This window comes from Pseudomonas sp. AU11447 (assembly GCF_001672555.2).
GTDB classification, from domain to species: domain Bacteria; phylum Pseudomonadota; class Gammaproteobacteria; order Pseudomonadales; family Pseudomonadaceae; genus Pseudomonas; species Pseudomonas nitroreducens.
In genome coordinates this window covers 57672-512953 of sequence record NZ_LZDG02000017.1, presented here as the reverse complement: position 1 = coordinate 512953, position 455282 = coordinate 57672, and the positions used below count along the sequence as shown (strand labels likewise).

The 455282-nt window shown below is 65.4% G+C and carries 407 protein-coding genes, 3 tRNA genes, 3 pseudogenes and 2 riboswitches (1 of these 415 only partly in view); of the genes and pseudogenes, 186 read left to right on the top strand and 227 right to left on the bottom strand.

All coding sequences use genetic code 11. The annotated features are described in order from the left end of the window. Positions 1-16 precede the first annotated feature (16 nt). From A6723_RS03000 to A6723_RS02970, 7 genes are all read right to left on the bottom strand, one after another. Positions 17-5587 carry an FkbM family methyltransferase gene (locus A6723_RS03000; RefSeq protein WP_054909062.1) on the bottom strand — a complete coding sequence of 1857 codons (5571 nt, stop codon included), beginning with the start codon at positions 5585-5587 and terminating at the stop codon, positions 17-19. A 25-nt stretch (positions 5588-5612) separates the two neighbouring features. After that, positions 5613-6851, bottom strand: a complete 1239-nt coding sequence (gene wecC, locus A6723_RS02995; RefSeq protein WP_054909063.1) for a UDP-N-acetyl-D-mannosamine dehydrogenase — start codon at positions 6849-6851, stop codon at positions 5613-5615. After that, a complete protein-coding gene (gene wecB, locus A6723_RS02990) occupies positions 6848-8002 on the bottom strand; it encodes a non-hydrolyzing UDP-N-acetylglucosamine 2-epimerase (RefSeq protein WP_054909064.1) in 1155 nt (384 codons plus the stop codon). Before wecB ends, wecC begins: the two co-directional genes overlap by 4 nt. Before the next feature lie 581 nt (positions 8003-8583). After that, complete coding sequence (locus A6723_RS02985; RefSeq protein ID WP_054909065.1) at positions 8584-8886, bottom strand: hypothetical protein; 303 nt, start codon at positions 8884-8886, stop codon at positions 8584-8586. Positions 8887-8995: 109 nt separating this feature from the next. Beyond that, positions 8996-9667 carry a YceH family protein gene (locus tag A6723_RS02980; protein ID WP_054909066.1) on the bottom strand — a complete coding sequence of 224 codons (672 nt, stop codon included), beginning with the start codon at positions 9665-9667 and terminating at the stop codon, positions 8996-8998. Positions 9668-9728: 61 nt separating this feature from the next. Next, positions 9729-10484: a cache domain-containing protein gene (locus A6723_RS02975; RefSeq protein WP_054909067.1), complete on the bottom strand. Its 756-nt coding sequence runs from the start codon at positions 10482-10484 to the stop codon at positions 9729-9731. 119 nt (positions 10485-10603) lie between these two features. Next, positions 10604-11350 (bottom strand): FadR/GntR family transcriptional regulator, encoded by a 747-nt coding sequence (locus A6723_RS02970; protein WP_054909068.1) that lies wholly within the window; start codon positions 11348-11350, stop codon positions 10604-10606. A gap of 303 nt (positions 11351-11653) precedes the next feature. On the opposite strand from A6723_RS02970, the gene A6723_RS02965 reads away from it, so the two are divergent. Together A6723_RS02965 and A6723_RS02960 are read left to right on the top strand one after the other, a co-directional pair. Next, positions 11654-13147, top strand: a complete 1494-nt coding sequence (locus A6723_RS02965) for an aldehyde dehydrogenase (RefSeq protein ID WP_054909069.1) — start codon at positions 11654-11656, stop codon at positions 13145-13147. 131 nt (positions 13148-13278) lie between these two features. Beyond that, entirely contained in the window at positions 13279-14763 is a 1485-nt protein-coding gene (locus tag A6723_RS02960) for an APC family permease (protein WP_054909070.1), read from the top strand. Positions 14764-14913: 150 nt separating this feature from the next. Here A6723_RS02960 and A6723_RS02955 read toward each other — a convergent pair whose 3' ends face one another. The 7 genes from A6723_RS02955 to A6723_RS02925 form a co-directional block, all read right to left on the bottom strand. Further along, positions 14914-15585 (bottom strand): flavin reductase family protein, encoded by a 672-nt coding sequence (locus A6723_RS02955; protein ID WP_054909071.1) that lies wholly within the window; start codon positions 15583-15585, stop codon positions 14914-14916. Positions 15586-15596: 11 nt separating this feature from the next. Beyond that, positions 15597-17096 (bottom strand): amidohydrolase family protein, encoded by a 1500-nt coding sequence (locus A6723_RS02950; RefSeq protein ID WP_064979550.1) that lies wholly within the window; start codon positions 17094-17096, stop codon positions 15597-15599. Then, positions 17093-18292, bottom strand: coding sequence for an amidohydrolase family protein (locus A6723_RS02945; protein WP_054906522.1), 1200 nt, complete (start codon positions 18290-18292; stop codon positions 17093-17095). Before A6723_RS02945 ends, A6723_RS02950 begins: the two co-directional genes overlap by 4 nt. 201 nt (positions 18293-18493) lie before the next feature. Continuing rightward, positions 18494-19546, bottom strand: a complete 1053-nt coding sequence (locus A6723_RS02940) for an extracellular solute-binding protein (RefSeq protein ID WP_054906521.1) — start codon at positions 19544-19546, stop codon at positions 18494-18496. A 42-nt stretch (positions 19547-19588) separates the two neighbouring features. Beyond that, a complete protein-coding gene (locus tag A6723_RS02935) occupies positions 19589-20380 on the bottom strand; it encodes an ABC transporter permease (protein ID WP_045216633.1) in 792 nt (263 codons plus the stop codon). Then, positions 20377-21285: an ABC transporter permease gene (locus tag A6723_RS02930; RefSeq protein WP_054906520.1), complete on the bottom strand. Its 909-nt coding sequence runs from the start codon at positions 21283-21285 to the stop codon at positions 20377-20379. The genes A6723_RS02935 and A6723_RS02930 overlap by 4 nt, the downstream gene beginning before the upstream one ends. 1 nt (position 21286) lies before the next feature. Then, complete coding sequence (locus A6723_RS02925; protein ID WP_045216629.1) at positions 21287-22357, bottom strand: ABC transporter ATP-binding protein; 1071 nt, start codon at positions 22355-22357, stop codon at positions 21287-21289. Positions 22358-22497: 140 nt separating this feature from the next. Between A6723_RS02925 and A6723_RS02920 the strand changes: the two genes are divergently transcribed. Further along, positions 22498-23184 (top strand): GntR family transcriptional regulator, encoded by a 687-nt coding sequence (locus A6723_RS02920; protein ID WP_054906519.1) that lies wholly within the window; start codon positions 22498-22500, stop codon positions 23182-23184. 235 nt (positions 23185-23419) lie between these two features. On the opposite strand, the gene yjiA is transcribed toward A6723_RS02920, so the two are convergent. The 4 genes from yjiA to A6723_RS02900 all read right to left on the bottom strand — a co-directional run bounded on the left by yjiA (position 23420) and on the right by A6723_RS02900 (position 27595). Continuing rightward, complete coding sequence (gene yjiA / locus A6723_RS02915) at positions 23420-24418, bottom strand: GTPase (RefSeq protein WP_054906518.1); 999 nt, start codon at positions 24416-24418, stop codon at positions 23420-23422. 192 nt (positions 24419-24610) lie between these two features. Then, complete coding sequence (locus A6723_RS02910) at positions 24611-24814, bottom strand: YbdD/YjiX family protein (protein WP_015478970.1); 204 nt, start codon at positions 24812-24814, stop codon at positions 24611-24613. A gap of 12 nt (positions 24815-24826) precedes the next feature. Then, complete coding sequence (locus A6723_RS02905; RefSeq protein ID WP_054906517.1) at positions 24827-26893, bottom strand: carbon starvation CstA family protein; 2067 nt, start codon at positions 26891-26893, stop codon at positions 24827-24829. 189 nt (positions 26894-27082) lie between these two features. Continuing rightward, positions 27083-27595: a DUF3015 domain-containing protein gene (locus A6723_RS02900; RefSeq protein WP_054906516.1), complete on the bottom strand. Its 513-nt coding sequence runs from the start codon at positions 27593-27595 to the stop codon at positions 27083-27085. A 182-nt stretch (positions 27596-27777) separates the two neighbouring features. On the opposite strand from A6723_RS02900, the gene A6723_RS02895 reads away from it, so the two are divergent. Then, positions 27778-28146: a PilZ domain-containing protein gene (locus tag A6723_RS02895; protein ID WP_054906515.1), complete on the top strand. Its 369-nt coding sequence runs from the start codon at positions 27778-27780 to the stop codon at positions 28144-28146. Positions 28147-28239: 93 nt separating this feature from the next. On the opposite strand, the gene radA is transcribed toward A6723_RS02895, so the two are convergent. The 3 genes from radA to A6723_RS02880 all read right to left on the bottom strand — a co-directional run bounded on the left by radA (position 28240) and on the right by A6723_RS02880 (position 30235). Next, positions 28240-29619 (bottom strand): DNA repair protein RadA, encoded by a 1380-nt coding sequence (gene radA / locus A6723_RS02890; protein WP_024764781.1) that lies wholly within the window; start codon positions 29617-29619, stop codon positions 28240-28242. A gap of 54 nt (positions 29620-29673) precedes the next feature. Then, positions 29674-29916: a hypothetical protein gene (locus A6723_RS02885; protein WP_054906514.1), complete on the bottom strand. Its 243-nt coding sequence runs from the start codon at positions 29914-29916 to the stop codon at positions 29674-29676. A 76-nt stretch (positions 29917-29992) separates the two neighbouring features. Continuing rightward, a complete protein-coding gene (locus tag A6723_RS02880) occupies positions 29993-30235 on the bottom strand; it encodes a YdcH family protein (RefSeq protein WP_054906513.1) in 243 nt (80 codons plus the stop codon). Between the two features lie 182 nt (positions 30236-30417). On the opposite strand from A6723_RS02880, the gene mscL reads away from it, so the two are divergent. Next, positions 30418-30834 (top strand): large-conductance mechanosensitive channel protein MscL, encoded by a 417-nt coding sequence (mscL, locus tag A6723_RS02875; RefSeq protein ID WP_024764778.1) that lies wholly within the window; start codon positions 30418-30420, stop codon positions 30832-30834. A 24-nt stretch (positions 30835-30858) separates the two neighbouring features. Here the strand turns inward: mscL and A6723_RS02870 are convergent, their stop codons facing one another. The 3 genes from A6723_RS02870 to A6723_RS02860 form a co-directional block, all read right to left on the bottom strand. Beyond that, the gene (locus A6723_RS02870; RefSeq protein WP_054906512.1) at positions 30859-32409 is read right to left on the bottom strand and encodes a TerC family protein; all 1551 of its coding nucleotides are present in this window, start codon (positions 32407-32409) and stop codon (positions 30859-30861) included. Positions 32410-32639: 230 nt separating this feature from the next. Further along, entirely contained in the window at positions 32640-33416 is a 777-nt protein-coding gene (locus tag A6723_RS02865; RefSeq protein WP_054906511.1) for a ferredoxin--NADP reductase, read from the bottom strand. A gap of 120 nt (positions 33417-33536) precedes the next feature. Beyond that, positions 33537-34529: a TRAP transporter substrate-binding protein gene (locus A6723_RS02860; RefSeq protein ID WP_054906510.1), complete on the bottom strand. Its 993-nt coding sequence runs from the start codon at positions 34527-34529 to the stop codon at positions 33537-33539. Between the two features lie 343 nt (positions 34530-34872). On the opposite strand from A6723_RS02860, the gene A6723_RS02855 reads away from it, so the two are divergent. Together A6723_RS02855 and A6723_RS02850 are read left to right on the top strand one after the other, a co-directional pair. Then, on the top strand, positions 34873-35997 hold the full coding sequence (locus A6723_RS02855; RefSeq protein WP_054906509.1) for a class I SAM-dependent methyltransferase: 1125 nt from the start codon (positions 34873-34875) through the stop codon (positions 35995-35997). A 65-nt stretch (positions 35998-36062) separates the two neighbouring features. Further along, a complete protein-coding gene (locus A6723_RS02850) occupies positions 36063-36926 on the top strand; it encodes an alpha/beta fold hydrolase (RefSeq protein WP_054906508.1) in 864 nt (287 codons plus the stop codon). A gap of 174 nt (positions 36927-37100) precedes the next feature. Here A6723_RS02850 and A6723_RS02845 read toward each other — a convergent pair whose 3' ends face one another. From A6723_RS02845 to A6723_RS02825, 5 genes are read right to left on the bottom strand one after another with little or no spacing between them, the layout of a single operon-like run. Continuing rightward, positions 37101-37667: a nucleotidyltransferase family protein gene (locus tag A6723_RS02845; protein WP_054906507.1), complete on the bottom strand. Its 567-nt coding sequence runs from the start codon at positions 37665-37667 to the stop codon at positions 37101-37103. Next, positions 37664-38635, bottom strand: coding sequence for an XdhC family protein (locus A6723_RS02840; RefSeq protein WP_054906506.1), 972 nt, complete (start codon positions 38633-38635; stop codon positions 37664-37666). Before A6723_RS02840 ends, A6723_RS02845 begins: the two co-directional genes overlap by 4 nt. A gap of 3 nt (positions 38636-38638) precedes the next feature. Beyond that, complete coding sequence (locus A6723_RS02835; RefSeq protein WP_054906505.1) at positions 38639-39850, bottom strand: cytochrome c; 1212 nt, start codon at positions 39848-39850, stop codon at positions 38639-38641. A 2-nt stretch (positions 39851-39852) separates the two neighbouring features. Beyond that, a complete protein-coding gene (locus A6723_RS02830; protein WP_024764769.1) occupies positions 39853-40392 on the bottom strand; it encodes a (2Fe-2S)-binding protein in 540 nt (179 codons plus the stop codon). Then, positions 40385-43216, bottom strand: coding sequence for a xanthine dehydrogenase family protein molybdopterin-binding subunit (locus A6723_RS02825; protein WP_054906504.1), 2832 nt, complete (start codon positions 43214-43216; stop codon positions 40385-40387). Before A6723_RS02825 ends, A6723_RS02830 begins: the two co-directional genes overlap by 8 nt. A gap of 331 nt (positions 43217-43547) precedes the next feature. On the opposite strand from A6723_RS02825, the gene A6723_RS02820 reads away from it, so the two are divergent. Then, positions 43548-44759, top strand: a complete 1212-nt coding sequence (locus A6723_RS02820) for an MFS transporter (protein ID WP_054906503.1) — start codon at positions 43548-43550, stop codon at positions 44757-44759. A gap of 210 nt (positions 44760-44969) precedes the next feature. On the opposite strand, the gene A6723_RS02815 is transcribed toward A6723_RS02820, so the two are convergent. From A6723_RS02815 to A6723_RS02805, 3 genes are read right to left on the bottom strand one after another with little or no spacing between them, the layout of a single operon-like run. Beyond that, complete coding sequence (locus A6723_RS02815) at positions 44970-45119, bottom strand: DUF2474 domain-containing protein (protein WP_037007166.1); 150 nt, start codon at positions 45117-45119, stop codon at positions 44970-44972. An 11-nt stretch (positions 45120-45130) separates the two neighbouring features. After that, positions 45131-46138, bottom strand: coding sequence for a cytochrome d ubiquinol oxidase subunit II (gene cydB / locus A6723_RS02810; RefSeq protein WP_054906502.1), 1008 nt, complete (start codon positions 46136-46138; stop codon positions 45131-45133). Positions 46139-46140: 2 nt separating this feature from the next. Continuing rightward, positions 46141-47580, bottom strand: a complete 1440-nt coding sequence (locus A6723_RS02805) for a cytochrome ubiquinol oxidase subunit I (RefSeq protein ID WP_054906501.1) — start codon at positions 47578-47580, stop codon at positions 46141-46143. Positions 47581-48054: 474 nt separating this feature from the next. On the opposite strand from A6723_RS02805, the gene A6723_RS02800 reads away from it, so the two are divergent. The 3 genes from A6723_RS02800 to A6723_RS02790 all read left to right on the top strand — a co-directional run bounded on the left by A6723_RS02800 (position 48055) and on the right by A6723_RS02790 (position 51122). Continuing rightward, the gene (locus A6723_RS02800) at positions 48055-48834 is read left to right on the top strand and encodes a MetQ/NlpA family ABC transporter substrate-binding protein (protein WP_024764765.1); all 780 of its coding nucleotides are present in this window, start codon (positions 48055-48057) and stop codon (positions 48832-48834) included. A gap of 118 nt (positions 48835-48952) precedes the next feature. Continuing rightward, the gene (locus A6723_RS02795) at positions 48953-50143 is read left to right on the top strand and encodes a PLP-dependent aspartate aminotransferase family protein (protein WP_054906500.1); all 1191 of its coding nucleotides are present in this window, start codon (positions 48953-48955) and stop codon (positions 50141-50143) included. 19 nt (positions 50144-50162) lie between these two features. Then, a complete protein-coding gene (locus tag A6723_RS02790; RefSeq protein WP_054906499.1) occupies positions 50163-51122 on the top strand; it encodes a sigma 54-interacting transcriptional regulator in 960 nt (319 codons plus the stop codon). Between the two features lie 58 nt (positions 51123-51180). Here A6723_RS02790 and A6723_RS02785 read toward each other — a convergent pair whose 3' ends face one another. Next, a complete protein-coding gene (locus tag A6723_RS02785) occupies positions 51181-51516 on the bottom strand; it encodes a hypothetical protein (RefSeq protein ID WP_024764762.1) in 336 nt (111 codons plus the stop codon). Positions 51517-52285: 769 nt separating this feature from the next. Here A6723_RS02785 and betT point away from each other — a divergent pair. Continuing rightward, complete coding sequence (gene betT, locus A6723_RS02780) at positions 52286-54244, top strand: choline BCCT transporter BetT (RefSeq protein ID WP_139092886.1); 1959 nt, start codon at positions 52286-52288, stop codon at positions 54242-54244. A gap of 275 nt (positions 54245-54519) precedes the next feature. On the opposite strand, the gene A6723_RS02775 is transcribed toward betT, so the two are convergent. The 10 genes from A6723_RS02775 to A6723_RS02730 all read right to left on the bottom strand — a co-directional run bounded on the left by A6723_RS02775 (position 54520) and on the right by A6723_RS02730 (position 66101). After that, complete coding sequence (locus tag A6723_RS02775) at positions 54520-56559, bottom strand: OPT family oligopeptide transporter (RefSeq protein WP_054906497.1); 2040 nt, start codon at positions 56557-56559, stop codon at positions 54520-54522. 257 nt (positions 56560-56816) lie between these two features. Next, positions 56817-57653, bottom strand: a complete 837-nt coding sequence (gene tauD / locus A6723_RS02770) for a taurine dioxygenase (protein ID WP_054906496.1) — start codon at positions 57651-57653, stop codon at positions 56817-56819. Positions 57654-57738: 85 nt separating this feature from the next. Next, complete coding sequence (locus A6723_RS02765) at positions 57739-58557, bottom strand: ABC transporter permease subunit (protein WP_054906495.1); 819 nt, start codon at positions 58555-58557, stop codon at positions 57739-57741. After that, complete coding sequence (locus A6723_RS02760; RefSeq protein ID WP_054906494.1) at positions 58547-59338, bottom strand: taurine ABC transporter ATP-binding protein; 792 nt, start codon at positions 59336-59338, stop codon at positions 58547-58549. Before A6723_RS02760 ends, A6723_RS02765 begins: the two co-directional genes overlap by 11 nt. Before the next feature lie 131 nt (positions 59339-59469). After that, positions 59470-60480 (bottom strand): taurine ABC transporter substrate-binding protein, encoded by a 1011-nt coding sequence (tauA, locus tag A6723_RS02755; RefSeq protein ID WP_024764758.1) that lies wholly within the window; start codon positions 60478-60480, stop codon positions 59470-59472. Between the two features lie 80 nt (positions 60481-60560). Beyond that, entirely contained in the window at positions 60561-61532 is a 972-nt protein-coding gene (locus tag A6723_RS02750; RefSeq protein WP_054906493.1) for an aliphatic sulfonate ABC transporter substrate-binding protein, read from the bottom strand. A gap of 174 nt (positions 61533-61706) precedes the next feature. After that, complete coding sequence (locus tag A6723_RS02745) at positions 61707-62603, bottom strand: acyl-CoA dehydrogenase (RefSeq protein WP_139092878.1); 897 nt, start codon at positions 62601-62603, stop codon at positions 61707-61709. Positions 62604-62796: 193 nt separating this feature from the next. Beyond that, on the bottom strand, positions 62797-63741 hold the full coding sequence (locus A6723_RS02740; RefSeq protein ID WP_054906491.1) for an ABC transporter substrate-binding protein: 945 nt from the start codon (positions 63739-63741) through the stop codon (positions 62797-62799). Positions 63742-63752: 11 nt separating this feature from the next. Beyond that, positions 63753-64820 carry an LLM class flavin-dependent oxidoreductase gene (locus tag A6723_RS02735; RefSeq protein ID WP_082450416.1) on the bottom strand — a complete coding sequence of 356 codons (1068 nt, stop codon included), beginning with the start codon at positions 64818-64820 and terminating at the stop codon, positions 63753-63755. Between the two features lie 384 nt (positions 64821-65204). Next, positions 65205-66101: a LysR family transcriptional regulator gene (locus A6723_RS02730; protein ID WP_054906489.1), complete on the bottom strand. Its 897-nt coding sequence runs from the start codon at positions 66099-66101 to the stop codon at positions 65205-65207. Between the two features lie 113 nt (positions 66102-66214). On the opposite strand from A6723_RS02730, the gene A6723_RS02725 reads away from it, so the two are divergent. Then, positions 66215-66820, top strand: a complete 606-nt coding sequence (locus A6723_RS02725; protein ID WP_054906488.1) for a 3-mercaptopropionate dioxygenase — start codon at positions 66215-66217, stop codon at positions 66818-66820. Beyond that, positions 66817-68400, top strand: a complete 1584-nt coding sequence (locus A6723_RS02720; RefSeq protein WP_054906487.1) for a rhodanese-related sulfurtransferase — start codon at positions 66817-66819, stop codon at positions 68398-68400. The genes A6723_RS02725 and A6723_RS02720 overlap by 4 nt, the downstream gene beginning before the upstream one ends. 64 nt (positions 68401-68464) lie before the next feature. Here the strand turns inward: A6723_RS02720 and yedA are convergent, their stop codons facing one another. Then, positions 68465-69352 carry a drug/metabolite exporter YedA gene (gene yedA, locus A6723_RS02715; protein ID WP_054906525.1) on the bottom strand — a complete coding sequence of 296 codons (888 nt, stop codon included), beginning with the start codon at positions 69350-69352 and terminating at the stop codon, positions 68465-68467. Positions 69353-69530: 178 nt separating this feature from the next. Between yedA and A6723_RS02710 the strand changes: the two genes are divergently transcribed. Next, a complete protein-coding gene (locus A6723_RS02710) occupies positions 69531-69977 on the top strand; it encodes an Lrp/AsnC family transcriptional regulator (RefSeq protein WP_054906486.1) in 447 nt (148 codons plus the stop codon). A gap of 357 nt (positions 69978-70334) precedes the next feature. Here the strand turns inward: A6723_RS02710 and A6723_RS02705 are convergent, their stop codons facing one another. After that, positions 70335-71612: an acetyl-CoA C-acetyltransferase gene (locus A6723_RS02705; protein ID WP_054906485.1), complete on the bottom strand. Its 1278-nt coding sequence runs from the start codon at positions 71610-71612 to the stop codon at positions 70335-70337. A gap of 168 nt (positions 71613-71780) precedes the next feature. Between A6723_RS02705 and A6723_RS02700 the strand changes: the two genes are divergently transcribed. Next, complete coding sequence (locus tag A6723_RS02700; protein WP_054906484.1) at positions 71781-73136, top strand: 3-oxoacyl-ACP reductase; 1356 nt, start codon at positions 71781-71783, stop codon at positions 73134-73136. Between the two features lie 268 nt (positions 73137-73404). Here the strand turns inward: A6723_RS02700 and A6723_RS02695 are convergent, their stop codons facing one another. Further along, a complete protein-coding gene (locus A6723_RS02695; RefSeq protein WP_054906483.1) occupies positions 73405-73806 on the bottom strand; it encodes an EF-hand domain-containing protein in 402 nt (133 codons plus the stop codon). 63 nt (positions 73807-73869) lie between these two features. Further along, positions 73870-74877 (bottom strand): AraC family transcriptional regulator, encoded by a 1008-nt coding sequence (locus tag A6723_RS02690; RefSeq protein WP_054906482.1) that lies wholly within the window; start codon positions 74875-74877, stop codon positions 73870-73872. 204 nt (positions 74878-75081) lie between these two features. On the opposite strand from A6723_RS02690, the gene A6723_RS02685 reads away from it, so the two are divergent. The 4 genes from A6723_RS02685 to A6723_RS02670 are packed head-to-tail and all read left to right on the top strand — an operon-like array spanning position 75082 to position 77721. Then, positions 75082-75939 (top strand): MaoC family dehydratase, encoded by an 858-nt coding sequence (locus A6723_RS02685; RefSeq protein WP_054906481.1) that lies wholly within the window; start codon positions 75082-75084, stop codon positions 75937-75939. A gap of 47 nt (positions 75940-75986) precedes the next feature. Further along, on the top strand, positions 75987-76304 hold the full coding sequence (locus A6723_RS02680) for a nucleotide pyrophosphohydrolase (RefSeq protein ID WP_024766201.1): 318 nt from the start codon (positions 75987-75989) through the stop codon (positions 76302-76304). Further along, entirely contained in the window at positions 76301-77071 is a 771-nt protein-coding gene (locus A6723_RS02675) for a methyltransferase (protein WP_054906480.1), read from the top strand. The genes A6723_RS02680 and A6723_RS02675 overlap by 4 nt, the downstream gene beginning before the upstream one ends. 53 nt (positions 77072-77124) lie before the next feature. Then, positions 77125-77721 carry a DUF4136 domain-containing protein gene (locus tag A6723_RS02670; RefSeq protein WP_054906479.1) on the top strand — a complete coding sequence of 199 codons (597 nt, stop codon included), beginning with the start codon at positions 77125-77127 and terminating at the stop codon, positions 77719-77721. On the opposite strand, the gene A6723_RS02665 is transcribed toward A6723_RS02670, so the two are convergent. Next, positions 77706-78632 (bottom strand): glycerophosphodiester phosphodiesterase family protein, encoded by a 927-nt coding sequence (locus A6723_RS02665; RefSeq protein WP_054906478.1) that lies wholly within the window; start codon positions 78630-78632, stop codon positions 77706-77708. The genes A6723_RS02670 and A6723_RS02665 overlap by 16 nt on opposite strands. 132 nt (positions 78633-78764) lie before the next feature. Here A6723_RS02665 and A6723_RS02660 point away from each other — a divergent pair, with 132 nt between their 5' ends. The 10 genes from A6723_RS02660 to A6723_RS02615 all read left to right on the top strand — a co-directional run bounded on the left by A6723_RS02660 (position 78765) and on the right by A6723_RS02615 (position 83725). Next, a complete protein-coding gene (locus A6723_RS02660; protein ID WP_054906477.1) occupies positions 78765-79337 on the top strand; it encodes a DUF4136 domain-containing protein in 573 nt (190 codons plus the stop codon). Between the two features lie 11 nt (positions 79338-79348). Then, positions 79349-79843: a GNAT family N-acetyltransferase gene (locus A6723_RS02655; protein WP_054906476.1), complete on the top strand. Its 495-nt coding sequence runs from the start codon at positions 79349-79351 to the stop codon at positions 79841-79843. Beyond that, entirely contained in the window at positions 79836-80204 is a 369-nt protein-coding gene (locus tag A6723_RS02650; RefSeq protein ID WP_054906475.1) for a DsrE family protein, read from the top strand. Before A6723_RS02655 ends, A6723_RS02650 begins: the two co-directional genes overlap by 8 nt. Beyond that, positions 80201-80662, top strand: coding sequence for a glycine cleavage system protein H (locus A6723_RS02645; RefSeq protein WP_054906474.1), 462 nt, complete (start codon positions 80201-80203; stop codon positions 80660-80662). The genes A6723_RS02650 and A6723_RS02645 overlap by 4 nt, the downstream gene beginning before the upstream one ends. Next, on the top strand, positions 80659-81342 hold the full coding sequence (locus A6723_RS02640) for a M15 family metallopeptidase (RefSeq protein WP_054906473.1): 684 nt from the start codon (positions 80659-80661) through the stop codon (positions 81340-81342). Before A6723_RS02645 ends, A6723_RS02640 begins: the two co-directional genes overlap by 4 nt. A gap of 127 nt (positions 81343-81469) precedes the next feature. Beyond that, positions 81470-82096, top strand: a complete 627-nt coding sequence (locus A6723_RS02635) for a GrpB family protein (RefSeq protein ID WP_054906472.1) — start codon at positions 81470-81472, stop codon at positions 82094-82096. Between the two features lie 55 nt (positions 82097-82151). Then, positions 82152-82355: a hypothetical protein gene (locus A6723_RS02630; protein ID WP_024766191.1), complete on the top strand. Its 204-nt coding sequence runs from the start codon at positions 82152-82154 to the stop codon at positions 82353-82355. A gap of 83 nt (positions 82356-82438) precedes the next feature. Continuing rightward, positions 82439-82654: a DUF6434 domain-containing protein gene (locus A6723_RS02625; protein WP_054906471.1), complete on the top strand. Its 216-nt coding sequence runs from the start codon at positions 82439-82441 to the stop codon at positions 82652-82654. 502 nt (positions 82655-83156) lie between these two features. Further along, entirely contained in the window at positions 83157-83393 is a 237-nt protein-coding gene (locus tag A6723_RS02620; protein ID WP_015479019.1) for a type II toxin-antitoxin system ParD family antitoxin, read from the top strand. Beyond that, on the top strand, positions 83390-83725 hold the full coding sequence (locus tag A6723_RS02615) for a type II toxin-antitoxin system RelE/ParE family toxin (protein ID WP_054906470.1): 336 nt from the start codon (positions 83390-83392) through the stop codon (positions 83723-83725). Before A6723_RS02620 ends, A6723_RS02615 begins: the two co-directional genes overlap by 4 nt. An 81-nt stretch (positions 83726-83806) precedes the next feature. Here A6723_RS02615 and A6723_RS02610 read toward each other — a convergent pair. Next, positions 83807-83902 (bottom strand) — tRNA-Sec (locus tag A6723_RS02610). Between the two features lie 246 nt (positions 83903-84148). Here A6723_RS02610 and A6723_RS02605 point away from each other — a divergent pair. Beyond that, positions 84149-84619 (top strand): hypothetical protein, encoded by a 471-nt coding sequence (locus A6723_RS02605; RefSeq protein ID WP_054906469.1) that lies wholly within the window; start codon positions 84149-84151, stop codon positions 84617-84619. Positions 84620-84684: 65 nt separating this feature from the next. Beyond that, positions 84685-86139, top strand: coding sequence for a carboxylesterase (locus tag A6723_RS02600; RefSeq protein WP_054906468.1), 1455 nt, complete (start codon positions 84685-84687; stop codon positions 86137-86139). Between the two features lie 177 nt (positions 86140-86316). On the opposite strand, the gene A6723_RS02595 is transcribed toward A6723_RS02600, so the two are convergent. The 9 genes from A6723_RS02595 to A6723_RS31590 form a co-directional block, all read right to left on the bottom strand. Further along, a complete protein-coding gene (locus A6723_RS02595; RefSeq protein ID WP_054906467.1) occupies positions 86317-86619 on the bottom strand; it encodes a type II toxin-antitoxin system mRNA interferase toxin, RelE/StbE family in 303 nt (100 codons plus the stop codon). Then, positions 86616-86894 carry a hypothetical protein gene (locus tag A6723_RS02590; protein ID WP_024766185.1) on the bottom strand — a complete coding sequence of 93 codons (279 nt, stop codon included), beginning with the start codon at positions 86892-86894 and terminating at the stop codon, positions 86616-86618. Before A6723_RS02590 ends, A6723_RS02595 begins: the two co-directional genes overlap by 4 nt. Positions 86895-86993: 99 nt before the next feature. After that, entirely contained in the window at positions 86994-88916 is a 1923-nt protein-coding gene (gene selB, locus A6723_RS02585) for a selenocysteine-specific translation elongation factor (protein ID WP_054906466.1), read from the bottom strand. Further along, entirely contained in the window at positions 88913-90319 is a 1407-nt protein-coding gene (gene selA / locus A6723_RS02580) for an L-seryl-tRNA(Sec) selenium transferase (protein WP_054906465.1), read from the bottom strand. The genes selB and selA overlap by 4 nt, the downstream gene beginning before the upstream one ends. An 86-nt stretch (positions 90320-90405) precedes the next feature. Further along, positions 90406-91338, bottom strand: a complete 933-nt coding sequence (gene fdhE, locus A6723_RS02575; protein ID WP_054906464.1) for a formate dehydrogenase accessory protein FdhE — start codon at positions 91336-91338, stop codon at positions 90406-90408. 126 nt (positions 91339-91464) lie between these two features. Continuing rightward, the gene (locus A6723_RS02570; RefSeq protein WP_054906463.1) at positions 91465-92091 is read right to left on the bottom strand and encodes a formate dehydrogenase subunit gamma; all 627 of its coding nucleotides are present in this window, start codon (positions 92089-92091) and stop codon (positions 91465-91467) included. An 81-nt stretch (positions 92092-92172) separates the two neighbouring features. Next, positions 92173-93105 carry a formate dehydrogenase subunit beta gene (fdxH, locus tag A6723_RS02565; RefSeq protein WP_054906462.1) on the bottom strand — a complete coding sequence of 311 codons (933 nt, stop codon included), beginning with the start codon at positions 93103-93105 and terminating at the stop codon, positions 92173-92175. Between the two features lie 8 nt (positions 93106-93113). Further along, a complete protein-coding gene (gene fdnG, locus A6723_RS02560; RefSeq protein WP_139092877.1) occupies positions 93114-96191 on the bottom strand; it encodes a formate dehydrogenase-N subunit alpha in 3078 nt (1025 codons plus the stop codon). Between the two features lie 155 nt (positions 96192-96346). Further along, the gene (locus A6723_RS31590) at positions 96347-96535 is read right to left on the bottom strand and encodes a hypothetical protein (RefSeq protein ID WP_139092876.1); all 189 of its coding nucleotides are present in this window, start codon (positions 96533-96535) and stop codon (positions 96347-96349) included. Positions 96536-96714: 179 nt separating this feature from the next. Between A6723_RS31590 and A6723_RS02550 the strand changes: the two genes are divergently transcribed. Further along, complete coding sequence (locus tag A6723_RS02550; RefSeq protein ID WP_054906459.1) at positions 96715-98751, top strand: NADPH-dependent 2,4-dienoyl-CoA reductase; 2037 nt, start codon at positions 96715-96717, stop codon at positions 98749-98751. Positions 98752-98916: 165 nt separating this feature from the next. Here A6723_RS02550 and A6723_RS02545 read toward each other — a convergent pair whose 3' ends face one another. Then, positions 98917-99318: a hypothetical protein gene (locus A6723_RS02545; RefSeq protein WP_054906524.1), complete on the bottom strand. Its 402-nt coding sequence runs from the start codon at positions 99316-99318 to the stop codon at positions 98917-98919. A gap of 126 nt (positions 99319-99444) precedes the next feature. On the opposite strand from A6723_RS02545, the gene A6723_RS02540 reads away from it, so the two are divergent. The 7 genes from A6723_RS02540 to A6723_RS02510 all read left to right on the top strand — a co-directional run bounded on the left by A6723_RS02540 (position 99445) and on the right by A6723_RS02510 (position 104821). Continuing rightward, positions 99445-99894, top strand: coding sequence for a DMT family transporter (locus A6723_RS02540; RefSeq protein WP_024766173.1), 450 nt, complete (start codon positions 99445-99447; stop codon positions 99892-99894). A 65-nt stretch (positions 99895-99959) separates the two neighbouring features. Further along, on the top strand, positions 99960-100508 hold the full coding sequence (idi, locus tag A6723_RS02535) for an isopentenyl-diphosphate Delta-isomerase (protein WP_054906458.1): 549 nt from the start codon (positions 99960-99962) through the stop codon (positions 100506-100508). Between the two features lie 116 nt (positions 100509-100624). After that, positions 100625-101026: a YkgJ family cysteine cluster protein gene (locus A6723_RS02530; RefSeq protein WP_054906457.1), complete on the top strand. Its 402-nt coding sequence runs from the start codon at positions 100625-100627 to the stop codon at positions 101024-101026. 112 nt (positions 101027-101138) lie between these two features. After that, positions 101139-102488, top strand: coding sequence for an MATE family efflux transporter (locus tag A6723_RS02525; RefSeq protein WP_054906456.1), 1350 nt, complete (start codon positions 101139-101141; stop codon positions 102486-102488). A 17-nt stretch (positions 102489-102505) separates the two neighbouring features. Then, the gene (locus A6723_RS02520) at positions 102506-103549 is read left to right on the top strand and encodes a sensor domain-containing diguanylate cyclase (RefSeq protein WP_054906455.1); all 1044 of its coding nucleotides are present in this window, start codon (positions 102506-102508) and stop codon (positions 103547-103549) included. A 36-nt stretch (positions 103550-103585) separates the two neighbouring features. After that, the gene (locus tag A6723_RS02515) at positions 103586-104041 is read left to right on the top strand and encodes a DUF2214 family protein (RefSeq protein WP_054906454.1); all 456 of its coding nucleotides are present in this window, start codon (positions 103586-103588) and stop codon (positions 104039-104041) included. 120 nt (positions 104042-104161) lie between these two features. Further along, a complete protein-coding gene (locus A6723_RS02510) occupies positions 104162-104821 on the top strand; it encodes a hypothetical protein (RefSeq protein ID WP_139092875.1) in 660 nt (219 codons plus the stop codon). Positions 104822-104827: 6 nt separating this feature from the next. On the opposite strand, the gene A6723_RS02505 is transcribed toward A6723_RS02510, so the two are convergent. The 3 genes from A6723_RS02505 to A6723_RS02495 are packed head-to-tail and all read right to left on the bottom strand — an operon-like array spanning position 104828 to position 106927. Then, positions 104828-105673 (bottom strand): arylamine N-acetyltransferase, encoded by an 846-nt coding sequence (locus A6723_RS02505; protein WP_054906452.1) that lies wholly within the window; start codon positions 105671-105673, stop codon positions 104828-104830. Positions 105674-105695: 22 nt separating this feature from the next. Beyond that, on the bottom strand, positions 105696-106190 hold the full coding sequence (locus tag A6723_RS02500) for a cupin domain-containing protein (RefSeq protein ID WP_054906451.1): 495 nt from the start codon (positions 106188-106190) through the stop codon (positions 105696-105698). Beyond that, entirely contained in the window at positions 106187-106927 is a 741-nt protein-coding gene (locus A6723_RS02495) for an NAD(P)-dependent oxidoreductase (RefSeq protein ID WP_054906450.1), read from the bottom strand. The genes A6723_RS02500 and A6723_RS02495 overlap by 4 nt, the downstream gene beginning before the upstream one ends. A 183-nt stretch (positions 106928-107110) precedes the next feature. Here A6723_RS02495 and A6723_RS02485 point away from each other — a divergent pair, with 183 nt between their 5' ends. Continuing rightward, positions 107111-107671: an NADPH-dependent FMN reductase gene (locus A6723_RS02485; RefSeq protein WP_054906448.1), complete on the top strand. Its 561-nt coding sequence runs from the start codon at positions 107111-107113 to the stop codon at positions 107669-107671. A gap of 156 nt (positions 107672-107827) precedes the next feature. After that, positions 107828-108577, top strand: coding sequence for a hypothetical protein (locus tag A6723_RS02480; RefSeq protein WP_054906447.1), 750 nt, complete (start codon positions 107828-107830; stop codon positions 108575-108577). A 4-nt stretch (positions 108578-108581) separates the two neighbouring features. On the opposite strand, the gene A6723_RS02475 is transcribed toward A6723_RS02480, so the two are convergent. After that, entirely contained in the window at positions 108582-108884 is a 303-nt protein-coding gene (locus tag A6723_RS02475; RefSeq protein WP_045216441.1) for a chaperone modulator CbpM, read from the bottom strand. After that, positions 108881-109849, bottom strand: a complete 969-nt coding sequence (cbpA, locus tag A6723_RS02470) for a curved DNA-binding protein (protein ID WP_054906446.1) — start codon at positions 109847-109849, stop codon at positions 108881-108883. Before cbpA ends, A6723_RS02475 begins: the two co-directional genes overlap by 4 nt. Positions 109850-110112: 263 nt before the next feature. On the opposite strand from cbpA, the gene A6723_RS02465 reads away from it, so the two are divergent. From A6723_RS02465 to A6723_RS02450, 4 genes are all read left to right on the top strand, one after another. Next, on the top strand, positions 110113-111543 hold the full coding sequence (locus tag A6723_RS02465) for a PLP-dependent aminotransferase family protein (RefSeq protein ID WP_054906445.1): 1431 nt from the start codon (positions 110113-110115) through the stop codon (positions 111541-111543). A gap of 322 nt (positions 111544-111865) precedes the next feature. After that, positions 111866-113884: a ribonucleoside triphosphate reductase gene (locus A6723_RS02460; RefSeq protein WP_054906444.1), complete on the top strand. Its 2019-nt coding sequence runs from the start codon at positions 111866-111868 to the stop codon at positions 113882-113884. Between the two features lie 41 nt (positions 113885-113925). Next, the gene (gene nrdD, locus A6723_RS02455; protein WP_015479043.1) at positions 113926-114072 is read left to right on the top strand and encodes an anaerobic ribonucleoside-triphosphate reductase; all 147 of its coding nucleotides are present in this window, start codon (positions 113926-113928) and stop codon (positions 114070-114072) included. After that, positions 114069-114770, top strand: a complete 702-nt coding sequence (locus A6723_RS02450) for an anaerobic ribonucleoside-triphosphate reductase activating protein (protein ID WP_054906443.1) — start codon at positions 114069-114071, stop codon at positions 114768-114770. Before nrdD ends, A6723_RS02450 begins: the two co-directional genes overlap by 4 nt. Before the next feature lie 282 nt (positions 114771-115052). Here A6723_RS02450 and speA read toward each other — a convergent pair whose 3' ends face one another. From speA to A6723_RS02430, 4 genes are all read right to left on the bottom strand, one after another. Beyond that, complete coding sequence (gene speA / locus A6723_RS02445) at positions 115053-116966, bottom strand: arginine decarboxylase (RefSeq protein WP_054906442.1); 1914 nt, start codon at positions 116964-116966, stop codon at positions 115053-115055. A gap of 271 nt (positions 116967-117237) precedes the next feature. Beyond that, entirely contained in the window at positions 117238-117609 is a 372-nt protein-coding gene (locus tag A6723_RS02440) for a translation initiation factor Sui1 (protein WP_024766966.1), read from the bottom strand. A 309-nt stretch (positions 117610-117918) separates the two neighbouring features. Then, on the bottom strand, positions 117919-118458 hold the full coding sequence (locus A6723_RS02435; RefSeq protein ID WP_054906441.1) for an NUDIX hydrolase: 540 nt from the start codon (positions 118456-118458) through the stop codon (positions 117919-117921). A gap of 3 nt (positions 118459-118461) precedes the next feature. Then, positions 118462-119526, bottom strand: coding sequence for a DUF2333 family protein (locus A6723_RS02430; protein ID WP_024766968.1), 1065 nt, complete (start codon positions 119524-119526; stop codon positions 118462-118464). 288 nt (positions 119527-119814) lie between these two features. Between A6723_RS02430 and A6723_RS02425 the strand changes: the two genes are divergently transcribed. Together A6723_RS02425 and A6723_RS02420 are read left to right on the top strand one after the other, a co-directional pair. After that, positions 119815-121425, top strand: coding sequence for a PleD family two-component system response regulator (locus A6723_RS02425; protein WP_054906440.1), 1611 nt, complete (start codon positions 119815-119817; stop codon positions 121423-121425). A gap of 132 nt (positions 121426-121557) precedes the next feature. Further along, positions 121558-123525, top strand: coding sequence for a methyl-accepting chemotaxis protein (locus A6723_RS02420; RefSeq protein WP_054906439.1), 1968 nt, complete (start codon positions 121558-121560; stop codon positions 123523-123525). A 125-nt stretch (positions 123526-123650) separates the two neighbouring features. On the opposite strand, the gene speB is transcribed toward A6723_RS02420, so the two are convergent. Together speB and A6723_RS02410 are read right to left on the bottom strand one after the other, a co-directional pair. After that, complete coding sequence (speB, locus tag A6723_RS02415; protein WP_054906438.1) at positions 123651-124613, bottom strand: agmatinase; 963 nt, start codon at positions 124611-124613, stop codon at positions 123651-123653. Between the two features lie 148 nt (positions 124614-124761). Continuing rightward, the gene (locus A6723_RS02410; RefSeq protein ID WP_054906523.1) at positions 124762-125853 is read right to left on the bottom strand and encodes a polyamine ABC transporter substrate-binding protein; all 1092 of its coding nucleotides are present in this window, start codon (positions 125851-125853) and stop codon (positions 124762-124764) included. Between the two features lie 115 nt (positions 125854-125968). On the opposite strand from A6723_RS02410, the gene A6723_RS02405 reads away from it, so the two are divergent. From A6723_RS02405 to A6723_RS02265, 29 genes and pseudogenes are all read left to right on the top strand, one after another. Then, the gene (locus A6723_RS02405) at positions 125969-126877 is read left to right on the top strand and encodes a LysR family transcriptional regulator (RefSeq protein WP_054906437.1); all 909 of its coding nucleotides are present in this window, start codon (positions 125969-125971) and stop codon (positions 126875-126877) included. A gap of 146 nt (positions 126878-127023) precedes the next feature. Continuing rightward, positions 127024-128877, top strand: a complete 1854-nt coding sequence (locus A6723_RS02400; protein ID WP_054906436.1) for a protein-disulfide reductase DsbD — start codon at positions 127024-127026, stop codon at positions 128875-128877. A 150-nt stretch (positions 128878-129027) separates the two neighbouring features. Beyond that, complete coding sequence (gene aroQ / locus A6723_RS02395) at positions 129028-129471, top strand: type II 3-dehydroquinate dehydratase (RefSeq protein ID WP_015479055.1); 444 nt, start codon at positions 129028-129030, stop codon at positions 129469-129471. A gap of 24 nt (positions 129472-129495) precedes the next feature. Next, positions 129496-129960, top strand: a complete 465-nt coding sequence (gene accB / locus A6723_RS02390; protein ID WP_054906435.1) for an acetyl-CoA carboxylase biotin carboxyl carrier protein — start codon at positions 129496-129498, stop codon at positions 129958-129960. Between the two features lie 17 nt (positions 129961-129977). Then, positions 129978-131327 (top strand): acetyl-CoA carboxylase biotin carboxylase subunit, encoded by a 1350-nt coding sequence (accC, locus tag A6723_RS02385; protein ID WP_054906434.1) that lies wholly within the window; start codon positions 129978-129980, stop codon positions 131325-131327. 186 nt (positions 131328-131513) lie between these two features. Further along, positions 131514-132392 (top strand): 50S ribosomal protein L11 methyltransferase, encoded by an 879-nt coding sequence (prmA, locus tag A6723_RS02375; protein WP_054906432.1) that lies wholly within the window; start codon positions 131514-131516, stop codon positions 132390-132392. A gap of 60 nt (positions 132393-132452) precedes the next feature. Next, positions 132453-132524: pseudogene (locus A6723_RS32615) on the top strand (MJ0042-type zinc finger domain-containing protein); the annotation flags it as partial. Between the two features lie 318 nt (positions 132525-132842). After that, the gene (locus tag A6723_RS02370; protein WP_064979560.1) at positions 132843-134066 is read left to right on the top strand and encodes a DUF3426 domain-containing protein; all 1224 of its coding nucleotides are present in this window, start codon (positions 132843-132845) and stop codon (positions 134064-134066) included. 222 nt (positions 134067-134288) lie between these two features. Continuing rightward, entirely contained in the window at positions 134289-135296 is a 1008-nt protein-coding gene (dusB, locus tag A6723_RS02365) for a tRNA dihydrouridine synthase DusB (protein ID WP_037007535.1), read from the top strand. Next, complete coding sequence (gene fis, locus A6723_RS02360; protein ID WP_024766365.1) at positions 135293-135613, top strand: DNA-binding transcriptional regulator Fis; 321 nt, start codon at positions 135293-135295, stop codon at positions 135611-135613. The genes dusB and fis overlap by 4 nt, the downstream gene beginning before the upstream one ends. An 87-nt stretch (positions 135614-135700) precedes the next feature. After that, complete coding sequence (gene purH / locus A6723_RS02355) at positions 135701-137308, top strand: bifunctional phosphoribosylaminoimidazolecarboxamide formyltransferase/IMP cyclohydrolase (protein ID WP_054906430.1); 1608 nt, start codon at positions 135701-135703, stop codon at positions 137306-137308. A gap of 239 nt (positions 137309-137547) precedes the next feature. Beyond that, positions 137548-138837 (top strand): phosphoribosylamine--glycine ligase, encoded by a 1290-nt coding sequence (gene purD / locus A6723_RS02350; protein WP_064979549.1) that lies wholly within the window; start codon positions 137548-137550, stop codon positions 138835-138837. Positions 138838-138962: 125 nt separating this feature from the next. After that, positions 138963-141773 (top strand): hybrid sensor histidine kinase/response regulator, encoded by a 2811-nt coding sequence (locus A6723_RS02345; RefSeq protein WP_054906425.1) that lies wholly within the window; start codon positions 138963-138965, stop codon positions 141771-141773. A gap of 283 nt (positions 141774-142056) precedes the next feature. Continuing rightward, positions 142057-142650 carry a MarC family protein gene (locus A6723_RS02340; RefSeq protein WP_054906424.1) on the top strand — a complete coding sequence of 198 codons (594 nt, stop codon included), beginning with the start codon at positions 142057-142059 and terminating at the stop codon, positions 142648-142650. 238 nt (positions 142651-142888) lie between these two features. Further along, positions 142889-144157 (top strand): urea ABC transporter substrate-binding protein, encoded by a 1269-nt coding sequence (gene urtA / locus A6723_RS02335; protein WP_054906423.1) that lies wholly within the window; start codon positions 142889-142891, stop codon positions 144155-144157. Positions 144158-144340: 183 nt separating this feature from the next. Further along, complete coding sequence (gene urtB / locus A6723_RS02330) at positions 144341-145927, top strand: urea ABC transporter permease subunit UrtB (protein WP_054906422.1); 1587 nt, start codon at positions 144341-144343, stop codon at positions 145925-145927. A gap of 133 nt (positions 145928-146060) precedes the next feature. Beyond that, positions 146061-147140, top strand: coding sequence for an urea ABC transporter permease subunit UrtC (gene urtC, locus A6723_RS02325; protein WP_054906421.1), 1080 nt, complete (start codon positions 146061-146063; stop codon positions 147138-147140). After that, entirely contained in the window at positions 147137-147991 is an 855-nt protein-coding gene (gene urtD, locus A6723_RS02320; RefSeq protein WP_139092873.1) for an urea ABC transporter ATP-binding protein UrtD, read from the top strand. The genes urtC and urtD overlap by 4 nt, the downstream gene beginning before the upstream one ends. A gap of 109 nt (positions 147992-148100) precedes the next feature. After that, positions 148101-148799, top strand: a complete 699-nt coding sequence (gene urtE / locus A6723_RS02315) for an urea ABC transporter ATP-binding subunit UrtE (protein WP_054906419.1) — start codon at positions 148101-148103, stop codon at positions 148797-148799. Between the two features lie 232 nt (positions 148800-149031). Continuing rightward, on the top strand, positions 149032-149487 hold the full coding sequence (locus A6723_RS02310) for a GNAT family N-acetyltransferase (RefSeq protein ID WP_054906428.1): 456 nt from the start codon (positions 149032-149034) through the stop codon (positions 149485-149487). A 303-nt stretch (positions 149488-149790) separates the two neighbouring features. Beyond that, positions 149791-150624 (top strand): urease accessory protein UreD, encoded by an 834-nt coding sequence (locus tag A6723_RS02305; protein WP_054906418.1) that lies wholly within the window; start codon positions 149791-149793, stop codon positions 150622-150624. A 1-nt stretch (position 150625) separates the two neighbouring features. Beyond that, positions 150626-150928: an urease subunit gamma gene (locus A6723_RS02300; RefSeq protein WP_045216369.1), complete on the top strand. Its 303-nt coding sequence runs from the start codon at positions 150626-150628 to the stop codon at positions 150926-150928. An 84-nt stretch (positions 150929-151012) separates the two neighbouring features. Next, the gene (locus tag A6723_RS02295) at positions 151013-151519 is read left to right on the top strand and encodes a GNAT family N-acetyltransferase (RefSeq protein ID WP_054906417.1); all 507 of its coding nucleotides are present in this window, start codon (positions 151013-151015) and stop codon (positions 151517-151519) included. After that, positions 151516-151821, top strand: coding sequence for an urease subunit beta (locus A6723_RS02290; protein ID WP_054906416.1), 306 nt, complete (start codon positions 151516-151518; stop codon positions 151819-151821). Before A6723_RS02295 ends, A6723_RS02290 begins: the two co-directional genes overlap by 4 nt. 127 nt (positions 151822-151948) lie before the next feature. Continuing rightward, positions 151949-153649: an urease subunit alpha gene (gene ureC / locus A6723_RS02285; protein ID WP_054906415.1), complete on the top strand. Its 1701-nt coding sequence runs from the start codon at positions 151949-151951 to the stop codon at positions 153647-153649. 112 nt (positions 153650-153761) lie between these two features. Beyond that, positions 153762-154088, top strand: coding sequence for a hypothetical protein (locus A6723_RS02280; protein ID WP_054906414.1), 327 nt, complete (start codon positions 153762-153764; stop codon positions 154086-154088). A gap of 360 nt (positions 154089-154448) precedes the next feature. Next, positions 154449-157121, top strand: a complete 2673-nt coding sequence (locus A6723_RS02275; RefSeq protein ID WP_054906413.1) for an autotransporter outer membrane beta-barrel domain-containing protein — start codon at positions 154449-154451, stop codon at positions 157119-157121. Positions 157122-157292: 171 nt separating this feature from the next. Continuing rightward, entirely contained in the window at positions 157293-157898 is a 606-nt protein-coding gene (locus A6723_RS02270) for a biliverdin-producing heme oxygenase (protein WP_054906427.1), read from the top strand. Continuing rightward, positions 157895-160060, top strand: coding sequence for a GAF domain-containing protein (locus A6723_RS02265; protein ID WP_054906412.1), 2166 nt, complete (start codon positions 157895-157897; stop codon positions 160058-160060). Before A6723_RS02270 ends, A6723_RS02265 begins: the two co-directional genes overlap by 4 nt. A 69-nt stretch (positions 160061-160129) precedes the next feature. On the opposite strand, the gene A6723_RS02260 is transcribed toward A6723_RS02265, so the two are convergent. Further along, the gene (locus tag A6723_RS02260; protein WP_054906411.1) at positions 160130-160396 is read right to left on the bottom strand and encodes a DksA/TraR family C4-type zinc finger protein; all 267 of its coding nucleotides are present in this window, start codon (positions 160394-160396) and stop codon (positions 160130-160132) included. Positions 160397-160577: 181 nt separating this feature from the next. Between A6723_RS02260 and A6723_RS02255 the strand changes: the two genes are divergently transcribed. After that, positions 160578-161222 carry a hypothetical protein gene (locus tag A6723_RS02255; protein ID WP_054906410.1) on the top strand — a complete coding sequence of 215 codons (645 nt, stop codon included), beginning with the start codon at positions 160578-160580 and terminating at the stop codon, positions 161220-161222. 25 nt (positions 161223-161247) lie between these two features. Here the strand turns inward: A6723_RS02255 and A6723_RS02250 are convergent, their stop codons facing one another. Further along, positions 161248-162111 carry an oxaloacetate decarboxylase gene (locus A6723_RS02250; protein ID WP_054906409.1) on the bottom strand — a complete coding sequence of 288 codons (864 nt, stop codon included), beginning with the start codon at positions 162109-162111 and terminating at the stop codon, positions 161248-161250. A 209-nt stretch (positions 162112-162320) separates the two neighbouring features. Between A6723_RS02250 and A6723_RS02245 the strand changes: the two genes are divergently transcribed. The 4 genes from A6723_RS02245 (at position 162321) to A6723_RS02230 (ending at position 164906) form a co-directional block, all read left to right on the top strand. After that, entirely contained in the window at positions 162321-163586 is a 1266-nt protein-coding gene (locus tag A6723_RS02245; RefSeq protein ID WP_054906408.1) for an Hsp70 family protein, read from the top strand. Positions 163587-163659: 73 nt separating this feature from the next. Continuing rightward, on the top strand, positions 163660-163878 hold the full coding sequence (locus A6723_RS02240) for a hypothetical protein (RefSeq protein WP_064979548.1): 219 nt from the start codon (positions 163660-163662) through the stop codon (positions 163876-163878). An 86-nt stretch (positions 163879-163964) separates the two neighbouring features. Further along, the gene (osmE, locus tag A6723_RS02235; RefSeq protein ID WP_017518219.1) at positions 163965-164309 is read left to right on the top strand and encodes an osmotically-inducible lipoprotein OsmE; all 345 of its coding nucleotides are present in this window, start codon (positions 163965-163967) and stop codon (positions 164307-164309) included. Between the two features lie 141 nt (positions 164310-164450). Beyond that, positions 164451-164906 carry a GyrI-like domain-containing protein gene (locus tag A6723_RS02230; RefSeq protein ID WP_054906407.1) on the top strand — a complete coding sequence of 152 codons (456 nt, stop codon included), beginning with the start codon at positions 164451-164453 and terminating at the stop codon, positions 164904-164906. 121 nt (positions 164907-165027) lie between these two features. Here A6723_RS02230 and A6723_RS02225 read toward each other — a convergent pair whose 3' ends face one another. Then, the gene (locus A6723_RS02225) at positions 165028-167112 is read right to left on the bottom strand and encodes an AsmA family protein (protein WP_054906406.1); all 2085 of its coding nucleotides are present in this window, start codon (positions 167110-167112) and stop codon (positions 165028-165030) included. A gap of 283 nt (positions 167113-167395) precedes the next feature. Here A6723_RS02225 and A6723_RS02220 point away from each other — a divergent pair, with 283 nt between their 5' ends. From A6723_RS02220 to A6723_RS02210, 3 genes are all read left to right on the top strand, one after another. Then, positions 167396-167929 carry a bacterioferritin gene (locus A6723_RS02220; protein ID WP_024766344.1) on the top strand — a complete coding sequence of 178 codons (534 nt, stop codon included), beginning with the start codon at positions 167396-167398 and terminating at the stop codon, positions 167927-167929. 335 nt (positions 167930-168264) lie between these two features. Further along, complete coding sequence (locus A6723_RS02215; protein WP_064979547.1) at positions 168265-168870, top strand: hypothetical protein; 606 nt, start codon at positions 168265-168267, stop codon at positions 168868-168870. A gap of 330 nt (positions 168871-169200) precedes the next feature. Beyond that, positions 169201-169632: a hypothetical protein gene (locus A6723_RS02210; RefSeq protein ID WP_054906405.1), complete on the top strand. Its 432-nt coding sequence runs from the start codon at positions 169201-169203 to the stop codon at positions 169630-169632. Between the two features lie 86 nt (positions 169633-169718). Here A6723_RS02210 and A6723_RS02205 read toward each other — a convergent pair whose 3' ends face one another. Then, complete coding sequence (locus tag A6723_RS02205) at positions 169719-171029, bottom strand: MFS transporter (protein ID WP_054906404.1); 1311 nt, start codon at positions 171027-171029, stop codon at positions 169719-169721. 215 nt (positions 171030-171244) lie between these two features. Between A6723_RS02205 and A6723_RS02200 the strand changes: the two genes are divergently transcribed. Beyond that, the gene (locus A6723_RS02200) at positions 171245-171487 is read left to right on the top strand and encodes a DUF6868 family protein (RefSeq protein ID WP_064979546.1); all 243 of its coding nucleotides are present in this window, start codon (positions 171245-171247) and stop codon (positions 171485-171487) included. Positions 171488-171598: 111 nt separating this feature from the next. After that, positions 171599-171814 (top strand): hypothetical protein, encoded by a 216-nt coding sequence (locus A6723_RS02195; protein WP_054906403.1) that lies wholly within the window; start codon positions 171599-171601, stop codon positions 171812-171814. A 6-nt stretch (positions 171815-171820) separates the two neighbouring features. On the opposite strand, the gene A6723_RS02190 is transcribed toward A6723_RS02195, so the two are convergent. Both A6723_RS02190 and A6723_RS02185 read right to left on the bottom strand, forming a co-directional pair. Further along, the gene (locus A6723_RS02190) at positions 171821-172921 is read right to left on the bottom strand and encodes a fatty acid desaturase (RefSeq protein WP_371914038.1); all 1101 of its coding nucleotides are present in this window, start codon (positions 172919-172921) and stop codon (positions 171821-171823) included. Next, complete coding sequence (locus A6723_RS02185; protein ID WP_054906401.1) at positions 172914-174014, bottom strand: ferredoxin reductase; 1101 nt, start codon at positions 174012-174014, stop codon at positions 172914-172916. The genes A6723_RS02190 and A6723_RS02185 overlap by 8 nt, the downstream gene beginning before the upstream one ends. Before the next feature lie 148 nt (positions 174015-174162). Between A6723_RS02185 and A6723_RS02180 the strand changes: the two genes are divergently transcribed. The 5 genes from A6723_RS02180 (at position 174163) to A6723_RS02160 (ending at position 177602) form a co-directional block, all read left to right on the top strand. Continuing rightward, positions 174163-174798: a TetR family transcriptional regulator gene (locus A6723_RS02180; RefSeq protein ID WP_054906400.1), complete on the top strand. Its 636-nt coding sequence runs from the start codon at positions 174163-174165 to the stop codon at positions 174796-174798. Between the two features lie 281 nt (positions 174799-175079). Continuing rightward, complete coding sequence (gene ureE / locus A6723_RS02175) at positions 175080-175580, top strand: urease accessory protein UreE (protein ID WP_054906399.1); 501 nt, start codon at positions 175080-175082, stop codon at positions 175578-175580. Positions 175581-175667: 87 nt separating this feature from the next. After that, positions 175668-176345 carry an urease accessory protein UreF gene (locus A6723_RS02170; protein ID WP_054906398.1) on the top strand — a complete coding sequence of 226 codons (678 nt, stop codon included), beginning with the start codon at positions 175668-175670 and terminating at the stop codon, positions 176343-176345. 10 nt (positions 176346-176355) lie between these two features. Continuing rightward, positions 176356-176970: an urease accessory protein UreG gene (gene ureG, locus A6723_RS02165; protein ID WP_037012004.1), complete on the top strand. Its 615-nt coding sequence runs from the start codon at positions 176356-176358 to the stop codon at positions 176968-176970. Between the two features lie 59 nt (positions 176971-177029). Next, complete coding sequence (locus tag A6723_RS02160; protein WP_054906397.1) at positions 177030-177602, top strand: HupE/UreJ family protein; 573 nt, start codon at positions 177030-177032, stop codon at positions 177600-177602. Positions 177603-177814: 212 nt separating this feature from the next. Here A6723_RS02160 and A6723_RS02155 read toward each other — a convergent pair whose 3' ends face one another. From A6723_RS02155 to A6723_RS02115, 9 genes are all read right to left on the bottom strand, one after another. Further along, positions 177815-178579: an SDR family oxidoreductase gene (locus A6723_RS02155; RefSeq protein ID WP_054906396.1), complete on the bottom strand. Its 765-nt coding sequence runs from the start codon at positions 178577-178579 to the stop codon at positions 177815-177817. Between the two features lie 522 nt (positions 178580-179101). Next, positions 179102-180025 carry an ornithine cyclodeaminase family protein gene (locus A6723_RS02150; protein ID WP_054906395.1) on the bottom strand — a complete coding sequence of 308 codons (924 nt, stop codon included), beginning with the start codon at positions 180023-180025 and terminating at the stop codon, positions 179102-179104. A 115-nt stretch (positions 180026-180140) separates the two neighbouring features. Then, the gene (locus tag A6723_RS02145; protein WP_054906394.1) at positions 180141-180857 is read right to left on the bottom strand and encodes an ABC transporter ATP-binding protein; all 717 of its coding nucleotides are present in this window, start codon (positions 180855-180857) and stop codon (positions 180141-180143) included. Continuing rightward, entirely contained in the window at positions 180854-181729 is an 876-nt protein-coding gene (locus A6723_RS02140) for an ABC transporter ATP-binding protein (protein ID WP_024765989.1), read from the bottom strand. Before A6723_RS02140 ends, A6723_RS02145 begins: the two co-directional genes overlap by 4 nt. Continuing rightward, positions 181726-183030, bottom strand: coding sequence for a high-affinity branched-chain amino acid ABC transporter permease LivM (livM, locus tag A6723_RS02135; RefSeq protein ID WP_054906393.1), 1305 nt, complete (start codon positions 183028-183030; stop codon positions 181726-181728). The genes A6723_RS02140 and livM overlap by 4 nt, the downstream gene beginning before the upstream one ends. A gap of 2 nt (positions 183031-183032) precedes the next feature. Continuing rightward, entirely contained in the window at positions 183033-183947 is a 915-nt protein-coding gene (locus tag A6723_RS02130) for a branched-chain amino acid ABC transporter permease (RefSeq protein WP_054906392.1), read from the bottom strand. A gap of 135 nt (positions 183948-184082) precedes the next feature. Further along, positions 184083-185219 (bottom strand): branched-chain amino acid ABC transporter substrate-binding protein, encoded by a 1137-nt coding sequence (locus tag A6723_RS02125; protein WP_054906391.1) that lies wholly within the window; start codon positions 185217-185219, stop codon positions 184083-184085. Between the two features lie 413 nt (positions 185220-185632). Then, positions 185633-186916 carry an FAD-binding oxidoreductase gene (locus A6723_RS02120; protein ID WP_054906390.1) on the bottom strand — a complete coding sequence of 428 codons (1284 nt, stop codon included), beginning with the start codon at positions 186914-186916 and terminating at the stop codon, positions 185633-185635. A gap of 260 nt (positions 186917-187176) precedes the next feature. Continuing rightward, on the bottom strand, positions 187177-188667 hold the full coding sequence (locus A6723_RS02115; protein WP_054906389.1) for an aldehyde dehydrogenase family protein: 1491 nt from the start codon (positions 188665-188667) through the stop codon (positions 187177-187179). A gap of 119 nt (positions 188668-188786) precedes the next feature. On the opposite strand from A6723_RS02115, the gene A6723_RS02110 reads away from it, so the two are divergent. Further along, positions 188787-189680, top strand: coding sequence for a LysR family transcriptional regulator (locus A6723_RS02110; RefSeq protein WP_054906388.1), 894 nt, complete (start codon positions 188787-188789; stop codon positions 189678-189680). A gap of 171 nt (positions 189681-189851) precedes the next feature. On the opposite strand, the gene A6723_RS02105 is transcribed toward A6723_RS02110, so the two are convergent. Then, positions 189852-190544 carry an NUDIX domain-containing protein gene (locus A6723_RS02105; RefSeq protein ID WP_054906387.1) on the bottom strand — a complete coding sequence of 231 codons (693 nt, stop codon included), beginning with the start codon at positions 190542-190544 and terminating at the stop codon, positions 189852-189854. 169 nt (positions 190545-190713) lie between these two features. Between A6723_RS02105 and A6723_RS02100 the strand changes: the two genes are divergently transcribed. From A6723_RS02100 to nadE, 3 genes are read left to right on the top strand one after another with little or no spacing between them, the layout of a single operon-like run. Beyond that, positions 190714-191361: a nicotinamidase gene (locus A6723_RS02100; RefSeq protein ID WP_054906386.1), complete on the top strand. Its 648-nt coding sequence runs from the start codon at positions 190714-190716 to the stop codon at positions 191359-191361. Positions 191362-191363: 2 nt separating this feature from the next. Beyond that, the gene (gene pncB / locus A6723_RS02095) at positions 191364-192563 is read left to right on the top strand and encodes a nicotinate phosphoribosyltransferase (protein ID WP_054906385.1); all 1200 of its coding nucleotides are present in this window, start codon (positions 191364-191366) and stop codon (positions 192561-192563) included. A gap of 31 nt (positions 192564-192594) precedes the next feature. Then, positions 192595-193422, top strand: a complete 828-nt coding sequence (nadE, locus tag A6723_RS02090; RefSeq protein ID WP_054906384.1) for an ammonia-dependent NAD(+) synthetase — start codon at positions 192595-192597, stop codon at positions 193420-193422. Positions 193423-193467: 45 nt separating this feature from the next. On the opposite strand, the gene A6723_RS02085 is transcribed toward nadE, so the two are convergent. Together A6723_RS02085 and azu are read right to left on the bottom strand one after the other, a co-directional pair. Beyond that, positions 193468-194094, bottom strand: a complete 627-nt coding sequence (locus A6723_RS02085) for a hemolysin III family protein (RefSeq protein WP_024766000.1) — start codon at positions 194092-194094, stop codon at positions 193468-193470. Positions 194095-194219: 125 nt separating this feature from the next. Continuing rightward, positions 194220-194666, bottom strand: a complete 447-nt coding sequence (gene azu, locus A6723_RS02080) for an azurin (protein ID WP_054906383.1) — start codon at positions 194664-194666, stop codon at positions 194220-194222. 394 nt (positions 194667-195060) lie between these two features. Between azu and A6723_RS02075 the strand changes: the two genes are divergently transcribed. Further along, positions 195061-195648 carry a TIGR00730 family Rossman fold protein gene (locus tag A6723_RS02075; RefSeq protein WP_054906382.1) on the top strand — a complete coding sequence of 196 codons (588 nt, stop codon included), beginning with the start codon at positions 195061-195063 and terminating at the stop codon, positions 195646-195648. A 7-nt stretch (positions 195649-195655) separates the two neighbouring features. On the opposite strand, the gene A6723_RS02070 is transcribed toward A6723_RS02075, so the two are convergent. The 8 genes from A6723_RS02070 to A6723_RS02035 form a co-directional block, all read right to left on the bottom strand. Continuing rightward, positions 195656-196051, bottom strand: a complete 396-nt coding sequence (locus A6723_RS02070) for a type IV pilin protein (protein ID WP_054906381.1) — start codon at positions 196049-196051, stop codon at positions 195656-195658. Between the two features lies 1 nt (position 196052). Next, entirely contained in the window at positions 196053-199427 is a 3375-nt protein-coding gene (locus A6723_RS02065; RefSeq protein WP_139092872.1) for a pilus assembly protein, read from the bottom strand. A 20-nt stretch (positions 199428-199447) separates the two neighbouring features. Beyond that, entirely contained in the window at positions 199448-199888 is a 441-nt protein-coding gene (locus A6723_RS02060; protein WP_256546183.1) for a PilX N-terminal domain-containing pilus assembly protein, read from the bottom strand. A gap of 26 nt (positions 199889-199914) precedes the next feature. Beyond that, entirely contained in the window at positions 199915-200868 is a 954-nt protein-coding gene (locus A6723_RS02055; RefSeq protein WP_054906378.1) for a PilW family protein, read from the bottom strand. Position 200869: 1 nt separating this feature from the next. Next, positions 200870-201343, bottom strand: coding sequence for a type IV pilus modification protein PilV (gene pilV / locus A6723_RS02050; protein WP_054906377.1), 474 nt, complete (start codon positions 201341-201343; stop codon positions 200870-200872). A 259-nt stretch (positions 201344-201602) separates the two neighbouring features. Then, entirely contained in the window at positions 201603-202454 is an 852-nt protein-coding gene (locus tag A6723_RS02045) for a mechanosensitive ion channel family protein (protein ID WP_054906376.1), read from the bottom strand. A 110-nt stretch (positions 202455-202564) separates the two neighbouring features. Continuing rightward, entirely contained in the window at positions 202565-203701 is a 1137-nt protein-coding gene (locus A6723_RS02040) for an SO2930 family diheme c-type cytochrome (RefSeq protein ID WP_054906375.1), read from the bottom strand. Continuing rightward, entirely contained in the window at positions 203698-204945 is a 1248-nt protein-coding gene (locus A6723_RS02035) for a parallel beta-helix domain-containing protein (RefSeq protein WP_054906374.1), read from the bottom strand. The genes A6723_RS02040 and A6723_RS02035 overlap by 4 nt, the downstream gene beginning before the upstream one ends. 177 nt (positions 204946-205122) lie before the next feature. Between A6723_RS02035 and A6723_RS02030 the strand changes: the two genes are divergently transcribed. Continuing rightward, positions 205123-205533: a bacteriohemerythrin gene (locus A6723_RS02030; protein WP_054906373.1), complete on the top strand. Its 411-nt coding sequence runs from the start codon at positions 205123-205125 to the stop codon at positions 205531-205533. A 36-nt stretch (positions 205534-205569) separates the two neighbouring features. On the opposite strand, the gene A6723_RS02025 is transcribed toward A6723_RS02030, so the two are convergent. Then, the gene (locus tag A6723_RS02025) at positions 205570-207819 is read right to left on the bottom strand and encodes a YgiQ family radical SAM protein (RefSeq protein WP_064979545.1); all 2250 of its coding nucleotides are present in this window, start codon (positions 207817-207819) and stop codon (positions 205570-205572) included. Positions 207820-208028: 209 nt separating this feature from the next. Between A6723_RS02025 and A6723_RS02020 the strand changes: the two genes are divergently transcribed. Then, positions 208029-209906: a GGDEF domain-containing protein gene (locus A6723_RS02020; protein WP_054906369.1), complete on the top strand. Its 1878-nt coding sequence runs from the start codon at positions 208029-208031 to the stop codon at positions 209904-209906. On the opposite strand, the gene alr is transcribed toward A6723_RS02020, so the two are convergent. The 8 genes from alr to rnr form a co-directional block, all read right to left on the bottom strand. Next, entirely contained in the window at positions 209907-210983 is a 1077-nt protein-coding gene (alr, locus tag A6723_RS02015) for an alanine racemase (protein WP_054906368.1), read from the bottom strand. Positions 210984-211051: 68 nt separating this feature from the next. Further along, complete coding sequence (gene dnaB, locus A6723_RS02010; protein WP_038803348.1) at positions 211052-212446, bottom strand: replicative DNA helicase; 1395 nt, start codon at positions 212444-212446, stop codon at positions 211052-211054. Positions 212447-212573: 127 nt separating this feature from the next. Then, complete coding sequence (rplI, locus tag A6723_RS02005) at positions 212574-213020, bottom strand: 50S ribosomal protein L9 (RefSeq protein WP_015479134.1); 447 nt, start codon at positions 213018-213020, stop codon at positions 212574-212576. A gap of 21 nt (positions 213021-213041) precedes the next feature. Beyond that, complete coding sequence (locus tag A6723_RS02000; protein WP_037012089.1) at positions 213042-213911, bottom strand: hypothetical protein; 870 nt, start codon at positions 213909-213911, stop codon at positions 213042-213044. 34 nt (positions 213912-213945) lie between these two features. After that, positions 213946-214176 carry a 30S ribosomal protein S18 gene (gene rpsR / locus A6723_RS01995; RefSeq protein WP_003095634.1) on the bottom strand — a complete coding sequence of 77 codons (231 nt, stop codon included), beginning with the start codon at positions 214174-214176 and terminating at the stop codon, positions 213946-213948. A 29-nt stretch (positions 214177-214205) separates the two neighbouring features. Beyond that, positions 214206-214622: a 30S ribosomal protein S6 gene (gene rpsF / locus A6723_RS01990; protein ID WP_054906367.1), complete on the bottom strand. Its 417-nt coding sequence runs from the start codon at positions 214620-214622 to the stop codon at positions 214206-214208. A 203-nt stretch (positions 214623-214825) separates the two neighbouring features. Then, complete coding sequence (gene rlmB, locus A6723_RS01985; RefSeq protein WP_054906366.1) at positions 214826-215578, bottom strand: 23S rRNA (guanosine(2251)-2'-O)-methyltransferase RlmB; 753 nt, start codon at positions 215576-215578, stop codon at positions 214826-214828. Beyond that, positions 215575-218286: a ribonuclease R gene (gene rnr / locus A6723_RS01980; protein ID WP_054906365.1), complete on the bottom strand. Its 2712-nt coding sequence runs from the start codon at positions 218284-218286 to the stop codon at positions 215575-215577. The genes rlmB and rnr overlap by 4 nt, the downstream gene beginning before the upstream one ends. A 205-nt stretch (positions 218287-218491) precedes the next feature. Here rnr and A6723_RS01975 point away from each other — a divergent pair. After that, positions 218492-218578, top strand: a tRNA-Leu gene (locus tag A6723_RS01975). Between the two features lie 145 nt (positions 218579-218723). Beyond that, a tRNA-Leu gene (locus tag A6723_RS01970) sits at positions 218724-218810 on the top strand. 178 nt (positions 218811-218988) lie between these two features. Here A6723_RS01970 and A6723_RS32610 read toward each other — a convergent pair. The 14 genes and pseudogenes from A6723_RS32610 to A6723_RS01905 form a co-directional block, all read right to left on the bottom strand. After that, positions 218989-219873, bottom strand: a complete 885-nt coding sequence (locus A6723_RS32610) for a methyl-accepting chemotaxis protein (protein ID WP_371914037.1) — start codon at positions 219871-219873, stop codon at positions 218989-218991. Continuing rightward, positions 219847-220044: pseudogene (locus A6723_RS32605) on the bottom strand (HAMP domain-containing protein); the annotation flags it as partial. The gene A6723_RS32610 and the pseudogene A6723_RS32605, both read right to left, overlap by 27 nt. Positions 220045-221071: 1027 nt before the next feature. Further along, positions 221072-222367, bottom strand: a complete 1296-nt coding sequence (locus A6723_RS01960; protein ID WP_054906363.1) for an adenylosuccinate synthase — start codon at positions 222365-222367, stop codon at positions 221072-221074. A gap of 65 nt (positions 222368-222432) precedes the next feature. After that, positions 222433-223611 (bottom strand): ATP phosphoribosyltransferase regulatory subunit, encoded by a 1179-nt coding sequence (locus tag A6723_RS01955; protein ID WP_054906362.1) that lies wholly within the window; start codon positions 223609-223611, stop codon positions 222433-222435. A gap of 34 nt (positions 223612-223645) precedes the next feature. Further along, on the bottom strand, positions 223646-223831 hold the full coding sequence (locus A6723_RS01950) for a DUF2065 domain-containing protein (protein WP_037012084.1): 186 nt from the start codon (positions 223829-223831) through the stop codon (positions 223646-223648). Between the two features lie 107 nt (positions 223832-223938). Continuing rightward, positions 223939-224808, bottom strand: coding sequence for a protease modulator HflC (gene hflC / locus A6723_RS01945; protein WP_024764328.1), 870 nt, complete (start codon positions 224806-224808; stop codon positions 223939-223941). Next, on the bottom strand, positions 224808-225980 hold the full coding sequence (hflK, locus tag A6723_RS01940; protein WP_054906361.1) for an FtsH protease activity modulator HflK: 1173 nt from the start codon (positions 225978-225980) through the stop codon (positions 224808-224810). Before hflK ends, hflC begins: the two co-directional genes overlap by 1 nt. A 95-nt stretch (positions 225981-226075) precedes the next feature. Continuing rightward, positions 226076-227377, bottom strand: coding sequence for a ribosome rescue GTPase HflX (gene hflX, locus A6723_RS01935; protein WP_054906360.1), 1302 nt, complete (start codon positions 227375-227377; stop codon positions 226076-226078). Between the two features lie 12 nt (positions 227378-227389). Then, on the bottom strand, positions 227390-227638 hold the full coding sequence (gene hfq / locus A6723_RS01930; RefSeq protein WP_017520393.1) for an RNA chaperone Hfq: 249 nt from the start codon (positions 227636-227638) through the stop codon (positions 227390-227392). A gap of 106 nt (positions 227639-227744) precedes the next feature. Continuing rightward, positions 227745-228707 (bottom strand): tRNA (adenosine(37)-N6)-dimethylallyltransferase MiaA, encoded by a 963-nt coding sequence (gene miaA, locus A6723_RS01925; protein ID WP_054906359.1) that lies wholly within the window; start codon positions 228705-228707, stop codon positions 227745-227747. Between the two features lie 78 nt (positions 228708-228785). Continuing rightward, positions 228786-230687: a DNA mismatch repair endonuclease MutL gene (gene mutL / locus A6723_RS01920; RefSeq protein ID WP_054906358.1), complete on the bottom strand. Its 1902-nt coding sequence runs from the start codon at positions 230685-230687 to the stop codon at positions 228786-228788. Further along, positions 230684-232114, bottom strand: coding sequence for an N-acetylmuramoyl-L-alanine amidase AmiB (amiB, locus tag A6723_RS01915; protein ID WP_082450411.1), 1431 nt, complete (start codon positions 232112-232114; stop codon positions 230684-230686). Before amiB ends, mutL begins: the two co-directional genes overlap by 4 nt. A gap of 7 nt (positions 232115-232121) precedes the next feature. Then, a complete protein-coding gene (gene tsaE, locus A6723_RS01910; protein ID WP_054906357.1) occupies positions 232122-232589 on the bottom strand; it encodes a tRNA (adenosine(37)-N6)-threonylcarbamoyltransferase complex ATPase subunit type 1 TsaE in 468 nt (155 codons plus the stop codon). Then, a complete protein-coding gene (locus A6723_RS01905; protein ID WP_054906356.1) occupies positions 232577-234073 on the bottom strand; it encodes a bifunctional ADP-dependent NAD(P)H-hydrate dehydratase/NAD(P)H-hydrate epimerase in 1497 nt (498 codons plus the stop codon). Before A6723_RS01905 ends, tsaE begins: the two co-directional genes overlap by 13 nt. Positions 234074-234318: 245 nt before the next feature. Between A6723_RS01905 and queG the strand changes: the two genes are divergently transcribed. Beyond that, on the top strand, positions 234319-235380 hold the full coding sequence (queG, locus tag A6723_RS01900; protein WP_054906371.1) for a tRNA epoxyqueuosine(34) reductase QueG: 1062 nt from the start codon (positions 234319-234321) through the stop codon (positions 235378-235380). A 188-nt stretch (positions 235381-235568) separates the two neighbouring features. Here queG and orn read toward each other — a convergent pair whose 3' ends face one another. Further along, positions 235569-236111, bottom strand: a complete 543-nt coding sequence (gene orn / locus A6723_RS01895) for an oligoribonuclease (protein WP_054906355.1) — start codon at positions 236109-236111, stop codon at positions 235569-235571. 89 nt (positions 236112-236200) lie between these two features. Between orn and rsgA the strand changes: the two genes are divergently transcribed. Next, positions 236201-237232, top strand: coding sequence for a small ribosomal subunit biogenesis GTPase RsgA (gene rsgA, locus A6723_RS01890; RefSeq protein WP_054906354.1), 1032 nt, complete (start codon positions 236201-236203; stop codon positions 237230-237232). 184 nt (positions 237233-237416) lie between these two features. On the opposite strand, the gene motB is transcribed toward rsgA, so the two are convergent. Continuing rightward, a complete protein-coding gene (motB, locus tag A6723_RS01885) occupies positions 237417-238484 on the bottom strand; it encodes a flagellar motor protein MotB (RefSeq protein ID WP_054906353.1) in 1068 nt (355 codons plus the stop codon). A gap of 15 nt (positions 238485-238499) precedes the next feature. Next, positions 238500-239351: a flagellar motor stator protein MotA gene (gene motA / locus A6723_RS01880; RefSeq protein ID WP_054906352.1), complete on the bottom strand. Its 852-nt coding sequence runs from the start codon at positions 239349-239351 to the stop codon at positions 238500-238502. 120 nt (positions 239352-239471) lie between these two features. Here motA and A6723_RS01875 point away from each other — a divergent pair, with 120 nt between their 5' ends. The 6 genes from A6723_RS01875 (at position 239472) to A6723_RS01850 (ending at position 247936) form a co-directional block, all read left to right on the top strand. Then, positions 239472-240995, top strand: coding sequence for an HDOD domain-containing protein (locus A6723_RS01875; protein ID WP_054906351.1), 1524 nt, complete (start codon positions 239472-239474; stop codon positions 240993-240995). Positions 240996-241109: 114 nt separating this feature from the next. Next, positions 241110-241922 carry a thiosulfate sulfurtransferase gene (gene rhdA, locus A6723_RS01870; RefSeq protein WP_054906350.1) on the top strand — a complete coding sequence of 271 codons (813 nt, stop codon included), beginning with the start codon at positions 241110-241112 and terminating at the stop codon, positions 241920-241922. Positions 241923-241925: 3 nt separating this feature from the next. Continuing rightward, the gene (asd, locus tag A6723_RS01865) at positions 241926-242795 is read left to right on the top strand and encodes an archaetidylserine decarboxylase (protein WP_054906349.1); all 870 of its coding nucleotides are present in this window, start codon (positions 241926-241928) and stop codon (positions 242793-242795) included. Positions 242796-242871: 76 nt separating this feature from the next. Next, positions 242872-243849, top strand: coding sequence for an HPP family protein (locus A6723_RS01860; protein ID WP_054906348.1), 978 nt, complete (start codon positions 242872-242874; stop codon positions 243847-243849). A 128-nt stretch (positions 243850-243977) separates the two neighbouring features. Beyond that, positions 243978-245786, top strand: a complete 1809-nt coding sequence (locus tag A6723_RS01855; protein ID WP_054906347.1) for a hypothetical protein — start codon at positions 243978-243980, stop codon at positions 245784-245786. A gap of 65 nt (positions 245787-245851) precedes the next feature. Then, positions 245852-247936 carry an EAL domain-containing protein gene (locus A6723_RS01850; RefSeq protein WP_054906346.1) on the top strand — a complete coding sequence of 695 codons (2085 nt, stop codon included), beginning with the start codon at positions 245852-245854 and terminating at the stop codon, positions 247934-247936. A gap of 105 nt (positions 247937-248041) precedes the next feature. On the opposite strand, the gene serB is transcribed toward A6723_RS01850, so the two are convergent. After that, the gene (gene serB / locus A6723_RS01845; protein WP_024764311.1) at positions 248042-249262 is read right to left on the bottom strand and encodes a phosphoserine phosphatase SerB; all 1221 of its coding nucleotides are present in this window, start codon (positions 249260-249262) and stop codon (positions 248042-248044) included. 222 nt (positions 249263-249484) lie between these two features. On the opposite strand from serB, the gene A6723_RS01840 reads away from it, so the two are divergent. Both A6723_RS01840 and A6723_RS01835 read left to right on the top strand, forming a co-directional pair. Then, complete coding sequence (locus A6723_RS01840) at positions 249485-251053, top strand: AhpA/YtjB family protein (protein WP_054906345.1); 1569 nt, start codon at positions 249485-249487, stop codon at positions 251051-251053. A 50-nt stretch (positions 251054-251103) separates the two neighbouring features. Then, a complete protein-coding gene (locus tag A6723_RS01835; RefSeq protein WP_054906344.1) occupies positions 251104-251643 on the top strand; it encodes a metal-dependent hydrolase in 540 nt (179 codons plus the stop codon). Here A6723_RS01835 and A6723_RS01830 read toward each other — a convergent pair. From A6723_RS01830 to A6723_RS01780, 11 genes are all read right to left on the bottom strand, one after another. Further along, the gene (locus A6723_RS01830) at positions 251625-252863 is read right to left on the bottom strand and encodes a hypothetical protein (protein WP_054906343.1); all 1239 of its coding nucleotides are present in this window, start codon (positions 252861-252863) and stop codon (positions 251625-251627) included. The two genes, A6723_RS01835 and A6723_RS01830, sit on opposite strands and share 19 nt — an antisense overlap. Further along, entirely contained in the window at positions 252863-254419 is a 1557-nt protein-coding gene (locus A6723_RS01825) for a glycosyltransferase family 39 protein (RefSeq protein WP_054906342.1), read from the bottom strand. Before A6723_RS01825 ends, A6723_RS01830 begins: the two co-directional genes overlap by 1 nt. 245 nt (positions 254420-254664) lie before the next feature. Further along, positions 254665-255387 carry a membrane integrity-associated transporter subunit PqiC gene (locus A6723_RS01820; protein WP_054906370.1) on the bottom strand — a complete coding sequence of 241 codons (723 nt, stop codon included), beginning with the start codon at positions 255385-255387 and terminating at the stop codon, positions 254665-254667. A gap of 151 nt (positions 255388-255538) precedes the next feature. Further along, on the bottom strand, positions 255539-257803 hold the full coding sequence (gene parC / locus A6723_RS01815; RefSeq protein WP_054906341.1) for a DNA topoisomerase IV subunit A: 2265 nt from the start codon (positions 257801-257803) through the stop codon (positions 255539-255541). A gap of 7 nt (positions 257804-257810) precedes the next feature. Next, positions 257811-258335 (bottom strand): TIGR02281 family clan AA aspartic protease, encoded by a 525-nt coding sequence (locus A6723_RS01810; RefSeq protein WP_054906340.1) that lies wholly within the window; start codon positions 258333-258335, stop codon positions 257811-257813. After that, positions 258332-259384 carry an esterase-like activity of phytase family protein gene (locus A6723_RS01805; protein ID WP_054906339.1) on the bottom strand — a complete coding sequence of 351 codons (1053 nt, stop codon included), beginning with the start codon at positions 259382-259384 and terminating at the stop codon, positions 258332-258334. The genes A6723_RS01810 and A6723_RS01805 overlap by 4 nt, the downstream gene beginning before the upstream one ends. Continuing rightward, positions 259384-261279, bottom strand: a complete 1896-nt coding sequence (gene parE / locus A6723_RS01800; protein WP_054906338.1) for a DNA topoisomerase IV subunit B — start codon at positions 261277-261279, stop codon at positions 259384-259386. Before parE ends, A6723_RS01805 begins: the two co-directional genes overlap by 1 nt. Positions 261280-261290: 11 nt before the next feature. Beyond that, positions 261291-261920 (bottom strand): YqiA/YcfP family alpha/beta fold hydrolase, encoded by a 630-nt coding sequence (locus A6723_RS01795; protein ID WP_054906337.1) that lies wholly within the window; start codon positions 261918-261920, stop codon positions 261291-261293. Between the two features lie 75 nt (positions 261921-261995). Then, a complete protein-coding gene (gene cpdA / locus A6723_RS01790; RefSeq protein WP_054906336.1) occupies positions 261996-262805 on the bottom strand; it encodes a 3',5'-cyclic-AMP phosphodiesterase in 810 nt (269 codons plus the stop codon). A 159-nt stretch (positions 262806-262964) separates the two neighbouring features. Continuing rightward, positions 262965-263423: a DUF1249 domain-containing protein gene (locus A6723_RS01785; RefSeq protein ID WP_045216166.1), complete on the bottom strand. Its 459-nt coding sequence runs from the start codon at positions 263421-263423 to the stop codon at positions 262965-262967. Continuing rightward, the gene (locus A6723_RS01780) at positions 263414-264031 is read right to left on the bottom strand and encodes an NUDIX domain-containing protein (protein WP_054906335.1); all 618 of its coding nucleotides are present in this window, start codon (positions 264029-264031) and stop codon (positions 263414-263416) included. Before A6723_RS01780 ends, A6723_RS01785 begins: the two co-directional genes overlap by 10 nt. Before the next feature lie 229 nt (positions 264032-264260). Here A6723_RS01780 and A6723_RS01775 point away from each other — a divergent pair, with 229 nt between their 5' ends. Beyond that, the gene (locus tag A6723_RS01775) at positions 264261-265013 is read left to right on the top strand and encodes an RsiV family protein (protein ID WP_054906334.1); all 753 of its coding nucleotides are present in this window, start codon (positions 264261-264263) and stop codon (positions 265011-265013) included. Positions 265014-265102: 89 nt separating this feature from the next. Here the strand turns inward: A6723_RS01775 and cytX are convergent, their stop codons facing one another. Continuing rightward, positions 265103-266389, bottom strand: coding sequence for a putative hydroxymethylpyrimidine transporter CytX (gene cytX, locus A6723_RS01770; protein ID WP_054906333.1), 1287 nt, complete (start codon positions 266387-266389; stop codon positions 265103-265105). Positions 266390-266528: 139 nt separating this feature from the next. Continuing rightward, positions 266529-268409, bottom strand: a complete 1881-nt coding sequence (thiC, locus tag A6723_RS01765; protein ID WP_054906332.1) for a phosphomethylpyrimidine synthase ThiC — start codon at positions 268407-268409, stop codon at positions 266529-266531. A gap of 112 nt (positions 268410-268521) precedes the next feature. Then, positions 268522-268629: riboswitch (TPP riboswitch) on the bottom strand. 174 nt (positions 268630-268803) lie between these two features. On the opposite strand from thiC, the gene A6723_RS01760 reads away from it, so the two are divergent. After that, positions 268804-270258 (top strand): TolC family outer membrane protein, encoded by a 1455-nt coding sequence (locus A6723_RS01760; protein WP_054906328.1) that lies wholly within the window; start codon positions 268804-268806, stop codon positions 270256-270258. Positions 270259-270396: 138 nt separating this feature from the next. Here A6723_RS01760 and A6723_RS01755 read toward each other — a convergent pair whose 3' ends face one another. Then, positions 270397-271185, bottom strand: coding sequence for a class II aldolase/adducin family protein (locus tag A6723_RS01755; RefSeq protein ID WP_054906327.1), 789 nt, complete (start codon positions 271183-271185; stop codon positions 270397-270399). 66 nt (positions 271186-271251) lie between these two features. After that, on the bottom strand, positions 271252-272325 hold the full coding sequence (locus A6723_RS01750) for an ABC transporter substrate-binding protein (protein ID WP_054906326.1): 1074 nt from the start codon (positions 272323-272325) through the stop codon (positions 271252-271254). A 334-nt stretch (positions 272326-272659) separates the two neighbouring features. Between A6723_RS01750 and A6723_RS01745 the strand changes: the two genes are divergently transcribed. From A6723_RS01745 to A6723_RS01735, 3 genes are all read left to right on the top strand, one after another. Then, positions 272660-273010, top strand: a complete 351-nt coding sequence (locus tag A6723_RS01745; RefSeq protein WP_054906325.1) for a cupin domain-containing protein — start codon at positions 272660-272662, stop codon at positions 273008-273010. Between the two features lie 164 nt (positions 273011-273174). After that, positions 273175-275124, top strand: coding sequence for an FAD-dependent oxidoreductase (locus tag A6723_RS01740; protein WP_054906324.1), 1950 nt, complete (start codon positions 273175-273177; stop codon positions 275122-275124). Positions 275125-275311: 187 nt separating this feature from the next. Continuing rightward, a complete protein-coding gene (locus A6723_RS01735) occupies positions 275312-275905 on the top strand; it encodes a helix-turn-helix domain-containing protein (protein ID WP_024764293.1) in 594 nt (197 codons plus the stop codon). A 259-nt stretch (positions 275906-276164) separates the two neighbouring features. On the opposite strand, the gene waaA is transcribed toward A6723_RS01735, so the two are convergent. Both waaA and A6723_RS01725 read right to left on the bottom strand, forming a co-directional pair. Then, positions 276165-277436 carry a lipid IV(A) 3-deoxy-D-manno-octulosonic acid transferase gene (gene waaA / locus A6723_RS01730; protein ID WP_054906331.1) on the bottom strand — a complete coding sequence of 424 codons (1272 nt, stop codon included), beginning with the start codon at positions 277434-277436 and terminating at the stop codon, positions 276165-276167. Between the two features lie 154 nt (positions 277437-277590). Continuing rightward, positions 277591-278475, bottom strand: coding sequence for a LysR family transcriptional regulator (locus A6723_RS01725; protein ID WP_054906323.1), 885 nt, complete (start codon positions 278473-278475; stop codon positions 277591-277593). Positions 278476-278616: 141 nt separating this feature from the next. Between A6723_RS01725 and A6723_RS01720 the strand changes: the two genes are divergently transcribed. The 4 genes from A6723_RS01720 (at position 278617) to A6723_RS01705 (ending at position 282356) form a co-directional block, all read left to right on the top strand. Beyond that, positions 278617-278949 (top strand): multidrug efflux SMR transporter, encoded by a 333-nt coding sequence (locus A6723_RS01720; protein ID WP_054906322.1) that lies wholly within the window; start codon positions 278617-278619, stop codon positions 278947-278949. Positions 278950-279112: 163 nt separating this feature from the next. Further along, positions 279113-280288 carry an FAD-binding oxidoreductase gene (locus A6723_RS01715; RefSeq protein WP_054906321.1) on the top strand — a complete coding sequence of 392 codons (1176 nt, stop codon included), beginning with the start codon at positions 279113-279115 and terminating at the stop codon, positions 280286-280288. Then, a complete protein-coding gene (locus A6723_RS01710) occupies positions 280285-281088 on the top strand; it encodes an aldo/keto reductase (protein WP_054906320.1) in 804 nt (267 codons plus the stop codon). Before A6723_RS01715 ends, A6723_RS01710 begins: the two co-directional genes overlap by 4 nt. A gap of 356 nt (positions 281089-281444) precedes the next feature. Next, positions 281445-282356 carry a hypothetical protein gene (locus A6723_RS01705; RefSeq protein WP_054906319.1) on the top strand — a complete coding sequence of 304 codons (912 nt, stop codon included), beginning with the start codon at positions 281445-281447 and terminating at the stop codon, positions 282354-282356. A 141-nt stretch (positions 282357-282497) separates the two neighbouring features. On the opposite strand, the gene A6723_RS01700 is transcribed toward A6723_RS01705, so the two are convergent. The 6 genes from A6723_RS01700 to msbA all read right to left on the bottom strand — a co-directional run bounded on the left by A6723_RS01700 (position 282498) and on the right by msbA (position 291211). Beyond that, on the bottom strand, positions 282498-283703 hold the full coding sequence (locus tag A6723_RS01700) for an acyl-CoA dehydrogenase family protein (RefSeq protein ID WP_054906318.1): 1206 nt from the start codon (positions 283701-283703) through the stop codon (positions 282498-282500). Positions 283704-283851: 148 nt separating this feature from the next. Beyond that, complete coding sequence (locus A6723_RS01695; protein ID WP_054906317.1) at positions 283852-285135, bottom strand: acyl-CoA dehydrogenase family protein; 1284 nt, start codon at positions 285133-285135, stop codon at positions 283852-283854. A gap of 247 nt (positions 285136-285382) precedes the next feature. After that, entirely contained in the window at positions 285383-286807 is a 1425-nt protein-coding gene (gene hldE, locus A6723_RS01690) for a bifunctional D-glycero-beta-D-manno-heptose-7-phosphate kinase/D-glycero-beta-D-manno-heptose 1-phosphate adenylyltransferase HldE (protein WP_054906316.1), read from the bottom strand. Positions 286808-286871: 64 nt separating this feature from the next. Beyond that, positions 286872-288284 carry a PIG-L deacetylase family protein gene (locus A6723_RS01685; protein WP_054906315.1) on the bottom strand — a complete coding sequence of 471 codons (1413 nt, stop codon included), beginning with the start codon at positions 288282-288284 and terminating at the stop codon, positions 286872-286874. A gap of 175 nt (positions 288285-288459) precedes the next feature. Continuing rightward, the gene (locus tag A6723_RS01680; protein ID WP_054906314.1) at positions 288460-289356 is read right to left on the bottom strand and encodes a GNAT family N-acetyltransferase; all 897 of its coding nucleotides are present in this window, start codon (positions 289354-289356) and stop codon (positions 288460-288462) included. Positions 289357-289378: 22 nt separating this feature from the next. Continuing rightward, entirely contained in the window at positions 289379-291211 is a 1833-nt protein-coding gene (gene msbA / locus A6723_RS01675; RefSeq protein WP_054906313.1) for a lipid A export permease/ATP-binding protein MsbA, read from the bottom strand. Positions 291212-291311: 100 nt separating this feature from the next. On the opposite strand from msbA, the gene A6723_RS01670 reads away from it, so the two are divergent. Further along, positions 291312-291962: a lipopolysaccharide kinase InaA family protein gene (locus A6723_RS01670; protein WP_054906312.1), complete on the top strand. Its 651-nt coding sequence runs from the start codon at positions 291312-291314 to the stop codon at positions 291960-291962. Here A6723_RS01670 and A6723_RS01665 read toward each other — a convergent pair. From A6723_RS01665 to glnE, 17 genes are all read right to left on the bottom strand, one after another. Next, positions 291946-293166, bottom strand: coding sequence for an O-antigen ligase (locus A6723_RS01665; protein WP_256233586.1), 1221 nt, complete (start codon positions 293164-293166; stop codon positions 291946-291948). The two genes, A6723_RS01670 and A6723_RS01665, sit on opposite strands and share 17 nt — an antisense overlap. Before the next feature lie 11 nt (positions 293167-293177). Beyond that, positions 293178-294044, bottom strand: coding sequence for a glycosyltransferase family A protein (locus tag A6723_RS01660; protein WP_082450410.1), 867 nt, complete (start codon positions 294042-294044; stop codon positions 293178-293180). A 35-nt stretch (positions 294045-294079) separates the two neighbouring features. Next, positions 294080-295036 (bottom strand): glycosyltransferase, encoded by a 957-nt coding sequence (locus A6723_RS01655; protein ID WP_064979544.1) that lies wholly within the window; start codon positions 295034-295036, stop codon positions 294080-294082. After that, positions 295033-295926: a lipopolysaccharide core biosynthesis protein gene (locus A6723_RS01650; protein ID WP_256234481.1), complete on the bottom strand. Its 894-nt coding sequence runs from the start codon at positions 295924-295926 to the stop codon at positions 295033-295035. Before A6723_RS01650 ends, A6723_RS01655 begins: the two co-directional genes overlap by 4 nt. A 5-nt stretch (positions 295927-295931) precedes the next feature. Next, positions 295932-296603 (bottom strand): HAD family hydrolase, encoded by a 672-nt coding sequence (locus A6723_RS01645; RefSeq protein WP_054909983.1) that lies wholly within the window; start codon positions 296601-296603, stop codon positions 295932-295934. Then, positions 296603-297346 (bottom strand): 3-deoxy-manno-octulosonate cytidylyltransferase, encoded by a 744-nt coding sequence (locus A6723_RS01640; RefSeq protein ID WP_054909984.1) that lies wholly within the window; start codon positions 297344-297346, stop codon positions 296603-296605. The genes A6723_RS01645 and A6723_RS01640 overlap by 1 nt, the downstream gene beginning before the upstream one ends. An 8-nt stretch (positions 297347-297354) precedes the next feature. Beyond that, the gene (locus A6723_RS01635; RefSeq protein ID WP_054909985.1) at positions 297355-298953 is read right to left on the bottom strand and encodes an aldolase catalytic domain-containing protein; all 1599 of its coding nucleotides are present in this window, start codon (positions 298951-298953) and stop codon (positions 297355-297357) included. Positions 298954-298986: 33 nt separating this feature from the next. Beyond that, positions 298987-300117: a glycosyltransferase gene (locus A6723_RS01630; protein WP_054909986.1), complete on the bottom strand. Its 1131-nt coding sequence runs from the start codon at positions 300115-300117 to the stop codon at positions 298987-298989. Continuing rightward, positions 300101-301858, bottom strand: a complete 1758-nt coding sequence (locus A6723_RS01625; protein ID WP_054909987.1) for a carbamoyltransferase — start codon at positions 301856-301858, stop codon at positions 300101-300103. Before A6723_RS01625 ends, A6723_RS01630 begins: the two co-directional genes overlap by 17 nt. Before the next feature lie 5 nt (positions 301859-301863). Further along, positions 301864-303351, bottom strand: coding sequence for a lipopolysaccharide kinase InaA family protein (locus tag A6723_RS01620; protein WP_054909988.1), 1488 nt, complete (start codon positions 303349-303351; stop codon positions 301864-301866). After that, positions 303348-304103 (bottom strand): lipopolysaccharide kinase InaA family protein, encoded by a 756-nt coding sequence (locus tag A6723_RS01615; protein WP_054909989.1) that lies wholly within the window; start codon positions 304101-304103, stop codon positions 303348-303350. Before A6723_RS01615 ends, A6723_RS01620 begins: the two co-directional genes overlap by 4 nt. Beyond that, a complete protein-coding gene (locus A6723_RS01610; protein WP_054909990.1) occupies positions 304100-304834 on the bottom strand; it encodes a lipopolysaccharide kinase InaA family protein in 735 nt (244 codons plus the stop codon). Before A6723_RS01610 ends, A6723_RS01615 begins: the two co-directional genes overlap by 4 nt. After that, positions 304834-305640 (bottom strand): lipopolysaccharide core heptose(I) kinase RfaP, encoded by an 807-nt coding sequence (gene rfaP / locus A6723_RS01605; RefSeq protein ID WP_054909991.1) that lies wholly within the window; start codon positions 305638-305640, stop codon positions 304834-304836. The genes A6723_RS01610 and rfaP overlap by 1 nt, the downstream gene beginning before the upstream one ends. Before the next feature lie 105 nt (positions 305641-305745). Beyond that, positions 305746-306867: a glycosyltransferase family 4 protein gene (locus A6723_RS01600; protein ID WP_054909992.1), complete on the bottom strand. Its 1122-nt coding sequence runs from the start codon at positions 306865-306867 to the stop codon at positions 305746-305748. Beyond that, positions 306864-307937, bottom strand: coding sequence for a lipopolysaccharide heptosyltransferase I (gene waaC, locus A6723_RS01595; protein WP_054909993.1), 1074 nt, complete (start codon positions 307935-307937; stop codon positions 306864-306866). The genes A6723_RS01600 and waaC overlap by 4 nt, the downstream gene beginning before the upstream one ends. After that, entirely contained in the window at positions 307934-308977 is a 1044-nt protein-coding gene (gene waaF / locus A6723_RS01590; protein ID WP_054909994.1) for a lipopolysaccharide heptosyltransferase II, read from the bottom strand. The genes waaC and waaF overlap by 4 nt, the downstream gene beginning before the upstream one ends. A gap of 284 nt (positions 308978-309261) precedes the next feature. Continuing rightward, positions 309262-312207 carry a bifunctional [glutamate--ammonia ligase]-adenylyl-L-tyrosine phosphorylase/[glutamate--ammonia-ligase] adenylyltransferase gene (gene glnE / locus A6723_RS01585; protein WP_054909995.1) on the bottom strand — a complete coding sequence of 982 codons (2946 nt, stop codon included), beginning with the start codon at positions 312205-312207 and terminating at the stop codon, positions 309262-309264. Positions 312208-312451: 244 nt separating this feature from the next. Here glnE and aceE point away from each other — a divergent pair, with 244 nt between their 5' ends. From aceE to msrA, 4 genes are all read left to right on the top strand, one after another. Then, positions 312452-315100: a pyruvate dehydrogenase (acetyl-transferring), homodimeric type gene (gene aceE / locus A6723_RS01580; protein WP_045216080.1), complete on the top strand. Its 2649-nt coding sequence runs from the start codon at positions 312452-312454 to the stop codon at positions 315098-315100. A gap of 11 nt (positions 315101-315111) precedes the next feature. After that, on the top strand, positions 315112-316773 hold the full coding sequence (gene aceF, locus A6723_RS01575) for a dihydrolipoyllysine-residue acetyltransferase (protein ID WP_054909996.1): 1662 nt from the start codon (positions 315112-315114) through the stop codon (positions 316771-316773). Positions 316774-317046: 273 nt separating this feature from the next. Then, positions 317047-319746, top strand: a complete 2700-nt coding sequence (locus A6723_RS01570; protein WP_064979542.1) for a bifunctional diguanylate cyclase/phosphodiesterase — start codon at positions 317047-317049, stop codon at positions 319744-319746. 133 nt (positions 319747-319879) lie between these two features. Continuing rightward, positions 319880-320527, top strand: a complete 648-nt coding sequence (gene msrA, locus A6723_RS01565; protein WP_024764124.1) for a peptide-methionine (S)-S-oxide reductase MsrA — start codon at positions 319880-319882, stop codon at positions 320525-320527. A 208-nt stretch (positions 320528-320735) separates the two neighbouring features. Here msrA and A6723_RS01560 read toward each other — a convergent pair whose 3' ends face one another. After that, on the bottom strand, positions 320736-321572 hold the full coding sequence (locus A6723_RS01560; RefSeq protein ID WP_064979541.1) for a 23S rRNA (adenine(2030)-N(6))-methyltransferase RlmJ: 837 nt from the start codon (positions 321570-321572) through the stop codon (positions 320736-320738). 178 nt (positions 321573-321750) lie between these two features. Between A6723_RS01560 and A6723_RS01555 the strand changes: the two genes are divergently transcribed. Then, a complete protein-coding gene (locus A6723_RS01555; RefSeq protein WP_054909999.1) occupies positions 321751-323553 on the top strand; it encodes an acyl-CoA dehydrogenase in 1803 nt (600 codons plus the stop codon). Between the two features lie 44 nt (positions 323554-323597). Here A6723_RS01555 and A6723_RS01550 read toward each other — a convergent pair whose 3' ends face one another. Next, positions 323598-323777 (bottom strand): hypothetical protein, encoded by a 180-nt coding sequence (locus A6723_RS01550; protein WP_054910000.1) that lies wholly within the window; start codon positions 323775-323777, stop codon positions 323598-323600. Here A6723_RS01550 and A6723_RS01545 point away from each other — a divergent pair. The 9 genes from A6723_RS01545 to A6723_RS01505 all read left to right on the top strand — a co-directional run bounded on the left by A6723_RS01545 (position 323776) and on the right by A6723_RS01505 (position 336862). Continuing rightward, entirely contained in the window at positions 323776-324414 is a 639-nt protein-coding gene (locus A6723_RS01545; protein WP_054910001.1) for a hypothetical protein, read from the top strand. The two genes, A6723_RS01550 and A6723_RS01545, sit on opposite strands and share 2 nt — an antisense overlap. A gap of 100 nt (positions 324415-324514) precedes the next feature. Next, complete coding sequence (locus tag A6723_RS01540) at positions 324515-326257, top strand: potassium/proton antiporter (RefSeq protein ID WP_054910002.1); 1743 nt, start codon at positions 324515-324517, stop codon at positions 326255-326257. An 83-nt stretch (positions 326258-326340) separates the two neighbouring features. Continuing rightward, complete coding sequence (mscK, locus tag A6723_RS01535; protein ID WP_054910003.1) at positions 326341-329691, top strand: mechanosensitive channel MscK; 3351 nt, start codon at positions 326341-326343, stop codon at positions 329689-329691. Between the two features lie 58 nt (positions 329692-329749). After that, positions 329750-331210: a protein adenylyltransferase SelO gene (selO, locus tag A6723_RS01530; protein WP_054910004.1), complete on the top strand. Its 1461-nt coding sequence runs from the start codon at positions 329750-329752 to the stop codon at positions 331208-331210. Positions 331211-331332: 122 nt separating this feature from the next. Next, a complete protein-coding gene (locus A6723_RS01525) occupies positions 331333-332610 on the top strand; it encodes a bifunctional O-acetylhomoserine aminocarboxypropyltransferase/cysteine synthase (RefSeq protein WP_054910005.1) in 1278 nt (425 codons plus the stop codon). Between the two features lie 369 nt (positions 332611-332979). Continuing rightward, positions 332980-334899, top strand: coding sequence for a methyl-accepting chemotaxis protein (locus tag A6723_RS01520; protein ID WP_054910006.1), 1920 nt, complete (start codon positions 332980-332982; stop codon positions 334897-334899). A gap of 110 nt (positions 334900-335009) precedes the next feature. Next, positions 335010-335444 (top strand): thioredoxin TrxC, encoded by a 435-nt coding sequence (gene trxC, locus A6723_RS01515; RefSeq protein ID WP_054910007.1) that lies wholly within the window; start codon positions 335010-335012, stop codon positions 335442-335444. Between the two features lie 85 nt (positions 335445-335529). Continuing rightward, the gene (locus A6723_RS01510; protein ID WP_024764134.1) at positions 335530-335976 is read left to right on the top strand and encodes a YiiD C-terminal domain-containing protein; all 447 of its coding nucleotides are present in this window, start codon (positions 335530-335532) and stop codon (positions 335974-335976) included. A gap of 76 nt (positions 335977-336052) precedes the next feature. Continuing rightward, positions 336053-336862, top strand: a complete 810-nt coding sequence (locus tag A6723_RS01505; RefSeq protein ID WP_054910008.1) for a universal stress protein — start codon at positions 336053-336055, stop codon at positions 336860-336862. A gap of 4 nt (positions 336863-336866) precedes the next feature. Here the strand turns inward: A6723_RS01505 and A6723_RS01500 are convergent, their stop codons facing one another. Continuing rightward, positions 336867-337634: a ParA family protein gene (locus A6723_RS01500; protein ID WP_054910033.1), complete on the bottom strand. Its 768-nt coding sequence runs from the start codon at positions 337632-337634 to the stop codon at positions 336867-336869. A 294-nt stretch (positions 337635-337928) separates the two neighbouring features. Here A6723_RS01500 and A6723_RS01495 point away from each other — a divergent pair, with 294 nt between their 5' ends. The 23 genes from A6723_RS01495 to A6723_RS01385 all read left to right on the top strand — a co-directional run bounded on the left by A6723_RS01495 (position 337929) and on the right by A6723_RS01385 (position 357515). Next, positions 337929-338645: a beta-ketoacyl synthase chain length factor gene (locus tag A6723_RS01495; RefSeq protein ID WP_054910009.1), complete on the top strand. Its 717-nt coding sequence runs from the start codon at positions 337929-337931 to the stop codon at positions 338643-338645. Next, positions 338621-339433: a 1-acyl-sn-glycerol-3-phosphate acyltransferase gene (locus A6723_RS01490; RefSeq protein WP_054910010.1), complete on the top strand. Its 813-nt coding sequence runs from the start codon at positions 338621-338623 to the stop codon at positions 339431-339433. The genes A6723_RS01495 and A6723_RS01490 overlap by 25 nt, the downstream gene beginning before the upstream one ends. Next, positions 339408-339668, top strand: a complete 261-nt coding sequence (locus A6723_RS01485; protein ID WP_045216036.1) for a phosphopantetheine-binding protein — start codon at positions 339408-339410, stop codon at positions 339666-339668. The genes A6723_RS01490 and A6723_RS01485 overlap by 26 nt, the downstream gene beginning before the upstream one ends. 11 nt (positions 339669-339679) lie before the next feature. Then, complete coding sequence (locus tag A6723_RS01480; protein WP_045216034.1) at positions 339680-339928, top strand: acyl carrier protein; 249 nt, start codon at positions 339680-339682, stop codon at positions 339926-339928. Further along, on the top strand, positions 339925-340470 hold the full coding sequence (locus tag A6723_RS01475) for a hypothetical protein (protein ID WP_054910011.1): 546 nt from the start codon (positions 339925-339927) through the stop codon (positions 340468-340470). The genes A6723_RS01480 and A6723_RS01475 overlap by 4 nt, the downstream gene beginning before the upstream one ends. After that, the gene (locus A6723_RS01470) at positions 340467-342143 is read left to right on the top strand and encodes an AMP-binding protein (protein WP_054910012.1); all 1677 of its coding nucleotides are present in this window, start codon (positions 340467-340469) and stop codon (positions 342141-342143) included. The genes A6723_RS01475 and A6723_RS01470 overlap by 4 nt, the downstream gene beginning before the upstream one ends. Further along, positions 342140-342883 carry a glycosyltransferase family 2 protein gene (locus A6723_RS01465; RefSeq protein WP_054910013.1) on the top strand — a complete coding sequence of 248 codons (744 nt, stop codon included), beginning with the start codon at positions 342140-342142 and terminating at the stop codon, positions 342881-342883. The genes A6723_RS01470 and A6723_RS01465 overlap by 4 nt, the downstream gene beginning before the upstream one ends. Before the next feature lie 47 nt (positions 342884-342930). Next, complete coding sequence (locus A6723_RS01460) at positions 342931-343809, top strand: glycosyl transferase (protein WP_054910034.1); 879 nt, start codon at positions 342931-342933, stop codon at positions 343807-343809. Then, positions 343793-345334, top strand: a complete 1542-nt coding sequence (hutH, locus tag A6723_RS01455) for a histidine ammonia-lyase (protein WP_054910014.1) — start codon at positions 343793-343795, stop codon at positions 345332-345334. Before A6723_RS01460 ends, hutH (A6723_RS01455) begins: the two co-directional genes overlap by 17 nt. Beyond that, positions 345327-345764, top strand: a complete 438-nt coding sequence (locus A6723_RS01450) for a thioesterase family protein (protein ID WP_054910015.1) — start codon at positions 345327-345329, stop codon at positions 345762-345764. The genes hutH (A6723_RS01455) and A6723_RS01450 overlap by 8 nt, the downstream gene beginning before the upstream one ends. Beyond that, a complete protein-coding gene (locus A6723_RS01445) occupies positions 345758-346351 on the top strand; it encodes an outer membrane lipoprotein carrier protein LolA (protein WP_054910016.1) in 594 nt (197 codons plus the stop codon). Before A6723_RS01450 ends, A6723_RS01445 begins: the two co-directional genes overlap by 7 nt. Continuing rightward, positions 346323-348671 (top strand): MMPL family transporter, encoded by a 2349-nt coding sequence (locus tag A6723_RS01440; protein ID WP_082450801.1) that lies wholly within the window; start codon positions 346323-346325, stop codon positions 348669-348671. The genes A6723_RS01445 and A6723_RS01440 overlap by 29 nt, the downstream gene beginning before the upstream one ends. Next, on the top strand, positions 348665-349834 hold the full coding sequence (locus A6723_RS01435) for a hypothetical protein (RefSeq protein WP_054910018.1): 1170 nt from the start codon (positions 348665-348667) through the stop codon (positions 349832-349834). The genes A6723_RS01440 and A6723_RS01435 overlap by 7 nt, the downstream gene beginning before the upstream one ends. After that, positions 349821-351059: an NAD(P)/FAD-dependent oxidoreductase gene (locus A6723_RS01430; protein WP_054910019.1), complete on the top strand. Its 1239-nt coding sequence runs from the start codon at positions 349821-349823 to the stop codon at positions 351057-351059. The genes A6723_RS01435 and A6723_RS01430 overlap by 14 nt, the downstream gene beginning before the upstream one ends. A 14-nt stretch (positions 351060-351073) precedes the next feature. Next, complete coding sequence (locus A6723_RS01425; RefSeq protein WP_054910020.1) at positions 351074-351802, top strand: class I SAM-dependent methyltransferase; 729 nt, start codon at positions 351074-351076, stop codon at positions 351800-351802. Further along, complete coding sequence (locus tag A6723_RS01420; protein WP_054910021.1) at positions 351799-352290, top strand: hypothetical protein; 492 nt, start codon at positions 351799-351801, stop codon at positions 352288-352290. The genes A6723_RS01425 and A6723_RS01420 overlap by 4 nt, the downstream gene beginning before the upstream one ends. Beyond that, positions 352287-353495, top strand: coding sequence for a beta-ketoacyl-[acyl-carrier-protein] synthase family protein (locus A6723_RS01415; RefSeq protein WP_054910022.1), 1209 nt, complete (start codon positions 352287-352289; stop codon positions 353493-353495). Before A6723_RS01420 ends, A6723_RS01415 begins: the two co-directional genes overlap by 4 nt. Further along, positions 353492-353992, top strand: coding sequence for a hotdog family protein (locus A6723_RS01410; protein ID WP_054910023.1), 501 nt, complete (start codon positions 353492-353494; stop codon positions 353990-353992). Before A6723_RS01415 ends, A6723_RS01410 begins: the two co-directional genes overlap by 4 nt. Beyond that, positions 353985-354713 carry a 3-oxoacyl-ACP reductase FabG gene (gene fabG / locus A6723_RS01405; protein ID WP_054910024.1) on the top strand — a complete coding sequence of 243 codons (729 nt, stop codon included), beginning with the start codon at positions 353985-353987 and terminating at the stop codon, positions 354711-354713. The genes A6723_RS01410 and fabG overlap by 8 nt, the downstream gene beginning before the upstream one ends. Next, the gene (locus A6723_RS01400; RefSeq protein WP_054910025.1) at positions 354713-355939 is read left to right on the top strand and encodes a beta-ketoacyl-ACP synthase; all 1227 of its coding nucleotides are present in this window, start codon (positions 354713-354715) and stop codon (positions 355937-355939) included. Before fabG ends, A6723_RS01400 begins: the two co-directional genes overlap by 1 nt. Before the next feature lie 61 nt (positions 355940-356000). Further along, positions 356001-356399, top strand: coding sequence for a hypothetical protein (locus A6723_RS01395; RefSeq protein WP_054910026.1), 399 nt, complete (start codon positions 356001-356003; stop codon positions 356397-356399). A 27-nt stretch (positions 356400-356426) separates the two neighbouring features. Next, positions 356427-356867, top strand: coding sequence for a hypothetical protein (locus tag A6723_RS01390; protein ID WP_054910027.1), 441 nt, complete (start codon positions 356427-356429; stop codon positions 356865-356867). Positions 356868-356915: 48 nt separating this feature from the next. Next, the gene (locus A6723_RS01385) at positions 356916-357515 is read left to right on the top strand and encodes an Sbal_3080 family lipoprotein (RefSeq protein WP_054910028.1); all 600 of its coding nucleotides are present in this window, start codon (positions 356916-356918) and stop codon (positions 357513-357515) included. 4 nt (positions 357516-357519) lie between these two features. Here the strand turns inward: A6723_RS01385 and A6723_RS01380 are convergent, their stop codons facing one another. Then, positions 357520-358425, bottom strand: coding sequence for a LysR family transcriptional regulator (locus tag A6723_RS01380; RefSeq protein WP_045215991.1), 906 nt, complete (start codon positions 358423-358425; stop codon positions 357520-357522). 330 nt (positions 358426-358755) lie between these two features. Between A6723_RS01380 and A6723_RS01375 the strand changes: the two genes are divergently transcribed. After that, positions 358756-360099 (top strand): MFS transporter, encoded by a 1344-nt coding sequence (locus tag A6723_RS01375; protein ID WP_054910029.1) that lies wholly within the window; start codon positions 358756-358758, stop codon positions 360097-360099. 243 nt (positions 360100-360342) lie between these two features. Continuing rightward, positions 360343-361734: a GABA permease gene (gabP, locus tag A6723_RS01370; protein WP_054910030.1), complete on the top strand. Its 1392-nt coding sequence runs from the start codon at positions 360343-360345 to the stop codon at positions 361732-361734. 314 nt (positions 361735-362048) lie between these two features. On the opposite strand, the gene hemE is transcribed toward gabP, so the two are convergent. The 11 genes from hemE to A6723_RS01315 all read right to left on the bottom strand — a co-directional run bounded on the left by hemE (position 362049) and on the right by A6723_RS01315 (position 378088). Next, positions 362049-363113, bottom strand: a complete 1065-nt coding sequence (gene hemE / locus A6723_RS01365) for a uroporphyrinogen decarboxylase (RefSeq protein ID WP_054910031.1) — start codon at positions 363111-363113, stop codon at positions 362049-362051. Positions 363114-363341: 228 nt separating this feature from the next. After that, positions 363342-364760, bottom strand: a complete 1419-nt coding sequence (locus tag A6723_RS01360) for an FAD-dependent oxidoreductase (protein WP_054910032.1) — start codon at positions 364758-364760, stop codon at positions 363342-363344. 27 nt (positions 364761-364787) lie between these two features. Next, positions 364788-369233 (bottom strand): glutamate synthase large subunit, encoded by a 4446-nt coding sequence (gltB, locus tag A6723_RS01355; RefSeq protein ID WP_064979539.1) that lies wholly within the window; start codon positions 369231-369233, stop codon positions 364788-364790. A gap of 461 nt (positions 369234-369694) precedes the next feature. Beyond that, positions 369695-371383, bottom strand: a complete 1689-nt coding sequence (locus A6723_RS01350) for an AAA family ATPase (protein ID WP_054911092.1) — start codon at positions 371381-371383, stop codon at positions 369695-369697. Between the two features lie 6 nt (positions 371384-371389). Further along, positions 371390-372496, bottom strand: coding sequence for a 3-dehydroquinate synthase (aroB, locus tag A6723_RS01345; RefSeq protein WP_054911091.1), 1107 nt, complete (start codon positions 372494-372496; stop codon positions 371390-371392). A 50-nt stretch (positions 372497-372546) separates the two neighbouring features. Next, positions 372547-373065 carry a shikimate kinase AroK gene (gene aroK / locus A6723_RS01340; protein WP_024764144.1) on the bottom strand — a complete coding sequence of 173 codons (519 nt, stop codon included), beginning with the start codon at positions 373063-373065 and terminating at the stop codon, positions 372547-372549. A gap of 8 nt (positions 373066-373073) precedes the next feature. Next, positions 373074-375206, bottom strand: coding sequence for a type IV pilus secretin PilQ (gene pilQ / locus A6723_RS01335; RefSeq protein WP_054911090.1), 2133 nt, complete (start codon positions 375204-375206; stop codon positions 373074-373076). A gap of 53 nt (positions 375207-375259) precedes the next feature. Continuing rightward, positions 375260-375784, bottom strand: a complete 525-nt coding sequence (gene pilP, locus A6723_RS01330) for a type 4a pilus biogenesis lipoprotein PilP (protein WP_054911089.1) — start codon at positions 375782-375784, stop codon at positions 375260-375262. Beyond that, complete coding sequence (pilO, locus tag A6723_RS01325) at positions 375781-376434, bottom strand: type 4a pilus biogenesis protein PilO (RefSeq protein WP_054911088.1); 654 nt, start codon at positions 376432-376434, stop codon at positions 375781-375783. Before pilO ends, pilP begins: the two co-directional genes overlap by 4 nt. Then, positions 376431-377024, bottom strand: coding sequence for a type 4a pilus biogenesis protein PilN (gene pilN, locus A6723_RS01320; RefSeq protein ID WP_054911087.1), 594 nt, complete (start codon positions 377022-377024; stop codon positions 376431-376433). The genes pilO and pilN overlap by 4 nt, the downstream gene beginning before the upstream one ends. Next, positions 377024-378088 (bottom strand): pilus assembly protein PilM, encoded by a 1065-nt coding sequence (locus tag A6723_RS01315; protein ID WP_024764148.1) that lies wholly within the window; start codon positions 378086-378088, stop codon positions 377024-377026. The genes pilN and A6723_RS01315 overlap by 1 nt, the downstream gene beginning before the upstream one ends. 185 nt (positions 378089-378273) lie before the next feature. Between A6723_RS01315 and A6723_RS01310 the strand changes: the two genes are divergently transcribed. Both A6723_RS01310 and A6723_RS01305 read left to right on the top strand, forming a co-directional pair. After that, positions 378274-380703 (top strand): penicillin-binding protein 1A, encoded by a 2430-nt coding sequence (locus A6723_RS01310; RefSeq protein ID WP_054911086.1) that lies wholly within the window; start codon positions 378274-378276, stop codon positions 380701-380703. Between the two features lie 176 nt (positions 380704-380879). Then, entirely contained in the window at positions 380880-381347 is a 468-nt protein-coding gene (locus A6723_RS01305; protein WP_054911085.1) for a hypothetical protein, read from the top strand. Here the strand turns inward: A6723_RS01305 and A6723_RS01300 are convergent. From A6723_RS01300 to tkt, 8 genes are all read right to left on the bottom strand, one after another. Further along, the gene (locus A6723_RS01300; protein WP_054911084.1) at positions 381341-381835 is read right to left on the bottom strand and encodes a YgjP-like metallopeptidase domain-containing protein; all 495 of its coding nucleotides are present in this window, start codon (positions 381833-381835) and stop codon (positions 381341-381343) included. The genes A6723_RS01305 and A6723_RS01300 overlap by 7 nt on opposite strands. 49 nt (positions 381836-381884) lie before the next feature. Then, a complete protein-coding gene (locus A6723_RS01295) occupies positions 381885-382655 on the bottom strand; it encodes a class I SAM-dependent methyltransferase (protein ID WP_054911083.1) in 771 nt (256 codons plus the stop codon). 37 nt (positions 382656-382692) lie between these two features. Continuing rightward, positions 382693-383106 (bottom strand): hypothetical protein, encoded by a 414-nt coding sequence (locus A6723_RS01290; protein WP_054911082.1) that lies wholly within the window; start codon positions 383104-383106, stop codon positions 382693-382695. A gap of 109 nt (positions 383107-383215) precedes the next feature. Beyond that, a complete protein-coding gene (gene fba / locus A6723_RS01285; RefSeq protein ID WP_024764154.1) occupies positions 383216-384280 on the bottom strand; it encodes a class II fructose-bisphosphate aldolase in 1065 nt (354 codons plus the stop codon). A gap of 120 nt (positions 384281-384400) precedes the next feature. Beyond that, entirely contained in the window at positions 384401-384736 is a 336-nt protein-coding gene (locus A6723_RS01280; RefSeq protein ID WP_054911081.1) for an MliC family protein, read from the bottom strand. 424 nt (positions 384737-385160) lie between these two features. Then, positions 385161-386324, bottom strand: coding sequence for a phosphoglycerate kinase (locus A6723_RS01275; RefSeq protein WP_064979538.1), 1164 nt, complete (start codon positions 386322-386324; stop codon positions 385161-385163). A 28-nt stretch (positions 386325-386352) separates the two neighbouring features. Continuing rightward, positions 386353-387399, bottom strand: a complete 1047-nt coding sequence (gene epd, locus A6723_RS01270; protein WP_054911079.1) for an erythrose-4-phosphate dehydrogenase — start codon at positions 387397-387399, stop codon at positions 386353-386355. 93 nt (positions 387400-387492) lie between these two features. Further along, a complete protein-coding gene (tkt, locus tag A6723_RS01265; RefSeq protein WP_054911078.1) occupies positions 387493-389490 on the bottom strand; it encodes a transketolase in 1998 nt (665 codons plus the stop codon). Positions 389491-389715: 225 nt separating this feature from the next. Here tkt and A6723_RS01260 point away from each other — a divergent pair, with 225 nt between their 5' ends. The 3 genes from A6723_RS01260 to ligB all read left to right on the top strand — a co-directional run bounded on the left by A6723_RS01260 (position 389716) and on the right by ligB (position 393742). Next, positions 389716-390717: a metalloregulator ArsR/SmtB family transcription factor gene (locus A6723_RS01260; RefSeq protein ID WP_045215932.1), complete on the top strand. Its 1002-nt coding sequence runs from the start codon at positions 389716-389718 to the stop codon at positions 390715-390717. A gap of 17 nt (positions 390718-390734) precedes the next feature. Continuing rightward, complete coding sequence (gene metK / locus A6723_RS01255; protein WP_054911279.1) at positions 390735-391925, top strand: methionine adenosyltransferase; 1191 nt, start codon at positions 390735-390737, stop codon at positions 391923-391925. Between the two features lie 149 nt (positions 391926-392074). Further along, a complete protein-coding gene (gene ligB / locus A6723_RS01250; RefSeq protein ID WP_054911278.1) occupies positions 392075-393742 on the top strand; it encodes an NAD-dependent DNA ligase LigB in 1668 nt (555 codons plus the stop codon). Positions 393743-393747: 5 nt separating this feature from the next. On the opposite strand, the gene A6723_RS01245 is transcribed toward ligB, so the two are convergent. Next, positions 393748-395052 carry a ferric reductase-like transmembrane domain-containing protein gene (locus A6723_RS01245; RefSeq protein ID WP_054911277.1) on the bottom strand — a complete coding sequence of 435 codons (1305 nt, stop codon included), beginning with the start codon at positions 395050-395052 and terminating at the stop codon, positions 393748-393750. A 172-nt stretch (positions 395053-395224) separates the two neighbouring features. On the opposite strand from A6723_RS01245, the gene A6723_RS01240 reads away from it, so the two are divergent. Continuing rightward, positions 395225-395971, top strand: a complete 747-nt coding sequence (locus tag A6723_RS01240; RefSeq protein ID WP_054911281.1) for a metallophosphoesterase — start codon at positions 395225-395227, stop codon at positions 395969-395971. Here A6723_RS01240 and A6723_RS01235 read toward each other — a convergent pair. Next, entirely contained in the window at positions 395968-396966 is a 999-nt protein-coding gene (locus A6723_RS01235) for a PHB depolymerase family esterase (RefSeq protein WP_054911276.1), read from the bottom strand. The two genes, A6723_RS01240 and A6723_RS01235, sit on opposite strands and share 4 nt — an antisense overlap. 149 nt (positions 396967-397115) lie before the next feature. Between A6723_RS01235 and A6723_RS01230 the strand changes: the two genes are divergently transcribed. After that, positions 397116-397514, top strand: coding sequence for a DUF1090 domain-containing protein (locus A6723_RS01230; protein WP_054911275.1), 399 nt, complete (start codon positions 397116-397118; stop codon positions 397512-397514). Positions 397515-397573: 59 nt separating this feature from the next. Here the strand turns inward: A6723_RS01230 and A6723_RS01225 are convergent, their stop codons facing one another. The 3 genes from A6723_RS01225 to A6723_RS01215 form a co-directional block, all read right to left on the bottom strand. Then, positions 397574-398041, bottom strand: a complete 468-nt coding sequence (locus A6723_RS01225; protein WP_054911274.1) for a cytochrome c — start codon at positions 398039-398041, stop codon at positions 397574-397576. Between the two features lie 145 nt (positions 398042-398186). Next, entirely contained in the window at positions 398187-398573 is a 387-nt protein-coding gene (locus A6723_RS01220) for an MAPEG family protein (RefSeq protein ID WP_054911273.1), read from the bottom strand. Between the two features lie 100 nt (positions 398574-398673). Continuing rightward, the gene (locus A6723_RS01215) at positions 398674-399504 is read right to left on the bottom strand and encodes an EamA family transporter (protein WP_054911272.1); all 831 of its coding nucleotides are present in this window, start codon (positions 399502-399504) and stop codon (positions 398674-398676) included. A gap of 146 nt (positions 399505-399650) precedes the next feature. Between A6723_RS01215 and A6723_RS01210 the strand changes: the two genes are divergently transcribed. After that, a complete protein-coding gene (locus tag A6723_RS01210; protein WP_037011389.1) occupies positions 399651-400265 on the top strand; it encodes a LemA family protein in 615 nt (204 codons plus the stop codon). Beyond that, positions 400262-401245, top strand: coding sequence for a YgcG family protein (locus tag A6723_RS01205; protein ID WP_054911271.1), 984 nt, complete (start codon positions 400262-400264; stop codon positions 401243-401245). The genes A6723_RS01210 and A6723_RS01205 overlap by 4 nt, the downstream gene beginning before the upstream one ends. Before the next feature lie 10 nt (positions 401246-401255). Here the strand turns inward: A6723_RS01205 and A6723_RS01200 are convergent, their stop codons facing one another. From A6723_RS01200 to gcvA, 5 genes are all read right to left on the bottom strand, one after another. Then, entirely contained in the window at positions 401256-402032 is a 777-nt protein-coding gene (locus A6723_RS01200) for an ABC transporter ATP-binding protein (protein ID WP_054911270.1), read from the bottom strand. Further along, entirely contained in the window at positions 402032-402838 is an 807-nt protein-coding gene (locus A6723_RS01195; protein WP_024764172.1) for an ABC transporter permease, read from the bottom strand. Before A6723_RS01195 ends, A6723_RS01200 begins: the two co-directional genes overlap by 1 nt. Before the next feature lie 75 nt (positions 402839-402913). Then, on the bottom strand, positions 402914-403921 hold the full coding sequence (locus tag A6723_RS01190; protein WP_064979559.1) for an ABC transporter substrate-binding protein: 1008 nt from the start codon (positions 403919-403921) through the stop codon (positions 402914-402916). 193 nt (positions 403922-404114) lie between these two features. Beyond that, positions 404115-404522: an acyl-CoA thioesterase gene (locus A6723_RS01185; RefSeq protein ID WP_045215897.1), complete on the bottom strand. Its 408-nt coding sequence runs from the start codon at positions 404520-404522 to the stop codon at positions 404115-404117. 239 nt (positions 404523-404761) lie between these two features. Next, entirely contained in the window at positions 404762-405670 is a 909-nt protein-coding gene (gene gcvA / locus A6723_RS01180) for a LysR family transcriptional regulator (RefSeq protein WP_054910843.1), read from the bottom strand. A gap of 227 nt (positions 405671-405897) precedes the next feature. Here gcvA and A6723_RS01175 point away from each other — a divergent pair, with 227 nt between their 5' ends. The 6 genes from A6723_RS01175 (at position 405898) to A6723_RS01150 (ending at position 413909) form a co-directional block, all read left to right on the top strand. Next, positions 405898-407079 carry an acyl-CoA dehydrogenase gene (locus tag A6723_RS01175; RefSeq protein WP_038803335.1) on the top strand — a complete coding sequence of 394 codons (1182 nt, stop codon included), beginning with the start codon at positions 405898-405900 and terminating at the stop codon, positions 407077-407079. Positions 407080-407205: 126 nt separating this feature from the next. Further along, positions 407206-408429, top strand: a complete 1224-nt coding sequence (locus tag A6723_RS01170; protein WP_054910844.1) for a CaiB/BaiF CoA-transferase family protein — start codon at positions 407206-407208, stop codon at positions 408427-408429. Positions 408430-408644: 215 nt separating this feature from the next. Continuing rightward, a riboswitch (S-adenosyl-L-homocysteine riboswitch) is annotated at positions 408645-408757 on the top strand. Positions 408758-408779: 22 nt separating this feature from the next. Continuing rightward, complete coding sequence (gene ahcY / locus A6723_RS01165; RefSeq protein ID WP_045215888.1) at positions 408780-410186, top strand: adenosylhomocysteinase; 1407 nt, start codon at positions 408780-408782, stop codon at positions 410184-410186. 65 nt (positions 410187-410251) lie between these two features. Beyond that, positions 410252-410782, top strand: a complete 531-nt coding sequence (locus A6723_RS01160) for an HD domain-containing protein (protein WP_054910845.1) — start codon at positions 410252-410254, stop codon at positions 410780-410782. A gap of 54 nt (positions 410783-410836) precedes the next feature. Continuing rightward, positions 410837-411685, top strand: a complete 849-nt coding sequence (gene metF / locus A6723_RS01155; RefSeq protein ID WP_024764178.1) for a methylenetetrahydrofolate reductase [NAD(P)H] — start codon at positions 410837-410839, stop codon at positions 411683-411685. A gap of 154 nt (positions 411686-411839) precedes the next feature. Next, complete coding sequence (locus A6723_RS01150; RefSeq protein WP_054910846.1) at positions 411840-413909, top strand: DEAD/DEAH box helicase; 2070 nt, start codon at positions 411840-411842, stop codon at positions 413907-413909. A gap of 217 nt (positions 413910-414126) precedes the next feature. Here the strand turns inward: A6723_RS01150 and A6723_RS01145 are convergent, their stop codons facing one another. The 7 genes from A6723_RS01145 to pip all read right to left on the bottom strand — a co-directional run bounded on the left by A6723_RS01145 (position 414127) and on the right by pip (position 422652). Further along, positions 414127-414861, bottom strand: a complete 735-nt coding sequence (locus tag A6723_RS01145; protein WP_024764179.1) for an amino acid ABC transporter ATP-binding protein — start codon at positions 414859-414861, stop codon at positions 414127-414129. Then, positions 414854-415816 (bottom strand): amino acid ABC transporter permease, encoded by a 963-nt coding sequence (locus A6723_RS01140; RefSeq protein WP_054910847.1) that lies wholly within the window; start codon positions 415814-415816, stop codon positions 414854-414856. Before A6723_RS01140 ends, A6723_RS01145 begins: the two co-directional genes overlap by 8 nt. 73 nt (positions 415817-415889) lie before the next feature. Continuing rightward, on the bottom strand, positions 415890-416687 hold the full coding sequence (locus tag A6723_RS01135; protein ID WP_054910848.1) for a transporter substrate-binding domain-containing protein: 798 nt from the start codon (positions 416685-416687) through the stop codon (positions 415890-415892). A 223-nt stretch (positions 416688-416910) separates the two neighbouring features. Continuing rightward, the gene (gene mdoH / locus A6723_RS01130) at positions 416911-419484 is read right to left on the bottom strand and encodes a glucans biosynthesis glucosyltransferase MdoH (protein ID WP_054910849.1); all 2574 of its coding nucleotides are present in this window, start codon (positions 419482-419484) and stop codon (positions 416911-416913) included. Then, positions 419477-421045: a glucan biosynthesis protein G gene (locus tag A6723_RS01125; protein WP_082450897.1), complete on the bottom strand. Its 1569-nt coding sequence runs from the start codon at positions 421043-421045 to the stop codon at positions 419477-419479. Before A6723_RS01125 ends, mdoH begins: the two co-directional genes overlap by 8 nt. A 201-nt stretch (positions 421046-421246) precedes the next feature. Continuing rightward, positions 421247-421684 (bottom strand): D-aminoacyl-tRNA deacylase, encoded by a 438-nt coding sequence (gene dtd / locus A6723_RS01120; RefSeq protein WP_024764182.1) that lies wholly within the window; start codon positions 421682-421684, stop codon positions 421247-421249. Continuing rightward, positions 421681-422652: a prolyl aminopeptidase gene (gene pip, locus A6723_RS01115; RefSeq protein WP_054910850.1), complete on the bottom strand. Its 972-nt coding sequence runs from the start codon at positions 422650-422652 to the stop codon at positions 421681-421683. The genes dtd and pip overlap by 4 nt, the downstream gene beginning before the upstream one ends. A 179-nt stretch (positions 422653-422831) precedes the next feature. Between pip and A6723_RS01110 the strand changes: the two genes are divergently transcribed. Beyond that, positions 422832-423260 carry a hypothetical protein gene (locus tag A6723_RS01110; RefSeq protein ID WP_054910851.1) on the top strand — a complete coding sequence of 143 codons (429 nt, stop codon included), beginning with the start codon at positions 422832-422834 and terminating at the stop codon, positions 423258-423260. Next, positions 423257-423733 (top strand): NUDIX hydrolase, encoded by a 477-nt coding sequence (locus A6723_RS01105; RefSeq protein WP_054910852.1) that lies wholly within the window; start codon positions 423257-423259, stop codon positions 423731-423733. The genes A6723_RS01110 and A6723_RS01105 overlap by 4 nt, the downstream gene beginning before the upstream one ends. Before the next feature lie 2 nt (positions 423734-423735). Here the strand turns inward: A6723_RS01105 and A6723_RS01100 are convergent, their stop codons facing one another. From A6723_RS01100 to A6723_RS01090, 3 genes are read right to left on the bottom strand one after another with little or no spacing between them, the layout of a single operon-like run. Next, positions 423736-424635 (bottom strand): transporter substrate-binding domain-containing protein, encoded by a 900-nt coding sequence (locus tag A6723_RS01100; protein ID WP_054910853.1) that lies wholly within the window; start codon positions 424633-424635, stop codon positions 423736-423738. Positions 424636-424674: 39 nt separating this feature from the next. After that, positions 424675-425025, bottom strand: coding sequence for a RidA family protein (locus A6723_RS01095; protein ID WP_054910854.1), 351 nt, complete (start codon positions 425023-425025; stop codon positions 424675-424677). A gap of 24 nt (positions 425026-425049) precedes the next feature. After that, entirely contained in the window at positions 425050-426294 is a 1245-nt protein-coding gene (locus A6723_RS01090; RefSeq protein ID WP_054910855.1) for a D-amino acid dehydrogenase, read from the bottom strand. A 63-nt stretch (positions 426295-426357) separates the two neighbouring features. On the opposite strand from A6723_RS01090, the pseudogene A6723_RS01085 reads away from it, so the two are divergent. Then, a pseudogene (locus A6723_RS01085) lies at positions 426358-427336 on the top strand (LysR family transcriptional regulator). 98 nt (positions 427337-427434) lie between these two features. Here A6723_RS01085 and hutG read toward each other — a convergent pair. The 12 genes from hutG to A6723_RS01025 form a co-directional block, all read right to left on the bottom strand. Continuing rightward, positions 427435-428238 carry an N-formylglutamate deformylase gene (gene hutG, locus A6723_RS01080; RefSeq protein ID WP_054910857.1) on the bottom strand — a complete coding sequence of 268 codons (804 nt, stop codon included), beginning with the start codon at positions 428236-428238 and terminating at the stop codon, positions 427435-427437. 255 nt (positions 428239-428493) lie between these two features. Next, the gene (gene hutI, locus A6723_RS01075) at positions 428494-429690 is read right to left on the bottom strand and encodes an imidazolonepropionase (protein ID WP_054910858.1); all 1197 of its coding nucleotides are present in this window, start codon (positions 429688-429690) and stop codon (positions 428494-428496) included. Then, on the bottom strand, positions 429687-431219 hold the full coding sequence (gene hutH, locus A6723_RS01070; RefSeq protein ID WP_054910859.1) for a histidine ammonia-lyase: 1533 nt from the start codon (positions 431217-431219) through the stop codon (positions 429687-429689). Before hutH (A6723_RS01070) ends, hutI begins: the two co-directional genes overlap by 4 nt. Before the next feature lie 49 nt (positions 431220-431268). Further along, positions 431269-432084, bottom strand: coding sequence for a glycine betaine/L-proline ABC transporter ATP-binding protein (locus A6723_RS01065; protein ID WP_054910860.1), 816 nt, complete (start codon positions 432082-432084; stop codon positions 431269-431271). Beyond that, a complete protein-coding gene (locus A6723_RS01060; RefSeq protein ID WP_038803328.1) occupies positions 432081-432935 on the bottom strand; it encodes a proline/glycine betaine ABC transporter permease in 855 nt (284 codons plus the stop codon). Before A6723_RS01060 ends, A6723_RS01065 begins: the two co-directional genes overlap by 4 nt. A gap of 63 nt (positions 432936-432998) precedes the next feature. Further along, positions 432999-433970 (bottom strand): ABC transporter substrate-binding protein, encoded by a 972-nt coding sequence (locus A6723_RS01055; protein WP_054910861.1) that lies wholly within the window; start codon positions 433968-433970, stop codon positions 432999-433001. Between the two features lie 79 nt (positions 433971-434049). Then, a complete protein-coding gene (locus A6723_RS01050; RefSeq protein WP_054910862.1) occupies positions 434050-435462 on the bottom strand; it encodes a cytosine permease in 1413 nt (470 codons plus the stop codon). 225 nt (positions 435463-435687) lie between these two features. Then, complete coding sequence (gene hutU / locus A6723_RS01045; RefSeq protein ID WP_064979537.1) at positions 435688-437364, bottom strand: urocanate hydratase; 1677 nt, start codon at positions 437362-437364, stop codon at positions 435688-435690. Positions 437365-437762: 398 nt separating this feature from the next. Further along, positions 437763-438506 (bottom strand): histidine utilization repressor, encoded by a 744-nt coding sequence (gene hutC, locus A6723_RS01040; RefSeq protein ID WP_054908800.1) that lies wholly within the window; start codon positions 438504-438506, stop codon positions 437763-437765. A 213-nt stretch (positions 438507-438719) separates the two neighbouring features. Next, positions 438720-440435, bottom strand: a complete 1716-nt coding sequence (recJ, locus tag A6723_RS01035) for a single-stranded-DNA-specific exonuclease RecJ (RefSeq protein WP_054908801.1) — start codon at positions 440433-440435, stop codon at positions 438720-438722. 67 nt (positions 440436-440502) lie between these two features. Continuing rightward, entirely contained in the window at positions 440503-441042 is a 540-nt protein-coding gene (locus A6723_RS01030) for a YaeQ family protein (protein ID WP_054908802.1), read from the bottom strand. 61 nt (positions 441043-441103) lie between these two features. After that, positions 441104-442282, bottom strand: a complete 1179-nt coding sequence (locus A6723_RS01025; protein ID WP_054908803.1) for a diguanylate cyclase — start codon at positions 442280-442282, stop codon at positions 441104-441106. Between the two features lie 257 nt (positions 442283-442539). Here A6723_RS01025 and A6723_RS01020 point away from each other — a divergent pair, with 257 nt between their 5' ends. The 3 genes from A6723_RS01020 to vapC all read left to right on the top strand — a co-directional run bounded on the left by A6723_RS01020 (position 442540) and on the right by vapC (position 444582). Then, positions 442540-443739, top strand: coding sequence for a CaiB/BaiF CoA-transferase family protein (locus A6723_RS01020; RefSeq protein ID WP_054908804.1), 1200 nt, complete (start codon positions 442540-442542; stop codon positions 443737-443739). Positions 443740-443947: 208 nt separating this feature from the next. Next, positions 443948-444178 carry a type II toxin-antitoxin system VapB family antitoxin gene (vapB, locus tag A6723_RS01015; protein ID WP_054908805.1) on the top strand — a complete coding sequence of 77 codons (231 nt, stop codon included), beginning with the start codon at positions 443948-443950 and terminating at the stop codon, positions 444176-444178. Continuing rightward, entirely contained in the window at positions 444178-444582 is a 405-nt protein-coding gene (gene vapC / locus A6723_RS01010) for a tRNA(fMet)-specific endonuclease VapC (RefSeq protein ID WP_054908806.1), read from the top strand. Before vapB ends, vapC begins: the two co-directional genes overlap by 1 nt. Before the next feature lie 42 nt (positions 444583-444624). Here the strand turns inward: vapC and A6723_RS01005 are convergent, their stop codons facing one another. Both A6723_RS01005 and A6723_RS01000 read right to left on the bottom strand, forming a co-directional pair. Beyond that, a complete protein-coding gene (locus A6723_RS01005; RefSeq protein WP_054908807.1) occupies positions 444625-445311 on the bottom strand; it encodes a GntR family transcriptional regulator in 687 nt (228 codons plus the stop codon). 72 nt (positions 445312-445383) lie between these two features. Then, complete coding sequence (locus tag A6723_RS01000) at positions 445384-446118, bottom strand: SDR family NAD(P)-dependent oxidoreductase (RefSeq protein ID WP_024765199.1); 735 nt, start codon at positions 446116-446118, stop codon at positions 445384-445386. A 314-nt stretch (positions 446119-446432) separates the two neighbouring features. On the opposite strand from A6723_RS01000, the gene A6723_RS00995 reads away from it, so the two are divergent. The 3 genes from A6723_RS00995 (at position 446433) to A6723_RS00985 (ending at position 449955) form a co-directional block, all read left to right on the top strand. After that, on the top strand, positions 446433-447461 hold the full coding sequence (locus tag A6723_RS00995; protein WP_045209894.1) for an ABC transporter substrate-binding protein: 1029 nt from the start codon (positions 446433-446435) through the stop codon (positions 447459-447461). Positions 447462-447559: 98 nt separating this feature from the next. Further along, entirely contained in the window at positions 447560-448636 is a 1077-nt protein-coding gene (locus tag A6723_RS00990) for a phosphotransferase (RefSeq protein WP_054908808.1), read from the top strand. Then, positions 448633-449955 (top strand): aspartate aminotransferase family protein, encoded by a 1323-nt coding sequence (locus A6723_RS00985; RefSeq protein WP_054908809.1) that lies wholly within the window; start codon positions 448633-448635, stop codon positions 449953-449955. The genes A6723_RS00990 and A6723_RS00985 overlap by 4 nt, the downstream gene beginning before the upstream one ends. A gap of 76 nt (positions 449956-450031) precedes the next feature. Here the strand turns inward: A6723_RS00985 and A6723_RS00980 are convergent, their stop codons facing one another. The 3 genes from A6723_RS00980 to A6723_RS00970 form a co-directional block, all read right to left on the bottom strand. Next, positions 450032-450493, bottom strand: a complete 462-nt coding sequence (locus A6723_RS00980; RefSeq protein ID WP_054908810.1) for a hypothetical protein — start codon at positions 450491-450493, stop codon at positions 450032-450034. A gap of 15 nt (positions 450494-450508) precedes the next feature. After that, positions 450509-450970, bottom strand: coding sequence for a glycine zipper 2TM domain-containing protein (locus A6723_RS00975; RefSeq protein ID WP_054908811.1), 462 nt, complete (start codon positions 450968-450970; stop codon positions 450509-450511). A 123-nt stretch (positions 450971-451093) separates the two neighbouring features. Then, positions 451094-452023 (bottom strand): LysR family transcriptional regulator, encoded by a 930-nt coding sequence (locus A6723_RS00970; protein ID WP_054908812.1) that lies wholly within the window; start codon positions 452021-452023, stop codon positions 451094-451096. A gap of 97 nt (positions 452024-452120) precedes the next feature. Between A6723_RS00970 and A6723_RS00965 the strand changes: the two genes are divergently transcribed. Beyond that, complete coding sequence (locus tag A6723_RS00965; RefSeq protein WP_054908813.1) at positions 452121-452720, top strand: short chain dehydrogenase; 600 nt, start codon at positions 452121-452123, stop codon at positions 452718-452720. A gap of 233 nt (positions 452721-452953) precedes the next feature. Here A6723_RS00965 and A6723_RS00960 read toward each other — a convergent pair whose 3' ends face one another. After that, entirely contained in the window at positions 452954-453352 is a 399-nt protein-coding gene (locus tag A6723_RS00960; protein WP_054908814.1) for a DUF488 domain-containing protein, read from the bottom strand. An 87-nt stretch (positions 453353-453439) separates the two neighbouring features. Between A6723_RS00960 and A6723_RS00955 the strand changes: the two genes are divergently transcribed. Continuing rightward, positions 453440-454108 (top strand): COG3650 family protein, encoded by a 669-nt coding sequence (locus A6723_RS00955; RefSeq protein ID WP_054908815.1) that lies wholly within the window; start codon positions 453440-453442, stop codon positions 454106-454108. A 111-nt stretch (positions 454109-454219) separates the two neighbouring features. On the opposite strand, the gene A6723_RS00950 is transcribed toward A6723_RS00955, so the two are convergent. The 3 genes in view from A6723_RS00950 to A6723_RS00940 are tightly spaced (at most 17 nt apart) and all read right to left on the bottom strand, a layout consistent with a single transcriptional unit that may run on beyond the window. Continuing rightward, positions 454220-454471 carry a hypothetical protein gene (locus tag A6723_RS00950; protein WP_054908816.1) on the bottom strand — a complete coding sequence of 84 codons (252 nt, stop codon included), beginning with the start codon at positions 454469-454471 and terminating at the stop codon, positions 454220-454222. Positions 454472-454485: 14 nt separating this feature from the next. Continuing rightward, positions 454486-455175: an aspartate/glutamate racemase family protein gene (locus A6723_RS00945; protein WP_054908817.1), complete on the bottom strand. Its 690-nt coding sequence runs from the start codon at positions 455173-455175 to the stop codon at positions 454486-454488. A gap of 17 nt (positions 455176-455192) precedes the next feature. Further along, on the bottom strand, positions 455193-455282 hold the final stretch of the coding sequence (locus tag A6723_RS00940) for a PLP-dependent cysteine synthase family protein (protein WP_054908818.1). It continues 1011 nt past the right edge of the window; 90 of the gene's 1101 nt are visible here — the last part of the coding sequence; its start codon lies off the right edge, out of view; it ends in the stop codon at positions 455193-455195.

The window sequence follows — 455282 nt, the reverse complement described above, 5'->3', positions numbered from 1 at the left end:
CTTCCAGGCAACGGGCTCAATGCTCGCAGCCTGGATGGATGGCGAACTGTTCCAGTTCGAGGCGGACGATAGAGTCGCGCGACGTCTGGGCACGAACACGGTTCGCTGCCGCAAGCGACATCGAGCGGAATCTCGCCTCGTCGAAGTACAGTGCCTTGATTCCCTCTGCGAGCGCCCCGGCATCATCCAGGGGCGCCAGAATGGCGCAGTCGGTCGTGGCGAACTCGGTAACCGCAGCGACCTTGCTGGTCACCGGGACCATGCCCGAGGACATGGCCTCATCCCGCGATACGCCCTGACTGTCCCAGCGCGTAGGGCACAGGAACAAGCCATAGTCCTTGTGCAGGGCCGATATCTGGGCATGGGTGAGGAAGCCGCGATCAATCCTGACATTGGAGAGTTTCCGTAAAGGCTCCACGGTCTCCTCGAACAGCCGCCCATCCCCGACAATGCGGATATCCAGCTCGCCAAAGAACGGCTCTTTGCTCAGCAGCAAGATGGCCGCCACGCTCAAGTCATTGGCGTACTGCCTGGACGCGAAGGGCCTGATACTGAGTATCTTCCTGCGCTGCCCAGCGCTTTTTTCCACATAGTTGAACAACTGCGTATCGATCGGATTATGGATGATCCGATAGTTCGCCTCAGGCAGCTGGAAACCGATGTCTTCCATGACTTCCTGCGCGAAAGTCTTGGAGACAAAGACAAGCTTCAGGTTCTTCGGCATCGGGTCGAGCACTGAGCGCCAGAAGGCCATGCGCTGGTCGCTTTGCAGCCTCGCCAGTTGCTCCTGCTCGGGTGTTTCCAGATTGAACCGACGTCGATACCAGGGATGGATTTCCGCGCCGTGAACCCAGACGATCACGTTCATCCGATCAACGAATTGCGCCAGCACCTCCCACATGTCCGCATCAAGGAAATGTACGAGAACAGATTGGTAGCGCCCATTCTCCAGGGTCCTGCGCAAGACCTCCTGAGACCCGGAAGTGACATCGCAATTCTCGAACTCCGCATAGCTCACCGCTTCATGCTTGCGCAGACGGAAGACATCCACGCCCACGCCCTGCTCACGATAAGCCTTGACCCGGCTATGTACGAAGCCGTTGCGGTAAAGCTCGTCGTACCCCGGATAATTGTTGGTCAGCAGCAGATAGCGCGAGCGCTCAAGCATCATCGAAGGCTGAAGGTCCCGATGGCCGAGCACCAGTTCCTTCACTTCCGCGCTGCCACCAGCGAATACTCGCCACCCCAGCCGGATGAAAGCCGCTTCGGACGGAATTTCCGCTGTCACATTGCGGTTCGCCGGGACCATCACATGGCTGACTCTCTGCTTCTGCGCATCGAGCATCAGGAGCACCAACTGGAGGTTCAGCCCAGGCGCCACATCGAGGAACAGCTCGAGTTTCTCCCTCCCACCCAGTGCTTCTGGAGTGACCTCTCGGTTTGAGTAGAGGTACTCATGCTTGGCGTCCTCCAAACTGGAGTCCAGACGCCACTGCTCACCATCCAGGTCCAGACTCACCGACTTGCCTTGCAGCGCCCCGAACATCTGCGCAAGGGCACGACCACTCAACGAGGCCACATCCTGCTGGTGTGTTCGCGCCGGCTCGATCAACTCCGCCCGGGATTGCAACTCATCGATGTCCATGCCGACATTCAACGGCAGATCGCCGACCTGCTCAGCAACATCGGCCTCCGCGCCACTCTGGCAGTAGTTGAACGGATCGATCGCCAGTGCATCGGCGAACCGGTACTCGCGGATCTCAAGGTCTTTCAGGCAATCGAGAAGAGTCTCCTGGCTCAAACGCTCGCTCATGATTGCCGACGCCCTTGCCGGAAGAGCGTCTACCGATCGGTAGGCCTGCTCCAGCCTATGAGGTCTGGCGCACTTGTCATCCCAGGCAAAGTACGCGCCCTTGCCAATGACAGCGGCGCAGCTGTAGCGAGTTGCCAGAGCCATATCCAGCAGGTAGTTGTCACCGTAATAATCTTCGGCACTGAAGAACGCTGCCCAATCGCCACCCTGGACAAAGTGCCCCAGCGAGCGTTTCCTGAGCTGTTTTTCCGTGACCAGAACGATGTTCGCGCCTTCAACCCGAGACTTCTCCTTGAGCGAAGCGCTGACAAGGATATGAACGCTCGCCGGGCGATAAGACTGCCTGCCGATGCCCTCGAGCAGCCGCTTGAGCTGGGACGAATCAGCCGCTTTGGCGAACACGGCAAACTTCGGCCACTTCTGCTCATCGCTGCGTCCCAGTACCTTTTTTTGAAGATATCCCATGCGTTGTGCATAGGTGTGCTGCTGCATCACCTTGCGCAAAGCGGCCAACCGCAACTTACCACTGCTTGCCTCGCAGCCGGCCAACAGGTTCAGACGCCGCAGCATTTCCACGCCGTTATCGGTGGTGACCACCAGATCGCCGAACATCAAGCGCAAGCCGCGGGAGTAATTGCTGACCGTAACGGTATTGGAGCCTATGAGCTCGAAGACCCGGCGAGCGAACATCGACTGCGACTGTTTCACCGAGTTGAGATTGATGGCGTAGCGGTACCCCTTGTAGGCGGTATCAATCTGCTCGAACGGCAGAGTGCCAACGATATAGGGCTGGTACTCGACGGGGAACTGGTAGTTCGGATCGTCCTTGCCGAAGTTGCGGTCGTAGATTTCCAGTGGGCGGAACTTCGGCAACTCGGCGACGAAATTACCCAGATCGCGTGTGCGGTCCGGGTAGCGCACATAATACGCGCCGGCAAAGCAGAAGGCGTCCTTGCGCTGGTACAACTCGATCGGGTTGTGTACCAACGGCTGACAGGCGAAAGGCAACAGGTAGACGCGCTCGTGGCCCAGCCCCGCCTTATAGCGGTGGATGCAATCGATGTCGGTGGTGAAGACATGGTCGAACTGCTTCGCGGTGGTCAGGAAGGTCTCGAAGTGGACCGGGTCTTCCTTATTCCAGAAGGCGGTCGGCACGCCATTGGCCCGGCACCAGGCAAGAATTCCCTGTAGCTCCCGGCTGTTATGGCCGACCTTGCTGCCCCACAGGTCATCCTTGCCGCGCCAGGCCGACTCGATGAGCAGCATCTCAGGGCGGAACTCGCTCAGCTCGCGCTCCCAGTGGGAGGGAGTCAGCTGCAGCAGGTTGCACTCGTGGCGATACGAGCCATAGGAGAATTCGTCCATGATGCAGGCCACTCGGACCTGAGAATCGTCGGACGTCTGAGCGACCATCAAGGCACGTGACCTCGACTCGTCAGCCAGCAGGGCAGGACGTTGCGCGTCGCTGGCTTGGGCTGCGTGCTGCGGAGCGGGCAGCGCCTTGGGTGGCTCTTCGCGGCCAATGCTCGTCTGCCTCGCGACCTTACGTTGCTTGCTGGCTTTGCGATACAGACCGAGCAATGAGCCGGGCAAGCGCACGAATCCACCCAGCGAAGTGGCGCCGGACTTTAGCTGATAGCCCAGTTGGTAGGTCAGGCTTGCACGCGTTTTGACCAGGCGCTGTTCCGCCAAGTGACGCTTCGCGTTGGCACGTTGCAGATTCTCGGCCAGTTCCTCGATCTTCTTCTGCTGATCGATGGAGCGGTTGCGCATGGACTCCAGATGCGTCTTGAGCTGGGGAATCTGCTCACCGGTCGCCGCACGGTATTTCACATTGGCCGCATCCAACCAGGAGCGGGTCGCGGCCAGATCGTCTTCCAGTTGCTGGCGCAGTTGCTGCCACTGCAAAGCAGATGCCTTCAGGAGCTCTTCTGCGTCCAGGCGAGCAGCGCGCTCGATTGCAAGGTCCCCGGTCTGTTGCTGATGAATCTTTTCGCTTTCCAGTAGCCGAGCCTGCAGGCCACCAGCAGTCGCCTCCAGGTCCTCGCAGCGCAGTATCCGCTCGCTCAGCGACTGGCTCTGCTGCTCCAATGCAATACGAAGTTGCGCGTGTTGCCGGTGCTCTTCGTCGGCGGCCTGCCGGGCAGACTGTAACTGAGCCTCGAGTGCCTGCGAGAAAGCCTGCGCCTTGGCGACCTGATCCTCCAGCAGGGCGACCTGCCCCGCCTGGACGTCATAACGCTGTTCCTGTGCGTGAATCTGAGTCTGGGCCGCAGCCAGCTCTCCCTTCAGCGAGGCGATCTGCTCGCCTGCCTGCAGGTATTTACCGTTCGCTTCTTCCAGGCGTGCGCCCAGCGCTGTATTGGCCTCCACCAGAGGAGCCAGGGCCAATTGCTCGCGCTGCTGGGCCTGATACGAAGCAACGGCGGACGCAAGCTCGGCCTGCAGGTTGACAGCCTGCGCTTCTACGCCGATCAGTGCATCGCGAGCCTGCCCCAGCTGAACCGCCTGCGCATCGTTCTCCTGAAGCAACACCTCAATGCGCTGCTCAGCCTGCACCAGACTCCGGTCCGCCAGTCCCTTGCTTTCAGTGGCCACAGCCAGTTTCTGCTCGAGTGCAGTCAGTTGCTCGGCCGACGTCTGTTGCTGGGCCTTGGCGTGATCCAGCTGACCACGCACCGTTTCACTTTCAGCGGTCAATGCATCGACCTGCTGCCGCAGCTGCCCTACTGATGCCTCAACCGAAACACGGGCCTCCCTGTCGTCAGCCAACTGCGTTTTCAGCGTGGCGACCTGTTCGGTGACCTGGCGATACTTGCTGTTCGCTTCATCCAGGCGCGCCTTGACCTCGGACTTGCGCGCCGTGAGATCCGCCGTATCGGCCGCATACTGCTGCTTCTGCTCGGCCAGTTGCCCCTTGAGCCGGTCTATCTGCTCGTTAGCTGAGCGATATTTGCCGTTGGCCTCGTCCAACCGCACCTTTGCCAGTGTCAGTTGCTCACGGTTGCGATAGGAGTCAAGGACATCCTTGAACTGCAACCGCGAAAGACGACGCTCGATGTCGACCTGTTCATTGGGCACAAAGAGGTGGGTCGGCGTAGCGTTGAAGGTGTCCCAGTAGCTGTAGCCACGGCCATCGAGCCAGCCGGAAATCGCCCGAAATTCAGGTTCGCCCTGGCACTCGACGTAAAGCAAGGGACGATCGCGCTGCAGCAACGCCTCGGCCCCCTGCAGAACGGGGAGCTCCATTCCCTCAACGTCAATTTTCAGCAACTTCACGGCTCGGTCGAATCGCAGGTCATCCAGCGCCACGATCTGGATACTGCCTTCGCCAACGCAGATGCTTTGCGCCCCGAGATTGTCCGGCATGTCCTTGTCGAAATGCCCGCGACTCTTGGCCTTGCCTACCCCAACCGCCCGAACGCTAACACGCTCGGACAGGTCGTTCATTTCCACACTGGAAAGAATGGCTCCCGCCAGGGCCTGGTTCGGCTCGAAAGCCATCACTCGGCAGCCAGCTACAGCAGCTAGGTACAGCGTGTGGTTGCCGATGTTCGCCCCGATATCCAGCACGAGATCGTCGACAGCCACGCGTTGCTGGATATCTTCGAGCATCTGAAGCTCGTAAGGCTTCTGCTCGTCGACAATCTTTTTCTGGATGTAGTCAGTCGCGTGGTTCGGCAGATAAATGCTGTACCGCGACTCGCCAATCGTCAGTGTCGCGACGTTGCGCTCTGCATCCTTTTCGGTATAGGGGCGTACTTCAGCTTGCATTTCCATGTCCGCAATCAGAGGCCGTTCAGTTCAAAGCACCGCAGAAGTCCATGGGATTCATGGCGCGCAGCTCCTGCGACTCACGGAACTCCTTGTGCGGAACCAGGACCGCCGCCAGCGCTTGCGCGCCTTGGGTGAGGAAGTCTTCGAAGCTCACCAGCACACAACGCTCGCCGCGCAGCGAAGCAGGCAGCTCTTCGATATTCGGCTCGACCAGCTTGACCACGTAACCTTCCTCCAGCAGACGCTGAACGATGCTCAGTGCGGGGCTCTCGCGCAGGTCATCGATGTCCGCCTTGAAAGCAGCCCCCAGGCAATAGATTTCCTGGTTGTCGCGAGCCGCGGCGGCGACCTTGAGCTTGCTGATCACCACGTCCGGCTTGCCATCGTTGACCTCACGGGCGGAGCGGATCAGGCGCGCCTCTTCCGGGGTCTTGCTGACGATGAACCAGGGGTCGACCGCAATACAGTGGCCGCCCACGCCCGGACCAGGGCGCAGGATATTCACTCGTGGATGATGGTTGGCCAGGCGGATCAGTTCCCAGACATCGATGCCCAGCTTGTCGCAGATGACCGACAATTCGTTGGCAAAGGCGATGTTCACATCACGGAAACTGTTCTCGGTGAGTTTGCACATCTCCGCGGTGCGCGCGTCGGTGATGATGCACTCGCCCTCGACGAAGGTTTTGTACAAGCGCGCGGCAGCCGACGAGCACTTGGCGGTCAGGCCACCGATGATGCGGTCGTTCTCCACCAGCTCGCGCAGCACATGGCCCGGCAGGACGCGTTCGGGACAGTGGGCGATGCGGATGTCCGAGGCCTCGCCATGGGTCGCAGGGAAGGTCAGGTCCGGGCGGGCTTCCGTCAGCCAGGCGGCCATCTGTTCGGTGGCGCCGACGGGGGAGGTCGATTCGAGGATGACCAGGTCGCCGCTCTTGAGCACCGGAGCTATGGATCTGCTAGCCGACTCGATGTATGCCAAGTCCGGTTCATGATCACCCTTGAACGGGGTCGGTACGGCGATCAGGAAAGCGTCCGCCGGCTCGGGAGTAGTCGTAGCGCGCAGGTAACCTTCGGTCACCGCAGCGTGCACCACCATGTCGAGATCGGGTTCGATGATGTGGATTTCACCGCGATTGATGGTATCGACCGCGTGCTGGTTCACGTCGACGCCGATCACCTGCTTCTTGCGGGCAGCGAAGACCGCTGCAGTGGGCAAGCCGATGTAACCCAAACCAACTACCGAGATCCTTGCAAAACTCATACTGTTTCCTTCGACTTGTCGTTACGCATACCTGCCAGCGCCTCGAGAATCCGAGCACAGGCCTGGCCGTCACCATAGGGATTGTGGGCAAAGCTCATGGCGCGATAGGCGCCCGCATCGGTCAGCAAATGGCGCAGATTGCCTGCGATGCTTTCCACCTCAGTGCCGACCAGCTTGACTGTGCCGGCAGACACCGCTTCGGGGCGTTCGGTTGTATCGCGCATCACCAGCACCGGCTTGCCGAGCGATGGCGCTTCCTCCTGGATGCCACCGGAGTCGGTGAGGATCAGGTAGGCGCGGCTCATCAGGTAAACAAATGGCAGGTAGTCCAGCGGCTCGATCAGGTGGACGTTGCCGATCCCCTGGAGCAGGCGGTTCACCGGCTCGCGCACATTGGGGTTGAGATGGACCGGGTAGACGATCTCGACGTCGGGGAACGCCTTGGCTGTTTCGGCCAGCGCCATGCAGATGCGCTCGAAGCCGCCACCGAAATTCTCTCGACGATGCCCGGTCACCAGAACGATACGGCGACCTTCAGGCAGGAAAGCGAACTGTTCCTGGAAGCGAGCCTGCAGCGCCGAATCGCCGCCATCGAGCTTGCGCACGACATCCAGTAGCGCATCGATCACGGTATTTCCGGTGACATGGACGGTCGAAGGCAACACACCTTCGCGCAGAAGATTGTCGCGGGAGGTGGTGGTCGGCGCAAAGTGCATGGCAGCCAAAGTCCCGGTCAGGCGACGATTGCCTTCCTCCGGCCACGGCGAGTACAGGTTGTTGGTACGCAGCCCCGCCTCGACGTGAGCCACCGGGATCTGCTGATAGTAAGCTGCGAGGCTGGTGGCGAAGGTCGTTGCGGTATCGCCGTGCACCAGCACCACATCCGGCTTGAACGCTGCCAGAATCGGCTTCAGGCCTTGCAGAATGGCCGTGGTCACATCGGTCAGATCTTGACCGGCCTTCATGATCGAAAGGTCGTAATCCGGCACCAGTTCGAACAACTCGAGGACCTGGTCCAGCATCTGCCGGTGCTGCCCGGTGACGCAGACGCGTGAGTCGAATCGCGGGTCCGCAGCTAGAGCCAATGCCAATGGCGCCATCTTGATGGCTTCAGGGCGGGTGCCAAAAATACTGAGGGTCTTGAGTTGCATGGGCGCCTCTTCTGCTTCCTTTCGAAAAAACGGTGCCAACACCAGGTGCCCGGAAAGGCATGGCGTGAGGCGTGTTGGACTACGGGAGGCAGGAGGGACGGCCCCTGAGAGGGCCAAATATGATGCTTGGAGCAGGGGAGTGGTGCGTCAACACAGTCCCTTGCAATCGCAGGATGTTCCGTTGCGCGATTATCTGGATTCAGTCCCTATCCCGAATGATTGCTTGCCGATGAGGCGGAACCTTCAGAAAAGGCAGCCATCCAATATTTGTTTTTTGGCAAGAAAACGTCCGATGTCTGAATGATATCAAAGATTAAGGTTTCATTAACATTCCAACAGTCCTGACCGGTTCTTTGCTGCAAATTGGAATAAAAATCACCGAAAAATCGAAATAACTCGACCATCTACAGCGAAATCCAATGGAAACGGAATAAGAAAACAGTCACAGACGGGCATGCCACTCGTCGAGTGCAGCCGAAATTATCGTCTGCGGACCCGCAAGCAATCTGATGTGCCACGGGCGGGGCTAGGCAGCTAAAGGTGTCGAACGAGCCAACGAGGACGGGATCAAGTTTCGCCGATCAGAAGGTCAGCAGACCGCGGCGATAGGCACCCGCCTCAGCAAGCTCGTTAGACAGGAGTTCAGCACGAGGCTTGCGCAACCTCAACCGTTCGGCATTGCACAGCAGCGGGCCGTCGTCGTCTTCGGCACCGAAAGGGTCATCAATCAGCACACCCTTGATCAACCCCTGGCGAAACAGTTCACGAATGGCGAAGAGGTTGGCTTCGCGCGGCCCGCTCAGGTCGGTGATGGATTTGAAGTCGCTTTCCGTGAGCTGGCTGAGCACCGCATTCAGCTGGGCTTGGGAAGGTTTTTGACTCATGAGAAAGCTCCGGGTGCAGCAAGGGTCAAGCTTAACTATCGGCGGCAAATCTTAACGCTGAATTAGCGTCGCGCAGATTGACCTGGGTCCACCTGCGCGGCGCATTGCATCAGTCGCGCGAGACACCCAGCTCCAGCAGGGCGAGACGCTCTTCGAGAGCCGCAATGCGGCCTTCCAGCTCGACCAGTCGCCCTTCGTCATGACCGCCGCCGTCACTGCGCTCCCCTGAGGCACGGCTACCGCTGGCGGCGATGGCGGCCTCGCGGTCTTCCTCGGTGCCCAGTAAATGCATATAGCGGTCTTCGCGCTGGCCGCCCAGGCGTTCCAATTGCATTGCCATGCCGCGGCCGGCGAGGCGTTCGAGTTGGTGGCGGACTTCCTCGGTGTCGTCGAAGTCATGCATGCGCTGGCTGCGGGTGAGCAGTTCGTTGAGGGTCTGCGGGCCGCGCAGGAACAGCAGGCCGAGCAGGATAACCTGCGGCTTCACCAGCTCCAGCGCCTTGTCCAGACGCTGCTCCCAGCGGTCAGCGCGGCTACCCATGACTAGGCGGGTCATCTCGCGACCTTCGAGGTGGCGCAGGGATTGACCGACCTGGCCGGGAGTCAGGTTCATCACCGGGTCGCGGCTGGTCTTCTGGTTGCAGGCAGTGACCAGGGCATTGAGGGTGAGCGGGTAGGCTTCGGGCGTGGTGAGCTGCTTTTCGATCAGGCATCCGAGTACGCGAGCATCCACGGCGCTCAGCGGTTCGAAGTCGGGCAGTGTGTCGAGCGACTGGCTCATGGCGGTTTCCGTCAGGTTGGGAACCGCCCTAGCCTAGCCAATTGCGCGGCGTTTGGCAGCCTCAGGCCGCACCAGCCAGCCGACGGTTCAGCGGGCGCTCGATGACCGCCCAGTGCGAGAAGGACTCCGCCAGCTCCTGTTCGCGCCCCTGCGCGTCCCGTCCCAGCGTGCGCCGGGCAAGGTCGCCGGTGAACCAATTGGCGGTATTGGCAGCCACCACCCGCCCCTCTCCGTTGACCACCAGGGCCTCGTGCCCCATCTGCATCAGGCTGCCCAGCAGCACGCCTTCGAACTCATGCAGGGCAATATCCGCGGCGGCGACGCCGATGAAGCGGCCATCCACCTGGATCGGTACGGAGAAGGCGAGGATGTACAGATCGGTGCCGTAAAGGTCGACGAAGGGCCCGACGACCGAGGGCTGGCCGCTGGCGCGCGGCCGGGAGAACCACGGCATGTTGAGGTAGTTGTAGAAGCTTTCGCTGCGCCGGTTGAAGTTCAGGCTCATGGGTACGACCTTGTCGCCACGGCCGTGATACCACCATTCCAGGTACATGTCCTGGTCGGCCAGCTCGCCCGGCTCGATGACCACCCCGGTACCATGCAGGCGCGTACCGTCATCGGTGAGGTCATGCTGGATGCGCGGACGCAGTGCGCCGAGATCCTTCGACGACGGCCGCCTGCCCTCCTCGGCCAGCTCGCGCCAGATCGCCACGACCTCGCCGGCCAGCTCGTCGAGACGCTGGAAAACGTTACGGATGGAAGCGTCGATGCGCTGGGCGCAGCACTGGAGTTCATCCGTGTGTTGTTCGCTGGACATGACCGGTGGCCTCGCTGTTCTTGTTATCGCTCGGGCCAGGGCGGCCCGCTGTATCTGCTCGGTGAATCACTGCGCACGCTCGAATGCGCCTGCCGGGAAGGCAGCAAGCGCTGTGCCAGTCAGCCATCGTCGGCGAGCAGGCTCAGACGCAGGTTGATCAGCCGCTTGATGCCACGGGTGACATGGGCCTCCGCCAGCGCACCGGCGAGGTTCGAGTCACCGGCGCTGATGGCTTCGAGAATGGCGCGGTGTTCCTGCTCAATGGTCGCGGCCCCCGGGAAGCCTTCCACCGGCAACCAAAGCCATTCGCCGATTTCCGCCTGCAAGCGCGTTTCCGCATGGGTCAGGCGCACGGACTGGGCAGCGACGGCAATCTCAATGTGAAAGCGCGCATCGGCGCGGCGCTGTTCCTGACGCGTGGTGGCGCTGGCCAAGGCATCGAGGTACTGGGCGATGCGCGCCTGTTCGTCCGACGTGGAGCGCTGGGCAGCCAGCCGTGCGGCGGCACCGGCGATGGCGACGTGCTCGTCGCCCAGGTCGCGCAGCTCCAGCGCACTCATCTGGCGCAGCTGACCGAGCAGCGCCTCTTCCGAAGTGTGCTGCGGCGAGCAGACGAAGCTGCCACCGTTGCGCCCGCGACGGGTCTCGATCACGCCGCGCTCGCGCAGTTCCGCCAGCGCATCGCGCAGGGTCACGGTAGCGACGCCGAACTGCATGGCCAATTCGCTTTCGCTGGGCAGTTGCTCGCCCTCGGCGTAGAGGCCGAGATCGACCATCTCCACCAGACGGCGCGCGACTTCCTCGGTGCGCCCTTCCTGGCGCAGACGCATGAAGCTGGCGGGGCGGACTTTCCTGAATTCGTTCATAGGCGGCAGTGCGAGGGGCGCTCGTGGCGGACGCTTCCTGCGCGAAAAGTTCCTGTTCTGGCGGTGATGACGAAGTCTATCTGCAGGCTGGCAGCCGCTTCGTTCAAAACTATGTCTCCATATTTTTAAATCGCTTTCCGCACTTTCAGCAAGGTATTTCGCTACGAAAAGCGCTCTGAAACGCTCGTTTTTCGACCCGTATTGGCAACCGCAAAATCTTAAGATATGGTTTCAAATGTATTTGCCAGAGACGGCCAGCCAGCCGTCCCCCGCCAACAACAGCAAGAACGAGGAGCGATACGCATGAGCCAGCCAACCCGCGCCGAATGGGAAGCCCGCGCCAAGACCCTGAAGATCGAGGGGCGTGCCTTCATCCAGGGCGAGTACCTCGCCGCCGCCTCCGGCGACACCTTCGATTGCATCAGCCCGGTGGACGGCCGCCTGCTGGCCAAGGTTGCCAGCTGCGATGAAGCCGATGCCGAGCGCGCCGTGCAGAGCGCCCGCGCCACCTTCGACTCCGGCGTCTGGTCGCGGGAAGCACCAGCCACCCGCAAGGCCGTGATGATCCGCTTTGCCGCCCTGCTGGAAGAACATGCCGAGGAGCTGGCGCTGCTGGAAACCCTGGACATGGGCAAGCCCATCGGCGACTCGCTGAATGTCGACCTTCCGGGCGCCGCTGACTCCCTGCGCTGGAGCGGCGAGGCCATCGACAAGGTCTACGACGAAGTAGCCGCCACCTCCCACGACCAGCTCGGCCTGGTCACCCGCGAGCCGGTGGGCGTGGTCGCCGCCATCGTGCCGTGGAATTTCCCGCTGATGATGGCGGCCTGGAAGCTCGGCCCGGCGCTGGCCACTGGCAACTCGGTGATCCTCAAGCCGTCGGAGCGCTCGCCGCTCACCGCCATCCGCATCGCCCAGCTGGCCATCGACGCGGGCCTGCCCGCCGGCGTGCTGAATGTGCTGCCCGGCTACGGGCATACCGTCGGCAAAGCCCTGGCGCTGCACATGGACGTCGATACCGCGGTCTTCACCGGCTCCACCAAGATCGCCAAGCAACTGATGGTCTATGCCGGCGAGTCGAACATGAAGCGCGTCTGGCTGGAAGCCGGCGGCAAGAGCCCGAACATCGTCTTCGAGGATGCCCCGGACCTGCAGGCCGCCGCCGAAGCTGCCGCCGCCGCCATCGCCTTCAACCAGGGCGAAGTCTGCACCGCCGGCTCGCGCCTGCTGGTGCAGAGATCGATCAAAGCGAAATTCCTGCCGCTGGTGGTCGAGGCGCTCAAAGGTTGGAAAGCCGGCCATCCGCTGGACCCGGAAACCAACGTCGGCGCGCTGGTCGATGGTCGCCAGCTGGAGCAGGTGCTCGGCTATATCCAGGCAGGCCAGGACGAAGGCGCGAAGATCCTCACCGGCGGCAAACGCGTGCTGGAGGAAACCGGTGGCACCTACGTCGAGCCGACCCTGTTCGACGGCGTGAGCAACGCGATGAAGATCGCCCGCGAGGAAATCTTCGGCCCGGTGCTCTCGGTCATCGAATTCGAGGACGCCGAAGAGGCCATCCGCATCGCCAACGACACCCAATACGGGCTGGCGGCGGCAGTGTGGACCCGCGACATCTCCAAGGCCCACCTCACCGCTCGCGCCCTGCGCGCCGGCAGCGTGTGGGTGAACATGTACGACGGCGGCGACATGACCGCGCCCTTCGGCGGCTTCAAGCAGTCGGGCAACGGGCGTGACAAGTCGCTGCACGCCTTCGACAAATACACCGAGCTGAAGGCGACCTGGATCAAGCTGTAACGCGATCCGGAACACGAGAGGTTTGGAGCAAGACGGCGCGCGGCTAATGCCGCGCGCCGAACAATAACAACAACGCTTTCCGTTGCACCCGATTGGCTGCCGACGCGAAAACCTCAGACAGGAACCCCACGATGAACAGCTCTATCCAGCCAGGCGCCGCCCTGGACCGCGACGCGGAGCAACTCCGCGCGCTGGGCTACACCTCCAATTTCGAACGCAGCATGACCCTCTGGCAGAACTTCGCCCTGGGCTTCACCTACCTCTCGCCGGTGGTCGGCGTGTACACCCTGTTCGGCCTGTGCCTGGCCGCCGGCGGACCGCCGATGTTCTGGTCCTACCTGCTGGTGGGTATCGGGCAGATGCTGGTGTGCCTGATCTTCTGCGAAGTCGTCTCGCAGTTCCCCATCTCCGGTGGCGTCTACCCCTGGGCTCGGCGCCTGGTGGGCAAACGCTGGGCCTGGATGGTCGGCTGGATCTACTCCGTGTCGCTGTGCGTGACCATCGCCGCCGTGGCACTTGGCGCGGGCCCGTACATCGCCACACTGCTCGGCTTCGAATCCACGCCGGTGACCAACACCTTCGTCGCCCTGGCGCTGACGGTGATCGCCACCCTGCTCAACCTGTCCGGCACCAAGCTGCTGGCCCGCGTGGCGATGTTCGGCTTTATCTGCGAACTGCTCGGCGCGCTGGTGATCGGCACCTACCTGCTGATCTTCGAGCGTCACCAGCCGTTCTCGGTGCTGTTCAACACCTTCGACATCCGCATCGACGGCAGCTACTGGCCGGCCTTCCTCACCGCCTCGCTGGCGGGGATGTTCCTCTACTACGGCTTCGAGGCCTGCGGTGATGTCGCCGAGGAAACCCCGAACCCCAGCCGCCGGATTCCCAAGGCCATGCGCATGACCATCTGGATCGGCGGCGGCGCAGCCATCTTCGCCGCCCTGGCGCTGATCCTCGCGGTACCGGACATGCAGGCAGTGATTTCCGGCGCCGACAAGGACCCGATGACCACCATCCTCGACAACGCCTTCGGCGTGACCGGTGCGCGCCTGGTGATGGCCGTGATCATCGTCTCCTTCGTCTCCTGCGTGCTCAGCCTGCAGGCCGCCGCCAGCCGCCTGCTCTACTCCTACGCCCGCGACGAAATGGTGATGGGCAGCGGCCTGCTCAAACGCCTGTCGCCCAACACCCACGTACCAGTCGCGGCGCTGATCGCCTGCGGCGTGATCCCAAGCGTGATCGTCTGTGCCGGCTTCTACCTGCAAAATGCCATCGCCATGGTGGTGAGCTTCGCCGCCATCGGCATCTACCTGTCGTTCCAGATGATCGTCGGTGGCGCCCTGTTCGCCCGCCTGCGCGGCTGGAAGCCGAGCGGCGCCTTCACCCTGGGCAACTGGGGCTGGATCGTGAACATCCTGGCGTTGACCTACGGCGTGCTGGCGATCATCAACATGTCCTGGCCACGCACGCCGGATGCGCCCTGGTACCTGAACTACGGGATCATCCTGGTGGGCGGCATCGTGATCGTGCTGGGCCTGGCCTACATGACCCTGTTCCGCCCGTACGACAAGGGCACCGCGCCCCATGGGGACGCGTGGAAGCTGCATCAGCAGTAAGTGTTGGAGTGAAATGAAAACGCCCGGCAGGATGCCGGGCGTTTTCATTTCTGCGGGATGTTTTGTGAAGGAGCGAGCTTGCTCGCGAACGGATTCACCGGGTAATTCGGCGTTGGGCGGGTTCGCGAGCAAGCTCGCTCCTCCATGGGTTCAGGCGAACTCTTCGGTTTCGGGCCAGAGGCGCTGCCCTGCGCCGGGAGCCTCCATCCACTGCTTGAGCGAACGCGTCGGCAGGTCGAAATACTCCCGTGTGCGCGCATAGCCGTGCCCGCCCATGCGGCCGATGGCGTCGAGGCCGAGTTGGTCGATGTAGAGCGTGGCGGGGTCGATCAGGTCGTCGCGCACGTGGGCCATCAGCACCTCGCCGAGGATGATTTCCCGCGACTGGCCGATGGACAGCGCCATCATCCGCCGGCACTCCAGCGCCACCGGCGCCTCGCCGATGCGCGGGCAGCCGACGCGGGTGCCAGGGATGGCGGTGAGGCCGGCGGCGACCAGTTCGTCGAAGCCCGGCTCGAAGGGCACGGCGCAGACGTTCATGGCTTCCACCAACGCGTCGGAAACGATGTTCACGGTGAATTCCTGGTTCTGCCGGATGTTCAGCGTGGTGTCCTTAGGGCTCAGGTCGCTGTAGTTCTCCACGCCCAGGGCTAGGATCGGCGGATCGGCCGACAACGCATTGAAGAAGCTGAAGGGCGCGGCGTTGGGGCGGCCTTCGGCGTCGATGGTGGTGACCAGTGCGATGGGACGCGGCACCACGCTGCCGATGAGGATCTTGTATTTCTCGCGGGCGGACAGCTGCTGGAAGTCGAAGCTGAGCATGGGGTGGTCCTTCAATGGGCAGACAGTGCGCGCGCATCGAGCAGCGGTGCATCGGCACTGTACGAGTCGGCAAAGGGAATCGCGGAATGGAACAGCGTGCGCCACGGCGGGTTGCCGAAGGCACGCTCGGCGTGGTGCTGCATCTGCTTCTGGAACAGCGCATCAGCGCGGCGTTGCAGGTCGGCGTAGTCGGCGCCGATCACCTGTCCGTCCTGCATGACGCTGCGGCCGTCGATGAAGCTGGCAATGCAGTCGTCGCCCCGCCCCGCGGTGAACAGATTCTTCAGCGGATCGAAGAATGGCCCCTGGTGGAACGTACCGAGGCGGAACACCGTGATGTCTGCGCGGGCGCCTGGAGCGAGGCGGCCGAGGTCATCGCGGCCCAACGCCTGGGCACCGCCGAGTGTCGCGGCGTTGTAGAGGTCGAGCATGCGCGTGTGCTCGGCATCACCCTCCTTCACCCGCGCGATGTTCAGGCCCTGGCGCAGGTTGTCGAGCATGTCCGCCGGGAAGGTGTCGGTACCCATGGCGAGGTTGATACCGCGTGCGCGGTAAGCGCCGAAGGAGTCCAGCGCATCGCCTTCGCGAGCGAACACGACGGGGCAATGTACGAGGCTCGCGCCGGTATCGGCGAGGCGCTGCAGTTCGTGTTCGCCACTGTGCAGAATGCCGTGCGGCAGCACGCTGCGTGGGTTGAGCAGGCCGTAGTTATCGAGCCACTGTAGCGACGAGGTATCGCGCAGCCGGCGTACAAGTTCGACTTCGTAGCGCGACTGGCAGCAATGCAGGCGCAGCGGCGCATCCAGTTCGCGCTGCACGGCGGCGGTGCGCTCCAGCAATGCGGGTGTGCAGGTTTCAATGCGGTCAGGTAGCAGTGCACCGCGCACCAGACCGTTGTGCGCACCGTCGAAGTCGCGGAAGAAGCGTTCGGCTTCCTTCAATCCGGCGAGGCCGGCAGCTTCGTTCCAATGCTGCGCGGCGCTGCCGTCGGCGCGGGCGTAGGTCATGCCGCTCATGTAGCAGGGGCCGAGATAGGTGCGTAGGCCAAGTTCGCCCGACAGCGCAGCAACCCCGGCGAATTCGTCGTAATGCTCGGCCCAGCGCCGGTAGTACATCGAGGTGATCGGCATGGCGGTGGTGATGCCGTTGCGGATCAGTTGGGTGAAGGCGTAGCGGTATTTGAACAGCTCTTCGTCCGGGCTGTAGCACTCGCTCGGGCCAGCGCGCAGATAGTCCTCGGACCAGACGCGACCCATGTTCCACTCGGCGCCGTTGTCCAAGGTGAGCACGGTGGAGTCGAGGTCGCCAAGCGCATCGAGATCGATGAAGCCGGGGCCGATCAGCGCCTGGCCGTAGTCGATCCACTGGCTGACTTCGCCGGGAAAACCGCGGCCGACGAAGACAATCTTCCCGCCTTCGAACACGACTTCGCCGTGGCGCCAGAGCACGTGTCGGCGACCGTCGAAGCCGACCACGAAGCTGGCTTTCAGGCCGATACGAGGGGTGTTCACAGACGCGACTCCAACAGGCGACCCTGCTCGGCGATCAGCCTGCCGGATTTGAATACCTGGCGCTGCGCCGGGCGTGCAACCACGGCTTCGCCGAGGGTCTGGACCGGCAGCAGGAGGAAGTCTGCTGCTGCGCCGACTTCGATGTGTGCAGGATCACGGCCCAGCGCTCGCGCACCGTTGGCGGTGGCGGCGGCAAACGCGGCGGCAAGGTCTTCGTCCTTGCACAGGTCGAAGCGGAAGGCCAGCAGCATGGCGCGTTCGAGCATGTCGCCATTGCCCATGGGCGACCAGGCATCGCGGATACCGTCGCTGCCCAGGCACAGGTTCACACCGGCGTCGCGCAGCGCAAGGAACGGCGGCACCGGCGTATCGGCCGGGGCGGAGCTCATCAGGGAAATGCCCAGCTCGGAGAGTCGCTCGGCGAGCGGCTCGACCTGCTCCCAGGGCGCCATGCCCAGGCAGTAGGCGTGGCTGATCATGACCTTGCCTTGCAGACCGTGGCGCTCGGTGTAATCGGCGATGCGGGCGATCTGCCAGAGACCGAGTTCGCCCTTGTCGTGCAGGTGGATGTCCACGCCCCGGCCAAACTCCACAGCGAGGCCGAAGACGATATCCAGTTGGGCGATGGGGTCGTCATCAATGCCGCAGGGATCCAGGCCGCCGACATTTTCCACACCCAGCTGCATGGCCTCGCGCATCAGTTCGGCGGTGCCGGGGCGGCTGACCAGGCCAGTCTGCGGAAAGACCACGAACTCCATGTCGATCAGGTCGGCGTAACGTTCGCGCAGCGCCTGCATGGCGACGACGTGGCGCAGGCCCAGCTCGGGATCAATGTCGACGTGGCAGCGGAAGGTCAGCGAGCCGCGGGCGATGCATTGCTCCAGGAGCGCGCCGGCACGCTCGGAGATCGGTGCTTCGATCTCGCGCAGTACGCGGCGCTCGTTGGCGATGTAGTCCTTGAGCGTGGGGCCGGCGCTGTTGGGGCGCCAGGGTTGACCCCAGAGGGTCTTGTCCAGATGGCAGTGGCTCTCTACCAGTGGCGGCACGAGCAACTGGCCGGCGCCGTCGATGTCACCCGGTTGGATGTCGGCACCGCTAGCGGGGCGGCGTTCGGCGATGCGGCCATTACGAATGAGGAAGTCTTCCGCGGCGTTGCCCAGCGGACGGATGTTGCGCAGCCAGTAGCTGTCGGTCATGGGGACCTCGATCTTGTTGAAAACGTAGGGCGGATACCCGCTTGCGGTTATCCGCCGCTGAGCTCGTCGACGCGTGCTCCGGGTTCAAACCTGTAGGAGCGAGCTTGCTCGCGAACGGATTCCGCCCTGACGCCGGCATCAAGCGGTTCGCGAGCAAGGACTAGGCGTCCCCTCGCTCCTACGAAAAGCGAAAGCGGTGCGTCAGCCCTTGAGCTTGGACCAGATGCGGTCCTGCAGCTCGCGGGACTTGTTGCTGCATTCCTTTTCCAGACGCAGGCGCTGTGCGTATTCCTCCGGCATGTTGATGGCGTCCATGACCTTCCACTTGGCGTCGAGCAGCTGGTCGGTCTGGATGCCGTTGGAATAGGCAATGGCGTTGGTCACTGCGGCAGCGTTCTCCGGCTTCATCATCCAGTTGATGAAGACCTTGGCGTTCTCCGGGTGCGGCGCGCTTTTCGGCACGGCGAAGTTGTCCTGGAAGGAGGCCACGCCCTCGCGTGGGTAGACGTACTTGATGGTGCTCTTCTGCAACGTGGCGCGCGCGGTGGAGCCGTTCCAGTTCTGCATCAGCACTACTTCGCCGGAGGCCATGCGGTCCACGGTGTTGTCCGAGCTGTACATCTTCAGGAAGGGCTTCTGCTTCTGCAGCAGTTCGAGGATTTTCTTCGCGTCCTGCGGGTTCTCGGTGCACTCGTCGACGTTGAGGTAATGTGCGGCGGCGTTGATCAGGCTGCTCGGCGTGTCGAGCGCGGCGACCTGCCCCTGCAGCTCCGGACGCGGCTCGAAGAACTCCTTCCACGAGTCATCCAGCTTGCCGCCCGGCACCCGCGCGCTGTCGTAGGAGAAACCGGTGGTGCCCCACAGGTATGGCGCCGAGTACTTGCGGCCGGGATCGAAGCCCGGATCGCGGAAGGCCGGTTTGACGAACTGGAAGTTGGCCAGCGTCGGCGTGTCGATTTCCAGCAGCAGGTTCTGATTGATCAGCGTCTGCATGATCGAGTGCGACGGCACGATCACGTCGTATGCCGCACCGCCGGCCTGCAGTTTCGCCAGCAGGGTTTCATTGCTGTCGTAGCCGTCCATGGTGACCTTGATGCCGGTCTCCTTCTCGAACTTGGCCAGCAGTTCCACGGGGTAGTAGTCGGTCCAGTTGTAGAAGAACAGCTGCTTGGGTTCCTCGGCCTGGGCGACGCCGGCGGCCAGCAGGGCGAGAGACAAACCGGCAAGGCCGTGACGCAGGGCATTCAACTTCATAGGGCTCTCCGAAAAGCTAAAGGTCAGGGTCGGCAGTCGTTATCAAGCGTCCGGTTTGCCGCGCTGGCCGAGCCAGTACGACAGCACCACGAGGACGATGGAAATCACCAGCATGAGGGTCGAGATGGCGTTGATCTCGGGCGTTACCCCGGCCTTGATGGCCGAGAAGATGTAGACCGGCAGCGTCGTCGAACCGGGGCCGGCGACGAAGAAGGTCATGATGAAGTCGTCGAGGCTGACCACGAATGCCAGCACCGCACCGGACAGCACCGCCGGCCACAACAGCGGCAGCGTCACGCGGCGGAACACCTGGTACGGGCTGGCGTAGAGGTCGCCGGCGGCTTCCAGCAGGCTCTTGTCCAGGTCGTTCAGGCGCGCGCGGATCGGCAGGTAGGCGAACGGAATGCAGAAGCCGACGTGGGCGACGATCACCGTCATCAGGCCGAGCTTGATGCCCAGCGACATGAACAGCAGCAGCGTGGCCACGGCGATGACGATCTCCGGCAGGATCAGCGGCAGGTTGATGCCGCCCTCCACCATCCGCCGCCCGTAGAACGGCCGCGAGGTCGCCAGCGCCGCCGCCAGGGCGATCGCCGTGGACAGCACGGTGGCGAAGCCGGCAACCACCAGCGAGTTGAACGCCGCCGCCTGGATCGACGGGTTGGCGACGATCTTGCCGTACCAGGCGAAGGAGAATTCGGTCCACACCGTGGCCGAACGGTTGGCGTTGAAGCTGTAGGCGATCAACACGAAGATCGGCAGGTACAGGTAGGCCAGCACCAACAGGCTGGTCTCGCGGGTGCCGGGGAGTTTCTTCAGGTGCTGGGCGATCATGCGGAAGCTCCCAGGTGGACAGCCTTGGCGGCGCGGCGGCTATAGAGGGCGAACGCGATCAGCGCGAGCAGCATGATCGCCAGCAGCAGGAACGACAGCGAACCGCCCAGGGGCCAGTTGCGCGCGGTGCCGAACTGCTGCTGGATCAGGTTGCCGATCATCAGCGTCTTGCCGCCGCCGAGGATGGCCGGGGTGATGAAGGCGCCCAGGCTCGGCACGAACACCAGCAGGGAGCCGGCGATCACGCCCGGCATGGACAGCGGCAGGATCACCCGACGCAGTGCCTTCCAGCGGTTGGCACCGAGGTCGTAGGCGGCTTCGACGAGGCGCCAGTCGAGCTTCTCCAGGGTCGAGTAGATCGGCAGGATCATGAACGGCAGGAAGCTGTAGACCAGGCCGACGCAGACCGCGAAGTCGTTGTACAGCAGGGTGATGCCGCCGGCCTGGGGGAACAGCGCGTTGACCGTCTGGGCGATCCAGCCGTGCTCGCGCAGGATGATCAGCCAGGCGTAGTTGCGGATCAGCAGGTTGGTCCAGAACGGGATGGTGATCAGCAACACCATGAGGTTGCGCGAGCGCTCGCTCAGGCTGGTCATCCACAGCGCCACCGGGAAGCCGAAGAGGAAGCACAGCAGCGTGGTGCCGCCGGCCTGGAACAGCGAGCGCAGCAGCGCCTGGGCATAGACCCAGTTGAGCTCCAGGTTGCCGTCGAAATCCTCCTGGAAGAACAGCTGCACGTAGCTCTGGATCTGCCAGTCGGCGTGCCAGTCGACGCCGCCGTAGAGGTTGCGCGGCAGCAGGCTGATGTAGCCCATGATTGCAAGCGGTATGGCAATCAGCCCGAGCAGCGTCAGCGCCACCGGGCTGAGCAGCAACAGGCGGCGGGTGGTGGGCGACTCCTTCATCTCAAGCCTCCATCAGCAGGCAGGCCTGGGGCGGCAGATGCACCGCCACCGCCTCGCCGACGTCACGGGCGCGGCCGCCCTCGTTGCTCTCGCGCAGGGTGATCTGCGAGGCATCGGGCAGGCGGCAGCGATACAGCGTGGCGGTGCCGACGTACATCACCGTCTCGATCACCGCGCGCAGATGGTGCGGCTGCGAGGGGTCGACCAGCTTGGAGCGCTCCGGGCGGAAGGCCAGCTGCACGCTGGCGCTGCTGAGGCCGGCAGGCAGCTCGCAGGGGATTTCCGCGGCCATGGCGTTGGGGTGGAAGCCGCCCTGGCGCATCTGGCCGGGGAGGAAGTTGATGTCGCCGATGAACTGCGCGACGAAGCGATGCGTCGGGCGTTCGTAGATTTCGTTGGGCGTGCCGATCTGCATGATGTTGCCGTGGGACATCACGGCAATGCGGTCGGACAGGGTCAGCGCTTCTTCCTGGTCGTGGGTGACGAAGATGAAGGTGATGCCCGCCTCTTCCTGAACACGCTTGAGCTCGACCTGCATTTCCTTGCGCAGCTTCAGGTCCAGCGCGGACAGCGGCTCGTCGAGCAGCAGGACCGAAGGCTTGGGCGCCAGCGCACGGGCCAGGGCCACACGTTGTTGCTGGCCGCCGGAGAGCTCGGCCGGCTTGCGTCGCGCCAGGTGTTCCATCTGCACCAGCGCGAGCATCTCCTTCACCCGCTTCGGAATCTCCGAGCGCTGCAGGCCCTGCATCTCCAGGCCGAAGGCGATGTTCTCGCTCACCGACATGTGCGGGAACAGGGCGTAACTCTGGAACACGGTGTTGATGCGGCGGCGGTAGGGAGGCAGGTCGTTGACCCGCTCGCCGCCGACGAGGATGTCGCCGGAGGTGACGTTCTCGAACCCGGCGATGCTACGCAGCAGCGTGGTCTTGCCGCAGCCGGACGGCCCCAGCAGGGTGAAGAATTCGTTGTGGGCGATGTCGACCGACACTTCGTTGAGGGCGGGAGCGACGTTGGGATCATCGGTGTAGCGCTTGCTGACCCGACGCACCTCGACTGACGACGAGTGATTCATTTTGGTGCATTCCTCTTGTTTTTGTATGCAATATTTGAATGCAATCTAGAAATAGCTGATGTATTTTTCTTCTGCAACTGGTTTTGCACGGACGGTTTTGCGGCATCCTTTGAAGGGTCAAGCAAGAGGCGGAGTCGCTCATGACGGAGAAGCACCCCGAATCCACGGTGGAACGCGTCTACCAAGGGGTTTACGAGGCGATCAGCAAGCGCAGCCTGCGCCCGGGCATGAAGCTCGGCGAGGCGGCATTGGCGGATTTGTTCAAGGTCAGCCGCACTTCGGTACGCGCGGCGCTGAAACATCTGGAAGCGGATGGGCTGGTGTCCAGCGCGCTCAACAAGGGTGCATGGGTGTCATTACCCAGCGACGAGGAGATCCGCTCGCTGTTCGAAACGCGGCGGCTGATCGAGATCGGCATCGTCAGCGAACTCTGCCGCCGCGCAGACAGCGCGATCATCCAGGACCTGCGTGACCACGTGGCGCTGGAAGAGGCAACCCATGACCACGACCATGCACGATTCGTCCACCTGCTCGGCGAGTTCCATCTCAAGCTCGCGGCAGCGCTGAACAATCCGGTGCTACTGGATTTCTTCCGCAAGCTGATCGAGCGCGCCTCGCTCTACGCCACCACGCTGGACGACGACCAGCACGAGACCTGCCGCGGCAACGAGCACCAGAAGTTGATCGACTACATCGAAGCGGGTAACCAGGCGGCGGCCATCGAGCTGACCTGCATGCACCTGAACGCCATCGAACAGGCGATCATCAAGGCGGCGGGGAACCTGAAGGCGGACTATCACCCGCTCAAGCATCTGATTGGCGGCTGAGTAACGCCACGCCGCTTTTGTGTAGGAGCGAGCCTGCTCGCGAACCGCAGCTCCCGGCTTACGCCGAAGGCCGCCACCGCACTGGGCGGCCCCCTCTCCCTTCAGGGAGAGGGTTGGGGAGAGGGGACTGTGCGGCGCGAGTGTTGAAAAACTGGAGTTAGACGAGAGCGCTGGTTCGCGAGCAAGCTCGCTCCTACAGAGAGCAAAACGCCCGGCATTGGCCGGGCGTTTTCATTCAGGCGGTCGGGCCGCCGGTGATGCGATCGAAGCCCCGGCGAATTTCCTCTTCGGGCAGGTTGTCGCCGATGAAGACGATCACGCTCTCGCGCTGTTCGTCGCCCTTCCACTCGGTATCCCAGTCGAATCCATAGAGCCGCAGCACGCCCTGGAACACCAGGCGGCGCTCCTCACCGGCGATGTTCAGCACGCCCTTGTAGCGCAGCAGCGAGTTGCCGTGCCATTGCAGCAGGTCGTCCATGAACTCGCTGAGACGCTCGATATCCAGCGGATTGTCGCTGCGCAGCACCAGGGTGGTGATGCGGTCGGTGGTATCCGCCGCCGGGCGCACCGGGCGCAGCAGCGGGCGCAGGCCAACGTCGGCATTGAGGTTGAAACCGCGCACGTCGAGCAGGCGTTCCAGTTCGATGGCGCCGTGCTCCACCGCGTGGATTTCGGCGCGCCGATTGATGCGCTGCAGGCGCTCGACCAGCGCGTCGTACTGTTCCGGCGACACCAGGTCGCGCTTGCTCACCAGGATGCGGTCGCCGAAGCCCACCTGGGCCTGGGCAATGGCCTCCTGCAGGTGGCGGTCGGCATTGGCGGCGTCCACCAGGGTGATGATGCCGTCGAGCAGATAGCGCTCGCGCAGGGTCTCGTCGACGAAGAAGGTCTGCGCCACCGGGGCCGGGTCGGCCAGGCCGGTGCACTCAATCACCAGGCGGTCGAAATCCAGCTCGCCGTTGTCGCGGCGCTCCAGCAGGACGTAGAGCGCACGCTCGAGGTCGTTATTGATGGTGCAGCAGACGCAGCCGTTGGACAGCGTCGTCACCTGCACCGCATCGTCGCCGAGCAATTGGGCATCGATGGGCGTCTCGCTGAATTCGTTCTCGATCACGGCGATCTTCAGGCCGTGCTCGGCCTTGAGGATGTACTTGAGCAGGGTGGTCTTGCCGGCCCCGAGGAAGCCGGTGAGAACAGTCACCGGAATCTGCGGCACGCTTGCGGAATCGGTCATGGGAACATCCAGGCAATCGGAAAAGAAAACGGGCCGCGATCGCTCGCGGCCCGCATTTCTATTTTATGAAACGTCGGCGAGGCAGGCGACGCAAGGCGCCAGTGGCAGGAAAAAGCGGAGTCTACTTCAGTAGATGCGCATTTTTCCGGCCGCTGGCAACGCAGCACCGGCCGCGCAGCCAGTTTCATCGCATCAGCAGCAGCGGATCGGCCTCCCCTTGCCGCCGCCGTAGCGCGCTTCCTGGCGCTCGCGGAAGAACTCCTCGTAGGTCATCGGAGTCTTGTCCGGGTGCTTGTTCTGCATGTGCTGAACGTAGGTGTCGTAATCGGGCATGCCGACCAGCATGCGCGCGGCCTGCCCGAGATACTTACCCATGCGGCTGAGGTCGTTGAACATGATGAACCTCCGTCAGGCGTCCGGGATCGGCTGGAACGGCGACTCGTTGTCGGTGCGTTCCTTCTTGGTCCAGGCAGCCGCGCCAACCTTGATGGCATACACCAGCACGCAGAGCACCACCAGCAGGAACAGCACGGTGAGGCCGGCGTTGATGTAGGCGTTCATCATCACGTGTTGCATCTGCGTAATGTCCTTGGCCGGGGCGATGATCTGCCCGGCGTCCAGGCCGGCCGAGTACTTCTTGCCCAGGGCGATGAAGCCCACGGCCGGGTTGCTGTCGAACAGCTTGATCAGGCCGGCGGTGGTGGTGCAGATCAGCAGCCAGGCGGCCGGCAGGGCGGTCACCCAGACGTACTGCTGGCGCTTCATCTTGATCAGCACGACGGTGGCGAGCATCAGCGCAATGCCGGCGAGCATCTGGTTGGAGATGCCAAACAGCGGCCACAGCGTGTTGATGCCACCCAACGGATCGACCACACCCTGGTACAACAGCCAGCCCCACAGCGCGACGCAGCCGCCGGTGCCGACGATGTTGGCGGTCCAGGAGTCGGTTTTCTTCAGCGCCGGGACGAAGTTGCCCAGCAGGTCCTGCAGCATGAAGCGACCGGCACGGGTACCGGCGTCCACCGCGGTGAGGATGAACAGCGCCTCGAAGAGAATCGCGAAGTGATACCAGAAGGCCATGGTGTTCTCACCCGGCAGAACCTGGTGAAGGATGTGCGCGATGCCCACGGCGAGGGTCGGCGCACCACCGGCACGAGCCAGGATGGTGGTCTCGCCGATGTCCTTGGCGGTCTGGGCCAGCACTTCCGGGGTGATGGTGAAGCCCCAGCTGCTGACGGTCGCGGCCACCGCGGTAACGTCAGTGCCGACCACGGCCGGCGGGCTGTTCATGGCAAAGTAGATGCCCGGCTCGATGACCGAGGCGGCAACCATCGCCATGATCGCCACGAAGGACTCCATCAGCATGCCGCCGTAGCCGATGTAGCGGGCGTCGGGCTCGCGGTTGAGCAGCTTGGGCGTGGTGCCCGAGGAGATCAGCGCGTGGAAGCCGGAGACGGCGCCACAGGCAATGGTGATGAACAGGAACGGGAACAGGCCGCCTTTCCACACCGGGCCGGTGCCATCGGTGAACTGGGTCAGGGCCGGCATCTTCAGTTCCGGCATGACGATCAGGATGCCGATGGCCAGCGCGATGATGGTGCCGATCTTGAGGAAGGTCGACAGGTAGTCACGCGGCGCCAGCAGCAGCCAGACCGGCAGCACCGAGGCGATGGCACCGTAGGCGATCAGCATCCAGACGATCTGCACGCCATGGAAGGTGAACACCGGGGCCCATTCGGGGCTGGCGGCAATCTGGCCACCGAGCCAGATGGAACCCAGCAGCAGCACGATGCCCACCACGGAAATCTCGCCAATGCGGCCCGGGCGGACGTAGCGCATGTACACGCCCATGAGGATCGCGATCGGGATGGTCGCCATCACGGTGAACATGCCCCACGGGCTTTCGGCCAGGGCCTTCACCACGATCAGCGCGAGCACTGCGAGGATAATGATCATGATCAGGAACGCGCCGAACAGGGCGACGGTCCCCGCCACCTGCCCCATTTCCTCGCGTACCAGCTCACCCAGCGAGCGCCCATTGCGGCGGCTGGAGATGAACAGCACCATGAAATCCTGCACGGCGCCGGCCAGGACCACGCCGGCGATCAGCCAGAGCGTGCCGGGCAGGTAGCCCATCTGCGCGGCCAGTACGGGACCGACCAGCGGGCCGGCGCCGGCGATGGCGGCGAAATGGTGACCGAAGAGGATGTGCTTGTTGGTCGGGACGTAGTCCAGGCCGTCGTTGTTGAGCACCGCTGGGGTCGCTCGATTGGGGTCAAGTTGCATCACCTTGGTGGCGATGAACAGGCTGTAGTAGCGGTAGGCGACCAGATAGATGGCGACGGCCGCGACGACGATCCACAGTGCGTTGATGGCTTCGCCGCGGCGTAGCGCCACGACTCCCAAGGCAAATGCACCAACTATCGCCACCGCCAGCCAGGCGAGGTGACGTAGCAGGTTGTTGTTATTAGTCATAGCGAGGCTTCCGACAGATTGAAGGCGAGAATTCGCAGAAAAATTCTAGTCCTTTCCCGCGACCCATTCATACGACCTTAGTCTAGGGCGATTACGCGCTTATTGCCGGAGGTCAATCGAATTCCGACCGCACAGTCAGGAAACGAAAAAGCCCGCCAATTGGCGGGCCCTTCGTGGTGTGGCGATGAATCAGGCCGGTTGCTTGGCGTACTGCGCCAGCACCTGATCGCGGCTCATCACCGCCAGGGTGTTGTTCAGCACCTGCTCGCCGGTGGCGTCCTTGGAAGCGAAGATCTCCCCGAAATGCTGCTGGGTGACTTGAGCGAAGTGCGCGCGATCCTGTGCCGGAATGCCCAGCAGGACAGCGTAGGCATCCAGCGCCTCGCCATGCCCCTGCGCCATGTTCTCGGCGATGTTGTCGAGCATGCCGTTCATGGCGAAGATCGAGCGGCCGCCGTAACTGATGCGCTGGCTGGCATCGCAACCGTTGGTACCGGAGGTCAGGCCGAAGGTGGCATTACCCGAGGTGCCGTTGGTGGTGGTGGCGAGCAGGTGCGGGAACAGACCGCGCTGACCGTCGAAGACCATGTTGCCCCAACCGCATCCCTTGCCGCTCTGCCCCGCCTCATCGGCTTGCGCCAACAGACTGGCGGCGCTCAGCACCCCAATGATCAGACCCTTGCTCACGAGCTTCTTATTCATCGTCTGCACTCCGCAGTTGGTATTGGATTAACGCTCATGCAGCTTTGGCGAGGCCTGGCACCCTGTCAAACCGACGCAGGATGTGTCTGACAGACGAAACATCGGCGGCAGGGCTGCTCGACGCATTACCCGTGGCTTCTGTCTATAGTGAGGCGAAGCAGAAACGGCCGGAGAGCCACGACATGACTGACGATCACGACGAGCGCCGGCGCTTCCAGCGCATCGCCTTCGACGCCGGCACGGAGATCAGCCAGGGCGACCTGCGCTGGAAGGTGACGCTGCTCGATCTGTCCCTGCAAGGCCTGCTGGTGCAACGTCCGGAGCACTGGAACATAGTCGCGCAGGAACCGGTGCAGGTGCGCATCTACCTGGGCTTCGACGTCAACGTCTATATGGAGGCCGACCTCGCCTGGGAGCGTGAAGGCCTGCTGGGGTTCAACTGCCGGCACATCGACCTGGACTCCATCAGCCATCTGCGCCGCCTGGTGGAGCTGAACCTGGGGGACGAATCGCTGCTGGAGCGTGAGCTGACGTTGCTCAGCGAGCATTGAGCCGATCCTGTAGGAGCGAGCTTGCTCGCGAACAGCCTGACTCCGGAGCCGCCGGTGAGAGTTCGCGCGCAAGCTCGCTCCTACAAAGAGCCTCTATTCGAACAACGCATCCAGCGCCTGCTCCAGGCGCGTAACGGCGATGACCTGCAGGCCGGGCGGTGACTCCTTCGGCGCGTTGCCCTTGGGCACGATGGCGCGCTTGAAACCGTGCTTGGCGGCCTCCTTCAGACGCTCCTGACCACTGGGCACCGGGCGCACCTCACCGGACAGGCCGACCTCGCCAAACACCAGCAACTGGTGATCCAGCGGACGGTTGCGCAGGCTGGACATCACCGCCGCCATCAGCGCCAGGTCCGATGCGGTTTCCAGCACCTTCACCCCACCGACCACGTTGAGGAATACGTCCTGGTCGTAGGTCGGGATACCGCCGTGGCGGTGCAGAACCGCCAGCAGCATGGCCAGGCGGTTCTGGTCCAGGCCCAGGGTCACCCGGCGCGGATTGGCCAGGTGACTGGTGTCGACCAGCGCCTGTACTTCCACCAGCATCGGCCGCGAACCTTCCCAGGTAGCCATGACCACGCTGCCCGGCACCGATTCCTGAGCACGGGTCAGGAAAATCGCCGAAGGGTTGGATACTTCCTTCAGCCCGCGGTCGGTCATGGCGAAAACACCCAACTCGTTCACCGCGCCAAAGCGGTTCTTCACCGCTCGCAGCAGGCGCAGGCGGCCATCGGATTCGCCCTCGAAATACAGCACGGTGTCGACCATGTGTTCCAGCACGCGCGGGCCCGCCAGCGAACCTTCCTTGGTCACGTGACCAACCAGGAAGATTGCCGTTCCGCTCTGCTTGGCGAACCGAACCAGCAGCGCCGCACTCTCGCGCACCTGGGCGACGCCGCCGGGCGCGGATTGCAACTGCTCGGTGAAGATGGTCTGGATCGAGTCGATCACCATCACCTTGGGCTGCTCCTGGCGCGCCGTGGCGATGATGGTCTCGATGCAGGTCTCGGTCATGACCTTGAGCTTGTCTTCGGGCAGGCCCAGGCGGCGGGCGCGCATGGCGACCTGCTGCTGGGATTCCTCGCCGGTGACATAGAGCGCCGGCAGGCGCGTGGCGATGTTGCAGAGGGTTTGCAGAAGGATGGTGGACTTGCCGATACCGGGGTCGCCGCCAATCAGCACCACCGAGCCGTCGACCAGGCCGCCGCCCAGGGCACGGTCCAGTTCCGCCGAGGCGGTGGAGAAGCGCGGCATCTCCTCGACGCTGACTTCGGCGAGGGTTTTGATGTTGGCCTGCTGACCAGCCCAACCGCCACGGCCGGAGCTGCTGCTGCCGGAGCCACCGGTGGGCGTGGTGTCTATGACGGCCTCGACCAGGGTGTTCCAGGCGCCGCAGTCAGGGCATTGCCCGGCCCATTTGGGATAGGTGGCACCGCACTCGGTGCAGCCGTACATGCGCTTGGCCTTGGCCATGGGCGGACTCCGTCAAAGACAAAGCCCGCATCATAGCCAATCGGGCCAGGCGCTTCAGCCCGCCAGGCGGCGGTACTGGCTCTCCATGTCATGCTTGAGGCTCTCGCGGCGCATCAGCAGCGAAGCGAGGGTGCAATCAGGGCGCTCGATGCCCTCCTCCACACGCCCGATACGCTGGTCCAGCAATTCGTACTGCAGCTTCATGCGTACCAGGCGCTCCTGGGCTCGCAGGGCTTCGACGTTACGCTTGGAGGGCTTGGTGACGGACTTGCCAGAGGACGAAATGGCTTTACGCATGGCGGTGGCACCGGTTGGAAAAGGATGACAGGAGCCTACGCCTCGCTCCGCCCAACACCCTTGACTCTGGTCAAGCTCAACCGGATCGCTTGAGCAGGTCGGCAATCTCGTCCTTCAGTGTCACGCGTTGCAGCTTGAGGGAGTTGAGAGCGAGGTCGTCCATCGCTTCGCGGCCGTCCTCGATGTCGTAGATCTTCTTGTCCAGCTCCTCGTAGCTGGCGGCCATGCGGGTGAAATTGGCGTCTTTCCCGTGCAATCGGGTCATCAGGGCCTTCTGCTCGGGAAATTCGCGGGACAGCGGATGATGCTCGAGCGGCATGGCGGGCCTCCTTCTGTGGATGCGTGGGCGTGATGGGTTGCCCGGTAATCCTAGACCAGGTTGTGAACCCGCCCAGCACCGCCGGTCATACGGTGTGAATTGGACGCTGCCGGGGTGTTCAGACGACGACGGGCCGCTAAACTGCGCCTGTCCCCATCTATTGCGTAACAAGGAGTCTGTGCATGAGTCTGCTTAGCGAATTCAAGGCCTTCGCCGTCAAGGGCAACGTGGTCGACATGGCCGTCGGTATCATCATCGGCGCCGCCTTCGGCAAGATCGTCTCGTCCTTCGTCGGTGACGTGATCATGCCGCCCATTGGCCTGCTGATCGGTGGCGTGGACTTCTCCGACCTGGCGATCACGCTCAAGGCCGCCGAAGGCGACGTGCCCGCGGTGGTCCTGGCCTACGGCAAGTTCATTCAGACCTGCCTGGACTTCATCATCGTCGCATTCGCCATCTTCATGGGCGTGAAGGCGATCAACCGCCTCAAGCGCGAAGAGGCCGTGGAGCCCAGCGTTCCGCCGGTGCCGACCCCCGAGGAAACCCTGCTGACCGAGATCCGCGACCTGCTCAAGCAGCAGAACAACCGCGCTCCCTGAGCAGATCGCTGATCATCGGCCGGGTCAGGCTGGCGGCGTCAGCAGCACGCGGCCTATGCGCCGCTCGCTGACGTCCGTCACTTCCAGGCGCCAGCCCCCCAGCTCCAGCGTGTCTCCCTTGGCCGGCAAGCGGCCAAGGTGCTTGAGCGCCAGCCCGCCGAGGGTCTGGTACTCCGCTGTCGGGCGGGCGTGGAAGCCGACCCGCTCGGCGAGCGCACTCAGCGTCACCGCACCGTCCACCCGGTAGCCAGCGGCATCGGGCTCGATATCAGTGCCGGAGACTTCGCTGGCATCAGGCAGCTCGCCGGCGATGGCCTCCAGCACGTCGGTCATGCTCAGCATGCCTTCGAAGCCACCGAACTCGTTGACCACAAAGGCCAGGTGGGTCGAGGCCTCGCGCATCAATTCCAGCGCGCCCAGCACAGTGCTGCTGTCCGGCAGGCTCAACGGCTCGCGCAATAGAGGCAGGATGTCCAGCTCTCGGCCCTGCAACAGGTCCGCGAACAGTTCCTTCTTGTGCACATAGCCCAGCGGCTCGTCGATATTGCCTTCACGGATCACCAGCAATCGGGAGTACGGCGACTCCAGCAGCGCGCGGCGGATGTTCTCCGGGCTGTCGGCGACGTCCACGCGGTGCACCCGCTGGCGGTCGATCATCACGGCTTTCACCGGGCGCTCGGCCAGGCCCAGCACACCACTGATCATGACCCGCTCGCGGCGGTCGAACGGCGCTTCGCTGCCCTCCGCCGGGCCGACCAGGTCAGCGATCTCCTCGCCCACCTCGTCGGCATCCACCTTGCCACCCATCAGGCGCAGTACGGCGTGCGCGGTGCGCTGGCGTAGGCCACGTTGCCCGCGCTGGCTCTTCTGGCGCTTCCAGCGCACCAGTTGGTTGGCCATCTCGATCAGCAGGCTGAAGCCGATGGCGGCGTACAGGTAGCCTTTCGGGATGTGGAAGCCCAGGCCTTCGGCGGTCAGGCTGAAGCCGATCATCAGCAGGAAGCCCAGGCAGAGCATGATCACCGTCGGGTGCTCGTTGACGAAGCGGGTCAACGGCTTGCTGGCGACCATCATCAGGCCGATGGAGAAGATGACCGCGATCATCATCACTTCCAGCTGGTCGACCATGCCCACGGCGGTGATCACCGCGTCGAGGGAGAACACCGCGTCCAGCACCACGATCTGCGCCACTACCGGCCAGAAGGCGGCATAGACGCGCTTGCCATTGGAAGTGTGCACGCGGCCCTCCAGGCGCTCGTGCAGCTCCAGGGTCGCCTTGAACAACAGGAACAGGCCACCGAACAGCATGATCAGGTCACGGCCGGAGAAGCTCTTGCCGAATACTTCGACCAACGGCTCGGTGAGCGTGACCAGCCAGGAAATGCTTGCCAGCAAGCCCAGGCGCATCAGCAGCGCCAGCGACAGGCCGATCAGCCGCGCGCGGTCGCGCAGGTGCGGCGGCAGCTTGTCCGCGAGGATCGCGATGAAGACCAGGTTGTCGATGCCGAGCACCAGCTCGAGCAGGATCAAGGTGAGCAGGCCAAGCCAGGCCGTGGGGTCCATCAGCCATTCCATGCCGACTCACCTCGCTGGGTGCGCGCCATGGCAGGCCGGGAAGCAGCGTCCGCGAGCGCGGGTGCCGGGGGAGGTTCGCCGATCACGGGCTCTACGGGGGTAGGCACCGGGGTCGGCTTCGTACTTTGACTGTCCATCGAGGTCCGAAAAAGGGGAAACGGACGCTTATCCTAAGGGCAAAGGCCGGGCGCCCTAAGCGGACAATCTTTTCAAAATCTATCGAGCGACACTCACCAATAGTTTTCCACGGCGATCTGGCCGGGCTTGCGCGTCAGCGCCAGGCTCATGCCGCGGGCCTTCAGCACGGCACGGGTGTCCTCGATCATCTGCGGGTTGCCGCAGAGCATCACCCGCGAATGCTCAGGAGTGAGTTCCAGCCCGGCGGCGCGTTCCAGCTCGCCGTTCTCGATCAGCGTGGTGATCCGCGCATTCAGGCAGCCGGGCACCTGCTCGCGGGTGACCACCGGAATGAACTGCAGCTTGTGGATATGTTCAGCCAGGTGCTCCATCGCGCCGAAGCTGGCGATCAGGTCGCGGTAGGCCAGCTCCTTTTCCTCGCGGGCGCTGTAGACCAGCTTGATGGTCTCGAAGCGCTCCCACACCTCGAAGTCCTGCAGGATCGACAGGAACGGCGCCAGGCCGGTGCCGGTGGACAGCAGCCACAGGTCGCGACCATCGGGGAAGCGATCGAGGGTGAGGAAACCGAAAGCCTGGCGATCCACCAGCAACTGGTCGCCGACGCGCAGGCGGCTGAGCTCGCTGGTGAATTCACCGCCGGGAACGACGATGGAGAAGAACTCGAGGAAGTCGTCGTGGGGCGCCGAGACCATCGAATAGGCGCGCCAGACGATGCTGCCGCTGGACTTGTACACGCCCAGGCGGGCGAACTGCCCGGCGCGGAAGCGGTAGCCGCTGTCGCGGGTGGTGCGCAGGGTGAACAGGCTCGGGGTGAGCGTCTGCACCTCCACCAGGGTCTGGCGGGTGAACTTCTCTTCGCTGGCGGTCATCGTCCGCTCCTTTGCAGGCAACGGCCCATTTTCCCGTATTCAGGGCGATAGAAACACCCGCAAGGCTTGTGGCTATCCGCGGAGATCGCCACAAGCCTGCTCCAGATCACTGCCAGGGGATCAGTGCTTGCGGTTCACCACCTGGGCGGCGCGCAGCACATCGGTGCCGATCTCGCCTTCGAACTGCTTCCACAGCGGCTGCATGGCGGTGCGCCAGGCATCACGCTCGGCCGGCGTCAGGGCGATGATGCGCGCCTTGCCGTTGGCCACCACGTGCTCACGCTCCTTCTGGTTCAGCGCCTCGGCGTCCTTGTTCACCTCGACGGTGACCTCTTCGATGATGCTTTCCAGCTGGGTGCGCACCGGGTACGGCATGCTGTTCCAGAACTTCTGGTTGCTGATCACCATGTAGCTGAGCACACCGTGGTTGGTCTCGGTGATGAACGGCTGCACGGTATCGAGCTTCTGGCTGCCGATATTCGACCAGGTGTTCTCGGTACCCTGCACCTTGCCGTCCTGCAGCGCCTTGAGGGTTTCGGCGAAAGGCATCTTCACCGCCGTGGCATCGAGCAGGCCGAACTGCGCGTTGATCACCGAGGACGGCTGGATGCGGAAGGCCAGGCCCTTGGCATCGGCCGGCGCGCGCAGCTCGCGGTTGGCGGAAAGCTGCTTCATGCCGTTGTTCCAGTAGGCCAGGCCGTAGATGCCCGAGCGCGCCATGGAGTGCAGCAGCTCACGGCTCTTGTCGCGCTTCTGGAAGCGCTTCACCGCCTCCAGGTCATCGAACAGGAACGGCAGGTCGAAGACTTCCAATTGCTTGGTGTAGCCCTCGAACTTCGACAGCGATGGCGCCAGCATCTGCACCTTGCCGTCCTGCAGGGCCTGCAGTTCGTCGGCATCGCCGAACAGCGTGGAGTTGGGGAATACCTCGACCTTCACCTGGCCGGCCAGGCGCTCTTCCACCAGCTTCTTGAACAGCAACGCCCCGCGCCCCTTGGGCGTGTCGTCGGCAACGACGTGGGAGAACTTGATCACGATGGGCGCATCGGCGAAGGCCGCTTGAGCCACGAGGAAAAGGGCGGACAGGGCCACCCCGAGCAACGACTTGTACATCGACATCCTTATGCAATGGCAATAGCCCGGCGCGCGAACGAATGTCGCGTGTCGAGGATTCGTGAAGACTTGGAGTGGTGGCCGTCGGTCGGCGGAGGCGTGCTCCGGGATCGGGCCCTACCGGGTCGCCTGGAGCGCCCGGTTATTATTGGGAGGCCGCCGCGCAGCGATGGAAAGACGACAGCGGGCGGATAGGTCATAATTTTTCGGTATAACGCCGCCCTGCACAAGCAGATGATGGCCAACTGCTTCTCAGTTTGATGACAATCTCGTTGCAATCAGCCTCGTCTCATTGCGACTTCCAGCTCCATCTGTTCCCAGCCCTTCTTCGTTCGAGAGTCCCATGCCCGTCTTCGCCAGCCCCTTCGCCCAGCTCGACCTGGTCCGCCACCCCGAACAGCGCGAAGACCCGCTGCAGGCCTTCGATGCGGCGGACGAATACCTGCTCGCGCACCTCCACGAACAGGGCGTTGGCGCGGACAGCCGGGTGCTGGTGCTCAACGACAGTTTCGGCGCACTCGCCGCCAGCCTCGCGCCCCATGTGAAGGTGACCAGCAGCGGTGATTCACACCTGGGTTTCATCGCCCTGCAGCGCAACCTGGAACGCAACGACCTGACCGACGCCCCGCTGACCTTCGTGCCCGCCAGCAAAACGCCGCAGGGCCCGTTCGACCACGTGCTGGTGCGCGTGCCCAAGACCCTGGCGCTGCTGGAGGAACAACTGATCCGCCTGCACGGCCAGCTCGCGCCGGGCGCCAAGGTGGTCGCCGCCGGCATGATCAAGCACCTGCCGCGCGCCGCCGGTGATCTGCTGGAGAAGTACATCGGCCCGATGCAGGCCTCACTGGCGGTGAAGAAAGCCCGCCTGCTGGTCGCGACCGCCGAACAGCGCGCCGCGCCCTCCTCGCCCTACCCCAGCCGCTACCGCCTGGACAAACCGGCACTCACGCTGGTCAATCACGCCAACGTGTTCTGCCGCGACGGCCTGGACATCGGCACCCGCGCCTTCCTCCCGCACCTGCCGCAGATCCATCACGCTGTACGCGCCGCCGACCTGGGCTGCGGCAACGGCGTGCTGGGCATCGCCTTCGCCGTGCTGAATCCGCAGGCCGAGCTGACGCTGGTGGATGAATCGTACATGGCCGTGCAATCGGCTCGCGAGAACTGGCAGGCAGCGCTGGGCGACCGGCCTGTGGATATCCATCCCGACGATGGCCTGGCCAGCCAACCTGCCGACTCGCTGGATCTGGTGCTGTGCAACCCGCCCTTCCACCAGCAGCAGGTGGTCGGCGACTTCCTCGCTTGGCGCATGTTCCAGCAGGCCCGCGCGGCGCTTGTTACGGGCGGCGAGCTGTGGATCGTCGGCAACCGCCACCTGGGCTACCACGCCAAGCTCAAGCGCCTGTTCCGTGGCGTGGAGCAGGTGGCGGCAAATCCGAAATTCGTGGTGCTGAAAGCGACCAAATAAGCGACTGGCATTGCTCCGGCCCGCGCGCCGGAGCAGCATGGATCGCCTTCGCCAGGACGCACGCCATGACCGCACAAGAGCCCTCCCCCTCTACACCGGAACTGATCCGCAGCGCCGACGGCGTCAACCTGGCGCTGCGCCTCGTGGGCCCTGCGGATGGCGTGCCCGTCGTGCTGACCCACGGCACCTTTTCCAACCATCGAAGTTGCCAGGGGCTGGCCAACTACCTCGCCGGACAAGGGTTCGCCTGCTGGCTGTTCGAATGGCGCGGACATGGCGACAGTGAGCGCAACGGTTTTATCCACAGCTTCGATGATGTCGCCGAGCAGGACGTGCCGGCGATTCTCGATGCGGTGAGCCAGCGCAGCGGGCAAACGGCGCTGCACTGGATCGGCCATTCCGGCGGCGGATTGATCGTCGCCATGTGGGCGGCGCGCCATCCCGAACTGGCGCAGCGGCGGCTGCGCTCGATGGTGCTGATCGGCTCCCAGGCCACGGCGGCCGGGGCCAGTCTGTCTCATCGGCTGGCGGTGCTCGGCTACGACTGGCTGCTACGCTGGCGACGCGTCGCGCCGAGCCGGGCGAAGAGCGTCGGGCCGGAGGCGGAGAGCGCACGGCTGATGCGCCAGTGGTGCCAGTGGAACCTGCGGCGGCGCTTCGACTCGCTGGCGGGGTTCGACTATCTGGCTGGACTGGCGAACGTCGATTTACCGGTACTGGGCGTGGCAGGCAGCGGCGATACCTTCATCGCTCCGGTTGCCGGGTGCGAGGCCCTGGTGGAAGCGTTCGGCGGCAACGACGCGAAGCTGGAGCTGTTCGGCCTGGCGACCGGCGCGAAAGAGGATTACAGCCATAACCGACTGCTGCTGTCGCGCAATGCCAGCCAGGAAATCTGGCCGCGTATCGCGCAGTGGCTGGAACAGCGCTGAGACCGCGAGATTCGGTGCTGCCGGGATTCGCGAGCAAGCTCGCTCCTACACAGAGCGCGCCCTTGCATACCTGTAGCACCGTAGGGCGGATAACGCTGGCGCGTTATTCGCCCTACGACACTGGAGTTCTCCTGTAGGAATGAGGGGGACGCCCAGTCCTTGCTCGCGAACCTGTCAGGAGCGCAGGGCTTCCGGGGTGTCCACGTCTTGCAACACACCCGCGTCTTTCACTTCAACGACGACGCAACTGGCACGATGCGCCTGCACCACCGCGCGGGCGCCTTCATCGCCAGTGAGCTGCGCCAGTTCCGGCCAGAAGTCACGACCGAACAGCACGGGGTGGCCACGCTGGCCATCGTGAAGCGGAAAGAGAATGGTCGAGGCACCGGCCGCATCGGCCAGCGCACGCAGGGTTTCCGCTGCGATCCACGGCATGTCGCCAAGCAGAATGGCCACGGCCCGAGCGTCGGAATCCTGCAATGAGGCTGCACCCGCGGCGAGGCTGTGCCCCATGCCAAGCGCTGCGTCCGGGCTGTGGATAACGCGGCAGCCAACCGGCAGACCGAAGGAATCCGCCTGCTCACCAGCACGCAGCACCACCCGCACGTCATCGAACACGGCCTGGGCGCGCTCGACGCTATGCGCGAGCAGGCTGCGCCCATCCGGAAGAACTGCGCGGCGCTTGTCCGCGCCGAAACGCGAGCCCTGGCCGGCGGCCAGGATCAGCGCGACGGCTGTCACAGCGCCTCGCGGGCGACACCGCTGCGCGTGCGCAGGATGTCGGCAAGCACCGCCAGGGCAATTTCCGCCGGGGTCTTGCTGCCCAGGTTGAGGCCGATGGGCGCGTGCACGCGCGCCAGCTCCGTCTCGTTCAGGCCACCGATGCGGTGCAGGCGTTCGCGGCGCTTGTCGGAAGTGGTGCGCGAACCCATGACGCCAATGTAGAACGCTTCGGTGCGCACGGCTTCGAGCATCGCCAGGTCGTCGATCTTCGGGTCGTGGGTCAGCGCCACCACGGCGGTGTCCGCATGGCAGCCGCCGTTTGCGATGAAGATCGACGGCAGCTCGCGGCGGATTTCGATGCCGTCCAGCACCACGCCATCCAGCGCCTCTTCGCGGGGATCACAGAGGATCACTTCGAAGCCCAGGCCCTTGCCGAACTCCGCGCAGAAGTGCGCGACGCTGGAATAGCCGGCCAGCAGCAGACGCTGTGCCGCGCCGACGCGCAGGCGAACGCTGGCTTCATCCCGCTCCACGCGCGGGCCGTGCTCATGGTCGTCACTCAGACGGCGGCTGCCGTCCTGCAGGTTCACTTCACGCAGCAGGCGGCGCTGGCCGAGCAGCGCCGACTCCAGCTCGCGCAGGTGGGCCTGCACGTCGCAATCGGGCGCGAGGTTTTCCACCAGGACGTCGAGGATGCCGCCGCAGGGCAGGCGGATGTTCGTGCGGGTATCGGTGCCGTCGCCATAGCGCACGACGACTACCGGCTCGCTGAACTCGCCTTCGGCAACGCGTTCGAGAAAGTCATCCTCGACGCAGCCGCCGGACAGCGAACCCACCCACTGGCCGCTGGCGTTGACCGCCAGCAGCGAGCCCGGCGCGCGGGGCGCCGAGCCGTAGGTGAAGAGCACGCTGCACAGCCACACACGCTGACCGGCGTTGGACCACTGGAGCGCCTGCCGGACTACTTGCAGATCGAGATGCTGCACGACTCACTCCGCTTTGAGTTGAGCGACCTGTTGTACGCCCATGTCGCCCGGCAGGCCACCCCAGGCCTGGCGCAGGTAGTTGATCAGGTCCGTGAGTTGCTCGTCACTGAGCTTGTCGGCAAAGCCCGGCATCGGCTGCATGCGCTCGAAACCGGTGAACTGCTGCTCGCGGATGCCTTCGACGATGACCTTGGCCAGGTTGCGCGAATCGGCCAGGCGCAGGGTGGTGTTGCCCTGCATGGCCACGGCGATGTGCGGCTTGCCCTCGCCATCATTGCCGTGGCAGCCGGCGCAGACGTTGAGGTACTGCTGGCGGCCACGCTTGGCGCTGTCGCTGAGCTGGTCCTCGGCCACCGCCTTGACCACCTTGGCCTGCGGCGGCTGTTCGCCGAGCAGGTAGGTCGACATGGCGGCGAGGTCCTCGTCACCCAGGTGCTGGGTGCTCAGGTGCATCACCGGGAACATCTCGTTGAACATGCTGCCCTGCGGGCTCATGCCGTGCTTGAGGAAACCGGTCAGGTCGGCGCTGGTCCAGCCGCGCTCGGCCAGGTCCTGGGCCAGCAGGCTCGGGGCGCTGTAGCCGTTGAGCAGGCCGCCGGTCAGGCGCTTGTCCTGCTCCAGGGCGCCGATCTGGTTGCGCGGGGTGTGGCACTCGCCGCAGTGGCCGAGCACTTCCACCAGGTACTGGCCGCGCTTGTAGGGCTCGCTCTTGCCCTCGGTGTTTTCCAGCTGGACGCTCTTGCCGTAGAGCATGTTCCAGCCACTCAGGCCCATCCGTACGTTGAACGGGAAGCTCAGGCTGGTTTCCGGCGCGGCACGGTGCACCGGCGTCTGGCTCATCAGGTAGGCGTAGAGGGCATCGCTGTCCTCGCGCTTGATGAGGTGGTACGAGGTGTAGGGCATGGCCGGATAGAGGTTGGCGCCGTCCTTGCGCTTGCCCTCGGTGAGGGCGGCGAAGAACTCGTCGGCGCTGTAGTTGCCGATGCCGAAGTCCTTGTCCGGGGTGATGTTGCTGCCGTAGATGGTGCCGAACGGCGAGTGGATCGGCAGGCCGCCGGCGAACGGCGCGCCGCCCTCGGCGGTGTGGCAGGCCATGCAGTCGGCAGCGCGGGAGACGTACTCGCCACGCTTGATCAGCTCCTGGTCAGCGGCTTGTGCGCTGAGCGCCAGGCCGAGGCCGACAGCCAGCGCGAGGCCGGAAAGAATGCGCTGCATGCTCAACCCTCCTTGACCAGGCCGAGATCGGTCAGCACTTCGCGGGTGGCGTCGTAGTAACGCACGTACCCGGTGCAGCGACAGATGTGGTGGCCGAGGCTCGCCTCGATGGTCGATTCCAGTTCGCTCTTCTTCAACGGCTGGCGCTGGGCCTTTTCCACCAGCACGGTGGCGGCGTTGACGAAGCCCGGTGCGCAGTAGCTGCACTGGAAGGCGAAGCGGTCGACGAACTTCTGCTGGATCGGGTTCAGTTCCTTCACCGAACCGTCTTCCTCGCGCTTGGCGTGGCCCTCGATGGTGCGCACCTTCTTGCCTTCGAAGTAGTGCGCGCCGGTGATGCAGGTGCGCACTTCCTCACTGGTGCCGTCGGGGTTGTCGACGATCACCACGCAGGCATGGCAGATGCCCTGGCCGCAGCCCAGGCGCGAACCGGTGAGGTTCTGGTATTCGTGCAGGTAGTCGATCATCGGCAGGTCCTCGGGAACCTCGACCGGACCGACGGTTTGACCATTCAAGGTCAGGTTGAGCGGACGGTTAGCCATTGAGGGCCTCCTTGATGCGAGCGGGGGTGATGGGCAGGTCGCGGACGCGCTTGCCGATGGCATGGGCCACGGCGTTGCTGATGGCGCCGACCACCGGGATCATCACCACTTCGGCGATGCCCTTGGACGGGTCGCTGGGCGAGAGCGGCGGAAGGATTTCCGAGCTCTGCTGCCAGACGGCCACGTCCTTCGCCTTCGGGAGACGGTAGCGGTTGAAATTCCAGTCGCCCTCGCCCGGGCCACCCTCGTACAGCGGCATGTCTTCCAGCAATGCGTGGCCGATGCCCATCGCGGTGCCGCCTTCGATCTGGCCTTTCACCAGTTCAGGCACCAGCACGCGGCCACACTCGATCCAGCTGTGGTGGTTGAGCACACTGACTTCGCCGTTGCCCTTGTTCACCTTCAGCTCGACGATGGTCGCCACCGGGCTGTAGTAGGTCACGGCGGCGTTGTTCAGCTGCACCGGCGGATAGGCCACGTTCTGGCGATCCAGCAGGTGGAAGCCGGCGCTGTTCATTTGCGCCTTCTTCACACCCGGCGCGCCGTCGCCATATTTCACGGCCAGGGCGTCCAGCGGCAGGCGGTCGCGCACGCCGTCGATGACGTAGTCGCACTCCGCCCAGCTCCAGCGGTTGAAGCCGTGGACGGTGGCGCCGGTGACCAGGCCCTTCTCGTGAGCGACCTGCGCCAGCTCGGCGAACGACAGCGGCTGCAGGCCGTTGGCGGTGAGCTTGCCGTCGACCCAGTGGGCGTCCTCGCGGCGCACCACCAGCGGATTGGCAGCGCCGTTGAACGGGCCGCGACGCCAGATTTCCAGGGCCGCCGGCCACAGGCCGTGGTTGAACAGCACGCGCGCCGCTTCACGGGTGGCGTGGCTGAAGTAGTAGGCCGAGTTGGTCGCCGACGACGCCGAGGCGTATTTGCCGACCCAGCGCGGGTTGCGCAGCTTCTCGTCCTGGGTCGGCTGGCTCATGGTGTAGGGGTCTTCACCGCTGATCAGCTGCAGTTCCGGCCACTCGGTTTCGGCGGTCTTCATCTCGTCCGCCGGCTTGCCGAGGAAGTCGGCCACCACCAGCGCCTGGGAGGTCGACATGCCAGTGCCGATCTCGATGCCGATGTGGCGCATGTGCACCTTGCCGGTGGCATCGAACTCGATGCTCGCCATCGGCGCTTCCGAACCGGTGCCGAAGTCCTTCTGGCAGATGGCGAAGCCGACGCCGTACCAGTGGTCCGGGTCCTTGGCGTCCATCGACTGCTTGCGCGCGTCGCGGGTCTTCCACCACTCGTGGGCGGCGGCCTTGTCGAGGATTTCGTGCAGGCGCAGCGCACCGGCAGGGATCGCGCCCTGGGTGTTCTTCATGCCCGACTTCAGCGCGTTGACGCGGCGCAGTTCGATGGCATCGACGCCCAGGCGACCGGCGATCTCATCCACCATCATCTCGGTGGCGGCCATGCTCTGCAGGGTGCCGTAGCCACGCATGGACCCGGCCTCGACGGCGCGGGAATGGTAGGCGGTCACCTGCAGGTCGTTCTGCGGCATGTAGTAGATCGACTGCGCGGCGGTGGCGCCCACGGCGGCCACGGACGGGCTGTAGTTGATGCGGCCGCCGCCATCCACGCTCATCTCGGTGCGGAAGATCTTGAAGGTCATGTCCTTCTTGTCCACCGCGAGCTGGTAGCGGATGTCGAACGGGTGGCGCTTGATGCCGCTCTGGAACTGCTCGTAGCGGTCGTTGGCCAGGCGCACCGGTACACCGTTGCCGTACAGCGCAGCCAGGGCTGCGTAGTAGACAAAGATGTTGTGGTCCTTGGAGCCGTAACCCACGGTGTAGCCGGGGTGCATGTTCAGTTTGGCCAGGCCGAAGCGCGACGGGGCGATCATGTGCGCCGTCTCGTAGGCCGCTTCGAACGGGCACTGGGTGGCGACCACGAAATGCAGGGTCTTGCTCGCCGGGTCGTACCAGCCGTTGCCGTTGTCCGGCTCCATGGCGGCCGGCTCGATGGACGGGGTCTTGTAGCGTTCGTCGAAGACCAGCCAGTTCTCCGGCGGGTTTTCGATCTGGTCCTTGATCTTCTGCGCGTAGAACAGGCCCTGCTCGGTGAGGTCACCGTGCTGGTTGGGCTGCTGGTTCCACACTGGCTTGCGCTCGCGGATCATCGGGAAGAGGATCGAGTCCTTGAGGCTGGAAAACTCGTCCGGATCGGCCGAAGTCGCCCCGCCCACACGCACGTAGCGGAAGCTGCCGTAGGGGTCGCCCTGGTACAGCGGCGCCTGTGCACCGTAGCGGATCGCCTTGTCGTTGAACTTCATCTTCAGCTTGGCCTGACGGAAGCGCTCGAAGTCGTTCCAGATCAGGATCGCCACCGGGTGGCCGATGAACATCGGCACCTTGCCGCGCGGCAGCAGCGGGTCCGGGGCATGGGCCTCGGGGAAGACGATGCCGTCCTTGTCCAGGTCCTCGGCGGTGACGATGCGGTCCGGCTGCAGCTCGGCGCCCAGCCAGGCGAGGTCGATACCGTCGAAGATGCGGTCGGCCTTGATGGTCTTGAGCAGCATGGCGTGGCCCTGCTGCTGCGGCCAGCCGGGCATGTCCTTGGAGCGGATGTCGCGGGCGAACACCTTGTTGCCGCAGACTTTGGACAGCGCGTCGTTACGGAAGCGCGCCTTGCCGTCGTGGCCCATCCACTGCTGGGGCGAGACGGTGACGGAGTTTTCCATCAGGGCAGCGAAGGCCCGGCTGCCGAGCGGCGCCATGGTCACGCTGACACCGGCAATCAGCCCGCCTTGCAGGAAGGCGCGCCGGGAAATATCACGGTTGGACATGGTTCATCCTCTGGGCGGTGAAGGTCCGCCCATGTGGTTTTTTCTGTGCTGGAGAGAGTTCGGAGGCCGCGAATCGCGGGCGTCTCGGGGATGGCGCCGGAGGAAAGATCCTGCAGGAAAACCTGACTCTTCTGTCAACTTTAACGCACCTCAATAGTGCGAAGCAAAGTCAATCGGACAGCTTGTCGCGGAGATGAAAATTTTAGTCGACAGGTCGCGACTATTCGCCAATAGCAAAAAGCCTCGGCGACAAGCGGAAAAGTGTTACGTCGTGCTACGCTGCACGACCCTTGCTTAGCCTCCTAACGACCTCTCCAGAAAAGCCTCCAAGATGACCGCCGAAGCCACGTCCCTGCTGCGTCACCGTCCTTTTCTCGCCTTCTGGCTGGCCCGCGTCTGCACCGCCAGCGCCTTCCAGATGATCACCGTGGCCATCGGCTGGCATATCTACGAACTGACCCACAACGTGCTCGACCTGGGCCTGGTCGGGTTGGTGGAATTCACCCCGCGCGTGCTCTTCATGCTGCATACCGGTCACGTCGCCGACCGCTACGACCGCCGCCGCATCGCTTCGCTCTGCCAGGTCGGCCAGGGCTTGATCGCCGTGGCGCTGGTGGTGGGCGCCAGCACCGACAACGTGACCCGCGAGATGATCTTCGTGATGGCCTTCCTGCTGGGCACCGCGCGGGCCTTCGAGATGCCGACCACCCAGGCGCTGCTGCCGAACATCGTGCCCACGGCACTGTTCCCCCGTGCCGTCGCCGCGTCCGCCTCGGCCATGCAGGCGGCGACCATCGCCGCGCCGGCCTTCGGCGGCTTCCTCTATGCCTTCGGCGCGTTCTGGGTCTATACGCCGACCGCAATCCTTTACTTCATCGCCTGCACCCTGGTGCTGACCCTGCCCAAGCGCCAAGCGCCGGCGGCGCAGGGCAAGGCGACACTGGAATCGCTGCTGGCGGGCATCCGCTTCATCCGCAGCCGCCCGGACATCTTCGGCGCCATCTCGCTGGACCTGTTCGCCGTGCTGCTGGGCGGCGCCACCGCACTGCTGCCGGTGTTCGCCAAGGACATCCTGCTCACCGGCCCGTGGGGCCTGGGCCTGCTGCGCTCCGCCCCGGCGGTGGGGGCGCTGCTGATGTCGTTCTGGCTGGCGCGCTTCCCCATCGAGCGCAACGTCGGGCGGATCATGTTCGCTGCCGTGGGCGTGTTCGGGGTCACCACCATCGCCTTCGGCCTGTCGACGTCCTTCTGGTTCTCCCTGGCGGTGCTGGTAGTGCTGGGCGCGGCGGACATGATCAGCATGGTCATCCGCGGCGCCTTCGTGCAGCTGGAAACCCCGGACGAGATGCGCGGCCGGGTCAGCGCGGTGAACGGCCTGTTCATCGGCGCCTCGAACCAGCTGGGCGAGTTCGAATCCGGCGTCACCGCGCATTGGCTCGGCACGGTGCCAGCGGTGGTGCTGGGCGGTGTCGGTACGCTGATCGTCACCGGCGCATGGATGAAGCTGTTCCCCACGCTGGCCAAGCGCGACAAGCTGCACTGAGCCTGATGTTTCTGTAGGAGCGAGCTTGCTCGCGAGCCGGTTCACCGGTGGCTCCGGAATTGGCCGGTTCGCGAGCGAGGACTGTGGGTCTCCCTCGCTCCTACAAACAGCCCCGAATAACCGGCGAAAAAAATCCCCCGCTGGAAGCACCGGCGAGGGATGTGGGAACGGGCGCCGGGGGACGGCGCCCGGATGGGATCGATTGCGCGGCTAGTGCGGCGTGCCCAGCCCCGCCGCGCTCATGAACAGGCGCATCAGCCAGGCTGCGACGCCCAGGCCGGCGACGCTCAGCGCCCAGATCAGTACCAGCCAGCCGAGCCGCTTGCGCAGCGGCGCCTTCTCCTGCTCTTCATGGGTCATCACGCGCACCTCTAGTGGTAGCCGTCGCCGTGCTTCACCTTGCCGCGGAACACGTAGTAGCTCCACGCGGTGTAGACGAGGATGAAGGGAATGATGAACAGCGCGCCCACCAGCATGAAGCCCAGGCTCTGCGGCGGCGCCGCGGCATCCCAGATCGACATCGACGGCGGGATGATGTTCGGCCACAGGCTGATGCCCAGGCCGCTGTAGCCGAGGAAGATCAGCGCCAGGGTGAGCAGGAACGGCTTCACATGGTCATTGCGCGCCACCGAGCGCAGCAGGCTGTAGAAGGTCAGCAGCACCAGCAGCGGCACCGGCAGGAACCAGAACAGGTTCGGCAGGCTGAACCAGCGCTGGGCGATTTCCTCGTGGGCCAGCGGCGTCCACAGGCTGACGATGCCGATCACTGCCAGCAGCACCAACGCCAGGGGCTTCGCCAGGTCATGCATGCGCTGCTGCAGCGGGCCCTCGGTTTTCATGATCAGCCAGGTGCAGCCCAGCAGGGTGTATGCCACCACCAGGCCGAGGCCGCAGAACAGCGGGAACGGTGCCAGCCAGTCCAGCGCGCCGCCGGCGAAGGCGCGGTTTTCCACCGGGATGCCCTCGATGAAGGCCCCCAGCGCCACGCCCTGGAAGAAGGTTGCCACCAGCGAACCGACGATGAACGACTTGTCCCAGATGTGCCGTTTCGCCGGCCGGGCCTTGAAGCGGAACTCGAAGGCCACGCCGCGGAAGATCAGCCCCATCAGCATCAGGATCAGCGGCAGGTACAGCGCCGAGAGTACCGCCGAATAGGCCACCGGGAAGGCGCCGAACAACGCCGCGCCGCCCAATACCAGCCAGGTCTCGTTGCCGTCCCAGACCGGCGCCACGGTGTTCATCATGACGTCACGGTCGCCCTCGTCCTGGCAGAACGGATAGAGCATGCCGATCCCCAGGTCGAAGCCGTCCATCACCACATACATCATCACGCCGAAGATGATGATGATCGCCCAGATCAGCGGAAGGTCGATGCCCATGCTCAGTTCCTCCCTACCGGACTGTCGGTTTCATCGTCGTCGAGGCCCTCGGCGGTCGCCGACAGCGGCCGCGCCGGAGTGCGTTGCTGGCCAGCGCCACCCTGGCTGGTTTCGCGCCCTTCATGGGTGATCGGGCCCTTGCGCACCAGGCGCATCATGTAGCCGATGCCCACGCCGAACAGCGAGAAGTACACCACCACGAACATCACCAGGGTGATGCTCATCTGCGTCACGCTGTGGTTGGACACCGCATCACTGGTACGCATCAGCCCGTAGACCACCCACGGCTGGCGACCGATCTCGGTGGTGAACCAGCCGGCGAGGATCGCAATCAGGCCGGACGGCCCCATCCACAGCACCAGCTTGAGGAAGGCGCGACTCTCGAACAGCCGCTTGCGCCAGCGCAGGCAGGCGCTCCACAGGCCGACGAAGATCATCAGCATCCCCAGGCCGGCCATGATGCGGAACGACCAGAACACGATGGTGGAATTGGGCCGGTCGGCCTTCGGGAAGTCCTTCAGCGCCGGGATCGGCTCGGTCAGGCTGTGATTCAGGATCAGGCTGCCGAGTACCGGAATCTCGATCTTGAAGCGGGTTTCCTCACGCTCCATGTCCGGCCAGCCGAACAGGATCAACGGGGTCGGTTCGCCGCTGCTGTTATCCCAATGGCCTTCCATCGCGGCGATCTTCGCCGGCTGGTGCTTCAGCGTGTTGAGGCCGTGGGCGTCACCGACCATGGCCTGGATCGGCGCGACGATCAGTGCCATCCACATCGCCATCGAGAGCATCTTGCGGATCGCCGGGTTGTCGCGGCCACGCAGCAGGTGCCAGGCCGCCGAGGCGCCAACGAAGAAGGCGGTGGCAACGAACGAGGCGATCGCCATGTGCAGCAGGCGATAGGGGAAGGACGGGTTGAAGATGATCGCCACCCAGTCCACCGGCACCACCACGCCATTGACGATCTCGTGGCCCTGCGGGGTCTGCATCCAGCTGTTGGAAGCGAGGATCCAGAAGGTCGAGATCAGTGTGCCGATCGCCACCATCACCGTGGCGAAGAAGTGCAGGCCGGGGCCGACGCGGTGCCAGCCAAAGAGCATGACGCCGAGGAAGCCGGCCTCGAGGAAGAAGGCGGTCAGCACTTCGTAGGTCAGCAGCGGGCCGGTGACGCTCCCGGCAAACGCCGAGAAGGCGCTCCAGTTGGTGCCGAACTGATAGGCCATGACGAGGCCGGAGACCACGCCCATGCCGAAGTTGACGGCGAAGATCTTCGACCAGAAGTGATAGAGGTCGCGGTAGACCTCCTCATGGGTCTTCAGCCACAGGCCTTCGAGCACTGCCAGGTAGCTGGCGAGGCCGATGGTGATGGCAGGAAAGATGATGTGGAAAGACACGGTAAAGGCGAACTGGATCCGAGCCAGGTCGAGCGCCTCTAATCCGAACATGACAATTCCTCTTCAGGCTGACGCCCACCCCACGGAGGGTCGGCACCGTACCTTGCGCATGCGCAGGGCGTTCTTGCGTGATGTCTGTGTTGCTTGATGGATCTTTTTCGAGCCACCGATCTCCTGTCGGTTCGGGTTTCTTTCGCCGCTCAATCAGAATGGACCGCCATCCGCATTGACGCCGCTCAAGAAAACGACTCGATCTTACGCGTGCCTGCGGCGCAGCCTGGAGTGGTGGGTTGCCGCGCGACGGGGTGTCGCGCGACAGGATGTCTCATCCGATCAGCCTGTTCGATATGAACAAAATCGAATATGAAAATGAAAAATTAATATTTTATTGGAATAAAAAAGCCGGGTAACTTTCGCCTCAACCGCTGCCAAGTGAGCTGCGGAACTAGAATCCACCGCCCGTACGAAGGCCCCATCCCGGCCGGCCCGGACGCCAGCGGTCATCTGCCCCACAAGGACATCGCAATGAAAAAGCTGCTGCTTCTGACCGCCCTCGCCGCTGCCTTCACCACTTCCGCCTTCGCCAACGAGAAGCTGGTCGTTGCCGCCACGCCGATCCCCCACGCCGAGATCCTCGAGCTGATCAAGCCGACCCTGGCCAAGGAAGGCGTGGACCTGGAGATCAAGGTCTTCACCGACTACGTGCAGCCCAACGTGCAGGTCGCCGAGAAGCGCCTGGACGCCAACTACTTCCAGACCAAGCCGTACCTGGACAACTTCAACAAGGGCAAGGGCACCAACCTGGTCACCGTGACCGGCGTGCACGTTGAGCCCTTCGGCGGCTATTCGAAGAAGTACAAGTCCATCGACGAGCTGCCGGACGGCGCCACCGTCGCCATCCCCAACGAAGGCAGCAACAGCGGCCGTGCCCTGCTCCTGCTGCAGAAGGCCGGCGTGATCAAGCTCAAGGACCCGAGCAACGCCCTGGCCACCCCGCGAGACATCGCCGAGAACCCCAAGCACCTGAAGTTCAAGGAGCTGGAATCGGCCCTGCTGCCGCGCGTGCTGGACCAGGTCGACCTGGACCTGATCAACACCAACTACGCGCTGGAAGCCAAGCTCAACCCGGTGAAGGACGCGCTGATCCTCGAGGACCGCAACTCGCCCTACGTGAACTACCTGGTGGCGCGCCCGGACAACAAGGACAGCGATGCGCTGAAGAAGCTCTCCGCCGCCCTGACCAGCCCGGAAGTCAAAGCCTTCATCGAGAAGAAGTACAACGGCGCCGTGGTGCCCGCCTTCTGATCCGTCGCCCGGCCATCCGCCGGGCGCAACGACTCCCACGCTGGGCGCGCCCTTGGCGCACCCGCTTCAACGCCGGTGGGCAGGTTCCACCGGCGTTTTTCTTTCCCAAGGACTTGCCATGAGCGACCACGCCAAAGGCCCTTCCACCCGCGCCGTACACAGCGGCCACGACGCCGACCGGCGCATGGTCACCCGTGCCAAGAGCCAGCCGATCTACCAGAGCTCGGTGTTCGTCTACGACTCCCTGGAGCAGGTCGACGACTTTCTCGCCGGCAACCCCGACAACTACATGTACACGCGCATCGGCAACCCCAACCACAGCGCCGTGGAGGAATTGCTGCGCGATCTGGAAGGCGGCGAGGACGCGCTGTTCTCCGCCTCCGGCATGGCGGCCATTTCCGCCGCGCTGCTCGGCGTGCTCGGCGCCGGTGATCACCTGATCGCCAGCCGCGAGCTGTACGGCACCACCCAGAGCCTGATCGAGAAGGAGCTGACACGCTTCGGCATCGCGGCCACCCTGCTCGACCTCAACGACCTGGCCGCGGTGAAAGCGGCGATCACCCCGACCACGAAACTGATCTACACCGAGACCGCATCCAACCCGCTGGTGCGCGTGAGCAATGTCCCGGCGCTGGCCGATCTCGCCCACCGCCACGGCCTCAAGCTGCTGGTGGACAACACCTTCCTCTCGCCGGTGCTCTACCAGCCGCTGCACGATGGTGCCGACCTGGTGATCCACAGCACGACCAAGTACCTGAACGGCCACAGCGACGCCATGGGTGGCGCACTGGTCGGCGACGCACAATGGATCGCCGCGGCGCGGCGTTTCCAGATCAACGCCGGCGGCAGCGCCAGCCCCTTCGAGAGCTGGCTGAACTTCCGCGGCGCGAAGACCCTCGCACTGCGCATGCGCGCGCATTCGCAGAACGCCCAGGCACTGGCCGAGGCCCTCGAGGCGCACCCGCAGGTGGAGCGCGTCTACTATCCCGGCCTGCCCTCGCACCCGGACCACACACTGGCGCAACGCCTGTTCCGCAAAGGCCACTCAGGCATGCTCAGCTTCACCCTGAAGGGTGGCCTGGACCAGATCGACGCGCTGATCGGCGCGCTGCAACTGGCCGCCTTCGCCCCGTCGCTGGCCGGTGTCGCCAGCAGCATCACCCACCCCGGCAAGACCTCGCACCGTGCGCTGTCCGCCGAGGCCCTGACCGCGCTGGACATCCACGACGGCACCATCCGAGTCTCGGTGGGCATCGAGGACAGCGAGGACATCGTCAGTGACTTCCTGCAGGCGCTGGACGCGCTGTAAGAGCAGAAGGAGATTTTCCATGAACGCACCACACGCGCCGCTACCGCTGCTGACCTTCCCCGACGCCGACAAGAGCCCGCTGAGCATCCGCGCCAAGGCGCTGGTGTTCTTCGACCCGCGCTCTCATGAAGTGCGCGACGAGGTGGAGCGCCTGGCGCCGTTGCCGCAACCGGTGCTGATCCATGGCGAGACCGGCACCGGCAAGGAGCTGCTGGCCCGCCACATCCACCGCGCCAGCGAGCGCCCCGGCCTGTTCGTCGCCGTGAGTTGCAGCGCGCTGAGCCGCAACTACGCCGACGCCGAGCTGTTCGGCTACGCACCGGGCGCGCACAACGGCCCGGTAGGCAGCCGCGCCGGCTGGTTCGGCTCGGCCAACGGCGGCACCCTCTATCTGGACGAGATCGCCGACCTGCCGCTGTCGCTGCAACAGAAGCTGCTGCGCGTATTGCAGGAGCGTGAAGTGCTGCGCGTCGGCGCACGCGAGCCGGTACCGGTGGACGTGCGTCTGGTCGCCGCCACCAGCATCGATCTGGGGCAGGCGGTGAAGGCGGGGAAATTCCTCGAAGGGCTGCAGCAATACCTGCACGACGGCAACCTCACGCTGCCACCGCTGCGCGAGCGCATCGGCGATATCCAGCCGCTGGCCGAGTACTTCCTCGGCGTGCACGCACAACGCCTGGAACTGCCGGTGCCACAGATCGCCAGCGACACCCAGCGCGCGCTGGAAAGCTATTCGTGGCCGGGCAATATCCGTGAGCTGGAAAACGTCATCCACTTCGCCCTGCTGGTCAGCCCGGACGAAGAGATTCGCCCGGAGCACCTGAATTTTTCAGGGGGAGCGGCCGGGTCAGGCGGCATAGCGGGGACAGGCGGGAAAGCGGAAGTGAACCAAGCGGCGCTGGAGCGCCTGGTGCGCCAGCCCGGCGTCGAGGCGCAGTTGCGTGCGCTGCTGCAACGCCTGGAGCACGAGCGCAGCTGATACCGCGCTGTAGTCGCCAGCGCGACCCGAAGGGCCGCGCACGGGCGACAGGGCAGTCTTACTTGGTGGCGGTGTTGGAGTGCGCGACCACCGGAGTGCACGACGGGTTGGTCAGCTTGGCCGGATCGGTCAGCAGGCCCGGCATCATGCGCGAGGTGCAGTTGAACACGCGGCCTTTGGTGGTGGTGGCGACGTAGGAGAGTTCCTGGCCACCCAGGGCGTCCGGTTGGCCGGCCTTGACGTCGCTGACGACCAGCTCGTCCGATGAAGCCAGACCGATCATCTGGGCGGTGGCGGCCTGCAGCGGAACGATGGCCTGGTTGGTGGTCATGGTCTGGCAGCCAGCCAGCGAAGCGAAGAGTGCAGTAGCAAGGGCGATACGTTTGAAGTCCATCTCGAGATGCTCCCTGTTGGTGGTTTTTTGTCCTGCCGGGGGAGACTAACGGAATCAACAAGTCAATCGCCATAGCCGATTCACAAGTTTTTCACGAAAAACTGCACACTCGTTCAAGCTTCCGGAATTGAAGCCGCTCTATTTCGGCGATTGTGCTACGGGAGTACCTGTTTCTCGCCGCTGACAGCCGTTTATCGCGTCAAAGCCAGAGCCTGCGCTGAACCGTTTCACCTTTGGCGACGAATGGTCGCAGTGAAAGGCCGTGCCGACTTGCAGGTCGGCAGGAGGGAATCCTGAGCAGGAAGTCAAAATCAGGACTATTCACCACAAACACCGAACAAAGCAGCTCCATCGACCACATCAATACCGCTCATCAAGACCATTCACTTCTTTTTGTCACAATGTTCAGGGAAAATGGCTATCAGGCAGTCGGGACCCATTTTCCCCGGCGCCATTGGAGATCATCGTGACTTTCGCCGCTCTTGCTAACTTTTTCGCCGCCACCGCTTTCCTGACCGCGCCAGTCAAGGCCGATCCGGAGCGCCGTGAGATTCGTGAGGCCAAAAAGAACCGCCGCAAGTAAGCAGTACCCGCTCCGCTCGGCCCTTTTGACAGGGCCGGCGGCGGGACCATCGGTCCCGCCGATTGGCTTTCCAGAGCCTTCCCGTGTTTTCATTGAATGCTTGTTCAAGGAAAAATCCGAGGGACCCCGCCCGTTTTGTCCGCTGCACAATCGCCCCCGTCCGTAACACCCCCACCCTCCATGCGCATGAACCCACCGGTCTTCTACGGTGCGGCCGCGCTGATCCTTCTCTTCGCCCTGATCGTCATCAGCCAGCCCCAACGGGCCGGTGAATGGCTGCTCGCCGCACAGTCCTGGGCCGCCGATACCGTCGGCTGGTACTACCTGCTGGCGATGACGCTGTACCTGATCTTCGTGGTGGTCACCGCGCTTTCCGGCTACGGAAAGATCAAGCTCGGTGCCGACCACGACGAGCCGGAATTCAGCTACCTGTCCTGGGCCGGCATGCTCTTCGCCGCCGGCATCAGCATCACCCTGTTCTTCTTCTGCGTGTCCGAGCCGCTGACCCACTTCGCCCAACCGCCGCAAGGCGAAGCCGGCACGCCGGAAGCGGCGCGGCAGGCCATGCAGCTGCTGTTCCTGCACTGGGGCCTGCACGGCTGGGGCGTGTTCGCCCTGGTGGCGATGGCGCTGGCGTACTTCGCCTACCGGCACAACCTGCCGCTGGCGCTGCGCTCGGCGCTCTACCCGCTGATCGGCAAGCGCATCAACGGCCCCATCGGCTATACCGTGGACTGCTTCGGCATCATCGCCACGGTGTTCGGCCTGGGCGCGGACATGGGCTTCGGTGTGCTGCAACTCAACGCCGGGCTGGACTTCCTGTTCGGCATCGCCCACAGCCATCCGGTGCAGATGACCTTGATCGCGCTGATGATGGGTGCGGCGATCCTGGTCGCCGTCTCAGGCGTGGACAAGGGCATCCGCCTGCTCTCTGACATCAACATGCTGCTGGCCTGCGCGCTGCTGCTCTTCGTGCTGTTCGCCGGCCCCACTCAGCACCTGCTCAACACCCTGGTGCAGAACATCGGCGACTACCTCGGCAGCCTGCCGACCAAGAGCTTCGACCTCTATGCCTACGGCAAGGACGGCAGCGACTGGCTGGGTGGCTGGACGGTGTTCTACTGGGCCTGGTGGATCGCCTGGGCGCCCTTCGTCGGGCTGTTCATCGCGCGCATCTCGCGCGGGCGGACGATCCGCGAGTTCGTCTTCGGCGTGCTGTTCATCCCGCTGGGTTTCACCCTGGCGTGGATGTCGATCTTCGGCAACAGCGCGCTGGATCAGGTACTCAACCACGGCTTCAGCGAGCTTGGACGAGTCGCCATTTCCGATCCGTCCATGGCGCTGTACCAGATGCTGCAGAACTACCCCGCGAGCCGCGTGGTGATCGCGGTGACGGTGCTGGTCAGCTTCGTGTTCTTTGTTACCTCGGCGGATTCCGGCACCGTGGTGCTCTCCACACTCTCCGCCCACGGCGGCAGCGCCGACGACGATGGCCCGAAGTGGCTGCGGGTGTTCTGGGGCGTGGCCACCGCACTGGTCACCGGCGGCCTGCTGTTCGCCGGCAGCATCGATGCGCTGAAGTCCGCCGTGGTGCTGACCTCGCTGCCCTTCTCGCTGATCCTGCTGCTGATGATGTGGGGCCTGCACAAGGCGTTCTACCTCGAATCTCAGCGCCAGCGCGCGCGCACCCACTCCCTGGCGCCACCGCCCTCGGCCAAGCCCGGCGGCTGGAAGCGGCGCATCTCCCAGGCGGTGCACTTCCCCACGCGGGACGAGGTGTACCGCTTCATGGTCGATGTCGTCAGCCCGGCGATTGCCGAGGTGTCCCAGGTATTCCGCGAAAAGGGCCTGCAGGTGGAGTCCGACCTCGACCTGGGCAACCTGGAGCTGGTCCTGGAAATCGGCCACGGCGAGCAGCACACGTTCCTCTACCAGGTGTCGATGCGCGGCTACTTCACTCCGTCCTTCGCCCGCGCCGGCATGGGTGGCCTGCACCTGAAGAACCGCCGCTACTTCCGCGCCGAGGTGCACCTCTCCGAAGGCAGCCAGGACTACGACCTGATGGGCTACAGCAAGGAGCAGATCATCAACGACATGCTCGACCAGTACGAACGGCACCTGCAGTTCCTGCATCTGGTGCGCTAGGTTCGGACTTGCGCACCAGATGCAGGAGCGAGCCACCCTGCAAAGATCAAGAGCCCCTCACCCTAGCCCTCTCCCGCACGCGGGAGAGGGGACCGTTCGGTGCAGGATGAAGCTATGTCGTCAGCCGGCACGATCTGCCCCCTCTCCCTGAGGGAGAGGGTTGGGGTGAGGGGGAAAACACAGGCACGGATTTTTCCAGGAAAAGACAGTTGCTCCTACGAAAACCCCAATGAAAAAGGCGCCCGCAGGCGCCTTTTTCACGACATGGCGAAGGATCAGCCGCGGGTGCCGCTCAGCACTTTGCGGTAGAACAGCACGCAGATCGCCACGAAGACCACCAGGCCCAGCCACTGCGCGGTGTCCTCGAAACTCCCTCCGACCAGGGCCAGGGGCGCGGCAGAACCGGTGGCGCCGATGATGCCGGCCAGCAGGATACCCATCAGGCTCTCGCCGACGATCAGGCCCGAAGCCAGCAGCACGCCACGGCGCTTGGGCTCGTCGGAGTACTTCTCCACGTCCTTGCCGGCGGCTGCCGCGCGCTTGGCCAGCGCGGTTTCCAGCAGCCAGCCGATCACCGCGCCGACCACCAAAGTCATGCCGATGGTCGGCGGCAGATAGATGCCCAGGCCGACGGCGAGCACCGGCAGGCTGGCCTTGCCGGTACGGCGCAGCAGTATGTCCACCAGGATCAGCGCGATGCCCAGCGCCACGCCGATGAGGATCATGTTCCAGTTCAGCGCGTTGTGGAAAATCCCGCTGGCGATGGCGGTCATCAGCGTTGCCTGCGGTGCAGCCAGGGCGGCGTTCGGGTCCATGCCCTCGCGCGGCAGTGCGCCGGTGAAGCCATAGGCGTTGAACAGCAGCTCCAGCACCGGCGGGATCACCAGCGCGCCGACCAGGCAGCCGACGATCAGCGCCACCTGCTGGCGCCACGGCGTGGCGCCGACCAGATAACCGGTCTTCAGGTCCTGCAGGTTGTCGTTGGAAATCGCCGCGATGGCGATCACCACCGAGGTGGTGAACAGCGCCAGGGCAATGGCGAGCTTGCCGCCCTGCTGGTCGAGGAAGCCGGTCTCCAACGAACCGACGCCAAGGATCAGCAGAGACACCAGGATCACCGCGATGATGCCGATGCCGGAGATCGGGCTGCTCGACGAGCCGACCAGGCCCGCCATGTAGCCGCAGGCGGCGGCGATCAGGAAGCCGAAGAAGAAGGCGAAGATCACGCAGACCGCCACCAGGCCCCAGAAGCCGACACCCTTCAGGTCCGGCGCCGCGTCGCTGAGGAAGTAGGAGAAGACTACGAACAGCGCCACCAGCAGGAAGCCGGCGATGGCGACTATCCATTTCGCGGACAGGTCCTGCTCGGTGCGCAGGTCACTGACTTCGCCGCGGCCGCGCACGGCACTGAGCGACGACCAGACGCCCTGCACCATGGGTTTGAACAGCGTTGCCAGGGTCCACAGTGCGGCGATGCCGATGGTGCCGGCGCCGAGGAAGCGCACCTGGCTGCTCCACAGTTTGGTGGCCAGCTCCGGCAGAGTTTGCCCCGCCGCCAGCACGCTGTTCACCGAGAGCAGCGGCACCGCCACGCCCCAGGCGATGACCACACCGATCAGGATGGCAATGCCGGCGGTGATGCCCATCAGGTAGCCGGCCCCGACCAGCGCCAGGGAGAAGCCGGTGGACAGGCGGAACGCCGCCTGCCCGGCGGTGATCCAGAAGCTGAAGCCTTCGGCGAGCACCTTGAAGCCACTGCTGAACAGGCTGAAGGCCGCCGCGACCACGCCACCGGCAAGGATGTCGCGCAGGCCCGGGCCGCCGGCTTTCGCAGGCTTGCCGGCCTTCTCCTCTTCCTCGTCCTGGCTGCCGACACGGAGGATTTCCGCCGCCGCCACGCCCTCGGGGTATGGCAGGCTGCTCTGCACCACCATGACCCGGCGCAGCGGAATGGTGTAGAGCACGCCGAGGATGCCGCCGATGGAGCAGATGGCCGCCGTCTGCCAGAACGGGAAGCCGCTCCAGTAGCCGATCATCAAGAGGCCCGGAAGGATGAAGATGATCGAGGACAGGGTGCCGGCCGCCGAGGCCTGGGTCTGCACCATGTTGTTCTCGAGGATGTTGGAGCCGGAGAAGTAGCGCAGCACGGCCATGGAAATGACTGCCGCGGGAATCGACGAGGCGAAGGTCAGGCCGACCTTGAGGCCGAGGTAGACGTTGGAAGCGGTGAACACCACGGTGATCAGCGCGCCGAGGATCAGGCCGCGAACCGTCAGCTCGGCGAGGTTGGACTCGTCGGGAATCCGTTCTTGCATGTAGGCAGTCTCTTCATAAAGCGGAACTGCCAAAGCGTAGGACAGTGCGCCAGCCGCCGCGACCCAGAATGGCGACGAATGCGGTCTGCCGTGCGGCTTTGTTGCCTTATGTCACGGGGATGACGGTAATTTCCGAGTCGCCGCGCCGTCTGTAGGAGCGAGCTTGCTCGCGAACGGATTCCCGGATGACTCCGGAGTTATGCGGTTCGCGAGCAAGCTTGCCCCTACAAATCAAACCGCCAATCCGTGTGGCGAACTCAGAACGGTTTGTCTCCCAGAATCGTCGCACGGTGCATCACGCGCCGCTGCGGGCGGTAATCGTCCACCGCGTAGTGCTGGGTCACGCGGTTGTCCCAGAAGGCCACGTCGTTTTCCTTCCAGCGCCAGCGCACGGTGAACTCCGGACGCGCGAAGTGGGCGAACAGCAGGTCGAGGATCGCGCGGCTTTCCGCCGGCTCCAGCTCGTTGATGCGGGTGGTGAAGCCGTCGCTGACGAACAGCGCCTTGCGCCCGGTGACCGGGTGCGTGCGGATCACCGGATGGCTGCGCGGCGGGTTCTTCCTCCGCGCCTCTTCCAGGCGCGCGAGGTCCGCGTCGGTGGCACCGAAGCGCTCCTGGGGGAAGGACTTGCTGATGTCGTGGGTCGCGGTAAGGCCGTCGAGCAGTTGCTGGAGCGGTTTCGACAGCGCCTCGAACGCGGCGATGCCGCTGGCCCACAGGGTATCGCCACCGTAGGGCGGCAGCTGTTTGGCGGCGAGCACTGCGCCCAGGGCCGGGGTCTCCAGGAAGGTCACGTCGGTGTGCCAGATGGCGTTGTCGCGCACATCGGTGACGGCGGTATCGAGGACGATGACTTCGCGCTGCTCCGGCGAGCTGGGGTAGATCGGGTGGATGTGCAGGTCGCCGAAGCGCGCGGCGAAGTTCGCCTGCTGGCTCGGCGTCAGCGGCTGGTCGCGGAAGAACAGCACGTGGTGATCGAGCAGGGCCTGCTCGATCTGGCGCTGCGCCGCGTCGTCCAGCGGATCAGCCAGGCGCACGCCGGAAACGACGGCGCCCAGGGCCGGGCTGATGGGTTCGATGTTCAGGGTGGTCATGTTCGTGTTCTCTCGTGAGGTTCACGGGAAGAGGCGTTCTCTCCCCTGCCCTCGCCGGCTAGGCGAGGGTGTCGAATCGGTGGATTTATTCCCAGGAAGCAAAGCGCTTCTGCAGCCAGCGCAGCCCCAACTCGAAGCTCAGCGCGATGGCGGCGATCAGCAGGATGCCCAGCACCACCACGTCGGTGGCGAGGAACTGCGCGGCGGACTGCACCATGAAGCCCAGGCCGCGGTTGGCGGCGATCAGCTCGGCGGCGACCAGGGTCGACCAGCCCACGCCCAGGGCGATGCGCAGGCCGGTCAGGACTTCCGGCAGCGCGCTGGGGAGGATGACGTGACGCACCACCTGCAGGCGGCTCGCGCCCAGGCAGCGCACGGCCTGGATGCGCGACTTGTCCACGCGGCGCACGCCGGCAGCGGTGGCGATCAGCAGCGGCGCGAACAGGGCGAGGTAGATCAACAGCACCTTGGACAGCTCGCCGATACCGAACCAGATGACGATCAGCGGCAGGTACGCCAGCGGCGGTACCGGGCGATAGAACTCCACCAGCGGATCGAACGCCGCGCTGACCAGCGGATTGAGGCCCATCAGGATGCCCAGCGGAATCGCCGTCAGCACCGCAGCGCCCAGCGCCAGCAGCACACGCATCAGGCTGGTGCCGACGTGTTGCCACAGCGAGGCGTCGACGTAACCTTCGGCCAGCACGCGCTGGAAGGCCTCCACCAGCTGCTCCGGGGCCGGCAGGAACAGGGTGTCGACCCAGCCCAGGTGCGTGGCCAGCCACCAGAGCACGAAGACGCCGACGATGCTGCCGGCGGCGGCCCAGCGGCGGTAATCACCCGGTACGCTACGGGCTTTCGGCGCGGCGGCGGGGAGTTTGGCGGCGAGGGTTTCAGTGGGCATGCTCGGCCTCCGGTTCTTCGAGGAACTCATCGAGAAGCAGTTGGCGCAGTCGCGCGAATTCCGGGTCGGACTTGATGCTGCGCACCGGCTCGCCGGCGGCGTAGCGGCGGGCGAAGTCCAGCGACAGGCGCTTGACGATGCGCGCCGGCGGGCCGTCCATCACCACCAGGTCGGTGGCCAGGAACAGCGCTTCGTCGACGCTGTGGGTAATCAGGAACAGGCCCTTGCCGGTCTTGCGCCACAGGTCGAGTGTCAGCACCTGCATGCGTTCGCGGGTCAGCGCGTCGAGCGCGCCGAAGGGTTCGTCGAGCAGCAGGAAATCCGGTTCCACCGCCAGTGCGCGGGCGAGGCCCAGGCGCTGCCGCTGGCCGCCTGAAAGTTGCGCGATGCGGTAGTCCGCGTGCTCGCCCAGGCCCACCAGTTTCAGTACTTCGTGGGCACGGGCATTGCGCTCGGCAGCGCCCACGCCGCGAATGCGCAAGCCCAGGGCCACGTTGTCCAGGGCGTTGAGCCAGGGCATCAGGGCGTCATCCTGGAACACCACGCCGCGTTCGCCGCCAGGACCTTCGAGGGTCCGACCATCGATCTGCACGCGGCCGCTGTCCGGCGCCTGGAAGCCTGCCAGCACGTTGAGCAGGCTGGACTTGCCGCAGCCGGACGGGCCGAGCACCACCAGGGATTCGCCCTTGGCCAGGCTGAGAGTGAGGTCCTGCAACACGACGCGCTCGCGTCCGCGCTGCTGGAAAGTGAGGCTGACCGCCTCGGCCGTCAGACGGCTCATGTTCTGCCCTCCGTAGGGTGAGAAGGATTACGTAGCGCTTTTCTGTAGGAGCGAGCTTGCTCGCGAACCCAGGTCTGCTCCGAAGCTCGGGCGGGTTCGCGAGCAAGCTCGCTCCTACGAAGAGCAACTCGTCAGCGCTGCCCGACCTGCACGCTCTCCGCCTGGCGCACGTATTCCGCGCTGACGTAGGGCGAGTAGTCCTTGAGTACCGAAGGCACGCGCTTCTGCTCTTTCAGGAAGGCAGCGGTGCCAGCGATGTCCTTGGCGGTGCCACCACCCAGCAGTGCGGAAGACAGCTGCGCCTGGGATTCAGGGAAGGCCGAACCGGCCAGCAGCTCAGGCACATCCTTCGGATCGGCGCCGGTCAGCTTGGCGATCTTCTTCACCTGCTCGGAATCGGCGGTCCACTCGGCCTTGTGGGCGTTGTAGTCGGCGAAGGAGTCCAGGCTGACCTTGGCGAACTTGGCGATGACTTCCGGGTGCTTCTCGGCGAAGTCCTTGCGAGCGACCCAGACCTCGAAGGTCGGCGCGCCCCACTGGCCGACTTCGGCGGCGTCGGTCAGTACCTTGCCGGATTTCTTGATCTCGCCCAGGGCGGGCGACCAGACGAAGGCGCCATCGATGTCGCCACGGCGCCAGGCGGCGGCGATCTCGGTGGGGTTGAGGTTGACGATCTTCACTTTGCCGGGGTCGATGTTCCAGTGCTTGAGCGCACCCAGCAGGCTGTAGTGCGAGGTCGACACGAAGGGCGTGGCGATGGTCTTGCCGACCAGGTCCTCGGGCTTCTCGATCTTGCTGCCGTTGCGCACCACCAGGGCCTCGGCGGCGTTGATCTGCGCGGAGACGATGAAGGCGACGATCGGCAGGCCACGGGAAGTCGCGGCGGCCAGCGGGCTGGAGCCGAGGTTGCCCAGTTGCACGTCGCCCGAGGCAATGGCGGCGACCACTTCCGGGCCGCTGTTGAAGCGGCGCCAGTCGAGCTTCTCGCCGATGACTTTCTCGTAGGTACCGTCGGCCTGGGGCACCTTGGTCGGGTCGATGCCGGTCTGGTAGCCGAGGGTGATATCGGCCTGGGCGGCGCCAGCGACGCCGACCAGGGCAAGCGCGGCCAGCAGGCGACGCGGGGCACTGATGTGTTTCATGTGGAGCTCCTGGAAATGCGTACAAAGGCGGCCGGCCGGGCCGTGACGGGCCGCTCGGGAGAGCGGCGGGAAATAGCGGATCAGTTGCTCGCCACGTCCGGCTGCCAGACCGGCACCGCGCGGGCATCGACAGGCTTGGGCAGCAGGCCTTCGGCGTAGAAGGCGTCGGCAATGCGTTGCTGCTCGTCGAGGCCGTCCTTGCGCACCGGCTGCACGTCATAGCTGCGGCGGGCATTGGCCTGTTCGACGGTGGCGACATCGAGGTTGCCCCACAGCGGGCCGAGCACCTTGGCGGCGTCGGTGGGGTGTTCCTTCACCCAGCGGCCGGTCTTCTGCAGTTCGGCGAAGACCTGCTTGAGCACTTCCGGGTGAGCCTTGGCGTACTCGGTGGACGCCAGGTAGTAGCGCTGGTAGCTGGCCAGGCCCTTGCCATCGACCAGCACGCGGGCGTTCTGCTGACGCTGGGCGCTGGCTACGTACGGGTCCCAGGTCACCCACGCATCGACCTTGTGGTTCTCGAAGGCGGCGCGGCCATCGGCGGGAGTGAGGTACGCCGGCTGGATGTCAGAGAACTTCAGCCCGGCCTTCTGCAGGGCGGCGATCAGCAGGTAGTGGCTGCCGGCGGCCTTGGTCACGGCCACGCGCTTGCCTTTGAGATCGGCCAGGGAGTTGAGCGGCGAATCGTGCGGCACCAGGATCGACTGCGCGGTGGGCGACGGGGTTTCGCGGGCGAAATAGGTCAGCTGCGCGCCGGCGGCCTGGGCGAAGACGGGTACGGTATCGGCGACGTCGGCGGACAGGTCGACGTTGCCCACATTCAGCGACTCGAGCAGCGGCAGGCCGCTGGGGAACTCATGCCAGGTGACCTTGATGCCCTGCTTGCCCAGTTCGCGCTCCAGGTTGCCCTGGGCTTTCACCACGGTCAGCAGCGTGGAGGACTTCTGGAAGCCGATGCGCAGGGTCTGCTCGGCCTGGGCGGACAGGGCGCCGAACAGGGCGACCGACGCGCTGAGGCCAACGGCGAAACGGCGCAGGAAATGACTGCGGGACATGGATACGGCTCCTCGGGTACGGGTTGGCCGCCCGCAGAGCGAGGCGGACCACTGGACAGGTCAGGTGATGCTGGATGAGTCCGGTGGTCCGGTAGAGCGAAGATTACAGGTATAAAAAATCCAAAATAAATAATTTTTTGTTCTTAACTAATGCCGGACGGATTTACCCGCCGATCAGTGCGCAGCCCCCAGCAGCCGGGCCCTCAAGCCTTCCGCGCGGAGACTCGATTGCGCGGCCTCGCGAGCCACCGCCAGCGCCTGGATGGCCAGGTTGGAGAAATGGCTGCTGCGGCTGAAGCTCAGCCCGGCGCCAGCGGCGATGTCGTCGTCCAGTTGCGCGGCGGCCTGTTCGCTGAGCACCAGTCCCAGCCCGAGGAGCCGCAATAGATCAGAACTCTGCGCCAGTTCCAGCCGCTCTGCCGCATGCAGTGCAAGACCGAGGGCGACGTTGGCTTCCAGCAGCAGGGCCAGGCCATCGCACAGCGAACGCCGAGGCGTGATCGCCAGCCCCGGCGGCAGGAGGATGTCTTCCGGATGCAGACGCAGTTCGTTGCACTGCGCACCGCCGCGCAACACCAGGCCCGCACGGGCGCTGGGCAGCGCGGCGAGAAGGAAATCGCGGCCGGGTTCGTACCAGGCGCGCAGCACCAACCAGTCGGCGGCTTCGACGGTGAAGGCGTCCCACTCCGCGCCATTGACGCGGAAACCACCACGCACATGTTCGGCGGCCTGCAGCGACTGCCCATCCCCCAGCGCCCCCCACAGCGGCTCGCGCAACAGTGTCAGGTTGAGCAGGCGCTGCACCTGCTCGCGGCTGCCCAGCAGGCTGACCCGCGCCAGCTGCAGGTGGTGGACGGCGAACAGCCGGGCCAGCCCGCCGTCCCGCTCGCAGAGATCGCGCAGGGTTTGCAGGATGTCCTGCCAGGGACTGGCGCTACCGCCCAGTTGAGCCGGCAGGGACAGCCGCAACAGGCCGGACTCGCGCAGAGCGCGAGCCCAGGTTCCGGCCGTGCTGGGAACAGGCGGTGCGACCGGCCGGGTCGCAGCCAGCCGGAATGGAACAACGCTCATGGACACCTCTGGATAGACGCGAGGATCAGTGGCCTGGGCGTTGGGCGCGCGGGTGGACTGAAGCGGAATCGGAGCCTGGAACAACCCCGTTGCGCCGTCGGGCAGAGCCGGCGGCCGGGGCGGCACTTAGAACCATATCCAAGCACCGCCGCAAGGTTAAATAACCTTTTTGCCTTAGCTGAGAACCCGCCACTCAGTGGAATGAGGTGGTGAAGGAGGTATCGATCACGCTGGAGGTATCGAAAGCCTTGGGCAGCGCGCCGGTTTGCAGGAGGAAGTCGGCGGTGCCCTGGTAATCGGCGGCGGCCTGTTTATCCACCGGGCCGACGCTCATGGCGGCCTGGCCGATCCAGTGGCGCGACACGGACTGGTCGAGGTTGGCCTTTTTCGCCCAGATGTCGGCGTACTGCTCCTTGTGCGCCTCGACCCAGGCGCGGGCCTTCTGCAGGCGGCCAAGGAAATCGGCGATCTGCTCGCGCTTGGGATCGATGGAATTGGCGTTGGCAGCGATGCTCGACAGCCCCGGCATCAGGTCGCGGGCAGTGAGGATCGGGCGCGCGCCGGAGAATACGATCTGCTGCGAGATGTAGGGCTCCCACACCGGGAAGGCATCGATGCTGCCGCGCGGCAATGCGGCGGCGGCGTCGATGGGCATCAGCTTGACGAACTCCACGTAATCGCTGGGCAGGCCGGCCTTCTCCAGCGCACGCAGGGTCAATTGCTGGCTCCAGGCGCCCGGCCAGTAGGCGACCTTCTTGCCCTTGAGGTCAGCGATGGTTTTCACCGGCGAATCCTTGGGCACCAGCAGGGCAATGGTGTCCGGGTTCTGCCGGGAGATACCGATCAGCTTCACCGGCGCGCCCTTGGCGGCAAGGAAGATGAAGCCCGAGTCGCCGAGAAAGCCCAGGTCCAGCGCGCCGGCCTGCAGGCCTTCGGCCACCGGCGCGGCGGACTGGAAGTGCTTCCAGTCGACGGTGTAGGGCGCACCTTCAAGCACACCGGACGCTTCCATCGATGCGCGCACGTTGTAGTAGTTCTGGTCGCCCACCCGCAAGGTCGGCAGGTCGGCGGCCTGGGCCAGCGGCGCGCCCAGGATGAGCGCGGCGAAGGTGGCGCGCAGGCGTTGCTTCAGGTTCATCGAAAAGCTCCTCAGCCGGCGCGCCGCAGTTGCGGCAGGCGGGCGATATGGTCGTGGATGGCGGGAATCAGGCCCTGGCCGTAGCGCACGGCATCGCCGAGCGGGTCGAAGCCACGGATCAGGAAGGTGGAAACGCCCAGGCGGTAGTACTCGCCCAGCGCGGCGGCGACCTGCTCGGGCGTACCGACCAGCGCGGTGGAATTCCAGCGCGCACCGGTAAGCCGGGCCACGCCGGTCCACAGGCGTGTGTCGAGCACCTCGCCCTGCTGCGCCGCGGCCAGCAGGCGCTGGGAGCCGACGTTTTCCGGCTGGTGGTCATTGAGCGGCAGGCCCAGGCGGGTGCGGTTCTCCCGCACCTGTTCGAGCACTTCGGCGGCGCGCTTCCAGGCGGCTTCCTCGGTGTCGGCGACGATGGGGCGGAAGGACACCGAGAAACGTGGATCACGCCCCTGGGCATGCGCGGCAGCCCGCACGCGGCGGATGTGGCCGTCGACGGCGGCCAGCGGCTCGCCCCAGAGCATGTAGGTGTCCGCGTGCTTCGCCGCGACGTCGATGGCGGCATCCGAGGAGCCGCTGAAGTAGATCGGGATGTGCGGTTTCTGCTGCGGGCGCACGGCGGGCGAGGCACCCTGGAAGCGGTAGAACTCGCCATCGAAGTCCACCGGGCCTTCAGCGGTCCAGATGTCGCGCAGCGCTTGCAGGTATTCGTCGGTGCGGGCGTAGCGGCGGTCGTGTTCGAGGTAATCGCCGTCGCGGGCGAGGTCTTCGTCGTTACCGCCGCTGACCACGTTGAGGGCCAGGCGGCCATCGCTGAACTGATCGAGGGTGGCAAGTTGCCGGGCAGCCAGGGGCGGCGCGATCACACCGGGTCGATAGGCCAGCAGGATGCCCAGCCGCCGGGTAGCGGCAGCGACGAAGGAACTGACCACAGCTCCTTCGGCGGCATTGCTGAAATACCCCACCAGCACGCGGTCGAAACCAGCGTCCTCATGGGCCTGGGCAAAGCGCCGGACGAATCCGGCATCCACCGCCTCCCCCAGCGGCTGGTCCACCTCGGAACTCGGGGTGGCGGTGATCATGCCGAGAATTTCCACGCTCACTGTGTTGCCCTCGCCTGGGCCGCTGCATAAGGTCGGCGGCTTTCGTTATAAGAAAAACGTCGGTTTAGACGTTGTTCTTAGAAGCTATAGGCAAGTTCTTCATGATGGAAATTCATTTTTGTCATATCCTAATATGCTAAATACGCATATTCAGAAGCGACCAAGTTGCAGAGCGGGATTTTCGCGTTTCTACAAGGGCAGCAGGTGCGGCGAATCAGGATCGTAGGGCGCATAACGCGCCAGCGTTATCCGCCGCGAGGTACATCGGCGGATAACCCGTTCCGGGTTATCCGCCCTACGAGAGAGACGTGGCGTCGGGGGGTTCGCGAGCAAGCTCGCTCCTACAAGGGCAGGTGCGGCGAATCAGACCGCCGCGATGTCGAGGCCTTCAGCCACCGCATCACCGAACAGCCGCGCCGGCGATTCGAGATTGCCCAGCAGGCGCGGGCGCACCAGCCAGAGCTGGATCAGCGGCTGGAAGTCCTCCAGTTGCAGCACGCGCAACTGCTCGCGGTAGCGACTGCGCGCCAGGGCCGGCGCCGGCACGAGGCCCAGCCCGCGCCCTTCGGCCACAAGGCCCAACTGCAGCTCGCTGCCGAAGGTTTCCAGGTTCAGTTGCAAGCCCAGCCCCTGATCGGCCAGCGCGCGTTGCAGGCCGGCGCGGAAACCACAGCCGTCGGGGTTGAGCACCCAGCCGTGCTGGTAGCAGTCGAGCAGGCGGCGAGCCTTCACGTCACTGTCGCGCGCGGCCACCACGCACAATTCCATGCGGCCCAGCGCGGTGGCGCCGAGGTCATCGGGGAATACTTTGCTTGGCGGGAACAGCACCACAGCCGCGTCCAGCTCAGCATTCTCCAGCCGAGCCAGCAGATGGCTGCCCCAACCGCTGCTGACCTGCGCGCGCAACTCCGGGTATTCACCGGCCAGCCGCCGCAGGGCCTCCAGCAACACCACCTCGCCGATGCTCTGCGGCACGCCCAGGCGCAACACGCCGCTGGGTGCGCTGTCGCTGGCCACCAGCTCACGCAGGCCGTCCACCTCGCGCATCACCCGCAAACACTGCTCGAACACGCGGCGCCCGGCGGCAGTGGGTTTGAGCGGCTTGGTGTTGCGGTCCAGCAGCTCCACCCCGAGGGATTCCTCCAGGCTCTGCACCCGCCGGGTGATGGCTGACTGGGTCAGGCCAAGGCTCTCGGCAGCCTGGCTGAGGGAGGCGTTGCGGATCACCGCGACGAAGGCATCGATGTCGTCGATCTTCATGGGGCTGGCACCAATTGCATTTCTCGCATATTAGCTTAGATTCAAAATGCATTTCAGGAATAAAAACGCGTTTGCTACCGTAGCGCCAGAACCTTCCGGAGTGAATCCCCCGCATGTCAGCTCCCCTTCGCCTCGACCGCCTGCGCCAGTTCATCGGCGATCTGGCAGCCCTGATCGACACCGCTCCCGACGAAGCCGCGCTGCTCGCCGAAGCCCGCCCGTTGCTCGCCGAACTGGTGCGCCATGACGACTGGCTGCCCGAGGACTACGCCCGCCCCGACCCGCAGCGCTACCAGCAGTACCTGCTGCACGCCGATTCGCGGCAGCGCTTCTCGGTGGTCAGCTTCGTCTGGGGCCCGGGCCAGCGCACGCCAGTGCACGACCACCGCGTCTGGGGCCTGATCGGCATGCTGCGCGGCGCCGAGTATTCGCAGCCGTTCGCCTTCGCCGCCGATGGCAGCCTGCAACCCGTGGGCGAGCCACATCGCCTGGAGCCGGGCGAAGTGGAGGCGGTGTCACCCCGTATCGGCGACATCCACCAGGTCAGCAATGCCTTCGCCGACCAACCCTCCATCAGCATCCACGTCTACGGCGCCAACATTGGCGCGGTGCGGCGTGCCGTCTTCAGCGCCGAAGGTGAAGAGAAACCCTTCATCTCCGGCTATTCCAACAGCCAGTTGCCCAATATCTGGGACCTGTCGAAAGAGAACCCTGCATGAGCCAGATCATCCGTCGTTCCTTCCACGATATCCGCGCCGCCCTCCTCGCCCGCCAGGAGTTGGCATTGCTGGACGTGCGCGAGGAAGACCCATTCGCCCAGGAACACCCGCTGTTCGCCGCCAACGTGCCGCTGTCCAAGCTGGAGCTGGAGATCTACGCCCGCGTGCCGCGCCGCGATACGCCGGTCACCGTTTATGACGACGGCGAAGGCCTGGCGCAGATCGCCGCGCAGCGCCTGCTGGCGCTGGGCTACAGCGACGTGGCGATTCTCGACGGCGGGCTCGCCGGCTGGCGCGAGGCCGGTGGCGAGCTGTTCAAGGACGTGAACGTGCCGAGCAAGTCGTTCGGCGAACTGGTGGAGGCCGAGCGCCACACCCCGTCGCTGGCCGCCGAGGAAGTGAAGGCGCTGCTCGACGCCCAGGCCGACGTGGTGGTGCTCGACGCCCGCCGCTTCGACGAATACCAGACCATGAGCATCCCCAGCGGCGTCAGCGTGCCGGGCGCCGAACTGGTGCTGCGCGTCGCCGAGTTGGCGCCGAACCCGGCCACCCGCGTCATCGTCAACTGCGCCGGGCGCACCCGCAGCATCATCGGCACCCAGTCGCTGGTGAACGCCGGCATCCCCAACCCTGTGTCGGCGCTGCGCAACGGCACCATCGGCTGGACCCTGGCCGGCCAGCAGCTGGAACACGGGCAGGCACGGCGCTTCGACGAGGTTTCCGCCACTACTCGCGAATCCGCCGCCCAGCGCGCCCGCGCCGTGGCTGACCGCGCAAACGTCGCGCGTATCGACCTGGCCGGCCTGCGCCAATGGCAGGGCGAAACCGAGCGCACCACCTACCTGTTCGACGTGCGCACGCCGGAAGAATACGAAGCCGGCCACCTGCCGGGTTCGCGCTCGACTCCCGGCGGCCAGTTGGTGCAGGAAACCGACCACGTCGCCAGCGTGCGCGGTGCGCGTCTGGTGCTGGTGGACGACGACGGCGTGCGCGCCAACATGAGCGCCTCCTGGCTGGCCCAGATGGGCTGGCAGGTGGCAGTGCTGGATGGGCTGTCTGCCGCCGACTTCAGCGAACAGGGCGCGTGGAATGCACCGCTGCCGCCCAAGCCTCAGGCCGAGACCATCAGCCCGCAGACCCTGGCCGACTGGCTGCGCGAACCGGGCACCGCCGTGCTCGACTTCACCGCCAGCGCCAACTACGTGAAGCGCCACATCCCCGGCGCCGCCTGGGCCCTGCGCAGCCAGCTGAAGCAGGCAGTGGCGCAGCTGGGTAATGCCGAGCGCTATGTGCTCACCTGCGGCAGCAGCCTGCTGGCGCGCTTCGCCGTGGCGGAAGTGGAAGCCCTGAGCAACAAGCCGGTGTTCCTGCTCGATGGCGGCACCGGCGCCTGGGTCGCCGCCGGCCTGCCCACCGAGGAAGGCGAAAGCCGCCTGGCGGCACCGCGCATCGATCGCTACCGCCGCCCGTACGAAGGCACCGACAACCCGCGTGAAGCCATGCAGGGCTATCTGGACTGGGAGTTCGGTCTGGTCGAGCAACTGGGCCGCGACGGCACCCACGGCTTCTTCGTGATCTGACCGGCGCCGAAAAACACAGCGCCCGCCGACAGTCTCCTGTGGGCGGGCGCTTTGCGTTCCCGGATCAGTTCGCGGGGCCGCGTCGCCACTGCGGCAGGCCGATCAAGACCACCGCGCTGATGATCACCGCCATCGCCAGGGATTCCGCCAGGCCGATGTGCTCGCCGGCGAATACCACGCCGAGCATCACCGCCACCGCCGGGTTGACGTAGGCGTAACTGGTCGCCGCCGCCGGGCGCACATTGGCCAGCAGGTACATGTAGGCGCTGAAGGCGATGATCGAGCCGAAGACCACCAGGTAGGCCAGCGCGCCCCAGCCGGCGGCGGTGGGCATCTGCTCCAGGCGCTCGCCGCTGAGCAGGCTGCCCAGCAGCAGCACGCCGCCACCCACCAGCATCTCCACCGCGCTGGCCATGGCGCCGGCGGGCAGGTCCAGGCGCCGGCTCCACACCGAGCCGAAGGCCCAGGTGGCTGCCGCAAAGATGATCAACGCCGCGCCCGCCGGGCTGCCCTGCAGGTTCGAGCCGAGGTTGAGCAGCACGATGCCGAACAGGCCCAGGGCGATGCCGGCCCACTCCAGCGCGTTGGTCCTGTTGCCGAAGAAGCGTCCGAACACCTGGGTGAACAGCGGCACGGTTGCCACGGCCAACGCCGCCACACCCGAAGCCACTCCCCAGTGCTCGGCCACCGTCACCCCGCCATTGCCGCAGCTGAGCAGCAGGATGCCAATGGCGCCCGCCGACAAGCACTGCTTGAGGCTCGGCAGCGGCGCACCGCGCCAGAGCATCCAGGCGAACAGGATCGCCCCGGCGATGATGAAGCGGCAGCCGGCCATCAGCATCGGCGGCCAGGATTCGACACCAATGCGGATGACCAGGTAGGTCGAGCCCCAGATGAAATAGAGGGCGAAAAACGCGGCGATCAGGGTCAGGGAGACGCGGGCTCTGGGCATGGGCAGGGTGGTCATGAAAGGGGCTCGACAAGGCGGGTGGGGCGATTCATTTTATGCAGGCATACACCCACGGATAAGGCACAGACAACGCCAATAGCGGCGTAACACTTTTCAATCGATGGATTTTCCGGTCATTTCCCGTTGAATCTGTTTTAACCCGAATGCCGAGGCAAGACTGATGGACAAATACGACCGCGCCCTGCTCGCCGCCCTGCTGGAAGACGGCCGCCTGTCCTTCGCCGAACTGGCCCGACGCATCAACCTCTCACCTCCCGCCGTGGCCGACCGCGTGGCGCGCCTGGAAGCCGAAGGCGTGATCACCGGCTACCACGCCAGCGTAGACCTGTCGAAGATGGGCCGTTCGATCCAGTGCCTGATCGAGATGCGCCTGAACGACCATCGCAGCAAGACCATGCTCGACCCGCTGCTGGAAATCCCGCAGATCATCGACTGCTACCGCATCACCGGCGAAGCCTGCGTGATGCTCAAGGTAGCGGTGAGCTGCACCCAGGAACTGGAAGAGCTGATCGACCGCCTCGCCCAGTTCGGCACCAGCAAGACTTCCCTGGTGCTCTCCACGCCCTTCTCCCGGCGAATCCATCCGGGGATGTTGCAGGGTGGCTGAGGACCTTTCTAGAAGGGAATTGCAGGGGGAAGACTCTCTGCTACGGAAGCGACCTGGCGAGGCCCCGCTCGCCGACCTTCTGTAGGAGCGAACTTGCTCGCGAACAACCCAAACTTCGGCGTAACCGGTGTTCGCGAGCAAGCTCGCTCCTACAGCCCCCTCGCAGTTTCGTAGGGCGCATAACGCGCCAGCGTTATCCGCCACTCCCCTATCGGCGGATAACCTGTTCCAGGTTATCCGCCCTACGCTCTGCTCTTCGTAGGATAAAAAAAGGCGGCGCCGCTCGCGCGGTGCCGCCTGAAGTCACGGAGTTGCTACATCGCGGGGCGGCGAAGAGGGCCGCCCCGTTGTATTGGATTACCGTTCGATGATCGCGGTCACACCCTGGCCGCCCGCGGCGCAGATCGAGATCAGCCCGCGCCCCTTGCCGGCGGCATCCAGCAGCTTGGCCAGGTTGGCGACGATGCGCCCGCCAGTGGCGGCAAACGGGTGGCCGGCTGCCAGCGAACTGCCCTTCACGTTGAGCTTGCTGCGGTCGATGGAACCCAGCGGCGCGTCCAGCCCCAGGCGTTCCTTGCAGTAGTCCGCGTCTTCCCAGGCCTTGAGGGTGCACAGCACCTGGGCCGCGAAGGCTTCATGGATTTCATAGAAGTCGAAGTCCTGCAGGGTCAGGCCGTTGCGCGCCAGCAGGCGCGGCACTGCGTAAACCGGCGCCATCAGCAGGCCTTCGTGGCCGCCGACGAAGTCCACCGCCGCTGCTTCGCCATCCTTGAAGTACGCCAGGATCGGCAGGCCACGCGCCTTCGCCCACTCCTCGCTGGCCAGCAGCACCACGGAAGCGCCATCGGTCAGCGGCGTGGAGTTGGCGGCCGTCAGGGTGCCGCGCGGGCCCTTCTCGAATACCGGCTTGAGGGTACCGATCTTTTCCAGGTTGATGTCCGGGCGCAGGTTCTGGTCACGCACCAGGCCGCGGAACGGCGTCATCAGGTCGTTCTGCCAGCCCTCCTCGTAGGCGGCGGCGAGCTTGTGGTGGCTCTCGTAGGCCAGCTTGTCCTGCTCGTCGCGCGGGATGGCCCAGGTCTGCGCCATCAGCTCGCAGTGTTCGCCCATCGACAGCCCGGTGCGCGGCTCGCCGTTCTTCGGAATGTGCGGCATCAGGTGGCGCGGGCGGATTTTCAGCAGGCTTTTGATCTTCTCACCGTTGGACTTGCCGCGGTTGGCTTCCAGCAGGATCTTGCGCAGCCCTTCGTTGACGCCGATGGGAGCATCGGAGGTGGTGTCCACGCCGCCGGCGATGCCGCAGTCGATCTGCCCGAGGGCGATCTTGTTGGCCACGAGAATCGCCGCTTCCAGGCCGGTACCGCAGGCCTGCTGGATGTCATAGGCCGGGGTTTCCGGCGCCAGGCGCGTGCCCAGCACGCATTCGCGGGTCAGGTTGAAGTCGCGCGAATGCTTGAGCACTGCGCCGGCGACCACCTCGCCCAGGCGCTCGCCGTGCAGCTTGTAGCGCTCGATCAGGCCGTCCAGCGCGGAGGTCAGCATCTCCTGGTTGCTCGCCGTGGCGTACACGGTGTTGGAGCGGGCGAAGGGAATACGGTTGCCGCCGACGATGGCGACCCGGCGCAATTGGGTCATGCAGAGCTCCTGGATGGATGAGCGTTAAAGTGCGGTCAAGGCTAACCTTAGCCGCTTGTGTCGCATTGGCCGCCCCGCCGTTGCGCAGGTCAGCGCGGTCAATTGCGTCGAACCCCTGCCTGCGTAGAGTGGTCAGCACTTTAGAGAATCCGTTCAGGAGCCCGTTCCATGACCGATCGCTACATTGCCTTCGCCAACTCCAACGTCGGCCGCCGCCTGGTCGGCGCCCTCGGCCTGCCTGCGCCGGTTCGCCTGGAGCGCTGGAGCGCCGGGCGCACGCGGCCGGTGGACGGGGCGCTGCTGCTCGGTGGCGAGGGCAACCTGAACGATGCCGTGCTGCCCTTCGCCGAGCGCCTGACCGATTCGATCTTCGCCTTCAGCGACGGCCAGTACGGCCTGCCGCGCTGGACCGCCGAGCACGGCCCCAAGCTCAAGGCCATCGTCTTCGATGCCAGCGGCCTGACCCGTTTCGAGCAGACGATCGAATTGCGCACCTTCTTCCAGGGCGCGCTCAAGGGCCTGGATAAATGCCCGCACGTGGTGATCCTCGGCCGCGCGCCGGAATCGATCAAAGACCCCATCGCCGCCAGCGTGCAGCGCAGCCTCGAAGGCTTCAGCCGCTCGCTCGGCAAGGAAATCCGCCGCGGCGGCAACGTGCAGCTGGTGTATGTCGGCAAGGGCGCCGAGGACCAGCTCGAAGGTGCATTGCGCTTCTTCCTTTCGCCCAAGAGCGCGTATGTCTCCGGACAGGTCGTGCGCCTGTCTGCCTACGACAAGCAGGTGCAGGACTGGAGCCGCCCGCTGGTGGGCAAGCGCGCACTGGTGACCGGCGCCGCTCGCGGTATCGGTGCCGCCATTGCCGAGACCCTGGCCCGTGACGGCGCCGAGGTGGTGCTGCTGGATGTACCACCGGCCAAGGACGCGCTCGACGCCCTCGCCGCGCGCCTGGGTGGCCGTGGCGTGGCGCTGGATATCTGCGCCGCTGATGCCGGAGAGCAACTGGTGGCGGCACTGCCCGATGGCGTCGATATCGTGGTGCACAACGCCGGCATCACCCGCGACAAGACCGTCGCCAAGATGAGCGAAGCGTTCTGGAATTCGGTGATCGAGGTGAACCTCAAGGCACCGCAGGTGCTGACCCAGGCCCTGCTGGACGCGAACAAACTGCATGACGATGGCCGCGTGGTGCTGCTCGCCTCCATCAGCGGCATCGCCGGCAACATGGGCCAGACCAACTACGCGGTGAGCAAGGCCGGCCTGATCGGCCTGGCGCAGGCCTGGGCGCCGGCGCTGGGCAAGAAGGGCATCAGCATCAACGCGGTGGCGCCGGGCTTCATCGAAACCCAGATGACCGCTGCCATCCCGTTGACCATCCGCGAGGCCGGCCGACGGATGAACTCCATGGGCCAGGGCGGCCTGCCGCAGGACGTCGCCGAGGCCGTGGCCTGGTTCGCCCAGCCGGGTTCTGGCGCAGTGAGCGGCCAGGTACTGCGGGTCTGCGGGCAGAGCCTGCTGGGCGCCTGATCCGTTCCAATTGACTCCATCTGTAGGATGGCGTGGAGCGAAGCGATACCCATCAATCCCTGCAACAGCATGGGTATCGCTTGGGCTCCACCCATCCTACGAACTACGCCACAGGCCGTAGGGCGCATAACCTGGAACAGGTTATCCGCCGGCCCCTTAAATGGCGGATAACGCTGGCGCGTTATTCGCCCTACATAAAGCCTCTCTCCCCTGCCCCCGCCATGCTCTCGATCCGGCCTTCAAGCCGGTCATCTGTCGCGCCGGCCGATCAATGTCGCGCCGCGATCAACTCGCGAAACTCCTTCGCGCTCACCCGGTGGTCGCCATCGCGGTCCGCACGCACGATCAACGCCGGCTCCTGGGTCATGAACTCCGCCTGGCTGACCTTGCCGTCACCGTCATGGTCCGGCCAGGCGATGGCATTGGGCGAGACCTGCACGCTGGGATTCGGCGGCGTCACTTCCTCGCGGGTCAGCAATCCGTCCTGATTACGGTCCAGCCGGTGGAACATGCGCACGCGCATCGGCGCCATGTCGCTGGCCTCGATGTAACCGTCGCCGTTGGCATCCAGGCGGGAGAATGCCGTTTCGCCCATTTCTCCCGCGAAGGCGCAGGGCGCGGACAACAGAGCGGCAGACAGCAGGAAGGCTTGGCGGATTCGGCTTTGCATCGGTGATTCCAAGGTGGGACTGACCGGCAAAGCCTATCCACAGGCGGGCTCGAAAGGGTTCGATCACTCCGCCGGCGGTTGCGGGCGGCCGCGGCGGCGGAACTCCACGGGGGTCTCGCCGACCCAGCGCTTGAAGGCACGGTAGAAGGTGCTCGGCTCGGAAAAGCCGGTCCGCTCGACGATCACCTCGATGCGCTCGTCGGTCTTGAGCAGCAGCTCCTTGGCCAGGCGACAGCGGTAGTCGGTCACCAGGTCATTGAAGCGCACTCCCGCCATGGCCAGGCGCTCGCGCAGGCGGCGGGCCGGCATGTCCAGCCGCGCGGCGACCTGTTCCAGCGTTGCGCCGCCATCCACCAGCAGCACGCCGATCAGCTCGCGTACCTTGCGCACCAGGTCCAAGCGTTCCACTTCCGCCAGTTGCCGGCGAGCCAGCGACTCGTGCATGCGCAGCAACTCGGGGGCGGCATGGCGCGAGGGCTTGTCCAGCACGGCGGCGTCGAAGATCAGGGCATAACGCTCGGCCCCCAGCACGGCGGGGCAGCCGTAGACTTCACGGTAACGCCCGGCCGGCGCGCCTTCCGCATGCATCAGCTGCACTTCGTGGGGCTTGAAGTCACCTTCGGTGAGGGCATGGAACAGGCGCACGACCGCACCGGCCAGCATTTCGGGAAAGTGCCGGTTGGTCCCGGCGCTGTGGCCGAGCAGCAGCACGGCCTTCTCGCCCTCCACTTCCAGGCGCGCGTTGAGGGTGTCGGAGAGCAGGCGCACGTAGCGCAGGGCATGGCGCAGCCCTTCGCCGAACGTCGCGCTGGACAGGAACAGGTATTCCAGCAGCAAGCCATGGAATGCGGGCAGGTGTCCGGCCAGATAGAGGCCGACATGCTCCTCGCCGCATTCTTCAGCGGCGGCTTTCCAGAACAGGTTCTGAGCGCTGTGGGGGAATCGTCCGGCAGGCAGGCTGCCGGCGGGCAGGCCGACGCGGGCCAGCACACGGTCGGGGTCGGTGCCGCTGGCGCGCAGGGCGTCGATCACCGGGCGCATCAGCGCCACATCGTCGGTCAGATCACGCATGGTGTTTTTTCTAGTTATCCATGGGGCGGGCCCATCTTAGGCAGCTTTCTTATCGCCTCTCAAGAGAATCAGGAAGCAGGTTGAGGGAAATATCCAGGCAATGGCGGGTCAGATTGACTTGCCTGCCGCGTGCCGCGTTGCCACGGCCAATGCCTGGGGCCGAGCACTGGCTAAGCTGAATGAATGCCCCTCAGGAGATACCCGATGTCCCGCGATTGGCTCGACCTGTCCGCCCCACCCGCCCTCACCGGCCTGTTCGTTCGCGCTGCGCTGCGCCGCGGCGTGCGTGGCCGCAGCCTGCCAACCCGCGGCGTGCGCTGCCCGGTCACGGTCGATCCGAAGCACCTGGAGCGCTACCGCAAGGTCTGCGGTTTCACCGACAACCACCTGTTGCCGCCTACCTATCCGCACATCCTCGCCTTTGGCCTGCAGATGGGCCTGCTCACCGACGCGAGCTTCCCGTTCCCGCTGCTGGGCCTGGTACACCTGGAAAACCGTATCAGCGTGTTGCGGCCGCTGGGCGGGCTGGGCCCCTTCAACGTCAGCGTGCGGGTGGCGGACCTGCAGCCCCACGAGAAAGGCGTGACCTTCAGCATCATCACCCAGCTGCACGACCAGCTCGGCCTGCTCTGGGAAGGCGACAGCCGCATCCTGTTCCGCGGCATGCGCCTGGACGGCACGCCAGCGGCGCGCCACGAAGAGGCCGAGCTGCCTTTGCAGCAGATCGACGCGTGGAACTGCCCAGCGGACATCGGCCGGCGTTACGCTCGCGTCGCCGGTGACTACAACCCGATCCACCTGTCGGCTGCCAGCGCAAAACTGTTCGGCTTTCCTCGCGCCATCGCCCACGGCCTGTGGAACAAGGCGCGCAGCCTGGCTGCCCTGGGCGAGCGCCTGCCGGCCGCCGGTTATCGGGTCGATGTGCGCTTCCAGAAGCCCGTCCTGCTGCCCTCGTCCGTCACTCTGCTGGCCAGCGAGCCCGCGCCTGTCGGGCAATTCAGCCTGCGCGGCAAGGACGACCTGCCGCACATGGCTGGCAGCTGGGGCCCGCTGGACGTTTGAAGCGCCAGGCTTGAAGCTATGGGGCTGACGCTGGAGCCCCATCTGCAATGAACCTCGAAGCCATCACCGCACGCCTGCACGCCATCCGCGACCACAATGACTGGAGTCGCTTCCACAGCCCGAAGAACCTGGCCATGGCGGCCAGCGTGGAAATGGCCGAACTGGTGGAAATCTTCCAGTGGCTGCGCGAGGACGAATCGCGCCAGTTGCCACCGGAGAAACTCGCCCACGCCGGCCAGGAGGTCGGCGATATCGTGCTCTACCTGCTACTGATGTGCGCAGAACTGGGCATCGATATGAACCAGGCGGTACTCGCCAAGCTGGCCGACAGCGAACGGCGCTTCATCGAAGGAGGCGCCAAGTGAGCGAATCCCCGAAGACCGGCGACCGTCACTTCGACGAACTGGCTACACGCTTTGCCGAGAAGATCTACGGCGGTGCCAAGGGTGCCATCCGCCTCGCCGTGCTCCAGGCCGACCTGGCCGAAGCCTTGCCCGATCGCCCGCTGCGGGCACTCGACATCGGCGCGGGCCTGGGCCACATGTCGCTGTGGCTGGCCGGGCGCGGCCATGAAGTCACCCTCGCCGAACCGGCCGCACCGATGCTCGTGGCCGCGCGCCAGCGTTTCGAGGAAGCAGGTCTGAACGCCACCTTCATCGAGGCGCCCTGGCAGGACCTGCTCGGCCAGCTCAACGAGCCCTACGACCTGGTGATCTGCCACGCCGTGCTGGAATGGCTGGCCGAGCCGCTGGCCATACTTCCCGTGCTGCACCAACTGACCCGCGCCGATGGCTGGCTGTCCCTGGCCTTCTACAACCGTGATGCGCTGATCTACCGCAACCTGCTCAAGGGGCATTTCCGCAAGCTGCGCAAGAACCGCTTCGCCGGCGAGGGCCAAAGCCTGACCCCGCAGGAACCGCTCGATCCGCGCGTACTGGAGGCCGCCATGGCCGGTCAATGGAGCATCGAGGCGCGCAGCGGCGTGCGGGTGTTCCACGACTACATGCCGGTGGAGTTCCAGCACAAGGCCGAGCCGCTGGACCTGGTGGAAATGGAGCTGCAATACCGTCGACATCCTGCCTTCGCCGGCCTCGGCCGCTACCTGCACTGGCTGTGCCGGCCGCAGGATTAGGTGCATAGTTGCCACTGCGCACGCCAATCGAAGTGAGCGTGCGGGAGTCTGTCATGCCGCGTCATCTGCTGGTCCTGCCACTGTTCGCCGCCCTCGCCGCCTGCCAGGGCCAGAACCCCTACACCGCCACCTCGCTGCCGATGCCACCGGCACCCACGCAGGCGGCCAATCCAAGCCTCGATCCAGGCAGTTATCCCGCGCCGCCGCTGGACTACGGGCGCTTCCGCTCATGGAGCTGGATGGACGGCACCGGCTTCGGCGGCCCGCTGCAGGATGCCGTCAGTGAGGCGCTGGACCAGCGCGGCCTGCGCCCGGCTCGCACGAATGCGCCGGCGGACCTGACCGTCAGCGCCCATCTTTCCAGCGAGCAGCGCACCCGCCAGACCACCGACTACTACAACGGCGGCTACTACGGCGGCTACGGCCGCTGGAACGACCCGTGGTATGGCGGCTACGGCGCCTCCTACCCGGTCACCCGCACCTACGTGGTCACCGTCAGCGTGGTGCGCATCGCACTCTTCGATGCGCACAGTCGCCAGCAGGTATGGAGCGGCAGCGCCGAGTACGAAGACGGCAGCAGCCAGACCGACCAGGCCCGCGCGCTGCGCGAAGCCGCGCGCAAGGCCATGGACGGTTACCCGCCGGGCTGAGCCGCGGCGCGCCGATAGTCGGGAACGCTAGCCGGCGAATCGACCATCACCGCATCGGCGCCCAGATCGCGGGCCGTCCGATAAGCCGCCGCCGAATTGATGCCGAACATCATCACCGTGGTTCCCCCGGCTCGTCGCACGCACGCCATCGCCTCTGGAGTCCACAACCGAGCCGGCTTCACCGGATGGGACGACGAACCGAGGGTGAACTGTTCCGTCACCGTCAGCTCGCGGTCCAGTTCAATGCCCATCCAGGCGCCTGCGGCCGGCGGAGCACAACGCCCGCCCAGCGCCAGGTCGACCAGTCGATTGCGCGTCGCTTCGCGGCTTTCGAAATTCAGTGCGCGGCCAGCATAGTGCTGCGCCAGGTAGTCGCTGGCATCGCGCTCGGTGGAGTAGAAGCGCACCCGCGCCCAGGCCCGCTCCTGATCCAGCGTCCGCGCGACCGCATCGATGACGTCGGCCACCGGTCGCGCCTTGATATCGAGGAATAACGGAACCTGCGCCGGGATCGTTCGCAGCGCCTCGGCCAGCGTCGGGATCGGTTGAGGGGCCGTGCGATACGGATAAGCGCCAGCGGCGTCCTTGAACTGATAGCCCGCATTCACCGCGCGCAGTTGCTCCAGCGTCTTCGAGGCGACCGCACCCTGCGCATCGGTCAGCGCCGACAGGTCCGCTGGCCGGTACAGCACCGCCACACCATCGGCAGACACCTGCACCGACAGCCAGAGCCCCTCACTGTGGTTTTCCAGCGCCCGACGAATCGCCAGCAAGGTGTTCTCCGGAGCATCCGCCGTGCCGCCCCGGTGCGCCACCACCTGCGGTGCCTGCAATGTCGGCCGTATGCCGTCCAGGCTGCATCCCGTCAGTACTGCCAGCCCCAATGCAGCGCCCAGCCACTTCTGTTTCATGACCTTCTCCAGATCAAAGACAAGCAGCGACTCTAGCAACGGGAAGGGCCGTCGCAGACGCTGAACATTCCGTGCTTGCCATTCCCCGTGCCTTGCGCTTGGATGGAAATCTCTGACTGGAGAACTGCGACCATGATCCGCCGTCTGCTCTGCCGCTTTATGCTCGGGGGCCTGCTGCTCGGCCTCGCCGCCTGCGAAACCACCAGTGTCAGCCGCGATTACGACACCACCCGCGACTTCGCGCGCTACCAGACCTGGAGCTGGGCGCAGCCGGCGTTCGAGTACCGCCCGGATGACCCACGCATCAAGAGCGACCTTACCGAGCAACGCATCAGCGACGCGATAGCCGACCAGTTCGACCAGCGCGGCCTGCGCAAGGCCCAGGACGGCAACCCGGGCGATGTGAAGATCCGCGCCTACCTGATCGTCGACCAGCGCCAGGACCAGGTGACCACCTACACCGGCGGCTACTGGGGCGGTTACTGGGGTGGCTACTGGGGCCCGCCGCCCATGGCCGAGACCCGCAGCGTGACCTACAAGGTCGCCACCATCCAGGTCGACATGCTCGACGGCAAGGACGGCAAGCTGGTCTGGCGCGGCAGCGGCGAGCAGATCATGCGCAGCAGCCCACCGACGCCCGCCGAGCGGGAAGCGGCAATCCGCGAGACGGTGCAGAAGATCATCGCCCAGTACCCTCCGCACTGACAGGAGACCCCGTGAGCCAGCCCGCCCTGCAGCATCGACCCGCCCTCGCCGACGACCTTGGGCAAGTGGTGGAATTCCCCCAGGACGCCGATGAGCTTTTCTACTGCTACCCCAAGGCGAGCTGGCCACTGACCGTCGGCCAGCTCGCTGCCGCCATGGCCGAGCGGCGTGGCAGCACGGTCGCGCTGCTGGATGATCGCGTTGCGGGCTTCGCCAATTTCTACCAATGGCAGCCGGGCGATTTCTGCGCCCTGGGCAACATGATGGTGGCGCCATCGGCGCGGCGTCACGGCGTCGCGCAGTACCTGATCGAGGTCATGGAGAATCTCGCCCGCGACCAGTACAAGGCGCAGGTCATGAAAGTGTCCTGCTTCAATGCCAACGCCGCCGGCCTGCTGCTCTACGCACGCCTGGGCTACCGGCCGCAGGGCATCGTCGAGCGCGCCGACCCGCAAGGCCGGCGCGTCGCCCTGGTCCAACTGGAGAAATCCCTTGTCCATGCCTGAAGTCCAGCGGGTGCTGATCATCGTCAGCAGCGGCCCGAGTACCCCGGCGCGCTGCGCCGCGCCCTTCTACACCGCCACGCTGCTGGCCTGCATGGACGCGCAGGTCACCCTGTTCCTCAGTGGCGAAGGCACGCGCCTGGCCTTCCAGGACATCGCCGATCACCTTTATGCCGCGGAGGGTGGCGAGCCCATCAGCCATTTCATCCAGCAGGCCAAGGAAGCCGGCGCGCGCCTGCTGATGTGCCGCGCACCGGGCATCAGCATCGACGAGAGCCGACTGATAGAAGAGGTCGACGAGATCGCCAGCGGCGGCGAGATGGCGCGCATGATCCTCGAATATGACCGGGTACTGACCCTGTGAAGCTGCACGGCCTCGAATTCCCTGATCAGTTGCTCTATGCCCCCGAGTACAACCTCTGGCTGCGCGAGGAAGAAAGCGGCGCCGTCACCCTCGGCCTCACGGCCTACGGCTGTGCGATCTACGGGCAGATCTTCGCCTTCACCCCCAAGCGCGATGGCTGGCACATCGATTGCGACCGCAGCTTCGGCGTGGTGGAGTTCGCCAAGGCTGCTTCCTCGGCGCGCAGTCCGCTCGATGGCACCGTCATCGCCAGCAACGAAGCCGTGGTGCGCCGCCCCGGCCTGATCAACCAGGACTGCTACGGCGAGGGCTGGATGGTGCGCCTGAAGCCCGACGACTGGGCCAGCGCCCGTGGCCGTTTCCTGCACGGCGAGGCCGCGCTGAAAGCCTTCGAGCAGCGTATGTACCTGGACAATTTCGACCCGGACGACGACGGGGTCCAGGCGCTGCGCCCATGAGCAAGGCAGGCAGATGCCTCGCACTGCTGCTCTGCCTGCTCGCCAGCCCGGCGCTTTACGCCGACCAGCCCGCGCAGGACGGCTTCGTCTATCTCGACCAGGTACTGAAATCCGCGCGCTATGAGGTACGCTACGCCGGCGCCGACAACTTCGTCGGCGAGCCCATCGACGGCTACCAGAAGGCGCGGATCATCCTGACCCGCGAAGCAGCCAGCGCATTGGCGGCGGTGGAGAAGGACGTCGCCCTGAGCGGCCTGGCACTGAAGATCTTCGATGGCTATCGCCCGCAGCGCGCAGTGGATGAGTTCCGCCGCTGGGCCGCCGACCCGCAGGACATTCGCCAAAAGGCCCACTATTACCCCGCGCTGGACAAGCCTGCACTGTTCCGCGACGGCTACATCGCCAAGCACTCCGGCCACTCGCGCGGCAGCACCGTCGACCTCACGCTGGTGGACTCCAGCTCCGGGGAAGAACTGGACATGGGCAGCCCGTTCGACTTCTTCGGGCCCATCTCCCATCACGGCACCGCGCTGGTCAGCGTGCAGCAGACGCGCAACCGCGAAACCCTGCGCCAGGCCATGCTGCGCCACGGCTTCGAGCCTTACGGCGCAGAGTGGTGGCACTACACCCTGAAGGCCGAGCCCTACCCGAAGACCTACTTCGATTTTCCGGTGCAATGAGCGCGCCCCACGAGCGTCTCCCACATGATCGCGTCCCTGGAATGCTCCTGCCGGACTTGCTCGGAACTCCAACCGCCCGAGCTGCCTCCAATCCTCGCCCTCCCGCCGCTATCGCCGGAGTTTCCACATGAGCCCGCAAGCCCCCGAATTCGACGGCCAGCGCTGGAGCAACGCCGAAGACGACCGCATCGAAGTCGTTGCAGCCGATCCCCATTGGCCACAACGATTCGCCGAGGAAGCCGCCGCCATCGCCCAGCAGGTCGAGCTCCCCGGCCTGGGCATCGAGCACATCGGCAGCACCGCCGTGCCAGGACTGGATGCCAAGCCGATCATCGACATCCTCCTGCTGCCGCCGCCGGGCAGCGATCCGCACCGGCTCATCGCACCGCTGCAAGGGCTGGGTTACCAGTACTGGGCGGAGAATCCCGACACCTCGCGACTGTTCTTCGTCAAAGGCATGCCGCCGCTGGGCAGCGGGCGCACCCATCATGTCCACGTCATGGAACTGAACGAAGCCTCGCGCCGACTGCTGTTCCGCGACTGGCTGCGCACCCACCCCGACGACGCCCGACTCTACGCGCAGGTGAAACACGACCTGGCACAGCGCTTCCCCACCGACCGCGACGCCTACACCGAAGGCAAGGACGAGGTCGTCGCGCAGATACTGGGGCGCGCGCTCAACCCGCCGGAGCACCACCGCGACGGCGACGCAGCCCACGGCGGCGAAATCCAGGGGCCGGACAGCCTGCGTTAATCCGCCGTTAATCCAGTCGGCCGAAGCTCGGGGCTCCCCCTCAGGAGGAAGTCCCATGCTCAAGCTCTCCGTGGTCACCTTCGCCTGCTTCACCCTGGTCGGCTGCGCCGACGCCCCGCACTACAACCACTTCGGTGCCATCGAATCGCCCGTGCGCGAATCCTTCGGCGAAGACAACCTCGAACGCCAGCCCACCCGCGTGCGCCTGCAAAGCGACGATTATTCGGCGCAGCAACAGCGGATGATGTGGGGCCAGTGACGCCGCAACACCTCGGCAGACCGCGCCCGCGGCTGCCGAGTGCGCTATAACGGCAGTTCCCCCAAGGCACAGGAATGGACGCCATGGCCTTCGACTGGCACAGCGACCCGATCACCCGGCAGACCCCGCTGGATACCCACTATCGCAACACCCAGAACGTCCGCCGCTTCATGACCGAGCACTGCGGCGTCGACTTCCATTTCGACCGCGCCTTCATGGCCTGGATACGCAGCGGCGCGCCAGCGGACATGGGTGCGGTGGTGGATGAGTGGCGGCGGCGCAAGCATGGAAGGTCCTGATTGCATAAGGCGACTTTCACGCCCTGAGAGGTAAGCAATCACGCGGGCCTCGGCAAGCGGGACAAGTGCGTGCGCCGATGGATCATCGGGATTCCGATGGCCGAGAGGACCGAACTCCTCCGGCAGCTCTGGCTGCTGAACTACCGGTACGCGCTTCTTCCAGCGCATTCACGACCACCTCCAGGAGTACGGGCCGCTCTCCAACCGGGACCGCTTCGACTTCACGGTAAAGATGTCTGGCGCGAAGCTGCCGCCGGGTCAGAAAACCCACGTGCTGCACCACACCCTCGCGAGCCATTCCATGATGAGTGGCGGGAACATCCTGACCTTGCAGCGGGTGCTCGGCCACGCCTTGCTCAACATGACCATGCGCACCGGGCCACCTCCTGGATGTGCTGACGCCGGAGCGGATCAGGGACTTTCGTCACCTGCTCCATACCGGGGAGGATCACGAGTGCTAGTATGTTTTGGCAAATTTTGCCATTCCAGAGAGACTGGTCCCATGAGCACGATGAACATTTCCCTGCCGGATACGCTCAAGAGCTTTGTCGATGAGCAGGTCAGCCAGCGGGGTTACGGCACCAGCAGCGAATACGTGCGCGAGCTGATTCGCAAGGATCAGGACCGTCAGCGCCTGCGGGGCCTGCTGATCGCCGGAGCCGAGTCGATGCCTGCGGCACCTGCCGACAGTGATTACTTCGAATCGCTCCGCACTCGAGTGCGCAAGGCTCGCGGATGAAGGCGAAGCCGGTCATTCCGCGTGTACTCGCCAATCAGGACGTTGAAGCAGCTGCCGATTACTACCTCAGCGAAGACGCCGAACAGGCTGCTCTGGGGTTTGTCGATGCCCTGGAAAAGGCATACGCCCATATAGCCCGTCACCCTGCCAGCGGTTCATCCCGCTATGCCCATGAGCTGGATTTGCCGGGGCTGCATTGCTGGCCGCTCAAGCGCTATCCCTACCTGGTGTTCTACGTCGAGCGCGACGATCACATCGACGTGTGGCGCGTGCTGCACGGCATGAACGACACCCCACCCTGGATGCAGGCTGGCGAGGGCGAACCGCACTGAGCGTACTTCGATACCGACGTCGAAGGGACTTCCCTGGCTGAGCCGGAAACTTAGAGCCACGCGGGCTGTAGACGGGGGAATTGGCGGAAGGCAGTGAGAGTCGAACTCACCCAGGAACGGCTGCCGTCCCCCACCGGGTTTGAAGCCCGGCCACGCCACCGGGCGTGATTGCCTTCCCTGGTCAGAAGCCGGCTGCGCGAATGCAGCGACGAAAGCGGGAGCCCGGATGTTGCCATTGTTGCCACGCAGGATGCCAGCGCAGTGATGCCGCAGCGCTGGCTGGAACGTGACGCCATTCCCGATAGCCCTGCATACAAATATGGCCAAGTACAATCAAATTGCTATTGATTGGCCAGAAAAAGACGGCAATCTGGCTGCCCGTGCTCTAACCTCGCTAGCAGTAACCCAGGGAGCTACAACGGCATGAAGCCCACTCTACCCATCCTTGAGATTTCCCCGCACCAGGGCATCGGTCCGGTCTGTCTGGGCGACACGCGAGCCATGGCGCGCGACGCGCTGGCTGCCGCCGGTTTCCCGCTGGAATCCTCCAACGGGCCAACGGACTACTTCTGCCAGGCGGCGATCCAGGCCGAATGCGATGAGCAAGGGCTGGTCTGGTTCATCGGTATCTCCCAGAACGAGCGATACCTCGCTCGCTACCAGGGTGTGGATGTGTTTTCGCTGTCGGCGGGCGAGCTGTTCTCGTTGATCGCCTCGACGGATGACTCCGGCGCCCACGAATTCACCGACAGTGAATACCTGTTCCCCGGCCAGATCATCACGTTATGGGATGCGGACGAACAATACGACCGCCAGGGCAACGAGACGCGCCCCGTCTGGGCCCAGGTGGGCATCGGCAACTCCGCTTATGCCGAGGCGATCGCAGCCATTTGAGCCACTGGCGGACTTTGTGGCGCCTGGGGCTCTATGCTTGTCCCGCACGCTGACAAGGGAACTCCATGCTGAACACCAAGCTCACCAGGGCACTGCTCTGGGTAGTCATCGTCATCCTCGCCATCGCCGTACTGGCGCTGGGGCTGCGGGTCGCGGCGCTGCGCGACATCCCGCCGCTGGAGCCCTGGCATACCTGGGTACCGAACGACCTGCACAGCAACGAAATCGACCACCTGGACTGGACCGGTTACCTGGCCGCCGAAGACAGGCTCATGCAGGCCATGCACAAGGAAATGGCGGCCAGCCTGCAGCCCTTCGAGCGGGTGGCCTACAACCGCTATTTCGATAAGAGCGAGGTCTACCCCGGCCACTTCGCCACCGACTGGAACCGTTCCTACGAGATGCGTCCCGCCGGAGAAGTGCGCGGCGCTGCAGTGCTGCTGCACGGGCTGACCGATTCGCCCTATAGCCTGCGCCACCTGGGCGAGCACCTACGGCAGCAGGGTTTCGTGGTCATCGCGATTCGCATGCCGGGCCACGGCACGGTGCCCGCCGGGCTGACCGATGCGGACTGGGAAGACTGGATGGCCGCCACCCGACTGGCCGTGCGCGAGGCCTCAGCGCAATGGCCCAAGGGCGCACCGCTGCTGATGGTGGGCTTCTCCAACGGTGGCGCGCTGGCGATGAAGTACAGCCTGGATGCGCTGGACGACGCGAGCCTGGCCATGCCGAAGCAACTGGTGCTGATCTCGCCGATGATCGGCGTCACCCGTTACGCCCAGTTCGCCGGGTTCGCCGGTTTGCCCGCGCTGTTGCCGGCTTTCGCCAAGGCGGCGTGGCTCAACGTACTGCCGGAGTTCAACCCCTTCAAATACAACTCCTTCCCCATCGCCGCAGCGCGCCAGACGGTGGAGCTGACCGACGCCGTACAACGTAGCCTGGAGGGCGCCAATCGCAGCGGTAGCCTCACTCGCCTGCCACCGATCCTCACTTTCCAGTCCCTGGCCGACAGCACCGTCAGCACCCCCGCGGTAATCAGCAACCTGTACGACCGCCTGCCGGACAACGGTAGCGAACTCGTGCTGTTCGACCTTAACCGCTCGCTGAACTACGGCCCGCTACTGCGCCCGGAAATGGCCACGCTGAGCGACCGCCTGCTGCCGGAGCGCCAGCGCAACTACGACGTGACGGTAATCTCCAACAGCCCTCGGTCCAGCCAGGCCTCAGCCCTGCACACCCCAGCCCACAGCCAGCAACATGAGAGTCAGGCGCTGGCGGCGAGCTACCCGCCGGACCTGTTCTCCCTGTCCCACGTGGCGTTGCCCTTCCCGCCCAACGATGCGCTGTATGGCCAGCACCCGGACCAATCGGAAGACTTCGGTATCCACCTGGGCACCCTCACGCCCCGCGGTGAACGGGGCGTACTGATCGTCGGGCTGGACCTGTTCCAGCGCGTGACGTCCAACCCGTTCTATGACTACCTCGTGCAACGGGTGGATCAGGTTTTGCCATCACGCTAACGCTTGCCCATGTCCGGCAAGACGGCAGTCAGCTGTCGGTGATGAACCGCCGAATCAGCCAGGAATGCATTGGGCCCACTTCCCGCAAGAGAACAAGGCTATCGAAGGACGCGGGGATAGAGTGTTCAGAAGGCCTCTTCGGCGGTACCAAACAAGCATTGGCGCTAACCGCGCGGCTCACTGTTGATGGCGTCGATCCTCGCTCAATGGAGGCCACATCCTGGATGTGTGCACCAGTGCGAGAACCCACAGACCGTCGGCCTCGATCTGATAGACGAGCCGGTAGCTCTCATGGGGAATCAGCTCACGCGTGCCGGGAATTCGGCCGGGCTTGCCCATCATCGGGAAGCTCCTGAGCCTGGCGGCGGTAGTGCTGAAAAGGATGTCCATCTGCGCGGCAGCGCCTGGGTTTTCGGAGGCAAGGTATTCCCAGATATCGAGACGATCCTGCTGGGCATCCCGCGTCCAGAAGACCTTCATTTACGCTCGGTTGCCCTTGATCGAAGCGCCGCAAATACCGCCTCGACTTCTTCGTCCGAACGCCCGTCTCCCACAGCCATCGAAGCACGCCCCGCCTCGACCTTGGCCTGCAGGTACTCGTCGTAGTCCTGAGCCTGGCGCTGCTGGCGTATGAAATCCCGCATCAGTTCGCGCATGACCTGAGACGCAGGGCGATGAGCCGCCTCGGCGGCGGCCATGAACTCGGCGCGCAACTCGGGTTCGAGCTTCATGGTGAATACGGCTTCTTTGCTCATGGAGGAATTACCTGGTGATGAAAAAGTATATACCTCGTATACACCCGTCTCACTGTAGGCGATCCCTCCTGTTCAGCGGAATCCGCTTCCGACCAATAGTCAGGAATTGTCGTCGGACGTGCCCTGCGCCAGCGCCGAATCCTCCCTGATCCGTCGCTCATTGCCGAAGCGCCGGGTGAAGCCGATGCGGTCGAAGTACTCCAGCAACTGGATGCAGCGTTTGCGGCCGATGCCGATACGGTCGCGGAAGGCGGCGGCACGGATGATGCCGGCTTCGTCGCGCAGTTGCAGGGCGTGGCCGGCGAGTTGGCGCAGGGTCTGTTCGGGGTAGAACAGGTCCTTCACCACCTGGTGCAGTTGGCCCAGGCGAGCGAGCTTGCGCAACAGCAGGCGCACGTCGGCCTCCTCTTCCCCCAGTTCCCGAGCCAGGTCGCGTACCCAGGGCGGGTCGAAGGAGCTCGCCAGCAACAATGGCCAGAGGCGTTCGCGCAGCTTCTCGTCGGCCTCGACCAGTTGTACCCGGTGATCCGGCAAGTGCAGCCAGGGACCGCTGCTGGCGACCTGCCCGGTCGCCAGCAGGCTTTCCAGCAGGGCGATGAAGACCGGCCGCTCCAGCGAAGAGAAAGCGTAGCGGCGCAAGCGATCACGGTCGGGGCCGAGTTCGTCGGGGGCTTCTGCGTGAAAGCGTTGCAGGGCATCGAGCAGTTGCTGCTGCAGCGCGGACCAGCACTCGGCGGCGAACAGCCGAGCGCCAAGCCGCGTGTTGATCTCGGCCAGTGCCGAGGGCAGTTGCCAGCCCTCGCGCGGGCGATTGAACTGGCGCGCCAAGAGCGCCGGATCGAGGCCATTGCCGGCGTGCGCCAGCAGGGTTGGCAAGGCACCTTCGAGGCTGTCGCCTTGCAGCGCGCGCAACTGTTCCAGGCGCTCCGGGCTGCGTCGGTTGCGCGCCGGGGCAAACGGGTCGAGCACGCGGCCGCCGCCAAGGGTGCGTTGCGCGGACTGGTCACGCAGCACCAGGTGGTCGCCGTGTACAGCATGGCTGGGTGCATTCAGCACCAGTTGCGCGAAGGCACGTTCGCCAGGCTGCAGCCGCTCGCCTTCCAGTAGTGCGACACGGCCGGTGACGTCCTGCGCACCAAGGTGGACATGCACTGGCGTCCAGTGTGCAAAGGCACGGCTTTCGCTGGGTAGCAACTGCAGGTCGATATCGATGCGCGTGGTAGGTGCGTGAAGCTCCGGGGCGATCAGCCAGTCGCCGCGGTGGATCTTGTCGAGGTTCAGCCGCTCGCCGGCGATATTCACCGCCACCCGCTGGCCGGCGTGGGCCTGCTGCGCTTCGCGGTTCTGTGCATGCAGGCCACGCACGCGAACGCGGCGGCCGGCAGTGCCCAGCAACAGCTGATCGCCGACCTGAACGCTGCCGGCAAAGGCCGTTCCGGTGACGACGATGCCCGCTCCACTGACGCTGAACGCGCGATCCACCGCCAGGCGGAATCCACCGTTCGCCGCCAGCTCGCGAGTCTCGCGGGCCGCCTCGCGAAGAGCGTCGCGCAGGATGTCGATGCCCTCGCCGTTGACGCTGGAAACCGCAATGACCGGTGCACCGGCAAAGGGCCCGGCGGCCAGCAGTTCGTGCAGATCGTCCGTGACCTGCTCCACCCGCTCGGACAGCACGCGGTCGGCCTTGGTCAGCGCAACGATAGCGCGGCGTATCCCGAGCAGTTCGACAATGGCCAGGTGTTCGCGGGTCTGCGGCATCACGCCGTCGTCGGCAGCGACCACCAGCAACACCAGGTCGATGCCGCTGGCGCCGGCGAGCATGTTGTGGACGAAGCGCTCGTGCCCCGGCACATCGATAAAGCCGGTCAACGCGCCGTCGCCGAGCTCTGCGTAGACATAGCCCAGGTCGATGGTGATGCCGCGCTCGCGCTCGGCCGGGCGGCGGTCGCCTTCGACGCCGGTGAGGGCGCGCAGCAAGGACGTCTTGCCGTGGTCGATGTGCCCGGCGGTGCCGACGATCACGCCTCGCCCTCGGCCAGTATCGGCAGTTGCGCGACGAAGCCGGGCTCGTCGTCGAGCTGACGCAGGTCGAGCCACAGCGCGTCGTCGTCGATGCGGCCGAGCACCGGGATGGGCAGGCAGCGCAGGCGCTCTTCGAGGTCGAGCAATGCGCGGCCACGCTGACGCTTGGGCTGGTTCGGTCGCAGGCACAATGCAGCGCTGGGCAGCCGCGCAACCGGCTGCGCGCCGCTGCCGATCATGCCCAGGGCATCCACGGCGCTGACGCTCCAGCGATCGCCAAGCAGCGCAGCGAAGGCCGGCGCGAGTCGTTGCGCCTGGGTGCGGATATCGGCCTGCGGCCGGCTGAGCAAGCGCAGGCTGGTAAGGCGCTCGGCGAGGCGGTCGGGGTCGCGGTAGAGATTGAGCACGGCCTCCAGCGCGGCGAGCGTCAGCTTGTCCACGCGCAAGGCACGCTTGAGCGGATTCTTCTTGATCCTGCCGATCAGCTCCTTGCTGCCGAGGATCAACCCGGCCTGCGGGCCGCCGAGCAGTTTGTCGCCACTGAAGGTGACGATGTCGGCGCCGTCGCGCAGGGCTTCCTGCACGGTTGGCTCCTTTGGCAGCCTCCAGCGTGTGAGGTCGACCAGGGTGCCGCTGCCCAGATCCTCCAGCAGCGGCAAGCCATGGGCGTGGGCGATCTGTGCCAGTTGCGGCGTCGGCACGCTGGCAGTGAAGCCCTGCACGCTGTAGTTGCTGGTGTGCACGCGCATCAGCAGCCCGGAGCGCGGGCCGATGACGGCTTCGTAATCCTTGGCGTGGGTGCGGTTGGTGGTGCCGACCTCGACCAGCTTCACCCCGGCGCGGGACATGATGTCGGGGATGCGGAAGGCGCCGCCGATCTCGATCAGCTCGCCACGGGAAATGATCCCTTCCTTGCGCGCGCCCAGGCTGTTGAGCGCCAGCAACACGGCAGCGGCGTTGTTGTTGACCACGGTGACGGCCTCGGCGCCGGTCAGTTCGCGGATCAGCCCGGTGATGAGGTCGTCGCGGTCGCCACGCTTGCCGGTGGCGAGATCGAATTCGAGGTTGAGCGGGTAGCGCGCAGCCATCGTGATGGCTTCGATGGCTTCCTCCGGCAACAGTGCTCGGCCGAGGTTGGTGTGCAGCACGGTGCCGGTGAGGTTGAACACTCGGCGCACGCGGCTGGCATGGTGCGCGGCGAGGCGTTCGCCGGCGCGGCCGGCAAGTACGGTCTCTTCCAGTTCGACGGCAGCGAGCTGGCCGTGGCGCGCGGGCTCGCGCAGTTCGTCGAGCAGGTCGCGCAGGGTCTTGAGCAGGGCCTCGCGGCCATAGCGTTGCTGCAGCGGCTGGCAGGCCGGGCTGCGCAGCAGGCGGTCGATGGAAGGCAGGCGTACCGAGGTCATGGACGAACCTTAATGCGGAGTCGATGGCTGGAGTCAGTGTAGGGCGGATAACGCGTGCCGCGTTATGCGCCCTACGAAGAGCAGATTCAGCCACCGCCACCCGGCGCCAGCAGCAGGTTTGGCGCGCTGCGCAAATAGCCGTCCTCGGCGAGGCGGATGTCCAGCGCGAGGCTGGCCAGGTCGTCCGCCTGGGCCTCGGCGTGCTTGTCGTGCTGCAGGTAGAACTGCTTGAGATAAGACTGGCAGCCGGGGCAGGTCTCGGCCTTGAGCGGCGCCTGGTCGCTGGCCACGCCTTCGCGCTGCAATGAGTAGTAGGCCAGCCCCTTGCTCTCGGCGCAGTGGCTGCACTTCACGCGCACGTAGTGCCATTCGCAGGAGCACAGCGAGCAGGCCAGGTAACGCAGCCCGGCGTGCTTGCCCTGGTGGCGGATCATCCCGGCCACCGGCGGTGCGCCGCAGGCCGGGCAGAGGGTCTGGCTGTCGGTTTCCACCAGGGTGTCTTCCGGCAGTTGCAGCAGCCACTGGCTGAAGGCGACCTGCAGTACGGCGCCGAGGAAGGGCACCAGGGCTGGCGGGAGCAGATCGAACTGGCCGTTGAGCAGGCCCAGCGCCCAGGCCTTGCGCTGGCCGGAGTCGGCGTTGCGCAGTGTCTTCAGCGCCTCGACCACGGCCGGGTTGGCGGTGAGTTCATAGGCATCGAGGAAAGCATCCAGCAGCGGCAGCCAGGCACCTTCGCGCACCAGGACTTCGTAGGCCAGCGGCGGCATGCGGTGTTCCTGGCTGCGGGCCAGCGCGGCGGCATCCGGCGTGGGCAGGAACAGCTTGCGGTCCAGCAGCACCTGCTGGGCGGCGCAGACGCCGGCGATCAGCTCCAGGTAGCCCTGCAGCGGATTGCCCGGCGCCAGTTCGCGCAGGCGTGCGGCGCGGCGGGAGAACAGGTCGTGGAGCGGTAGATTGAACAGCGGCGGGATGTTTGCGGCAGCTTCGATCTGCCCGGGTTCGAGAATTCGGCCTGACACGCAGGACTCCTTGTTGGGTTCGGAGCGGGGCCTGAATAGCCCCTCTCCCTAGCCCTCTCCCTGAAGGGAGAGGGGATGGTTCGTGCCGGCGGGTGCACTGGCCTCAGCCGGCGATTACGTCGAGGGTCAGTGGCCCTTGCCCTTGTCCACGTCCTTGAGCCAGGCAGCGTGGTGCTTGCGCGCCCAGCCGCGGCTGACCCAGCCGTAGAGCATGGCGCCCATCGAACCCTTCACCCAGATGCCGGCGTAGATGTGCACCAGGATGCTGCAGATGAGTACGAAGGCGGCGAAGGCATGCAGCAGCGAGGCGATGCGGATGATGTCGATGCCGAAGAAGTGGCTGAAGTACGCCCGCCACATCACGAAGCCGGTCACCAGCAGCACCAGCATGCACAGCAGCAGGGTCCAGAACAGCAGCTTCTGCCCGGCGTTGTAGCGCCCGACCTCGGGGAGGTTCTCCTCGCGGTTGGTCACCACGTCGCGCCATTGTTTCAGCCACTGCACATCGCGCTTTTCCACCAGGTTGTGGTGGGCGAAGCGGATCACCAGGCCGAGGAAGAACAGGAACATCGCCACCCCGAGGAAGGGATGGAGAATGCGCGTCCACGGCCCGCCGCCGAACAGGTTGGTCAGCCAGAACATGGCCGGGTGGAACAGCGCCAGCCCCGAGAGGCCGGCGAGGAAGAACAGAATGGCCACCATCCAGTGGTTGCTCCGTTCGTTGGCGTTGTAACGCTGGATATCTTTTTTCATGCTCGGCTCCTGGGAGAGCTTGCAAGCGCCCTCTCCCCTACCCAATCCCTGAAGGGAGAGGGAGCTGTACGGCGTGGGCGATCAGCGGGGATCGCGCGGGTCATAGCCATGCACCGAAGGGTCGACCTTGTGCACCGGCGCCTGCGGGTCGGGGCCGTCTTCCTCGTCCTCCTCGACCCGGTTGGGGCCGATGCGGGTGTAGTGGAAGAACCCGGCCAGCACCACGCCGGCCATGGCCAGCAGGCCCAGCGGCTTGGTCAGGCCTTTCCACAGGCTGACCATCGGGCTGATCGCCGGTTTGTCGGGCAACCCGGCATACAGCGACGGCTGGTCGGCATGGTGCAGCACGTACATCACGTGCGTGCCGCCGACGCCTTCGGGGTCATACAGCCCCGCGTGCTCGAAGCCACGGGACTTCAGGTCGACGATGCGCTCGGCAGCGTGTTCCTTCATGTCCTCCTTGGTACCGAAGACGATGGCACCGGTCGGGCAGGTCTTCACGCAGGCCGGCTCCATGCCCACGGCCACCCGGTCGGAACACAGGGTGCACTTGTACGCCTTGTGGTCCTTCTGCGAGATGCGCGGGATGTTGAACGGGCAGCCGGTGATGCAATAGCCGCAGCCGATGCAGTGGTCCTGGTTGAAGTCGACGATGCCGTTGGCGTACTTCACGATCGCGCCGGGGCTCGGGCAGGCCTTCAGGCAGCCGGGCTCCTCGCAGTGCATGCAGCCGTCCTTGCGGATCAGCCACTCGAGGTTGCCGTTGGGGTTCTCATGCTCGGTGAAGCGCATGACCGTCCAGGACTGGTCCGTCAGGTCGATCGGGTTGTCGTAGGTGCCGTGGTTGTGGCCCACCTCGTCGCGCAGCTCGTTCCATTCCGAGCAGGCGACCTGGCAGGCCTTGCAACCGATGCACTTGGACACGTCGATCAGCTTGGCCACTTCCTCCTCGTGCCGCACCGAGGGCGACGGCAAGGTGGTAGCGGAGCGGGCGTAGATGTCTTGGCTACTCATGGGTCACCTCACGCCTTTTCCACGTTGACGAGGAAGGACTTGAACTCCGGCGTCTGCGTGTTCCCGTCGCCCACGAAGGGGGTCAGGGTGTTGGTCAGGTAGCCGTTGCGCGCCACGCCGGAGAAACCCCAGTGCAGGGGGATGCCCACGTGGTGCACGGTCTGGCCATTGACCTGCAGCGGACGGATGCGCTTGGTCACCACCGCCACCGCCTTGATGAAGCCGCGGTTGGAGGACACCTTCACGCGGTCGCCGGCCTTGATGTCGATTTCCTTGGCCAGCGCCTCGCCGATCTCGACGAACTGCTCCGGCTGGACGATGGCATTCAGGCGGCAATGCTTGGTCCAGAAGTGGAAGTGCTCGGTGAGCCGGTAGGTGGTCGCGGCGTACGGGAACTCCTTCGCCGTGCCGAACAGCTCCATGTCGTTCTTGAACACCCGCGCCGCCGGGCTGCTGATCGCCTGCGGATTCTTGTGCAGCGGGTTGACGCCAATCGGCGTTTCGAACGGCTCGTAGTGTTCCGGGAACGGCCCCTCGGCCATCTTGTCGACGGCGAAGAAACGCGCCACGCCTTCGGGGTTCATGATGAACGGGTTCATTCCCGCTTCCGGCGCCGAATCGGGCTTGAAGTCCGGGATGTCGGTCCCGCCCCAGGCCTTGCCGTTCCACCACACCAGGCGCTTCTTCACCGGGTCCCACGGCTTGCCGCTGACGTCGGCCGAGGCGCGGTTGTAGAGGATGCGCCGGTTGGCCGGCCACGCCCAGGCCCAGCCCAGGGTCTGGCCCATGGCGTAGGGGTCGCTGTTGTCGCGGCGGCCCATCTGGTTGCCCTGCTGCGTCCAGGAGCCGGCGAAGATCCAGCAGCCACTGGCGGTACTGCCGTCGTCACGCAGCAGTGCAAAGCCGGGCAGCTGCTCGCCGGCCTTCGCCAGGACCATGCCGTTGGCGGGGTCGACGAGGTCGGCCAGTGCCTTGCCGTTGTACTCCTTGGCGATCTCCTCCGGAGTCGGCTCATCGGGCGTCAGGTACGGCCAGTCCAGGCCCAGGATCGGGTCGGGGAACTTGCCGCCATCCTTGCGATAAGCCTCGCGCAGGCGATGCAGCAGGCCGCTCATGATGGCGATGTCGGTGCGTGCTTCACCCGGCGGCTCGGCGCCCTTCCAGTGCCATTGCAGCCAGCGGCCGGAGTTGACGATGGAACCGTCCTCCTCGGCGAAACAACTGGTGGGCAGGCGGAACACCGTGGTCTGGATGGCCTTGGTGTCGACGTCGTTGTGTTCGCCGGCATTGCGCCAGAACTCGGAGGTCTCGGTGGCCAGCGGGTCCATCACCACCATCCACTTCAGCTTGGCCAGCGCGGCGCTGACCTTGGCCTTGTTGGGGAACGAGGCGATGGGGTTGAAGCCCTGGCAGAAGTAACCGTTGACCTTGCCCTGGTACATCATGTCGAAGTAGCGCAGCACGTCGTAGCCGGCGCCGGGCATGTCCAGCTTGGGCAGCCAGTCGTAGCACCAGTTGTTGTCCTTGGTCGCGGACTTGCCGAACCAGGACTTCATCAGGCTGACGTGGAACTTGGGATAGTTCTGCCAGTAGGACAACTGCCCCGGGCGCAGCGGTTTGGACGTGCGCTTGGTGATGTAGGCGTTGTAGTCCTGCTCCGCGTCCATGCCCAGGGTCAGGTAGCCGGGCAGCGAGTTGGACAGCAGCCCGAGGTCGGTCAGGCCCTGGATGTTGGAGTGACCGCGCAGGGCGTTCATGCCGCCGCCGGGCATACCAATGTTGCCCAGCAGCAGCTGGACCATCGCGCCGGTGCGGATCATCTGCGCGCCCACCGAGTGCTGGGTCCAGCCCAGGGCGTACATGATGGTCATGACCTTGGTCGGCGCCGCGGTGGTGGAAATCTCCTCCCACACCTTGAGCATCATGTCCTTGGGCGTGCCACAGATGTTGCTCACCACGTCCGGCGTATAGCGGCTGTAGTGCTGCTTCATCAGGTTGAACACACAGCGCGGGTGCGTCAGGGTCGGGTCGACCTTGGCGAAGCCGTCCTCACCCAGCTCGTACTGCCAGGATGACTTGTCCGGGTAGGTGCGCTTCTCGGCGTCGTAACCGTTGAACAGGCCGTCGTCGAAGCCGAAGCCTTCCTTCACGATGAACGAGACGTCGGTGTAGTTGTGGACGTATTCCTTCTGGTACCGGTCGTTTTCCAGCAGGAAATTGATCAGGCCGCCGAGGAAGGCGATGTCCGTGCCGGTGCGGATGGGCGCGTAATAGTCGGCCACCGAGGCGGAACGGGTGAATCGAGGGTCGACCACCAGCAGGCGCGCCTTGTTGTGCGCCTTGGCTTCGGTCACCCACTTGAAGCCGCACGGGTGCGCTTCAGCGGCGTTGCCGCCCATGATCAGAATCAGATCGGCATTCTTGATGTCGGTCCAATGGTTGGTCATGGCTCCACGGCCAAACGTCGGGGCAAGACTTGCCACCGTCGGGCCGTGTCAGACACGCGCTTGGTTATCGAACGCCAGTAGTCCGAGGGAACGCATCACCTTGTGGGTGATGTAGCCGGCTTCGTTGGAAGACGCCGACGCGGCCAGGAAGCCGGTGGTCAGCCAGCGGTTCACCGTCTGGCCCTGGGCGTTCTTCTCGATGAAGTTGGCGTCGCGGTCGTCCTTCACCAGCTTGGCGATGCGATCGAGCGCCTCGTCCCAGCCGATGCGCTTCCACTCAGCGGAGCCCGCTTCGCGAATCTGCGGGTATTTCAGGCGGTTCGGGCTGTGGACGAAGTCCAAGAGGCCGGCGCCTTTGGGGCAGAGGGTGCCGCGGTTGACCGGATGGTCCGAGTCGCCCTCGATGTGGATGATGTTCTGCGAAACGTTCTTCGCTGCATCACCCTGGCTGTACATGAGGATGCCGCAGCCTACCGAGCAGTACGGGCAGGTATTGCGGGTCTCGACGGTGCGCGCAAGCTTGAAATGGCGGATCTGGTCGGCGAATGCATCCGGGGGTGCCATCCCGAGTGCCGCCAGGCTCGATCCTCCAAGGCCCACAGCGCAGACCTTGAAAAATTGCCGACGGTTCATATCCATCGTGCGTCTCCTGATCAGGCAGCGTACGTCCGGTGCATGGCCGGACCCTTGCTGCTTAAAAGATAGCCAAGCTGAGGCAATAAGCCAGTCTTCAGCCGGGCGCTGACCATGCACGCGGAGACTTTGCGGCGCATTGACGCGCGTCAGTGCGTCACTCAGAACGGGCTGTCGAGTACCCCTAAATGGGCAACGGGCGGGTAGGCGCAGGAGATAGCTTCACCATCGGAACGACAGGCGGACTGCGCGCGATCCGGCTGAAGGGTTTCGTGCAGCCCGAGCAGGGCAACACCGATGAAGGCAGCGAGCAGGTAATGGCGCGCATGTCTTGTTCTTATCGCTTTCATGACGACCTCCGTCACTTCAGCCAGCGTTCGGGGCACGAAGCCCTGCCATGGGAACAAGTCTGGAACCTGTGGCCAGCCTGTCAAATCGAAACGCTTGACCGAAATGCCCGAACGAGACGGCAGCCGGGCCGTTAACCGACCCACCGCTGGCCTATTAGGGTGGCAGGACCTGACTGCCCATGAGTGCTTCCATGCCGCCCGCCGCCTCGCCTTTCCCTCACCTGCTCGCCCCGCTCGACCTGGGCGCCTTCCAGCTGCGCAACCGCGTGGTGATGGGCTCGATGCATACCGGGCTGGAAGATCGCCTGTGGGACTTCGGCAAGCTCGCCGCCTACTACCGAGAGCGGGCACGCGGCGGCGTCGGGTTGATCATTACCGGCGGCTTCGCACCCAACCGCGAAGGCTGGCTGCTGCCGCTGGGCAGCAGCCTCACCAGCAGCCTGCAGGTGCCTGCCCATCGCCGCCTGACCCAGGCGGTGCACCGCGAGGGCGGGCACATCCTCCTGCAGATCCTCCACGCCGGGCGCTACGGCTATCACCCGCTGGTGGTCTCGGCCTCGCCGCTGAAATCGCCAATCAGCTGGTTCGCCCCACGCGAGCTCTCCGAGCGCGGCATCCTGCGCACCATCGCCGCCTTCGTGCGCTGCGCGAAGCTCGCCCACGCCGCCGGCTACGACGGCGTGGAGATCATGGGCAGCGAGGGCTACCTGCTGAACCAGTTCCTCTGCCCGCGCACCAACCAGCGCGAGGACCGCTGGGGCGGCGACCTGGGCAACCGCATGCGCCTGCCGCTGGAGATCGTCCGCCGCACGCGTCGCGCGCTGGGCGAACGCTTCGTCATCAGCTACCGCCTGTCGCTGCTCGACCTGGTGGAAGGCGGCAACAGCTGGGACGAAGTCCGCACCGTTGCACGAGCCCTCGAAGGCGCGGGGATCGACCTGCTCAACACCGGCGTCGGCTGGCACGAATCGCGGGTGCCGACCATCGTCACCTCGGTGCCGCGCGCCGCCTTCGCCGACGTCACCGCACGCCTGCGCCGTGAGTTGCGCGTGCCGGTGATCGCCAGCAACCGCATCAACACGCCGGAAGTCGCCGAGCGGCTGCTCGCCGAGGGCCACGCCGACCTGGTCTCCATGGCGCGGCCGCTGCTGGCCGACCCGCAGTTCGTGGAGAAAGCTGCCGCCGGCCGCGCGGACTCGATCAACACCTGCATCGCCTGCAACCAGGCCTGCCTGGACCACGCCTTTGCCAATCGCCGCGCCAGCTGCCTGGTCAACCCGCGCGCAGCATTCGAGACCGAGTTGCGCTACCGCAAGGCACGCGTACACAAGCGCATCGCGGTGATCGGCGCGGGTCCTGCCGGGCTGTCCGCCGCCTGCGTGGCCGCCGAGCGCGGGCATCGAGTGACACTGTTCGAGGCCAGCGAGGAAATCGGCGGGCAGTTCAACCTGGCCAAGCGCGTGCCGGGCAAGGAAGAATTCCACGAGACATTGCGCTACTTCGGCGTACGCCTGCGCGAGCTGGGCGTCGACGTGCAATTGGGCCGGCGCATTACCCGCGGAGAGCTGCAGGGCGAGTACGACGAGGTGGTGGTCGCCACCGGCATTCGCCCGCGCACGCCGTCTATCCCCGGCATCGCCCACAGCAAGGTGCTCAGCTACCTCGACGTGCTGCGTGGCGCCCCGGTGGGCGAGAAGGTCGCGCTGATCGGCGCCGGCGGCATCGGCTTCGACGTAGCCAGTTTCCTGCTCACCGAACGCGAGGGGCCGCAGCCGCTCGGTGAATGGCTCGGCCAATGGGGGATCGACCTGGACAACGCCACGGCGGGCGGACTGATCGCCCCCATTGCCGCCGCACCACATCGTCAGCTCTGGCTGCTGCAGCGCAAGGCCGGGCAACCGGGCGCCGGGCTGGGCAAGACCAGCGGCTGGGTGCACCGCGCACACCTCAGGCATCACGGTGTACGAATGCTTGGCGGCGTCGAGTACCTGCGCATCGACGATGACGGCCTGCACATCCGTGTCGATGGCCAGGAGCAATGCCTGGCCGTGGACAACGTGGTGATCTGCGCTGGTCAGGAACCCCTGCTGGAACTGCCACCGACGCTGGCGGCGGAGAACCTGCGCTACCACGTCATCGGCGGCGCCAGCGTGGCGCGAGAGCTGGACGCCAAGCGGGCGATCCGCGAGGGCGCCGAACTGGCCGCGCGGTTGTAACCGCCCAGGATCGGCGCCCACCGACGTTTCCGGCGTCCTTCAACGCAGGATGGGTGGAGCGCAGCGATACCCATGCTGCTCGGGTGAAGAGTTGATGGGTATCGCTGCGCTCCACACCATCCTACTCATGCTCATCCTGCAACCAGTGGACGAGCCGGAGAGCAGTCATCCCTCCAGCAACACCTTGATCGCTCGCAAGTCCTTCTCCACCCACTGCGCGTCGCGCTCGAAGGTGGCGTCGTCCATCTGCGGCTGGCGCAGCAGGGTCAACTGCAACTCGCAGCCATCGCCGTTGGGGATCAACCGCAGCGGGATATGAATGGCCGGCGCCTGCTCGGGCAGCACGTCGTGGTCCAGCACGCCGAACCCGTTGCGCGGCGAGAAGCGCACACGCAGGGGCCCCTGGGGTGTCTGCGCCAGCCACAGGTCGCCTTCAAGCGGCGCGATGGCGCTGCACAGCCCGGAAGCCCAGTAAGGGAAGTTCTTCGGGTCGGCGAGGAAGTCGTAGGCCGCATCCCGAGGCCGCTCGATGCGGACGCTGAGGACGCGGGAAGCGCGGGTGGCCATGATCGGGACCTCCATCGGGACGGGAGCAATGCTCCGGTCTGGTGCATACTACGCGGCTACATTTCATCGTTCGATCGCAGGACAGCCCTTCGCCGCCCTGCCCGCGAACCGTTTCCGGAGTTTCCCATGCCTACGCCGCCCTGGTGGATGTTCGTCCTGCCGCTGATCGCCGGCGCCTGCCTGCCGTTGCAGGCGGGCATCAACGGTCAACTGGCCAAGCAGGTGTCCAGCGTACTGGCCGCCGCGCTGATTTCCTTCTTCGTCGGCATGCTCGGGCTGCTCGCGCTGACCCTGGCCAACCGTGAATTCCCCAGCCTCGCAGCGATGCGCGGGATGCCCTGGTGGCAGTGGTGCGGCGGTTTCCTGGGGATGTTCTTCATCTTCATCGCCGCCTTCGCCGCGCCGCGCGTCGGTGCGCTGATGTTCATGGTGCTGGTGCTCGCCGGGCAACTGGGCATGGCGCTGGCCCTGGACCACTTCGGCTGGGCCGGCTTCAAGGAAGCGCCGGTCAGCGCCATGAAGGTCGCCGGCATGGTCGCCATCGCCATCGGTATCTGGATGATCCGTCGGGGCTGAACCGCCGTCGTCTGGCCCTCATCCTTCTATGCTCAGCACGGAAAGCTTTCTCGCAGGAGAACGGCATGACCGATATCCAGGTGATCCTGGTCGACGAGCACGACCACCCGACCGGCACGATGGAGAAGCTCGAGGCGCATCGGCAGGGCCTGCGTCACCGGGCCATCTCCGTCTACCTGCTCAATCGCGCCGGCGAGCTGTTGCTGCAGCGTCGTGCGGCCGGCAAGTACCACTGCGGCGGGCTATGGAGCAACACCTGCTGCGGCCATCCCTATCCGGATGAGCTGGCCAGGCATGCTGCCGAGCGGCGGCTGCTCGAGGAAATGGGCGTGCGCGTGACGCTGCGCAAGCTGTTCGAATTCAGCTACTGCCTGGAACTGCCCGGTGGGATGACCGAGAACGAGTACGGGCATATCTTCGCCGCCATCGACGACCAACCGCCACACCCCGATCCCGACGAGGCCGACGATTTCCGCTACGTCGCCCTGGCGGACCTGGAAACCGAGATGGCCGCGCAGCCCGAGCGCTTCACGCCCTGGTTCCTGATCTGCTATCCCGCCTTCAGGCAGCACCTGCGCGAACACGGCGGACTCCAGGGCCTTTCGGCAAACTGAACCCTGCTGCTCGTCGCCACGGCGTCCCGCAGCCCAGCTGTTAGACGAAAGGCCGCGCAATTCTCCGGCGGCGCCACTATGATGCGCGCCTTCGCAACGCCCCGCCGAATGCCCCCATGAGAAAACCACCACTGATCGCCAACGCCGAACTGGACCGCCTGGAAACCTGGGCCAAGTACACCTCCGGCCTGTGCAAGGACTGCAACGCCACCTGCTGCACCATGCCGGCGGAAGTGAACGTCAACGACCTGATCCGGATCGGCGTGGTCGACGAATTCGAGCGCGACGAACCGGCGAAGAACATCGCCAAGCGCCTGCTGAAGGAAGGCGTCGTCGAGCGCTTCAACCAGAAGAGCGGCATCTTCACCCTGACCCGCACCAGCAACGGCGACTGCTACTTCCTCGACCGCAAGACCCGCCTCTGCAGCGTCTACGCCAAGCGCCCGGACACCTGCCGCAACCACCCGCAGGTCGGCCCGCGCCCTGGCTACTGCGCGTACCGCAAGAAGCCCGCCTGAGCGCCCAGGGCGCTGTCTGCTTTTCGTAGGAACGAGGGGGCGCCTAGTCCTTGCTCGCTCCGACAGTCCCTGAGGTGGCTCGCTATACTGCGGGCCTGCTCAGGAGCCCCGAATGAATTCCCTGCTCGAAGCCTGGCGGCACTCGCCGACCCACCGTCGCGTCTGGGCGCTCGCCGCGCCGATGATCCTCTCCAACGTCTCCGTGCCGCTGGTCACCCTGGTCGACAGCGCGGTGATCGGTCACCTGCCACACGCGCACCAGCTGGGCGCCGTCGCCGTCGGCGGCGGGCTCTACACGCTGCTGGTGGGAGTGCTGGGCTTCCTGCGCATGGGCACCACCGGTTTCTCCGCGCAGGCAGCTGGACGCGACGACGGTGGAGCGCTGCGGAGGATTCTCGGCCAGGGCCTGCTGCTCGCACTGGGCCTGGCGCTGCTGCTCGGCGTGCTGGCGGTGCCGCTGACGGGTCCGGCGCTGGGGCTGATGCGTCCGTCTGCCGAGCTGGATGCACTGGCTCGCGAATTCTTCCACATCCGCCTGTTCGGCCTGCCGGCAGCGCTGGCCACCTACGCGCTGGTCGGCTGGTTCCTCGGGACGCAGAATGCCCGCGCGCCACTGGCGATCCTGCTGACCACCAACGTCATCAACATCGTCCTCAGCCTCTGGTTCGTGATCGGCCTGGGCTGGGGCGTGGCCGGTGCGGCGAAGGCCTCCGTGCTCGCCGAGTGGAGTGGCGCCCTGCTCGGCCTGGCGCTGACCCGCAGGACCCTGGCGCGCTACTCCGGCCTGCCGGACTGGACTCGCCTGCGCGCCTGGGCCAGTTGGCGCCCGCTGCTGATGGTCAACCGCGACATCTTCATCCGCAGCCTGGCGCTGCAGGGCGTGTTCTTCCTGCTGACGGTGCAGGGCACGCGCCTGGGTGACGCCACGGTGGCCGCCAACGCCTTGTTGCTGAACGGGCTGATGGTCACCTCCTACGCCCTCGACGGCCTCGCCCATGCGGTGGAGGCCCTGTGCGGGCACGCCATCGGCGGCCGCGACCGCACCGCGCTGCGCCGTTCGCTGGTGGTCGCCTGCGGCTGGTCACTGATCGCCAGCCTGCTGTTCGTTGCCCTTTTCACCTTCGCCGGGCACCTGTTCATCGCCCTGCAGAGCGACATCCCCGAAGTACGCGCCACCGCCGACCAGTACCTGCCCTACCTCGCCTGCCTGCCGCTGATCGGCATGTGGAGCTATCTGCTCGACGGCCTGTTCATCGGCGCCACCCGCGCCCGCGAGATGCGCAACACCATGCTGCTCGCCTGCGCCGCCAGCCTGCCGCTGGGTATCGCGCTGCAGGGCTGGGGAAATCACGGTTTATGGCTAACCTTCCTATGCTTCATGTTGCTGCGCGGCGTGATCCTCGCCCTCTACGCCTGGAGGCTCACGCGCCAAGATGCCTGGCAGGTGCCTGCCAGCCCCTGAACCTGTGAGGAAACGCCATGCCGGCTTGTCCCATTCCCGTTGACGAACACCTGCGTCAGCAGACCCTGGATGAGATGAACCTGCTCGACACCCCGGCCGAGCACTACCTGGATACCCTGGTCCAGCTGACCCAGGATCTGGTGAAGGTCGACACAGTTCTGATCAGCCTGATCGACCAGGACCGCCAGTGGTTCAAGGCCCGCGTCGGCCTGGACGCCAACGAGACGACGCGCGACGTGTCTTTCTGCGGCTACGCGATTCTCGGCGAGGACACCCTGCTGGTACCCGACGCCACCCTCGACGCGCGCTTCGCCGACAACCCGCTGGTCCTCGGCCCGCCCTACATCCGCTTCTACGCCGGGCGCCCGCTGCGCGCCGGCAATGGTCAAGCCATCGGCACCCTGTGCATGGTCGATCCGCGCCCGCGCAGCATGACCCAGGCGCAGCAGGCCAATTTCCGCGACCTCGCCACCCTCGCCGAGGGCTACCTGCAACTGCGCACACTGATCCAGAACAACCGCGACCTGCGCGTGGAGATGGACCGCGAACAGCGCAAGGCCCTGCTCGACCCACTGACGCAGCTGTGGAACCGGGGCGGCCTGCAGACCTTCCAGGAGCGCGAATGCCGGATGGCGCGGGAAAGCCACGCGCAGCTGGGTGTGCTGTATGCCGACCTCGACTTCTTCAAGTCGATCAACGACCAGCATGGCCATGCCGCCGGTGACCAGGTGCTGTGCGAATGTGCCCGGCGCCTGCGCGCCGCGCTCCGCCCCGACGATCTGCTGGTGCGCCAGGGTGGAGAGGAGTTCGTCGCGCTGCTCAAGGTGAAGGACGGCGAGGAATTGCAGCGGGTCGCCGAACGCGTGCGCCAGTTGATCGGCAACGAGCCGGTGCCGTTGGCCAGCGGGCCGCTACCGGTGAGCCTGAGCATCGGCTGCACCCTGCTGGTCGGCGAAGAAGCCGTGGACCAGGCACTGGAACGCGCCGACGCCGCGCTTTACAGTGCCAAGCAGGCCGGACGCAACCGGGTGGTTTTCCACGCGTCATCGGCCCAAGCCTGAACCCCCAATAAGAAGGCCCCATCCGAGGAAGCCTCCATGGCCCAAGCCATTGCCGCGTACCTGCACTACCTGTCGATCTTCATCCTGTTCGCCCTGCTGGTGCTGGAGCACCAGTTGTTCCGCCTGCCGCTGGACCTGTCGCGGGCGCGCAGCCTGGTCATCGTCGACCTCGCCTACGGCGCCTGCGCTGGCCTGGTCCTGCTGACCGGCGCAGCACGCGTGGTGTGGTTCGCCAAGGGCACCGAGTACTACCTGCACAACAGCATCTTCCACGCCAAGATCGGCCTGTTCGTGCTGGTGGCGCTGCTGTCGATCCTGCCGACCATGACCTTCCTCAACTGGCGCAACGAGCTCAAGGCCGGGCGCGTACCGGTGCCCAGCGAGCGCCAGGCGAAGCTGGTGATCATGACCATCCGCATCGAGCTGCTCGCGCTGCTGGTCCTGCCGCTGCTGGCGAGCCTGATGGCGCGCGGTTTCGGGATGATCGGTTGAGCCGCCGATAGCGCCGCCTTGACTGCCAATTTCCTACAACCAATCGAGACCAGTCCGATTCAGGCGCCGTTCTGATCGGTGGATGCTCCTGTGCAGTTGCAACTGCTGCAGGCCCCTTGCATGTTCCGTCCGCTTCTCACGCTCGTCCGGCGCGTTTCATCACCGGCACTCATCCTGCTTGCCACCGCCCTGGGCGGCTGCGCCAGTGACGAATTCACCCTGGAGGCCGACCTGCCCGGTGACTTCCAATTGGCAGGCGATGCCGAGTACACCCAGTCCGCCGGCGACAGCTGCCAGGGTGCGACGGGACATAACCTCAGGCACCGCCTGTTCAACACGCCGGGGCATGCAGCGCGGCCGCAGCGCGTGAGCTTCCAGGTGCCGCTGAGCACTCGGGCGGAGGGTTGCGACCTCCAGCTCAGCCGCATACGGATCCAGCTCGACGGCGAATCCACCGTCCACCCCAATGACGCCGTGCAGCCGGACCTGGCCTTCGCCATCCTGACATTCCGCGAGCAGCTGCCGGCGAGCGTCTGGGAACCGCCGAGCAAGGGGGCAATCATCTTCGACGGCCAATGTCGCTGGCTGCTCCCACCGACAGGGGCCGGCACCGCCGTCGAGCGGCGACTGCAATGCAGCGCCTCGGACCTGCAAGGCCGCTGGTTCGACGCCACGCCGGGCGGTACGCTGCGGCGCAGTGACCTGGCGGGGCGTACCGTGCGCCTGACCATCGGTTCTGCACCCGATGTGCCCGCCACCGTCACCGCCTCCGGTCAATAACCCCTCTCAGCTGTTCGGCGGCAACAACTGCGCCAGCCGCATGCGCAGGGCCTCGATCTCTCCCGGCGCGGGCTGCAGGTGGAAACGCTGGCGCAAGACTTCCAGCAGGTCATCCGCGCCAGCGATACTGGACTGCTCGACATCACCTTCCGCTGTCCGCCGGCTGAACTGCCCGTTGAGCAGCGACAACCGCGCCCCCTCTTCGCTCAGCGCGACCCGCAGGGAGTTGCGGAACACGCTCTGCGGGTAGGTCGAGGTGTACCAGTTGCGCATGGCGTAATCGGCCCAGTGCTGCGCCTCCAGAGTGAAGCGGTAAAGCGTCTGCCAACCGGATGCAGAGCGCGTCGCCATTTCCAACTCTCCATCCGCGCTGCGGCTGATGCGCCAGCCACCGGGCAGCTCCTCATCCACGCGTAACGGCAGGGCGCGCGGCGACGCAGGGCCGCCAAAGCCGATATCCACCAGATGGGCGCCTTCCTCCAGGTCGACTCGCAGCAGCAGGTGGGTCTGCGGCGTCAGCGGCGCATCCGCCGGAAGCCCCCAGCGCACCCTCGCCACCAGCAGCGTCACCCGGTAATCCAGGCTGCTCAGCAGGCGGGCGAACAGGCTGTTGAGCTCGAAGCAGTAGCCGCCGCGATGGCGCTCGACGACTTTCTCGAACACCGCGTCCGGCTCGATCCGTACCGGCTTGTCCAGCAGGACGTCGAGGTTCTCGAAGGGCAACCGGTGCAGTGCTGCAACGATCAGCCGGTCGAGATTTCCCAGGTTCGGGGCGGGACGCTCCGGCGGCAGGCCGAGGCGCGCCAGGGTGGCATCGAGTTGAGCAGCGTCGAAGGGGGTGAGCGGGGTCATGCGAGTCTCCTTTCGCGAAGCATCAAGGTGTGCTCCGGGCAGCGGGTTCGGGAATCACCAGCGGCCCGCAATTCTCTTCGCTGACGATCACCGCCAGCAGCCGCGCGGGTTCGCTGGCGCTGGGGTTCTCGGCGAAGAGGTGCAGCTCGCGGCTGGGCTCGAACCAGGTTTCCCCCGGTCCGTAAGTCTGCGCCGGCAGGCCCTGCATCTGCGAGCGGACCTGGCCGCTGAGCACGATGGCAGTCACCGCGCCGGGATGGCGGTGAGCGGGCGTGAAGCCCCCGGGCGGGAAATCCACCTGCAACGTGGTGACGACCTTGCCGGGCATGTCCGCCAGGGGCTCGCAGGAAAGGCGCTTCACCTGCGTAGCCGGCCGCACGTCGGCGGAGTGCCCGACATGGCTTTCGGTAAGAAGCACCACGGGGCGCGATACGGGATGCCAGAGCAATGCACCCGCCGCAACGGCTGCCGCCAGCGCCAACCCGATACGCCATTCGCGGCCCGCGACCAGGCTCATGCCGAGGCCCCCGCCAGGCGGAAGCCCGGCTGCCAACCAAGCCGATGGCGGGCCTTGGCAGAGCTGACCTCGACGTCCTGCTCGGCGATGTTGTAGACGCCATGGGCGCCCCACTCCAGCGCCAGCAGCGCGGCACGAGCCGCGTCATCGACATGCACGGACAAACGCGGATCAGCCGTTTCGGCTCCTGTTCCAGGGCCATAGAGCCGGCCGTAGCGCAGCACGATACCTTCCATCGGTTGGGCGCCGAGCACGGCATTTTCCAGCGCTGCCACGCCGCCAACACTGATGGCGCGCGGGCCTTCGGCGTCAAGGTCCAGCGCTTGCTCCTCGTGCAATGGCCGCTCGCCGGCCTGGTAGGCCCAGGCAATGCTCTGCGCGACCATGCGCTCGACGCCGGCGGCACGCGCAGCCGCCACCAGGTTGGCAGTGCCCTCGCGGCGAACGCGGGCATTGCGCGGCTGGGCAGCGGGCATCTGCGCCGGATCGAGACCGGCCGGCAGGTCGGTCAGTTGATGGATCACCCAGCGCGGCGCGAACGCCTGCACGGCGTCCCGCAGACCGTCACCATCAAAGACATCCAGCACCAGCGCCCGAGCGCCGGCAGCCTCGATGCGAGCGGCACGCTCCGGCGAGCGGCTGATCGCCAGCACCTCGTAGCCACGCTCCAGCAACAAGGGCAGCAGGCGCTGGCCGATGGCACCGCTGGCGCCGGCGAAAAACACTTTCATGCACATGGTGGACCTCGACTCGGGCATTCAGGACATGGCCCACTCTAAGGACGCCATGCCCCACTCCACAGAGCCAAGATCATCAAGAATGACTGGGACATACCGGCGGCTCGTTGACCCAGGTCCGGGCAGGACCGCCGGCATCGTCTATAACAAACGGCTCAACTACCGCTTTCCCGAGGAGTCGTCATGAGCCAAGTCTTCGATGTTGCCGTGGTCGTCGGCAGCCTGCGCAAGGAATCCCTGAACCGCAAGATCGCCAAGGCCTTCGCCGCCCTGGCGCCGGCCAACCTGAAGCTGGAAATCGTGGAGATCGGCGACCTGCCGCTGTACAACGAAGAGATCGACGTGGGCAGCCCGCCCGCCAGCTACACCGCCTTCCGCGAGCGCATCGCCCGCGCCGACGCGGTGCTTTTCGTCACCCCCGAGTACAACCGCTCGGTGCCGGGCGTGCTGAAGAACGCCATCGACGTCGGCTCCCGGCCGTACGGCAAGAGCGCCTGGAACGCCAAGCCCTGCGCCGTGGTCAGCGCCTCTCCGGGCGCCATCGGCGGCTTTGGCGCCAACCACCACCTGCGCCAGTCACTGGTATTCCTCAACATGCCGGTGCTGCAGCAACCCGAGGCCTACCTGGGCGGCGCCGGTGGCTTCTTCGACGAAGCCGGCAAGCTGTCCGAGAAGACCCAGCCCTTCCTGCAGAGCATCATCGACGCCTTCGCCGGCTGGATCGAACAGAACCAGCCGCGCTGATCGTTCACGGCGCCGGCTCCTGCCGGCGCCCTCTCCCGCCAATCTGTGCAACCGGTCGCAGGCTTCCAGGCGAGGCCCCGATAACAGCCATTTCAACTGGCTGCCCCCTGCCCCGCGCGCCATGGTTCAAGGCCGATTCCCATGCCTTGACCGATCATGTCGCTGCGCCTCATCGCCCTCAGTGTCTTCGCCCTGCTCGCTGCCTGCAGCTCTGCGCCGGTGGACAAAGACGTCCGCGGCGAGGATTTCAGCTCCGGCCAGTTACTGCAGAGCGACGCCAACCGGGCCGCCAACCTGGCCATGCGTGACAACCTGGAAAGCCTGTCGCTGCTATTGGACAAGCTCTACAAGCGCAACCCACGGGAATGGAGGAAGACCGGCGCCGCCAGCCGCGACGAGGCACACAAGGCGGTGATGGACGCCATCAGCGGGAACAGGCCACTGGCCGGGCTGAACGAGCAGAAATCCGTCGCCGTGCTACCCCTGGCTTTCGACGCCAGCTTCGCGGGTGACCGCGCCGGCACCCTTATCTACGGGCTGGGCAGCATGCTGATGGAACTCTACGGCGGCACCACGACCCAGCACCTGCTCAGCGGGCTGGATTCGCAGAAGACCGCCAATGCCGCCTGGAACATCGAGGTGGCCGCCTGGTTGCTGGCCAGCCGCGAAGACGACCAGGGGCAGCCCCTGCTGCTATCGAACGAGATCAGCGAAAAGGGGCGCAACCTGTCCTTCGAGCGCGAGCTCGGCCGCATGATGGGCCGCCTGGAGCTGCTGGCACAGATGACCAATGAAAGCCTGCGGCGCAGCGGCATCAACTATGTGCAAGGCATCCTCGCCGCGCCGATCATCGGCCTGGTGCAGTTCATCCCGCTGGATGCCGCCACGGCAGCGGCATCGCAATAGCGGCCTAGTCCTCCAGCAGGCGCGCGAGGCGCTGGCGCAGGTAACGGTTTTCCGCGCGCAGTTCGTCCACCTCGTCCAGCAGGCGCAGCGCCAGAGCGATGCCCGGCCAGTCCAGTTCGAACTCGCGGCGCAGGCGCACGGCACGGCGCACCACGCTGACTGCCTGGTAATCGAAGAGCCAATGCCCGGCGCGTTGTTCGCGCGGCTCCACAATGCCCACCTCGACGATCTCGACGAGCACGTCGCGGGGGAGGTTCACCGACTGGCAGAGCTCGTCGAGGTCCACCACCATCACTGTCGTCGTCATGCGCGTTTACCCCATTCGGCACGGGGGTCGAAGGCCGCCTTGGCAGCCAGTTCTTCCCAGAGTTTACGGGTCGCTTCGTCCGCCGTTTTCGGCATCACCACCTTGAGCACGGCGTAGAGATCACCGGCGGCGGCATCGCCCTTGTTCGGCAGGCCCTTGCCCTTGATGCGCAGGCGCTGGCCGGCCTGGCTGTTGGCCGGGATGCCGAGGTTGATCCGGCCGCCGAGGGTGGGCACTTCCACCTTGGCGCCGAGCGCCGCTTCCCAGGGCGCCACCGGGACGGTGACGATGAGGTCGCGGCCATCGACGTCGAACACCGGGTGCGGTACGAGGCGAATCACCAGGTACAGGTCGCCCGCCGGCCCGCCGTTGATGCCTGGCGCGCCCTGCCCCTTGAGGCGGATGCGTTCGCCGTCGGCGGTGCCCACGGGGATCTTCACGCTCAGCGTCTTGTTCTGCGGTGGCAGCTTGCGACCGTACTCGTCATAGCTGGGCAGGCTGAAGCTGATTGGCCGGCTCTCGCCGGACAGGGTCTCCTCGAGGAACAGCGGCACTTCCATCTCGATGTCCTGGCCACGGTGCTGACGCGGTTGGCGAGCGCCACCGAAACCGCCTTGGGCGCCGCCTGCGCGGCCGCCGAAGATCTGCTCGAAGAAGTCGCTGAAGTCCTGCTCGTGCCCTGGCGGCGGGCCATCGAAGCCGCCACGCGGCTGCCAGCCGGGTGGCGCCTCGAATTGCGGCCCCTGCGGGCCGTAGCGGCGCAGTTCGTCGTACTCGGCGCGCTTTTCCGGGCTCTTCAGCACTTCGTAGGCCTCGGAGACCTCCTTGAAGTGCGTCTCGGCGTCCGGCTCCTTGCTGACGTCCGGATGGTACTTGCGCGCGAGCTTGCGGTAGGCGGTCTTGATCGCCTTCTCGTCGGCGTCGGGTTCAACCCCGAGCGCCGCGTAATAGTCCTTGAATTCCATCGGTAGCGGTCACTCCTCACATGCGTTGGACCTGTCGGCGCCTGGGACACGGGGGATTCGCGCGGGCAGCCGAAGCCGCTGCGCGCACTGCGAGGCGAACAGGTGGAAAAAGCGGGTTCTGACCTACCAGATGGAGGCGTCGCGCCCGCTTTTCAACACTGCCTGCAAGCCTAGACGCTGATCCTGCATCGGGTCTGCCGGGACGACTTGATACCGGTCATGGCATAGTCACCTTCCCCACTTCCTGACGAACCTTCCAGGCCATGAGCGCGCCCACCGATTCGTTCCGCCAGCCGCTGGACCCCAGCCATGAGCTACCGATCTATCGGCAGCTCTATGAGCGCATTCGCGACGCCATTACCCGTGGCGCACTGCGACCGGGCGAGCGCGTGCCGCCGGTACGCGGGCTGGCCGGCGAACTGGGCGTGGCGCGCGGCACGGTGGAGCTCGCCTACCAGTTGCTGACCAGCGAGGGCTACCTGCTGGCGCGCGGTCCGGCCGGCACGGTGGTCTCCCCGCAACTCGCCGGCCGCACGGAAAGCGCACCACCCGTGGCCATCGCCCCGGCGACCGTGGAGCGCAGTCTGCCCGGTCTGATCGCCCACGGCCCAGCCCTGCGGCCGTTCCAGCTCGGCGTGCCGGCGCTGGACGCCTTCCCCCGCGCGCTCTGGTCGCGCCTGTGCGCACGCCGTCTGCGCCAGCAGAGCGCATCGATGCTGGCGTATCCGGAACCCTGCGGCTACGGCCCACTGCGCGAGGCGGTGGCGGGCTACCTGGGCATCTCCCGCGGCATCGCCTGCGACCCGGCACAGGTATTCATCTGCGCGGGTTACCAGGGTGCGCTGGACCTGATCAGCCGAACCTTGCTGGAGCCCGGCCAGCGCTTCTGGCACGAGGACCCCGGCTACCCGCGCGGGCGCGAGCTGCTGCGCCGTGCCGGCGGCGTGCCGGTGCCGGTCTCGGTGGATGCAGACGGCCTGCGCGTGGAGGACGGCATTGCCCGCGCGCCGGATGCGCGCTTCGCCCTGATCACGCCGTCGCAGCAAAGCCCCACCGGCGTCGCCCTCAGCCTGCCGCGGCGCCTGGCCCTGCTGGACTGGGCGGCGAGCAGCGGCGCCTGGATCGTCGAGGACGACTACGACAGCGAATACCGCTACGCCGGCTTCCCCCTGCCGGCACTGAAAAGCCTCGACCGCGCCGGCCGCGTGCTCTACACCGGCACCTTCAGCAAGGTGCTCTACCCGGCGCTGCGCCTGGGCTATCTCGTGGTACCGGCGGAGCTGGTGGAAGACTTCGTGCGCGCCCAGCAGGTATTCACCTCGGGCTGCGCCGAACTGCTCCAGGCGACCCTCTGCGACTTCATGCAGGAAGGCCATTTCGCCCGTCACCTCAAGCGCACCCGCACGCTTTACGCCCAGCGCCGCCAATGGTTGCGCAGCGCGCTGGAAGACCGCCTCGGCGAGCGCCTGCGCTTCGCCGAAACACCCGGTGGCCTGCACCTGATCGGCGCGTTGGAACAGGATGACCTCGCCGTCGCCCGCCGCGCCCACGCGGATGGCCTCGGTTTGCAAGCGCTGAACGCCTGGTGCGTGGAGGCCAGGCGCGAGCCGGCTCTGCTCATGAGCTTCACCAACGTCACCGACGAGAAGCTCGCCGGTCGCCTGGCAGAGCGATTGGCGCCGTTGCTGGACTGAAGGCGCTCCGCGTTCGGCGCGCATTCCCGTTCGCGAGCAAGCTCGCTCCTACGTGGAGCAGGTCGGCCCGGGCTGTAGGAGCGAGCTTGCTCGCGAACCGACCGCAGACCGCCTGGAGCCAGCCCTGACATCTGTCACAGAGCAACTGGCGCACTTGCCGGGCGGAGTCGCGCCGAGCGACGGTCAATACCTCCGATGGCAAAAATTGACTGACAGGCGACGTTGACCGAGGTCAATTTTCCTACGGGCAATATCGTTAGATTCCCACAACATCTTGTTGTCTTGAATAAATCGAGACACAGCATGTTGTGGAATACAGCCAATGCCCCTGACACGGACCGCTCCCCTTCCCGCCAGCCTGCGCAAGCGCAACGGCAGCGAAGCTGACTTCGACCCGAGCAAGATCGAACGCGCCATTGCCGCCGCCGGCGAGGCCAGCGGCGAATTCTCCGCGCCCCACGCGCAGGAGCTGACGCGCCGCGTGCTGGCGCGCCTGCCGGCACAGAATGATCTCGACGTGGAACAGGTGCAGGACGTGGTCGAGCGCGCCCTGATGGAAGCCGGCCACTACCCCACCGCGCGCGCCTACATCGTCTACCGCGAACGCCACGGCCGCCTGCGCCGCGAGCGCAAGACGCTGGTGGACGTCGCCGCCTCGATGAACGAATACCTGTCGCGCGAAGACTGGCGGGTGCGCGCCAACGCCAACCAGGGTTACTCCCTGGGCGGGCTGATCCTCAACGTGTCCGGCAAGGTCACCGCCAACTACTGGCTGGACGAGGTGTACAGCGAAGCCATCGCCGTCGCCCACCGCGAGGCGGACCTGCACATCCACGATCTCGACATGCTCGCCGGCTACTGCGCCGGTTGGTCGCTGCGCACCCTGCTCAGCGAAGGCCTGAACGGTGTACCGGGGCGGGTCGAGGCCGGGCCGCCGAAACACCTCTCCAGTGCGCTGGGGCAGATGGTCAACTTCCTCGGCACGCTGCAGAACGAGTGGGCCGGCGCCCAGGCCTTCAGCTCCTTCGACACCTACCTCGCGCCCTACGTGCGCAAGGACGGCCTGAGTTATCAACAGGTGCGCCAGGCGCTGCAGGAGTTCATCTACAACCTCAACGTGCCGTCGCGCTGGGGCACCCAGACGCCCTTCACCAACCTGACCTTCGACTGGGTCTGCCCGGAGGACCTGCGCGAGCAGATTCCCTACGTCGGCGGCGTGGAGATGCCGTTCGCCTACGGCGACCTGCAGGCCGAGATGGACCTGATCAACCGCGCCTACATCGAAGTGATGCAGGCCGGCGACGCCCATGGCCGGGTGTTCACCTTCCCGATCCCGACCTACAACATCACCCACGACTTCCCCTGGGACAGCGACAACGCCACGCGCCTCTTCGAGATGACTGCGCGCTACGGCCTGCCGTACTTCCAGAACTTCCTCAATTCGGACATGCAGCCCAACCAGGTGCGCTCCATGTGCTGCCGCCTGCAACTGGACGTGCGCGAGCTGCTCAAGCGCGGCAACGGGCTGTTCGGCTCGGCGGAGCAGACCGGTTCGCTGGGCGTGGTGACCCTCAACTGCGCGCGCCTGGGCTACCGCCATCGCGGCGATCTGGCCGGGCTCCACCGCCAGCTGGACTACCTGCTGGAGCTGGCCTTCGACAGCCTCGAAATGAAGCGCAAGGTCATCCAGCAGCACATGGATGCCGGGCTCTACCCGTACACCAAACGTTACCTCGGCACCCTGCGCAATCACTTCTCCACCATCGGCGTGAACGGCCTGCACGAGATGGTGCGCAACTTCACCGATGACCGCGAAGGCCTGCACACCGAGGCCGGCCGGAAGATCGCGCTGGAGCTGCTGGACCATGTACGGGCGCGGCTGGTGCGCTTCCAGGAAGACAGCGGCCACCTCTACAACCTCGAAGCCACCCCGGCCGAAGGCACCACCTACCGCTTCGCCCGCGAGGACCAGAAGCGCCACGCCGACATCCTCCAGGCCGGCACGCCGGACGCGCCCTACTACACCAACTCCTCGCAGTTGCCGGTGGGCCTCACCGACGATCCGTTCGAGGCGCTGGAGCTGCAGGACGCCCTGCAGTGCAAGTACACCGGCGGCACCGTATTGCACCTGTACATGGCCGAGCGCATCTCCAGCGCCGAGGCCTGCAAGACGCTGGTGCGCACCGCCCTCGGGCGCTTCCGCCTGCCCTATCTGACGGTAACCCCGACCTTCTCCATCTGCCCCGTGCACGGCTACCTCGCCGGCGAACATGAGTTCTGCCCGAAGTGCGACGAAGCCGCGCTGCAGAAAGCCGCGCCCAAGAGTTGCTGTGGCGGCTGATCCTCCGTTCACTTTCATCCCCGCAAAAAGGAGCACTACCGATGACCGCGAACCAATTGCCCGAAAGCCAGCGCCAGCGCTGCGAGGTGTGGACCCGCGTGATGGGCTATCACCGCCCGGTGACGGCCTTCAACGCCGGCAAGCAATCCGAGCACCGCGAACGCCGCCACTTCCGCGAGACGCGATGAGTGCCACGCTCAGGGTCGGGGGCCTGGTGCCCCTGACCACCCTCGACTATCCCGGCCTGCTCGCCTGCGTACTGTTCTGCCAGGGCTGCGCGTGGCGCTGCCGGTACTGCCACAACCCGGAGCTGATTGCGCCGCGCGGCGAGGAGGAAATCTGTTGGGACGACATCCTCGCCTTCCTCCGCCGTCGCCAGGGGCTGCTGCAAGGCGTGGTCTTCAGCGGCGGCGAAGCGACGCTGCAGAACGCCCTGCCCGGTGCCATGGCGAACGTCCGCGAGATGGGCTTTCGCGTCGGCCTGCACAGCGCCGGTATCCGTCCGGAGTCGTTTGCTCGTGCACTGCCCCATGCGGACTGGGTCGGGTTCGACGTAAAGGGACTGTCCGCAGACATCGACGCCATCACCGGCGTGAAGCGCAGCGGGCTGGCCCACTGGCGCAGCCTGGAACTGTTGCTGGAAAGCGGCGTGAACCACGAATGCCGGACAACCGTGCATTGGCAGTTGTTCGATCTGGATAAACTCCGGCGCCTGGCCCTGCGCCTGCGCGGAATGGGTGTGGAAAACTTCGTGGTGCAACTGGCCCGCAACGGGCGGCAGTTCGATCCACAGTTGCTTGCCACTCCTGCGCCCCACGGGGCCGAGGATTTCTGGCGGGAACTGGAAGCGCTTTTCCCGCACTTCGAGTTGCGCCAGGACAGCTAGGAACCACGGTCAATTCCCGGGAGTTCCAGGCGAGCACTTCCCCCTCACCCCAGCCCTCTCCCACTGAGGGTGAGGGCAAACCCGAACGCCAATATCCCGCAGCGGCGCAGAATTTCTGTAGGAACGAGGGGGACGCCCAGTTCTTGCTCGCGAACGCCCCCCGCTGCGGACGTCGGTTCGCGAGCAAGCTCGCTCCTACAACGGACCTGCGGCGTTAGTAATTCGCAGGCAAAGAAAAGCCCCGCCGAAGCGGGGCTTTTGCTTACGCGTACCGCCAATAAATCAGGACGACAGATAGGCCGAGCGGGTCAGCCCCAGGCGCAGGGAGTCCAGGAACTGCGTGCGCTCGCGCGCAGTGAGCTTGGCCCCGGCGACCTTGTCGCGGTAGTGGGTCATCAGTTCCTCGGGCGACAGGTGCACGTAGCGCAGCATGTCCTCGATGGTGTCGTGGGTCTCGATGCCAGCGTGGTAGTAGCTGCCGTCGGCGTTCTGGTAGACGTTCACCGAATCGGTGTCGCCGAACAGGTTGTGCATGTCGCCGAGGATTTCCTGGTAGGCGCCGACCAGGAAGGTGCCGATCAGGTAGTCCTCGCCTTCCTTCACGTCGTGCACCGGCATGCTGGTCTCGATGCTCTGCTCGTCGACGTACTGGGTGATCTTGCCGTCGGAGTCGCAGGTCAGGTCCTGCAGGACGGCGCGGCGGTCCGGCTCTTCGCCCAGGCGGTGGATCGGCAGGATCGGCAGCACCTGGCCGATGGCCCAGGTGTCGGGCAGGCTCTGGAACACCGAGAAGTTGCAGATGTACTTGTCGGCGAGCTTGTCGTTGAGCTCATCCAGCACCTGGCGGTGCGAACGCTGGCGGGCCTTGAGCTGGTTGTGCAGGCGACGGCAGATGGCGAAGTAGCACTGCTCGGCCAGGGCCTTCTGCGCGAGGTTGATCTTGCCCTCGGCGTACTGCGCGGCGGCGTCGCTCATGTAGTGGGTGGCGCGCCAGTAGGTCTCGGTGACCATCTCGGCATCGGTCGGGCCGAGCAGGTCGGCCAGCCACTGGACAATCTCCGGCTGTTCGGCGAGGTCGGTGATCTTCGGCACTTCGTCGTTATGGCGCTCGACGTCGGTGACCTGGGTGATCAGCACTGCGTGGTGCGCGGTCAGCGCGCGGCCGCTCTCCGAGAAGATGTGCGGGTGCGGCAGACCTTGCGCGTCGCAGAACTCCTTGAGCATGCCCACCACCACACCGGCGTAGTCGTCGATGTCGTAGTTGATCGAGCTGGCGTTGCGCGAGTGGGTGCCGTCGTAGTCCACGCCCAGGCCGCCGCCGACGTCCACGTGGTCCACCGGCAGGCCGAGGGCACGCAGTTCGCCGTAGTAGCGGATCGCTTCCTTGAAGCCGTGCTGGTAGTCGGCCAGGTTGGCGATCTGCGAACCCATGTGGAAGTGCAGCAGGCGCACGCCCTGGTCCAGGCCGGCAGCGCGGAAGCGCTCGACCACCGACAGCAGCTGCGCGGCGGACAGGCCGAACTTGGCCTTCTCGCCACCGGTATCGGCCCACTTGGAGGATGCCAGCGAGGACAGGCGCACGCGCAGGCCGACCTGGGGCAGCACGCCGATGACGGCGGCTTCCTCGATCACCAGCTGCACCTCGGATTCCTTCTCGATCACGATGAACACGTTGTGGCCGAGCTTCTGCCCCATCAGCGCCAGCTTGATGAACTCGCGGTCCTTGTAGCCATTGCAGACGATGGTGCCGCCCTTGGGCGCCAGCGCCAGCACGGCCATCAGCTCGGGCTTGGAGCCGGCCTCCAGGCCGATGGAGACGTTCTGCGTGGCGATGATGCTTTCCACCACCGCTTCCTGCTGGTTCACCTTGATCGGGTACAGCGCGGTGTAGCGGCTGGTGTATTCCAGACGCGCGATATTGGCATCGAAGGCACCGGTGAGCTTGCGCACGCGGTCCTGCAGGATGTCCGGGAAACGCACCAGCAGCGGCAGCGACAGGCCGGCCTCGCGCAGCTGCTCGACCAGCCCGTGCAGATCGATCGGCTGGGCATCGGCGCCCTGCGGGCGAACTTCCACGTTACCGGCGTCGTTGATGGCGTAGTAGCCAGCGCCCCAGTGGCGAATTCCGTAGATGCTGCGGCTGTCTGCCACGGTCCAGTTGCTGCCGTCGTCTTTGCGGGTCCGTCTAGCGGCCATGCGGGGTGGTCTCCTCAATTTGCGCGAATGTGTGCAGGCGCCCGCCCGGCGTGCGGGTGAGTCGTCAAAGCCTGGTGGTGTAAACCTAGCCGGGCCTCGTGACGTTGCCGTGTTGACCGTCAGGGTTGGCGGTAAGTTTAGGAAAATCCGACGACACGCCCAGGGCGCGCCGATAAATCTCCCATCTAGGGAAAGGGCTTGTCGGCAATGCACCAACGCACATCGCCTGGAACCCCTTCTCTGCAGAGGAGAATCGTTCGGGAGAGACGGCTCAGCCGCCGGATTTCTTCGCCTTGAGGCCGCGTTTGGTCAGCTCTTCGAGCAGCAGGTCGACGTGGTCGCCCTGGATTTCGATGATGCCGTCCTTCAGCGCGCCACCCGTGCCGCAGCGCTTCTTCAGCGCGGTCGCCAGGTCTTTCAGGGCATCGGCCGCCAGCGGCACGCCGGTCACCGTGGTCACGGTCTTGCCACCGCGGCCCTTGGTTTCACGACGCACGCGAGCGATGCCATCGCCGGCCGGAATCTCGGCCTGCTTGCAGATGCACGCGCCAACGGGCTGATTGCAGTCCGGGCAGTGCCGGCCGGAATCAGTGGAGTAGACGAGCCCGCCGAGGGCGGACAGGGAGGATGCTTTCTTGACCACCGGGCGTTTCCCCAGGATTGGCCTCTTCGGGCCAGGTCAACGAATGGCCGGCGGGTGCCGACCGCGACGCCCCACTCAGGCAGGGGCTGCGCAATTCCCGGCGGAGGACCCTGCCGGAAAGGTCGCGCAATTTAGCAGCATTGGAGGCAAATGCTAAGAGCGAAAATGCGTCATTGATCGGTGGTTTGGCGACATGGCCAACCCAACCGGAGTCTTGGGGTGCCGGTAGGAGCGAGCCTGCTCGCGAACAAACCCCGCAGCGGGGCTCAGTTCGCGAGCAGGTTCGCTCCTACGAAAAGCAACCCGACGTCAGAAGCTGACCAGGTACTTGCGCAACGCCGCCAGCGAATCCGGGCAATAAGGTGTGCCCGCCTTGGCCTCGGCCAGCGCCTGGTGCGGGTCAATGAATTTCGCTTCCAGCACTTCCTCGGGCTGCAATGTCAGCGTCGCGTCGGAAACGGCGGAGAACACCGCGCACCACAGGCGATTGTCCGGCTGGTCGAAGAAGAACGTGCCGTGCGGGCGCAACTCGACGCCGGCGATGCCCAGCTCTTCTTCCAGCTCGCGGGCGGCGGACTCGGCGTAGCTTTCGTCGGCCTGGACCATGCCGCCGGCAGCCGGGTCCCAGTAGCCGGGGTAGACCGCCTTGCTCAGGGTACGGCGGTGCACGCACAGCTCGCCGGCAGAGTTGAACAGCAGAATGAAGGTGCCCCGGCCGATCAGCCCGCGCGCGCGCAATTCGGCGCGCGGCAGGCTGCCCAGCAACTGGTCGTCATCGTCGACCCAGGCGATCTTCTCGGCGTCCGAGGCCGCCCGGTGGGCGGCCTCCTTGCGGCTGATGCCTTCCATCGATCAGCCCTGGGCCAGCAGTTGGCGCAGGTCGATGATCGCGGCGTTGGCGCGGGAGATGTAGTTGGCCATCACCAGCGAGTGGTTGGCCAGCACGCCGAAGCCGCTGCCGTTGAGGACCATCGGGCTCCACAGCGGCGCCTCGGCGGCCTCCAGCTCGCGGATGATCTGGCGCACGCTGACGGTGGCGTTCTTCTTCGCCAGCACGTCGGCGAAGTCCACCTCGATGGCACGCAGGATGTGCGACAGCGCCCAGGCCTGGCCACGGGCTTCGTAGAACACATTGTCGATCTGCATCCAGGGGGTTTCCTGGACCACTTCCTCGACCTGCGGCGCCTGGCCGGGCGCGACCGGCTGCATCGGCGTGATGTTGGTGTTCAGCTTGACCCGGCCAACGCTGGCCGAGAGGCGCTGGGACAGCGAGCCCAGGCGGGTGGAGACGTCACCCAGCCAGTTGTTCAGGCTGTCGGCGCGGGCGTAGAACTGCGCGCCGGCCGGATCGGCGGACAGGCGGCCGAGGTAGCGGTCCAGGGACTTGATGCCTTCGGCGTACTCGGACTCCGAGGACGGCAGCGCCCAGCTCTTGTTGTCGAAGTTGAAGCGCGGCTCGGCGCGCGCCAGGTCGGCGTCCTCGGTGGACTGCGACTGGGAGCGGGCGAAGTCCTTGCGCAGCGCGCGGGACAGGTCGCGCACCTGGACCAGGGCGCCGTATTCCCAGCTGGGCATGTTGTCCAGCCAGACGCCCGGCGGGAAGATGTCGTTGGACAGGTAGCCGCCCGGCTTGTTGAGGATGGTGGCGACTACTTCCTTGAGGGTTTCCACCGTGGTGTAGCCCACCACCATCTGCCGGCCGGCGCGCTCGGCGGCGGCCTGGGCGTTCTGCTGCACGGGGAACAGGTCCGGTTCCTGGCTCCAGTACCAGCCGATCACCCCGCAGACCACCAGGTAGGCACCCAGCAGGCCGCCCAGTACGCGACCCAGCCAGGGGCCGCCGAAGTAGGCGCGTGCATTGTCTACCGTGTCATCCACGCGATCACGCACGGAGCCGCGTTTCTTCCAGTTCCACATGGCAAGTTCCTTGATGTCCCGAATTCGAAGATAGCTTGGACCCACAACCGGCCCCAGGGTGCCGCGATTTTAGGCCTCGCTGCGCAAGCATGCCGCACGCGGGCAGGCCAGCGCAGCCTACCCTGCGCATGGTGCTAGGTAATGGTGCGAATTACAAAGCTTGAGATGTTTGACCGAAGGCACTGTTATTGCCATCAAGGATTGGTAGCATAGGGCCATCAGTGTGTATCACGGCGGAAACATATTCGCCCCGCAGGCCGCCGGTACGGCCCTATAAAGAAGCGCGCGATGACCGAGCTCGACGATCCATCCCTCGACCGCCTCAAGCATCACTTCGCCCAGCGGGTGATCCACCAGGCCCGCCACCTGCTGGAGGTCTGGCAGCGCCTGTCGCGCTCGGAGTGGAACAGCGCCGGAATGGCCGAGCTGGCCGAGGCCTGCCTGCGCCTGCAGCGCTATGCCGAACGCTTCGAGCAGGCCGAGCACGCCGACCTCGCCAAGGCCATCGACCAGTGCCTGCGCGCCGTGCACGACAACCGCGGACGCCTGTCCAGCGAGCTGATCACCGAGCTCAACCGGCTGATGCAGCGCCTGTCGCGCACCGGCCTGCGCCATGGCGACCAGTTCGAGCACACCCACCTGCCGCCGCTGCGCAAGCCGGTCTACCTCGCCCTGCAGGACCTTGAGCGCGCCGAGCGCCTGGCCCAGCAGCTGGAATTCTTCGGCATGGCCGCGCAGCCCTGCGAGCATGCCAACGCCTTCCGTGCCGCCATGGCCGACCGCCATCCGGCAGCCATTGTCATGGAAATCGACTTTGCCAACGGCCAGGGCCTGGCCCTGGCCGACGAAGCCCAGGCCGGCCTCAAGCAGAAGCTGCCGGTGCTGTTCTTCAGCCATGAGGAAACCGACACTCCGACCCGCCTGGCTGCCGCCCGCGCCGGTGGCCAGGACTTCTTCAGCGGCGCCCTGGACGCTTCCGGCCTGCTGGAGAAGATCGAGACGCTGACCCGCGTGGCGCACTACGAGCCGTTCCGCGTGCTGATCGTCGACGATTCCCGCGCCCAGGCCGCGCATACCGAGATGGTCCTCAACAGCGCCGGCATCGTTACCCGCGCCCTTACCGCGCCGCTGTCGGTGATGGCCGAGCTGGCCGAATTCCAGCCGGACCTGATCATCCTCGACATGTACATGCCCGAGTGCCTGGGCACCGAGCTGGCCAAGGTGATCCGCCAGCACGAGCGCTATGTCAGCGTGCCGATCATCTACCTGTCCGCCGAGGACGACCTGGACAAGCAGCTGGACGCCATGAGCGAAGGCGGCGACGACTTCCTCACCAAGCCGATCAAGCCGCGCCACCTGATCGCCACCGTGCGCAACCGCGCCGCCCGCGCGCGCAGCCTCAAGGCGCGGATGGTGCGCGACAGCCTGACCGGCCTGTACAACCACACCCATACCCTGCAACTGCTGGATGACGCCCGTTTCCGCGCACGCCGCGACGAGCGCCCGCTGACCTTCGCGATGCTCGATATCGACCACTTCAAGCGAGTCAACGACACCTACGGCCATCCCATGGGCGACCGGGTGATCAAGAGCCTGGCGCTGTTCCTCAAGCAGCGCCTGCGCAAGACCGATCACATCGGCCGCTACGGCGGCGAGGAATTCGCCGTAGTGCTGCCGGACACCGACGCCGAGTCGGCGCGCAAGGTGCTGGAGGAAATCCGCCAGCGCTTCTCCGAGATCCACTATCCGGCGCAGCCCCATGACCTCTCCTGCACCTTCAGCTGCGGCATCGCCGAGCTCGGCGAGGAGATGGACATCAAGACCCTCGCCAAGCAGGCCGACGAGGCGCTGTACACCGCCAAGCACGGTGGCCGCAATCGCGTCGAGGTCTTCAAGTAACACCCAGCAGTGGCAGCGCGACGCTCTGCCGCGCCATTTTCCGACCAAATGCTGGCACCGTGTCATCAGCCAGTAACCAAACTGCAATAGGTTCAGGGCTCGCCGTTTTTTCGCTGTCGGTCGAGACCTGCCATGCGCCTCAAGCTGCTCACCAACCTCAACACTTTTCTGCTCCTGCTCGTGTGCCTCGCGCTGGGCGCCACCCTTTGGTGGTCGCAACGCGCGCTGGAGCGCCCCTTCACGCTGATGGACCGCTACCTGGAACTCTCCCAGGGCTTCGAGCGCAAGGTGGCGCAGAACATCCAGGCCTACCTCGCCAGCGGCGACGCACTCAAGCAGAAAGCCGCGCAGCAGGCATTGGACGAACTGGCCGCGGAGCTGCCGCAACTGCCGGACAGCCTCAGCCAATTGCTCGGCCAGAGTCTCGACGAACTGCACCAGTTCAGCGGCAACCAGTTGCTCGCCGCCGGCAAGCTGGCGGGTGATCCGCAGGGGCTGCTGCTGCAGGCCGAGCGTGACCTGCTGGCCGCACTGGACCAGCTCGGCGCTTACGCCGACGCCAGCCAGAACCCTGCCGCCGCCGAGTACCGCACCCCGCTGCTGCAGGCCGGCCTGCACCTGACGCGCCTGGCCCACGCCCGCGCCAAGCTGGTGGAAAGCGGCAACCCGGCGCTGGCCGAGGATATCCAGCGCGAGCTGGAAACCCTGCGCCAGCTGGCCGAGCGCATCGACGCCCTGCCGCTGCTCGGCGTGCTGGAGCAGCAGGCCTCCGCCTCCGACGACTTCGCCGCGATGATGGGCCTGGACTCCCTGCCGGCAGCCGAGGCGCAGAGTGAGGATCGCGGCATCACCCTCAAGCGCGACCTTGCCAGTGTTTTGCGTCGCTACCCCGACGAACTGGACCGCACCCGCCAACTGGTCGCCCAGCGCCAGGAGCTGGCCAGTGCCACCGCCCAGCGCCTGGGCGCCGTGCAGCAGGCCCTGGCGACGCTGGAGCCGCAGGTGCGCGAGGAGCGCTCGAAGATCCAGGCACAGGTACGCGTCATCCAGGGCGCACTGATCGCCCTGATCCTCGCCACCGCGCTGCTCATCGACACCCTGCAACGCCGTCTGGCGCGCGTACTCGGTCAGTTGGTCCCGGCGCTCTCGACCTGGGCGCGCGGGGACTTCGCCACGCCCATCGCGCTGAACACCCGCACCCGCGACCTGGTGGAACTGCAGGAATCGCTGAACCGCCTGCGCGACTTTCTCGGCACGCTCGTCGGCACCATCCACCAGCGCGCCGAGGAAGTGGCCGGCAGCAGCCGCGCCCTGGCCGAACTCAGCGGCGGCCTGCACGCCGGGGCCGAGCGCCAGGCCAGCGATACCGGGGAAATCCGCGACGCGCTGGGCAACATGGAAGCGGCCATCCAGCAGGTGGCCGGCGACGCCAGCCAGGCGGCCTCGGCCAGCCATGCCGCCGGCACGGCCGTCGAACAGGGGCAGCAGGTCATCGGCAACAGCCTCAATGGCATGCGCGCGCTGGTGGACGAAGTGCAGAGCAACGCCCAGGCCATCGAGAACCTGGCGGAAGAATCGGCCACCATCGGCAATGTGCTGGGGGTGATCCGCTCCATCGCCGAACAAACCAACCTGCTGGCGCTCAACGCCGCCATCGAGGCCGCGCGCGCCGGTGAACAAGGCCGCGGGTTCGCCGTGGTGGCCGAGGAAGTGCGCTCGTTGGCCTTGCGCACCGCCGGCGCTACCGAGGAAATCCAGCAGCTCACCAAACGCCTGCAACAGGCCGCGCGGCAATCAGTGGACGCAATGCGCAGCCAGGTCGAGCACGCGGAAATCACCGCCAACCAGGCCGGCGCCGCCGAGGGCGCGCTGGACGAAGTGGTCGGCGCCATCCGTACCATCGCCAGCATGGCCGAACGCATTGCCGAAAGCTCCGCGCAACAGAGCGGCGCGGTCAGCGAGATTCGCTCGCACAGCGAACGCATCCACGAACTGGGCAGCCAGAACCTGCGCCTGATCGGCCAGGGGCGTAGCCAGGGCGAGCAGTTGCAGGAACTGGGCGGGGCATTGCATACGGCAGTTCGAGCATTCCGGGTCTGAAACAAAGGCACCCGTAGGATGGGTGGAGCGCAGCGATACCCATGCTGCTGGGCAGGATCGATGGGTATCGCTGCGCTCCACGCCATCCTACGTCCGGGTTTCCCCGTGATTGCGGACGCGGGCTGTCAACGCTCGCCCAGCTTGTGCCGTGCCGCGTACAGGCAAACCATCTCCATCGCCAGGGTCGCGCCGGCCAGGGCGGTGATCTCGGCGCTATCGTAGGGCGGCGCGACTTCCACCACATCCATCCCCACCAGGTTGATGCCACGCAATGCGCGGAGGATTTCCAGCGCCTGGTGCGAGCTCAGCCCGCCGCACACCGGTGTGCCGGTGCCCGGGGCGAAAGCCGGGTCAAGGCAGTCGATGTCGAAGGTCAGGTACACCGGGTTGTCGCCGACCCGCGCACGGATGCGCTCGGCGATGGCTTGCGGCGAGTTGCGATGGACTTCGCGGGCGTCCAGCACCTGGAAGCCCATCACGTCGTCGTTGGTGGTGCGCAGCCCGACCTGCACCGAGCGCGACGGGTCGACCAGTCCCTCGCGGGCCGCGTGGTAGAACATGGTGCCGTGGTCGATGCGCTGGCAGTCCTCGTCGGGCCAGGTGTCGCTGTGCGCGTCGAAGTGGATCAGCGACAGCGGGCCGTGCTTCTTCGCGTGGGCCTTGAGCAGCGGGTAGCTGATGAAGTGGTCGCCGCCCAGGGTCAGCAGCGCGCAACCGGCATCGAGGATGCGCGCGGCGTGGGCTTCGATGACTTCCGGGGTTTCCTGCGGCACGCCGTGGTCGAAGGAGCAGTCGCCGTAGTCGATCACCGCCAGGTGGTCGAAGGGGTCGAACTCCCAGGGGAAGTGCCGGGCCCACGCCATCTGCACCGAGGCGGCACGAATCGCGCGCGGGCCGAAGCGGCTGCCGGGGCGGTTGGTGGTGGCGGTGTCGAACGGCACACCGCTGACCACCAGGTCAACGCCGCGCAGGTCGCGGCTGTAGCGGCGGCGCATGAAGCTGGTAATGCCGGCATAAGTGGATTCGGCAGCGGTGCCGTAAAGGCTGTTGCGGGTGATGGCCTGGTCGTTGTCGTTAGCGAGATCCATGGCTTCCTCATCTTGGTTATCGGTGGGTCACGGTGTTCGGGGACGGTCCACAACGTAGGGCGCATAACCTGGAACAGGTTATGCGCCAGCCCTGTTTCGGCTCGGCGGATAACGCTGGCGCGTTATGCACCCTACGAAAGGTTCCAGGTCAGCTACGGGTGCGGAACGCCGACCACAGCCGCGTGCGGTCGCGCTGTTGCTTGAGCGTCAGCAATTGCTCGCCGAACAACTTCTGGCGCATCGCCGCCGGCGGGTAGATGTCCGGGTCGCCTGCCACGTCAGCGTTGAGCAGCGGCGTGGCCTTCTGGTTGGCGTTGGCGAAATACAGGGTGTTGGTCAGCTCGGCGATGGACTCCGGGCGCAGCATGAAGTCGATGAAGGCGCGGGCTTCCTGCGGGTGGGGGGCGTCCACCGGGATGGCCATGGTGTCGAACCAGATCAGCGTGCCCTCCTTGGGTATCCGGTAGATCACCTCGAACGTCTTGTTCGCCTGCTTCGCTTGCGCGGCGCCCATCAGCGCGTCGCCGGTGTAGGTCAGCGCGACGCACAGCGAACCGTTGGCCAGGTCATTGATGTGCTTGCCGCTGGCGATGTAGCGAACGTTGGGTTGCAGCTTGGCCAGCAACTCGCGCACCTGGGCAAGGTCGGCCGGCTCGGTGCTGTAGGGCGACTTGCCCAGGTAGTTCAGCGCCACGCTGATGACTTCCTGGGGCGAATCGATCAGCGAGATGCCGCAGTCAGCCAGGCGGCTGGCGTACTCGGGCTTGAACAGCAGGTCGAGGCTATCCAGCGGCGCATCGGGAATGCGCTTGAGCACCGCGTCCTTGTTGATCGCCAGGCCCACAGTGCCCCAGGTGTAGGGCACGCCGAAGCGGTTGCCCGGATCGATGGTTGCGAGTTTCGCCAGCAGTTCCGGATCGAGGTTGGCGAAGTTCTTCAGCTGCCCATCGTCCACCGGCTGCACGGCCTTGGCCTGGATGGCGCGGGCCAGCCCGCTGCTGGCCGGGAAGACGACGTCATAGCCGCTGCGGCCGGTCATCAGCTTGCTGTCGAGCACCTCGGCGCTGTCGAAGGTGTCGTATTTGACGCGGATGCCGGTTTCCTTCTGGAAGCGTTGCAGCGCATCCGCGCCGACATAATCCGCCCAGTTGTACAGGTTGAGCACCCGCTCCTGCGCCTGCAGGGGCACAGCCAGCGCCACGGCCAGCGCCGCGAGAGTCGCCCGGAAGAACACACGCATGATCATCGCCTCGGAGTTGTTGTGGTTATGGGGCGAGCATGGGCTGGGCTTTACTTTGCAAAAATACAAAGTTAATTACTTTGGCATTTCATCAGAACAATGTTTGGAGACGACCATGCTCAGCCAATTGCGCGATCTCGACCTGCAGTTGCTGCGTCTGTTCGTCACCGTGGTCGAATGCGGCGGCTTCAGCGCCGCACAGGGCGAGCTGGGGCTGAGCCAGCCAAGCATCAGCATCCAGATGGCCAAGCTGGAGACGCGCCTGGGCTACCGCCTGTGCGAACGCGGCAAGGGCGGCTTCCGCCTGACGCCCAAGGGTGAGCACCTGTTGCAGGCGACGCGGCGGCTGTTCCTGTCCATCGAGGACTTCCGCGACGAGGCGCGCGGGGTGGCCGACAAACTGCTCGGCGAGGTGCGCATCGGCCTGTCGGAAAGCCTCGAAGAGAGCGTGCTGGCGCGGCTGTCCGAGGCCATCCGGCGCTTCCGCCAGCGCAACGAGGCGGTCACCCTCGACCTGCTCACCGCCACGCCCGCCGAACTGGAACGCCTGCTCCTGCAGGACCGGCTGCACCTGGCGGTCGGCTACTTCGCCGGAACCCAGGCCGCGTTGCAGCACCGCACCTTGTTCATTGAACCGCAGGGGCTGTACTGCGGCACCGGCCACCCGGCCTTCAAGGAAAGGAAGCCGACCCGTGATTCCCTCGCGGACGCCGATCAGGTGCTGCACCCCTACCGCTTCATCGCCGCCGACGAACCGTTGCAGACCAGCCGCAGCAGCGCACGCTGCGAGCAGGTGGACGGCAGCCTGGCCTTCATCCTCTCCGGCGCGCACATCGGCTATCTGCCCCGGCACGTCGCCCAGCCCTGGATCGAACGCGGCCAATTGCGTGAACTGCTGCCCGGCGAGTTGGGTTTCGACGTAGCCTTCAGCCTGACGCGACATCGCGGTCGCCATCCCGGCGACGCCGAACAGGCTTTCGTCAGCGACCTGCTGGCAGCCTTCGGTCAGCACGCGGCAGATTGACGCAGGAGCAGCAGGGGAACCCGACCGCTCTGGCGCAGTCCCAAGCGGCCGATCACTTCTTGTGACAGCTCGTCGGGCATCGCCTCGGGCTGCGCCGGAAGCTTTCCGCTATCATGCCCGCCACCCCTGTAGTCCGCGAGATGTCCATGCGCCGCCTGCTTACCCTGCTCCTGCTCCTCGTCGCCCTGCCCGCCTCCGCCGGCCTGTTCGACAAACCCGCCGACAAGGGCGGCTTCGCCGTCGGGCAACCGACCAAGGGCGACTTCCTGCCGGTGGCCGAGGCCTTCCGCGTCAGCGTCGAGGACAGCGACAGCCAGCAGGTGAAACTGCGCTTCATCAACGCCGACGGCTACTACCTGTACCAGCACCGGTTCAGCTTCAAGGTCGAGCCCGCCGACAGCGGCGTGAGCGTCGGCGAAGTGAAGCTGCCGCCGGGCAAGCAGCACCACGACGATTATTTCGGCGACACCGTCGTCTACTACGCCATCACCGATATCGACGTGCCGCTGGTCAACCCGCAGCACAAACCCTTCACTCTGGTCGTCAACTACCAGGGCTGCGCCGACAAGGGCCTGTGCTACGCGCCGGAAACCACCCGCCTGCAGATCGCCGACGGCCAGGCCGCCAGCGTCGTGGCCGGCGCCGCGCCCTCTGCCGCCGCCCAGTCCGCCTCCAGCGCGGGCAACCCGCTGGCCAGCCTGCTGGGCGACCACGAGCCGGGCAAGATCAAGAAACTCGGCCGCGCGCTGGTGATCTTCTTCCTGCTGGGCCTGGCGCTGACCTTTACCCCCTGCGTGCTGCCGATGCTGCCGATCCTCTCCGGCGTGGTCCTGCGCGGCCGTCCGGGTGGCATGCGCGGCCTGGCACTGTCGCTGGCCTACGTGCTGCCGATGGCCGCCTGCTACGCGGTGCTCGGCACGCTGATGGGCCTGTTCGGCGCCAAGCTCAACCTGCAGGCGATGCTGCAGTCGCCCTGGGTGCTGATTCCCTTCGCGGCGTTCTTCGTGGTCTTCGCCGTCGCCATGTTCGGCGTGTTCGAAATGCGCCTGCCGGGCTTCCTGCGCGAACGCCTGGACAACATGGCCAACAACACCCGAGGCGGCTCCATCGCCGGCGCAGCGACCCTCGGCGTGCTCTCCAGCCTGCTCGTATCGCCCTGCGTCACCGCTCCGCTGGCCGGCCTGCTGCTCTATATCAGCAGCACCGGTGATGCAGTGGGCGGCGGCCTGCTGCTGTTCTCCCTCGGCCTGGGCATGGGCACGCCGCTGGTGATCTTCGCCGTCGGCGGTGGGGCACTGCTGCCCAAGAGCGGCGCCTGGATGAACGGCGTGCGCAACGTCTTCGGCGTGATGCTGCTGGCAGTGGCCATCTGGATGCTCGAACGACTGGTCTCCGGCCCAGTAGCGCTGACGCTCTGGGGCACCCTTGCCGGCGGCGTCGCCCTGGCCATCGGCACCCTCGAACTGGGGCCGAAGAAGCCGTTGCAGCGCCTTGGGCAACTGTTTGGCCTGATGCTGCTGGTCTACGCCGTGGCCGCCTGGACCGGTGCCCTGCGCGGTGAGTCCGACCCTCTGCACCCGCTGGGCCGCAACGGTCAGCGCATCCATGCCGGCCCACCCAGTTCCACGCCTGGCGACTGGCAGAACATCACCAGCCCCGCGCAGCTCAATGCCGCCCTGGCCAGTGCCCGGTCCGCCGGCCGCCCGGTACTGCTGGACTGGTACGCCGACTGGTGCATCAGCTGCAAGATCATCGAGCGCCAGGTACTGCCGGCGCCGGAGGTCCAGTCGCAGCTGCCCGGCTTCGTCCTGTTGCGTTTCGACATGACCGCCAGCACCGAAGAACAGCGCGCCCTGCTCGACCGCTACAACCTGTTCGGCCCGCCCGCGCTGCTGTTCTTCTCGCCAAAAGGCGACGAATGGAGCGATCTGCGCATCATCGGCGAGACCGATGCCGCCACCCTCGCCGACCGTCTCAAACAGGCGGGAACGCGCTCCTGAGCAGCGTTTGACTGCAACGGTTTTGCCGTAATCGGCTGGCAACATGCTGACATCTACGGCAAAACCCGCATGACTGGACAGTCACGCCGGCTTTCCGGCATAGTCCCGCCCTATCTTTATCCCGCCAAGAACAAGGACTACAGCATCCAGATGGCGACCTTACTGGTACTGCACGGGCCCAACCTCAACCTGCTGGGCACCCGCGAGCCCGACAAGTACGGCTCCGTCACCCTTGAGCAGATCAACCAGGACCTGGAGCGCCGCGCCCGCGAGGCCGGCCACCACCTGATGCACCTGCAGAGCAACGCCGAGTACGAACTGATCGACCGGATCCACGCCGCGCGCAACGAAGGCGTGGACTTCATCCTGATCAATCCGGCCGCTTTTACGCATACAAGTGTCGCTCTACGTGACGCATTGCTCGCAGTGAGCATCCCATTCATCGAAGTGCACCTCTCCAACGTGCACAAACGTGAACCTTTCCGGCATCACTCCTACTTCTCCGACGTGGCGGTAGGGGTGATCTGCGGTCTGGGAGCCACAGGCTACCGCCTGGCCCTGGAATCCGCCCTCGAACAACTTGAACGCCCGTGACCTCACCTGGGAGAGCGAACACTGATGGACATCCGTAAAGTCAAGAAACTGATCGAACTGCTCGAAGAATCCGGTATCGACGAACTGGAGATCAAAGAGGGCGAAGAGTCCGTACGCATCAGCCGCCACAGCAAGACCGCCGCCCAGCCGATCTATGCCGCCGCTCCTGCCTACGCCCCCGCCCCGGCGCCTGCCGCCGCTCCGGTCGCTGCTGCCGCTCCGGCCGCTGAAGCCGCCCCGGCTGCGCAGAACCTCGCCGGCGCCGTGCGCTCGCCGATGGTCGGCACCTTCTACCGCGCTGCCTCGCCGACTTCCGCCAACTTCGTCGAAGTCGGCCAGAGCGTGAAGAAAGGCGACATCCTCTGCATCGTCGAAGCCATGAAGATGATGAACCACATCGAGGCCGAGACCAGCGGCGTGATCGGTCAGATCCTCGTGGAGAACGGTCAGCCGGTCGAGTTCGACCAGCCCCTGTTCACCATCGTTTAAAGCGCGGGGAGCCTGCGATGTTGGAAAAAGTACTGATCGCCAACCGCGGCGAAATTGCGCTGCGCATCCTGCGCGCGTGCAAGGAGCTGGGCATCAAGACAGTGGCCGTGCACTCGACCGCCGACCGTGAGCTGATGCACCTGTCGCTGGCCGACGAAGCGGTCTGTATCGGTCCGGCCCCGGCCGCGCAGTCCTACCTGCACATCCCGGCGATCATCGCCGCGGCCGAGGTCACCGGCGCCGTGGGTATCCACCCCGGCTACGGCTTCCTCGCCGAGAACGCCGACTTCGCCGAGCAGGTCGAACGCTCCGGCTTCACCTTCATCGGCCCGAGCGCCGACGTCATCCGCCTGATGGGTGACAAGGTGTCCGCCAAGGACGCCATGAAGAAAGCCGGCGTGCCGACCGTACCGGGCTCCGACGGCCCGCTGCCGGAAGACGAAGAGACCGCACTGGCCATCGCCCGCGAAGTGGGTTACCCGGTGATCATCAAGGCCGCCGGTGGCGGTGGTGGTCGCGGCATGCGCGTGGTGCACCACGAGGAAGACCTGATCAAGTCCGCCAAGCTGACCCGCACCGAAGCGGGCGCGGCCTTCGGCAACTCGATGGTCTACCTGGAGAAGTTCCTGACCAACCCGCGTCACGTGGAAGTCCAGGTCCTCTCCGACGGCCAGGGCAACGCCATCCACCTGGGCGACCGCGACTGCTCCCTGCAGCGTCGTCACCAGAAGGTCCTGGAAGAAGCCCCAGCCCCGGGCATCGACGAGAAGGCCCGCGCCGAAGTGCTGGCCCGCTGCGTCCAGGCCTGCGTGGAAATCGGCTACCGTGGCGCCGGCACCTTCGAGTTCCTCTACGAGAACGGCCGCTTCTACTTCATCGAGATGAACACCCGCGTCCAGGTGGAGCATCCGGTGTCGGAGATGGTCACCGGCATCGACATCGTCAAGGAGATGCTCAGCATCGCCTCGGGCAACAAGCTGTCGTTCAAGCAGGAGGACGTGGTCATCCGTGGCCATGCGCTGGAATGCCGGATCAACGCCGAAGACCCGAAGACCTTCATGCCAAGCCCCGGCAAGGTGAAGCACTTCCACGCACCGGGCGGCAATGGCGTGCGTGTGGATTCGCACCTGTACAGCGGCTACGCAGTACCGCCGAACTACGACTCGCTGGTGGGCAAGATCATCACCTACGGCAAGGACCGCGATGAAGCCATGGCGCGCATGCGCAACGCGCTGGACGAGCTGATCGTCGATGGCATCAAGACCAACACCGAGCTGCACAAGGAGTTGGTCCGCGATAAAGAGTTCTGCAAGGGTGGCGTGAACATCCACTACCTGGAGAAGAAGCTGGGCATGGACAAGCACTAAGCGCCTGTCGAAAGCTGCTTCGCCTCCACCACAAGGGCTGCCTCCGGGCGGCCCTTGTGCTTTGCGGCTCCTGCCCGCTGGCATGGCAAGGTGCCGTGCAGTAAGCTTGCCGCCTTTATCTGCGGGCCGCCCAGGCGGTCCGTTGTCTTTTCCAGCGCCATCCCTGCACGATCGAGGTACCGCCCCATGCCCTGGCTCCAAGTCCGACTCGCCATCACCCCGGATCAGGCGGAAACCTATGAAGATGCGCTGCTGGAAGTCGGCGCTGTATCGGTGACCTTCATGGATGCCGAAGACCAGCCGATCTTCGAGCCGGACCTGGGCACCACGCCGCTGTGGAGCCACACCCACCTGCTCGCGCTGTTCGAGGCGGACACCGACGAAACCTCGCTGATCGCCCATCTGACCCTGCTGACCGGCGGCGAACTGCCCCAGCACCAGATCGAGCACATCGCGGACCAGGACTGGGAACGCAGCTGGATGGACAACTTCAAGCCCATGCGTTTCGGCCGCCGCCTGTGGATCGTCCCCAGCTGGCACGACGCCCCGGAACCGCAAGCGGTGAACCTGCTGCTCGACCCCGGCCTGGCCTTCGGCACCGGCACCCACCCGACCACCGCGCTCTGCCTGGAATGGCTCGACGGCCAGGAACTGGCCGGCCAGCAGGTGCTGGATTTCGGCTGCGGCTCGGGCATCCTCGCCATCGCCGCCCTGCTGCTGGGGGCCGAACAGGCGGTGGGTACCGACATCGACCCGCAGGCGCTGGAAGCCTCCCGCGACAACGCCTCGCGCAACGGCATCGACCCGGCGAAATTCCCCGTCTACCTGCCCGCTGATCTGCCGAAGGAACCAGCGGACGTCCTGGTGGCGAACATTCTGGCAGGCCCGCTGGTCACATTGGCAGAACAGCTCACCGGGCTGGTGAAGTCCGGTGGCCTGCTGGCCCTCTCGGGCATCCTCGCCGAGCAGGCCGAGGAAGTGCGCGCCGCCTATGCCGGCGCCTTCGACCTCGACCCGACCGCCGAGCGCGATGGCTGGATCCGCATCAGCGGCCGCCGCCGCTGAGTGCCCGCTGTACGGGGCTTGAGTTAGACTAACCGCCAGATTTTTCCGCCGGACCGCCGCATGAGCGACAGCTTCATCACACAGTGCCCCCATTGCCAGACCCGATTCCGCGTCAACGCGGCGCAATTGGGCGCGGCCAGCGGTGCTGTGCGCTGCGGAACCTGCCTGAAAGTGTTCAGCGCACCGCAGAACATGGTGGGCGAGCCGCCCCAGGGGCCGGCAGTGGCTGCCACCGCGGCACCGCCCATCGAAGCCGCCAAACCGGCATCTGCCCCGGAGCCGGTCGTGCAAGCGGCTCCAGCCAAAGCTCCGGAGCCGGTCGCCTCTGCGCCGATTCCCGCGCCGGCTTTCAGCACTTTCACCCCCGAAAAGCCCGCCACAGTGAGTGTCCCCGGCACCGCCACCCTTGGCTGGCCGCTGGCGCCCCACGCCGCGCGGCACTCCAGCGATGTGGCGGAAAAGCCCGCCATCACCGAAGCGAAGGTGGAAGCAAAACCAACACCGGCCCCCGAACCCGCCCCGACCATTGCCGCGACCACGGTGATCGCCCCGGCGGCAACCGTGATCAGCGAGCCAGCCAAGCCCGCCCCGATGACGGCAAGGAAAGACGAGACGCTGTGGATCCACGACGATCTCGACCTGGATAGCCTCAATCTCGACGAGGAGCTGGCAAAGCTCGACGAGTTCGAGCTGTCCCAGGAATTTCTCAGCATCGAACGCGCGCCGCGCCCCAGCGAAGCCCTGCAGACGCGCCAGGAAGAGAAGCGCGACCCGCACGACGAACGCTGGGCCGAAGCCCTGATCGAAGAGGAACAGAAAGGCGCCAGCCGTGTGTCCCGCCAGGAGCCCAGCCTCGGCCAACTGCCCGCCGATGAGCCGGAGGAGCCGCTCGCCAGCGCACGCCTGGTAGCTGACCAGGAGCCCGAGCCGGAAGAGGCAGAGGACGAACCGGCGCACGAACCGCGCATCGACCCCGCCCCCCTGCGCGCCGAGACCGACGACGAGAAGCTCCCTGCCTTCAGCGCCCGCCGCGATGACGACGAGCCCGATGCCGTCGACGATGAGGACGAAGAGCCGCCGCTGGCCGACCAGCGCGCCGACAGCCGCCGCGCCGAGCCGGGGCTGGGTAGCGACGGTCTGCACGACCTGAGCGACGAACCGCTGCAACTGGACTGGCAGAAACCCAAGAGCCGCTGGGGCCGCCGCCTGTTCTGGCTGCTGCTGGTGCTGCTGGCCCTGGCCGGCCTCGCTGGCCAGTACATCGCCTATCACTTCGACGAACTGGCCCGCCAGGACCAGTACCGTCCCTGGTTCGCCCAGGCCTGCCCGGAGCTGGGTTGCACCCTGCCTTCCAAGGTCGACGTGGAGCAGATCCGCAGCAGCAACCTGGTGGTGCGCAGCCACCCGGACTTCAGCGGCGCACTGGTCGTGGACGCGATCATCTACAACCGCGCGAACTTCTCCCAGCCCTTCCCGCTGCTGGAAATGCGCTTCGCCGACCTCAACGGCCAGCTGATCGCCAGCCGCCGTTTCAAGCCCAGCGAATACCTCTCCGGCGAGCTGGCCGGGCAGAGCGAGATGCCGCCGCAGACGCCGATCCACATCTCCCTGGACATCCTCGACCCGGGCCCGAAAGCGGTGAACTACAGCCTGAGCTTCCACTCACCGGAATGACCCCGCGGGTAGCTCAAAGCGCCTGAGAGCGCCAGTTCCGCTCGTCTTCCTACCTTGGGTACTAAGCCCGAAGCTGTTCAGAATTTATCCAAAATCGCCTTTATCCGGTCATCGAGAGCGGGTATCATGCCCTCCCTTTTTTGCTAGCACCGGTGGCAGGCCCCGAAACGCATCCGCGAGTGGTACAACGCGCGGCGCCTCGGTGTTCCCGCCCCATTGACCATGGAAATCCAGTCGGTGGTACGCATCGGCTCCTACACACTGCCCAACAGACTGATCCTGGCCCCGATGGCCGGCGTCACCGATCGTCCGTTCCGCCAGCTGTGCCGCCGCCTCGGCGCCGGCATGGTGGTATCGGAGATGGTCACCAGTGACGTCCGCCTGTGGAACAGCCGCAAGTCGCGCCTGCGCCTGCAGCACGACAACGAAGATCAGCCGCGTTCGGTGCAGATCGCCGGCGGCGACCCGCAGATGCTCGCGGAAGCTGCCCAGCGCAATGTGGAGCTCGGCGCCCAGATCATCGACATCAACATGGGCTGTCCGGCAAAGAAGGTGTGCAACAAGGCCGCGGGTTCGGCGCTGATGAAGGATGAACGGCTGGTGGCCGACATCCTCGAGGCGGTGGTCGCGGCGGTAGAGGTTCCCGTCACCCTGAAGATTCGCACCGGTTGGGACCGGTCGAACAAGAACGGTGTGACGGTGGCGCGGATCGCCGAGCAGTCGGGCATCCAGGCGCTGGCGGTACACGGCAGGACCCGTGCCGACCTCTACACCGGCGAAGCAGAGTACGAAACCATCGCGGCGATCAAGCAGGCGGTTTCGATTCCGGTCTTCGCCAACGGTGATATCGATTCACCGCGCAAGGCACGGCAGGTATTCGAACAGACGGGCGTGGATGCCCTGCTGATCGGCCGCGCCGCCCAGGGCAATCCCTGGATCTTCCGCGAGATCGATCATTACCTGAGCACCGGCGAGCTATTGCCGGCGCCGAGTCTGCACGAGGTGCAGAGCATCCTGCTCGAACACCTCGCTGCATTGCATGCGTTTTATGGGGAGGAAATGGGTGTGCGCATTGCCCGCAAGCATGTGGGCTGGTACCTCGCAACCCAACCGGGCGCGGCGGAGTTCCGCGCCCAGTTCAATCGTTTGCAGGACACGGATGCACAGAGCGCCAGCGTCAGGCAGTTCTTCGCCGAGCGCCACAATAACGGAGAAGGGGTGGCCGCATGACAACGATGACCGAGACATTAGTGAGTGGAATGACACCCGTGAGCGACAACGCCAACCTTAAACAGCACCTGACCACTCCGACGCAGGAGGGCCAGACCCTCCGCGACAGCGTGGAAAAGGCACTGCATAACTATTTCGCCCATCTCGAAGGGCAGCCGGTCACGGACGTGTACAACATGGTGCTTTGCGAAGTCGAAGCGCCGCTGCTGGAAACCGTCATGAACCACGTGAAGGGTAACCAGACCAAAGCCTCCGAACTGCTGGGGCTGAACCGCGGGACCCTGCGCAAGAAACTCAAGCAGTACGATCTTCTCTGACAGGTGGCAGGCGCGGGCCCGCGACCGCAAGGTCAGCCGGGCCCACGCCTGACACGCGAAAAGCCCGAAGCCTTTGTGGAAGCCGTTATGACCGACCAAACCACCCGCCTGCCCGTCCGCCGTGCGCTGATCAGCGTTTCCGACAAGACCGGCGTCGTCGATTTCGCCCGTGAGCTGGCAGCCCTCGGCGTGGAGATCCTCTCCACCGGCGGCACCTACAAGCTGCTCAAGGACAATGGCATCGCCGCCGTGGAAGTGGCCGACTACACCGGCTTCCCGGAGATGATGGACGGCCGCGTGAAGACCCTGCACCCGAAGATCCACGGCGGCATCCTCGGCCGTCGCGACCTCGACGGCGCGGTGATGGAGCAGCACGGCATCAAGCCGATCGACCTGGTGGCGGTCAACCTCTACCCGTTCGAAGCGACCGTGGCCAAGGCCGACTGCGACCTGCCGACCGCCATCGAGAACATCGACATCGGCGGCCCGACCATGGTTCGTTCCGCAGCGAAGAATCACAAGGACGTCGCCATCGTGGTCAATGCCGGTGACTACGCCGGCATCGTCGAAGCCCTGAAGGCCGGCGGCCTGACCTACGCCCAGCGCTTCGACCTGGCCCTGAAGGCCTTCGAGCACACCTCGGCCTATGACGGCATGATCGCCAACTACCTGGGCACCATCGACCAGGCGCGCGACACCCTGTCCACCGCCGACCGCGGCGCCTTCCCGCGTACCTTCAACAGCCAGTTCATCAAGGCGCAGGAGATGCGCTACGGCGAGAACCCGCACCAGAGCGCGGCGTTCTACGTCGAGGCGAAGAAGGGCGAGGCCAGCGTCTCCACCGCCATCCAGCTGCAGGGCAAGGAGCTGTCGTTCAACAACGTGGCCGACACCGACGCCGCGCTGGAGTGCGTGAAGAGCTTCGTCAAGCCGGCCTGCGTCATCGTCAAGCACGCCAACCCGTGCGGCGTGGCCGTGGTTCCGGAGAACGAAGGCGGCATCCGCAAGGCCTATGACCTGGCCTACGCCACCGACACCGAGTCGGCCTTCGGCGGCATCATCGCCTTCAACCGCGAGCTGGACGGCGAGACCGCCCAGGCCATCGTCGAGCGTCAGTTCGTCGAAGTGATCATCGCCCCGAAAATCTCCGAAGCCGCCCGCGCCGTCGTCGCCGCCAAGGCCAACGTGCGCCTGCTGGAATGCGGCGAGTGGCCGGCCGAGCGTGCGCCGGGCTGGGACTTCAAGCGCGTCAACGGTGGCCTGCTGGTACAGAGCCGCGACATCGGCATGATCACCGCCGATGACCTGAAGATCGTCACTCAGCGCGCCCCGAGCGAGCAGGAAATCCATGACCTGATCTTCGCCTGGAAAGTGGCCAAGTTCGTCAAATCCAACGCCATCGTCTACGCCAAGGCGCGCCAGACCGTCGGCGTCGGCGCCGGCCAGATGAGCCGCGTGAACTCCGCCCGCATCGCCGCCATCAAGGCCGAGCACGCTGGCCTGGAAGTGAAGGGTGCAGTCATGGCTTCCGACGCCTTCTTCCCGTTCCGCGACGGCATCGACAACGCTGCCAAGGCCGGGATCACCGCAGTGATCCAGCCGGGTGGTTCGATGCGTGACAACGAAGTGATCGCCGCTGCCGACGAAGCCGGCATTGCCATGGTCTTCACCGGCATGCGCCACTTCCGCCACTAAGGTGGATCGGACGCGCTGAAGCAGGTATCTGCTGCGTTGCCCGAACGTTCCCCAATGCTCATTGCCAGAAGGCAACTCCGCTTGGTGAACGCTCGGGCGCCTTGCATCTACCCGCTTCATCGCGCCCCTTGAGATCGATTGATTAAAAGCGCGATTCGGTCGTGAAGCTTTCGTAGGTTGGGTGGAGCGAAGCGATACCCAACGATCCGGCACTGCCGGAACTGTTCAGGAGAACTCCAATGAACGTACTCATCATCGGCAGCGGCGGTCGCGAGCACGCGCTGGCCTGGAAGGTCGCGCAGGATTCGCGCGTGCAGAAGGTCTTCGTCGCACCGGGCAACGCCGGCACCGCCACCGAAGCCAAGTGCGAGAACGTCGCCATCGACGTACTGGCCCTGGAAGAACTGGCTGATTTCGCCGCGAAGAACGTGCAACTGACCATCGTCGGCCCCGAGGCTCCGCTGGTCAAAGGCGTGGTCGATCTGTTCCGCAGCCGTGGCCTGGACATCTTCGGCCCCACCGCCGGCGCCGCCCAGCTGGAAGGCTCCAAGGCCTTCACCAAGGACTTCCTCGCACGCCACCAGATCCCCACCGCCGACTACCAGAACTTCACCGAAGTCGAGCCGGCGCTGGCCTACCTGAAAGAGAAAGGCGCACCCATCGTGATCAAGGCCGACGGCCTGGCCGCGGGCAAGGGTGTGATCGTCGCCATGACCCTGGCCGAAGCCGAAGAAGCCGTGCGCGACATGCTCGCCGGCAACGCCTTCGGTGACGCCGGTTCGCGCGTGGTGATCGAAGAGTTCCTCGACGGCGAGGAAGCCAGCTTCATCGTCATGGTCGACGGCCAGAACGTGCTGCCCATGGCCACCAGCCAGGACCACAAGCGCGTCGGTGACGGCGACAGCGGCCCGAACACCGGCGGCATGGGCGCTTACTCGCCCGCACCGGTGGTGACTGCCGACGTGCACCAGCGCGTGATGGACGAAGTGATCTACCCGACCGTGCGCGGCATGGCCGAGGAAGGCAACGTCTACACCGGCTTCCTGTATGCCGGCCTGATGATCGACAAGAGCGGCAAGCCGAAGGTCATCGAGTTCAACTGCCGCTTCGGCGATCCGGAGACCCAGCCGATCATGGTCCGCCTGGAAAGCTCCCTGGTCCTGCTGGTCGAAGCTGCGCTGGCCAAGGCGCTGGACAAGGTCGAAGCCACCTGGGACCCACGTCCCACCGTGGGCGTGGTGATCGCCGCGGGCGGCTACCCGGGCGACTACGCCAAGGGTGACGTCATCGAAGGCCTGGACGAAGCCGCCAAGCTCGACGGCAAGGTGTTCCACGCCGGCACCGCGCTCAAGGACGGTCAGATCGTCACCGCCGGCGGCCGCGTACTGTGCGCCACGGCCATTGGCCCAACCGTTTCCTCCGCGCAGCAACAGGCTTACCGCCTGGCCGAGAAGATTCGCTGGAACGGCAGCTTCTACCGCACCGACATCGGTTATCGCGCCATCGCCCGCGAGCGCGGCGAAGGCTGATCCGACGGCCGGAGGCGTCCCTCGTCGGACGCCTCCGCTGCACCGGTCCCCGCGTGCACGGGTGGATTACGGCCTTCAGCACACTTGGCTATAATCCGCCCACTCACTACCGAAGGGACTTCGCCGTGCGTCGGCTCTGGACTGCCACAGGACTCCTCGTCAGCTTGCTGCTGGCCGCTCTGGTCTGTCTTCCGACCTACGCGGCAAGCCAGGATCCCGGCTGGTCCCAGCTCCACGACAGTGACGCCCGCCTGCAGCTGCAGGACGTAATCTCCCCGCGCTACCGCACCCTCTTCAGCCCCCTCGACATCAACGACCTGCACGCCCCCGCCGGCCCCGGCGCGACCTGGCTGCACTTCCGTCTTCCCGCCAGCGACGAGCCCCAGCAACTGCGCCTGTTCGCGCCGAGCCTGGACAGCTTCGAGATGTTCATTCTCGACGGGCAGAAGGTGCTCGAGCAGAAGAGCGCCGGCAACCTCTCCCCGGTGCAGCGCCCGCTGCTCAACAGTGACCTGATGATTCCCCTGCGCGCCGCCGCCGAGCCGCTGGACCTCTACCTGCGCCTCGCCTCGACGATGCCACTGCGGCCGAACATCAGCATCGAGGCCGCCGGCCAGCCGAGCAACGACCAGCGCCCGCTGCACTTCGGCGTGCTGATCGGCTGCCTGGCCATGCTGCTGGCCTACAACCTCGTGCGCTTCGCCTACACCCGCGTTGCCAGCGGACTGTGGCTGGCCGGCGTACACGCCAGCCTGCTGCTGGCCTGCCTCAACCTGTTCGGCCTGCTCAGCCCCTGGTACGGCAACAGCCAGTCGCTGCAGCCAATGGCCGCCCTGGCCTGCCTGGTGGTGACGCTGTTCTGCGCGCTGGGCTATACCGCCAGCTTCTTCTCGGGCCTCAGCCCGCGCCTGCCGCTCAGGCGCCTGCTGCTGGGCGGCACCGCCGCACTCGTGGTGCTGGGCATCGCGCTCAACCTGTTGTTCTCCCTGTCCGTCAGCAGCCTGGTGTACGGGCTGATCACCCTGGTGACCCTGGGCATGCTCGGCGTCGCGGTCTACTACTGGATCCACGCCTACCGGCCGGCGCGCCTGTTCGCTATCGGCATGGGCCTCTTCGTCGTGATCTGGTGCCTGTGCCTGCCGTCGCTGCTGGGCTACGCGGCGACCCGCGCCGAATGGCTCGGCAGCGGCCTGCTGGGGCTTTCGGCGGTGGTCGGCTTCCTGCTCAGCCTGGCCCTGGCCGAACGCCAGCGGAAGATCCAGAACGACCATTTCGCCGCCAGCCGCGTGCGTGCCGCCAACGTTGCCGAACTCAAGGCCAAGGGCGACTTCCTGGCCAAGATCAGCCACGAGATCCGCACCCCCATGAACGGCGTGCTGGGCATGACCGAGCTGCTGCTCGGCACCCCGCTCTCGGCCAAGCAGCGCGACTACGTACAGACCATCCACAGTGCGGGCAACGAGTTGCTCTCGCTGATCAACGAGATCCTCGACATCTCCAAGCTGGAATCCGGTCAGATCGAACTGGACGAGGTGCAGTTCGACCTCGGCGCGCTGATCGAGGACTGCCTGGCGATCTTCCGCGCCAAGGCTGAACAGCAGAAGGTCGAGCTGATCAGCTTCACCCAGCCGCAAGTGCCACGCATCATCAGTGGCGACCCGACGCGCCTGCGCCAGGCCGTGCTGAGCCTGCTGGACAATGCCTTCAAGCAGACCGACGAGGGCGAGATCCTTCTCGTCGTCGCCCTCGACGGCCCGGCCGAGCGCCCGCGCCTGCGCATCGCCGTGCAGGACAGCGGCAGGCCCCTGGACAGCGCCGACCGCCAGGCGCTGCTCACCGCCGAATTGCACAGCCGCGACTTCCTCTCCGCCACCCGCATGAGCAGCCGTCTCGGCCTGATCATCGCCCGCCAGCTGATCCGCCTGATGTCGGGCGACTTTGGAATAGAGAGCGGCATCGAGAGCGGCAACAGCGCCGAAGGCGCGGGCAACCTGCTGTGGCTCAGCCTGCCACTGGACCCACAGCAGATCGACCAGGCCGGCGCCGACCTCGACAGCCCGCTGCAGGGCGCACGCCTGCTGGTGGTGGACGACAACCAGACCTGCCGCAAGGTGGTGGTGCAGCAGTGCAGCGCCTGGGGCATGAACGTCAGCGCGGTGTCTTCGGGCAAGGAAGCGCTGGCCCAGTTGCGTACCAAGGCGCACCTGCGCGAGTACTTCGACGTGGTCCTGCTGGACCAGGACATGCCCGGCATGACCGGCATGCAGCTGGCCACCAAGATCCAGGAAGACCCGAACCTCAACCACGACATCCTGCTGATCATGCTCACCGGCATCAGCAACGCGCCGAGCAAGATCATCGCCCGCAACGCCGGGATCAAGCGCATCCTGGCCAAGCCGGTGGCCGGCTACACGCTCAAGGCGACCCTCGCCGAGGAGCTGTCGCAGCGCGGCCCGAGCGGCGTGAGCAACTACCTCTCGCCGACCAGCGAGCCGGTGTCCAACGTGCCGCCAAGCGACTTCCGCATCCTCGTCGCCGAGGACAACAGCATCTCCACCAAGGTCATCCGCGGCATGCTGAGCAAGCTCAATCTGCAACCGGATACCGCCAGCAATGGCGAGGAAGCCCTCGCCGCGATGAAGTCCACCCAGTACGACCTGGTGCTGATGGACTGCGAGATGCCGGTACTCGACGGCTTCTCCGCCACCGAGCGCCTGCGCGCCTGGGAAGCCAGCGAGCACCGCCCGCACACCCCGGTGGTGGCGCTCACCGCGCACATCCTCAGCGAGCACAAGGAACGCGCGCGACTGGTGGGCATGGACGGCCACATGGCCAAGCCGGTGGAGCTGTCGCAACTGCGCGAGCTGGTGGCCTACTGGGTCGGCGAACGTGATCGCCGCCTGCGCCAGCAGCAGAGCGATGCGCTGCCTTCCTGACCTGCCGCACTTCTTATCCCGGTGGGAGCGGATCAAGCACCACGCCGAGCTGCCAGGGGGCCTTGTAGGAGCGAGCTTGCTCGCGAACCCGCCTCACTCCGATGCCGCCGGCAAATCCGTTCGCGAGCAATAACGATGGCGTCCCCTCGCTTCTGCAGGCTCAGGATCACCTCCTACACAACCTGACGGCCCCAGCGGCAATTGCCCCGCCGCAATGCCACCCACCGTCCCACCCGCTATGCTTTGCCCAGCCGCGCCCTCTCAATCCGGACGAGTCGTTCCCATGCAAGCGATGTTCAGCGTGTACCTGAAGATGCTGGTGCTCTATAGCCCCTTCTTCGTGCTCTCCTGCTTCATCAGCCTGAACCGCGGCTTCGCCCCCCGCGACCGCAAGCGCATGGCCTGGCGCGTGGCCCTGGCGGCGCTGATCGCCAGCGTGCTGCTGTACCTGTTCGGCCGCTACATCTTCACGCTCTTCGGCATCACCGCCGACGCTTTCCGCATCGGCGCCGGCTCCGTGCTGTTCATCTCCGCGCTGGGCATGGCGCAAGGGCGCTCGGCAGTGCAGGCGGACAACGTGCAACAGGACGTCACCATCGTCCCGCTGACCATCCCCATCACCGTCGGCCCCGGCACCATCGGTGCGTTGCTGGTGATGGGCGTGAACCAGGACTGGGAGCACAAGCTGCTGTCCCTGGCGGCGATCTTCCTGGCCTGCCTGACCGTGGGTGTGACGCTCTACCTCTCCGACAAGATCGAGAAGGTCCTCGGCGAGCAGGGCCTGATGATCGTCAGCCGCCTGATGGGGCTGTTCGTCTGCGCCCTCGCCGCGCAGATCATCATGACCGGCGTGCGCGGCTACTTCATCCCGCAATGACGCGCTCCTTTGGGGAGCGCCGCGCACCATTTGGCGTTTGGCGCACCAAAGCTGCGCACTGAAAAACCTCACCAATACGACAGAAAATCGCGTTCAGCCCATCTGCGCCGAGGCTTTTGCCTGTTTGGCACGGATGCTGCGATGGCAGCTTCGATCCCGCTCAAGGATCGCCCCATTTCCGGGGAAGCTGCCGCCGACGGCAACTCCCCGCCCCTGGATAGCCAAGGAGGCTGCCGCGATGAAACGTCGTCCGCTGTTGCAAAGTACGCTGGCCGTGAGTGCCCTGCTGCTCACCGGTCTGTTCCCGTTCAGCACCCAGGCTGCCGAGACCATCAAGGTCGGCATCCTGCATTCGCTGTCCGGCACCATGGCGATCTCCGAGACCTCGCTCAAGGACATGGCGCTGATGACCATCGACGAGATCAACGCCAAGGGCGGGGTGAACGGCAAGAAGCTCGAAGCGGTGGTGGTCGACCCGGCCTCCAACTGGCCGCTGTTCGCCGAGAAGGCGCGCCAGCTGCTGACCCAGGACAAGGTCGCGGTGGTCTTCGGCTGCTGGACCAGCGTGTCGCGCAAGTCGGTGCTGCCGGTTTTCGAGGAACTCAACGGCCTGCTGTTCTACCCGGTGCAGTATGAGGGCGAGGAAATGTCGCCCAACGTCTTCTACACCGGCGCCGCGCCGAACCAACAGGCCATCCCGGCGGTGGAATACCTGATGAGCGAAGACGGCGGCGCTGCCAAGCGCTTCTTCCTGCTCGGCACCGACTACGTCTACCCGCGCACCACCAACAAGATCCTGCGCGCCTTCCTGCACAGCAAAGGCGTGGCCGACAAGGACATCCAGGAGGTCTACACGCCGTTCGGCCACAGCGACTACCAGACCATCGTCGCCGACATCAAGAAGTTCTCCGCCGGCGGCAAGACCGCGGTGATCTCCACCGTCAACGGCGACTCCAACGTGCCGTTCTACAAGGAACTGGCCAACCAGGGCCTGGAAGCCACCGAAGTGCCGGTGGTGGCCTTCTCCGTGGGCGAGGAGGAATTGCGCGGCATCGACACCAAGCCGCTGGTGGGCAACCTCGCCGCGTGGAACTACTTCGAGTCGGTGAAGAACCCGGAGAACACCAAGTTCGTCGCTGACTGGAAGGCCTACGCCAAGGCCAAGAACCTGCCCAACTACAGCACCGCCGTGACCAACGACCCGATGGAGGCCACCTACGTCGGCATCCACATGTGGGCGCAGGCCGTGCAGAAGGCCGGCAGCACCGACGTCGACAAGGTCCGCGAGGCCATGGGCGGGCAGACCTTCAAGGCGCCGTCGGGCTTCACCCTGACCATGGACAAGACCAACCACCACCTGCACAAGCCGGTGATGATCGGCGAGATCGAGGACAACGGTCAGTTCAACGTGGTCTGGAAGACCCCCGAGCCGATCCGCGCCCAACCGTGGAGCCCGTTCATTCCGGGCAACGACAAGAAGCCGGATTACGCGGTGCGTAGTAACTGAGTGCCAGTCCGCAAAGTCCCTCTCCCCAGCCCTCTCCCTGAAGGGAGAGGGAGCCGTTCGGCGCGTTGCCGATAGCACGGCGCGACCGGCCACTCCCGAGGCCGGCGGAACGTCACCTCTCCCTTCAGGGAGAGGGACAGGGAGAGGGCAAAACGCCCACACGGCTGCCCAGGGAATACGCCAATGCCCACTGCCTTGCTTCACCTTTTCCGTCACTTCGCCATTGCACTGGCCGCGCTGCTTCCACAGCTGGCTTTCGCAGGCCCCGCACAGGACTTCGCCAGTGCCGACAATGACGGCCGCGCGAAACTGCTTGAACAATGGGCCGCCGCGCCCGACGCCGATCGCCTGCCCCTGCTGGAGGCCATCCAGTCCGGCCGCCTGGCCCTCGACGCACAGAACCGCGCGTTTCTCCTGGGCGACGACCAGCAGTACCACGCCGCCGAGGGTGGCGCGGGACCGGTCGGTGAGCCCGACAAGCTGCGCCTGAACAATCGCCTGCGCGGCCTGGTGAATACCGCCATGGCCAGCCACCAGTTGGTCGCCGACAACGCCGAGGTGCGCCTGGAAGCCGCACGGCAGTTGCAGAAAAGCGCCCGTCCCGCGCAACGCACTCTCCTCGAATACCGCCTCAACGAAGAGTCCGACGACGGCGTCAAGGCCGCGCTGCAACTGGCCCTGGCCAACCTGCAGCTGGCCGATCCCGCGCCAGCAGTGCGCCTGTCCGCCGTACGCCTGCTCGGCGAATCCGGCGATCCGCAGGCACGCACCCGCCTGGAAAACCTCCTCGACCCCGCCGTGGAACCGGATGAGTCCGTGCGCACCGCCGCCGCCACCAGCCTCGGCCAGGTGAAGCGCCGGCTGCTGATGGGCGACCTGTTCGGCCAGGCCTTCAGCGGCCTGTCGCTGGGCTCGATCCTGCTGCTCGCCGCCCTGGGCCTGGCGATCACTTACGGGCTGCTCGGGGTGATCAACATGGCCCACGGCGAGATGCTGATGCTCGGCGCCTACTCCACCTACGTGGTGCAGTTGCTCTGCCAGCGTTACGCGCCCGGCGTGCTGGAGCTGTACCCGTTGCTGGCCTTGCCGGTGGCCTTCCTGGTCACTGCGTGCATCGGCATGGCGCTGGAGCGCACGGTGATCCGCCATCTCTACGGCCGCCCGCTGGAAACCCTGCTCGCCACCTGGGGCATCAGCCTGGTGCTGATCCAGCTGGTGCGCGTGCTGTTCGGCGCACAGAACGTCGAGGTCGCCAACCCGGCCTGGCTGTCCGGTGGTATCCAGGTGCTGCCCAACCTCGTGCTGCCGTGGAACCGCATCGTCATCATCGGCTTCGCGCTGTTCGTGCTGGCGCTTACCTGGCTGCTGCTCAACCGCACGCGGCTGGGCCTGAACGTGCGCGCCGTCACCCAGAACCGCAACATGGCTGCTTGCTGCGGCGTGCCCACCGGCCGCGTGGACATGCTCGCCTTCGGCCTCGGCTCGGGCATCGCCGGCCTCGGTGGCGTGGCGCTGTCGCAGGTCGGCAACGTCGGCCCGGACCTGGGCCAGAGCTACATCATCGATTCCTTCCTGGTGGTGGTGCTCGGCGGTGTTGGCCAGCTCGCCGGCAGCGTGTTCGCCGCCTTCGGCCTGGGCGTGGCGAACAAGATCCTCGAACCGCAGATCGGCGCGGTGCTGGGCAAGATCCTGATCCTCGCGCTGATCATCCTGTTCATCCAGAAACGTCCGCAGGGGCTCTTCGCTCTGAAAGGGAGGGTGATCGATTGATGAAGACTCCCATGCTCGAACTGACTGCTCTTGGTAGGAGCGAGCTTGCTCGCGAACCCGCCCAACTCCGAAGCCAACGGGAAACCTGTTCGCGAGCAAGCTCGCTCCTACAAGAAGCCGGGGAGATTGACTCGTGAACCAGCCACTTACAGTGACGGCTGCGCAGAAGGCCGGCCCGAAACTCACCGCCGGCATTGTCGGCGCCGCGCTCGTCGCGCTGCTGATCCTGCCGCTGCTGCACCTGTTGCCGGAGAGCAACGCGCTGCACCTGTCCGCCTACGGGCTGACGCTCACCGGCAAGATCCTCTGCTACGCCATCGTCGCGCTGGCGCTGGACCTGGTGTGGGGCTACGCCGGCCTGCTGTCCCTGGGCCATGGGTTGTTCTTCGCCCTGGGCGGCTATGCCATGGGCATGTACCTGATGCGCGAGGCGGCCGGCGACCAGTTGCCCGCTTTCATGACCTTCCTTTCCTGGACGGAGCTGCCCTGGTACTGGGCCGGCACCCAGCACTTCCTCTGGGCGCTGTGCCTGGTGGTGCTGGCGCCCGGGCTGCTGGCCCTGGTGTTCGGTTTCTTCGCCTTCCGTTCGCGGATCAAGGGCGTGTACTTCTCGATCATGACCCAGGCGCTGACCTTCGCCGGCATGCTGCTGTTCTTCCGCAACGAGACCGGCTTTGGCGGCAACAACGGCTTCACCAACTTCCGCAGCATCCTCGGCTTCTCCATCACCGCGCCGGGCACGCGAGTGGCGCTGTTCGTCGCCATCGTCGTGCTGCTGGCGGCCAGCCTCGCGGTCGGTTTCGCCCTGGCACGCAGCAAGTTCGGCCGGGTGCTCACCGCCCTGCGCGACGCGGAGAACCGCCTGATGTTCTGCGGCTACGACCCGCGCGGCTACAAGCTGTTCGTCTGGACACTCTCCGCGGTGATCTGCGGCTTGGCCGGCGCACTGTTCGTGCCGCTGGTGGGCATCATCAACCCCAGCGAGATGTCGCCGACCAACTCCATCGAAGCCGCCGTCTGGGTCGCCCTCGGCGGACGCGGCACGCTGATCGGCCCGCTGCTTGGCGCCGGTGTGGTGAACGGCGCGAAGAGCTGGTTCACCGTGGCCTTCCCCGAGTACTGGCTGTTCTTCCTCGGCGCGCTGTTCATCCTCGTCACCCTGTACCTGCCGCGCGGCATCCTCGGCCTGATCAAGCGGGAGAAAGAGCAATGAGAGCGGTCCCCCACCTGATGCTGGAACCGGCCTACGATCCCAACCGTGACCCCGGCGCCAGCCGCGATGCCATCGGCCTCGGTTCGAGCGCCAGCGGCCAGCTGGACGTGCGCCACGGCACCATCCTCACCCTGGAAGACATCAACGTCAGTTTCGACGGCTTCCGCGCCCTGCGCGACCTGACGCTGTACATCGGCGTCGGCGAACTGCGCTGCATCATCGGCCCCAACGGCGCGGGCAAGACCACGCTAATGGACGTGATCACCGGCAAGACCCGCCCGGACAACGGCAAGGCCTACTTCGGCGAAACCCTCGATCTCACCCGCATGAGCGAGGTGGACATCGTCCAGGCCGGCATCGGCCGCAAGTTCCAGAAACCCACGGTGTTCGAGGCGCTTTCGGTGTTCGAGAACCTGGAGCTCGCGCAGAAGACCGACAAGTCGGTGTGGGCCAGCCTCAGGGCGAAGCTGTCCGGCGAGCAGAAGGACCGCATCGAGGAAGTCCTCACCACCATCCGCCTGCGCGAGTCGCGCAACCGCCCCGCCGGGCTGCTCTCCCACGGGCAGAAGCAGTTCCTCGAGATCGGCATGCTGCTGGTACAGGAGCCACAACTCCTGCTGCTGGACGAACCGGTGGCAGGCATGACCGACGCCGAGACCGAGTTCACCGCCGAGCTGTTCAAGTCCCTCGCCGGCAAGCACTCGCTGATGGTGGTGGAGCACGACATGGGCTTCGTCGGCAGCATCGCCGACCACGTCAGCGTGCTGCACCAGGGGCATGTGCTGGCCGAGGGTTCGCTGGAAGACGTACAGGCGAATGAGCAGGTCATTGAGGTCTATCTGGGGCGCTAGACCGACGGCGGATGAAGCGTTCCGCTTCATTCGCCCTACGCCAGAGCCAACCGTAGGGCGCATAACGCGCAGCGTTATCCGCCGCAGCCCGACTCCAAGGAATACGCACATGCTGCAAGTCGACAAGCTCCACCAGTACTACGGCGGCAGCCACATCCTCCGTGGCCTGTCGTTCGACGCGAAGATCGGCGAGGTTACCTGCCTGCTCGGCCGCAACGGCGTGGGCAAGACCACGCTGCTGCGTTGCCTGATGGGCCTGGTGCCGGCCAAGGAAGGCAAGGTCAGTTGGGAAGGCAAACCGATCACCGGGTTCAAGCCGCACCAGCGCGTACACGCCGGCATCGCCTACGTGCCGCAGGGGCGGGAAATCTTTCCCCGGCTGACGGTGGAGGAGAACCTGCTGATGGGCTTGTCGCGCTTCGGCGCCAGCGAGGCCAAGACGGTGCCCGAGCACATTTATGAGCTGTTCCCTGTGCTCAAGGAAATGAAGCAGCGCCGCGGCGGCGACCTCTCCGGCGGCCAGCAGCAACAGCTCGCCATCGGTCGCGCCCTGGCCAGCAAGCCGCGCCTGCTGATCCTCGACGAGCCCACCGAAGGCATCCAGCCCTCGGTGATCAAGGAGATCGGCGCGGTGATCCGCAAGCTTGCCGAGCGCGGCGACATGGCCATACTGCTGGTGGAGCAGTTCTATGACTTCGCCGCCGAGCTGGCCGACCAGTACCTGGTGATGTCGCGCGGGGAAATCGTCCAGCAGGGGCGCGGCGTGGACATGGGGGCCGAGGGCGTGCGGGGGTTGGTGACCATCTGAGGCGACGGCATTCTGCGCCGGTTCGCGAGCAAGCTCGCTCCTACAGGTCGGGCCTGCATGCTCTTTGTAGGAGCGAGCTTGTGACCCACAGGGATGTGGGGAATGCCGTTATCCGTAGGGAACGAATTCGGCCTCGCGAACCACGCCCGACGCCGAGACGACCTGTCACTGGCGCATGACGGCGGCCGGTGGCAAGCTGCCAGGCCCCGTACTGTTCTTTCCGGAGTTCGTCATGCCCCTCATCCTGCGCCCCGCCGTCAATGACGACGCCGGCTTCGCCGCAGTCTGCGTGGCCGCCGCCTACGCCCAGTGGATTCCCACCCTCGGCCGCAAGCCGGGGCCGATGCTGGATGACTACCACGCCATCATCGCCGAGGACCGCGTGCTCATCGCCGAACAGGACGGCGTCCCCGTCGGCCTGCTGGTGATGCGCGAGACCGACGAGGGCTTCCTGCTCGACAACATCGCCGTGCTGCCCGAATGCGCCGGCCAGGGCATCGGCCGCACCCTGCTGATCCATGCTGAGCAAACCGCCGCGCAATTGGGCTACGCGTCGTTGTACCTCTATACCAACGAGCGGATGACCGAGAACATCGAGCTGTACGCGAAGAACGGTTACCAGGAGTACGCGCGCAAGGTCGAGAACGGTTTCCGCCGGGTGTACATGCGCAAGCAGCTCGCCCAGTAGAAGCGAGCGAAACGCCCAGTTCTTGCTCGCGAACCGCCGATTCAACCGATGATTCCGGCGTTAGTCTGACCAACTGTTCGCGAGCAAGCTCGCCCCACGGCCATTGCACCAACATGGTGCACGCCTGGCGATAACGCACCGCAACCGCGCCAATACCTGACCGATCGGACAATCACCTCCATCGCCGTCAATCCCGCGCCATACCTGAGCTTCACCTAGCCAGGCAGTGGCCACGCACTATCCTGGCGCACCCCGGCACGACGCTTGCACTGTCATGTGCATCCTTCGTTTTCGAAGCTGCCCATGAACGCACCGGCCACCCTCTTCCACCCTGCCTGGCACGCCGAGCTCGAGCTGGCCTATGCCCGCGTCGGCGACTGCACCCGCCCAGTCACGCGAAGGCATCTCGGCCCGTTGCGGGTGCAGAAGCACCTCTACGCAGAAGGCCCACAGGTCTGCCAGCACATCGTGGTGCACCCGCCCGGCGGCATCGCCGGCGGCGACACCCTGGACCTGGATATCCACGCCGGCACCGGCAGTTGGGCACAGCTCACCAGCCCCGGCGCAGCCAAGTGGTACCGCGCCACGTGTCCGGCAAAACAGCAATTGAAACTGCGTGTCGCGCCCGGCGCCACCCTGGAATGGCTACCGCAGGAAACCATCGTCTATTCCGGCGCCCAGGCGGAGCTGGCTACCTGCATCGATCTCGAACACGACGCCCGGCTGTTCTACTGGGACATCGTCGCCCTCGGTCGCCCGGCCAGCGGCGAGCGCTTCGACAACGGCCACTTCGCCGCCGCCCTGGATATCCATCGTGACGGCCAGCGCCTGTGGCACGAGCGCCAGCGCGTGGACGGCGGCGACCGCCTGCTCGACTCGCCCATCGGCCTCGCCGGCCATCCGGTAATGGCCACGCTGATCGCCAGCGGGCAGATCGACGCTGCACTCATCCAGGCCTGCCGCTCCATCCCCTGCCAGGGGCGCGGCAACCTCACCCAACTGCCCGGCCTGGTGGTCGCCCGCTGCCTCGCCCATGAGGCGCTGCACGCCCGCGCCTGGCTCATCGAACTCTGGCGCCGGCTACGGCCAGCGCTGCTCGGCCGCGAGGCCGTTCCTCCCCGAATCTGGAGTACCTGAAATGGACCTGACCCCTCGCGAAAAAGACAAGCTGCTGATCTTCACCGCCGGCCTGGTTGCCGAGCGCCGCCTCGCCCGCGGTGTGAAGCTCAATTACCCGGAAGCCATCGCACTGATCTCCGCCGCGCTGCTCGAAGGTGCACGCGATGGCCAGACGGTTGCTGACCTGATGCACTACGGCACCACGCTGCTGACCCGCGAACAGGTGATGGAAGGAGTACCGGAAATGATCCCGGAGATTCAGGTAGAAGCGACCTTCCCCGACGGGACCAAACTGGTCACTGTGCACCAACCCATCGCCTGAACGCGCGCGTCCCACACCCCAGGGGCGGCGACAATGGCGGATGAAGCGTTGCGCGTCATTCGCCCACCGTACAGAGGAACCGACATGCTCATCCGCGACGCCAGCCAAGCCGACCTCGGCAGTCTGCGCGACATCTACAACGACGCCGTGCTCAACACCACTGCGATCTGGAACGAGGTCGCCATCGACCTGGAGAACCGCCGCCAATGGCTGGAGCTGCGCGCGCAGCAAGGCTTCCCGGTGCTGGTGGCCGAAGACGGCGCAGAGGTGCTGGGTTATGCCAGCTACGGCCCGTGGCGGGCCTTCGATGGCTTCCGCGAAACCGTGGAGCATTCGGTCTACGTGCGCGCCGACCAGCGCGGCAAGGGCCTCGGCCCGATCCTGATGCAGGCGCTGATCCAGCGCGCCCGCGCCCAGGGCCTGCATGTGATGGTTGCAGCCATCGAGAGCGGTAACGCGGCGTCGATCCGCCTGCACGAACGCCTGGGCTTCGTCACCACCGGGCAGATGCCGCAGGTGGGCCAGAAGTTCGGCCGCTGGCTGGACCTGACCTTCATGCAACTCAACCTCGACTCACGGAGCACTCCATGATCCCAGGCGAATACGACATCCAGCCCGGCGAGATCGAACTCAACGCCGGCCGCCGCACGTTGGGCCTGACGGTGGCGAACAGCGGCGACCGGCCGATCCAGGTCGGCTCGCACTACCACTTCTTCGAGACCAACGACGCGTTGCTATTTGATCGTGACGCGGCTCGCGGCATGCGCCTGAACATTCCCGCCGGCACTGCCGTGCGCTTCGAGCCGGGGCAGCGTCGTGACGTGGAACTGGTGGAACTGGCGGGCGAGAGAAAGGTTTACGGATTTGCCGGACGAGTGATGGGCGCGCTCTGACAGCCTCTCACCCCGGCCCTCTCCCAAGGGGAGAGGGAGAAACGCAGTGCGCCGATCCGCCGCCTTTCCCTCCGGGAGAGGGTTGGGGTGAGGGCGAGTCAACGCAGGGACCGACCAGGGAGCCCCAATGAAAATCAGCAGACAAGCCTACGCCGACATGTTCGGCCCCACCGTCGGCGACCGCGTTCGGCTGGCCGATACCAACCTGTGGATCGAGGTGGAGAAGGACTTCACCGTCTACGGCGAGGAAGTGAAGTTCGGCGGCGGCAAGGTCATCCGCGACGGCATGGGCCAGGGCCAACGGTGTGCCGCCGAAGTGGTCGACACGGTGATCACCAACGCGCTGATCATCGACCACTGGGGCATCGTCAAGGCCGACGTCGGCCTCAAGCACGGGCGCATCGCTGCCATCGGCAAGGCCGGCAACCCGGACATCCAGCCGGGCGTCAGCATCGCCCTGGGCGCCAGCACCGAAGTGATCGCCGGCGAAGGCATGATCCTCACCGCTGGTGGCATCGACACGCACATCCACTTCATCTGCCCGCAGCAGATCGAAGAGGCGCTGATGAGCGGCGTGACCACCATGATCGGCGGCGGCACCGGGCCGGCCACCGGCACCAACGCCACCACCTGCACCTCGGGGCCCTGGCACATGGCGCGCATGCTCCAGGCCGCCGATGCCTTCCCGATGAACATCGGCTTCACCGGCAAGGGCAACGCCAGCCTGCCGCTGCCACTGGAGGAACAGGTGCGCGCCGGCGCCATCGGCCTGAAGCTGCACGAGGACTGGGGCACCACCCCGGCGGCGATCGACAACTGCCTGTCCGTGGCCGATCGCCTCGACGTGCAGGTGGCGATCCACACCGACACGCTCAACGAGTCCGGCTTCGTCGAAACCACCCTGGCCGCCTTCAAGGGCCGCACAATCCACACCTACCACACCGAAGGCGCCGGTGGCGGCCACGCACCGGACATCATCAAGGCCTGCGGCTTCGCCAATGTGCTGCCCAGCTCGACCAACCCGACCCGGCCCTTCACCCGCAACACCATCGACGAGCACCTGGACATGCTGATGGTCTGCCACCACCTGGACCCGAGCATCGCCGAGGACGTGGCCTTCGCCGAGTCACGCATCCGCCGCGAGACCATCGCCGCCGAGGACATTCTCCACGACCTCGGCGCCTTCAGCATGATCAGCTCCGACAGCCAGGCCATGGGCCGCGTCGGCGAAGTGATCACGCGCACCTGGCAGACCGCCGACAAGATGAAGAAGCAGCGCGGCGCGCTGGAGGGCGATGGCGCGCGCAACGACAACTTCCGCGCCAAGCGCTACATCGCCAAGTACACCATCAACCCGGCGATCACCCACGGCGTGGCCCATGAAGTGGGCTCCATCGAAGTAGGCAAACTGGCCGACCTGGTGCTCTGGCGCCCGGCCTTCTTCGGTGTGAAGCCGAGCCTGATCCTCAAGGGCGGCGCCATCGCCGCGAGCCTGATGGGCGATGCCAACGCCTCGATCCCGACGCCGCAGCCGGTGCACTACCGACCGATGTTCGCCAGCTACGCTGGCAGCCGCCACGCCACGAGCCTGACGTTCATCAGCCAGGCCGCATTCGACCTCGGCGTGCACCACGAGCTCGGCCTGCGCAAGGCCATCGGTGTGGTGAAGGGCTGCCGCAGCGTGCAGAAGACCGACCTGATCCATAACGCCTACCTGCCGCACATCGAGGTGGACGCGCAGAACTATCAGGTGCGCGCGGATGGACAACTGCTGTGGTGCGAACCGGCCGATGTGCTGCCGATGGCGCAGCGGTATTTTCTGTTCTGAAGCAGGTAAAGCCCAGCAACGGCAGCTTGCTGGCTTCCACAACATCACGATGATGGCTACCCTGCGCGCCCCCTGGGAAAGAGTCCCGGGGGTTACATCTCAGGAGAGTCACGTGAAATTCACCCGTATCGCCGCCACCCTGCTGGCCACTGCCATCCTCGCCGGCTGCACCGGCACCCCGATGAAGACCCAGACCTACAGCCCCGAGCAGTACACCGTTATCGGACACGGCGAAGGCAAGGCCACCGGGATCCTGCTGTTCGGCTTCATTCCGATCCAGCAGAACGACCGCTTCGTTCGCGCGCAGAACGTTGCAGTCAAGACCAAGGGCGGAGATGCACTGATCAACACCCAGGTGCAGGAAAACTGGTTCTGGGCCTGGGTCCTCACCGGCTACACCACCACCGTTTCCGGTGACGTGATCAAGCTGAACAAGTAAGGCCCTGCCTGCTTGCCGGACCGGCGCGCAATGCCCGGTCCGGCTTCCGCCCTTGTCTTAAATCAAACTTTTCTCCGTCCCCTTCCCCACCGCGCGCCGATTGAGATTCGTCTTATTCGGCTGACTGAATGCGCGCTGAACAATGAGCCCACTGATCCAGCGCACCCCCTGCGGCTGGACGGGTGAGGCTCCGCAGCCTGGAGCTCTGCCCTCCCCTTGCCTGACGCGATCAGGCGCCATCTCCCGGTGCAGGAAGGATCCGCTCTTGGAAGCCAGGCTTCCACTCTTCAGCCAGTGAACGGCTCCTTGCGCCGGAATACGCATTCGCTCACCCAGTGAGCGGGCGCAAGGAGGATTGCAATGCGCTTCAAGAAAACCCTGCTGGCGATGCACGTCGCACTGGCCGCCGGCATGCTTGCCCACAGCGGTGGCGCCGCCGCCGGCTCCTGCTCGGTAGACGGCTCGACGCTGAACTGCACGACCAGCATCTACTGGGCCCCCGGCGATACGTCGGCCTACGAGAAGATCGTGATCGATACCACTGGCGAGGAGCAATCCTTTACCCCGACCGGTTTCGGCATCTACGGCAACAGCTCGAAGTACACCCTCAAGGACGTATCGATCACCACGGCCTCCAGCAAGTCGGACGCTATTCAGGCCAACAACGGCGGCAGCAAGATCTCCATCGATAAGCTGCACATTGTCACCAAGGGCAGCTCGGCGGACGGCATCAACGTGACCGAGAACGCGCTCAATTCCGAAGTTCGGGTCGGCGACGGCGCCATCATCACCGCCGAAGGATCGGGTATGGGTGTGCGCGCCAACACCTCGAAGAATGGCGGCAAAAACCTTATCGAGCTGGGCGCCGGCGCGCAGATCACCACCAACGGAAGTGGCGCGAATTCGCTCGACGGAACGGGTTACGCTGTCTATGCAGGCAATCGCTCGCTGTCCGCCAATACTTACTGGGGCGACGCCGAAGTAATTCTCGGCGACGGCAGCACCATCGTCAGCAAGGGCAGCTCTGCCCATGCCGTCTATGCCAACCGCGGCGGCGTTATCCGCCTCGGCGATACCAGTATTACCACCGAGAAAACCAACGCATACGGCATCTACGCGCAAACGGCGGCAGACAAGAACGGCGACCGTGGCGGCCAGGTCTACCTGGGCGGCGACACCAGCGTCACCGTCACCGATGGCAACCGTGCGCTCTACGCCTCCGGCGCCGACTCGCTGATTCGCGCCGAGGCAGCCTCGATGTACCGCCTGGACAGCAGCGCGGCCAGTGACGTGCAGAACCGCAAGGGCGTTGCCCTGTATGCCGACAAGACCGGCGTCATCGACTTGAAAATGGCCGCCGGCTCCTACCTCAATGGCACCACCAGCACCGCCACCGATGGCGTGATCGACCTCGCCATGGATGGCGCCGCCAGCCAGTGGTTCATGACCGGCAACTCCAACCTCACCAACCTGACGCTCACCAATGGCGCGCAACTGGTCTATGACCGCCACGACGAACAGGGCGCATACACCTACAAGACCCTGACCGTGGATGGCGATTTCAGCGGTGGCGGCCATCTGGTCATGAACACCTACCTGGGCGACGACACCTCGGAAACCGACAAGCTGGCCATCACCGGCAGTACCTCGGGCGAGACCCGCGTCACGGTCAACAACACCACCGGGCTGGGCGACGAAACCGAACAGGGGATCGAGATGATCACCGTCGGCGGCACCTCCGCGGGCGAGTTCAAATCCGACCGCGTCACTGCTGGCGGCTATGAATACGTGCTGCGCCGCGGCGGCAGCTTCGTCGGCTCCACCGGTGCGGACAGCGACTGGTACCTGACCTCGTACAAGCCGAACGATCCCGATCCGGAGGATCCGCCACCCGTTGACCCGCCGCCGGTTGATCCGCCACCGGTTGATCCGCCGCCAGTTGATCCGCCGCCAGTCGACCCGCCGGGCCCGGTCGACCCGACCCCGGAAGACCCCGATCCGGTCGATCCCGCGCCGGAGCAACCAGGCCCCGTGGACCCAGCGCCGAAGCCCAGCGACAAGGACCGCGTGCGCCAGCCCGAAGGCGGCAGCTACACCGCCAACATCGCGGCGGCCAACACCATGTTCCTGCACCGCCTGCATGACCGCACCGGCAACCTGACCTACGTCGATCCGGATACCGGCAAGGAAGTCACTTCCATGCTCTGGATGCGCAACGTCGATGGCTCGACCCGCTGGGAAGACAGCACCGGCCAGCTCAAGACCGAAGCCAACCGCTACGTGCTGCAGATCGGCAGCGACCTGTACCGCAAGGAAACCGACAACGGCGACTGGGTACTGGGTGTGATGGCCGGCTACGCCAACGGCAACTCGACGACCAAGTCCCGCGTCACCGGCTACCGCTCGCGCGGCGAGATCGACGGCTACAGCCTGGGCGTCTATGGCACCTGGTACGAGAACAAGGACGATGAGAACGGTGCGTACGTCGACAGCTGGATTCTCTACAACGAATTCGATGCCGACGTGAAAGGCGACCAGTTGGCCAAGGAGAGCTACGACCTCAAGGGCATCACTGCTTCAATCGAGGCCGGCAAGACCTTCGAAGTGGCGAAGACCGAGAGCGCCAGCTACTACGTGCAGCCCCAGGCGCAGGTGGTGTACATGGGCGTCAAGGCTGACAGCCATCGCGAGGCCAACGGTACCAAGGTCACCGGCAAGGGCGACGGCAACATCATGACCCGCCTGGGCGCCCGCGCTGCCGTGCGCAGCAACGAGGCTGGCGGCTTCGCCAACACCTATGGCGTGGAGCCGTACCTGGAGACCAACTGGATCCACAACTCCAAGGACTTCGGCGCGAAGATGGGCAGCACCAAGTTCGAGATGGACGGCGCCAGCGACATCTTCGAAGTGAAGCTCGGCGCCACCAGCAAGGTGAACAGCCGGGTCAACGTCTGGGGTGAAGTGGGCAAGCAGTTCGGCGACAACGGTTACCGCGACCAGGCGGTGACGCTGGGGCTGAAAGTCAACTTCTGATCCCAGGCTGAATGAGGGCCGTCGCACGAGAGTGCGGCGGCCTTTTTTTGCACTTCGCCTCTTCCTGGAAACACCTGACGTTTCGATCAGCTTTCATCCGTCGGCCCTGTCGTACAGCTGGGCTGCTATGCTCTGCTGCTCGAAGAATCAGGTGGACCAGCGATGACGGCGATGACTCCGCAGACAAACGACCGCACGGGTATTTCGCCCGCTCTGGCCGCGTTGCGCGCAGCCACCCATGCCCTGCATGCCGACCTCGACAGCCGCTCGCCGCTGACTGCCGCGCTGACCCGCGCCGACTACCTCGATCATGCCGCCCGCGTGCTCGGCTGGATGCGCCCGCTGGAGCAGGCGCTCTGGCCGCTCTGGCCGGACGCCGACGATGCAGCCCTGCGCCGTGGCAAGAGCCGGTGGCTGGAAGACGACCTGCGGGCCGGCGCTCACGCCGAAGAGCCCGTGGCCGACTGCCCCTGCGTACCCACGCCGAATGGCCTGGCCGAAGCCTTCGGCATCGCCTACGTCGCCGAAGGCGCGACCCTCGGCGGGCGCGTACTCTACAAGCGCCTCAAGACCTCCCTCGATCCCCTGCCACTGCGCTGGCTGCAAGGCTACGGCGAGCACACGGGCGAGCGCTGGGGCAGCTTCCAGCGCCTGCTGGCCGAACACGTCAGCACCGCCGAAGACATCGCCCTTGCGCAACAGGCCGCCGTGCAGGCCTTCACGTCGTTCCGCGACTGGGTGATCGACGCCACACCCGACCGGGCGGGCCAGGCATGAGCGATCAGCCCGTCACCCTCGCCAACTGCGAGGACGAACCCATCCATGTGCCCGGCGCGATTCAGCCCCACGGCGCGCTGATCGCACTCGACGAGCTGGGTCGCGTACTCGGCTTCAGCGACAACCTCGGCACCCTGCTGGGCATCGCCCCACCGCTGGGCGAGCCACTGGCCGAGGCCTGCGTCGGGCACGGTGTGCTGGCGATGCTCGCGGAAGGGCTGGCCGAGCAAGGTCCCTGGGTCAACAGCGTGGAAGCGCGGATCAACCGGCGCTTCTTCGACGTGATCGGCCACAGCCATGACGGCGTGCGTTACCTGGAGTTCGAGCGGCGCGCGGCCGGCACCGCCTCCTTCACCACCTTTGCCCTCAACGCCCAGCGCCTGGTCAGCCAGTTGCAGTTGCGCAACGACGTCGAGAGCCTGCTGATCAGCGTCACCGAGGAAGTGCGGCGGATGACCGGTTACGACCGCGTCATGGCCTACCGCTTCAATGAAGACGACTCCGGCGAAGTCGTCGCCGAGTCCCGCCGTGAGGACCTGGAGACCTACCTCGGCCAGCGCTACCCGGCATCGGACATTCCCGCCCAGGCGCGCCGCCTGTACCTGCAGAATCCAGTGCGGCTGATCGGCGATGCCGCCTACCAGCCAGTGGCCGTGCACCCCACGCTGAACCCCGGCAGCGGCAAGCCGTTCGACCTGAGTTTCAGCACCCTGCGCAGCGTCTCGCCGATCCACTGCGAGTACCTGGCGAACATGGGCGTGCGCGCGTCGATGAGCATTTCCATCGTGGTCGGCGGGCGTCTGTGGGGGCTGTTCTCCTGCCACCACATGAGCCCGAAGGTGGTGCCCTACCCGATCCGCATGTCCTTCCAGGTGTTCTCCCAGGTCTGCAGCGCCATGGTCGAGCGCCTCGAACAGAGCCGCACCAGCGAACTCCTGCGCCAGGCTTCCGAGCGCCAGCAGGCACTGCTGCGCCGCACCCGCGACTCCGACGACCTGCTCAGCGCCCTGGCCCGCCCCGATGCGAGCATCGCCGACCTGCTGCCCTGTGATGGCGCGGTGGTGATGCTCGGCGGGCGCGCCAGCAGCATCGGCGGCGACTTCGAGGACCTGGCCGTTTCCATCGTCGCCCAGCTGCAACAGGACGACGAGCTGGACCTGTTCCACAGCGACCGCCGCCTGGATCTGCCCGAGGGCCTGCATGACCCGCGCTACTGCGGCGTCATGGCGATTCGTTTCCATCGCCAGGAGTCGGGCTGGATCGTCTGGCTGCGCCTGGAGCAGGTGCACCGCATCCGCTGGGGTGGCAAGCCGGAGAAGATCGTCAAGACCGGCCCTTCCGGCGCGCGCCTGACGCCGCGCGGCTCGTTCGAAGCCTGGGAGGAAGTGGTGCGTGGGCGCTCGATGCCCTGGACCGGCATCGACCTGAGCATCGCCGACAAGCTGCGCACCGAATTGGTGGAGCTGTGCCTGAACCGCGCCGGCGAGATCGACCGCATGCGCCAGCGCCTGATCGCCGTGCTCGGCCACGACCTGCGCAACCCGCTGCAATCCATCTCCATGGCGGCCGCGATGCTCTCCTCCAGCGACGTGCGCAATGCCGAACTGCGCCAGCACATCACCTACTCCAGCAGCCGCATGGAACGCCTGATCAGCCAGATTCTCGAGATGAGCCGCCTGCAAAGCGGCGCGGGAATGACGGTCAAGCCGGTAGCCGCCGAGCTCTCGCGGCTGGTGCGCGATATCGTCCAGGAAACCGACGTGGCCTATCCGGGCCTGTCCATCGAGACCGCCATCGAGGATGACGTGCAGGCCCAGGTCGACCCGGACCGCTACCTGCAGGTGGTCGCCAACCTGCTGAGCAACGCCCGCCACCACGGCCGCCCCGGCCGCCCGGTGCTGGTGGAGCTGCGCCGCCAGGGCGAGCTGGCGCGGCTGAGCATCCTCAACGAGGCCGAAGCGCTGGACGAGGCGCGTCTGGGCAACCTCTTCGAGCCGTTCAAGCAGGATGCCGGCGGGCATGGCCGCAACAAGAGCGGGCTGGGCATCGGCCTGTACATTTCCCAGGCCATCGTCAGCGCCCATGGCGGCCGCATCGAAGTGGAACAGGCCGACGGCATCATCACCTTCAGCGTGCTGGTGCCGCTCATGCCAACACCCTGATACCGGAAAGCTCGCTCCTACAATGCAGAACGGCGCCTCGGGGCGCCGTTCTCAATGGACGAAAAAAGCTCAGCGCAGCTGACTGTCCTTGCTGCCGCGACGGTTGTAGCCACTGTGGGCGGACTGCTCCTTGTCATGCTCGGCCTGGCAGTTGACGCACAGGCGCACGCCGGGAATGGCCTTGCGCCGCGCCTCGGGAATCAGCGCATCGCACTCCTCGCAATGAGTCAGGCTCTCGCCTTTGGGCAACTGGCTGCGCGCCCGTGCAATGGCATCCTCGATGGTGCTGTCGATCTGCTCCTGAACCGCTCCGTCGTTTGCCCAGCCGCTGGCCATGGCGACCTCCCGTGGATTGTTCGCATGTCCTGCAGATATGCAGGGCGCAGCCGGTGATTGCAAGGGCATTGGCGCGCGAAGCGACGAGTGCGTCGTGCGTGGAAATCCAGAAGCGTCTGATGTTCCGCGCCCCGGCGGCTGCCGAAAATGGCCGGTCCTTCCGTCTGCCTGGGAATCCGCCATGCGCTACGCCTCCGCCCTGATCGCCAGCCTGTTGCTCACCGGCCTGCTGCCCCGCGCCGCCAATGCCGATACCACCGATGCCAGCCTGCGCGACATGGAGCGCTACCTGCTGCTGTACAGCGCCACGGGCGACGAGCGCTTCCTGACCCGCCTGGACAATCTCGGCACAAGCTTCGAGCAGCAGCTCGCGCAGCAGAAGAACGCAGCGAGCCTGCAGGACCTCTGGCAGCTCTATCGGCAGACACTGGAGCAGGTGCGCGCGGCTTACGTGCAGAAAGACGTAGACCTGCAGCACGCCGTGGCGCAGACACGGGAAGTCGCCGGCCTGTTCGACAGTTTCATACTGGCGCGGGAGACGCTGACACCGGGGCTGGAAAATGAATTGCGCGAGTTGGCGCTGCTGGAGGCACGGCGAGCCAACGAACGCTTGCTGGGAAAGGAAACCGGGGACGATGCCAAGCGCATCGGGGAGTTGCAGGAACGGATCGGCGAACGTCTGGCGGCACTACCCGCCGGTGCCAGCCGGGACTCCCTGCTCTCGCGCTGGAGCTATCTGCGCAAGGCGGAGAAACCCGAAGGCACTCTGCTCTATCCCTTCAACGCCCAGGTCGAATACCTGCTGGCGCATCTGCCGCGTAGCTGAGCGGCACAGGACAGAACGGGCTGTCCTACTCTTTGACTTCCATGTATTCGCGTGCCCAGATCTGGTACTCCTCAGGCAGCGTGTACTTCTTCGCCAGTTCCGAAGCGGTCAGGTCGGAGGCATGCACGCCACGCTGCTCGCGCAGGCAGTCGTAGGTGGCCTTGATCGCGGCGAAGTAGGCGGCGTGGCCGTCAACCACGATGCGCACGCCCAGCTCGGCCAGTCGCGCGTCGTCGCGCAGCTCGGGGTTGCCGTAGGACACCAGCATCAGCGGCACGGACAGGTGGCGGGAGATGGCTTCCAGGTGGTCGAAGTCGCGGATACCGACCATGCAGATGCCATCGGCGCCAGCGGCCTGGTAGGCCAGGGTGCGGCGGATCACATCGTCCACTTCCAGCACCTCGGCATTGGTGCGGGCGATGATCGCCATTTCCGGGTCGATGCGCGCTTCCAGCGCGGCGCGGATCTTGCCGACGCCTTCCTCGACCGGGATCAGGTCGGTGGACTTGCGGCCGAACTGCGCCGGCAGCAGCGTATCCTCGATGGTCAGCGCGGCCACGCCGGCACGTTCCAGTTCAACGATGGTGCGCATGGTGTTCAGCGCGTTGCCGTAGCCGTGGTCGGCATCGGCGATCACCGGCAGACGGGCAACGCGACCGATACGGGTGGCCTGCTCGGTGAATTCGCTGAGGGTGATCAGCGCGAAGTCAGGCGCCGCCAGGACTTGTAGTGAAGCTACAGAACCGCCCAGGATGCCCACCTCGAACCCCAGGTCGCCGGCGATGCGCGCCGACATGGGATCGAACACCGAAGCGGTGTGATAGCAGGCTGAAGAATTCAGTAAGGCGCGGAAATCCTTGCGCAATTCGTGGAAGGAGGCTCTGTGCATGGTGGGATCCAACTGCTAATACGGGGTGGGAGAACGGAAATCAGATAGTCGAAAACTCTTGTAGGAAAACTACAGGAACACAATGTAGCAAAACTACAAGCTACTCCCCAAGCCCTCTTTGCCACCATAGCCTTCCGACGGATACCCTGGTTTTCCCTCCGCGCTCGCGTAAACTGCGCGGCCGTTTTTTCTCCGGACACTCGCGCACCATGTTCCCGACTACTGCGGCCCGCGCCCTGGGCATCGACTTCGGCACCTCCAACTCCACCGTCGGCTGGTGGCGCCCGGACACCGAACCGCTGATCGCCCTGGAAGACGACAAGATCACCCTGCCCTCGGTGATCTTCTTCAACGTCGAGGAACGCCGCCCGGTGTACGGCCGCCTGGCCCTGCACGAATACCTGGAAGGCTACGAAGGCCGCCTGATGCGCTCGCTGAAAAGCCTGCTGGGTTCCTCGCTGCTGAAAAGCGAGACCACCGTGCTGGGCAGCGCCATGCCGTTCAAGGACCTGCTGGGGCTGTTCATCGGCGAGCTGAAGAAGCGCGCCGAAGCGGTTGCCGGGCGCGAGTTCGAGTCCGTCGTGCTGGGCCGCCCGGTGTTCTTCGTCGACGATGATCCCAAGGCCGACCAGGAAGCCCAGGACACCCTGGTTGCCGTGGCACAGAAACTCGGCTTCAAGGATGTCTCCTTCCAGTACGAACCCCTCGCCGCGGCCTTCGACTACGAGCGCAGCATCGAGCGTGAGGAGCTGGTGCTGATCGTCGACATCGGCGGCGGTACCTCGGACTTCTCGCTGGTGCGCCTGTCGCCCGAGCGCCGCGAAGTGGCCGACCGCCAGGGCGATATCCTCGCTACCGGCGGCGTGCACATCGGCGGCACCGACTTCGACAAGCAGTTGAGCATCCAGGGCGTGATGCCGCTGTTCGGCTACGGCAGCAAGATGAAGAGCGACGCCTTCATGCCGACCAGCTACCACCTCAACCTGGCTACCTGGCACACCATCAACGCGGTGTACGCGCAGAAGTCCCAGCTGGCGCTGCAGAACATGCGCTACGACATCGTCGACGCCACCGGCATCGACCGCCTGTTCAAGCTCATCGAGCAGCGCGCCGGCCACTGGCTGGCGATGCAGGTGGAAGCCAGCAAGATCGAGCTGTCCGACACCGAGCGCCGCGACATCGACCTGATGCGCATCGAGCCGGGGCTGGTCGCCGAGCTGAGCCGTGACCTGTTCGAAGGCGCCATCGCCCCGCTGCTGGAGCGCGTGCGCGGCAGCATCACCAACCTGCTCAATTCGGCCGACGTGGACCCGGCACGCGTGGACACGGTGTTCTTCACCGGCGGCTCCTCCGGCGTACCGGCGCTGCGCCAGAGCGTGGCGGCCATGTTGCCCAACGCCCGACACGTCGACGGCGACCGCTTCGGCGGGATCGGCAACGGCCTGGCCATCGAAGCGATGAAGCGCTACGGCTGAGCGGTCGCGCACTGACGCCGGGGCCGCCATGCGCTAGTGTGGCGGTCATTCCTCCTCCGCGCCGGAGCCCGCCATGCGCCTCTTCCACCTGAGCAGCCTCCTGATGCTTTGCGCCGCCCTTTCGGCCTGCGGCCTCGGCGAAACCGCCGCGACCACGGCCGCCACCGCCAAGCTGCAAGCCCAGCAGGCGCAACAGGCCCAGCAGCAGATCGAGCAGCTCAAGCAGCAGATCGATGCCGCCAACGTGCAGAACCAGCAGCGCCTGGACGAAGCCCTGAAAGAAGCCGAATAAAAGCCTGCCCTGCAGATTTCTTGAACGCCCGATACTGGCCTAGGCTCCAAGTTGTGCGAGAGAGTTGCTCAACCAAGGAGAACACCATGTACAAGCGATCACTGCTGGCGCTCTTGGTACTGGCTTCGGTGGCGGGCTGTGCTTCCACCAAGGTGCAGAACCCGGTCAACTACATCACCTTCCGCGACCAGCCGCTGGTGCGCAATGTCGAAAAGGGGATGAGCCAGGAAGAAGTCCTGAAGATCGGCGGCACGCCGTCGTCGACGCAGAAGCGCCTGATGAAACCGGGCAGCTGCAACAGCTACATCCTCAGCAAGGACGGGCAGCAACAGCCCTTCTACGTGAGCTTCGACGGCAGTGGCCGAGTCGATGGATCGGGCTTCATGACCTGCTCCGAGCTCGACCGACACGAGCGCGACGCCCAGCCGTGACGCCCGCCCGAGCGTGACGACATGCCCTCGCCTGCCGGCGGGGGCTTTTTCGTTCGGCACATCGCCACAGTCCTGCAGGCGGGGATATTCCCGCCATGCGGTGGCCGTCTATCATCCCAGCAGCCACCTGAGGAGCCGACCATGAAATACCGCATCATCGAACTGCCCGCCTTCGACGTGGTGGGCATGGATTTCCGTGGCAGCGCGCCGGGCGACAGCATCGGCCAGTTGTGGCAGCGCTTCCTGCCACGTGAAAAGGAAGTCAGCGCCAGCGCGCAGGACAAGGCCGCCTATGGCGTCTGCACGCAGCTGCCGGGCGGCGAGTTCCACTACATCGCCGGGCTGCCGGTGGAGCCCGGCGCGAACGTGCCCGCGGGCATGACCCGCTACGAGGTTCCTGCGCAGAAGTACGCGGTGTTCACCCACATCGGCCCGGTCACCGCCATCGCCGACAGCTTCCAGGCCATCTACTCCAGCCTGCTGGCCCGTCACGGCCTGGAGCCGAAGAAGGGCGTGGACCTGGAGCGCTACACCGAACGCTTCCTGGGACCGGAAGACCCGGCCTCGGAAACCGACCTGTACGTACCGATCTACTGAGGCGCACCGCGCTCGCATTTTGCTTCTTGTAGGAGCGAGCTTGCTCGCGAACAAACCCCGCTGCGAGGCGGTTCGCGAGCAAGGACTAGGCGTCCCCCTCGCTCCTACAGGCGCCTCCTAATCACTTGCGCGTGGTCGGTGCCTTCGCCGGCTGCTTCATCTGCTGCAGCAGCGCCGCGCACTGGTTATCGTCCTGCTTGCTCGGGGCGATCAGCGCCAGCAGCGCCGCCGCCGGAGCCACCGCCACGCCGAGAGCGACCATCCCTGCGCCACGCGCCGCCAGCGGCAGCACATGCACGCCCGCTTTCGGATTCTTGAAGGTGCCCTGCACATAAAGCGGCGAACGCAGGGAGAAAATGCGCACGCCCTTGCTCTGCGGGGTGATGTCCAGGTCGAGTTGTTCGGTGGCGAAGTTGGCCGTGCCATTCACCGTGATGATGGCGTTCTCGGTATCGAAGGCGAATACCCGCGGCTTGGCCAGACCATTGGTAATGCCCACGTCGGCGGCGGCGCAGTTGATCTTCACCTCGTCATCGCCGAACAGCTTGTTCACCACGTAGTTGCCCACGTTGAGCCCGGCGATCTCCATCAGGCTGCGGCTGATGCGGCCGTCATTGATCAGCAGCTTCATTTCGCCATTGGCGCCGGCCAGGATGGTCGCCACCGAATTGCCGGTGCCGGCAATGGTCGCGTCGCCATTGAGCTCGCCGAAGCTCGACTGCATCGGCGCGAAGCTGGGGAACAACTCCTTGAGCTTGAAGCTGCGCGCCTGCAACTGGACCTTGCTCTGCAGCGGCGTCTTGCCGCCGTCCAGGCGGATGTGCGAATCCAGCGTGCCGCCGGCCACGCCGAAGCGCAGCGGCTCCAGGGTCAGCAGGCCATCGTTGAGCACCAGGTGGGTATAGAGGTCGCTGATCGGCAGCTTGTCGCTGTGCACGATGCGCTTGCCGGTGAACTCCACATCAGCGTCCATGGCGCGCCAGCGGTCGGTGCGGAACTCTTCCACCGGCAATACCTTGTCGGCCGGCTGGCGGGTACTCTGGCCACGCGCCTGCTTCTCCTGGTTCGAGTCGGCGCCGATCAGCGGGCCTAGGTCGGCCATGCGCAACTGGTCCGAGCGCAGCTTGCCGGACAGCTTGGGCCGCGGCTGGCGATTGACGAACACAAGGTCGCCATGCAGGTCGCTGTCGCCGACCTTGCCGTTGAAGTTCTCGTAGTGGAACTGCGCGCCGCCCGAGTCGTGCAGCTCGGCCTTCAGGCGGCCGTCGGTCTCGTAGGCCGGCGTATCGGGCAGGGTCACGCCGGTGAGCGGGAAGAGGTTGGCCATGCTGGTGCCGGCCAGTTGCAGGCGCAAATCCAGCGCGCCAAGGTTCAGCGGATCGGTCAGGGTGCCGACGATGCTCGCGCGGGTGCTCCCGGCGGATACGTCGGCCTGCACCGGGAACGGCTTGGCCGCATCCTGCAACGCCAGCACGCCACCGACCTTGCCCGCGCCCGCGAGCGGCAGGCCCTTGTACTGGCCCTTGAGCTTCCAGCCGAACACGTAGTCCTGGGTGGCCGCCTTGTCGCCGCCGGCCAGCGCCTTGCCCGCCAACTGGCCGAAGGGCACCGGCTTGCCGAGCGGATCCACCAGCAGCTCAAGGCGGGTCTTCAGGCTCTGGTCATCGAGGGTGACGCTGCCCTTGTCGAAGCCGATCTCGCCGATGTCCAGCTTCCACGAGGATTGCTCGGGCATGGCGTTGGGGTCTTCTTCCTTCTTCGGCAGCTCGAAGGTCCAGGTGGCACGGCCGTCGGCCAGGCGCAGCAGGTCGGCGCTGGGGCGGGTGAGGACGATCTGCGGGATGCGCACCGTCTGCCACAACAGCGGCAGCGGGGCGAGGCGGAACTCGACCTTTTCGAGGCTCGCGAAGTTCGGCGCGCGCGTCTTGCCCGCCGCCCAGTCCGGATTGCCCAGGGTAATGTCCTGCGCGCTGAAGTGCGGCCACGGCACGTAGGCGCGCCAGCTGCCCTCCGCAGGTTCCGTGCGCCAGAACACCTGCAGGTCGCCATTGATGGCGAAGGGGCGCCCCAGCTCGGCCGAGACCTTCTCGTTGATGGTCGGCTTCACCCGGTTCCAGTCGAAGGTGGCGATGAACACCACCAGCGCGGCGATCACCGCGATGAAACCGGTGAAGCTCCAGAGGCAGATTCGTTTCCCGCGCGTCATACCTGAACTCCCTGCTGGCCGCGTCGGTGGAAGCAGCGACGTCCCCACGCCGCTGCCGGTAATCATCGGCCGCCTGAGCATGCCGGGCCGGCATTCTCCCTTGGCCTGTTCACTTGGACCAGCATAGCGGTGCGTTGTATCCACCGATTTGCACGCAGAAGGTCCGATGCAGACGCCATGGCGAGAAAACTTAAACTTTCGCCGCCACCGACGACTCACACCCTTGTGACCCGATTTGAGCCGTGCGCCACCGCAGCGCCGGTTTGCCACAAGGAGATGACTGATGAACCAGGCACAACTGACCGACGTCCAGACCCTGCGCCAGCGGGCGCGCCAGAACATCGAGGACGGCGCGGTGACCGAGGGCTACCATGCCGATCGCAAGACCGTGCTGCGTCTGCTCAACGAGTCGCTGGCCACCGAGCTGGTCTGCTACCTGCGCTACAAACGCCACTACTTCATGGCCACGGGCCTGAAGGCGAGCGTCGCCGCGGCGGAATTCCTCGAGCATGCCACCCAGGAACTGCAACATGCCGACCTGCTGGCAGAGCGCATCATGCAACTGGGCGGCGAACCGGACTTCAACCCGGCCGGCCTGACCGAGCGCTCCCACGCCGAGTATGTGGCCGGCAAGAATCTGCGCGAGATGATCACCGAGAACCTGGTCGCCGAACGCATCGCCGTCGACAGCTACCGCGAGATCGTGGTCTACCTGGGCGATGACGACCCGACCACGCGCCGCCTGTTCGAGGAGATCCTCGCCCAGGAAGAAGAACACGCCGACGACATGGCGGACCTCCTCCAGGACCTGAAATAACCAATCCCCCCACCGCTGTCATCGATACCCGGCTCCAGCCGGGTATCGTGGGCGCTGCCCTCCCGCTGAGCGTAAAGCCCCGTTCCAGAGCCTCGCCAGCAGATATCGCCCCGAATATATCGATTAATCAGATACTAACAATCCCACCGATACCGCCAATCGAAAGCATTGATAGAAGTCAATTCTCAAAATCAACTATATGATTTTAAACAACTTATTCAACAATCATCGACATCGATAGCGACTATCTTCCAGCATCGTTTTCCAATCGATAATCCAGAACAGATACTGAGTCCGTGTCCAACGAACTCCCCCACTCTTTCTGGAGCCGCATCATGAAACGCACCCTCGTACTTGGCTTTGCCCTCTCCGTACTTGCTGCCAATGCCGCTTTCGCCGGCTCCCAGCAGGAATCCCCGGTCATCAACGCCAGCCAGACCCAGGTTCTGGTCCAGGACGGCGCAGAGCGCACCCTGGATCAACAACAGAAACAACTGGACGCTGCCAAGGCCCGTATCGCCGAAAACGGCTCGAGCCAGTCGGTCGATCGCCTGATCCAGAAAATGAACGTCGCCGAGAACGGCTCCAGCCAGACCGTCGACCGCCTGCACAAGCAACTGGGCGTCGCTGAAAACGGTTCGAGCAAAACCATCGACCGTCTGCACAGCGAGATGAGCGTTGCCGAAAACGGTTCGAGCAAGTCGRTTGACCGCCTGCACCAGCAGATGAACGTCGCCGAGAACGGCTCCAGCCAGACCGTCGAYCGCCTGCACAAGCAACTGGGTGTCGCTGAAAACGGTTCGAGCAAAACCATCGACCGTCTGCACAGCGAGATGAACGTGGCCGAGAACGGCTCCGAGCACACCGTCGACCAGCTGCACAGCAACATGGTTGCCGAGTCGGGTGGCGACACCGTCTTCAATGCCCACCTGAAGGCGTAAGTCTCCAGGCAGTACACCGCAAGGTGAGAGAAAAGCCCGGCCCCGCCGGGCTTTCTTATCGCTCCAGGGCCGCAAAGGCACGCCATCGATACCAGGCCACCCGTGATTTGTAACGGCGTCTTGCCTGAAACCTCCTTTGAAACACCTTAAAGCACCGCCCTAGAGCGGTTTTTGTCGTTCCATCATTGGCGGCGATAGTTGAAATTAGCCGGCTAAATAATCGACATCACTGATGCTCTGTATCACCCGGCATCGTTTTTAAATCGATTTATCCGAAGGGAAAATAACCCCGTAGCCAAAACAAACCGCCCCCTTTCGGAGCCACCCAACATGAAAACCAAGATCGCCCTCAGCCTTGCACTCACCTCCCTGATGACCGCCAGCGCCGTCTTCGCCGCCCCGGCCATCCTCAACAACGGCCCGCGCAGCACGCACCAACTCCAGCAGCAGAGCGCCGAAGCCCGCGTCGCCGATAATGGCTCCGAGCGCACCATCGACCGCCTGCACAAACAGATGGACGACGCCCGCGTTGCCGACAACGGTTCCGAGCGCACCATCGACCGCCTGCACAAGCARATGGACGACGCCCGCGTTGCCGACAACGGTTCCGAGCGCACCATCGACCGCCTGCACAAGCAGATGGACGACGCCCGCGTTGCCGAGAATGGCTCCGAGCACACCATCGACAAGCTGCACAGCAACATGGTCGCCGAATCGGGTGGTGACACCGTGTTCGATGCCCACCTGAAGCGTGTTTCCTGATTGATGCGAAATACGCCGAACAGGCGAAAGAAAAGCCCGGCATCTGCCGGGCTTTCTCATTTCCAGGGTCTCGATCCGGCGGCTTATCAGCTCTTCGAATCGGCGCCGTCCGGCTCGCCATCGGAGCGGCCGATGCTGGCCGGTGCTTCCACCACCAGCTCTTCCGGCACTTCCTCGACACGCGGGTCCAGCGCTGCAGCCATCGGGCTGACGGTGTCGGGCATGGCCACGTGATGCAACGGCGCCTCGTCGACACGGTGCACGCCGGTGACACGCTTGGGCTGCACCCAGAAGATCAGGATCAGCGCATAGGCTGACACCAGCATGTAGAACATGCCCGGGCCGAAGTGGCGCATCATCGCGCCGGCGAACAGCGGGCCGATACAGGCGCCAACGCCGTAGGTGGTCAGCAGCATCGCCGAGAGAGCCACGCGGCGCGACTGCTCGACGTGGTCGTTGCCCAAGGCCACTGCCAGCGGATAAAGCGTGAACAGCAGCATGCCGGTGACAAAACCGTTGGCCAGCAACAGCGTGTACGGCAACTCGATCAACCCCCACATCGGCACCGCAGCCAGGCACAGCAGCAAGGCATTGGCGCGGATCAGCCAACTGCGGTTCATCCGGTCGGACAACCAGCCCAAAGGCCACTGCGCGCAGAAACCGGCGACGATGCACATGCCGACGAACAGGCTCGCCTGCGAGGTGTCCAGACCGTTGCGCGCCGCATACACCGGCGCCAGGCCGTAGAAGGCGCCGACCATCAGGCCGGCGACGAAGATGGTGCCCAGCGATTGCGGCACGCGCTTCCAGAAGAAACCGATCTCCAGCGGCGCCGCTACCAGCTTGGCCGGGTGGACGCGGCGGGTCAGAGCCAGCGGGATCAGGCACGAGGAGAAGCAGATGGCGACCAGCAGCAGCGGCTTGTAATCCAGCACCGGGCTCAGCGCCAGCAAGCCCTGGCCGACAACGAGGCCGGCATCCACCGCCACCATGTAGCCAGCGAACACCTTGCCGCGCTGGTGTCCCTCGGCCTGCTCGTTGAGCCAGCTCTCGATCACCATGTACTGGTTCATCATCACCGCGCCCATCACGAAGCGCAGGACAATCCACACCTCCAGCTGCGAGACCAGCGCGTGGATCAGCACGATCACCGTCGCCATGCCCGCACAGGCGACGTACGAACGAATGTGGCCGAAGCCGGCGATCAGCTTGTGGCCGAACTTGCCGCCGCAGACCAGGCCGAAATAGTAAGCCGCCATCAGGCCACCAACCCACAGGTCGCTGACGCCCTCCTGGGTCAGGCGCAGGCCCATGTAGGTGGTGAACAGGCCGGAGCCGGCAAGCATCAACAGCGTGGCAGTGTAGAGCGCAGGAAAGGTGACGAGCGGGCTGAACATGGCGAGTCCGGCAGGCAAATGGGATGAAAGGGTGCGGCGACGAAAAAACCGTCCCGATATCGGACAGTGCTGGCGCAACAAAGATCACAGGTTTTACGAAGCCGCGCATTATGGTGATCCAACACCACGTCGGCTATCAGACCTCGCGCCTTCAGTTGCATGAAACCATACCGTCGCAGGATCGATCCTAAGCAGTATGTACCCGGAGAATCGCCATGCTGCTCCAGGATCTCAAGCCCTTCCTGCTCTACTGCACCCTGATCAACTACGCCATCCTGCTGGCCTGGTTCTTCGCCTTCAGCCTCGCCCACGACGTTGTCTACCGCCTGCACTCACGCTGGTTCGACCTGCCGGTGGATAAATTCGACGCCATTCATTACGGCGGCATGGCGGTCTACAAGATCGGCGTCCTGCTGTTCAACCTGGCGCCGCTGCTGGCGCTGTGCATGCTTTCCTGAATCGATGCGCCACCACTGCGACATCATGACCGCCGATCAGAAAGCAACTTGTTGAAATTTATTGGAAATAATCAGGTCGTAGGGTGCACGCAGTTTTCAGGAGAACTCACCGTGCACCACACAACGCGCAGCCTGCGAAAGACCCTTGACGCCGTCGCCAGCAACAACGAGGCCACGGCCCTGGAGGTCATGCGGGCGGTCGAACAGGTCCAGGACGACCTGCTCCGGCAGAAACTGCTCAAGGCCATCCATCATCTCAATCAGGACGCCGCCGAGTTGCGCGCCCTGCGCGAAGAAGTCGCCTCGCCGCTTTCCCGCCGCGCCTGATCCGGATCAGGCGCCGGCCGGCACCGTGGGCCGGCGATGAATCCAGATGCGCTTGAGCACCGTGGCGAACTGCGCCGACAAGCGGCCGCTGTTGTAGGTCTGGCCGTAGCGCGCAGCGATTTCGCGGACCTCCCGCGATAGTGCCGCATAACGCCGCGCGGGCAGGTCCGGATAGAGGTGGTGCTCGATCTGGTGGCTGAGGTTGCCGGTCATGATGTGGAAGATCGGCCCGCCTTCCAGGTTGCTCGACCCGCGCAGCTGGCGCAGATACCAGTGGCCGCGCGTCTCGTCCTGCAGTACCTCGGGCGGGAACACCGCGGCCTTCTCGGTGAAGTGGCCGCAGAAGATCACGGTGAAGGTCCACAGGTTGCGCATCAGGTTGGCGACGACGTTGCCCAGCAGCACCGCGCCGAAGGCGCCGGTGAACAGGCCGAGCAGCGGGAACACGACGTAGTCCTTTACCCACTGGCGCCCGACCTTGGCATTGAACTGGCGCAGCAGCGGGCGCAGTTCTTCCTTGCTCATCCGTCCCTTCACGTACTTGTCCAGGCGCAGGTGCTGAACCGCCACGGCGTACTGGAACAGCAGCGCCTGGAGAGTCACCCACAGCGGCTGCCAGCGGTAGAAGGGTTTCCACCTCTGCTCCGGGAACAGCCGTACCACGCCGTAACCGACGTCGTCGTCCATGCCCAGCACATTGGTGTAGGTGTGGTGCACATGGTTGTGCGTGTGCCGCCAGAAATCCGCGGGGCCGACGATGTCCCACTCGTAGTGCTGGCCGGAGAATTCCGGGTCGTTCATCCAATCGTACTGGCCATGCATGACGTTATGGCCCAGCTCCATGTTCTCCAGGATCTTGCCCAGCCCGAGCAGCAAGGTGCCCAGCAGCCAGGTCGGCGGGAACCAGCCGGCCATCAGCAGCACGCGGCCGCTCCAGCAGCACAGGCGCACCGCGGCGCGGATGCGCCGGATGTAGCGGGCGTCTTTCTCGCCCAGGTCGTGCAGGGTGCGCTGGCGCAGGGCGTCCAGTTCGGCACCGAAGGCCGCCAGCTCGGCGGCAGTGAGGTTGCGGTCTTCGCGCATCGTTGGCTGTCCTGATTCAGAGATCGACCGTCAGATCGCCCTGGGGCGCGCTGACGCAGATACGGATGGGCTGGCCCGGCTCGCTGAACAGCTCGCCGCTGCGCAGGTCACGCACGCAACCGCTGACCAGGGTGCAGGTGCAACGGGTACAGACGCCCTGGCGGCAGCCATGCACCGGGCGCAGGCCGCTGGCTTCGGCCTGCTCCAGCAGGTTGCGATGGCTGTCGCCGGTCACCTGCAGCGCGCTGCGGGCAAAATGCAGGCTCACCGCCTTCGCCGGCTCGCTTGCGCTCCAGGCCGGAGGGCTGAAGCTTTCCACCTGCAGGCTGGGGCTGATCGCGCCCAGCGCCTGGCGCACGCTTTCGACGAACCCGCCGGGACCGCACACCAGCACATGGCGGCCATCCAGATCGGCAACGTGATCGCGCTGGAAGCGGCCGGCCAGCTCGCCTTCCAGCGCAGCATCGCGGCTCAGCGCCCAGCGCAGCTCGAGGTTCGGATACTGTCGCGCCAGTGCTTCCAGCCCGGCGACGAAAGCCTTCTGGCCGCGCTCGCGCACGTAATGCAAAAGCGTCACTGGCCCGTTGTAGCCACGTGCCAGTGCCTCGCGCAGCAGGCCGAGCAACGGCGTCAGCCCGCTCCCCGCCGCCAGCAGCAGTACGCCCTGCCCGTCGACCGGCCAGCTCAGGTCGCCGCCCGGCTGTCCCAGCTCCAGCACATCGCCAACGCACAACTGCTGCAGCAGGAAGGAAGATACCCGGCCGCCCGGCTGCAGCTTCACGGCGAACTCCAGGCAGCCATCTGCGGCGATGCGCGTCAGGCTGTAGCTGCGGCTGTGTCGCACGCCGTCGCGCTCGACGAACAACTGCAGGTGCTGGCCCGGGCGTGCACCGCGCCAGTGCGCATTGGGGCGCAGGCGCAGTTCGAGCATGTCATCGGCCACCCACTGCCGCGCCTCGACCCGCGCGAACACCCGCTGCAACGACCAGCCGCGGTTGCAGGCGCGCAGCAACGCGTCGACGTCCGACTCGCGCAGCCACTGGCCGCGCACCAGGGCGCGCAGCGGCGACAGCAGCGGTGAGACAAGACGCAGGCCAGCGAAGGGAAGCAGGGACATGGATGGATACCGAACAGTAAACAGGTGTTCACTTAAAATCTCACGCGTAAGAGTTTTCAGTCAACACTTGTTCACTATTTCGCTCAGAACTTGCCCCGCCACGACCGGCATTTGTTAGAGTGCCTGCGCCCTCACCATGGATAGCCGTATGTCCACTCCCCGCGCCGAACAGAAGCAGCAGACCCGCCTGGCCCTGATGGATGCCGCGCGCAGCCTGATGGACAGCGGTCGCGGTTTCGGCAGCCTGAGCCTGCGGGAAGTGGCGAAGACGGCTGGGATTGTCCCAGCGGGGTTCTACCGGCATTTCACCGACATGGACCAGCTCGGCCTTGCCTTGGTCGCCGATGTCGACGAAACCTTCCGCGAGACCCTGCGCGTGGTGCGCCACAACGAATTCGAGCTGGGCGGAGTGATCGAGGCCTCGGTGCGCATCTTCCTCGATGCCGTCACCGCCAATCGCACCCAGTTCCTCTTCCTCGCCCGCGAGCAGTACGGTGGTTCGCACCCGATCCGCCAGGCAGTCGGCGCCCTGCGCCAGCGCATCACCGACGACCTCGCCGCCGATCTGGCATTGCTCAACAAGCTGCCACACCTGGGTGCGCAGGACATCGATGTGATCGCCGACCTGGTGGTGAAGACGGTATTCGCCACCCTGCCCGAGCTGATCGACCCGCCGGCCGACTCGCTGCCCACGCACCTCTCGCCCCAGGCCAAGATCACCCAGCAGCTGCGCTTCATCATGATCGGCGCCAAGCACTGGACCGGGATCGGCTCGCGGCCCTGAATCGCCCGCACACGCACATCGTTTACCTGTCGGAGCGAGGGGACGCCCAGTTCTTGCTCACGAATCGCTCCACGGCGGAATTTGTTCGCGAGCAGGCTCGCTCCCACAAAGATACGCTTCGCCCTGTATTGGTGCGCACTGTTTTCGTGCGCACCATCATCGAGCGCCCACACCATTCCTGATCGATCGGACAACCACTGCAACCCGCGCCAGTGCTGACGTTGGCTCACGCTGGCAAGCCCCTTGCTGTAGCTCGATCATTGCTGCTGCCGGACACTGTCATGCTGGTCATCCACCAACGAACCGAACCCCGCGAACACTGGGACGCCGAGCTGCGCCTGAATTACGAGGCGCGCAGCAAGAGCCGCCTGCGCTGCTTCAGCATCACCGGTGAAGACGTCGGCCTGTTCCTCGAACGAGGGCAGCCGCCGCTGGCGGATGGCGAATTCCTGCTGGCCAACGATGGCCGGGTGGTACGTGTCTGCGCGGCCCCCGAAAAGCTGCTGCACGTCACCTGCGCCAACCCTCGCGAACTGAATCGCGCGGCCTATCACCTGGGCAATCGCCACGTCGCCCTGCAGGTCGGCGACGGCTGGCTGCGCCTGCTCGACGACTATGTGCTCAAGGCCATGCTCGACCAGCTCGGCGCCACGGTAGAAGCCATCGAGGCGCCGTTCCAGCCGGAGCACGGAGCCTATGGTGGCGGCCATCATCACTCGCACCATGGCGAAGAGCAGTTCAACTACGCGCCGAAGTTGCATCAGTTCGGAGTTCGCTTGTGATGTTTCGGCGCGGGGCTTTCTCCCTCACCCCAGCCCACTCTCTCAGGGAGCGAGGGCTGGTCGGTGTACGCGGGCAGGTCGTCGTTCATGAGTGACTCTTCCAGCCTCTGGTCACTGCTGCGCCTGGCCAGCCCGCAGTTGCCCATCGGCGGCTACAGCTATTCCCAGGGGCTGGAAAGCGCCATCGACCAGGGACTGGTGGCAGACGCCGAAGCGGCGCACATCTGGCTCAGCGACCAGTTGCAGTTGAACCTCGCCCGCTTCGAGGGCCCGCTGCTGGCCGACTTGCTGCGCGCGGCACAGGCCGAAGACTGGGCCGCCCTGCGCGACGCCGCCGAACGCCACCGCGCCAGCCGCGAGACCCGCGAGCTGGGCCTGGAAAACCGCCAGATGGGTTTCTCCCTCCGCCAGTTGCTCGAAGCCCTGCCGGAGCTGGACGAGCCCGCGCGCCAATGGCTCGCCGCGCAACCCGAACCCTCCTTCGCCGCCGCCTGGGCTCTGGCCGCCCGCGCCTGGGGCTTATCCCCGGAACAGGCCCTCGGTGCCTGGCTGTGGAGCTGGCTGGAGAACCAATTGGCGGTACTGATGAAGACCCTGCCGCTGGGCCAACTGGCCGCGCAGAAGCTCACCTCGCAATTGCTCCCCGACCTCGACAACGCCTGCCAGGCAGCACTCGCCAATCAGCCCCACGGCGGCGCGCCCTTCGGTCTCGCGCTGGCCTGCATGAACCACGAAACCCAATACAGCCGTCTGTTCCGCTCCTAGGAGAACTGCCATGAACTCTCAACCTCTTCGCGTCGGCATCGGCGGCCCGGTGGGCTCCGGCAAGACCGCCCTGACCCTGGCGCTGTGCCGCGCCCTGCGCCAGCGCTACAACATCGCCGTGGTCACCAACGACATCTACACCCAGGAAGACGCGCAGTTCCTGGTGCGCAACGAGGCGCTGGAGCCGGAGCGGATCATCGGCGTGGAAACCGGCGGCTGCCCGCACACGGCAATCCGCGAGGATGCCTCGATCAACCTGGAGGCGGTGGACCAGCTCAACCGGCGCTTCCCCGGCCTCGACCTGATCCTGGTGGAATCCGGCGGCGACAACCTCTCGGCCACCTTCAGCCCCGAGCTGTCGGACCTGACCCTCTACGTGATCGACGTCTCGGCCGGCGACAAGATTCCGCGCAAGGGTGGGCCGGGCATCTGCAAGTCCGACCTGCTGGTGATCAACAAGATCGACCTCGCCCCGCTGGTGGGCGCCTCGCTGGAAGTGATGGACCAGGACGCCTCGCGCATGCGCGGCGACAAGCCCTTCGTCTTCAGCAACCAGAAGACCGGCCAGGGCCTGGCCGAGATCATCACCTTCATCGAGCGCCAGGGACTGTTGACCGCGGCCTGATGTATTTTCTGCGACCACGGAAACGGGGCCGCCACATGACAAGAACCAGGGAGTTTTCCATGCAGTTGCGCAAAGCCCTCTACAGCCTGGCGCTGTTCCTCATCCCGGCGGCGGCTTTCGCCCATCCGGGCCATGGCGACCATGGCCTGGTCGCCGGCATCGCCCACCCCATCACCGGCCTCGACCACCTGCTGGCAATGCTCGCCGTCGGCCTCTGGGCCGCGCAGCAGAAGGGCGCGGCGCGTCTGGCGCTGCCCTGCACCTTCGTCGGCACCATGCTGATCGGCGGACTGCTCGGTTTCGAAGGAATGCAGATGCCGTTCATGGAGACCGGTATCGCCGCTTCCGTGCTCGCGCTGGGGCTGTGCGTCGCGCTGGCCGTGCGCCCTCCGCTGTTCCTGGCGATGGGCGCAACCGCGTTGTTCGCCCTCGCCCACGGCGTGGCCCACGGACTGGAGCTGCCGGCACTGAGCAGCCCGTGGCTGTATGCCGCCGGCTTCGTCGCAGCAACTGCCGCGTTGCATGCGGCCGGTTACGGGATTGTTCGCCTGTTGCCACAAGCGGCGGCACCGCTGGTGCGTGCCGCCGGCCTGGCCTCGGCCGGCGCCGGTGCCTGGTTGCTCGCCGGCTGATGCTTTACCTGTAGGAGCGAGGGGGACGCCTAGTTCTTGCTCGCGAACAAGCCTCCGCAGCGGGACATGGTTCGCGAGCAAGCTCGCTCCTACAAGATCAAGAGCCCCTCACTCTAACCCTCTCCCTCTGGGAGAGGGCTGGGGTGAGGGGAAGCCCCTGCACAGATGCCCCAAGGCAAAAAGTGATGAAACCGCCGGGGGCCGTTCTCGCCTCACCCCTTGCGATGCACCGAGAACCCCGCCCACGCCTGGCTCACCGGCATGATTTCCAGGGTGTTGATGTTGATGTGCGGCGGCTGGTTCATGATCCAGTGGATGGTCTCGGCGATGTCCGCCGACTGGATCGGCTCGGCGCCGGCGTAGGTCTTGTCGTACTTGGCCTGGTCACCGCCGAAGCGCACCAGGGAGAACTCGCTCTCGCACATGCCCGGCTCGAGGTTGGTGACGCGCACGCCGGTGCCCTGCAGGTCGCAGCGCAGGTTCAGCGAGAACTGCTCGACGAAGGCCTTGGTGGCGCCGTACACATGGCCACCCGGATAGGGCCAGTGGCCGGCGACCGAGCCGAGGTTGAGGATGCTCGCGCCCGGGCCATGGGCGATCAGGCGCGGCAGCAGCAGGCGGGTGGCGTACATCAGGCCCTTGATGTTGGTGTCGACCATGGTGTCCCAGTCATCCAGCTCGCATTCCTGCGCCGGGTCGGTGCCCAGTGCAAGGCCGGCGTTGTTGATCAGGCCGCGCAGCCTGGCGAACTTCTCCGGCAGGCTGTCCACCGCCGCGGTCATGGCGGCGCGGTCGCGCACGTCGAGTACCAGCGGCAGCACGTCGGTCTCGGCGGAAAGCTCCTGGGCCAGTGCATTCAGGCGATCCTCACGGCGGCCGGTGATCACCAGCGACCAGCCGTCACGGGCGAAACGCCGCGCACAGGCTTCGCCGAAGCCGGAAGTTGCGCCGGTAATGAACAGGGTGGGAGTGGTCATCGCAGGTTCCTCTTGCCAGATGCTGGGCGCAGCCGTCGCCGGTACCTGCCGGACATTCGTGCCGCGCGCGTTCTTTGTCGGTCGGTCGAGCATAACAGTCCGGGCTGCCTGCCTTGCGTTACAGCCGCGCTGGATAAAACCCGCACAGCTGCTTGAAAGCCCCGTGGTCACGGGCCTGGCGCAAGTTGCGCTCACCTTTTCCACAGGCTGCTCCACGGATTCTGTGGGCAAACAGAAAGCGCCCTTTTCGCTGGACGATTTTCGAGCGTACCAGCGCAGGCCGCGCCGCCGTTGCGCTGGAGAAGTTCTTCCCAAGGTTATCCACAGGTCTTTCAACGGCTGACGGGGACAACTGTCAGTTTCCCGGAACTTTTCCGTGAAGCCGTACCTGTCCATCCATACAGGGGTTGCGGGGTGATCGAACAGAAATCGACCGCCCGTGACGGCGCCTGTGGCCACGGGGCCTGGCAGCGTTCTCCCAGACGTTATCCACAGCCCGGCCCACAGATTTTCGGGACAACTTCACTGCACCAGCAGGCGCGCGGCGATCAAGTCTTCCAGTGCATAACCGACGGATTTGAACAGGGTGATCTCGCTGTCGTCCCGCCGCGCACCGCGCCCCTGCAACAGGTCACTCAACTGGATGGCAATGGCGCTCTTATCGATGACGCCCTCGCCCATCGGGATCAGCAAGTCGCCCGCTTCTTCCAGCGCGCCTTCGCGGGTGTCGACGACGATGCGTGCGCGACGCACGGCTTCACTGTCGGTCTCGCGCATGCTTGGCAGAAAGGCGCCGACCAGGTCGAGGTGGCAGCCCGAGCGCAACCATTCGCCCAGCACGATGGGCTCGCGGGAGGTGGTCACGCAGCTGATGCAGTCCGCCGCCGCGACTCCGCCACGCAAGTCGGGGCAGACATGGACGGGATAGCCTTCGTCCTGCAAGTGCTTCACCAGGGCCAGCACCTTGTCTTCGTGGCGGCCCCAGAGGGCGATATCTTCGTACTCGCGCACCGAGCAGTGGGCGCGGACCATGTGCGGCGCCAGGGTGCCGCTGCCGACCACCAGCAGCCGCCGCGCATCGCGGCGCACCAGGTAATCGGCGGCCAACGCGGAGGTGCAGGCGGTGCGCCGGGCAGTCAGTTCCGAGGCTTCGAGCATGGCCAGCGGGCGGCCGCTGGTGCCGTCGAAGAGGCAGAACAGCGCGGCCACCGCCGGCAGGTTCTTCGCGCCGTTGCCGGGAAACACGGTGACCAGTTTCACGCCGATGTCCTGCCCCGGCCGCCACACCGGCATGGTCAGCAGGGAGGCGTTGTCCGGCAGTTCATGGCAGCCGCGCACCGGGGCTTCGCACTCATGGGCGAGGCCGATGCGCAGGGCTTCGATCAGTTGGGGATACCCCAGGTGCTGGGCGACGTCGGCGTTGGTGAGGAAGCGGAGGTCTTGCATGGAAACCCCTCTGGAAAATGGCGGGAAACGCCCTTGTAGGAGCGAGCTTGCTCGCGAACAGCTCCGCAGCGGGGTTGGTTCGCGAGCAAGCTCGCTCCTACGAAAGGCGGCTGCGTCAATGCCCGCCCAGATACGCGTTGCGAACCTCCTGGTTACCCAGCAGTTCCGCCCCGGTGCCGCTCAGGCGAATCTCGCCGTTGACCATCACGTAACCGCGGTCCGACAGCTTCAGCGCGTGGTTGGCGTTCTGCTCCACGAGGAACAGCGTCATCCCGCTCTGTGCCAGTTCGCGCAGGGTCTGGAAGATCTGCTTGACCACGATGGGCGCCAGCCCCAGCGAAGGTTCGTCGAGCAATAGCAGCTTGGGCCGGCTCATCAGCGCGCGGGCAATGGCAAGCATCTGCTGCTCGCCGCCGGACATGGTCATGGCGCGCTGGTTGCGTCGCTCCTTCAGGCGCGGGAAGAGGTCGAACATGCGCTGCATGTCTTCCTGGGCGTGATCCATGCCGATGGGGATGGTGCCCATCAGCAGGTTCTCCTCCACGGTCATGTCGGGGAACACCCGGCGCCCTTCCGGCGACTGCGCGATGCCGTTGGAGGCCACGTAGTGCGCGGACTTGTGGCGGATGTCCTGGCCCTTGTAGAGGATCGCGCCGCCCGCCGCGCGCGGCTGGCCGAAGATCGACATCAGCAGCGTGGACTTGCCCGCGCCGTTGGCGCCGATCAGCGCCACGGTCTCCCCTTCGTTGACGGTCAGCGAGACTTTCTTCAGCGCCTGGATCGGCCCGTAGAACACATCCACATCACGGAATTCCAACATCGGCGCCGTCATGCCAGCTCCTCTTCGTCTGCGCCGAGATAGGCGGCAATGACCTTGTCGTTGTGGCGAATCTCCTCCGGGCCGCCGCGGGCGATGACCACGCCGTGGTCGAGCACGATGATGTGGTCGGAGATGTTCATCACCATGCCCATGTCGTGCTCGATCAGCAGCACGGTGATGCCGTGGTGGTCGCGCAGGTAGCGCACGATGCGCGCCAGCGCCTGGGTTTCCGCAGGGTTGAGCCCGGCAGCGGGTTCGTCCAGGCAGATCAGCTCGGGCCGGGTGCACATGGCGCGGGCGATCTCCAGGCGGCGCTGCTGCCCGTAGGACATCTCGCCGGCCAGGCGGTTGGCGCAGTCCACCAGGTCCACCACTTCCAGCCAGTAGAAGGCGTGATCCAGCGCTTCGCTTTCCGCGCGGCGGTAGCCGGGGGTGTTGAGCACGCCGGCAATAAGGTTGCGGTTGACGAACATGTGCTGGGCCACCAGCAGGTTCTCCACCACCGACATCTCGCGGAACAGCCGGATGTTCTGGAAGGTGCGAGCAAGGCCCGCGCGGTTCACCAGGTGAGTGCCGCCGAACATCTTGTAGTAGAGGCGGTTGCCGAACTGCGCCGGGTTGACGAAATCGCCGCCCTGGAACGGCTGGCCGAGCACCTTGATGACGTCGGTGGTGCCACCCTGGGTGTTGAGCAGGATGTTGCCACCGGTGGCCTTGTAGAAACCGGTGAGGCAGTTGAACACCGTGGTCTTGCCGGCGCCGTTGGGGCCGATCAGCGCGGTGATGGAGCCGCGTTCCACATCGAGGTTGACGTCGTTGAGCGCCTTGATGCCGCCGAAGTGCATCATCAGGTGCTCGACGCTGAGGATCTTGTCACCGCTCATGGCGCCACCCCCTTGCGTACGGCGAAGCCAGAGCGGCTGATGCGGATCAGCCCGCGCGGCCGCCAGATCATCATCAGCACCATGAGGATGCCGAACAGCAGCACGCGGTAGTCGGCGAAGCTGCGCAGCAGTTCCGGCGCCACGGTGAGGACGAACGCGGCGATCACCACGCCCACCGTCGATCCCATGCCGCCCAGCACCACGATGGCGAGGATCAGCGCCGACTCGAAGAAGGTGAACGACGACGGGTTGACGAAGCCCTGGTAGCTGGCGAAGAACACCCCGGCCAGGCCTGCGGTGGAGGCACCGAGCATGAACGCCGAGAGTTTCACCAGCACGTGGTTCAGGCCCATGGCGCGGCAGGCGATTTCGTCCTCGCGCAGCGCTTCCCAGGCGCGGCCGACCGGCATGCGGGTCAGCCGGTGCTTGATGTAGAGCACCAGCATGACGACCAGGAACAAGACGATGTAGATGAACAGGAACTTGAAGTTCTGGTTGTAATCGATGCCGAGGAACTCGTGGATCGGCGTGCCGCCCTCCTTCGCCCGGCGGCCGAACTCAAGACCGAAGAAGGTCGGCGACGGCACCGGCATGCCGTTCGGGCCGCCGGTGAAGGACAGCCAGTTGTTGAGGATCAGGCGGATGATCTCGCCGAAGCCCAGGGTCACGATGGCCAGGTAGTCACCGTGCATTCGCAGCACCGGGAAGCCCAGCAGCGCCCCCGCCAGCGCGGCGACGATGGCGGCCAGCGGCAGCACCGTCCAGAAACCCAGGCCGAGGTACTGGTAGCCCAGCGCGAGGCCATAGGCGCCGATGGCGTAGAAGGCCACGTAGCCGAGATCGAGCAGGCCGGCGAGGCCGACCACGATGTTCAGCCCCAGGCCGAGCAGCACGTAGATCAGCCCGAGGATGATCACGGTGAGCAGGTACTTGCTGGCGAAGAACGGGAAGATCACCGCGGCCAGGATCACCAGCGGGACTATCCAGCGCAGGCGCGTCTTGTAGCCCGGCGGCAGCACACTGATGCCCGAGTCGGAGCTCTCGAAGCGGTCCATGATGCGCAGGCCCGCAGGTGTCTGCAGGAACAGGCTGAGCAGCAGGCGGCCGAGCATCACCGCGCCGATCATCCAGGCCAGGCGAACCGGTTCGACTTTGAAGCTGTAGCCATCGAGCACGATGCCGACGATAGGGCCGAACACGATCAGGGCGATCAGGCCGGCCAGCACCGTGTCGATGAGGCTCTTCCTGATATCGATGCGCGCCGGGGCCGGCGCGGCTGAAGTCTGGGTAACGGACGTCATGCTTACACCTTCGATACCTGGGGACGACCCAGGAGCCCTTGCGGTCGGAAGATCAGGATGGTCACCAGCAGGCCGAAGGCGAACACGTCCTTGAAGTCGGTGTTCACCATGCCGGAGAACTGCGCCTCGGCTACGCCCAGGATCAGGCCGCCAAGCATGGCGCCGGGCAGCGAGCCGATGCCGCCGAGCACCGCGGCGGTGAACGCCTTGATGCCGATGATGAAGCCGGCGTAGAAGTCGAAGGTGCCGTAGTTCATGGTGATCAGCACGCCGGCCAGCGCGGCCATGGCGGCGCCGATGACGAACACGTAGGAGATCACCCGGTCGGTGTTGATCCCCAGGATCGAGGCCATCTTGCGGTCCTGCTGGGTGGCGCGGCACATGCGCCCGAGCTTGGTGTACTGGATCACGTAGGTCAGCACGCCCATGCCGACGAAGGCGGCGATGAGGATGAACACCTTGGTGTAGGTCAGCTGCACGAAGCCTTCGCCGATGTGGAACTTGAAGGCACCGTCGAGCAGGGTCGGCACGCCTTGCTGGCGCGGGCCCTGGGCCAGCTGCACGTAGTTCTGCAGGATCAGTGACATGCCGATGGCGGAGATCAGCGGCGCCAGGCGCGTGGAGTTGCGCAGCGGCTTGTAGGCGATGCGCTCGATCACCCAGCCATAGACGCCGGTGACGAAGATGGTGAAGACCAGCGTGCCGAGGATCAGCAGCGGGAACGACTGCAGGCCGAAGAAGGCCAGCAGGGCCAGGCCCACCGCCGAGAGATAGGCGGAGATCATGTACACCTCGCCGTGGGCGAAGTTGATCATGCCGATGATGCCGTAGACCATCGTATAGCCGATGGCGATCAGACCGTAGACCGACCCGAGGGTCAGCCCGTTGATCATTTGCTGAAGGAAGATACCGTCCACGATTGGGTACTCGCGCAAGCAGGGCAGGAAAGGCTGACGGCTCGCGCAATCACCGGCTCGTGACCAGCTGCGCGCGTACCGCCGACCTGCGGGGAAGCCGGCGCCGCGGGTAGCGGCGCCGGCCGGGTCAGGCGGTTACTTCTTGAACGCGTCGAGCTGGTGGTACTTGCCCTTGTCGTCCCACTCGTAGACCACGTAGTCGGAGACTTTCAGGTCGCCTTTCTTGTCCCACTCCTTCTTGCCCATCACGGTCTGTACCGGATTGGCCTTCAGCCAGGCGCTGGCCTTGGCCGGGTCGGTCTTGCCCGCGCCGTTGAAGGCAGCGGCCAGGGCCTGAACCGAGGAGTAGGCGTAGAGGGTGTAGCCTTCCGGCTCGAAGCCATTGGCGCGGAATTTTTCCACCACGGCCTTGCCGTCCGGGATCAGGCGCGGGTCGGCGCCGAAGGTCATCAGCACGCCCTTGACGTACTGCGGGCCGCCGGCGGTGGTGACCAGTTCGTCGGTAACGATGCCGTCATCGGACATGAACTTGGCGGTCAGGCCCTGCTCGCGCATCTGGCGAACCAGCGGGCCGGCTTCCGGGTGCAGGCCGCCGAAGTAGACGACTTCTGCGCCCGAGGCGCGGATCTTGGTGACCAGGGCGTTGAAGTCCTTCTCGCCACGGGTCAGGCCTTCGTACAGCACTTCCTTCACGCCGCGCTTGTTCAGCTGCGCCTTGGTGGCGTCCGCCAGGCCCTGGCCGTAGGTGTCCTTGTCGTGGATCACCGCGACCTTCTTCGCCTTCAGCACGTCGACGATGTAGTCGCCGGCGACGATGCCCTGCTGATCGTCACGGCCGCACATGCGGAACATGCCGGAAAGGCCGCGCTCGGTGACCTGCGGGTTGGTGGAGCCGGGGGTGATGGCGATGATGCCGGCCTCGTCGTAGACCTCCGAGGCGGGAATGGTGGAGGAGGAGCAGAAGTGGCCGACCACGGCGACCGCCTTGTCCTGGTCCACCAGGCGGTTGGCGACGGCAACGGCCTGTTTCGGTTCGCAGGCGTCGTCCGCCTTTACCAGCTTGATCTTCTCGCCATTGATACCGCCGGCGGCGTTGATGTCCTCCGCGGCCTGGCTAGCCCCACGCCAGTACTGTTCCCCGAACGAGGCGTTGGCCCCGGTGTGCGGTCCTGCGACCCCGATAACGACATCGGCCTGTACTACGGAAGACATGCCCAGCGCGGTGGTGACCGCCAGAGCCAGAAAACCTTTTCTGTAAATCTTCTGCGACATGGAGTTTTGCTCCTGAGGTTTTTTGTAATGGCGCGTTGTATTTCTTGTTGGCGATTTCTCGTTTAAGCGATTCAGCGAAATATCAACAGCAAGCGGCGTGCCATTCGTTTTTGTTATTAACCAAGTCCTACAGCGAAAATAGCTCGAGCTGGCAGACATCAAGCGCTAGACACGTGCAACCCATTGAAAGCAAAAGGTGCAACCAAGCACCAAAAAGGGTGCAACCTACCTTCCCGTGGGCGGCCTTTTTCCTGCCACCACAGGCGCAACCCCAACCGTAACCATCGCTGTCACCGAACTGCACATCCGCGGTGCAGACCCGTCGGGGTAACGCACCATAAGAGGCTAGACCAAAGTGCAGCGAGCGTTGGCGGGCTACCCCGGAGGCGGCTTGCGCCGCCTTCGCGGCAAGCTCAGATCACCACCCGCAGGCACTGCCCGGCGTGGTAGAGGGAGAAGCCGGCTTCGTACAGACAGCTGCGCAGGCCCACGGCGGAGATTTCCTCCATCGGCCGCAGCGGCATCGGCAGGGCGCTGGCGTCACCGTCCAGCAGGAAGTCGGCGAAGGCCTTGCCCACCACCGTGCCGGTGGTGACGCCGCGGCCGTTGTAGCCGCTCATGGCGACCAGCCCCGGCGCCGGCTCGAACAGGCGCATGAGGTGGTCGGGAGTGAAATCGATGCAGCCGGTCCAGGTGAACTCCCAGTCCACCTTGCCCAGCCTGGAGAAGTAATGCTGCTGGATGCGATCCGCCCAGCTCTTGAGGAACCACGCCGGCTTGCCGGTGCCCTTGCCGAGGCTGCCGAGCAACAGGCGGCCATCGGCATCGCGGCGGATGCTGCTGAGCACCTGGCGGGTATCCCAGGAGCCCTGCCCGCCCGGCAGGATGCGCGCGGCTTCCGCGCCCTCCAGCGGACGCGAGGCAACCTGGTAGTAGTAACCGGGGAAGAAGGTGCGGCGCAGTTCTGTCCACTCGCCTTCGGTGTAGGCACTGGAGGCGATCACCACCTGCTCGGCAGTCACAACGCCCCCGGCAGTGATCACGTTCCACGCGTTACCTACGCGCACCAGGCCGACCACCGGGGAATGGTGGTACAGCTCACCGCCCAGCCCAACGACCGCGCGGGCGAGGCCGCTGACGTAGGCCATAGGGTTGAGCGTGCCGGCACGGCGATCCAGCAGCGCGCCGGCAATCTTGTCGGTGCCGCAAGCCTGTTCGCACTCGCTGCCGGTGAGCAGTTCCACCGGGGCGCCACGGCGGCCCCACTGCTCGCAGCGGCTGCGCAGGTCAGCCAGGCCACGGGTGTTGTGCGCCATGTGCAGGGTGCCTTCGCGGCGCGCCTGGCAATCGATGCCGTACTTGTCGATCAAAGAGAACACCAGCGAGGGCGCGTTGCCGAGCATGCGGTTGACCCGCTGGCCAACCTCCGCGCCCATGCCCGCTTCGATCTCATCCGGGGGAATCCACAGGCCGGCGTTGACCAGCCCGACGTTGCGCCCCGAGCCACCGTGCCCGGTGGTGTGGGCTTCCAGCACACAAACCGTCTGGTCCCGCTCCAGCAGATGCAGCGCGGCGGACAGGCCGGTGAAGCCCGCGCCGATGACACACACGTCGACCTTGCGATCCCCGCGCAGCTCCGGAGCTTCCGGGCGGTCGGGCGTCAGGTATTCCCACAGACATTCTTGGCGAAGCGACATCCAGCGATCCTTCTACGCGAACCTTGTGAATGACTCTGTACGGCAGTTGGGCCGTCGTAGGGCGCATAACGCGCCAGCGTTATCCGCCGCAGAGGGCTGGCGGATAACCTGTTCCACGTTATTCGCCCTACGGTGCTGTGTTGTTGTGCAGGACCGAGGTGGGCGCCTAGCCCTTGCTCGCGAACCGCATGACGCCGAAGCCCACTCGGAATCCGTTCGCGAGCAAGCTCGCTCCTACAAGGGCATGTGCCCCGGTGCTATCAATCGAAGACTATGCCCTGCGCCAGCGGCAGTTCCCGCGAGTAGTTCACGGTGTTGGTCTGCCGGCGCATATAGCCCTTCCAGGCGTCGGAACCGGATTCGCGGCCACCGCCGGTTTCCTTCTCGCCACCGAAGGCGCCGCCAATCTCTGCGCCGCTGGGGCCGATGTTGACGTTGGCGATGCCGCAGTCGCTGCCCACCGCCGAGATGAAGGCTTCCGCCTCGCGCAGGTCGGTGGTGAAGATGCACGACGACAGCCCCTGCGGTACGCCATTGTTCAGCGCCACCGCGTCGTTGAAGTCCTTGTAGGGCACCACGTAGAGGATCGGCGCGAAGGTCTCGCTGCGCACCACGTCGCTCTGCTCGGGCATCTCGACGATGGCCGGCGACACGTAATAGGCGTCGGGGAATTTATCGGCCAGTTGGCGCTCGCCGCCGAACACCACGCCGCCCTCGCCGCGCGCCTGCTCCAGCGCGCCCTGCATGGCCAGGAAGCTGCGCTCGTCGATCAGCGGGCCAACAAGATTGCCTTCCAGCGGATGGCCGATGCGCACCTTGGAATAGGCCGTCTTCAGGCGACTGACGAACTCGTCCTTCACCGACTCGTGGGCGATCAGCCGGCGCAGCGTAGTGCAGCGCTGCCCCGCCGTGCCGACGGCGCTGAACAGCACGGCGCGCACGGCCATGTCGAGGTCGGCGCTGGGCGCCAGGATCATCGCGTTGTTGCCGCCCAGTTCGAGAATGCTGCGGCCGAAGCGAGCCGCTACGCGCGGGCCGACTTCGCTGCCCATGCGAGTGCTGCCGGTGGCGCTGACCAGGGCGACGCGCACGTCATCCACCAGCGCTTCGCCAGCGCTGCGATCACCAATCACCACCTGGCTAAGATGCTCCGGCGCATCACCGAACTTCTTCAGCGCGCGTTCGAACAGCGCCTGGCAGGCCAGCGCGGTGAGCGGGGTCTTCTCCGACGGTTTCCACACCACCGAGTTGCCGCACACCAGCGCCAGCGCGGTGTTCCACGACCACACGGCGACCGGGAAGTTGAAGGCGCTGATCACCCCGACCACGCCCAACGGATGCCAGGTCTCGCGCATGTGGTGGCCGGGGCGCTCGGAGGCGATGGTCAGGCCGTAGAGCTGGCGCGACAGGCCAACGGCGAAGTCGCAGATGTCGATCATTTCCTGCACTTCGCCCAGGCCTTCCTGGGTGATCTTGCCGGCCTCCCAGGACACCAGCTCACCCAAGGCGGCCTTGCTTGCCCGCAGCTCCTCGCCGAACAGCCGCACCAGTTCGCCGCGGCGCGGCGCCGGCACCTTGCGCCAGGCGTCGAAGGCATGGGCGGCGCGGCCGATCTTCTGCTCCACCTCGGCAGCGCTTTCCAGGCGCACCGCGCCCAGGCGGCTGCCGTCGATGGGAGTGTGAATGACCTGATCGCCACCGGTGACCAGGCGGGCGTCGACGCCGAGGGATTCGAGCAGTGCGGAAATCATGCGGACTCCTGAATGGGTTCAGAACCAGTTGGAATGCCAGCAGTAATAAACGGCTTGCCTGGGCACAACAAACGACGTTTCCTATGCACATCATTCCGTAAATTCATGAACTGCCCGCCATGCTGAGCAAACGCCACCTGCCGTCCATGACCGCCCTGCAATGCTTCGAAGCGGTGGCGCGGCACCTGAGTTTCACCCGTGCTTCCGAGGAGCTGAACCTGACCCAGAGCGCGGTCAGCAAGCAGGTGGCGCAGCTGGAAGAAATGCTCCAGCACCTGCTGTTCCGTCGCGTACGCCGCCGCCTGCAGCTGACGCCTGCGGGAGACCTGTACCTGGTGGAAGTGCGCAAGATCCTCACCCAGGTAGAGATGTCCACCCACTACCTGCTGTCCTACGGCGGCGAAACCGAAGTACTGCGCGTGGCAACACCACCGACCTTCGGTGCGCGCTGGCTGATCCCGCGGCTGAACGGCTGGCGCCATCGCCACCCGAACATCCACCTGGACCTGCGCCAGGAACTGGAGCCGGGCGACCTGCTGCAGTCGCGCTGCGACATCGCCTTCTTCTTCGGCGCCGGTACCCTGCCCGGCGCGGAGTGCGTGGCGCTGTTCGGCGAAGAAATGGTGCCGGTGTGTTCACCGGCGATCCTGCCGGCGCAGCCGCTGAGCGACCCGACCCAACTGGCCGACCTGGTCCTGCTACAGAACGCCACGCGCCAGGAGGCCTGGCACGAGTGGTTCCTCAGCCTCGGCCAGCACAGCGAGCACAGCTACCACGGGCCGCGCTTCGACACCTTCTACATGTGCATCCGCGCCGCCCAGGCCGGTTGCGGTGTGGCGCTACTGCCGCGCTTCCTGGTGGAGGAGGAGCTGAGCGAGGGCAAGTTGGTAATCGCCTGGGAGCACGGGCTGGCAAGCCGCAGCGGGTATTACCTGGCGTACCCCGAGCATGCGGCAGCGGTGCCCAAGGTCAGGGCCTTCGTGGAGTGGATTGGGGAGCGGATGGAGGGGTGAGTTCAGCGCGGCGCCAAGAGCCCCTCACCCTAACCCTGGCTGCGCGCCCCGCTCCAAAGGGAGAGGGGACTGATCGGCGCAGGTGTACACCACTGCTCTCACTGGCACAGACGGCTCCCTCTCCCTCCGGGAGAGGGCTGGGGTGAGGGGGAATGCCCGAGCGCCGGAGCGTCAGACCAACAAACTCCGATCAAACACAAACGCCCCATCCCCCTGCGGCGTAAAGCGCAACACATGCTGCGGCCGCCCCATTGGCGGCTGGTGGCGCTCGCCGGTGTCCTGTACCCAGCCCGCCGCCTTCATCCGCTCCAGCCGCCCGCGCAGGCTGGAATGCTGGATTTCCTCGCCGATGGATAGCTCGAAGGCCTTCAGCGCCTCCGCCACGGTAAAGCGCGCTGGCAACAGGTGCAGCGGCAATGCGCTGTACACCGACTTGCTGGCCAGCCGCTCACAGGCCTGCTGCACCAGATGGGCATGGTCGAAGGGCAAGGCCAGGCGCTCGCCGCGCACAGCGTCGAGCGGCACGAAGTCGAGATCGTCGGCGGCCAGTTCGGTCTCCGGCGCCACCAGCACCAGATAGAACACGCTCAGTGACCAACCGCGCGGGTCGCGCACTGCGTTGCCGACCGTGGCCACCTGTTCCATGTAGGCCGGCTGCACCCGCGCCTTCTCGCGCAACGCGCGCAGAGCCGCATCGTCCAGGCCGTGATCCGCGCAGCGGCCGTTGATCAGCACGCCGGGCAACGCCCACTGCCCCTCGAACGGCCCGTGGGCGCGACGGATCAGCAGCAGTTCCAGCCCGCGCTCCGGGTTCAGGCGCAGCGCCACGATATCCACGGTGGCCAGCACTTCAGCGGTACTCATCGAAACTCCTTGAATAGGTTTTCGCCGGGGAAAATCCTGCGACTTATTTCATCACGTATAGAAAGCATCTTCCACTGCCGATCATTTCCGTTCTTTTTACTTGACGACTTATTTCACGTCGTGAATTATGTAGTCACGACAGGCCACCAACGGTCAAGCGGAGGCTTCCATGAACCTGATCGCCAGCTTCGACGTAGATGCCCAGAAGGGCTTCACCCCGCTCTGCCCCAACGAACTGCCGGTGCCCGGCGGCGATGCCATCGGCGGCGCACTGAACCTGCTGGCCGAACGCGCCAGCCTGCGCCTGGGCAGCAAGGACGCGCACACCGCGCAAGCGCCCTGGGTAGTGAGCGAGCCGGCACAGATGCTGCAACCGCTGTCCCTGCCCAACGCCGACCTCACCTGGGTCAGCCACTGCGTGCCGGGCACGCCGGGCTTCGAACTGCTGGACGAACTGCCGCAGCCGATGGAGTACGACTTCTTCATCTGGAAGGGCGTCGAGCCTGACCTGCACCCCTACGGTGCGTGCTACCACGACCTGGCGGAACGGCGCAGCACCGGGGCCATCGAATACCTGCGGCAGAACGCGGTCAGCCACGTGCTGGTGGGCGGCCTGGCGCTGGACTACTGCGTGAAGACCACCGCGCTGCAACTGCGCCGCGCCGGCTTCGAGGTGCTGCTCTACCTGCCGGCCTGCCGGGCCATCGCGGAAGAAACCGCCAAGTCTGCCTGCGCCGAGATGCGCGACGCCGGAGTGATCCTCTGCGCAGACGAGAACGAATTGGATAGCGCCCTCGCGGGCATCAGGGAGAACTGATCATGGCCGAGAGCGTATTTGCCGAGAGTATCGTGCAGAACCTGCTGGACACCGACTTCTACAAGCTGACGATGATGCAGGCGGTGCTGCACAACTACCCCAACGCCGAAGTGGAGTGGGAATTCCGCTGCCGCAACGCCGAGGACCTACGGCCGTACCTGGCGGAAATCCGCTACCAGATCGAACGCCTGGCCGAACTGGAAGCCACGCCGGACCAGCTCGCCTTCCTTGAGCGCATCCCGTTCATCAAGCCGGACTTCATCCGCTTCCTCAGCCTGTTCCGCTTCAACCTGCGCTACGTGCACACCAGCATCGAGGACGGCCAACTGGCCATCCGCCTGCGCGGGCCGTGGCTGCACGTGATCCTCTTCGAGGTGCCGCTGCTGGCCATCGTCAGCGAGGTGCGCAACCGCTATCGCTACCGCGAGGTGGTGCTGGAGCAGGTCGGCGAGCAGTTGTACCGCAAGCTCGACTGGCTCGCCGGCAACGCCAGCGCGGACGAACTGACGGAATTCCAGGTAGCCGACTTCGGCACCCGTCGGCGCTTCTCCTACCGCGCCCAGGAAGAAGTCGTGCACATCCTCAAGCGCGACTTCCCCGGCCGCTTCGTCGGCACCAGCAACGTGCACCTGGCCCGCGAATTCGACGTGAAGCCCATCGGCACCATGGCCCACGAATGGCTGATGGCGCACCAGCAGCTCGGCCCGCGACTGATCGACAGCCAGATCGCTGCGCTGGACTGCTGGGTGCGCGAGTACCGCGGCCAGCTGGGCATCGCGCTGACCGACTGCATTACCATGGACGCCTTCCTCAGCGACTTCGACCTGTACTTCGCCAAGCTCTTCGATGGCCTGCGCCACGATTCGGGCGACCCGCTGGTCTGGGCCGAGAAGGCCATCACCCACTACCGCCGCCTGGGGATCGACCCGATGACCAAGACCCTGGTGTTCTCCGACGGCCTCGACATGCCCAAGGCGTTGCAGCTCTTCCGTGCATTGCGTGGCAAGATCAACGTCAGTTTCGGCATCGGTACCAACCTGACCTGCGACATCCCCGGCGTGGAACCGATGAACATCGTGATCAAGATGACGGCCTGCAACGGCCATCCCGTGGCGAAGATTTCCGACACCCCGGGCAAAACCCAATGCCGCGACGAGAATTTCGTCGCCTACCTGCGCCATGTGTTCAAGGTGCCGGTGTAACCCTTTTCGCATCCGACCAGGAGCCCATCAGATGAAAGACAGACAGGCCGCCATCGCCAAAGAACTCAACGTGCAGCCGCCCTTCCAGTCCGACGCCGAGCTGCAGGCCGAGATCCAGCGCCGCATTCGCTTCATCCAGGACTGCCTGAAGGGTTCGGGGATGAAGACCCTGGTGCTGGGCATCAGCGGCGGCGTCGACTCGCTCACCGCCGGCATGCTCTGCCAGCGCGCCGTGGAAGGCCTGCGCACCGAGACCGGCAACCAGGACTACCGCTTCCTCGCCGTACGCCTGCCCTACAACGTGCAGGGTGACGAGCAGGACGCCCAGGACTCGGTGGACTGCATCGCCCCCGACGAGCGCCACACCGTGAACATCGGCCCATCGGTCCAGGCGCTGGCTGCTGAAACCCAGGCGCTGGAAGGCCTGGCGCCGGCCACCCGCGACTTTGCCCTGGGCAACACCAAGGCGCGCATTCGCATGGTCGCCCAGTACACCATCGCCAACGCCCGCGCCGGCCTGGTGGTCGGCACCGACCATGCCGCCGAGGCGGTGATGGGTTTCTTCACCAAGTTCGGCGACGGCGCCTGCGACCTCGCCCCGCTCACCGGCCTGGTAAAGAACCAGGTGCGCAGCATCGCCCGCAGCCTGGGCGCGCCGGAGCATCTGGTGGAGAAGGTGCCGACTGCGGACCTCGAAGACCTCGCCCCCGGCAAGCCGGACGAGCATTCCCATGGTGTGACCTACAAGGAAATCGACGCTTTCCTGCACGGCCAGGAGGTCAGCCAGGAAGCCTTCGACATCATCGTCCGCACCTTCGAGAAGACCCATCACAAGCGCGCCCTGCCGACCGCCCCGTAAGCCGTCGGCAACCAGCGGCGCGGGAGCAGTCCCGCGCCGCCCGGCTCAATGCTGGGGGATGACGTAGCGCCAGATGGCGATGAAGTGCAGCAGGCTGCCGGCAATCACGAACAGGTGCCAGATGCCATGCCAGTGGCGGAATCGGCTGTCATAGGCGAAGAAGATGATGCCGATGGTGTAGAAGGCCCCGCCGCCCACCAGCCAGGCAAACCCCGCACCGCCCAGTGCGCGGTAGAGCGGGCCGACGGCGATCAGCACGATCCAGCCCATCACCGCATAGATGATGATCGACAGCACCCGCGCCTCGGAGCGCGGTTTGATCTCCTGCAGCATGCCGATCACCGCCATCGACCAGACGATGCCGAACAGCGTCCAGCCCCAGGGCCCCTTCAGCGTCACCAGGCAGAAAGGCGTATAGCTCCCCGCAATCAGCAGATAGATCGACAGGTGGTCGAGTTTGCGCAGGATCACCTTCGCCCGCCCGCGCACGCTGTGGTACAGCGTGGAGATGCTGTAGAGCAGAAGCAGCGTCGTTCCATAGATCGCCACGCTGACGATGCGCAGCGGCTCGCCCAGCAGGCTGGTGGCGACCAGCAGCCAGATGCCGCCCACCAGCGCCAGCAAGGCGCCGATCAGGTGGGTCCAGGCGTTGAAGCGTTCACCGTGGTACATGAGGCCCCCCGTTTGAATTCCAGCAACGGACACCCTAACTCCGTTTTTTGAAATAAAAAGGGTGAAATAAAAAGCCCGACCAATAGTCGGGCTTTTCGAATCACAAGCTTTTCAGCAAAGCCGGATCACTTCAGGGTCAGGGTGCCCTTCATCATGGCCGAGTGGCCCGGGAAGGAGCAGAAGAAGGTGTACTGCTCGCCTTCCTTGAGCTTGGAAAGGTCGAAGCTCACCGAATCCTTCTCGCCGGAGCCGATGATCTTGGTGTGAGCGATGACACGGGTGTCGCCGTCTTTCACGTAGTTCTTGTCCAGACCAGCGGCCATGCCGTCGGTCACCACGCCCTGCATGTCGGCGGCGGTGGTCAGCACCCAGTTATGGCCCATGACGTTCTTTGGCAGGCTGCCCGGGTGGGACAGGTTCACGGTGAAGGTCTTGCAGCTCTTGTCGACGCTGATGGCGTTGGTGCTGAACTGCATCTGGTCGTTGCCCTGGATGTCCACGGAGCATTCGGCGGCCAGCAGCGGGGCACTGAACAGGCCAAGCAGGGATACAGCGGCGAGTTTACGGAACATGACATGCCTCCTAGGCAGGTTGGGCGGAGAATCCTGAAGGGGAAGACTGCCCGAAGGCGATCGGGGTTCCCCTGATCTGCATCAATGGCCATCAGCCACGAGCCAAGCTTCAAACTGTCTATCAGGTCGATCAGCAGGATCAACGAGGCAGAACAGCGCACCCCGCCTAGCATAGACCCCATCCCCCGGCCCAACAGGAGTTCGCGCCATGCACCGTCTTCCGATGTTACAAAGCCAACTGCTGCAAAGCCTGCTCGCATGCTACGCACTCGGCGCCTGCGGCGGGGGTGGCCGACGGGCCGAAATGGACTAGGAAAATTCGGGCTTGGTCGCACTCGAAGCTGCCGCTACCCTGACGGCCTGCAAAACGAGGCCGGCCAATCGAGGAAGCTCCATGACCTTGCGTTCCATCTGCGTATTCTGCGGCGCCAGCCCCGGCGCCACCCCGATCTACCAGGAAGCCGCCGAAGCCCTCGGCCGCCACCTCGCCGAGAACGGCATCCAACTGGTCTATGGCGGTGGCGCCGTAGGCCTGATGGGCATGGTCGCCAACGCTGCGCTGGCCGCTGGCGGCGAAGTCATCGGCATCATCCCGCAGAGCCTGAAGGACGCCGAAGTCGGCCACAGCGGCCTGACGCGTCTGGAAGTGGTCGACGGCATGCACGCGCGCAAGGCCCGCATGGCCGAGCTGAGCGACGCTTTCATTGCCCTGCCTGGTGGCCTGGGCACCCTGGAAGAGCTGTTCGAGGTCTGGACCTGGGGCCAGCTCGGCTACCACGCCAAGCCCCTGGGCCTGCTGGAGGTGAACGGCTTCTTCGACCCGCTGCTGACCTTCCTCGACCACCTGGTACAGGAGCGCTTCGTGCGCCAGCCCCATCGCGACATGTTGCAGCGCGCCGCCTCGCCCGCTGAGCTGGTCGACGCCCTGGCCGCGTGGAAGCCCCTGGCGGCGCCCAAGTGGGTGGACCGCACGCCAACGTGACGCGCCACTACCAGCAGCGCTCCGCGGCCGCACCACGGAGCCCGCTGCTGGCCAGCGTCAGTGTTCCGCAGTTATCGCCCGCCATGCTGCCCTGAGGCTCGGCCATCAGCGTGAAGCTCGCGGCCCCAGGCTCGTCGGCGAAACCCAGGCGATAGCGCACCGGCCCGTTTCGTGGTGAATGCTGATACGGCAGGCTCGCGCCCACGTAACTGCCATGGCTGGTGTAGTAGCGTTCCAGGTACTGCGCCAACTCCACCAGGGATTTCTGTGCGTCCACCCGGTGAACCCGGCGGATATGGTCCTGGTAGGTCGGTACGGCGATGGCCAGCAGGATACCGATCAGCGCCACCGTCGTAAGCATTTCCAGCAACGTGAAACCATTGCGATGCACGGAAGCCTTCATCTCAGCGCAGCTCCTGCCAGGCTTTGCGTCCGCTGTCGCCCGGCCAGTCGAGTTCACGCGTGCGGGGGCGCCCGTCTTCGTCCAGCGTCGTGAGCTGCACGCCGCGTTCCCCCTCCCCAGGCCGCACCAGCAGACCACCAGGCTGCCCGATCACCACATTGCCTGCCGCAGACACCACCGGCGATGCCGTGCCGGGATCACCACCGCTGGCAATATCCAGGGCGACGGAGCCGTAGCGCAGGGGATCGTCACAAGGGTCGTCCCCGGGCGCCATGAGGTTGAACAGCACGAAGCGATCCGCACGCACCTGCGCCCGTTCGATCACGCGAGTGCCGTCGGCGGGCAGGTCCAGATACCAGCCTCGACTACCGTCGCCTGGCGAACGGGCGGACAGCGCCAGCGACTGCACGTCGAGGCTTTGCGCCGACAAGCGGGTACGCCCTACCGTCGCGCTACCGTCGTCGAGAACGCCGTACAGGCTTTCGACCTTCTCAGGCTCTGCGGGCAGGTTATCGCCCACCCGGTAATATCGCCCGGTGCCGAACATCACTCGCACCGCACCACTGCCATCTCGCGCCACGGCAATGGGCGCAGAAATCACCTGAGCCACTCCCTTCGCATCGACGGCCTTGAACAGCGCCCCTCCGGCCAGCGAAACGGGAATGGCCGAATCCTGGCCGTCATCGCCTGCGAGATCCACGCGCCAGAGATTGCCACGACCGTCCCCGACGTACAGGCGATCGGCCGTGACATCGCCCGCACTGCTGATCGCCGTCACCGGCCCCAGGTCTCCGGCGCCGGGCAGCCTGATGCGCTTGAGCGGGCGACCATCCGCTGCATCGAGCAGCCAGAGCTCGCCGTCCTTGCCCTGCGGGTCACGGGCGCCGGAGGACAGCGCCACCACAAACCTTCCCGACGCCAACGCCAGCAAGGCCGGGCGGCCCAGGCTGTAGCCGAGTTCCGGGTGACTGAACTCCCACAGCACGCTGCCTGGCTGCATACGCTGCGGATCGCTGATATCCAGGGCGAAGACGCTGTTGCCTCCCGCTCCTGGAGTGCCTACCAGCAAGGTGCGCCAGCGCCCTTCGATCCAGGCATTCCCAATGCTCGGCGAGCCATCCACGAAGTAGCGGTGCACGTAGCCCGGAGCGGCCAGTTCGCGCAGATGGGCGAAGACCGCAGCCGGCACATAGGCAAACAGCTCACGCCCATCGCGTGCATCGAAACCATGCAGCATGCCGTCATTGGCGCCGACTGCCACCAGGGGCGCACGTTGCTGATAGGCCGCACTGTCGAGGAAGTCGCGATAGGCGCTGCCCAGGGTCTGCCCGTTGGCCAGCGGCTGGGGCAGCGCGGCATACGGCTGTGGGTCATGCCAGGAGTAGGCCGGGCGCGAATGGACGATGTCGCCCAGCCGGCTGCCGCGCTGCCGGTAAGGTCGGAGGCTCGCCGCCGAGTCGCGCTCGTCCAGCCTGGAACCACGCAGGTAGTCGAGCAGGCGCTCACCGTCGTTGCCATCGTCGACCAGCGCCTCACGCTGCCGATCATCCAGCGCGGGCCAGGCGAAGGCGACGCCCTGCCGCGCGGTACCCGAACCGTCCGGCGTGCGGACAGTGAAGATGTTTCTCCCGCCCAGTTGTGCCTGGTTAAGCTCATCCAATCGTTGCGCCGCCGACCAGACAGGCTTCGCCGAACTCCCCTGCCAAAGCAGCAGGTCGCCGCTCCACTTCGTCGGGTCCAATGTCGTGCTGAATACCTGGTCGGAACGCCCGCCCGCAATGAACTGGCTGAACGCCCCTGCGCCGCTCTCTGCAGTGCGTGCGAACGCCCGCTGCAGCTCATCACGCCAGCGCGCCGGCTCCGTGGCGTCCAGAAGATTGTCCGGGCGTACCGCAGTGGAGATCACTGCATCGTGCCACCAGGCCGTCGGCAGCGGCGCATCCTGCTCATGACGGTAGCCCTTGGGCACGGAGAAACCGCCATATTTCGTCGCCAGCCAGAGGGTGCTGCCCTGTCCTGCCGGCTCGATGGGGAGCCAGTAGGTGGAAAGCGTCTGTCGCCCCGGAATGTCCGTACGGAGATCGCGGGTGTGCGCGTCGTAAGCGAGGCCGGCGAAGTCGAGGGTCGCGTCGTCGGCACCTGCTCCCTCGATGGCGGCCACGCGGCTAGCGGCCTGGGCCATATCCACGGCCGGGTCCTTCCCCGCGAGGCGAGGCAGGCTCTCGCCAATTCGCGCCTCCCCCGCACCACCCAGCCCGAGAACGCTGTTGCGCTGGCAGGCATGGCTGATCGGGTCACCCCAGGGCGCGACGGCAGGGAACACACGGCCGGCGCCAGCATCGGCCGGCGCCGCAAGGCTGCCCTGGTTTCTCAGGTAGCGGGTCGCCGCATACAACGACTCGCCCAGGTCATCCCCGCGGCGCAACGCCGCCTCGTCGAAGCGGTTGAGGTAGTCGATTACGCCGCTGCGGCCGGATGCATCCTGGTCCGGGTTGGCGAGAAATATGCCGCTGCGTGCCGACCATTCCGCTTGCGGATTATCCGCGCCGTCGTCCAGTTTCGGGCCGATGAACGTGTGTCGGGCACGCAGCACGACATTGCTGGTTCCGTCGCTATCAGCCCGGCCAAGCACGCTGACCTGCAGCCGGCTGGCGTACTGCTGCAATAGACCTTCGGGCTTGGACTGGCCGTCATAGCGGTGGCAGTTCCGCTCGAGCATGCCAGCCACACAGACCTGTACCCGGACTGGCAAGCGATAGGTTTCCGCGGCCTGCACAACAGTCCCGGCGAGGTAGTCCTGCGGCTCACCGGCAAACGCCGGGCTGCGGCTGAACAGGAGGCTGCGATCCTGCCCGGCGATGCGGAACGACAAGGACAGCCCGGAAAACGGCGTGGCTCCACCCGCGAGCACCGTGGATAAATGGCGGTCCGGGAAGCTGCCGTCGACTTCCGTATTGCGCGCCTTCTGCAGCACTGTCGTGCCGGCGGTATCGATGTAACGGTCTCCGCCGGTCAGCGCGGAGCGCACGACATCGAGGCGCTGAGCCGTTGCCCAGTTGAGGAAGTTGCCGCTCCAGGCGCCAGAGCAGAGATGTTCCTGCGCCGCCCGCAGGGGCTCGAAGTACTGCTGCGCGGGCTCCTGGCCATAACACTTCGCAGGATCGAAATAGCCGGCGTACGTCCGCTCGGGAATGTAGGTATCCCCCGAGTGGGCAGCCGCCGCAACGGACGAATGAGCCGTCGAAGGCAGCAGCACGAGATTGCCCGGAGCGCCGCCGCCAACCTGCAACGGCACCTGGCTGATCGGCGTGGCGCTTGCCAGCCCGTGCAACCCTGCCATGAGCGCCAGCGGCGCGTATTTCCATCCTCGTGCCACCACCACCTCCCTGTCGTCCGTCAGCGAATGAAGTAGATGCTGCGCAACCGCGCACTGGAGACCGGCTCGCCCGATGGCTGGCGGCGCACACCGTAGCCCGCTGCGCTCACTTCCACCGCCACGCCATACGCAGCCCTGCCCATGCCCACTTCCAAGCCTTCGTTGTTCAGCAGCCGCAGGAACTTCAGTTGGTAACGCGGTTGGCGCGCGAGATCCGGAGCGCCTGTGTCGCCTGTCGAAATGTCTGCGGCAACGTCATAGGCAGCGGCGTCGAGATGAACACGCCTATAGAGGTCGCGTGCCGCCAGTTCGCCCGCACGCAACGCAGACTCGGCTTCCTGAAATGCCATTTGACGATCACGCAGATTCCCCGCCATGCGCTCCTCCAGGCTCGCCAGGCGCATACCGGCCAGCCCGATGAGCGTCAGCAGCAACAGCATCACCAGGGTGACCAGCAGCACTGCGCCGCGCTGGGCGCGCCAACGCCTCATTCGGCCCTCACGGCATTGCGCAGCACAGTGGTGCTGCTCATCACCATGCGCAGACGACGCTCCGCATTGGCGGTCAGCGTTCGTCCGTCGAATACCAGCGCTGTCGGCGCCTCGTCGACGTTGCGGGTCAGGCTCTGCAACAGCAGGCTGACGCGCACCGTGCGCACCCTGCTCCACTCGATAGCGGCCATCTCCCACGCGGCCTTGTAGATCGCGACGGCGTCGCCGCCTACGCCAGCAACGCCATAGCGCAGGCTTAGCCCAGCCACGCCGGAAACCAGCTCGTCGGTCTGTTGCTTGTCGCTGCTCTCGCTGTTGTAGGTGACGAAGAGGCCCGGCGAGCCCCCTTCCCCCTTGCCGATCCAGTAGATGGCGTAGCGATAGGGATAGGCGCGGGTGGCCGAGGCCAGGAAGTGGCCCAACGCGCGGTTAGCGACCAGGGTGCTCGCACTGCCGGCGTTTCGCATCAGCAGGCACGACTGCAGATCGGAGAGCAGGTAATACGCCCCGGTCGAGGCACCAGCGGAGGCCAGGACGACCTGATTGCCGACGACCGAGCGCGCCGCAAGCGCGGGCTCGCCGACATAGCGCAGCAACAACGCATCCGTATTCGCCAGCTTCCCGGAGGGCACCCAGGCCGGCGCCGTCATGCCGCTGCCGTAGCCTTCGATGCCCGCCCTTTCCAGGGCAAACTGCGCAGTGCCAGCCCCGCTGGCATTCACCACGCCGGACGGACAAGCACTGACGAACCCGGCAGTGCGCAGGTCCTGTGCGAGGATGTCGAAGGCGAAACGCCCGCTTTCCTGAAGCTCGGCCAGGGCAAGGCTGGCGTGGTAGGTCTGCTTGCTGCTCAGCAGCACTTCGATCACGCCCGCCATGAGCAGCAGGCTGAGTGCCATGGCGATCAGCAATTCCACCAACGACAGGCCGCGCTGGGCGGTGGCGTCCATGTCAGAGTGAGGTGCGATAGGTAAAGGTTTCCCAGCGTTCGCCATCGCTGGGCCACCGACCTCGCGCACGACTGTCGTCCCAACGGATAGCGATCTCCACGCGGTACAGTTCGCCGCCGCGGAACACCCGCACCGAGCCGCCGCCTGATCCGCCCAGCGCCGTGCAGACCGTATTGCGCCATTGGCTGAGATCGAGTTGCGCACGACTGCTGCCGGAAACCGCCGGGCAATCTCCGGTCGGCTCGGCAAAGGCGAGGTCGTAGGCGCCCGCGCGGGCCGCCGGCAGGTTCGCCCGCAGGAGGTCGCTCATCTCGCTGGCCAGCCAGGAAGCCTGTGAGCGCTGCAATGCGCTGTAGCTGGCGGCGACTCCGACGTTCTGCAGGCCCGCCAGCCCCAGCAGGCCGATGGACAGGATCACCACCGAAACGAGCAGTTCGACCAGGGTGAACCCTCTGGCCAGCAAGCGACTTCCCATGGCTTCGCCTCGCTACTGAGCGGATTGTGCGTCGTCGTGGGACGGCGCTCCGATCTCTAGAGTGCGAGGTGTTTCAAGGCCGGGTCAGCCAGACTGCGCGCCGAAATCGCCGGGAAATTTCCGCGCGAATAGACGATCAGGCGCAGGCGCGGGAAGGCTTTCGACGGTGGAAACCACCGATCCCGGAGGCACGACCGCTCATCACGGCGGGCCCAAAGAAAAGGCCACCGTGCGGTGGCCTTTTCCGATCCCGTAGCGATCAGCCGTTGGCCGACTGCTGCACGATCACCGTCTGCGCCGGCATCGGTGCCGGGAAGTCGGTGCCCAGGGCTTCCTTGATGGTGCGGTTGGTGTCGAAGTAGACCTGCCAGTAGACGTCGTTATGGCAGTACGGACGTACCCCCAGCACCGGGCCGACAAGGTTGAACTCGAGGATTTCCACATCCACCGGCGGATCGCTCAGCACGTTGGGAATCGCCGCGATGCGCTGCTTGAGCACGGCCGCCGCGGCCTGCCAGTCGGCAGCGCCGGAAAGCTGCGCCTTGAGCTCCACGCGACGGTACGGGTTGTGGGTGAAGTTCTGGATGTTGTCGCTGAAGATCTTGTTGTTGCCCACCAGGGTCATCACGTTGTCCGGGGTGTTGATCGCGGTGGCGAACAGGCCGATCTCCTTCACGGTGCCGGTGACGCCGCCGGCGCAGATGAAGTCGCCCACCTTGAACGGTCGCAGCACGATGATGAAGCCGCCGGCTGCCAGGTTCGCCAGCAGCCCCGACCAGGCCATGCCGATGGCCAGGCCGATGGCTGCGATCAGCGCCGCGAGGCTGGTGGTCTGCACGCCGAAGTAGCCGAGGATGCCGACGACCAGAAGGATGTTCAGGGTGACGGTGATGAAGGAGCCGACGTAGCGCAGCACCGTCGGATCGACGCTCTGCTTGGCCAGCGCCTTTTCCACCAGGTTGACGGCGAAGCTGATCAGCCAGCGACCGAGCACCCAGAAGAGAATGGCTACGAGAATCTTCACACCGAACGCGAGCGCGTACTGCGAAACCGTCGCCCACAGTGCGTTGATCTTCTCCGTACCCACGTTGATGATGTTCGTATCGTCCATGGAAGCGCACCTGCGAGAGAAAGGGACCAGATGAACGCTAGCACGGCCCCAGCGGTTTGCTCGTTGCAGTGCGCAGCCCAGAGCCACGGCGGGCTCCGGGCGTCATGGAGCTAGCAGTCGCCGGGTAGCGAGGCGATCCAGCGATTGAGCAGTTCCAGCCCCTCGCGGTGCACCAGGGTGCGGCCCAGCTCGGGCATCATGTCGCCCGGCTTGTCGCTGCCGACCCGGTAGCTGAGCACCGATTTGTCCGGGCTACCGGGGTGGATGTCCTCCAACCGCCCGCCCGTGCCGCCGCCCGCCGCCACCGGTGGTTTGCAGAGGCCATAGGCGATGGAAACCGGCGTGTGCGGGTCGAGGTGCAGGCCCGAAGTACGTGCCGCGCCCTTGGGGTTATGGCAGTGCGAGCAGTTGGCGTCGAGGTAGCTGCGCGCCTGTTTCTCCAGGTCCTCACCGGGACGCGGATGGCCCCACAAGGCGTTCTGCGGCACCTGCGCCAACGCCGGCAGGCCCTTGAGGAAGCCGCGTGCCTGCCAGTGCTGCAGCTGGTTTTCGCTGCCCTCGGCGTAGGCGAAGTCCTTGTTCAGGTGCCGCGCCTTGGGCCCCAGCGGGGCGATGCCGCCGCCCTTCTGCTCGGCGTGGCATTCGGAGCACTGATTGGCGTCCGGCACCATGTAGGTGAAGGCAGCCTTCTTGCCATCCTCGGCGGTCAACTCCAGCGCCGGGCTGTCGCCGGCGAGTTCCAGCGTCGCCTCGCTCTGGTCGGCATTCCACACGTAGGGCAGCGCCGCCCAGCCGTCCTTTTGCCGCACCAGCACACGGGTTTCCACCAGGTGGACCTTGCCCATGTCCAGCCCGGCCTTGGGGTCGCGGTCGTCCTGGCTGTTCTGCAGCAAGTTGCCCTGGGCGTCCCTGGGGTAATAGAAGGTCTTGGTCAGCACGGTGCCGACGGGGTAGTCGAAGCGGTCCTCGGCGTACTGCGCCGACTGACCCTCGGGCATCCATACGGTGCGCAGCTTGTGCGCGTAGTCGGTGAACAGCGGGGTGTTGAGGTCATACGGCAGCACCTCGGCGGCCGGCGTCAGGTGGCCGTCCGCCAGGTGCAGCATGCCCCAGCCGCTGAGCTTTTCCGGGTAGTCATCACCTTCGGGCTGATAACGCGGCTTGCTCTCCTGCCCGCATCCGGCCAGTGCACCAGCAAGGGCAGCGGCCAGGGCGAGCGACAACAGGAACGAAGCGGGTTTCGTCATGCCTTGTTGCCCTTCTCGCCGAGGCCGGCCTGCTCGATTTTCGGCAGCGGCTTGAGCTTGCACTGGTGGCTGCTCATGTCGGTGCTGATGTTCTTGTAGCCGTTGGGACCGTCGACGTTGACGATGCCGGCGCTGCCGTTGTCGATGCAGATGGCCAGGGCTTCCGGAAGCTTGCCGTCGACCAGTTTCTTGTCGTTGAAGTAGCCGTCCCAGAGGATGTCCGGCAGGCGCCCGTTGAGACCGAACTTGGCGATCTTCAGGGCCTTGAGCTCCAGGTGGTCGGGGCTGTCGCCGCCCGGACCGAAGGTGTTGCCGTGGATGAAGATGCCTTCGGGGTACGGGTCGAAGTTGGGCTGGGTGGCCTTGCCCGAATAACCGGTGCTGAAGTAGCTGCTGACGATGACGTTGGCGGTCTTGTGGTTGCCGATCTTGTTGTCGAAGATCTCCACGTCATCGTTGGAGTTCACCACCACGCCCGAGCCCGCCGGTACGCTGGCCACTGGCGTGCCCTTGTGGCCGAAGTTCTCGTGGTTGTTGCCCTGCACATCGTTGTCGAAGACGCGGGTGCCGCGTCCCGGCTGCGGCAGGTTGGGCATGTTGAAGACGAGGATGCCGCCGGTATTGTCGGTGGCGACGTTGTTGTAGACGTCGGCGCCGATGGTGTTCTCGATCTCGATACCGGCGACGTTGCGCTCGGCGCGGTTGTTGCGCACGACCACGTTGCGCGACTGGCCGACATAGATACCCGAGTCGGAGGCGCCGATCGCGACGTTGCCTTCGAGCAACGTGTTTTCGGTCTGTACCGGGTAGATGCCGTAGCCGCCGTTCTCGGTAGCCGGGCCGTTGGTCCATTCGGTGCGGATGTTGCGGATGACGATGTTCTTGCCACCGATGACCTTCAGGCCGTCGCCCTTGGCGTCCTCGATGGCCAGGCTCTCGATGGTGAAGTCGGAGGCGTCGACGAACAGGCCTTCGGCACCGGCCTTCTGGTTCTTGAAGCTGAGGATGGTCTTGTCCATCCCGGCGCCGCGGATGGTCACGCCGTCCACCTTCAGGCTCAGGCTGCGGTCCAGGTGGTAGGTGCCGGCGGGAATGTCGATGACATCGCCGGCCTTGGCCTTGATCAGGCGCGCCTGCAGGTCTTTCTGGAAGTCGGCGCTGACGGCAGCGGTGGGCTTGTCACCTTCGCCGCAGGCGGCCAGGGCAACGGAGAGAGCGAGAAGGGAGAGAGTGGCGAGACGCATGGCGGGCTCCGGTCTTGTTTTTATGATATGGAACTATCGTACCAAATAAGTCCGAGAATACTCCTACATCCCGCGCCACGCCAGCCCTTCAGACACATCGCACTTTGATTGATTGACGTCAGGGTTTAGCGGTGGCGGATCGGGATGATCTGCGCTTCCAACCCAAGGAGTGCACGGATGAGCTTCATGCCCTGGAACGACGAGTTCGTGATCGGAATCGAGCGGATCGATGAACAGCACCGCTGGCTGGTCGACCTCACCAATGCGCTGTACGACAGCCTGAACGGCCCGGAGGACGAGGGCCAGCCCATCGGCGAGTTGCTGGAGCAACTGGTGGAGTACACGATGAATCACTTCATCGTCGAGGAAGTGCTGTTCCAGCGCCTGGGCTACCCCGAGGAGGAAGCGCACCGGGCCGAGCATGATCGTTTCAATCGGCAGATCATCGACCTGCTGTACCGCCACGAGGATGGCGAGGTCGTCTCGGTCGAGGCCCTGGAGCTTCTCAAGTCCTGGCTGATCCACCATATCCTGAAGGTGGACAAGGCTTACGTGGGCTTCTTCAAGCAAAAAGGCGTGACCGCTTAACGGGCACGCCTTTTCTCGATTGCAGCAAACCAGGGGTCAGCGCGGAATATTGGGCTGTCGCTTGGTGGTGCGCTTCTTGCCCTTGGCGTAGCCGCTGGCCTTGCCTTCCTCGGCCTTGTTCCACGGCTTGGAGCCGTTGCTGGCGCGCGGCGGCAGGCCAGTGTGCTGGGTCAGCAGCGGCTTGCCGGTCTTCTTGCTGCCGGCGGGGGTGGAATTCTTGCGGCGCGCGCTCTGGTACTCGTCGGTCTGCGGCTGGTAGGTCGGGATCAGGTGATGCTTGCCGTTGCCGATCAGGTCGGCGCGGCCCATGCGCTCCAGCGCCTCGCGCAGCATCGGCCAGCCCTTCGGGTCGTGGTAGCGCAGGAAGGCCTTGTGCAGGCGGCGCTGCTGGTCGCTCTTGACGATGGTCACGCCGTCGCTCTTGTAGGTCACCTTGCGCAGCGGGTTCTTGCCCGAGTGGTACATGGCGGTCGCGCTGGCCATGGGCGAGGGATAGAACGCCTGCACCTGGTCCGCGCGGAAGCCATTGCGCTTGAGCCACAGGGCGAGGTTCATCATGTCCTCGTCGGTGGTACCCGGATGCGCCGCGATGAAGTACGGGATCAGGTACTGCTCCTTGCCCGCCTCCTTGGAGAACTTCTCGAACATGCGCTTGAAGGCGTCGTAGGTGCCAATGCCCGGCTTCATCATCTTCGACAGCGGGCCTTCCTCGGTGTGCTCCGGGGCGATCTTCAGGTAGCCGCCAACGTGGTGCGTCACCAGTTCCTTGACGTACTCGGGCGACTCCACGGCCAGGTCGTAGCGCAGGCCGGAGGCGATCAGGATCTTCTTCACGCCCGGCAGGGCGCGGGCCTTGCGGTACAACTCGATGAGCGAGGAGTGGTCGGTGTTGAGGTTCTCGCAGATGCCCGGCCACACGCAGGACGGCTTGCGGCAGTGACGCTCGATTTCCGGGTCCTTGCAGGCGATGCGGTACATGTTGGCGGTCGGGCCGCCGAGGTCGGAGACCACGCCGGTGAAGCCCGGCACCTTCCGCATCGCCTCGATCTCGGCAAGGATCGACTCGTGGGAGCGGTTCTGGATGATCCGCCCTTCGTGCTCGGTGATCGAGCAGAAGGTGCAGCCACCAAAGCAGCCACGCATGATGTTCACCGAGAATCGGATCATCTCGTAGGCCGGGATCTTTTCCTTGCCATACAGCGGGTGCGGCACGCGCGCATAGGGCATGCCGAACACGTAGTCCATTTCCTCGGTGCTCATCGGGATGGGCGGCGGGTTGAACCACACGTCCACCTCGCCGTGCTTCTGCACCAGGGCGCGGGCGTTGCCCGGATTGGTCTCCAGGTGCAGCACGCGGTTGGCGTGGGCGTAGAGCACCGCGTCGCTGCGCACCTTCTCGAACGACGGCAGGCGGATCACCGTACGCTCGCGCTCCAGGCGCGGGTGCGCCAGCAGCTGCACGACCTTGGCTTCGTTCGGATCTTCCTGCTCGCCCTTCTCCTGCTCGATGGCGCAGGCGGCGGTGTCCTGGGTGTTTACGTAGGGGTTGATGATCTTATCGACCTTGCCCGGACGGTCGATGCGGGTGGAGTCCACCTCGAACCAGCCTTCGGGAGTGTCGCGGCGCACGAAGGCGGTACCGCGCACGTCGGTGATCTGCTCGACCCGCTCGCCGGCAGCCATGCGCTGGGCGATCTCCACCACGGCGCGCTCGGCGTTGCCGTACAGGAGGATATCGGCGGTGGCGTCCATCAGGATGGAGCGGCGCACCTTGTCCTGCCAGTAGTCGTAGTGCGCGATGCGGCGCAGCGAAGCCTCGATGCCGCCGAGGATGACCGGGGTATCGCTGAAGGCTTCCTTGCAGCGCTGGCTGTAGACCAGGCTGGCGCGATCCGGGCGACGACCGGCCAGGCCACCCGGGGTGTAGGCGTCATCGCTGCGGATTTTCTTGTCCGCGGTGTAGCGGTTGATCATCGAGTCCATGTTGCCCGCCGCCACGCCGAAGAACAGGTTCGGCTGGCCGAGCTTCATGAAGTCGTCCTTCGAACGCCAGTCCGGCTGGGCGATGATGCCCACGCGGAAGCCCTGGGCCTCCAGCAGGCGGCCGATGATGGCCATGCCGAACGACGGATGGTCGACGTAGGCGTCCCCGGTGACGATGATGATGTCGCAGGAATCCCAGCCCAGCTGATCCATCTCTTCCTTGCTCATGGGCAGGAACGGCGCCGGGCCGAAACACTCGGCCCAGAACTTGGGATAGTCGAACAGCGGCTTGGCGGCTTGCATCACGGGCACCGTGGGTATCTCTAGTAGGGATCGCGGAAAAACGCGGGCGCGGAATATAGCACAAAAAGTGTACAAATCCGACCAGCGAACTCAGATTTACGGGGGATTTAACCTTCCGACGGTAGATTGCCAATGCCATCATCTGGCTATACTTCAGCCACTATCCGCAGTACGCCTGGCCAACCCGCCCAGGCCAGGGAGTGCCTGTCGTGCGTCGTGCCATCGTACTGTTGCTTACCCTGCTGTTCTGCCACACGGCGCTAGCCTTCGAACTCGACGACAAGGCCAGCGGCGCCTGGCTCAATGATCACCTCGAATTGCTGCAGGAGCGCGACGGCCCGCTATCGCTGGCAGCCGTGCAGGCCAGCCGCGACTTCGTTCCGGCCAACGGCCGCACCAGCGTAGGCCAGAGTCCTGACGGCTGGTGGCTGCGCCTGGACCTGGACCGCCGTACCGCGCCGCTGGGCGGCTGGTGGCTGGAAGTCGATGCCGTCAACCTGAAGGACCTGCGCCTCTACATACCCGACGAGCGGGGCATCTACCGGGAAACGCTGTCCGGCGAGGCCGTGCCTTTCGCCCAGGGCCGTGACCGCGACTACCGCCGACCGCTCTTCCACCTGCCCGAAGGCACCGGCCCGGTGCGCATCTATGCCCGCGTCTACGACCCGGCCGGCAATTCGTTCCCACTGCGCATCTGGTCGCTGGATGATCTGCAGGATCATCGCGCCGATACCAGCCTGTTCCTGGGTTTCATCTACGGCCTGATCGCCGCCCTGCTGCTGTACAACCTGTTCATCCTGCTGACCCTGCGCGACCCGGCGTACTTCTGGTACGTGCTGACGACCGCCAGCGCCCTGCTGTTCAGCCTGGGCATGAGCGGCCACGGTTTCGAGTACTTCTGGCCCGATCACCCGGTGCCCTGGTGGCTCGACCGCATCACCCTGCCCTCGCTCTGGGGCCTTTGCGTACACCGCTTCACCATCACCCTGCTGCAGACCCGCCGCTACGTGCGCTGGTCGCACTGGCTGCTGAACCTGAACTGCGCGCTGTACGTGCTGACCATCGTCCTCGGCGCACTGCAGTTGCGCGGCGTGGCCGGCTGGATGCTGGTGGCGATCACCCTGATCGGCGTGCCGGCGGCGCTGGGCGGTGCCGTGGTGCGCTGGCGCCAGGGTTCATTCCCGGCCTTCCTCTACCTGCTCGGCTTCGGCCTGGTACTGACCAGCGTGAGCATCTCGGTGATGCGCGCCACCGGCGTGGTGCAGCCCTCGCCATTGACCTCGTACATCTTCCCCATCGCCGTAGCGATGGAGTCGGTACTGTTCTCCTTCGCCCTCACCTCGCGAATCCAGGGCCTCAAGCGCGAGCGCGCGCAGGCACTGGAGCAGGCGGATCGGGAAAAGAGCGCGCGCCTGACCCTCATGCAGAGCGCCCAGCAAGACCTGGCCACAGCCGTGGCCGAGCGCACCGCCGAACTCACCCAGAGCAACCAGCTGCTGCGCGAGCGCGAAGTACAGCTGCAACACGCCGCACACTACGACCCGCTGACCGGCCTGCCGAACCGTCGCTACCTGGTGGAACATGCCGAGCACGCCCTGGCCCATGCCCAGCAGAACGGCGAGACCCTGGCGCTGATGCTGATCGACCTCGACCACTTCAAGCCGATCAACGACAGCCACGGGCATGACGCGGGCGACTTCATGCTGCAGAACGTCGGCAACCGCCTGCGCCAGTGCGTGCGCGGCAGTGATTGCGTGTCGCGCCTGGGCGGAGACGAATTCGCAGCATTGATTTCCGGGCCCGATGCCGAGAGCCACGCCAAGGAGATCGCCTGCCGCATCCTCAATGAACTGTCGCGACCGGTGAAGTTCGACAGCCTGGAGCTGCGCGTCACGCCGAGCATCGGCGTGGCCATCTACCCCAGCCACGCCATGCAGTTCAGCAAGCTCTACAAGGCCGCCGACCAGGCGCTCTACGAGGTGAAGGGCAATGGTCGGGCGGCCTACGCCATGGCCAGCGAGGCCGCCGGCGAGACCAGCGATCTCTGGCTGGAAAACGAATGGCTGGAAAGCGAAGACCGCGCCTGATCAGCTGCGGTAACGGCGTGGCACGCGGGCGGTGACCTTGGTCAGCAGCTCATAGCCGATGGTCCCGGCATGGGCGGCCACCTCGTCCACCGGCAGGTTGGCGCCCCACAGCTCGACGCGATCACCCACGGCGGTGCCGGGCAGATCGGTCAGGTCCACTGCAAGCATATCCATGGATACACGCCCGGCCAGCGACGCGCGCCGCCCATCCACCAGCACCGGCGTACCGCTCGGCGCGTGGCGCGGGTATCCATCGGCGTAGCCGCAACTCACCGTGCCGATACGCGACGGCCGCTCGGCCACCCAGGTCGCGCCGTAACCAACGCTCTCACCCACCGCCACCTCGCGTACGGCGATCAGTCGCGCCTCCAGGCTCATGGCCGGGCGCAGGCCCAGTTCAGCGGCGCCGATGTCGGCGAAGGGCGTGGCGCCATAGAGCATGATGCCGGGGCGAACCCAGTCCATGTGTGCGGCAGGAATGGTCAGCACGGCGGCAGAGTTGGCCAGCGAGCGCAGGTCGAAATCCAGGTCCAGCACACTGAGGAAACAGGCCACCTGGTCTTCGGTCAGCTCGTCGCCGCGCAAGTCGGCGTTGGCGAAGTGGCTCATCAGGTTCAGCTCCGCCACCTGCGGAGCCTGGCGCAGGCGCGAATGCCAGTCGCGTAGCGCCTCGGGCGAGAAGCCCAGGCGGTGCATGCCGGTATCCAGCTTCATCCACACATTCAGCGCGCTGGGCAGTTGCGCGGCGAGCAGCGCCTGGGCCTGCTCAGGGCCTTGCACCGCCACATCCAGGCGCAGCTGGGCAGCGATCAGATATTCCGCCGGCTCGAAACAGCCCTCCAGCAGCAGGATGCGGGCGCCGGCGTGCAGAGCGCGTACCTCGGCGGCCTCCTCCAGGCAAGCCACCGCGAAGCCGTCAGCCTCGTCGTGCAGGCAGCTCACCACCTCCCGAGCGCCGTGCCCATAGGCGTTCGCTTTGACCACTGCGAAAGCCTCGCGCCCAGGCGCGCAGCGCTTGGCAACGGCGTAGTTGTGGCGAATGGCGGCAAGATCGACGTGGGCGACGAGCGGGCGCATGGCGGCCTCTGAAATGAAAACGGGCGCCTATCTTAAGGCGCCCGTCGGTCACGCGGAATGCGGCATCGTTACTCGTCTTCGAAGTTGTACATGCCGGGCGCGAGGTTCTCGAAGCGGCTGTAGCGACCGAGGAAGGCCACGCGCACCGTGCCGATGGGGCCGTTCCGCTGCTTGCCGAGGATGATCTCGGCGACGCCCTTGAACTCGGTCTCCGGGTGATACACCTCGTCGCGGTAGACGAACATGATCACGTCGGCGTCCTGCTCGATCGCTCCGGATTCGCGCAAGTCGGAGTTCACCGGGCGCTTGTTGGGGCGCTGTTCCAGCGAGCGGTTGAGCTGGGAGAGCGCCACCACCGGGCAGTTGAATTCCTTCGCCAGCGCCTTGAGCGAGCGGGAAATCTCGGAAATCTCGTTGGTCCGGTTGTCGCCGGCGGAACCGGGGATCTGCATGAGCTGCAGGTAGTCCACCATGATCATGCCGATCTCGCCGTGCTCGCGCGCCAGGCGACGGGTCCGCGCGCGCATTTCCGAGGGCGAGATGCCGGCGGTGTCGTCGATGAACAGCTTGCGGTCGCTGAGCAGGTTCACCGCCGAGGTCAGTCGCGGCCAATCCTCGTCGTCCAGCTTGCCGGTACGCACCTTGGTCTGGTCGATGCGCCCGAGCGAGGCGAGCATACGCATCACGATGGAGTCGGAGGGCATCTCCAGCGAGTACACCAGGATCGCCTTGTCGCTGCGCATCAGGGCGTTCTCCACCAGGTTCATGGCGAAGGTGGTCTTGCCCATGGAGGGTCGGCCGGCCACGATGATCAGATCGGACGGCTGCAGGCCGCTGGTCTTCTCGTCGAGATCGGTGAAGCCGGTGGTGATGCCGGTCAGCGCGTCCGAGGTGTTGAACAGGTGGTCGATGCGATCGATGGTCTTGACCAGGATATCGCCGATGCCCACCGGGCCACCGGTCTTGGGCCGCGCTTCGGCGATCTCGAAAATCTTGCGCTCGGCTTCGTCGAGCACTTCGTTGGCGCTGCGTCCTTCGGGGTTGAAGGCGCTGTCGGCGATATCGCTGCTGATGCCGATCAGCTGCCGCAAGGTGGCGCGCTCGCGGATGATGCCCGCGTATGCCTTGATGTTCGCCACCGAAGGCGTGTTCTTCGCCAGCTCGGCGAGGTAAGCAAGGCCACCCACCTGGGGCAATTGCCCTTCGCGTTCGAGCTGCTCGGAGAGCGTCACCACGTCGATCGGCTGGTTGGCTTCGGCGAGCTTGTAGACAGCGCGAAAGATCAGGCGATGGTCATGGCGGTAGAAGTCACCATCGGACACGGCGTCGGAGACGCGCTCCCAGGCGTTGTTGTCGAGCATCAGGCCACCCAGCACTGCCTGTTCGGCTTCGATCGAGTGCGGCGGCACCTTGAGGGAAGCGGTCTGCAGGTCGTATTGCTCGGGGACGGTGATGTCGTTCATGGGCTCTTCGTGTTGAATGAAACGGCGGAAAAAACAAAGGGCACGGACCGAAGATCGGAACCGTGCCCATTGTTAGCGGACAGCTTCACACAGGCAAGCCGTGGGAAGCGTCCTAGCGACGGATCGCTTACTCGGCGACTACAACCACGTGCAGGGTTGCATCAACATCCATGTGCAGTTGCACTTCGATGTTGTATTCGCCTACAGCGCGCAGGGCGCCGTCGGGCAGGCGAACTTCGCTCTTTTCCAGCGGGTAGCCGGCAGCCGAAACGGCGTCGGCGATGTCGCGGGTGCCGATCGAACCGAACAGTTTGCCTTCGTCGCCAGCATGGGCGCCGATGGTCACGATCAGTTCGGCCAGCTGGGCAGCACGAGCTTCGGCAGCGGCTTTTTTCTCAGCAGCGGCTTTTTCCAGCTCTGCGCGGCGCTCTTCGAAAGCAGCGACGTTAGCAGCGGTGGCAGCGGTGGCTTTGCCCTGCGGCAGCAGGTAGTTACGAGCGTAACCGCCCTTTACGTTCAGCTTGTCGCCCAGGTTGCCCAGTTTGGCGATCTTTTCCAGCAGGATGACTTCCATTTGAGTCTTACCTCTTAACTTTTAACCTTCACCGTTCGCAGCTTTCTGGCGTTTGGCCAGGCGACCGCGAAAATCAAACAGACTGTCGACTACGGCGACAAGACAGATCACATTGCCCAGTACGAATACCAGCAGGTACAGCGGTGCCAGCCAGAAGCCCGGAAGCTTCTTCAGCGCGGCCAGGCCGTGCCCCAGTGCGATCCCGGCGAACAGCAACGGGATCATGCAAAGCGGCGCCAGCATGGTTGCCGCGGGCCCTGCGAAGGGCAGTGCCACAACGCCGACCAGCAGCGCTACAGCCGTGCCCGGCGACAGGCGCAGTGCGCGGAACTCGCGGCCAAACCCTTCCGGGTTGAACAGTACTGCTTGCCAATAACGCGCCAGCATCAGGCACAACAGGCTGATCGTCTGCAGCGAGGCTGCCATCAGGCCGGTGATGGTCGGAACCATCTCCGCCTGCAAGGCGGCCATCTGTTCCGGCGAAAGCTTGGCTTCGGCCAGAACCTGCGGCAGTGCCTTGCCAAATGCATCGGCAAGACCCGCGACCAACCCGGCCGACACCGTGCTGAGCAGCAGCACGAACACCGCACCGAGCACAACGCTCGCCAGCATCACCTGGTTCCAGGACACCTTGCTGCGCAGAACCTGCGCCAGCACGGCACTACCCACCAGAACCAGACTCACGCTGGGGTCACCCAGGTACCACCAGGCCAGTGCCGGAAGCAGCGCCCACACCAGGATGCCAAAGGCATCGCCGGCGCCACGGCGCAACAGCACCAGACTGCCCGCTGCGGCACCGAGCCAGAACAAAGGCTGCAGTACCGCGGCTGCGACGACCACCAGGGTCGCCTGCATGCGGCCTCGCATGACAAATTCAGCCAATGCGCGCATGCGATCTATCCATCAATTCCAGTCGACTGCCCGATCAACGGCCGTGGCTGTCGGTGTAGGGAAGCAGGGCCAGGTAACGGGCGCGCTTGATAGCGGTCGCCAGCTGACGCTGGTACTTGGCTTTGGTGCCGGTGATACGGCTCGGAACGATCTTGCCGGTTTCGGAAACGTAGGCTTTCAGGGTGTTCAGATCTTTGTAATCGATCTCTTTCACGCCTTCAGCGGTGAAACGGCAGAACTTACGACGACGGAAGAAACGTGCCATGTGTGTGGCTCCTCAATACTGGTCCGGGATTACTCGTCAGCGCTGTCGCGGCTATCTTCGCCGTCAGCGGACTCGCCCTCGTTCGATTCGGGACGCTCGCGGCGCTCGCGGCGCTCGTTGCGGCTCTCTTCGGCCTTCAGCATTTCGGACTGGCCGGTAACGGCTTCGTCGCGACGGATGACCATGTTACGGATCACGGCGTCGTTGTAGCGGAAGTTGTCTTCCAGCTCGGCCAGGGCCTTGGCGGTGCACTCGACGTTCATCAGAACGTAGTGAGCCTTGTGTACGTTGTTGATGGCGTAAGCCAGCTGACGACGGCCCCAGTCTTCCAGACGGTGGACTTTGCCGCCGTCTTCTTCGATGGCCTTGGTGTAACGCTCGACCATGCCACCGACTTGTTCGCTCTGGTCCGGGTGAACCAGGAACACGATTTCGTAATGACGCATAAATGCTCCTTACGGATTGCAGCCTGCCGACAAAGCGGTCAGACAAGGAGTGAATGATTTTTTCCTTGCTACCAGAGAAGGCGCGCGAGCGCCTGCCCGGACGGCAAGGGCCGACATTCTAGAGAAGCGTGCCGGGGGGCGCAAGGAAAACTGGTGAAACTTTGAACAGCGCAAGGCGGCACGGGCCGCCTTGCGTGGGGACGTCAGGCGCCAGCCTTGATCTGACGCTGGCGGACGATCTCGAACAGGCACACACCGGTAGCCACCGAGACGTTCAGGCTGCTCACGCTGCCCTGCATCGGCAGCTTGGCCAGGTAGTCGCAGTGCTCGCGGGTCAGGCGGCGCATGCCTTTGCCCTCGGCACCCATCACCAGCACGGTCGGCCCGGTGAGGTCGAGTTCGTAGAGCATCTGCGTCGCTTCGCCAGCAGTGCCGACGATCCACAGCCCGCGCTGCTGGAGCTTTTCCAACGTACGAGCGAGGTTGGTCACCGCCACCAGCGGGATCACCTCGGCGGCGCCGCAGGCAACTTTACGCACGGTGGCGTTGAGGGTCGCAGACTTGTCCTTAGGCACGATCACCGCCAGCGCGCCCGCCGCATCGGCGGTGCGCAGGCAGGCGCCGAGGTTGTGCGGGTCGGTCACGCCGTCCAGTGCCAGCAGCAGTGCGGGACCGGTGGAGCGCTCCAGCAGCTCCTCCAGCATGTTTTCGCCCCACACCTGGCTCGGGCTGACCTCGGCGACCACACCCTGGTGAACGCCCTCGGCCCACTCGTCCAGCTCCTTGCGGTCGCGCGTGCCCACCGGCACGCGCACCTGGCCGGCCAGGTCGACCAGCGCCTGGACGCGCGGATCATGCCGACCTTCAGCCAACCACAGTTGCTTGACCCGCTTCGGGTGATGGCGCAGCAACGCTTCTACGGCATGGACCCCGTAGACCTTTTCCCACTGACTCATTTCTTCGCCTTACCCTTGCCTGCCGGAGCGCCGGTCGATGCACCCGCCTTAGGCTGCGACGCCCCCTTGCGGTGCTTGGTTGACTTGCCGGACCGGGCCTTCTGCTTCGACGGATTGCGCGGCTTGCCTGCGGCGGACGCGGACTTGCCCTTGCCGGTCGCCGGTTTGTTACCGCCGACCTTGGCCTCTTCGAGCAGCGCTTTCTTCACTTCGCGACTCTTGCGCACATCGGTATTGCCGAGCATCTCCTCGGCCTTGGCGAGCATCTCCGGCGCCACCGACGGCAGCGCCTGGACCACGCCAACCTTGCGCTTGCGCGGCGGGTGCGACGGCACCACGGCCACGTCGGGAGCGAAGAATGGATCATCCGCCACCTGGCCACGGGCCTTGACCGGCTTCTCCTTGGCAACTTTGCCCTTGGCAACCGGTTCGGCCTTCTCGCCACGCTTCTTGCGACCAATCGGCGCGCTGAGCACGTTGTCGGAGAGCTCAAAGTCGATCTTGCGCTCATCCAGGTCGACGCGCGCCACGACCACTTCCACGGTATCACCCAGGCGGAAGCTGCGGCCGGTGCGCTCGCCCGCGAGGCGGTGATGCACAGCGTCGAAGTGGTAGTAGTCGCCCGGCAGCGCGGTGACGTGCACCAGGCCTTCGACATAGATGTCGCTCAACTCGACGAAGATGCCGAAACCGGTCACTGCGGTGATCACGCCGGGGAAGGTCTCGCCCACACGCTCGCGCATGAACTCGCACTTCAACCAGTTGGTGACATCGCGGGTCGCCTCGTCGGCGCGGCGCTCGGTCATCGAGCACTGCTCGCCCAACTGAGCCAGGCGCGCTTCGTCGTACGGATAGATGCGTGCCTTCGGCATGCTGGCGGCGCCAACGCGCTGTACGTGTTCCGATGCCGCCTTGGAGCGGATCAGGCCGCGGATGGCGCGGTGGGTCAGCAGGTCCGGGTAGCGACGGATCGGCGAGGTGAAGTGGGTGTAGGCCTCGTAGTTCAGGCCGAAGTGGCCGGCATTCTCGGGGCTGTACACCGCCTGGCTCAGGGAGCGCAGCATCACGGTCTGGATCAGTTGCAGGTCCGGCCGGCCCTGGATGGACTCCAGCAGCTTCTGGTAGTCCGCAGGAGTCGGATCGCCCTTGCCGCGATACAGCGTCAGCCCCAGCTCGCCGAGGAACTGGCGCAGGTTGTTGAGCTTTTCCTGCGGCGGGCCGTCGTGGACGCGGTACAGCGCGGGAATACCATGCTTTTCGAGGAACCTGGCAGTAGCCACGTTGGCCGCCAGCATGCACTCCTCGATCAGCTTGTGCGCATCGTTGCGCTGGGTCGGGCGGATCTCCGAGATCTTCCGATCCGCGCCGAAGACGATGCGGGTTTCCTGGGTCTCGAAATCGATCGCCCCGCGCACGTGGCGCGCGCCGAGCAATACCTTGTACAGGTCATAAAGAGTATTGAGGTGCGGCACCACCGCCGGCAGCTGTTCCTTCAGGCGCTGGCCTTCGGGGCTGTCGGGGGTTTCCAGGTACTGGCTGACCTTGGTGTAGGTCAGTCGCGCGTGGGAATGGATGACGGCCTCGTAGAACTGGTAGCCGGTCATCTTGCCGGCCTTGGAGAGATTCATCTCGCAGACCATGGCCAGGCGATCGACCAGCGGATTCAGGGAGCACAGGCCGTTGGAGAGAATCTCCGGCAGCATCGGGATCACCCGCTCGGGGAAGTACACCGAGTTGCCGCGCTTGGCCGCTTCTTCATCCAGGGCCGAGCCGACCTTCACATAATGAGAGACGTCGGCGATGGCAACGAACAGCTTCCAGCCACCACCCTTGCGCTTCTCGGCGTAGACCGCGTCGTCGAAGTCACGGGCGTCCTCGCCGTCGATGGTGACGAAAGGCAGGGCGCGCAGGTCGACGCGCTTCTCCTTATCCTTCTCCAGCACTTCGGGCTTGAGTTTGGCGGCTTCCTTCTCCACTGCCTCGGGCCAGGTGTGGGGAATGTCGTAGCTGCGCAGCGCGACTTCGATTTCCATGCCCGGCGCCATGTAGTCGCCGAGCACTTCCACCACTTCGCCCTGGGCCTGGCGGTGCACGCTCGGCCAGACATCGATGCGCACCTGGACGAATTGGTTGTGCTTGGCCTTGCCGGCCTTGCCCGGCGGGATCAGCACTTCCTGCTGGATCTTCGGGTTGTCGGCCACGACCGTGCCGATGCCGCTTTCATCGAAATAACGGCCGACGATGGTCTCGTGGGCGCGCTCGACCACCTCCACCACGGCGCCCTCACGGCGGCCGCGGCGGTCGAAGCCGGAGACGCGCGCCAAGGCGCGGTCACCGTCGAACACCAGGCGCATCTGCGTCGGGCTGAGGAACAGGTCGTCGCTGCCGTCATCGGGGATGAGGAAGCCGAAGCCGTCGCGGTGGCCGGCGATGCGGCCGAGGATCAGGTCGAGCTTGTCCACCGGCGCGTAGGCGCCACGGCGGGTATAGATGAGCTGGCCATCGCGCTCCATGGCGCGCAGTCGGCGGCGCAGCGCTTCTTCCGGCTCCTCACCGGAGAGGCCGAGCTCGTCGAGCAATTGGGCCCGCGTAGCGGGCGCGCCGCGTTCGGCGAGGTGCGCCAGGATGAGTTCACGGCTGGGGATAGGGTTGTCGTATTTTTCCGCCTCGCGGGCGGCCTCGGGATCGAGGTTTTGCCAATCGGCCATTAAAGTGCGGTCACCTTATATATAGGGGTATGGTTCGCCATCTGCTTATTGAAGCGCGAAATCCGCTCGTCGGTCAGCTTTGGACGGGAATAAATTTTTTATCGCATCAGGGGTTTACAAGCGAAAACGCTCTCCGTATAGTTCGCGCCCACAGCGTCACACAGACGTTGTAACACGGAAACGATGAGTAATCATCGACTCCAGTGCCCAGGTGGCGGAATTGGTAGACGCACTAGGTTCAGGTCCTAGCGGTGGCAACACCGTGGAAGTTCGAGTCTTCTCCTGGGCACCACTTATTCAAGGATAAAGTCAGTCACTGACAGGCTTTATCAGGCGGGTTCGGAACCCTGAAACCGAACGATAGACCGCCAGATGCAACCAAGGGTTGCATCACCGCAAGACGATGAGCGATCATCGCACCCCATGCTGAAAAGCATGCCCAGGTGGCGGAATTGGTAGACGCACTAGGTTCAGGTCCTAGCGGTGGCAACACCGTGGAAGTTCGAGTCTTCTCCTGGGCACCATCTTCAAACGAAAAAGCCGAGCACTGCTCGGCTTTTTCGTTTTCGGCTTTCCGCCTCGCCAAGAATTCAAACCTGGTGCAGGAGCGGGCTCCGCCGGCAATGAATCAGCTCCGCGCCGAGCCCGACCCAATCGCCGACAGCGTTCGCCTCCCCACAAACACTGGGGCCGTGCGCACCCTCACGCCTTGAACTGCCCCAGGCTGGCGCGCAACTGGCCGGCCAACCCATCGAGCACTCGCCCACTGCTGGCCGTCGCACTCACCGCTTCCGCGGCTCGACTTGCTTCAGCATGGATCACCTCGACCCGGCCGCGCACCGCGGCAGCACCAGCCGCCTGCTGCTGCGCCGAATGGGTCGCCGCCTCGATGGCCCCGTGCACTTCCTCCACCGCACTCTGCACTTCCCGCTGCAGCCGCTCGCTATCCTGCAACGCGGCCAACCCCTGAACAGCCTGCTCACGAGCCTGCCCAATAGCGGAGACTGCCTCCCGTGCACCCTGCTGCAACGCACCGATATGCGACTGAATATCGCCCGTGGACTGCTGGGTCTTGCTCGCCAGCGCTCGCACCTCATCCGCCACCACGGCGAAACCGCGCCCACTTTCACCCGCACGGGCCGCTTCGATGGCGGCGTTCAGCGCCAGCAGGTTGGTCTGTTCGGCGATGCCATGGATCACCGAGAGCACCACCTCGATCTGCTCGCTCTGCCGCGCCAGGCGCTCGATCACACCGGCCCCGCTCTGCACGCGGGACTCCAGGGTTTCGATCAGGCCACCGACCCTGCGGGCAATGGCTGCATTGTCCTGCGCCGCCTTGCGGATCTCTCCGACCCGCGCCAAGGCCGCCTCCATGGAGCGACTCTCCATTTCCGCTTCCGCCGCCATCCCGGAGAGCGCCTCCAGGCTACCGGCGACCTCATTGCGCTGCCGGTCCGTCGCCGCCTCGGCGCTGGCACTGCGAGTGGCCAGCGCGGCAATTTCACTGCCGGTCTGCTGAGCAACCTGCCCGGCCTCTCGCACGATGGGCTGAAGCTTGTCGACGAAGCGATTCACCGCGGTCGCCATCTCGCCCAGTTCATCCCGACTATCCAGGCGCACCCGGCGAGTCAGGTCACCCTCGCCCGCCGCCAGGTCATTCAACGCATTGATCAGCAGGCGCAGACGATTCACCACGCGATGGCCGAGCACGATTGCCAGGCACAGCAGCACACCAAGACCAACCAGCACCAAGCCCATACCGATGCGCAAACGCAGGGTACCCGCCGCTTCTTCGATGGAGGTCTTCGCGCCCCGGCTCATGCCGTCTGCCGCCTGTTTCGCCGACTGCAGACGCGCAGTCAGCGCCCTGGTGCTGTCAGCAGCTGCGCCGGCAAGGCTGTCCCCCACCAACTGATCGCCACTGGCGACCAGGGCAGAGAAGCGCTGATCCAGCGCGGCGATCTGCTTTTCGATCGCATCAGTGGAAACACCCAGGCGCACCTTACCGATTTCCACGCCATTCGGGCTGATCGGCGCTTCAACGAGAAACACCGAGCTGTCGTGGCTCGCGGCCTCCAGCACCTTGTCCAGCGCCCGCTCACCCTTGCCTTTTTCCAGCAGCGCCTTAACCCGCTCATCCTCGCGATTGAGGTAACGGGTGAGGTGCTGGCCTTGCGGATCGTCGTAGACCACGAAGAGCACATTGGGATTAGCCTGGGCGCGCCGAGCGTAATCGGAGAGCAGCGGCACGTCGTTGTCCCACATGGCCTTGGGCGCCACGGCGGCCAGCAGCTGCGCCAATTCGGTGGCGGATTGGCGCAGGCTCTGCTCCAGGCTCTGACGCAACTCGCCCTGCTCTTCTTCCAGCCGCGCGGAGAGCGCCGAGCCCAGGCGCTCGCGGGTACGCGCGGAAAGATCATTCAAACCGGAGGTAACTTCGCGACCGGCCTGCTCCAGCTCACCAGCCAGGCGTTGCGATTCGTTACCCAGGTGATCCCCCAGATCGCTGACCAGGCCATCGACGGTGCTGCGAGTGAGCCACAGGGCAATCGCCAGCTGCACCAGCAGCGCGATGCCCAAGGCGATGAATGCGGGGCGCAGCAAGCGACTGCGCAGGAGCGACAGGACGGCGGACACGGCAGGCTTCCTCCGGGAGGCAACGGAACTCCGGCGCAGGTGGCGCGCCGATCCGTTTCACCAGCAAAGCGCGTGCCGGGCAGCAAAACACGGAGGGCAGAAACGACAACGGGCCGCATAAGCGGCCCGTTGCAGTACAGCGTATGGATCAGCCGAACGGATGACGCAGGACGATGGTCTCGGCGCGGTCCGGGCCGGTGGAGATGATGTCGATGGGCGCACCGACCAGCTCCTCGATGCGCTTGATGTAAGCACGCGCATTGGCCGGCAGGCCTTCCAGGCTCTGCACGCCGACGGTCGACTCGCTCCAGCCCGGCAGGTCTTCGTAGATCGGCTGCAGGCCGATGTAGCTGTCGGCGTCGGTCGGCGCATCAGTCAGCAGTTCGCCGGCGGCATTCTGGTAGCCGGTGCAGATGCGCACGGTTTCCAGGCCGTCGAGGACGTCCAGCTTGGTCAGGCACAGGCCGGACAGGCTGTTGATCTCGATGGCGCGACGCAGGATGACGGCATCGAACCAGCCGCAACGACGGGCACGCCCGGTGGTGGCGCCGAACTCGTGACCGACCTTGGCCAGGCGGGCGCCGACTTCATCGAACAGCTCGGTCGGGAACGGGCCGGAACCCACGCGAGTGGTGTAGGCCTTGGTGATCCCCAGGATGTAATCCAGGAACAGCGGACCAAAGCCCGAACCGGTGGCGGTGCCGCCGGCCGTGGTGTTGGAGCTGGTGACGAACGGATAGGTACCGTGGTCGATGTCCAGCAACGAGCCCTGGGCGCCTTCGAACATGATGTTCTCATCGGCACGGCGCAGGTCATGCAGGGTCGAGGTCACGTCAGCCATCAGCGGACGCAGCTCTTCGGCGTAGGCCATGCACTCATCCAGAGTCTTCTGGAAGTCAACGGCCGGTTCCTTGTAATAGTTTTGCAGGACGAAGTTGTGGTAGTCCAGCAGCTCGCCCAGCTTGGCAGCGAAGCGCTCGCGGTGGAACAGATCGCCCACGCGCAGGCCGCGACGGGCCACCTTGTCTTCGTAGGCCGGACCAATGCCGCGACCGGTGGTCCCGATCTTGGCGTCGCCACGGGCCTTCTCGCGAGCCTGGTCCAGGGCCACGTGGAAGGACAGGATCAGCGGGCAGGACGGGCTGATGCGCAGGCGCTCGCGCACCGGTACGCCCTTCTCTTCCAGCTTGGCGATCTCGCGCATCAGCGCATCGGGCGCCAGCACCACGCCGTTGCCGATCAGGCACTGCACGCCTTCGCGCAGGATGCCCGACGGGATCAGGTGCAGCACGGTCTTCTCGCCAGCGACCACCAGGGTATGACCAGCGTTGTGGCCGCCCTGGTAACGCACCACGGCAGCAGCCTGGTCGGTCAGCAGGTCGACGATCTTGCCTTTGCCCTCATCACCCCACTGGGTGCCCAGGACTACGACATTCTTACCCATAACTCTTATCCCCATCGTGGATGTTCGGTGCCGGCCGCGGCCGGCAGAAACTCGAGTGACGCGCCTCAGAGCGCGGCCACCTGCCAATTGCCATCGCGAACCAGCAGTTGCCGGTCGCAGCCCGCTTCGGTAGCCGAAGCCGCATCCTGCCCGGGCAGCGCCTGTACCACGCGCACGCCCTGACGGCGCAGCTGCTGCACCGCCTGCCACAAGCCGGCGCCATCGGCCGGCGCCCAGACTCCGGTGCGCGGCTCGTCGAGCTGGGCGCGGCCGAGAGTGACCAGGGTCTTGAGGTCGGTGGAAAAACCGGTCGCCGGACGGGCACGGCCGAAATCAGCGCCGATGTCGTCGTAACGGCCGCCCTGGGCGATGGACTCGCCAACCCCAGGTACGAACGCGGCGAACACCACGCCCGTGTGATAGTGATAGCCACGCAGCTCGCCGAGATCGAAGTACAGCGGCAGTTGCGGGAAGCGCGCAGCCAGCGAGTCGGCAATAGCCGTGATGTCCGCCAGTGCGGCCTGCACCGGAGCCGGAGCCCCGGCAAGCACTTCACGCGCCTGGCTCAGCACCTCGCGACCACCACACAACTCAGCCAACGCACGCAGCATGCCGGCGAGATCGCCTGGCAGGCCTTCGGTCAGCGCCGCGATTTCATCCACGGCCTTGCGCTGCAGGGCGTCGAACAGCAGTTGCTCGACTTCGCCGGACAGCCCGGCAGCCTGGGCCAGGCCACGGTAGATGCCAACATGACCGAGGTCCATGTGCACATCCGGCACCTGGGCCATCTCGAGCATGTCGAGCAGCAGGCTGATGACTTCGACGTCACCGGCCGAGCCGGTATTACCGTAGAGTTCGGCGCCCAGCTGGATCGGGCTGCGCGAAGTAGCCAGCGCACGCGGGCGGGCATGCAGCACGCTGCCGGCGTAACACAGGCGGTTCGGCCCTTCGCGACGCAGGCTGTGGGCGTCCATGCGTGCCACTTGCGGCGTGATGTCCGCACGGAAGCCCATCAGACGGCCGGAAGCCGGATCAGTGACCTTGAAGGTACGCAGGTCCAGATCCTGGCCGGCACCGGTCAGCAGGGATTCCAGGTATTCGATATGCGGGGTGACAACGAACTCGTAACCCCAGCGCTGGAACAGGTCCAGCACCTGACGGCGGGCTGCTTCAACGCGAGCCGCCTCCGGTGGCAGCACTTCTTCGATTCCATCTGGCAGCAGCCAGCGGTCTACCGTTGCCATGTCGCCTCTCTCCTTTTTTAGGCCGGGCGGCACTTCAATGAATGCAGTAAAGAAGGACGGTGCCGAGCAGCATGCTGCCCAGCCCGATGAGTCTCAGACTGCGGTCGCCAAGGCGCCCGAGCCCGCTCACGGCGTCGCGCCAACCACGCGGGTACAGGAATGGAAGGATGCCTTCCAGCACCAGCAACAGACAGAACGCCTTGCCGAATTCCTGCCACATGGCTCTCGTCGATCATTCTCGCGGACGCAAAAAAGCCGGGATTTCCCGGCTGACCCATGATAACACGATTTCTCCGGCGGGCGCTGCCGCCCGCCGGAGACTTTGACTTACGGTTTAGCTTTTTCCAGATAGCGGAAGAACTCGCTGCTCGGATCGAGCACCAGCACGTCCTTCTTGTCCGCAAAGCTCTCGCGATAAGCCTTGAGGCTGCGGGTGAAGGCGTAGAACTCCGGATCGGCAGAGTAGGCCTTGGCGTAGATCGCCGACGCCTTGGCATCGCCGTCACCACGGGTTTCTTCCGATTCGCGATAGGCCTCGGCCAGCAGCACACGACGCTGACGGTCGGCATCTGCGCGGATACCTTCAGCCAGTTCGCGACCCTTGGCACGGTGCTCGCGGGCTTCCCGCTCACGCTCGGTGCTCATGCGCTCGAACACGCTACGGTTCACTTCCTTGGGCAGGTCGATGGCCTTGACGCGAACGTCGACCACTTCGATACCCAACTCCTTCTGCGCCATGCGGTTCAGCGACGCAGTGATGTCACCCATCAGCGCATCACGCTCCCCCGACACGACTTCGTGCAGGGTGCGCTTGCCGAACTGGTCACGCAGACCGGCTTCCAGACGACGGGACAGACGCTCGTCGGCAATCTGCTTCATACCGGAAGTCGCGGTGTAGAAGCGCTCGGCATCGGAGACGCGCCACTTGGCGTAGGCGTCGACCATCACCGCTTTCTTCTCCAGCGTCAGGAAGCGCTGGGTCGGCGAGTCCAGGGTCAGCAGGCGGCCATCGAACTTGCGCACCGTGTTGACGTACGGAATCTTGAAGTGCAGACCGGGCTTCACGTCCGGCTCGACCACGCGACCGAAGCGCAGCATGACGGCGCGCTCGGTCTGTTGCACCACGTAGACGCTGCTCCAGACGGCAACAGCAACCACCACACCCGCGATGAGGGCGATCAGGGACTTGTTACTCATCAGCGGCTCTCCCGGGTACGCGTGTCACGCTGCTGCAGGTCGCTGGCGACCCGCGAACCGATATCCGGCGTGCTGCTGCTCGCGCTGGGCGCGGTGCTCGGAGCTGCCGAACCACGGCCATCCATCATCTTGTCCAGCGGCAGGTAGATCAGGTTGTTCTGACCTTGCTGGCCGGTGACCAGCACCTTGCTGGTCTGGCTCAGGACATCCTGCATGGAGTCCAGGTACAGACGCTGACGGGTGACTTCCGGAGCCTTGTGATACTCACCGGCCAACTTGGTGAAGCGGTCTGCCTCACCCTGGGCGCGGGAAACCACTTCATCGCGGTAGCCGTTGGCTTCCTCGATGATGCGCTGGGCCTGGCCACGGGCTTCGGGCACCACGCCGTTGGCGTAGGCTTCGGCCTGGTTCTTCTCGCGCTGCTCGTCCTCGCGGGCACGGATCACGTCGTCGAACGCTTCCTGTACTTCACGCGGCGCGGCGGCACTCTGGATGTTCACCTGAGTCACCGTGATACCGGTCTTGTAGGTATCGAGGAAACGCTGCAGGCGATCACGCACCTCGGTGGCCATCTGTTCACGACCCTCGGTGAGGATCTTGTCCATGGTGGTCGAGCCGGCCACATGGCGCAGGGCGCTTTCGGTGGCGTGCTGCAGGCTCACTTCCGGCTGGTCGACGTTAAGCACGAAGTCCTTCAGGTTGCTGACCTTGTACTGCACGGTCAGCGGAACCTCGACGATGTTCTCGTCCTCGGTGAGCATCTGACCCTGCTTGCTGTAGGCACGCTCGCGGGTGACGTTCTCCTGGAACTTCTTGTCGATCGGCGGGAAGTAGATGTTCAGGCCGGGGCCCACGGTCTCGTGGTACTGACCGAAGCGCAGGATCACCGCCTGCTCCTGTTCGTCCACCACGTAAATGGCGTTGTACAGCCACAGCACGGCAAGGATCGCCAGGCCGATACCGAACAGACCGAGGCTACCGCCCCGACCACCGCCGCCACCGCCCGAACCACTGCCGCGCTTGGGTTTGCCAAAAATTCCGTTCAGGCTGTCTTGCAGCTTGCGGAAGGCCTCATCCAGATCAGGAGGACCCTGGCGACCACCACCACGGCGTCCACCCCAGGGGTCCTGGTCGTTCTTGTTCGAGTTGTCACCCGGCTCATTCCAAGCCATAGCGCTCTCCATCTGATAACGCGAAAACGCGCCTACGGCGCGCCCACCTATGCTACCGAATGCCCCTTACCCTGCCAAAAACAGTGTGCCGGGCTTTATTGCAAAGTGTGTTGCGCAATGAACTCCGACGGCTGCCAGCCTTCGCGGCTCACCATGCGGTTCAACTCGACACGCGGCAGGCGGACCTGCAAAACGGCGCGTCCTTGTTCGTCGTGATTCTCCGACTGTACCGCACCCAGCTCGAAGAACTGAGCCCGGAGTCGTCCCAAGCGCTGTGGCAGACAGAGTGTTCCCACGAACATATCCTCCCCCAGCAACTCGGCGACCGCCTGCTCCAGCAACTCCAGCCCGCGCGACTCCCGCGCCGACAGCCAGACGCGCACCGGCTTGCCCAGCTCGTCACGCTGAATCATCGGCTGCATGTCCGGCAGCAGGTCGATCTTGTTGTACACCTCGAGCATCGGCAACTCATTCGCACCGATCTCTTTCAGCACCGCCAGCACCTGTTCGATCTGCGCATCGCGATCCGGCTCGTGGGAGTCGATCACATGCAGCAGCAGATCGGAGTTGCTGGACTCTTCCAAGGTAGCTCGAAACGCCTCTACCAGCTTGTGCGGAAGGTGACGAATGAAGCCCACGGTGTCGGCCAGCACGATCGGCCCGACGTCATTCAGCTCCAGGCGGCGCAGGGTCGGGTCGAGGGTGGCGAACAACTGGTCGGCTGCGTAGACCTCGGAAGTGGTCAGCGCATTGAACAGCGTGGACTTGCCGGCGTTGGTGTAGCCCACCAGGGACACCGCCGGAATCTCCGCACGGCGACGGCCGCGACGGGCCTGCTCGCGTTGGCTGCGGACCTTTTCCAGGCGTGACTTGATCTGCCGGATACGCCCACGCAGCAGGCGGCGGTCGGTTTCCAGCTGGGTTTCACCCGGGCCACGCAGGCCGATACCGCCTTTCTGGCGCTCAAGGTGAGTCCAGCCGCGCACCAGACGCGTGCTCATGTGTTCCAGCTGGGCGAGCTCCACCTGCAGCTTGCCCTCATGGGTACGGGCGCGCTGGGCGAAGATATCGAGGATCAGCCCCGTACGATCGAGCACGCGACATTCGAGCGCTCGCTCGAGGTTGCGCTCCTGGCTCGGCGTAAGGGTGTGATTGAAGATGATCAGCTCGACCTTCTCGGCGTGGACGAGGTCGTGCAACTCTTCGACCTTGCCGCTGCCGATCAGGTACTTGGCTGAGGGCTGATGGCGCGAAATGCTGACGAAAGCAACCGATTCCGCGCCTGCCGAACGGGCCAGCTCCTGGAATTCCTGCGGGTCTTCGCGCGCCTCGGGGTCCTGACCTTCCAGATGGACCAGAATGGCCCGTTCCCCACCACCCGGGCGCTCAAAGAACAAGGCGGACTCCCGTCAAACGTTGCCCGGCTCGGCCGGTTGATCACCGGTGGGCAGGCGCACGGGGCGGCTGGGAACCACGGTGGAAATCGCATGCTTGTAGACCATCTGGCTGACAGTGTTCTTCAGCAGGATGACGAACTGGTCGAAGGATTCGATCTGACCCTGCAGCTTGATGCCGTTGACCAGGTAGATGGAAACCGGAACGCGTTCTTTGCGCAGGGTATTGAGGTAAGGGTCTTGTAGCGAATGCCCTTTTGACATATGCCGCACTCCTTGTAAGGGTAAAAAACTGATTTAGTAGTAGTCGAATTTGGCTTAACGCCGTCCTGAACCCCAAGGATAGACGGCCGGAATTAAGGTCTCGAACCTATATGGAGACCGCCTCAAAGTATTTCAAGGCACGCGGCAAATTGTCGCTTGCCTGACTGTCCAACCAGTGTAGATCGCTCCAGCTGCGGAGCCAGGTGAACTGGCGCTTGGCCAGCTGCCGCGTGGCGATGACGCCGCGCTCCACCATCTCAGCGTAGGACAGTTTGCCCTCGAGGTAATCCCATACCTGTCGGTAACCCACCGCTCTTATGGACGGTAGCCCCACGTGCAAGTCACTCCTTGCGCGAAGGCGTTCGACCTCGGCGATGAAGCCCTGTTCCAGCATCTGGTCAAAACGTTGCGCGATACGCTCGTGCAACACCTGGCGCTGCAGAGGTGCGATCGCCAGATGAGCCACAGTATACGGTAATTGTCCACTGCCTTGCGCGCCAAGACCCGCATTTTCACTCGCCTGGCGCAGGCGGTGTGCAGTCATTGACATACCGCTGACGCGAAAGACTTCGAGGGCACGGACGAGTCGCTGGGGATCGTTGGGATGGATGCGCGCGGCCGACTCCGGGTCGACGCGAGCAAGCTCCGCGTGCAGGGCGCCCCAGCCTTCGGCGGCGGCCCAGGCTTCCAGTTCGGCACGCACGGCGGGGTCAGCACTAGGCATATCGGCCAGGCCTTCCAGCAACGCCTTGAAATACAACATGGTGCCGCCGACCAGCAGCGGGATCTTTCCGGCCGCGGTGATTTCGGCCATGGCCGCCAGGGCGTCAGCGCGGAACTCCGCAGCCGAATAGGCCTCGCTGGGGTCGCGGATGTCGATCAGGCGATGCGGGAACTCGGCCAACACGTCACGAGAGGGCTTGGCGGTACCGATGTCCATGTCGCGGTAGATCAGCGCCGAGTCCACGCTGATCAGCTCCACTGGCAGCAGACGCGCCAGTTCCAGCGCCAGGTCGGTCTTGCCGGCGGCGGTGGGGCCCATGAGGAAAATGGCGGGAGGCAGGGACATCGGGAGCTCGTTATTGCGCACTGCTGAATCGATTGGCGCGCAGTTTACTGCACTTTCCTGAACGCAACCTTACGGAAATCAACGTCCGCGCAGGAACAGCTTGTCCAGTTCGTCGAGCCCCAGCTGCGTCCAGGTCGGCCGGCCGTGGTTGCACTGGCCGCTGCGCTCAGTCACTTCCATGTCACGCAGCAGGCCATTCATCTCCGGCAGCGTCAGGCGGCGATTGGCGCGCACGGCGCCGTGGCAGGCCATGGTGCCGAGCAACTCGTTGAGGTGTGCCTGGATACGGTCGCTGGTGCCGTACTCCAGCAGGTCGGCAAGTACGTCGCGCACCAACTGCGTCGCCTCGGCCTGCTTGAGCAGCGCGGGAATCTGGCGGATCGCCAGGGTTTCCGGGCCGAGCCGCTGCAATTCGAAGCCGAGTTTGGAGAACCAGCTGCCATGCTCTTCGGCGCAGTCCGCCTCGCGTTCGCTGACGGCGATGGACTCCGGCACCAGCAGCGGCTGGCCACGCAGGCCTTCACTGGCCATCGCAGTCTTCAGGCGCTCGTACATGATGCGCTCGTGGGCGGCGTGCATATCCACCAGCACCAGGCCGTGGGCGTTCTCCGAAAGGATGTAGATGCCCTTGAGCTGCGCCAGGGCGTAGCCCAGCGGCGGCACATCCTGGCTGCTTTCCGGCAACGCCTGCGGCGCCTGGTCGGGCAGCGGAGCAAAGTAGGCCTTGTAGGCGCCCTGGGCCTCCTGGATCGGCGGCATTTCCGGGCGCGTCGGCTGGTAGCTGTAGCCACCGCCAGCGGATCCGCCGGAAGATGGGCTGGGCTGCCAGGCGCGTGCGGCGGCCGGAGCCTCCAGCACGGTCTCGGACAGGCGCATCTCGCCCTGCGGGCCGAACTCGCCGGCTTCCGCACCCGTGGGGCGCGGCGCAGTCAGGGTGGTGGCGCCCGGCGGAGCCAACTGGTCGTCCGGACGCACTTCCGCCAGCGCCCGGTGCAGGGTGCCGTAGAGGAAGTCGTGGACCATGCGGCCGTCGCGGAAGCGCACTTCGTGCTTGGTCGGGTGGACGTTGACGTCCACCACCGCGGGATCGACTTCGAAGAACAGCACGAAGGTCGGATGCCGGCCGTTGTACAGCACATCGCGATAGGCCTGGCGCACAGCGTGGGCGACCAGCTTGTCGCGCACCATGCGGCCGTTCACGTAGAAGTACTGCAGGTCCGGCTGGCTACGCGAGAAGGTCGGCAGACCGACCCAGCCCCACAGGTGCAGGCCGTTGCGCTCCACTTCGATGGGCAGGGCCTGTTCAAGGAAACCAGCGCTGCACACGGCGCCGACGCGGCGGGCGCGGGAGGCCTCGTCCTTCGCCTCATGCAGCGAGAGGATGGTCTTGCCGTTGTGGCGCAGGTGGAAAGCCACATCGAAGCGCGCCAGCGCCAGACGCTTGATGACTTCCTGCAGGTGATCGAACTCGGTCTTCTCGGCGCGCAGGAATTTGCGACGCGCCGGGGTGTTGAAGAACAGGTCGCGCACTTCGATGCTGGTGCCCACCGGGTGTGCCGCCGGCTTCACGGTGGACTCCATGTCGCGGCCTTCGACCTCCACCTGCCAGGCCTGCTCGGCATCGGCGGTACGGGAGGTCAGGGTCAGGCGCGAAACGGAGCTGATCGAGGCCAGCGCTTCGCCACGGAAGCCCAGGCTCATTACCCGCTCCAGGTCTTCCAGCTCGCGGATCTTGCTGGTGGCATGGCGCGCCAGTGCCAAAGGCAGGTCGTCGGCAGGAATGCCGCTGCCATCGTCGCGCACACGCAGCAGCTTGACGCCGCCCTGCTCAACTTCGATGTCGATGCGTTTGGCACCGGCGTCCAGGCAGTTTTCCAACAGTTCCTTGATGACCGAGGCGGGCCGCTCGACCACTTCGCCGGCAGCGATCTGGTTCGCCAGCCGCGGAGTCAGCAGCTGGATTCGGCGAACGTCACTCATTGCTGCGACGCCAGGGAGGTGCCCGGGATCTTCAACACCTGGCCAATCTTCAGCTCGTCGCTCTTGAGCGAATTGGCGCTGCGGATCGAGGACGTGCTGACATCGAAACGGCTGGCTACCATCGCCAGGCTGTCGCCACTGCGCACGACGTACTCACGCGGGCCGGAAGCCAACTGGCCGCCGTCGCGCAACGAGGCGATATAGGTGCCCGGCGGCGGGGTCTGCACGAAGTACTGACGCACACCCGCAGCGATGGAGCGCGCCAGGGCCTGCTGGTGCGAGCCGCTGGCCAGCTTGGCCGATTCGTTCGGGTTGGAGATGAACCCGGTTTCCACCAGGATCGACGGGATGTCCGGGGACTTCAGCACCATGAAGCCGGCCTGTTCCACGCGGCGCTTATGCAGCGGGGTGACGCGGCCGACGCTGGTCAGCACCTTGTGGCCGACGTCCAGACTGGAGGACATGGTGGCGGTCATCGACAGGTCGAGCAGCACGCCAGCGAGCATCTTGTCCTTGTCGTCGAGGTTCACGCCGCCGTCACCGCCGATGAGGTCGGAGCGGTTTTCCGTGTCGGCCAGCCAGCGCGCGGTCTCGGAAGTGGCACCACGGTCGGACAGGGCGAATACCGATGCACCGAAGGCGCTGCGGCTGGGCGCGGCGTCCGCGTGGATCGAAACGAACAGGTCCGCGCCCTTCTTGCGGGCGATCACGGTGCGGTTGCGCAGTGGGATGAAGTAGTCGCCGGTCCGCGTCAGTTCGGCGCGGAAGCCTTTCATCTGGTTGATCTGCCGCTGCAGTTCGCGGGCGATCGACAGGGTGATGTTCTTCTCGTGCAGACCATTCGGGCCGAGGGCGCCAGGGTCTTCACCGCCGTGACCGGCGTCGATGGCGATCACCACATCGCGCTTGCCGCCACTGCTGGGCGCGGGAATCTTGGCCACCGACTGGGCAGGGCTGACCGGCGTGGCGGGCACGCTGGGCGTCGGGGTCGCCGGGACGTCCGGGGCAATGTCGGCGCCCTGGTCATACAGGTCGACGACCAGGCGGTTGCCGTACTGCTGGTTCGGCGGCAGCACGAAGCTCTTGGGCGTGACCTGGTTCTTCAGGTCCAGCACCAGGCGCAGGTCGGTGGGCGAGCGCTGGGCAGAGCGCATCGCGGTGATCGGGGTATTGCCAAACTTGAGCTTGTCGAGCGCGGCAGACATCTGCGCGCCGTTGATGTCGACGACGATGCGGTTGGGCGCGCTCAGGGTGAACAGACTGTGCTGCACGGGGCCGGACAGATCGAACACCAGACGTGTGTTGTCCGGCGCGCGCCAGATGCGCACGCTCTTGATTTGCGTGGCGGCAGAAACCTCGCCGGCAACGAATGCCAGCAGAACGGACACCCCGATAAACAACGCCCGAAGGCGCAACCCCCAACCCATCTTTTTTCTATGCTCCCGTGGCCAGGGCGGCACACCAGGCTTCGCCCCGTGTTCCGTGCGGGTCGAGGCGCAGCATGCGTCCGCCCGCATGCGGAACAATGGTAATGTCCATGTCGGCCTTTGGCAAAATGCCTTTGCCACGCTCCGCCCACTCGATCAGGCACAAGGCATCGCCTTCGAAGTAGTCGCGGATGCCGAGGAACTCCAGTTCCTCCGGATCGGCAAGGCGATAGAGATCGAAGTGGAAGGCGCGCAGATCGCCGATTTCGTAGGGCTCGACCAGGGTGAAGGTCGGACTCTTGACCGCTCCACCGTGGCCCAATCCCCGCAGGATGCCGCGCGACAGCGTGGTCTTGCCCGCCCCCAGGTCGCCATGCAGATAGATCACCCCGCGCCCGCCGATCGCCTCGGCGATCCGCCGACCCAGATCGACCATAGCCTCTTCGCCGTCGGCGAACAGATTCAGTTCAGGCATGGGCACAACTCCTCGAGCAACTGACGAACGGCAGGAATCAGATCGGCGGCGGCCAGGCCGCGACCTTGCGCGCCGAGCGACTCGCCGGCGCGCGCGTGCAGCCAGACCGCCAGGCAAGCGGCATCGAATGCAGGCAGCCCCTGCGCCAGCAGCGCACCAAGGATGCCGGAAAGCACGTCCCCCAGCCCGGCGCCCGCCATGGCTGGATGACCGTGATCGCACAGCGCGAGCCGGCCATCCGGGGACGCGATCAGGCTACCGACGCCCTTGAGCACGACCACCGCCTGATAGCGCTGCGCCAGTGCGAGAGCGGCCTTGGGGCGATCCGCCTGAACCTCCGCGGTGGAGATACCCAGCAGGCGGGCCGCTTCGGCGGGATGGGGAGTGATCACCCAGTCGCCGGACGGGCGGGCCACCCGCTCTTCGGCCAGCAGATTGAGCGCATCGGCGTCCCACACCTGTCGGCGCTCCAGGCTCGCTGCAGCGCTGACCAGTACGCGCCCCCAGGCATCACGACCGACGCCAGGGCCGACCACCAGCACATCGGCGCGCTCGGCGAGGCGCAGCAACTCTGCGGAAGAGGAGACGCCGCGCGCCATCAGTTCGGGGCGACGAGCCAGCACAGCGGGCACGTGGGCCACGCGGGTCGCCAGGGAAACCAGCCCGGCGCCACAGCGCAGCGCACTCTCTGCGGCCAGCAGCACGGCGCCGCCCAGGCCGGTATCGCCGCCGACCACCAGCACATGGCCGAACAGGCCCTTGTGCGCGGCCTTCGGGCGCGTGGCGAGAAGAGGCAGGGAAGCCGGAGCGAGTCGGCGCGCCACGCCATTTTCTGGAAGCAGCGCAGGATCGGCATCGAGCCCGTCGAAAACCAGTTCGCCGCACTGGTCGGGCCCCAGGGCAGTGAACAGGCCGAGCTTGAGGCCAATGAATGTCACGGTCAGGTCGGCGTTCACCGCGCAGCCCAACACTTGCCCGGTATCCGCGCTGAGGCCGGAAGGGATGTCCACGGCCAGGACTGGCAGGCTGCTGGCGTTGATCGCCGCGATGGCCGAGGCATAAGGTTCGCGCACCTCGCCGCCGAGGCCGGTGCCCAGCAGCGCATCCACCAGCACGCCACGCAGTTCGGTGCGGTCGCTCCAGACTTCGATATCCACGCCGGCCGCGCGCGCCTCGCCATGGGCCGAGGCGGCATCGCCAGAGAGGCGGGCGACATCGCCCACCGCCAGCACGCGCACGCGCCAACCGGCGCGCAGGGCCAGGGCAGCGATCAGGTAGCCGTCACCAGCGTTGTTTCCATGGCCGGCCAGCACGGTGATCTCGCCAGCATCCGGCCACTGGCGGCGCAGCGCGCGCCAGGCAGCATGGGCGGCGCGACGCATCAGCTCGAAGCCGGGCGTGCCGGCGGCGATGAGGCGTGCATCAAGGTCGCGCACCTGCTGGGCGCTGTAGAGATTCAGGGGCAGATCGTCGTGGGCAGTCATCGCTGTTCCGGGCGGCAGAATGTGTCGCCTGAAAGCCTGTTCAAAAGCTCGCGAGCTAGAGCAGAGCAAGGCAAAAAGAGACGAGGGAGCGCAGTTTACTGCTGTAAATGAGCATTCCGAGTCTGTTTTTAACGCAGCTCTGCCGACGCGCAGCAGATTTTGAACGGCTATTGGCGTACGGACGGGCCGACGCCAGCCAGGTCTGGCAGAATTATACGCACCCGGACTTCGGTTTCCCGCCTTCCATGCACGATTCAACGCTCGATTACGCCGACCTCGCCCGCTCCATCAAGGATTGGGGGCGCGAACTCGGCTTCCAGCAGGTCGGCATCAGCGGGCTCGACCTCGAGGAGCACGGCGCCCACCTGCAGCGCTGGCTGGATGCGGGCTACCACGGCGAGATGGACTACATGGGCGCCCACGGCAGCAAGCGCTGGCGGCCGGACGAACTGGTGCCCGGCACGCTGCGCGTGGTTTCGCTACGCATGGACTACCTGCCCGGCGACACACGCATGGCGCAGGTTCTGGGCGATCCGGAGAAGGCCTATGTCTCGCGCTACGCCCTGGGCCGCGACTATCACAAGCTGATCCGCAAACGCCTGCAGCAGTTGGCCGAGCGCATCCAGCAGCAGGTCGGTCCGTTCGGTTTCCGCGCCTTCGTCGACAGCGCGCCGGTGCTGGAGAAAGCCATTGCCGAGCAATCGGGCCTGGGCTGGATCGGCAAGAACACCCTGGTGCTCAACCGCAAGGCCGGCAGCTACTTTTTCCTCGGCGAGCTGTTCACCGACCTGCCGCTGCCGGTGGACGAACCGCACGGCACGGAGCACTGCGGGCGCTGCTCGGCCTGCATGGATATCTGCCCCACCGCGGCCTTCGTGGCGCCCTATGTGCTGGACGCTCGGCGCTGTATTTCCTACCTGACCATCGAGCTGAAAGGCCCGATTCCCGTGGACCTGCGCCCGCTGATTGGCAACCGCGTGTTCGGCTGCGACGACTGCCAGATGGTCTGTCCGTGGAACCGCTTCGCCCGCGCCACCGACCAGGGCGACTTCCAGCCGCGCCACAGCCTGGACAACGCCGCGCTGGCGGAGCTGTTCCTGTGGACGGAGGGAGAATTTCTCAGCCGTACCGAGGGCTCGCCGCTTAGGCGCGCCGGTTACGAACGCTGGCTGCGCAACCTGGCCGTGGGCCTGGGCAACGCGCCATCGACCATCCCGGTGATCGAGGCGCTGCGCGCGCGGCGGGAGTTCCCGTCGGAGCTGGTGCGCGAGCATGTGGAGTGGGCGCTGGGCCGGCACGGCGCCTGAAAGCCCCTCTCCCCCGCCCTCTCCCTGAAGGGAGAGGGAGTATCCGCGCCAAGCCTGTCTACTGTGTTTTCCTAATACTTCTGTATCAGGAAGGATGCCGCGCCAGCATCACGCCAATCCAGTCCCCTCTCCCTTCGGAGCGGGGCGCGCAGCCAGGGCTAGGGAGAGGGTGCTCCGATCGGAACCGATTACACCTTGATGAAATGCTCGCGGTAGTAGCGCAGCTCGGCGATGGATTCGCGGATGTCGTCCAGCGCCAGATGGGTGTTGCCCTTCTTGAAGCCGTCACGCACCGCCGGAGCCCAGCGTGCGGCCAGTTCCTTGAGGGTGGAGACGTCCAGGTTGCGGTAGTGGAAGTAGCCTTCCAGCTTCGGCATGTGGCGGTAGAGGAAGCGGCGGTCCTGGCAGATGCTGTTGCCGCAGATCGGCGAACTGCGCTTGGGCACCCACTTTTCCAGGAAGGCGATGGTCATCGCCTCGGCTTCGGCCGCCGAGATGCTGCTTTCGCGCACGCGCTGGGTCAGGCCGGACTGGCCGTGCTGACGGGTGTTCCACTCGTCCATGCCGGCGAGCAGCTCCTCACTCTGGTGCACGGCGATCACCGGGCCTTCCTCGAGGATGTTCAGGTCGCTGTCGGTGACGATGGTCGCCATCTCGATGATGACGTCCTTGTCCGGGTCCAGCCCGGTCATTTCCAGGTCGATCCAGATCAGGTTCTGTGGGTTCTGCATGATGGGGCTCCTCAGCTCAGCCCTCTAGTTTAGCGGGAAGCGGGCCTGCGCATGCTAAACTGCGGCGCGATTTTCCCTGTGGATACCCTATGGCCAAGCGTCATCTCACCCGCCGGCAGAGCTGGCGGATCGAAAAAGTCCAGGAAGAACGCGCTTCGCGCGCGGCGAAGCGCGAGTCGCGTGCCCTGGAAGAACTGGAAGGCGGCGACCTCGGCCCGGAGCAGACCGGCCAGGTAATTGCCCACTTCGGGGTACAGGTGGAAGTCGAAGCGCAGGAAGGCGACCACGCCGGCCAGGTGTTCCGCTGCCACTTGCGCGCCAACCTGCCCCCGCTGGTGACCGGCGACCAGGTGGTCTGGCGCCCCGGCAATCAGGGAATCGGGGTGATCGTCGCGCAATTGCCGCGAACGTCCGAGCTGCGTCGCCCGGACATGCGCGGCGTGCTCAAGCCGGTGGCGGCCAACGTCGATCGCATCGTGATCGTCTTCGCCCCGCGCCCGGAACCCCACGCCAACCTGATCGACCGCTACCTGGTGGCCGCCGAGCACGCCGGCATCAAGCCGCTGCTGCTGCTGAACAAGGCCGACCTGATTGACGAAGAGAACGCGCCCTTCCTCGATTCGCTGTTGGGCACCTACCGCGAACTGGGCTACCCGCTGCTGGAAGTCTCGGCCGCCAATGGCCTGGCACTGGACGCCCTGCGCGCGGCGCTGAACGAGCACGTCAGCGTGTTCGTCGGCCAGTCGGGCGTGGGCAAGTCGTCGCTGGTGAACGCGCTGCTACCCGGCGTCGATACCCGTGTTGGCGATCTGTCGGAAGTCACCGGCAAGGGCACCCACACCACCACCACCGCGCGGCTGTTCCACTTCCCCGCCGGCGGCGACCTGATCGACTCTCCCGGCATCCGTGAATTCGGCCTCGGGCATGTCAGCCGTGACGATGTCGAAGCCGGCTTCATCGAGTTTCACGACCTGCTCGGCCATTGCCGCTTCCGTGACTGCAAGCACGATCGCGAACCGGGCTGTGCGCTACTCAAGGCGCTGGAAGACGGGCGTGTTTCGCCGCAACGGATGGCCAGCTACCGGCACATCCTCGCGAGCCTGCCGGAAGACGAATATTGATTGGCGGATAAAGCGTTCCGCTTTATGCGCCCTACGCCGATGCGAGCCGTAGGGCGCATAACGCCTCAAGCGTTATCCGCCGCACCGATGTTGCGCGGGCAAGTAGGAGCGAGCACGCCTCGGCAAATCAATGGCATGAAGCGCAACGAAGAAGGCCAGCTTTTCAGCTGGCCTTCTTCGTTTCCTACTGCTGCTTGTTCAGCTCGTCGAGTTTCAGCGTACCGCCGTCGTCGAACAGGTTGAGCTTCTGCTTGAGCTGGTCCGGCGGCACAGGGTCGCCCTGCCCGCTCGCCGGCTTGGCCGGTGCGCCATTGGCCGCTGCCGGTGTGGCGGCGCCCGGGGCAGCCGGGGTTGCGCCATCGACCGGCTTGTCGCTGCCGCCGTCCTGCCCCTCGATGGCGCGCTGGGCCTTCTTGGTCAGGACGATGATGTCGATGCGACGGTTCACTGGATTCAGCGGCTGGTCGCGGTCGAACAGCGCCGAAGAGGCGTAGCCCACCACGCGGGCGATCTGGTCTTCCGGGTAGCCGCCGGCTTCCAGCGCGCGCCGCGCCGCGTTGGCGCGGTTGGCCGAAAGCTCCCAGTTGCCGAAGTCGCCATTGCCGGCGTAGGGCTTGGCGTCGGTGTGGCCACTGATGCTGATCTTGTTCGGCACCTGCTTGATGGTCTCGGCCAGCGCCAGCAGGATGTCCTCGAAATAGGACTGCAAACGCGCGCTGCCCAGATCGAACATCGGCCGGTTGTCCGAATCGACAATCTGGATACGCAGGCCGTCCTGGGTGATCTCGAAGAGGATCTGGTCCTTGAAGCGCTTGAGCGTCGGGTTCTCGTCGACCTTGTTCTGCAGTTCCTGCAGCAGCAACTCCAGGCGCTCCTTCTCGACCTTCTCGGCGACGTCCTCGGCCTGCTGCTCGTTGATCTTGGCGTTCTCCTCCGGGTTGATCCGCGTCTCGTCGGCATCCGGCTGAGCCTGGATCTGCGGATTCAGCGTCTTGTCCGGCGCCGGCGTCGGCGTGCCGCCCAGGTCGATGACGTAGGGGCTGGCACTCTCGGTGAAGCCGATGGGGTCCTGGAAGTAACCGGAGATGGCCTTCTTCTGCTCGGGCGTGGCCGAGGACAGCAGCCAGAGCACGAGGAAGAACGCCATCATGGCGGTAGCGAAGTCGGCGAAGGCGATCTTCCAGCCGCCGCCGTGGTGGCCAGCGGCATAGCGCTTGACGCGCTTGACGATGATCGGCTGATTGTTATCCATGCGTCAGGCGACCTATCAGCGACCGCGAACGGCCTGCTCCAGCTCGCTGAAGCTCGGACGGTGCGCCGGCAGCAGCACCTTGCGGCCGAACTCCACGGCCAGCGAGGGCGGCATGCCGGAAGCCGAAGCCACCAGGCAGGCCTTGATCGCTTCGTAGAGGTTCAGCTCTTCCTTGGCGTCGTGCTCCAGCGCGTTGGACAGCGGGCCGACGAAACCGTACGCGGCGAGAATACCGAGGAAGGTACCCACCAGCGCCGCGGCGACGTGGTGGCCGATCTCGGCCTGGCTGCCCTGGCCGAGCAGCGCCATGGTGATCACGATACCCAGTACCGCGGCGACGATACCGAAGCCCGGCAGGGCGTCGGCGACGCGGGTCACGGCATGTGCGGGGTGCTCGAGGTCTTCCTTGAGGCTGCCCAGCTCCATGTCGAACAGGCCTTCCAGCTCGTGGGGCGCCATGTTGCCCGAGGACATGATGCGCAGGTAATCACAGACGTAGGCCGTCATGCGGTCATCCTTGAGCACCGCGGGGTACTTGCTGAAGATCGGGCTGGCGGCCGGGTCCTCGACGTCGGCCTCGATGGCCATCATGCCTTCGCGGCGGCTCTTGTTGAGCACCTCGTAGAGCATACCCAGCACTTCCAGGTAGAAGGTATGGGTGAAGCGGTTGCCGAACATCTTCGGCGCCTTCTTCAGCACGGTCATGAAGGTGCTGCCAGGGTTGGCCTGGAGGAAGGCGCCCAGCGCGGCGCCGCCGATGATCAGCACTTCGAACGGCTGGATGATGGCCGCGATCTTGCCGCCGGAGAGCATGTAGCCGCCGAGCACGCTACCCAGAATGACGATGATGCCGATGATTTTTGCCATGGGGACCGGACTGAAACTGTGAACAGAAAGGAGGCATGATTCCCGCCTCCCTGTTGTTATCGGAGATTTCGGGCAAGACTATAGGCCGAAAACACTAAAAACCAGTTCGGCGCCTCACGCATGTCTAAGCAATTGCTTCATCCAGAGCGTCTCAAGGCCTGGCTAACCCAGCTGGAAGACCTGCCTTTGCCCGTTCCGCTGGAACAGCGCGATGACATTCGCCGGGCGCTGAACGACAGCCGCCGCTCGATCCGCGATATCGCCGAACTGCTGCAGGACGCGCCGACCCTGGCCTTTGCCATCCTGCGCGAAGCCAACCGCGCACAGAGCGCCCGGGACAATCCGGCGGAAAGCCTGGAGGTCGCCCTCAACCGCCTGGGCTTGTCCCGCGTCACTCAATTGCTCGACAGCCTGCCCGCGATGCCCGAGGCGCAGATGCCACGCGCCCTGAGCCAACTGCTGCTGATCAGCCGCCATGCCATGCAGCAGGCCAGCGGCCTGTTCGCCAACCGCCTGGCGCGGCTCTGGCAGGAAATCCACTGGGGCAGCCTGTTCACCCTTGCGCCGCTGTGGGCGCTGGCCACCGCGAAACCGGAGCTGATGGAGAGCTGGCAGCGCCAGGTCTACGGCCTGGGCCGCTGCAGCAGCGAAGTCGAAGAGGAGTTGCTCGGCACTCCCCTGCTGCCCTTGTGCCGCGCGCTGGCCGACAGTTGGCGGCTGCCGGACTGGGTCGGCCAGGGCTACGCCCTGCTCAGCGACGACAAGCGCCTGCTGGTGCGCGCCCTGCACGTCGCCCACACCGAACACGAGCCGCTGGGCCAACAGCAGCGCCTGGACGCCGATCCGGAACTGCAACGCTGGCTGACCCGCCCAGCCAACACCATCCTCCTGGCCAACAGCATCGCCATGGCCGCACACCAGTCCTGGGGCGGCGTGCACATGCTGCGCTGGCAGCGCCTGACCAGCCTCTATCTGCAGATGCCGCTGGAAGAATTGCAGCAGACCGTCCACGGCCTCGCCGCGCAGAGCGCCCGCCGCCACGCCCGCCCGCTGCTCTGGCACCCGGCGCAGGCGTTGCTCTGGCCCTGGGATGCGCGCCGCTGGCTCAACGGGCCGAAGGTCGAGGAGCCGGCCAAGGCGCCGGACACCCTCGCCGAATGGCGCCAGCACTGCACCCGCCTGATGCAGACGCCCAGCCCGTTCGGCAACGCCGTGCAACTGCTCGACTGCGCCACGGCTGCCTTGCAGGCCTGCGGGCTGCAACGCGGGATGATCCTGCTGGCCGACAAGGGCGGCAGTTGGCTGCAGGCGCGCCGGCACTTCGGCCTGGACGGCGAGATCGGCGACTTCAAGCTGGAAGTCGCTGCCAGCCCGGTGCTGCGCAAACTCCTGCAACAACCCGGACAACTGCGCCTGAGCCCGACCAACATGGCCGAGTTCTCGGCGCTGATTCCCGGCTCGCTGAAGGCGCTGCTCCCCAGCGAGCATCTGCTGCTGCGCTCGCTGGGCAACGGCGCGCGGGTAGTCATGCTGGTCGTCTGCGACCGCCTCGGGCAGCCGCTGGCGGAGCTGCACGCGCAGGCCTTCGGCCGCACCGTGCAGTGCATCGAGCACGCGGTGAAGCAGATGGCGCGGGGTTCGTGATCCGGGAAAGGTTTGCTCCCCGCCTTCTGCCCTTTAAACTAACCGCCCTCACGGGGTAGCCCAGGGCACGCGCTCACGTTGCCTCCCCCACCTTTTCCGCCGGGAGTCTCCGCCATGTCCGCCTTCTCCGCCCTGCCCCTGGTGATCGAACCGGCTGACCTCGCCAGCCGTCTCGATGCTCCGGAACTGATCCTGGTCGACCTGACCAGCACCGCGCGCTACGCCCAGGGCCACATCCCCGGCGCCCGCTTCGTCGCCCCTGCGCGCACCCAGCTGGGCGGCCCGGCACCGGGCCTGCTGCCGGCCAAGGCCGACCTGGAAGCGCTGTTCGGCGAACTGGGCCACAACCCCGATGCCGTCTATGTGGTCTATGACGACGAAGGCGGCGGCTGGGCCGGTCGCTTCATCTGGCTGCTGGATGTGATCGGCCACGGCAACTACCACTACGTCGACGGCGGCCTGCACGCCTGGCTCGCCGACGACCTGCCGCTGAGCCAGGTCGTCCCTGCGCCGGCCGGCGGCCCGCTGCCGCTGACCCTGCACGATGAGCCGACCGCCACCCGCGAGTACCTGCAGAGCCGCCTGGGCGCCGCCGACCTGGCCGTCTGGGACGCCCGCAACCCCAGCGAGTACAGCGGCCAGAAAGTCCTCGCCGCCAAGGCTGGCCACGTGCCAGGCGCGGTCAATTTCGAATGGACCGCCGGCATGGACCCGGCCCGCGCCCTGCGCATCCGTACCGATATGCCGCAGATCCTCGAGGACCTGGGCATCACCAAGGACAAGGAAGTGATCACCCACTGCCAGACTCACCACCGCTCCGGCTTCACCTACCTGGTGGCCAAGGCCCTCGGCTATCCGCGGGTCAAGGGTTATGCCGGTTCCTGGTCGGAATGGGGCAACCATCCCGACACCCCCGTAGAGGTTTAAGGAATGTCGTTCAAAGATCGTCTGTTCATCCTCAGCCAGTACCTGCTGCCGCATCACCTGCTGTCGCGCCTGATCGGCTGCGCCGCCGAGTGCCGCGCGCCCTGGTTCAAGGACCGCCTGATTCCCTGGTTCGCCCGTCGCTACCAGGTGGACATGCGCGAAGCCCAGGTCGAGGACCTGCGCGCCTACGAGCACTTCAACGCCTTCTTCACCCGCGCCTTGAAAGACGGTGCCCGCCCGCTGGATGAAAGCGCAGGCGCGGTGCTCTGCCCCGCCGACGGCGCCATCAGCCAGCTCGGCCCGATCGAGCACGGCCGCGTGTTCCAGGCCAAGGGCCACAGCTACAGCCTGATGGAACTGCTGGGCGGCGACGCCGAGCGCGCCGCGCCCTTCATGGGCGGCGAGTTCGCCACCGTCTACCTGTCGCCCAAGGACTACCACCGCGTGCACATGCCCCTGGCCGGCACCCTGCGCGAGATGGTCTACGTGCCGGGCCGGCTGTTCTCGGTGAACCAGCTGACTGCCGAGCAGGTGCCGGAGCTGTTCGCCCGCAACGAGCGCGTGGTGTGCATCTTCGACACCGAGCGCGGGCCAATGGCCGTGGTGCTGGTGGGCGCAATGATCGTCGCCTCCATCGAGACCGTCTGGGCCGGCCTGGTCACGCCGCCCAAGCGTGAGCTGAAATCGTTCTCCTACGACGAAGCTTCCCGTGCGCCGATCCACCTGGAGAAAGGCGCCGAACTGGGCCGCTTCAAGCTGGGCTCGACCGCCATCGTGCTGTTCGGCCCCGAGCAGGTGAGCTGGGCGGAAAACCTCGCCGCCACCAGTGCCGTGCGCATGGGCGAGCGCCTGGGTGGCGCCCGCCAGGGCTAAGGCCCGCTGTCCATAAGGCGGGCGGCCAACGAGCCGTCCGCCACTGCTTTTCGCCTCATCGTGCTAGTTCCCTGCCATGAAACGCTTCCTGCACCTGATGGGCTGGCGTGCCAACGCCACCAGCCATCTTGAAAAGTGGCTCTCCGCAATCGGAGCGCTGTGCGGCATCGCCGCCATCTACGCCGTCACCCACTGGGTCCTGCCCAGCGAAGCAGCCATCTGGGTCGTCGCCTCCATGGGCGCCAGCGCCGTGCTGCTGTTCGCCGTACCCCATGGCGTGCTATCGCAGCCCTGGGCTGTTCTCGGCGGCCAGGTCCTCTCGGCCTGCGTCGGGGTGATCTGCCAGAAACTCTTCCCCGGCCAGGCCTTCACCCCCGCCCTCGCGGTGGGCGCGGCGATCCTGGTCATGCACTACGCCCGCTGCATCCATCCTCCGGGCGGCGCTACGGCACTGGCGGCGGTATCCGGCGGCCCGGCCATCACGGCCCTGGGCTTCCACTACGTGATCAGCCCGGTGCTGCTCAACGTGGTGCTGATCCTGGCCGTCGCGGTGGCCTTCAACGGCCTGTTCGCCTGGCGCCGCTATCCCGCACCGCTGGCACGCCTGCCGGCCACACCGAAGCTGCCTGCGGGCCCGGCGCCCGAGGACCTCTACCACGCGCTGCGCAAGATGGATTCGTACATCGACGTGCAGTTCGACGACCTACTGAAGATTCTCCAACTGGCCCAGGAACATGCCCAGGCGCAGCGCCTGACGCCCGACGACATCCTGCTGGGGGCCAGCTACAGCAATGCCCTGAGCGGCGACGCCTGGGCCGTGCGCCAGGTGATCGACGACCATCCGGACAAGCGCGGCCGCCAGGAGCAGCTGGTCTACAAGGTGGTCGCCGGCGCCGGCAAGGGCAATACCGGCGTCTGCCGCCGCCAGGACCTGCTCGACTGGGCCGCCCACCCGGTGACGGCACAGGGCGACGGCTGGGTGCGCAGCACGGCGCAGGACTCGGCGAAGGACGCCCTGCAACGTCAGATCAAGGGGCAATGCCCTCGGCCGTGACCTGTCCGCGCACCATCCGGGCGATGGGCTGCGGCGGGCGACGGATGCTGCTAGAGTTCGGAAAAAGCCGACAGTTTTGAACAACTGGTTCGTACAACGAGCCGGATTGTGGAGAATCGACTCTCACCATGGACAACAGTCCCCAGCAGTTTCTACGTGTCCCCACACCAACGCACGAGAGCCTGAGCTTCTGCAACGCCAACGCGCGCGAGCTGAAAAACTGGCTGGATCACCTGCCCAAGGCCAACCTCGGCGAGACGGCTCGCCAGCTCTACCAGGGGCTGATCGAACTCAACCAGCTCAAGCTGCCGGTCGAGACGCGCCTGCAATTGCTGGAACTGTTCCGCCCGGAAGTCCACTTCGTCTGCCATAACCTGGAGCGGCACTTCCTCAACCAATCCATCGTCCTGGACGAGCGCCCGCGCAAGGTCGCCAATCTCTGCCAGGCGCTGCAGAACCACCTGGCCATCGGCTACAAGCTGATCGTCGTGCGCGAAGCCTCGCGCTTCACCCGCGAACGTGCCCAGGTGATGACCGCCGCCACCCAGCGCGCCATCCGCAGCCTCTGCGGCCCGCTGGTTCGTGCCTCCCAGCTGTACTGCCCGGTGCCGGAAAACCTCTGGCTGGAACTCCACCAGCTCTACCAGCTCGCTCGCCAGCACGGCTTGCAGCACACGCCCGTGCGCGATGCGCTGGCCCGCCAGTCCCAGGGGCTGTCCATCGAGCACGCCTACGTGACGGCGCTGATGCTCGGCTCCGCGCGTTGCAACCAGATGCGCCAGAACAACATCGCCCGTGTCGCCGAGGCCCTCGAGGGCTGGGCCGCGCAGGTAAAAGTGCAGGCCGCCGATGCGCCCTCCACTCTGTTCGTGGTGGTGCCGCAGGTGGACGGTCCGCCGCGCTACCGCACCCTGTTCAAGGATGCTGACCTCACTGGCGCCCTGGGCATCGACCCACAGCCGCTGGTGGACGCAATCCGCGAATACCTGCTGCTGCCCGCCGAGGATCGCAGCAAGGCGCGCCTGAAAGTCCCCGAGGGCGTCAGCATCGACCTGCTACAGCACCTTGCCGCCGCCTGGGGCGATATCGCCGAGCGCACCTTCCACCGCACGCCCGGCCAGGGCCAGTTGACCCTGTGCATCGGCATGAGCGCCCTGCACTATTTCCTCGCCGGCCGCAAAAGCTTCAACGACCTGCTGAAAATCCAGATTCAGGAACAGCTGCCAACCTTCAAGGCCGACGTGAAGGACGCCTGGTCCGGCGCCTTCGACGCGCAGAAGGTCAATGATTGGCAACCCGGCATGCCGCTGGAGGAGATCGAGTACAGCGCACCGCGCACTGCCGAAGACACCGGCGTTGGCGCAGCACCCGAGGCCCCGCGCGACGACTACCCGATTTTCACCCTGAACATCGTCAACCACAGCCCCGGCGGCTACTGCCTGACCTGGCCGAAGGAAATCCCCAGCCAGTTGCAGGCCGGCGAGTTGCTCGGCATCCAGGACACTCCGGAACACAGCTGGAGCGTCGCCGTGGTGCGCTGGATCCGCCAGGTCCGCGGCGGCGGCACGCAGATGGGCATCGAGCTGATCGCCCCGCTCGCCCAGCCCTGCGGCCTGCAACTGCTGCGCAAGACCGAACAGGGCAGCCAGTACCTGCGGGCGCTGCTGCTGCCGGAAATCGCCGCCATTTCCCGCCCGGCCACCGTGATCACCCCGCGCCTGCCGTTCCAGGAAGGCAATCGCGTGCAGCTCAACCTGCAGGGCGACGAGCGCCGTGCCACGCTGACCCGCAAGGTCACCGCCACCGCCAGCTTCACCCAGTTCGAATACCAGGCCCAGGATGCGGCCAGCACGCCGAGCGATAAACCCATCACAGCGCCGAATGCTCGTGGTGCTGGCGGGGAGGAAGACTTTGACTCACTATGGAAGTCTCTGTAGATTCCGGAGAATTCCCATTCGTCGCCAATTTGCTGCCGTCCAGCGCGGTATAAGCAGCCTTCCTCATGGCCAATGAAAAGAAAACCATCCGCCTGCTGATCCTGGAAGACTCGCAGAATGAAGCCGAGCGCCTGGTCAGCCTGTTCCGCAACGCCGGTCGTGCGACCCGCGTCCACCGCATCACCTCCAGCGAAGATCTGACGGACATCCTGCCCCAGGGCTGGGACCTGCTGATCGCCGCCCCCGAAGCCGAGGCACTGGACCCGAGCGAAGCGCTGGGCGCCATCCGCCGCCAGGCCAAGGACATCCCCTTTATCCAGCTGGTCAGCGGCAACGACTCCGACGCCGTCACCGAGGCCCTGGCCCTCGGCGCGCAGGACGCCCTGCCGCAAGGCGAGGACGAGCGGCTGATCCTGGTCGCCAACCGCGAGCTGGCCAACCTCGAGGAGCGCCGCGCCCGCCGCTCCGCCGAAGTCGCGCTGCGTGAAGCAGAGAAACGTTGCCAGTTGCTGCTGGACAGCTCGGTGGACGCCATCACCTACGTCCACGACGGCATGCACATCTACGCCAACCGGGCCTACGTCGGCCTGTTCGGCTACGAGGATGCCGAAGAGCTGGAAGGCATGCCGATGATCGACCTGATCGCCGGCTGCGACCAGGCCAACTTCAAGGACTTCCTCAAGGGTTACCATCTCACCAAGGAAAGCACCGAGGACAACGCCGACCTGGCCTGCAGCGGCATCCGCAGCGATGGCCAGGCCTTCGCCGCGCGCATGACCTTCTCGCCGGCCACCTATGACGGCGAACCGTGCATCCAGGTGGTGATCCGCGCCGAGTCGGACAACGCCCAGCTCGAGGAAAAACTGCGCGAAGTCAGCAGCCAGGACCTGGTCACCGGCCTGTTCAACCGCGCGCACTTCCTCGACCTGATGGACAGCGCCGTGGAACGCGCGGTGACCGCCGGCCAGCCGGCGACCTTCGCCTACATGCTGCTCGATCGCGCCCAGACCCTGCAACTCGACCTCGGCGTCGCCAGCATCGACCTGCTGCTGGCGGACCTGGGCAACCTGCTGCGCGGGCAGTTCCCGGAGCAGGCGCAACTGGCCCGCCTGGGCGACGATGTGTTCGCCGTGCTGCTGCAGGGCGAAACCCCGGAACAATCGGCACCGCGCTTCAATGCGCTGCTGAAGAAGGTCGAAGGCCACCTGTTCGACATCCATGGCCGCACCGCACAGGTCACCCTGTCCATCGGCACCGCCGGGCTGGACGAGAAGACCACTCGCGCGCAGGAGGTCATCGAGCGCGCCCACCGCGGCGCCGACGATGTCGCGCAGAAGGACGGTAACGGCCTGAAGATCTACAACCCGGCCGATGAACTCGCCGCTGCCGCCTACCGTGGCGACATCGTCGCGATCATCCGCCAGGCGCTGGAGCAGAACAGCTTCCGCCTGCTGTTCCAGCCGATCATCAGCCTGCGTGGCGACACCCACGAGCACTACGAAGTACTGCTGCGCCTGCTCAACCCGCAAGGCGAGGAAGTACCGCCGGCAGATTTCCTCAACGCCGCCAAGGCCAGCGGCCTGGCCGAGAAAATCGACCGCTGGGTGCTGCTCAACTCCATCAAGCTGCTTTCCGAGCACCGCGCCAAGGGTCACGAGACCAAGCTCTTCGTGCACCTCTCCGGCCCCAGCCTGCAGGACCCGGAACTGCTGCAGTGGCTCAGCGTGGCGCTGAAGGCCTCGCGCCTGCCAGCCGATGCGCTGATCGTCCAGATCAGCGAGCCGGACGCCATTGCCTACCTGCGCCAGGCCAAGATGCTCAGCCAGGGTCTGGCGGAACTGCATTGCCAGGTCGCGCTGTGCCAGTTCGGTTGCGCACTCAACCCGTTCAACACGCTCAAGCACATGAACGTCGACTTTGTGAAAGTCGACGGCTCCTATGTGCAGGACCTGAACACGGCGGAGAACCAGGAAAACCTCAAGACCCTGATGGCCAGCCTGCACGCCCAGGCCAAACTGACCATCGTACCCATGGTAGAAAGCGCCACCGCGCTGGCCACCCTGTGGCAGGCCGGCGCCAACTACATCCAGGGCCGCTACCTGCAGGGCCCGAGCCAGGCGATGGACTACGACTTCGCCTCGGACGAATAACCCGGAACGGAACCTGTGGGAGCGAGCAAGCTCGCTCCTACAAAAAGCAGCCGGAAGCCCATAAAAAAGCCGCCCATCGAGGCGGCTTTTTCATTCTGCGGCGAATCAGAGTCCGTCCACACCTTCGCGATCACGGAAGCCGAGCAGGTAGAGGATGCCGTCCAGCCCCAGAGTGGAGATCGCCTGCTTGGCCGACTGCTTGACCAGCGGCTTGGCGCGGAAGGCCACGCCCAGGCCGGCCAGGCCGAGCATCGGCAGGTCGTTGGCGCCATCGCCCACAGCAATCGTCTGTTCCAGCTGCAGGCCTTCCTTCGCCGCCAGTTCGCGCAGCAGGTCGGCCTTGCGCTGGGCGTCAACGATGGGCTCGATGGCCACGCCGGTCAGCTTGCCGTCGACAATCTGCAGTTCGTTGGCGAACACATAGTCGATGCCCAGCTTGGCCTGCAGCTGCTTGGCGAAATAGCTGAAGCCGCCGGAGAGGATGGCCGTCTTGTAGCCCAGGCGCTTGAGCTCGGCGAACAGGGTTTCGGCACCTTCGGTCAGGCGCAGCGAAGCGCCGATCTCTTCCAGCACATCCTCGGAGAGCCCCTGCAGCAGCGCCAGGCGCTCCTTGAAGCTGGCGCGGAAGTCCAGCTCGCCGCGCATGGCGCGCTCGGTGATCTCGGAAACCTGCTCGCCCACGCCGGCCGCCTTGGCCAACTCGTCGATCACCTCGGCCTCGATCAGTGTCGAGTCCATGTCGAACACCGCCAGGCGACGGTTGCGGCGGAACACCGAGTCCTGCTGGAAGGCGATGTCGACGTTCAGTTCCTGGGCCACGCTGAGAAACTCGGCGCGCAGGGCTGCCGGGTCGGCGGGCTCGCCGCGCACGGAGAACTCGATGCAGCCCTTGCCCTGGTCGGCCGGCATGTCCAGTGGCATACGCCCGGACAGGCGATCGATCTGGTCGATGTTCAGGCCGTACTTGGCAGTGATCGAGCTGACCCGCTGCAACTGTTCGGCGGTTACCCGGCGAGTCAGCAGGGTGACAATGTGGCGCGGCTTGCCCTGGCCACCGACCCACTGCCGGTAATCGTCCTCGGAGACCGGTGTGAAGCGCACCTGCTGGTCCAGCTCATAGGCCGTGAACAGCACATCCTTGAGCACTGACGAGGCGCGCTCGTTGTCCGGGATTTCCACGAGAATGCCGAAGGACAGCGTGTCATGGATCACCGCCTGGCCGATATCGAGGATGTTCACGCCACCCTGCGCCAGGACGCCGGTGATGGCTGCGGTGAGGCCGGGGCGGTCTTCCCCGGTGATGTTGATCAGGACGATCTCGCGCAAGGCGCTGTCTCCGCCATGGAAAAAAGGCAGACATTCTACCTGCTTTCACCGTCTGCGGATGCTCCGCTCGCCCGTTCGGGAGCGGCGCCGTCGATCGGATTAACGGCGAGTTGCCCGGGTCATTCCGGCCCGGTTCGACTTGACGGGCCCTGCGGCGCTTTGCCCCCCGGTAGGGCCTCGTTATACTGCCCCGCATCTGCCCTAGAGAAGACCGAGCCCACTGTGACCCGGCCCACCTCCGTCAAGCCCGACAATTTCTTCCTGCTGCTCTTCCACGCCCTGCGCCAGCGCCGCGTGCCGATCGCCCTGCGCATCGCCATCCACAGCCTGTTGCTGGTGGCCGCTGCCCTGGTGATCTACGCCTGGGTGATGGGCATGCAGTTCAAGCAGGCCATGCAGCAGCAGGCCGACGCCCTCGGCCAGAGCCTGACCACGCAGACCGCGCAGTCGGCCACCGAGTTGCTGGTGTCCAACGACATCCTCAGCCTCAACGTGCTGCTCAACAACCTGACCAAGAACCCGCTGGTGGCCCACGCAGCCATCTACAGCGTGGACAACCGCATCCTCGCCGAGTCCGGCACGCGGCCCAAGCAGGGCCTGCTGGGCGATGCCGAGGGCCTGTACTCCACGCCGATCACCTTCCAGGAAGTGATCGCCGGCCACCTGCGCATCAGCCTCGACATGCACCAGTTCGAGCAACCGATGACCGTCAGCCTGCAGAGCATGGGGCTGATCAGCCTGATCCTGCTGCTGCTCACCCTGACCTTCGGCCTGCGTCTGGGGCGGCAGATTTCCACACCGTTGTTACAGCTTCGTGTCTGGCTGCGTGACCCGGACGACCCCGCCCCAGGCGCCGGCCTGCAGAACGAGATCGGCGACCTTGCCCGCCAGTTGCAAGCGCGCCTGGTGCCCGAGAAACCGCCAGCTCCCGAACCGGTGGCCAGCGCTCCCGCACCGCGCCCGAAAGCGCCCGCCAAGGCCGGCAAGCCCGCTGCCAAAGAGCCGTCGCTGGAAGCAACGGGCCCCGCTGACGAACACGAGTTCGACGAGAACATTTTCTCCGACGACGAGTTGCTCGCCCCCGCCGCGCGCCGCAAGGCCAATGCTGACGACGACTTCCCCGAGGAAGAGTTCGAGACCGTGGCGGAAGAGGAAGCCGAGGACGAAATCGGCGTCGAGGAAGAAGAACCTGAAGCCGAGCCGGAGCCGATTTCCGCCGGTACCAGCGCTGTGCTGGCCGTGCAACTGGGCGCCCAGGAACAGCTGCGCCGCCTGCCGCGCGCACGCCTGGTCGACCTGCTGGAACGCTACCGCGACTGCCTGGAGCAAGCCGCGCGCCTGTACAAGGGCACGCTCTACACCCTCAGCGACGGCGGCAGCCTGATCCTTTTCCACAGCCGCGACCAGGACGAGGAATTCCTCACCAACGCACTGTGCTGCGGCGAGCTGATGCGCGCCCTGGGCCATGCCCTGCAGATCGAGGTGGCCGACAGCGGCATCACCCTGCAGCTGCAACTGGGCCTGGTGCTGGGCGAAGACGTTGCCGACCTCGAACAGGCCGACCTGCTGCAGGATGCCTCTGCCCAGGATGCCCTGGCCCTCAGCCAGCACAGCCGCAACCTGCTGCTGGTGGAGAAATCCATCGGCGACGACGAGAAGGTCCGCGAGCGGGCACGCATCCGCCCCATCGCCAGCCCGGAAAACGCCTGCTGCGTGGAATGGCTGAAAGAGCCCTACCCGTCCATGCTGGAGCGCCAGCTCTCGCGCATGCGCGCCCTGCGCACCACCTGACCCCCAATAGAAAGAGAGGGGGCCGCCCGGCCCCACGTGGAAAGGATTCCATGACCACCTTGATCACCCATCCCCTGCCCGTGCTCGCCGTGGGCCTCGCGCTCGGCTCGCGCGCCATCGGGCCGCGCCTGCTGCTGGCCGGCATGATCGCCGCGTGCCTGCCCGACCTCGATGTGCTGGCCTTCAAGCTGGGCATTGCCTACCACGACGCCTTCGGCCATCGAGGCTTCAGCCATTCACTGCTGTTCGCCGCGTGCCTCGGTGTGCTGGGTGCCCTTTGCAGCCGGCTGCTGGGAAGCGGCCCGCTGAAAGCCGGCCTGTGGCTCGGCCTGGCGACCGCCTCCCATAGTGTGCTGGATGCGATGACCGACGGTGGGCTGGGTGTAGCCTGGTTCTGGCCCTGGAGCGATCAGCGCTACTTCCTGCCCGTGCACCCGATCGAAGTCTCGCCCATCGGCCTGTCGCGTTTCCTCAGCCCGCGCGGCCTGGAGGTGCTGCTCTCCGAGGCGCGCTGGGTCTGGCTGCCTTGCCTGGGCGTGGCGCTGGCGGGCATTGGAACGCGCCGCGTACTTCAGCGGCCAGAAAGCTGAGTCTGCAGCTGCTCCAGCAGCGACGCCTGCGCGCCCTGTAGCGGAAGACTCGCACTGTAGCCCTGGAAGCTGGCGAAACGCGCGGCGTAGTCCAGCTCAACCTGGAAGCGGTTTTCCCAGCCAGGAGCATTGGCTGGCATCAGTTGATCGCAATCACGCAGTGCCTGGGGTGTTTCACAGGGCGTGTAGGCCTGCGGGTAGAACTGGCGCTTCCATAACACCCAAGGCGACAGCGCCAGCCCGCCGAGGTGGTTGCGCTGCAGGTCCAGCTCCAGCAATTGCAGCAGGCCGTTGCCTCCCAGGTATTGGTGCTGGTAGTCGACCATGACCATGTCGACACTGTGCCCCAGGTCATTGAGCAGGCGCTTGTGGACTGCCCCATCGGAATGTGCATTGAGGGTGAGGAATATCTGGTCGTTATGACGGATCAGCCGCTCCCACAGCAGCGCGCCACTGGCGTTGTCCTCGTGGGACAGCTCGGCATCGCCACCGGCAGTCCGGCGCAGGATGCTGTGCGACGCCAGGATCACCGGCACGTGCGGGTGCTCGTCGATAACGCTCTGCGCCCACACCAGGGTGGCCTCGGAAGGGTTCCAGTCCAGCGCCAGCAGCAGGAACGACTGGCCATAGCGCTGGAACAGGTGCACCTGGCTCAGCCCCTTGGGATCGCTTCCGACATAGGTACTCTGCCAGGCCGCGCGCTGAGGGCCGAAGTGGTCAGCGAAGCGGTCAAGGAACGAGCGACGGTCATCGCTACTGGCTTCCTCATGCACGTCGCGCTCGCCCGTGGCGATGCTGTAGGGCACGCCGCGCTCCTCCAGCGTGCGCATGGCGCCGCTGGCCGTCTGCCACTGGGTGACGACGCCGGCGTTTTCCACCACGTCACCCAGGTGTACCACCAGCGGGACCTGCAACATCTCCGCGTATTTGGCCAGCCAGTAGGTCTGGGCGAAGAAAGCCAGCGCCGGCTGGTAAGGCAGGTCAGGGAAGCGCTGCTCGCTGCGGAACAGGTGACGCTTGCGGTGGTTGTTCTCCGCGTAGAACTGGGTGTCCGGCAGCAGCGGCAACACGAAGCTGCCGCCGCCGGAAGCGATCTCCAGCGGTGGCAGCGGATGCTGGCGGAAAAACGCCTGATCCTTCTCCACCACATCCTGGGTATCGGAATCGTCGCAGCCGACCAGCAGCAGGCAGCAGGCAAGAAGGGATGTCAGTGCTTTCATCACGGATTGGAGCCCACTCCGGGGAGGCGCAGCAGGCGATAGGTGTCATTGTCGAAACGGCCCTCGAACAACTGCTCCGGGGCCATGGGCAGGGAGGCGGCGATACGCTCGGCATCGCGCGCCTGGATCATCAGGTACAGCGGGCCGCGCTGGGCAGCCACCTGCTCCGGACGATTAAGGAACAGCGGCTGCAGGTCACGGTCGAGATTGACCATCAGCTTGATCGCCCGCGCGTCAGGCGCCATGCCATAGAGCGCCAGGGGCGCGGGCTGCGCATCTAGCTGCAGGACCAGCTCGCGGGAAAACGCCTGGCTGTCGTACAGGCGATGCTCCACCGGCTCGAAGACCAGGATGTAGCTTGCCCACAGCGCCAGCGCCGCCCCCAGGGCCAGTACCGCCGGCCGCCGCCAGCGCAATGCGCCCATCACCAGCAGCGCGGCAAGCACCACGATGCAGGCCGGCAGGCGCCAGTCCAGTGCGGCAAGTTCCTGCGGGTAGCGTTTCCAGGCCAGCCACAAACCGGCCAGCAGCATGGCCGGCAAGGCGAGCCACAGCACGCGCAGTACGCCACGCAGCACCTGCGCCAGACGGCTGCCGGCGACCATGAAGGGATACCCGGCGACAATGGCTGCCAGGGGCGCCAGGGCAACTATGTAGCGGGCCTTCTTGGCCTGCGGCACGGACAGGCCGACCATGACGACCAGCGCCGCCAGGGCACAACCCGCCACCAGGCGGAACGCCGGCTCGCGGCGCCGTTGCCAGAGCAGCGCCAACGCCGGCAACGCCAGCGGGAACGCCAGGGCGTAATTGCCCAGCGAACTACGGAAGTAATACAGGGCATCGCTGGAGCCTGCGGAGCCGTCCAGACGGCCGATCACCTGCATCCGCAGGACATCCTGGACAAACGCGTCTCCGCCCGTGGCGCGCGCCAGGGCAATCAGCCCGAGCACGCAGAGAATCAGCAGCACCAGCGCGCTCGCCGAGAAGGCAACCAGGGGCTTCCAGCGCCGGTCCAGCAGCAACTGGCTGCACACCATGCCGGCCGGCACCACCAGCCCCAGCGGGCCGCGCAGGGCGAACCCGATGAAGAGCAACGGCAGCAGGCGCAACAGCAGGCCCGGCACGCGGTGGCGCTCGGCGTGGAAGGCCAGGTAGAAGGCCAGCAGACCTACGGCGGCGACCATCAGGTCGAGGGACACAGCCCGGGTCTCGCTGACGAAGGTGGCCGTCAGCAACAGCATCGCCAGGCTGACGAGCGCCCAGGAGCGCGAGAACGGAGCCACCAGGCGATACACCACCCCGGCGCAAATGGCCGCCGCCACCGCGGTGGGCAGCCAGGCGGTGAGCTCGTTGACCCGCCCCAGCGGCAGCGAGAGCAGGTAGGTCAGGAAGGTGGAGGTAGCCGGATAGTCCGGATAGGGCGCGCCGTAGGTAGTCGGGAACCAACTGGGTCCATGGCGCAACATTTCGCGGGCGAACAGCACGAAGCGCGAATCGAAGCCAACGAAGGCGTCACCGTGCACACCGAGCAGGAACAGCACCAAAGCCGCCAACATGACGCAAAGCGTCTGACGACTCAGGGCGGAATCCGCCTGAATACCGGAGGTAGGAAGGAATGACGACACGCTTGAGTCTCTCGCAGGCTCCGCGCGGAAACGTCCGGGCGCCAATAGCCTGCACTAGCGCCCGTAGATACCACAGGGGCCGTCAAGAAGATGTCAAAACCGGCCACGGCAGAAGCAAAACGGCCCGCAAAGCCAAGCTCTGCGGGCCGTGGGATTTTGCGCCGAGACGTGCCGGCTTAGAAGCGGTAGACCTCGACGTCAGTGCGGATCGGCACCACCAGCGGGATCTTCGGCCCCTCTTCCTTGGGCTTGGCCGCCTGCTCGGTGTTGGCCACCTGGGGCTTGCGCGGCGGCGCGGCCTGCTGTTCAGCGACTGCCGCGGCAACCGGGCGCACGTCGCGGGCCAGTTGTGCGGACAGCTTGCGCAGCAGGTCACCCTGGGCTCGGACCTGGTCCTGCACGCTGCCCGAGTGCGCCTCTTCCTCGCGGAACACGCGGCTGTCACGCAGCTCACCCTTCTGGTCGAGCAGGCGCCAGCGCGCCTCCAGCACCGCCGGCTCCTTCGGGCCGGAATCCAGGCGACTGATGGTCAGCATGACCTGCACCTGCGGAGTGAAGCCGGGCTTCTCCGGGAACAGGGCCAGGCGGGTGCTGTCCAGCTCGCCCGACAACAGGCGCATCAGCTGCTGGCTGACGTTGGTTTCCAGGCTGCCGGCCCAGCGGGCTTCGGTCGACAGGTTGAGAATACCGTCGGCCTGGCGCTGGACCATGGTCTCGCGCTTCAGGTAATCGGCCAGGGACACCGGGCCGAGCAGAACAGCGACGCCGTTGTCGCGAGTCGGGACAGGAGCCGCGCCCGCGTCCAGTTGGTACAACTGGGTCGGTCGATTCACTGTACAGCCCGTCAGCCCAAGGAGGCTGACGAGGGAAAATAAGGCCAAGACGCGCCAAGCGCTCATCTGGTTCACCGTCATTCGCCGAAAATCGGCGCTACTTCCAACAAATTTCACTATGGCTTCAGGCAACGCGCCGAGGCGCCAGTAGCCAAAGGGACGTATCATCCCTCAACCGGCGCCTCAGCTCCAGAGGCAGAATGTATCGAACCGCGTTTCAATCCTGAGACAGCGATTCTACCAGCAAGGCGTCCACTCGCTGGAAACCGCGCGGCAGTTTGTTGCCACGGCGGCCCCTTTCGCCCTTGTAGTGCTCCAGATCGTCTCCCTTGAGCGAAAGCGTGCGCTTGCCCGCCTGCAGCACCAGGGTCGCGCCCGTCGGAAGAACGGCGAGGTCGGTGAGATACTCCTCGCGGCTCGCCACGCGGTCGCCCGGCACGCTGATGATCTTGTTGCCCTTGCCCTTGGCCAGCTGCGGCAGGTCGGAAACCTTGAACAGCAGCAGACGGCCTTCGGTGGTGACAGCGGCGATCCAGTCCTGCTCCAGGTCGCTGACCGGCCGCGGCGCCATGACCTGCGCGCCATTGGGCAGGCTGAGCAGCGCCTTGCCGGCCTTGTTCTTGGCCTGCATGTCTTCGCCCTTGGCGACGAAGCCGTAGCCGGCGTCGGAGGCCAGCACGTACAGGGCATTATCCTCCGGCAGCAGCACGCGCTCGAAGGAGGCGCCCGGCGGCGGCGTCAGGCGGCCGGTCAACGGCTCACCCTGGCCACGGGCCGATGGCAGGCCGTGGGCGGCCAGCGAATAGCTGCGGCCGGTGGAGTCGATGAACACCGCATACTGGTTCGAGCGGCCCGGCGCAGCGGCCTTGAAGCCGTCGCCGGCCTTGTAGGACAGGCCGGTAGCGTCGATATCGTGGCCCTTGGCGCAACGCACCCAGCCCTTCTCGGACAGCACCACGGTCACCGGCTCGGTCGGCATCAGCTCGGTTTCCGACAGGGCACGGGCCTCGGCGCGAGCGACAATGGGCGAACGGCGGTCATCGCCGTAGGTCTCGGCGTCGGCGACCAGCTCGTCGCGCACCAGCTTGCGCAGCTTGGCATTGGAACCCAGGATCGCCAGCAGCTTGGCGCGCTCCTTGGCCAGTTCGTCCTGCTCACCGCGGATCTTCATCTCTTCCAGGCGCGCCAGCTGACGCAGGCGGGTGTCGAGGATGTAGTCGGCCTGCAGCTCGGAGAGCTCGAAGCGCTGCATCAGAACCGGCTTGGGCTGGTCCTCGGTGCGGATGATGTGAATGACTTCGTCGAGGTTGAGGAAGGCGACCAGCAAGCCTTCCAACAGGTGCAGGCGCCTCTCGACCTTGTCCAGGCGGAACTGCAGGCGGCGACGCACGGTGTCGGTGCGGTAGGTCAGCCACTCGCTGAGCACCTGGCGCAGGTCCTTGACCTGGGGTTTACCGTCCAGGCCGATGACGTTCATGTTCACCCGGTACGAGCTTTCCAGGTCGGTGGTGGCGAACAGGTGGGTCATCAGCTCTTCGGCGTCCACGCGGTTGGAGCGCGGGATGATGACGATGCGGGTCGGGTTCTCGTGGTCCGACTCGTCGCGCAGGTCGGCGACCATCGGCAGCTTCTTGGCCTGCATCTGCCCGGCGATCTGTTCCAGCACCTTGGCCCCGGAGACCTGGTGCGGCAGCGCGGTGACCACGATGTCGCCGTCCTCGACGCGGTAGACGGCGCGCATGCGCACCGAGCCGCGGCCGGTTTCGTAGATCTTCTGCAGGTCGGCACGCGGGGTGATGATTTCCGCCTCGGTGGGGAAATCCGGGCCCGGCACAAAATCGATCAGGTCGGCGACCGTCGAACCCGGGTTATCCAGCAGGTGCACGCAGGCAGCCGCCACTTCACGCAGGTTGTGCGGCGGGATGTCGGTAGCCATGCCCACGGCAATACCCGTGGTGCCGTTGAGCAGCAGGTTCGGCAGGCGCGCCGGCAGCACGGCCGGCTCGTCCAGCGTGCCATCGAAGTTCGGCACCCAGTCCACGGTGCCCTGGCCCAGCTCGGAGAGCAGGGTTTCGGCGTAGCGCGACAGCCGGGCCTCGGTGTAACGCATGGCAGCGAAGGACTTGGGATCGTCCGGCGCACCCCAGTTGCCCTGGCCATCCACCAGCGGGTAGCGGTAGGAGAACGGCTGGGCCATCAGCACCATGGCTTCGTAGCACGCCGAGTCGCCGTGGGGATGGTACTTGCCCAGCACGTCGCCGACGGTACGCGCCGACTTCTTGTGCTTGGAGTCCGCGTCCAGGCCCAGTTCGCTCATGGCATAGACGATGCGCCGCTGTACCGGCTTGAGGCCGTCGCCGATGTGCGGCAGGGCGCGGTCCATGATCACGTACATGGAATAGTTCAGGTAAGCCTGTTCGGTGAAGTCGGCCAGTGACCGGCGCTCCACGCCCTCCAGACTCAGATCGAGGGTTTCGCTCATGCGTGCCTCACGGTGTAGATCGCTGGCGCAGCACCAGGGTGCCGTCCTGCTGGGTGAAATCCAGTTGTCTGAGTGCGCTCATGCCGAGCAGCACCTCGTCGCCTTCCATGCCCGGCGCGATCAGCGCCGGCACATCGGTGAGGCGGATATCGCCGAGCTGCAGGCTGGGCAGGCGCGTGCGCCAGCCCTGGCTGCGGCCATTGGCGGTGTCCAGGGTGATCGGCAACCCGCGCGGCAGGCCGAGCCGGTCGGCCAGGCGCTGCGGCAGGGCTACCTGGGTGGCGCCGGTGTCGAGCATGAAGGTCACCGCCTCGCCATTGATCCGGCCGTCGGCCACATAGTGGCCGGCGCGGTTGCCCACCAACCGCACCTCCACGGCGCCATTGGCGCGAGTCGACTGCGGTTGGGGATTGGGATTGTGCTGACGGGTTTCCCAGGCGCCGAAATAGTGGGTGGCGAGCAGGATGCCCGCGCCCCAGGCGAGGAACATCATGACCTTGCCGACCCGCTTGCCCGGTGCTGCGTCGTTCATTTGCCACCAAGCCAGCCGCCGGCCGGCGCTGCGAAACGCAGCACGTAGGGGCGGCCATCGCCGTCGGCGCGGGCGTGTTCGCCGTTGTCCAGGCCGATCCAGGCGCCCTGCTCGTCGAGGATCAACGCTTCGGCCACGCCATAAGGCAGGTCGTAGCGGCGCTCCGGGGCCAGTGCACCGGCGGCGAAGGACCAGCACAACTCCTGCACGCCGGTCTTGGCGTCACGGCGGCAGATCTGGTGCGCCAGGCGCTCCAGGGTGAACAGCTTGTCCTTGAACAACGCGATATCGGAGAAATCGATCGGCAGCGCGCGCTCGCTGCCCAGTTCCGGTGGCGGCATTGCCGTACCGCCCTCGCTGAGCATCACGCAGTTGCCTTCGCACTTCCAGGTGCCGTTCTCGTTGCGCACCTTGAGCAGGCCACGGCGCTGGCGCTCGGCGGCCAGCCACAGCTGCTTGCCATCGGCGCTGACGGCAATGCCTTCGTAGAGCGCGTTGAACTCCATCAGCAGGCCGCTGGCGCGCGCCTGGCGCAGCAGGCTCTGCGGCAGCGGCAGCCAGCTCGGCTCGCCGACGGCGGGAAGCAGCAGGACGGCCGCGTAGCCTTCGCTGACCACATAGCGGTTGCCTGCCTGGTCGCAGCTGATGCCTTCGAAGTCCATGGCCCCTCCACGCAACAACCCACCGACGGCGACCCGCGCACGGGTACCCCAGGACAGCCCGCTTTCCGGGGTGCCCGGCACCACGAAGGGTTCTGCAGTGGCCTGCCAGGCCTTGCCCGGCGCTTCGTCGATCAGCAGTCGATAGATACGGTCGTCGTCGCGGTCGGACACCGTCCACATCTCGTTGCCGCACAGTGCGAGCCCGGAAAGGTTGCCGCTGGGCATGCCCTCCACCGGATGCTCGGCGACGAACTGCAGCGACGCAGGAGCCACGGGCGCGGCCAGCGGCGCTCCCGCCTTCGGCGCCTGTTCGGGCGCCTGGGCAGCGCCCGCGGTGCCGACGAACAGGCTCGTCAACAGGCAGGAGCAGGCCAGCAGCCAGCGCATCAGGCGAAGTCCGCCAGGTTGCCCTTGGTTTCCAGCCACGACTTGCGGTCGCCGGCGCGCTTCTTGGCCAGCAGCATGTCCATGATTTCCAGGGTGCCTTCGGCGTCTTCCAGGGTCAGCTGGACGAGGCGGCGGGTGTTGGGGTCCATGGTGGTTTCGCGCAGCTGCGGCGGGTTCATCTCGCCCAGGCCCTTGAATCGGGTGACCTGCGGCTTGCCACGGCGCTTTTCGGCGGCCAGGCGGTCGAGGATGCCGTCGCGCTCGGCTTCGTCCAGGGCGTAGAAGACTTCCTTGCCCAGGTCGATACGGAACAGTGGCGGCATGGCGACGTAGACGTGGCCGGCTTCCACCAGCGGGCGGAAGTGACGGACGAACAGCGCGCACAGCAGGGTGGCGATGTGCAGGCCGTCGGAGTCGGCGTCGGCGAGGATGCAGATTTTGCCGTAGCGCAGTTGGGTGAGGTCGGCCGCGCCCGGATCGACGCCGATGGCCACGGCGATGTCGTGGACTTCCTGGCTGGCGAGCACTTCGCCGCCGTCCACTTCCCAGGTGTTCAGGATCTTCCCGCGCAGCGGCATGATCGCCTGGAATTCCTTGTCCCGCGCCTGCTTGGCCGAGCCACCGGCGGAGTCACCTTCCACCAGGAACAGCTCGGCGCGCATCGGGTCCTGCCCTGCACAGTCGGCCAGCTTGCCGGGCAGCGCCGGGCCCTGGGTGATCTTCTTGCGCTCGACCTTCTTGCCCGCCTTGAGGCGGCGGCCGGCGTTGCTGATGGCCAGCTCCGCCAATTGCAGGCCCAGTTCGGGGTGGGCGTTGAGCCACAGGCTGAAGGCGTCCTTGACCACGCCGGAGACGAACGCGGCGGCCTCGCGAGAGGACAGGCGCTCCTTGGTCTGACCGGAGAACTGCGGCTCCTGCATCTTCATCGAGAGGACGAAGGCGATGCGCTCCCAGACATCTTCCGGCGCCAGCTTGACGCCGCGCGGCAGCAGGTTGCGGAATTCGCAGAACTCGCGCATCGCGTCCAGCAGGCCCTGGCGCAGGCCGTTGACGTGGGTGCCGCCCTGGGCAGTGGGGATCAGGTTGACGTAGCTTTCCTGCAGCGATTCGCCACCCTCGGGCAGCCACAGCAGGGCCCAGTCCACTGCTTCCTTGTTGCCGGCCAGCGACCCGCAGAACGGCTCGTCGGGCAGGCGCAGGTTCTCGGAGACCGAGTCAACCAGGTAGGAACGCAGGCCATCCTCGTAGTGCCACTCGATGCGCTCGCCGCTGGCCTTGTCCTCGAAGCTGACCAGCAGGCCGGGGCAAAGCACGGCCTTGGCCTTGAGCACGTGTTTCAGGCGACTGACGGAGAACTTGTGCGAGTCGAAGTACTTGGCGTCCGGCCAGAAGTGCACGCTGGTGCCGGTATTGCGCTTGCCGACGGTGCCGACGACTTCCAGGTCGCTGGACTTGAAACCGTCGGCGAAGGTCATGCGGTATTCGTTGCCGTCGCGCTTGACGCGCACCTCGACCAGCGTCGACAGCGCGTTCACCACCGAGATGCCCACGCCGTGCAGGCCGCCGGAGAACTGGTAGTTCTTGTTGGAGAACTTGCCGCCGGCGTGCAGCTTGGTGAGGATCAGTTCGACGCCGGGCACGCCCTCTTCGGGGTGGATGTCCACCGGCATGCCGCGGCCGTCGTCGATCACTTCCAGCGAGTTGTCCTCGTGGAGGATCACCTGCACGCTCTTGGCGTGGCCGGCGAGGGCTTCGTCGACGCTGTTGTCGATGACTTCCTGGGCCAGGTGGTTCGGGCGCGAGGTGTCGGTGTACATGCCCGGGCGCTTGCGCACCGGATCGAGGCCGGAGAGAACCTCGATGGCGTCTGCGTTATAGGCGTTCTGCTGGGCCATGGGGTTCCTGCTTAATCAGTCGAAGAGGTGATGGCTTCAAAGGCGGAGAAGTCGATGTCGCGCCACTGGCTGGACGGCACGCCGGCGAAGGCCAGCAGCGCCGGCAAATGGCTGACGAAGCGCTGGAAGCTGTGATCGCCGCCGGACTCGATGCGCAAGGCAGCGGCCCGGTAGTAGCGCTCGGCGGCGCGGTAATCGAGGGTTTCGTCGGCGGTCTGCAGCCACACCTGATAGCGCGAGCCGTCGGTGGGCGTGGGGACTTCCAGTTCCGCCAAGGCGGCGACGTGGTCCAGGGTCAGTTCCCAGGTCTCGCCGCTGTAGTAGTTGGTCTGCGGGCCGAGCTGGCCGTCGAACAGCCGGTGCGGGGCCACGGCCGGGTTGATCAGCACGGCCTTCAGATCATGGCGTTCGGCCAGATACGTAGCGTAGTAGCCGCCCAGGGAGCTGCCGATCAGCACTGGCTGGCCCAGGTCGGCAACGGCGGATTCCAGCTGCGCCATGGCCTTGCGCGGATGATGATGCAACGCGGGCACGCGCAGTTGCTCGGCCAGGCCCAGGCGCTCCATGGCGGCCATGAACTGGCGCGCCTTCTGCGAGCCGGGCGAACTGTTGAATCCGTGGATATAAAGGAATGCGGTCATGGGCCGGGAGGCTACAAGCTGCAAGTGGCATGCCGCAAGTGGGTCAGCGTCGCAAGGCGTTCGAAGCGTGACCGATCAATAACCCTTGATGCTGTAGTCGACTTCGAACTCGATGTCGGTCACGCGCGAAACGCCTGTCTCCACCCGACCATCGGCCATCAGCCGCAACCAGCGATAGCCCGGCGCCGGGCTGTCGACGCAGAAGTCTTCGCTGCCGGGAGTGAACTGCACGCAGGTGGACGGCGAAGCCAGCAGGCGCACGTCGCCGCGCATGCGGTCGATCTCCTGGTGCACGTGGCCCCAGAGCAGGCAGCGCACGTTGGGATGGCGGTCAAGCACGGCGAACAGGCGCTCGGGGTTGTAGATGCCGATACGGTCCATCCACTGGCTGCCGATGGGCACCGGGTGGTGATGGAAGCTGATCAGCAGGTGCTTGTCTGGCGCGGCCTGGATGGCGCGCTCAAGCAGATGGATCTGCTCGACGGTCATCTGCCCCGGCACCGCGCCGGGAATGGTGGAGTCCAGCAGGATCACCCGCCAGGCGCCCAGGTCGATCACCGGGTCGAGCAGGTCGGTGTCGGCGGCGGCCTCGCGCATCGGTCCCATTTCGTCGTGATTGCCGGGGAACCAGCGGGCCGGCGCGGCAATCGATGCGGTGATTTCGCGGAAGCGCTGGTAGGACTCTACCGAGCCATCCTGGGAGAGATCACCCGTGGCCAGCACCAGGTCGATCGCCGGTTGCTCCTCGCCCACCAGTCGGACGACCTGGGTCAGGCTGTCGGCGGTGTCCATGCCCAGCAGCCGGCCGTTCTCTTCGGCGAACAGGTGGCTGTCGGAAAGCTGGACGACCAGGACGGAATCGGAAGCGGTGGGCTGGGTGGGCAATGCGCCTTCTCCTGTGAGGCGGGCGTGCGGGGATTCGTGACGAAGTATGGTGACAGGCGCCCCCCTGAGCAAACCGGGAAAGCGTCACAGATCACAGTTAGGGACACGAGTCTGCGATGGACGGGCAGGATATCATGGCATGCTGCCACTACCGCCATTTCAGCGTTGCAGTACCGGCTCCAGCTCATGGCCGCAGGACAGGCAATGGCTCAGCCATTCGCCGAGGAACTGGTTGAGCTGGTTCTTCTCGTCCGGCTGGTGCATCGCCTGGTTCGGGTAGGGGTAGATCGCCAGCAGGCGGCGCGCCTGTTCGGCACCGACCACCTCGGCCATTCGGGCATCGTGGTACACCCGCACTTCCAGCTTCGGCGCCGGCAGCCAGGGCAACCCCAGTTCCTGGCGTACCTGCAGGACAGTGGTGTACGGGCAGGCTTCGATCACGTCCAGCGCCAGCACGCCGAGCAGCCGCTCGCCTTCGCTGAGCGCCACACGGCGCGAGACCTGGGCCTCGCGCATTTCCGGCAACAGGCGCATCAGGCGCAAGTAGTTCGCCTCACAGGTCGCCTGCAACCCCGCCAGGTCGACGCGATAGCGCTCGCGCAGCAGATTCACACCCATAGCCCCCTTACCTCGGCGCGATTGAGCGCCAGCCATTGCAGGGCGAGCATGCTCGCCGCGTTGTTGATACGGCCGTCACGCACGGCCTGCAGTGCTTCTTCCAGCGGCATGACGTGGACGCGGATGTCCTCGCCCTCCTCTTCCAGCCCGTGAATGCCGGAGGCGTTGCTGCTGTCGCAACGACCAACGAACAGGTGCACCAGTTCGTTGCTGCCGCCGGGCGACGGCAGGTACTGGGCGATCGGCCAGAGCGCGCCGAGAGTCAGGCCGGCTTCTTCCACCGCTTCGCGGCGGGCGACCTCCTCGGGCTCCTCGTCCTTGTCGATCAGCCCGGCGACCAGCTCCATCAGCCAGGGATTGACCCCGGCGTCCATGGCGCCGACGCGGAACTGCTCGATCAGCACCACTTCATCGCGCTGCGGATCGTAGGGCAGTACGCACACGGCATCGTGGCGCACGAACAATTCGCGGGTCAGCAGCGGCCCCATGCCGCCGGCGAACTGGCGGTGCCGCAGGCGCAGGCGGTCGACCTTGTAGAAGCCCTTGAAGCACTGTTCGCGCTCCTGGATCTCGATATCCTGCGGGCCTGGCTTGAACGTTTCCGACATCCCGTTCTACTCCCGTTCCTACTGACAGTACGTTGAACTTCGCGCCATCCTATCGCGCCGCCGGAGCAGGCGCAGCCTCTTTCGCGGGCCGCCGGGCGGCCGGTCTGCTGTGACCGTCGCACACTGCCGGCGTTCCGCCAAAGTGGTTCATACTCACCCGCCGAACCGGCAGCACCGATGGCGGTCGAACCACTCCAATTGCCGGCGAACGTCAACGACAAGGATTCCCATGCGACTTCTGAAACTTGCCGCCCTGGGCAGCATCTGCCTGTTACTGGGGGCGTGCCAGGGTCTGTTCAAGCCCTCGCTCGACGAGCCGCTCACTGCGCGCCACACCGCTTTCGAACACGCGCAGCCGGGCTGCAAGGGCGAGCAATGCCCGCTGTTCAACCTCGATACCCTGAGCTTCGACGACGAGCCGGCGCTCAACGAAGCGATCAATGCCCAACTGCTGCAACTGGCCCGCGAGGGCGACGGTGCGGCCCCCGCCAGCCTGGATGTCTACGAGAAGCGCTTCCTCGATTCGGCGCAGCCCGGCTGGAGCTCCTACCTGCAAGCGAAGATCCGCGAACAGCATGACGGTCTGGTGATCATCGAGCTGTCCAGCTATCGCTTCACCGGCGGCGAGTACGGCCAGCCCGGCCGCGCCTTCATCAATTATGATCGACGCCTCCACAAGGTGCTCACCCTGCAGGACATTCTCCAGCCCGGCCAGGAGGACAACTTCTGGAAAGTGGCGCGCATGGCGCACCAGGCGTGGATCCTGCAGAACAAGCTGGACGAGCAGGACCCGAACTTCTCGAAGAACTGGCCGTTCCAGCCGACCGAGCACTTCGCCCTGACCTTCGGCGCGCTGACGCTCAAGTACGACATCGACCGCATCGCCCCGCATTCGGTCGGGCACCCGGAGCTGAAGATTCCGTACCCGCGCCTGAACGGCATCGTGAAGACCTATTACTTCCCCGGGCGCGGGGCGCAGTAAAGGTCCGGTTCGCGAGCAAGCTCGCTCCTACGAAGAGCACACTCGGCGTTACCGGGTGCCTGTAGGAGCGAACTTGCACGCGAACAGCGTTACGCAGACGCCGGCCCTTTCACGCCCACACGCCCCAGCAGCAATTGCAGCACACCCGCCACCACCAGCGCCGGCAGGGTCGCGCCCAGGTCCGGCTGGTAGTTCGCCAGCAGGTGATACACCACCACGCCGCCGCCCCAGGCCAGCAGCGAGCCCCAGCGCAAGCCATGGGGAATCGCGGCCGGCGCGCGGCGACGGAGGACGAAGTGATCGATCAGCACCACGCCGAACAGCGGGGCGAACACCGAGCCGATCAGCAGCAGGAAATTCTGGTACTGCGCAAGCGGCGCAAACCAGGCGATCAGGGTACAGATCACACCGATCGCCAGCGCCAGGTGTTCGACCTTGAGCGGCAGCAGGATGCCACTGGAGACCGCCGCCGAGTGGATGTCGGCAAAGGCCTTCTCCGATTCGTCGAGCAGGATCAGCAGCAGAGGGATGCCCATGCCCGCACCGGCCAGCGCCAGCAGCAGCGCGTTGGCGTCACTGCCCTGGGCGAACGCCAGGGTGTAGGCCACGCCCAGGCCCATCAGCCAGAAGCAGCCGATGAAGAAACCCAGTGCCGCGCCGGTGAAGGTGTGCCCGGCGCGCTTGCCGAAGCGCGAGTAGTCGGCGATCAGCGGCAGCCACGACAGCGGCATGGCGATGGCGATGTCGAAGCCCACGGCGAAGGACAGCGAACCGTCGCCGGTCTTGGCCCAGAGCGCGGCAAGGTCGGCACGCTTGAACAGGTCAATGGTCAGCCAGATGCACGCGGCGATCAGCAGCCAGATGCCCCAGCGGCGCAGCACGCGGCGCACGAAGGCCAGTGGGCCGGCGACCGCCAGCAGGGTTGCCAGCGCACCGAACACCAGGGTCCACAGCGCAGGGTTGCTCCAGGCGCCACCTTCACCGAAGGCGCGGGTGGCCAGCAGGCTGGCCGCATCGCGCATGACGATGATCTCGAAGGCGCCCCAGCCGACCAGCTGCAGCAGGTTGAGCAGCGCCGGCAACGCGGCGCCGTGGCCGCCCAGGCTGAGCTTGAGCGAGGCCATGGCGGACAGGCCGGTGTCGGTGCCGATCACCCCGGCGCTGGCCAGCAGCAGCACGCCGACCAGGGTGCCGAGCAGGATCGCGCCCAGCGCGCCGGCCAGGCCCAGGCCCGGCGCCAGCAGCGCGCCGGTCTGCAGCACCATCAGGCCGATGCCCAGGGAGAACCAGAGGGAGAACAGGTCGCGCAGGCCGAGCACGCGCTGGGCGCTACCCACGGCGGAGGTCGGTGAATAATCGATGGCGGTAGTGGTCACGATGCGTGCAGGGCTCGAAAGTTGGATTAGGTTTTGTTGTTTTTTGTAGGAGCGAGCTTGCTCGCGAACAGCCCAGCGCCGGAGTCGCCGGCAGGCAAGGTTCGCGAGCAAACTCGCTCCTACAGGTATTGCACAGGCATCACACCTGCTTGTAGATCACCGAGCCTTCGTCCTTGAAGCGCGCGGCCTGCTGCTGGAAGCCGGCCTCGATGGCTTTCTGCTCATCGGTCAGGCCGTTTTCCTTGGCGTAGTCGCGGACTTCCTGGGTGATCTTCATGGAGCAGAACTTCGGCCCGCACATGGAACAGAAGTGCGCGACCTTGGCCGAGTCCTTGGGCAGGGTCTCGTCGTGGAAGGCGCGGGCGGTGTCCGGGTCGAGGCCGAGGTTGAATTGGTCTTCCCAGCGGAACTCGAAGCGGGCCTTGGACAGGGCGTTGTCACGGATCTGCGCGCCCGGATGGCCCTTGGCAAGGTCGGCGGCGTGCGCGGCGATCTTGTAGGTGATGATGCCGGTCTTCACGTCATCCTTGTTCGGCAGGCCCAGGTGTTCCTTGGGCGTGACGTAGCAGAGCATGGCGCAGCCGAACCAGCCGATCATCGCCGCGCCGATGCCGGAGGTGATGTGATCGTAGCCCGGCGCGATGTCGGTGGTCAGCGGGCCGAGGGTGTAGAACGGCGCCTCCTCGCAGCACTCCAGCTGCTTGTCCATGTTTTCCTTGATCAGGTGCATTGGCACGTGGCCGGGGCCCTCGATCAGCACCTGGACGTCGTGCTTCCAGGCGATGCGGGTCAACTCGCCGAGGGTTTCCAGCTCGCCGAACTGCGCGGCGTCGTTGGCGTCGGCGATCGAACCCGGACGCAGGCCATCGCCCAGCGAGAAGCTGACGTCATAGGCCTTCATGATTTCGCAGATTTCCTCGAAGTGGGTGTAGAGGAAATTCTCCTGGTGATGGGCCAGGCACCACTTGGCCATGATCGAGCCGCCACGGGAGACGATGCCGGTGACCCGCTTGGCGGTCAGCGGCACATAGCGCAGCAGCACGCCGGCGTGGATGGTGAAGTAGTCCACGCCCTGCTCGGCCTGTTCGATCAGGGTGTCGCGGAAGATTTCCCAGGTCAGGTCCTCGGCGATGCCGTTGACCTTCTCCAGCGCCTGGTAGATCGGCACGGTGCCGATCGGTACCGGGCTGTTGCGCAGGATCCACTCGCGGGTCTCGTGGATGTGCTTGCCGGTGGACAGGTCCATCACCGTATCTGCGCCCCAGCGGATGCCCCAGGTGAGCTTTTCCACTTCTTCCTCGATGGAGGAACCCAGCGCGCTGTTGCCGATGTTGCCGTTGACCTTCACCAGGAAGTTACGGCCGATGATCATCGGTTCCAATTCGGTGTGGTTGATGTTCGCCGGGATGATCGCGCGGCCACGGGCCACTTCGTCGCGGACGAACTCGGGGGTGATCTCCTGCGGAATGCTCGCGCCGAAGCTCTGGCCCGGATGCTGGGCGTCCAGCAGGCCGGCGGCGCGGGCCTCCTGCAGCTTCATGTTCTCGCGGATGGCGATGTATTCCATTTCCGGCGTGATGATGCCCTGGCGTGCGTAGTGCATCTGCGTGACGTTCCCGCCCGCTTTGGCCCGGCGCGGGGTGCGGACGTGAGCAAAGCGCAGGGCGTCGAGGCTGGCATCGGCCAAGCGCGACTGGCCGAACTCGGACGTCAGGCCGGGGAGGATTTCGGTGTCGCCGCGCTCGTCGATCCAGGCCGAACGTACGTCCGGCAGGCCCTTGCGCAGGTCGATACGGACATCCGGGTCGGTGTAGGGGCCGGAGGTGTCGTAGACCATCACCGGAGCGTTCTTCTCGCCACCGAAGGCGGTCGGGGTGTCGGCGAGGGAGATTTCCCGCACAGGGACGCGGATGTCCGGGCGCGAGCCGGTCAGATAGACCTTTTTCGAATTCGGAAACGGCTGGGTCGACTGGCGATCGAGCTGTTCAAGGCGGGTGACGTTGTTCTTCTGGGTGCTCATCCTGGCTCTCCTTGGGTTGATTGCCGGGGAGAACCTGGAACGAGAGGAGCTGCTTGCTGCAGCGAAGGGACGCATCCCGTGAAGGGCTGGGGCCGGGGCGGAATACGCCGCGGGATGCGGTCTTCTTGTTCCCTACGCGGGTGCTAACCCGATCAGGTTCAACGGGATCCGGAACTATCCGATCTCAGCCCCTCGCAATGGGGCACCCCGACAAGAACGCCCGCAGTCTAATCAAGTGCACAGCGATTAGCCAATCGCCGTCTGACAGAATTCCTTGCGACCTCCTACAGGCAGCTACACTCCAGCCTCGGAAGGCTCGTACGAACGTGCCTTGACCGCCACCGGCGGCGACCGTAGCCTTGCCCCACCTCGCATCACTTTCCAGGATGAACGAATGCTGCGCAGACTCTCTCTGGCTGTCGCTGTTGCCGCTACGACAGGCTTTGCCTGGGCTGCCCAGCCCGCTCCGGCCGCTACTCCGCTGCCCACCAAGACGGACCTGATCAGCGTCTACAAGGACGCTGTCGACAATAACGCCGACCTCGCCGCCGCCCAGGCTGACTACCTGGCGCGCAAGGAAGCCGTGCCCCAGGCACGCTCCGGCCTACTGCCGCAGATCAACGCAGGCGCCAGCACCGGGTCGACCCGCACCTCGCTGGACACCCCCAGCGCCACGCTGAACCGCAATACGCAGCTGGTGCAGGCAAGCCTGAGCCAGCCGCTGTTCCGTGCGGACCGCTGGTTCCAGCTCAAGGCCGCGGAAAACACCACCGAACAGGCCCAGCTGGAATTCTCTGCAACGCAGCAACAGCTGATCCTGCAGACCGCCCAGACGTACTTCGGCGTGCTCCGCGCCCAGGACAACCTGGCCGCCAGCAAGGCCGAGGAATCGGCGTTCAAGCGCCAGCTCGACCAGTCCAACGAGCGCTTCGACGTCGGCCTGTCCGACAAGACCGACGTACTCGAGTCCCAGGCCAGCTACGACACCGCGCGGGCCAACCGCCTGGTGGCCGAGCAGCAGGTGGATGACGCCTTCCAGGCCCTGGTGACCCTGACCAACCGCGAGTACAGCGCCATCGAGGGCATCCTCCACTCGCTGCCGGTGGTGGCACCTATCCCCAACGACGCCAAGGCCTGGGTAGACACCTCGGTGCAGCAGAACCTGCGCCTGCAGGCCAGCAACTACGCAGTCGACGCCGCCGAAGAGACCCTGCGCCAGCGCAAGGCCGGCCACCTGCCGACCGTCGACGCCGTGGCCCAGTACCAGAAGGGCGACAACGATGCCCTGGGCTTTGCCAACTCCGGCGTACCGGGCGAGCCGCACTATGGCAAGTACGTCGACCAGAGCAGCATCGGCCTGCAACTGAACGTGCCGATCTACAGCGGCGGCCTGACCAGCTCCCAGGTCCGCGAAGCTTACCAGCGCCTGAACCAGAGCGAGCAACTGCGCGAAAGCCAGCGCCGCCAGGTGGTACAGGACGCGCGCAACCAGCACCGCGCGGTCAACACCGACGTCGAGACCGTGAAGGCCCGGCGCCAGGCGATCATCTCCAACCAGAGCTCGCTGGAAGCCACCGAGATCGGCTACCAGGTCGGTACCCGCAACATCGTCGACGTACTGGACGCCCAGCGTTCGCTGTACAACTCGGTTCGCGACTACAACAACAGCCGCTACGACTACATCCTCGACAACCTGAGCCTCAAGCAGACCGCCGGCACCCTCGCGCCGAGCGATCTGGAAGCGCTGGGCAGCTACCTGAAGCCGGACTACAACCCGGACAAGGACTTCCTCCCGCCAGACCTGGCCAAGGCCGCCGAGGCGCAGCTCAAGGCCGGTTCGAAGTACTGATCCCGCCCCATGAAAAAGCCCCGCGATGCGGGGCTTTTTCTATGGCCGATCGTCACGCCGATAGCTCAGCGTAAAGCGAACCCGGTCGCGGACTCTGTCCGCGATTGCTCAATGCCAACGCAGGAACTTCACCCTTCCTCAATCCCGATAGCCGGGCGAGACGCGATCCAGCATGCGCAGCAGCGCCGACCAGGCCAGGTCGTAACCATCCGGATCGCTCAGTTCGCCTTCGGCCAGAGGTCGCGCCGGGGCGTTGAACTGTTGCTCGGTGTGACGACACACCTCCTCCGGCGGAATCACCAGCTCGCCGCCCGCCTGGGCCGCCAACTGGATGTCGCAGGCCTTCTCCAGGTAATACATGCGCAGGAACGCCTGCTGCACGGTCTGGCCGACCGTCAGCAGCCCATGGTTGCGCAGCATCAGGCCCAGGTGATCACCCAGGTCGGCGACCAGGCGCTGTTGCTCGTCCATGGACAGGGCGATCCCTTCGTAATCGTGGTAGCCCAGCCGGCCGTAGAACTCCATCGACATCTGGTTCAGCGGCAGCAACCCGCAAGCCTGAGCCGCCACCGCGCAGCCGGCGCGGGTGTGGGTGTGCAGCACGCACTGCGCGTCCTCGCGGGCACCGTGGATGGCACTGTGGATGACGAAGCCGGCCGGGTTGACCTTGTACGGCGACGGCTCCACGGCATGACCGGACAGGTCGATCTTCACCAGGCTCGAGGCGATGATCTCGTCGAACATCAGGCCGTAGGGATTGATCAGGAAATGGTGTTCGGGACCGGGAATCCGCACCGAGATATGCGTGAAGATCAGGTCGGACATGCGGTAGTACGCGATCAGGCGGTAGCAGGCCGCCAGTTCCTCGCGCAGCTTCCATTCCTCGGGTGAACAGGTGGCGCGGCTGGGCGCCTGCAGCGACGTCATGGTGCACTTCTCCTCAAGGCAAGAAGACGCCGGGGCAGAGGCCCCGGCGTCACGGTCACGTTCTGGTTATTGCGCGGCCCAGGCGTTGAAGCGCTCTTCCAGCTCCTCGCCATGGTCGACCCAGAACTCATCGTCCATCGCCAGGCCCTGGGGCAGGTTCTGCGTCGAGGTCGGCACCCAGCCGGCGAGGTCGGACGGCAGGCGTTCAGCGGCCTGCTTGTTGGTCGGACCATACGCAATGTGCTTCACGTAGTCGACTTGCGCATCGGGCTGGTTGGCGAAGGCGATGAAGCGCTTCGCCGCGTCGACGTGCTGCGATCCCTTGATGATCGCCCAGTAGTCCATGCCATACAGGCTGCCCGGCCAGACCAGCTGCAGGTTGCGCCCGCCCTTGAAGGCATCGGCGATGCGCCCGGTGTAGGTGGTGGTCATCACCACGTCACCGGCGGCCAGCCACTGCGCGGGCTGCGCGCCGGCTTCCCACCACTGCACATAGGGCTTGATCTGGTTGAGCTTGGCAAAGGCGCGGTCGACGCCGGCCTTGGTACCCAGCTCCTTGTAGACGTCCGCCGGCTTCACACCGTCGGCCATCAGGGCGAACTCCAGGTTGTAGATGGCGCGCTTGCGCAGGCCACGCTTGCCGGGGAATTTCTTCACATCCCAGAAATCGGCCCAGGACTGCGGTGCCGGCTTGAGCTTGTCCGCGTCGTAGGCGATGGCCACGCCCCAAACCAGCGCAGCCGAACCGCAATCCTTGGCGGCGTTGGGAATCAGCTGGTCCTTGCCGCCGATCTGCTGCCAGTCCAGCGGCACGAACAGGCCCTCGTCGCAACCACGCGCAAGGTCTGGCCCTTCGATCTGCACCACGTCCCAGTCGGCGTGGCCGGTATCGGCCATCACCTTGATGCGCGCCATCTCGCCGTTGTATTCGGTCTGGGTCACACCAACCCCGGACTGCTTGCTGAACGGCTGGAAGAAGGCCGCTTCCTGGGCCTTCTGACCCGCGCCGCCATAACCGACCACCACCATGTTCTCGGCGGCCTGGGCGACGCCGCAGCACAGCCCGAGGGCTAGCAGCAGTGGCGCGGCGGCGGTCTTGAGGAAGAAGCGTTTGTGGAAAGTGTTTTGACGCAAAGTCATCGGGCATACCCCCAGTCGTAGGTGGCAGCGGGCGCAGCCGGAATGGCTGCACACACGCAGGACGGGCGCGCCGGAACCACGGAGCAAGAAAGACAGGGCAGAGATGAATCGATTGCCAGCGGGTGGACCCGCCGTGCGAGGGGGGACCGTACGGGACGGTTCATGCGCCTCTCCTCTTGTAGTTGTTGTGGAGCACGTCGCGGTTGCCCCGGAAAACTCCGGGTGCGGCATCGAAACTACCCAGTCACTTTTAAAAAAACAAGTTGATTTTTTACTGGCGGTAAATTTCCATAGAAAGAACTTAAACAACACTTTCCACCCAGGAGAAGCCGCCGTGCCCCAGGTTCGCCACTTCCAGCAATCCGCCCTGCAGTTCCAGTCCTACGGCGGACAAGACATCGAACGCGCCGCCATCTGCCGCCTGATCGGCCCGGCGGACAGCGAGACCATGGGCGCGGGCCTGGCGCGCTTCGACGGCGTCTCCATCGAGTGGACAGTGCTCTACGACGAACTGATCGTGGTGCTGGAAGGCAACTTCCGCCTGCGCCTGGCCGACCAGGTGATCGAGGCCAAGCCGGGCGATGTGATCTGGGTGCCGGAGCGCACGCCGCTGGCCTACGAAGGCGAAAAAGCCTGCGTCTTCTACGCCCTCTACCCGGTGGACTGGCAGGCGCGCAACGCCTAGCTGATCGACCGGCTGCGCGTCGGCGCAACTGCGTTGGAAACCGGCTCGGCATGCTCATTTACTGGAGTAAACTCCGCTGCCTCTCCGGTTTCCGCCTTGTTGCGCTCTAGCTCGCGCGGTCGATGTTTAGTGCTGTATTTACAACAAGAATCCGGAGTTGCCCGATGAGCCAGTTTCCCCACCTGTTCAGCCCGCTGCAGATCCGCGGCAAGGCGCTGAAGAACCGCATCATGTCCACCGGGCACGACACCTCGATGCCCACCGACAACCTGGTCAACGACCAGCTGGTGGCCTATCACACCGCCCGCGCCAAGGGCGGCGTCGGCCTGATCGTGCTGCAGGTCGCCGGCGTGCACGACAGCGCCCGCTACACCTCCCACGTGCTGATGGCCACCGATGACGAGTGCATCCCCGGCTATCGGCGCATCGCCGAGGCGTGCCACGCCGAGGGCACGGTGGTGCTGTCCCAGGTGTTCCACCCGGGCCGCGAAATCATGGAATCCAGTGACGGCCTGCTGGCCGTGGCCTACGCGCCGTCCGCCTCGCCCAACGAACGCTTCCGCGTGATGCCCCGCGAGCTGAGCCAGGCGATGATCGACGAGATCATCGCAGGCTACGCTGCCGCCGCACGGCGCCTGCACACTGCCGGCATCGACGGCGTGGAAGTGGTGGCCAGCCACGGCTACCTGCCGGCGCAGTTCCTCAACCCACGGGTGAACCGCCGCAGCGACGGCTACAACGGCGATCTCGACGCCCGCCTGCGCTTCACCCGCGAAGTGATCGCCGCCATCCGCGCCGCCACCGACGAGGACTTCATCATCGGCCTGCGCATCTCCGCCGACGAACGCGATCCCGAAGGCCTCACCGAAGACGAATCGCTGCAGGGCGTCAAAGGGCTGCAGAAAGACCTGGACTACGTGCACATCGTCGCCGGCACCTCCGCCTCCCTGGGCGGCGCCATCCACATCGTGCCGCCGATGGCCATCGAAGCGGCCTACCTGGCCAACGAAGCCGGTACCTTCAAGCGCAATCTGGACATCCCGCTGTTCGTCACCGGGCGCATCAACCAGCCGCAGGAAGCCGAGCTGATCGTCGCCCGTGGCCAGGCCGACGTCTGCGGCATGACCCGCGCGCTGATCTGCGACCCGCAGATGCCGAGCAAGACCGAAAGCGGCCACGTCGAGGACGTGCGCGCCTGCATCGCCTGCAACCAGGCGTGCATCGGCCACTTCCACCGCGGCTACCCGATCTCCTGCATCCAGCATCCGGAAACCGGCCGCGAACTGATCTACGCCGAACGCAAACCGGCCGCCCAGCGCAAGCGCGTACTGGTGGTCGGTGGCGGGCCGGCCGGCATGAAGGCCGCCGCTGTCGCTGCCCAGCGTGGCCATGACGTCACCCTTTGCGAAGCCACCGCTCAGTTGGGCGGCCAGGTCAACCTCGCCCAACTCCTGCCGCGCCGCGCGGAGTTCGGCGGTGCCTCCACCAACCTGCAACGCGAGATGCAGCTGGCTGGCGTCGAAGTGCGCCGCAACACCCGCGTCGACCGCGCGCTGGTAGAAGCGGAGCGCCCCGATGTAGTGATCGTCGCCACCGGCGCCAAACCCTATCGCCCCCCTTACGAAGAAGCGGGCGAGCTGCAGGTGGTGGACGCCTGGCAGGTGCTGCGCGGCGAAGTGAAGCTCGGCCGCTCCGTTCTGGTCACCGACTGGCGCGCCGACTGGATCGCCCCCGGCATCGCCGAGCGCCTGGTACGCGACGGCCACCAGGTGCAACTCGCCGTGAACGGCACCCACGCCGGCGAAAGCCTGCCCCTCTACGTGCGCGATCACCTGGCTGGCGAGCTGCACCGCCTGGGCATCAGCATCACCACCTACGCCCGCCTGTACGGCGTGGACGACAGCACCGTCTACCTGCAGCACACCGCCAGCGGCGAGCCGATGCTGGTGGAAAACATCGATACCCTGGTGCTCTGCCAGGGCCACCAACCGGTGGACGAACTGGCCGACGAGATCGCCGACCTCGCCGAGGTCCGCCGCATCGGCGACTGCCTGGCGCCGCGCACGGCGGAAGAGGCGATCTACGAGGGGCTGAAGGCGGGCTGGGCAATCTGAGCCCCGGCACGGCAACTTCCTGTAGGAGCGAGCTTGCTCGCGAACCGCCCAGCGCCAAACTCGCCGGGAGCCTCGTTCGCGAGCAAGAACTGGGCGTCCCCCTCGCTCCTACGAAGAGCAAACGGGCCACAGCCCCGGCGCATTGTTTAGAATGCCCCACGACGACATTCGCCAGGACTCTCGCCGCATGAGCCGCAAAGCCCCGCAGGAAGCACCCGCCAACGCCGAAGCGCAGTTCCTCGGCACCCGCATCCGCGGCCTGCGCAAGCGGCGCGGCATGACCCTGGCGGCGCTGGCCGAGCAGAGCGGGCTCACCGCCGGCTACATCAGCCAGCTGGAGCGCAACCTGGCGTATCCGTCGATTCCGGCGCTGTTCAATATCGCCCGCAGCCTGGGCGTGACCATCCAGTGGTTCTTCGCCAGCGAAGTGCAGGTCGATCCGGCCGACGCCGGCTACGTGGTGCGGCGCAACGCCCGTACCAGCGTGCATTACGAGGATGGCATCGTCGACGAACTGCTCAGCCCGCAACCCAGCCGCCAGCTGGAGATCCTCCACTCGAAGTTCCCGCCCGGCACCTACAGCCAGCAGAGCTACAGCCACGAGGGCGAGGAAGCCGGCTACCTGCTCAGTGGCACGTTCGAGCTATGGGTGGGCGAGCGCTATTTCCTGCTCAATGAGGGCGACAGCTTCAGCTACTCCAGCCAGGAGCCGCACCGCTATGGCAATCCGGGTGACGTGGACGCGGTGGTGCTGTGGGTGATTACGCCGCCGACTTTCTGAAGTCTCGGGGCTTTTCGTAGGAGCGAGCTTGCTCGCGAACCTGCCTGATACCGTTGCTGCCGAAAGAGCGTTCGCGAGCAAGCTCGCTCCTACAGTCGAGGCAGCGGGAAGTTCTGGGTGAACGTTTTGTCAGGCTCCGTTTGCCAGCTTTCAAGAACGGTAACATCCGGCTGACTCGGCGCTTGGCCCTACACCGAACGGCCCCCTCTTCCCCTGGAAAAGGGCTAGGGTGAGGAAAATCCGTCGCACCGAAGCCCGATCAACCCTTGATCAGTCGGCCCAGCCCCTCCAGCAACCGCTCCAAAGCGCCCTGATTGGCCTTCATCACCCCCAACCCAGCCTCGGCCATGCGCCCGGCGCTGGCCGGCTCGTCCCACAACGCCGCCACGCACACCGCCAACGACGGCGCATCGGCCACTTCGCGCAGCGCGCCGACCTCGCGCAGTTGCGCAGCGATTTCCAGGAAGTTGAACAGGTGCGGGCCGGATAAAACGGGCTTGCCCAGCGCCGCCGGCTCCAGCAGGTTGTGGCCGCCATTGGGCACCAGGCTGCCACCAACGAAGGCGACATCCGCCAGCGCATAGAGGAACAGCAGTTCACCCATGGTGTCGCCGAGCAGCACCTGGGTGTCCGCCGTGACCCGTTCGCCGGTTGAGCGGCGCTGGGTACGGAAGCCTTCACGCTGGCACAGTTCGAACATCGGGCCGAAGCGCTCCGGATGGCGCGGCACCAGAAGCAGCAAGGCGTCCGGATGTTTTTCCAGCAGTTGGCGGTGCGCCGCCAGGACGATTTCATCTTCGCCGGCATGGGTGCTGGCAGCGATCCAGATCGGCCGCTGTCGTGCTTGCCATTGGTTGCGCAGGTCAGCGGCGCGGGCCAGCAGTTCGGGGTCTATGGTCAGGTCGAACTTGATCGAACCGGTGACGCTCACACACTCCGGGCGCGCGCCGAGCTGGCGGAAGCGCTCGGCCTCGGCCTCGGTCTGCACGGCGATCCAGCTCATTTCCTCCAGCATCGGCCGGGTCAACCCGGCGAAACGCGCGTAGCCGCGCGCCGAACGCTCGGACAGGCGCGCGTTGGCCAGCGTCACTGGAATGCCGCGCTTGGCGCACTGGTGGATGTGGTTGGGCCACAACTCGGTTTCCATGATCACGCCCAGCACCGGGCGGGCGCGGTCGAGGAAGCGCGCCGCTGCCCAGGGCAGGTCGTACGGCAGGTAGCAGTGCTGCACCTGGTCACCGAACAGCGCGCGGATGCGCTCGGAGCCGGTGGGCGTCATACAGGTGACGGTGATCGGCAGGTCGGGGTGACGCTGCATCAGCGCGCGGATCATCGGTGCGGCGGCGATGCTCTCACCCACCGATACCGCATGCACCCAGATGCCGCCGGGCTTGAGCGCCGGCAGGCCGAGGGCGAAGCGCTCGCCGACGCGCTGGGCGTAGGCCGGCGCCTTGCGCGAACGCAGGAACAGGCGCAGCGCGACCAGCGGCAGGCCCAGGTGGAACAGCAGGGTATAGAGGGTCCGGTTCATGGCGGCGGAGAGTAGCAAATTCGCGCGCTTGGCGGCCGCACAATCCTGCATGGTGCACTGTTCCTGGTAGGAGCGAGCTTGCTCGCGAACCGCTTGACGTTGGAGCGGCCAGGAAATCCTGTTCGCGAGCAAGCTCGCTCCTACGAAGAGCAGGTCACACAGGCGCGGCGAGATGCTCCGCAAAGCACTCGCCCAGCCAGTTTGCCGCCGGCCCCAGCGGCTCGTCGCGGCGCCAGACCAGTTCCACCACCAGCGGCGGCGGCGTCCAGTCGCTGGCGAGTTCGACCAGCAACGGCTGGTAGGCCGGGTACTGTGCCACGTGAGTCGGCAACCAGGCCCAGCCGAGGTCGCGCATCAGCAGTTCGGCCATGGCGTAGAAGCTGTCGGCGCGCCAGACCAGCGGGCTGATCTGCTCGCCGCCGGGGTAATGGCTGTCCTGCGGGGCCATCAACAACTGGCGATGCCGCGCCAGCTCGCGGCGGTCGGCATAGTCGAGCTTCGCCAGCTCATGCCCGGCGCCGCACACGGTGACCATCTCGATGGTGCCCAGGCGCTGCCGCTCGAGCTCCTCCGGCATGCCCTCGTGATGGAACAGCAAGCCCAGGTCCGCACGGCGCTCCAGCAGCTTGCGCGCCACGTCGCCCTGGGCGCTGCTGGAAAGCTGTACCTCCACGCTGGGGAATTCCTGCGCCAGCGCTTCCAGCCCCGAAAGCACCGGCTGATAGGGCATCGCCTCGTCCTGCGCCAGGCGCAACAGTGGCTCGGTGCCGCAAACCAGCGAGCGCGCACGGCTCTCCAGGCGCTCGCACTGGCGCAACACCTCCCGTGCCTCGTCCAGCAGCGCACGCCCTTCGGCGGTCAGCACTGGCTGGCGGCCGCTGCTGCGTTCGAAGAGGGTCACGCCCAGGTCGCTTTCCAGCAGCGCGATGGACGAACTCACCGCCGACTGCACGCGCTGCAACTGGCGCGCCGCTGCCGAAAAGGAAGACTGATCGGCGACGCTGACGAAGAGCCGCAACTGGTCCAGGTTCCACTGCATCGCCACCTCTCCAACCTATCTCGCATACAGATAGGTAATGACTTTATCCCATCGCCGGGAAGACTAGAATGCCCGGCAGAATCGAACGTCAGCAGCGTGTCGCTCATACCGAGCGGCGTGTCGTTCCGGGGAGCACCCACCATGCCCGGCTATCTCTACCTCGCCATCGCCATCGTCGCCGAAGTCGTTGCCACCGCTTCGTTGAAGTCGGTCAAAGGCCTTTCCACGCCCCTGCCGCTGATCCTGGTCATCGTCGGCTACGCCATTTCCTTCTGGATGCTCACCCTGGTGGTGCGCAGCATTCCCGTGGGCATTGCCTACGCCATCTGGGCCGGCCTCGGCATCGTGCTGGTCAGCATCGCGGCGCTGTTCCTCTACCAGCAGAAACTCGACACTGCCGCCGTGCTGGGGATGTGCATGATCGTCAGCGGCGTGGTGGTCATCCAGTTGTTCTCCCGCACCGCTGGTCACTGACGCACTCATCAGCCACCTGTAGGAGCGAGCATGCTCGCGAACGCCTTCCTCAAGCTGGTTCGCGAGCAAGCTCGCTCCTACAAGTCAGCCTGAGGCGACGGACGTTTGCCGCTGCTCCCAAGGGTTATACTGCGCGCTTCGTTTTTCCCTTCGAGGCGCTTTCATGTCCGAATCCCTGAGCACCGACATCCTCATCGTCGGCGGCGGCATCGCCGGTCTCTGGCTCAATGCCCGCCTGCGTCGCGCCGGCTTTTCTACCGTACTGGTAGAGAACTCCGCGCTGGGCGGCGTGCAGAGCATGCGCTCGCAGGGGATCATCCATGGCGGCACCAAGTACGCGCTGCACGGCGCGCTGACCGGTGCCTCGGAGGCCATCGCCGACATGCCCGCGCTGTGGCGCGACTGCCTGGCCGGCACTGGCGAAGTGGACCTGCGCGGCGTGCGCGTGCTCTCTGACGCCCACTACCTGTGGTCCCCGGGCGGCCTCGCCGGCAACCTCACCAGCTTCTTCGCCAGCAAGGCAGTGCGCAGCCGTGTCGCCCAGGTGAAGGGCGCCGACCTGCCGCCAGCCCTGCAGGACAAGGCCTTCAAGGGCAAGGCCTATCGCCTTACCGAACTGGTGCTGGACGTGCCCAGCCTGGTGGCGCGCCTCGCCGAACTGGCCGGTGATGGCCTGCTGGCCGGCGAACGCATCGAAGCCCTGCGCGAAGGCGACAAGCTGGTCGGCCTGCGCGTGGACGGCCGCGAGATCCGCGCCCAGCGGGTGGTGCTCAGCGCCGGCGCCGGCAACGAGGCGCTGCTGCGCGAACTGGGCCTGGAGCGCCCGGAAATGCAGCGCCGCCCGCTGCACATGGTGCTGGTCACCGCACCGACCCTGAAGCCGCTCTACGCCCACTGCCTCGGCGGCGGGCCGAAGCCGCGCGTCACCGTCACCACCCACCCGCTGAGCAATGGCGACTGGGTCTGGTACCTGGGCGGCGACATCGCTGAAGCCGGCGGCGTGGCGCGCAACGAGGCCGAGCAGATCGCCGAGGCGCAGCGCGAACTGCACAAGCTGGTGCCCTGGATCGACCTCTCCGCCGCGCGCTGGGCCACCCTGCGTGTGGACCGCGCCGAACCCTCGCAGAACAACCTGCTGCGCCCGGACAGCGCCTTCCTCGCCGAGAACGGCGCGCTGCTGGTCGGGTGGCCGACCAAGCTGGCCCTCGCGCCGAACTTCGCCGATCGCGTGCTGGAATCCCTGGAGAAGGGCGGCGTCCGTCCGCAAGCCAGCGCCGCCCTGCCCGACCTGCCGCGCCCGGCCATGGCCCGCCCGGTCTGGGAGGAGCTGTTCGGATGAAGACCCTGCATCACCTGCACCGCCCGCTGGGCAGCACCGGCCTGAATGTCTCGCCGCTAGGCCTGGGCACCGTAAAACTGGGCCGCGACCAGGGCGTGAAGTACCCCTCCGGCTTCCGTATTCCCGATGACCGCGAGGCCGCCGACCTGATCGCCCTGGCCCGCGACCTGGGGATCAACCTGATCGACACTGCGCCAGCCTACGGCCGCAGCGAGGAGCGCCTCGGCCCGTTGCTGCGCGGCCAGCGTGACCAGTGGGTGATCGTCAGCAAGACCGGCGAAGAGTTCGTCGGCGGCCAGTCGCAGTTCGACTTCAGCGCTGCTCACACGCGCCGCTCGGTCGAGCGCAGCCTCCAGCGCCTGGAGACCGACTACATCGACCTGGTGCTGGTGCATTCCGACGGCAACGACCTGGATATCCTTCGCGGCACAGAGGTCTACGCAACCCTGGAACGCCTGAAGGACGAAGGGCTGATCCGCGGCTTCGGCTTCTCCGGCAAGACCGCCGACGGCGGCCTCTTGGCCCTGGAGCGCGGCGACTGCGCCATGGTCACCTACAACCTCAACGAACAGGCAGAAAAGCCGGTGATCGACCATGCCCTGGCCCAGGGTCGCGGCATCCTGATCAAGAAGGCCCTGGCCAGCGGCCACGCCACACTGGCGCCGGGAGTGGACCCGGTGCGCGCCAGCTTCGAGCTGGTGCTGGGCCATCCGGGCGTCGCCAGCGCCATCGTCGGCACCATCAACCCGTTGCACCTGAGCCACAACGTGAGCATCGCCGCCGAGGTCCTCGACCGCTGATCGGCAGACGCCGTTCGGTCATGTGGATTGCGTATTCCTGTGCCATGCTCCAACTCCCCCGGCAAAAACCGTGGGCACAGAAACTGTCGCCAGCCGGCGATTCCCCTGTAAAAATCTCGGAATCGCCAAGCCTTTCAGGGAAAAATCCGGAAATCCTTTTGATTTTCGATGACACCAGGATCGGTGTCAGGCTGTCTAGGTTGTAGCGACCCCGTAAAGAACGATCGGCCGGACCGTCCCTGAACAGACGGTCAGCGTTCGCGTCGGCGTCGTCTGCTAGCTGCCACTAGAAGAAGACGCGCCAGCGCAACCCGGTGCCCTGTACGACCAGGCCCTGCAAGAAAAAGGAAGCCCACATGCCCCGTACGCTCGCCCGCAAGGACCCGACCGCCTTCAAGACCCTGCCGCTGCTGGTCGAAGCCAGCGCGGAAGGGCTCGCCTACCAGACCCTCGGCAAGCCCCTGAACTTCGCCCAGGTCCTGGAGAAACGCCGCCCCATCGAGATCAACGAGACCGAACGCTTTACCACCGAACTGGCCAATCTCGGCGTCTCGGTGCGCCTGACCCTGAATTACCAGGGCCGCGACCACTGGATCCTGGTGCGCCAGCGCCGCCTGGATCGTGGCGACACCGTGCTCAAGCTGATTTCCGGCTACGTGCCGGCCCATGAACTGAACCTGCCGCTGCTCACGGCAATTCAGGAAGTGGCCGAGGAATGCCTGGTGGAAACCGCCGACGGCTGGCTCGGCGGGCGCTTCGGCGATACCTGGCTGCCGACGCCCTACGAGGGCATCCTGCGCTACCGCGAAACCAGCCACTTCTCGCTCACCCCGCTGTCCGGCGCCTCGCGTCCGGTACAGGCCGGCGCGCTGCGCCTGCTGGAGCGCCCGCAAGCCTACGTGCACCTGCCGACGGCCTCTCTGCAACTGGTCTACGACCTGCGCATGGAGCTGCCCAAGGACGCCCGCGAGGTCAGCCTGTTCCATGTCGATGAGAAACTCGAAAGCGGCCCGCTGGTGGCACGCCTGGACCGCCGTCGTCCGGACCTCTACCTGTTGCCGCTGGAACACGGCCAACCCACTGGCGAGCTCTTCACCCTGAGCAAGGGCGAACTGTGCAAGGCGAGTACCCGCGGCCTCTGGCTATCGGAAAGCTTCGCCGAACAGGAAGGCTGGCTGGTGCGCGAAGAGCGCATCCGTTTCCGCGAATGGATGGAGCAGTGGCCGCCCGCCGCCGGCAATGCCGGTAGCGGGCGACGCACGGCCTGAGGCCGTAATCTGATCGCCCTGCCTGACGGTAGGGCGACGTCTGTAGGAGCGAGCTTGCTCGCGAACCATGTCAGGCGGGTACGCCGGCGTTGAGCAGTTCGCGAGCAATAACTGGGCGTCCCCCTCGCTCCTACAACAGCTTCATTTCAATTGACTGGAACTCTTGCCCAGCAAGCGCCGCGCCACGATCAGCAACTGGATCTGCTGGGTGCCCTCGAAGATGTCGAGGATCTTCGAATCCCGCGCCCACTTCTCCAGCAACTCTTCCTCCCCGTAGCCCAACGCGCCCGCCAGCTCGACGCACTTGAGTGTCGCCTCGTTGGCCACCCGCCCGGCCTTGGCCTTGGCGATGGAGGCCTCCTTGGAATTGGGCAGGCGATTGTCAGCCATCCACGCCGCCTTCAGGGTCAGCAGGCGCGCGGCTTCCCATTCAGCTTCCAGGCGATAGAGCGTGGCTTCGGCATGGCTGGCGGTCAGCAGCGGCTGGCGATAGTCGAAGCGGCAACCCGCCTTCTTCAGTAGCTCGCGAGTACGGTCCAGCGAGGCCTTCGCCACGCCGATGGCCATGGCGGCCACCAGCGGCCGGGTGTTGTCGAAGGTTTCCATCACCCCGGCAAAGCCTTTCTGCACGTCGATCTCGGCATTGCCCAGCAGGTTAGCCGCCGGCACACGGCAATCGGTGAAGCTGATCGAGGCGGTGTCCGAGGCCTTGATCCCGAGTTTCTTCTCCAGCCGGGTGACGGTCATGCCCGGCGTGCCCTTCTCCACCACAAAGGACTTGATCGCCGCGCGGCCAAGGCTCTTGTCCAGGGTCGCCCACACCACCACCGCATCGGCACGGGCGCCGGAGGTGACGAAGATCTTCTCGCCGTTGAGCAGGTAGTGATCGCCATCGCGGGTTGCAGTCGTGCGGATCGCAGCCGAGTCCGAGCCGCAGCCCGGCTCGGTAATGGCCATGGCTGCCCAGGTGCCGGAGAAGCGCTTGAGCTGCTCCTCGTTGGCCACCGCGGCGATGGCGGCGTTGCCCAGGCCCTGGCGCGGCATGGCCAGCAACAGGCCGGTGTCGCCCCAGCACATCTCCATCACGCCCAGGCAGGCGGAGAGGTTGCCGCCGTTCTTCACGCCCTCCTCCGCGCCGGCCTTGCGCTTGCTGGCCGAGGTGGCGCCGACTGCGTCCGGCGAACCGGCGTTCATGCCGTCCAGCAGCGCAGCGAGCAAGTCCAGCTCCTTGGGATACGCGTGTTCGGCCTTGTCGTACTTGCGCGAAATCGGCCGCAGGTAGTTCTCGGCGACCTGACGGGCCTGGTTCTGCAAGGTGCGGAATTTCTTCGGTGTCTCGAGGTACATGCAAGGCTCCTAAGCGGAGCTCATCGCGTTGCGAGCGAAGCGCAGCCAAGGCGGAAACGGACGAGGAAGCGGAGTCTACAGTTGTAAATGAGCATTCCGAGTTCGTTTCCAACGCCGGCTGGGCGAGCACAGCAGCGATGAGCCCGCGTTACAGGTGTAGGCCGCCGGCCATCAAACTGACGGCGCGCAGGTCGCGGTACCAGCGCTCGGCCGGGTGTTCCTGGGTGAAACCATGGCCGCCGAGCAGTTGCACCGCGTCGGTACCGATCTTCATCGCCTTCTCGGCGCAGAGAAGCTTCGCCAGATAAGCCTCGCGATGGAAAGCCTGCCCGCGCTCGGCCAGCGCGCACGCGCGCCAGACCATCAGGCGCATGGCGTCGAGTTCGATGGCGATATCCGCGACCATGAAGGCCACGCCCTGGCGATGGCTGATCGGCTCGCCGAAGGCTTCGCGCTCGTTGCAGTAGGTGATCACGTAGTCCAGCGCAGCCTGCCCGGTGCCCACGGCCAGCGCACACCAGGCCAGCGCGGTGTAATCGAGGAAGGATTGATAGTCGAAGCGCTCGGCTGCCAACCGCTGTTCGGCCGGGACTCTCACCCCCTTGAAGCGAACCCGCGCGGTGCCGGTGGCTTTCAGCCCCATCGCCGGCTCAGCACGCACTTCGACGCCCTTGGCACGGGTATCGACGAGGAACAGCGCCGGGCCGTCGCCGGCATCCGCGGCGACGATCAGCTTCTGCGCATCCACGCCGCGCACCACCAGGCACTTCTCGCCAGACAGGGTGTAGCTCGAGCCACGCTTGCGCGCCTTGGTGGACAGGCGCTGCGGGTCGGCCAGCAACTGCGGCTCGTTCACCGCGATGGCGATCAGCGGCGCAGCTTCCTCGGCGACGAAGGCCGGCAGCCAGCGCGCCTGCTGTTCGGGCGAGGCCCAGCGGCGAATGCAGTTGGCCGCCGACAACGGTACCAGCAGCGCGGCAGCCAGACTCAGGTCGCCGCGGGCGAGGGATTCGGCGATCAGCGCGTTGGTCACCACGGTGCGTTCGCCGGCCATGCCGCCGTGCACTTCGCTGACGCCATAGTGGGTCAGCCCCAGCTCCTGCGCCTGGGCCAGCAACTCAAGGCTGAGAGTGGTCTTGGCGTCGGCCTCATGGGCGGCCGGGCGAAGCACTTCGGCGGCAAAGCCTTCGAGCATCTCCACCAACATCTGCTGCTCGTCGGACAGGGACAGGTCGAACAGCCCATCGGGATCGGCCTTGCGTGGGGTCTTGGGCTGCTTGGCGGCGCGCTCGCTGGCCAGCCGGAAACCGGTGCGGCTGCCGCTGTAGAGCAGTCTTTCGAAAGGCTTGCGCAGCTTGAGTCGGTCCGGCCAATCGGCCTGGGCGACACGGTTCAGCACGGCCAGGGCGCGGCCCTGCACGTCGGTGGTCATGGCATCTCGCTCCGCGGAGGGTGGATGCCCCGATCATGCGCCGGGAAATGGCGGGGGAACCATGACCGCTTTGCCGTTGGTCGCTGGCAGAGCGGTCAGTGGGGCGTATACGGGGCTACCTGGGGTGATGGGAGTCTGTAGGGGCGAGCTTGCTCGCGAATGGCCCCGCAGCGGGGTTTGTTCGCGGGCAAGCTCGCTCCTACAAAAGGCGTTCCCTGCTGGAACGACCCAGGCAAGCGAAAGCAGATCAGCCCTGGTGGCGAATCTTCTCGACGATGGCGGTGGTGGAGCTGTTTTCCACCAGGCCCAGCACGCGGACTTCGCCGCCGTAGGCTTTGACGATGTCGGCACCGACCACCTGCTCGACGCCGTAGTCGCCACCTTTCACCAGTACGTCCGGGCGGACTTCGCTGAGCAGGCGCTCGGGGGTGTCTTCGCCGAAGCTGACAACCCAGTCCACCGCGCCGAGGCCGGCGAGTACTGCCATGCGGCGGTCGACGCTGTTGATCGGGCGGCCCGGGCCTTTCAGGCGGGTGACCGAACCGTCGTCGTTGACCCCGACGATCAGGCGGTCGCCCTGGGCGCGCGCCTGTTCCAGGTAGGTCACGTGGCCGGCATGGAGGATGTCGAAGCAGCCGTTGGTGAAGACGATCTTCTCGCCGTGGGCGCGGGCGTCCTCGATGGCCAGCAGCAGTTGGTCGAGGCTCAGCACACCACGCTCGGAGCCCTGCTCGCGCTGCACGGCGCGGCGCAGTTCCGGGGCGCTGATGGCGGCGGTACCGAGCTTGCCGACGACGATGCCAGCAGCCAGGTTGGCCAGGGCCACGGCCTGCGGCAGGTCCTCACCGGCGGCGATGGCGCCGGCCAGGGTGGAAATCACCGTGTCGCCGGCGCCGGTGACGTCGAACACTTCACGGGCGCGGGCCGGCAGGTGGAGGGCACTGTGACCGGGGCGCAGCAGGGTCATGCCGTGTTCGCCTCGGGTGACCAGCAAGGCGCCAAGCTCCAGCTCGGTCATCAGTTGCTGACCTTTGGCGACCAGATCGGCCTCATCGGTACAACGACCGACAATGGCTTCGAATTCGGAGAGGTTCGGGGTGATCAGGCTGGCGCCACGGTAGATGGCGAAGTCCTTGCCCTTGGGGTCGGCCAGCACCGGGATACCGCGCTGGCGGGCGGCCTGGATCAGCGCCTGGTGATTCTTCAGCGCGCCCTTGCCGTAGTCGGAGAGCACCAGCACGCGGACCTGGTCCAGCAGCGCCTCGACGTCGGCGGACAGCGCCACCGCGTCGGTGCGGAAGGCTTCCTCGAAGTCCACGCGCAGCAGTTGCTGGTGACGGCTCATGACCCGCAGCTTGACGATGGTCGGCTGGCCGGCGATGCGCTGGAAGCGGGTAGTCACGCCCACGGCCTGCAGGCTGTCGCTCAGACTGTCGGCAGCTTCGTCGACGCCGGTGACGCCGACCAGGAAAGCCGGGGCGCCGAGGGCGGCGAGGTTCAGCGCGACGTTGGCGGCGCCACCGGGGCGGTCCTCATGCTGCTCGACCCGCACCACGGGCACCGGGGCCTCGGGCGAGATGCGCGAGGTCGCGCCGTGCCAGTAGCGGTCGAGCATCACGTCGCCTACCACCAGCACAGGGGCCTGATCGAATCGGGGCATGGTCAATTTCATGGGAACTCCGCAGGTCGAAATCGCCGCGGATAATACCATAGCCGCCCGGTGCGACTTGCGCCGGTCAGGGCAGTCTGCGCACCCAGAACAGCTCGTGACGACGCACCGCCTTGCGGAAGAACTCGTCGTCGCCGGTGACCGGCCACTGGCGACCGGCGAGCACCCGCTGGATCAGCCGGCGCAGGCGCTTCTTGCCGGTGAGCGGGGTCTGCAGGTCGTGCTGCAGCGCCAGGGCCTGGGCCTTGTCGATGCGCGTCGCGGCATCCAGCACCGGGCTCCACAGCGGGTCAGCCGGCAATGCCTCGATACAAGGTGGCAGGGCGATGCCACCATCGGCCGGGCCCATGGGCCAGCGGTCGTTGTCGTGCAGGTGGTTGGCGTAGAGCAGCAGGGTCTGCGGCTTCCAGCTGCTGCGTTCGATCGCTTCCAGGGTCGCGCGGGTGGCGTGCACGTGGTCGGCGTGGGGGTCCAGCTCCGGGTGGGCGGTAAGGATCACCTCCGGGCGGATGTGCTCGATCAGCGTGGTCAGGTCAGCCACCAGATTGAGCCAGGTCGGTGCGCCGTCGCTGTCGGCCGGCAGCGCGAACGGATTGAAGCTGCGCACGCTGCGGATGTCGGTCTCACCGGACTCTTTCGAGCCGAACGCCTGGCTCGGCTCGGCAGCCATGGCCGGCAGTTGCAGGCAGTAGTAACCCAACTGAACGCAACGCTCGGCCGGCACGCCACCCCAGAGCGGCGCAGCAATGCTGTCCCAGGTGCGCAGCCGGCCCTTGAGCCTGGCGGCCTCGGCCTTGCCCAGCCCGAGACGCTGGTAGTATTCGGCCTCGATCTCGCCCTGGGTCAGGGTGACGATCCAGGCCTCCGGGCAACGGCTGTACTGGCCGAAGGCAGCCAGCTCGGCGTCATCCGCGTGAGGGGCGATGATCAGCAGGCGCTGCCGGGCGTAATCGGGATTGTCGAAGGCGTGCAGCACACCCTGTTGCGCCAGCCGGCAATGGCGGCTGCGGATGCGCAGGTGCCCGGCACGCAACGCTGCACCCTGGCCGGAGAGGTTGATGTAGCGCTTGCCGCTGACACCCCGCTCGAAGTCCTGGCGGTCGTTCTCGACGCCCTCGATCAATACCTGCGGATCGAGCCAGCGGCCGAGCAGCGAGGCTTTCACCTCGACCTCCAGCACCAGGGTCTCTTCCCGCTCCGGCAACGCGCCGGTGGCAACGTGCAAGCCGTGCGGGCCCAGGGAGACCGGCAATGCGATGGAGCCGTTGGGGAAGTCGTAGCGATAGTCGTCGCGCGGCGAGTAGAACAGGTGATCGGCGAACCACGCCTCATGGGCGACCCAGCCGAGCAACACGGCCAGCGGCACACTCCACCAGGGCGCGAAGATACCCAGCAGGATCAGCGCCAGCAGGGCGACGAGCAGGATCACACGCTTCTTGCGGCGGTGCTGTTTGAGCAGGTGCTGTTTGCGGGCGGTCATGTCGTTCTCCGTGGAAACCGATCGCGGACGGAGTCCACTCCTGCGCACGGGCCAAGGCACCGTACACGAACTGTAGGAGCGAGGGCGCGCCTGGCCCTTGCTCGCGAACGGTGTTCCACCTGGCACTGTCGTGTCATGCGGTTCGCAAGCACGCTCGCTCCTACGAAAAGCGGGGTCAGACCTGGAACACCGGCACGCGGTGGCACCAGCGGTCCTTGTACTCGCGGTCGGCGCGGCCGAAGGAATAGCGCAGCGGCTTGCCCAGCGCTTCGGCTTCGGCCCAGGCCTCCTGGGTATTGACGAAGCTGAGCACGCTGCCGGGGCTGAACTCGCGGTTCTCCGGTGCCACGCCGCCATTGATATATTCGACGCTGATCCATTTCGGCGCCTCGACCCTGTAAAGAATCTGGATCGCCACCGGCTCGCCGTCCAGGCGCACCAGCGAACCACGCATGAACTCGCGCATCAGGCTGAACACTTCGGCCAGCCGAGCCTTGCCCGGCACCTCGAATTCCCAGCGGCGCTGGAACAGGTCGGCGTAGATGCTCGCCTGCTCTTCGGGGCTCAGCGCGCTCATCGGCTGCAGCACGCCGCCCGCCTCTTCCAGCAAACGCTGTTCGCGGCGCTGGTTGTAGCGGAATTTCTTCGAGAAATCCGCTGGCGCGCGATTCATCGCCAACTGCTCGGGTTGCTCGCGGGCGTCGCTGACCTGCTCGCGGTTCAGCTCCGAGAGATAGCGCACCTGATGGCGCAACTCGATGCGCGCGCCCTCGGCGATCGGCAGGATGATCTCGGCGTTGCCCAGGTCGAACAGCGCCTTCTTGCCTTCGCGCTTGAGCACGTCCTTGGACAAGGCCAGGCTGCGCCCCCACGTGGGCACGGCGGCGCGCAGTTCGTCGCCTTCGAACCAACCGAGGTAGCGCACCGGGATACCGGCCAGGGCGGCGAGACGTTCGACCACGTCCGGATGGGTCGCGACGCTGCCGCCGAAGCGCTGCCAGGCGGCGGCGTAATCGGCGGCGCTGAGGGAGGTCCAGCCGCGCTCGCGGAAGACGCGCAGGCGGTTCAGCATGGACGGCGATTCCCCACTGCCGTCATACCGGTTGCTCGACCGGTGCTTCTTCGGTCCCGTCGACCGGGTCGTCGGCGAACTGACGGGCATGCAGGCGGGCGTAGTAGCCGTTCTGCGCGATCAGTTCGTCGTGGCTGCCGCGCTCGACGATATGGCCCTGGTCCATCACCAGGATCAGGTCCGCCGCCTCGATGGTGCTCAGGCGGTGGGCGATGACCAGCGTGGTGCGGCCTTCCATGACCTTCTCCAGGGCGGCCTGGATGTGCCTCTCGGACTCGGTATCCAGCGCCGAAGTCGCCTCGTCGAGGATCAGCACCGGCGCATCCTTGAGCAAGGCGCGGGCAATTGCCAGGCGCTGGCGCTGACCGCCGGAGAGCATCACGCCGTTCTCACCGACTTCGGTATCGAAGCCTTCAGGAAGACGGTCGATGAACTCGCGGGCAAAGGCGTCGTCGGCGGCCTTCTCCACCGCTTCGCGCGGCTTGCTGGCCAGGTCGCCGTAGGCGATGTTGTTGAGCACGCTGTCGTTGAACAGGTTGACCTGCTGGGTCACCAGGGCAATGTGCTTGCGCAGGTTGGTCAGCTTGTAGTCTTCGACATCCGTGCCATCGAGCAGGATCTGCCCTTCGCTGTGGTCATAGAAGCGCGGGATCAGGTTGGCGAGCGTCGACTTGCCGCTGCCGGAACGGCCAACCAGCGCCACCATCTGGCCCGGCTCGACGCTGAAGTTCAGTTCGTTCAGGACTTTCCGCTCGGTGCCTGGGTAGGTGAAGCTGAGGTTCTTCACTTCCAGGCGGCCCTGTACGCGGTCACGCTCGACGGTGCCGTTGTCCACTTCGGGCTGCTCATCGAGCTGCTCGAAGATGCTCTCCGCGCCGGCCACGCCCTTCTGGATGGTCGAGCTGACTTCGGAGAGCTGGCGGATCGGCTTGGGCAGCAGGCCGGCCATGGAGATGTACGCCACCAGGTCGCCGACGGTGGCATCGCCCCGCAGCAGCAGAACCAGGTACAGCAGCACGGCCATGGCGCTGTAGATCACCAGCTGCAGCATCGGCGTGTAGATCGCCGAGGTCTTGTTCATGCGCAGGTTCTTGCTGGTGTTCTCGCTGGTCACGTGGCGGAAGCGCTCACGCTCGTAGGGCTCGCCGCCGAAGCTGCGGACCACGCGATAGCCCTGGATGGTCTCGGAGGACACATGGGTCACATCGCCCATGGCCACCTGGATCTTCTTGCTCTGCTTGCGGAACTTGCGGCTGGCGGTCGTCACCATCACGGCGATGATCGGCAGGATGGCGAGCATCACCAGGGTCAGCTTCCAATTCATCCACAGTAACGAGAGGAACAGGAAGACCACGGTCATGCCTTCGCGGATCACGACCTTGATGGCATCGGTGGCCGCGCCGGTGACCATGGTCACATTGAAGGTAATGCGTGAGATCAGGTGGCCGGAGTTGTTGCTGTCGAAATAGCGGTTGGGCAAGGTCAGCAGGTTGTTGAACAGCGCAATGCGCAAATCCTGCACCAGCCCCAGGGAAACCTTGGCAATGAAGTAGTTGCCGAGGAAGGAGCCAACGCCTTGCCAGACGGCGATCAGCACCACCAACAGCGGCACTGCGTAGAGCAGCGATAGGTCACTGAGCCAGGCCACGGAGGAATTGGGGAACAGCTTGGCATCCGGATGGGCCAGGCCGTCGACGAAATACTTGAGGATGCCCGCCAGCATCGGCTGGGTCGCGGCGAAGATCAGGAAGCCGATGATGCTGAGCAGGAACATCCCGATATACGGGCGCACATAGGACAGCAGTCGGAAGTAGATCTTCAGGCTGGAAGTTGCCTGGGGTTCTTTACCGGACATGTAGGAATCGCACGCTTAAAAGGTCGGCGATTATAACACAGCGCTCTCGTTTGCCCGGCGGGTGGGCTACTATAGCCGGCTATCGATTCAGGAACCCGTTATGCAAGACCTTGCTCTCTCCGCCTACGAAGCGTTGCGCGCCGGCGCCCGGGTGCTGGAAGCCGACAAGCATGGCGACAAGGTCCTGTGCCTGGCCGATGGCAACTTTCTGAAGCTGTTCCGGCGCAAGCGACTGATTTCCTCTGCCGCGCTCTATCCCTACGCGCAGCGCTTCGCCGACAACACCGAGACATTGCAGCGCCTGGCGGTGCCCTGCCCGCGGATCATCGCGGTCTACCGCATTGCAGAAATCGCCCGCGATGCGGTGCACTATCAGCCATTACCGGGCGACACGCTGCGTCAGGTGATTGCCGCCGGAGAAGCGGATGCGCATCTGGCGGCCCAATTGGGCGAGTTGATCGCAGAGTTGCATGACCAGGGCGTTTACTTCCGCTCGCTGCACCTGGGCAATGTGGTGAAGACCCCCGAAGGCACGCTGGGCCTGATCGACCTCGCCGATATGAAGAAGCAGCGCCGCGCCCTGTCACGCCAGCAGCGCAAACGCAATTTCGCTCACATGCTGCGCTACGACAGCGACCGCCAATGGCTGCAACGGGGCAACACCGACAGCCTGTCCCAGGCCTATCTTTCCCGCAGCCAGGTCCGCTGGTCGCTGTCCGAACTCAAGCAGTTCCTCAATTCGACTCCATGACCGCCGGCCGCACTTGCGGCCAGCGCTCCAGGCTCAGCCCCAACAGAATAACCACCCAGGGCATCAACCACATGGCACGGGTGCGCTCCCACAGGCTGAACACGTCGAACTGCATGGCGACGCTGGAAAACACCCACAGCAGCATCACCGACAAGCCCAGTGCCCGCGAGCGGCAACGCCAGGCCTGATAGCCGATTATGCCCCACAGCAGCAGGAAAGCCCCCAGCGCCGGCACGCCATACTGGATCGCGGTGTGCACCGGGAAGTTGTGGGCGCCGTTTTCGTAGACGGAGCGCCCGCTGGTCACCGTGTAGTCGCTCCCCAACCCCACACCAAGCCAGAAATGCTGTTGAATCTGCGGCCAGGCGCTGCGCAGCAACTCAAAACGTTGTGCATCGCCACGCGCCAGCAGGCCCGGCTCAACGACGACCAGAGTTACCCCCCCCACCAGCAGCAGCAACGGTAGCAACTTGGCTATCCGTCCCGGCACCAGGCTTAGACTGAAGATTGCCGTGACCATCAGCGCCAGCAGTGCCCCACGGCTGCCACACAGCGCCACGTAAACCAGCGACACCAGCAGCAGCAGCACCCAGGGCAACTGCCTCCAGCCACGACGCGGAAGCAGGGGTACGCACATCACTGTCACGAAGGCGATCGAATAGGCTGCCGCATTGGGGTTATCCAAAAAGCCGCCAAAACCATTCACCCGCCCGCCGCCATACACCGGCGCAAACAGCAGTGCCGCAACGCTGTAGGCACCAACCACCAGCGCCAGGGAGAGCATCGACAGGCGCAAGCGGCGCTCGTCCGCGCGAGCCCAGAGCACCCAGCCGAAGACGAACAACATGAACAGCGAAACGCTCTTGAGCTGCCCCAACGGCTTTCCCGACGAAGACCAGAGCAGCGAGAGAACCGCCCAACCGAAAAGCGCCAGGAGAATCCCCATTTCCTTATGGGCCCGCAGCAGGTGCCCAAGCTCGTCGCGGCGGGCGATGCAAAACCACAGCGACGGCAGGTAGACGAACAGCGCGACCATCTGGAAGTAGAACTTCATGCTCGGCGTCAGCATGACGCCGGCGATACTCCAGAGCACACCGACCCCCAACATGGCCTCGGCTATACGGCTCCCCCTGCTCTGGCTCGCGCCCATGGGAGTCAATCGCGGACACCAGGCATTCCAGGCGTGGGTAATCACATCCTTCATCGGCAAACTTCTTATTCTCGCCCGAACTTGAACAACAGATGACGAATCCGCCGCAGCGTAACGCGATTCCAGCGCCACGGCGGCAGTTGCAACAGCAGGGACCAGGCGTAGCCCTTGTCACAGACAACCGACTGCTTGAGCGCCTTGTTGAAAATACAGGTCAGGCCGGCGGCGTAGGCTGGGTGATCACGATAAGGCGCGACCGCCATGCAGTCGTAATCGAGCTGCTTCTTGTACGCCGTCCTCGACAGGTTGCCCTCATGACGACGGTAGCCGCTGACGACCTCCGGGAGGACTTCGACCCGGTAGCCCTGGTGGGCGATCTTCAGGGTCATCTGGAAATCCTGAATGCGGATCTGTGGATCGTAACCACCGACCCGCTCCATGGCTTCGCGGCGATACATAGCCACGGTGGCGCCGACGGCGATGGCCTGCCCAAGCAGTTCGTCGAAACCGTAACGGCGCACGCCGTTGCCCGGACCGCCCTTGAGGTGACGGCCCTCGGCATCGATGTAGGCCGCACGACCGCCCAGGCAGCCAACTTCCGGGTGCTCGCGCAGGTAGTTCGCCTGAAGGCTCAGGCGCCCCGGCATCATGACGTCATCGGAGTCCGGCGTCGCAACAAACTCGCCACGGGCATGACCCAGGGCAGTGTTGAGTGCGGCGCTGACGCCCTGGTTGGCCTGGCGGTAGAACTGGAAGCCATGGCATTGCCGCAGCGCCTCGATCTTTTCGGCACTGCTGTCCTGGGACCCGTCGTCCACCACGATCAGTTCGAAGTTCGGGTAGTCCTGCCGGAGAATGCTCAGCAGCGTCTCTTCGATGTAACGTTCGCGGTTGTAGCAAGGCACCAGCACGGAAATCAGCGGGTATTCCACAGACACCTCAATAACCGGCAGGAAACGGCCACAGGTCAGAACCCCAGAACCTGACGCCAATGCTCCAGAATACCGGGCCTGGGCCTTTCGCGCAGCGGGGCAGCCATCGCATGGACGATCCGCGAACCGATCTGGCTGAACCCGAAGCCCTCAACCGCCAGCGCCCGCCCGGCCTCGGCGATACGTGCCGCGCGTTGCGGGTCTTCCCTGAGCATCTGCAGCTTGCTGCGCAGCTCCGGCACATCACGATAGAGCACCACGTTGTGCTGGTCCTGCAGGCCCAGCGCACGGTTTTCCGCTTCGCCCTGGTCATACGCCAGCAACACGCAGCCACAGGCCATGGCCTCGAAGTTCTTGATCATGTACTCACCCATCCCGACATCCGCGCTGACGAAGAAGCGGATTCGGTTGAGCGTGTTCAGGTAGTCCTCGCCCGAGTTGGTCTTGGTCACAAGCAGGTTTTCCACCTGGCCCAGCTCGTCCAGCAGCGCCTTGCGACCGCTGTAGGCGACACTGCCGGTGCTGCCGACGAAGGCCAGTTCGATATCCCGTTCCCGCCCCAGGTCATGCAGCAGGTCCTGGTCGTAGCCCTTGGGCACGAAGACCGCATCGAAGCCTTCCTGGCGCAACCGCTCGCTGACCATGAAGCCCGAGCTGATCACCCGGGCCCAGGGCAGGCGGCGGTAGTGGGCGCTGAACTTGCCGGTGTACTTGCAGGGAATGTAGTTCTGGTAGGCATCGTGCTCGAGGATGACCAGGTTGGGCACGCTGCGGATGAATGATGCCTGGCGCATTTCCTTTTTGAAGCGCAGGAAGAACAGGATACGGTCGTACTTCGACACATCCACCTGCTCGCGGAAGTAACGGCGCAGGTTGGCCTGCTCGTCGCTGCTCAACCAGCGCAGGTCGCAGTCGCAATGTTCGGCGATACCGTCATACAGACGATCGAGAATGGCGCGTTGTTCTTTCTGGACCAGGAACAGAACCTTCATACCGACTTGCCCACCTCAGGAGCCAATGGTTGCGATGCCGCCAAGCCGATCAGATCATCGACCTGCCCGAGGCTGACCTTGGGAATCAACTTGTCGGGCAGGCGGCTGTCTCGGGAAAGATTGAACACCTGGAATCCGGGGTTGACGATCCGCCGCGCCAGGATCTCGAAGTGCGGCAGAATGTGCCCGCTGAAATCACCGTCCAGCCGGCTTTTGACCTGAGTACCCTCCGGATCGTAGAACTGGCCCAGCGACGAGTTCATGTCGACTCCGACCAGGAAAACTTTGTCGAATCCGAGGAAATATGCAAGCTGAATGGCGGCGAATGCGATGGTCCTAGCATTGAAGTAACCGCGCGCGTAATTGCGACTGAAGCCGATGCGGTTGGCAGTCTGACTCAGCAGCGACCAGCGCATGACGAAGTCCGGATCGCGGCGGGCTGCCCAGGCGAATGCGCGATCAGAGCGTCGCGGCACACCGATCCAGCGATTGACGCGTTCCATCAGCAGCAGGCTCTCGGCCTCCAGCGCCAGGGGTTCCTTCTCATACAGGCGCTGCATCGAATCCAGGCTCAGTGCGGACCAGCGTGACAGTCGAATACCGCTGGCCAGGGCTGCGCTTTTGCTTTCCGCCACCCCCGCGTCGTCGCACAGATAGAACAGCGGGTTCAGGCCGGTAGTCTCGAAGCAGGCAATGGAACCGTTCATGGCGATCATCGGCACGCCAGCGTAGCGCTGCATCGGGAACTCGCTCACCGAAGGGCCGGACGCGATGACGAATACCGGGCCGCTGCAACTGCCGCGCAAAGGCTCCCAGGAAGGCAGCGGGCGGTACTGCCTATCCGGCAGGCGCAGACCGCGCTCGCCGGAGCGTGTGACTTCCAGGGCCACGATACTCATCGCGCTCTGTCAGCCTCGAACAGAGCCTGGATGTCGTGATACTGGGTGACTGGCCTGTCGGAGAAATAGGAGGGAGCGTCATGGAACTCACTCCAGCCTTGCAGAAAGACGAAATCCAGCCCGGCAGCGGCGGCACACTGATGGTCAAAGCGGCTATCGCCCAGGAATAATGCCGGGCCCGCGAGATTTCCGCAGGCCTGCTCCCGAGCGAGGATGCTGTCCTTGGCCGTCGGGCTGCCAAAGATTCCACCGTCGAAAAGCACGTCCAGCCCCCGCGCGGCGAAAACATCGCGCAACTCCGCCTCATCGCCACCGGAGACAATCATCCAGCGGGTCTGCGGCAGGTATTCGCGCAGCTCCTGCAGGCTGGGCGCGACGGCGCACTCCAGCAGGCCCTGGCGCACGGCGCTGGCGTACTGGGCGAGCAGGACCGGCAGATGCTCCTGCGCATCGTTCGCCTTGACGATCTGCTGCAGGAAATATTCGAACTTGCGGTAGCGAGAAATACCGCCATTGGCCTGGTGGTAATCGACGAACGCCTGCGCGGCGACCTCCCCAAAGGGAAGCGCGACGTGACGGAAGGCCTCGGTCTTTACGGCATTGGAGTCAAGCACGACGCCATCGCAATCGAACGCCAGGCAGCGATAATCAGCGAGCCGGCGCAGCATCAAAGCCCCCGCGCCAGAATGGCTGCCTCGGCAGCGGCCACGTCTTCTGGATTGTCCACGGCGATGGAGTCCTGGGACAGCTCCAGCATCCGCACCTCCCAGCCCAGTTCGAGGAACCGCAGGATCTCGATGTCCTCAAGACTCTCCAGCGGTGTCTTGCCATCGCAGGCGGCGAAGGCCGCCAGGGATTCGCGCGGGAAGGCGTACAGGCAGACCTGGCGCCAGCCGCGAACGAACTCGTTGCTCTTGGTGCCGGGAATGGCCGCGCGCGACATATACAGCAGGCGACCATCCGGGCGCAGCACGACCTTGGGCGTGCTGGTGCTGCGGAACTGAGCTTCTTCATCGATGACGCAATAACCATTGAGCACTTCGCCCGGCCATCGGCCGCAAGCCTCGATCATCCGGCGCAGATCGTCGGGATTGAAGACCGGCTCATCGCCCTGGACGTTGATGAAGATGTTCGCGTCCAGTTGCTGCGCACACTCCGCCAGGCGATCCGTCCCGGTCAGGCATTGCGAGGAGGTCATCAACACGGAGATGCCGTGCTGCTCGCACACCTCGCGGATGCGATCGTCATCGGTGGCCACATGAATGTGCTCGGCGGGACACGCCTTGAGGCATTGCCGATAAGTCCGCACGATCATCGGCACGCCGTTGAGCTGCACCAGCGGCTTGCCGGGCAGGCGGCTGGACTGGTAACGGGCGGGGATGATGACGGCGTAATCGGACGTGGAGAGCATGGGGCGACTCAGAGTGCGTAAATGGAAGAACAGGGAATCTGATAGCGGGTCGGAGTCACGGCGAGCAGTTCCGGGGCACAGGCGTGCGCCTGATACAGCTCCAGCATGTCGTTGACCTCGGCATTGCGCGGGTCCTCCCCTGGATAGCCGTCGAAGCCCGCCAGCAGCACTCGCTGAGCCTTGCCGCTGGCGGCCACAGCCAGCGCATAGGCGGCAACCAGAGACGTCGGCAATGTACAGTGCCGAGAGTTGAAACCAAAGCCCTGCGTATCGATAGCCAGACCGAAGTCCAGCAATGCCTTGCCATCGAGTGAATTGCGGACATCCACTGGCAACATGCCTGCCGGCGTAATCAGCGGCTGCGGCAGTCGCAGGTGTTCCTGGCCGTCAGCCATCAGGCGCAGGGGATGGCAGGCGGCGCGCAGGTCGATCAGCTCCGGGGCAATATCCGCCTGGGTGTTCAGGGCCAGAACCACCGGCCGCGATTTGCGGATGTACTGCTCAATCGCCTCACGGTGCCGTGCCACGCCTTCGCCACTTCCCAGCAGCAGAACTTCCCGCCCTTCGAGCAGCTCCCGGGGCGCCCACTCGCCATGAGGCTCGCCATGGTAGAAGTGGCGCGAGGCTTCTAGGGTGTCCGGGTTGTACTTCTTGCCGCCGCTAGAGCGCAGTGCCTGAATCGCGACCAGCAAATCGTCATTGCTGTAGCGGGAGTCGGCGAGCATTTCCTGAACGTAGGTGGGATGGATGCCGTGCTGCCCAGCCAGGTAGTAGTAAGGGTTGGTACCCCAGCCATAGCGCTGCTGCATGGGCTGGAAGCGCTGCGCGACCAACTGTAACAACGGCGAAAGATTTCCGCTGCCACGCTGCAGCGCCAGGTACTCGGTACGCGCATTGCCCGGTCCGCGCCCCATGCCCAGCACAGTGCCATCCAACCAGGTGGCGCCAGCGTCAAGCGCCTCGAGCGTATTGGCATGAGCCAGGGCGCGATTGTCGTGGGCGTGGATACCCAGTGCGCCTTTCCAACCCTGACGCAGCAGGCCGATGATCCTGCGCACGTCTCCCGGTGACAGGCTTCCCATGCTGTCGGCAAAATACAGGACGTCAAGATCGAACTGCTGAGCGGCCTGGGCCATCCGGACGATGGTGTCGTCCGACTGCTCGGCGATCTGCATCAGGTTGATACCGACCTTGTAGCCCTGCTGCATCAGCCACTGGCAGGCTGGGAGCACAGCTTCGAACTCGTGGGCATGGCTGGCGATGCGTACCAGCCCGACCGGCGAGTCGAGTGCCGCCGCGAACAGAAGCTTGGCAGCAGATAGCGCACCGTCTTCGTGCTGAACCAGTTCGCTGGCGTTGACCATGACGCCGTAACAGACGCTATCCACCAGCGGCAGACTGCTCAGGAACGCATCGCTGCTGTAGGCATAGCCGCCGCGAAAGCCATGGCGCGCAAAGCCGCGCAGGCCCAGCTCGACGTAATCGATACCGGCGGACGCCATCGACTGCAAGTAGTCATGGACCAGTTCGCTATCGAAATCCCAATTGTTGTAGTAACCGCCGTCGCGCAGCGTGCAATCCAGCAGAAAGGTCTTGGAGTCGTTCACGTGTTCGTCCCTCGAGCGTGATGTGGTAACGAGTCAGCTACCGCCGGCAATAGCCTTCACCAGCGGCAGACTCCAGAACTCCCGGCGCACCGCCTCATCGCAGAAGCGCGTCTGCAGGCGCTGCTCCATCTGTTGCGCACACATCAACCGCTGCTCGCGGTCCAGAACCGACAGGTGCCGAAGGCCCTCTGCCAGCGCCGCATCGTCGCCCAGCGGGAAGAGGATGCCCAGCCCTTCGACGATCTCGCCAGCACCGCCGCCCGAAGTGGAGATCAGCGGCACACCGGCAACCATCGCTTCCAGCAGGACCATACCGAACGGCTCGTGATCGGAGGTCAGGGCAAATACGTCGAACGCCTTGAAGTAGCGCCTGGCGTCAGGAACCTGGCCGAGGAACAGCACGCGATCGGCGATGCCCAGTTCACGCGCCAAGTCCTTGAGTTCATCCTCCAGGCGTCCCTTGCCGAGAATCGCCAGCAGGCTGTTGTGCGGCAGACGCGGCAGGGCGCGGGCGAAACCGCGCAGCAGGGTGGCCTGGTCCTTGTCCGGATGCAGGCGGCCGACGTTGCCGACCACCCAGGCGTTGTCCGCCAGCCCCAGGTGCTGGCGCGCCGGATAGCGATCGACCTGCATGGCCTGCAGCGCATCGACGTCGACGCGGTTGTACAGCGTTTCGATGCGCTCCTGCGGCCAGGCCGGCAGGCAGGCGCGGATTTCGTCACGCACGGCATTGGAAACGCCCAGCAGGCTCAGGCGCTCGGCGAAGAAGCGCGCGAACAGTTTGCGCCCCAAGCGCTGGAAATCGCCGAAACCGTGGTGCACACCAATGATTGGCAGCTTCGTGCCGAGCATGGCGATCCAGGTCGGCTTGAAGCGGTGCGCAATGCAGAAACGGAAATCGCGGGAACGGGCGATCTCGCGCAGATCGCGGATGGCCTTGAGCTTCAGCCCGCGGATGTCCCGCGAGCTGTAGTCGAGGAAGAGCACTTCGTCGCTGGCACAACCAGCCACGACCTCGGGGTCGGGCACACCGGTGAGAAACACCGTGGTCACCCGGTAGCCGGTGCCTGCGAACAGGCTGGCGTACTGACGGGCACAGTCGAGGAACGGCCCGTCATAGCCATGGCAGAACTGCAGAACGCGCGGTTCAGCCGACCGAGTCATGGGACTCCACGCCGTCCTTGACGACCAGGATGTCCTGCATGATCAGGTATTGCAGGTCCGAGCCGTAGAACATGTTCAGCGCGTCGGTCGGCGAGCAGACCATCGGCTCGCCACGGCGGTTCAGCGAGGTGTTGAGTGCCACGCCGTTGCCGGTGAGCTTCTCCAGCTCCTTCATCATGTCGTAGTAGCGCGGGTTGAACTCGCGCTTGAGGACCTGGGCGCGGGAGGTGCCGTCTTCATGGACGACTTCCGGCACGCGGGTCTTCCACTCTTCGTTGACTTCGAAGGTGAAGGTCATGAAGGGCGCCGGATGGTCGATCTTGAACATCTGCGGGCCGACGGTATCCAGCATCGACGGGCAGAAGGGCCTCCAGCGCTCGCGGAACTTGATCTGCGCGTTGATGCGGTCGGCGACGCCGGCAATGCTCGGGCAACCGATGATCGAGCGACCGCCCAGGGCGCGTGGGCCGAACTCCAGGCGGCCCTGGAACCAGGCCACCGGGTTGCCCTCGACCAGCACCTTGGCGATGTGCTCGGGCACGTTGTCGATCTTGCGCCATTGCGGCTTGGCCTCGTGGCGGGCGCAGGCGGCGATGACGTCTTCGTTGCTGTATTCCGGGCCGAGGTAGACGTGCTCCATCTTCTCGACCGGCACGCCACGCTCCCAGGAGACATAGGCCGCCGCGCCAACCGCGGTGCCGGCGTCGCTGGCCGCGGGCTGCACGTACAGCTCCTTGACCTCGGGACGGGCGATGATCTTCTGGTTGAGCTTGACGTTCAGCGCGCAGCCGCCGGCGAAGGCGATCTTGCCGGTCTCGCGGATGATGTCGCCCAGGTAGTAATCCATCATCTCCAGCGCCAGCTTCTCGAACAGCGCCTGGATGCTGGCGGCGTAATGGATATACGGGTCGTCGGCGATGTCGCCTTCACGTTTCGGGCCGAGCCACTCGATCAGCTTGGGCGAGAAGTAGTAGCCCTTGCCCTTTTCCTTGTAGCGACGGAAGCCGATGACGTTGGCGTAATCGGTGTTGATGATCAGCTCGCCGTTCTCGAACTTGGCCAGACGGGAGAAATCGTACTTGCTGGCATCGCCGTAGGGCGCCATGCCCATGACCTTGAACTCGCCGTCGAGCATGTCGAAGCCGAGGTATTCGGTCAGCGCGCCGTACAGGCCGCCCAGGGAGTCCGGATCGTAGAACTCCTTGATCTTGTGGATCTTGCCGTTCTCGCCGTAGCCGAAGAAGGTGGTGGCGTACTCGCCCTTACCGTCGATCCCGAGGATCGCCGTCTTCTCCTTGAAGCCCGAGCAGTGGTAGGCGCTGGAGGCGTGGGCCAGGTGGTGCTCGACCGGCTGGATCTTGACCTTCTTCAGGTCGAAGCCCAGCTGCTGCAGGCACCACTGGATGCGCTTGTAGTAGCGGTGGTAGCGGCGGTTGCCGAGCAGGATGGCGTCCAGCGCGCGGTCCGGCGCGTAGGCGTAGCGCTTGGCGTAGTGCCAGCGGGCCTTGTCGAAGATGCTGATGGGGGCGAAGGGAATGGCCACCACGTCAACGTCCGACGGCTTGATCCCGGCTTGTTCCAGACAGAACTTGGCCGACTCGTAGGGCATGCGGTTCTTCGCGTGCTTGTCGCGGACGAAGCGCTCTTCTTCGACGGCCGCGACCAGCTTGCCGTCGATGTACAGGGCGGCGGAAGGGTCATGGCTTACGGCGCCGGACAGGCCGAGGATGGTCAATGCCACAGGGTCTAGCCTCTTTCATCTGGGCGGGTGCCAGGCACCCGCGGTAAACGTTCGTCGAGCAGCTGGTGCAATGCGCTGCCCTCTGGCCAGTTGCGCAGGAAGCGCGCACGGTCGCGGGCATAGGCGCGGGCGAAGCTCGCTTCTCGCGAGTGGCGCTGCATGGCATCCAGGTCGATCAACGACCACTGCCCGCCTTCGCCCTGCTCCTGCCAGAACAGGTTGTGCCCCTTCAGGTCGCCGTGGCTGATGCGCTCGCGCACCAGCGCCGCGAACAGTCTGTCCAGGGCTGCAAGGTCTGTTTCCGGCGGCAGGCCGCCGCCCTCCGGTTGATCCAGGTAGGGTTTGAAACGGGCGATTATATCCTGACCCGCCAGGTAATCGGTAATCAGGAAGGCCGGACCGCGCAGCCACAGCCAGCGCCGCTCGATCACCGCCAGGGGTTTGGGCGTGGCGATACCGAGGAAGTCCAGGCGATTGCCTTCGCGCCAGGAGGCCCAGGCGCGGCTCGGGCGCCAGAAGCGCTTGAACCAGTGCAGCAGGTTCTTGATGTTGTAACGCTTGATGACCAACGGCCGGCCGTCGAGCTCGATTCGGGCAACCGTGGCGGCACCGCCGGTCTTGTAGATATGCCCTTTGCCGATGAAGGCGTCGGGATCGGCCAGCAACGGCTGCAGGCCCGACTCTTCCTCGCGGCGCACCGCGCGCAGGCCGAACGGCCCCTTGAAGACGCTGAACAGGCTGCAATCGCGGGCGATCTTCTTCATCAGATCGCCCACGCGCCAGCGGCGCACCCTGGCGATTTCCTTCTGCAGGGCCTCCAGTGGCAACGCGTGCTCGCCATTGGCCAGCAGGTAGTGGATCAGCAGCTCTTCGAGGAAAGGATCGAGACTGGCCGGCAACTGGGCGAAGAACACCCCGAGGTTTTCCAGCACATGCTTGCGTGACAGCGGCTGGCCGGGAGTTTCCGCGCGGATGCCGGCGCCATCGATGAGGTAGAGCTTGCCGGCGTGGCGCAGCAGGTTGTCCAGGTGCAGGTCTTCCTGCCACAGGCCCTTGGCATGCAGCTGGGCGATGGCCGTCAGCGCCTCGGCAATGACGGCGGTCTGGCCATCGGACAGCAGTGGCTCGCCCTCCACGGCGCGCCAGGCATCCCAGAGGCTCTGGGCGTTGTCGAGGAACTCGAAGAGCAACCAGCCGCCCTCGCCATCCTTCAGACCATCGGCCAGCAGTTGCGGTGTGGTCAGGCCCTGCTCGGCGAGCAGGCGCACGCCGTCTCGCTCACGCTGGAAATGGCGCGCAGCCTTGCTACCGACCAGCAACTTGGCCAACACCGGGCGACCGCGCCAATTGGCCGCGCCGACGTAACGCTGCCCGGGCAGTACCCGCAACAGGCTGTCCAGGCGCAACTCGGCCGGGCCGGCGCCGTCTTCCAGTTCGATGCGCAGCGGTAGCGCCGGAGCGCGGCCGGCATCGCGCAGGGCGGACAGCCTCATGCGCGGTTTTCCTTCTTCTTGCGGCGGGCGCCCAGGCGGCGATACCAGTCGTCGACCTCCGGGCCACCCGAGGCAGTACCCAGATAAGCCGCCAGCAGGTTGCGTACGTCGGCCTCGTTCCAGTCCGGCGCGCGGCGCAGCAGCGGCTCCAGGTCACGGACGCGGTCGCGCTGGCCGAACCACAGCGGGCGGGTCTTCTCCAGGTCGATCAGGGTCGCCTCGAAGGCGTCGTCGGTCTCGCGCAGGAAGATGTGCTTGGGATAGAAGCAGCCGTGCATCTGCCCGGCCTCATGCAGGCGCCGGGCGAGCATGCCACAGGCACGCAGGACTGCCTGGCGGCGCTCGGCAGGCAGGTTCGACCAGCCTTGCAGCAGACTGTCCAGATCACGCCAGCCATCCAGGGCACGGGTCATGAGGATCGCCCGTCGCTCGCCGCCGACCTGCCGCGCGCCGAAAAAGGCCGCCTGCATCGAGGGAATGCCGAGTTGGTGGTAGCGCTGGATATTGCGGAACTCGCGGCTAAAGGTGGGCTCGCCCAGCGGGCGCTTCAGGCTGCGGGTCAGGTGGTTGCTCTGGCGCTTGAGGTAGTAGGCGGTGCCGTCCAGCTCCAGGCGATAGACGCTGCTCCAGCCCCCACGCTCGGTGTTGGGCTCGTCGACGGCCACCAGTTCCAGGTCCCACAGGGCATCGAAATCGGCCAGGGCATTACTTTCCAGCAGGTCCTGGTCGTCGCTGGCGATGAAGTCCTTCACTCGCGTCCCTCGAAGAAATGGACGATCTGCCGGACACGTTTCTTGTCCGACGCGTTCAGTCGTTCGCGGCGCCGGTACAGCAGGTAGAACTGCAGGCGCTGCGTGTAGGAGAGATGGTACTTGGCGACCTTGTCGAGGGTGGCCAGATCCTTGGTGATCCGGTAGCGCAGCATGAAGCTGACCCAGAAATCACCGATCGGGCAATCGATGAAGTACACCGTGCCCTCCCCGTCGACCAGAATATTGCGCCACTTCAGGTCGTTGTGAGTGAAGTGGTGGTCATGCATGGTCCGCGTGTAGCCGGCCAGCTGGCGCATGACATGCGCGACCCAGGCGCGATCCTTCAGGCGCGGATCGTCCTGTTTGGCCAGGGCGTGCAGGTCTTCGGTGCCGACCAGCTCGCGGGTGATGATCGCGCCACGGGAGAAGCCGCCGTTGGCGCGCTCCAGGCCGTAAGCCACCACCTGCGCGGTCGGTATACCCCACTTGGCAAACTGCTTGAGGTTCTGCCACTCGGCCTTCACCCGGGGGCGCGGCAGGAAGCGGCGAAAGCCCTTGCCCGGCTTGCGGTAGCGTTTGACGTAGTAGCGCACGCCATCGCGCTCCACGCGCACGACATCGGACATCGCGTCCTTGGTGATGCGCTCCCCTTCGAGGGCGAACACGGCATCCAGGCTGCCGAAATCGGCGGCGAGGTGCTGGTAGTCGGCTTCGAGTACCCAGCCGGCCATCAGAGCAGGTCTCCGTAACGTTGTTTGCGGTCGTAGAGCTTGGCCGCCTTGCGCTCCATCCACGCCAGCAGCGCAGCTTCCTCGCGGAGGATGTCACGCAGCGGCCGCTGGAAGTAACCGCGCAGGAAGCGCAATTTGTCGCGACGCGTAAGGCCGATGTCCAGCGCCGAGAAGTACAGCGCGGCCAGGTCCTTGTTGCGCCAGCGGCGCGGCGTGGCACTGCGGGTCTGGGCGCGGTGCAGGTCGATCACTGACAGGCGCAGGTCATCGGCGCTTATCGGGCGATCGGTGTGCAACAGGAAGTGGCAGATGTAGCAGTCGCGGTGGTTGACCCCGGCGCGGTGCATGGTGCCGACCATCTTCGCCACCTCGGCGATCAGCGCGCGCTTGAGCCGTGGCTCGGGCGGCGCCTGCAGCCAGTCGAGGGAGAAGACTTCCAGGTCGGTCGTCGGCGCCAGTTCCTCGGTGACGATGAAGGAATGCTGGCTGGCCGGGTTGCCGCCGCGCTCGCCATAGGCCACCGAGGTCATGGTTGCCACGCCGGCCTGGTGCAGACGCTCCAGGGCGCGCTGCTCCTGGCCTGCACCGAGCACCGGAAGCTTGGCGCTGAACAGGTTCTTGACGATCTCGCCCCAGCCGATGCCGCGGTGGATCTTGACGAAGAAACCGCGCCCGTCGACTTCGGTGCGCAACGTGCGGCGGCCTTCCAGTTCCCGGTAGACCTTGCCCTGCAGGCGCTCGACTTCGGCGAACGGGTCCTTGCCGGCCCAGAGGGTCTTGAAGGGCTCGTGCAATTCAAGTTTCATGGCGACGCCCTTTGTAGGAGCGAGCTTGCTCGCCAACCCGCAGGGCACGGCAGCTTGCCGAAAAAACTTTCACGAGCAAGCTCGCTCCTGCGAGAGCCAAAGCGTTCATGCATGCCCCCGCAGGATCACGTCTGCCGCATGCTGCGGCATGCTGTAGAGATCGGCGGTGTCGGCGAAGGCCAGGCCGTTGCGCGACCAGTCGGCGCGCGCGGTGTCGTCTTCCAGCATCTCCTGGAGCATGGTGTTCAGCCGCTCCTGCTCGAAGGGCGACGGCACCACACGGCCGGCTTTCGCCTCGTCGATGTAATGGGCGTAGCCGCAGACATCGGTGACCAGCACCGGCAAGCCCGCGACCAGCGCTTCGAGCAGCACGGTGCCGGTGTTCTCGTTGTACGCCGGGTGAATCAGCAGGTCAGCGCCGAGCAGGAAGCGCGGGATATCGCTGCGCCCCTTGAGAATCTGCACGTTGTCCGACAGGCCCAGCGCCTTCACCTGCAACAGGAACGGCTTGGGATCGTCCTGGCCGATGGCGATCAGGCGGGTGCGCTTGCGCAGCGAGCGCGGCAACGCGGCCAGCGCCTTGAGGCTGCGGTCCAGGCCCTTGGTCTTGAAGCCGGAACCGATCTGCACCAGCAGCAGGTCATCTTCGGCCAACTTGAATTCGCGGCGGAACTCGGCGCGGATTTCGGCGGCATTGGCCGGTGCGCGGCGGTCCTGGGCGATGCCCGGCGGCAACAGGTGGAAGCGCGCCTCCGGGGTTCGGTAATGCTTGATGAACAGCGGCTGCTGCACCTCGGAGATCATCAGGATCTCGGTCTTCGATTCCGGCGCGAACACCGCGCGCTCGTAGTCGGCGAAATGCTTGTAGCGACCCCAGCGGCGGTAGAAGGAGTTGCGCAGGGTCTGCGCCTTGTCCTCGAAGCAGCCGTCGGCGGCGTAGTACACATCCAGGCCCGGCATCTTGTTGAAGCCGATCACCCGATCTACCGGCGAGCGCGCGAGATCCGCGGCCAGCCAGGCGCTGAACTTCTCGTTGCGGCGATGGTTGAACAGCGACTTCACCGGCGCCACGCGCACGTCGAAGCCGGGCGGCACCTCGCCTTCCCAGATCGGCGTGTAGACACGGATGGAGTGGCCGCGCTTCTGGCACTCCAGGGCGATGCGCATGAAGTCGCGCTGCAGTCCGCCGAACGGGAAATATTTGTAGAGGACGAAAGCCAGGGTCATCGAAGCGTCTCCGGGGCCAGCAGCAGTGCCTCCAGCTGGGTCGCCACGCGCTGGGGGTTCAGGCGCGTGAAGCACAGAGGCTGTTCATGCCGCAGGTCGAACTGGCGCTTGTCTTCGGCCGTCGGCTGGTAGGTGCAGGTCTTCTGCAGGCAGGGCGCACACGAGGGCCAGTCGCTGCCCAGGTGCACCTGCGAGCGCCCGTAGGCGCCGGTCAGACCGGGGTTGGTCGGGCCGAACAGCGACAGCGTCGGCACATCCAGCGCAGCGGCCAGGTGTCCGAGACCAGTGTCGACCGCCACGCAGGCGGAAGCGCCGGCCAGCACCTTGGCCATGCCTGCGAGGGATAATCTGGGGAGTACCGATGCGTTTTCCAAGCCTTCGGCCAGCCGCTCGGCGCGTTGCCGCTCGGCCTCGTTGCCCCAGGGCAGGCGAACCTTCCAGCCACGCTCGCCCATGCGCTGGGCCAGTTCGCGCCAGTAGACCTCGGGCCAATGCTTGGTCACCCAGGTGGTGCCGTGGAGGAAGACCAGGTACGGCTCGGTCTCCACCGCATCCAGCAGGCGATTGCGATCCAGGCCGTAATCGCCAGTGCCAGTGGGTAGCGGGTAATCCAGCGCCTGGGCGAACAACTGGCGCACGCGCTCGACGGCATGCTGGCCCCAGGCGACCGGATAGGTGCGGTTATAGAAGCGGCTGGCAGCCGGCTCGCGCGCGGACTCCTTGTCCAGCCCGGCGATCGGCGTGCGACGGCGAGCGTGGCGGGTCAACCAGGCGCTCTTGAGCAGGCCCTGGGCGTCGATCACCAGGTCGTAGTCGACTTCCTTCAGGCGGCGCTTGAAGCGACTCCACTCGCCGCTCTTGATGGTCTGCCAGAGATTCTTGCGCCAGCGGCGGATCGCCACCGGGATCACCTGGGCCACGGCCGGGTGCCAGGCGGGAATCTCGGCGAAACCCTCTTCCACCACCCAGTCGAACTGGATGCCGGGAATGGCGCGGGCGGCGTCGGTCAACGCCGGCAGGGTATGAATGACATCGCCCAGGGACGAGGTCTTGATCAGCAGCACCCTCATTCCGCGCTATCCACATCCACCGGGTCGGCGACCAGTCGATCCAGCGCTTCGATCACCGGGCGCGGCTTGAGCTCGCGCAGGCAGTTGTAGTGACCAAAGCGGCACACACGGTCGAAGCAGGGGCTGCATTCCAGGCCGAGGCGAACGATCTCCACCTGGTCGGCCAGCGGCGGCGTGAACTGCGGCGAGGTGGAGCCGTAGACCGCTACCAGCGGGCGGTTCAGCGCGGCAGCCACATGCATCAGGCCCGAATCGTTGGTGACCACGGCACTGGCGCAGGACATCAGGTCGATGGCTTCGGACAGGGCGGTCTCGCCCGCCAGGTTCACCGACTCTTCACGCAGGCCGGGGATCAGGCGCATGCGGATGTCTTCGCCGCCGGGGTGGTCATTCTTCGAGCCGAAGATCCACACCTGCCAGCCGGCGCGGATCTTCACCTCGGCGACCTTGGCGTAGTACTCCGCCGGCCAGCGCTTGGCCTCGCCGAACTCGGCGCCGGGGCACAGCGCCAGCACCGGGCGGTCCAGGCTCAGGCCGAACTTGGCCAGCGCGGCCTCGCGACTCTGCGGGTCGATGGCCAGGCGCGGCTGTGGATAAGGCTGCGGCAGCTCCGCGCCCGGCTCGAAAGCCAGGGCCATGAAGCGCTCGATCATCAGCGGGTAGCGCTCTTTATCCAGCGCGCGGATGTCGTTGAGCAGGCCGTAGCGCATCTCGCCTTTCCAGCCGGTGCGCTTGGGGATGCCGGCAAAATAGGGCACCAGCGCCGACTTCAGCGAGTTGGGCAGGAGGATCGCCTGGTCGTACTGGCCCTTGAGGGTCTTGCCGATACGACGGCGCGAGGCGATGTCCAGCACACCGTGGCCGAGCGGGAAGCTCAGGGCCTGGCGCACCTCGGGCATGCGCTCGAGGATCGGCCGGCTCCAGTCGGGCGCCAGCACGTCGATCACGCAGTCGGGGTGCCGCTGCCTCAGACACTGGAAGAGTGTCTGCGCCATCACCATGTCGCCCACCCAGGAGGGGCCTACGATCAGAATTCTCATGCCTTTTCCAGAAACGACCGGGGAGGCTCTCGCCTCCCCGTACTCCATTCATCCAGCCGTGTGGCGCGTGCCCTCACGGTCGGGTGCCGAGCATCGAATGCCGGCAGTCTAGCCCAGCCGATCAGCCGGCCGGGCGGATTTCGTCACTCCCTGTGACCTGGCGCAATGGCATCACGCGCCTCGCTCCTGACATCTATATACCCGTGCAACGCAACTGACAGCGCGGGGCGCTCCGGCGAACATCATCGCCGGATGCTGGCTACTTCAGGGGAAATCGCAGCGATTCAGGTCAGCTCGAAAGCCTTCCACATCTGCATCACCATGCGCCGCTGCGCATGGAAGTGATCGCCGCTCACCACGCCCGGCTGCTTCTGCAGGGACAATCGGTGCGCCGCCGCCCGGTAAGCCTTGTAGGCGTCCTGTAACTTCAGGACATCCTCGCCGGACATCAAGCCGACCCGCTCCAGCGCTTCCAGAATCCGGATATTGTCGGTGAACTCCACCAGCTCCGGGTGCTGCCACGACCAGGCCAGGGCCGCGTATTGCACCATAAATTCGATATCGACGATACCACCGGCATCCTGCTTGAGATCGAACGGGGCCGCGGCCTCGAAGGCATTCGGTGCGGTACCGGCAGCGGTGCTCTGGGTACCGAGGTTGTCGCGCATCTTGGCGCGCATCTCGCTGACTTCCTTGCGCAACTCGCCCAGGTCGCGCCGCTGACCGATGACTTTCGCGCGGATCGCCTCGAACGCCTTGGCCACCCGCTGGCAGCCCGCGAGCACGCGGGCGCGCACCAGCGCCTGGTGCTCCCAGGTCCAGGCCTCGCCCAGTTGATAGGCCTCGAAGGCGCGCAGCGAACTGACCAGCAGCCCGGAAGCGCCACTCGGGCGCAGGCGCATATCCACTTCATAGAGCATGCCCGAAGGCGTCTGCGCGGTGAGGAAGTGGATGATTTTCTGCCCCAGGCGCGTGTAGAACTGCGCGCCGTCGATGGACTTCTCGCCGTCGGTCTCGCTCTGCGGGTCGCCGTCGTGGATGAATACCAGGTCCAGGTCCGAACCGTGGCCCAGCTCCAGGCCACCGGACTTGCCGTAGCCGATGATGATGAAGTCCGGATCGCACGGCGTACCGTCCACGCGAGTGGGCCGGCCATGGCGCTGCACCAGTTGGTCCCAGGTCAGGACGAGTACCTGTTCGAGGATCGCCTCGGCCAGCCAGGTCAGGTAATCGCTCACCTTCATTAAAGGCAGGGTGCCGGCGATCTCCGAGGCCACCACGCGCAGGCCGTGGGCCAGCTTGAAGTGGCGCAGGGTTTCCATCTGCTGCTCGAGGTCGTCTTCGGGGATGCGCATCAGCCGCTCGCGCAGCTCGGCGCCCAGTTCAGCGGCCTGCGGCGGGCGGAACAGGCGCCCTTCGTTCAACAGTTCATCGAGCAGGATCGGGAAGCGAGCGATCTGCTCGGCCACCATCGGGCTGGCCGCGCAGAGGGTCAGCAGGCGCTCCAGTGCACCGGGGTTCTCGGTGAGCAGCACCAGATAGGCGGAGCGCCGCGCCACCGCCTCGATCAACGGCAGCGTGCGCTCCAGCAGCACGTCCGCCGGACCGCGCTCGGCAATCATGTTCAGCAATCGTGGCATGAAGGCATCCAACCGCTCGCGCCCAAGACGCTGCATGGCACGCACCTGCGTGCCATGGCGCAAGTCGGTCAGACGCTTCCAGGCCTGCGCGGGCTCGGCGAACCCGGCGTCGGCGAACTGCCGGCAGGCGGACTCCTCGTCCACCGCCTCTTCCCAGAGCGGAATCCATTCGCCACCGATAGTGGTGTCGACCTGGCCGTCTTCGTCCTCGTCCGGATCGGCGATGACCTGGCGGAAATGCCAGTCGATGCGATCGCGCCATTGATTGGTGGCCTGGTGGAACGCCGACCAGTTGGCGAAGCCCATGATGAAGGCGACGCGGATTCGCTCGAGTTCGTCCTCCGGCAGCATCTGCGTCTGCCGATCAGCGATGGCCTGCAGGGCGTGCTCGGCGTAACGCAGGAACTCGTAGCCCTCGCGCAACTCGGCGACCACCTGCGGCGGCAGGTAGCCCTGCCCTTCGAGGATCGCCAGCACGCGCAGCAGCGGCCGCTGCTGCAGGCTGAGGTCACGGCCGCCATGGATCAGCTGGAAGGCCTGGGCGATGAACTCCACCTCGCGGATGCCCCCGGCACCCAGCTTGATGTTCTCGCTCATGCCCTTGCGCCGGACTTCCTGCTGGATCAGCTGCTTCATGGTGCGCAGCGCCTCAATGGCGGAGAAGTCCAGGTAGCGCCGGTAAACGAACGGACGCAGCAGCTCCAGCAGGCGCTGGCCGGCTTCCTGGTCGCCGCCGACCACGCGCGCCTTGATCATCGCGTAGCGTTCCCAGTCGCGCCCCTGGTCCTGGTAGTACTGCTCCAGCGCAGCGAAGCTGTGTACCAGCGGACCGCTGGAGCCGTAGGGGCGCAGGCGCATGTCGACGCGGAAGGCGAAGCCGTCGACGGTAATGGCGTCCAGCGACTTGATCAGCTTCTGCCCCAGGCGGGTGAAGAACTCCTGATTGTCCAGCGCCCGCTTGGCGCCCTGGGTTTCGCCGCCCTCGGGATAGCCGAAGATCAGGTCGATGTCGGAGGACAGGTTCAGCTCGCCCGCACCCAGCTTGCCCATGCCCAGCACGATCATCTTCTGCGGCAGGCCCGAGCGATTGCCGATGGGCACGCCGAACTGCTGGCAGTGGCGCTGGTAGAGCCAGGCCAGGGACTGGTCGATGCAGGCGTCGGCAAGGTCCGACAGATCACGGCAGGTACCCGCCAGGTCGCTGCGACGGCTCAGGTCGCGCCAGATGATGCGCACCTGCTGGCGCCGACGGAAGCGACGCAGGCGGCGACCCAGTTCGTCCTCGTCGGCGCAATCGGCGAGCAGCGCTTCCAGCTGCGCGCCCATTTCGCCGGGCTGCAGGACGCGCTCCAGCTCACCGGTCGCGGCCAGCTCCAATAGAAAGGCAGGATCGCGCTGGACCTGTTCGGCAACGAAATCGCTGCCGGCGGTGACGCGGGAGAAATCGGCGTGCCGCTCGTCGGACCAGCTGTCGAAGCTGGCGATCTGCTCGGGGGAAAACGCGGCGATGGCAGTACGAAAATTCTGTTCAGCCCGCTCGGCGAGGGGCTTGAGAGTAGCCGGCAAAGCGGCCAGGGACGGCAGGCTCATGGTCTATCCTGAGTGGTCGGCGAGGCGCCGGCATTCCTGTCTTTTCGTGCCCCTGTAGTTTTACTACTAACTTTTTCGAGGGGAGGGATGTATCCGCTGGCGATTTGTAGTAAAACTACAACCCGCCGGGCGTACCCCCGGAGCACTTCCAAGAATTCGCCGCGTCGCCCACGAGGTTGGCGCAGCTATCGGCAACGATCTACTGGCTTCCGATTCTGGAAGCCTTTCCGCCCTGGAGCAAGCCATGCAAGACCTCGATCCCGTCGAAACCCAGGAATGGCTGGACGCCCTGGAATCGGTCCTGGACCGTGAAGGTGAAGACCGCGCCCATTACCTGATGACCCGCATGGGCGAGCTGGCCAGCCGGTCCGGCACCCAACTGCCCTACGCCATCACCACACCGTACCGCAACAGCATCCCGGTCACCCACGAAGCGCGCATGCCCGGCGACCTGTTCATGGAGCGCCGCATCCGCTCCCTGGTGCGCTGGAACGCCCTGGCGATGGTGATGAAGGCCAACAAGAACGACCCGGATCTGGGTGGCCACATCTCCTCCTTCGCCTCCTCGGCGACCCTGTACGACGTTGGCTTCAACTACTTCTTCCAGGCCCCGACCGACGAACACGGCGGCGACCTGGTGTTCTTCCAGGGCCACGCCTCCCCCGGCGTTTACGCCCGCGCCTTCCTCGAAGGCCGCATCAGCGAAGACCAACTGAACAACTTCCGTCAGGAAGTGGACGGCAACGGCCTGTCTTCCTACCCGCACCCCTGGCTGATGCCGGACTTCTGGCAGTTCCCGACCGTCTCCATGGGTCTGGGCCCGATCCAGGCGATCTACCAGGCGCGCTTCATGAAGTACCTGGAAAGCCGCGGCTTCATCCCCGCCGGCAAGCAGAAGGTCTGGTGCTTCATGGGCGACGGCGAGTGCGACGAGCCCGAATCCCTGGGCGCGATCTCCCTGGCCGGCCGCGAGAAGCTGGACAACCTGATCTTCGTCATCAACTGCAACCTGCAGCGCCTCGACGGCCCGGTTCGCGGCAACGGCAAGATCATCCAGGAACTCGAAGGCGTATTCCGTGGCGCCGAGTGGAACGTCAACAAGGTGGTCTGGGGTCGCTTCTGGGACCCGCTGTTCGCCAAGGACACCGCCGGCCTGCTGCAGCAGCGCATGGACGAGGTCATCGACGGCGAGTACCAGAACTACAAGGCCAAAGACGGCGCCTACGTGCGTGAGCACTTCTTCGGTGCGCGTCCGGAGCTGCTGGAGATGGTCAAGGACCTCTCCGACGAGGAAGTCTGGAAACTCAACCGTGGCGGCCACGACCCCTACAAGGTCTATGCGGCCTACCACCAGGCGGTCAACCACAAGGGCCAGCCCACCGTCATCCTGGCCAAGACCATCAAAGGCTACGGCACCGGTTCCGGCGAAGCGAAGAACATCGCGCACAACGTCAAGAAGGTCGACGTCGAGTCCCTGAAGTCGTTCCGCGACAAGTTCGACATCCCGATCAAGGATGCCGATCTGGAAAACCTGCCGTTCTACCGCCCCGAGGAAGGCAGCGCCGAAGCCAAGTACCTGGCTTCCCGCCGTGCCGCGCTGGGCGGCGTGATGCCGGTTCGCCGCGAGAAGAGCTTCCAGGTCCCGGTTCCCCCGCTGGAAACCCTCAAGGCCATGCTCGACGGCTCGGGCGACCGCGAAATCTCCACCACCATGGCCTTCGTGCGGATCATCTCGCAGCTGGTCAAGGACAAGGAACTCGGCCCGCGCATCGTCCCGATCGTGCCGGACGAAGCCCGTACCTTCGGTATGGAAGGCATGTTCCGCCAGTTGGGCATCTACTCCTCCGTCGGCCAGCTCTATGAGCCGGTGGATAAGGACCAGGTGATGTTCTACCGCGAGGACAAGAAAGGTCAGATCCTCGAGGAAGGCATCAACGAAGCCGGCGCCATGTCCAGCTGGATCGCCGCGGGTACCTCGTACTCCACGCACAACCAGCCGATGCTGCCGTTCTACATCTTCTACTCGATGTTCGGCTTCCAGCGTATCGGCGACCTGGCCTGGGCCGCTGGCGATAGCCGCGCGCACGGTTTCCTGATCGGCGGCACCGCCGGCCGTACCACCCTGAACGGTGAAGGCCTGCAGCACGAAGACGGTCACAGCCACCTGCTGGCGGCGACCATCCCGAACTGCCGCACCTACGATCCGACCTACGCCTACGAGCTGGCGGTGATCATCCGCGAAGGCTCGCGCCAGATGATCGAAGAGCAGCAGGACATCTTCTATTACATCACCGTGATGAACGAGAACTACGTCCAGCCGGCCATGCCCAAGGGCGCCGAGGAAGGCATCATCAAGGGCATGTACCTGCTCGATGAGGACAAGAAGGACGCCGCGCATCACGTGCAGCTGCTGGGTTCGGGCACCATCCTGCGCGAAGTCGAAGCCGCCGCGAAGATCCTGCGCGAAGACTTCGGCATCGGCGCCGACGTCTGGTCCGTTCCGAGCTTCAACGAACTGCGCCGCGACGGCCTCGCCGTTGAGCGCTGGAACCGCCTGCACCCGGGTCAGAAGCCCAAGCAGAGCTACGTCGAAGAGTGCCTGTCCGGCCGCAAGGGCCCGGTCATCGCCTCCACCGACTACATGAAGCTCTACGCCGAGCAGATCCGCCAGTGGGTTCCGAGCAAGGAATTCAAGGTCCTGGGCACCGACGGCTTCGGCCGCAGCGACAGCCGCCGCAAGCTGCGCGACTTCTTCGAAGTCGACCGCCACTGGGTCGTGCTGGCCGCGCTGGAAGCCCTGGCCGATCGTGGTGATATCGAACCCAAAGTGGTGGCCGAAGCCATCGCCAAGTTCGGCATCAACCCCGAAAAACGCAACCCGCTGGACTGCTGAGGAGAGGCACGATGAGCGAACTGATTCGTGTACCCGACATCGGCAATGGTCAGGGTGAAGTCATCGAACTGCTGGTCAAGGTCGGCGACACCGTCGAGGCCGACCAGAGTCTGCTGACCCTGGAATCCGACAAGGCCAGCATGGAGATTCCCTCGCCGAAAGCTGGCGTGGTGAAGAGCCTGAAGGTCAAGGTGGGCGACACCCTGAAGGAAGGCGACGAGATCCTCGAGCTGGAAGTCGAGGGTGGTTCGGCTACCGCCGAAGCGCCCAAGGCCGAAGCTCCGGCACCGGCCGCCGAGGCACCGAAGGCAGAGGCTCCGGCCGCTGCCCCGGCGCCGGCCGCTGCCCCGGCGCCGGCTGCCGCACCCGCCGCTGGCGCCAGCGTCCAGGACATCCATGTCCCGGACATCGGCTCTACCGGCAAGGCCAACGTCATCGAAGTCATGGTGAAAGCCGGCGACACGGTCGAAGCCGACCAGTCGCTGATCACCCTGGAGTCGGACAAGGCCAGCATGGAAATCCCCTCGCCGGCTGCCGGCGTGGTGGAGAGCGTGTCGATCAAGATCGGTGACGAAGTCGGCACCGGCGACCTGATCCTCAAGCTGAAGGTCGCGGGCGCTGCTGCCCCGGCTGCTGCTGAACCAGCTCCGGCGGCTGCTCCGGCTCCGGCCGCTGCCGCTCCAGCCGCCGCCCAGGCACCGGCTGCCGCGCCGGCCAAGGCTGCGGAAGCCGCTCCGGTGGGCGCGCCCAGCCGTGACGGCGCCAAGGTCCACGCAGGCCCTGCGGTGCGCATGGTCGCCCGCGAGTTCGGCGTCGAGCTGAGCGAAGTCAAAGGCACCGGCCCGAAAGGCCGCATCCTCAAGGAAGACGTGCAGCTGTTCGTCAAGGAACAACTGCAGCGCGCCAAGTCGGCTCCGGCCGGCGCTACCGGTGGCGCAGGCATCCCGCCGATCCCGGAAGTCGACTTCAGCAAGTTCGGCGAAGTGGAAGAAGTGGCGATGACCCGCCTGATGCAGGTCGGCGCCGCCAACCTGCACCGCAGCTGGCTGAACGTGCCGCACGTGACCCAGTTCGACTCGGCCGACATCACCGAGATGGAAGCCTTCCGCGTGGCCCAGAAAGCCGTAGCGGAGAAGGCTGGCGTCAAGCTGACCGTGCTGCCGATCCTGCTGAAGGCCTGTGCCCACCTGCTCAAGGAAATGCCGGACTTCAACAGCTCGCTGGCCCCCAGCGGCAAGGCGCTGATCCGCAAGAAGTACGTGAACATCGGCTTCGCCGTGGACGCGCCGGACGGCCTGCTGGTACCGGTGATCAAGAACGTCGACCAGAAGAGCTTGCTGCAACTGGCCGCCGAGGCCGCCGAACTGGCGGAGAAAGCGCGCACCAAGAAGCTCTCCGCCGACGCCATGCAGGGCGCCTGCTTCACCATCTCCAGCCTCGGCCACATTGGCGGCACCGGCTTCACGCCGATCGTCAAYGCGCCGGAAGTGGCGATCCTSGGYGTSAGCAAGGCGACSATGCAGCCGGTGTGGGACGGCAAGGCCTTCCAGCCGCGCCTGATGCTGCCGCTGTCGCTGTCCTACGATCACCGCGTGATCAACGGGGCCGCTGCCGCGCGCTACACCAAGCGCCTGTCCGACCTGCTGGGTGATATCCGCACCCTGCTGCTGTAAGTGTTGTAAGGGGCCGGCCCGCGCCGGCCCTTCCTCTCGACGAGCACGCCACGCTCGTACTCTCCAGCCCTGCCGGATGGCGGGGCTTCTTTTTGCCCGCACGATTCTGACCGGCGGCTCGGCGTCGCGGCCGCACCGCGCTCAACTTCGCTGCGTGACGGCCGATACAGTCTTGGCTTGTCATGGCCCCGTGCCTCATGCAAATCTTGCCAACGCCCATAGAAGTCGGGTGGGGCGAAGTACCCCATCCAGCACCCTGGAAATCTCCCGCGCATGAAGAGTCATCCCGATGCCGCCAGCCGTCAGGCGGCCGAGGTTGTCACGCAGCTTCCCGTCCCTTCGAGGCTCGGGATGCTGCGCTTCGAGCGCCTGAACGAGCCCAGCTGGACCCTGCTGTTCCTCGACCCCGGCTGCGAACGCCAGATCGGCGTCCCGGCCCAGGACCTCTGCGGCATCCTCGACGCCCCCTACGCCAGCCTGATGGAGCCCGAAGCGCGCCATCGCCTGCACGAGCAGGTGCAGCAGCAACTGCTCAAGGACGGCCGTTACCGGGTGCGCTACCTGCTCCATTCGCCGCGCGGCACGCTGAACGTGCTGGAGGTCGGCGAAGCCTTCCAGCAGCACGGCCGCCAGCTGCTCCACGGCTACCTGCTACAGACCGAGGCAGACGAGCACGAAACCGAGCTGGACCCGCGCCTGCTGGACCTGGAAGCACAGAACATCCGCCTGAAGATGTCGCTGGAAATGTACCAGCGCTCCCAGGACGAACACCTGCAGCACCTGGTGCGCTCGCGTACCCAGCAGAACCTTATCGTGCGCCTGGCACGGCACCGCTACCTGTCCAGCGACCCGCTGCTGGAAGCCGCGCAACTGATCGCCCAGGCCGCCTGCGAGGCCTACGACGTCGCCCGCGCCGGCATCTGGCGCCTGCACCCGGACCACCGTCTGGAAGCGGTGACCATCTACCGCCGCGACACCGATCAGTACGAAAAGCCGCAGGACATCGACGCCAGCCACTTCCCCAATTACCTCGACGCGGTTCACAGCGGCCGCGCCATCGACGCCCACAACGCCCAGCAGGACCCGCGCACCCAGGAGCTGGCCATGCGCTACCTGCGCCCGCAGGGCATCAGCGCCATGCTCGACGCCACCATCCGCGTCGGTGGCGAGGTGGTCGGTGTGCTCTGCCTGGAACATGTCGGTGAAGTGCGCATGTGGCAGAGCGACGAGATCGCCTTCGCCGGCGAGCTGGCCGACCAGTACGCCCAGGTCCTGATGAATCACGAGCGGCGCAACGTCTCCAGCGCCCTGCACCTGTTTCAGCGCGCCGTCGAGCAGAGCGCCAGCGCCTTCCTGCTGATCGACCGTGACGGACTGGTGGAATACGTCAACCCGAGCTTCACCGCGATTACCCAGTACGGCGCCGACGAAGTTCGCGGCCGCCGCCTGCCGGAACTGCCGGCGCTGGCGAATCTCAGCGAACTGCTGTTCGACGCACGCTCCACCCTGGTCACGCAGAACAGCTGGCAGGGCGAATTCCGCAGCCGGCGCAAGAACCTCGAGCCCTACTGGGGCCAGCTGTCGCTGTCCAAGGTCTACGACGACAAGGGCGAGCTGACCCACTACATCGGCATCTACGAAGACATCACCCAGAGCAAGCTGGCTCAGCAGCACATCGAGAAGCTCGCCTACCGCGACAACCTCACCGGGCTGGCCAACCGTCACTTCTTCATCAATGCCCTGGAAGAGCGCCTGCAGGTGGGCAGCGAGCACTCGCTGAGCCTGCTGCTGGTGGACATCGACAACTTCAAGCGGATCAACGACAGCCTCGGCCACCAGACCGGTGACAAGCTGCTGGCCAACCTCGCCCGGCGCCTGCGCAGCAGCCTGAGCGACAGCGCCACCCTGGCGCGCTTCGCCAGCAATGAGTTCGCCGTGCTGCTGGAAGAATCCGTCGCCGGCCGTGGCGAGAAGATCGCCGCGCAGATCCTCGACGTGCTCGACAAGCCGCTGTTCGTCGACAACCAGCTGATCAGCATCACCGGCTCCGTGGGCATCGCCTACGCGCCGCAGCACGGGCAGGACCCGCAAACGCTGATGAAGCATGCGGGCCTCGCGCTGCACAAGGCCAAGGCCAACGGCAAGCACCAGGTGCAGACCTTCACCGAGGCGATGACCGCCGAGGCCAGCTACAAGCTGTTCGTCGAAAGCAACCTGCGCCGTGCACTGGTGCAGGACGAGCTGGCCGTGCACTACCAGCCCAAGCTGTGCCTGCGCAGCGGCGCACTGCTCGGCCTGGAAGCCCTGCTGCGCTGGCAACACCCGGAGAAGGGCATGATCCGCCCGGACCAATTCATCAGCGTCGCCGAGGAAACCGGCCTGATCATCCCCATCGGCAAATGGGTGATCCGCCAGGCCTGTCGCCAGGTCCGCGAGCTGGCCGCCAAGGGCCTGGGCGACCTGCACATGGCGATCAACCTGTCACCCAAGCAGTTCAGCGACCCGGACCTGGTCGGCTCCATCGCCGCGATCCTCCACGAGGAAAGCATCCCGGCCTCGCAGCTGGAACTGGAGCTGACCGAAAGCCTGCTGCTGGACGCTACCGACGACACTCGCCAGCAGCTGGAGCGCCTGAAGAACCTCGGCCTGACCCTGGCCATGGACGACTTCGGCACCGGTTACTCGTCGCTGAGCTACCTGAAGAAATTCCCCATCGATGTAATCAAGATCGATCGCAGCTTCATCAAGGACATCCCGGACAACCAGGACGACATGGAGATCACCTCCGCGGTGATCGCCATGGCGCACAACCTCAAGCTGCAGGTGGTCGCCGAAGGCGTGGAGACCGCCGCCCAGTTGGCCTTCCTGCGGCGCAACCGCTGCGACATCGGCCAGGGCTACCTGTTCGACAAACCCATCCCCAGCCACGACCTCTCCTCCAGCCTGCAGCGCTACCCCTGCCGCCCGCATTGAACGACTCTGGCGCGGCGTGCCCGCAGCCATTTGCACGAGCTGTCTCAAACCTCCCGCAAAGCAAAACAAACGCTGTAATCTTCGGCGAGTACCCGAGTCTATTGCCGCCCCTATTCGACAGGAGACGAATGCCATGACCCTGCGCTCGCAAATACTTGCCCACAAACTGGAACTGCCCAGCTCCGCCCAGGCCCTGCCGGGGCGCGAGAGCCCGATGCCGGTGCCCGAAGCGCATTACGTCAATGGCCACCCGCTGACTGCGCCCTTCCCCGCCGGCGTGCAGCAGATCGTTGTCGGCCTGGGCTGCTTCTGGGGAGCCGAGCGGCGCTTCTGGCAGCAGCCGGGTGTCTGGGTTACCGCAGTGGGTTATGCCGGCGGCTTCACGCCGAACCCGACCTACGACGAAGTCTGTTCCGGCCTGACCGGCCACAGCGAAGTGGTGCTGGTGGCCTACGACCCGCGCGAAACCAGCATCGAGGCGCTGCTCAAAGTATTCTGGGAATCCCACGACCCAACCCAGGGCATGCGCCAGGGCAACGATACCGGCACCCAGTACCGCTCGGTGATCTACTGGTTCGACCAGGCGCAGAAGGCCGCCATCGACGCCAGCCGCGCGGCCTTCCAGAAGGAACTGAGCGCCAAGGGCTACGGCGAGATCACCACGGAAATCCGCGAGGTGCCGCCGTTCTACTACGCCGAGGCCTACCACCAGCAGTACCTGGCCAAGAACCCCAACGGCTACTGTGGCCTGGGCGGCACCGGCGTCTGCCTGCCGGCGTAAGCCAGCTGTTACGGATGGGGGATTCCCAGCCCTTGCTCGCAAACTGACCTCGCAGCGGGGTTGTTCGCGAGCAGGGTGCTCCTACACGGAGCACCCTGCTCGCCCGCAGCGCAGGAGCGGACTCCGTCCGCGATCGGCCCAGCGCCTGCGCCGAATCCTCACGAGCGACAGCACCATGAAAAAGCCCCGGCACTGCCGGGGCTTTTTTTCATTCGGCGATCAGCCAGTCCACCTGGCTGCTGCCTTCACTCTGCGCCAGCGTCTGGGCCAACCAGGGCAGCAGGCCGCGCAGCTCCTCGTCCAGCGGCCACGGCGGATTGGCAATGACCAGCCCGGAGCCATTCAGGCGATCGGCTGTATCGGCCGGATGCACGCACAATTCCACACGGAGCATCTTCGGCGCCGAGCTCTTTTCCAGGCGCTGGTAGAAACGCTTGAGCTGGCGGCGATCCTTGATCGGGTACCAGATGGCAACCACGGTCTGGCGCATGCGGCCGATGGCTTCGTCCAGTGCGGTTACGCAGCGCTCCAGGTCATCGGGCTGCTCGAAGGGCGGATCGATCAACAGCACCCCGCGCTTCTCGGAAACCGGAAGGAAGGCCCGCGGCAGCAACCAGCCGTCGCCCTGATGCACCGAGATGCGGCGCTCGCCAGCCATGTTGGCCTTGAGCAGGCGGCCGTCTTCCGGGTGCAGCTCGTTGAGCATCACTCGGTCCTGCGGGCGGGTCAGGCGCCGCGCCAGCTCGGGCGAGCCGGGGTAGAACTCCAGTCCGCCATCGGGATTCAGCGCGCGGACTACCTCCAGGTAGTCCTGCAGCAGCTCCGGCAGGTCATCGCGCTCCCACAGGCGACCGATGCCCGACTCCCACTCGCCGGTACGGCTGGCTTCGTTACCCAGCAGGTCATAGAGGCCGATGCCGGAATGGCTGTCGAGGTAGGCGAAGGGCGTGTCCTTGCGCGCCATCAGCGCGAAGATGCGGGCAAGGACGATGTGTTTCAGCACGTCGGCGTGGTTGCCGGCGTGGTAGGCATGGCGGTAGTTCATGAATAACGGACTCCTCAAGGCGCGCAGTTTAGGTCCTGCGGCGGGTGCGGTGCGAGTCCGCCGTCGCCAGGGGCCTGCCGGGAGCCAAGTGTTTTAGCCCTTTATCACGCTCATGGATGATTCTGTGCGCGCTTCATTCACCAGACTAGACTGCGCCGATTCCCACGGAGGTCGATCCATGTCCGAGACCCTGCTCAGCTCCCGCAACCTCGCTTTCGAACTCTACGAAGTGCTCGATGCCGAGGCCCTGACCCAGCGCGAACGCTTCGCCGACCACAACCGCGAGACCTTCGATGCGGCCCTCTCCACCGCGCGTGGCATCGCCGAAGAGCTGTTCGCCCCGCACAACCGCAAGAACGACGAGAACGAACCGCAGTACGTCGACGGCGGCGCGGTACTGATTCCGGAAGTGAAGCCGGCAGTGGATGCGTTCAACGAAGCCGGTTTCCAGAATGCCTCGCGCAGCTTCGAACAGGGCGGCATGCAGTTGCCGCACCTGCTGTCGCGCGCCTGCTTCGCACACTTCCAGTCGGCCAACATCGCCACCTCGTCCTATCCGATGCTGAGCATGGGCGCCAGCCACCTGATCGAGACCTTCGGCAGCGACGAGCAGAAACGCCTGTTCCTGCAACCGATGATCGACGCGCGCTTCTTCGGCACCATGGCGCTGACCGAGCCCCACGCCGGCTCGTCGCTGGCGGATATCCGCACCCGCGCGGAACCGGCCGCCGACGGCAGCTACCGGATCAAGGGCAACAAGATCTTCATCTCCGGCGGCGACCACCCGCTGTCGGAGAATATCGTGCACATGGTCCTGGCCAAGCTGCCGGACGCCCCGCCCGGCGTGAAAGGTATCAGCCTCTTCATCGTGCCGAAGTTCCTGGTCAACGACGACGGTTCCCTCGGCGCACGCAACGACGTGACCCTGGCAGGCCTGTTCCACAAGATGGGCTGGCGCGGCACTACCTCCACCGCGCTGAACTTCGGCGACAAGGGCGAGTGCGTTGGCTACCTCGTCGGCAAGCCACACCACGGCCTGGCCTATATGTTCCAGATGATGAACGAGGCGCGCATCGGCGTCGGCATGGGCGCGATCATGCTCGGCTACGCCGGCTACCTGTACTCCCTGGAATACGCCCGTGAGCGCCCGCAAGGCCGCCCGGTGGATGCCAAGGACCCGACCTCGGCGCCCGTCTCCATCGTCCAGCACACCGACGTGAAACGCATGCTGTTGACCCAGAAGTCCTACGTCGAGGGCGCCTTCGACCTGGGCCTGTACGCCTCGCGCCTGGTGGACGACTGCGAAACCCTGCCCACCGAGGAAGAGCGCAAGCAGGCCCACGAACTGCTCGACCTGCTCACTCCGATCGTCAAATCCTGGCCCTCGGAGTTCTGCCTGAAGGCCAACGAGCTGGCGATCCAGATCCTCGGCGGCCATGGCTACACCCGCGAATACCCGGTGGAGCAGTACTACCGCGACAACCGCCTGAACCCGATCCACGAAGGCACCCACGGCATCCAGTCGCTGGACCTGCTCGGCCGCAAGCTGGCGCAGAACAACGGCGCCGGCCTGAAACAGCTGACCCGCCTGATCAACCAGTGCTGCGAGCGCGCCAGCGCGCACCCGTCGCTGGACAAGCTGCGCGAGCCGCTGGAACAACTGATGGCGCGCCTGTCGGCCACCACCCTGAGCCTGCTCGGCGACCTGATGCAGGGCCGCGTGGCCCAAGGCCTGGCCAACTCGGCGTTGTACCTGAAGGTCTTCGGCCACGCCGTGATCGGCTGGCGCTGGCTGGAGCAGGCCATCCGTGCCGAAGAAGGACTGGCACGCGGCGACGCCGCCGATGCCGACTTCTATCGCGGCAAGCTGCAGGCTGCGCGCTACTTCCTGACCTGGGAAGTACCGTCCTGCCACCACGAGCTGGCGCTGCTGGAAACCCGCGACGACACCTGTTCCACCATGCAGGACGCCTGGTTCTAAGCGTCTCGTATGTCCCTTACGCCCCGGTCACGTCCGGGGCTTTTTTATGCCTGGATGAAGGCCTCGCCGACGGCTTCAGAAGCGCCCCACACGTTGCCGGAAGGCAGTCCAAAAAATTGAAGGAAGCTTCCCACTATCAGTACTGAACCGACCGACAGCAAGGCCCGAGGCAGATGCGTTTGAATAGCGCCCGCGTACTTTTCGCCCCTCACGATCATGGCCATGCAGACCGTCACCCTTCCGTCACTCCAGCGCTACTACCAGAACTTTCTAGTCCTGCTCGCTATCGCCGTAGCGCTGGGCTGCACGCTCGTCCTGTTCAACACCGGCTCAACCGATGACGGCAAACAGCGTGAAACAGCCCTTTCACCCCGCACCTCGCCGATCTACAGCACGCCCAGCACAGAAGCCTTCGAGCATGCCGACGACTACCTGAAGGAAATCGACAAGGCCATAACCGACGGGCTGGCCGTGCTGCGCGGCGGAGAGAGCGAGTCGATCACCTCGCAGAGCCGCTACTTCAATGCACTGGTCAATGCAGGCTACGCGCAGTTCGGCTCGTCCTATTACGACCCGCTGGGAAGCTGCGGCGTTTCCGGCAGCTCGGCCCGCCACCTCTGGCACACGCAGATTCGCGCCCTGACCACCGACGCCGGGCATAGCATCGCCGGCGAGGTCGCCAATGCGCGCGCCATCCTGCAACGGGACAGGCAATCCTGCCTGGACGCCGTCAGCCTGCCTCTGGAAGAGGCACTGAAATGGGCGCCCAGCGCACTCTCCGGGCTCAATCTGGTGCCCACGTGGCAAGGCAGTGCGGGCTGGCTCGAAAGCACCGCCGAACGGTCCTCAACAAACCTTTGACAGCCTTGTAAATCCGCAGGTTAGAATCAATTGGCATGCGGCCTGCATCCTGATCCTTGAGTAGCGTCGCCACTCCCCCATTCCCCAGGAGGTCGACACCTTGGATGCCGTGGCCATCAACAGCTATTTCCTGATCGCTGCTGTGCTCATCGGCATGAGCATCCTGGTCAGCTCGCTGTCTTCGCGGCTGGGCATCCCGATCCTGGTGATCTTCCTGGCCGTGGGCATGATCGCCGGCACTGATGGTCCCGGCGGCATCGGCTTCTCCAACTATCCCATGGCCTACCTGGTGGGCAACCTCGCACTGGCGGTCATCCTGCTGGACGGTGGCTTGCGCACGCGGGTGTCGAGCTTTCGCGTGGCGCTCTGGCCGGCGTTGTCGCTGGCCACCGCAGGCGTACTGATCACCGCCGGGCTGACCGGCGTTGCCGCAGCCTGGCTGTTCAAGCTGAGCTGGATGGAGGGCCTGCTGATCGGCGCTATCGTTGGCTCTACGGATGCCGCGGCGGTGTTCTCGCTGCTGGGCGGCAAGGGCCTGAACGAACGGGTCACCGCGAGCCTGGAGATCGAGTCGGGCAGCAACGACCCGATGGCAGTGTTCCTCACCGTCACCCTGATCGACATGCTCGTCCACGGCGAAAGCGGCCTGTCCTGGAGCTTCCTCTGGCACTTCCTGCGCGAGTTCGGCATCGGCTCGGTGCTCGGCCTGGGTGGCGGCTGGCTGCTGCTGCAGGTGATCAACCGCATCCACCTGGCCAACGGCTTGTACCCACTGCTGGCCATCAGTGGCGGCCTGCTGATCTTCGCCGTGGCCAACGCGGTGCACGGCAGCGGCATCCTGGCCATCTACCTGTGCGGCCTGGTGTTGGGCAACCAGCCGATCCGCTCGCGCCACGGCATCATGCACATGCTCGACGGCATGGCCTGGCTGGCGCAGATCGGCATGTTCCTGGTCCTCGGCCTGCTGGTCACGCCCCACGACCTCTGGCCCATCGCCCTGCCCGCCCTCGGCCTGGCGCTGTGGATGATCCTCTTCGCCCGCCCGCTGTCGGTGCTGGTGGGCCTTGCGCCATTCCGCGCCTTCCACGGCCGCGAGAAGGCCTTCATTGCCTGGGTTGGCCTGCGCGGCGCGGTACCGATCATTCTCGCAGTGTTCCCGCTGATGGCCGGGCTACCCAACGCCCAGCTGTTCTTCAACGTCGCCTTCTTCATCGTGCTGGTCTCGTTGCTGGTACAGGGCACCAGCCTTCCCTGGGCCGCCAAGCTGCTGCGCGTGGTAGTGCCGCCGGACCCGGCGCCAATCTCCCGCGCCGGCCTGGAAGTCCACCCGACCAGCGAGTGGGAGCTGTTCGTCTATCACCTGAGCAAGGAAAAGTGGTGCATCGGCGCCGCCCTGCGCGAACTGAAAATGCCCGAAGGCACCCGTATCGCCGCACTGTTCCGCGGCACCCAGTTGCTGCACCCGTCCGGTAGTACCATCCTCGAAGCCGACGACATCCTCTGCGTGATCGGCCACGAGCATGACCTCTCGCCGCTGGGCAAGCTGTTCAGCCAGGCGCCGGACCGCGGCCTGAGCGCCCGCTTCTTCGGCGACTTCGTCCTGGAGGGCGACGCCCAGCTCTCCGCCGTGGCCTCGCTCTATGGCCTGAAGCTGGAGGGTGTGGACGGCGAGCAGAACCTGGGCCGCTTCATCGCCCACGAGATCGGCGGCCAGGCGATCATCGGCGACCAGGTGGAATGGAACGGCCTGACCTGGACCGTTGCCGCCCTGGACGGGAACAAGATTCGCAAGGTCGGGGTCAAATTCCCGGAAGGCCGTCCCGGCCCCGGTCTGTTCCTCTGACCGCCCACCGGTACCCGCTTGCGGGTGCCGGCCCGCCAGCACTACCCTCTGCCCACTTTCCGCACGAGCCGCCACCCGCGACCATGTCATTCCTGCTGCGTACCCTTCTGACCACCGTCCTGCTGGGCGGCTCACTCATCGGCCTGCCCGCGCTGGCCGCCGACACGACTCCGCCAAGCGCCGAGAAGGTGCAACAGAGCCTCGACAGCCTGGCCGACCGCAAACTGGCCGACGCCGAAGCCAAGCCGATCAAGGCGAGCCTGGAAAACACGCTGAAGCTGCTGGCGGCCAAGGCCGACAGCGAAAAGCAGCTGATCGAGCTCAGGGGGCGGCTGGCCGATGCGCCCAAGCTGATCAACGAGAACCAGAAAGCGCTCGGCCGCCTCAAGGCCAGCAGTGAAAAGCCCGCCAGCCAGCGCTACAAGGATTCCAGCGCCACTCAGCTGGAGATGCTGCTCAACGAGCAATCCACCCAGCTCGCTGCCTGGCAGAAGGACATGGTCGACGCCAAGAGCGAGATCCTCACCGCGCAGACCCGTCCCGAACGGGCCCAGGCCGACCTGAGCAAGAACCAGACCCGCCTGCTGGAAATCGCCGGGCTGATCAAGGCTGGCAAGGAAGGCGCCAAGCCCATCACCGAAGAGCGCCGCAACGAGCTGCTCGCCGAACAGGCGATGCTCACGTCGCAGAACCTGCTGCTGCGCCAACAACTGGCCGGCAACAACCTGCTGCTCGACCTCGCCTCCAGCCAGCGCGACCTGCTGGCCGAGCGCATCGGCCGCGAGGAACGCGAAACCCTCGAGCTGCAGACGATGATCAGCGACAAGCGCCGCGAGCAGTCGGAGAAGACCGTCGCCGAGCTGTCCAAGGACAGCCAGGCCGCCGGCACCGACAGCCTGCTGAGCCAGCAGAGCGCCGCCAACCTCAAGCTCTCCGACTACCTGCTGCGCACCACCGACCGCCTCAACACGCTCACGCGGCGCAACCTGGAAGCCAAGCAGCAACTGGACAACCTGACCCAGGGCGAGCAGGCCCTGGACGAACAGATCAACGTGCTGCGCGGCAGCCTGCTGCTGGCCAAGATTCTCTACCAGCAGAAACAGTCGCTGCCGGTCATCCGGACCGACCAGGACCTCGCCGACGAAATCGCCGACCTGCGCCTGTACCAGTTCGAGCTGAACCAGAAGCGCGACGAGATCAATAACACCCAGGTCTACCTCGACAACCTGCTGGCCCAGCAGCCGCAGGAGAGCATCACCCCGCAGCTGCGCCACGACCTCGGCGAGCTGGTGGATACCCGCCTGGAGCTGATGGAGCGCCTCAACCACGAGCTCAACGCGCTGCTCAACGAAGCCATTACCCTGCAGCTGAACCAGAAGCAGCTCAAGGAAACCAGCGACAGCCTGCGCGCCACCCTCGACGAGCAGATGTTCTGGATTCCCAGCAACCGCCCGCTGGACCTGTCGTGGTTCAAGATGACCCCGACCCTGCTGCACCACCAACTCGCCGAAGTGCCCTGGGGATCGGGCGTGCAGGAACTGTTCGAGGGCCTGATCGACCGGCCGTTCCTGTTCCTGCCGCTGCTCCTGCTGGTCGCGGGGTTGCTGTGGAAGCGCAAGTTCCTTTACGACAAGCTGGAATCGCTGAACGACGACATCGGCCACTTCAAGCGCGACAGCCAGGCCCACACACCCCTGGCCCTGCTGCTCGCCGTGCTGCTGGCATTGCCCGGCACACTGGCGTTGGGGATCGCCGGCCTCGCCCTGCTGCTCGACGCCCGCGGCCAGAACGCCACCCTCGGCAGCGCGCTGCTGGAGATGGCGCAGGTCTGGCTGGTGTTCTACACCGCGCACCGCATCCTGCGTCCGGGCGGCATCGCCGAGCGGCACTTCCATTGGAGCCAGTCGCAGGTGCAGTTCCTCGGCAAGCTGATGCGCCGACTGGGCCTGGTGGTGATGTCGCTGGTCGCGGTGGTCACCGTCGCCGAGCATTCCCCGGCATCCCTCGCCGATGACGTGATCGGCATCGCCGTAGTGCTCTTCGGCTACGGCGCCATGACCTGGCTGCTCGCTCAACTGCTGTTCAACAGCCCGTCCAGCGAGCGGCCGTCGATGATCAAGATGGTCGTCGGCCTGGGCTTCACCGCCCTGCCGGTGGCGTTGTTCCTCGCCGTGGGGTTCGGCTACTACTACACCGCGCTCAAGCTCACCGACCGGCTGATCGACACCCTGTTCCTGCTGATGTTCTGGATGGTGGTGGAAGCCACCTTCATCCGCGGCATGGGCGTCGCCGCCCGTCGCCTGGCCTACCAGCGCGCCCTGTCGAAACGGCAGAACGCGCCCAAGGAAGGCATCGAGGGCACCGAGGTGGTGGAAGAACCGACCCTGGGCATCGAGCAGATCAACGAGCAGTCCATGCGCCTGATCCGCCTGGGCCTGCTGATCGGCTTCGTGGTCACCCTGTACTGGGTCTGGGCCGACCTGATCAGCGTGGTTTCCTACCTCGACAACGTGACCCTCTACCAATACACCAGCGGCACGGGCGACGCGGCCTCCACCACGCCGATCAGCCTCAGCGACTTCCTCATGGCCATGGTCATCGCGGCTGTCACCGTGGCCCTGGCGCGCAACCTGCCCGGCCTGCTGGAAGTGCTGGTACTGCAACGCCTGACCCTGGCCCAGGGCAGCGCCTACGCCATCACCACCCTGCTGTCCTACACCATCAGCGGCATCGGCTTCGTCAGCGCGCTGTCCACCCTCGGGGTGAGCTGGGACAAACTGCAATGGCTGGTGGCTGCGCTGTCGGTGGGCCTGGGCTTCGGCCTGCAGGCGATCTTCTCCAACTTCGTCTCCGGCCTGATCATCCTCTTCGAGCGCCCGGTGCGGATCGGCGACGTGGTGACCATCGGCACGCTGTCCGGTACCGTCAGCCGGATTCGTATCCGTGCCACCACCATCACCGACTTCGACCGCAAGGAAATCATCGTTCCCAACCAGACCTTCATCACCGGGCAGCTGGTGAACTGGTCGCTGAGCGATACCGTGACGCGGGTGACCATCAAGATCGGCCTGGCCTACGAGAGCGACCTGCCGCTGGCGCGCAAGATCATGCTCGACGCCGCCCACGCCAACACCCGCATCCTGCGGGACCCGGAGCCGGTGCTGTACTTCACCACCATCAGCGCCAGCACCTTCGACTACGAACTGCGCTTCCACGTGCGCGAGCTGGGCGACCGCAACCCGGCGGTGGACGAGACCCTCACGCGCATCGCCCTGGCCTTCCGCGAGGCCGGTATCGACATGGCCTTCAACCAGGTCGACGTGTTCCTGAAGAACTTCCAAGGGCAGGAAGCCCAGGTCATCGTCGGTCAGCAGCAACCCGCCGCCACGCCCGTGAAGATCAACCAGGACAAGCCCGCCGGCGACAAGGCCTGAGGGTGGACGCCTCCGGACATATCCGAGCACAATACTCGGACATGTCCGGAGTTAGCCTGTGAAAAAGCTCGACGAACTCGCCTTCGATAACCGCTTCGCCCGCCTGGGCGACGTGTTTTCCACCGAAGTCCTGCCCGATCCCATCGCCGACCCACGCCTGGTCGTCGCCAGCCGCTCGGCCATGGCCCTGCTCGATCTAGACCCGAGCGAGGCGGATACCCCGGTGTTCGCGGAGATCTTCGCCGGCCACAAGCTCTGGGAAGAAGCCGAGCCGCGCGCCATGGTCTATTCCGGGCACCAGTTCGGCTCCTACAACCCACGCCTGGGCGACGGCCGCGGCCTGCTGCTGGGCGAAGTGGTCAATGCTGCAGGCGAGCACTGGGACCTGCACCTCAAGGGCGCCGGGCAGACGCCCTACTCGCGCATGGGCGATGGCCGCGCGGTGCTGCGCTCGTCGATCCGCGAGTTCCTCGCCAGCGAATACCTCCACGCCCTCGGCATCCCCAGCAGCCGCGCGCTGTGCGTCACCGGCTCCAGCACCACGGTGTGGCGCGAGACCCGGGAAACCGGCGCCATGCTGCTGCGCATGGCGCCCAGCCACGTGCGCTTCGGCCACTTCGAGTACTTCTACTACACCCAGCAGGAAGAGCAGTTGAAGACGCTCGGCGAGTTCGTCCTGCGCGAGTATTTCCCCGACTGCCTGAACGACGAGAAACCCTACCTGGCATTCTTCCGCGAAGTGGTCGAGCGCAACGCGCAGATGATCGCCTGCTGGCAGGCCTACGGTTTCTGCCACGGCGTGATGAATACCGACAACATGTCGATCCTCGGCATCACCTTCGACTACGGCCCCTACGCCTTCCTCGACGACTTCGACGCCAACCACATCTGCAACCACTCTGACGACACCGGCCGCTACTCCTTCAGCAATCAGGTGCCCATCGCCCACTGGAACCTCGCCGCGCTGGGCCAGACGCTGGTGCATTTCGTCGAAGTCGATGACCTGCGCGCCACGCTGGACCTGTTCCTGCCGCTGTACCAGGCCCACTACCTGGACCTGATGCGCCGGCGCCTGGGCTTCACTACTGCCGAGGATGGCGACCTGGAGCTGGTACAGCGCCTGCTGCAGAGTATGCAGAAAGGCGCAGTGGACTACTCGCTGTTCTTCCGCCGCCTCGGCGAGCAGGCGCCAGAGCAAGCGCTGGCCGTGGTGCGTGACGACTTCGTCGACCTGGCCGGCTTCGACGCCTGGGCCGCCGACTATCAAGCACGCGCCGAACGTGAAGGTGGCAGCCAGGACCAGCGCCGCGCGCGCATGCACGCCGTCAACCCGCTCTACGTGCTGCGCAACTACCTGGCCCAGGAGGCCATCACCGCCGCCGAGCAGGGTGACTACAGCGTGGTGCGGCGCCTGCATGAAGTGCTCAGCAAGCCCTTCGAAGAGCAGCCGGATGCCGAGCACTTCACCCGCCGCCCGCCGGATTGGGGCCGGCACCTAGAGATCAGTTGCTCCTCCTGAGCCGGTTATAAGCTCAGCCAAAAGCGATCTAGCGACGCCCCGGCCACATTGCTCCCGGTCATTGACCGGAGCCGGGCGCCGCTCGCATCCTCGGGGCTTTCTGCCACAAGGACGCTCGAACAATGAAACCGGAAACCCTGGCCATCCACGCCGGCTACAGCCCCGACCCGACCACCAAGGCCGTGGCCGTGCCGATCTACCAGACCAGCTCCTACGCCTTCGACGACACCCAGCACGGCGCCGACCTGTTCGACCTGAAGGTCGCCGGCAACATCTACACGCGCATCATGAACCCCACCAACGCGGTGCTGGAGGAGCGCGTGGCCGCGCTGGAAGGCGGCGTGGCAGCGCTGGCCGTGGCCTCCGGCATGGCCGCCATCACCTACGCCATCCAGACCGTCGCCGAAGCCGGCGACAACATCGTCTCGGTGGCCAAGCTCTACGGCGGCACCTACAACCTGTTCGCCCACACCCTGCCGCGTTTCGGCATCCAGACCCGCTTCGCGCCGCACGACGACATCGCCGCCCTCGAAGCGCTGATCGACGAACGCACCAAGGCGGTGTTCTGCGAATCCATCGGCAACCCGGCCGGCAACATCGTCGACCTGCAGGCCCTGGCCGACGCCGCGCACCGCCACGGTGTACCGCTGATCGTCGACAACACCGTCGCCACGCCGATCCTCTGCCGCCCGTTCGAACACGGCGCGGACATCGTCGTGCACTCGCTCACCAAGTACATCGGTGGCCATGGCACCAGCATCGGCGGCATCGTCGTCGACTCCGGCAAATTCCCCTGGGCCGAGAACAAGGAACGCTTCCCGCTGCTCAACACGCCCGACCCGTCCTATCACGGCGTGACCTACACCGAAGCCTTCGGCCCCGCCGCCTTCATCGGCCGCTGCCGTGTCGTGCCGCTGCGCAACACTGGCGCCGCGCTCTCGCCGTTCAACGCCTTCCTCATCCTGCAAGGCTTGGAAACCCTCGCCCTGCGCATGGAGCGCCACTGCGAGAACGCCGTGAAAGTCGCCCAGTATTTGCAGGACCACCCGCAAGTCAGCTGGGTGAAGTACGCCGGTCTCGCCGACCACCCCGAGCAGGAACTGGCGCTGCGCTACATGGGCGGCAAGCCCGCGTCGATCCTCTCGTTCGGCATCAAGGGCGGGCAGGAAGCCGGCGCGCGCTTCATCGATGCACTGAACCTGGTGGTGCGTCTGGTCAACATCGGCGACGCCAAGTCCCTGGCCTGCCACCCGGCCTCGACCACCCACCGCCAGCTCAACGACGAAGAACTGCAAAAGGCCGGCGTACCGCGCGACATGGTGCGCCTGTCCATCGGCATCGAGCACATCGACGACATCCTCGCCGACCTCGCCCAGGCGCTGGACGCCGCCAAGGCCTGATCCCGCGGCAACCGAATGAGGCGCCAGGCCGGCGCCTCATTCGCGAGTCAGCGGCCCCTGCAATATCTATTTGCCATCATCTTGCAGACGCTCCATCGGCCTTTCCGTAGAATGCCGCGCAGCGCCGCAAGCCAGCGCGCGACCGCACCCAGTGACACGCCAGCGAACAGGGATTTCGTCCGCCTTTCCCCGCCTATTCCTTTCCGACCCGCCTTCCAGGCGCCGGCCGGCGGATAACTTTTTTCGCCCGTGACCATACGGTTCCGCCCGATCCTGCCGATAGGGCTTGGACGTGGTTCGCCACCCTGGCCCCAACAAGAACAATCTCCGAACGGCCTGACTTCACACAACCTTTCCTGGAGATCGTCAATGAACACCTGGATTTCCAACCTGAGCGTGAATCTCAAGTTGGCCCTGGGCTTCGGCCTGGTCCTCGCCTTCACCGCCATCCTCGCCATCGTCAGTTGGGTCGGCCTGGGCTCGCTGATCGACCGCAGCAACTGGATGAGCGATATCACCGAGCTGAACTCGCGCCTGACCAAGCTGCGCATAACCCGCCTGCAGTACATGATCGCCGACGGCGCCGAGCAGGAAGCCGCCAACGTCATGTCCACCCTGGCCGACTTCAAGGCGCAGCAGCAGAAACTGCGCGCCTCCTTCGTCAGCCCCGAGAACGTGCGCATGCTCGACCAGCTCGGCGGCATCATCGCCGACTACGAGAAGTCCCTGGCCGCCATGCGCGCCGGCTACCAGAGCGCCGGCATCACCCGCCGCGCCCTGCAGGACAACGCCACGCGTGCCGCCGAACTGACGGCCACCATCCAGCAGGACGTACTCAAGGCCCCCGCGGACGAAGAGCGCGCCACCCGCTTCCAGGCTATTACCGGTACCCGTGAAGACCTGCTGCAGGCCCGCTACGACGTGCGCGATTACCTGGCCACGGCCCTCATCAGCAACGGTGACGGCGTGACCCGCGGCCTGGACGAAAGCATCGCCGGCCTGCCGGCCCTGGAAAGCGTCCTCGGCGTCGCCGAAGCGCAGTACGTCCAGCAACTGGGCACTGCCCTGCGCGCCTATCGCGATGCCGTCACCACCCTGCGCGGCAACATGGCCGCCATCGTCCAGGCACGCAAGGAAATGACCACCCAGGGCCAGGACATCGTCAAAATCAGCGAAAATCTCTACCAACTCCAGCTCGATCGCCGCGACGCCGAAAGCGCGCGCGCCCGCAGCCTGCAGACCCTGTTCACCCTGCTCGCGCTGGTCCTGGGCGGCATCGCCGCGCTGATCATCACCCGCCAGATCACCCGCCCGCTGCAGGAAACCATGGCCGTGGTCGACCGCATCGCCGCCGGCGACCTGTCGCAGACCGTCCAGGTCACCCGCCGCGATGAGCTCGGCCGCCTGCAGCAAAGCATGCAGCGCATGAGCCGGAGCCTGCGCGAGCTCATCGGTGGCATCCGCGACGGCGTCACCCAGATCGCCAGCGCCGCCGAAGAACTCTCCGCCGTCACCGAGCAGACCAGCGCCGGCGCGAACACCCAGAAGGTCGAGACCGACCAGGTCGCCACCGCCATGCACGAGATGTCCGCCACCGTGCAGGAAGTCGCGCGCAACGCCGAGCAGGCCTCCCAGGCCGCCTCCGCCGCCGACCACCAGGCCCAGGACGGCGACCGCGTGGTGAACAAGGCCGTGGAGCAGATCGAGCGCCTGGCCGAGGAAGTCGAACGCTCCGCCGAGGCCATGCAGCGCCTGGAACAGGAGAGCGAGAAGATCGGCAAGGTCATGGACGTGATCAAGTCGGTGGCCGAGCAGACCAACCTGCTGGCCCTCAACGCCGCCATCGAAGCCGCCCGCGCGGGCGAAGCCGGTCGTGGTTTCGCCGTGGTCGCCGACGAAGTACGCGGGCTGGCCCAGCGCACCCAGCAATCCACCGAAGAAATCGAAGCCCTGGTCGCCGGCCTGCAGAGCGGCACCCGCCAGGTCTCCAGCGTCATGCTCGGCAGCCGCGAACTCACCGCCAGCAGCGTCGCCCTCAGCCGCCAGGCCGGCGAGTCACTGGGCGAGATCACCCGCACCGTGTCGAACATCCAGGCGATGAACCAGCAGATCGCCACCGCCGCCGAGGAACAGAGCGCCGTGGCCGAGGAAATCAGCCGCAGCGTGGTCAACGTGCGCGACGTCTCCGAACAGACTGCCTCGGCCAACGAAGAAGTCGCCGCCTCCAGCGTTGAACTCGCGCGCCTGGGCGGACAGTTGCAGACGCTGGTCAGCCACTTCCGCGTGTGATGTGAATGGGCCGACGCTCCGTCGGCCCACCTTCGGAAAAGCATTCAACGTACCGTTGAGATCGGAGCTTGGAGGCTCCATCTTTGCTCCATAGACTCTGGAGCCTCACCATGTCCGATTCCCTGATCATCCCCTGCCCGAACTGCAACGGCCTCAACCGAGTACCCGCCGCCCGTGTGGATGACTCGCCGAGCTGCGGCCGCTGCCAATCACCGATAGTGCTGGATACGCCGTTCGACCTCGACGAGGCTGGTTTCGCCGCCCAGGCCAAGGGCGATCTGCCGTTGCTGGTGGACGTCTGGGCCGACTGGTGCGGGCCGTGCAAGGGCTTTGCGCCGGTGTTCGAGCAGGCAGCCGCACGGCTGTCGGGCAAGGTGCGCCTGGCCAAACTGGACAGCGATGCCAATCCGAACCTTTCCGCACGCCTGGGGATTCGCTCGATTCCCAGCCTGATCCTGCTGCGCAATGGCCAGGAGGTAGCGCGCCAGAGCGGTGCGATGCCGTTGCCGCAGTTGCTCGACTGGCTGTCCCGCCAGGGCATCTGAGGGCGAGCGTTTTGGTCAATCCGTGCGGTCATTGCCAGGCCGTGCGGGACGTCTAGGCTTGGGCGAAAGCCAACGGAGCACGCCCATGCCTTCCTATCCCGAAGACTTCATCCGCCAGCTCACCGAAGAGCACATCGCCTTCGTCAAGCGCACCGGCCTCAAGGCCGAAGTGCTGGAGCCGGGCCATGTGCGCCTGCGCATGCCGCTCAAGGGCAACGAGAACCACATCCAGAACATGTACGCCGGCGCGCTGTTCACCGTCGCCGAATTGCCCGGTGGCGTGCTGATGCTCACCAGCTTCGATGCGCGGCGCTTCTACCCCATCGTCAAGGAAGCCGGGTTGCGCTTCCTGCGCCCCGCCGCCAGTGACGTGACCGTCGATGCGCAGCTCACTGAAGCCGAAATCCAGCGTATCGGCGAAGAGGCGACGCACCAAGGCAAGGCGGAGTTTGTCCTCGACCTGCAGTTGAAGGACGAAGAAGGCAATGTCGTCGCCGAAAGCCATGCCATCTATCAGCTGCGCAGTCGCTGAATCGAGCCATTGCCCTGCATCAAGGTGAAATTTCCTACGTGGCGCGACAGTGGAAGCGCCATAGAGGGAACCCACCATGTACAGGAACCTGCTCGTCGCCCATGACCTCAGTGTCGAGGCGGACATCGCGGTACGGCGCGCTGCACAATTGGCGCGCCAGCACGGGGCCAGCGTCACGCTGCTGCACGTCATCGAGGAATTCTTCCCCGACCGCATGATGGATACCGTCCGCGAAGCGGCTGAAGTGGCATTGCGCGATGCAGCCCGTGCCAGTGACATCGCTGACTACCAACTGGTGATACGCCAGGGGCGCGCCGCCAATACCGTCACCCAGGCGGTGCAGGAACTGGGCGCCGACCTGCTGGTGATCGGTGCGCACCATCAGCAACTGCTCGAGCGTTTCGACGGCACCACACTGGAGCGCATCGCCCGGCATTGCCGCGCGCCGATCCTGCTGGCCGTGGAAGAGTCCGCCGCGCCTTACGCCAAGGCATTGGCCGGGCTGGACCTGTCGCACTGCTCCTGCCAGGCCTGGCGCGCCGGCTACCGCCTGCTGGAACCCGCCGCCGAGCTGCTGGCGCTCAACGCCTACCAGCCGGGCAAGAAGGCCGGCCGCGCCGACAGCCACCTGGAGACGCAGCGCGAACTCTTGCGCCAGGCGCTGCAGGATGAGCGCAAGCACGTGCCGAGCACGGGGCCGCAGCTACTCTGCGCAGTGCAACAGGGCACAGCCCAGCAGGCGCTGGAAACGGCGTTGCGAGAGTGGTCGCCCGACCTGCTGATACTCGGCAGCCGCAGCCGCGGCGCCATCGAGCAAGCCATGCTGGGCAGCTCGACGCGTTACTTCCTGCGCCGGCCACCCTGTGATGTGCTGATCAGCCAGTAACCGCTCAGGCTTCCAGCAAGTTGTGCAGTTCGACGAACTGCTGGGTCAGCTTGTGCCTGGGCTCGAGGAAGATCAGCGGCGTGCACGCCTGGTGCGACTCGCGCATTTTCACCGAACTCATCAGGTAGACCGGCAGCACCGGCAGCTCCTCTTCCACCAGCTCATCCAGCAGTTGCTGCGGCAGCGTGGCGCGCGGCTGGAACTGGTTGACCACGATGCCTTCGACTTCCAGGTCTTCGTTGTGGTCCTCCTTCAGCTCTTCGATCTCTTGCAGCAGGCCATACAGCGCCTGGCGGGAGAAGCTGTCGCAATCGAAGGGAATCAGGCAGCGATCGGCAGCGATCAGCGCAGAAACCGTGTAGAAGTTCAGCGCCGGCGGAGTATCCAGGTAGATCCTGTCGTAGTCTTCGGCGAGCTCGTCCAGCAGTTTGCGCAGCTTGTTGATCTTGTGCTTCTGCTCGAGCTTGGGCTGCAGATCAGCGAGCTCCGCGCTAGCGGTGACGATGTGCAGGTTGTCGAAGGGGGTCTCGTAGATGTCCACCTTGCCCTTGCGACTGAAAGGGCCAGAGGCCAGCGTCTGCTTGAAGAAGTCGGCGATGCCCACGGGCACGTCTTCGCCGGTCAGGCCCGTCAGGTAGTGAGTGGAGTTGGCCTGGGCGTCCAGGTCTACCAGTAACGTCCGATAGCCCTCCGCCGCGCTCACCGCCGCCAGGTTGCAAGCGATGCTCGACTTGCCGACCCCGCCCTTCTGATTGAACACCACGCGTCGCATCAGCCATCCCTCCAGGAACATTCGAGTGCTGGGGGATTCTATGCAAAGCCCATGACAAGGGCGAGCGGAGTAGGCCCTGTATTTCATCTGTCGGACCACTTCCGACGAATCGCGAAGAAAGCAGGAAACCGAAGGGTAAAATGCCCTGTCTTCCGCACATCTTTGTAAGCAAAGGTTTGCCTGGCCCTACCTTGACCCGGATAATGCCGGCACTACGCCATAGCCCGTGCCGACACAGCTCTTGGTGGATCAAGGAAGACCATTCGCCCGCAAGGGCCAACAAGAGCTCGCAGCGTGATTCAATTCAACATCGACCAGTGGAGCGCCTGGGCCCCCGGCCTGTCCACGATCGCCGACTGGCAGAGCTGGGTACGGGAAGAACGCCTTCCTGACGCCGCTGCCCAACCGGATGTCGCCTTTCTCCCCGCCATGCAACGCCGCCGCCTCAGCCCCCTGGCGCGCATGGTGTTCAGTGTCGCCTGGCCCCTGGCCGATGGGCGGTCACCGATGCCGTTTGTCTTCGTCTCCCGCCACGGCGAAACCGGCCGCAGCCTGGAACTGCTGCGCGAGCTGGCCGTCGAACAGCCGCTTTCTCCGACCCAATTCAGCCTTTCCGTGCACAACGCGGTCATCGGCCTGTGGTCCATCCTTCGGCAAGACACCAGCGAAATGACAGCGATCGCCGGCGAACGTGACGGCTTCGAGCACGGCCTCCTGGAAGCCGCGGCACTTCTCGCCGAAGGGGCGCCGGAAGTGATGCTGGTCGTCAGCGAGGAGTTACCGCCCGAACTTTATTCGCCGTGGATCGACGATGTGCCCTTTCCCTATGCCGTGGCACTGCGCCTGAGCGCCGGCAGGGACTGGTCGCTGACGCTGTCGGAAAACGGCACGTCCCTTGCTCCACCGTCCCACCCCAATGCCCTGAACCTGGTGCGCGCGCTGATCGAGCGCACCGGCCTGATCCACCACTCCTGGAAGAAGCGTCTATGGACCTGGCAACGCAACCACTGAGCAAGCGCGCCGACGCTTGGCTGTGGCGCCTGTTCGCCACCGGGATGTGCTTCGCGATATTCGGAATCGGCGGCCTGTTGCTGCGGGTGCTGGTGTTTCCGCTGCTGGCGCTTCTGCCTGGTGATGCACAGCGCCGCCGCGCCCGCGCACGCCATACGGTGAGCCGGCTGTTCTGGTTGTTCGTGCAGATCATGCAGCGCAGCGGCGTGCTGACCTATGAGGTGGAAGGTATCGAACGTCTGGGCCGGCCGGGTCAGATGGTGATCGCCAACCATCCTTCGCTGATCGACGTGGTGTTCCTCATCGGGCTGATCCGCGACGCCAACTGCGTGGTGAAGCAAAGCCTGTTCGACAACCCCTTCACCCATGGACCGGTAACGGCGGCGCAGTACATCAGCAACAACGGCAGCATGGACATGTTCGATGAAGCCGTGGATGCGCTGCAGCAGGGCCAGACCCTGATCGTCTTTCCCGAAGGCACCCGCACCACGCCGGGCAAGGCCCCCGAATTCCATCGCGGCGCGGCGTCCATCGCCCTGCGCGGGGCGAGCGTCATCACCCCGGTGACCATCACCGTGACCCCGACCACCCTGACCAAGGCCGAGCCCTGGTACAGCATTCCCGCCCGCCGCGTGCACTTCCGGCTGCGCGTCGGCGACGACCTGGACCCACGGGTCTTTGCCAGCCAGGGCCCGGCCCCGGCTGCCTCACGCCGGCTCAATGCCTTCCTGCACCAGCATTTCACCAAGGAGCTCGCAAGAGATGAGCGATCTGCAACTGGAGATTAAACAGCTGATCATCGACGCCCTCGGGCTCGAGGATATCGGCCCTGATGACATCGGCGCCGAAGACGCGCTGTTCGGCGACGGCCTCGGCCTGGATTCGGTGGACGCCCTGGAACTGGGCCTGGCCATCCAGAAACGCTACGGCATCAAGATCGACGCCGATGCCAAGGACACCCGCCAGCACTTCGCCAACGTGGCGAGCCTGGCCGCCTTCGTGACCGCCCAGAAAGCCGCTTGAGAACGCCGACCATGCAAACCCGTGAGGACATCTACAACACCCTGCGCGACGCCCTGGTCGAACTGTTCGAACTGGAACCGGAGCAGATCAGCCTCGACGCCAACCTGTACCAGGACCTGGAGATCGACAGCATCGACGCCGTCGACCTGATCGATCACCTCAAGCGCCAGACCGGCAAGAAGATCGCCGCCGAAGAGTTCAAATCGGTGCGCACCGTGGGCGATGTGGTCGAAGCGGTCTATCGCCTGGCCAACCCATGACACGCCTGGTCGGGCTCGGCCTGTTGCTGGCCGGGCTGCTCTACCCGTTCGCGATCTACTTCGGCATCGATCACCTGTCGCCGAAGTTCTTCGCCCTGCTGCTGGGCGGCCTGTGGTTCGCCCGCAGCCTGGGCAGCGGGCAACGTCCCGGGCAGCGCTGGATGGCCCTGGCCGCCGTGGTCTTCTGCATCGCCCTGTGGCTGGTCAACGAGCCGCACCTGCTGCGCTGGTACCCGGTGCTGATCAGCGCCGGCCTGCTCTGCCTGTTCGCCCTCAGCCTGAAGTTCGGCCCGCCGCTGGTGGAACGCCTCGCGCGCCTGCGCGAGCCTGAGCTGCCGCCCCACGCGGTGCGCTACACGCGCCAGGTGACGCAGGTCTGGGTGCTGTTCTTCCTGGGCAACGGCCTGATCGCCGCGGCCCTCACGCTGTGGGCGCCACTGGCCTGGTGGACGCTGTACAACGGCCTGATTTCCTACCTGCTGATGGGCGTGCTGTTCGCCGTCGAGTGGCTGGTGCGGCAGCGGGTCAGGAGTCAAGGATGAAACCGATTTCCCTCACCCGGCTGCTGCTGGACCTGCCCGCCGAGCGCCTCCTGGCGCTGGAGCCGTCGCTGCCCGCCGATGATTTCGTGCGGCGCGTCTGTGCTGCCGCGGGCGCCCTGCGTCAACGCGATACGCAGCGCGTGGCGATCCACCTGGAAGACGCCGCCGAACTGGCCATCGCCCTCTATGCCGCCTGGCTGGCCGACGCCGAAGCCGTGCTGCCAGCAGACAATCTCGCCCATAGCCGTGAACGCCTCGCGGCGCGAATCGATGCCTGGATCGGCGACCAACCCGGCGACCTGACGCTGGCCGAACTGAACGGCCCCTCGCTTGCACCCGCCGAGCTTGACCTCGACGCCTGCCGCCTGGTCCTGAGCACTTCCGGCTCTACCGGCGAGCCCAAACTGATCGGCAAATCCCTGCGCCAACTGAGCAACGAAGTGCAGGTGCTGGAAAACCTCTGGGGCGCCGAGCTGGGCGCGGCCCACATTCTCGGCAGCGTCGCCGCGCAGCACATCTACGGCCTGCTGTTCCGCGTGCTCTGGCCGCTGTCCGCCGGGCGCGCCTTCCTGCGACGGCAGATCGCCTTCCCCGAAGACCTGCAACGCCACAGCCTGGAACAATCCCGCTTCGCCTGGGTGGGCAGCCCAGCGCTGCTCAAGCGCATGGGCGACAACCTCGACTGGCCGGCGCTGCGCCCGGTAGTGCGGGTGTTCTCTTCCGGCGGCCCGCTGCCGGCCGAAGCCGGAGAACTGCTGCACGAACGCCTCGGCCAGGCGCCAACGGAAATCTACGGCAGCTCCGAGACCGGCGGCATCGCCTGGCGCCAGGGCGGCCAGCTGTGGCAGCCGTTCGAAGGCGTAACGCTGAGCCAGGACGAGCACGGCGCCCTGCGCATCGAATCGACCTACCTGCCGCCCGGCGAAACCGAGCAGACCGCCGATGCCGCACGCCTTTGCCCCGACGGCCGCTTCGAGCTGCTGGGCCGGCTGGACCGTATCGTCAAGCTGGAAGAAAAACGCATCTCCCTGCCACAACTGGAAGCCGCCCTGGCCAAACATCCATTCGTCAGCGAAGCCCGCCTGGGCGTGGTGCAGGAGAATCGCGCCAGCCTCGGCGCACTGGTCGCCCTCAGTGAGGCCGGCCTGCATGAACTGCGTAACGGCGGCCGCCGAGCGCTGACCCAACGCCTGCGCGAACACCTCGCCGATCACTGCGAAGCGCTCGCCCTGCCGCGCCGCTGGCGTCTGCTGCGGCGCCTGCCGGGCAATGCCCAGGGCAAGCTGCCGCAAGGCCTGGTGGACGAGCTGCTGCACGCGCCGCGCAGTCGTGATCCCGAAGTCCTGACGCACAATGCGGTGGACGGCGAGCAGCACTTCCAGCTGGAAATCCCCCTGGACCTCGCCTACTTCCCCGGCCACTTCCCCAAGGCCCCCGTGCTGCCCGGCGTGGTCCAGGTGCAGTGGGCGCAGCAACTGGGCCGCCAGGTATTCGACCTGCCGCCACGCTTCGGTGGCATGGAAGTGCTGAAGTTCCAGCAACTGCTGCGGCCGGGTGATCTCTGCCGGCTGTCCCTGCGCTGGGACGCCGAGCGCGGCAAGCTGTACTTCGCCTTCACCCGCGATGACGCGGCCTGCTCCTCCGGGCGCATCCTGCTGGGGGCCGACGCATGAGTGTGCGTCCGTGCGCGGTGATCCCCGTCTACAACCATGAGCACGCGTTGCCCAAGGTCGTGGCCGAACTGCTCGCCGCCGGCCTGCCCTGCGTGCTGGTGGACGACGCCTCCAGCCGCGAATGCGCAGTAGTCATGGACCAACTCGCCGAAGCTCATGACACCTGGCTGGTGCGCCTGCTGGTGAACCAGGGCAAGGGCGGCGCGGTGATGGCCGGCCTGCGCGAGGCCGCGCGCCTGGGCTTCACCCACGCACTGCAGGTCGACGCCGACGGCCAGCACGATCTGGGCGACGTGCAGCGCTTCCTCGACGCCTCACGCGAACACCCCGGCGCGCTGATCTGCGGCTACCCGCAGTACGACGCAAGTGTGCCCAAGGGGCGGCTCTACGCACGCTACCTGACCCACGTGTGGGTGTGGATCAACAGCCTGTCGCTGTCGATCCGCGACGGCATGTGCGGCTTCCGGGTCTACCCGCTCACGCCCACGCTCAAGCTGATCGACAGCACTACGCTGGGCAAACGCATGGATTTCGACCCCGAGATCCTCGTCCGCCTGGCTTGGCGCAACCAGCCGATGCAATGGTTGCCGACCAGGGTGCACTACCCGCTGGACGGCCTCTCGCACTTCCGCCTGTTCCACGACAACGCACTGATCTCCTCCATGCATGCGCGGCTGTTCTTCGGCATGCTCTGGCGCTCGCCGGCAATCCTCTGGCGTCGTCTGCGGAGCCCTGTGTGAGCGCGCAGCACTGGGCGCAGCAGCGCGAGCGCGGCAGCCTGTTGCTGATGCGCTTTACCGCCTGGGCGGCGCGCACGCTGGGCCGACGCCTGCTGTCGCCGCTGCTGCACCTGATCGTGCTGTACTTCTTCCTCTTCGGCGCCCGTGCCCGCGGGGCCATCCGCGAGTATCAACAGCGCCTGTCGGAGCACAGCGGCGATGCTGCGCTGCGCCCGAGCACTGGCCGGGTGTTCGGCCAGTTCATGGCCTTCGCCGATACGATCCTCGACAAGCTCGACGTCTGGGCCGGCCGCCTGGACCTCGCCAGCATCGAACTGGACGACCCGCACAACCTGCGCGCGCAGTTGCGCAGCGGCCGTGGCCAACTGCTGGTGGGCGCGCACCTGGGCAATCTCGAAGTCTGCCGCGCACTGGCCGAGCTGGGCGAAAAGGTGCGCATGAACGTGCTGGTGCACACCCGCCACGCCGAGCAGTTCAACAAGCTGCTGGGCGAGTCCGGCGCCAGCCACCTGCGACTGATCCAGGTGAGCGAACTGGACCCGGCGATCATGCTGCAGCTCTCCCAACGCCTGGACGCCGGCGAATGGCTGGCGATCGCCGGGGACCGCATTCCGCTGCACGGCGGGCGCAATGTCGAAGTGGATTTCCTCGGCGCGCCGGCCGCCTTCCCGCAGGGCCCCTGGCTGCTCGCCGGGCTGCTGCAGTGCCCGGCCAACCTGATGTTCTGCCTCAAGGAAGAAGGCCGCTACCGCGTGTACCTGGAGCCCTTCGCCGAACGCATCCAGTGGCGCCGCAGCGACCGCGCCGAGGTCCTGAAACACTGGACCCAGCGCTACGCCCAACGCCTGGAACACTACTGCCTGCGCGCGCCGCAGCAGTGGTTCAACTTCTACCCGTTCTGGAAAGCCCATGACGACAGCCACTGAAGCGCCGGTTTTCGGCCAAGGCCACCTGAGCATCGAACAGATCGTCGCCCTCGCCGAGCGCCGCCTCGAAAGCCGCCTGGACGACGACGCCGACTTCCGCGCGCGCATCGCCCGTGGCGCGCAGTTCCTCGACACCCTGCTGGACAAGGAAGGCGTGATCTACGGCGTGACCACCGGTTACGGCGATTCCTGCGTGGTCGCCGTGCCGCTGGAGCATGTCGAGGCGCTGCCGCAGCACCTGTTCACCTTCCACGGTTGCGGCCTGGGCAAGCTGCTCGATCCGCAGGCCACCCGCGCCGTGCTGGCCGCACGCCTGCGCTCGCTGAGCCACGGGGTTTCCGGCGTGCGCCTGGAACTGCTGGAGCGCCTGCACGCCTTCCTCGAACACGACATCCTGCCGCTGATCCCGGAAGAGGGTTCGGTGGGTGCCAGCGGCGACCTCACGCCGCTGTCCTACGTCGCCGCCACGCTCGCCGGCGAGCGCGACGTGCTCTGGCGCGGTGAGCGCCGCAGCGCCGCCAAAGTCCACGCCGAGCTGGGCTGGCAGCCGCTGGTGCTGCGCCCGAAGGAAGCCCTGGCGCTGATGAACGGCACCGCGGTGATGACCGGTCTCGCCTGCCTCGCCTATGTGCGCGCCGACTACCTGCTCAAGCTCGCCACTCGCATCACCGCGCTCAACGTGATCGCCCTGCAGGGCAACCCGGAACACTTCGATGAGCGCCTGTTCGCCGCCAAGCCGCACCCGGGGCAGATGCAGGTCGCCGCGTGGATTCGCCAGGACCTCGCCATCGACGCGCCAACCGCGCCGCTGCACCGTCTGCAGGACCGCTACTCGCTGCGCTGCGCGCCCCACGTACTGGGCGTGCTGGCCGACAGCCTGGGCCTGCTGCGGCAGTTCATCGAGATCGAACTGAACAGCGCCAACGACAACCCGATCATCGACGCCGAGGACGAACGCGTCCTCCACGGCGGGCACTTCTACGGCGGCCATATCGCCTTCGCCATGGACAGCCTGAAGAACCTGGTCGGCAACGTCGCCGACCTGCTCGACCGGCAGCTCGCGCTGCTGGTGGACACCCGCTACAACCATGGCCTGCCGAGCAACCTCTCGGGCGCGCCGGCCGACCGCGCGATGATCAATCACGGCTTCAAGGCCGTGCAGATCGGCGCCAGCGCCTGGACCGCCGAAGCGTTGAAAAACACCCTGCCGGCCAGCGTGTTCTCACGCTCCACCGAGTGCCACAACCAGGACAAGGTGAGCATGGGCACCATCGCCGCGCGCGATGCCCTGCGCAGCCTGGAGCTGAGCGAACAGGTTGCCGCGGCGACGCTGCTCGCCGCGCAACAGGGCGTCTGGCTGCGCTGCAACGAGGCCGGCGCGCGCCCGCTGCCGGCACCGCTGGGCGGCATGCACGAACAACTGGCGCAGGACTTCCCGCCGCTGATCGAGGATCGCGCCCTGGAAGGCGAGCTGCGTCTGTGCCTGGAGCGCATCCGCGCGCGCCACTGGGGGCTTTATGCGTAAGGCCGGTGTGTTGCAGGCCGAAGTGGAAATCCTCGTGCCGTTCTTCGACGTGGACATGATGGAAGTGGTCTGGCACGGCCACTACGTCAAATACCTGGAAGTCGCCCGCTGCGCCCTGCTCGACAAGCTCGACCACAACTACGCGCAGATGCGCGAGGCGGGCTACGCCTGGCCGGTGATCGACCTGCAGCTGCGCTATGTGCGCGGCGCCCGTTTCGGCCAGCGCATCAAAGTGCGCGCCGATCTGGTGGAGTGGGAGAACCGCCTGAAGATCAACTACCTGATCAGCGACGCCGAAACCGGCGAGCGCCTGACCCGCGCCAGCAGCAGCCAGGTGGCGGTGGAAATCGCCAGCCGCGAGATGCAGATGGCCTCCCCGCCGGTGTTCATCGCCGCCGTACAGCGCGCGCTGGAGGCCGAAGCATGTTGAAGCGCGCCCTGCTGGTCTGCGGCCTGCTGCTGGCTCCGCTGGCCCACGCCTTCGACCTGGCGCAACTGGCCGCTCAGTTGGGCAAGCCGGCAGTGGTGCGTGGCGAGTTCGTCCAGGAGAAGCACCTGCGCTCCCTGCCACAACCGCTGGTGAGCAAGGGCCATTTCGTCCTCGCCAAGCAGCACGGCCTGCTCTGGCTGCTGCAGACGCCGCTCAAGCAGGACTACCGTATTGACGACAAAGGCATCGCCCGGCGCGACGCCAACGGCTGGCAGCAACTGCCGCAACGCAGTGCCAGCGCGCAGCAGAACCGCCTGTTCCTCGCCGTGCTGGAAGGCGACAGCAGCGGCCTGCAACGGGACTTCGACCTCGCGCTGAGTGGCGAGGCGAACGACTGGAAACTGACCCTCACGCCACGCGCCGTGCTGCTCAAGCAGATCTTCGACAGCATCGAGATCGCCGGTGGTGAGCTGGTGCAGCGCATCGAACTGCACGAAGCCCAGGGCGACCGCACCGTGCTGCGCATGACCAGCAGCCAACCCGGCGACAGCCTGACCGATGCGGAGCGCAGCGACTTTGCCCGCTGAGCGGCCGCAGTGGCTGCCGCGCCTGGTGATCGCCGGGCTGCTGGCGCTGCTCGCCCTCGCGGCCTGGCAATGGCGCCATGGCCCGCCGCTGAGTACCGACCTGCTGGAACTGGTGCCCGGCAGCAGCCGTGACGCCTTGCAGAAGCAAGCCGAGCAGCGCATGCAGGAACCGCTCAACCGCGAACTGATCGTACTGGTCGGCTACCCCGAGCGTGACACGGCCATCGCCCACGCCCGCGAGCTGGCCGAGCGCTGGCAGGCCAGCGGTCTCTACGAAAAGGTGCAGTGGGGCGTGCAGGCTGATCTGCCGGCACTGCGCGAACAGCTGCGCACAGGCCGACTGGCGCTGCTCAGCGACGACGACCGCCAGCAACTCGCAGGCGAGCCCGCCGCGTTCATCCAGCAGCGCGTGGAACAACTCTTCGATCCGTTCTCCGGCTTCGGCCTGGTGCCCAACGATCAGGACTGGTTCGGCCTCGCCCTGCGCATCCAGCACCACCAGCCGCTGCCTTCGAAGGTGCAGCTGGACATCGGCAGCGGCGCACTGATTGCCGAGGACGACGGCCGCAGCTGGGTACTGCTGCGCGCCCGCACCCGCGCCGATGCCTTCGACATGAACCTGCCGCGGGAAGTCGCCGCACAGGTCGCCGAGGCGCGCCTGCAACTGGCCGTCGATAACGGACAACTCGTCGCTGCCAGCGGCCTGCTCTATGCCGCCGATGGCCAACACCAGGCCAGCCGCGAGATGACCTGGGTCGGCGGCGGCGCCGCGCTGGGCACGTTGCTCCTGCTGCTGCTCGCCTTCCGCCGCATTCGCGCACTGCTGGCCTTCCTGCCGGTCCTGGTCGGCGTGCTGGCCGGCGCCACCGCGTGCATCGCGCTGTTCGGCAAGGTCAACCTGCTGACCCTGGTGCTGGGCGCGAGCCTGATCGGCGTCGCCTCGGACTATCCGCTGCACTACCTCTCCAAGGCCTGGAGCCTGAAACCGTGGCAGCCGTGGCAAGCGCTGCGCCTGAGCCATCGCGGGCTGCTGCTGAGCCTGCTGACCAACCTGATCGGCTACCTCGCGCTGGCCTGCACGCCGTTCCCGGCACTGACCCAGGTGGCGACCTTCTCGGTGGCCGGCCTGCTCGCCGCCTATCTCTGCGTGATCGGCCTGCTGCCGCTCCTGCTGCGCGGCGACGCCATCGCCCCGCAACCGCTTCTGCTCGGATTCGGCGAACGTTTGATCCGCCTGCGTGAAGCACTGATCAAGCGCACCCGAAGCTGGCCTCTGCTCGCCGTGGTGGCGTTGTTCTGCGCTGGTGGTCTCTGGCAATTGCAGATCAAGAACGACCTGCGCCAATGGCTCGGTAACAAGCCGCAATTGCTCGCCGAAGCCCAGGCCACCGCGCGCATCACCGGCTACCAGCCCACCAGCCAGTTCTTCCTGGTGCGCGCCGCCGACGAGACCCGGTTGCTGCAACGTGAGGCCGATCTGGCCACGCGGCTGGACAAGCTGGTCGCCTCCGGGCAACTCAAGGGCTATCTCGCGCTGAACCAACTGCTCGCCACCGCACAGCAGCAACAGCAGGCTCGCGAAGCCCTGCGCCAGCTGCCGCAACACTGGCAGGCGCTGCTCGACCTGGGCATTCCACAAGCCGCGCTGCAAGCCGAGCTGGATCAGCTGGAAAAGCTCCCGCAGCAATCCCTCGACCAGGCCCTGGAAGGCCCATTGGGTGAACCCTGGCGGCCGCTCTGGCTGGGCACGGTGGACGTCGGCGTGGCCGGACTGGTAAGCCTGCAAGGGCTGTCCGATGCCGGTGTGCTGGCCGAGCAGGCGAAAGGCCTGGAAGGTGTGCAACTGGTGGATCGCCTCGGCGAGCTGAACCGCCTGTTCGCCGCCACCCAGGTCAGCGCCACCGAACTCAAGCTGCTCTCCTGCGTGCTGATCTTCGCCCTGCTGCTCAAACCCTTCGGTCCGCGCGTCGCCCTGCGCATCGTCCTGCTGCCGCTGCTGGCCGCGCTGTGCAGCCTCGCCAGCCTGGGTTGGCTGGGCCAGCCGCTGACGCTATTCAGCCTGTTCGGCCTGCTGCTGGTGACCGCCATCGGCGTGGACTACACGATCCTCATGCGCGAACGCGTCGGCGGCGCAGCGGTGAGCCTGATTGGCGTGCTGCTGGCGGCCATCACCACCTGGCTTTCGTTCGGCCTGCTGGCGCTCTCCAGCACGCCGGTAATCAGCAACTTCGGCCTGGCCGTTGGGCTCGGCCTGGCGTTCTGTTTCCTGTTCTGCCCCTGGGCGGGTGAAGGCGACCGCGAAGGAGCCCAGGCGTGCTGACGGTCCTGTTCTGGCTGGCGATGCCGGTGCTGTTCGCCCTCGCGGTGATCGGCGGGCGCCACCTGCGCCTGCTGCCCATCGTCAGTCAGCTGCTGGTGGCCGGGCTGCTCCTGCCGCTGCTGTTCATCGTGCTTCAGAGCCAGGGCTTCGAGGTGCGCACGCTGGTTACTGCGCCCTGGCTGCGGCCGCTCTACGACATCGGCTTCGCGCTGCTGCTGGGACACATCCTCAGCGACGTGATCGACCTCGACGTCAGCCGCCAGAGCCTGAAAATCGCCCTGCCCAGCTTCGCCGTGCCGCTGGCCTGCGGCATGGCCAGCGCCTGGTGGTTGCTGGGCGTGCACGAGGGCATGAGCGTGCTGGGCATCGGCCTGCTGTTCTCGATCACGGCGATCCCGGTGCTCTACCTGTTCCTGCGCAATATCGACTACCCCGAGGACGCCACGCGCCGGCTGATGCACGCGGCAGTGCTGATGGACCTGTGGTGCTGGAGCCTGTTCGGCCTGGCACAGGGCAGCAGCGATCCGGGCCAGCTGGTGTGGCCGCTGCTGGCGGGTGTTGCGCCGTTATTGCTGCGCCTGATTCGAGTGCGCCACGCGCTGGCCTACAGCCTGCAGTTCTTCGGCCTGATGGTCGCCTTCCAGCACTGGCATTTGAACACCCTGGTGTTCGCCATCACCTGGCTGATGGCCCAGGCAGCGGTGCGCCAGCCATTCCGCCTGCCAGTGTCGCCACGCGCGGCGCTGGCCTTGCAGAACTACCTGCTGGTGCCGCTGGTGCTGGCCTTCGGCATCCTGCAGATCGATTTCCACCACGCGCTCTCCGGCTACTCCTGGCTGTACCTCGGTGCGCTGCTGGCGCTGCCGGTGATCAGCAAGCTCGCCGGCAGCTGGCTCGGCCTGCGCTGGGCGCTGCCCGGCGCCACGGGCGGACAGCTGTGGAAGGAAAGCCTGCTGTTGAACATTCGCGGGCTGACCGAGATCGTCTTTCTCAACCTGCTGTTCCAGCAGGGCTACATCGACTCGCTGCTGTATTTCAGCCTGCTGCTGATGAGCCTGTTCGCCACCCTGTTGCCCGCCCTCTGCGGCGTGCGTCGCCCGCACGCCACTCCCGTTTCCAAGGATCACGCCCCGGCAAGGAGCCCTTCTGATGCCCGCCCCTGAACTGCAACAACGCACCGTCGTCGTCATCGGCGCGGGCCCTTCCGGCGCCATCGCCGCCGCGCTGCTCAAGCGCAAGGGCCACGACGTGCTGGTGCTCGAGCGCCAGCGCTTCCCGCGCTTCTCCATCGGCGAGAGCCTGCTGTCGCACTGCCTGGACTTCGTCGAAGAGGCCGGGATGCTCGACGCCGTGCTGGCCGCTGGTTTCCAGACCAAGCACGGCGCGGCGTTCGGCTGGGACGAGCGTTACACCGATTTCGATTTCCGCGACAAATTCACCGACGGCAAGGGTTCGACCTTCCAGGTCCAGCGTGCGCGCTTCGACCAACTGCTGGCCGACCAGGCCGAACTGCAGGGCGTGGAAATCCGCTACGAGGAAGAGATCGTCGCCGCTGACTTCGACGGCGCCTGCCCGCGCCTGCGCGTACGCCGCCTGGACGGCAGCGAGTACGAAGTGGAATGCGCCTTCGTGCTCGACGCCAGCGGCTACGGCCGCGTGCTGCCGCGCCTGCTCGACCTCGAAGCGCCGTCGGGCTTCCCGGTGCGCCGCGCGGTGTTCACGCATATCGAGGACCGCATCGAGGCGCCGCACTTCGACCGCGAGAAGATCCTCATCAGCATCCATCCCGAAGAACGCGGCATCTGGTACTGGACCATCCCCTTCAGCGATGGCCGCACCTCCATTGGCGTGGTCGCCGAGGACCGTCACTTCGAAGGCAAGCTGGATGACCTGGACGCCTGCCTGAAAGGCTTCGTCGATGCCGCACCGAACCTGCGTCCGCTGCTGAAGAACGCCGTGTGGGACACCCCGGCGCGCACCCTTGGCGGCTACTCGGCGAACGTGAAACGCCTCGCCGGGCCGGGCTTCGCCCTGCTGGGCAACGCGGCAGAATTCCTCGACCCGGTGTTCTCCTCCGGCGTCACCATCGCCATGCGCTCCTCCAGCATGGCGGCCAATCTGCTCGACCGTCAGCTCAAGGGCGAGGCAGTGGACTGGCAAGGCGATTTCGCCCAGCCGCTCAAGCGCGGCGTGGACACCTTCCGCGCCTACGTCGAGGGCTGGTACGACGGCAGCTTCCAGGACGTGATCTTCTACGAGAAGGCCGACCCGGAAATTCGCCGGATGATCTGCTCCATCCTCGCCGGCTACGCCTGGGACACGCGCAACCCCTTCGTCGCCGAACCGCAGCGCCGCCTGCGGGTACTTTCCGAAATCTGCGCCAGCTAAGGACAAGGACTGTCATGACCCGCCCCGCCTCCACCTACGTCGAAGAAACCCGTTTCGGTTTCTGGTTCCTGCAGAGCCACACCTGGCAGCACCATGTGCTGCGCGTGGCGATCAACGATCTCAAGCGCCTGGTCAGTTGGGACATCCCGCAGAACCCGGTGCTGCTGGACGCCGGCTGCGGCCAGGGCCGTTCGTTCCGCCTGCTGCGCGAGGCGTTCAAACCCGGCCGCATGATCGGCCTCGACGCCGACCCGCACAGCCTCGACTGCTCGGCGGTGGAAGCCGCGCGGGAGAATGTCGAGGTGGAGCTGAACTGCGCCGACTGCGCCGACCTGATGCTGCCCTCGGCCAGCGTCGACATCCTGTTCTGCCACCAGACCTTCCACCACCTGGTGGAGCAGGAGCGCGCCCTGGCCGAGTTCTGGCGCGTGCTCAAGCCGGGTGGCCTGCTGCTGTTCGCCGAGTCCACCGAGGCGTACATCGATACCTGGGTAATCCGCTGGTTCTTCCGCCACCCGATGCACGTGCAGAAGAGCGCCGCGCAGTACCTGCAGATGCTCCGCGAGCAAGGTTTCGAGTTCAGCGAGAAGAACGTCTCCTACCCTTACCTGTGGTGGAGCCGCTCCAAGGACTTCGGCCTGCTGGAGCGCTGGGGCATTCGCAAGGCCAGGCCGTTCGGCCAGCGCGAGGAAACCCTGGTCAACGCCGTGGTGCGCAAGCCGCTGGAGAACCGCCCCGCATGATCCGCTGGCTGAGCCTTGCCCTGTTCCTGCTGCTGGCCGGTTGCGCCCAGCACACGCCGTTGCCCTCCGCGTTGCCGCCGCTGGCGACGCCGTTGCAGCTGCACATCCAGCGCGAGCAGGTGGGCTCTTCCCAGGACTGGCTGCTGGTGATTCAGCAGGAAGGTGGCGCCCTGCGCTGGTCGCTGATCGACCCGCTGGGCATCCCGCTGTCGCGGCAATTGCTGCGTGACGGAGCATGGAGCAACGACGGTCTGCTGCCGCCCAATCCCGAAGCACGGGAGTTGTTCGCCGTGCTGCTGTTCGCACTGACGCCGCAGGATCAGCTTGCCGCGCGCTACCAGGCCAATGACTACCGGACAGACGGCGCCACGCGCCATCTGCAACAGCACTGGAAGATCACTTACCGTTCGGCACAGGATTTCACCCTGCAAGCCGCCGACACCCGTTACCAGGTGACGCCCCTGAACACCGAGAGCGCCGCGCCATGACCGCCACTTACCTGAACGAGCTGGGCCTGATCTGCGCCCTGGGCAACGACCGCCGCGAAGTGGCCACCGCGCTGCTGGCCGGGGAGTCCGCCGGCATGCAGGTGCAGGCGGGCTGGGTGCCGGGCAGAAGCCTGCCGGTGGGCTCGGTGAAGGCGCGCATGGCGGCCATTCCCGACAAACGCCACGACACCCGCAACAACCGCCTGCTGCTCGCCGCAGCAACGCAGATCGACCCGGCCATCCGCACCGCCATCCAGCGCCATGGCGCTGCACGCGTGGCGGTAGTGCTGGGCACCAGCACCTCGGGCATCCAGGAAACCACCCAGGGCATCCGCCATCACACCCTGCATGGGCAGTTGCCGGAAGGCTTCCACTATTCGCACCAGGAGCTGTCCGACCCGGCCGTATTCCTCGCCGAACACTATGGGCTGGCTGGGCCGAGCTACGTGATTTCGACCGCCTGCACCTCCAGTGGCCGAGCCCTGCAGAGCGCCCGGCGACTGCTCAAGCTGGGCCTGTGCGACGCGGTGCTGTGCGGCGGCGTGGACAGCCTGTGCGAGCTGACGCTCAACGGCTTCGGCTCATTGGAAGCGGTCTCCGACGAACGCTGCAATCCATTCTCGGCCAACCGCAAGGGCATCAACATCGGCGAAGGCGCCGCGCTGTTCCTGATGACTCGCGAGCCGTCCCGCATTGCCCTGCTCGGCGCCGGCGCCAGCTCCGACGCACACCATATTTCCGCCCCCGATCCCGAAGGCCGGGGCGCCCGTGAGGCAATGCGCAAGGCACTCACCGAGGCGAAACTGGCAGCCGAGCAGATCGCCTACCTGAACCTGCACGGCACCGCGACCGCGCACAACGACGCCATGGAAAGCCTCGCCGTGCAGGCGGAGTTTCCCCAGGGTGTGCCCTGCTCCTCGACCAAGCCGCTGTCCGGGCATACCCTCGGCGCCGCCGGAGCACTGGAAGCAGCGTTCTGCTGGCTGCTGCTGGGCGAGCACAACCCGGAAAGCCGCCTGCCGCCGCAGCGCTGGGATGGCGTCACCGATCCGCAGCTACCGGCACTGGCGCTGGTCCGCGACGAGGGCCCCAGCCTGCCGCTGAACGGTCCGCGCTACCTGATGAGCAATTCGTTCGCCTTCGGCGGCAACAACATCAGCCTGATCCTGGGCGAGATGAGCAATGAGTCTGGAGTGACCCGATGATCGACTGGCCGATCGCCTCCCTGCTGCCCCATGCGGGCGACATGATCCTCATCGACGAAGTACTCGACTTCGGCGAGGAAGACATCCGCACGCGCCTGACGGTGCGCCCGGGCGGCCTGTTCAACGAGGCCGATGGCAGCCTGCCGGCCTGGGTCGGCGTGGAACTGATGGCGCAGAGCATCGCCGCCTATGCCGGCTGCCAGGCGCGCGTGCGCGGCGAGCCGGTGGAGCTGGGCTTCCTGCTCGGCACCCGCCAGTACCAGTGCGACGTGGCGAGCTTCCCCGCCGGGTCTGAAATCACCATCCATGCCATCCGCACCCTGCAGGACGACAACGGCATGGGTGTCTTCGAATGCCATCTGGAAGGGCCGGGCATCAAGGCGCTGGCGCGCCTGACCGTGTTCCGCCCGCCGGAAGTGGCGAGCTATCTACAAGAACCTTCTCCCGAGGCTCCAGAACAGAGAGCCGAGAGCCGAAAGAGCCAAGCGTATGACTAACTCCATCCTCGTAACCGGCTCCAGCCGCGGCATCGGCCGCGCCATTGCCCTGCGCCTGGCACAGGCCGGCCACGACATCGTGCTGCACTGCCGCAGCGGCCGCGCCGAAGCCGACGCCGTGCAGGCCGAAATCCAGGCGCTGGGTCGCAGCGCCCGCGTGCTGCAATTCGACGTAGCCGACCGCGAGGCCGCGCGCACCATCCTCGAAGCCGACGTGGAAACCCACGGCGCGTATTACGGCGTGGTGTGCAACGCCGGCCTGACCCGCGACGGCGCCTTCCCGGCACTGACCGGGGAAGACTGGGACCAGGTGCTGCGCACCAACCTCGACGGCTTCTACAACGTCCTGCACCCGGTGATCATGCCGATGATCCGTCGCCGCCAGCCGGGGCGCATCGTCTGCATCACCTCGGTCTCCGGGCTGATCGGCAACCGCGGCCAGGTCAACTACAGCGCCTCCAAAGCCGGAGTGATCGGCGCCGCCAAGGCGCTGGCCATCGAGCTGGGCAAACGCAGGATCACGGTGAACTGCGTGGCGCCGGGGCTGATCGACACCGCGATGCTCGACGAGCAGGTACCGGTGGAGGAAATCCTCAAGATGATCCCCGCCCAGCGCATGGGCACCCCGGAAGAAGTCGCCGGCGCGGTGAATTTCCTGATGTCGGCCGAGGCCGGCTACATCACCCGCCAGGTGCTGGCGGTCAACGGAGGGCTGTGCTGATGAAGCGTGTGGTCATCACCGGCATGTCCGGCATCACCTCCCTGGGTTCGGACTGGGCGAGCATCGAGGCGAACTTCAGCGCCAACCAGAGCGGCATCCGCCGCATGGACGAATGGGACCGCTTCACCGAGCTCAATACCCGCCTGGCCGGCCCGGTGCTGGATTTCACCGTGCCCAAGCACTGGACGCGCAAGCAACTGCGCAGCATGGGGCGGGTCTCGCGCCTGTCAGTGGACGCTGCCGAGCGTGCGCTGGCCGATGCAGGGCTGCTGGGCGACGAGTCGATCCGCGATGGGCGCATGGGCGTGGCCTGCGGTTCGTCCACCGGCAGCACCGACGAGATCAAGGCGTTCGGCAACATGCTGCTCAACTCGGTGGCCGACGGCCTCAACGCCAACTCCTATGTGCGCATGATGCCGCACACCACGGCAGCCAATATCAGCATCTTCTTCGGCCTCAAGGGCCGGGTGATCCCGACCTCCAGCGCCTGCACCAGCGGCAGCCAGGGCATCGGCTACGCCTACGAGGCGATCCGCTTCGGCCGCCTGCCGCTGATGCTCGCCGGCGGTGCCGAGGAACTCTGCCCGACCGAGGCCATGGTGTTCGACGCACTCTACGCCACCAGCCTGAAGAACGACGCCCCGCACAGCACCCCGCGCCCCTACGACAGCGGCCGCGACGGCCTGGTGATCGGCGAAGGCGCCGGCATGCTGGTACTCGAGGAACTGGAGCACGCCCTGGCCCGCGGCGCGCATATCCACGCCGAGATCGTCGGCTTCGGCAGCAACGCCGACGGCCAGCACACCACCCGCCCGGAGCAGTCGACCATGCGCCGCGCGATGGAGCTCGCGCTGGAAGACGCCGGCCTGCACGCCGATGCCATCGGCTATGTGAACGGCCACGGCACCGCCACCGAACAGGGCGACATCGCCGAGACCCTGGCCACCAGCGAACTCTTCGGAAAGCGCATGCCGATCAGCTCGCAGAAGAGTTTCCTGGGCCACACTCTGGGAGCGTGCGGCGCGCTGGAGTCGTGGTTCAGCATCGAGATGATGAACAGCGATCGCTACGTGCACACCCTGAACCTGGACGAGATCGACCCGCGCTGCGGCGAGCTCGACTACCTGCGGGGCGAGCCGCGCGCAATGAGCAACGAGTACGTGATGAACAACAACTTTGCCTTCGGCGGCATCAACACCTCGCTGGTCTTCCGCCGCTGGCGCTGAGCCATTTCCACCGTAACCGCAAGAACGATACTGCCCAACGACACTGCAAGGAGAGCAAGCCATGTCCCGACTGATCCGCAGCCTGCTGCTGTGCGTGGCCACCGCGATGGCCGTCGGTTGCACCACCAAGCCCGTCGAGAACATCGACCAGTCGCTGCCGCCCGATAGCAACCGCACATCCGTGCAGGTACAGGCGGCCATCCGCGATGCGCTGGAAGAACAGAAGTGGGAGGTGCAGCAGGATTCCGGCAACGTCATCTACGCCGAGATCACCGTGCGTGAACGCCACCACGCCGAGATCAGCATTCCCTACAGCAGCCAGCAGTACTCCATCAAGCTGCGCAGCAGCCGCGGCCTGGACGAGAAGGACGGGCAGATCCACCGCAACTACAACAAGTGGGTCGCGATCCTCAACAACAAGATCCTGCAGAACCTGCACCTCGCCCCGCCGAGCAACTGATCCCACCCATCGACAAGGAGTCGATCCATGCAACGCAAGACCCTCGGGCTGCTCGCCCTCGCGCTTTGCGCGTCCATCCCCGGCATCAGCCAGGCTCGCGACACCACCCTGCACCTGCCCTTCGACGACGTCGTCGCCGAGGCGGTGAAGACCGGCAAGCTCGATGGCAGCGTGAAGTTCTACCTGGCGGGCAACCCGGCGGGCGCCAAGCTGAATGTGATCCAGTCCGGCGCCATCACCAACAAGAAGACCAACGCCTTCAACAAGAGCGACGAGGAAGCCTGCCGCTGGGCGCTGCAGTCGGCGCTGATCACCCTGCAGGATTCGGCGAAGAAGGCCGGCGCCACCGCCGTGACCAACATCGTCAGCTACTACAAGCGCAACGAGTACAAGGACGCCCAGCAGTTCGAGTGCCACGCCGGCGCCGTCATCGCCGGGGTCGCGCTGAAGGCCGACTACGCGAAGTAATCCCTTCGCCCTGCCCTGCCGGGCAGGGCGTTTTCACGGAAGAACTCCATGCGCTACCCGATTCTACTGCTGCCCATCGGCGCAGCACTGCTGAGCCTGGGCTGCACCTCGGTGCAGGTCGAACCGCTGGCCCAGGCCGATGCCGTCGTCTGTATCGAGAAGAACCCCAAGGTGATGGTGTCGGACTTCGTGCCTGTGCTGCAGGACGGTTTCGCCCGTCATGGCATCACGGCGCTGGTCTACGACGGCCAGCCTCCGGCGGACTGCCGCTACCAGGTGACCTACGACGCTCGCCGCTCCTGGGACATGGCTCCGTACCTGTCGACCGCCGAGATCACCGTGCGCGGCCCCTCGCGGGAGCTGGTCGGCCACGCCGAGTATCACCTGCGGGCCAAGGGCGGCCTGTCGATGATGAAGTGGCAGGGCACCAAGGCGAAAATGGACCCGGTGATCGACGAATTGCTGGCCGGCACTCGCGTCGCTGCCGCGCCCACCGTCGCGCCGCCGCGCAGCGTGGTGCAGCCGGCGACCAGGGAGACCGCAGGCCTGTCGCGGGACGAGCAGATCCAGGCGCTGCAGCTGGAGAACCTCGACTACGTCGAGTACCAGCGTCGCTACCAGCAGATCCTGCAGAACACCGCGCCCTGAACCCTCAGCCAGCCCTGCCGGCCTGGACTTCCTGGGTCACCAGGTCGAAGAACGATTGCGCCAGGCGCGACGTCTCGTTGCGCCGCCGCACCAGCCACACCGAACTGGTCGCGCCCGGATCGCTCAAGGTGCGGTAGACCACACCGTCCACCCGCGTACGGCGGAACGACGCCGGCAGCATCGACACGCCCAACCCCGCCGCCACCAGGCCGATGATGGTCATCGCCTCGCCCGCCTCCTGGGCGATGCGCGGGCTGAAGCCGGCCTGCCGCGACAGCGCCATCAACTGGCTGTAGAGGCCCGTGCCGTAGCTGCGCGGGAAGAATACAAAGGGTTCGTCCGCCAATGCGGCGAACTCCAGCCCCTCCTGGCTGGCCTGCGCCAGCGGATGATCGGCGCGCAGCACGGCCACCAGCGGTTCGCTGAACAGCTCCACGGCTTCCAGGGTTTCCGGCAACGGGATCGGCCGGATCAGACCGACCTGCACGCGCTCCTCCAGCAACGCCTGTACCGCCTGCCCGCTGCTCAACTCCTGCAGGTCCAGGTGGACGTCCGGATAGGCCTGGCGGAACGCCAGGATCGCGCGCGGGATGCTGGAGGTGAACGGCGCCGACGCGGTGAAGCCGACCTTCAGCTCGCCAATCTCGCCCTGGTGCGCACGGCGAGCCAGGAGCACGGCGCGGTCCACCTGCTGCAGTACCTGTCGGGCCTCGTCGAGAAACAGCTTGCCGGCCTCGGTCAGCGCCACCCGGCGGTTGGTGCGCTCCAGCAGGCGCGCGCCGATCTCTTCCTCCAGCGCCTGGATCTGCTGGCTCAGCGGCGGCTGGGAAATTCCCAACTGCTCGGCGGCGCGGCCGAAGTGCAGCTCCTCCGCCACGGCGATGAAGTAACGCAGGTGTCGCAGTTCCATGTATCCCCCTGCTGGAGCGTCGGTGTTCCGGGTTGGCTAGGAGCGGACTTCATCCGCGACAGGTTGAGCCCGTGCCGTGCCGGGCGGTTCGCGAGCTGAACCAACGTCACCGACAATCGATTCGTAAAACGAATCAAACGTGTCGATTAATATATTGGAAATAATAAAGCCCGCTCCTTATCCTTTCCACACAAGCCCAATAACGACTACCAACCTGCTCCCTGCCTGGCCGCGCGGGCCCTTGCCGCCATTCCAGGCTCTCCTGCTTTTACCAACCTGAGGTGTGTCGTGAGTCAACCTGCCCTGCGGGCTTTGCGGGAAGAACAGCCTATGGCGGCCGAGCCGTCGGTCGTACCAGAGCCGTCCGCCGCCAACGATCCGGCCGAACCGCTGCCTGATCTGCGAGAAAGCGCGCGCGAAGCCAACAGCGACGTGGTGCGTGTCGTCGAGGAAATCGAAACCTACATCGAGAAAGGCACCCCGGCTTTCATGCGCACGTCGCTGGCGCTGTTCTCCGGCGGCTTCGCCACCTTCGCCCTGCTCTATTGTGTGCAGCCGATGATGCCGGTGCTGTCGAAAGCGTTCGACCTGACCGCCGCGCAAAGCAGCCTGGTGCTGTCGATCTCCACCATCACCATGGCCTTCGGCCTGTTGGTCACCGGGCCGATCTCCGACGCCATCGGTCGCAAGTCGATCATGGTCGCCTCGCTGGTCCTCGCCGCCCTGTTCACCATCGGCAGCTCGCTGATGCCGACCTGGCACGGCGTGCTGGCCATGCGCGCGCTGCTCGGCCTGTCGCTCAGCGGCCTGGCGGCGGTGGGCATGACCTACCTTTCCGAGGAAATCCACCCGCAGCACATCGGGCTGTCCATGGGGCTGTACATCGGCGGCAACGCCATCGGTGGCATGAGCGGCCGGTTGATCAGCGGCGTGCTGGTGGACTACGTGAACTGGCACGTGGCGCTGGCCACCCTGGGCGTGCTCGCCCTGGCTGCGGCCCTCCTGTTCTGGCGCATCCTTCCCGAATCGAAGAACTTCCGCCCGGCACCGCTCAAGCCGCGCCGGCTCATCGAAGGCTTCACCGGGCACTTCCGCGACGCCGGCCTGCCGTGGCTGTTCCTCGAAGCCTTCCTGCTGATGGGCGCCTTCGTCACCCTGTTCAACTACATCGGTTATCGCCTGCTGGCGGAGCCCTATCACCTGAGCCAGGCCATCGTCGGCGTGCTCTCGCTGGTCTACCTGTCGGGCATCTACAGCTCGGCGTGGGTCGGCTCGCTGGCCGACAAGCTGGGCCGGCGCAAGGTGCTCTGGGCGATGATCGCGCTGATGCTCGGTGGCGTACTGATCACCCTGCTGCAACCGCTGGCCCTGGTACTGGTTGGCCTGCTGGTGTTCACCTTCGGCTTCTTCGGCGCGCACTCGGTGGCCAGTAGCTGGATCGGCCGCCGCGCCCTGAAGGCCAAGGGGCAAGCGTCGTCGCTGTACCTGTTCAGCTACTACACCGGCTCCAGCGTCGCCGGCACCGCTGGCGGCCTGTTCTGGCACCAGTACGGCTGGAGCGGTGTGGGCCTGTTCATCGCCAGCCTGCTGGGCATCGGCCTGCTGGTGGCCTTGCACCTGTCGCGACTACCAGTGTTACCTCGCGACCTCCCCGCACCGGGCAGAAATGGGTAGTTTCTACACATCTAGAAATACTCATGCCTGAAAACGACATGGAACGGTCGTGCAAAGACATTAATCTCAGATCCGATAACGCCTGCCAGGCGGGCGTTGTAGGATAACTTCCCAACCTACGACTTAAGTCGTAACAAAGTGTGGCGCGATCCTTGCGTTCACAATGTCGAACGACTTGTTGGAATCCTGAAACGGACCTCGACTCCCGCAGTACGCAATTCCCTCCGTAGTTGTAGGTAAAGCATGAGCAGCACCCCAACCTCCGGGCTCTCCCAGGGCCTGCAAAATCGTCACGTCACGATGCTTTCGATCGCCGGCGCCATTGGTGCAGGCCTGTTCGTAGGCTCCGGCCACGCCATCGCCGAAGCCGGCCCGGCCGTCATGATTTCCTATCTGGTCGCCGGCCTGCTGGTGGTCCTGGTGATGCGCATGCTGGCCGAAATGGCCGTCGCGCAGCCGGACAGCGGCTCCTTCTCCACCTACGCCGACCGTGCCATCGGCCACTGGGCCGGCTTCACCATCGGCTGGTTGTACTGGTGGTTCTGGGTCCTGGTGATCCCGCTGGAGGCCAACGCCGCCGCGGCCATCATCCACGCCTGGTTCCCTGGCGCGCCGATCTGGGTGCTGGCCTTCCTGATCACCTCCGCGCTGACCGTGACCAACCTGTTCAGCGTGAAGAACTACGGTGAGTTCGAGTTCTGGCTGGCGCTGATCAAGGTCGTCTCGATCATCGCCTTCCTGGTGCTGGGCTGCGCGGCCATCTTCGGCTTCTCGCCCAACAGCGAAGTCTCCGGCATCGGCCACCTGACCAGCGAAGGCTTCCTGCCCAAGGGCTGGGGTGCCGTGCTCGCTGCGCTGCTGACCACCATGTTCTCCTTCATGGGTTCGGAAATCGTCACCATCGCCGCCACCGAGTCCAAGGACCCGGAGCAGCAGATCACCCGCGCCACCAACTCGGTGATCTGGCGTATCGCGCTGTTCTACCTGCTGTCGATCCTGATCGTGGTCTGCCTGGTGCCGTGGAACGACCCGCGCCTGGTGAGCATGGGCTCCTACCAGACCGTGCTGGAACACCTGCACATCCCGTACGCCAAGCTGATCGTCGACATCATCGTCCTCGTCTCGGTAACCAGCTGCCTGAACTCGGCGCTCTACACTGCCTCGCGCATGATGTACTCGCTGAGCAAGCGCGGTGACGCACCGAAGATCGCCCAGGTGACCAGCGCCAGCCGTACCCCGGTGTATGCCGTACTGCTGTCCACCGCCATGGCCTTCCTGTGCACCTTCGCCAACTACCTGGCCCCGGCCGAAGTGTTCAACTTCCTGCTGGCCAGCTCCGGCGCCATCGCCCTGCTGGTGTACCTGGTGATCGCCCTGTCGCAGCTGCGCATGCGCAAGAAGCTGCTCGCCCAAGGCCACCAGCTGAAACTGAAGATGTGGCTGTTCCCCTGGCTGACCTGGGCGGTGATCATCTTCATCGTCGGCGCCCTGGCGATCATGCTGATCCGTCCGGATCACCGCATGGAAGTCGTTGCCACCACCCTGCTGACCGTCGTGGTGGTCTGCTCCGGCCTGCTGGTGTCCAACCGCCGCAAGGCCCAGCGCGCCGCCGGCCTGGTGGGCGACGCCGCGTAATGCGTTCTGTTGGGGCTTGATGCTCCATGAGGGAACGAAAAAGCCTCGCCTTACGGCGGGGCTTTTTTGTTTTCGGGGAAATACCTCTGCTGTTAGGGCCGATCGCGGGCGGAGTCCGCTTCCACGCGCGGATTGGCTTTTGCCGGTGCGGGGTTGGTTTGCGATACGCCGGAAGGCCCAGTGCCGGGTCGGTTCGCGAGCAAGCTCGCTCCTACAAAAAAGCGCTGCCTGTAAGAGCGAGCTTGCTCGCGAACCCCGGAGCCAGAAACGAAAAAGCCCCGCATGCGCGGGGCTTTTTCAGTTCGGCGTCAGGCTCAGTGGTACTGCGCCGACAGCTCGTGTACGGCCTCGAAGAAGGCACCGGCATGGGCCGGGTCGACTTCCGGGGTGATGCCGTGGCCGAGGTTGAACACGTGGCCATTGCCGTTACCGAAGGCACCGAGGATGCGCGCGACTTCAGTGCGAATGGCGTCCGGCTTGGCGTAGAGCACAGCTGGGTCCATGTTGCCCTGCAGGGCAACCTTGTCGCCGACGCGGGCGCGGGCGCTGCCGATATCGCAGGTCCAGTCCAGGCCCAGGGCCTCGGCGCCGGTATTGGCCATGGACTCCAGCCACAGGCCGCCGCCCTTGGTGAAGAGGATCACCGGCACGCGGCGCCCTTCGTGTTCGCGGATCAGACCGTCGACGATCTTCTGCATATAGGCCAGGGAGAACTCCTGGTAGGCCGCTGCCGACAGCGCACCACCCCAGGAATCGAAGATCTGCACGGCTTGTGCGCCGGCAAGGATCTGGCCATTGAGGTAGCTGGTGACCGACTGGGCCAGCTTGTCCAGCAGCGCGTGCAGGGCCTGCGGGTTGTCGTAGAGCATCGCCTTGGTCTTGCGGAAGTCACGGCTGGAGCCGCCTTCGACCATGTAGGTGGCCAGGGTCCAGGGGCTGCCGGAGAAACCGATCAGCGGCACGCGGCCGTTCAGCTCGCGGCGGATGGTGCGCACGGCGTCCATCACATAGCCCAGGTCCTTCTCCGGATCGGGGACCGGCAGGGCGTCAATGTCGGCCTGGGTGGTCACGACCTTCTTGAAGCGCGGGCCTTCGCCGGTCTCGAAGTACAGGCCCTGGCCCATGGCGTCGGGAATGGTGAGGATGTCGGAGAAAAGGATCGCTGCGTCCAGCTGCGGGTAGCGGTCCAGCGGCTGCAGGGTCACTTCGCAGGCCATCTGTGGGTTCATGCACAGGCTCATGAAGTCACCGGCCTTGGCGCGCGTGGCGCGGTACTCCGGCAGGTAGCGGCCGGCCTGGCGCATCATCCAGACGGGAGTGACATCGACGGGCTGCTTGAGCAGGGCGCGAAGGAAGCGATCGTTCTTCAGGGCAGTCATAACGGCATCCGGAAAAAAAGTGCGGGCATTTTCGCAAAGCCCAAACGAAAAGGCACGGCGGGTGCCGTGCCTTTCGTCCATCGCGACAGTTTGTCGCTGCGACCCTCTGTGATTTAAGCGTCGCGAGCGAAGCTCAGGCAAGGCGGAAACAGGCGAGGAAGCGGAGTTTGCTGCAGCAAATGAGCATTCCGAGCCTGTTTCCAACGCCGCCTGAGCTAGCGCAGCAGCTTAAACGCCGAGGTAGTCCAGGATGCCTTCGGCGGCCGTCCTGCCTTCGAAGATCGCCGTCACTACCAGGTCGGAACCGCGGACCATGTCGCCGCCGGCGAAGATCTTCGGGTTGCTGGTCTGGTGCTTGAACTGCGCAGCGGCCGGGGCGATGACGCGGCCCTGGCTGTCGATTTCCACCTGGTGCTGGTCGAACCACGGCGCCGGGCTCGGGCGGAAGCCGAAGGCGATCAGCACGGCTTCGGCCGGGATGATCTCCTCGGAGCCCGGGATCGGCTCGGGGCTGCGACGACCACGCGCATCGGGCTCGCCGAGACGGGTCTCGACCACCTTCACGCCTTCCACCTTGTCCTCGCCGACGATGGCGATGGGCTGGCGGTTGAAGAGGAACTTCACGCCTTCTTCCTTGGCGTTCTTCACCTCTTTGCGCGAGCCGGGCATGTTCTCTTCGTCACGGCGGTAGGCGCAGGTCACGCCTTTCGCGCCCTGGCGGATCGAGGTGCGGTTGCAGTCCATCGCGGTGTCGCCACCGCCCAGCACGACGACGCGCTTGCCCTTCATGTCGACGAAGTCTTCCGGCGACTTCTCGAAGCCCAGGTTGCGGTTCACGTTGGCGATCAGGAAGTCCAGCGCGTCGTGCACGCCGGGCAGGTCCTCGCCGGGGAAGCCGCCTTTCATGTAGGTGTAGGTGCCCATGCCCATGAATACGGCATCGTACTCATCGAGCAGTTGCTCCATGGTCACGTCCTTGCCGATCTCGGTGTTCAGGCGGAACTCGATGCCCATGCCGGTGAAGACTTCGCGCCGGCGCGACAGCACCTGCTTCTCCAGCTTGAACTCGGGGATGCCAAAGGTCAGCAGGCCGCCGATTTCCGGGTTCTTGTCGAACACCACCGGGGCCACGCCGTTGCGCACCAGTACGTCGGCACAGCCCAGGCCCGCCGGGCCCGCGCCGATCACGGCGACGCGCTTGCCGGTGGGCTTGACCTTGGACATGTCCGGGCGCCAGCCCATGGCGAAGGCGGTGTCGGTGATGTACTTCTCCACCGAGCCGATGGTGACCGCGCCGAAGCCGTCGTTCAGGGTGCAGGCGCCTTCGCACAGGCGATCCTGCGGGCACACCCGGCCGCAGACTTCCGGCAGGGTGTTGGTCTGGTGGGACAGTTCGGCGGCGGCGAGGATGTTGCCTTCGGAGACCAGCTTCAACCAGTTGGGGATGAAGTTGTGCACCGGGCACTTCCACTCGCAGTACGGGTTGCCGCAGCCCAGGCAACGGTGGGCCTGGTCAGCCGCCTGTTGCGGCTTGAACAGGTCGTAGATTTCCACGAACTCGCGCTTGCGCTGGCGAAGAAGCTTCTTCTTCGGATCCTTGCGCCCGACTTCGATGAACTGGAAGTCATTGTTAAGACGTTCAGACATTTTCAGACCTCATCAAACTTCAGGCGCTTATTGCGGGTTGGCACGAGTGCTGGAGAGCAGGGAACCGAGGCTGGCAGCCTTAGGTTTCACCAGCCAGAACCGACGCAGGTAGTCGTCGAGGTTCTCCAGCAGATGTGCGCCCCACTCGCTCGCCGTTTCCGCCACGTACTCGACCAGCACCTTGCGCAGGTGGCTGCGCTGGGCTTCCATCGCTTCGCCGCTGATCCGCTGGATTTCCACCAGCTCATGGTTCACGCGGTCAACGAAGGTGTTGTCCAGGTCGAGGACATAGGCGAAGCCGCCGGTCATGCCGGAGCCGAAGTTGTAGCCGGTCTTGCCCAGAACGCAGATGAAACCGCCGGTCATGTATTCGCAGCAATGGTCACCGGTGCCTTCCACGACGGCATGGGCGCCGGAGTTGCGCACGCCGAAGCGCTCGCCCGCGGTACCGGCGGCGAACAGCTTGCCGCCAGTGGCGCCGTACAGGCAGGTGTTGCCGACGATGGCCGACTCCTGCGACTTGAACGGGCTACCCTTGGGCGGGGTGACGACCAGCTTGCCGCCGGTCATGCCCTTGCCCACGTAGTCGTTGGCGTCGCCTTCCAGGTACAGGTGCAGGCCGCCGGCGTTCCACACGCCGAAGCTCTGGCCAGCAGTGCCCTTGAAGCGGAAGGTGATCGGCGCCTTGGCCATGCCCTGGTTGCCGTGGACCTTGGCGATCTCGCCGGAAATCCGCGCGCCGATGGAACGGTCGCAGTTGCAGATATCCAGTTCGTACTCGCCGCCCTTGGCGCCTTCGATGGCGGCACGGGCCAGGTCGACCATCTTCTCGGCCAGCAGGCCCTGGTCGAACGGCGGGTTCTTCTCGACTTCGCAGAACTGCGGCTTCTCGGCCGGGATCAGGTCGCTGCCCAGCAGCGGCGTGAGGTCGAGGTTGCCCTGCTTGGGCGTCTCGCCCGGCAGGATTTCCAGCAGGTCGGTGCGGCCGATCAGTTCTTCCAGGCTGCGCACGCCGAGCTTGGCCAGCCACTCACGGGTCTCGCTGGCAATGAAGGTGAAGAAGTTCACCACCATGTCCACGGTGCCGATGAAGTGGTCCTTGCGCAGCTTGTCGTTCTGGGTGGCGACGCCGGTGGCGCAATTGTTCAGGTGGCAGATGCGCAGGTACTTGCAGCCCAGGGCGATCATCGGCGCGGTACCGAAGCCGAAGCTCTCGGCACCGAGAATGGCCGCCTTGATGACGTCCAGGCCGGTCTTCAGGCCGCCGTCGGTCTGCACGCGGACCTTGCCGCGCAGATCGTTGCCGCGCAGGGTCTGGTGCGCCTCGGCGAGGCCCAGCTCCCACGGGCTACCAGCGTACTTGATGGAGGTGATCGGCGAAGCACCGGTACCGCCGTCGTAGCCGGAGATGGTGATCAGGTCGGCATAGGCCTTGGCCACGCCAGCGGCGATGGTACCTACGCCCGGTTCGGAAACCAGCTTCACCGACACCAGCGCCTGCGGGTTGACCTGCTTGAGGTCGAAGATCAGCTGGGCAAGGTCTTCGATGGAGTAGATGTCATGGTGCGGCGGCGGCGAGATCAGGGTCACGCCGGGGACCGCGTAGCGCAGGCGGGCGATCAGGCCGTTGACCTTGCCGCCGGGCAGCTGGCCACCCTCACCGGGCTTGGCGCCTTGGGCCACCTTGATCTGCAGGACTTCGGCGTTGACCAGGTATTCCGGGGTCACGCCAAAGCGGCCGGTGGCCACCTGCTTGATCTTCGAGCTTTTCAGCGTGCCGTAGCGCGCCGGGTCTTCACCGCCCTCACCGGAGTTGGAGCGACCGCCCAGGCGGTTCATCGCCTCGGCCAGTGCTTCGTGGGCCTCCGGCGACAGCGCGCCGAGGGAGATACCGGCAGCGTCGAAGCGCTTGAAGATGGACTCCAGCGGCTCGATCTCATCCAGGCTCAGCGGCTGCTCGACGGTCTTCACCTTGAGCAGGTCGCGCAGCATGGAGACCGGACGGCTGTCCACCAGCCCGGTGTATTCCTTGAACTTGGCGTAGTCGCCCTGCTGCACGGCGGCCTGCAGGGTGTTCACCACGTCCGGGTTGTAGGCGTGGTACTCGCCGCCGTAGACGAACTTCAGCAGGCCGCCCTGCTGGATCGCCTTGCGGTTGTTCCAGGCTTCGTTGGCGAGCAGCTTCTGCTCGTTCTCGATGTCGAGGAAGCGCGCGCCCTGGATGCGGCTCGGGGTACCCGGGAAGCACAGGCCGGTGACTTCGTCGGACAGGCCGATGGCTTCGAACAGCTGGGCGCCACGGTAGGAGGCGATGGTGGAGATACCCATCTTCGACAGGATCTTCAACATCCCCTTGGAGATGCCCTTGCGGTAGTACTTGAACACCTCGTAGAGGTCGCCCAGCACTTCGCCGGTACGGATCAGGTCGGCCAGCACCTCGTAGGCGAGGAACGGGTAGACCGCGGACGCGCCGAAGCCCACCAGCACCGCGAAGTGGTGCGGGTCACGGGCGGTGGCGGTTTCCACCAGGATGTTGGAGTCGCAACGCAGGCCGGTCTGCACCAGGCGATGGTGCACGGCTCCGACGGCCAGTGCCGCGTGCACCGGTAGCTTGCCGGGGGCGATGTGACGGTCGGACAGGACCAGCAGCACCTTGCCGGCACGTACGGCTTCCTCGGCCTGGTCGGCGATGTTGCGCACGGCCGCTTCGAGGCCGACGGACTCGTCGTAGTTCAGGTCGATGTGGTGCAGGTCGAAGCCCGGACGCTCCAGGTTCATCAGGGTCCGCCACTTGGCCGGGGAGATCACCGGGGTGGTCAGGATCGCCTGGTTGGCGTGGTGCGGGGACTCTTCGAAGATGTTCTGCTCGATGCCCAGGCAGGTTTCCAGGGACATCACGATCGCTTCGCGCAGCGGGTCGATCGGCGGGTTGGTGACCTGCGCGAAGACCTGGCGGAAGTAGTCGTAGGGCGAGCGGATACGCTTGGACAGCACCGCCATCGGCGTGTCGTCGCCCATCGAGCCGACCGCTTCCTGGCCCTGCTCGGCGAGCGGGCGCAGCACCTGGTCACGCTCCTCGAAGGTGACCTGGAACATCTTCATGTACTGCTTGAGCTGGTCGCCGTCGTAGCTGGCCACGCCCTGGTCGTCGTCCAGGGTGGCCTGGATGCGCAGAGCGCTCTGGCGCAGCCACTGCTTGTACGGGTGGCGCGACTTCAGACGGTTGTCGATGTCGTCGGTCTGCAGCAGCTGGCCGGTCTCGGTATCCACCGCGAGGATCTGGCCCGGGCCGACGCGGCCCTTGGCGATGACATCCTCGGGCTTGTAGTCCCACACGCCGATTTCCGAGGCGAGGGTGATGTAGCCGTTCTTGGTGGTAACCCAGCGCGACGGGCGCAGGCCGTTGCGGTCGAGCAGGCAGACGGCATAGCGGCCGTCGGTCAGCACGACGCCGGCAGGGCCGTCCCACGGCTCCATGTGCAGCGAGTTGAATTCGTAGAACGCGCGCAGGTCGGCGTCCATGGTCTCGACGTTCTGCCAGGCCGGCGGAATGATCATGCGCAGGCCACGGAACATGTCCATGCCGCCGGTGACCATCAGCTCGAGCATGTTGTCCATGCTGGAGGAGTCGGAACCCACGCGATTGACCAGCGGGCCGAGTTCGTCGAGATCAGGCATCCACTCGTTGGCGAACTTGGCGCGACGGGCCTGGGCCCAGTTGCGGTTGCCGGTGATGGTGTTGATCTCGCCGTTGTGCGCCAGCAGGCGGAACGGCTGGGCCAGCGGCCATTTCGGCAGGGTGTTGGTCGAGAAGCGCTGGTGGAAGACGCAGATGGCGGTCTTCAGGCGCTCGTCGGAAAGGTCCGGATAGAAGGCGGCGAGGTCCGCCGGCATCATCAGGCCCTTATAGATGATGGTCTTGTGCGAGAAGCTGCAGATGTAGTGGTCGGCGTCCTCGGCGTTAGCCACGGAGGAGCGGCGACGGGAGCTGAACAGCTTGACCGCGAATTCCTGGTCGGACAGGCCTTCACCGCCGATGAACACCTGCTCGATCTGCGGCAGGCGCTCCAGCGCCAGGCGACCCAGGACGCTGGTGTCGATCGGCACCTTGCGCCAGCCGACCAGCTTCAGGCCGGCGCGCTCGATCTCGCGATTCATGTTCGCGCGAGCAGCTTCGGCTTTCACCGGATCCTGGTTGAAGAAGACCATGCCCACGGCGTACTGGCCAGGCAGCTCGGTCGCGAAGGACTCCTTGGCCACGGCGCGCAGGAACTGGTCGGGCTTCTGGATCAGCAGCCCACAGCCGTCCCCGGTTTTCCCGTCCGCGTTGATCCCACCTCGGTGGGTCATGCAGGTCAGTGCTTCGATGGCGGTTTGCAGAAGTTCGTGGCTTGCCTCGCCCGTCATATGGGCGATCAGACCGAATCCGCAGTTATCCTTGAACGTCTCAGGATGGTACAGACCTGCTTTCATAGGGAACTCTCACCGGCAAAACTTTTATAAATTCCAGGGTCTGCTGACGTTTCGCCATCGCCCTGTTTCGCCGTGCAGGCTCGTTTCCCGCGCACCCTGAAGGCTCGGGCCGCATCTATCGTGCAGCGCCGCTTACGCCCCTGGTTCACCTGGAATGACCGTTCCGCGCGAGGTGCCACGTCTTACCCAACGTAGCGGCGGTTCCGGCCCTGGCCATGACGAAACGTCAGCAGACCCTCTTCAAGCACTTCGCCTGTCTACCCGCTCAAGCGGCGGTTTCCGATAGGCAAAGGGAGGTCATTGTACACACGGGGAAAGCGACGTCACTGAATTTTTTTGACGCACTGCTGACACCCGATGTCGCATTTTTATAAGAACGCGACAAAAGAAACAAGCCAATAAAAAAGCCGAGCCCCAGGATATGGGGCTCGGCTTTTTCAGTATTGCAACAGTGCGACCTTTCAGCGCGCCCCGGCGATGTCCTGCTGGATGCTGGAGAAGGGGCGAGCCCAGGGCTTGGAGGCCTGGATCTTCGCCGGCAGCTTCTTGATCGCGGCCTGGGCGGCATTGCGGTCAGCGAAGTTGCCATAGGTCACCACATAGAACGGCTTGCCCTGCAGGTTCTTGCGGAAGTAGCGGTAGTCGCCACCGCCCTGCTGGCTGATGAAGGCTTTGGCGCTGGCTTCGGAGCCGGTGCCCAGCACCTGCACGGAGTAGCGCGACCCGGCCTGGGACTGATACCAGCTACTGCCGCCAGCGCTGCCGGCAGCTGCGACGGGTTTGCTGGCGGCGGTCGCCGGCTTGGCACTGGCAACGGTGGTGGCAGGTTTGGGCGCTGCCGGCTTGGCAGTCTGGACAGGCTTGGCCGGTGCGGTAGCGGCCGGCTTGACCGGCTCCGGGCGCGGCGTAGCTGCCGGAGTCGGCGCGGGCTGGATAGCGGCCTGCTGCTGGGCGGGGGCCGGCGGAACCGGGTTCAGCGGTTTCGGGCCGTTATTGGCCAGCGGCGTCACCGGCGGCGCGCTGGTGGTCACGGTCGGCGGAATGGCTGCGGACGGCATGGCGCCTTCGTCGGCATCTTCCTGGCCGCCGGCCTGGGCCATCGGCTCGCGGATCACCGGCTGGCTTTCGCCTACCAGCGGCAGCGGCAGCGGCTGGTTGGAGCCTGCGAACTCCACCGACGGGCCATTGCCCTGAGCATCGGGCTGCGGCTGAGCGTTCGGCTGCGGTGCGGCGCCATTCAGCGGCAGTTGCGACGAAGTCTGCGCAGCGGTGTTGCTCGCTGTCTCCGGCTTGGTGGTCTTGCCCTGCATGAACCAGGCAGCGATGACGCCAATCGCGACCACGCCCAGGATGGCCAGATGTTTCTTCGGCAGCTTGAAGCCGGCACCGGCCGCTTTGCGCTCGCCGCTGCGATCCGCCAGCATCGCCTCGATCATCGCGTCGCGGGCGGTCTGGTTGATAGTGCCCGGCCAACCACCGGATTGTTCGTGAATGTCGGCCAGCAGATCCGCGGAGATCAGCTCGATGCCCTGCCCAGCGCCTTCCAGGCGCTGCGCGAGGTATTCGCGGGTTTCTTCCTCGCTGTAGGGCTGCAGTTCGATGGCGTGGAAGCGCTCCTCGCCTTCGGACAGCACTTCCAGGCGCGACAGCAACTCGGGCTCGCCGAACAGGAAGACGTGCAGGCGCGCTTCGGAGTTGCCGGCAGCCAGCAGCAACAGGACTTCGAGGGCGTCGTCGCGCAATTGCTCGGCGTCGTCCACCAGCAGATAAACGTCCTGCCCGGTGATCGCCAGCTGAGCAACCTTGGCCAGGATCGCCTCGATGCTGGTCTGGGTGATACCCAGGCCTTGCGCGAGCTGGCGCAGCAGTGTGGCTTCGTCGGTCACCGAGCGACCGGAAATCACCACGCTGGAGACGGCGTCCTTGTTGGTACTGGCCACCAGGGCCTGGCGCAGCAGCGTCTTGCCGCTGCCCAGCGGGCCGGTGACGGCCAGCAGCAGGTGACTGTAGCGCGCCAGGTGGTGCAGCTGGCCCAGTACGGGCTTGCGCTGCGCCGGGAAGAACTTGAAGCCTGGAACCCGCGGTGCGAACGGATCGTGGCTGAACTGGTAGTGGGCCAGGAAGGCCTCATCGGCATGCAAGCTGGACATGGGACCTCAGTGTTCTCCTGCCTGACCGACCAGTGTCTGGTAGTCAGCGCGCAGTGTTTCTTCCAGAATCTCACGGGGGAATTCGGCGGTCACGACCGCGCCCCCCAGCCCTTGGAGCAATACCAGACGCAAACGGCCATCGAGCACTTTCTTGTCGACAGCCATGTGCTCGAGAAAATGCTCGGCGTTCATTTCCTGAGGCGGGACCACCGGCAGCTTCGCCGCGGCAAGCAGGCGGATACCGCGATCGAGTTCGGCCTTTGTCAGCCATCCCAGCCGATGCGACATCTCAAGTGCCATCACGGTTCCCGCACCCACGGCCTCGCCGTGCAACCAGACGCCATAGCCCATGTGGGTCTCGATGGCGTGGCCGAAAGTGTGGCCCAGGTTGAGCGTGGCGCGGACGCCGGTTTCCTTCTCGTCGGCGCCGACCACTCGCGCTTTGGCTGCGCAGGAGCGCTCGATGGCCTCGGTCAGCGCAGTGGGCTCCAACGCCAGGAGGTCATCCATGTGCGCTTCCAGCCAGGTGAGGAAGGGCTCGTCGCAGATGAAGCCGTACTTGACCACTTCCGCCAGGCCCGCCGACAGCTCGCGCGGCGGCAGGGTCTTCAGGGTCGCGGTATCGATGACCACGGCCTGGGGCTGGTAGAAGGCCCCGACCATGTTCTTGCCCAGCGGGTGGTTGATGCCGGTCTTGCCGCCGACCGAGGAGTCCACCTGGGACAGCAGGGTGGTCGGCACCTGGATGAAGTCGACACCGCGCTGGTAGCAGGCCGCCGCGAAACCGGTCATATCGCCGATGACGCCACCGCCCAGGGCGATGAGGGTGGTCTTGCGATCATGGCGCGCGGTCAGCAGGCCATCGAAGATCAGTTGCAGGGTTTCCCACCGCTTGTAGGCCTCGCCGTCGGGGAGCACGACCGTGGTGACCTTGTAGCCGGCCAGGGTCTTCTGCAGTCGATCCAGATACAGCGGCGCGATGGTTTCGTTGGTGACGATGGCTACCTGGCGGCCGCGAATGTGCGGCTCGAAGTAGCGCGGATCGTCCAGCAGCCCTTCACCGATGTAGATCGGGTAGCTGCGATCGGCCAGATCGACGTTGAGTGTGCGCATGAAACCCCCAGGCAAGAAAGGGGACTAGGATACCGCAGATTGCAGCGCCGTTAATGGCGCTCAAGCTCACGCAACCGCTCCAGAATCTCCAGGACGACCAGGCGTGGAGGCCGCTCGTCGGTTTCGATGATCACATCGGCGATTTCGCGATAAAGCGGGTCGCGCATCTGCATGAGATCACGAAGGATCTGGTCCGGATTGGGCTTCTGCAGCAGCGGGCGATTCTTGTCGCGCGCCGTGCGGGAAATCTGCTGCTCGACCGAGGCGTGCAAGTAGATCACCTTGCCGCCGGCCTTGAGGATGAGACGATTGGCATCGCGCATCACCGCGCCGCCCCCGGTGGCAATAACCATGCCCCCTTCATCGCACAACTCGGCCAGCATCGCCTGCTCACGCTCGCGGAAGCCCGCCTCGCCCTCGACATCGAATATCCAGGGGATGTTGGCTCCGCAGCGCTGCTCGATCTCTTTATCCGAATCTTTGAAGACGAGGTGAAGCTCTTTGGCGAGAAGACGCCCGATGGTGCTTTTACCAGCCCCCATCGGGCCTACCAGAATCAAATTGGACACGACATTGATCAACGGCCGACTGCAATGGCCTGATTATTCATGATCCGCGGGGTAAGGAAAACCAGCAGCTCGTTCTTGCTGTCGGTTACCGAGTCACGACGGAACAGTCGGCCCAGGAACGGTACGTCTCCCAGGAACGGAACTTTGTCAGTCGCCTTGGTCTGGGTGTTGGAGAACACCCCACCAATCACGATGGTTTCGCCATCGTTGACCAGCACCTTCGCGTTCACCTCGTTCTTCTTGATCGGCGGTACGCCGTTCAAGGCGTTGGCGTAGTCCGGCTCGTCCTTGTTGACCTTCACTTCCATGATGATGCGGTTGTCCGGGGTGATCTGCGGAGTCACCTCGAGGGACAGTGCAGCCTCCTTGAAAGACACCGAGGTCGCGCCACTGGAGCTGGCTTCCTGGTACGGAATTTCCGAGCCTTTCAGGATCTTCGCGGTTTCCTTGTCGGAAGTGACGACCTTCGGCTGGGAAACCACCTCGCCGTTGCCGCCTTTTTCCATGGCGGACAGCTGCAGGTCGAGAATCGCGTTGTTCGACACGAAGCCGATACCGATACCGGAAGTCGCGTTGGTCGCGCCCAAGTCAACAGAGGGAGTCGGCGAGTTACTGGTGGTCGGCAGCGTACACCCGCCAACGAACGGACCACAGCTGGTGCCGTTGCTACCACCTACACCAATGTTGCCGTCCTTGCCCCAGCTGGCCCAATTGCCGAAGGTGAAGGCGCCACCCCAGCGAACCCCGAGGCTCTTGCTGTAGTCGACCGACGCTTCGACAATACGAGCCTCGATCATTACCTGGCGAACCGGAATATCCAGCTGGGCCACGATACGGCGCAACTCGTCCAGTCGATCCTGCGTCTGGTAGGCGATGATGGCGTTGGTGCGATCGTCGACGGTAATCGAACCACGATTATCGGCGCCACCCGCACCCGTCGCTCCACCGGCACCAGTCACCGACTGGAACAGCTTGGCGATGTCCGACGCCTTGGCGTAGTTCACCTGAATCAGCTCACGGCGCAGCGGGGCCAGTTCGGAAATCTGCTTCTGCGCTTCGAGCTCCTGACGTTCGCGAGCGGCAATTTCGTCCGCCGGAGCGACCAGCAGGACGTTACCGACCTTGCGTTTGTCCAGCCCCTTAGTCTTCAACACCAGGTCCAGCGCCTGGTCCCACGGCACGTTCTGCAGGCGCAAGGTGATACTGCCCTGAACAGTGTCGGAGGCGACCAGGTTAAGGTCGGTGAAGTCAGCGATCAGCTGGAGGACCGAACGGACATCGATGTCCTGGAAGTTCAGCGAAAGCTTCTCGCCGGTGTAGGCGAAGGTATCCTTCTTGCGCTTCTCCGCATCATCCTGGGTCAGCGGCTTGATGCTGACGGTCATGCGATTGTCGGTCTGGTAAACGAGATAATCGTACAGGCCGGTCGGCTCAATGGAGATGCTCGCCTTGTCGGCGGCAGCGGAGGCGTTGACGAACTGCACCGGAGTGGCGAAGTCCTTCACGTCCAGCCGAACACGCAGGTTGTCGGGCAGTTGAGTACGCGGGAAGTCCAGCCGAATCTTGCCGCCTTGCTCCTGTATATCAGGACTTACCGTCGGATCGGAGAGATCAATTACGACATTGCCTTCGCCCTGCTCACCGCGCTGGAAGTCGATATTACGGATCGCCTTGCCGGCCGGAATGTAAGGTTTGTGCTGGGCCGGCTTCGCAACCGGAGCGGAAGACGGCGCCGCAGAAGCGTAGGAGCTGGAAATTGCGCCAGCCCCGCCGACCACGACGTACAGGCTCGAGCCTTCGGCACGCGTGGTGTACGGCACCAGGGTACTCAGGTTGACGATCAGGCGGGTACGATCCTTCGCCTCGACCACGGTCAGGCTGCGAGCGTTGCCCACTCCCAACTCGCGGTTCTTGCTGCCCAGCTTGTTCTGCACGCCCGGCAGATCCAGTGCGATACGCGCGGGCTGCTCGATGGTATAGCCACGCGGTGCAGCCACCGGCTCGTCGAAGCCGAGCTTGAGCTCCACACGGTCGCCCGGCAGGGCCGCCACGTCGACACTCTGCAGGTTTGCAGCCAGCAGGGTCGGTGCGAATACGGCCGCGAGCACGGAAATGCCCAGGCGGGAAAGCGTTTTATTCATCGTCTGAATCCGTCGTGCAGACTGCTGTTTGTTATCCATGTTCATCCCCGCCCTTAGGAGCGTTCCTTGAGAGTCAGGCTGCGCGGACGTTCCAGCCAGCCACCCTCACCATCAGGAACGATTTCAATCACGTCGATCTTGGCTTCGCTGATCGCAACGATCTTGCCGTCGTTGCGCCCAAGATAGTCACCCACCCGCACCCGATGCACCCCTCCTGCACCTTTGACGAGCGCAAACACCTGACTGCCCTTGCCCAGCGTACCGACCATTTCGAAGGTCTCGATATTGAAGCCTTCGAGGAACTGCTTGACCCGGGTCTCGTCAGGCTTGATGACCTTGTTGCCCTTCTGCTTGACGGCCAGATCGATCTTCACCGGCGGCTGGAAAGGGCTGCGCAAGGAGGCTGCACTGTACGTGAAGGCCTCGTAAGCCTGGAACTTCGGTAGCGGCTCGATGGCACCTTTCGGGCGAGCGCGCACTTCGTCCATGAAACTCTGCAAGTCGGCAAAGTCGCTTCCCGAACCACAGCCGTTAAGGGTCAGGAGCAGGAAACTGCAAATGATCAGGCGCCCCCTCATTTATTATTCGCTCCTGCAGCCGGGACACTAGCCTTCACGCCCTTGTCATTGTACCGGTAGGTCCTCGCCAGAATACTCATGCGCAGCTTCGACGTACTGTCCGCGCTCGCTGGCTTGATGTCGAAATCATGCAGCGTCACGATCCGCGGCAGGCTGGCCACACCGCTGACGAACGTGGCCAGGTCGTGATAGCCACCCACGACACTGATCTGGATCGGCAGCTCGATGTAGAACTGCTGGGTAACTTCCGGCAGCAGCTTGATCTCTTCGAACTCCAGGCCACTACCCAGACCGGTGCGAGTGATGTCTTCCAGCAGCCCCGGCACTTCGGTATCGCTCGGCAGTTGGCGCAGCAAGGCACCGAAGGACTCTTCCATCTCCTTCATCTGCACCTTGTAGGCGTCCAGGTTTGCTGCCTGGAAGGCCTTGGCCGAGAACTGCTGCTTGAGGGTCTGCTCTTCCTCGCGATTGCGATCCAGTTGATCCTGCAGCTCCTTCAGGTGGAAGTTGTACCCGAGCGCCAGCACCACAGCCATCACCAGCACGCAGGCAATGAACTTGGCCGCTGCCGGCCAGGAGCCGAGGTTGTTCAGGTCAAGATCGTTGATATCGATCTTGCGCAAGCTCTCCAGAGAACTGGCCAGACTCATTTCTTGGCTCCTTGCGCGGCGCTGGTCTTGTTCTGTCCCTCGCCGCCGGGCTGCGTCTGCTGCACGGTCAGCTGGAAGACGTTTGCCTGATCCAGTGCGCCCTGGGTGACGGCCTTCACCTCGGTGAGGTTCGGCGACGTCAGCCACTCCGACGCATCCAGATTGCGCATCAGGTTGGAGACGCGATTGTTGGATTCGGCCGCCCCCGCAATGGAAATCGACTTCCCGGACATCTTCAGCTCGGTGAAGAACACGCCATCGGGCAAGGTGCGAACCAGTTGATCAAAGACCCGGCCGATGATCGGACGGTTGCCCTGCAGGTCCTGGATGATCTTCATCCTTTCCAGCAACTGCTGGCGACGGGTCTTCAGCTCGCTGATCTCCTTGATCCGGGCATCCAGCACGGCGATTTCCTTGCGCAGGAAGTCGTTACGCGCGTTCTGGTTCTCGATGGCCGAATTGAAGTACTGGTCGCCCAAAAAAATCAGAGCCCCGGAAGCCAGCAGCACAGCACCGAGGATCACCAGGAAGCGTTGCTTGCGCTCCTCGCGCAGTTGCTCTCGCCAGGGCAATAAGTTGATGCGTGCCATCAGTCGAAACTCCTCATCGCCAGACCGCAGGCAATCATCAGCGCTGGCGCATCGCTGGCCAGCGCACCGGCGTTGACCTTGCCGCTCAGCACCATGTCGGCGAACGGGTTGGCCACCAGGGTCGGAGTACCGATCTTCTGCTGGATCAGGCGATCCAGGTCAGGGATGGACGCTGTGCCACCCGCCAGCAGGATGTAATCCACGTCGTTGAACTGGCCGGCGGCGAAGAAGAACTGCAATGAACGGGATACCTGCTGAACGACGGCATCCTTGAACGGTTGCAGCACTTCGCTGTCATAGTCATCCGGAAGACCACCCTGCTTCTTGGCAAGGCCCGCTTCCTCGACCGACAGGCCATAGCGACGCTGGATTTCCTCGGTCAACTGGCGCCCACCGAAGAGCTGTTCGCGCGTATAGATAGTGCGACCGTGGTGCAGGACGCTCAGCGTGGTCATGGTGGCGCCGATATCCACCACCGCAACTGTGAGCTCGTCGGCATTGCCGCCCAACTGGTCTCCCAGCAGACTGAATGCTCGCTCCAGCGCATAGGCTTCGACGTCGACGACCTTGGCCGTCAGACCCGCGAGCGCCAGCGCAGCTTCGCGCACCTCGACGTTTTCCTTGCGGCAAGCGGCAAGAAGAACATCGACGCGCTCTGCGTTGCGCGCGGACGTGCCTTGCACCTCGAAGTCGATCGCGACCTCTTCGAGGGGATAGGGGATGTACTGGTCGGCCTCGATCTTGAGCTGGTTCTCCAACTCGTCGTCCGAGAGTCCGCCGTCCATCTCGATGGTTTTGGTGATGACCGCCGAGCCGGCAACTGCGACCGCAGACGTTTTCACAGCGGTCCGCGCTTTGGCGACCACACGTGACAACGCCTGGCCGACACCCTCCAGCTCAGCGATGTTCTTTTCTACCACTGCATTGGGCGGGAGCGGCTCGACAGCGTAGGCCTCTACCTTGTAGCGGCCTCCAGAGCGGCTCAATTCGAGAAGTTTGACCGAAGTCGAACTGATGTCTATCCCCAGCAGCGTGTTCGCTTTCTTATTGAAGAGCCCTAGCACGACTGATTTCCTATCAGCATCCGAGACTTACGGACGATTTATGTTTTTCCACATTAGATACCAGACTTGACAGCTTCGCAAATGGCTCGCCAGCAAAAAAACTGCTTATAATGTGATCAGCTTTTCCCTTTCTACCGCGCCATCCGCTTAACTCTTTCTTTTCTCTGGAAATCCAAGACCTTCCGATGCGCCTGCTGAAGTTTCTGTGGTGGACTTGTGTCACCATTATTTGTGGAGTGCTGCTCAGTTTCAGCGGCGCCTATCTGTACCTCAGCCCGAACCTCCCTTCCGTGGAGGCCTTGCGCAACGTGCGATTGCAGATGCCGCTGCGCGTGTACAGTGCTGATAACAAATTGATAGCAGAGTTTGGCGAGATGCGCCGAACGCCGATTCGATTTGCTGAAATCCCCCCGGATTTCACCCACGCACTGTTATCGGCTGAAGATGACAATTTCGCCAACCATTATGGCGTGGACGTCAAAAGCCTGATGCGTGCTGCCGCGCAATTATTGAAGACCGGTCACATCCAGACCGGTGGCAGCACCATCACCATGCAGGTCGCGAAGAACTACTTCCTCACCAACGAGCGCAGTTTTTCCCGCAAGATCAACGAGATACTGCTCGCCCTGCAGATCGAGCGCTCGCTTACCAAGGACGAGATCCTCGAGCTCTACGTCAACAAGATCTACCTGGGCAACCGCGCCTACGGCGTCGAGGCTGCAGCCCAGGTTTACTACGGCAAGTCCATCAAGGACCTGAGCCTGGCCCAGATGGCGATGATCGCCGGCCTGCCCAAGGCGCCGTCGCGCTACAACCCGCTGGCGAATGCCGCGCGCAGCCTGGAACGACGCAACTGGATCCTCGAGCGCATGCTCAAGCTCGGTTTCATCGACCAGCAGCGCTACCAGGCAGCTATCCAGGAACCGGTAGGCGCTTCCTACCACGTTCAGACTCCGGAACTGGCCGCCCCCTACATCGCCGAGATGGCCCGCGCCGAACTGGTCGGCCGCTTTGGCGGCGACGCCTACACCGAAGGCTATCGCGTCTACACCACCGTACGCAGTGATCTGCAGGAAGACGCCAATACCGCCCTGCGCGAAGGCCTGCAGGATTATGACCAGCGCCATGGCTATCGCGGCCCCGAAACCCGCCTGCCTGGCAAGACCCGCGACGCCTGGCGCCAGGCTATCGCGCAGCAGCGCCCGCTGGGCGGCCTGGAGCCGGCCATCGTCGTCCAGGTCGAGAAAAGCGGTGCCATGGTCATGACCCGCGACGGCAAGGAAGAGGCCCTGAGCTGGGACGGCATGAAATGGGCCCGCCCGTACCTGAGCAACAACAGCATGGGCCGCATGCCCAGCCAGCCCAGCGACGTGGTGCAGGCCGGCGATGTGATTCGCGTGCAACGCAAGGACGACGGCTCGCTGCGCCTGACCCAGGTGCCTGTCGCGCAGAGCGCCCTGGTGTCGCTGAACCCGCAGGACGGCGCGATCATGGCGTTGGTCGGTGGCTTCTCTTTCGAACAGAGCAACTACAACCGCGCCACCCAGGCCCGCCGACAGCCCGGCTCGAGCTTCAAGCCGTTCATCTACAGCTGCGCGCTGGACAACGGCTTTACTGCCGCCTCGCTGATCAACGATGCCCCGGTGGTGTTCTACGACGAGTACCTGGACAAGGTCTGGCGCCCGAAGAACGACACCAATACCTTCCTCGGCCCGATTCCCATGCGCGAAGCGCTCTACAAGTCGCGCAACATGGTCTCGATCCGCATCCTCCAGGCCCTGGGTGTCAACCGCGCGCGCGACTGCATCAGCAAGTTCGGCCTGAACAAGGATGACCTGCCGCCGAACCTGTCCATGGCCCTGGGAACCGCGACCCTGACCCCGATGGAGATCGCCAGCGCCTGGACCGTCTTCGCCAATGGCGGGTTCAAGGTCTCGCCCTATATCGTCCAGCGCATCGAAAGCCGCGACGGCCAGGTGCTGTACCAGGCCAATCCGCCCAGCATTCCCCACGACGGGGAGCAGGTACAGGCGCAGCCACAACCGGCCTCTACCGACGCCTTTGGCAACGACGACCCGAGCCAGGCCAAGACCACGATCGAACCAGCCGCAGCCGAACGCGTCCTCGACGCCCGTACCGCGTACATCATGACCAGCATGCTGCAGGACGTGATCAAGCGCGGCACCGGCCGTCGTGCCCTGGCGCTCAAGCGCGACGATCTGGCAGGCAAGACCGGCACCACCAACGAGTCGAAGGATGCCTGGTTCTCCGGCTTCAACGCCGATTTCATGACCACCGTGTGGGTGGGCTTCGACCAGCCGGAAAGCCTTGGCCGCGCCGAGTACGGCGGTAACGTCGCCCTGCCGATCTGGATGCGCTACATGGGCGCGGCGCTGAAAGACAAACCGTCGCACCTGCTGCCCGAACCGCCCGGCCTGGTCAGCCTGCGTATCGACCCGGTCACGGGGCGCGCGGCGCCTCCGGGCACACCAGGCGCGTATTTCGAATTGTTCAAGAACGAAGACACGCCGCCGTCGATGAACGAACTGGCGCCTGGCAGCACTCCTGGCAGCGGTATGCCGGCGGACGAAGAAGCGCCGATCGATCTGTTCTGATAGCAAGGCCCCTCCCAGGAGGGGCCTTCTCATTTTCGGGAATCATTCCCGACAAAATCATGGCATTTAGCCAAAGCATTGATTAATCTGGGCTTTGCGGCGGTGAACAACCCCAGGCGACCGACCCCATCCGGAACGTCAGGGGCTTCCCGCAGCAACTTCATCAGGAGATTCGAATGCCGCGCCCCCTGATTGGCTGGCTGTTCTGCCTGATCGTCCTTGTGCTCGGCGCGCCCCTGTTGCGCCTGCTCGCACAGCCACGCTCACTCGAGCCGGCGCCTGACCTCGTCTACCTGGACCAAATGTTTACCGTGCTGATTGCCAGCGCGGGCCTGGTCGGGTTGTTCATCGCCTTCCTGCTGCGTCTCGCAGGTCGAGTCCTGATAGCACTGGTACTGCTCGTGCCGGCCATAATCCTTTGCGCGTGGCATCTGACCCACACCCATCTTGGCCCGGTTTCGCCCACAACGGAGCAATACGAGTGGCTGCTGGCAGGCCTGGCGGTCTATGCGCTTACGTTGGCGGGCACCCATTGGCTGAACCAGGGCGAGCGCGGCCCGCGCAAAGCGCTGCGTTACCTGGGCCTCGCCTTGCTGCTGCCGTGGTGCCTGGGGCTGTTCTACCTCGGGCGCCTCTACTACTGAGGCAAGTCGCGCCAGGTCAGGTAGACGCGCAGGTCGAACTCCAGCTGGTGATAACCGGGCAGCATGTGCTCGCAGAGCTGGTAGAAGGACTTGCTGTGATCGCGCTCCTTCAGGTGCGCCAACTCGTGGACAACGATCATCTGCAGGAACTCGGGAGCTGCCTCCTTGAACAACGAGGCAACACGGATCTCCTTCTTCGCCTTGAGCTTGCCACCCTGTACCCGCGAGATCGCCGTATTCAGGCCAAGCGCCCGCTGCACCACGTCCAGCTTGTTGTCGTAGAGCACCTTGTCCACCGCAGGCGCAGTGCGCATGTACTGTTGCTTGAGGTCCATGGCATAGCTATACAGCGCCTTGTCGCTCTGCACGTCGTGGCGACCAGGGTAGCGACGCTCCAGATACTCGCCGAGGCGGTCCTGCTCGATGAGCTGGCGCACCTGGTCCTGGAGTTGTGGAGGATAGGCCTGGAGGTAACGAAGCGGCTGCATGGGAAACGACTGGCGGAGGAAACGTCCGCCAGTCTACCGCATTCACCGATCAGGCCAGCGCGCGGGTGCTATAGGCCTCGGTACGGTAAGGGAAAGCGACTTCGCTACGCCCCTTCAGCGCCGGATGCGTGGCGATCAGCTCGTGCAGCTGTTCGGCGACACGCTGCTTTTGCTCGTCGGGCAGCGCCGCGATGAAGCTCACCGAGAGGGTGCGCGCAACAATGACCTGCTCCGGCGGGCCAATGTGCTGGTAGCTGAACTCACGCAGGCGCAAGTCCTCGAAACGCGACCCGGCGAAGGCGCGGCGCCATTGCCCGGTATGGAAACGCGGCGTGCTGCCCTCGTAGCGTTCGAGAATCCGCGTCACCTGGGCCACCCAGTCGACCCGCTCGTCGCGCACGTTCCAGACCAGGCCCAAGTGGCCGCCCGGCCGCAGGACGCGATGGATTTCCTCCAGCGCCCGCTCGTCGGCGAACCAGTGGAAGGCCTGGGCGCAAGTCAGCGCATCGACGCTCTCTGCCGCCAGAGGTATCGCCTGCGCCGTGCCATTCAGCGCCTTCACGGCGGGCAGCGCCGCACTGAGCTGCTCTCGCATCGCCGCCACCGGCTCGATGGCGGTGACCTGCGCCCCCGTGCGCAGCAGTAGCGTGGTGAACTTCCCGGTGCCTGCACCGAGATCGACAACGCTCCTGCCCGTGCCGATCTCCAGCTCTTCGCCGAGCCAGCCCAGCAGCTCGTCGGGATAGTCCGGGCGCCCGTGAGCGTAGGTCTTCGCTTCGCGGGAGAACCCCTCCCGCGCACTGCCGTGTACATCCGTCATCGTGCCTCCAGAGCCCATCCGGCCGGAGCACCAGCGCTCAGCGGAACCGGCAGGCCTTTCCGTCCAGATAAATACGGTAGCAGCTGAGCAGGCGCGATTCCTTGATACGGCAGCGCTTCTGCCGGCATTCGCTGGAGAACTCGAAGCGACCGCCGTCCGGATCAGCCAACTGGATGCGGATCGCCGGCCAGCCCTTCTTCGGCGCCTTTTCCAGGGTACTGAGCACGCGGTTTTCATTTTCCACCAGCGCGGCGCCCGCTTCCGCGTAATCGAAGACGAACAGCAAGGTGCGCGAGGTCTTCAGCGTGCACTCCTGGTGCGTCAGGCAGTTCTGCGCATCCACGGGCAACTCCACGGGCGGCTTGGGCGCTGGCGCAGGCGGCTGTGTCGGGTGCAACGAGCAACCCGCGAGAAGCGCCAGCAGCAAGACGGAAAGCAAGGCGCGCAACATCGGCGATTTCCTTCTGGCGGATATGAAAGAGCCCCGCAGGGCGGGGCTCTTCAGCTCTTCAGCTCTTCAACTCTTCAGAAACAGAGCGAGAGCGGGACCGGGCTCGAGATCAGTTGACCTTCGACACCAGCTCACCCTTGGCGTAACGCTGGAACATGCCTTCCAGGGAGATCGGCTTGATCTTCGAGGCGTGACCGGCGGTGCCGAAGGCTTCGTAGCGAGCGATGCAGATATCACGCATGGCGACGATGGTCTTGGCGAAGAACTTGCGCGGGTCGAACTCGCTCGGCTGCTCGGCCATCATGCGGCGGATGGCACCGGTGGAAGCCAGGCGCAGGTCGGTGTCGATGTTGACCTTACGCACGCCATGCTTGATGCCTTCGACGATTTCCTCGACCGGCACGCCGTAGGTTTCCTTGATGTCGCCGCCGAACTCGTTGATCACCTTCAGCCACTCTTGCGGCACCGAAGAGGAGCCGTGCATCACCAGGTGGGTGTTGGGGATACGCTTGTGGATTTCCTTGATGCGCTCGATGGAAAGCACGTCGCCGGTCGGCGGCTTGGTGAACTTGTAGGCGCCGTGGCTAGTGCCGATGGCGATGGCCAGGGCGTCGACCTGGGTCTTCTTGACGAAGTCCGCAGCTTCTTCCGGGTCGGTCAGCAGTTGGCTGTGGTCCAGCACGCCTTCGGCGCCAACGCCGTCTTCTTCGCCAGCCATGCCGGTTTCCAGGGAGCCCAGGCAGCCCAGCTCACCTTCCACGGACACACCGCAGGCGTGGGCGAAGGCAACGGTCTGCTGGGTCACACGGACGTTGTACTCGTAGTCAGCCGGGGTCTTGCCGTCTTCCTTCAGCGAGCCGTCCATCATCACCGAGCTGAAGCCCAGCTGGATGGAGCGCTGGCAGACGTCAGGGCTGGTGCCGTGGTCCTGGTGCATGCACACCGGGATGTGCGGGAATTCTTCGATGGCCGCGAGGATCAGGTGGCGCAGGAAAGGCGCACCGGCGTATTTGCGGGCACCGGCGGAGGCCTGCACGATCACCGGGGAATCGGTCTTGTCGGCCGCTTCCATGATGGCGCGCATCTGCTCCAGGTTGTTGACGTTGAAAGCCGGAACGCCGTAGCCGAACTCGGCGGCGTGGTCCAGCATTTGGCGCATGCTGATGAGTGCCATGGTCTTCGCTTCTCCCAGAAGTCAGGCTCGGTTACACGAGCCCCTTAACTACATGTTTGGAAGCCTGCCGCAGGGGCAGGCCGTGTTCAAGTCTTCCGGCACACGCCGGACAATCGGCGCTCAGGGCGCCTTGCAACCACGGCCGATCAGGTCGTTGCTCTCGACCCAGTAGACCAGGCCCTGGTCGCCTTTGATGCTCAAGCCGATCAGCCCGTCGCTATAGAAAGCGCCGGAGCCGCCGGGTTCCTCTTCCAGGTGATGGACCACGTCGTCCTCACCCAGCTTCAGGTCGACCACCGACTTGCTGGGATCGACGTAGCGCCACTGCACCTCGGCCTTGCTGTCGCAGACCCAGTGGTTCCAGCCACTGCCCGAAGCCGACTTGCCGCCGGACGAATGGCTCGAGCAGCCCGCCACCAGCAATAGGGCCAGGGCCGGGACGATATAACGCAGCATCGGGCGACTCTCCTTCGGGCGGACGCGCCGCCGGATATCCAATGCGCCAGATTGCCCGTCCCGCCGCAGGAACGCCAGTGCCGCCTGCGCCAGGGCGCGGGCGGCACTGCCAGTTCGTGATCCCGACCGCCGGGGCGACGCCTCAGGGGCAGTTCACCGGCTTCCGGTCAGGAGTCGGATCGCCGCTACTCTGGCTTTCCACCCGCTCGCGGTTCTGGTCCGAAGGCACCATGACCGAGGGCGGGCTCATCACTTCACAGGTACTAGGCGTTCCGCCGCCTCCGGCGCAACCCACCAGCACGAGGCAAAACGACAACAGAGGGGTGACAGCTCGCATGACCGTTCTCCTTGGCATCCGTACAAGGCTTGTGACCCGAGGATGTCGCGGAGGTTTGCTTTACTGTCGCCCCAGCAGCGCGCCGGCTCAGGCCTTGGCGCGCTGTTCCAGCACTTCGACGGCCGGCAGGACCTTGCCCTCGACGAACTCGAGGAAGGCGCCACCACCGGTGGAAATGTAGGAGATCTGCTCGCCGATGCCGTATTTGTCGATGGCAGCCAGGGTGTCGCCACCGCCGGCGATGCTGAAGGCGGAGCCTTCGGCGATGGCCTTGGCCAGTGTCTTGGTGCCTTCGCCGAACTGGTCGAACTCGAACACGCCGACCGGACCGTTCCAGAGAATGGTCTTGGAGGTCTTCAGCAGCTCGGCGAACTGTGCGGCAGTCTTCGGGCCGATATCCAGGATCATGTCGTCGTCGGCCACGTCAGCGATGTCCTTGACGGTAGCAACGGCGGTCTCGGCGAATTCCTTGGCAACCACCACGTCCACCGGCAGCGGTACGCTGACCTTGGCGGCAATGGCCTTGGCAGTGTCGACCAGATCCGCTTCGTACAGCGACTTGCCGACCTTGTGGCCCGCCGCGGCGAGGAAGGTGTTGGCGATGCCGCCGCCGACGATCAGTTGGTCGCAGATCAGCGCCAGGCTGTTCAGCACGTCGAGCTTGGTGGACACCTTGGAACCGGCAACGATGGCGGCCATCGGGCGCGCCGGGTTGCCCAGGGCCTTACCCAGGGCTTCCAGCTCGGCGGCCAGCAGCGGGCCCGCCGCGGCGACCTTGGCGAACTTGGCCACGCCGTGGGTGGAACCCTCGGCGCGGTGGGCGGTGCCGAAGGCATCCATGACGAACACGTCGCACAGGCCAGCGTATTGCTGGGCCAGTTCGTCGGCGTTCTTCTTCTCGCCCTTGTTGAAGCGCACGTTCTCGAACAGCACGACTTCACCCGGCTCCACGTCGACGCCACCCAGGTAGTCCTTGATCAGCGGCACTGCGCGCCCCAGGGCCTTGGACAGGTAGTCGGCGACCGGCTGCAGGCTGTTCTCTTCGGAGTATTCACCTTCGGTCGGGCGGCCCAGGTGCGAGCAGACCATCACCGCCGCGCCCTTCTCCAGGGCCAGCTTGATGGTCGGCAGCGAGGCCAGGATGCGCGCGTCGCTCTTGACCACACCGTCCTTCACCGGAACGTTGAGGTCTTCGCGGATCAATACGCGCTTACCTTGGAGGTCGAGGTCGGTCATCTTCAACACGGTCATGACAGTCAGTCCTGTAGGGGCTGTTTGATTAACGTTCAGTAGCGGCGACGTGCAGGAAGTGCCCTGCGGTGTCGAGCATGCGGTTGGCGAACCCCCACTCGTTGTCGAACCAGGCCAGCACGTTCACCAGGCGAGGGCCGGAAACGCGGGTCTGGCTGCCATCGACGATGGCCGAGTGCGGGTCATGATTGAAATCGCAGCTGGCGTGGGGCAGCTCGGTGTACGCCAGCAGGCCTTTCAGCGGGCCTTCGGCGGCGGCTTGGCGCAGCACGCGGTTGATCTCCTCGGCGGACGTATCGCGGGAGACCTGCAGGGTGATGTCCAGGGCCGAGACGTTCACCGTCGGTACCCGAATGGCTTTGGCCTGGATTCGCCCGGCGAGTTCCGGCAGCAGGCGCTCGATACCCCGCGCCAGCCCCGTGGATACCGGGATCACCGACTGGAAGGCCGAACGCGTGCGGCGCAGGTCTTCGTGGTGGTAGGCGTCGATCACCGGCTGGTCGTTCATCGCCGAGTGGATGGTAGTGATCGAGACGTACTCGATGCCCACCGCCTCGTTCAGCAGCTTGAGCAACGGCACGCTGCAGTTGGTGGTGCAGGAGGCGTTGGAAACCAGCGTTTCGGCACCGGAGAGGCCCTGCTGGTTGATGCCGAAGACCACGGTGGCGTCGATGTCCGCCTCGCTGGCCATCGGCTGGGAGAACAATACGCGGGGCGCGCCGGCCGCAAGGAAGCGCTCGCCATCGGCGCGAGTGTTATAGACGCCCGAGCACTCCAGCACGAGGTCGACATCCAGGGCGCGCCAGTCGATAGCCTCGGGCTCGGCCTCGCGGAACACCTTCACGCAATCACCGCCCACGTGCAGGCAGCCGTCGGCCACGCTCACCTCGCCGGGGAAGCGGCCGTGGGTGGAGTCGAAACGGGTCAGGTATTCGAGACTGGCCAGGTCCGCCAGGTCGTTCAGGGCGACGATGGAGAAACCGGCCTTGGCGCCGCGCTCGTGCAGGGCACGGAACACGCAGCGGCCGATGCGGCCATAGCCGTTGAGGGCAACTCGGTAAGGGCGCTTGGACATTGTTATCCCTTGGTGATCTTCATAGGAGCGAGCTTGCTCGTGAACCGAGCGAAGCGGTTCGCGAGCAAGCTCGCTCCTACAATGAAGCCTCGATCAGGCTTCGAGCAGCTCGGCGGCGACTTCCAGCACGTTCTCGACGGTGAAGCCGAAGTGCTCGAACAGCGCCGGGGCCGGGGCCGACTCACCGAAGGTGGTCATGCCGATGACGCGGCCTTCCAGGCCAACGTACTTGTACCAGTAGTCGGCGTGGGCGGCCTCGATGGCGATACGCGCGGCCACTTGAACCGGCAGCACGGCCTGCTTGTAGCCGGCGTCCTGCTGATCGAAGACGCTGGTGGACGGCATGGAGACCACGCGTACCTTGCGGCCTTCGGCGCTGAGCTTGTCGAACGCCTGCACGGCCAGGCCGACTTCGGAGCCGGTGGCGATCAGGATCAGCTCCGGCTCGCCATCGCAGTCCTTCAGCACGTAGGCACCGCGGGCAACGTCGGCCAGTTGGGCGGCGTCACGCGGCTGGTGCGGCAGGTTCTGGCGGCTGAAGATCAGCGCGGACGGGCCGTCAGCGCGCTCGATGGCGTACTTCCAGGCCACCGCGGACTCCACGGCATCGGCCGGGCGCCAGGTGTCCAGGTTCGGGGTCAGGCGCAGGCTGGCCAGCTGCTCGATCGGCTGGTGGGTCGGGCCGTCTTCGCCCAGACCGATGGAGTCGTGGGTGAACACGTACAGCACGCGCTGCTTCATCAGGGCGGACATGCGCACCGCGTTGCGGGCGTATTCCATGAAGATCAGGAAGGTTGCGCCGTAGGGGATGAAGCCGCCGTGCAGGGCCACGCCGTTCATGATGGCGCTCATGCCGAATTCGCGCACGCCGTAGAACAGGTAGTTGCCGTTGGCGTCGTCGGCGCTCACGCCCTTGCAGCCCTTCCACAGGGTCAGGTTGGAGCCGGCGAGGTCGGCGGAGCCGCCCAGCAGTTCCGGCAGCAGCGGGCCAAAGGCGTTCAGGGCGTTCTGGCTGGCCTTGCGGCTGGCGATGGTCTCGCCTTTCAGGGCGACGTCGGCGACGTAGGCGGCGGCCTTCTCGGCGAAGTCGGCCGGCAGTTCACCGGCCACGCGACGCTCGAACTCGGCGGCCAGTTCCGGGTGCGCGGCCTGATAGGCAGCGAAGCGCTTGTTCCACTCGGCTTCGCGGGTGGCACCGTTGTCCTTGGCGCTCCACTCGGCGTAGATGTCTGCCGGAATCTCGAACGGGGCGTGGTTCCAGCCCAGCGCGGCGCGGGTGGCGGCCACTTCGTCGACGCCCAGGGCGGCGCCGTGGCTTTCTTCCTTGCCCTGCTTGTTGGGCGAACCGAAGCCGATGATGGTCTTGCAGCAGATCAGGGTCGGCGCGTCGCTCTTGCGGGCGGTGTCGATGGCGGTCTTGATCTCGTCGGCATCATGCCCGTCGACGTTGCGGATCACCTGCCAGCCGTAGGCTTCGAAGCGTTTCGGGGTGTCGTCGGTGAACCAGCCGTGGACTTCGCCATCGATGGAGATGCCGTTGTCGTCGTAGAAGGCGATCAGCTTGTTCAGGCGCAGGGTGCCGGCCAGCGAGGCGACTTCATGGGAGATGCCCTCCATCATGCAGCCGTCGCCCAGGAAGGCGTAGGTGTAGTGGTCGACGATGCTGTGGCCATCGCGGTTGAACTGCGCGGCCAGCACTTTTTCGGCCAGCGCCATGCCCACGGCATTGGCGATGCCCTGGCCCAGCGGGCCGGTGGTGGTCTCGACGCCAGCGGTGTAGCCGTACTCCGGGTGGCCCGGGGTACGCGAGTGCATCTGGCGGAAGTTCTTCAGGTCATCGACGGTGACGTCGTAGCCGGTGAGGTGCAGCAGCGAGTAGATCAGCATCGAGCCGTGGCCGTTGGACAGCACGAAGCGGTCACGGTCGGCCCACTGCGGGTTGCTCGGGTTGTGCTTGAGGTAGTCGCGCCAGAGGACTTCGGCGATATCCGCCATGCCCATGGGAGCGCCAGGATGGCCGCTGTTGGCTTTCTGCACGGCATCCATGCTCAGTGCGCGGATGGCGTTGGCTCGCTCACGACGGCTGGGCATCGCTGAATCTCCTGCGGGGGCTGCTTCGAAAGATCGAAGGGAATGAAAAAAGGCCGGTATTTTCGCCCAGCCGGGCCCCGCGGGGCAATGACAGATCGGCAGATGGCTGACACAGGGCACCGGTTTATCGCCGCGAACTGATCAAAAACCACTCATCCGGCAATATCAAAACTTTTTGATACAGCCCTTGCCCGCCCCGAATGCCATGACTAGACTGCGCAACCCATGAGTCTGCGCCTGCCCGAAATCCGCCACGACGATTGCGACCAGCTGGCTGCCCTGTGCAAGGCCGGCGGCGATCCGCTGCGGCTGAACGTCCTGCGGGTGCTGGCCAACGATTCGTTCGGCGTACTGGAGCTGGCGCATATCTTCGGCGTGCGTCAGTCGGGCATGAGCCATCACCTGAAGGTGCTGGCCCAGGCCGGCCTGGTTGCCACCCGCCGCGAAGGCAACGCGATCTTCTATCGCCGCGCCCTGCCCCAGGGCGAAAGCCTGGGCGGCACGCTGCACGGAGCGCTGCTAGAAGAAGTGGACGAACTGGCACTGGCCGATGACGTCAGCGCCCGTGTCGACGGCGTACACGCCCAACGTGCCGCCGTGAGTCGCGACTACTTCGCCCGCAGTGCGGAAAAGTTCCAGGCGACCCAGGACCTGATCGCAGGACTGCCGCAATACCGCGAAAGCGTACTGGCGCTGCTCGATGCACTGAGCTTCGCCGCCGGCGCCACGGCGCTGGAAGTCGGCCCCGGCGACGGCGGGTTTCTCCCCGAGCTGGCCCGGCGTTTCGATCAGGTCACGGCGCTGGACAACAGCGAGACCATGCTTGAAATGGCGCGGCAACGTTGCGCCAGCGATGGTTTGAACAACGTCCGGCTGCGGCTGGGCGACGCCCTGCAGGACGTCGACGACGCGGCGGATTGCGTGGTGCTGAACATGGTGCTGCATCACTTCGCCGCACCGGCGGAAGCCGTGAAGCAGCTGGCGCACCTGGTGAAACCCGGTGGCAGCCTGCTGGTGACCGAACTCTGCAGCCACGACCAGAGCTGGGCCCGCGAGGCCTGTGGTGATCTCTGGCTGGGGTTCGAACAGGAAGACCTGGCCCGTTGGGCCGACGCCGCCGGGCTCGCGTCCGGCGAAAGTGTTTACATCGGTTTACGCAATGGCTTTCAGATCCAGGTGCGGCACTTCGCCAAACCGGATTCGCGAAGCGTCCTCACCCACCGGTAAATGATAGGAACCGTTAGATGAGCGAATACTCAGTTTTCACCTCCGAATCCGTCTCCGAAGGCCATCCGGACAAGATCGCGGACCAGATTTCCGATGCGGTGCTCGACGCCATCATCGCGAAGGACAAATACGCCCGCGTGGCCTGCGAAACCCTGGTGAAGACCGGTGTCGCGATCATCGCCGGTGAAGTCACCACCTCCGCCTGGGTCGACCTGGAAGATCTGGTGCGCAAGGTCATCATCGACATCGGCTACAACAGCTCCGACGTCGGCTTCGACGGTGCCACCTGCGGCGTGCTGAACATCATCGGCAAGCAGTCTGTCGACATCAACCAGGGCGTCGATCGCGCCAAGCCCGAAGACCAGGGCGCAGGCGACCAAGGCCTGATGTTCGGCTACGCCAGCAACGAAACCGACGTGCTGATGCCGGCGCCGATCTGCTTCTCCCACCGTCTGGTGGAGCGCCAGGCCGAGGCCCGCAAATCCGGCCTGCTGCCGTGGCTGCGTCCGGATGCCAAGTCCCAGGTCACCTGCCGCTACGAAGGCGGCAAGGTTGTCGGCATCGACGCCATCGTGCTGTCCACCCAGCACAACCCGGAAGTCAGCTACAAGGACCTGCGCGAAGGCGTGATGGAGCTGATCATCAAGCAGGTGCTGCCGGCCGAACTGCTGCACAAGGACACCCAGTTCCACATCAACCCGACCGGCAACTTCGTGATCGGTGGCCCGGTAGGCGACTGCGGCCTGACCGGCCGCAAGATCATCGTCGACTCCTACGGCGGCATGGCCCGTCACGGCGGCGGCGCGTTCTCCGGCAAGGACCCGTCCAAGGTCGACCGTTCTGCAGCCTATGCCGGTCGCTATGTGGCCAAGAACATCGTTGCCGCCGGCCTGGCGGAGCGCTGCGAGATCCAGGTGTCCTACGCCATCGGCGTAGCCCAGCCGACCTCCATCTCGATCAACACCTTCGGCACCGGCAAGATCAGCGATGACAAGATCATCCAACTGGTCCGCGAGCACTTCGACCTGCGTCCGTACGCGATCACCAAGATGCTCGACCTGCTGCACCCGATGTACCAGCCGACCGCAGCCTACGGCCACTTCGGCCGCAACCCGTTCGAAATGACCTACGACGGTGACACCTTCACCGCCTTCACCTGGGAGCGCACCGACAAGGCCGCCGCCCTGCGTGATGCCGCCGGCCTGTAAGGCTCGGTAGCAGGAAAAAGCCCCGCCTCGGCGGGGCTTTTTCGTTTCTGATCTCCCACAAGCCTTGGCGAAGAATCCACGCTCATTCCGGCATCGATCGCCGCTTTCGGCTCCTTGCCTTGCGGGTTTCCACTGCACGGTCTCTCGCCATGCTCCGCCTCGCCATCACCTTTCTGTTTTGCCTTCCTCTTACCGTTCGTGCCTGCCCCGACTGGCCGACCGAGCAAGCGCCTCGGCAGATCGAGGCACTCCGCGGGCAGCTGGCGCAGTGGGATGACGCCTACCACCGGGACGGAAAGTCACCCGTGGCCGATGAGCTTTACGACCAGGCACGCGAACGACTGACTCAGTGGCAGGACTGTTTCCCGCAAGTCCACGCGGCCCCCGAGTCGCCGTTGGCCAGCAGCGCGGGGACGAACCGCCATCCCTTCGCCCACACCGGCCTCGACAAACTTCCCGATGCCTCGGCCGTGCGCAGTTGGCTGGCCAATCGCACCGACCTCTGGGTGCAGCCCAAGGTCGACGGCGTAGCCGTCACGCTGATCTACCGCGACGGTCGCTTCAGCCAGGCAATCAGCCGCGGCGACGGCAGCGCCGGGCAGGACTGGACCGCCAACGCGCAACGGATCGACGCTATCCCCAGGCAGTTACCCGGCAAACCAGGCCATCTGGTACTGCAAGGCGAGCTGTACTGGCGACTGCCACAGCATGTGCAAGCGTTGCAGGGCGGCGCAGGTGCCCGCGGCAAGATCGCCGGCCTGATGGCCCGCAAGGAGTTGGGCGACGAAGGCGCACAGATCGGCCTGTTCGTCTGGGAGCTGCCGGATGGTCCACTGGACATGCCAGGGCGCCTGGCACGCCTGCGCCAGCTGGGATTCGATGACAGTGCCAACCTGACCGAGCCGGTGACAGGGCAATCTGAAATCGAGTCCTGGCGCGAGCGCTGGTATCGCCAGCCGCTGCCCTTCGCCAGCGATGGCATTGTCATCCGCCAGGGCCGCCGGCCACCGGGCAAGGCCTGGAGCGCACAGGCGCCGGGCTGGGCGGTGGCGTGGAAGTATCCGCATCAACAGGCACTGGCGGAGGTTCGTCGCGTGGCGTTCAAGGTCGGCCGCAGCGGCCGGGTGACACCTGTGCTGCATCTGGCCCCGGTGGAATTGGACGGGCGAACCATCCAGCGCGTCGGCGTCGGCTCGCTCAAGCGCTGGCGCAGCCTGGACATCCGCCCCGGCGACCAGGTCGCCATCGCCCTGGCCGGACTGACCATTCCACGACTCGACGGCGTGGTCTGGCGCTCGCCGACTCGTCCCGACATGGCCGCACCAGAAGACGACCAGTTCAACGCCCTCTCCTGCTGGCAGCCCACGGAGGGCTGCGAGGAACAGTTCCTCGCCCGCCTGGAATGGCTCGGCGGAAAGAACGGGCTAGGGCTAGCCGGTGTCGGAGCGGGCACCTGGAGACGGCTGCACGAAGCCGGGCTACTGACGGGGATGCTTGCCTGGATGACGCTGACGCCAGAGCAACTGAGCCAGGTTCCCGGACTCGGTGAGCGAAGTGCAGCGAGTCTGCATCAGCAATTCCAGCTCGCTCGTCAGCGATCGTTCGCTACTTGGCTGCGTGCACTGGGTGCACCGTCCCCCAACGCCCATCCTGCGGGAGACGACTGGCCCGCACTGGCGGCCCGCGACGCAGTGCAGTGGCAGGTGCAACCAGGCATAGGCAAGGTGCGCGCGGCACAACTGGAAGCCTTCTTCAAAGCGCCGGCAGTCGTGCAATTGCGCGCGCAACTGCACGACCTCGGCGTTGCCGGTTTCTGAGCGCTTCAGCGCATCTGGAAGGCTTCCTGGTGGAAGCGGTTGCTCGGCATGCCCTGGCGGCGCAGGTCCCGGCGCAGCAGCTCGGCCAGCGCCTGCGGGCCGCAGAACCACACGCTCGGCCAACGCCCGTGCACACCGGGCTGCAGGCCCAGGTCGGCTGCCTGCAGGTAGCCTTCGCTCTCGCTGTAATGCACACGCAGATCGATGCGCGGCAACTTCGCGCACAGCTCACGCAGGCGACCGGCATAGATGGCATCGGACGGCGAGCGCACGCAGTACAGCAGCGTCACCTCCGGGCAATCATCCGGCCGCGCCTGCAGTGAATCGAGCCACGCCAGGAACGGTGTAATACCGATACCACCGGCTATCCAGACCTGCCGTTCGCCCTTGTCGCGGCGAAAATCGAAGCAACCGTAGGGCCCCTCTACCTTCACCGGATCACCGACCTTCAGCCCACTCTGAAGGCGCTGTGTGTAGTCCCCCAATGCCTTGATGCTGAAGCGCACCTCGCCGTTGCCCAGGTCGCCGCTGGAAATGGTGAAGGGATGCTGGCCTTCCAGGCGGTTGCAGGTGAGGAAAGCGAATTGCCCGGCGCGGTGCTGCCAACGCCCCTGCAACTTGCAGGTCACTTCCAGCATCCGCTCGCCGGGACGCTCGACCGCTACCACGACACCCTCATGGGTGCGTCGGCGGCCGATCTGCCCGGTCAGCGCCCAGAGCGCACACAGGCTGCCCACTGCGGCGCAGAGTGCCACCAGCCAGCCGACCGGTTGCGCCCAGTAGCCAGCCGGCGCGAGCACCACGCCATGGAAAGCAAGCACCAGATAGACCACCGCAAGGGTTTTGTGGACATAGCGCCACAAGTGGTAGGGGAAGCGCTGCCAGAGCGTAATGACCAGCATTGCCGCCAGCAGCCAGGCCGACCACTCGCCCAGGTCCTTGGCCGACCCGCGGAATACGTCGAGGAAGGTTTCCACGCGCGGCCCCTTGGCCGGCTTGGCGAAGAACTCGGCGAGCAGCGGCCCACCCAGCTCCATCAGGTAGTGCAGCAGGCCCAGCACGATGGCCAGGATGCCCGCCCACTTGTGCGCGCGGTACATGCGGTCGAGGCCATCGAGCGGCTTCTCCAGCCACACCGGGCGCACCGCCAGCAACATGATCAGCGACATCAGTGCGAAAGACGCGACGCCAGTGAAGAGAATGGCCTGCTTGCGCACGACCCAGATGTCCAGCGTCGCTGGCGGGTCGACGAACAGGGCCAGGCCAAAGGTGGCCACGACGGCCAACAGTACGATCCAGATGAGTTTCATGAGTCCTCCTTGGGGCGCCGGAACAGCGGGCCCAAGCGGAAGCTGAAGGAACCTTCTGAATCATCCCTTAATTTCGTAGGGGTTTTAGAGAGACATCGGCAATGCCATGACCCATGTCAAAGGCATCATCCTTCGCTATGCTCGGCTGATTCCTACACGTCAGTTACACGCCATGCGTCTGAGAGTCCTTTCCGACCTGCACCACGAACACTTCCCCAACGGCCGCCGCGAGTTACCGCAGGCCGCAGCGGACGTGGTTGTGCTGGCCGGCGATATTCATGAACACCTGCAAGGTCTGCACTGGGCGCGTGAGGAATTTCCTGACAGCGAAATCATCTACGTCGCCGGCAACCACGAGTTCTATCACTCCGACTTGCCCGAACTGACCCAGGCCATGCGCAACCTGGCGCGAGCATTGGATATCCACTTCCTGGAACAGGATGCCGTGGTCCTGGGGGGCGTCCGCTTTCTCGGCGCGACGCTGTGGACCGACTTTCAGCTCTATGGCAAGCACGCATCTGAACTGGCCTACGAGCAGGCCCAATTGCTCATGCCGGACTTCACTACGGTCGACTACTTCACCCAACCCTTCACTCCAGGCATGAGCGCCGATATCTGCGCGGCGACCTGCCGATGGCTGGAAGCGGAGCTGGCCCAACCCTCCGCCGGGCCCACGGTGGTGGTCACCCACCACGCACCCAGCGCGCGCTCGATTCCGGCGCATTACGTGGGCGATGCCCTGTCGCCGGCCTTCGCTTCGAACCTGGAAACACTGGTCGAGCGCTGTGACCTGTGGATCCACGGTCACGTTCACGAATGCCTGGACTACCGCGTCGGCCGGGGTCGCATCGTCGCCAACCCCGGCGCTTACCCCGGAGAGGACAGCGGCTTCGATCCCTGTCGGGTGATCGAACTCTAGAACGGCTGCTCGCTATGTGGCTGCTCGCCAGGTGAGAGATCGCTGAAGAATCGCCAGATTTCAGCCGGCCCATCCAGTTGCGGATCGACCTGGCCGAGCATGCGCGGCGGCCGGTAAAGCGGCTGCGAAATCAGATGCCCGCCGCCGAACACCGTCACCAGCTCCACGGGTGGCCCGTCGCCGACAGCCCAGCGCTGCCGCTGTGCCCACACCGGCCCCGGCTGGGTCAGCTTGTCCACCTGCGGCTCGCCTCCCAAACCATTGCGCTTCGCCAACGCCAGAGCGGAATCTTCGGCGGACAGCACATTGCCCCGGTCACCGAAGCCGAACAACGTCACCCGACCACCCGCGTAGGGATTGATCGGGTCCCGCGTGCCATTCATCAACAGCGCCGCCTTGGGCTGCTCGGCGGGACGGCAGGCATCGTTGTCGGTGCTCGGCAGGCTGGCAGCCACCGCGGCGACGCCATCGACCTTGTCCGGTGCTTCCGCCGCCATCCGCAAGGCCATCTGCCCACCATTGGAATAGCCCGTAACGAAGACCCTCGCAGGATCGACGCTGCGCTCGCGCTGCAGGCGGGCGATCATGTCCGAGAGAAAGCCGACGTCATCGATATTCAATTGCCGGGCGCTGTAGGAGGCGGCCCGCCGGCAGTCGTTCCAATGGCCTTCGAAACCATCGGGGTAGAGCACCAGGAAACCGTCGCGATCTGCCAGCGCGTCGAAGCGGTAGCCGCTGTCGCGGCGCATGCGCTCGCCGTTACTCTGCGAGCTGTGCAGCACCACCAGCAGCGCCGGGCGCTCGGCCAATTTCTGCGGCACGTAGAGCACATAGCTGCGGCGGCGCTGGCCCTGGCGCACCGAGGCATCCTCGCTGCTGCCGGTCAGCGTCGGCCGCTGCGTCAGCTCGCCGGGTACGTACCACCAGCCGCCCACCAGCAGCGCCAGCACCCACAGCGCGATGAGTACCTGCACCATCCGCATCGCCACCCGCATACCGCCTCTCCTTGCCCGCCCGGCGGGCATTGCGAGTCCGGGCCAGATTCGGAGGCATTGCCCTGGGGCAGCCCCTTGCGCTCCCGTCCATGGCAAACTCTAGCCGTTGACTCCAACGTCATAGTGTTTGGTAACCAAGGACTCCGAAAATGTTCCGAAGCTCTGCCCTGATGGCCGCCGTACTCGCCCTCGGCTGCGCCAGCCCGCTACTCGCCGCCGAGGCGTCCGGGCAACCGCTGACCGGCTGCGCCGCCAAGCGCGCCGCTCTCGAAAACCAGCTCGAACAGGCCAAGGCCCAAGGCAACGGCAACCGCATCGCCGGCCTGCAGACCGCCCTGGAAAAGGTGAAGACCTATTGCACCGACGCCAGCCTCACGCAGGAGCGCAAGCAGAATGTGCTGGACGCGGAGAAGGAAGTCGCCCAGCGCGAGAAGGACCTGCGCAAGGCGATGAACAAGGGTGACGCCGAGAAGATCGAGAAGCGCAAGGACAAGCTGGCCGAAGCCCGCGCCGAACTGGAGCAGGCCAAGCGCGAACTGGAGGAATGAACCTGCAGGATCGAACTGGCTCGTTCGCGAGTCAGCTCGACCCTACAAAAAAGCGCGCGTCAGAGCGCGCGGAATTTCTTGTGGCAGGCTTCGCAGGCGTCTTCCACCGCGGCGAAGTCCTTGCGCACGCCTTCAGGCGTCGGCGCGGCATTGCGGGTGTTTTCGCCCAGGGCGCGGACGGCCTGTTCGAAGGTCTTGGCGTCGGCCTGGAACTCCAGCTGGCGCTGCCAGATTTCTGCCTTGGCGCGGGTGTCGTCGCTTTCCACCTTGTCAGCTGGCGGCTGGGTAGTGGGGAAGTACTGCCAGGGCTTGTCGGCCAGTTCACCCAGCTTGGTCGAGTTGGCCCGGAACTTGTCCGCGTCGAACGGAATTCGACCGCGCAACATGCCGCCCATGTCCTCGCTGGTCTTGAGCATCTCCTTGAACACCGCCTGGCGCTTGTACTCCGGCGAGTTGGGGTCCAGGCGATGGCAGCCGGCAAGCGCGGTACCGGCCAGCAGCAGAACGAGCAGGGTCTTCAACTTCATGGGGGGACTCTTGTAGGACGGCCAGACACGGAAGCGCCGGATTATCCGCCCCGTTCCCCGAATGATCCAGACCGCGTGCCGGTCGCTGCGGCCATCCGCCGCAGCGCCGCGCCATTCGTTCAGCTGCCGTTCAGGCAGCGTCGGGTCAGGCGGAAACGACGAAGATCGCGATGATCAGCGCCATGCCGAGGAACCACGCCAGCGAGCGCAGCAGCGCCAGGTCGGCGATGTAGAAGATCAGGTAAAGCAGGCGGCTGGTGACCCAGGCGATGGCCAGGCGGTCGATGGTGGCGGGCTCGGCGTTGTTCACCAGGTAGGCGATGATCACCGCCGCGGCGAAGGCCGGGGTCACCTCGAAGCTGTTCATCTGGAAGGCGTTGGCGCGCTTGCGATAGCCCTCCAGGCTGGCGAGGAAGGTGCGCGGGTCGTGGTTCTGCCGGGGGCCAAAGCCGCCGCCGGTGAACTTGGCGATGCTGGTGCCGACGTAAGGCAGGAAGATCGCGATCAGGACGCACCAGAAGGCAATGGGCATGGCGGGACTCTCGTCGAGGGGAAAGCGCGCAGCTTAGGTCATCGCCGCACGCCGCGTCCTTGACCGGCTTGGCGGGTTGCTCCGTAGCGCGAGCCAATCCTCAGAGTTTCATCACCAGCATGCCCGCCAGCACCAGGCTGCACGCCGCCAGGCGTGGCAGGCCGAAGGGTTCCTTGAGAAAGCGCATGCCGAACAGCACCACCAGCAGCACGCTGGTCTCGCGCAGCGCGGCGGCCTCGGCGATAGAGCCCAGTTGCATGGCCCAGAGCACCAGCCCGTAGCTGAGCAGCACGCAGAAACCGACGCTCAGGCCGAGCTTCCAGTCGTTGATCCAGAACTTGGCGAAGGCGCGGGTTCGGCCGAACAGGGCCACCAGCGGGAACGGCAGACCGGAGAGCAGCGACAGCCACACCAGGTAGTCGAGCGGCTTGGGCCAGAGCTTGAGCGCGTTGCCGTCGGTCCAGGTGTAACTGCCGATGCACAGGCCCATCAGCAGCACCGTGGGATAGGCGATCCACGGCAGCTTCGAGCCGCCACCGCCCTTGAGCAGGAACAGCATGCCGACCGGGATCAGCAGGATGCCGAGGATCTGCTTGTCAGTCAGGTGCTCGCCGCCGAAGTAGAGGGTCAGCGCCAGCACCACCAACGGCGACAGCCCGCGCATCAGCGGATAGACCAGGCCCAGGTCGCCGACCTTGTAGGCCTGGATCAGCAGCACGCGATAGACCAGTTGCAGCGACACGGCGGCCAGCAGCCAGGGCCAGACTTCAGCAGGAGGAATCTCGATCCAGGGCAGCAGGAGCAGCGCGGCGGCGAGGCCGACCATGTCCATGCACGCAACCACCAGCAGGCGGTCGTTGCTGAACTTGACGAGGGTGTTCCAGGTGGCGTGCAGCAGGGCGGCCAGCAGCACCAGGGTAGTGGCGAGCACGAAAACGAACTCCTGGTATAGACCAGTACAATTCTACCCCGAGCCACCCCATGAGGGGCAAGCGCTGGCTGTTTCGGACATTTCCACCTGCCTCCTCAGCCATAACTGGCCTAGACTGGGCCTTTTCGCCAGCACGAGCCTCTGCCATGCCACGCCTGATCAAGTTCCTGACCGCTTACATCCTCGTCACCCTGCTCTCCGGTTGCGGCTACAACGCCATGCAATCCGGCGACGAAGGGGTGAAGGCCGCCTGGTCGGAAGTGCTCAACCAGTACCAGCGCCGCGCCGACCTGATCCCCAACCTGGTCAGCACCGTGAAGGGCTACGCCGCCCATGAGGCGAGCGTGCTGACCCAGGTGACCGAGGCCCGTGCCAAGGTCGGCAGCACCACCCTGAATGCCGACCAGCTCGACGACCCGGAAGCGGTCAAGCGCTTCCAGCAGGCCCAGGGGCAGCTCAGCTCGGCGCTGTCACGCTTGCTGGTGGTCTCGGAAAACTACCCGCAGCTCAAGGCTGACGGCCTGTTCAAGGACCTGCTGACCCAGCTCGAAGGCACCGAGAACCGCATCACTGTCGCCCGTGGCCGCTATGTGAAGGCCGTGCAGGAATACAACGTGATGATTCGCCAGTTCCCGCAGGTGATCACCGCGAAGATCTTCGGCTACAAGCCCAAGGCCAACTTCAGCGTCGAGAACGAAGCTGCCATTTCCACCGCGCCTAAAGTGGACTTCGGCAACGCGCCGGCGCAGCCCGCACAATGACCCTGCCGCGCTGGCTGCTGGCCGCCCTGCTGCTGTGCTGGGCGGTCGTGCTGCAGGCGGCGCCGGTCGCCATTCCGCCGCTCAGCGCCCGCATCACCGACCTCACCCAGACCCTCGATGCCGGGCAGCGCGCGCAGCTGGAAAGCCAGCTCGCCGGCCTGGAGCAACGCAAGGGCGCGCAAATCGCCGTACTGCTGGTCCCCACCACTGGCGAGGACAGCATCGAGGACTACGCGGTGCGCGCTTTCGAGCAATGGAAGCTGGGCCGCAAGGGTGTCGATGACGGCGTGCTGCTGGTGGTTGCAAAGAATGACCGTACGCTGCGCATCGAAGTCGGCTACGGGCTGGAAGGCACCATCACCGACGTGCAGGCCGGCCGGATCATCCGCGAACAGATCGTGCCCTTCTTTCAGAAAGGTGACTTCGCTGGCGGCATCCAGGCCGGCGTCGACAGTCTGATCGCACTGATCGAACCGCCCTCCGCCGCAACCACGCCGCCAGACGGCAGCGAAGACGAATTGCCACATACCGGCCCGGCGGAAAACTACAGCGACGCCTACTCGAACCGCAACGCGACGGCCGCCGAGGAAGTCCCGCCCACCCGCCTGGCAGCGCTACTCGGCCTGCTGATCGGCGTGCCGCTGCTGGGCATGCTGTTGCCGGTGTCCTGGATGCGCCAGCGCAGCATGGGCCGCTACCTGCTGTGCAGCGTGCTGGTGGGCGGCATCGCCGCTGGCGTGCTGCTGGTCAGCGAAGCCAATCCCGCCGCGCTGCAACAGCAGTTGATCGGCGCCTTCTCGATCCCGCTGGTGCTGTACATCTTCTTCCTGCCGCCGATGTGGCTGACCATGGGCGTGCTGCAACTGCTCATGACGATCATCAGCTCGATCGGCCGCGGCGGGCGTGGAGGTGGCGGCGGTGGAGGCTTCCGTGGCGGCGGTGGTTCCAGCGGCGGCGGCGGGGCCTCCGGCCGCTGGTAAACCAGGGCCCTCAGAGGGCGGAGACGCCCTGCTCTTCCTCGCGGATCGAGCGCAGCACCTGGCGCTGCAGGTCGATGAACTCGGCGCTGGCAGCCATGTCCTCATGGCGCGGGCGGCCGAGTTTCACGTCGAAGGTGGTCTTGATCCGCCCCGGCCCGAGCCCCATCACCACGATGCGGTCGGACAGGTAGACCGCCTCTTCCACGTCGTGGGTGACGAACATCACCGTCAGTCGATGGGTTTCCCAGATGCGCGTGAGCAGTTCCTGCATCTGGTGGCGAGTCATCGCATCCAGCGCGCCGAAGGGCTCGTCCATCAGCAGAATCTTTGGCCGGTAGGACAGCGCGCGAGCGATCGCCACGCGCTGTTTCATCCCGCCGGACAACTCGTTCGGGTAGGCCTCGGCGAACTTCGTCAGCTTCACCAGCTCCAGGTGCTCGTCGGCGATTTCGCGGCATTGCGCACGGGACATGCCTGCGGCCTTGAGGGCGAACTCGACATTCTGCCGCGCGGTGAGCCAGGGCAGCAGCGTGTAGGACTGGAACACCACGCCACGGTCCAGGCCCGGCCCGGTGATCGGCACGCCGTCGACCTTCACGCTGCCGCTGTCGAACTCTTCCAGGCCGGCAGCGATGGACAGCAGCGTGCTCTTGCCACAGCCGGAGGTTCCGACGATGGACACGAACTCGTTGTCCGCCAGCGTCAGGTCGATGTTGCGCAGAACCTCGCGGCGCTCCTTGCCGACCGCGAAACTCTTGTTCAGGCCGGAGATTTCCAAAGTCGCCATCAGTTACGCCTCCGGTTGTAGCGGAACAGGACCTTCTCGCCAGCGCGCATGGCCTGGTCGGTGATCAGGCCGAGGAAGCCGAGCAGCAGGATGTAGCCGATGATGGTGTCGGTCTGGAAGAAGCGCTGGGACACGGTGATGCGGTAGCCCAGGCCGGAGGTCGCCGCCACCAGTTCAGCCAGCACCAGCCAGGTCCAGGCCCAGCCGAGGCTGATCCGCAGGGCGTCCCAGATACCCGGCAATGCGCTGGGCAGGACGATCTTCAGGAGGATGCGGCGATCCGGCATCCCCAGCGTGCGACCGAGGCCGACGAAGTCAGCCGGTACGCGCTTGATCGCGTCCATCACCATCAGCACCTGCTGGAAGAAGGTACCGATCCAGATAATCAGGAATTTCTGGAAGTCGCTGGTGCCGGCCCAGAGGATGGTCAGCGGGACGAAGGCGACCACGGGCATGTAGCGCACGAAGTCCACCAGCGGCTCGGTGGCGGCTTTCCAGAAGCCGTAGCAGCCGGCGAAGACGCCGATGACGATGGACATCACCGAGGACACCAGGAAGGCCACGGCGATGCGGTACACGCTGACCTTCAGGTCCGACCACAGCGTGCCATCGGCGGCCAGCTTGAGCATGCGCGCCCAGACGTCACCGGGCGCCGGCAGGAATATCTTCGGCACCGCGCCGCTGGCGCCGGCCAGCCACCAGAGCAGCGCCAGCAGGACGAACACGGCGCCGCCGATGAGCAGGAAATGGCGCTGCGCGATCGGCTTGCCGATGGTGAACAGCGGGTTGGATTTACGGGCTTTCATGTCGGGCTCGTCGAACGGAGAAAGACGCGCGCCGGCTCGGGGCCGGCGCGCGCGTTGTATCAGAGCATCAGGTGATCAGAGAGCTTCGACGAAACGCGCGTCGATGGCCTGCGCCGGGGTGACCGGCTGCTGGAGGATGCCCGCTTCACTGGCAGCCTTCTGGATGTGCTCGAAGGAACCTTTCTGGAAGGAGCCTTTCAGCTCTGCCTGGTTCTCCTTCACCGAGTAGAAGTGCACGCCGTCAAAGGCGCTGCTCAGCTCGGACTCGTCGGCGCCCACGCCCTTGGCGATGGCGGCACGGCCTTCGGCGCTCTTCTCGTTGTAGAGCTTGAGGCCCGCTTCCCAGCTCTTGATCAGCGCCAGCACCTGGCCGGGACGCTCCTTCAGCACGTCGTCGCGCACCACGAACACGTCGCTGATGATGCCCGGGTCATCCGAGCCCTTGTACAGCAGGTTGACCTTGGGGTTCTGCTGCTTGGCGGCGGACAGGTACGGCTCGTAGGTGACAGCGGCCGGGACCTGGCCGGCGATCAGCGCGCTGCCGGCGTTGGCGGCAGGCATCGGCACCGGCTGCACATCAGCGATGGTCAGGCCGGCCTTGCGCAGGGCGCTGTGCAGGAGGATGTCGCTGGTGGTGCCTTCTTCATAGGCGACCTGCTTGCCCTTGAGATCGGTCAGGGTCTTGATCGACGGGTCGACGATCAGCGCATCGGCGCTGGTGCTCTGGTCCAGCAGCAGGACGATCTTCACCGGCAGGCCGGCGGCGACCATGGCCATGGCGGTGTGGGTGGCGAGGTTGCCGCCGTCGATCTGGCCGCTGGCCAGGGCGGCGTTCATGTCCTTGTCTTCGGTGAAGTTGACCAGCTCGACCTGCTCCAGGCCGTTGGCCTTGAAGGCGCCAGCCTGCTCGGCGACGTACCACTGGCCATAGCCCAGCCAGGGCTGCATGCCCATCTTGAAGGTGCCGGCCTCGGGTTTGGTGTCGGCCTTGATCGCGGCGGCGTGCGCGGCGCCGGCCAGCAGCAGGCTGGCGCAGGTGGCCACAGCCAGTTGGCGCAGCGCGGATGCGAAGGTGGTGTGCATGGTCTCTCCCCGGTCATTGTTCTGCAGGAACATTCTGCTGAATGCAGTACTGCTGGATCGGCGGGGAGCAGCGTCGGCCCATGCCCGCCGTGGGCGGGCACAGGCTCACATTCAATCGACGCAAATGCAAAGGTTTTCGCCGCGGTTCGGCTTGGCTCCGGGCACGCTGGCAATCACCTTGGCGAGCCAGCCATCAGGGCTGGGGAATGGCGTCGTCCTTGAACTGGTCCTTGATGTAGAGGATCTCGGTGCGGCCGTGCGGCGCTGGCTGGCCATCGGGGCCGATGTTCACGAAGACCATCTTGTCGACCGTGAGGATGCTCTTGCGGGTGATCTTGTTGCGCACTTCGCAGGTCAGGGTGATCGAGGTGCGGCCGAACTCGGTGGCGGTGATGCCCAGCTCGATGATGTCGCCCTGGCGCGCGGAACTGACGAAGTTGATCTCCGAGATGAACTTGGTCACCACGCGCTGGTTGCCCAGCTGGATGATGGCGTAGATCGCCGCTTCTTCGTCGATCCATTTCAGAAGGCTGCCGCCGAACAGGGTGCCGTTCGGGTTGAGGTCTTCAGGCTTGACCCATTTGCGGGTGTGGAAATTCATGGAAGCTCCTTCTTGGGAGGTTGCGCCTCGTGAGCGCGATGACGGGGAAAGCCCCGCCGGCTACGCAAGTCTGGACCAGGCCGGCGCCAGATAACTTGCCATGACTCAGAGCCTATTCAACATCTTGCGAGCTAGAGCAGAACAAGGCGGGAACAGGCTGAAAAAGCGGAGTTTACGTTCTGTAAATGAGCATTTTTTAGTCTGTTTCCAACGCAGTTATGCCGACGCGCAGCAGATGTTCAGCCGAGGCCGGCTTCGGCGCGGTATCGTGCGGCCTCATCCACCAGCCAGTCGCGGAAGGCGCCGAGGGTCGCCGATTCCACCTTGCGCTCGGGAATCATCAGGTAATAGGCATTTTCGCTCAAATAGGCATGTTGCATCGGCACGATAAGCCGCCCGTCGGCCAACTCGTGCTGGATCAGCATCGGCGGGATCAGCGCCACGCCCATGCCGTGCATCGCCGCCTGGGCGAGCATGGAGAACAGCTCGTAGCGCGTGCCGCTCATGTCGTGCGCCACGCTCATGCCCAGCGAACCGAACCACTGGCGCCAGGCGTAGGGCCGGGTGGTCTGCTGCATCAAGGGCAACTCGGCGATCTGCGCGGCGGACAGCTCACGACACCCACCCAGCAGCTCGGGACTGCACACCGGCACCGGGTTCTCGTGCATGAGGAAGTTGGCCACCGTGCCGGACCACACGCCGTCGCCGAAATACAGCGCCGCGTCGAACTCGGTGTCGGCGAAGAGGAAGGGCCGGGTGCGGTTGGTCATGTTCACCGTGACTTCCGGGTGCAGGCGCTTGAAGTCCTTCAGCCGTGGCAGCAGCCATTGCGTCGCAAAGGTCGGTACCACCGCCAGCTCCAGCGTACCGCCGCCCTGCTGGCCCATCACCGCCAGCGTGTCGCGCTCCACGGCGTCCAGGCGCTGGGCAACACGGCGGCTGTAGTTGAGCCCCGCTTCGGTCAGCTTCACCCCGCGCCGCGAACGGCGGAACAGCTCGACGCCGAGGAACTCCTCCAGCGTGGCGATCTGTCGGCAGATGGCGCTCTGGGTGAGCGACAGCTCGTCGGCGGCCTTGGTAAAGCTCTCGTGGCGGGCGGCAGACTCGAAGGCGACCAGCGCCGCGGTGGTCGGGATCTTGCGTCGCATCGAATGCCTCTTCGGAATATCGTGATGCACAGTAATCGCCAGGAGCACCTGAAATAGAGGCAAGCAGGCAAAATCCAGCAGCAGCCCAGCAATTACGGAGTGACAAAATAGCACAACAGCGTGCGAATTAGTCGGTTGCCCGGCTTCCCGACGGCTGACTAGGATGGCCCACACCGAGCCCGCCTAGACTTGTGCGGGTCTTTCACTGTCTGCGTTCGAGGTTCTCCATGGCGACCAAAGCAAGCTTCAACTGGGAAGATCCGCTGCTGCTGGATCAGCAACTCACCGAAGAAGAGCGCATGGTGCGCGACAGCGCCCAGCAGTTCGCCCAGGACAAGCTGGCCCCGCGCGTACTGGAAGCCTTCCGCCACGAGCAGACCGACCCTGCGATCTTCCGCGAGATGGGCGAAACCGGCCTGCTCGGCGCGACCATTCCCGAACAGTACGGCGGCAGCGGCCTGAACTACGTGTGCTACGGCCTGATCGCCCGCGAAGTCGAGCGCATCGATTCCGGCTACCGCTCGATGATGAGCGTGCAGTCCTCCCTGGTGATGGTGCCGATCAACGAATTCGGCAACGAAGCCACCAAGCAGAAATACCTGCCGAAACTGGCCAGCGGCGAGTACATCGGCTGCTTCGGCCTGACCGAGCCGGACCACGGCTCCGACCCGGGTTCGATGATCACCCGTGCCAAGAAAGTCGACGGCGGCTACCGCCTCACTGGCGCCAAGATGTGGATCACCAACAGCCCGATCGCCGACGTCTTCGTGGTCTGGGCCAAGGACGACGAAGGCCAGATCCGCGGCTTCGTCCTGGAAAAAGGCTGGGAAGGCCTGTCCGCCCCGGCGATCCACGGCAAGGTCGGCCTGCGCGCCTCGATCACCGGCGAGATCGTGATGAACAACGTGTTCTGCCCGGAAGAAAACGCCTTCCCGGACGTACGCGGCCTGCGTGGTCCGTTCACCTGCCTGAACTCCGCCCGCTACGGCATCTCCTGGGGCGCCCTGGGTGCCGCCGAAGCCTGCTGGCACACCGCTCGCCAGTACACCCTGGACCGCAAGCAGTTTGGCCGCCCGCTGGCCGCCAACCAGCTGATCCAGAAGAAACTGGCCGACATGCAGACCGATATCACCCTCGCCCTGCAAGGCTGCCTGCGCCTGGGCCGGATGAAGGACGAAGGCACCGCCGCCGTCGAAATCACCTCGATCATGAAGCGCAACAGCTGCGGCAAGGCCCTGGACATCGCCCGCCTGGCCCGCGACATGCTTGGCGGCAACGGCATCTCCGACGAGTTCGGCGTCGCCCGCCACCTGGTCAACCTGGAAGTGGTGAACACCTACGAAGGTACCCACGACGTCCACGCGCTGATCCTCGGCCGCGCCCAGACCGGCATCCAGGCCTTCTTCTAAGTAATGCCCCGCGCTGGCCCGCCTGGGCCAGCGCACGTTTTACCTCTCGCCCGAGAGGCCCCGGGGAGGACCGTGGAGTCCCCGCACCGCGTCCTCCCCGCCCCTATCCAAGCTGCAGGTGATTGCATGTCCGGCGCCCTTTCGCACATCCGTGTCCTCGACCTCTCCCGCGTTCTCGCCGGCCCCTGGGCTGGGCAGATCCTCGCCGACCTCGGCGCGGAAGTGATCAAGATCGAGCGTCCCGGCAGCGGCGACGACACTCGCGCCTGGGGCCCACCGTTCCTCAAGGACACCGACGGCCGCGACACCAGCGAAGCGGCTTATTACCTGTCGGCGAACCGCAACAAGAAATCCCTGACCATAGACTTCACCCAGCCCGAAGGCCAGCGACTGGTGCGCGAACTCGCCGCCAAGGCCGACATCGTGCTGGAGAACTTCAAGGTCGGCGGGCTGAAGGCCTACGGCCTGGACTACGAGTCGCTGAAAGCGCTCAACCCGAAGCTGATCTACTGCTCGATCACCGGCTTCGGCCAGTTCGGCCCCTACGCCAAGCGCGCCGGCTACGACTTCATGATCCAGGGCCTGGGCGGCCTGATGAGCCTGACCGGACGCTCCGACGCCGAAGAAGGCGCCGGCCCGGTGAAAGTGGGTGTCGCACTGACCGACATCCTCACCGGCCTCTACTCGTCCACTGCAATCCTCGCCGCCCTCGCCCACCGCGATGTCAGCGGCATTGGCCAGCACATCGACATGGCGCTGCTGGACGTGCAGGTCGCCTGCCTGGCCAACCAGACCCTGAACTACCTGACCACCGGCAACCCGCCGCGTCGCCTGGGCAACGCGCACCCGAACATCGTGCCGTACCAGGACTTCCCCACCGCCGACGGTGACCTGATCCTCACCGTCGGCAACGACGGCCAGTTCCGCAAGTTCGCCGAACTGGCGGGCCACCCGGAATGGGCCACCGACGAGCGTTTCGCCACCAACCAGGCGCGCGTCGCGCACCGCGAGGTGCTGATCCCGCTGATCCGCCAGGCCACCGTGATGCGCACCACCGCCGAGTGGATCGCCGTGCTGGAACAGGCCAGCGTGCCGTGCGGGCCGATCAACGATCTGGCCCAGGTGTTCGCCGATCCGCAGGTGATCGCCCGCGGGCTGCGCGTGGACCTGCCGCACCCGCTGGCCGGCACAGTGCCGCAGGTCGCCAGCCCGATCCGCCTGTCCGAGACCCCGGTCGAATACCGCAATGCCCCGCCGACCCTCGGCCAGCACACCCAGGAAATCCTCGAAGGCGTGCTCGGCCTGGACCAGGCTGCCATCGGCAAGCTGCGCGACAGCGGCGTGATCTGACCCCACCCGATTATCGGCGCCCGGCACTGCGGGCGCCCACGATCCCCGAAACGACGCCCGCGCCAGGGTTTTCACGGCCCCTGGCGCGGGCGCGGCGGGGAACCCGGTCGCGATCCACTGCGTGATCGCGACCAAAAGCCTTTGGCTTGTCATGCGCCATGGCTATAATCCGCAGGCTTCAATAACGGCCGGCACTGTCCGGTCGTTCCCGCCACCTGTCCGAGGGGCGCTGCAGCAGGTCGATTCGCTTCGGCTTGTCAGGCTCGGATGGGGCGCGTCACGGTCGGCATCCGCCGATCGCCAAACGCATCAACGGCGCCCATTCGCAGACAACGAATGGAGAGTTACGCATGAGCGCTGTCACGCCTGCCGGTTTCACCGACTTCAAAGTCGCCGACATTTCCCTGGCCGCCTGGGGCCGCCGCGAGCTGATCATTGCCGAATCCGAAATGCCGGCACTGATGGGCCTGCGCCGCAAGTACGCCGCCAGCCAGCCGCTGAAAGGCGCGAAGATCCTCGGCTGCATCCACATGACCATCCAGACCGGCGTCCTCATCGAGACCCTGACTGCGCTGGGCGCCGAAGTGCGCTGGTCGTCCTGCAACATCTTCTCCACCCAGGATCAGGCCGCCGCCGCCATCGCCGCCGCCGGCATCCCGGTGTTCGCCTGGAAAGGCGAGACCGAGCAGGAATACGAGTGGTGCATCGAGCAGACCATCCTCAAGGATGGCCAGCCGTGGGACGCCAACATGGTGCTGGACGACGGCGGTGACCTGACCGAGATCCTGCACAAGAAATACCCGCAGATGCTCGAGCGCATCCACGGTGTCACCGAAGAAACCACCACCGGTGTTCACCGCCTGCTCGACATGCTCAAGGCCGGCACCCTGAAAGTCCCGGCGATCAACGTCAACGACGCTGTGACCAAGAGCAAGAACGATAACAAGTACGGCTGCCGTCACAGCCTGAACGATGCCATCAAGCGCGGCACCGACCACCTGCTGTCGGGCAAGCAGGCCCTGGTGATCGGCTACGGCGACGTGGGCAAGGGCTCCGCCCAGTCGCTGCGTCAGGAAGGCATGATCGTGAAGGTCTCCGAGATCGACCCGATCTGCGCCATGCAGGCCTGCATGGACGGCTTCGAGCTGGTCTCCCCGTACAAGAACGGCCTGAACGACGGCACCGAAGCCAGCGTTGACGCCGCCCTGCTGGGCAAGATCGACCTGATCGTCACCACCACCGGCAACGTCAACGTCTGCGACGCCGGCATGCTGAAAGCGCTGAAGAAGCGCGCCGTGGTGTGCAACATCGGCCACTTCGACAACGAAATCGACACCGCCTTCATGCGCAAGACCTGGGCATGGGAAGAGGTCAAGCCGCAGGTGCACAAGATCCACCGCACCGGCGCCGGCGACTTCGATCCGGCCAACGACGATTACCTGATCCTGCTGGCCGAAGGCCGCCTGGTGAACCTGGGCAACGCCACCGGCCACCCGAGCCGCATCATGGACGGCTCCTTCGCCAACCAGGTACTGGCGCAGATCTTCCTGTTCGAGCAGAAGTACGCCGACCTCTCCGCCGAGAAGAAGGCCCAGCGCCTGACCGTCGAAGTACTGCCGAAGAAGCTGGACGAAGAAGTGGCCCTGGAAATGGTGAAAGGCTTCGGTGGCGTCGTCACCCAGCTGACCCCGAAACAGGCCGAGTACATCGGCGTGACCGTGGAAGGCCCGTTCAAGCCGGACACCTACCGCTACTGATGTGCCAGAGGGCAGACGAGCAATCGTCTGCCCTCTTTGCCATTGGGCGTCATTGGAAACCTTGCATGGACCTGCAGGACAGCTACAACCAGGCCTGGATCTTCGCCGCCGGCGCGCACACCGGGCAGACGCTGACCGCCTCGACGCTGCCCTACGCGGTCCACTTGGCGATGGTGGCCAACGAAGTGATGGCGGCCGACCGCGAAGCGCCCATCGAGCGCCTGGCGGAGACCGTCCAGATTGCACTGCTGCACGACGTACTCGAAGACACCCCGGTGCCCTTCGAGGAACTGCAGACGCGTTTCGGCGAATTCGTCGCCGAGGGCGCCCAACGCCTGAGCAAGGTGGTGAATGGCGAAAAGCTGCCATTCGATACCTACCTCGAAAGGCTGGCGACCGGCGCGCAGCAATATGCGATCGTCAAGCTGTGTGACCGGATCACCAACCTGCAGCCGCCACCCTCGACCTGGGCGCGGAGCAAGATCGCCGAATACCATGGGGAGTCGCAGCGTATCCTGGCCGTCCTCGGCCATGTGCACGAGCCCAGCGCCGAGCGACTGCGCACGAAGATAGACAATTATCGCCGTTACTTCTGAAGTCGACGGCACATGCCGGCAGCCGCGCAATGATGTGGCGCCGAAGGAACGACCATGAGTCAGAAAGATCGCCGTTTCAGCTTCGAGTTCTTCCCCGCCAAGACCGAAGCCGGCCATGAAAAACTGCTGGCCACCGCGCGCCAGCTGGCAGCGAAGAAGCCCGACTTCTTCTCCTGCACCTACGGTGCCGGCGGCTCCACCCGCGACCGCACCCTGACCACCGTGCTGCAGCTGGACGGCGACGTGCAGGTGCCGACTGCCCCGCACCTGTCGTGCGTCGGCGACACCAAGGCCGAGCTCTCCGCCCTGCTGGCCCATTACAAGGACGCCGGCATCCGTCGCATCGTCGCCCTGCGCGGCGACCTGCCCTCGGGCATGGGCATGGCCAGCGGCGAATTGCGTTTCGCCAACGAACTGGTGGAATTCATCCGCGCCGAAACCGGCGATCACTTCCACATCGAAGTTGCCGCCTATCCGGAAGTTCACCCGCAAGCGCGCAATTTCGAGGATGATCTGGCGAATTTCGTGCGCAAGGTCAAAGCCGGCGCCGACTCAGCCATCACACAATACTTCTTCAACGCCGACAGCTACTTCCATTTTGTCGAGCGTGCAGAGAAACTCGGTGTCAGCATTCCGGTCGTACCGGGTATCATGCCGATCACCAACTACACCAAACTGGCCCGCTTCTCCGACGCCTGTGGCGCGGAAATCCCTCGTTGGATTCGTAAGCAACTGGAAGCCTACGGCGACGACATCGCCAGCATCCAGGCCTTTGGTGAGCAGGTCATCACCGACATGTGCGAACGTCTCCTGGAAGGCGGCGCACCCGGTCTGCATTTCTACACCCTGAACCAGGCTGAACCCAGCCTGGCGCTCTGGAACAACCTCAAGCTCCCCCGCTGAGGATCATTGCTCCGGGCTTACCGTCCACGATCCCGGCCAGCGCAACGCCGGCGTATCGTGGGCGGAGTGCTTCCAGCCCAAGGCTGAGCGCTCGCCCCGAGCTTGAAATCACGCGCCCTCGAGCCGGCAGGTCGCCGGCCTACAGGAACCCCGCATGTCCTTTACTTCCCTCGGTCTCTCCGAGGCCCTGGCTGGCGCCGTTGAAGCCGCCGGCTACGCGCGCCCCACTCCCGTTCAGGAACGCGCCATCCCCGCCGTACTGCAAGGCCGCGACCTCATGGTTGCCGCACAGACCGGCACCGGCAAAACCGGCGGCTTCGCCCTCCCGGTACTCGAACGCCTGTTCCCCGAAGGCCACCCGGACCGCGAACACCGCCACGGCCCACGCCAGGCCCGCGTCCTGGTACTGACCCCGACCCGTGAGCTGGCAGCCCAGGTGCACGACAGCTTCAAGGTCTACGCCCGCGACCTGCCGCTGAAAAGCGCCTGCATCTTCGGCGGCGTCGGCATGAATCCGCAGGTGCAGGCCATGTCCAAGGGCGTCGACGTCCTGGTCGCCTGCCCTGGCCGCCTGCTCGACCTGATCGGTCAAGGCAGCGTCGACCTGTCCCGCGTGGAAATCCTCGTCCTCGACGAAGCCGACCGCATGCTCGACATGGGCTTCATCCACGACGTGAAGAAGGTCCTCGCCAAGCTGCCGGCCAAGCGCCAGAACCTGCTGTTCTCGGCGACCTTCTCCAAAGACATCATCGACCTCACCAACAAGCTCCTGCACAACCCGGAGCGCATCGAGGTCACTCCGCCGAACACCACCGTCGAGCGTATCGAACAACGCGTGTTCCGCATCCCGTCGGTGCAGAAGCGCGCCCTGCTGGCGCACCTGGTGACCGTGGGTGCCTGGGAGCAGGTGCTGGTGTTCACCCGCACCAAGCACGGTGCCAACCGCCTCGCCGAGTACCTGAGCAAGCACGGCCTGCCGGCTGCCGCGATCCACGGCAACAAGAGCCAGAACGCGCGCACCAAGGCCCTGGCCGACTTCAAGGCCAACGACGTGCGCATCCTGGTCGCCACCGACATCGCCGCCCGCGGCCTGGACATCGACCAACTGCCTCACGTGGTCAACTACGAGCTGCCCAACGTCGAGGAAGACTACGTTCACCGCATCGGCCGTACCGGCCGTGCCGGTCGCACCGGTGAGGCCATCTCGCTGGTAGCGCCGGACGAAGACAAACTGCTCAAGGCCATCGAACGCCTGACCAAGCAGCGCATCCCCGATGGCGACATGCAGGGCTTCGATCCCGATACCGTGCTGCCCGAAGTCCAGCAGCCCGAGGCGCGCGAAGTGCCTCAGCGTCAGCCGCGCAAGGACAAGGCCAAGCGTGGCGAGCGCAAGGACCGCAGCAAGGACAAGCCGCAGCAGCCCCAGGGCGAGGAGCAGCAGAACGCCGCCCCCGCAGCTGAAGGCGAATTCGCCGACGGCGACAAGCCAGCCGGCAAGCGCCGCCGTCGTGGCGGCCGCGGCAAGAAGAAGGGCGACGGCCAGGGCAGCGACGCTCAGCCGAATGCCAACGCTCAGGCTCGTGAGCCGCGCGAGCCTCGCCAGCCCCGACAGCAGGACCAGCAGGGCCAGGCCCGCCAGCAGCCCAAGCCGGCTCGCGCACCCAAGGCCGAGGCCAACGGTAACCGCGATCCGGAAGAGTTCCTCGACGACGACTTCGACAACTTTGGCAACCGTGCCGACTACGTCAGCCCGTTCCCTGACAAGGACCAGCAGCGCGGTCAGCGCCGCCGTGGCGGTCAGGGACAGGGACAGGGTCAAGGCCAGAACCAGGCTCAGGGCCAGCAACGCCCGCGCGGCCAGGGTGGTCAGGGCGCCGGCCAGGGCGGAAGCGGTCAGAACCGTGGCCAGGGCCAAGGGCAAGGCCAGGGCCGAGCCGCCAAGAAGCCTAACGGCGGCGGTCGCACCCAGGGTCAGGGCGGCAACGCTCAGGGCAAGGCCGGCCAGCGCAAGCGCGGTGGCAAGGCTCCGGCTTCGCGCATGAACGACGCCCCGCTGCGCGAGCCGAGCGAGTACGGCGCCGCCAAGCCGACCCGCCAACCGGTAGTGATCAACAAGCGCGACCTGGTCCGCACCGACCGCTTCCCGACACCGGAGCAATTGGAAGAGCTGGAACCGCGCCGCAAGACCGAGCGTCCCGCGCTGCTGACCCGCAACCGCGACTGACGCTGCAGAAGAAACCGCCCTCCGGGGCGGTTTCTTTTTGTCCGGGATTTGTGGGGTACCCTGGACACCGTAAAGCTCTCCGTAGGAGCGAGCTTGCTCGCGAATAGAGTCCGCAGCGGATCCTGTTCGCGAGCAAGCTCGCTCCTACAAGAGCCCTTCGCCCCGAACAAACACAAAAAAGCCGCCCGAAGGCGGCTCTTTCACAGAGACGAAAACCTCACAGCACCTGGCGCAGGAAGCTCTGCGCACGGGCGTCCCTGGGCTGGGCGAAGAACTCCGCCGGGGCGGCGTCCTCCAGCAGCTTACCGTGATCAAAGAACAGCACGCGGTCCGCCACTTCGCGGGCGAAGCCCATCTCGTGGGTCACGCAGACCATGGTCATGCCTTCCACGGCCAGGGTCTTCATCACGTCCAGCACCTCGCCGACCATTTCCGGGTCGAGCGCCGAGGTGGGCTCGTCGAACAGCATCACCTTCGGGTCCATGCACAGCGCGCGGGCAATGGCCACACGTTGCTGCTGGCCGCCGGAGAGGCGCGACGGGTACTCATTGGCCTTCTGGCCGATGCCGACCTTATCCAGCAGCGCCCTGGCCTTGGCCTCGCGCTCCGCCTTGCCGCGCTTGCGCACGACTTTCTGCGCCAGGCACAGGTTTTCCAGCACGGTCATGTGCGGGAACAGGTTGAAGTGCTGGAACACCATGCCGACTTCGCGGCGGTAGGCGTTGACGTCGGTCTTCGGGTTGGCGAGGTCGAGGCCGTCGATGCTCACCGAGCCGGAGTCGAACTCCTCCAGGCCATTCAGGCAACGCAGGAAGGTGGACTTGCCCGAGCCGGACGGGCCGATCACCACCACGACCTCACCCTTGGCCACACCGGTGGTGACGTCATCCACCGCGCGCACGACTTGCCCGCGGGTATCGAAGACCTTGGTCAGGTTACGGACTTCAATCACTTTGGCCGAGCCTCCGCTCCAGGCGCCCCGCCAGATGCGACAGCGGCAGGTTGATCACGAGGTAGAGGGCGGCGACGCAGAACCAGATCTCGAAGGTGGAGAACGAGGTGGTGATCGCCTCGCGGCCGCTCTTGGTCAGTTCGGTGATGGCGATTACCGAGACCAGGGAAGTGTCTTTCACCAGGCTGATGAACTGCCCCGCCAACGGCGGTAGCACGCGCTTGAAGGCTTGCGGCAGGATCACGTGTCGCATCGACTGCGCCGCATTCAGGCCCAGGGAGCGCGCCGCCTCGTCCTGGCCGCGGGCGATGGACTGCACGCCGGCACGGACGATCTCGGCCACGTAGGCACCGGTGAACAGCGCCAGCGCCGCCACGCCCGCGAACTCGCGGGAGAGGTTCAGCACGGTGCCGATGAAGAAGTAGAAGATGAAGATCTGCACCAGCAGCGGCGTACCGCGCACCAGCTCGACGTAGAGGGTCGAGAGGTCGTGCAGCGTCGGGTTCTTCGACAGGCGGCAGAGACCGGTGAACAGGCCGATGAACAGGCCGAACGCGCCGGAAACGAATGAGATCCACAGCGTGGTCCACAGCCCCCAGGCGAGCGGGCCGGCGGCCCAGTGGCGGGTCGCTCCGACGACATCGCCTTCGGCGACGTCGTCGTTTTCGGAGAACTGCAGGCTGTCCGCCGCAACGGTCAGCACCTGCTGCTTGCCATCCTCGTCCACCAGCGTGACGCGGGCATCGCTGCCCTGCGGCTCGACCTTCTCCACCCGCGAGATGCTGTCCGCACGCAGCGGTTCTTCAGCCTGGTAGGCGAAGTACTGCGGGACGCGGTTCCAGCGCCACTCGTAGGAGATCAGCGAAGTGGAGTACCAGATGGCCAGGCCGATCAACAGAAGGATCAGACCGGTCAGCCCGTGCCAGGGCCAGGTTGCGCGTTTCGTTCTAGCCACGAATCTCTACCGTGAAAATGCGAACGCGCAGGCCGGGGGCCTGCGCGTCGGGTCAACCAGCGTCAGACGTGGATTATTCCATGTCCTTGAGCCAGTCGGTGCTCTTGAACCACTTATCGTGCAGACGATCGTAGGTGCCGTCTTCACGAATCTGCTTGAGGAAGTTGTTGATGAAGTTGATCGAGTCGTAGTCGCCCTTCTTCAGGCCGAAGGCCAGCGGCTCGTAGGTGAACGGCTGGTCCAGGTGCACCAGCTTGCCGGCGCCGAACTTGCCGACGGCAACGACGTTGTACGGCGAGTCGTAGATGAAGGCGTCGGCTTTGCCGTTGACCACGTCCATGACTGCTTCGGGCTCGTTGTCGAAACCGTGGTACTGCGCCTTGGACAGCTGCTTCTTGGCGACGAATTCGCCGGTGGTGCCGATCTTCGAGGTGATGCGGTACTTCGCATCGTTCAGGTCCTTGTAGGACTTGATCTCGCCTTGCAGTTCCTGACGGATCAGCAGGGTCTGGCCGACCACGATGAAGGGATCGGAGAAGTTCAGGCGCAGGTTGCGTTCCTGGGTCAGGGTCATGCCCGAGCCGATCATGTCGAACTTGTCGGTGAGCAGGGCCGGGATGATGCCGTCGTAGGCGGTGGAAACCAGCTCCAGCTTGACGTTCATGGACTTGGCCATGGCCTTGAGCAGGTCCACTTCGAAGCCGACGATCTGGCCGCGCTTGTTGGTCATCTCGAACGGCATGTAGGTCGGGTCCATGCCTACACGCAGGGTGCCGCGCTTGGCCGCTTCATCGATGGCGCCGGCCTGAGCCGCGCTCACGCTGACCAGGGCGCAGACGCCCATCACCAGCGATGCCAGGTACTTTTTCATCCCCATACTCCCAAGCAAGTGAAAGAACTTGTTGTTTTTTCCAGCGATCGAACCGGGCGCGCAAAAGCAGGCCTTGCGCAGAAGGGTGCGAAGCGTACCCCATGCGCCGGATATCTCAATCTTTTCTGGATAGCTGGCGAAGGGTACCAGCAGCGGTGCGCGGGGAAAACAACGGAAACCGGCAGGTCGCCCCCGTCCCGAGCGGGACGGGGGCGACCTGCGGTCAGGATTGCGCGGCGGGCAGCGCCATGGCGCCCTGCTCCGCGACCGGAGCCAGAGGCACGGCCGGGGCATGGGCATCGGCTTGCAGCGATTGCCGCCAGGGACCGATCCACTGCTCCTTGTCGCCCTGCCAGAGCGCCAGGTGCAGGCGCGACAGCGCCACCGGATCGCTCAGCAGCGCCAGCCGGCGGTTGCCGTCGAGCTGCTCGGGGCCGGCTTCCAGCGCCTTCTCGACCAGCGCAGCGCGGGTCGATTCGATGGCGGCTGACTGGCCGTGGCGGGCAGTACCCATGGCGCAGGCCAGGGCGTTCAGTACCGGGTCCACGGCGGAGCGGACGAAACCGTCCTTCAGCGCCTGCCAGCGGTTCTGGTAGGTGTACTCGTCGGTTGCACGCAGTTCGCGCGGGGTGTCGTATTCCTCGGGGATGAGGAACAGCTTCTCGTCGCGCGAGGCCAGGCCCAGCTTGACCCGGCTGCTGATCACCGAGACCGGGATGGACAGCATCAGCGCGCCGACGATGGGCGACAGCCACCACAGGAAACGCGGGTTCAACCACGCCACTAGCAGCGCCCAGCACAGGCCCAGCAGGGTCTGCAGGCCGTGGCGACGAATCGCCTCGCTCCACGGGGTGTCGTCGTCATCACGCTGCGGCGACTTCCACTGGGCTTCCCAGCCGAGGAACGCGGCCAGCACGAAGCGGGTGTGGAAGAGCATGCGCACCGGCGCGAGCAGCACGGAGAAGAACATCTCCAGGAGCATGCTCAGGGTCACCTTGACCACACCGCCGTAGCCCTTGGCGCCCTTGGCCCAGATCAGCATGACGCTGAGCAACTTGGGCAGGAACAGTAGGGTCAGGGTGGTGGAGAACAGGGCGATGGCCTTTTCCGGGTGCCACTGCGGCCAGATCGGGAACAGCTGGCGCGGCTCGAGGAAGTACTGCGGCTCCATCAACTGGTGCACCGCCAGCAGCGCAGTGGACAGCACCAGGAAGAAGAACCACAGCGGCGCCGACAGGTAGGACATCACGCCGGTGAGGAACACCGCACGGTGCACCGGGTGCATGCCCTTGACCAGGAACAGGCGGAAGTTCATCAGGTTGCCGTGGCACCAGCGGCGGTCGCGCTTGAGCTCGTCCAGCAGGTTGGGCGGCAATTCTTCGTAGCTGCCTTCCAGATCGTAGGCGATCCACACGCCCCAGCCGGCGCGGCGCATCAGCGCGGCCTCGACGAAGTCGTGGGAGAGGATCGCACCGGCGAAGGAGCCCTTGCCCGGCAGCGGCGCCAGGGCGCAGTGCTCGATGAAGGGTTTCACCCGGATGATCGCGTTATGGCCCCAGTAGTGGGATTCGCCCAGTTGCCAGAAGTGCAGGCCGGCGGTGAACAGCGGGCCGTACACGCGGGTGGCGAACTGCTGCATGCGCGCATAGAGGGTGTCCATGCCCGACGCCTTGGGCGCAGTCTGGATGATGCCGGCCTCGGGGTTGGCCTCCATCAGGCGCACCAGCTTGGTCAGGCAATCGCCACTCATCACGCTGTCGGCGTCCATGACGACCATGTACTTGTACTGGCCGCCCCAGCGACGGCAGAAGTCGTCGATGTTGCCGCTCTTGCGCTTCACCCGGCGACGACGGCGGCGATAGAAGATGCGACCGAAGCCCAGGGCTTCCTTGCACAGCTCGATCCAGGCCTTTTCTTCGGCCATGGCGATATCGGGCTGGTTGGTGTCGCTGAGTACGAAGAAGTCGAAGCGATCCAGCTCGCCGCTGGCCGCCACCGATTCGTAGGTAGCCCGCAGGCCGGCGAAGACGCGCGGGACATCTTCGTTGCAGATCGGCATGACGATGGCGGTGCGCGCATCGGCGGCAATCGGCTCGCTGCCTGCGCTGCTGCCGGAAATGCGGTAGCGGTCGCGGCCGGTGAGCAGCTCCCAGAAGCCCATCAGGGCCGTCCAGAATCCCGCCGACACCCAGCAGAAGAGAATCGCGAAGAGCGTCAGCACGCCGAACTGGATGGCGTAGGGCACCACCTGCTCCAGGGTCTGCAGCCAGGTCTGGCGGTTGATCTCTTCCAGGTCGACGAAGGCCCAGCCCTGGTAGGGCAGGATGCCTTTCATGTAGTAGGTGGCGACGGTGGTCTGGCCGAGCATGAGCAGGACCAGGATGAACCGGCGCAGCGAGCCAACCCGCTGCCAGCGGGCCTTGGGCAGGTCGCGGGCGGGCTTGGCCGGGTTGCTGCGCCCGGTCAGGCGGCGCCAGCCGCGCATGATCGGGTTGGTCCGCCAGGGTTCGGGGATCACCTTGGTGCGCTGGATTGGCGGCGCGGCCTTGAGGTAGGTGCGGCCGTTGTCGTCCATGCCCAGCATCTGGGCGTCGTCGAGGTCCTGGCCATACCCATGGCGCAGACGTGCACCGACCGAAGCCAGCGCGGCGTCTTCGCCCTGCACATCGCCAGCGAGCTGCTCGTGCAGCTCGCTGATGGAACCGGCCTGGGCCAGCCGCTCACGCTCCTGCGCCGAAAGGGGCAGGTGCGCGAGATAGTCGGCCACCGGCGCGGTGGTAGCGGTGGAGTTATTCATCGGCAGGCAGCTGGTAGCTCCAGGTTTCGGAAATGGTCTGGCCGCCGTTTACCAGCGCAGCGCGCATTTCCGTCGGCTTCTTCGGATCCTTGACCTTGATCCGCAGGGTCAGACGCCAGCCCTTGGTCACTGCGTTGTAGCGCAGTGCGTTTTCCTTCACCTCGGCATTGTCGTCGGTGCTCACCTGAGTGCTTACCGGCGCATCACCGGCCAGTGCCTTCAGGGTCGGGCCGACGAAATCGACAACCAGCGCGACGCTGCCATCGGGCTGACGGATCAGGTTCTTCTGCTTGACGTCGCCGACCGAGCGCAGGGTCTGCATGACCCAGGCGTTCTTCGCGTCGTGCAGGGCTTCCTCGTCCTTGGTCCAGCGCATGCGGTAGGCGAAGTCCAGCGGCTCGCCGGCTTCCGGGCGCTTCTCCGGGTTCCAGAAGGCAACGATATTGTCGTTGGTCTCATCCGGGGTCGGGATTTCCACCAGCTCGACGGTACCCTTGCCCCAGTCGCCCTGCGGCTCGATCCAGGCGGACGGGCGCAGGTCGTAACGGTCGTCCAGGTCCTCGTAACGGGAGAACTCGCGGCCACGCTGCAGCAGGCCGAAGCCTTTCGGGTTCTCGACGCTGTAGGCGCTGACGGACAGGTGTTTCGGGTTGTTCAGCGGGCGCCAGATCCACTCGTCGTTGCCAGCGTGGATCTGCAGGCCGGTGGAGTCATGCAGCTCCGGACGGAAGTTGTGCTCCGGCGACGGCTGGTTGGAGCCGAACAGGAACATGCTGGTCAGCGGCGCCAGGCCCAGTTTGCTCACCTTGTCGCGCAGGAACACGCGGGCCTTCACGTCGACCACGGTGTCGTTGCCCGGGCGGATGGTGAAGCGATACGCACCGGTCGCGCGGGGCGAGTCCAGCAGCGCGAAAATCACCAGGTGCTTGTCCTTGGGCTTGGGCTTCTCGATCCAGAACTCGCGGAAGCGCGGAAACTCTTCACCCGACGGCAGCGCGGTATCCAGCGCCAGGCCACGGGCGGAGAGGCCCCACCACTGGTCCTTGCCGATGATGCGGAAGTAGCTCGCACCCAGGAAGGTGGCGATCTCGTCCTGCTTGTCCGGCGAGTTGATCGGGTACAGCAGGCGGAAGCCGGCGTAGCCCAGATCCTTGGTCGCATTGGCGTCGAACTTCAGCGAACCGAAGTCGAAACGGGAGGGATCGTATTTGATCTCCTTGACGTCGGTCGCCGTGACTTCATTGATCTTCACCGGGGTGTCGAAGTGCATGCCCTGGTGATAGAAGCTGATCTTGAAGGGGGTCTTCTCGTCGGCCCAGTAGGCCTTCTCGTTACGGAAGCGAATCTGCTGGTAATCGGCGAATTTCATTTCGCTGAATTCCGATGGCAGGTTGCTCGTCGGTGCGCTGTACTTCTCAGCAGCCAGCGCCTTGGCCTGTTCGCCAACGTCGTCGAGATTGAAGGCCCAGGCATGGGTAGCGCTCAACGCCAACAGGGCGGAGCCGACCAGTCCGCGAAGGATTTGGCGCGAAAGCGGTTGTTGAACGGAACGGAAAATCACGAGTCCCCCTCGTCCGTGAACACAAAACGATTAAAGCCAGCAAAGGCGATGCCAAATTGCCGGCGATTGAATTCCGACCCCGGTGAGACTGAATGATTCCCCGATTTTTTCCACGGGTACTTCCGGCTCCCGGAGGCGCATTGTTCTAGATGCATAAGCCCTAACCATCATCCCACGGCGATATGACAAGCTGCCGCGCGTTCAAGCCTCCAGTAGAAAGGTCACTGGCCCGTCATTGACCAGGTGGACCTGCATGTTGGCGCCAAAACGGCCAGTGGCGACCAGCGGATGACGCTCTCGCGCCTGTTCCACGAGTAGATCGAACAACGCGGCGCCCCTTGCAGGAGGCGCCGCGCTGGAAAAGCTCGGTCGCAGGCCCTTACGGGTGTCTGCGGCCAGGGTGAACTGCGAAACCAGCAGCAGGCCGCCGCCGACATCGCTCAATGAAAGGTTCATTTTACCTTCATCGTCGCCAAACACTCGATAGTTAAGCAGCTTGTGCAACAAACGGTTGACCGAGTCTTCGTCGTCCTGGGGTTCCACCCCTACCAGAGCCAGCAGCCCATGGTCGATAGCGCCGACGATTTCGCCGTCAACCTCGACGCGGGCGCCGCGCACCCGCTGGATCAAACCCTTCATTCAGCCTCCGGCGGCAGGTTCAGCAGGCGGCGGCCGATTTCATTGGTCGCGCGGATCAGCGCATCGGTGATGCCCGGCTCGCCGGCCACGTGGCCGGCGTCGCGGACGATCTGCAGTTCGCTGTTGGGCCAGGCCTTGTGCAGCGCCCAGGCGTTGTCGAGCGGGCAGACCACGTCATAGCGGCCGTGGACGATCACACCCGGCAGGTGGGCGATCTTGTGCATGTCGCGCAGCAGCTGGTCCGGCTCGAGGAAGCCGTCGTTGACGAAATAGTGGTTCTCGATGCGGGCGATGGACAGCGAGCGGTGCGGGTCGGCGAAGCGATCCACCACCGCCGGGTTCGGCCGCAGCGTGGCGGTCCGGCCTTCCCAGGTGGACCAGGCGCGCGCGGCGTGCATCTGGGCGATCTGGTCGGGGCCGGTCAGGCGGCGATGGAAGGCATGCAACAGGTCGTCATGTTCGTCGGCGGGAATCGGCGCCAGGTAGTCTTCCCAGTAATCCGGGAACAGGCGGCTCGCGCCCTCCTGGTAGAACCAGCGGATTTCCTGCGGGCGGCAGAGGAAGATGCCGCGTACGATCAGCGCCAGCACGCGCTCGGGATGGGTCTGGGCGTAGGCCAGCGAGAGGGTCGAGCCCCAGGAACCGCCAAACAGCACCCACTTGTCGATGCCCAGGTGCTCACGGATGCGCTCGATGTCCTGCACCAGGTGCCAGGTGGTGTTGTTCTCCAGGCTCGCATAGGGCGTGGAGCGGCCACAGCCGCGCTGGTCGAAGGTGACGATGCGGTAGATGTTGGGATCGAAGAAGCGCCGCGACATAGCATCGCAACCGGAGCCCGGGCCACCATGGATGAACAGAACCGGCAGTCCGTCGGGCGTGCCGCTCTCGTCCACATAGATGACGTGCGGCTCTTCGACGGCCAGTTCATGGCGGGCGTAAGGCTTGATTTCCGGATACAAAGTTTGCATGGCTCGCTCCTGGATCAGTGCGTACGGTCGCTCCCGGACCAGTAACCATCCTAGGGCCTGTCGCCACCTTATAGAAAGTCGCGTTGCCGCAGCGCGACTTCCATCGAAAGTCTTCGGCCCCCACGGTGTCGGGCATGATACTCGGGCCAGCGAAAAACCCATAAGGGAGTTAGTGAGCCATGCCACGGAAGTTGTTTCTTTCTCTTTTGCTGCTGGTGCTCGCCTTGGCCGGCTGCGATCGCGACGACCCGCGCGCGCAACTGGACGCCGCCGTGAAGCAGTTGCAGGACAACCTCGAAGCCAAGAATAGCGGGGCCGTGATCGATCAGTTGGCTGGCGACTTCCGCGCCAACGGCGAGTTCGACCGCGACTGGGCCGGGCGCACCATGACGCTGATGTTCCTGCGGCACCAGCAGGTCAAGGTGATCCTGCTCAGCAGCGAGAGCCGGGTCGACCCGACCTACGCCAATCGCGGCCATACCGACGCTCAGGTCGCCCTTACCGGCGCCGAGAACCTCATCCCCGACAGCGCCGGGCATTATTCCGTGAAACTGGAATGGTGGCGCGACGGCGCCGAATGGAAACTGGCGAGGCTCGACTGGCAATGACTTCCCCCCTGCAACACCGTATCCGCGCCGCCGGGCTGCTGGTACGCAACGACGAAATCCTGCTGGTGCGCCATGCCGTCGCCGGCGACGAGTACTGGATTCCACCGGGCGGCGGCTTCGAGTCGGACAAGGACGAGTCCACCCGCGACACCGTGCGCCGCGAGTGCCGGGAGGAAACCGGGCTGGCCGTGAAAGTCGGCCCGCTGGTCTACGTGCGCGAATTCGCCGAGCCAGTGGCCGGGCGCTTCCACATGGAGCTGTTCTATCGCGTCGACGCCTGGGATGGCCGGGTCAGCCTGGACAACCTGCGCGGCCTGGGTGGCGACGAGTTCGATATCCGCGAAGTCGCCTGGGTGCCGCGCCGCGAGCTACCGCGCCTGCCCTCCTACTATCCCGCCGAATTGCTCGACGATGTCTGGGAGCGCCTGGCCGAGGCGCAACCGCTGATCCGCCACCTCGGCCTGCAGCGCTAGGATTACTGCACCGGTTCGCTGGTGGGCTTGGCGATGATCGCCTGCAGCTCGGCGGTCATGGGGAATTCCAGGTTGAGGTTCTTCGGCGGGATCGGCTGCTCGAACCAGCGCTGGTAGATGCCCTTGATCTCGCCGGAGGAATACAGCTCGGCCAGCGTCTGGTTGACCAGGGCGAGGAACTGCGGATCGTCCTTGCGCACCATGCAAGCGTAGATTTCCCGCGATTGCGGCTCGCCCACCACCACCCACTGGTGCGGATCGCGGGCCTTGGCCTTCTCGCCGTAGAGCAGCGCGTCATCCATGTAGAAGGCTACCGCGCGGCCCGACTGCAGCATGAGGAAGGCTTCGCCATGATCCTTGGCGCTGACCACGTTCATGCCCAGTTTGTGCTCGGCGTTGTAGGCCTTCAGGTAGCGCTCGTTGGTGGTGCCGGCGGTGGTCACCACGTTCTTGCCCTTGAGGTCGGCGAAGCCCTGGATGCCGCTGTCCTTGGCGGTCAGCAACTGGCCTTTCACGTAGATGAAGCCGTAGGAGAAGGCGACCTGCTTCATGCGCTCGGCGGTGACGCCGGTAGAGCCACACTCCAGGTCCACCGTGCCGTTCTGCACCAGCGGAATGCGCGTCTGCGAAGTCACCAGGTTGTACTTCACCTTGAGATCGGGCTTGCCGAGCTTCTGCCTGATGCGCTCGACCACCTTGCCGGCCAGGTCCACCGAGTAACCCATGGGCTGCCCGCTGTTATCGCCCAGGTAGGAGAACGGTACCGAGGCGTCGCGATAACCCAGGGTTATCGTGCCGCGCTCGGCGACTTTCTTCAGCGTGCCGTCCAGTGCCTCGTTGGCCTGTGCCAGCGCGCAGACCAGGCTGGACGCCGCCAGCATTCCCAGAGCAAGTCGTTTCATGGGTGCGATCCTTCTTGTTGTTGTGAGTCGGGTTGGGGGTCAGGGCCGCGCGGCAATCACGGTGATTTCCACCAGCACCTGCGGCCGTGCCAGCAGCGCCTGCACCGTGGTGCGGGTCGGTGCGCAGCCTTCCGGCAGCCAGGCAGACCAGACGCCGTTCATGGCCTCGAAATCGGCGGCGATGTCCTTGAGGTAAATGGTCGCGCTGAGGATGTTCGCCTTCCCGGTGCCGGCTTCGGCCAGCAGCGCGTCGATCTTCGCCAGCACCTCGCGGGTCTGGCCCTGGATGTCGGTGGCCTGCCCAGGTACCTGCCCGGAGAGGAACACCAGCGAGCCGAAGACCATAGCGCCGGAAAGGCGATCGTTGGTGGCGATGCGTGTGAGTTGCATGGTGAGTCTCCCCATTCGAAGGAATCAGCCGGCCAGCCGCGCGGGCGTCAGGCCGGTCGTGTCGATATCCGGGTGGCGCCCGGCGATCTGTGCGGCAATCAGTTGCGCACTGCCACAGGCGAGGGTGAAGCCCAGCGCGCCGTGGCCGAGATTCAGCCACAGGCCGCGCGGCCCGCAGGCCCCCACCAGAGGTACGCCGGTGGGCGTGGCCGGACGCATGCCGGCCCATTCAATAGCGGCGCCGTAGTCGCAGGCGTCCGGCAGCGTATCCGCCGCCTGCTGCCGGATCAGCGCCAGCCGCTTGGGCTCCAGGCGCGGGTCGAAGCCGACGATATCGACCATGGCAGCAATGCGCAGACGTTCGCCGATGCGCGCATAGACCACCTTGCGGTCGTAGTCGGTGAGGCTTACCTCCAGCGCGTGGTCCTCGGCGCGGATCGGCGCGGTCAGGCTGTAGCCCTTCAGCGGATAGAGCGGCAGGCGCGGGCCGCCCGGCAGCAGCGCGGCGCTGCGGTAGCCGGCAGCGAGGACCACGTGATCGGCCTCGAAGGTCTCGCCGCCCGCCTCCACGCCGATCACGACGCCATTGCGAATCATCAGCCGGGAAGCCGGGCGGGCAAACACCAGCCGGCAACGTCCCGATGCCTGAAGTTGCTCGGCGAGACGCTGGCAGAACAGGAAGCAGTCGGCGACCTCCTCGTCCGGCGTATGGATGCCACCGACGAAGGGCGCACGCGCCAGCGCTGGGTCCAGCTCGCGGCACTGCTGCGCCGAGAGCACGAATTGCACAGAAGGATCGGACAGGTTCTGCCGCGCACTGCGGAAGCTGCCTTCATCGCGGAAGGCCACCAGCTTGCCGTTGCGCCGCCAGTCGAAGCCGTCCAGCCCATCCTCTCGCCACTGCGCCAGCGTGCTCTGGCTGAACAGCGCGAGGCGCAGCAAATGTTTCGCATTGGCCTGGTTCACCGAGCGCCGACAGGCCGCCGTGAATTCCATCAGCCAGCGCCACTGCGCCGGATCCAGGCGCGGGCGCAGGCGCAGCGGCGAGTCGCCGCGCAGCAGCCAGCCCAGAGCCTGCTGCGGTACGCCGGCATCGGCCAGCGGCGCCACGTAGCGGTAGGACAGCTGGCCGCCGTTGGCGTAGCTGGTTTCCAGCCCGGCCGTATCCCGCGCTTCCAGCACGGTGACGTCGAATCCTTCGAGGACCAGCGCATGGGCCGTGGCCAGCCCGACCACGCCCGCGCCGATGATGCAAACCCGCTGTGCCATTGCCGTCTCACTGCCAAGCGATTCCAGGCCTCGACCTTAGGGCCGGGTGACAGGCGGCGAACAATGAATAAACATGGACAACCCATAAACCAGGGTTATACCTTGGCGAATCCGCTGACGGAGGCAAGCCATGCGCCTGCGCCATATCGAAGTGTTCCAGGCCATCCGCGAGACCGGCTCGGTCAGCGGCGCCGCGCAATTGCTGCACGTCTCCCAGCCGGCGGTAACCAAGGTGCTGCAGCACGCCGAGCAGCAGTTGGGCTTCCCGCTGTTCCTGCGCGTGCGCGGCAAACTGCAGGCGACCCCCGAGGCGCTGGAGCTGGAGCGCGAAGTCGCCAAGGTCACGGAAAGCCTGCAGGGCGTGCGTCGCCTGGCGCAGAGCCTGCGCGGCCAGCCGGAGAACCGTCTGCGCGTGGGCGCCACGCCAGCCCTGGCGCTGTCGCTGCTACCGTCGGTGATCCGCGAATGGACCGACCGTTATCCACAGAGCAGCTGCGAACTGGCGACCCAGCATTCCCGCGAGCTGATCCAGAACCTGCTGATGCGCGAGCTGGACCTCGCCCTGACCCTGCAGCAGACCGACCACCCCGGCCTGCGCTCGCAGGTCATCGCCAGCGGCCCGCTGGTAGCCCTGGCACCACGCGCGCACTGGCCGGAAGACCGTTTGGCCAAGGCGCTGACGCTGGACGAGTTGGCCGGTGAGCCGATGATCGGGCTGTCCACCTCCGATCCGCTGTCGGCGCGCCTGGAAAGCCATTTGGCGAACGTCGAACCGCCGCCACGCGTGCGCATTTCAGTACAGACCTACGCACTGGCGCGCACACTGGTGGAAGCGGGGACAGGATTGGCGCTGGTCGACCCCTTCACGGCACTCGGCGCGGACAAGCAACTCACCGAGCTGCGCCCGCTATCGCCTCCGGTGAAGGTCACGCTCTACGCCCTGACCCGAGCCGATGAGACGCCTCCGCACACCCAGGCGCTGCTGCTGGAGATGCTGGTGCGGCATGCAGACGGGCAACTGGCGCAGCACCGCTTAGAATAAAAGACAGCCCCCTGCCACACCGGGGAAGCGCCGCCGGGATGCGTGGTCCGGTGGCGCCGCGCCGACAAGCCCCGGCGCGGCAGGAGGCTGTGTAAAACTCAGCGGCCGTAGCGCTCGCGGCCCCAGGCGATGAAGGTTTCCAGCATGCGCCGAAGTACCTGGGCGGTCGGCGCGGCAAGGTCTTCGCGGTAGCCGAAGGGCGCCTGCTCATCCATGTAGTTGCACTGCGCGAGTTCCAGTTGCACCGCGTGCACGTTGTCCTGCGGCTGGCCGTAGTGGCGGGTGATATGGCCACCCTTGAAGCGCCCGTTGAGGATGTGGCGATAGGCTGGAGCCTCGGCGCACACTGCGACCAGTCGCTCGGCCAGCTGCGCATCGCAGCTCGCGCCGCTGTTGGTGCCGATATTGAAGTCGGGCAGTTTGCCGTCGAACAGATGCGGGATGACCGAGGCAATCGAGTGGGCATCCCACAGCAGCGCATAGCCGAATTCTGCCTTCAGCCGTGCGAGTTCGCCGGCCAGGGTCTGGTGATACGGCGTCCAGACTTCCTTGAGGTAACGCGCACGCTCTTCCGCGGAAGGCGCCTGCCCTTCCTTGAACAGCGGGCGGCCGTCGAACAGGGTGTCCGGATAGAGGCCGGTGGTGGCAGTGCTGTACAGCGGCTTGTCGTCGGCCGGGCGGTTGAGGTCGATGACGTAGCGCGAATAGCCGGCAGCCAGGGTGCTGGCGCCCAGTTCTTCGGCAAAGGCGTAGAGCTGCGGGATGTGCCAGTCGGTGTCGGCCAGCTCGCGCGCCTCGTCCACCAGGCCGGCTTCCACGGCCGGAGTCAGGCGGATGCCGGGGTGCGGCATGCTGATCAGCAGGGGCACGCGGCCGCGTTTGAATTTGAGAACGTTGTCCATAGGGCTATCTCCAAACCGGGCGAGATGTATTCGCTGTTCGTGCGAGCAACGTTTCCTTCCGGAAATCCGTGCTGCTGCTTCCCTCTCCCCAGCCCTCTCCCTGAAGGGACAGGGGGCATCCGATTGAAGCGAGCCACTCGTGCCACTCTGCGACATCGCTTGCAGGCTGACGCCAGAGTTCCGAGTTCTGCCGAACCGGTCCCCTCTCCCGCTTGCGGGAGAGGGTTAGGGAGAGGGGCTTTTGATCTTGTGGCTTCACAGCTCTTCGCCATGACGAATGACGCGCTTGGGCAGGTCGCCGCCGAGCCAGTAGGCCAGTTCGGCGGGGCGCTGGATGTCCCAGGCGATGAAGTCGGCGACCTTGCCCGCTTCCAGGCTGCCGTGGCTGTCGGCCATGCCCAGCGCCCGTGCAGCATTGAGGGTGACGCCGGCCAGCGCCTCTTCCGGGGTCAGGCGGAAGGCGGTGCAGGCCATGTTCAGCATCAGGCGCAGGGACAGCGCGGGCGAGGTGCCGGGGTTGAGGTCGCTGGCGATGGCGATGTTCACGCCGTGTTTGCGCAGGGCATCCATCGGCGGCAACTGGGTTTCGCGAAGCACGAAGAAGGCGCCCGGCAGCAGCACGGCCACGGTGCCGGCCTCGGCCATGGCGATGGCGTCGCTTTCGTCCATGAACTCCAGGTGGTCGGCGGACAGCGCGCCGTAACGCGCTGCGAGGCTCGAGCCATGCAGCGAGGACAGCTGCTCGGCATGCAGTTTTACCGGCAGGCCTAGTCGCTTCGCAGCCTGGAACACCCGTTCGACCTGCACGGGGGAGAACGCCAAGTGTTCGCAGAAGGCGTCCACCGCGTCCACCAGCCCTTCCTCGGCCAGCGCCGGGAGAATGTGGGTGCAGACCTGATCGATGTACTCGTCGGCGCGCCCGGCGTATTCCGGCGGCAGCGCGTGGGCGGAGAGGCAAGTGGTGCGTACCGTCACCGGCAGCTCCTGCTCCAGTCGGCGGGCGACGCGCAGCATGCGGCGTTCGCTGTCCAGGTCCAGGCCGTAACCAGACTTCACTTCCAGCACGGTCACACCGTCAGCCAACAACGGACGGGCACGCTTGATGGCGCTGGCCAGCAGTTCGTTCTCGCTGGCCTCACGGGTGGCGCGCACGGTGCTGGCGATGCCGCCGCCAGCCGCCGCGATCTCGGCGTAGCTGACGCCGTTCAGGCGCTGCTCGAACTCGCCGCTGCGGTCGCCACCGAACACCAGGTGCGTGTGGCAATCGATGAAGCCGGGCGTGACCCACGCACCGCCCAGGTCGGTGCTCTGCACGGGGCGCTCGGGTAGTTCGGCGCGCGGGCCGATCCAGCTGATGCGTTCACCCTCGGTGATGATCGCGGCGTCTTCGATGATGGCGTAGCGGCCGCCCTTCATGGTTGCCGCGTGGCAGTGGTGCCAGAGATGTTTCATTGCAGTCTCCCGATGCTCGCGCCAACGCTATCCAGCGCCGCCGGGTCAGCCAGCAGCGCGGTGGCGCGGTCGATGTCCGGCGCCAGCCAGCGGTCGCTGTCGTAGGCCGGTACCTGTTCGCGCAACAGGCTCCAGGCACAGTCGGTGCCGGCGCCGAAGCGCTGCGGCTTGAGGAATTCGAAGGCCTGGCCGGCCAGCAGGTATTCAATGGCGAAGATGCGTCGGGTGTTGTCGATGGCGCGGCCCAGCTTGAGTGCCGCGCTGGTGCCCAGGCTCAGGTGGTCTTCCTGCAGGCCGGAGGTGACGAAGTTGTCCACCACTGCCGGTTGCGCCAGCTGGCGGTTCTCACCAGCCAGGGAGGCGGCGACGTACTGCACGATCATCATTCCCGAGTTGACGCCCGGCTGGCTGACCAGGAAGGCCGGCAGGCCACTGACCAGCGGGTTGATCAGGCGATCCAGGCGGCGCTCGGCCACGCCGCCCAACTCGGCCACGGCAATGGCCAGCAGGTCGGCGGCCATGGCCACGGATTCGCCGTGGGGATTGGCCTGGGACACCACGCGGTAGTCGTCCGGCGTGCCCAGCACCAACGGGTTGTCGGTGGCGGAATTCAGTTCGGTCTCGATCTGCTTCGCCGCGTGTTCCAGCTGATCGCGGCAAGCGCCGTGGATCTGCGGCATGGAGCGGATGCTCAGCGCATCCTGGGTGCGGATACCCTTGCTGCTGGCGATGACTTCGCTGCCTTCGAGCAGCGCGCGCAGGTTGGCGCCGACCTTCTGCATGCCCGGGTGCGGCTTGAGCGCGATGATCTCGGCGTCGAAGGCGTCGATCTGCCCGCGCAGGGCCTCGAAGCTCATGGCGCCAATCACGTCGGCCCATTGCGTCAGGCGGGTCGCGTCGTCCAGTGCCAGGCAGCTCAGGCCGGTCATGCACGGCGTACCGTTGACCAGGCAGAGCCCGTCCTTGGCGCCCAGTTGCACCGGTTCCAGGCCTTCGGCGGCCAGGGCGCGGGCAGCGGGAACGACCTCGCCGCGATAGCTCACCTCGCCGATGCCCAGCAGCGCCACGCCAACGTGGGCCATGTGCGTGAGATAACCGACAGACCCCTGGGACGGCACGCGCGGGGTGATGCCGTGGTTGAGCAGCGCCAGCAGCGCTTCCACCACGCGGCGGTGCAGGCCGGATTTGCCGTGGCTGTAGTTGGCGATGGCGGCGGCGATGATCGCGCGGGTCTGTTCGTCCTTCAGCGGCTCGCCCACGCCGCAGGCATGGCTGAGCAACGTGTTGCGCGACAGCTGCGCCAGTTGTTCGCCCTGCAGTACCACGTTGCACAGCGCGCCCAGGCCGGTGCTGATGCCATAGGCCCGCTCACCCCGGCTGACGATGCGCTCGACGATGCCACGGGCGTTGTCGATGCGCGCCCAAGCGGCCGGCGACAGTTGCAGGCGCGCGCCCTGGCGCGCCACCGCGACCAGGTCCTGCCAGCGCAGCGGGCCGTTGCCGAAAGTGATGGTGGAAGAGGACGACATGCGGAACTCCTGTAGGCGGGGAAGCCCCCTTCCCCGCCGATAAATGGCGTTAGATCGCAGCGACGCGGCGCTGGACGAAGCGGTCGACGTACTCGTCGGCAGGCTTGTGCAGGATGTCAGTGGGCGCACCGACCTGGATCAATTGGCCGTCCTTGAGGATGGCGATGCGGTTGCCGATACGCACGGCTTCATCGAGGTCGTGGGTGATGAAGACAATGGTCTTGTGCAGGGTCTTCTGCAGCTCCAGCAACTGGTCCTGCATGTCCGCACGGATCAGCGGGTCGAGGGCGCTGAAGGCTTCGTCCATGAGGATGATGTCGGTGTCCGCCGCCAGGGCGCGGGCCAGGCCAACGCGCTGGCGCATGCCGCCGGAGAGCTGGTGTGGGTAGGACTTCTCGTAGCCCTTCAGGCCCACGGTGTTGATCCAGTGCAGCGCGCGCTCCTGGCACAGCGCCTTGCTCTCGCCACGGATCTTCAGGCCGTAGGCGACGTTGTCGAGCACGCTCTTGTGCGGCAGCAGGCCAAAGCTCTGGAACACCATGCTGATCTTGCGGCGGCGGAAGTTTTCCAGCGCGGCCGCGTCGTAGCCGAGCACGTCCTCACCGTCGACCAGGATCTGCCCGCTGGTGGGGTCGATCAGGCGGTTGAAGTGGCGTACCAGGGTCGACTTGCCGGAGCCGGACAGGCCCATGATGACGAAGATTTCCCCGGCCTCGATGGACAGCGACAGGTCGTTCACCCCGACCACGCAGTCGGTGGCGGCGAGCACCTCGGCCTTGCTCTTGCCCTGGCGGATCATCGCCAGGGCCGCATCGGCCTTGGCGCCGAAGATCTTGTAGACGTTCTTGACCTGGATCTTGCTCATTTGCTGGCCTCATGGTGGCGCGAGCGGCCGTAAGCCTGGGTGATGCGGTCGATGACCACGGCGAGGATGACGATGGCGAGGCCCGCCTCCAGGCCCTTGCCGACGTTGAGGGTCTGGATACCCACCAGTACGTCCTCGCCCAGGCCACGGGCGCCGATCATCGAGGCGATGACCACCATCGACAGGGCCATCATGGTGGTCTGGTTGATGCCGGCCATGATGCTCGGCAGCGCCAGCGGCAGCTGCACGCCGAACAGTTGCTGGCGGCGGTTGGCGCCGAAGGCGGTGATGGCTTCCATCACTTCGCGGTCGACCTGGCGGATGCCCAGGTCGGTGAGGCGGATCAGCGGCGGCGCGGCGTAGATCACCGTGGCGAAGATCGCCGGCACCTTGCCCAGGCCGAACAGCATCAGCACCGGGATCAGGTACACGAAGCTGGGCATGGTCTGCATGATGTCCAGCAGCGGCAACAGGATCGCCCGGAAGCGGTCGCTGCGCGCGGCGAGGATGCCCAGCGGAATGCCGATCAGCACCGAGATGATGGTCGCGACCATCATCAGCGCGAGGGTCTGCATCAGCTTGTCCCACAGGCCCACGGCACCCACCAGGAACAGCAGCCCGACGATCACCACGGTCGGCAGGATGCGCCGCGTGGCGTGCCAGGCGATGCCGGCGACGATGGCCAGCATCAGCCACCAGGGCGTCGCACGCAGCACGCTCTCCAGGTTGACGATGGCCCACAGCAGGGTGTCAGAGATGTGGCGGAACACGTCGCCGTAGTTGGTGACCAGGGCATCGACCCAACCGTTGACCCAGTCGGCGATGGAGAAGGTGAAGCGTTCGGGAAACATGGCACGTACTCGTCAGGAGTGGGGCATCACCGGGGACGCTGGGCATCCCCGGAATCGGCGGCATCAGAGCGCGGCCTGGACCTTCTTCGCAGCGTCCTCGCTGACCCAGGTGGTCCACACCTCCGGGTGTTCCTTGAGGAAGGCCTTGGCCAGTTGCTCGGAGGTCAGTTTCTCCTTGGCCATCTTCGCCAGGTTCTGGTTCAGCAGGTCGATGGGCAGGTTGACCTTCTCCAGCACGGCCACCAGTTCCGGCGCCTGGTCGTGGAAGGCCTTGGACAGGCCGACCTGGATCTTCACGTCCTTGTTCACGCCCGGCTCATCCAGCTTCACCAGGTCGGCCTGGCCCATCAGCGGCGTCGGCGACCAGTAGTAGAAGAGAATAGGCTCCTTGCGCTTGTAGCTCGACAATACGGCGGCATCCAGGGCCGGGCCGGTGCCGGGGCGGAAGTTGGTGAACTTGTCCTCGAGGCCGTACTTCTTGAGCATCTCGGAGTTTTCCAGCTCGCAGGTCCAGCCGGCCGGGCAGTTGTAGAAGCGGCCCTTGCCCGGCTCTTCCTGATCGCGGAAGACCTCGGCGTACTGGGCGAGGTCGGTGACAGCCTTCAGGTTCGGCGCCTTGGCTTCGATGTTGCGCGCCTTGTCGCCTTCGATCACGAAGCGCGGCACGTACCAGCCTTCGGTGGCACCGACGATGGGCGCGCCCACGCCGACCACCTTGTTCGCAGCGGCAGCCTTGTTCCAGGCGTCACTGCGGCCAATCCATTCCTCGCTGAAAATCTGGATGTCGTTGTTCGCCAGCGCCTGCTCCATGGTGATGGAGTTGCCCGGCAGGCTGTCGGTTTCGCAGCCGTAGCCGTTCTTCAGGATGATCTGCATGAGGTCGGTGAGCAGCATGCCGCTCTCCCAGTTCAGCCCGGCGAATTTCACCGGCTTGCCACTCTCGCACCAGCCGGCGGCCTGGGCCGATGCCTGGGTGCCGCCCAGCAGACCGGCGGACAGGAACAGGCCCAGCAGCGTCTTCTTGGTGTTGTTCATCTGATGCTCCTAAACGTGAATGAGGTTGGGCAGTGCAAGAGCCGCGCGGGCTTGTGGCTGCGCGGCCGGGCCGGTCTGTTCAGGTGCGGGCCGGCAGGATCAGCCGGTCCGGTACTGCCCGCGTGACGCGCCGGGCGACCAGGTAATAGAGAACCGCAGGGACCACCAGGCCGATGATCCAGGAGATATCCACGCCGCCGAGGGCATCCACCAGCGGGCCGGTGTAGAACTTGGTGGAAATGAACGGCAATTGCACCAGGACGCCGATCACATAGACGCTGATGCCGGGAACATTCCAGCGGCCGTAGCGGCCATCCGGATCGGAAAGCGCCGGCACGTCGTAGTGCTCGCGGGTGATGCAGTAGTAGTCCACCAGGTTGACCGCGCTCCACGGGGTGAAGAACGCCAGCAGGAAGAGGATGAAGGACTTGAACGCGCCGAGGAACGAATGCTGGCCGAGCAGTGCGATCAGGGTCGCGGCGCCGACGATGACCAGCACGAAGACCAGTCGTTGCAGGCGAGTCACTTCCAGGTGGCCACGGAAGCCGCTGATCACGGTGGCGATGCACATGAAGCTGCCGTAGGAGTTGAGCGTCGAGATGGTGATCTTGCCGAAGGCGATGGTGAAGTACAGCAGTGCGGCGACAGCGCCACTGCCGCTGAGACCGACGATGTACGCCACTTCGCGGCCGGCGAACTGCCCGTTGGCCATGGCCGCGGCGAACACGCCGAAGATCATCGCCACCTGGGCGCCGATCACCGAGCCGGCGCCCACGGCGAGGAAGGTTTTCACCGAGGACGTCTTGCTCGGCAGGTAGCGCGAGTAGTCCGCGACATACGGCCCGAAGGCGATCTGCCAGGAAGCGGCCAGCGACACCGCGAGCAGGAAGCTGCTCCAGCTGAAATGGCGGATTTCCAGCAGCGCGCCGACGTCGGTCTGGCTCATCAGGCGGCTGAACAGGTAGACGAAGGCGATCACGCCGATGACGCTGGCGATGCGGCCGATGACATGGATGACGCGGTAGCCGAGCACGGTGACCAGCACGATGACGCTGGCGAAGATCAGGATGCCGACGCTGTCGCTGACGCCGAACAGCTGACCCAGCGCCTGGCCGGAAAGCACCGTGCCGGTAGCGGTGAAGCCCAGGTACATCAGGCACACCAGCACGATCGGGATGGCCGCGCCGTAGACGCCGAACTGCACGCGGCTGGAGATCATCTGCGGCAGGCCGAGCTTGGGCCCTTGCGCGGCATGCAGCGCCATTACGCCGCCGCCCAGCAGTTGGCCGATGAGCAGGCCGATCAGCGACCAGAACACATCGCCGCCCAGCACCACGGCCAGGGCGCCGGTGACAATGGCGGTGATCTGCAGGTTGGCGCCCAGCCACAGGGTGAACTGGCTGTAGAGCTTGCCGTGGCGCTCGGCCTCGGGGATGTAGTCGATCGAGCGCACCTCGATCAGGGGTTTGGAGCTATCACTGGCCTGGGACATCGTTATTGTTCTCCCGAAGGGATTCTTGTCTTGTCGATGTACTGCATTGCTTGACGGACCGAGCCGCCGCACCACGCCGTGCGGCGGCCCTCTCCCTGGTCCTTGTTGCATCACTCACGGCTGCCTGGCCGCCGTAGGGCGCATAACGCGCCAGCGTTATCCGCCGGCACAACGGCGGATAACCTGTTCCAGGTTATGCGCCCAACGCGCTGGCCCGGCTGCGCCTTACTTGCCGGTGATCATCGGCAGGTTCAGGCCCTGCTCCTTGGCGCAGTCGATGGCGATCTGGTAACCCGCATCGGCATGGCGCATCACGCCGGTGCCTGGGTCGTTGGTCAGTACGCGGGCGATTCGCTCGGCAGCTTCGTCGGTGCCGTCGCAGACGATCACCATSCCCGARTGCTGGGAGAAGCCCATGCCCACGCCGCCRCCGTGGTGCAGCGAGACCCAGGTGGCGCCGCTGGCGGTGTTCAGCAGGGCGTTGAGCAGCGGCCAGTCGGACACGGCGTCGGAGCCGTCGCGCATGGCTTCGGTCTCGCGGTTGGGGCTKGMCACCGARCCGGAGTCGAGGTGGTCGCGGCCGATCACGATCGGCGCCTTCAGCTCGCCGCTGCGGACCATTTCGTTGAAYGCCAGGCCRAGCTTGGCGCGCTGGCCCAGGCCGACCCAGCAGATGCGCGCCGGCAGGCCCTGGAAGCTGATGCGCTCRCGCGCCATGTCCAGCCAGTTGTGCAGGTGGGCGTCGTCGGCGATCAGTTCCTTGACCTTGGCGTCGGTCTTGTAGATGTCCTCGGCGTCRCCGGACAGYGCGGCCCAGCGGAACGGRCCGAYGCCRCGRCAGAACAGCGGGCGGATGTAGGCCGGGACGAAACCGGGGAAGTCGAAGGCGTTGGTGACGCCCTCTTCCTTGGCCATCTGGCGGATGTTGTTGCCGTAGTCGAAGGTCGGCACGCCCTGCTTCTGGAACTCCAGCATGGCTTTGACGTGCACGGCCATGGATTGCTTGGCGGCCTTGACCACGGCGGCCGGGTCGGTCTGCGCGCGGTCGCGGTACTGCTCCCAGGTCCAGCCGGCSGGCAGGTAGCCGTTGAGCGGGTCGTGGGCGGAGGTCTGGTCGGTSACCATRTCCGGGCGCACGCCGCGCTTGATCAGCTCCGGGAGGATTTCCGCGGCRTTGCCCAGCAGGGCGATGGAGATGGCCTTGCCTTCGGCGGTGTACTGGGCGATRCGCGCCAGGGCGTCATCGAGGTCCTTGGCCTGCTCGTCGACRTAGCGGCTGGCGAGGCGGAAGTCGATGCGGCTCTGCTGGCATTCGATGTTCAGCGAGCAGGCGCCGGCCAGGGTCGCGGCCARCGGCTGGGCACCGCCCATGCCGCCGAGACCGGCGGTGAGGACCCACTTGCCTTTCAGGTTGCCGTCGTAATGCTGGCGGCCGGCTTCGACGAAGGTTTCGTAGGTGCCCTGGACGATGCCCTGGCTGCCGATGTAGATCCACGAGCCSGCGGTCATCTGGCCGTACATGGCCAGGCCCTTGGCRTCGAGTTCGTTGAAGTGCTCCCAGTTGGCCCAGTGCGGCACCAGGTTGGAGTTGGCGATCAGCACGCGCGGGGCGTTGGCGTGGGTCTTGAAGACGCCGACCGGCTTGCCGGACTGCACCAGCAGGGTCTCGTCTTCATTCAGCTCCTTGAGGGTGGCGACGATCTTGTCGTAGCACTCCCAGTTGCGCGCGGCGCGACCGATGCCGCCGTACACCACCARCTCCTTGGGRTTCTCGGCGACTTCCGGGTCGAGGTTGTTCATCAGCATGCGCAGCGGCGCTTCGGTCAGCCAGCTCTTGGCGTTCAGTTGGGTGCCGCGCGGGGCACGGATTTCGGTATCACGGTAACGGCCGGTGGAGCTCATCTGGACTTCCTCGATGCAGGGGTGGCGCCACGCTGGAAGGCAGTCCGGCGTAGCAGAAACGGGTGAATAGAGGGCAACGGGCATTGCCGTACTCATCTGGTATCACCTGATATGTGTAAAACCTTATATCAACCTGTATATACAAGCTAATGCAAAGCGAGGGCCAAATAGCCTGGCGATGCCCAGGGAGCTCAATCACATGACGACAATGTCGTTTTATTTCAAATGGATAGAAATCTTATGCACAGGCGGGCGGCGCCCCTCGCCACGGGCAGCAGCGAGAGAAGGCGGCGAGAAAGGAAGGAGAAAAAGTAACAGCGCGGTGCACAGTGGTAACAAAACAGTGCACCACAGGAGACAGCGGGGCGGATTTTCCGCCCCCTCGGGATGACAGCTGATTACTGCCCGAAACGACCTTCGAGGCGATAGCGCGACCCCGGATAGACCAGTCGCGCAGCACCCACCTGCCCCTTCGCCGACCAGGTGCGGCGGCGGATCAGCAGGCAGGCGTCGCCACGCTTGATGCGCAGCAGCTTGCAGTCGGCCGCTTCGGCGTTGATCGCCTCGACCACATGCTCACCCTCAGTCAGCGGCGCCAGCTGGATCAGGTAGGCGTAGGGGGTGATACGGGTGAAGTCCTGCTGCAGGTACTCCGGCGCCACCTCGGCGTTGACGAAGCGTTCCTCCAGCTGCACCGGTACTTCGTTCTCGTAGTGCACGACGATGGAGTGGAAGATGCGCTGGACGTTTTCCAGCTCGAACGGCATCGCCAGGGTCATACCCTCGGCCAGCGGCTCCAGCAGCACGACTTCGCAGCGGTGCTCATGCCCGCGTGCGGCGATCTCCTCGGCGATGTTGTGGATCTCGAAAAGCGCCGCATGGCCCTTCTGCTCGGCAACGAAGGTCCCCACGCCCTGCAGGCGCACCAGCACGCCTTCGATGGTCAGCTCGCGCAACGCGCGGTTGATGGTCATCCGGCTCACGCCCAAGAGGGCGAACAGCTCGCTCTCCGAAGGCAGCTTGGAATTGGGCTTCCAGACGCCATTGCGGATCTGCTGCAGGATGATTTCCTTGACCCGCGCATACAGGGGCGCCGGAGTTTCCAGCGCGAACGCGGCCAGGGAGGAATGATCTTGGGACACGGCAGCTCCTGAGTCAGCGGAAGGCGGGCTAGCCGCCAGTCTACCCGCCGCTGCGCCTGCCGCCTACGCGCCACAGCCGCGAAGCCGAACCACGGCCAACCGTTGAGCCGCTTTGGTAGGGCGCATAACGCGCCAGCGTTATCCGCCACGAGGGGGGGCGGCGGATAACCTGTTCCAGGTTATTCGCCCTACGTTCTGTAAGAGCCGACAGACTCAGCGCGGCGCGATATGCGCCACCATCAGTTGCACCGTCTCGTTGCCACGGAACTCGTTGACGTCGAGCTTGTAGGCCACTTCCGCCCAGCGCACGGTGGGGTTGGGCCAGATTTCGCGGTCAATGTTGAAGGCGATGGCGTCCAACTGCAGCGATCCGCACTCGGTCTTGAGCACCAGCTTCAGGTGTCGCTCGCCGACCACGCGCTGCTGGACGATCTGGAAGATGCCGTGGAACAGCGGCTCGGGGAAATGCTGGCCCCAGGGTCCGGCCTGGCGCAGCGCGCGGGCCAGTTCCAGGTGGAACTCCTCGGCGCCCAGCTGGCCGTCGGAGAGCAGGCGCCCGGTGAGGTCTTCTTCATCCAGCTGACGGCGCACTTCGGCGTCGAAGGCAGCGGCGAAGGCGCCGAAGTTTTCCTGCGGCAGCGACAGGCCGGCGGCCATGGCGTGGCCACCGAACTTGCTGATCAAGCCCGAATGGCGCGCAGCCACGGCGTCCAGCGCATCGCGGATATGGAAGCCCGGCACCGAACGCGCCGAGCCCTTGAGCGTGCCATCGCCAGCATCGGCGAAGGCGATGGTCGGACGGTGGTAACGCTCCTTCAGGCGCGAGGCGAGGATGCCGATCACTCCCTGGTGCCATTCCGGGTCGAACAGGCACAGGCCGAAGGGCATCTCTTCCACCGGCAGTTCCTTGAGCTGGGCCAGCGCCTCGCGCTGCATGCCCTGCTCGATGGCCTTACGGTCCTGGTTGAGCTGGTCGAGCTGCACCGCCATGTCGCGGGCGACGCCTTCGTCTTCGCAGAGCAGCAGCTCGATGCCGAGGGACATGTCGTCCAGGCGCCCGGCAGCGTTCAGCCGCGGGCCGAGGATGAAGCCGAGGTCCGTGGAGGTGATCCGCCGGCAATCGCGACCGGCCACTTCCAGCAGCGCACGCAGCCCCGGACGTGCACGGCCAGCACGGATACGCGCGAGGCCCTGATGGACCAGGATGCGGTTGTTGGCGTCCAGCGGTACCACGTCGGCGACGCTGCCCAGGGACACCAGGTCGAGCAATTCAGCGAGGTTCGGCTCGGCGATGCCGCGTGCAGCGAACCAGCCGAGTTCACGCAGGCGGGCACGCAGGGCGAGCATCACGTAGAAGATCACACCGACACCGGCCACGGCCTTGCTGGGGAAGTCGCAGCCGGGCTGGTTCGGGTTGACGATGGCGTCGGCGGCGGGCAGCTCCGGCCCCGGCAGGTGGTGGTCGGTGACCAGCACGCGCAGGCCGGCGGCCTTGGCGGCGGCGACGCCGTCGATGCTGGAAATGCCGTTGTCCACGGTCACCAGCAGTTCCGGGCGCTTCTCCAGCGCCACGGCGACGATTTCAGGGGTCAGGCCGTAGCCATATTCGAAGCGGTTGGGTACCAGGTAATCGACCCAGGCCGCGCCGAGCATGCGCAGCGCCAGCACACCGACGCTGCTGGCGGTGGCGCCATCGGCGTCGAAGTCGCCGACGTAGAGAATCCGCTGGCCCTTTTCCAACGCGTCGACCAGCAGTTCCACCGCCGCGTCCACACCCTTGAGCTGCTGGTACGGGATCAGCCGCGCCAGGCCCTTGTCCAGCTCCTCCGCACTCTGCACGCCACGGGCGGCGTAGAGGCGGGTCAGCAGTGGCGGCAGGTCGCCCAGGTTGGGCAGGGTTTGCGGGAGGGGACGGGATTCGATGCGCATGGGTGTTCCAGTCGATTCATTCAGGCGCCGATCCCGGCGCCCTGGTTACAGCGGGTAAAGCTGGCGCTTAACGCTCGCCCATCAGCCATTCGACTTGCAGCTCGTGCTGGCCGCGCTCGTCGGTGACGAAGATGGTTCCTTCGCTGATCATCACGGTCCAGTTGATCGAGCGCGGCAGGTCGCGGGAGATTTCTTCCAGCGCTTCCTGGGGCATGGCGACGACATTGAGAGTCTTCAGGTGGCGGACGCTGTCGAGCACCTTGGTGGTCCACACGCGCAGGTTGCCGTAGGCGACCAGGGTCAGCTTCTCGCAGCGGCGCGAGCACCAGGTCAGGCGATCGGCATCCGGCTGGCCAACTTCGATCCAGTGCAGCACGCGGTCGTCCAGGCTCTTTTCCCAGAGCGAGGGCTCTTCCACGTCCGACAGGCCACGGCCAAAGGCCAGCTGCTCGTTGTACCAGATGACGTAGGCCAGCAGGCGCACCGCCAGGCGCTCCTCGGTTTCCGAGGGGTGGCGGGCGACGGTGAAGCGCAGGGTCTCGTAGACCCCACGGTCGAGGTCGGTCAGGCTGATATCGGCTTTGTAGGGCGTGGCGGACAGGGCCATGGGTGTTCCCGGCGAATTTTCGAAGGCGGCAAGTCTACCGCGAAAGCACCGGCACCGTGGGTCAAGTGCGCGGACGTCGGTCGGTTCCAGGCTCCGGCGCTGCCAGTTCAATGCGGTTGCGGCCCTTGGCCTTGGCGGCGTAGAGCGCCTGGTCGGCCAGCGACAGCAGGCGCAACAGGTCGTGGCCGGCCTCGCGGCTGGTAGCGATGCCGATGCTCACGCTGAGCTGGCCCTCGGCCATGAACGGCAACTCGGCGAACTCACGGCGCACGCGCTCCGCCACCTGGCACGCACCCTCGGTATCGGCTCCCACCAGCAGGCAAGCGAACTCTTCCCCGCCGATGCGGGCGAACTGGTCGTGCTTGCGCATCCGCGAGGCGGTGATGCGGCTGAACTCCACCAGCACACGGTCGCCGGCGGGATGGCCGAAGGAGTCGTTGAGGCGTTTGAAGTTGTCCAGGTCGCAGAGCAGCAACGAAGCCTGTTCGCCCCGCTCGGCGCAAAGGCGCAGCAGGCGCTCGCCGGTCTCCATGAAGGCGCGACGATTGCCGACGCCGGTCAGCGGATCGCTCAGGGCAGCACTGCGGAACTGCAACTCGGCACGCTCCTTGACCATCGCCAGGGTGGCGAAGGCAATGCCGATGGCGAACAGCATGGTCTCGAAGACCAGGAAGGTGAAGAATGTGGAGCCCTGGCCGTTGTTGGCCACGCTCTCGAACGGCATGCCGCGGTCAACCACCAGGCGCACCGCATAAACGAGGGTATGAAACAGCAGTAGCGCCAACGTCGGGCGCAACTCCACTTCCAGTTTCCGGCGGCCCCGCCACAGCTCGCTGATGGCAGCCACGCAATAGATGACCGTGATGCCCGTGCTGACGGCGATGCGCACCGCGAGGGATTCGTAGAACGCCGGAACCAGGCAGAGCGCTGCCCAGAACGCCGCTCCAGCACCGATCAGCGGCCAGTGCGGCTTGCGGCCGGCGAAGACACGCATGGAGGTCCAGGTCATCGCCGAACACAGGTGCAGGACGACATTGCCCAGCAGGATCGCCACCCAGTCGAACCCCATCCCGCGCAGGGTCGCGAGGAAAGTCCCGAGGGCGCCCAGCAGCAGCGCGGCACTCATGTAGCCCAGGGTGGAGTCGCGGCGGCCACTGTGCCAGGCAAAGGCCATCAGCACGCCGACCAGGGTCAGCACGTAGAGGTCGACGACAACCAGCGTCGGCAGGTTCAACGTCATGCAGCCCCCTCGCCACCCGGCTGCACGCATTCTCCAGAGAATGCCGCCAGACCCTCGGGCTGTGTGGAAGAAGACGCACGCATCTCGGTATACCTGCCCGAAACCGGGCGAGCTGGAGTAAGAAACTTCTGAATGTCGCTACTCTACGCGCGCTCAAGGCCGGCGCAAAGCGCTGATACCGGGCGCCTGCCCGGCGGCCTGTTCGAAGCCGCGCACACGGGTTAGAGTCCCGCCACTCTCCTTGCTCGGACTCTCCGATGAACAGCACAGCCAAACCCCTCGCCGGCCTCAAGGTCATCGAACTCGGCACCCTGATCGCCGGCCCCTTCGCCTCGCGCCTGTGCGCGGAATTCGGCGCCGAGGTGATCAAGGTCGAGTCGCCCGATGGCGGCGACCCGTTGCGCAAATGGCGCAAGCTCTACGAGGGCACCTCGCTGTGGTGGTTCGTGCAGGCGCGCAACAAGCGTTCACTGACCCTGAACCTCAAGCACGAGGCCGGCCGCGAGGTGCTGAAGAAGCTACTCGCCGAGGCCGACATCCTGATCGAGAACTTCCGCCCCGGCGTGCTGGAGAAGCTCGGCCTGGGCTGGGAGGTGATCCACGCGCTGAACCCGAAGCTGGTGATGGTGCGCCTGTCCGGCTTCGGCCAGAGCGGCCCCTACAAGGACCAGCCGGGCTTCGGCGCGGTGGGCGAGTCCATGGGCGGGCTGCGCTACATCACCGGCTTCGAGGACCGCCCGCCGGTGCGCACCGGCATCTCCATCGGCGACTCCATCGCCGCGCTGTGGGGCGTCATCGGCGCGCTCATGGCCCTGCGCCACCGAGAAGTGAATGGCGGCGCCGGCCAGGTGGTGGACGTGGCCCTCTACGAAGCGGTGTTCGCCATGATGGAATCCATGGTCCCGGAGTTCGACGTGTTCGGCTTCATCCGCGAGCGCACCGGCAACATCATGCCCGGCATCACGCCCTCCTCCGTGCACACCACGGCCGACGGCAAGCACGTGCAGATCGCCGCCAACGGCGACGCCATCTTCCGCCGCTTCATGACCGCCATCGGCCGCCTGGATCTCGCCGAAGATCCGACGCTCGCCAGCAACGACGGCCGCGATGCCCGCCGCGATGAGCTCTACGGCATCATCGATCGCTGGGCGCGCTCCGAATCGCTGGATACCGTACTCAAGGTGCTGAACGAAGCGGAGGTGCCGGCCAGCCGCATCTTCTCCGCCGAAGACATGTTCAGCGACCCGCAATTCCTGGCGCGGGAGATGTTCCTCTCCGCCAAGCTGCCGGACGGCAAATCCTTCCGCATGCCCGGTATCGTCCCTAAGCTCTCCGACACCCCCGGCAGCGCAGAGTGGATCGGCCCGAAATTGGGCGAGCATACCGACGAAGTGCTTGCCGGACTGGGCTACGACGCAGCCGCCATCGCGGCGATGCGCAAGGATGGCGCGGTCTGAGCTTTTGACCTTCGTAGGAGCGAGCTTGCTCGCGAACCGCACGCCGCCGAACTGATCGGTGAGACTGTTCGCGAGCAAGGACTGGGCGTCCCCTTCGGTCCTACAGCCAGACCGCCTCTTTCACTGGGGGTTTTCACGTATATCCCATTGACATATCCCATCGAAAAACTAGCATGGCCAATATCAGCCATCCGAAGGGAGGTCCGTCATGGAACAAGGCTCCGTTTTTCAGAGCAACCGCAGTCAGGCCATCCGCCTCCCCAAAGCGGTGGCACTGCCGGAAGAAGTGAAACGTGTCGACGTGGTCGCCGTGGGGCGCACTCGCATCATCAGCCCCGCTGGAGAATCCTGGGACAGCTGGTTCGACGGCGACGACGTGACCGCCGATTTCATGAGCGAGCGCGAACAAACCGCCGATCAGGAGCGCGAGGGTTTCTGATGCTGAAGTACTTGCTAGATACCAACATCTGCATCTTCACCATCAAGAACAAACCCGAAGCTGTACGCGAGGCTTTCAATCGCCATTACGGCCAGCTCTGCATCAGCTCGATCACATTGATGGAACTGATCTACGGTGCAGAAAAATCTTCAGCTCCCGAAGCAAATCTGGCAGTAGTGGAAGGATTCGCGGCACGGCTGGAAGTCCTTCCCTACGACACCAATGCCGCCGCACATACCGGTCAGCTGCGTGCCGAATTGGCGAAGGTCGGGAAGCCCATCGGCCCCTACGATCAGATGATCGCAGGGCATGCCCGCTCACTCGGACTGATCGTGGTCACCAACAATCTGCGCGAATTCGAGCGAGTTCCAGGGCTGCGCCTGGAAGACTGGACGAAGTCCTGAAGCTGTAGGGGCAAGCAAGCTCGGCCCTACAGAAAAAGCCAGTCAGCCCGCTTCCTGCTCCGGCGCTTCGGTCTGGGCGATGAACTCCAGCATCTTCTCGCTGCCGTCCAGCAGGTCGGCGTGGATCGCCTCGCGGGCGGCGGTGCCGTTGCGTTCGCGCAGGGCACGCAGGACGTCCCAGTGGTGTTCGATGGCCATGCGCTCGTTGAAGTCGGCGTAGGCCTGGGCGATCAGCGGGCCGGTGCGCATCCACAGGCTATCGAGGAAGGCGCGTAGCAGCGGCATGCCGGCGATGTCGGCGAGGGCGAAGTGGAAGGCCTGGTTGAGCTTGAGCGCCAGCACCAGGTCATCCGCGTGGATCGCGTCGAGATTCTCGCGGATGTTGGCTTCCAGCTCGTCCAGCTGCTCATCGCTGGCGCGCGCGGCGGCGGTCTCGGCGGCGAGACCTTCGAGCGCCACGCGGATGCTACGGATCTCCAGGTACTGCTCGAGGGTGAGCAGCGGCACGCGGATGTCCCGCGGCGTCTTCAGCACCAGCGCCTGTTCCTTGGCCAGCTGCAGGATGGCGTCACGCACCGGGGTAACGCTGGTACCCAGCTGCTGGGCCAGGTCACGGATGCGCAGGCGATCGTCCGGCTTGAAGCGGCCGGTGATCAGCGCCTCGCGCAACAGCGCGTAGACGCCGCTGCCCAGGTAGGAATGATTGAGCCCTTCGATCGGGTAGTTCATCGCCGTCTCATCACGTGGTGCGGAATTCGGGCGCGAATGATGGTCGCTGATCGCGCCGAATGCCAGCCGGTTTCACACATGCTGCCCGCCGTTGACGTGGATTTCCGCGCCATTCACGTAGGACGCGCCGCTGGTGCAGAGAAAATGGATGAGCGAAGCAACTTCCTCCGGCTTACCCAGGCGATGCATCGGAATATCGCGCTCGACGATCAGCTCGGTGCCCGAAGACAGGATGGCCGTGTCGATTTCCCCCGGCGCGATGGCGTTCACTCGCACGCCGTGCGGGCCGAAGTCATGGGCCATCTCGCGGGTCAGCGCGGCCAGCGCGGCTTTCGAGCAGGCATAGGCCGCACCAGCGAAGGGATGCACGCGCGAACCGGCGATGGAGGTGACGTTGATCACCGAGCCCTTGGCTGCCTTCAGTTCGTCGAACAGGCCACGCGCCAGCAGCGCAGTGGAGAACAGGTTGACGTTGAACACCTTCAGCCAGGTGGCGTAGTCGCTGCCCAGCACGCCCAGGCGTTCGCCCTCCGGGCCCTTGGGCGAGATGCCGGCGTTGTTCACCAGGGCGTGCAGCGAGCCGCCGAGCTTCTCGCGGATCATCGGCAGGCTGGCCTGCACGCTGTCGATGTCCTCCAGATCCAGGTGGATGTGGTTGATCAAGCCTTCGGCCCAGGGGCACTCGGCGCTCCAGTCCTGGCGCGAGGCAGTGAACACGCGCCAGCCGGCAGCGTTGAAGTGCTTCACCGTGGCATGGCCGATGCCTCGGCTGGCGCCGGTGAGAAGCAGGGTTCTGGTCTGGTTCATGGTGCAGGCATCCCCTTCATTTGAGTGCGCGCGAGTGGTGAACATCCTTGAAGCACTGGCGCCAATAAAAACATGATGCATCATGTTTTGGAAGATGTTTTAATCGGTCTCAGCTTGGTCCTACAACGAGCTATCCGAACAACAACAAGAAACGGAGCAACTTCCCATGATCGACCGCACCTGTTCCGCCCGTTCCTCTCCCTGATGTCCGAGGGCAACGCCAGCCGGCCTTCCAGCTTGGTCCGGCGCGTCGCCCCACTCTTGAAGCTGCCCTCTTATTCATGGGCCGGATTGGCCCGCTCAGGAGTCATCGCATGTTCAAGAAAGCCATAGCACTGATGATGTTGGCCGGCGGCGCCGCCCAGCTCCACGCCGAGACACTGACCGTGGTGTCGTTCGGTGGCGACAACAAGGTGGCCCAGGAAAAGGCCTTCTACAAACCCTTCGAGCAGCAGGCCAAGGTCACTGTGCAGGGCGCCGAGTACAACGGCGAGATGGCCAAGATCAAGGTCATGGCCGACACCGGCAAGACCAGCTGGGACGTGGTCGAGGTGGAATCCCCGGAACTGATGCGCGGTTGCAGCGAGGGGCTGTTCGAGCAGCTCGACTGGAGCAAGCTCGGCAAGCAGGCCGACTTCCTCGACGCCGCCGTGAGCGACTGCGGCGTGGGCATCTTCATCTGGTCCACGGTGCTCACCTATGACGCCAAGAAACTCGCCAGCGCCCCCACCGGCTGGGCCGACTTCTGGGACGTGAAGAAATACCCGGGCAAGCGCGGCCTGCGCCGTGGCGCCAAGTTCACCCTGGAATTCGCCCTGGAAGCCGACGGCGTGAAACAGGCCGACCTGTACAAGGTACTGGCCACCAAGGAGGGCGTGGACCGTGCGTTCAAGAAGCTCGACGAGATCAAGCCCTACATCCAGTGGTGGGAAGCCGGTGCGCAGCCGCTGCAATGGCTGGCCGCCGGCGATGTGGTGATGACTTCGGCCTACAACGGCCGCGTCGCCACCGCGCAGAAGGAAGGCCGCGACTTCGCCATCCAGTGGAACGGCAGCATCTACGACCTGGACCACTGGGCCATCGTCAAGGGCAGCCCGAAGAAGGAGCTGGCCGAGCAGTTCATCGCCCTGGCCAACAAGCCTGAGCACCAGAAGGTCTTCGCCGAGAACATTCCCTACGGCCCGACCAACAAGAACACCATCCCGCTGATCGACGCCGCCATCGCGCCGAAACTCCCCACCGCGCCGCAGAACCTGGAGAACGCGCGCGCCATGGACACCGAGTTCTGGATCGACCACGGCGAGGAACTGGAAACCCGCTTCAACGCCTGGGCTAGCAAGTAAGTGGATGGCGTCCGCCCGGCCCCGCGCCGGGCGGGCGCGCCACCTCGCCCGGCCGCTGCAATACCGAACGACCGCTGAACCCTGCTGGAGATGTACCCGTGCCCCTCAATACCGCTCCCGTCCACGATCACCTGCTGGAAGCGGCCCCCGCCCAGGTGAGCGACGCCCAGGCCGCTGCCATCGCCGACGAATACTTCGGCCAGCGCGGCACGCTGCACCGCCTCGCCGGCGAACGCGACCTGAACTTCCACATCGCCCACGGCGATGGCGACGACCGCCTGCTGAAGCTCTCGCACCCGCTGGAGGACCCGCAGGTCGTGGACTTCCAGACTCGCGCCCTGCTGCGCGTGGAGGCCCTCGACCCGACCCTGGCAGTGCAGCGCGTCTATCCCTCGCTCAACGGCGACCACCAGATTTCCATCCGCGTCGACGGCCAGCCGATGATTGCCCGGCTGTTCTCCTTCGTCGACGGCGTGCCCCTGCACCGCGTCCCGCAACGCAGCCGCGCCCTGCGCGAGAACCTGGGCGACGACCTGGCGCGCCTGGGCCTGGCGCTGAAGGACTTCGAACACCCCGCCACCGCCGACCACGAACTGCTCTGGGACCTCAAGCACGCCTCGCGCCTGCGCAACCTGCTGGTCTATATTCAGGATCGAGAACAGCGCGCCCTGGTCGAGCGCTTCCTCGACAACTTCGAGCGCCACGCCCTGCCCCGCCAGTCCACGCTGCGCGCCCAGGTCATCCACAACGACCTGAACCCGCACAACGTCATCGTCGATGCCGAGCATCCGGACCGGGTGCGCAACATTCTCGATTTCGGCGACATGGTCCACGCGCCGCTGATCAACGACCTCGGCGTCGCCGCCGCCTACCAGGTGGGCGAGCCGGACGCGCCGCTGGCCACCGCCTGCGAGATGATCGCCGCCTACCATCGCCGCTGCCCGCTGCTGGCCGAGGAACAGGAAATCCTCGCCGACCTGATTGCCACGCGCCTGATCATGACCCTGAGCATCACCGCCTGGCGCGCCAGCCTGCACCCCGAGAACCGCGACTACATCCTGCGCAACACCCGCCACGCCTGGCAGGCCGTGCAAGGCCTGGCCCGCCTGAGCCGGGAACAGGCGCAGGAGCAGATCTTCGCCGCCTGCGCCACACAAGAGGAGCCCCGCCCATGACCATGCCCAACGGATTCAGTGCCGCCGATGCCGAGCGCCTGAGCGAACAGGAGCGCCGCCTGATCGAGCGCCGCGCGCGCCTGCTCGGGCCGGCCTACCGCCTGTTCTACGAGCGCCCGCTGCACACCGTACGCGGCGAGGGCGTGTGGCTCTACGACAACCAGGGCAACCGCTACCTCGACGCCTACAACAACGTCGCCTCCATCGGCCACTGCCATCCGCGCGTGGTGCAAGCCATCGCCAGCCAGGCGGCGGTGCTCAACACTCATACCCGCTACCTGCAGGAAGGCATCCTCGACTACGCGGAGGACCTGCTCGCCACCTTCCCGGAGGGCCTGGACCAGGTGATGTTCACCTGCACCGGCAGCGAGGCAAACGACCTCGCCCTGCGTATCGCTCGCCAGTACACCGGCGGCACCGGGGTGATCATCACCCGCTTCGCCTACCACGGCGTCACCGGGACCATTTCCGAACTCTCGCCGTCCCTCGGCGCCGGCATCACCCTGCCCGCCCACGCCCGCACCGTGCGCGCGCCCGATGCTTACCGACTGGGCGCAGAGAACGTCGGCAAACTCTTCGCCGACGATGTGCGCGCCGCCATCGCCGACCTGCGCGCCCATGGCATCAAGCCCGCCGCGCTACTACTCGATGGCATCTTCGCCAGCGACGGCGTGCTGGCCGATCCGGCCGGATTCCTTGCCGAAGCCGTGAAAGTCGCCCAGGACGAAGGCCTGCTTTATATCGCCGACGAAGTGCAGAGCGGCTTCGCCCGCACCGGCGACGCCATGTGGGGCTTCCAACGCCACGGCGTGCAGCCGGACCTGGTCACCCTTGGCAAACCCATGGGCAACGGCCAGCCCATCGCCGGCGTCGTGGTGCGCCCGGAAATCCTCGAAAGCTTCGGCCGCGAGGTGCGCTACTTCAACACCTTCGGCGGCAACCCGGTGTCCTGCGCGGCGGCCCAGGCGGTACTCGACGTGATCCGCGACGAACAGCTTCAGGAGCGTTCGCAGCGCATCGGCGCCCTCATGCTCCAGGGCATCCGCCAGCTCGCCGAGCGCCATGAACTGATCGGCGACGTGCGCGGCGCAGGGCTTTTCCTCGGCGTCGAGCTGGTCACCGATCGCACCGCAAAAAACCCGGCTGCCAACCAGACCCGCCAGGTGGTCAATGCCATGCGCGAGCGCGGCGTGCTGATCAGTGCGGCCGGTCCCATGGAGAACATCCTGAAGATCCGTCCGCTGCTGGCCTTCGAGCAGGAACATGCGGAGCTGTTCATCGACTGCCTGGACAAGGCGCTGAAGGACGTCACTCTCTGACCTCCCCTGCAAACAAAAACGGCGCGGGCCACAGTGATTTTGCACTGCGGCCCGCGCCGTTTGGCTTCAGGAAAACTTAGAAGCGCACGCCCACATTGACCATCGCAGCCGAGCCTCCCAGCACCACGAACTCGGCGCCCACCGGCCCCAGGTGCGCACCCACCGACGGGATGATCGCAGGCGCCACGCCATAGCGGTTCAGCGGAATCTTGTCGCGGTATTCGCCGCGATACCCCTGCAGCGCGCCGCCGGTGACCTTGGCGTAGAACGGCGTGCCTTCCCAGTCGAAGCGCTTGCCGGCGTAGACATAATTGGAACGCTGGCTGAAGGAGTTCTTGAAGGTCGCGCCGCCCCAGACCACACCGTCAGCGCGGTTGCGTTCCAGGCCGATCAGCTCCTGATGGTTGTTGTGCTCCGGGTCGTTGGTCCAGTGGGTCGTGTAGACGCTGGTCTGCAGGTACCAGAAGCCTCCGTCCTCATCGGCCATGGCAGTGCCAGAGCCAACGATCAGCAGCAGAGCGGTCAACAGGCGGCGCATGGTGGGGTCTCCAGGTCAGAGGGTCACTCGGCTGGCGCCGTTGACGGACATGATGCGAACGCGATCGCCAACGCGGAACTGTTGCGAATCGACCGCCTGTACATAGGCGCGGGTGCCGCCGTCATCCTCGCGGACCACGATTTCCACGCCCTGTGTGCGGGTGATGCCCTCTTCCACTGCCGAGCCCGCCGCGCCGCCGGCCACGCCGCCGAGGATGGTGGTGATGGCCTTGCCGCGGCCTCCACCGATGGAGTTGCCGGCGATACCGCCGACCGCCGCACCGGCGAGGGTGCCGATGGGCGTCTTGGTGCCTTCGATCTGCACCGGGCGCAAGGACTCGATGGTGCCCATGCGCACGTTCTGCACAGCGCGGGCGTCAGCGCGGGAGTAAGAAGAACCCGAGAGGTCGGAAGCGCAGCCGCTCAGCAGAGCGGCGCTGGAGAACAGGGCAGTCAGCAGCAGGGTGGAGCGGTTCATGGTGGTCACCTTGGAAGGGGCTGGAAGAATAGGGCAAAGCCTACGAGGCCATGCCTGAACTCCCCCTGAACCCTTTCTGAACCATCACTGAACAAAGCTGAACGAACGTGAATGAATTGCCTGTCAGCCCTCCAGGGCGACCAACTGCCGACGGCTATGCTCGAACCAGCGCAGCAGGTAGTCCGCCAGCAACTGCGTGCGGCGTGGCAGGCGCCCCTGATACGGATGGATGAGAAACACTGGCTGGGTGCGTGTCTGGTAATCACGGAGCAGCCAGACGAGCCTGCCTTCAGCCAACTCCTGTTGAATCATGTAGGACGGCAATCGGCTGATGCCGGCGCCAGCCAGCGCGGCTTTCTTCAGCAGTGTGTAGTGGTTGCTCGCCAGCACACCGCTGACCGCAACGCGGAACAGTTCGTGGCGGCGCTGGTAAAGCCAGACATCGCTGTCCTGGTAGTGGGTGTTCTGCAGGCAGGAGTGGGCTGACAGGTCCGCCGGCGCCCGCGGCGCACCGTGCTCGGCAAGGTAGCCGGGCGTAGCGCAGGTCAGTTCCTGCAAGGCAAACAGGGGTTTGGCGACGAAGCGGTCATCCACCTCCAGGCTGCCGGAGCGGATCGCCAGGTCAAAGCCGTCTGCCACCAGGTCACGGCGCGCGTTGGACAAATCCAGCTCCAGGCGAATGTCCGGGTATTGGTGGGAAAACTCCATCAGCCAGGCATCGAAGAAGGTCTCGCCCAGGGATACCGGCACGCTCAACCGGACCTTGCCCTGCGCCTCCTCCTGCAACGCCAGCACCGCCTGCCGCGCCCGCGCCGCCTGGGCGTTGAGCGCCTGGGCCTCTGGCAGCAATGCGGCGCCGGCGGCAGTCAGCGACAGACGTCTGGTGGTGCGGTGCACCAAGGTTGCGCCCAGCGCCTGTTCCAGCGCGGAAATACGCTTGGACAACTGCCCCTTGCTGCAACCGAGCTTCTCCGCGGCGCGGGTGAAACTGCCGCACTCCAGCAGCACGGCGAAGGCGGAAAGGTCTTCCAGATCGCTGGCGATTGTTTCCATATGAAAACCAAAGGTTGTCGATTGACTGGATTATCAAAACAGAGGGTCACTCTAGACTGAATTCACTTTCAGCCAAACCACTCAGTGGAGAGTCTTCATGAAAATCATCCTGATCGGCGCCAGCGGCACCCTCGGCCAGGCCGTCGCCAACGAACTGGCCCCGCGCCACGAGATCATCCGCGTCGGCCGCAACAGCGGTGACTTCCGCGTGGACATCACCGACAGCGCGTCGATCCGCGCGCTTTTCGAGCAGGTCGGCAACTTCGATGCGCTGATCAGCGCTGCCGGCAAGGTGCACTTCGGTGCGTTGTCGGAAATGGGCGAAGCAGAAATGGCAGTCGGCCTGAAGGACAAGCTGATGGGCCAGGTGAACCTGGTGCTGATCGGCAGCCAGTACGCCAACGACGGCGCGTCCTTCACCCTCACCACCGGCATCCTCAGCGAACAGCCCATCGTGCTGGGCAGCTCGGCCAGCCTGGTCAACGGCGCGGTGGAAGGTTTCGTGCGCAGCGCCGCCCTGGAACTGCCGCGCGGCCAGCGGATCAACGCGGTGAGCCCGAACGTGCTGGTGGAATCGATGGAGGGCTACGCGCCGTTCTTCCGCGGCTTCAAGCCGGTACCTGCCGCCGATGCCGCCCTGGGCTTCGCCCGCAGCGTGGAAGGCAAGCAGAGCGGGCAGGTGTACAAGATCTGGTAACCGCCCTGCACGACTCGCGAGCAACTTCGTAGGGCGGATAACCTGGAACAGGTTATACGCCGTAAACACCGGAGGCGGATAACGCTGGCGCGTTATGCGCCCTACGCAGCTGATGCTTCTGCGTCAGCCGTTTGTCCTGGTTCGCGAGCAAGGACTGGGCGTCCCCCTCGGTCCTACAGAGAAGCAGCGCGCCACGCGGGACTTGTAGGAGCGAGCTTGCTCGCGAACCGCCTCTATTCGGTCTTCCCGGCATAGCAGACCGGGGAACTGCCCTCGCCCTGCTTCGCCAACTCGTCCTCGAGAAACTCCGCCAGCACACGGGCGTTGTTGTGCTCCTCGTCCTTGGCCGCATAGAGCAGCGTCAGCGTGCCCTTGCGCGCGAGGTCCAGCAGCCCCATCCAGTGCTCCGGGTGGGCGTTCAGTTCGCCGTGGTAGGCCTTGCGGAATTCTTCGAACAGGCTCGGGTCGTGGTGGAAGCGCTGGCGCAGTTCGTTGGACGGCGACGCCTCCTTGGCCCAGTACTCCATGTACAGGTCTTCCTTGCGAATTCCCCGTGGCCAGAGCCGGTCTACCAGCACCCTCAGGCCGTCGTCCTGGGTCGCCGGTTCGTAAGCGCGCTTGCAGCGGATCATCCGAAATTCTCCTCGCCGTTGGGCATTACCCTTGAGGTGGCCGGCTTCGCTGGGTAACGTGGGCGCACTTTCGAGGGAGCCCGTTCCATGCGATCCAGCCGTTTCATTCTGTTCAGCCTGCTACCCCTGTTCGCTGCCTGCCAGGTATGGACGCCGAACAAGACCGATCTTAACGCCTCCACCCGCCTGCAGGGCGAACTGAGCCGCCTGGACGGCAAGCTGGTGTTCCGCAGCTGCACCGAGCAGCGCCGTTTCAGCATCGAGGACACCGGCAACACCGGCCTGCCCCGCGACGCACTGGAGATGTTCAACGACGGCGCCACCTCGCTGTACGCCGACCTGCGCGGCAGCTTCAGCGGCAGCAGCGCCCAGGGCACCGACGGCAAGCTGGAAGTGGCCAAGGTCTATCGTTTGCAGAACGAGGGCTCGGGCTGCGACGACCCGAACTTCAAGCGCGCGGTGGTCCGTGCCCACGGCAACGAGCCGGGCTGGAGCGTGCTGGTCAACAGCCAGGGCATGCTGATCGAGCAGCCGGGCAAGGAATCGCTGGCGCTGCCGTACATCGCCGAGGGCGTGCCCGACGGTAGCACCAGTTATTCCAGCGAGGCCAACGGCGAGAAGGTCGAGTTGTGGGTGGCTCCGGCACGCTGCCAGGACAGCATGAGCGGCGCCCTGAGCAACCTCTCCGCTGAGCTGCGCCTGGACAACAAGGTCATGCGCGGCTGCGCCTATCCGGGCGGCTCCAGCGGCGATTGATCGACCCGCACAAGTTTTTCAGACAACGTAGGAGCGGACCCCGTCCGCGATAGGTTCGAATCGCGCCTGAGCCCATCGCGGACGAAGTCCGCTCCTACGCACATGACTGCTTCAAACGAGCAGCCCGGCCGCCACCAACCTTGCCTTGAGCACAGCGAACTCCTCGGCGTACTCCCAATAAGCCAGCCGACCCTCGCTGGCGGTCACCAGCACGTACTTCTCGCTGATCGACTGGATGCGCTCGACGCGCACCAGCTTCTCGACGAAGTCCGGGTCCGACACGTGCTCGATCACCTCGCGGTTCTGCTCGTCGTAACCATGCATGATGAACGCCGCGCGTACTTTCAGGCTGATGAAGCTCATGCTGTTCGTCCTCGTCAAAGGGCGGCATCGGCCGCCTGCAGGGCATGGAGCGCAGTGGTGTCGAACAGCGGCACCGAGGCGTCCGCCGGGCCGACCAGCAGGGAAATCTCCGTGCAACCGAGGATCACCGCCTCGGCGCCCTGCTCCACCAGCGCGGCGATGATGCGCCGGTAGGCTTCCCGCGACTCGTCGCGAATCTGCCCCAGGCAAAGCTCCTCGTAGATGATCCGGTGCACGACCTGGCGATCAGCCTCGTCCGGTGTCAGTACCTTCAGCCCGAACCTCTCCGCCAGGCGATCCTTGTAGAACGCCTGCTCCATGGTAAAGCGCGTGCCCAGCAGGCCGACCGTGGACACACCCGCCGCGCGGATCGCCTCGGCGGTCGGGTCGGCGATATGCAGCAGCGGGATATCCACTGCCGCCTCGATGGCCGGCGCTACCTTATGCATGGTGTTGGTACAGAGCACCAGGAAGTCCGCGCCAGCCGCCTTCAGCGAGCGCGCGGCGTCAGCCAGCAGGCGGCCGGCGGCCTCCCAGTCGCCGGCGTGCTGCAGGCGCTCGATTTCGTGGAAGTCCACGCTGTACAAGGCGATCTTCGCCGAGTGCAGGCCGCCGAGTTTTTCCTTGATGCGCTCGTTGATCTGCCGGTAGTAGGGAATGGTCGACTCCCAGCTCATGCCGCCGATCAGGCCAATGGTTTTCATGCATCCCTCCACAGGGTTCAGTCCAGCCCGATACAGGGCAGATCGCCGGGCAGCGCCGTGCCGTGCTCGGCGCACTGGCGCACCGCCTCGATCAGCGGATCGAGGTC

Excerpts from the sequence above, each read along its gene's own strand:
- trxC (WP_054910007.1), top strand. The coding sequence starts at position 335,010 with ATGTCCGATTCCCTGATCATCCCCTGCCCGAACTGCAACGGCCTCAAC.
- fba (WP_024764154.1), bottom strand. The coding sequence starts at position 384,280 with ATGGCACTCATCAGCATGCGCCAAATGCTGGACCACGCCGCCGAGTTC.
- thiC (WP_054906332.1), bottom strand. The coding sequence starts at position 268,409 with ATGAGCACCCAGAAGAACAACGTCACCCGCCTTGAACAGCTCGATCGC.
- A6723_RS02495 (WP_054906450.1), bottom strand. The coding sequence starts at position 106,927 with ATGTGCATGAAAGTGTTTTTCGCCGGCGCCAGCGGTGCCATCGGCCAG.
- A6723_RS01600 (WP_054909992.1), bottom strand. The coding sequence starts at position 306,867 with ATGACCCTGGCTTTCGTCCTCTACAAATATTTCCCGTTCGGCGGACTG.
- A6723_RS01150 (WP_054910846.1), top strand. The coding sequence starts at position 411,840 with ATGTCCTTTACTTCCCTCGGTCTCTCCGAGGCCCTGGCTGGCGCCGTT.
- A6723_RS01385 (WP_054910028.1), top strand. The coding sequence starts at position 356,916 with ATGCGCTACCCGATTCTACTGCTGCCCATCGGCGCAGCACTGCTGAGC.
- A6723_RS01000 (WP_024765199.1), bottom strand. The coding sequence starts at position 446,118 with ATGAACCAGACCAGAACCCTGCTTCTCACCGGCGCCAGCCGAGGCATC.
- A6723_RS01695 (WP_054906317.1), bottom strand. The coding sequence starts at position 285,135 with ATGACCACCGACGTGCAGGGCCGCGCCCTGGCCGTGCTGAACCGTGTC.
- hemE (WP_054910031.1), bottom strand. The coding sequence starts at position 363,113 with ATGACTGCCCTGAAGAACGATCGCTTCCTTCGCGCCCTGCTCAAGCAG.
- cydB (WP_054906502.1), bottom strand. The coding sequence starts at position 46,138 with ATGGGCATCGACCTTCCGCTGATCTGGGCGATCATCATCATCTTCGGC.
- A6723_RS01235 (WP_054911276.1), bottom strand. The coding sequence starts at position 396,966 with ATGCGGGTGGCGATGCGGATGGTGCAGGTACTCATCGCGCTGTGGGTG.
- prmA (WP_054906432.1), top strand. The coding sequence starts at position 131,514 with ATGCCCTGGCTCCAAGTCCGACTCGCCATCACCCCGGATCAGGCGGAA.
- A6723_RS02830 (WP_024764769.1), bottom strand. The coding sequence starts at position 40,392 with ATGGCTAACCGTCCGCTCAACCTGACCTTGAATGGTCAAACCGTCGGT.
- A6723_RS01755 (WP_054906327.1), bottom strand. The coding sequence starts at position 271,185 with ATGACGTCGCTGCAGGCGCCCAGCCGCGCCACCTGTTCACCCGAGGAA.
- A6723_RS01190 (WP_064979559.1), bottom strand. The coding sequence starts at position 403,921 with ATGCACACCACCTTCGCATCCGCGCTGCGCCAACTGGCTGTGGCCACC.
- yjiA (WP_054906518.1), bottom strand. The coding sequence starts at position 24,418 with ATGACCGATTCCGCAAGCGTGCCGCAGATTCCGGTGACTGTTCTCACC.
- A6723_RS02125 (WP_054906391.1), bottom strand. The coding sequence starts at position 185,219 with ATGTCGCAGAAGATTTACAGAAAAGGTTTTCTGGCTCTGGCGGTCACC.
- A6723_RS02975 (WP_054909067.1), bottom strand. The coding sequence starts at position 10,484 with ATGTCCAGCGAACAACACACGGATGAACTCCAGTGCTGCGCCCAGCGC.
- A6723_RS01290 (WP_054911082.1), bottom strand. The coding sequence starts at position 383,106 with ATGTTGCGCGCCTTGCTTTCCGTCTTGCTGCTGGCGCTTCTCGCGGGT.
- A6723_RS02265 (WP_054906412.1), top strand. The coding sequence starts at position 157,895 with ATGAGCGATCAGCCCGTCACCCTCGCCAACTGCGAGGACGAACCCATC.
- recJ (WP_054908801.1), bottom strand. The coding sequence starts at position 440,435 with ATGCGCATCGAATCCCGTCCCCTCCCGCAAACCCTGCCCAACCTGGGC.
- msrA (WP_024764124.1), top strand. The coding sequence starts at position 319,880 with ATGACCCTGCGCTCGCAAATACTTGCCCACAAACTGGAACTGCCCAGC.
- metK (WP_054911279.1), top strand. The coding sequence starts at position 390,735 with ATGAGCGAATACTCAGTTTTCACCTCCGAATCCGTCTCCGAAGGCCAT.
- A6723_RS02760 (WP_054906494.1), bottom strand. The coding sequence starts at position 59,338 with ATGAGCCGTCTGACGGCCGAGGCGGTCAGCCTCACTTTCCAGCAGCGC.
- A6723_RS02860 (WP_054906510.1), bottom strand. The coding sequence starts at position 34,529 with ATGTACAAGTCGTTGCTCGGGGTGGCCCTGTCCGCCCTTTTCCTCGTG.
- betT (WP_139092886.1), top strand. The coding sequence starts at position 52,286 with ATGAACCCACCGGTCTTCTACGGTGCGGCCGCGCTGATCCTTCTCTTC.
- dnaB (WP_038803348.1), bottom strand. The coding sequence starts at position 212,446 with ATGAACGACATCACCGTCCCCGAGCAATACGACCTGCAGACCGCTTCC.
- A6723_RS01665 (WP_256233586.1), bottom strand. The coding sequence starts at position 293,166 with ATGAAGGATGTGATTACCCACGCCTGGAATGCCTGGTGTCCGCGATTG.
- A6723_RS02625 (WP_054906471.1), top strand. The coding sequence starts at position 82,439 with ATGGCCTTCGACTGGCACAGCGACCCGATCACCCGGCAGACCCCGCTG.
- aroB (WP_054911091.1), bottom strand. The coding sequence starts at position 372,496 with ATGCGCACACTCAACGTCGATCTGGCCGATCGCAGCTACCCGATCTAC.
- rpsR (WP_003095634.1), bottom strand. The coding sequence starts at position 214,176 with ATGGCACGTTTCTTCCGTCGTCGTAAGTTCTGCCGTTTCACCGCTGAA.
- A6723_RS01520 (WP_054910006.1), top strand. The coding sequence starts at position 332,980 with ATGAACACCTGGATTTCCAACCTGAGCGTGAATCTCAAGTTGGCCCTG.
- A6723_RS02640 (WP_054906473.1), top strand. The coding sequence starts at position 80,659 with ATGAGCAAGGCAGGCAGATGCCTCGCACTGCTGCTCTGCCTGCTCGCC.
- A6723_RS02460 (WP_054906444.1), top strand. The coding sequence starts at position 111,866 with ATGCCCCTGACACGGACCGCTCCCCTTCCCGCCAGCCTGCGCAAGCGC.
- tauD (WP_054906496.1), bottom strand. The coding sequence starts at position 57,653 with ATGACCACCCTGAACATCGAACCCATCAGCCCGGCCCTGGGCGCCGTC.
- A6723_RS02985 (WP_054909065.1), bottom strand. The coding sequence starts at position 8,886 with ATGAGTCAAAAACCTTCCCAAGCCCAGCTGAATGCGGTGCTCAGCCAG.
- A6723_RS01245 (WP_054911277.1), bottom strand. The coding sequence starts at position 395,052 with ATGAAACTCATCTGGATCGTACTGTTGGCCGTCGTGGCCACCTTTGGC.
- A6723_RS02980 (WP_054909066.1), bottom strand. The coding sequence starts at position 9,667 with ATGAGCCAGTCGCTCGACACACTGCCCGACTTCGAACCGCTGAGCGCC.
- hfq (WP_017520393.1), bottom strand. The coding sequence starts at position 227,638 with ATGTCAAAAGGGCATTCGCTACAAGACCCTTACCTCAATACCCTGCGC.
- fdxH (WP_054906462.1), bottom strand. The coding sequence starts at position 93,105 with ATGAGTAGCCAAGACATCTACGCCCGCTCCGCTACCACCTTGCCGTCG.
- A6723_RS01500 (WP_054910033.1), bottom strand. The coding sequence starts at position 337,634 with ATGCGACGCGTGGTGTTCAATCAGAAGGGCGGGGTCGGCAAGTCGAGC.
- A6723_RS02795 (WP_054906500.1), top strand. The coding sequence starts at position 48,953 with ATGAGCGACCACGCCAAAGGCCCTTCCACCCGCGCCGTACACAGCGGC.
- A6723_RS02000 (WP_037012089.1), bottom strand. The coding sequence starts at position 213,911 with ATGCGCGCATTGGCTGAATTTGTCATGCGAGGCCGCATGCAGGCGACC.
- A6723_RS01050 (WP_054910862.1), bottom strand. The coding sequence starts at position 435,462 with ATGTCCCAGGCCAGTGATAGCTCCAAACCCCTGATCGAGGTGCGCTCG.
- A6723_RS02920 (WP_054906519.1), top strand. The coding sequence starts at position 22,498 with ATGACGGAGAAGCACCCCGAATCCACGGTGGAACGCGTCTACCAAGGG.
- A6723_RS02800 (WP_024764765.1), top strand. The coding sequence starts at position 48,055 with ATGAAAAAGCTGCTGCTTCTGACCGCCCTCGCCGCTGCCTTCACCACT.
- vapC (WP_054908806.1), top strand. The coding sequence starts at position 444,178 with ATGCTGAAGTACTTGCTAGATACCAACATCTGCATCTTCACCATCAAG.
- A6723_RS02410 (WP_054906523.1), bottom strand. The coding sequence starts at position 125,853 with ATGCGTGTGTTCTTCCGGGCGACTCTCGCGGCGCTGGCCGTGGCGCTG.
- A6723_RS02775 (WP_054906497.1), bottom strand. The coding sequence starts at position 56,559 with ATGCAAGAACGGATTCCCGACGAGTCCAACCTCGCCGAGCTGACGGTT.
- orn (WP_054906355.1), bottom strand. The coding sequence starts at position 236,111 with ATGCAGAACCCACAGAACCTGATCTGGATCGACCTGGAAATGACCGGG.
- miaA (WP_054906359.1), bottom strand. The coding sequence starts at position 228,707 with ATGTCCCTGCCTCCCGCCATTTTCCTCATGGGCCCCACCGCCGCCGGC.
- A6723_RS01835 (WP_054906344.1), top strand. The coding sequence starts at position 251,104 with ATGACCACCTTGATCACCCATCCCCTGCCCGTGCTCGCCGTGGGCCTC.
- A6723_RS02055 (WP_054906378.1), bottom strand. The coding sequence starts at position 200,868 with ATGGACGCCACCGCCCAGCGCGGCCTGTCGTTGGTGGAATTGCTGATC.
- wecC (WP_054909063.1), bottom strand. The coding sequence starts at position 6,851 with ATGAGTTTTGCAAGGATCTCGGTAGTTGGTTTGGGTTACATCGGCTTG.
- A6723_RS02660 (WP_054906477.1), top strand. The coding sequence starts at position 78,765 with ATGATCCGCCGTCTGCTCTGCCGCTTTATGCTCGGGGGCCTGCTGCTC.
- A6723_RS02930 (WP_054906520.1), bottom strand. The coding sequence starts at position 21,285 with ATGAAGGAGTCGCCCACCACCCGCCGCCTGTTGCTGCTCAGCCCGGTG.
- A6723_RS02815 (WP_037007166.1), bottom strand. The coding sequence starts at position 45,119 with ATGACCCATGAAGAGCAGGAGAAGGCGCCGCTGCGCAAGCGGCTCGGC.
- A6723_RS02255 (WP_054906410.1), top strand. The coding sequence starts at position 160,578 with ATGCGCTACGCCTCCGCCCTGATCGCCAGCCTGTTGCTCACCGGCCTG.
- A6723_RS01360 (WP_054910032.1), bottom strand. The coding sequence starts at position 364,760 with ATGTCTGAACGTCTTAACAATGACTTCCAGTTCATCGAAGTCGGGCGC.
- A6723_RS01875 (WP_054906351.1), top strand. The coding sequence starts at position 239,472 with ATGTCTAAGCAATTGCTTCATCCAGAGCGTCTCAAGGCCTGGCTAACC.
- A6723_RS02310 (WP_054906428.1), top strand. The coding sequence starts at position 149,032 with ATGCCCCTCATCCTGCGCCCCGCCGTCAATGACGACGCCGGCTTCGCC.
- A6723_RS01410 (WP_054910023.1), top strand. The coding sequence starts at position 353,492 with ATGATCGACTGGCCGATCGCCTCCCTGCTGCCCCATGCGGGCGACATG.
- A6723_RS02250 (WP_054906409.1), bottom strand. The coding sequence starts at position 162,111 with ATGCACAGAGCCTCCTTCCACGAATTGCGCAAGGATTTCCGCGCCTTA.
- parE (WP_054906338.1), bottom strand. The coding sequence starts at position 261,279 with ATGGCCCAGCAGAACGCCTATAACGCAGACGCCATCGAGGTTCTCTCC.
- A6723_RS02150 (WP_054906395.1), bottom strand. The coding sequence starts at position 180,025 with ATGCAAGACCTCCGCTTCCTCACCAACGCCGACGTCGCCCAGCACCTG.
- urtE (WP_054906419.1), top strand. The coding sequence starts at position 148,101 with ATGCTGCAAGTCGACAAGCTCCACCAGTACTACGGCGGCAGCCACATC.
- fis (WP_024766365.1), top strand. The coding sequence starts at position 135,293 with ATGACAACGATGACCGAGACATTAGTGAGTGGAATGACACCCGTGAGC.
- A6723_RS02225 (WP_054906406.1), bottom strand. The coding sequence starts at position 167,112 with ATGACGCGCGGGAAACGAATCTGCCTCTGGAGCTTCACCGGTTTCATC.
- A6723_RS01740 (WP_054906324.1), top strand. The coding sequence starts at position 273,175 with ATGAGCCAGTTTCCCCACCTGTTCAGCCCGCTGCAGATCCGCGGCAAG.
- A6723_RS01100 (WP_054910853.1), bottom strand. The coding sequence starts at position 424,635 with ATGAAACGACTTGCTCTGGGAATGCTGGCGGCGTCCAGCCTGGTCTGC.
- alr (WP_054906368.1), bottom strand. The coding sequence starts at position 210,983 with ATGCGCCCGCTCGTCGCCCACGTCGATCTTGCCGCCATTCGCCACAAC.
- A6723_RS02450 (WP_054906443.1), top strand. The coding sequence starts at position 114,069 with ATGAGTGCCACGCTCAGGGTCGGGGGCCTGGTGCCCCTGACCACCCTC.
- A6723_RS02420 (WP_054906439.1), top strand. The coding sequence starts at position 121,558 with ATGCGCCTCAAGCTGCTCACCAACCTCAACACTTTTCTGCTCCTGCTC.
- A6723_RS01065 (WP_054910860.1), bottom strand. The coding sequence starts at position 432,084 with ATGAGCAAGATCCAGGTCAAGAACGTCTACAAGATCTTCGGCGCCAAG.
- A6723_RS01795 (WP_054906337.1), bottom strand. The coding sequence starts at position 261,920 with ATGACCGCATTCCTTTATATCCACGGATTCAACAGTTCGCCCGGCTCG.
- A6723_RS01760 (WP_054906328.1), top strand. The coding sequence starts at position 268,804 with ATGCTGCGCAGACTCTCTCTGGCTGTCGCTGTTGCCGCTACGACAGGC.
- A6723_RS02820 (WP_054906503.1), top strand. The coding sequence starts at position 43,548 with ATGACCGCCGAAGCCACGTCCCTGCTGCGTCACCGTCCTTTTCTCGCC.
- rlmB (WP_054906366.1), bottom strand. The coding sequence starts at position 215,578 with ATGAGTCAGTGGGAAAAGGTCTACGGGGTCCATGCCGTAGAAGCGTTG.
- A6723_RS02520 (WP_054906455.1), top strand. The coding sequence starts at position 102,506 with ATGCCGGCTTGTCCCATTCCCGTTGACGAACACCTGCGTCAGCAGACC.
- ligB (WP_054911278.1), top strand. The coding sequence starts at position 392,075 with ATGCTCCGCCTCGCCATCACCTTTCTGTTTTGCCTTCCTCTTACCGTT.
- A6723_RS02115 (WP_054906389.1), bottom strand. The coding sequence starts at position 188,667 with ATGATTTCCGCACTGCTCGAATCCCTCGGCGTCGACGCCCGCCTGGTC.
- rhdA (WP_054906350.1), top strand. The coding sequence starts at position 241,110 with ATGTCCGCCTTCTCCGCCCTGCCCCTGGTGATCGAACCGGCTGACCTC.
- A6723_RS01475 (WP_054910011.1), top strand. The coding sequence starts at position 339,925 with ATGACACGCCTGGTCGGGCTCGGCCTGTTGCTGGCCGGGCTGCTCTAC.
- fabG (WP_054910024.1), top strand. The coding sequence starts at position 353,985 with ATGACTAACTCCATCCTCGTAACCGGCTCCAGCCGCGGCATCGGCCGC.
- A6723_RS02185 (WP_054906401.1), bottom strand. The coding sequence starts at position 174,014 with ATGTCCCTGCTTCCCTTCGCTGGCCTGCGTCTTGTCTCACCGCTGCTG.
- A6723_RS02240 (WP_064979548.1), top strand. The coding sequence starts at position 163,660 with ATGCGCCTCTTCCACCTGAGCAGCCTCCTGATGCTTTGCGCCGCCCTT.
- A6723_RS02650 (WP_054906475.1), top strand. The coding sequence starts at position 79,836 with ATGCCTGAAGTCCAGCGGGTGCTGATCATCGTCAGCAGCGGCCCGAGT.
- hflK (WP_054906361.1), bottom strand. The coding sequence starts at position 225,980 with ATGGCTTGGAATGAGCCGGGTGACAACTCGAACAAGAACGACCAGGAC.
- A6723_RS02035 (WP_054906374.1), bottom strand. The coding sequence starts at position 204,945 with ATGCGTCTCGCCACTCTCTCCCTTCTCGCTCTCTCCGTTGCCCTGGCC.
- A6723_RS01060 (WP_038803328.1), bottom strand. The coding sequence starts at position 432,935 with ATGTTTCCCGAACGCTTCACCTTCTCCATCGCCGACTGGGTCAACGGT.
- A6723_RS01470 (WP_054910012.1), top strand. The coding sequence starts at position 340,467 with ATGAAACCGATTTCCCTCACCCGGCTGCTGCTGGACCTGCCCGCCGAG.
- pilV (WP_054906377.1), bottom strand. The coding sequence starts at position 201,343 with ATGGGAAGTCGCTTGCTGGCCAGAGGGTTCACCCTGGTCGAACTGCTC.
- A6723_RS02230 (WP_054906407.1), top strand. The coding sequence starts at position 164,451 with ATGAAATACCGCATCATCGAACTGCCCGCCTTCGACGTGGTGGGCATG.
- A6723_RS02785 (WP_024764762.1), bottom strand. The coding sequence starts at position 51,516 with ATGGACTTCAAACGTATCGCCCTTGCTACTGCACTCTTCGCTTCGCTG.
- A6723_RS01030 (WP_054908802.1), bottom strand. The coding sequence starts at position 441,042 with ATGGCCCTGTCCGCCACGCCCTACAAAGCCGATATCAGCCTGACCGAC.
- A6723_RS02040 (WP_054906375.1), bottom strand. The coding sequence starts at position 203,701 with ATGACGAAACCCGCTTCGTTCCTGTTGTCGCTCGCCCTGGCCGCTGCC.
- A6723_RS02935 (WP_045216633.1), bottom strand. The coding sequence starts at position 20,380 with ATGATCGCCCAGCACCTGAAGAAACTCCCCGGCACCCGCGAGACCAGC.
- A6723_RS01560 (WP_064979541.1), bottom strand. The coding sequence starts at position 321,572 with ATGAACTACCGCCATGCCTACCACGCCGGCAACCACGCCGACGTGCTG.
- A6723_RS01700 (WP_054906318.1), bottom strand. The coding sequence starts at position 283,703 with ATGTACCTCGAGACACCGAAGAAATTCCGCACCTTGCAGAACCAGGCC.
- A6723_RS02500 (WP_054906451.1), bottom strand. The coding sequence starts at position 106,190 with ATGAGCCTGGTCGCGGGCCGCGAATGGCGTATCGGGTTGGCGCTGGCG.
- A6723_RS02695 (WP_054906483.1), bottom strand. The coding sequence starts at position 73,806 with ATGCAAAGCCGAATCCGCCAAGCCTTCCTGCTGTCTGCCGCTCTGTTG.
- gabP (WP_054910030.1), top strand. The coding sequence starts at position 360,343 with ATGAGCAGCACCCCAACCTCCGGGCTCTCCCAGGGCCTGCAAAATCGT.
- A6723_RS02540 (WP_024766173.1), top strand. The coding sequence starts at position 99,445 with ATGCCTACGCCGCCCTGGTGGATGTTCGTCCTGCCGCTGATCGCCGGC.
- A6723_RS01415 (WP_054910022.1), top strand. The coding sequence starts at position 352,287 with ATGACCGCCACTTACCTGAACGAGCTGGGCCTGATCTGCGCCCTGGGC.
- A6723_RS02635 (WP_054906472.1), top strand. The coding sequence starts at position 81,470 with ATGAGCCCGCAAGCCCCCGAATTCGACGGCCAGCGCTGGAGCAACGCC.
- aroQ (WP_015479055.1), top strand. The coding sequence starts at position 129,028 with ATGGCGACCTTACTGGTACTGCACGGGCCCAACCTCAACCTGCTGGGC.
- ahcY (WP_045215888.1), top strand. The coding sequence starts at position 408,780 with ATGAGCGCTGTCACGCCTGCCGGTTTCACCGACTTCAAAGTCGCCGAC.
- A6723_RS02905 (WP_054906517.1), bottom strand. The coding sequence starts at position 26,893 with ATGACTAATAACAACAACCTGCTACGTCACCTCGCCTGGCTGGCGGTG.
- A6723_RS02690 (WP_054906482.1), bottom strand. The coding sequence starts at position 74,877 with ATGCGTGATCTGACCGACGATGTGGCGCTGATGCGCCCGGTGATCGAC.
- ureC (WP_054906415.1), top strand. The coding sequence starts at position 151,949 with ATGAAAATCAGCAGACAAGCCTACGCCGACATGTTCGGCCCCACCGTC.
- dusB (WP_037007535.1), top strand. The coding sequence starts at position 134,289 with ATGGAAATCCAGTCGGTGGTACGCATCGGCTCCTACACACTGCCCAAC.
- rfaP (WP_054909991.1), bottom strand. The coding sequence starts at position 305,640 with ATGAAACTTGAATTGCACGAGCCCTTCAAGACCCTCTGGGCCGGCAAG.
- A6723_RS02170 (WP_054906398.1), top strand. The coding sequence starts at position 175,668 with ATGAGTGACTCTTCCAGCCTCTGGTCACTGCTGCGCCTGGCCAGCCCG.
- queG (WP_054906371.1), top strand. The coding sequence starts at position 234,319 with ATGCACGATTCAACGCTCGATTACGCCGACCTCGCCCGCTCCATCAAG.
- A6723_RS00985 (WP_054908809.1), top strand. The coding sequence starts at position 448,633 with ATGACCATGCCCAACGGATTCAGTGCCGCCGATGCCGAGCGCCTGAGC.
- A6723_RS02110 (WP_054906388.1), top strand. The coding sequence starts at position 188,787 with ATGCTGAGCAAACGCCACCTGCCGTCCATGACCGCCCTGCAATGCTTC.
- A6723_RS01775 (WP_054906334.1), top strand. The coding sequence starts at position 264,261 with ATGCGACTTCTGAAACTTGCCGCCCTGGGCAGCATCTGCCTGTTACTG.
- A6723_RS01960 (WP_054906363.1), bottom strand. The coding sequence starts at position 222,367 with ATGGGTAAGAATGTCGTAGTCCTGGGCACCCAGTGGGGTGATGAGGGC.
- urtB (WP_054906422.1), top strand. The coding sequence starts at position 144,341 with ATGCCCACTGCCTTGCTTCACCTTTTCCGTCACTTCGCCATTGCACTG.
- A6723_RS02940 (WP_054906521.1), bottom strand. The coding sequence starts at position 19,546 with ATGAAGTTGAATGCCCTGCGTCACGGCCTTGCCGGTTTGTCTCTCGCC.
- A6723_RS01630 (WP_054909986.1), bottom strand. The coding sequence starts at position 300,117 with ATGACTCGGTCGGCTGAACCGCGCGTTCTGCAGTTCTGCCATGGCTAT.
- A6723_RS02665 (WP_054906478.1), bottom strand. The coding sequence starts at position 78,632 with ATGAAACAGAAGTGGCTGGGCGCTGCATTGGGGCTGGCAGTACTGACG.
- purD (WP_064979549.1), top strand. The coding sequence starts at position 137,548 with ATGAACGTACTCATCATCGGCAGCGGCGGTCGCGAGCACGCGCTGGCC.
- A6723_RS02805 (WP_054906501.1), bottom strand. The coding sequence starts at position 47,580 with ATGTTCGGATTAGAGGCGCTCGACCTGGCTCGGATCCAGTTCGCCTTT.
- A6723_RS02605 (WP_054906469.1), top strand. The coding sequence starts at position 84,149 with ATGAAGCCCACTCTACCCATCCTTGAGATTTCCCCGCACCAGGGCATC.
- pilN (WP_054911087.1), bottom strand. The coding sequence starts at position 377,024 with ATGGCACGCATCAACTTATTGCCCTGGCGAGAGCAACTGCGCGAGGAG.
- rplI (WP_015479134.1), bottom strand. The coding sequence starts at position 213,020 with ATGGAAGTCATCCTGCTGGAAAAGATCGCCAAACTGGGCAACCTGGGC.
- A6723_RS02260 (WP_054906411.1), bottom strand. The coding sequence starts at position 160,396 with ATGGCCAGCGGCTGGGCAAACGACGGAGCGGTTCAGGAGCAGATCGAC.
- gltB (WP_064979539.1), bottom strand. The coding sequence starts at position 369,233 with ATGAAAGCAGGTCTGTACCATCCTGAGACGTTCAAGGATAACTGCGGA.
- mutL (WP_054906358.1), bottom strand. The coding sequence starts at position 230,687 with ATGAGTGACGTTCGCCGAATCCAGCTGCTGACTCCGCGGCTGGCGAAC.
- A6723_RS02745 (WP_139092878.1), bottom strand. The coding sequence starts at position 62,603 with ATGAGCGTTGTTCCATTCCGGCTGGCTGCGACCCGGCCGGTCGCACCG.
- A6723_RS02475 (WP_045216441.1), bottom strand. The coding sequence starts at position 108,884 with ATGACGACGACAGTGATGGTGGTGGACCTCGACGAGCTCTGCCAGTCG.
- A6723_RS01510 (WP_024764134.1), top strand. The coding sequence starts at position 335,530 with ATGCCTTCCTATCCCGAAGACTTCATCCGCCAGCTCACCGAAGAGCAC.
- A6723_RS02160 (WP_054906397.1), top strand. The coding sequence starts at position 177,030 with ATGCAGTTGCGCAAAGCCCTCTACAGCCTGGCGCTGTTCCTCATCCCG.
- A6723_RS02670 (WP_054906479.1), top strand. The coding sequence starts at position 77,125 with ATGCCGCGTCATCTGCTGGTCCTGCCACTGTTCGCCGCCCTCGCCGCC.
- A6723_RS01380 (WP_045215991.1), bottom strand. The coding sequence starts at position 358,425 with ATGGAACTGCGACACCTGCGTTACTTCATCGCCGTGGCGGAGGAGCTG.
- A6723_RS02340 (WP_054906424.1), top strand. The coding sequence starts at position 142,057 with ATGCAAGCGATGTTCAGCGTGTACCTGAAGATGCTGGTGCTCTATAGC.
- A6723_RS01020 (WP_054908804.1), top strand. The coding sequence starts at position 442,540 with ATGAACAGCACAGCCAAACCCCTCGCCGGCCTCAAGGTCATCGAACTC.
- A6723_RS02620 (WP_015479019.1), top strand. The coding sequence starts at position 83,157 with ATGAGCACGATGAACATTTCCCTGCCGGATACGCTCAAGAGCTTTGTC.
- A6723_RS01750 (WP_054906326.1), bottom strand. The coding sequence starts at position 272,325 with ATGACTTTGCGTCAAAACACTTTCCACAAACGCTTCTTCCTCAAGACC.
- A6723_RS01830 (WP_054906343.1), bottom strand. The coding sequence starts at position 252,863 with ATGAAAGCACTGACATCCCTTCTTGCCTGCTGCCTGCTGCTGGTCGGC.
- A6723_RS02305 (WP_054906418.1), top strand. The coding sequence starts at position 149,791 with ATGAACGCACCGGCCACCCTCTTCCACCCTGCCTGGCACGCCGAGCTC.
- A6723_RS02885 (WP_054906514.1), bottom strand. The coding sequence starts at position 29,916 with ATGCGTAAAGCCATTTCGTCCTCTGGCAAGTCCGTCACCAAGCCCTCC.
- A6723_RS01230 (WP_054911275.1), top strand. The coding sequence starts at position 397,116 with ATGTTCCGAAGCTCTGCCCTGATGGCCGCCGTACTCGCCCTCGGCTGC.
- hutH (WP_054910014.1), top strand. The coding sequence starts at position 343,793 with ATGACGACAGCCACTGAAGCGCCGGTTTTCGGCCAAGGCCACCTGAGC.
- A6723_RS01055 (WP_054910861.1), bottom strand. The coding sequence starts at position 433,970 with ATGAACAACACCAAGAAGACGCTGCTGGGCCTGTTCCTGTCCGCCGGT.
- A6723_RS02045 (WP_054906376.1), bottom strand. The coding sequence starts at position 202,454 with ATGGACGATACGAACATCATCAACGTGGGTACGGAGAAGATCAACGCA.
- A6723_RS01430 (WP_054910019.1), top strand. The coding sequence starts at position 349,821 with ATGCCCGCCCCTGAACTGCAACAACGCACCGTCGTCGTCATCGGCGCG.
- A6723_RS01240 (WP_054911281.1), top strand. The coding sequence starts at position 395,225 with ATGCGTCTGAGAGTCCTTTCCGACCTGCACCACGAACACTTCCCCAAC.
- pilQ (WP_054911090.1), bottom strand. The coding sequence starts at position 375,206 with ATGAATAAAACGCTTTCCCGCCTGGGCATTTCCGTGCTCGCGGCCGTA.
- A6723_RS01785 (WP_045216166.1), bottom strand. The coding sequence starts at position 263,423 with ATGGGTGTGAATCTGCTGCGCGAGCGCTATCGCGTCGACCTGGCGGGG.
- A6723_RS00965 (WP_054908813.1), top strand. The coding sequence starts at position 452,121 with ATGAAAATCATCCTGATCGGCGCCAGCGGCACCCTCGGCCAGGCCGTC.
- A6723_RS01850 (WP_054906346.1), top strand. The coding sequence starts at position 245,852 with ATGGCCAATGAAAAGAAAACCATCCGCCTGCTGATCCTGGAAGACTCG.
- A6723_RS02825 (WP_054906504.1), bottom strand. The coding sequence starts at position 43,216 with ATGTCCAACCGTGATATTTCCCGGCGCGCCTTCCTGCAAGGCGGGCTG.
- A6723_RS02855 (WP_054906509.1), top strand. The coding sequence starts at position 34,873 with ATGCCCGTCTTCGCCAGCCCCTTCGCCCAGCTCGACCTGGTCCGCCAC.
- A6723_RS01680 (WP_054906314.1), bottom strand. The coding sequence starts at position 289,356 with ATGCTGAACCGCCTGCGCGTCTTCCGCGAGCGCGGCTGGACCTCCCTC.
- A6723_RS01465 (WP_054910013.1), top strand. The coding sequence starts at position 342,140 with ATGAGTGTGCGTCCGTGCGCGGTGATCCCCGTCTACAACCATGAGCAC.
- A6723_RS02465 (WP_054906445.1), top strand. The coding sequence starts at position 110,113 with ATGAGCGCGCCCACCGATTCGTTCCGCCAGCCGCTGGACCCCAGCCAT.
- A6723_RS02400 (WP_054906436.1), top strand. The coding sequence starts at position 127,024 with ATGCGCCGCCTGCTTACCCTGCTCCTGCTCCTCGTCGCCCTGCCCGCC.
- A6723_RS02895 (WP_054906515.1), top strand. The coding sequence starts at position 27,778 with ATGACTGACGATCACGACGAGCGCCGGCGCTTCCAGCGCATCGCCTTC.
- nadE (WP_054906384.1), top strand. The coding sequence starts at position 192,595 with ATGAAAGACAGACAGGCCGCCATCGCCAAAGAACTCAACGTGCAGCCG.
- A6723_RS01425 (WP_054910020.1), top strand. The coding sequence starts at position 351,074 with ATGACCCGCCCCGCCTCCACCTACGTCGAAGAAACCCGTTTCGGTTTC.
- A6723_RS01375 (WP_054910029.1), top strand. The coding sequence starts at position 358,756 with ATGGCGGCCGAGCCGTCGGTCGTACCAGAGCCGTCCGCCGCCAACGAT.
- A6723_RS01905 (WP_054906356.1), bottom strand. The coding sequence starts at position 234,073 with ATGACTGCCCACGACGATCTGCCCCTGAATCTCTACAGCGCCCAGCAG.
- pilP (WP_054911089.1), bottom strand. The coding sequence starts at position 375,784 with ATGAGGGGGCGCCTGATCATTTGCAGTTTCCTGCTCCTGACCCTTAAC.
- purH (WP_054906430.1), top strand. The coding sequence starts at position 135,701 with ATGACCGACCAAACCACCCGCCTGCCCGTCCGCCGTGCGCTGATCAGC.
- parC (WP_054906341.1), bottom strand. The coding sequence starts at position 257,803 with ATGAGCGAAACCCTCGATCTGAGTCTGGAGGGCGTGGAGCGCCGGTCA.
- A6723_RS01185 (WP_045215897.1), bottom strand. The coding sequence starts at position 404,522 with ATGAATTTCCACACCCGCAAATGGGTCAAGCCTGAAGACCTCAACCCG.
- A6723_RS01175 (WP_038803335.1), top strand. The coding sequence starts at position 405,898 with ATGGCGACCAAAGCAAGCTTCAACTGGGAAGATCCGCTGCTGCTGGAT.
- A6723_RS01570 (WP_064979542.1), top strand. The coding sequence starts at position 317,047 with ATGAAGAGTCATCCCGATGCCGCCAGCCGTCAGGCGGCCGAGGTTGTC.
- nrdD (WP_015479043.1), top strand. The coding sequence starts at position 113,926 with ATGACCGCGAACCAATTGCCCGAAAGCCAGCGCCAGCGCTGCGAGGTG.
- A6723_RS02970 (WP_054909068.1), bottom strand. The coding sequence starts at position 11,350 with ATGAACGAATTCAGGAAAGTCCGCCCCGCCAGCTTCATGCGTCTGCGC.
- urtA (WP_054906423.1), top strand. The coding sequence starts at position 142,889 with ATGAAACGTCGTCCGCTGTTGCAAAGTACGCTGGCCGTGAGTGCCCTG.
- A6723_RS01210 (WP_037011389.1), top strand. The coding sequence starts at position 399,651 with ATGCCACGCCTGATCAAGTTCCTGACCGCTTACATCCTCGTCACCCTG.
- A6723_RS01860 (WP_054906348.1), top strand. The coding sequence starts at position 242,872 with ATGAAACGCTTCCTGCACCTGATGGGCTGGCGTGCCAACGCCACCAGC.
- A6723_RS02140 (WP_024765989.1), bottom strand. The coding sequence starts at position 181,729 with ATGAGCGGTGACAAGATCCTCAGCGTCGAGCACCTGATGATGCACTTC.
- glnE (WP_054909995.1), bottom strand. The coding sequence starts at position 312,207 with ATGAGCCTGCCGTCCCTGGCCGCTTTGCCGGCTACTCTCAAGCCCCTC.
- gcvA (WP_054910843.1), bottom strand. The coding sequence starts at position 405,670 with ATGCGACGCAAGATCCCGACCACCGCGGCGCTGGTCGCCTTCGAGTCT.
- mdoH (WP_054910849.1), bottom strand. The coding sequence starts at position 419,484 with ATGAATAACTCCACCGCTACCACCGCGCCGGTGGCCGACTATCTCGCG.
- A6723_RS02085 (WP_024766000.1), bottom strand. The coding sequence starts at position 194,094 with ATGTACCACGGTGAACGCTTCAACGCCTGGACCCACCTGATCGGCGCC.
- A6723_RS01095 (WP_054910854.1), bottom strand. The coding sequence starts at position 425,025 with ATGCAACTCACACGCATCGCCACCAACGATCGCCTTTCCGGCGCTATG.
- tsaE (WP_054906357.1), bottom strand. The coding sequence starts at position 232,589 with ATGCCTGAACTGAATCTGTTCGCCGACGGCGAAGAGGCTATGGTCGAT.
- A6723_RS02025 (WP_064979545.1), bottom strand. The coding sequence starts at position 207,819 with ATGCAAGCCGCCAAGCCGCTGTTCGACTATCCCAAGTTCTGGGCCGAG.
- A6723_RS02180 (WP_054906400.1), top strand. The coding sequence starts at position 174,163 with ATGTCCACTCCCCGCGCCGAACAGAAGCAGCAGACCCGCCTGGCCCTG.
- A6723_RS02880 (WP_054906513.1), bottom strand. The coding sequence starts at position 30,235 with ATGCCGCTCGAGCATCATCCGCTGTCCCGCGAATTTCCCGAGCAGAAG.
- radA (WP_024764781.1), bottom strand. The coding sequence starts at position 29,619 with ATGGCCAAGGCCAAGCGCATGTACGGCTGCACCGAGTGCGGTGCCACC.
- A6723_RS01550 (WP_054910000.1), bottom strand. The coding sequence starts at position 323,777 with ATGGCCATGATCGTGAGGGGCGAAAAGTACGCGGGCGCTATTCAAACG.
- motB (WP_054906353.1), bottom strand. The coding sequence starts at position 238,484 with ATGGATAACAATCAGCCGATCATCGTCAAGCGCGTCAAGCGCTATGCC.
- A6723_RS01450 (WP_054910015.1), top strand. The coding sequence starts at position 345,327 with ATGCGTAAGGCCGGTGTGTTGCAGGCCGAAGTGGAAATCCTCGTGCCG.
- hutG (WP_054910857.1), bottom strand. The coding sequence starts at position 428,238 with ATGGACAACGTTCTCAAATTCAAACGCGGCCGCGTGCCCCTGCTGATC.
- A6723_RS01090 (WP_054910855.1), bottom strand. The coding sequence starts at position 426,294 with ATGGCACAGCGGGTTTGCATCATCGGCGCGGGCGTGGTCGGGCTGGCC.
- urtD (WP_139092873.1), top strand. The coding sequence starts at position 147,137 with ATGAGAGCGGTCCCCCACCTGATGCTGGAACCGGCCTACGATCCCAAC.
- osmE (WP_017518219.1), top strand. The coding sequence starts at position 163,965 with ATGTACAAGCGATCACTGCTGGCGCTCTTGGTACTGGCTTCGGTGGCG.
- aceE (WP_045216080.1), top strand. The coding sequence starts at position 312,452 with ATGCAAGACCTCGATCCCGTCGAAACCCAGGAATGGCTGGACGCCCTG.
- hldE (WP_054906316.1), bottom strand. The coding sequence starts at position 286,807 with ATGAAATTGACCATGCCCCGATTCGATCAGGCCCCTGTGCTGGTGGTA.
- A6723_RS01855 (WP_054906347.1), top strand. The coding sequence starts at position 243,978 with ATGGACAACAGTCCCCAGCAGTTTCTACGTGTCCCCACACCAACGCAC.
- motA (WP_054906352.1), bottom strand. The coding sequence starts at position 239,351 with ATGGCAAAAATCATCGGCATCATCGTCATTCTGGGTAGCGTGCTCGGC.
- A6723_RS02900 (WP_054906516.1), bottom strand. The coding sequence starts at position 27,595 with ATGAATAAGAAGCTCGTGAGCAAGGGTCTGATCATTGGGGTGCTGAGC.
- msbA (WP_054906313.1), bottom strand. The coding sequence starts at position 291,211 with ATGTCCGGTAAAGAACCCCAGGCAACTTCCAGCCTGAAGATCTACTTC.
- asd (WP_054906349.1), top strand. The coding sequence starts at position 241,926 with ATGTCGTTCAAAGATCGTCTGTTCATCCTCAGCCAGTACCTGCTGCCG.
- A6723_RS00950 (WP_054908816.1), bottom strand. The coding sequence starts at position 454,471 with ATGAGCTTCATCAGCCTGAAAGTACGCGCGGCGTTCATCATGCATGGT.
- A6723_RS01205 (WP_054911271.1), top strand. The coding sequence starts at position 400,262 with ATGACCCTGCCGCGCTGGCTGCTGGCCGCCCTGCTGCTGTGCTGGGCG.
- A6723_RS01445 (WP_054910016.1), top strand. The coding sequence starts at position 345,758 with ATGTTGAAGCGCGCCCTGCTGGTCTGCGGCCTGCTGCTGGCTCCGCTG.
- A6723_RS02910 (WP_015478970.1), bottom strand. The coding sequence starts at position 24,814 with ATGTTCAACGACCTCAGCCGCATGGGTAAGTATCTCGGGCAGGCCGCG.
- A6723_RS02030 (WP_054906373.1), top strand. The coding sequence starts at position 205,123 with ATGAGCTTCATGCCCTGGAACGACGAGTTCGTGATCGGAATCGAGCGG.
- A6723_RS02220 (WP_024766344.1), top strand. The coding sequence starts at position 167,396 with ATGAACCAGGCACAACTGACCGACGTCCAGACCCTGCGCCAGCGGGCG.
- A6723_RS01025 (WP_054908803.1), bottom strand. The coding sequence starts at position 442,282 with ATGACGTTGAACCTGCCGACGCTGGTTGTCGTCGACCTCTACGTGCTG.
- A6723_RS02740 (WP_054906491.1), bottom strand. The coding sequence starts at position 63,741 with ATGAACCTGAAGCAACGCCTGCGCGCCACCTTCGCCGCGCTCATCCTG.
- A6723_RS01545 (WP_054910001.1), top strand. The coding sequence starts at position 323,776 with ATGCAGACCGTCACCCTTCCGTCACTCCAGCGCTACTACCAGAACTTT.
- pncB (WP_054906385.1), top strand. The coding sequence starts at position 191,364 with ATGGCCGAGAGCGTATTTGCCGAGAGTATCGTGCAGAACCTGCTGGAC.
- A6723_RS00980 (WP_054908810.1), bottom strand. The coding sequence starts at position 450,493 with ATGCGCCGCCTGTTGACCGCTCTGCTGCTGATCGTTGGCTCTGGCACT.
- A6723_RS02405 (WP_054906437.1), top strand. The coding sequence starts at position 125,969 with ATGCTCAGCCAATTGCGCGATCTCGACCTGCAGTTGCTGCGTCTGTTC.
- A6723_RS01225 (WP_054911274.1), bottom strand. The coding sequence starts at position 398,041 with ATGAAGTTGAAGACCCTGCTCGTTCTGCTGCTGGCCGGTACCGCGCTT.
- A6723_RS02515 (WP_054906454.1), top strand. The coding sequence starts at position 103,586 with ATGGCCCAAGCCATTGCCGCGTACCTGCACTACCTGTCGATCTTCATC.
- A6723_RS02685 (WP_054906481.1), top strand. The coding sequence starts at position 75,082 with ATGTCCCGCGATTGGCTCGACCTGTCCGCCCCACCCGCCCTCACCGGC.
- A6723_RS01685 (WP_054906315.1), bottom strand. The coding sequence starts at position 288,284 with ATGACCGCCCGCAAACAGCACCTGCTCAAACAGCACCGCCGCAAGAAG.
- A6723_RS01825 (WP_054906342.1), bottom strand. The coding sequence starts at position 254,419 with ATGTTGGCGGCTTTGGTGCTGTTCCTGCTCGGTGTGCACGGTGACGCC.
- A6723_RS01170 (WP_054910844.1), top strand. The coding sequence starts at position 407,206 with ATGTCCGGCGCCCTTTCGCACATCCGTGTCCTCGACCTCTCCCGCGTT.
- mscL (WP_024764778.1), top strand. The coding sequence starts at position 30,418 with ATGAGTCTGCTTAGCGAATTCAAGGCCTTCGCCGTCAAGGGCAACGTG.
- A6723_RS02945 (WP_054906522.1), bottom strand. The coding sequence starts at position 18,292 with ATGACCGACAGCTACTGGCTGCGCAACATCCGTCCGCTGGGCAACGCC.
- dtd (WP_024764182.1), bottom strand. The coding sequence starts at position 421,684 with ATGAAGGGTTTGATCCAGCGGGTGCGCGGCGCCCGCGTCGAGGTTGAC.
- ureG (WP_037012004.1), top strand. The coding sequence starts at position 176,356 with ATGAACTCTCAACCTCTTCGCGTCGGCATCGGCGGCCCGGTGGGCTCC.
- A6723_RS01805 (WP_054906339.1), bottom strand. The coding sequence starts at position 259,384 with ATGCGCTGGCTGCTGGCCTGCTCCTGCCTGTTGACGAGCCTGTTCGTC.
- A6723_RS02965 (WP_054909069.1), top strand. The coding sequence starts at position 11,654 with ATGAGCCAGCCAACCCGCGCCGAATGGGAAGCCCGCGCCAAGACCCTG.
- A6723_RS01715 (WP_054906321.1), top strand. The coding sequence starts at position 279,113 with ATGTCCGAATCCCTGAGCACCGACATCCTCATCGTCGGCGGCGGCATC.
- cbpA (WP_054906446.1), bottom strand. The coding sequence starts at position 109,849 with ATGGAATTCAAGGACTATTACGCGGCGCTCGGGGTTGAACCCGACGCC.
- A6723_RS01220 (WP_054911273.1), bottom strand. The coding sequence starts at position 398,573 with ATGCCCATTGCCTTCTGGTGCGTCCTGATCGCGATCTTCCTGCCTTAC.
- A6723_RS02100 (WP_054906386.1), top strand. The coding sequence starts at position 190,714 with ATGAACCTGATCGCCAGCTTCGACGTAGATGCCCAGAAGGGCTTCACC.
- A6723_RS00970 (WP_054908812.1), bottom strand. The coding sequence starts at position 452,023 with ATGGAAACAATCGCCAGCGATCTGGAAGACCTTTCCGCCTTCGCCGTG.
- A6723_RS01705 (WP_054906319.1), top strand. The coding sequence starts at position 281,445 with ATGCCCCGTACGCTCGCCCGCAAGGACCCGACCGCCTTCAAGACCCTG.
- A6723_RS02435 (WP_054906441.1), bottom strand. The coding sequence starts at position 118,458 with ATGGAAGGCATCAGCCGCAAGGAGGCCGCCCACCGGGCGGCCTCGGAC.
- A6723_RS01640 (WP_054909984.1), bottom strand. The coding sequence starts at position 297,346 with ATGCTCTCCACGTCCGATTACGCCGTCATCATCCCCGCCCGTTACCAG.
- rnr (WP_054906365.1), bottom strand. The coding sequence starts at position 218,286 with ATGGCCGATTGGCAAAACCTCGATCCCGAGGCCGCCCGCGAGGCGGAA.
- A6723_RS02505 (WP_054906452.1), bottom strand. The coding sequence starts at position 105,673 with ATGACCCCGCTCACCCCCTTCGACGCTGCTCAACTCGATGCCACCCTG.
- pilO (WP_054911088.1), bottom strand. The coding sequence starts at position 376,434 with ATGAGTCTGGCCAGTTCTCTGGAGAGCTTGCGCAAGATCGATATCAAC.
- A6723_RS02200 (WP_064979546.1), top strand. The coding sequence starts at position 171,245 with ATGCTGCTCCAGGATCTCAAGCCCTTCCTGCTCTACTGCACCCTGATC.
- A6723_RS01955 (WP_054906362.1), bottom strand. The coding sequence starts at position 223,611 with ATGGCAACGGTAGACCGCTGGCTGCTGCCAGATGGAATCGAAGAAGTG.
- A6723_RS01735 (WP_024764293.1), top strand. The coding sequence starts at position 275,312 with ATGAGCCGCAAAGCCCCGCAGGAAGCACCCGCCAACGCCGAAGCGCAG.
- A6723_RS00955 (WP_054908815.1), top strand. The coding sequence starts at position 453,440 with ATGCGATCCAGCCGTTTCATTCTGTTCAGCCTGCTACCCCTGTTCGCT.
- A6723_RS01280 (WP_054911081.1), bottom strand. The coding sequence starts at position 384,736 with ATGCTGCGTTATATCGTCCCGGCCCTGGCCCTATTGCTGGTGGCGGGC.
- A6723_RS02525 (WP_054906456.1), top strand. The coding sequence starts at position 101,139 with ATGAATTCCCTGCTCGAAGCCTGGCGGCACTCGCCGACCCACCGTCGC.
- A6723_RS02105 (WP_054906387.1), bottom strand. The coding sequence starts at position 190,544 with ATGAGTACCGCTGAAGTGCTGGCCACCGTGGATATCGTGGCGCTGCGC.
- A6723_RS02570 (WP_054906463.1), bottom strand. The coding sequence starts at position 92,091 with ATGAAAAAAGATATCCAGCGTTACAACGCCAACGAACGGAGCAACCAC.
- A6723_RS02615 (WP_054906470.1), top strand. The coding sequence starts at position 83,390 with ATGAAGGCGAAGCCGGTCATTCCGCGTGTACTCGCCAATCAGGACGTT.
- hflC (WP_024764328.1), bottom strand. The coding sequence starts at position 224,808 with ATGAGTAACAAGTCCCTGATCGCCCTCATCGCGGGTGTGGTGGTTGCT.
- A6723_RS02510 (WP_139092875.1), top strand. The coding sequence starts at position 104,162 with ATGTTCCGTCCGCTTCTCACGCTCGTCCGGCGCGTTTCATCACCGGCA.
- A6723_RS01135 (WP_054910848.1), bottom strand. The coding sequence starts at position 416,687 with ATGAAAAAGTACCTGGCATCGCTGGTGATGGGCGTCTGCGCCCTGGTC.
- A6723_RS02070 (WP_054906381.1), bottom strand. The coding sequence starts at position 196,051 with ATGAAGGCTTCCGTGCATCGCAATGGTTTCACGTTGCTGGAAATGCTT.
- A6723_RS01485 (WP_045216036.1), top strand. The coding sequence starts at position 339,408 with ATGAGCGATCTGCAACTGGAGATTAAACAGCTGATCATCGACGCCCTC.
- A6723_RS02700 (WP_054906484.1), top strand. The coding sequence starts at position 71,781 with ATGACCGATCGCTACATTGCCTTCGCCAACTCCAACGTCGGCCGCCGC.
- A6723_RS01420 (WP_054910021.1), top strand. The coding sequence starts at position 351,799 with ATGATCCGCTGGCTGAGCCTTGCCCTGTTCCTGCTGCTGGCCGGTTGC.
- livM (WP_054906393.1), bottom strand. The coding sequence starts at position 183,030 with ATGACGTCCGTTACCCAGACTTCAGCCGCGCCGGCCCCGGCGCGCATC.
- A6723_RS02485 (WP_054906448.1), top strand. The coding sequence starts at position 107,111 with ATGAGCCAAGTCTTCGATGTTGCCGTGGTCGTCGGCAGCCTGCGCAAG.
- A6723_RS02955 (WP_054909071.1), bottom strand. The coding sequence starts at position 15,585 with ATGCTCAGCTTCGACTTCCAGCAGCTGTCCGCCCGCGAGAAATACAAG.
- A6723_RS01105 (WP_054910852.1), top strand. The coding sequence starts at position 423,257 with ATGACTTCCCCCCTGCAACACCGTATCCGCGCCGCCGGGCTGCTGGTA.
- rsgA (WP_054906354.1), top strand. The coding sequence starts at position 236,201 with ATGGCCAAGCGTCATCTCACCCGCCGGCAGAGCTGGCGGATCGAAAAA.
- A6723_RS02300 (WP_045216369.1), top strand. The coding sequence starts at position 150,626 with ATGGACCTGACCCCTCGCGAAAAAGACAAGCTGCTGATCTTCACCGCC.
- speB (WP_054906438.1), bottom strand. The coding sequence starts at position 124,613 with ATGGATCTCGCTAACGACAACGACCAGGCCATCACCCGCAACAGCCTT.
- A6723_RS02680 (WP_024766201.1), top strand. The coding sequence starts at position 75,987 with ATGAACCTCGAAGCCATCACCGCACGCCTGCACGCCATCCGCGACCAC.
- azu (WP_054906383.1), bottom strand. The coding sequence starts at position 194,666 with ATGTTCCGTAAACTCGCCGCTGTATCCCTGCTTGGCCTGTTCAGTGCC.
- A6723_RS01350 (WP_054911092.1), bottom strand. The coding sequence starts at position 371,383 with ATGTCCAGCTTGCATGCCGATGAGGCCTTCCTGGCCCACTACCAGTTC.
- A6723_RS01710 (WP_054906320.1), top strand. The coding sequence starts at position 280,285 with ATGAAGACCCTGCATCACCTGCACCGCCCGCTGGGCAGCACCGGCCTG.
- A6723_RS01725 (WP_054906323.1), bottom strand. The coding sequence starts at position 278,475 with ATGCAGTGGAACCTGGACCAGTTGCGGCTCTTCGTCAGCGTCGCCGAT.
- A6723_RS02865 (WP_054906511.1), bottom strand. The coding sequence starts at position 33,416 with ATGACCGCCAGCGAAGAGAAGTTCACCCGCCAGACCCTGGTGGAGGTG.
- A6723_RS02595 (WP_054906467.1), bottom strand. The coding sequence starts at position 86,619 with ATGAAGGTCTTCTGGACGCGGGATGCCCAGCAGGATCGTCTCGATATC.
- A6723_RS02245 (WP_054906408.1), top strand. The coding sequence starts at position 162,321 with ATGTTCCCGACTACTGCGGCCCGCGCCCTGGGCATCGACTTCGGCACC.
- tkt (WP_054911078.1), bottom strand. The coding sequence starts at position 389,490 with ATGCCCAGCCGTCGTGAGCGAGCCAACGCCATCCGCGCACTGAGCATG.
- hutI (WP_054910858.1), bottom strand. The coding sequence starts at position 429,690 with ATGAAACATCTCTGGCACCACTGCCACGCGGCAACCATGAAGGGCGGC.
- epd (WP_054911079.1), bottom strand. The coding sequence starts at position 387,399 with ATGTCCAAGCGCCCTTACCGAGTTGCCCTCAACGGCTATGGCCGCATC.
- A6723_RS02720 (WP_054906487.1), top strand. The coding sequence starts at position 66,817 with ATGAGCCAGATCATCCGTCGTTCCTTCCACGATATCCGCGCCGCCCTC.
- A6723_RS02120 (WP_054906390.1), bottom strand. The coding sequence starts at position 186,916 with ATGTCGCTTCGCCAAGAATGTCTGTGGGAATACCTGACGCCCGACCGC.
- accC (WP_054906434.1), top strand. The coding sequence starts at position 129,978 with ATGTTGGAAAAAGTACTGATCGCCAACCGCGGCGAAATTGCGCTGCGC.
- A6723_RS32610 (WP_371914037.1), bottom strand. The coding sequence starts at position 219,873 with ATGGCGACCGCGGTGAATCGCTTCGTCGACAAGCTTCAGCCCATCGTG.
- rpsF (WP_054906367.1), bottom strand. The coding sequence starts at position 214,622 with ATGCGTCATTACGAAATCGTGTTCCTGGTTCACCCGGACCAGAGCGAA.
- A6723_RS01490 (WP_054910010.1), top strand. The coding sequence starts at position 338,621 with ATGGACCTGGCAACGCAACCACTGAGCAAGCGCGCCGACGCTTGGCTG.
- A6723_RS01390 (WP_054910027.1), top strand. The coding sequence starts at position 356,427 with ATGCAACGCAAGACCCTCGGGCTGCTCGCCCTCGCGCTTTGCGCGTCC.
- A6723_RS02730 (WP_054906489.1), bottom strand. The coding sequence starts at position 66,101 with ATGAAGATCGACGACATCGATGCCTTCGTCGCGGTGATCCGCAACGCC.
- A6723_RS01300 (WP_054911084.1), bottom strand. The coding sequence starts at position 381,835 with ATGCAGCCGCTTCGTTACCTCCAGGCCTATCCTCCACAACTCCAGGAC.
- A6723_RS01610 (WP_054909990.1), bottom strand. The coding sequence starts at position 304,834 with ATGGCCGGCTGGGTACTCGAAGCCGACTACCAGCACCTCGCCGCCGAT.
- A6723_RS02550 (WP_054906459.1), top strand. The coding sequence starts at position 96,715 with ATGAGTGCTTCCATGCCGCCCGCCGCCTCGCCTTTCCCTCACCTGCTC.
- A6723_RS02425 (WP_054906440.1), top strand. The coding sequence starts at position 119,815 with ATGACCGAGCTCGACGATCCATCCCTCGACCGCCTCAAGCATCACTTC.
- A6723_RS01440 (WP_082450801.1), top strand. The coding sequence starts at position 346,323 with ATGCGGAGCGCAGCGACTTTGCCCGCTGAGCGGCCGCAGTGGCTGCCG.
- mscK (WP_054910003.1), top strand. The coding sequence starts at position 326,341 with ATGTCATTCCTGCTGCGTACCCTTCTGACCACCGTCCTGCTGGGCGGC.
- A6723_RS01305 (WP_054911085.1), top strand. The coding sequence starts at position 380,880 with ATGCCGCGCCCCCTGATTGGCTGGCTGTTCTGCCTGATCGTCCTTGTG.
- A6723_RS01950 (WP_037012084.1), bottom strand. The coding sequence starts at position 223,831 with ATGTGGCAGGAATTCGGCAAGGCGTTCTGTCTGTTGCTGGTGCTGGAA.
- tauA (WP_024764758.1), bottom strand. The coding sequence starts at position 60,480 with ATGAAACACATCAGTGCCCCGCGTCGCCTGCTGGCCGCGCTTGCCCTG.
- A6723_RS00945 (WP_054908817.1), bottom strand. The coding sequence starts at position 455,175 with ATGAAAACCATTGGCCTGATCGGCGGCATGAGCTGGGAGTCGACCATT.
- pip (WP_054910850.1), bottom strand. The coding sequence starts at position 422,652 with ATGCAAACTTTGTATCCGGAAATCAAGCCTTACGCCCGCCATGAACTG.
- A6723_RS01260 (WP_045215932.1), top strand. The coding sequence starts at position 389,716 with ATGAGTCTGCGCCTGCCCGAAATCCGCCACGACGATTGCGACCAGCTG.
- A6723_RS01505 (WP_054910008.1), top strand. The coding sequence starts at position 336,053 with ATGTACAGGAACCTGCTCGTCGCCCATGACCTCAGTGTCGAGGCGGAC.
- A6723_RS02270 (WP_054906427.1), top strand. The coding sequence starts at position 157,293 with ATGACTCCGCAGACAAACGACCGCACGGGTATTTCGCCCGCTCTGGCC.
- hutH (WP_054910859.1), bottom strand. The coding sequence starts at position 431,219 with ATGTCGTCCTCTTCCACCATCACTTTCGGCAACGGCCCGCTGCGCTGG.
- A6723_RS02075 (WP_054906382.1), top strand. The coding sequence starts at position 195,061 with ATGACCTTGCGTTCCATCTGCGTATTCTGCGGCGCCAGCCCCGGCGCC.
- A6723_RS01110 (WP_054910851.1), top strand. The coding sequence starts at position 422,832 with ATGCCACGGAAGTTGTTTCTTTCTCTTTTGCTGCTGGTGCTCGCCTTG.
- A6723_RS01200 (WP_054911270.1), bottom strand. The coding sequence starts at position 402,032 with ATGGCGACTTTGGAAATCTCCGGCCTGAACAAGAGTTTCGCGGTCGGC.
- A6723_RS02480 (WP_054906447.1), top strand. The coding sequence starts at position 107,828 with ATGTCGCTGCGCCTCATCGCCCTCAGTGTCTTCGCCCTGCTCGCTGCC.
- A6723_RS01655 (WP_064979544.1), bottom strand. The coding sequence starts at position 295,036 with ATGAAGGTTCTGTTCCTGGTCCAGAAAGAACAACGCGCCATTCTCGAT.
- A6723_RS02835 (WP_054906505.1), bottom strand. The coding sequence starts at position 39,850 with ATGCAGCGCATTCTTTCCGGCCTCGCGCTGGCTGTCGGCCTCGGCCTG.
- selA (WP_054906465.1), bottom strand. The coding sequence starts at position 90,319 with ATGACCTCGGTACGCCTGCCTTCCATCGACCGCCTGCTGCGCAGCCCG.
- metF (WP_024764178.1), top strand. The coding sequence starts at position 410,837 with ATGAGTCAGAAAGATCGCCGTTTCAGCTTCGAGTTCTTCCCCGCCAAG.
- A6723_RS02850 (WP_054906508.1), top strand. The coding sequence starts at position 36,063 with ATGACCGCACAAGAGCCCTCCCCCTCTACACCGGAACTGATCCGCAGC.
- A6723_RS00975 (WP_054908811.1), bottom strand. The coding sequence starts at position 450,970 with ATGAACCGCTCCACCCTGCTGCTGACTGCCCTGTTCTCCAGCGCCGCT.
- A6723_RS00995 (WP_045209894.1), top strand. The coding sequence starts at position 446,433 with ATGTTCAAGAAAGCCATAGCACTGATGATGTTGGCCGGCGGCGCCGCC.
- A6723_RS01555 (WP_054909999.1), top strand. The coding sequence starts at position 321,751 with ATGTCCGAGACCCTGCTCAGCTCCCGCAACCTCGCTTTCGAACTCTAC.
- A6723_RS01645 (WP_054909983.1), bottom strand. The coding sequence starts at position 296,603 with ATGCTGCGCCGGCTCGCTGATTATCGCTGCCTGGCGTTCGATTGCGAT.
- A6723_RS01720 (WP_054906322.1), top strand. The coding sequence starts at position 278,617 with ATGCCCGGCTATCTCTACCTCGCCATCGCCATCGTCGCCGAAGTCGTT.
- A6723_RS02205 (WP_054906404.1), bottom strand. The coding sequence starts at position 171,029 with ATGTTCAGCCCGCTCGTCACCTTTCCTGCGCTCTACACTGCCACGCTG.
- A6723_RS02145 (WP_054906394.1), bottom strand. The coding sequence starts at position 180,857 with ATGACGGCGCCGATGTTGGAATTCCGTGATGTGGATGTGTTCTACGGG.
- A6723_RS02155 (WP_054906396.1), bottom strand. The coding sequence starts at position 178,579 with ATGACCACTCCCACCCTGTTCATTACCGGCGCAACTTCCGGCTTCGGC.
- waaC (WP_054909993.1), bottom strand. The coding sequence starts at position 307,937 with ATGAGGGTGCTGCTGATCAAGACCTCGTCCCTGGGCGATGTCATTCAT.
- A6723_RS02750 (WP_054906493.1), bottom strand. The coding sequence starts at position 61,532 with ATGTCCCGCAGTCATTTCCTGCGCCGTTTCGCCGTTGGCCTCAGCGCG.
- A6723_RS01005 (WP_054908807.1), bottom strand. The coding sequence starts at position 445,311 with ATGAACTACCCGATCGAAGGGCTCAATCATTCCTACCTGGGCAGCGGC.
- A6723_RS01620 (WP_054909988.1), bottom strand. The coding sequence starts at position 303,351 with ATGAGGCTGTCCGCCCTGCGCGATGCCGGCCGCGCTCCGGCGCTACCG.
- A6723_RS01525 (WP_054910005.1), top strand. The coding sequence starts at position 331,333 with ATGAAACCGGAAACCCTGGCCATCCACGCCGGCTACAGCCCCGACCCG.
- A6723_RS00960 (WP_054908814.1), bottom strand. The coding sequence starts at position 453,352 with ATGATCCGCTGCAAGCGCGCTTACGAACCGGCGACCCAGGACGACGGC.
- A6723_RS01400 (WP_054910025.1), top strand. The coding sequence starts at position 354,713 with ATGAAGCGTGTGGTCATCACCGGCATGTCCGGCATCACCTCCCTGGGT.
- A6723_RS01295 (WP_054911083.1), bottom strand. The coding sequence starts at position 382,655 with ATGACGGATGTACACGGCAGTGCGCGGGAGGGGTTCTCCCGCGAAGCG.
- A6723_RS01460 (WP_054910034.1), top strand. The coding sequence starts at position 342,931 with ATGCGCTTTACCGCCTGGGCGGCGCGCACGCTGGGCCGACGCCTGCTG.
- A6723_RS01195 (WP_024764172.1), bottom strand. The coding sequence starts at position 402,838 with ATGAAAGCCCGTAAATCCAACCCGCTGTTCACCATCGGCAAGCCGATC.
- A6723_RS31590 (WP_139092876.1), bottom strand. The coding sequence starts at position 96,535 with ATGAAAGCGATAAGAACAAGACATGCGCGCCATTACCTGCTCGCTGCC.
- A6723_RS02545 (WP_054906524.1), bottom strand. The coding sequence starts at position 99,318 with ATGGCCACCCGCGCTTCCCGCGTCCTCAGCGTCCGCATCGAGCGGCCT.
- A6723_RS02870 (WP_054906512.1), bottom strand. The coding sequence starts at position 32,409 with ATGGAATGGCTGATGGACCCCACGGCCTGGCTTGGCCTGCTCACCTTG.
- A6723_RS02430 (WP_024766968.1), bottom strand. The coding sequence starts at position 119,526 with ATGTGGAACTGGAAGAAACGCGGCTCCGTGCGTGATCGCGTGGATGAC.
- A6723_RS01480 (WP_045216034.1), top strand. The coding sequence starts at position 339,680 with ATGCAAACCCGTGAGGACATCTACAACACCCTGCGCGACGCCCTGGTC.
- vapB (WP_054908805.1), top strand. The coding sequence starts at position 443,948 with ATGGAACAAGGCTCCGTTTTTCAGAGCAACCGCAGTCAGGCCATCCGC.
- A6723_RS02925 (WP_045216629.1), bottom strand. The coding sequence starts at position 22,357 with ATGAATCACTCGTCGTCAGTCGAGGTGCGTCGGGTCAGCAAGCGCTAC.
- A6723_RS02705 (WP_054906485.1), bottom strand. The coding sequence starts at position 71,612 with ATGACCCAATTGCGCCGGGTCGCCATCGTCGGCGGCAACCGTATTCCC.
- A6723_RS01820 (WP_054906370.1), bottom strand. The coding sequence starts at position 255,387 with ATGAGCGCTTGGCGCGTCTTGGCCTTATTTTCCCTCGTCAGCCTCCTT.
- A6723_RS01160 (WP_054910845.1), top strand. The coding sequence starts at position 410,252 with ATGGACCTGCAGGACAGCTACAACCAGGCCTGGATCTTCGCCGCCGGC.
- A6723_RS02275 (WP_054906413.1), top strand. The coding sequence starts at position 154,449 with ATGCGCTTCAAGAAAACCCTGCTGGCGATGCACGTCGCACTGGCCGCC.
- A6723_RS02530 (WP_054906457.1), top strand. The coding sequence starts at position 100,625 with ATGAGAAAACCACCACTGATCGCCAACGCCGAACTGGACCGCCTGGAA.
- waaF (WP_054909994.1), bottom strand. The coding sequence starts at position 308,977 with ATGAGAATTCTGATCGTAGGCCCCTCCTGGGTGGGCGACATGGTGATG.
- A6723_RS02710 (WP_054906486.1), top strand. The coding sequence starts at position 69,531 with ATGGACAAATACGACCGCGCCCTGCTCGCCGCCCTGCTGGAAGACGGC.
- idi (WP_054906458.1), top strand. The coding sequence starts at position 99,960 with ATGACCGATATCCAGGTGATCCTGGTCGACGAGCACGACCACCCGACC.
- A6723_RS01780 (WP_054906335.1), bottom strand. The coding sequence starts at position 264,031 with ATGTCGGAAACGTTCAAGCCAGGCCCGCAGGATATCGAGATCCAGGAG.
- A6723_RS01670 (WP_054906312.1), top strand. The coding sequence starts at position 291,312 with ATGCAAGACCTTGCTCTCTCCGCCTACGAAGCGTTGCGCGCCGGCGCC.
- A6723_RS02600 (WP_054906468.1), top strand. The coding sequence starts at position 84,685 with ATGCTGAACACCAAGCTCACCAGGGCACTGCTCTGGGTAGTCATCGTC.
- A6723_RS02290 (WP_054906416.1), top strand. The coding sequence starts at position 151,516 with ATGATCCCAGGCGAATACGACATCCAGCCCGGCGAGATCGAACTCAAC.
- A6723_RS01275 (WP_064979538.1), bottom strand. The coding sequence starts at position 386,324 with ATGACCGTGTTGAAGATGACCGACCTCGACCTCCAAGGTAAGCGCGTA.
- yedA (WP_054906525.1), bottom strand. The coding sequence starts at position 69,352 with ATGCCCAGAGCCCGCGTCTCCCTGACCCTGATCGCCGCGTTTTTCGCC.
- A6723_RS02630 (WP_024766191.1), top strand. The coding sequence starts at position 82,152 with ATGCTCAAGCTCTCCGTGGTCACCTTCGCCTGCTTCACCCTGGTCGGC.
- speA (WP_054906442.1), bottom strand. The coding sequence starts at position 116,966 with ATGGCCGCTAGACGGACCCGCAAAGACGACGGCAGCAACTGGACCGTG.
- amiB (WP_082450411.1), bottom strand. The coding sequence starts at position 232,114 with ATGGGTTGGGGGTTGCGCCTTCGGGCGTTGTTTATCGGGGTGTCCGTT.
- A6723_RS01310 (WP_054911086.1), top strand. The coding sequence starts at position 378,274 with ATGCGCCTGCTGAAGTTTCTGTGGTGGACTTGTGTCACCATTATTTGT.
- A6723_RS02960 (WP_054909070.1), top strand. The coding sequence starts at position 13,279 with ATGAACAGCTCTATCCAGCCAGGCGCCGCCCTGGACCGCGACGCGGAG.
- A6723_RS01810 (WP_054906340.1), bottom strand. The coding sequence starts at position 258,335 with ATGAACGACGCAGCACCGGGCAAGCGGGTCGGCAAGGTCATGATGTTC.
- A6723_RS02790 (WP_054906499.1), top strand. The coding sequence starts at position 50,163 with ATGAACGCACCACACGCGCCGCTACCGCTGCTGACCTTCCCCGACGCC.
- ureE (WP_054906399.1), top strand. The coding sequence starts at position 175,080 with ATGCTGGTCATCCACCAACGAACCGAACCCCGCGAACACTGGGACGCC.
- accB (WP_054906435.1), top strand. The coding sequence starts at position 129,496 with ATGGACATCCGTAAAGTCAAGAAACTGATCGAACTGCTCGAAGAATCC.
- A6723_RS03000 (WP_054909062.1), bottom strand. The coding sequence starts at position 5,587 with ATGCAAGCTGAAGTACGCCCCTATACCGAAAAGGATGCAGAGCGCAAC.
- A6723_RS02295 (WP_054906417.1), top strand. The coding sequence starts at position 151,013 with ATGCTCATCCGCGACGCCAGCCAAGCCGACCTCGGCAGTCTGCGCGAC.
- A6723_RS01395 (WP_054910026.1), top strand. The coding sequence starts at position 356,001 with ATGTCCCGACTGATCCGCAGCCTGCTGCTGTGCGTGGCCACCGCGATG.
- wecB (WP_054909064.1), bottom strand. The coding sequence starts at position 8,002 with ATGCAACTCAAGACCCTCAGTATTTTTGGCACCCGCCCTGAAGCCATC.
- waaA (WP_054906331.1), bottom strand. The coding sequence starts at position 277,436 with ATGAACCGGACCCTCTATACCCTGCTGTTCCACCTGGGCCTGCCGCTG.
- A6723_RS02735 (WP_082450416.1), bottom strand. The coding sequence starts at position 64,820 with ATGATCACCGCCACCCCGAGTTCCGAGGTGGACCAGCCGCTGGGGGAG.
- A6723_RS02765 (WP_054906495.1), bottom strand. The coding sequence starts at position 58,557 with ATGCCCACTGAAACCCTCGCCGCCAAACTCCCCGCCGCCGCGCCGAAA.
- A6723_RS02725 (WP_054906488.1), top strand. The coding sequence starts at position 66,215 with ATGTCAGCTCCCCTTCGCCTCGACCGCCTGCGCCAGTTCATCGGCGAT.
- A6723_RS02590 (WP_024766185.1), bottom strand. The coding sequence starts at position 86,894 with ATGAGCAAAGAAGCCGTATTCACCATGAAGCTCGAACCCGAGTTGCGC.